Here is a 461,373-nt window from a genome sequence, read left to right on the forward strand (position 1 = left end):
TCAAACTGTTTTGATGGGAATTTTCCATGAACGTATAGAGTATCCAGAAATTAACACTAAAAAGGTTGAGGTGACAGAATAAATGGAGATAATGATTGATAATAGACAAAAGATAGTATCATATGATCAAGAAATTGAAACATTAATACGAAAAGCTGTTGATTTGTGTTTGGAAAAAGAGGGAATAAGTAAGGAGATAGAGGTGAGTATATCTTTTGTAGATAATGAAGAAATTCATATATTAAATAGAGATTTTAGGGGAGTAGATCGGCCTACAGATGTTTTATCATTTCCTCAATATGTAAATATTAAAGAAATAGAAGAACCAATTTGTATTGGAGATATTGTTATTTCTTTAGAAAGAGCAAAAGAGCAAGCTGATGAGTATGGGCATAGCTTTGAGAGAGAAGTATTATTTTTAACAGTGCATAGTATGTTTCATCTCTTTGGATATGATCATGATACAGAAGAAAATAGAAAGATTATGAGAAAAAAAGAAGAAGAGGTATTAGAAGAAATGGGTATACTAAGAGAATAAGTGAGGTACTTTATGCGAGTAAGAAAATTAATAGATAGTTTCAACTATGCTATTGATGGGATTATTTATACCATTAAGACTCAGCGAAATATGAGAATTCATTTTGCTATGGCTATTATAGTATTGTTTTTAAGTTTGTTTTTTAATCTATCAAAGCTTGAAATAATTATTTTATTTTTTACTATATCATTAGTAATTATTGCAGAAATGATTAATACATCTATTGAAGCAGCCATAGATTTGGTTACAAAAGAGTATCATGAATTAGCAAAAATTGCAAAAAATGTGGCAGCAGGAGCAGTGTTTATATCTGCTTTAAACAGTATTATAGTTGCTTATATGATTTTTTTTGATAAATTCAACTTTGTTACCGAGCTGGTTATTCAAAAAGTGAGAAGGATGCCAGTTCATACTACATTTATTAGTTTATTTATTGTAAGTTTAATAGTTGTTAGTATAAAAGCATATATAGGGGAAGGAACTCCTCTAAGAGGTGGAATGCCTAGTGGACATACAGCTATTGCCTTTTCAATTTTAACTTCTATTGCTTTTATATCTGAAAATACATTGGCTATTTCGTTATGTCTTCTGTTAGCTATTTTAGTTGCTCAAAGTAGAATCGAAGCAGGAATTCATGATATTTTTCAGGTTTTAGTTGGTGCAATTTTGGGTATATTTATTACTGTATTTATTTTTCAAGTGATTTATTAGGGGAGTATATCAATACATCCCCTTAATAAACCATATTGGGAGGAATTATTTTGTTTACATATAATGAAGGCATCAAGCTTACCTTTCTCATTATATTGCTTATTTTATCAGGGTTGTTTTCAAGTGCTGAAACAGCATTTACTTCAATGAATATCATTAAAATAAAACAGCTTAAAAATAAGGGAAACAAAGATGTAGAGATTTTAGAAAGATTGATAAACAAAATTCCCAAAATGCTAGCTACAATTTTAATTGGAAATAATATTGTTAATATTGCTGCAACAGCGATTGCTACAGAACTTATAATGAAAATTATTTCTGGAAAAAATGCTACTGTATTTGCTACTGTTGTGATGACTTTATTAATATTGATTTTTGGGGAAATCACACCTAAAACTTATTCTTCTCAGTATCCTGAAAAAGTAGCTATGAAGCTAGGAAGAGGATTGGAGATATTATCTTTTATTTTTTATCCAATTTTAAAAATCCTAACAGCTATTACAAATTTTATTATGAGGCTATTTGGAGTCGATATAAAAAAAACAAAAGCATTAGTCTCTGAAGAAGAAATAAAGACATTAGTAGATGTAGGTGAGGAAGCAGGGATTATTGAACGAGATGAAAGGGAAATGATTAATAGTATATTTGAAATAGGAGATATTGAAGTTACACAAGTAATGGTGCCAAGAATTGATATGGTTTATCTTGAAGAAGAAGCTACTCTTGAAGAAACATTGAATGTAGTCATGAAATATGGCTATTCAAGAATTCCTGTTATAAAGGATACAATAGATAATGTTGTTGGTATTTTATACGCAAAAGATTTATTGATATATTCAAAAAAAAATGCGTCTGAATTTGATATTATTAAATTAATAAGAAGTGCATATTATGTGCCTGAAAGTAAAAAGGTTAGTGATCTATTAAAAGAAATGCAAAAAGAAAAGATCCATATGGCGATTATTTTAGATGAATATGGTGGGACATTAGGATTAGTTACTATAGAAGATATTCTAGAAGAAATTGTTGGAGATATATTAGATGAGTATGACAATGAAATAGAATTTATAGAGCATTTAGGAGAAAATTCATTAATTGTAAATGCTAAAGCATCTATCGAAGAAATCAATGATATACTTAAAATAGACCTTTCTGAAGAGGAATATGAATCTATCGGAGGATTTGTATTTAATTTACTAGGCAGAGTTCCTGTTAAGGGAGATGAGATTGAATTAGGGGATATAAAAATTAAGGTTTTAAATGTACAAAATAGAAGAATAAAGCAATTAGAAATCAAAAAAACTGATGAAGATAAGCTTTGTATCAAAAAAGGGGAGCCGAAAAATGAAGGGAAAAGAACTTATTGAAATTATTTTACTGGAACCTTAGAACAATTTAAAAACAGAGTAGAAGAAGCACATAAAAATGACAATAAAAAATATTATGATGAATATATGGCATTTATAGAAAAATGCATATAAAAAGGGAGGTAAATCCATAGCTAAATGTTTTCTATGAAAACAATAAGAAAGATTTTTTTAACAGGGTTATTCGTATTCATTCCTATTGGTGTGACAATATCTGTAATTATATGGATATTTAATGTGGTGGATTCTATATTTCGAGTTCCTTTAGAAAGAATCATTGGTTTTCGTATTATAGGCATAGGATTTATTTTAACAATACTGATCATTTTTGGTACAGGTGTTTTTGCTACCAATTATTTAGGAAAGGAATTTATTGACCTTATTGAGAGAACATTAAGTAAAATTCCGATAGTAAAGACAGTATATTTATCTATTAAGCAGTTAATTGATACAATTTTTATGAAGCAACGGTATGCTTTTAAAAACACAGTCCTTGTAGAGTATCCTTCTAAAGGAATTTTTACAATAGGATTTGTTACAGCAGATGCACCTTTAGAGGTTTCAGAAAAGGTTGGAGAAAATATGAAGAGTATTTTTATTCCAACTACACCAAATCCAACATCAGGGATGTTTGTTATGATATCGCAAAAAAATATTACACCATTAAATATATCTGTTGAAGCAGCTTTAAAGTTAGTTATCTCTGGTGGTATTTTACTTCCAGAAAAGACAAATGAAATGAAAGGATGAAGGATTTTGTTAGAAAGAGAATTATTTCAAAAAGCAGTACAAGCAAAGGAAAATGCTTATGCACCTTATTCAAATTTCAAAGTAGGAGCAGCATTACTTACTAAGGATGGAAAAATCTATACGGGCTGCAATGTGGAATGTGCTTCTTTTGGGGGAACGAACTGTGCAGAAAGAACTGCTATTTTTAAAGCGATTTCAGAGGGAAGTAAAGATTTTGAAGCTATTGCCATAGCTAGTGATAATGATACTTTTACATTTCCATGTGGTATTTGCAGACAAGTTATTTTTGAATTTGGGAAAGATATTAAAATTATTGTAGGAGATAAAGATGGAAAAATAAAGGTAGTTCCTATAAAGGAGCTTTTACCACATGGTTTTTCAGGACAAGATTTGAATAAATAGAAAGAAGGTTAAAAGATGAAGTTTAAATCAGGATTTGTAACAATTATTGGAAGACCTAATGTAGGAAAATCAACACTAATGAATCAAATTATTGGAGAAAAAATTGCAATTATGTCTGATAAGCCTCAGACAACTAGAAATAAAATTCAAACCATTTATACAGAAAAAGATTTTCAGATTATATTTTTAGATACGCCAGGTATGCATAAACCTAAAAATAAATTAGGCGAATTTATGCAAAAATCTGCTCAGCAAACACTAAATGAAGTAGATGTGATTTTATTGGTAATTGATGATACAGCTGATATGGGACCAGGAGATCAATATATTTTAGAAATGCTTAAAAACATTAAAACACCTATTATCCTTGTAGTAAATAAGATGGATAAAATCACTCCAAAAAAATTTGAAGAAATTTACAATATGTATCATGATAAAGAAATATTTAAAGATATAGTGGCTATATCTGCACAGGAAAATAAAAATGTTCAAAAGCTGATTGAAAAAATTGTAGACTTTTTGCCTGATGGCCCACAGTATTTTCCAGCAGATATGATTACAGACCAGCCAGAAAAAGTTATTGTTAGCGAAATTATAAGAGAAAAGCTTCTTCATTATTTACATGAAGAGGTTCCTCATGGAGTGGCAGTAGAGGTAATGAGCATGAAAAGAAGAGAAAATAAAGATATTGTAGACATTAATGCAACTATTTATTGTGAAAAAAAGTCTCATAAAGGAATAATTATAGGAAAAAATGGAAGGAAATTAAAAGGAGTAGGAAAAAGTGCAAGACAAGATATTGAAAATCTTTTAGGATCAAAAGTTTTTCTAGAGTTGTGGGTGAAGGTCAAAGAAGATTGGAGAGATCAACAAAATATATTAAATACTTTAGGATATAAGCTGTAGCAGAATAGTAAAATTTACAATGTATATGAACACCCTAATAAAGAAAAAAATAAGATATGAAACATATTTTAGAGAGGTGATTAGGGTGTTAGAAAAAATATTATGGAATTTGTTTTTTGCTACAGGAGATATTAACTTTTATTTAGATTATAAAAAGGTTGAGAAAACAACAGAAGTAGATCAGAATGAGGGGGTTGTTTTTTTAGATACCTATTCTTTGAGGTGATGGAATGCTTTTAAAGACAGATGCTGTGGTCTTAAAGCAAAAAAAGTTTGGTGAAGGGGATGCGGTTATTACATTATTCTCTAAAAAATTAGGAAAATTACAAGCAGTAGCAAAAGGCTTTAAAAGACCTAGAGGGAAATATTCTGTAGGTACTCAGCCATTTTGTTATGGAGAATTTGTATTATTTAAGGGAAAAGAATTGTATCAGATTTCTCAAGTAGATTTAAAGCAGTCATTTTATAAGCTTAGAGAAGATGTTATAAAATTAACTTATGCTTCATATATATTAGAATTAACTGAAAGTATTATTACAGAGGGTCAGACAAACAACAGATTGTTTACGCTACTAATTGAGTATTTACATATTTTTTCTAAAATGAATAAGGAATATGAAACATTGACAAAAGCATATGAATTAAAATCTTTGATGTATTCAGGCTTCAAACCGCAAATAGAAAGCTGTGTTCATTGTGGTAGTTTAGGGAGCGAAAATGTTAAATTTAGTGCTAGAGAAGGTGGAATTTTATGTAGCAATTGTTTGAGTGAAGATCCATACAGCATGAAAATTTCAAGAGTTACAATCAATGTGATGCAATATTTAATGTATGCGGATTTAGCTCAAATAGCAAGATTTAAAATTAAGCCATATGTGTTAAAGGAACTAGAAAAAATTGTGAAGCATTATATTAATATACACATAGAAAAAAGTAAATTTAAAAGTTTGCAGTTTTTAGAAGCTGTAAAAAAATAATAAAAGGTGGTGTTATTATGGAAATTACATTAGAAAGTATTGACCAAGTAAGAGATCGAACAGGTGTAAGTTATAAGGAAGCAAAAGAAGCTTTAGAAGAAGCAAATGGAAATGTGATTGATGCAATTATTCATATCGAAGAAAGGCAAAATACAAGGTGGACAGATAATATTTCTGGGTTCGGTAATGAAATAGTAGAAAGAATCAAAGAGGTTGTTAGAAAAGGAAATGTGACAAAAATTATTTTAAAAAGAGATGGAGAAGTAATTATGAATATTCCTATAACTGCAGGAGCTGTAGGAGCGGTTTTATCTCCACCAATAGCTATGTTTGGTACAATGGCTGCTTTGGCAACTAAATGCAAAATAGAAATTGTAAAAACGGATGGTCAAATTGTAGATATTAATGAAATGGCAGAAGAAGCTTTAGAAAATATGAAAAGCGTTGCAGAAGATACTTTTGAGGGAGTAAAATCAAAAGTAAATGAATATACAAATAAAGAAAAATCACAAAAAAAAGATGAAAATATTCATTTGGATAAAGATCATGACGAAGAATAAAAATAACCTTTACATGAATGCATGAATGTGGTAAAATTACGTAAAAACATATTTTTGCTATGATAGAGAGGAGTAATCAAAGAGTATTATAAGAGAGAGTCGGTGTTGGTGGAAATCCGATATAATCCTTTGATGAAGGGCGCTCTTGAGCAAATTGATGAAAGTGGATACCTTTGTATCAACTAGGGTGGAACCGCGGAAGAATAGCCTTTCGTCCCTTACTATGGGACGAGGGGTTTATTTTTTTACAGTAAATTAGAAGGAGGATTTGAAATGACTACAGAAAAGACAATGGACAAAATCGTTGCACTGGCAAAAGGAAGAGGATTTATATTTCCAGGATCTGAAATATATGGAGGATTAGCAAATACATGGGATTATGGACCGTTGGGAGTTGAATTAAAGAATAATGTTAAAAAAGCGTGGTGGAAAAAATTTATTCAAGAATCTCCTTATAATGTAGGTCTTGACGCTGCGATTTTAATGAACCCACAAACATGGGTAGCTTCTGGTCATGTTGGAGGATTTAATGATCCATTACTAGATTGTAAAAAGTGTAAAACAAGATTTAGAGCTGACAAGCTTATTGAAGATTATTTAAGAGAAAAAGGAGAAGAAGCAGTAATAGATGGTTGGTCAAATGAAAGAATGGAAAGCTTTATCAATGAAGAAGGCATAAGATGTCCAGAATGTGGAGAATTGGATTATACAAATATTAGACAATTCAATCTTATGTTTAAGACTTATCAAGGGGTAACAGAAGATTCAAAATCTGAAATATTTTTAAGACCAGAAACAGCTCAAGGGATATTTGTAAACTTTAAAAACGTACAAAGAAGTTCAAGGAAGAAAGTGCCTTTTGGAATTGGACAAATAGGTAAATCCTTTAGAAATGAAATTACACCAGGAAACTTTACTTTTAGAACTCGTGAATTTGAGCAAATGGAGCTTGAGTTTTTCTGTAAACCTGGAGAAGACTTAGAGTGGTTTGATTACTGGAAAAATTATTGTAAAAATTGGTTATTATCTTTAAATATGAAACCTGAAAATATTAAAATGAGAGATCACGATAAAGAAGAATTATCTCATTATAGTAATGCAACAACAGACATTGAATACAAGTTCCCATTTGGTTGGGGTGAGCTGTGGGGAATTGCAGATAGAACAGACTTTGATTTAAAACAGCATAAGGAGCATTCAGGTGTTGATTTAAGCTATCAAGATCCAGTAACAAACGAAAAATATATACCATATTGTATAGAACCATCTCTAGGAGCAGATAGAGTAACTCTAGCATTTTTGATAGATGCTTATGAAGAAGAGGTATTAGATGATGGAAGCAGTAGAACAGTTTTAAAATTACATCCAGCATTATCACCATATAAAGTGGCAGTATTACCATTGACAAAGAAATTAAGTGAAGGTGCAGAAAGCTTGTATTCAAAACTTGCTAAGAAATTTATGGTTGATTATGATGTGTCTGGTAGTATTGGAAAAAGATATAGAAGACAAGATGAAATTGGTACACCTCTTTGTATTACTTATGACTTTGATACGCTAGAAGACAATTCAGTTACTGTAAGAGATAGAGATACAATGGAGCAAGTAAGAATAAAAATAGAAGATTTGGAAAGATACATTGAAGAAAGAATTGATTTTTAATAGAGAGTGAGTTTAAAGGAGACAATAGAGGCGAAGAGATATGATATTCTCTCTATTGTCTTTTATTATAGAATAGTAGTGATTCATACCTAAAACATAAAAAACACACCCAATATTCATAATATTTATAAAAAAGCATTAAAAAGTATAGCAAAAATAAGAAATATTTGTTACAATTATATATATAATATAGCATAAAGGATTATTAGTATAACACATTAAAGAAAATTCTATAAAAGAGGTGATTCCTATAGAATTCACAGAACGTCAACAAAAAATCATTCAAATTGTAAAAGAACATGAACCAATTACGAGTGAACAAATTGCAAAGCTTTTGAAAGTTACAAGGGCTACATTAAGACCAGATTTAGCAATACTTACAATGACTGGGATGTTAGATGCAAGACCGAAGGTAGGGTATTTATATTCTGGAAATAAACCAGTGAATTTAATTTCTGAAGAAATTCATCGTATAAAAGTAAGAGATATAAAATCTATGCCTGTAGTGGTTGAAGAACAGACTACGCTTTATGATGCGATTGTAACATTATTTCTTGAAGATGTTGGAACAATTTTTGTTGTATCCAATGGATTTCTTACAGGTGCGGTATCTAGAAAGGATTTTTTAAAAAATATTATGGGAGGCACAGATATCAATAAGGTGCCGGTAGGTTTAATTATGACTAGAATGCCCAATATCGTTATGACTTATCCAAATGAAACTGCACTAGAGGCTGCTATAAAAATTATAGAGCATGAAGTTGACAGTCTTCCAGTAGTTGAAAAAGTTCAAAAAGGCGAAAAAGAATATTACAAAGTAGTAGGAAAAGTATCAAAGACTAACATCACAAAATTATTTGTTGAGCTTGGGAGTCAATAATTGAAAAGGGGGCATGAAAGCATGAATAGCAGATTAGTAGTATATGTAATTTCTGATTCAATAGGAGAAACAGGAGAACAGGTAGTAAAGGCAGCTATTAGCCAATTTGTATGTAAGGATTGTGAAATAAGAAGATTTCCATATATATCAGAAGAAGAACAGATATTGGAAATTATAAATGAAGCAAAAAATGAAAAATCTATGATTGTTTTTACAATAGTGATACCTAGTTTAAGAAAAATACTTCTTGAAAAAGCAAAAGAGCATAATATTATTGCTGTAGATGCGATGACGCCTATTGTAGAAGCATTGGAGAAATCATTAAATGAGCAGCCTAAAAATGAACCTGGATTAATAAGAAAATTAGACGAAAAATATTTTAAAAAGATTGAAGCCATTGAATTTGCAGTAAAATATGATGATGGAAAAGATCCTAGAGGTTTAAAAAAAGCAGATATTGTCTTAATCGGTATATCAAGAACTTCTAAAACACCTTTAAGCATGTATCTTGCACATAAAAATATAAAAGTAGCAAATGTTCCATTAGTTCCAGAAGTTGTAGTACCAGATGAATTATTTGAAATTTCGCCTAGAAAAATAATAGGACTTACAACAAATCCTATTAAGCTTAATGAAATAAGACAAGAAAGATTAAAAGCTTTAGGGCTTAGAAATGAAGCAAATTATGCGAGTATGGATAGAATATTAAAGGAATTAGATTATGCTGAAAATCTAATGAAGCGAATAGGCTGTCCAATTATTGATGTGTCTAGTAAAGCAATAGAAGAAAGTGCACGTATCATTTTAGAAATAATCAAAGAAAACGATTAAGGGATCAGGGTGTGTTATAGGAAAGGAGTTTTGGGTATGAAAAAATATGTATATGCTTTTCATGAAGGGAATAAGGAAATGAAATCTTTGTTGGGAGGAAAAGGAGCAAATTTAGCAGAAATGATAAAAATTGGACTCCCTGTTCCTCCTGGATTTACTGTTACTACTGAAGCTTGTAATAAATATTATGATGATGGTCAAAAAATTAGCCAAGATATTATAGATGAAATCTTTTGCCATTTACATGAATTAGAAAATAATACTCAAAAAAGGTTTGGAGATTATAATAATCCTTTGCTTGTATCAGTAAGGTCTGGTGCTGTTGTTTCTATGCCGGGAATGATGGATACAATTCTTAATTTAGGACTTAATGATGAATCTGTAATAGGACTAGCAAAAGCAACTGGCAATGAAAGATTTGCATATGATAGCTACAGAAGATTTATTCAGATGTTTAGTGATGTAGTTTTAAACATTCAGAAATATAAATTTGATAATATTTTAGAAAAAGAAAAGCGCTCAAGTAAAGTTCAGCTAGATACAGATTTAACTGTTGATAATTTAAAAAATATTATTAAAGAATATAAAAAAATTGTTAAAAAAGAAACAAAAAAAGCTTTTCCACAAGAACCTAAAAAACAATTATTGATGGCTATTGAAGCTGTGTTTGGTTCATGGAATAATGCACGTGCTATTATTTATAGAGATATTAATGATATACCTAATCACTATGGAACAGCTGTAAATGTACAGTCTATGGTTTTTGGAAATATGGGAGAAAAATCAGGTACAGGAGTAGCATTTACAAGAAATCCTGCAACAGGTGAGAAAAAATTATTTGGTGAGTTTTTAATGAATGCACAAGGAGAAGATGTTGTAGCAGGGATTAGAACGCCTCAACCAATTTGTGAGCTTAAAAATACGATGCCGAAGGTTTATGAGCAATTTGTAAATGTTGCAAATCTTTTAGAAAAGCATTATAAAGATATGCAGGATATTGAATTTACTATTGAAAATGAAAAATTATATTTACTTCAAACAAGAAATGGTAAAAGAACAGCAGCAGCAGCTATTAATATAGCTGTAGATATGGTAGAAGAAAATATTATAGATAAAGAAACAGCTATTATGAGAATCGAACCTGCTCAATTAGATCAGCTATTACATCCAACCTTTGAAGAAGAAGCTATGCAAAAAATAGAAAAAATTACACAAGGCTTACCTGCATCTCCGGGGGCTGCTACAGGTAGGATATATTTTAATGCAAATGATCTTGTAAAAGCTGCTAATGAAGGAGAAATGACAATCCTTGTAAGACTTGAGACTTCTCCTGAAGATATTGAGGGAATGGTAGCTGCACAGGGAATTTTAACTGCAAGAGGAGGAATGACTTCTCATGCTGCAGTTGTAGCAAGAGGAATGGGTAAATGCTGTGTAGCAGGCTGTGGAGAAATTAAAGTTGATGAGATAAATAAAGTATTTAAGATAGATGGGAAAATTTTCAAAGAAGGAGATTATCTATCATTAGATGGAAATACAGGAAATGTTTATGCAGGCAAGCTTCCAACTAAAGAACCAGAACTATCTGGGAATTTTGCAAAGCTAATGAGTTGGGCTGATGAGATCAGAACTTTAAAAATCAGAACTAATGCAGATACACCAAAGGATGCTTTAACAGCTGTAAAATTTGGAGCAGAAGGAATTGGTCTATGTAGAACAGAGCATATGTTTTTTAAAGAAGAAAGAATTCCTGCTGTAAGACAGATGATTATAGCACAAAATGTAGAAGAAAGAATGAAAGCTTTAAATAAATTACTTCCATTTCAAAAGGAAGATTTTATAGGGATATTTGAAGCTATGGGAGAAAGACCAGTAACAGTAAGACTTCTTGACCCACCATTACATGAATTTTTACCTAATAATGATGAAGACATAAAAATATTATCTAAACAAATTAATGTTTCCTATAACACATTGAAGGAAATCGTTGAAGATTTAAAGGAATTTAATCCTATGCTTGGACATAGAGGTTGTAGATTAGCTATTACTTATCCTGAGATTTATCAGATGCAGGTAAGAGCGATGATTATGGCTGCAATTCAAGTAAAAAAACAAAAAAATATTCATGTTCAGCTAGAGATTATGGTACCCCTTATTGGTCATGAAAAAGAGCTAGAAATTATTAAAAAACTTATTGTAAGTACTGCTAATGAGGTTATAGAAAATAGTGATGAAAATATTGTTTATAAAATTGGAACTATGATAGAGGTGCCAAGAGCTGCATTAACAGCCGATGATATAGCAAAGCATGCTGAATTTTTCTCTTTTGGTACAAATGATTTAACACAAATGACTTATGCTTTTTCAAGAGATGACGCTGGTAGATTTATTGGAGAGTATAGGAAAAAAGAAATATTTAAAAAAGATCCATTCCAACGATTAGATAAAATAGGTGTTGGAAAGTTAATGGAAATAGCTACACAATTAGGAAAGCGCACAAGATCTGATATAAAATTAGGGATTTGTGGAGAACATGGTGGAGATCCAGAAGCTATTGATTTTTGTCATAAGATAGGATTGCATTATGTTTCTTGTTCTCCATATAGAATACCTATTGCAAGACTAGCAGCAGCTCATGCAGTAATAAACAATAAATAAACAAAAGGCATGGAAAAATTTCCATGCCTTTTGTTTATTTAAAATTTGTTAGAATAAGAGGAATAAAATGAATATTGTGGTATATATAAATACTAGAAAATTGTGGATTTTAGTTCTCTGCTTAATATAGTTATTTTCTGTTTATATATGAGAAAAGAGGGATAAAAAATGATATTTAGAGAAATAACTGAAAGAATGGAAGAACAGAAGCTTTCGTGTTTTGCTGCAAAGTCAACCCAAACAAAAGGAAGAAAAATATTTGAAGAAAAATGCATTATTCGTACAGAATATCAAAGAGATAGAGATAGGATACTGCATTCTAAGGCATTTAGGAGACTCAAGCATAAAACACAGGTATTTCTCTCTCCAGAAGGAGATCATTATAGGACTAGACTTACTCATACATTAGAAGTAGCTCAAATTTCTCGTACCATTGCACGAGCATTAAAGTTAAATGAAGATTTAACAGAAGCTATTGCATTAGGTCATGATATTGGACATACACCTTTTGGACATAGTGGAGAAAAGATATTAAATAAAATCCATAAGAATGGATTTAAACATAATGAGCAAAGCTTAAGAGTAGTAGAATATTTAGAAAAAGGAAAATTAGGATATGGTTTAAACCTTACTTATGAAGTTAGAGATGGAATACTAAACCATACAGGTGAAAATGAACCATCAACATTAGAAGGGCAGATTGTAAGACTTAGCGATAGAATTGCTTATATTAATCATGATATTGATGATGCAATAAGGGCAAATATTCTTCAATATGATGATCTTCCTAAGGATTGTCTTGAAATTTTAGGAAAAACACATAGTGAAAGAATTAATACTATGATTATAGATGTAGTAGAAAATAGTTATAACAGAAAAAAAATTAGAATGAGTGAAGAAAAATGGGTATATACAAATAAACTAAGAAAATTCATGTTTAGCAATGTATATTTAAATAAAAAGGCTAAAAAAGAGGAAGAAAAGGCACAATATATACTAGAACAACTATATAATTATTTTTTGAAAAATAAATATAAAATGCCAGAAGAAATGATGAAAGTAGTAGAAGCTTTTGATTTAGAAGAGGCTGTAAAGGATTATTTAGCAGGAATGTCGGATAGATATGTAATTAATAAATATTTAGAAATTTATGTACCGAGTGCATGGGAATGATTGTTCTGAAAATTATGTATTTTAGAATTGGAATAATTTAAGAAGGATTAAAGGTTCTTATGTCGAATATTGTGATGCATAGAAAAAAAAAGGTGGGCATGTATATAAATGACAATATATGTTGATGGTGATGCTTGTCCTGTAAAAGAATTAATGATTGATCATACATCTAAATATAATATTAAGGTAATAATTGTACTAAGTATATGTCATATATCAAAGGAAGAGCTAGAGGTACCATATATCATTGTAGATAATATAAGTCAAAGTGTTGATATGATGATTATGAATAAGGCTCAAAAAAATGATATTGTGGTAACGGATGATTTTGGACTAGCATCTGTGTTATTAATGAAGGGTGTTTATTGTTTGTCAAGTCGTGGGCTGATTTATACATTAAATAATATAGACCAGCTTATATTGAAAAGACATATAAACATGAAAATTATAAGAGGAGGAGGTAAAATAAAAGGACATGCTAAGCGAAGTAAAAAGGATGATGCTCAATTTGTTATGAGCCTTGATAAATTAATAAAACAGTCCCTAAATCATTCTTATGAATAAAGGATTTAATTTGTTAAGTTGAAGGAAATTTAATAAATATGGAGAAACAATAATAAAAGATTGTATAGGTGATGAATATGGGGATTGTATTTGATGAAGGATTAATTGATGAGATAAAGTCACAAAATGATATCATAGATGTTGTTTCAAAATATGTACAATTGAAGAAAGCTGGACAAAATTACAAAGGGCTATGTCCTTTTCATAATGAAAAGACACCTTCCTTTATTGTATCTGCTGAAAAACAGTTTTACCATTGCTTTGGATGTGGAGAATCAGGAGATGTAATTAGCTTTATAATGAAATTAGAAAATTTGGATTTTATAGATGCTTTACGCTTGCTTGGAGAATGGGTAGGAATAAATATTGATGAAATTTCTACATCTAAGAAGGAAAAAGAAGAAATATATCGAAAGAATAATATATATCAAATAAATAGAGAAGCAGCTTTTTATTACTACAAGAATTTAGTTAAGGAAGCAAACAAAGGACTAAATTATTTATTTGAAAGAGGACTAAGTATTAAAACTATAAAAAAGTTTGGATTAGGATATGCAAAGGATGCTTGGGAAGCGTTAAATAATTATCTTCTTAGCAAAGGATATGATCAAGAATCAATATTTAAAGCCGGATTGGTTTTAGAAAGAAAAAAGAGAAACGGTTATTACGATAGATTTAGAAATAGAGTGATGTTTCCTATTATAAATACAACAGGAAAAGTCATTGGCTTTGGAGGAAGGGTAATAGATAATAATGAACCTAAATACTTGAACTCTCCTGAAACAATAGCTTTTAATAAAGGAAATAATCTGTTTGGTTTAAACCTTGCAAAAAACGAAGTAATAAAAATGAAACAAATAATTGTGGTAGAAGGATATATGGATGTAATTGGGTTGTATGAAAGAGGTATAAAAAATGTTGTTGCATCTTTAGGGACGGCGCTTACTAAAAATCAAGCAAATTTACTAAAAAGATATGCTGATGAAGTAATTATTGCATATGATGCTGATACAGCAGGACAAGCAGCTACATTAAGAGGACTTGATATTTTAAGAGAAGTAGGATGTAGAGTACGAGTGGTTCGTCTGTCTGAAGGGAAAGATCCTGATGAATTTGTTAGAAAAAAAGGAAAAGAAGCTTTTTTAAAAGAAGTAGAAAATGCTTTGTCATTAATTGATTATAAGATTGTGTTGTCTAAAGAAGAAAATGATTTAACAAACCCTGAAGGAAAAGTAAAATTTGTAAAGTCTCTTACGCAAATATTAAAACAATTAAAAAGTCCTGTAGAGATAGATGCTTATATTAAAAAAATAGCACAAGAATCGCAAATTTCTCCAGAAGCTATAAAAGCGGAAATTTATGGGAATAATAGATACAATAATAAGGCTAGTGAAAAAAAAGATATACTGCATATTAACAAGTATAGAAGCAAACATGATAGGTATACTAATAAATATAGTATACAACCATTAAAACCAATACAAAAAATTGGATATATTGAAGCTGAAAGATCTTTATTAAAGTTGATTATAACAAATAAAGATTGTTTTCAGAAGGTAAAGGATCAGCTTTCGTATGAAGATTTTTTAGATGAAATAAATGCTGATATAGCAAAGCTCGTTTATGAACTATATGAAAATAATGAAAGCATTGATTTAGAATATATGATAAATCAATTAAGCATAGAAGCTGTTTCAATATTGCATAAAATTAAGCATAGTATTGTGCCAAATGAAAATATTGATAAGGCTTTAGAGGATTATATAAAAACTATTCATAAGCATAAAATGATACAAAGGAAAATTCATATAGAAGAAGAATTAAAAAAACTTGAGAGGATAGGAAATAAATCCAAAGATCAGATAGTGAGGATAAGGGAGTTATGTATAGATTACGAAAAGTTACTGAAAGAATTAAAGAATTTGTAGTTGTGCTAGAAGGGAGGGGAGTATAATGAGCAAGAAAAATCAAAATAAAAAGATGCAATCCGTGAAAAAGCTAATAGAAAAAGGCAAAAAAAGAGGTATGCTAACATATACGGAAATTATGGATACCTTAGAGGAGATAGATATAGATAAGGACCAAATTGAGCAAGTTTATGATCATTTAGCTGCAATGGGAATAGAGATTGTAGGCGAGAAGGAAGAAGTTATTGAAGAAATACAGGAAGAAGAGGAAGTAGTGGATTTAGATATTTCTATCCCAAAGGGGATTAATATAGATGATCCAGTAAGAATGTATCTTAAAGAAATTGGAAAAGTACCATTACTTTCAGCTGCTGAAGAGATAGAATTAGCTAAAAAAATGGAAAAAGGTGATGAAGAAGCTAAAAGAAGGCTTTGTGAGGCAAACTTAAGACTTGTTGTAAGTATTGCCAAAAGATATGTTGGAAGGGGTATGTTATTTTTAGATTTAATACAAGAAGGAAACTTAGGGTTGATTAAGGCTGTAGAAAAATTTGACTGGAGAAAGGGATATAAATTCAGTACTTATGCAACTTGGTGGATAAGACAAGCTATTACGAGAGCTATAGCGGATCAAGCAAGAACTATAAGGATTCCTGTTCATATGGTAGAGACTATTAATAAACTCATAAGAATATCAAGACAGCTCCTTCAAGAATTAGGAAGGGAACCAAAGCCAGAAGAGATTGCAAAAGAAATGGACCTTCCTGAAGAAAAGGTAAGGGATATATTAAAAATTGCTCAAGAACCTGTATCTTTAGAGACTCCTATTGGTGAGGAAGAGGATAGTCATCTTGGTGATTTTATACCTGATGAGGATGCACCAGCCCCTGCAGAAGCTGCTGCTTTTTCAATGTTAAAGGAACAGTTAGTAGAAGTTTTAGATACTCTAACACCAAGAGAACAGAAGGTTTTAAGATTGAGATTTGGTTTGGATGATGGAAGAGCAAGAACACTAGAAGAAGTGGGTAAAAAGTTTGATGTTACAAGAGAAAGAATAAGACAAATAGAAGCAAAGGCACTAAGAAAGCTTAGACATCCTAGCAGAAGTAAAAAATTAAAGGATTATTTAGAATAGAAAGATTCGCGTGTACGCGAATCTTTATAATTACCAATACTGCTTTTGATTGCCATATTCTATTTTCTTTTGTTTTTCTTTTTCATTTTCTTGATCATCTAACTGCTCTTGTAAACAATTCATGAGTTGCTCAGCTGTTTCTTCCCACTGGGGAGTTGTACCACCCCATTCAAAATGAGCTAATTTTTCAATAGAAGTATTAGGTTGCTTTTGTGAGTTTTTTAATTTCATATAAAAACCTCCTTGATTTAATTTTTGCAGATTTTAAAAAATATATTCTAGTGAGAGGAAATGTTATGAAACTAACACCAAGATTATTGAATATCGCTAAATTTGTACCAAAAAATTCTGTTTTAGCTGATGTTGGAACAGATCATGGGTATATTCCAGTATATTTAATGAAAAATAAAATTACAGAAAAAATAATTGCAACAGATATAAATGAGGGACCGTTACTTAGTGCACAAAAAAATATAAAGCTTTATGGATTAGATAATTATATTGAAACAAGGCTTGGAAATGGTCTTGAAGCGATTCAGCCTGGCGAGGTAGATACTGTGATCATAGCAGGTATGGGAGGGCTTTTAATTAGAGATATATTGCTTAATCATCCTGATGTAACAAAATCTATTAAGAGATTTATTCTGCAACCTATGGTAGCGCAGGATGAATTAAGAAGATGGCTTTATGCTAATAATTTTAAGATAATAGATGAAAAATTAGTTTCAGAAGATCATAGAATTTATGAGATAATAGTTGTAGAACATGGGAAAGAAGTAATTGAGGATGAAATATACTTTGAAATAGGAAAGAAATTAATAGAAAATAAGGATCCGCACCTAGAAGCTTTTATCTATAAGCATATAAAGAAACAAAAGGATATCATAAACAATTTAGTAGGTCAAAAAACGGATAAGGCAAAAAACAAGCTTAAGGAATGCAAGGAAAAGATTGAAAAATTTGAGGAGGTGTTAAGATGGCTGAAAAATTAGAAAAAGTAGTAAAGTTGATGGAAAATATAGCACCTTCTTATTTAGCAGAGAATTGGGATAATGTAGGACTTCAAATAGGAGATAATCATAAAGATATTAACCGAATTTTAGTAGCTTTAGAAGCAACAGAAGCTATTATTGATGAGGCTATACTAAAAAATATAGATATGATTATCTGTCATCATCCTTTAATTTTTAAACCTGTTAAAAATATAAAAACAGATAATCCTATAGGGAATTTGATTTATAAATTGATTAAAAATGATATCGCACTTTTTTGTGCTCATACAAATTTAGATATTGCCCATGGGGGTACAAATGATGTTTTAGCACAAATATTTAATATTGTTGACACTAAGCCATTGATTAAAATAGATAAAGAAAGATATTTTAAGCTTGTTGTATATGTGCCAAAGACACATATTGAAAATGTAAGAGCTGCTATATGTAGTGCTGGAGCAGGTCAGATAGGCATGTATAGTCACTGTACATTTCAGACTGAGGGAATAGGTATGTTTAAACCATTAGAAGGAACGAATCCTTTTATTGGAACCCACGGAAAGATAGAAGCAGTAGAAGAGTATAGACTAGAAACTATTGTACCAAAGGAAAAATTAAATAGTGTTGTAAAAATGATGTTAGATGCACATCCTTATGAGGAAGTAGCCTATGATCTTTTTACATTGAATAATTCTATTAATCAATATGGGTTAGGTAGAGTAGGGAAATTAATAGAACCTATAAAGCTTGCTGAATTTTGCCAAAAGATTAAAGAAAAACTTGGAATGGAGTCTATTAGATTTATAGGAGATTCTCAAAAGAGTATACAAAAGATAGGCTTGTGTACTGGTAGTGGGGCAGAGTTTATCTATGATGCTTATAGACTAGGATGTGATTGCTATATTACTGGAGATGTAAAATATCATGATGCACAATATGCCGCATCTTTAGGGATTGCGGTAATTGATGCAGGTCATTTTGAAACAGAACATTTAGTATGTAAACCTCTATTTAAAAATTTAAAAGAAGCAATTAAGGAAAATCATTATGATATGGAAGTTTTATTAGCATCTAATGATATGAATCCTTTTCAAATTATATAAGAATAGGTTTTTTTGCCTATTCTTTTTTGATGGAAATTTATCAATAAAATGAAAGGCGGGATATTATGAAGCAGAAAGATTATTTATGGAAACTTCAAGAAATAGAAAAAAATTTAGAGCAAAAAGAAAGAATATTAAAAGATGTGATAAAAGGTGAAGAAATAAGCAAAAGAATTGCAGAACACAAATGTATAAAAAATGATTTTGAAACACAAAAGGATATATTGAAAGCTAAGGAAAATATTTTAAGAAAGCTTGAGCATGAAAGAAGAGAATTAGAGTATGAAATAGAAGAAATAAAAGAACGTTTATATAGTGGAAAAATAAATGATTTAAAACAATTAGAAAAGCTAATGAAAAAGGAAGAAAATAAAAAAGAAGAATTAAATGAAATTGATTCAAAAACACTTGAGATTATGGAAGTTGTTGATGATCTTAAAGAAGAAATTAAAAAAATAGGGGTTAAAGGAGGCACTTTAGGCAGCACAATCAAAAATATGCTCAAGGAAAGAAAAATAAAAATAGAAAAAATAGAAAAGGATATCATAAAAATAAAGGCAGAAAAAGAAGCATTATTGAAAAAGATTAATGAAGAATATATACGAATGTATATGGATATAAAATCAAAGAAAAATAATCCTGTAGCAATACTTAAGGAAGATGTTTGCATGGGCTGTCATATGGATTTACCTGTTATGACGGTTACAAAATTAAAAAAACAAGATATTGTATTATGTAATAATTGTGGGAGGATATTATATCCTAAAAGTGATGAATAGAATATTTACAAATATTGTATTTTGACAAAAACTATTGTTTATGTTAACATATTACTTGTCGTTAAAAATGAATATTTCGAGTAAGTCAGATGGTCGCGGATCGTGTACTGCACGAACGAGGAAAGTCCGAGCTCCATAGGGCAAGAGTGCTGGGTAATACCCAGTCAGGGTGACCTGAAGGAAAGTGCAACAGAAATAAACCGCCAATGATTATTGGTAAGGATGGAAAGGTGAGGTAAGAGCTCACCGCTTCTCTGGCGACAGAGAAGGCTCTGTAAACCCCACTCGGAGCAAGACCAAGAAAGGGACTAAATAGCGGCGGCCCGTCGTGTCCCAGTGGTAGGTCGCTTGAGTCTACTGGCAACAGTAGACCTAGATAGATGACTGTCAAATACAGAACTCGGCTTATAGACTTGCTCGTTATAACTTTTATGGGAAACCCAGTATTTTGCTGGGTTTCTCTTATTTTGAATAAAATACTATTGGCTTATTGTCGGGCCTGAAAAACCGAGTTATGTAATTTTAGTTCATTGTATCCCTAAATGCCGAAACACTTGTTGTAATAATTATATCTAAGTAGAATAAAAAATTCGATTTTAAAAAAATCAATAGAGTTATGTTGAGAACTCTATTGAGTAGATTCAACATAGTGTTTAATATAGTTCTATGGTGAACACTATTGACTAGTATTAATAACTAAGTTGATTTTTAAAATTCAGCTTCATTATTATACTATCAATACTGATTTAGACACTATAATACAACAGTAAATTATCCTAAAATTAGGTTCAAATTAGAAAAAGAGAGGATATTACATCAAGAAATAGACAAGGAATAATAACGATATATAGCATAGGAACAAATATTCGACACAATATATTGACAATGTTTTGGAAAGGTATTACAATTATAATGGGTGCATTTTGGTAAAAAATGCTAATGTATAAAGTGGGGATAAAGAAAACAGTCCTCAAAGAACGGTCATTCTTTGAGGACTAGCAATCAAGTAATATTATAAATTACGATTATTATTATTTTATCAAATTTTAAAAAATATTCAAGAGAAAAGTTGCTTGATGATTTTATCTTCACCCCTAATAAAGATGAAAGGGTGATAGGTTATGTGTGATAGCACCTAAAATGAAGAATCTTCTTAGTGTTTAACAAATTAATTAAAATTGAAAGGAGAAACTTCATGAGTATTAATAAAAAACAAACGAGTAGTAAAATTGTAAAATTAGCTTCAGATACACTGAGAAACCCAAATTCTTCTCAAACAGCAAAGAAATTAGCTGGCTCAGCTATGTCGCAGTATAATACAAGCAAACAAACAGGACCAACTATGGAAGATTTTGCTTCAAAAGTATTAAAAAGTTCAAAGTATAGTGATGATACGAAGTCATTGGCTGGAGCCGTTCTATCACAATCAAACAAGAGAAGGTAATTGGGGGAGGGATTAGATGATTATAAAGAAAAAAAGAATTAGAAATTTAAGTAGTTTAAGTTTCATAAAAACAGGACAATTAGTGAGATTTGGAGTAGCTGATATAAATAGATTTAAGGTTAAGTGTAATGATATTGGATTTACTAGTAATTTAGAAATAGGAGAAACAATTTTACCTGATAAAGTTGGCCCAGTTAGCAGAAGAAATGCGGAAGGACAGTATATACCTGAAAAGGATAAAGAAAAAGAAATAGTGTATTATCCTAGAGAATGGACTAGGCAACAGTGGGTTGGGAGAGGGGAAACTGAAGAAGTTACGGATACTGTTTATATACCCGTAGAAAGATATCAAAGAAAATTTATTCCTCCACAGTGTATAGAATTAACAATACTTAATGATAAACATAGAAACAAATTAATACTTTCTCAAAAAATAAAGTTTGTTGAAGAAAATGAAAAGTTGATGGTTCATACAGTTAATTTGATCCTAGAATTATTTGGGGAATGTCAGGTGTTTCAAGATGATTTAGAACAGATATCTAATCCTAAAATAAGAAGATTAAGTTGGGAGATCTTACCCAAAGGAGATTATCCTTGGGACAAGTTGGTAAAGGATATTACTCCTTTTATTAATAGAGCTAGAAAAAGTAATAGAAATTTAATATATAAAAGACTAAAGAAATTACACAAGTATAAACCAGATTTTAAGGCTTATGGTAAAGCTGGGTTTTCAGGGTATATAGTATTTGGTTATGAAGATAAAGGTCTATATATCTTAGAAAGTGTTTATACAAACAATGCAACTTATGTTTTTACAAGCAACTGGGAAGAGTTTTCTAGATTGACTAAAGCTGAGATATTAAATAACAATTATCAAGAATACAGAATTATACATACAAAGGAATGGGAAGCTGAAATAGCAAAGTTATTAGGATGAGTTTTAGAGAGATAGGAATCGTGTTTTTTATCTTTCGTTATTCTAAGAAATTTTAGCTAACATTTAAAGTTAAGAGACATGTAAAAAAACAGTCTATTTTAAGAACTAGGAGGTCAGCCTTATGAAGGAACAAAGTCAAAAGTTTAGAAAATTGAGTTTGGGGAATGGTAAAAAAACACATGACAAGATAGATGTTAATGATATAAAAAATTATGTTACTATTTTAATAGAAGAATTAAAAGCAGTTCATGAATCATTAGATAATAACTCAAATACTAGATATGTGGCTATGACAAGCCTCCATATTACTCAATATATATCAAGTTTAGAGGTGTTAGGGGATTACCTAGCGAGAAACAGAGCAACAGTTATAGAGAAAAGTAAAATAAAGGATATAGTTGAAGTGATAGGGAATATTAAAAAAATTACTGAATTATTTTATAATGCGATTTTTAAAGAAACAGTATACTCAGCAATACTTAGAGCTGAAGAGCTTGAAATGGAGCTAGATCATTTAATGTTATGTTGTAGATAGAAAATTAAACCTAAATGTAAATAATCTAAAGACACTCATAATTATGAGTGTCAGGTTGCTGACAAACCATTGAAAATTTTCAGTGGTTTGTCTTTCTAAATATAAAATAAGCGTAGCTTAATATTTTATGAGAATAATCATTCAAAAAAGAATTAAAAGATAGAGATGATAGTATCATCGCTATCTTTTTCATATTTTGTACTGCTGCTGTCATAAGACATTGTTCTTTGACTTTCTCAATTCCGTGAAAGCGGGCATAGCGAAGCCCATGCAGTTGTTTAGCATCTGCAAAGCTTCGCTCAACGGTTTCTTTTCTTCTCTTGTAAATCCGCTTCCCTAACTGATCGTACATAGTAAACCTTTTAACTTTATCTTTATATTTTTCCCATACATGGAGTCTAATTGTTCTAGTTTCATTACCATCGTATAAGCATTTTTCTTTATATGGACACTCAGAGCAATTATTTTTATCACTGATATATTCCCTATAACCCTGACGGGTAGTAGTTTTATAATGCATTGGATAAAGATTTGGGCACATTATAACATCCCATTCATCAACATATTGAAATCTATTTTTTGTAAACTTTCCTTTTTTATGTGGTCCAAGTCTGTAACCTATAGCACCCTGTATATTTCTATCATTTAAACCTTTACAAATTGGAGCAGTAAAATATCCAGCATCAAGTCCTACAAATTTCACCTCAAAACCATATTTTTCAATTTGTTCATCTAATATTTGAAGATAAGGTGTTGCATCATTAATATTACCAGGAGTAACATTAACACCTGTAATAATGTTATTCTCTGCATCCACCGTTCTGTGTTCTAGATAGAAGAAACCTTTGGGTTTTCTATCTCTATGCATAAAACCACTGTCAGGATCTGTAATGCTAGATTTAATTCTCTTTATTTCTGGCTCATGTTCTTTTTTTTTAGAGGTTTTTTACCATGATTTATTCTATCTTCATTAATTGCATTTTCTAAATCATCAACATATTCTTTTACTTCAACTTTAATATATTTTTCTTCATACTTATTTTTATTAGCATTAGCTTTAAGATGAGTAGAATCAGTGTATAGTATTTTACCCAATACCAAATTATTATCTATTGCTTGTTTCACTATATTTGAAAAAATTTTTTCAAATATATCAGTACCTGTAAATCTACGTCTTCTATTTTGACTAATAGTAGAATGATGAGGAATCTCATCAGTAATTCCATAACCTAAAAACCATCTATAAGCAATATTATATTTGATTTCTTCCATTAATCTCCTTTCGGAGCGAATACCATAAAGATATCCAATAAACATCATCTTAAATAAAACAACTGGATCAATAGATGGTCTTCCATTATCTAAACAATACTTATCTTCTACTAAATCATATATAAATGAAAAGTTAATATATTTATTGATTTTTCTAAGCAAATGATCTTCAGAAACTAGGTTCTCAATCATAACAGTTTCAATTCTATTTTGGTATCCATTATTCTTAGTTAACAATACAATCAGTCTCTTTGGGAAATTATTCTATATATATTTATTCTGCATAAAAAGCGAAAATCATTTTTGAAAAAAAGAATTCTCGCTTTTTTATACTTTGTCAACAGTCTGAGCTAGTATACCCACTGGCTTTAAATATCAACTACAATTTCTGTTTTAGAAATATTTATAAAAATTTTTAAGTTTTATTGCTAAAATAGAAATAATAACATATACTATTAGTAGGAGTGATGATTATGAAAACTATTGGTGAAAGAATAAAAGAATTAAGAGAAGCAAAAGGGTTAAACTCTAAAGAACTTGCAAATATTCTTGATATAAACGCATCTACCTATAGTAAATTAGAAAATAATAAAAAATCTATTGGGGTATTAGAACTTAGAAAAATAACAGAGTATTTTTCAGTAAGTGCAGATTATATACTAGGAACTAATAAGCCAGAAGCGGATATGGTGATGTATATGAAGAGAGAAAAAAATATGTCTGAAGAAGATATTGAAGAAGTTCAAATGATTTTATCAATGATGGATGAAGCCATAACATTATTCAACATGAAAAAGCGAATATAGTAGGTGAAACTTATGTTAAAAAGAGAAGATATAGATAAAATTGAGAAAAAGGCACTTCAGCATAGAAAAATGAATGACTTAGGTATTGAATCTCCAATAGGAAATAAAATATTTGATATTATAGAGAATCAATATGATTCTTTTCTTTTATTATATCCTTTAAAATCTAAAAATATTGCTGGTTTTACAAGAAAGCAAGGAGAGTTTATTCAGGTTTTTATAAATACTAGTTTTGATAAAGGATTTCAAAATTTCGCTTGTGCTCATGAATTATATCATCTTATTCAATTTCAAGAAAAAGAAATTGATAGTTTTATAGTATGTAGTAATAAAGATATTTCAGAAACTTTAGATGAAGAGAATATACATCAGGAGGAATTGAAAGCCAATTATTTTGCTGCTGCTTTTTTGTTACCTAAAGAGATTGTAGTAGAGAGGTTTAAAAAAATAGAAGAACTATATTATTTTGAAGAAGATTTTATTTTAGAAATAATTAAATTACAGTATCAATATGAAGTTCCTTTTAAAACTATATTAAAGAGACTTAAGGAGTTAGAAATAATTAATGAAATACAATATGGAAAATTAAAAATATATGAAGACAATATTATAGAGTATTGTAAAATGATGGATGAATCCGTTTATAATAATATAAAAACTTTAGAATCTCCTGATACTAGAAAATATCATACATTAAATGTACCAAAGACGGCAGCAGATGTTTATAAAAATAATATCATATCTTTCAGCAAGTTGGAGAGTATAATTAATAAATATGATAAGAAAATCACAGATTTTAATATAAATAAGCCTCAAATTAAGCCTATTAGTATTGATTTCTCTAGTTTTGGAATTGGAGATGATGATGATCATGATGAATAGAATTAAATCTCCAGTTCTTTTTGATGCTAATATACTTATGAATTTTAAAGGACAGCTAGAATTTTTATTTAGTTTATTTGACAATGTATTAATCCATAAACAGGTGATGGAAGAAGTTTTAGATGAAACGATTAAAAATGAAATAGATTTAATTATAAAAGAGAATGAGGGTGTGAAAATTGTAGAAGATAGTATAATAGAAGGAGATGTAGAAAAAAGGCTCTTTGAAGAATGTGATAAGGAATTAAAAAATATTTTTAATATTAAAGATTCTAAAGATTTAGGAGAATATAAGACCTTACTATATGCAAAGTTTAATGGGATAAAATTGTTATCTTCACAAGATACAACGGTTTGGAGATTTGTAACAGAATCTATATATTTTAATGATATTGATTGTATTACTATTCAAGATTTGGCTTATTTAATTTATTTAAATGCTAATAAAAAGAAAGATAGAAGATTGGGGAAAAGTTTATACAATTACTTCGGAAGAAAAGAACACTCATTTGATAGTTTTAAAAGATATATGGAGAGAAATAATAATGAAATTCCTAAATATATTGAATTTGAAAATATTAGAATAGGAAATTACAATCAATTAGTTGAAGGATATGCTGAGTTTTATAGTAAAGAGAGTTTTGGTAGTAAGGAAGAAATAGAAGAAGAAATAGTAAATGTGGCAAGAAATAATCCAGCTACATGTTTAAATTGCTTATATTCAAGGATACATGAAAGAAATGTTGATTACAATAATAGAATTTGTAGCCTAAATTATAATTTATCTGATGATAAATGCTTAGAAGTAAGAGAAGATTTTTCAGAAAATATAAGGAAAAGAACAGTAGAAGATTAGTTAAATTTTAATAATAGTAAATGTGCAATAGATACTATGAAAACCTCCATCTATATATGAGATGGAGGCTATTTTACAGTTAAGTTTATTATTCACTAAAAGCTTCAGTAGATTCAACCTTCTCTGTACATCCACAAGGAGGTTTTTTGTTGATTTGATCTGGGAATAATTGTGGAAATGTTGAACATATTGGAGCAGTTTCAGCTGAAAGCTTAGGGAATCCAGTAGATAGTACACATAACTGAACTGGAACAACAATTTTTTTCTCGCAAGTTACACATAAAGCGATAATTAGATTTGCTTTTACAGTACCAGTTACAGGACAGATTACAATGTCTCTCATAATACTATTGGTTGCTAGTCTTGTTTCGCAGCTTAAATTGCAGAATTCAGCAAAGCGTGGAAGAAATGCCGTATTAAAAACAGATGGCATACATAATTCGAAGAAATTGGTTAAAACAAGAGGTGCACATTCTCTTGCGATTGGTACATTTGTATATAGTGTAACTTGACATTCTTTATCACAATCATCAGTAAATAATGCATCTATTTCTACAACCACATCACCTGTGATTTTAACATTTTGAGTACCAAAGATAGGGGTACCCTTAAATTCTTCATCACAATCTCTTGTATTGGTATATAATATTTTTTCAGAAGCAGTTCCATCAGGACCTATTACAGTAATAGGTTTTCCATTTCCGTCTTCTACAAATTCTGCTCCAGAAATGGTTGTTAAAGGCTTTACAATCAAGTTTCTCTCATCATTAATATCAGCTGGATTGAAGAATTTTCTACATCTGATATCTAAAATTCTAGTAATCCTTGCTCCTCTTCCTAAAGCAGGTTTGAATTCTTGACCTGAAATAGTTCTTAATCCTTGCAAATTAAATAATGCAGCATCGTAAACTTTTTGAACATATAAGGATTCAGCCCGAACCTTTCTAAGTGTTCCATCAAATTCACAACCAGTATTTGCAGTACAGCATTTATCTGTAAGGGACATGGTAAGTGGTCCTGAATTTTGATTACATGTCATAGTTGTAACCCCCTTTTATTTTTCTTGTAAATGTCTTTTACACTGCTAGTATATTCATGCGAAAAATCATCTGTTACACTTTTAATACAAATTTGTCATATATTCTTATGTACTTCAATATGATAATAAGAAAGAAGCTTTTAATTTTGACTAATTTGTATTTAGGATGGTGAGAGTATGTCCTTTGCAAATCAAAGAAATATTTTAATTCACGATCGTCTAGGAAATTTATATAATTTCCGATGGCATGAAGAAAAAATTATATATACATATTTTGACAAGTATTTAAAGGAATATGAATCAGATACACTTGTTGATGATTGTACATTAGAATATGATGCAGTCATAGATGAAGAAAATAATGTATATTTTGCATACCACAGAAAAGATGGAAAACTGGTTTTAATGTTTTTGAAAAACGGTTTTTGGCATAAAAATCTTTTAGGAGGAGATAGAACTTTAAATATTTTCAATCTAAATTTATTCATATATAATCAACAAGTACATATGATTTATTGTATACCTGCAAATGAAAATAATATGTGTTATAGAATATATCACCATTATTATAAGAACCAAGAGTGGAAAACATTTGTTGTGCAGGATATTAAAAGAAAAAAATTATTAAATCCATTTCAAATTATACAAAATGAAAAGAATTTAATAATAGGATTTTATGATTTTTTAAATGATGAAGAACAAATATACATCAAGGAATTTGATCAAAAAAATGAACAGTGGCAAAATGCTCTGCAACTTACTTCAAGCAAGAAAGAAAAATTATATCTAGATATGTTCATGACAAAAAATAAAATTTTACATATTACATATTCAGAATATTTCCAAGGAAATCTTGTTATTAAATATGAAAAATATAAATTTGAAAATAATAAAGCAATAAGACTAATAGAAAAGGTCTTATCCAATCCTTCTAATTGTTCAAATGCTACTTTTATTCAGCAAGATGAAAAGCTTTGGATTGTATGGACGGAGTATGAACAGGTAGTTAGTTGTTTTACAGAGGATGATGGTGAAAATTGGAGCAAACCATACTTGTGGAAAGAATCAAAAAAAATAGATTTTTTCAGGTATAAGTTTAATACAAATGATGAGGATATAAAGAAGGATTATCAGTTTAACTATACTTTTGGGAAAGGTTATCCTGAATTTTCATTTATAGGATTTGGGCCTCTTGAAAATGTAGAGATAATTCCTCGGAAAATAAATTCTAATAAAAATATTAAGGATATAGTAAAGGGGCAAGAAATAAAAGATCAAGAAATACAGATAAAAAAAGAAAAGTTTTTTAAAAAAGAGTTATATGAATTACAAAAAAGTATAAAGATATTAGAGGATAAATTAAAAAGCGTTGAAGATTTAGAAGAAAGGTTGAAAACGATAGAAGAAAAAATTACAAGTGTTGAGAATTTAGAAGAAAGAATAAAAAATATAGAAGAGTATTTTAAGAGAAGAAGGAGAGGATTATTTAGATAGAAAGAAATAAAAAAGGATAGCTAACAAGGGTAAGGGATATAATTTCCTTACCTTTTTTTAAATTGTGATAACAATTTGATTAATATAAAAAAGGATTCTAACGTAAGCTAGAATCCTTAATTCAATGGTGCCGAAGGTGGGACTCGAACCCACACGGAGTCGCCCCCACCGGATTTTGAGTCCGGCGCGTCTGCCAATTCCACCACTTCGGCTTATCTTGTGACAAGAATTATAATAACACAAATCGAAAAGGAATGCAACAATATATTAAAAAAAATATAAAAGAAGTTTAAAGTTATTATTATGTAAAAAATGTTAAAAATAAATGAAAATTCTGGCTGTTTCTTGAAGAATGCAAAGGATTATGGTAAACTCATTTTATGATAAAAATTTAGAGATGAGCATAATTAATAAAATTGCCGTAGGCAAAAAAATATAATGACAAAATTATGTAGATTTCTAAGAGTAAAATATAAAAAATGCAAAAGTAAGAAATTGGAAAATAAAAATAGACATAGCTATAGTGTGAAAAGAAAAATTGAATTTAAATTAAACTTTAAGTTATGCTACTTTTTTATATCCCGTTAGGGATTTAAGCTTGTCGATGCATCCATCTTTAATAGAGCACTAGCTAAAGCAAGTAAAGATATCTCCTTAGCCTCTAGAGAGTAGTCTTATTATGATAAGATAAAATTGTCGAGGGGGAAAAGATTATGTCAAGCAAAAGAAAATGAAAAAAGTGGTAAAGGAGTTTTTTTGAAGATGGGATTCAAGAAGAAAAATGAAAATAGTATTGTATTATGCAAAAAAATTCAAATACACCCTACAAAAGGACAAATAGCAGATATAGAAAGAGATAGCTTTTTATGTAAACTCCTTTATAATACTTATTTAGCTCAAAGAAAAGAATATTATACTTGTTACAATAAAAACATGAAAATGACAGAACAGAGAAGTCAAATTAAGCTACTACGTGAGCAAAATACAGATTATGCAAAAGTATATGCAAAACATCTTCATGCAGTTTGTATGGATTTAGCAGTAGATTATGATAATTGTGTTAAAAAAAGAAGTAAAGGAGAAAAAACTAGACTTCCTCGATATAAGGATAAGGATTATTTTTATCCACTTAAAACACCTAAACAATATGTGAAAATAAAAGAAGATAGAATTAAATTAGGTTTTTATGAAATAAAAGTAGATGTTAATGAAATACCAACAAATTATGGAGAGGTTTGGATTATTAAAGCTAGAAACAAATATTTAATTTCTGTGTCTTATGAAGTTAACAAAAAAGAAAACAATAACAATAATATTTTGGCAATAGATTTAGGGATTTCTAAATTTGCAACAGGTATAAATCAAAATGGAGAAGTTATTGAAATTATAAACCCAAGATATGATAAGTATTGGAATAAAAAAATAGATAAAATAAGGTCAATGAGAGATACAAAGAAAAAGGGTAGTGGAAGATATAAAAAATTAACTAAGACTTTAAAAAGATTATATGAGAAAAGAAGGAAACAACAAGAGCATTTTATTCATACTATAACAAAATATTTAGTCTTAAATAATAAAGAATTAATTCTTGGAGATTTATCACAAGAGCAAATGATTAAAAAATCAAATTTAATAAAATTAAACAGAAGTATAAAAGAAAATTGGGGGTTAGGTAAATTCAAGACATTTTTAACATACAAGGCAAAATTACATGATGTTAAAGTGGTTTATATAAATGAAGCTTATACCTCTAAAACTTGTTCAAATTGTGGTAATCGAAAGAGCATGGAATTATCAAAAAGAGTTTATAAGTGTACGTGTGGTATGACATTAGATAGAGATATTAATTCAAGTATTAATATTTTTAATAAACACAATAAAAATAAAGCACTGAATTATAAGAATATAAACCAAGTAACTACTCTACATTTTCATTTTGGAAAATTAGTTGCTTGATTTTAAGAAAGGAAGTGAACAAAAGTACCGTTGGCTTGCGGTATAGCATTGTAGAGAAATGCTATTATGTACACTAATATTTGTAAAAATATTGAGTGTATGAATAAAATCTATAATTTTCATATATTTATTAAGATTTTTATAGATTTTATAAAGCTGAAAGTAGTGGATCCAATTACTCATGGAGTTATTGGTCTTGCAATATCTGCATATAGTGGAGATCCAGTAGCATTTACGAATCCTGTTTCATTAGGTTGTGCACTTGGAGCAATGTCTCCAGATATTGATATTATTGCAAAACTAAAGGGAGATTATGTTTATTTGAAGCATCATAGAGGGATATCCCATTCTATACCTGCTCTTTTTATTCTTGCAGGAATAATTACAGCAGGATTATCATTATTCTTTGCAGATTTTCAATTTTTAAGAGTTTTTATATGGACGCTGATGGGTTGCTTGTCTCATACATTATTTGATATTTTGAATTCATATGGAGCTAAGTTATTTATGCCTTTTACTAAGAGAAAATTTATGCTGGGGATTCTTATGCTTTATGATCCTGTTATTACAGTGTTGTGTTTTTTATTAATATTTGTAAAGGAAAAAACAATTGCTTTTTATTTATGTATTACGACAAGTTTTTTTGTATATCTAGGCTTAAGGTGGTTGATGAAGCAGTATGCCGAAAAAAAAGTAAAAAATTATTATCGCCACGGATATAAAATTTGCAGTGTAAATATTTTGCCAGCTCTTATGGCTTATCATAAATGGGATTTTATTGTAAGCACGAATAATTATAATATTGTAGGGCAAGTAAATTTATTTAATGGAAAAATAATTGAAAGAAAAAAATTAAAGAAATTAGAAGATGAAGAAGTTAAAATGTTCAAGGAAACAAATATTGGGAAATATTTTAGAGAGTTTACTCCTATTTATCATGTAATAAAATCGGAAGAAATGGACAATATAGTATTTAAGTTTATTGATTTACGTTATTTTTTAAGAAATGATTTTATGCATCATGCTACGGTAATTTATGACCGCGAAAAAAATATCATTCAATCATTTTTTCATCCTTATCATATTGATAAAAGTATTCCTGTGGCAGAAATGGACTAAAAGTGGCGTAGCTTGCGTCACTTTTTTTATATATTTGAAAAAATAGGGAACTTTATATAAGCTATAATCGTCTAAAAAGAGAATTGCTGTAAGAAGAAAGGAGGGACGTATTATGATTAAAACTGTAAACGAACTAATCGATCAAAGTCAACAAGGCGATATTAAAAGCTTTGAAGCTTTGATAAAGGATCATCAAAAGCTAGCATTTAATATTGCATATAGAATGTTGGGAAATATAGAAGACGCAAAGGATGCAACACAAGATGCTTTTATAAAAACCTATCGATCATTACATAAATTTAAGAGAGAAAGTAATTTTTCTACATGGTTGTATAGAATTGTAACAAATACTTGTTTAGATGTGTTAAGGAAAAGAAAATTACAAAAAACATATTCTTATGACTGTCAGATTGATACAGAAGATGGAGATATTATCAGAGATTTGCCAGATGCAACTAATTTGCCTGAAGATATGGTTGCAAAAAGAGAATGCCAAAGAAATATTCAAAATGCTATCAATTGTTTGTCAGAGGATCATAAAACGGTAATTGTATTAAGAGATATTAAAGGTTTTTCTTATGAACAGATTAGTAAAATATTAGATTGCTCAGAAGGAACGGTAAAATCAAGAATTAGTAGAGCAAGACAGTCATTAAAAAGAATTATGGAAAAGAATAGGGAACTTTATGATGAGTCTTACGTCAAATTATAGAAAGGAGGGATCTTATGAGATGTATGGAAATGGAAGAGATGATATCTCTTTATATAGATGATATATTAGATAAACATACAAAAGATATGTTAGATAAGCATTTAAAAGAATGTAAAGAATGTAGAAGTGAATATGAGAATTTAATGAGGCAGATTGATTTATGCAATAAACTTCCAATGGTTGATTTGCCAGAGGGCTTTGAAGACGATTTGCATGAAGCTTTATTAAAGGTCAATGAAGAAAATGAAACTTTAGATAAAAAAATAAATGTAGAGTCAATTTCTCTTAAGAAAAAGAATAAAAAGTTTAGTTGGAAGGTATTTTCTTCGATTGCGGCAGTATTTATTATACTAATTATATCTATTTCAACATTGAGTAGTATGAATATGGGTAAGAAAGAAGAAATAATTAAAGGATCAAAAGAAAATATAATGGAGATAAAACAAAGTATTGATGGTTTTGCTACACCTAACAAAAATGAAGTTGCATTAGATAATAGTGAATTTCGTGGTAATAATGCTAAAAGTATTAAAACGCTTAGGGGTAGCTCTAAAATTAATACTGTATCAGAAAAACAAGTAATAAAGTCAAATGAAAGAAAAATTATCAAGAGTGCTTATGTAGAGCTTGATATAGAGAATTATGATAAAAAATTCAATGAAATTATAAATATGACAGAAGCTATGGGAGGATATATTGAGGATTCAAATACTGCATACAGTCATTATGTTCCCGAAAAAGTGGAGACTTCCTTAAAAAAAGGAAATATAACAGTGCGTGTCCCAGAAGACAATTTTATAAGTATGGTAGAGAAAGTGAAAGAATTGGGAACAGTTACAAATTTTTCTATCAATGGCCAAGATATTACACAAATGTATAGAGATACTGCTAATGAAATAGAAAATCTTAAAATTCAAGAAAAAAGACTTCGAGAAATTATGAAAAAAGCCAATAATGTAAAAGATGTTCTAGAAGTAGAGAGAGAACTGACAAGGGTTCGTGGAGAACTTAATAGATTGACGGGTAATATTAAGAGATGGGATAACCTTGTTAGTCTTTCGAGTATTCATATATCCTTGAATGAGATTATTCATAAGGATAAAAAGATTCAACAGGTAGATCATTATATACTGGATAAAGCAAAAAAAGGATGGATTAGCACTGTAAATCATATTGTGGATTTTTTTGAAAAAAGCTTTGTTCTATTTGTAAGCATATTACCTATTATCTTATTAATAGGGGTTATTGGAATACCTATAATATATGTTATTAAAAAACTTCAAAACAAATAATCTCAAAAAAACAGGTCTAGTAAGAGACTTGTTTTTTTTAGTGGGAATTTTTTTATTTTCTAATTATATTTACTATTAATGTTGCAATGTTTTGTTATAATAAACACATAGATAATTATTAAGAATGTAGTTATGTTTACTATATTTTGAATAAGCCTTAGAAGAAATTACAAGGAGAGGATTAGTTTGGAAGGAAAAAAAATGATTATTATAGATGGGAATAGTCTTATAAATAGGACTTTTTATGCTTTGCCAGAGCTCACTACAAAGGATGGAATTCATACAAATGCTGTTTATGGATTTGTAAATGTACTTTATAGAATATTTGAAGACTATAAACCTGATTATATGAATGTAGCCTTTGATAAGAAGGCTCCAACATTTAGACACAAATCATATGATGCATATAAGGCTGGAAGAAAAAAAATGCCTTCAGAGCTTTCGGAACAGCTCCCTATATTAAAGGAGATATTAGATGCATTTAACATTAATAGAGTAGAGATTGAAGGGTTTGAAGCAGATGATTTAATTGGTACTATTGCAAGATTTTGCGAAAATAAAAATGTTTATTCTTATATAATTACAGGAGATAGAGATGCTTTGCAATTAGTTTCTGATAAAACGAAAGTGTTAATTACAAAAAAAGGAATTAGTGAATTAGAGGAATATGGTGAAGAGGAGGTTTTTGAAAAATATGGTGTAACGCCTAGAGAATTTATTGATTTGAAGGGTCTTATGGGAGATAAATCAGATAATATTCCAGGTGTTCCTGGTGTTGGTGAAAAGACAGCAACAAAATTGATAAAAGAATTTAAAAGTATTGAAAACTTATTGAAGAATATTGATAAGATTTCTAAAAATAAGCTGAGAGAAAAATTAGAAGAATATGCACAGCAAGCTGTATTGAGTAAAAAGCTAGCAACTATTATTACGGATGTGCCTGTTGAAATGTCATTAGAAGAGTTTAAAATGAAAGAGCCAGATAGAAAAAAATTGGTGGATTTATTTAATCGTTTAGAGTTTAGAAAATTGATGGATAAGGTTAAGCCTAAGGATGCACAAACAGAGAATAAAAAGAACAGTGTAAAAACTAAGATCATTCATTCTATAGAAGAATTAGAACCATTAAAAGAAAAGATCAGAAAAAACGGAGAGTTTTGTTTTAAAATATTTAGTGATCATATAGATTTGAGAAATGATAAGATTTTTGGAGTACATATTATAGTAGGAGATGAAAGCTATTTTATAGACATAAAGGGCGATTTAAAACTTTTAGAAGAGATGAAAGATGTTTTTGAAGATATAAATATAAAAAAATATGGACATGAAACAAAGAAGGATATGATTCTTTTAAAAGAAAACAATATTTCTTTAAATCGTGTAGATTTTGACTCAGCAGTTGCATTATATTTAATTGAACCAACGAGAAAATCATATGAAATTAGTTATATGGCATATGAATACTTCAATGAGGATATTTTTAGTGAAGAGGATTTATTAGGAAAAGGTAAGAAAAAGATAGGTTTGGATCAAGTACCTATAGAAAAACTAATAGCATATGGCTTTGGCTTTTGCAATACAGTCAGAAAGCTTAAGAAGCTTTTTATAGAAAAATTGAAGGAATATAATCTTGAAAAACTATATTATGAAGTGGAGTTACCTTTAATTGAAGTGCTAGCGGCTATGGAGTTTGAAGGCTTTATGGTAGATAAGGAAAAACTTAATGAATTAGGAAAGGTATTAGATGAAAGAATAGAGAATCTTAAAAAGGAAATATTTCATGAAGCAGGAGAAGAATTTAATATCAATTCTACAAAGCAGTTGGGAGAAATTTTGTTTAATAGACTTGGTTTGCCACCTATAAAGAAGACGAAAACAGGGTATTCTACTAATGCTGAGGTTTTGGAAAAGTTATATGATAAGCATAATATTATTCCTAAGATTATAGAATATAGACAAATGGTAAAATTAAAATCTACTTATGTAGATGGATTAATGGCTGTGATTAATCAAACGACTAAAAAAATTCATTCTAGCTTTAATCAAACAGTTACTGCTACTGGAAGAATTAGCAGTACAGAACCTAATCTTCAGAATATACCTATAAAGCTTGATGTAGGAAGAGAAATTAGAAAAGTATTTGTTCCTACAAATGAAGAATATTTATTGTTAGATGCTGATTATTCACAGATAGAATTAAGAATATTAGCTCACATATCTAAAGATCATAATTTAATAGAAGCATTCCATAAGGAGCAGGATATACATGCAGCAACTGCTTCTAAGGTTTTTAATGTACCAATAGATGAAGTTTCACCCCTTCAAAGAAGCAGGGCAAAGGCTGTAAATTTTGGGATTGTATATGGAATGAGTGATTATGGATTATCAGAAAATCTTCATATAACAAAAAAAGAAGCTCAAAAATATATAGATGAATATTTTGATAAATATACAGGTGTAAAAGAATATATGGACAATATTGTAGTAGAAGGAAAAGAAAAAGGATATGTAACGACTATTTTAAATAGGAGAAGATATATCCCAGAATTAAAGGCTAAAAACTATAATATACGTTCTTTTGGGGAAAGAACAGCGATGAATACACCTATTCAAGGAAGTGCTGCAGATATAATAAAAATAGCTATGATTCGAGTGTATAACGAATTGAAAAATAAAAACTTAAAGTCAAAATTAATTTTGCAAGTACATGATGAATTGATTGTGGAGGTTCATAAAGATGAAATTGAGCAAGTAAAAAAAATATTAAAAGAGGAAATGGAAAGTGCTATTAATTTAGAGGTGCCATTAAAGGTTGATATGCATATAGGAAATAGCTGGTATGAAACAAAGTAAAGAAAGGAAGTAGCTTGATGAAGGTAATAGGACTTACTGGTGGAATTGCTTCAGGAAAAAGCACAGCTTCAAATATATTAAAAGAATTTAAAATTCCTGTGATTGATGCAGATATTATTGCTAGAGAAATTGTTATGCCTGGAAAAGCTGCTTTAAATGAGATTAAAGCTGTTTTTGGTGAAAAAGTAATTACGGAAGATGGTCATTTAAATAGAAAAGAATTAGGAAAAATTGTTTTTTCAGATGAAGAAAAGCTAAAAAAGTTAAACGATATTACCCATAAAAGAATAATAAAAGAAATTATTAATAGGATAAATATATATGGAAAAATGAATACATATCCTGTTATAATAATAGATGCACCTCTTTTGATAGAACAACATATGGAAGAATTAGTAGATGAAGTTTGGCTAGTTACAGCTAGCAAAGCAGTACAGCTTAATCGTTTAATGAATAGAGATAAAATAAGTGTTGAAGATGCATTAAAGAGAATGAAAACGCAAATGTCTACTGAAGAAAAAAAGAAATATGCAGATGTTATTTTAGATAATAATAAAGATATTAATCATTTGAAGCGACAAATAGAGAAACAATTAAAAAGAATAAATAGCTAATTTGTGGAGGGATGTTTTTGATTTATATTGATTTAAGAGAATATAGGAAGTTACTTTTTATAATCGTTATTGTTATGACAGTAGGAGTAGCTTTGACTAATACAAATTGGCTATTAAAAATACTATATCCTATACACTATTGGGACCTTATAGAAAAATATGCAAAGGAATATGAATTAGATCCGTATCTTGTTGCAGCAATTATTAGAACAGAGAGTAAATTTGATGAGAAAGCAAAATCTAATAAAAATGCACGAGGGCTTATGCAGATATCTGAAGTAACTGGACAATGGGCTTCAGAGGAATTAAGAATTGATGATTATCATGAAGAAATTTTATATATTCCTGATATAAATATTAAAATAGGATGTTGGTATTTATATAAATTAAAAGAAGAATTTAATGGTAATTTGCAATTGATACTAGCTGCATATAATGGTGGAAGTGGAAATGTAAATAAATGGCTGAAAGATCCTAAATATAGTGATGAAGGTGAATTTTTAAGAGATATTCCTTTTCCTGAGACAAAGGCATATGTAAAAAAGGTTATGAAAAGTTATAAGGTTTATAGGATTATATATAGATAACAGGATATAACTTGTTATCTATATATTTATATAGGGATATAAGGATTTTGTTGAATAAAGTCTACAAGTAATTTATAATGATTATGTTAAACAAATCATACATACAAATAATAAATATAGGGGAGAAGTAATGAGTCAAGAATATTTAGGAAGTATTACGCTGCTAGTTTTATTGATACTAGCTATGGTGGGGAAAAACAATTCTTTAGCTTTAGCTGTAAGTGGGTTAATATTTTTGTTGTTATTAGGGAAAATGGGAGAAGAGGTAAAAGGTTTTTCTCACTCTATATTAATGTTTTTAAATAATTATGGATTAAAGATAGGTGTTATTATATTGATGATGGGTGTTCTTGCACCATTTGCATTAGGAGAATTAGATATTATATCAATGCTTTATAGCTTTAAAACTTATAAGGGATTTATAGGGATTGTTGCAGGGATACTAGTAGCTATATTAGGATCACGAGGAGGATATTTGCTTGATGTAGAACCTACTATTGTTACATCTGTAGTGATTGGAACTATATTTGGAATTGTAGTTTTTAAAGGTTATCCAGTTGGACCACTTATTGGATCAGGTATTGCATATTTTATGATTTATATAATAGAAATTTTCATGAAAAAATAGAAAGGAATGAGATTAAATGAAACATATGACAAGCCTTGAGGATATTAAAGACATAAAAATTAGTAAAGAAAGGTTAATACACTCAAGTAATCATGAAGAAATTCTATCAGGACTTACTACAGATGTTTATTTTTTAAGAACATTAGATATTTTAAGATATATGAAGCTTGATACAGAGATTGTAACAGCTGAAATTTTTGCTAGAAAACCCGGTATATTTGTAGGTATAGAAGAAGTAAAAAATATGTTAAAGGATAAGGCTGTTGAAGTATGGGCTATAGAAGAAGGAGAAGAATTTGAAGCAAAAGATACTTTAGTTAGAATTAAGGGTCCATATAAAGAGTTTGGTGTTTTGGAAACGGCAATGCTTGGGAGTCTAGCAAGTGCTAGTGGATGGGCTACGGCAGCAAGAAGAATAAAAGAAGCATGTGGAGAAAAGACTTTTCTTTGTTTTGGTGCAAGACATGTGCATCCAGCAGTTGCACCAGTAATGGAAAGAGCTGCTTTAATTGGAGGAGCAAATGGTGTAAGCTGTGTATTAGCAGCAAAGATTATGAACATAGAAGCATCAGGAACACTTCCTCATGCAGCTATGTTGATAGCGGGAGATACACTTGATGTTGCAAAGGTTTATGATGAAGTTACGCCAGAGTCTCATAAAAGGATTGTGCTAGTAGATACATTCAAAGATGAAGTCGAGGAAAGTTTACGTATTGCAAAAGCTTTAGGAGATAAGCTATTTGGTATTCGATTAGATACACCAAGTGAAAGAGGAGGAGTTACTCCTTATCTTGTAAGAGAATTAAGAAGCAAACTGGATATTAATGGATATAATCATGTTAAAATATTTGTATCTGGAGGATTGACACCAGAGAAAATTAGAATATTATCTGAAGCTGGTGCAGATTCTTTTGGAGTAGGTAGTTATATATCAGGGGCTCCTGCAATTGATATGACTATGGATATAAAAGAAGTAGGAGGAGAAGCTGTTGCCAAAAGAGGAAGAATTCCAGGGATAGTTGAAAATAGCAAATTAAAGAGAATTCTTTAGATAAAATGTGGAGGAATTTTGGTGAATGGAATAAAAAATGTACTATGCTTTTTCTTTATTATGATTATTTTATCAGGATGTATGGATAAGAATATAGAAATGGAACAAAATGAAAATGAGCCTGTGCAAATAGGAAAACCAGTATTTGGTGGTGAATTATCTATTCCTATCATTCAGTTTGATACATTAAATCCTATTTTAAATGATAATAAAAGTGTTTATTATTTAAATAAATTGATTTATGAGGGCTTAATAAGGCTAGATAAAAATTTAGATGCTAAGCCTGTATTGGCTGAGAGCTGGAATGTTTCAGATGATGGAAAGGAATGGATTTTCAAATTAAGAGATGATGTGTTTTGGCATGATGGAAAGCCTTTTACATCAGAGGATGTAAAATTTACAATTGATTCTATGAAGATTAATATAATTGGAAAAGAGTCTATATATAATGAACTTGTAAAGCATATAAAAAATACTAAGATTTTAAGTAAAGATAGTATAAAGATTGAATTTGATAATGCAATGAACAGTTGGATTGAGTTGTTTACTTTTCCAATTATTCCAAAACATCAGTTTCAAACAACTAGAAGGGTATACGATGCAGTTAATATAAAGCCTATTGGAACAGGTCCTTATAAGGTTGAAGCTTATAATAAATTTAAAAGTATAAAGTTAATTGCAAACGATGCTTATTGGGGGAAAAAGCCTTATATTGCTTCAATTATTGCAAAACGTGTGCCGGATAAAGAGGCTGCGTTAACTCTTGTTGAAGCAGGTGAGCTTGATGGGGCATCAGCAACGAATTTTGATTGGGAAAAGTATAGTGAAAATAAGTCTTTAAAGATTTATGAATATGTAACAAAGGAATATGAGTTTTTAGGATTTAATTTTCGCAATAAAATGCTTCAAGATAAAAATATTAGAAAAGCATTAGGATATGGTATTGATAGACATGCCATTATAAATGAAGTATATTTAGGTCATGCTACTGTAGTAGATGCACCTGTTTATCCAGATAGCTATTTATATGATGAGGAAGAAAAAAAGTTTGGAAAAGATCTATTGATAGCAAGAAAGCTATTAAAAGAATCTGGTTGGGAAAATAGAGATAAAGATGTATGGTTTGAAAATGAATTAGGTCAAGAACTTAGGTTGCATTTACTTGTAAATAGAGATAATGCTCAAAGATTGAAAGCTGCTAAAATGATTTCAGATCAGCTTAAAGAAATAGGGATAGATATTATTATTGATCCAGTTGACTGGAAAGAATATGAGAGAAGAGTAAGAAAAGGCCAGTTTGATATTGCTTTAGGTGGTTGGCAATTATCTGATATACCAGATCTTCGTTTTATTTTTCATTCAAGCTTTATAGGAAATACAAACTTTATTAGGTATAGTAATCCTGATTTAGATAAACTATTGAATGAAGCTGCTTTTATAAAGAATAAACAATTGAAAAAAAAGAAATATAAAGAGATACAACATTTTGTAGTAGATGATTTGCCATACTTTAGTTTATATTTTAAAAATAGTTCAATTATCATGAAGCAATATGTTAAAGGAGATATACTTCCTAAACCAAATAATATATATAATAATATAGAAAGCTGGTATATGAAAAAATAGAGTCTAGATATTCATTAGTCATGACAAACGCATTTAATTATTTTTGATTAAATAATTATATTTTTCTAATTGAATAGATTTAGAAATGCGTTTGTTTTGACTATGGGATTATAGGATATTGACAATGAATAGGCATGATGCTATACTGATATAGTAATATGCGAGAGTGCTGGAATAGGCAGACAGGCACGTTTGAGGGGCGTGTGTCGATTGGCGTACGGGTTCAAGTCCCGTCTCTCGCACCAAAAATTGTTAGCTACTCAATTATGAGTAGTTTTTTTTTACCAATTTTATTTTTTTATTCAATGAAGGATTTTATGTTTTTATGTAGAAATGTATTAAAGGCATATATAACGGCAATAATTATTAAGGGTAAACAGATGCTCATGTATATAATAATGTTATAGGGGGATCACAAATGATTAAATTTATGAAATATTTCTGTTTGATGGTATTGTGTAATTTGCTGATGATTTCTTTTGTCTATGGAGAAGGGAAAAACGATGGTATAGTAATAGGGAATCATGTAAATGTTAGACAGGAACCTAAAATGACATCAGCTGTTTTAAGTACTTTAAGGTTAGGAGAATATGTACATATTCTAAAAAACAGTGGAGAATGGTATGGTATAGCATTAGGTGATGGAAAGCTTGGATGGGTACATAATCAATTAGTTATTGTTGTAGATAAGGAAAAAGATTTTATTAAAAAAGGGATTGTAACAGCTAATGCTTTAAATATCCGACAACAGCCAGATATTGCTTCAAGTAGTATAGGAAAGTTATTTGCTGGTACAGAAGTAACAATAATAGATCAAAAATCGGATTGGTATGGCATTGATATTGACAGAGGCAAAGGTTGGGTTCATTCAGATTATATAAAGATAAAGCCTAATTATAAAATAGCAAAGATTACAGGAAATCATGTGAATGTAAGAAAAGCTCCTTCTTATACAGGAGAAATTGTAGGAACTTTAAATTTGGATAACTATGTGCAGGTAAAAGATTTTAAAGATGATTGGTTTAATATTATTCTGAAAGAGAATCGAGAAGGTTGGGTATATAAAGATTATTTAACTATTGTATTAAAAGATGTATCTGCTTCAAGAGGTAAGGACAGGTCTTCTTTAGGTATGAAGGTAGCAACTATTGCTAATGCTCAATTAGGTAAAAAATATGTATATGGAGCTAGTGGACCTAATACTTTTGATTGTTCAGGATTTACATCTTATGTATACAGAAAAATAGGAATAAAGCTTCCTAGAACATCTAGAGGACAAGCGACAGTGGGACAAAAAGTATCAAAGAGTGATTTAAGAATAGGTGATTTGGTATTCTTTGATACGAATGGGTCTAATAATGGGAAAATTAGTCATGTAGGTATATATATAGGGAATGGAAAGTTTATACATGCATCTTCAGGAAGGAAAAGAATTCTTATAACAGATTTAAATAATGATTCTTATTATAAAAGAGCATATGTTAAAGCTAGAAGATTGTTCTAAAAAACCCTACTGTTTTTACAGTAGGGTTTCAAAATTTTTTGTAGAAGTTATATGGTCATAGCTTTTTTTAAATTGCAGAACTTTATCTACATAGTTTTTGGTTTCTTTGAAAGGTGGAACGCCTTTATATTTATCTACGTTATTAGGACCAGCGTTATACGCAGCTAAAGCTAGTTTTGTATTTCCATTATATCTTGTCAACATGCTACGTAAATATTTAGTACCCCCATAGATATTTTGTACAGGGTCTAAAGGATTTGTGATACCTAGCCCTAAAGATGTTTGAGGCATTAACTGCATAAGTCCTTGTGCACCTGCTTTAGATAGAGCGCTTTTATTAAAATTTGACTCTGCTTTAATGACAGCTTTTACTAAATTTGGGTCGACATTAAATTTTTTAGAAGCAGCTTCAATGAGAGAATCATATGCAGTAGAAGAGATATCTTGAGATTTCACATTTTGGATTTTTTCATTTAGTATATCATTAAAATCTGATGTGGCTTTGTGTTTATTTAAATTTATATTAATAGGTAATCTACTTTGAATTTGAGCTATTTTATGATCAAGTATTTTTTGAATAAGATTATTAGGCATGGCAAAGACTCCTTTTCATATAATATAAAAAAATATACTATATTAAGTATCGGATATATTTTATATTTGTTTAGAAGAAAATGTAATTCATTAGAAATTATTTATGATTTGTAATATAGAAAAATGAAAAAAGAATAAGAATTATTCTTGAATCAAAAGGAAATAACATTTAGTTTGTAGAAAATATTCTTTAAAGGGGGCGAAGAAATGAGACAAACAAGAGTGAAGATTCGAAGAAAAAGTATGGGAAAAAAAATTACTTTTACAATTATAATTATATTTTTATTTAGTTTGTCTATATTAATAGGCTATTTAGGTACGAAATATGTGATTCTGCCGATGATTTCTTCTAATGAAATAGGAATAGAAAAAAATAATAAAAATAAAGGAATAAAAAAAGTAGTTAAAATGCAAGAAGAAATATCAGAAGCATCTAAGGAAGAATCAGAAAAAAACAATAAAACAAAAAAGATAGATAAAGCTACAAATGAAGGATATACAAATACCTTTGAAATAGAAGGAATTGATATATATAGTGTTCAAGTTGGAAGCTTTAAGACAAAACAAAATGCACTATCTTTAGTTAAGGAATTGAATAGCAAGGATATAGGAGCCTATATTTGGGATAATGATGGATATAAAGTAATAACTATGTCAATGTTAGATAGGAAAAGTATTGATAATATTCTACCAAATATTAAAAAACAATATACAGAAGCATTTGTTGTAACAAGAAGGGTTTCTTCAAAATCAATATCATACAAAAAAGAAGATTCTGCATATATAGATACTTTAGAAGGTCAGATAAAAAAGTTAATGGAAGTATTTAAAGCATTGGCTGAAAATATAAAGCAATCACAAAACAGTCAAATAGATATGGAACTAGCCAAAAAGCATATAGATGATTTAAAAGAGATTCAAGGGCGATTAAGAGGTGAAAATCCACCTGTTCAGATGAAAGCTATGCATAATGGACTTATAAAGTTAGTAGCTGATTTGATACAGGAGTTAGAAACAGCAGAAAAGAATGATAAAAAGTTATTTTTAGGGATACAAAACGCTTTTATAAAAGGAGTGTACCAATATTCATATTTTTTAGACAATAATGAATATTGAGGGGGATTTGAATGAAAATTACTAAAATCATGGAATTGTTAAATGCTGAATGCCTAGTAGGAGAAAATTTATTGGATATGGAAGTAGATCAAGCCTTTGGATGTGATTTAATGAGTGATGTGCTAGCTTTTATCAATGGAAAAACTTTATTGCTTACAGGTCTTACGAATCTACAGGTAATAAGAACAGCAGAAATGACAGATATTAATACAGTGGTTTTTGTACGAGGGAAAAAACCTGTTAAAGAAGCTATTGAATTAGCTAAAAAAAATAATATGATATTGCTTAGTACAAATCACATTCTATATACTGCTTGTGGAATACTATATGCTAATGGACTCAAAGGTATTCCTAGCAGGGGAGGAGCGTAGGTTTTATGGTTAATGAACAAGAGAAAAATAGTATTAAATTAGAATATGAGATTATAAAAGATGATTTTTCAAGAGCTGGGGAAGCATCAAGCAATATTAAAAAAGTTCTTAGACAGCTAGGAATTGATTCAAAAGCTATTAAGAAGATAGCCATTGTTACATATGAGGCTGAAATGAATATAGTGATCCATTCAGAAGGAGGAAAAATAACTGTATTGATAAGTCCTAATGCTGTAGAGATTGTTGCTAGGGATAATGGTCCGGGTATAAAAAACATTGATAAAGCGATGGAGGAAGGATATTCAACTGCTTCTAATAAAGTAAGAGAATTGGGATTTGGAGCAGGTATGGGACTACCTAATATAAAAAGATATAGTGATGAATTTCATATAGAATCGAAGATAGGTGAATTTACAATATTGAAGATGAAAATATATATACAGGAGGAAGTATGATGCAGGTTAAAAATCTTATTGAAAAAGAGAATTTTAAATTAATCACAAACGATAAAGATATTTCTAAAGAAATTAAAGGTTTATATTGTTGTGATTTATTAAGCTGGGTTATGTCTCATGCTAAAGCAGGTGATGCATGGATTACGGTACAGACGCATATGAATATTGTAGCAGTAGCAAGTCTGTTGGATATTAGCTGTATCATTATCCCAGAATCTATTGAAATAGATAAGGAAACAATAGACAAGGCAAACGAAGAAAATATTCCGATTTTAAGTACAAATTTAAATAGCTATGAAATTTTTTGTAAAATGCATGAATTAGGACTAAGATAATATGAAAATAGCTATAGATTTTCATATTCATACAGCATTATCTCCTTGTGCTGATGAAGATATGACTCCTAATAACATTATAAATATGTGTATATTAAAAGGGCTAGATGCAATAGCGATTACAGATCACAATAGTGTAGAGAACTGTAGGGCGTGCATGGAGCTTGGAGAAAATAAAGGAATACTCGTCATTCCGGGAATGGAGGTTCAAACAAAGGAAGAAGTACATTTGATTTGTCTATTTGAAGATATTAATACAGCTTTAGCTTTTCAAAAATTAATATACGGTAAATTACCTAAAAAGGAAAATAACCCAAAATTTTTTGGAAGACAAATTATTTTCAACGAAAAAGATGAAGTGATAAGAGAAAATAATATGATGCTAATAGCTTCTGTCGACCTTTCTATAAATGAAGTATTTCATGAAGTATATAAGCTAAGAGGAATAATCATTCCAGCACATGTAGATAGAAGTTCTTATAGTTTAATAGGAACATTAGGATTTATTCCTGAAAAATTATCCATAAAAACATTAGAAGTGTCAAAGAGATGCAATATAAATGCATTTTTGGGAAAATACAGTATTTTTAGAAATTATCGATTTATTCAAAATTCAGATGCACATCATCTATGGGATATATTAGAGAGAGAAAGCTTTATTGAGGTGAATAAGAAAGATATAAAGAGTATTTTTGATATTTTAAGATAAATTTTTAGGGAGGTCTTACGAGTTGAGAGAATTATCCCTTCATATACTGGACATTGTTCAAAATAGTATTGCTGCAAATGCTACTTTTATTGAAATAATTATTGATGAAAATGATGAAAAAAATTGTATGACAATAGAAATTGTTGATAATGGCATAGGTATGAGTGAAGAATTAGTAAAAAAAGTAGTAAATCCTTTTGTTACGACTAGAAAAACAAGAAAAGTGGGATTGGGTATTTCATTGTTTAAAGCAGCTTGTGAAAGATGTAATGGGAAATTTCATATTGAATCTGAGTTAGGAAAAGGAACAAAAATAATTGCTAGCTTTGAAAAAAATCATATTGACCGAGCGCCTTTAGGAAATATGGTAGATACAATGATCATCATAATTTTGTCGAATGAAAAAATTGATTATTTGTACAAACATAGGATTAATAAAGAGGAGTTTGTATTAGATACAAGGGAGTTAAGAAAAGTTTTAGGAGATGTTCCACTAAGCAATACAGAAGTGATTGACTGGATAAAGCAGTATATGGTAGAGGGACTTGAGGAGTTAAGAATTAAAATTGTAAATGATAAGTTAGATTGACTTTTTTAGACATAGAAGTTAATATATAAATGTATGCTTTTAGTAAAGTTTTGTTTTAATGAGCTACCAATTTTTATGGGAAATCATGAACTGAGAGTAGTCTGTTTTTATACATTATACAGTATACAAACAGATATTTTAAAGTTTACCATAAAAAAATGTAGTGAAAAACAAAACGGTCATTGCTTGTGGTCAAAAAATTTTTAGATTCAATTTTATGAAATAAGGGGTGAATATAAATGAGTCTTTTATCCTTCAGAGGCGGGGTACATCCTCCTCATTACAAGGAAGCAACAGAAAGATGCAAAGTAGAAAAGGCGAAAGAGCCTAGTCGTGTTGTTATACCATTACAACAACACATTGGGGCACCTTGTGAAGCTTTAGTAAAGCCAGGAGACAAGGTAAAGGTAGGGCAAAAAATAGGGGAAGCAAAGGCTTTTGTTTGTGCACCTGTTCATAGTAGTGTTTCAGGTGAAGTAAAACAAGTCACAAAAATGCTTACCCCAACAGGTGAAGCAGAGTGCGTTGTTATTGAATCTGATGGTTTAAATGAACTTCATGAAAGCGTTAAACCAAAAGGAGATCTAGAAAATTTATCAGGAAAAGAAATTTTAGAAATCATTAAAGAAGCTGGTATTGTTGGTATGGGAGGAGCTACTTTCCCAACACATGTAAAGCTTTCACCACCACCTGATAAAAAAGTTGATACCATTATTTTAAATGGTGCCGAGTGTGAGCCATATTTAACTGCTGACCACAGACTTATGTTAGAAAATCCAGAAAGTATTGTTTTTGGATTAAGAGCAATGATGAAGGTGGCAAGTGTTTCCAAAGCGTATATTGGCATAGAAGATAACAAGCCAGATGCTATAGAAAGTATGAAGAATGCTGCAAAAGAATATAAAGAAATTGAAGTTGTAGGGCTTAGAACTAAGTATCCTCAAGGAGCAGAAAAACAGTTAATTTATGCTTGTACAAAAAGAGAAGTTCCATCTGGTGGACTTCCAATGGATGCGGGTGTTATTGTAAATAACGTGGCAACAGCTTCAGCTATTGGCAATGCAATTAAAACAGGAATGCCTTTAATAGAAAGAATTTGTACGATTACAGGAAAAGGCATTAAAGAACCTAAAAACTTGTTGATTAAGGTAGGTACTTCAATTAAAGAAATTATTGAACAGTGTGGTGGATATAATGGAACGCCTGGCAAGCTTATTTTAGGTGGACCAATGATGGGACTTTCTCAATATACGGACGAAATTCCTTCAACGAAGGGTACATCAGGGATACTTGTATTTACACCAGAGGAGGCAAGACTTCCTGAACCAAAAGCATGTATAAGATGTGGTAAATGCGTTGAAATTTGTCCAGCTTTCTTGCAACCACTATACATAAGTGCGTATGCTTTAAACAATATGTATGATACAGCTGAAAAATATCGTGCCCTAGACTGTATAGAATGTGGTTCTTGTTCATTTATCTGTCCTTCCAAGAGACCACTACTACAGTCTATTAGAGTTGCTAAGCGTGAGATTATAGCTAAGAAAAGAAAGAGTAAGTAATGGGAGGGAAAGAGAACATGGAGAATCGATTGATTGCATCTTCGTCTCCCCATATAAGGGCAGATGAATCAGTAAATAAAATAATGCGTGATGTTGTTATTGCGTTACTTCCTGCAACATTAGCAGGCGTATATTTCTTTAGAATGGGAGCAGTAAAAGTAATTTTAGCTGCTGTAATTGCCGCAGTATTGACAGAAGCTGCTATTCAAAAAATTTGTAAAAAGCCAGTTACAATTAATGATTGGAGTGCTGTAGTTACAGGATTATTATTGGCATTTAATATTCCAGCTAGTGCACCCTGGTGGATTCCTGTAATTGGGTCAATTTTTGCTATAGCAATTGTTAAACAAGTATTTGGTGGACTTGGTCATAACTTTATGAATCCAGCTTTAGCTGCACGTGCAATGCTACTTGCTTCATGGCCAGTTCAGATGACAGCTTGGATAAAGCCAGGAGCTGATGCTGTAAGTACAGCTACACCTTTAGGGATGCTAAAAGAAGGTACAACAGAAGCGTTTCCTTCATTAGCTGATTTAGTTATAGGAAATGTTGGAGGATGTATTGGTGAGACTTCTGCTATATTATTAATTATTGGTGGGATTTATCTTGTATATAGAGGAGTTATTACACCAAGAATTCCTGTAATATATATAGGAACAGTAGCAGTACTTATGATGATCTTCGGAGGCTTTGATGTAAATTATATGCTTACAAATGTATTTGCGGGTGGACTAATGATTGGTGCGATATATATGGCAACAGATTATGCTTCATCACCTGTAACACCAAAAGGGCAAGTGATTTTTGCACTTGGATGTGGTATTTTAACTGCAGTTATTAGAAAGTTTGGTGGATATCCAGAGGGAGTATCCTATTCAATACTTGTAATGAATGTGGCTGCACCACTTATCGATAAATATACAAGCCCAAGAGTATTTGGGGAGGTGAAGTAAATGAAAGAGATAGCTAAATTAGGAATAATTCTTTTCATTATTGCAGCTGTAGCAGCTTGTGTTCTTGGATATGTAAATGACATTACAAAAGCTCCAATTGAGCAGCAAATGATTCAAGCAAATGTTAAGGCTCGTCAAACAGTTCTTCCAGATGCTACTGAGTTTGAAGAAGTAGACAAGTCTGAATATGAAGGATATGAAAATATTATCGAAGTTTATAAAGGTTTAAAGGATGGCGAAGTAGTAGGATATACAATCAAAACAAATCCAAATGGATATGGTGGACCAGTTGAAGTAATGATTGGATTGAGTATGGATGAAGTGATTACTGGTGTAAGCATAGGAAACCATACAGAAACACCAGGACTTGGAGCAAAAGCATCAGGAGAATTCAAGGATCAATATAATGGAAAAAGCACAGAAAAAGAATTAACGGTTATTAAATCAGGAGAAGCGAAGGACAATGAAATTATGGCTATTTCAGGAGCTACTATTACTTCAAGAGCGGTAACTAAAGGAGTAAATAGTGCTATGAAATTATTTAATGAAAAGTTAAAGTAGTTTTGGAGGTGACGAGATGAAATTAGGAAAAACGTTTATGAATGGTATATTATTTGAAAATCCGATTTTTGTACAAATGCTAGGAATGTGTCCAACACTTGCTGTTACAACATCAGCTAAAAATGGTGTTGGTATGGGACTTGCAACAACAGCAGTTTTAATAGGAGCAAATATAGTAATTTCACTGCTTAAAAAGGTTATACCTAGTAAAATTCGTATACCAGCGTTTATTGTAGTTATTGCAGCATTCGTTACAGTAATAGGACTTATGCTAAAGGCTTATCTTCCTGCACTAGATAGTCAATTGGGATTATTTATTCCATTGATTGTTGTTAACTGTATTATATTAGGAAGAGCAGAAGCATTTGCATCTAAAAATTCTGTAGTAGCTTCAGCTGTAGATGGTATTGGTATGGGATTAGGATTTACAATTGCTCTTACTATATTAGGTAGTGTAAGAGAGATATTAGGAGCAGGTGCTATCTTTGGTAAAGTTTTATTTGGAGCATCTTTTCAGCCAGCTTTAATTATGATTCTTCCTCCAGGTGCTTTTCTTGCTTTAGGTTTATTATTAGCGCTTTTAAATTATATTCAATCTAGAAAAGCAATTCAAAATTAAAGGAGGGAAAGAACGTGGATGTAAAAGGATTATTTGTTATACTCGTTAGTGGTATATTAGTAAATAACTTTGTATTATCAAGATTCTTAGGGATTTGTCCGTTTTTAGGAGTATCTAAGCAAGTTGAAACAGCTTCAGGTATGGGAATGGCTGTTACATTTGTTATGACTATAGCATCGATCATCACATATTTTGTTCAGCATGCTATTTTAGAACCTTTTCATTTAGAATATTTGCAAACAATAGCTTTTATATTAGTTATAGCTGCATTGGTACAGTTTGTAGAAATGGTAATTCAAAAGGTAAGTCCAACCCTTTATCAAGCATTAGGTGTGTATTTACCACTTATTACAACAAACTGTGCAGTACTTGGTCTAACAATTTTAAATATTCAATCTAGGTTTAATTTAATTGAAACCATCGTAAATGCTATTGGAGCGGCTGTAGGTTTTTCTCTAGCGATTATTCTTTTTGCAGGAATTAGAGAGCGTCTTGAAATAGCAGATGTTCCTGCTATATTTAAAGGATTTCCAGTAGCACTTATAACAGCAAGTTTGATGGCTATTGCATTTTTAGGATTTGCTGGACTTGTGTAAAGAGGAGGGAAATGATATGGATTTATCAACAATTATAGGTCCTGTTGCCAGCTTAGGTGGAATGGGACTTCTATTTGGAGCAGGACTTGCATATGCTTCTCAAAAATTTGCAGTTGAAGTAGATCCTAGAGTAACTGCAATTAATGAAGTATTACCAGGTGCAAACTGTGGAGGCTGTGGATTCCCAGGTTGTGGAGGATTGGCAAATGCAATCGTTGAAGGAAAAGCACCTGTGAATGGATGTCCTGTTGGTGGTGCTGATTGTGCAAAAAAAATTGCTGAAATTATGGGTGTAGAAGCAGGCGACGATGTAAGAAAAGTAGCAAAGGTATTGTGCGGTGGAGATAATGCAAACTGCAAAGAAAAATATGATTATTATGGCATTCAAGATTGTAAAGCAGCAGCAATGATTGCTGGAGGAAGCAAAAGCTGTGCATATGGCTGTCTTGGATTAGGTACGTGTGTAAGTGTTTGTCAATTTGGTGCGATCGAGATTACAGATGGAAAAGTGGCAAGAATTATTCCTGAAAAATGTACGGGATGTGGAAAATGTATAGAAGCTTGTCCAAAGGATGTAATTGCTCTTGTGCCTTTTGAGCAGGATGTTATTGTGGAATGTAATAATAAGGAAAAAGGAAAAGCTGTTAAGGATAAATGTAGCGTTGGCTGTATCGGCTGTCAGCTATGCGTGAGAGCTTGTCCTTTTGACGCTATAAATTTTGAAAACAATCTTGCAACAATTGACTATGAAAAATGTAAAAACTGTATGTTATGCGCAGAAAAATGTCCTACAGGTGCAATTTATGCAAACTTTGAGAACAGAAAAAAAGCAGAAATTATACCTGATAACTGTATTGGATGTACAATTTGTGCAAAACAATGTCCAGTTGATGCAATAGAAGGTGAATTGAAAAAGGTTCACAAGGTTTTAGAGGATAAATGTATTGGTTGTGGAGCTTGTGCAGAAAAATGTCCTAAGAAAACAATTATAATGAAGTAATAAAAAGAACATGCCAAGAGGCATGTTCTTTTTATGTGGTGTGATCAGATTGTGAAATATTTACATATTACTGATGAATTTCATACTTGTCATGAACATGGCAAAATGTTAAACTTAAATTATATGATAGCATAAATATAGGTAAACAACATTAACATAAAAAAAAGAAATATATAAAGATAAGTGAATGACTTCGATAACTTTTGTAAAAAAACTTACTGAAATTTCATAAAAAATACGTTAAGAACCTTCATTGTTTGAACGAAGTGAGTTTTGAAGGTTTAGTATTTTTTCATGGAATGAAGTTTTGTTTTTTCAAAAGTTATCTGGAATGAACTATCTTTTATATTTCGTTTTGAATTTGTTTACCTATATAATCATATAATAACAACTAAAAAGTATAAATAAATGAATTATTTGGCAAAATATGAATAGATATGAGAGATGGAAATAATGACAAAATGGGATAAAATACTTATAGTATCGGTTATTTTTTTTGCGTTGATAGGAATGTTTGGACTAAAAGAAATAACTGCTAATGATAAATATTTGTATTTAATCATTGAAGTAGATGGAAAAGAGTATAAAAAGATATCTTTAGATGGATTAGATCATTCTAAAACAATAGAAATCAATACAAAATATGGACATAGTGTAATTGAAGTAGATGGTCAAGGTGCTAGATTTTTAGAATCAGATTGTAAAGATCAATTATGCGTAAAGATGGGGAAAATTACAAAAGCCAATCAAACAAGTATTTGTTTGCCGAATAGAATATCTATCAAACTTGTATCAGAAGAATCAGATGTAGATATTGTTAGCTACTAGGGAAAGGACTATATTATGAGAGTAAAAAAAATAATCTACTTATCATTGATTACAGCAATAGGTATTTCATTGCATATATTGGAGTCATCTATACCTTTACCGATTAGTACTGTACCTGGAGCAAAATTAGGTTTGGCAAATATCGTAAATCTTGTGACGTTGGTGGTATTTGGTTTCAAAGAGGCTTTAGTGGTTGGAATATTAAGGTGTTTTGTGGCGATGCTTGGAACAGGTGCTGTTACTGGGTTGTTTTATAGTTTATCAGGTTCTTTATTGAGTACGCTTATTATGTGGTTTGTATACAAATATTTTTCAAAATATTTTAGCTTGATCGGGGTAAGTGTTTTTGGTGCACTAGCACACAATATTGCACAGCTCACTGTTGCAAGCTTAATGATTGAAAACTATCTTATTTTCACATATTTGCCTATGATGATGATTATAAGTCTTTTTACAGGATACTTTGTTGGTCTAACAGCCATCTATACATCTAATCATTTAAAGAAAATAATATGAGAAATAATAAGGATATTTGAGTAGAGTGTAGGTGAAAAAATGAAAAAAATTATATTAGCGTCAGCTTCTCCAAGAAGAAAAGATATTCTTGAGAAATTCGGATTTCCATTTAAAATAAAAAAAGGGAATATAGAAGAAAAAATAGACGCAGAAGAAAAACCAGAGCAGATTGCAATGAGTTTGGCATTTGAAAAAGCTATAGAAGTTTCAAAGAGCTGTAATGAAGGTGAAATTGTTATAGCAGCTGATACAATTGTTGTAAAAAATGGAATTTTAGGGAAACCTAAAAATTATGAGGAAGCCTTTAGTATGTTGAAAATGCTCCAAGATGATATTCATGATGTAATTACTGGACTTGCAGTGATAGAGGTTGATACTTATAATAAGTTTGTAACCTTTGAAAAAACAAAAGTAAAGATGAAACAGTTGACAGATGATGAGATCAAAAGGTATATTGATACAGGAGAAGTTTGGGATAAAGCTGGTTCTTATGGTATTCAAGGAAAAGGCAGTGCACTTATAGAATGGGTTTATGGAGACTATTTTAATGTAGTTGGATTACCAATAGCAAAGCTTCAAAGTATGTTGAGCAAATATTTTGATTTAGAGCTTATTTAAGAGAAGGTGCATAAAATAGTGGATAAGGATAAACATCTTTCTATTAAAGCAATGGCTGAAAGTGAAAGACCTAGGGAAAAATTAATAAGGTCAGGTGTAAAGAATTTATCCAATGCAGAGCTATTAGCTATTTTGATCAGAACAGGGACAAAAGAGATTTCAGCTATTGATTTATCACAAAGGATTTTATCAGCAAGAGAAGATGGTTTAAGATATTTAGCAGATTGTACTATAGAGGAGTTAAGCAATTTAAAAGGAATAGGGAAAACAAAGGCTTGTCAAATTGTAGCAGCTGTGGAATTAGGAAAGAGACTTTCCATGAGTATTTCAAAAGCTAAATTTAGTGTTCAATCGCCTAAAGATGTAGCTAATATTTTTATGGAAGAGATGAGGTATTATAAAAAAGAATATTTTAAGAGTGTTCTTTTAAATACAAAAAATGAAATCATCTCTATTGAAGATGTTTCTATTGGCAGTTTGAATAGTTCATTGGTTCATCCACGGGAGGTTTTTGTAGGACCTATAAGAAAAAGTGCATCCTCTATTATTCTTATTCATAATCATCCTAGTGGGAATCCAAAGCCAAGCAATGAAGATATTAAAATTACAAAAAGATTAATGGAAGTAGGAAAAATTATTGGAATTGAAGTTTTAGACCATATTATCATTGGTGATGGAAAGTTTATAAGCTTAAAAGAGCTTTCGATTATATAAAGGAGTTTAGGAAGGAGCAGTATGGATGGGATTATTTAATTACTTTTCAAAGGATATGGGAATAGATTTAGGAACAGCGAATACACTTGTATATATTAGAGGTAGGGGAATTGTAGTAAGAGAGCCCTCTGTAGTTGCGATACAGGAAGATACGAAAGAAGTTCTTGCTGTGGGACAAGAAGCAAAACAAATGATAGGAAGAACACCTGGAAATATTATTGCTATCAGACCATTAAAGGATGGTGTAATAGCTGATTTTGATATAACACAAAGCATGCTAAAATATTTCATAAAAAGGGCTTACCCTAAAAAGTCTTTATTATTTGCACCAAGAGTAGTAGTAGGTGTACCATCTGGAGTTACAGAGGTTGAAAGAAGATCTGTTGAGGAAGCTGCTCTTCAAGCTGGAGCAAAAGAGGCATATCTTATTGAAGAACCAATGGCTGCTGCTATTGGTGCAGGATTACCCGTAGAAGAACCTACAGGAAGTATGGTTGTTGATATTGGAGGCGGTACAACAGAAATTGCAGTAATTTCTTTAGGTGGTATTGTAACAAGCAGATCTGTTAGAGTTGGTGGAGATGAATTAGATGAGTCTATTGTTCAATATATAAAGAAAGAGTATAGTTTAATGATTGGGGAAAGAACGGCTGAAGAAATAAAGGTAACAATTGGATCAGCTTTTCCTAAAGTAAAAGAAGAAAAAATGGCGATAAGAGGAAGAGATTTGGTTTCAGGACTACCAAAAACATTAACAATTTCTTCAACAGAGATATTAGAAGCATTGCATGAGCCTATTAATACAATTATTGAAGCGATAAAATATACCTTAGAAAAAACTCCTCCAGAATTGGCATCAGATATTATGGAGCAAGGGATTATGCTTACTGGTGGAGGAGCCCTTTTAGATGGATTTAATAAATTAGTAAGAAAAGAAACGGGGATGCCTGTTCATATTGCTGAAGAACCACTTGATTGTGTTGCATTAGGTACAGGAAAGACTATTGAAGAAATTGAAACATTAAAAAGAGTGCTTATTTCTTCGAAAAGAATGAGATAAAGTGGTGAGAAGTTATGAAAAAGCTGATAAAAAGGGGAACAATGATGATAGTAACATTTGTTACTATCATTCTCATTATTATAATGGGGATTACAATAGGTGGAAGAGCAAAGGTAACAATGCCTGAAAATATAATTGGTAAAGTGATAGTACCTGTACAAAAAGTACTCTATAAGGGTGGACAAGGTATTGAGCGAGCAGTAAGTTCTCTATTTACATTTAGAACTATTGCAAAGGAGAATGAGGTATTAAAAAAAGAAATAGAAAAGCTAAATCAAAAAGTAATACAATTATCCCTTACAAGAGATGAATTAAATGAACTAAGAAGTTTATATAGTGCTTTAAATTATGCAAAGGAAAATAATAAAAATAATTATGTAACAGCCAGTATTACAGGAAAAGATATTGGAAACTGGTTTAATATGTTTACAATTGACGCAGGAAAAAATCAAGGAATAAAAAAAAATAGTACAGTAATGAATGGACAAGGCTTAATTGGAAAAGTTTTTGAAGTAGGGGATGATTGGTCTAAAGTTGTAACAATTATAGATAATAAAAGTTCTGTAAGCTTTCAGGTTCTACGCAATAACCAATATATAGGTGTGATTAGAGGAAGTGTGAAGGGTGAACTTAATGGATATTTGATTGACCCTGAGGCAGATGTATTAGTTGGAGACAAATTAATCACATCAGGTCTTAGTATGTATGAAAAAGGGATACTCATTGGGGAAATTAAAGAAGTTATAAAGAAGGAAGACGAGCTTTTAAAAACTATTGTAGTAGAGCCTGTAGTAAATTTTAAAAAGTTAGACAAAGTATTTATTATAGTGCCTGATAAATTAAATTAAAGGGGTTACAGGTATGAGAATGTTAGCTGTTACATCGATTATCATATTCAATTTTTTAATACAATCTACCCTATTGCAATATTTTAGAATATTAGGGGTTCTTCCTAATACAAGCTTGATTGTGGTTGTTGGATTTTCTATTTTATGGGGAAAGAAAAGTGGTGCTATAATTGGATTTTTTACTGGAATTTTACAAGACATAATGTTAGGGAATATGATAGGAACAAATGCATTGCTGTATATGTTAATAGGTTATAATATTGGAGTTTTAGAAAAGAAAATATATAAAGATAATAATTTGGCACCTATATTTTTCACAACGATTTCTACTATATTGTATCATTTGGTGTATTATGTGTTCATGTATGTATCGCATAATGCAACAAATATGATTTTTCTGTTTAGAAAGATTATATTTTTAGAGGTTATATATAATGATGTTTTATCTATATTCATTTATAGGATTTTATACCAACTTACTAAACATCCCTATATGAAAGCAAAAACAAGGTGATGAAAATGTTAGAAAAATTAAAAGATAGACATAATCAAATGATTTTATTCTTTACAGTGTTCTTTTTAGTTCTTTTATTCAGGTTGTTTGATTTAACTATTGTTGAAGGTGAAAAGTATAAGGAAATGGCAGAAAATATTAGAATGAAGAAGATACCTATTTCTGCTCCGAGGGGAGAAATAAGAGATAGATATGGAAGAGCGCTTGCAGTGAATAAGCCGAGCTTTACTGTTCAAATTATGAAGAATGAGTTAATGGACGAAAAGATCAATGAAGTATCAGTAAAGCTATTGAATATTCTGATGAATAATGGAGAAAATTATCATAATAATTTTCCTATAAGGCTTGAGAATAATAAGTTTTATTATACCTTTGATAAAGAGATAGAGGAATGGTTAGGAGAGCATGGAATAAAGGATGTAAAGGATGCAAAGGTTGTATTTAAGTTATTAAGAGAACAATTGGGCATAGATTCAAATTTAGATGTATTTGAAGCTCAAAAACAGATGCAAAGTGTACATGGTGTATACCCACCTATTTCAGTAAAAACAATGAAGTTTATACCTCAGATGAAGAAGGAAAATTTCCTTAAGGGATACGGTTTGGATAAAAATTTAACTGCCAAAGCTGCTTTCATGGCATTAAGAGAAAAATTCAAAATACCTGAAAGCTATTCAAATGAAGATGCTATGAAAATATTAATTATAAGAAATGAATTTAGAGAACAAGGCTATAGGCAATATCAGCCTGTAAAGGTGGCATTAAATGTATCAGCTAAAACTGTTGCTGAAATCGAAGAAAGAAGCATTGAACTACCTGAAGTAAATGTTGAAGTAGAACCTATTCGCTATTATCCTAATGGAAAATTGGCTTCTCATATTCTTGGATATTTAGGAAAAATATCAGATAGTGAAAAAAGTAAATTCACAAAGGAAATGGGATATCTTCCTAATGATTTGATAGGAAAAGATGGGATAGAGAGGTCATATGAAAAGGAATTAAAGGGAAAAGATGGAGCTAAATATGTAGAAGTTGATGTATATGGAAGGCTTATAAATGTATTGAGAGAGGAAAAGCCTCAAAAAGGAAAAACTATATATTTGTCTATAGATGCTAAGCTGCAAAGAGTTGCAGAAAAAGCATTAGAACAAGCTTTGAAGGAAATTCAGGTAGGTGGTACCTTTAAGAGCAAGTGGGGAGATTATAAATATAAAAATGCAATGAGGCATGCTACATCTGGAGCAGTAGTAGCACTAGATGTAAATACAGGAGAAGTATTAGCATTAGCTAATTATCCATCCTTTGATCCAAATCTTTTTGCTACAGGAATTTCAGCAAAGGATTGGAAAGCTGTTCAAGATGATAATCCAAGAGATCCTCTATCACCTGTTCCGCTTTATAATATAGCCACTAGAACTTCTGTACAGCCAGGTTCTACCTTTAAAATGATAACAGGTCTTGCTGCTATAGAAAATGGATTAGATCCTACTAAAAAATTATATGATGGTGGATATATTAAATTAGGAGGAAGGACCTTTGGGAGTTGGATGTGGAATGAATATAGGAGATCTCATGGATGGGTAGATTTGTATAAATCCTTAGAGGAATCTGTAAACTATTATTATTATGATATATCTACAAACTTTGATTATTATAAAAACAAACCATTAAATACTTCTATGAATGTGAATAAAATATTAGAGTATGCAAAAAAATTTGGACTAAATGAACCAACTGGCATTGAAATTAGTGAAGTTGCCTATGGAGTTCCAAACCCTAAAAAGAAAATGCTTGTTATAAAAAGCTTGTTGAGAAGAAAACTAAAAGCAAAAGCAAAAGAATACTTTGAAAAAGAGATTCTAAAAGATGAAGAAAAGTTAAATGAACAAATTGAAATAATCGTAGGTTGGACAGAAGAAAATCCGTCTAGAGGAGCATTGATTAATAGAGTAAAAAAGCTTAATGTCAAGGAAGATAAAGTAACAGAATTAGTGGATTTGATAAAATTTAGCTATTATAAGCAAGCAAAATGGACTATAGGAGATACCTTTAACCTTTCTATTGGACAGGGGCAGCATCAATATACGCCTATACAAATAGCTAGATATGTAGCAGCTATTGCTAATGGTGGATATAATAATAAAGTTAGTGTTGTAAAAAAAATAGAGAATGAAAAAAAAGAAGGAAATAATGGAGAAAGAATAGAGTTAAAGGATTATAATAATATAGAACACATAAAAAAAGGTATGGAACAGGTTGTTTATGGAAATCGTGGTACCGCGAGAGGCTATTTTAGGAATTTTCCAGTAAAAGTTGCAGCCAAAACAGGATCTGCACAAAAATCAGGAAAAATTCAGCCAAAGGATGAAGTTGCTTATCTAAAAAAATACTTAAAGTGGATTGCACCTTATATTAGTTGGACTGATGTGCAGCAGAAGGCAAAAGAATATAATAAAAAGTATAAAAATGAAGGCTTAGCTATGAGAAAGGCTATTAAGGAATTAAGCAATGGAAGAGTAACAGATGCAGCTTTAGATCAATATAAAGACGATTATGATGCTTTTGGTTGGTTTGTATCATATGCACCAATTGATAAGCCTCAAATTGCTGTAGTTACCTTGATATTTCAAAGTGGTGCAGGTGGATATGGAGCACCTATTGCTCGAGAAATTATTGCAGAATATTTAGGACTTAATAAAGAATATGAAAAAGTAGATCTTAAAAATACACTTACAAATTAGATGAATTTGCAAGTGTATTTTTTTTATAAAAAAAGAGGATTTATATGTGTTTTGAAGAATAAATTATTATGCTATATTTATTTGTACTAATTTGGAGGTAGTCACTGGATGTACGAGGAAAATTGTGTTGCATTCAAAGGCAGCAAGGAAGGTATATCGATTTATTTTAAAAGAGATTCTGATTATGCAAAGTTAAAAGAGCAGTTAATCATAAAGCTTGAATCGGCTAAACGTTTCTTTAAAGGAGCAAAGGTTATTAGCATTCAAGGGAAAATATTAACTGATGAGGAAAGAAATGAGATTAAAGAAATTATTCATTCAAGATTTGGAATGATAATGGTTGAAAAGGATGAAGAAATAAAAAAGAATGAAATAAAGGAATCAAAGAAAGTATTTGAGGGAATAAAGGAAGGAAATACAAAGTTTGTTCGAGCAACAATACGTTCGGGTCAAAGCATTAAATTCAAAGGAAATGTGGTTATTATTGGTGATGTAAATCCAGGGGCAGAAGTAGTAGCAGAGGGAAATATATTGGTAATGGGAGCTTTGAGAGGACTAGCACATGCTGGAAGTAGTGGGAATGAGAAGGCATTTGTTGCAGCTTTTAGTTTACAACCAACACAGCTGAGAATTTCTAACGTTATTAGCAGATCACCTGATAATGAACTTATAAAACCTATGGGACCTGAGCTTGCATGTATAAAGCAAGGTGTTGTTGTGATTGAACCGTATTTGCCGAATAAATAAGTAAATGAAAATTAATTTTTTATGAAATAGTGATAATGGAGGGAATAAAATGGGTGAAGTAATTGTGATAACATCAGGTAAAGGTGGAGTTGGAAAAACCACAACAACCGCAAATATTGGTACGGGATTAGCTCTTGAAGGGAAAAAAGTTGTAGTTGTAGATGCTGATATTGGACTTAGAAATTTGGATGTAGTAATGGGATTAGAAAATAGAATTGTATATGATATTGTAGATGTTGTAGAAGGAGTTTGTAGATTAAGACAAGCTTTGATTAAAGACAAGAGATATGATGGATTATTTTTATTACCAGCTGCTCAAACAAAAGATAAAAATGCGGTGAATCCTAAGCAGATGCAAAAGCTTTGTAACGAATTAAAAGAGCTTTTTGATTATGTTTTAGTAGATTGTCCTGCAGGTATTGAACAAGGCTTTAAAAATGCAATTGCAGGGGCTGATAAAGCAATAGTTATCACTACACCAGAAATATCTGCTGTAAGAGATGCAGATAGGATTATTGGACTTTTAGAAGCTGCTGAATTAAGAAATCCATTGCTAGTGATTAACAGAGTTAGAATAGATATGGTTAAAAAGGGAGATATGATGAATATTGATGATATGATAGATATATTAGCAATAGATCTTTTAGGAGTAGTTCCTGATGATGAGTATATTGTCATATCTACAAACAAAGGAGAGCCTGCTGTAGTAGGAAATGTATCTATGGCAGGGAAGGCTTATAGAAATATAACAAAGAGGATATTAGGAGAAGAAGTTCCGTTTCTTGAGCTACAAGGACAAGAAACTTTCATGTCAAAAATAAAAAAACTATTTGGAATGAATTAAATTTAAGGAGGAGGGAATGATGATGGATGTATTTAAACTCTTTAGTAGAGAAAGCTCCTCAAGTAAGAATGTAGCAAAGGAAAGATTAAAATTAGTACTTGTGCATGATAGAATAAATTGTTCTCCACATTTTTTAGAAATGGTAAAGGAAGATATATTAAATGTTATTTCTGATTATATGGAAATCGATGAAGCTGGCTTAGATATTAAAATTTCAAAAACTAAAAGAAGTGAAGATAATGCAATGATTCCTGCTTTAATTGCAAATATTCCTATAAAAAAAATGAAAACAAAATAAAAAAGTCTTCTGTTGAAGGCTTTTTTGTTTTGCAATATATATAAAAGCTTCTTAACGTATTTTTTATATATTTTTTTTATGAAAGTTATCAAAGTCTTATATATTTCTTTTTTTATGTTGATGTTGTTTATCTATAAAAAGCTTATATATATGGAGTAATTTTCAGAAAAAGAGAATTATTGTTGAGAGTATTTTAATTTATGTGATATAATTTTAGTTGAGCATATTAAAAGAGGTGCACAAATGATAGATAAAAAACTATTTAAACATATAGATGTTATGCTAATTGTTATTGTAGTATTGTTATTTATAAGTAGTTTGATGATGATTAGTAGTGCAACCCATGTTACTCAAAATGGGTTAACTAGGCAAGTGAAAATACAGACAATAGCTTTTTTCTTAGGGATATTTGCTATTGTAATGATTCTTTTTATTGATTATAATACCTTTGGTAATTTTCAAAAAGGTATTTATATCGCGTCAATTGTGCTATTAGTGGCTGTGCATATACCGGGAATTGGTAAAGCTCAATTTGGTGCAAGGAGCTGGATTAACTTAGGTCCTGTGGACATACAGCCATCTGAGATTGTTAAAATAGCTTTTATTCTTTCCTTTGCAAAATTCTTAGAAGATAGACAGAATAAATTAAATACAATAAAAGATTTAATTCCTGTGGGATGCTATGCAGCAGCACCTATATTATTGATTTTAAAGGAGCCTGATTTAGGGAATGCATTAGTATTTATGGTGATTGCTTTTGGAATGATTTTTGTGTCGGGGCTAGATTATAAAATAATAGGAAGAGGTATGCTTGCAGGGGTTATTTCTTTACCACTTGTATATAAGCTTTTAGCCCCACATCAAAAAGTAAGAATAGATGCATTCTTAAATCCATCTGATGTAAGTTTGCCTGGGAATTATCATGTGATGCAATCAAAGATTGCTATTGGCTCAGGAAAATTGCTAGGAAAAGGTCTATACCACGGAACACAAAATAATTATAATTTTTTACCAGTGCAGGAATCTGATTTTATTTTTGCAGTTTTAGCAGAAGAACTTGGTTTTATAGGTGCTTTGGTCATTCTTGCTTTATATTTTATTTTCTTATATAGAATGATAAAAATTGCAAAAAATGCAAAAGATGTGTATGGATCTTTAATTGTGGTAGGTATTACTTCAATGTTTGCCTTTCAAATATTTGAGAATATTGGTATGACTATGGGGGTGATGCCTGTAACAGGAGTTACACTTCCTTTCTTAAGCTATGGTGGGAGTTCTCTTTTAACCAATATGATAGCAATTGGAATTATTTTAAATATAGGTATGAGAAGGCAAAAAATCAATTTTTAAACGGGTGAGGAGAAGATGCGAATGAAGATTGCACTAATAGCACATGACAAGAAAAAAGAAAGTATGGTTAACTTTGCAATAGCATATAAGGATACTCTTGCAAAGTATGATTTGATGGCTACTGGTACTACAGGTAAAAGAATTATGGATGCTACAGGACTAAAGGTAAAGAGATTTCAATCAGGACCTTTAGGAGGTGATCAGCAAATAGGTGCAGAAATTGCACAAAATAAAATTGATTTAGTTATATTCCTAAGAGATCCATTAACAGCGCAATCCCATGAGCCAGATATCCTAGCATTGCTTAGGTTATGTGATGTTTATAAGATACCTGTAGCGACGAATATAGCTACTGCTGAAATCCTTCTTCGCGCTATGAAAAGAGGAGAATTTCATTGGCGTGAGATTATTAGAAAATATGATGAGTAAATATTTAAATAAAATAGCTCCCAATACATATTTGTATTAGGGGGTTAATAATATTTTTGGGATTTTAATTATTGGCAAAATGGAGGATAGCTATGACAAAAAAAGTTAATTTATATTTTTGTGTAATTATATTATTATTTGTAAGCTTATTATCAGGATGTAGTAAAAAGAAAGAGCCTGTTACAGATTCAGCGTATATGCTAGGAACTCATTTAAATATTACTATTTGGACAGAGAATGAAGATGAAGGAAAAAAAGTGATAAAGGAATGCTTCAAAAGGATTTCTGAAATAGAAAAAAAGATGAGCGTAAATATAAAGGATAGTGAAATCAATAATATAAATAAAAATGCAGGAAAGGAATTTGTAAAAGTAAGTGCTGAAACAAGTAAAGTTTTAAATAAAGCATTAAAATATGGAGAAATTTCGAATGGAGCCTTTGATCTTACTGTTGGAAAATTTGTGAAGCTATGGGGAATTGGTACTTACAATGAAAGAATTCCTTCAAAATCAGAAATTGATGATGCATTAAAATATGTAGATTATAAATTATTAAAAAAAGATGAAAAAAATGGATATAAGCTCGATAAAGAGGGAATGCGTATTGATTTAGGAGGGATTGCTAAAGGATATGCAGCAGATGAAGCATATAGGATTCTTAAAAGTAATGGAATTGAGAATGCTGTTATTAATTTAGGAGGAAATATTTTTACTTTAGGAACAAGACCTGATGGTGAAATTTGGAAAATAGGAATACAGGATCCTTTTGAACCTACTGGTACTTATATGGGGATTGTTCAATTTTCTGATAAAGCTATTGTTACTTCAGGAAACTATGAAAGATTTTTTATCAAGAATAATAAAAGATATCATCATATTATTGATCCTAAGACAGGCTATCCGTCTGAGAATGGAATCATTAGTACGACAATTATAACAAATCATTCTATTGATGCAGATGCATTATCAACTTCTGTTTATATATTAGGGGTTAAAAAAGGCTTAGATTTAATTGAAAAGCTTGATGATGTGGAATGTATTATTGTTACTAAAAATCGCAAGGTATATTTATCATCAGGAATGAAAGATAAATTTAAAATTAAAAATAATAGTTTTCAAATTGAAAATTAGGACTAAAGCATTGGCTTTAGTCCTTTATTGTAATAATTAAACCTCCCTTTAAATATTATTATATATAGGGATCCAACTTCAACATAAAAAAAAGAAATATATAAATGGAATGAACTATCTTTTATATTTCATTTTAAAGTTGTTTACCTATATAATATCATGAACATAGGGAGGTAAGTTATGAATAAATCATATCTTTATTATCAAAACAGAAAACCTCATAAAAATAATGAGAATTCCTTTTATAAAAAATTTTTAAAGCAGATTGTGTTATGTATATTGATTGTGTTATTAGTTATTTTGATGAAAAATATTCATTCTCCAATTACTAATAAAACAACAGAAATGATTAAAATATCTCTTACAAAGGAAATGGATATAAAAAAATCTATAAGAGGAGTTATAAAATACGCAAAGGAAATACCTAAAATGCCAGAAAAAGTAGTAAATGTATTTAGTGATTTTTCAGGAAAAAAAGATTTACAAATGGAATTTGCAGTACCTGTAAAGGGTGATATTATATCAGATTATGGAGAAAAAGTAGATCCTATTTCTAATATTAAAACCTTTCAAAGAGGAGTAGATATACTGATTGATAAAGATAAAAATATAAAAGCAATCGCAGATGGTGAAATTATAGAAATTGGTGAAGGGAAAAGCTTAGGTAAATATGTAAAAGTAAAACATAGCCATAATATTATATCATTATATGCAGATTGTTCAGATATTCAAGTGAAAAAGGGACAAAAAGTAAAGAAGGGAGAAATTATTGCCAAAATTTATAGGCACAACACAAATGCATATTTGCATTTTGAGCTTTGGGTAGATGGAAAAGTAGTTGATCCAGAAAAGTACATTCCTTTTGATAGAAAGATTTTATAAAATAAAGGATGGTATGTGAATGAGGCTGATGAGGGTATATGGAGTAGACATTAAGGTGAATGTGCTTTTATGTATTATTTTTTTCATATTTTTTATATTTGGGTATATTGAAAATTTAATAATTTCTTTTTTAGTAGTGCTACTCCATGAAGGGGCTCATGTATTTGTTGCAAAATTATTTGGATATAGAATAGACAAAGTGGAAATTTTCCCCTTTGGAGGTGTTGCAGCAATTGAAGAAAACCTTGTGATGTATCCTAAACACGAAATTATAATTGCTGCATCTGGACCTATTTTTAATTTTATTATAGTGTTTATAAGTTATAATATGTTAGGTAGCTTGTATGCATCTTTTGATGGATTTGTTTTTTTTGTGTATGCTAATCTAATGATTGGTCTATTTAATTTACTTCCTGTGATTCCTTTAGATGGAGGAAGAATGATAAGAGCATATTTAGCCTATTTAATAGGATTTAAGAAGGCAACAAATATAGTTGTGATTTTATCTAAGGGTATAAGCTGTCTGCTATTTTTATGGGGATGCTATATGATTAAGTTCAATAAGCTGAATATATATTTACCTTTATTAGCTATATTTTTGTATACAGCTGCTCATAAAGAGCAAAGCATAGCAGCTTTTATTTTTATTAAAGAGATTGCACAAAAAAAGCAGCATTTATTATGTAATGGGGTATTAAGTACAAAATACCTAACAGCAGTAAAAAGTGTGTCTGTAAAGGATGTGATGAATCAGTTTGTTCCAAGAAAGTATCATATTATTACTGTCGTAGATACACGATGTAATGTTATTGGTGTATTAACAGAAAACGATATATTTAATGGGATGGTTCAATATGGACTAAATGCTTCTTTAGAAAAGTTGTTAATGGGAAAGTAAAATGGTAGAATAGTAATGCAAAACTTTAGAGCCCAATAAGGTATTTATGTTAATGAGTCTACAAATAATACAAAAGAGATCAAAGTAGAAACTAGGAGGACAAAGGATGAACAAGGCAGTCTTAGAAGACTTATTATTTCAAGTTGAAAAACCTGCAAGATACATAGGCAGGGAAATTAATTCAGTAAATAAATCACTAGATAAAGTTAAGGTGAGATTTGGATTTGCATTTCCAGATATATATGAAGTGGGAATGTCCCATTTAGGAATGCATATTTTATATAATTTGCTCAATAATCAAGAGGATATATACTGTGAAAGAATATTTTCGCCATGGGTTGATATGGAAGAACAATTAAGACAAAGAAATATATCTCTTTTTACGCTAGAAACACATACGCCTATAGTAGAGTTAGATTTTATTGGATTTACACTGCAATATGAACTAAGCTATACAAATGTGTTAAACATATTAAACTTAGGAAATATACCTATAAAAAGAGAAGATAGACAACAAGAGCATCCATTTGTTATTGCTGGAGGACCATGTGTATACAATCCAGAGGTTCTTGCAGATGTGGTAGATATATTTATTTTAGGTGAAGGAGAAGAATTATTATTAGAAATAATGGATCGCTATAAAGAATGGAAGGGCTCAGGAAAGGATAAAAAAGAGTTTTTAGAGTATATTGCCGATATTAAAGGCGTATATATTCCATCCTTTTATGATTTAGAATATGATGAGGAGGGTAACATAAAAGCTTTTATACCTAAGAAGGAATCTTATCCTAGAACTATCTCTAAAAGAATTATTAAGAATTTAGATGATATTTACTATCCTGATAAAGTAATTGTTCCATTTATCAATGTAGTTCACGAACGTGCTATGGTAGAAATATTTAGAGGATGTACACGAGGATGTAGATTTTGTCAAGCAGGAATTATCTATAGACCTGTTAGAGAAAGATCACTGTATAAAGTGAAAGAATTAGCGCATGAGTTGATTAAAAATACTGGATATGAAGAATTGTCTTTGGCATCACTTAGTACAAGTGATTATTCGGAAATAATACCTTTGATAAGGCACTTGATAGATGAATATGCAGGCAAGAAGATAGGTTTATCTTTACCTTCTTTAAGATTAGATAAATTTCCATTAGAGGTGCTTGAAGAAATTCAAAAGGTTAGAAAAACTGGGCTTACATTTGCTCCAGAGGCAGGAACACAAAGGCTTAGAGATGTGATTAACAAAGGTATTACAGAAAAGGATTTAATCGATGCTTGTGAGAATGCTTTTTCACTTGGATGGAACAATGTAAAGCTTTACTTTATGATTGGTCTACCAACTGAAACTTATGAAGATTTAGATGGGATTGTAGACCTTGCAAAAAAGGTTGTTGATGCATATTATCGTACACCTAAAGAAAAAAGAGGAAAAGGATTAAATGTTACTATTAGTACATCTAATTTTGTACCAAAGCCTTTTACAGCTTTTCAGTGGCATCCACAGGATACGATTGAAAAATTAAAAGAAAAACAAAAATATTTAAAGGAAAAGTTAAGACATAAAAATATAAAATATAATTATCATGATGCAAAAACAAGCTTTTTAGAGGCTGTATTTGCTAGAGGAGATAGAAGATTAGGAAAAGCATTAATAAAAGGATGGGAAAATGGATGTAAATTTGATGGATGGGGAGACTTTTTTGAATATGATAAATGGATGAAAACCTTTGAAGAATGTAATATAGATCCAGCATTTTATGCGAACAGGGAGCGTTCTTATGAAGAAATATTGCCATGGGATTTTATTGATATAGGAGTAACAAAAAAATTTTTAATCAGAGAAAATGAAAAAGCAAAAAAAGGTGATTTGACACATGATTGTAGAATAAGCTGTACAGGTTGTGGTATGAATCATAGTTTGATAGGTGGTGATGTATGCAATGTATAAAGTAAGAATGAGATTTAGTAAAAAGGATTTTATGATATTTATTTCTCATTTAGATCTAGCAAGAGTAATGGAAAGAGCTTTAAGAAGAGCAGATGTACCTCTTTGCTTTACACAAGGATTTAATCCTCATCCGAAGATATCTTTTGCTACAGCACTAGCTTTAGGGGTTTCTAGTGATGGAGAATATGTAGACATAGAGATTGAAGAAAAAATAGATCTAAATATTTTAAAAGAAAAGATAAACAAGGAATTGCCAGAAGGGATTCATATTATTCAATGTCAATACATAGATGTAAAAAGTAAACCTCTTATGGCTGTTATTGAATATTCTACTTATATTGTAAGATGTGTTTTAGCAGATGATGTAAATGAGGATAAATTAAATGCTTTGATAAAAGATTTTATGAAAAACAAAGAAATTATCATACATAAAATAGTGAAGAAAAAAAACAAAACGAGAGAAAAAGAAATCAATATCAGACCGTTTATTAGAAATTTAGAATTGCTAAATAAAGAAGATTGCAATTGTATATTTAAAATGACTCTAGCTACAGGTAGCAAAGGGAATTTAAAACCTGAAGTGCTGATCGAGCAGCTAAAGGATAGAATGAAAATATCTATATTGTTAGATAGTATTAGAGTTCATAGATTGGGTTTATATAGTATAAAAGATGAAAGACTCATTGAACCTTTAGAGATTGGCAGGTAGACTTTTAAGGAATTAGGGGGATTATTGGAATGAATGAAATCATAGTCAATTCCAGTTTAAGCCAGACACGTGTTGCTTTGCTTGAGGATAAAGAGCTGGTAGAATTATATATTGAAAGAGAAAACAGTAAAAGAACTGTAGGAAATATTTACAAAGGACGAGTAACAAATGTATTACCAGGAATGCAAGCTGCTTTTGTTGATATTGGATGTGAAAAAAATGCTTTTTTATTTGTAAAGGATGCAATACCACCTGAAATGTCAGGGAGTAAAGAGGTATCTATAAGAGATGTGGTTAAAAATGGACAAGAAATTATTGTACAAGTCATTAAAGAGTCTATAGGCACAAAAGGGGCTAGAGTAACAACTCATTTAACTCTTCCAGGAAGATATTTAGTATTAATGCCTTATATAGATTATATAGGTATTTCTAGAAGAATTAATGATGAAGAGGAAAGAGATAGATTAAGGAATATACTTGAAGAGTTAAAACCAAGTAATATGGGGATTATTGTTAGAACGGCAGGCGAAGGAAAAACAGAAAAAGAATTAAAAGAAGACTTGAAATTTCTATTAAAATTATGGCAAAAAATTGATAAAGAAAAGCATCTAGGCTTTGCTCCAAGAGTGATTTATAAGGATTTAGATTTGATCCATAGAACCATAAGAGATATGTTTACAGGCAATATAGATAAATTTGTTATTAATGATAAAGAAAAATATAACAGTATAATTGATCTTGTCGAGCTTATTGCACCTCACTTAAGAAATAGAGTAGAGTTTTTTGAAATGGATATGGATATATTTGATTACTATCGTATAGAAAAAATGATTTATGAGGCAATAGGAAGGAAAGTTTGGCTGAAAAGTGGTGGTTATATTATAATAGATCAAACAGAAGCATTGACTGTGATTGATGTTAATACAGGGAAATATGTGGGCAGTATTGATTTAGAAGATACTGTTTTAAGGACAAATAAAGAAGCTGCGATAGAAATTGCTAAACAACTGAGATTGCGTGATATTGGTGGGATTATTATTGTAGACTTTATAGATATGAATAACGATGGTGCAGAAAGGGAAGTATTAGAAGTATTAGAAAAAGCACTTGAGAAGGATAAGACCAAAACAAATGTTTTAGGAATAACACAACTAGGGTTACTGGAAATGACTAGAAAAAAAATTAGAGGAAGAATAGGTTCAATTATGCAAAGAAAGTGTCCTTATTGTGATGGAACAGGAAATGTACTATCAGAATATACAGTGATTCAAAATATTGAGAAGGAAGTAAGAAGAATTGCTGTACATACAAATGCTCAAGCTGTACTCATTGAAGTAAATCCTTCTGTAGAAGCTTTGCTTAAGGCAGATGGAAATCGGTTTGTTCATGAATTAGAGGAAATTTCAAATATAAAAATATTCATAGAGGGTGTAGATCATATTCATAACAATCATTTAAATGTAAAGGCTATGGGGAAGATAGAGAAAATCGAAAGTATAATAGCAGAAAAAAATAATGACTTTAGAAAAAAAGAGTAAATATATTTATTGTATTATAAAATCAAATGTGTTATAATCATACTTGGCAATACGGGCGGTCCTCTATTCTTTGTAAGAATATGAACGTCTAGGAAGGAAGGAGGTCAACTATGGACATCATAAAAGCAATTGAACAAGAACAGCTTAAAACTGATATTCCGGAATTTAATGTTGGTGATACAGTAAAAGTACACTTAAAGATTAAAGAAGGAAACAGAGAAAGAATTCAGGTATTTGAAGGTTTTGTACTTAAAAGACAAAACGGTGGAGCAAGAGAAACTTTCACAGTAAGAAGAATTTCTTATGGAGTTGGAGTTGAAAGAACTTTACCATTACATTCACCAAAAATTGAAAAAATTGAAGTGATTAGAAAAGGAAAAGTTAGAAGAGCTAAGCTTAACTACATTCGTAAGTTAAGAGGAAAAGCAGCGAAAATTAAAGAGAAGAAGTTTTAATAAAAGGGACTGGACACAGTCCCTTTGTTAATATATCAAATACATAAAAGGTGCGGTGAGAGGAATGCAACAGATTAACTGGTATCCAGGACATATGAAAAAAACAAAAGAGCTGATTCAACAAAATTTGAAATTGGTGGATGTGGTGATTGAATTATTAGATGCTAGGGTTCCTATTAGCACTAGAAATCCTCAAATTGATAAGATAATAGTAGGTAAACCTAGAGTTATTGTTTTAAACAAGAGCGATTTAGCAAATTCGAGGGTTACCCATGAGTGGATAAAATATTTTAAAGAAAGTGGCATAAATGCTATTCCAGTTAATTCATTAACTGGTGCAGGATTAGATAAATTAATGACAGAGGTGCATAATGCTGCTAAGGATAAAATGGATGAGAGAATAAAAAAGGGGATGCGTGTAAGACCTGTAAGAGCTATGATTGTAGGAGTTCCTAATGTAGGTAAATCTTCTATTATTAATAGATTAACAGGTAAGAAAAGTGCTAAAACAGGTGATAGACCGGGTGTAACAAGAGGAAAACAGTGGGTTAGATTGAAAGGAAATATTGAATTATTGGATACTCCTGGAATTTTATGGCCTAAATTTGAAGATCAAAATGTAGGGCTAAAGCTTGCTTTTACTGGTTCTATCAAAGATGAAATCCTTGATATAGAGACTATTGCATTAAGACTTATCGAATATCTTTGTGAGAAATATCCTGAATATATGAAGGAAAGATATAAATTGAAAGACATTGAAGAAGATGGACTAATGAATATGGAAAACATAGCGAAAAATAGAGGATGTATTATTTCAGGTGGTAGAATTGATTATACAAGGGTAGCAAAGGTAGTGATAGATGAATTTAGAAGTGGGAAAATAGGAAAGATTACCTTAGAAACACCTGATGATTTAAGCACTATGGAAGAATAGTGCTTTTATTTTTATAGAAGAAATTGAAAGGAAAATGAAATATGAATTTTCAAAACATAAGTGTAAAGGAAATTAATAGCTATATTGAGAAATTAAAGATAGAAGACTATGATAAGTACATACCATTATTAAAAAATGATAAAAGAGAATCAGTTAAAAAATTAGGAAAAAAATTAGAAAAAAAGTATATAAAGCTTTTATGTGAAAAAGAAAGAGTTCAAAAATTATGGTATTATGAAAATAGATTAACAGATGTTGGATATAAAATAATTGCTGGTATTGACGAAGCAGGAAGAGGACCACTTGCAGGACCTGTAGTAGCAGCTGCAGTTATTCTGCCGCAAAATTTGTTTATAGAAGGAATTAATGATTCAAAGAAACTATCTTTGAAGAAAAGAGAAGAAATTTTTAAAATTATTACTGAGAAAGCATGCAGTATTGGTATAGGAATAATAGATAATGAAACAATTGATAGAGTAAATATATTAAATGCAACGAAGATGGCTATGAAAAGAGCTGTGCAAAAACTTTCTCTAACTCCTCAATATTTATTAATAGATGCAGTGAAATTGACCGATATAAATATAAAGCAGACTGGAATAAATAAAGGAGATAGTTTAAGTATATCTATTGCGGCAGCATCTATTGTAGCTAAGGTAGCAAGGGATAAAATAATGGATAGATTTCATCATATATATCCTCAATATGGCTTTATCAATCATAAAGGTTATGGGACGAAAGAACATTATAAAAATATTGAAAAATATGGACTATCTCCGATTCACAGAAAATCTTTTTTAAAAAATATAATAGGTGATAGTAAAAATGAAAATCAATCCTTTAAATTATAATTTAGGTTTAGGAAATAATAAAGAGAATTTATTAGAATTGAAAATGGGTCAAATCATTACAGGGAAAATTCAACAAATTCTTAATGATGTATTGATCCTTGAAATGAATAGTGGAAAATTATTAGAAGCAAAGACAGCTATTCCATTAGAAGCGCAAACAAATGATGTTTTAAAATTTCAGGTAAAATCGATTCGTGAAAACAAAGTGATTCTTCAACCTATGATGGAAGAAATAGATAATAAAGAGGAAATGGATAATGGACAAAAAAAAATCATATCTTTACTAAAAGAATTAAATATAAAACCAGGAGAAGAAGAAATAGAATTGGTAAAAAAGCTAATTGCAAATAGGATTCTAGTAAGTAAGGAAAATTTAACTAATATAATTCAACTAAAATCAAACTTTGAGAAAATCGAAACACTAATAAATACAAAATCAATCCCAATTAATGAAAAAATAATGAACGAGCATATTAGAGAAGTACTAAAGGAGTTGTTGAAAGAGGACGGTTATATAAAAGAAAATGAATATAGTAAGGATGAAAATATAAAGAACATAGTTAAAGATTCATATTCATTAGAATTAGAAAAAAACATGCAGCAGAAATTATCTGCTGAAAGGTCTGTTCATTCAAAAAATATTAATCCTATGAGCTATGAAAAAATTATTTTTCTACTCAAAAACAATTTAAAGATGAATATTATGAACTTGAAAAATATTAATAATTTACTTATGAAGGAGTTTACAGTTTCAAAGCAAATGGATGAGTTGATAGGATTTCTTTATAAAAATGATGAAACAGCTTATCTTGGAAAAAGCTTAGATCAATTATTTTCTAATATAAAAGATATGATTTTTGAAAAAAATTTTGAACCGCACGAAATCATGAAAGAAATACATATAAAATTAGAAATGATTAAGCAATCAATTGAAAATATAAGTTCAAAGGATCAAGAAGATATTTTAAATAATATAACAAATCTTAAAAACAGTTTAGATTTTATGAATAAATTGAATCCACTACAGACCTATTTTCAAATACCTATATTTTTTAATGATGAGCGAAGAAATATAGAGCTATTTATTTCAAAAGATAGTAAAAATAAAAAGAAGATTAATCCCAAAGATGTGAAAATACTTATAGCACTTGATACAAAAACTATGGATCGAGTACAAGTTTTGATTGAGATTAAAGATAAAAATATAATGTGTAATTTTAAAGTAAAAACAGATGAGATTAAGAAAAAATTATTAGCTTTTGAAAAAGATTTAAAAGAAATTTTGATGCATTTAGGGTTTACTGGAATCAATACAAAGTATGCAGTTTCAAATACTGGAAACGATATATTGGAGGAAGCACTGAATAAAAAAGAGATACATGAAAAAATGCAGTTTATTGATTTAAAGGTGTGATATGATGAAAAATAAGGAAATAGCAGTAGCCATAAAATATGACCAAGAAAAAAATGCCGCACCTGCTGTTATTGCAAAAGGAGAAGGACATATTGCAAAAAAAATAAAAGAAATTGCTACAGAAATGAATATTCCTACTTATAAAGATGAAAAGCTTGTAAAACAATTAAATAATCTAGCTATTGGAGAAGAAATACCACCAGAATTATATCAGGTAGTTGCAGAAATATTAGCTTTTATTATACGATTAGATACAAAAGGAGAGACCTAAAATCATGGGTCTCTCCTTTTGTATTCGTATAAAATGATTTTTTTTCACAAAATTTTATTATGAATGACATTTTTTTACAAAATTTTCAATGGTTTTTATTTAAAATAAATATAAGAAGGGATATTTGGAGGAAATAAAAATGAATAATTTAAGAAAACCAAAAATATTAATTGCAGACGATAGCCAATTAAATCTTCGAATTATTGGAGATGTGATTAAAAACAGTGGGTATGAGCCAATTTTAGTATCACAAGGGAATGAGGTACTCAAATATGTTAGAGTAGAAAAACCAGATCTTATTTTATTGGATATCATAATGCCTAAAATGGACGGTTATGAAGTTTGTGAAATATTAAAGAAGGATACGAGGACTGAGGATATCCCTATAATTTTTCTCACAGGGCAGTCAAGAATTGAAGATGTGGCAAAGGGATTTGAAGTAGGGGCTGTGGATTATATCAATAAGCCATTTCATGAAGTAGAATTAATTGCTAGGGTGAAGACGCATCTACAACTAAAAAAATTACATGACAAACTAAAAAAAAGCAATGAACAATTACAAAAAATAAATATGGAATTGCTTAAAGCAAATGAGATCATTCAGTATAATAAATTACAAACAGAATTTTTTGCTAATATTTCCCATGAATTTAGAACGCCTTTAAATTTAATTTTTAGCACTATACAGCTATTTGAATTGTGTATGCAGGATCATTTAGATATTAAAGAAAATAAATATATAAAGATTATGAAACAAAATTGTTATCGTCTTTTAAGATTGGTAAATAATTTAATTGATATTACTAAAATTGATTCAGGTTATTTTGAAATCGATCTACAAAATCATAATATTGTAGATATTGTTGAAAATATTACATTATCTATTTCAGAATATATAGAGCGCAATGATTTGAAGCTAATATTTGATACAGATGTAGAAGAAAAGATAATAGCTTGTGATGTAGATAAGATTGAAAGAATAATACTGAATCTTTTATCAAATGCTATAAAATTTACAAAATCAGGTGGAAATATTATTGTGAAAATATATGATAAAAAGGAAAAAGTTGTTATATCTGTTAAGGATACAGGGAAAGGTATTCCTAAAGATAAAATAGATACTATTTTTGAAAGATTTATGCAGATTGATAAATCTTTATCTAGAAAAAGAGAAGGAAGCGGTATTGGTTTATCACTTGTTAAAGCTCTTGTTGAAATGCATGGTGGAGAAATTTTTGTTAAAAGTGAATATGGTAAAGGAACAGAATTTATTATAGAGCTTCCTGCTAAAGTATTACCTATAGAAGATGAAGCTATAAAAAAAGATGATGGTTATAATGAACATAATTATATAGAGAGTATAAATATTGAGTTTTCAGATATATATTCAATATGTTAGTTTTTTACAGTATAAGAACTAAGCTTTGATATATGTAAGTATGAAAATTCTTTTTATGCACAAAATATTAATAAAAGGAGGAGATGAATATAGAAAAAAGAAAAAATATAAATAAAGGCGATGTTTTTTATAATATTGAAGAGATGAACTCTTTAGTTAATAAACATGATATGTCAAATAATTATAGGTTCGTAAATTCATATATACAGATGTTAAAGGATACCATATTGAATCATAAAAGCCAATAAAATAGGCTTTTTCCTTTTTTGTAAAAATAATGAACAATTGTAATATAAATGATAAGCTTAATGGGTTTAGTTTATCATAAAAATATGCTATAATACATTATGTAAACCACCCCCGATGTGTACATAACAATTTAAAGGGGGGATTATTATAGGATTTAAGAAAAAAGCTATAATTATTGTTATGATTGTTTTTATATTAGTGTTGCTTTCAAGCATAGCTTATTTTAAGTTTTATAATACAGAAGAAACAATAAATTTATCTTATAATCAGTTTATGGAAAAAATGAAAGCAGGAGAAGTAAAAATAGTCTATCTCTTAGATGAGCCTAAATTAAAGGGAATATTAAAAGATGGAACGAGTTTTTCAACTGATAATCCAAGAACAGAAAATTTTAAAGAAATGCTTTTAATTAATAATATTTCTGTAGAAGAAAATAAAGTAAATATAATGCTGACAAATGTTATTGGTTTTATTGGAGTTATTATAGCATTTGGAGCTATGGGTATATTTTTATCTAATCAGTCTTCTAAACAGACGTCAAGAGAATTTTCTAAGATGTCAAGTATTGAAGCAGTAGATCAAGGAGATATAAAAGTTACCTTTGCAAATGTAGCAGGAAATGATGAAGCAAAGGAAAATATAATGGATTTAGTAGATTTTTTAAGGAATCCAGAAAAGTATGCAAAATATGGAGCAAGAATCCCTAGAGGAGTTATTCTTTATGGACCTCCAGGAACAGGAAAAACGCTACTTGCAAAAGCGTTAGCTGGAGAAGCAAACGTTCCTTTTTTTGCTGTATCTGGTTCAGATTTTGTACAAATTTATGCTGGCTTAGGTGCAGGAAGAATAAGAAGCTTATTTAAAAAGGCAAGAGAAAAGGGAAAATGTGTAATTTTTATTGATGAAATTGATGCATTAGGAAAAAAAAGAGATGGTCTTAATGGAAATGATGAGTCAGATAGAACATTAAATGCATTATTGACAGAAATGTCAGGCTTTCATGAAAATGAAGGAATTATAGTGATTGCAGCAACTAACAGATTAGATACTCTTGATGAAGCATTACTTCGTCCAGGTAGATTTGATAGACAAGTTGAAGTGGGATTGCCTGATGTGAATGCAAGATATAAGATTTTAAAATTGTATAGTAACACAAAGCCTTTAGGGAAAAATATAGACCTAGAAAGGATAGCACAAGAGACAGTTTATTTTAGTGGGGCGCAATTAGAAAATTTAATGAATGAATCAGCTATTTTAGCAGCTAAGGTAAATGCAGAATATATTGATAAAAAACATATTGAAAAAGCTTTTTATAAAGTGATAGCAGGCGAAGAGAAGAAAGATAGAAGTACAATTTCTGAGAATGATCGAAAAATTACTGCATACCATGAGGCTGGACATGCTTTAATAACAAAATTAATTGCTCCTTTTAATAGAGTAACGAAAGTTACTATTATTCCAAGTACAAAAGGAGCAGGTGGATTTAGTATGAATATACCACCAGATAAAATGTACAGAACGAAAAAAGATATGATGGATCATATAAAAATTGCATTAGCTGGTAGAGTAGCAGAAGAAATGATTTTTGGAGAAGAAAATATTACTACTGGTGCAAGCAATGACATAGAAAAAGCAACAAAAATTATTGTATCTATGATTAAGCAATTTGGCATGAATAAAAAAATGGGTATGTTAAATTATGAGATGCTTCAAGGGAATAAAGGTGCAGGGCTTGATGCTGAAATTATAAAAGAAGCAAGACTTTTTATGGAAGAATTATATCATGATACAAAAAAAATTATGCATGAAAACATAGAACAGTTAGAAATGCTTGCAAGGGAACTTCTTAAAAAAGAGACATTAAATGAGGAAGAAATTGATAATATAATAAAATCGTCCAAACTTTATAATGGAGAAAGCATTGCATATGATAGATAAAAAGTATTATAAATTTGTATAAAGGGAAGAATTGTATATTGTCAAGTCTTTTCATTTGCAGGATAATGTTATATAATATATTTACAGTAAGTCCTGGGGTGTACGTTAAAGCCTGAAAATTCAACCTACAAAAGACATCCGGGAGTTCGTGTTCCTTTATAGATGAAAAGCCACCAACGAGTGGACTTCAGAAGTAAAGGATAGATCACCCACCTAGGTGAGTGGCGGGTGTGAATTTAAGGGCGAACGGCATTCTGGGGAAAAATAAAGTCTTTCACGGAAAGACTTTTTTATTTTTTTGAAAAAATAGATTTTATAGTTTCAAAGCTTATACTGCCAGATAAGATGATAATAGCAATATAGCTTAAAAAACCAGCACTCATGCTAAGGCAAATGCTAATAATAGATTGTAGATTTATATAATTACATATATTGTATATATAAATAACAATAAAAACCATGATGGTAGTTGCTATAATTGGTTTAATTATATGATCTATTAATTTTATATTTAATTTTACATAATGCTTTAGACTTCTAAAATTAAGGGTACATATGAATAATGTAGATAATGAAAAGCCTAATATAAATCCATTTTCGGCAAAGCGTGGATTAGCTACTAAATAGTAAGTACATAAAAGCTGAATACTCATGCCTATGAGATGATGAATTGCAGTGATCACTTGCTTACCCATTCCATGAAGTATACCTGAGATGGTGTGATGCAGACATAAAAATGTAGCTGATAAGGCTAATAATGAAAGAAATGCTCCAACATCTGATTGATCATATATAAACATACATATAGGATCTGCAAAAAATAGAAATAGTGCGGTTGTTGGTATGGCAACTAGTAGAGTGATTCGGATAGCAAGGTTTGATTTTTGGCCAATATCTTTCCAGTTTTTTAATGCCATTTCTTGTGATACAGTTGGAATAATATTTACAACTAATGCAGAGGTTACAATGAATGGTAAAAAGAGGATAGGCATAGCCATTCCTGCAAGTTTTCCAAAGGTAGATATAGCTTCTTGCTGGCTGAAACCTGCTATTTGTAGTCTTTGAGGAATCAATACAGCATTGACGGATTGCATGATTACAGCAACGAGTCTTGTAATGGTAATTGGAATGGAAATGATTATGATTTTCTTTAAAATACCTTTGTTTGCAATTTTTAACGAATGATAAGTTTGTCTTAAATGGATTGCTTCAAGAAATTTGAATTTAAAAAGAAGACATAAAAATCCTATTAATTCTCCTACGGAAATTCCCATTACTGCAATCATTGCTGAGTATTTTGTAGGTGTGGGATAGATTATATATAAACTTCCAATTACAAATACAATTCTAAAAAGTTGTTCTAAAATTTGAGATACACCAGGTGGGACTACATCTTTCATACCATAATAATAGCCTCTAAATATAGAAGATAATGTAATTAAAGGAATAGCAGGGATTAAGGCTATAAGACTAAAATAGGTATCTTTATTTTTTATTATATTTATACTTATATATTTTGCATAAAAAAATAAAAGGACAGATAAAAGACTACTGATAAATAAACCTAATATTAGTGATAATCCTAGAATTTTGTTGCAGCCTCTTTTGTTATTAAGAGATAAGTTATAGGCTACAAGCTTTGATACTGCAACAGGAATTCCAGCTGTTGTAAAGGTGATTAAGATCATTAATATAGGAAATACCAAATGAAATAGGCCGATTCCTTCTGGGCCAATTATTCGAGATAGTATAATTTTATAAGCAAAACCTAAAAACCTTACAATAAAATTTACAACAATAAGAATGAACGTTCCGTATAGAAATGAGTTTTTTTTCATAAAGGTCCCCTCTTCATATAGCAATCTACTTTAAATAGATATTCTTATATAAACAGTTATATTACTTAAAAATAAAGTTTAAATATATAGGTAAATAATTTCAAAACGAAATATAAAGAACAGTTCATTCCAGATAACTTTTGAAAAAACAAAACTTCATTCCATGAAAAAATACTAAACCTTCAAAACTCACTTCGTTCAAACAATGAAGGTTCTTAACGTATTTTTTATGAAATTTCAGTAAGTTTTTTTACAAAAGTTATCGAAGTCATTCACTTATCTTTATATATTTCTTTTTTTTATGTTGATTTTGTTTACCTATAGATAAACAAAATCAAAAAAATATATTATGAAGCTTAGCTTTAGAATAGAAAATATTTTTCTTCATGTATGAATTTTGGCGATAGACAGACACTATAATATAAAGAAAATGAATGGAGGAAAATATATGGAATTAGTTTGCCCTATTTGTAATGGAATGGCTATATATTTGCTAAGATGTCCTCATTGTGGCAAACAGATGGAAAATAGAGGAGCTATGGTAGAATTTTTAGATGATTATAGTCCTTATTTAGATATGGATATGACACAGCTAGTAGATGGTGCGGCAAATGATCAATGTGTACACTTGTTTTATTGTGAGAACTGTAGATATGACAAAAGAGTTAAAATTCAAAGAGTAAATATATAGTATGCAAAAGCTGAATATAAATTTCAACGTCAAGTAATATTTTATATTTATTGTTTGCTAAAAAATAAATCAATTGAAACAGAATAAAGTGCGTAGGACTGCACTTTATTCTATTTCTAGCAAAATACCTTAATATTTTGTATAATTAATGGTAGTATATATAGATAAACAACTTTAAAGCGAAATATAAAAGATTGTTTATTTTAGATAATTATTCATTTTTGATGTTATGTATCTATTAGTATATGTTTAAAAGAGGATTTTTGATAATAAATAAGAAATACAGGAGGTAGGAATGGAAATATATAAAGAGATACATTTAGATAAAAATTCACCTCAACATTTATATATGCAGCTGTTTTATAAAATACGTCAGTTTATCATGGATGGACAGCTTAAAGCAAACGAAAAGCTTCCACCTATTAGACAGCTTGCCAATACTCTTGGGGTAAATACAAGTACTATTGTCAATGCATATGGACTTTTAGAAAAAGAAGGGTTTGTGTATAAAAAAATAGGTAGTGGAACATTTGTTTCTCCACGGAAAGATGATAGGCTAGAGGATGTGGTGCTTGAAAAATATCCATTAGATGAGGATATAAGACTGATGGACCGAGGACAAATACAAATAAAAGAAAATATGATTAGCTTTGCTAGTGCTACACCAACTTCTGATCTGTTTCCAGTAGATGATTTTAAAATCCTTTTAAATGAGGTTTTAGATAGAGATAAAGGAGATGCTTTTGGATATCAGGAAAGTCAAGGATATTATCCTTTAAGAGAATCACTAGTTGATTATCTAAAGGAAATCAATATTGAAACTAATTCAGAAAATGTTCAAATTATTTCAGGAGCACAGCAAGGAATAGATGTTATTGCAAAGGCATTTGTAGATTATAAGGATACAATCATTGTGGAAAGTCCTACATATACAGGAGCAATAGGAACCTTTAAATCTAGAGGAGCAAAAATTGTTAGTGTACCTATTCTAGAGGATGGCATAGATATACATTTATTAGAAGAAAATATAAAAAAGCATCATCCTAAATTTGTTTATTTAATGCCTAACTTTCAAAATCCTACTGGATATTCTTATAGCAAGGAGAAAAAATTAAAAATCATTGAGTTAGCTGATAAATATAATACATTTATTGTTGAAGATGATTATTTGAGTGATTTAAGCTTTTATAATAATGATAATGCTACGCTAAAAAGCTTAGATGAGAATGATCGTATTATATATATTAAGAGTTTTTCTAAAATTTTCATGCCGGGTTTAAGATTAGGTTTTTTGGTGATTCCTAAAAAAATACATCATAGAATTCTTGCTGCAAAGCATACATCAGATATTTCAACTTCAGGGCTAAATCAAAGAGTTTTTGACCTTTATTTAAGAAAAGGTATTTGGAAAAAGCATATTCGATATATGGAAAAGATATATAGAGAACGGTTTGATGTGATGAAGAATTGTATAGAAAAATATTTTAAGGATATAGATATAAGTTATATTCTTCCGAAAGGTGGATTAAATTTTTGGTTTTCTTTACCTGAAGGGTATGATTCAAATAAGCTATATGTTGAAGGGGCTAAAAATAATATTCTTATTTTACCAGGATCTATATTTTTTATATCTCAAAATGAAAGCAGATTTTTTAGATTGAGTATTGCTGCTGTATACCCTAAGGATATTGAGATAGGAATAAAGGGATTATCTCAAGTGATAAAAAGATTTATTAAAAAGGATACAAAGGAGAGAAAAGGGCCGGATTCATATACTCCTCTTTTATAGAAACAGTAAATAAAAAATATTTATTCTTTTAAGATATATTTAATGAAAGATAAAAATTTTATAAATAATATGAGGTGATATAATTGAAGGTAAAATTTATTATTAATCCTTCATCGGGAAAACAAATCATCCAAAAAAATTTAGATAGAATTATTGGAAATTTAATATTGGAAGGAATTGTAAAATATGTAGATGTATTTAAAATGAAAGGGAAGTATGATGCTTTAGAGGAAGTAAAAAAGCTTAAAAAGGGTGAATATGATTGTATTATTGCTGTAGGAGGAGATGGAACCGTTAATGAAGTGGTAAATGGTGTAATGATAGGAAAAAATGAAATTCCTATTGCAATACTACCAGCAGGAACAGTAAATGATTTTGCAAAGTTTTTAGCCCTACCTATTGATATAAATGGCTTTTGTAATATGATGAGAAAAAATGAAAGAAAAAAAGTAGATGTTGGAAAAGTAGGAAATAGGTATTTTATTAACGTTTTAGCAGGAGGACTTTTGACAGATGTAGGATATAAGGTATCCTCTGAATTTAAAACAGTACTAGGGAAGTATGCTTATTATGTAGAAGGAATGAAAGAAATTCCAAGACAAATGCTAAGGAGTATCAATATAGAAATTGATTCTGAAGAATTTAAAGGAACAGAAGATATATTTATGTTTATTATTACTAATACGCCATCCGTAGGAGGATTTAAAAAGCTTGCTCCTATGGCTAAAATAGATGATGGACTATTTGATGTTTGTATTGTGAAAAAGTCAGATATACCAGAATTCTTTTCTTTATTTTTACATATCATGAAAGGGGAGCATATTAAGCATCCTCGGGTTTTATACATACAGACTTCTAAAATCGAACTAAAGAGTCCTAAAGATGTGAATGTTGCTTTAGACATAGATGGGGAGCAGGGAGGAGGTCTTCCTGCAACTATTGAAGTGGTTCCAAAGGGAATAGAGATTATCATTCCATAAAAAATTAAATATAAGCAGGAATTTACATAATTGCTGTAGAAAAGTAACAAGATAAATTATATAGTTTAAAATTCAGAAAAAAATTTACGTTAAAATATATATGAATTGGAGTGAAATAGGTGAGTATAACAATTAAAGATGTAGCAAAAAAGGCAGGTGTTTCTATATCTACAGTATCTCGAGTGATAAATGGATCTAAACCTGTAAGTAATGAAATAAGACAAAAAGTATTAAAGGTTATTGAAGAAACAGGATATATGCCTAATCCAGTAGCAAGAAGTTTGGTAATGAAAAAAAGCCAATTAATTGGAGTTGTAGTTCCAGATTTATCGAATGTTTTTATTGGGGAAATATTGAATGGGATAGAAGAGATTGGTAAAATGTATGATTATGACATTTTATTATGTAATACTTATGGACAATTAGAACAGGAGTTAAGATATCTTAATTTATTGAAAGCAAAGCAGGTAGAAGGAATTATATTTATGACTTGGAATCTTCAGGAAAAGCTGGTTGAATATCTTGAAAAAATAGAGGTTCCAGTTGCATTAATTAATAGAAATACGAGCAAATTACATACTCCTTCTGTATCTATTGATAATTTTAAAGCTGCGTATGAAATGACAGAATTTCTTATTAAAAATGGTCATAAACGGATTGCGCTAATCAGAAGTAGTATGGATCAAAATGCTTTTGGACTTGATCAATACAATGGATACAAAAAAGCATTAGATGATCATGGGTTAGAAATTCATGAAGAATTAATAAGATATGGAAATTGGAAAATGGAAAATAGTTATCAAATTGTAAAAGATTTTATAGATGAAAATATTTTACCTACTGCGATATTTGCAGCGAGTGATGAAATGGCTATTGGAGCTATCAATTGTTTATTAGACAATGGATATAAGGTTCCAGAGGATGTTTCTGTTGTTGGATTTAATGATATAAAATTAGCATCTATATATAGGCCTAAGTTAACAACTATTCATCAGCCAATTTATGATATTGGAGCTGTTGCAATGAGAATGATTATTAAGAAAATTAATGGAGAAGAAGTAGATAGCAATGTAGTTACACTTCCACATGAATTAATCGTAAGAGAAAGCAGCAAGTGTATAGAATAAGGAATATTTCATCTCCTATGTAGAAATAATAGAATTAGATAATATCATAGGAGGTGGTTCTTTTGAGAAAAGTAGCTGTAGAAAAATCACTAGAAAATGTAAAAAGTTATCTTAATTACAAGGGTTATGATGTTGCAGATCTTGAAGGTACTAAATCAAATTTGAAAAGCTTTGATGCAATTGTAGTTTCAGGACAAAATAGTAATATGCTAGGTATGCATGATACAAATACAAGAGCATCTGTTATTAATGCAAAAGGCATGACACCAGAAGATGTACATGCACAAATAGAAAATCGTCTTAGCTAAGACCTCTTTTGAGGTCTTTTTTGTTGATGGTAATTTATAATGAAAAATATTATAATATATCTGTTGTATAATAAATGTATGAATCATATGAGAGTGAGGACAAAATGAAAAGAAATGATTTTTTACCGATATGTAGAGAAGATATGAAAAAAAGAGGATGGGAACAATTAGATTTTATTATTGTGACAGGAGATGCTTATGTAGATCATCCGAGTTTTGGTACAGCTATTATATCAAGAGTTTTAGAAGATGCTGGATATAAGGTAGGGATTATTCCTCAACCAAATTGGAGAAATGTTAATGATTTCAAAAAATTAGGAAGACCTAGACTTGGATTTTTAATCAATGCAGGTAATTTAGATTCTATGGTAAATCACTATTCTGTGAGTAAGAAAAGGAGAAAAGAAGACTTATATGCTCCAGGTGGAAAAATGGGATTAAGGCCTGATAGAGCAACCATTGTATATACTAATATGGTCAGACAAGCATATAAAAAAGTACCTATTATTATTGGAGGTATTGAAGCTAGCTTAAGAAGATTTGCACATTATGATTATTGGAATGATTTAGTAAGAAGATCTATTTTATTTGATAGTGAAGCAGATTTATTAGTATACGGTATGGGTGAAAAACAGGTTATAGAAATTGCAGATAATTTAAATAATGGATTAGCTATTAAGTATATTCGACATATTCCGGGAACTTGTTATAAAGTGAATAATTTAGAAGAAGTTTATGATTATATAGAAGTTCCTTCTTTTGAAGAAGTTTCAAAAGATAAAAGATTATATGCAAAAGCTTTTAAAATTCAATATGAGGAACAGGATAGTATCCGAGGAAAAGTAATTGTTCAAAAGCATAAGGATATTTATATTGTACAAAATCCTCCAGCTAGTCCTTTGACGCAAGTTGAATTAGACAGAGTATATGACCTACCATATATGAGAAGCTATCATCCTATATATGAAAAAATGGGTGGAGTTCCTGCTATTAAAGAAGTCAAATATAGTATTGTTAGTGAGAGAGGTTGTTTTGGTAGCTGTTCTTTTTGCGCTCTTACATTTCATCAAGGAAGGGTAATCCAGAGCAGAAGTCAAGAGTCAATGATAGAGGAAGCAAAAAAAATTGTTAAAGATAAAGACTTTAAAGGATATATTCACGATGTTGGAGGCCCAACAGCTAATTTTAGACATCCTGCTTGTGAGAAGCAAAAGAAAATAGGAGCTTGTAAAAATAAGCAATGCTTATACCCAAAGCCTTGTAAAAGTCTATATATTGATCATAGTGAATACTTAGAAGTATTGAGAAAGCTTAGGAAAATTGAAGGAGTCAAAAAGGTTTTTGTTCGTTCGGGGCTAAGATATGATTATATTATGGCAGATCAAAAGGGAGATGATTTCTTAAAAGAATTAAGTGAGTATCATGTAAGTGGACAACTTAAAGTTGCTCCTGAGCATGTTTCGCCGAAGGTATTAGCATTGATGGGAAAACCGAAAAGAGAAATATATGAAAGGTTTGTAGATAAATTTTATAAAATAAATAATAGGCTTGGAAAAAAACAATTTTTAATACCGTATCTTATGTCTAGTCATCCAGGAAGTGATTTAAGTGCTGCTGTTGAGCTAGCAGAGTATTTAAGAGATATTCACTATCATCCACAGCAAGTGCAGGACTTTTATCCTACACCGGGAACCTTGTCTACCTGTATGTTTTATACGGGATTAGATCCTAGAAATATGAAGCGTGTATATGTACCAAAGACAAGAGAAGAAAAGGCTATGCAAAGGGCTTTGCTTCAATATAGAAACCCTAAAAATTATGATTTAGTTGAGAAGGCTTTGATTTTAGCAAATAGAAAGGATTTAATTGGATATGGTCCTAAGTGTTTGATTAAACCAAGAGAAGAATATAATAAAAAAAATCGTTCAAATAAAAATAAACGTCAAAAGGATAAAAGAAGAAAAAATAGAAGATAATTGATGTTTGACGAAAACATATCTTTTTTGTACAATACATTATTAGGAAAAATAGAAGGGAGTCATAATATGCTATCAAAAGAAAAGCTTGCTCGTATTAATTTTTTAGCTAAAAAATCTAAGAATGAGGGATTAACTCAAGAGGAAAAGCTTGAACAAAAAAAACTTAGAGAAGAATATTTGAAAAAGTTTAGAGAAAATTTTAGAAAACAATTAGACAATATTGAATTTGTTGATTAGAGTAAGAGGAGATATAAAAGAAGGGGGCTAATAGGATGGCAGAGAAACAATATGTTATATTCAAACTAGAAAATGAATCTTATGGTGTAGATATAATGCGTGTGCAGGAAATTTGTGAATATAAAGAAAGCGTTAAGGTACCGAATACACCTAAATTTGTTGATGGGATTATAAATTTAAGAGGAGATATTATACCTATTATCAGTTTAAGGAAGAAATTTAATTTACAAGAGGAACAAGTGAATTCAGATACAAGAATTATTGTTATTCATTTACAAGAAAATCAAGTAGGTTTTCTTGTAGATGAAGCGTCTCAGGTTTTAAGAATAAATGAAGAAGATATTGAGCCAGCACCAGAAATTGTTACTGGTGTGGATAAAAAATATATTACAGGAGTTGGAAAGTTAGAAGACAAAATTGTTCTATTATTAGATTTAGAATATATTCTTACAGATTATGAAAAAGAGCAAATACAACAAATCTCTTAATTGTTATCATTTTTTTGACGATAATAGAAGGAATGCTAAATAAACAATTTGTTTTTAAGAGATTTATGATAAAAAAATAAAAAATTAGAAATTAATGTAAATAAAAAAATTCATTTGACAACAGTAAAAGTCAAATTTCAAACCTATCTCTAGTGTATAATGAATTCAAACACACAACATATAGGGGGATATGGTGATGAAAAAGACTTTGCTGTTTTTTTTAATACTTATTACAATAATAATATATGCAAAGGGAAGCTTTGTAGATGCAAATCCAGCAACTAAAAAAGATATAAACTATGAAAAGGAACGAGCGATGATAGAAGAGCTTTTTAGAGAAAGATCTAAATTATGGAATGATATTTATGAAAGAAGTATGGAGATTGATGAATGGACTAAAGAGCTAAAAAATATTGTTGTAGAGCCTTTGTTATCTTTTGATGCTGAAGCTTTTAGACAAGCTTGTGAATATCCTACAGATATGGATAAGGTATTAGACCTAAGAATTGTTAACATAGAAGATGTAGCTTATGGTAGAGATTCTATGCAGGCAAAAATAAAGATTCATTGGGAAATGGAAGGGCTTTCATCTAAATATCAGGAAGAAATTAATTATATAGTAGAGCTTAAAAAAGAAAATAAAAAATGGAAGCTTTGTGATTATAATATATATCAGTAGCTGTCTAGCTTTATAGTAGACAGTTTATTTTTTATAAAATAGGATAATTTTGCTGTTTACTATAAAATAAGAAGGAATATAATTATTTATGAAGAAATAATTTCATGTAGAGCATATGTCAAACTGTGTCGTTTTATAAAAATATGTTATTTTTTAATATCAATGACTAGAGGTGTATTATGTACAAGCCAGCTTTAAGCGCTAAAAAAATGAATGAAATCATTAAAAATACAATTGATGTAATAGAAAAAGGGAAAAATGAAATTTTTGAAATAGCTGAAAGTGCTAGAAATGAGTGCAAAAACCTTGAAAAGGAATTGCAAAATATAAAAGTGAAAGCTGCTCGTATTATAAATGAAGTTGATGAATTAGAAATTCTTGAAAAAAGAAGCAGGGTCAGACTAGCTCTTGTAAGCAAGAATTTTAAAGAGTTTACAGAAGATGATATTAAAGCAGCTTATGAGGATGCGAATGCTTTAAAGGTTAAGATTTTGTTAAAAAGACAAGAAGAAAAGGATTTGATCAAACAAAGGTCTGATTTAGAGAAAAGATTAAAAGCTTCCTATGAAGTTGTAAAAAAAGCTGAAAAATTGGTTTCCCAGGTTGGTGTAGCTATGGGGTATTTGAGTGGAAATTTAAAAGAATTATCAGAACAATTAGAAGATATACAACAAAAAGAAGCAGTAGGGATCAAAGTGATTAAAGCACAAGAAGAAGAAAGACAGAGAGTTGCTAGAGAGATTCATGATGGACCTGCTCAGTCTATGGCCAATGTGGTTATCAAAGCGGAAATTTGTGAAAAGCTATTTGACAGGGATATGACAAGAGCAAAACATGAGCTCACAGAGCTGAAAAATATCGTTCGGGGCTGTTTAAAAGATGTAAGAAAGATTATATATGATTTAAGACCTATGTCTTTAGATGATTTAGGTTTAATACCAACCTTGCAAAGATTTATTATGAATTTTGAAGAGGAAACAAGAGTAAATGTAGATTTTTCTGTAAATATAGAAAATGAAGTTATAGACTCGATTACTCAGCTATCGGTATTTCGAATTATACAAGAATCTTTGAACAATATCAGAAAGTATGCAAAAGCTTCTACAGTTGTCATAAAATTAGAAGTGATTCACAGACGGATTAATTTATTAATTATTGACGATGGCATTGGCTTTGATGTCAAATGTAAATTAAGTGCAAATAAACGCGAAAGTGGTTTTGGCTTGTTCATTATGAAGGAAAGAGTAGAACTACTAAAAGGAAAGATAAATATTAAAAGCGATATTGGAGAAGGAACAAGAATAAAAGTGATAATTCCTTTAAAAAAGATGGAGGGACAATAGAAATGGATACGAAAATTAAAGTTTTAATAGCAGACGATCATGCACTAATGAGACAAGGGCTTAAGCAAATTATAGAGTTAGAGGAAGATATTGAAGTAGTAGCTTTAGCTGTTGATGGAGAAGATACTATTAAAAAATCTCAACAGTATAAACCAGATGTTATATTATTAGATATTAATATGCCTAATATGAATGGCATACAAGCATTAAGAAGACTGAAGGATATGGGAACTGATTCGAAAATTATTATGTTAACTATTCATGATGATAGAGAATATCTATTTGAAACAATGAATATTGGTGCATCTGGATATGTACTAAAGGATGCTGAATCTGCTAGCCTTGTAAAAGCTATTAGAGATGTATGTACGGGTCATTCATATATTCATCCATCTCTTGCTTTAGAATTGGTTAAATCATATAATAAAAAGGACAAAGAGGAGCATACATATAAAAAGGATAAACTAACAAGAAGAGAATATGAAGTATTAACTTTAATTGCAGAAGGAAAAAATAATAGGGAGATTGCAGAAGATTTATTTATTAGTGAAAAAACAGTTAAAAATCATGTATCAAATATATTTAAGAAGATTGATGTTAGTGATAGAACGCAGGCTGCAATTTATGCATATAAGCATAACATTAAAAAAATATAATGATAAACATAGTTTTTATGATTATGGCAAATAATAAGAAGAATATTAAGGAGGGAGTATTTTGGTAGAGAAAAAAGATGTATTAAGCTTTGAATTTAAAAATGGGTGGGAACAAATTGATCAAGCACAGCAAAAAGAGGTATTTAAGTTAAGTGAAGAATATAAAACTTTCTTAGATAAAGGAAAGACAGAAAGAGAATGTGTAGATGAAATAATAAAGCAAGCTGAAAAAAATGGATATAAAAATATAGAAGATTTTATAGATGGGAAGGAAGTATTAAAAGCAGGGGCAAAAATTTATACGAACAATAAGGGAAAAGCTGTAGCATTATTTATTATAGGAGAACAGGCTTTAGAAAAAGGGATGCATATTGTAGGGGGGCATATAGACTCTCCAAGACTTGATTTAAAGCCTTTCCCATTATATGAAGATGGAGGATTAGCTTTACTTAAAACACATTATTATGGAGGAATAAAAAAATATCAGTGGACAACTATTCCTTTAGCGTTACATGGAGTTGTCATCAATAAAAACGGAGAAAAAATAAATATCGTCATAGGTGAAGATGATAATGATCCAGTATTTTTTATTACTGATTTATTACCTCATTTAGCTAAGAAGCAAAATGAAAAGAAACTCAATGAAGGGATATCTGGAGAAGGACTAAATATATTAATTGGAAGTATTCCTTGTGATGATGCAGAAATTAAAGAAAGGGTAAAATATAATATTTTAAAACTGTTGAATGAAAAATATGGGATAGAAGAAGAAGATTTTTTAACTGCTGAAATTGAGATCGTTCCTGCGAGTAAAGCAAAAGATGTTGGATTAGATAGAAGCTTAGTAGGAGCTTATGGACAAGATGATAGAGTTTGTTCGTATACAGCGATGAAAGCCATCTTTGACATTAAGCAGCCTAAAAAAACAGCAGCAGTTTTATTAGTAGATAAAGAAGAAATAGGAAGTATGGGAAATACAGGAATGCAGTCTAGGTTTTTTGAAAATGCTGTAGCAGAGTTAGTTGCCATACAAAATAAGGACTTTAATTATTTGAAGGTGAGAAGAGCATTAGCTAACTCAAAGGTTTTATCTGCAGATGTTGGTGCGGCCTTTGACCCTAATTTTCCTGATGTATTGGATAAAAGAAATGCAGCTTTCATTGGAAAAGGTGTATTGGTATCTAAGTATACTGGTGCGAGAGGAAAGTCAGGCTGCAATGATGCAAATGCGGAATTTTTAGGTGAGTTAAGAAAAATATTCAGGAATGATCATGTATTATGGCAAATTGGAGAGTTGGGAAAGGTTGACCAAGGAGGAGGAGGAACTATTGCTTACATATTAGCTAATTATGGAGCTGAAGTTGTTGATTGCGGTGTACCAATCCTTTCTATGCATGCACCTATAGAAATAGCAAGTAAAATGGATATTTATATGGCTTATAAAGCGTACAAAGCTTTTTTAAAGGCATAAAAATAAATCGGGTTTTATACCCGATTCAGACTGTTGACAAAGTATAAAAAAGCGAGAATTCTTTTTTTTCAAAAAGGATTTTCGCTTTTTATGTAGAATAAATATATATAGAATAATTTCCCGAAGGGACTGATTGTATTGTTAACTAAGAATAATGGATACCAAAATAGAATTGAAACTGTTATGATTGAGAACCTAGTTTCTGAAGATCATTTGCTTAGAAAAATCAATAAATATATTAACTTTTCATTTATATATGATTTAGTAGAAGATAAGTATTGTTTAGATAATGGAAGACCATCTATTGATCCAGTTGTTTTATTTAAGATGATGTTTATTGGATATCTTTATGGTATTCGCTCCGAAAGGAGATTAATGGAAGAAATCAAATATAATATTGCTTATAGATGGTTTTTAGGTTATGGAATTACTGATGAGATTCCTCATCATTCTACTATTAGTCAAAATAGAAGACGTAGATTTACAGGTACTGATATATTTGAAAAAATTTTTTCAAATATAGTGAAACAAGCAATAGATAATAATTTGGTATTGGGTAAAATACTATACACTGATTCTACTCATCTTAAAGCTAATGCTAATAAAAATAAGTATGAAGAAAAATATATTAAAGTTGAAGTAAAAGAATATGTTGATGATTTAGAAAATGCAATTAATGAAGATAGAATAAATCATGGTAAAAAACCTCTAAAAAAAAAGAACATGAGCCAGAAATAAAGAGAATTAAATCTAGCATTACAGATCCTGACAGTGGTTTTATGCATAGAGATAGAAAACCCAAAGGTTTCTTCTATCTAGAACACAGAACGGTGGATGCAGAGAATAACATTATTACAGGTGTTAATGTTACTCCTGGTAATATTAATGATGCAACACCTTATCTTCAAATATTAGATGAACAAATTGAAAAATATGGTTTTGAGGTGAAATTTGTAGGACTTGATGCTGGATATTTTACTGCTCCAATTTGTAAAGGTTTAAATGATAGAAATATACAGGGTGCTATAGGTTACAGACTTGGACCACATAAAAAAGGAAAGTTTACAAAAAATAGATTTCAATATGTTGATGAATGGGATGTTATAATGTGCCCAAATCTTTATCCAATGCATTATAAAACTACTACCCGTCAGGGTTATAGGGAATATATCAGTGATAAAAATAATTGCTCTGAGTGTCCATATAAAGAAAAATGCTTATATGATGGTAATGAAACTAGAACAATTAGACTCCATGTATGGGAAAAATATAAAGATAAAGTTAAAAGGTTTACTATGTACGATCAGTTAGGGAAGCGGATTTACAAGAGAAGAAAAGAAACCGTTGAGCGAAGCTTTGCAGATGCTAAACAACTGCATGGGCTTCGCTATGCCCGCTTTCGCGGAATTGAGAAAGTCAAAGAACAATGTCTTATGACAGCAGCAGTACAAAATATGAAAAAGATAGCGATGATACTATCATCTCTATCTTTTAATTCTTTTTTGAATGATTATTCTCATAAAATATTAAGCTACGCTTATTTTATATTTAAAAAAGACAAACCACTGAAATTTTTCAATGGTTTGTCAGCAACCTGAATCGGGTTTTATACCCGATTATTTTTTATAAATTATTTTGATTTTTCAGCATAAAGCTTTTAAAGGTTTGTGCTAAAGGAGATAAAATTCTAGGTTCATGATAAACAAAATAAAACTTTCTTGTTGTATCAATGTCTTCTAATACTAATTTTTTAATTATATTGTATTTTATTTCATTTTCTATAGCAAATTCAGAAATCATTGTAATGCCCAGACCGTTTTTTACACATTGCTTAATTGCTTCAGTGTTTTCTATGCAGGCGACTATTTGTAATTGTTCTAAAGATATGTTATTGGAATGAAGGATTTGTTCAAACATTTTTCTTGTTCCTGAACCTTTTTCTCTTAAAATAATTTTTTCTTTAAGTAAAAAATCTATAGATATTTTATCTAATGATCTATACTTTTTAGTATTGGGAGCAATGATTACGAGCTTGTCCTCTAAAACATCAATGTAATGCAAGCGTTTTGTATTGTCCTTTGCCCCTACAAAACCAAAATCTATCCTGCCATTCAAAATACCGTCTACTACTTGCTGTGAATCATAATGAAGAAGGTTATATTGAACATTTGGATAAATTTTATTGAATGCACTGAGTAAAGGAGGAAGAATATACTGCTCAGGGATTGTACTACAAGCGATTTCTAAAGTTCCTTCAATTTTGTCTTTGAATGCTTCTAAAGAAAATAATGCTTGTTCCCTTTTATTAATGATTTCTACTGCATGACGAAATAGAATTTCTCCAGCTTTTGTTAAGGTTACCTTTTTATTTGACCGATTAATTAGTATAGTGCTTAATTCATTTTCGAGATTTTGGATGTGATTGCTAATGGTTGGTTGTGTTAAAAAAAGATAATCCGCAGCTTTTGAAAAGCTTTTTAGTCGTGCAATAGCTATAAAAGTTTCTAGTTGTCGAAAATCCATACTATTCCCTCCAAGAAAACCTTTCTTTAATTAATAGTACCATTTACTAGAAGAATTATCAAATACTAGTTTTTTTATCGAATAGCGTTTAAAATAAATAGTGAAGCAATAGCATAGATATAATATAAAAATGTATAAAAGGTAAATTTGCCATTGTGAAAGGAATGGTTAAATGAATCTTCAAAAATTGAAAATATTAATAAAGCAGAAGGAAGGAATGAAGCTTGACTTTAAAGAAAGCTTGCATCTTAATACTGAAACAGAGAAAAAAGAATTTGCAAAAGATGTTATGGCTATTGCCAATAGTATAGGAGGAAGAGGTTATTTAATTATTGGTGTAAAAGATAAAGAAAAAAAAATAATAGGAATTAAACCAGAAGACTTTCAAGAAGAACGTCTACAGCAGATTATAAGTCATAGATGCGATCCACCAGTGAATATAAGAGTAGAGTGTATAAAATATAAGGAAAGATATATTGGTGTGATTACTATTTTTAAAAGTTTTCAAAGACCACATCAAATGAGACAAACAGGAGCATTTTATGTAAGAAGAGGATCAACTACTGATATTGCAAGAAGAGATGAAATAGCAAGAATGTTTCAAGAAGTAGGATTAATCAATAATGAATTAATCCCATTATATAATTTAGATGCAAGTGTATTAAATCAAGCATTAATAAATCAATATTTAAAGAAAATGGGTATATTTCCTAATGAAAAAATGACAATGCATACATGGAACAATTTGGGGATTATTCATTTTGATAGTGAAAGAAATAGATTTTGCCCAACAATTGGAGGACTTTTATTGTTTTGCAATAAACCTCAAGCATATTTACCTTATGTTTCTGTAAAAATTATTACATTTAAAAAAGATAAAAAACAGACTCATGTAATAGATGGAAATATTCTTGAAATGTTAAATAGATGTAGGAAGTTTATTTGTACATATTTAAAAAATATAGATTATCCAAAGGAAGCAATATTTGAGGCTATTGCAAATGCAGTGCTACATAGAGATTATATGGATATATTAAGAGATGTTGTGGTGCTTATAGGAGATCATAAGGTCGAGATTAGTAATCCTGGAACGCTACCAAAGGGAAGCAATATTCATACTATTATGAGGGAGAACAATCCTACAAGGAGAAATAATTGGCTTTATCATAGACTTTTATTAATTGATGATCAAAATCAATTTCTAAGAACAGGTATTGGACTTCAAAAAATAAGCAAGATGTTTAATAATGTTGGAAATGTAAAATTTTTAAATATAGAAAAAAGAAATTTATTTAAAGTGGTTATGCCAGGCTTGAATAAATTCAATAAAATAAAAAAGCATGGGACTTTTTAAAATAAAGGCCCATGTTTTAGGTATTATATGTTTTATAAGTATGAATAAATTTAGGTTTTAATGACATAGTCATTTTATGAATATTCATTTTCTTAAAACCATTTTTTTTACATAATTCAATCTGATGATATTCCTTTATATTAAATATGAGTATTTCAAAGTCTAGATTTTTTACGTGTTGGATTATGGTTTTAAGGATTTTTTTATCTAAGAGATCTTCTCTATATTTTTTAGGGAATATAAAATCGTCAATAATAATATAAGGATAAGGATCGTTATTCATATCACAAAAACATAACGTAATATAAATTTCTTTATTAGCTTTATATTGAAACAACCATTTATTATCTGAATTTTTTGTGATAATTTGACAGGTGAATTTTAAATTGCAAATACGGCTAAAAGTTTTTATCCAATTCATTAATTGGATGGGATCAATTTTTTTATATATAGGAACTGTTTTTCTTATAGTTTTTATATTATATATATTAATCATACAAATAACCCTCCTAAAAAAATATATGAATAGAGCTTAATTATTATTACTGACAATAATTGTAGTATAATAAAAATAAAATGATTGTGAATATAAGTAAGAAAGAGGGTGAAGGCTATCAAAAGAGGAATTTATGCAAATAGGAATGTTTTAAAATCCATATATCAACTATTTAAAAGAATAGGTGCGCTTTATCAATTCATAAAAGATCCTAATGTTGCCATTTATAAAAAGATAATAGTTATATTAGGACTTTTATATATTATTAGTCCTATTGATATTATTCCAGAAGCTATTTTAGGATTTGGATTTATAGATGATGCAGTATTGATGCTATATATGATTTCAAAAATATCAGATCAATTAGATCAATATATTATAAATAAAGATGAAGATATATCTTTTGATAAAGGAAAAATCGTTGATGGTGTACAATATAAATTTAAAGATGAGGATGAAAAGCCATCTAAATAGATGGTTTTTCAATTGAATGACAAAAACACGAACATTAATATAGAATTTCAAAAAAATATACACATTATAAGAAATTATGTTATAATAATTTTATCAAAAAACAGGAGAGGTGAAGGTTTTGAGAGAGGATGTAGCACAAATTCTATTTTCAGAAAAGCAAATTGAAGAGAAAGTAGCTGAATTAGGCAAACAAATTACACAAGATTACAAAGGAAAAGAATTGGTATTAATAGGTGTACTCAAAGGTGCAAATGTTTTTATGAGCGATTTAATGAGAAAAATAGATATTCCAGTTACAATTGATTTTATGGCTGTATCAAGCTATGGATTATCCACAGAAAGTTCAGGTGTTGTAAAAATATTAAAGGATTTAGATCAAAGTATAGAAGATAAACATGTGCTAATTATAGAAGATATTATTGATACAGGACTTACATTACACTATTTATGTGATAATTTATTATCGAGAAAGCCAAAAAGTTTAAAGATATGTACATTATTAGATAAGCCTGAAAGGAGAAAAGTTGAATTAAAGGTTGATTATAAAGGATTCGATATTCCAGATGAATTCATTATTGGATATGGCATTGATTATGCAGAAAAATATAGAAATCTACCATATGTAGCAGTATTAAAAAGAGCAGTTTATGAAAAATAATTTTATAAGGAATAAAATAAATCTTTAATTCCTATACTAATATAGAGAAGGGTATTCATATGTATAGGAGTGATAAGATGATACAAAATACAAATTTTGAAGAAATTAAAGAAAGATTTAGAAATGCAACTGTTGATGAAAAAATTAGAATATATACAACTACTCAAGGATTAACAGTTGAACAGTTCAAAGAATTATTAAGAATGTTTCCACTTCAATATTTGGACAAACTTGAAAGAGCAATGGCTTAGTAGGAAAAAAGAACCACTTTACTTATGTGGTTCTTTTTATATAATTGAGTACTCTTTCCCATTCAAAGGGAATAGGTGTTCCATTGATAACATATTCCTTTAGATAATAAGATTCTGTGTAGGTGATAAATTTTGCAGGAATAGATAAAGTATACCCATGATTATTAAGTATGTTTTTTAATTCTGTTCTTTCCTTTATGGCTATATTTTCAAAATTTCTTATACAACGATTAGAGGTATTTGTCTTTTCTAGCTGAGTGTATCTTGACATTTCTTTTTTTATATACTCTATAAGATATTTTTGAAATTCTAGATCATTTTCTAATTTTGGATATTTTGTTAACCAATTGGGTTTTGGATTTTTAGAAAGAACGGTTTTGACGAAAAAATCATATTTTAAGGAACCATTTTTCAATCCCTTATAATATTTTCTAATATTTTTTTTAATATGATTATATATTTCCATTCTTGTTCTATCAGGTAAATTGGCAACGTTCACAATGAGACCTCCCCTATATAGATATATTTAGTATTTCCATAATTTTCAAAAAATATAACATTGATTGAATATATTTTATATATATAGGGAAAAATTTTAAAAAATAGGTAATGTATAAAGGTATACTTTAAGGATTGGTATTGTTTTTAAAGATTATTTTGACTATAATATAGTAGTGTGCAAAAATGTGAAAATTTATATAGGAGGATTTTCATTGAAAGCATTAGCTATTTTAGGAAGTCCTAGGGTGAAAATGAACACAGACCTTTTATTGAATAGTGTCATTCAGGGATTAGAAGAACAGCACGTAGTAGTTGAAAAAATTGAACTTAAAAAATTTAATATACATCCTTGTATAGCTTGTGGTGCGTGTGAAAAAACAGGTGTTTGCTTTATAAATGATGATATGCATAAATTGTACCAAAAATTTGATGCTGCAGATATTGTAGTTTTTGCTTCTCCATTATATTTTAATTCGGTTACGAGTATTGCTAAAACAATGATAGACAGATGTCAAATGTTTTGGTCTAGCAAATATGTTTACAATAAGCCAGCTATTGACCGAACAAAAAAAAGAAATGGAATGTTTATAGCTACTGCAGGCAGTTTGCAAAAAGAAAATGGATTTATGGGTGCAACCCTTGTAGTAGATTTGTTTTTTAGAGCGATTAATACAAAGTATCATTATAATCTTCTTGTAGATAATACAGACAAATTATTTGTTAAAGAACGATTAGGACTTCTTGAAAAAGCATATGAAATGGGAAAGAAGTTAACTATTTTTGATTAAAGTTAATTTGTAATTATATTTTTTCATTGATTTTTAATCAATGAAGAGATATCATATATAATATGAGTATTTTGTATACATAATATAATTATATTAATTAAGGGGTGTTTTTATGTCAAATAATATGGTACCTGTTGGTTTATCCAATAGACACATTCACTTAAGTAAAGAGCATGTTGAAATTCTTTTTGGACAAGGTCATGAATTAACTCCTATAAAAGATTTAGTTCAACCAGGACAATTTGCCTGTGAGGAGAAAGTAGATATTGTTGGCCCAAAAGGAACATTAAAAGGAGTAAGGGTATTAGGACCTGCAAGAAGTAAAACACAAGTAGAAATTTCTTTTACAGATGGATTTGCTTTAGGTGTAAAAGCACCAGTAAGAAATTCGGGAGATTTAGCAGGAACTCCTGGAGCAAAAATTGTTGGCCCAAAAGGAGAAGTAACAATTGAAGAAGGAGTCATTGTTGCTGCTAGACATTTACACATGCATACTTCTGATGCAGAGAAATTTGGATTAAAAGATCAAGATGTTGTAAGTATAAAAGTAGAGGGACAAAGAGGATTAATATTTAATAATGTATTAGTAAGAGCAGGAGAGACACATGCTCTTGAATTACATGTTGATATGGAAGAAGGAAATGCTGCAGGATTAAAAAATGGAATGATGCTTGAAGTAATTAAATAGTGAGTAGGAAATATAAAAAGAATGGTCATTTGATCATTCTTTTTTAAAAAATAAATATTTTTTTATTGACAATAAGCTTTTGCGATGTTAAAATTAGTAGCAACAAATGCATACAAAAAAAGACTATGACGGAGAGAAAAGCATTGCCCCTGTAATTCCAGAGAACTGGGGATAGGTGAGAGCCCAGTGTTATAAGACAATGTGTATATTCACTCTAGAGTTGTTGTTCCAAAAGACATTTCGAGTAGGAACAAAGGAATGTCCCCCTTATTAGGACTACAGTTTAGCTTTGTATAAAGGCAGACTGGAAAAGAGATGATCCTAAGTTTTATTTTGGGATAAATTAGAGTGGTACCGTGAAGTCAAGCTTCGCCTCTATATAGAGGTGGAGCTTTTTTGATTTTTATAAAAGCTAGCTTAAAATCAAAGGAATGAATTTATAAGGAATAATAAAGATTTGACCGGTCTTGATTAGTAACAGCCATGGCTAAATAATCATTAAATCAAAATATTTCAAAGCAAATTAGTGATTATGATTTGCTTTGAAAATAATAGGAGGTTGTTTATGTCTTTGGTAACTGAAAAAAATAAAGAAAATAAGAGAGAAAAATGGGGGTCGAAAATTGGTTTTATACTTGCTGCTGCAGGATCTGCGGTAGGGTTAGGGAATCTTTGGAAGTTTCCATATAGTGTAGGTAACAATGGTGGCGGTGCATTTGTAATGATTTATTTAATATTTCTTATTTTAATAGGGATGCCACTAATGCTTGCTGCAATTACATTGGGTAGAAAAACACAGCTTTCAGCTGTTGGTGCTTATAGAAGCATTAAAAAGAATTGGGCTTTTGTTGGTGGGCTAGGTATCCTTTGTGGTTTTTTCATATTAGCCTTTTATAGTACTGTAGGAGGATGGGTTATTTACTATTGCATAAAAGCGGTTATGGGAGATCTTGCAATAAAAGATCCTAATGTTTTAGGAGCGATTTTTGGGGATTTTATATCATCACCTACTTCAAGTATTATTTATCAAGGAATATTTCTCATATTGACTTTACTTATTGTCATTAGAGGAATTAGTTCAGGAATAGAAAAAGCAAGTAAAGTTATGATGCCAGCTCTTTTTGCGATGATTATTCTTATTGCAATAAGATCTGTGACTCTACCTGGAGCTTTAGCAGGTATTGATTTCTTTCTTGTACCAGACTTTTCAAAAATTAATATGGATGTGATTATGAATGCATTAGGGCAAGTATTCTTTTCATTAAGTATTGGTATGGGGGTAATGGTCACTTATGGAAGCTACCTAGATAAAGATACAAATTTAATAGGAGCCTCTGCATCTATTCCTGTGCTAGATACTATGGTAGCCATGCTTGCAGGTTTTGCTACATTGCCAGCAGTATTTGCTATTGGTTTTAAAGCTTCTTCTGGACCTGGCCTTATGTTTGTAACTCTTCCTGCTGTATTTGCAAGTATGCCTTTTGGAATGTTATTTTGTATATTATTCTTTATACTTGTATTATTTGCAGCTCTTACTTCATCTATATCAATGCTTGAAGTATGTGTGTCTTATTTTGTAGATGAAAAGGGTGCAAATCGAATCAAGGCTGCTATGATTATAACGGTTACTATGTATATTGTAGGAATTCCAGCTACTCTTTCTATGGGACCTTGGCAAGAACTTCATATACTAGGCAATTTGAATTTCTTTGATTTTTATGATAAATTAACTTCTAATATACTTCTTACATCAGGAGGATTATTGCTTTCTATTTTTGTTGGATGGATATGGGGAGCTGAAAATGCTGTAGAAGAGATTGAAAAGATAGGTAAGAAATTTATATTTGCATCTTTATGGAAATTTCTTATAAAATATATTGTTCCACCAGCAGTTTTTATTATACTTATTAATTCGTTCAAAGATGTTATTACGGCTATATTTTAATAAAATTTCCCTATCTCAAAAGCGAGATGGGGATTTTTTTATTAAAGCAGTATGAATAAAGTACAACAGGTTAAATCAAATTTAGCTTACGGTATTACAATTAGTTATTATTTTTTGATCCGATCATATTCTGATAGCAATTTATCTAGAAATTGGCTGAATTTAACTACTTTTGGATCTAGTAGATTGCCTTTTTTTTGTTTTATTAATCTGTTTAATAAAAGCCTAGTATTTTCAATTTCTTTTAATAAAGAGTTTAATTTATTATTGTGGTTATCCATTTTACCATACCCCTTTTTATTAATGTTGTAAGATTTAACCTGTTGCACTATAAAAATGATACTGGAAAATACAATGATTTGTTAGAAATGTGTCAGATTAATATGAATAAAGTGAAAATATGGAATAAATTTGAATATGATAATGTGTAAATAATTTTATGCAAAAAATTTTTAGCATAAATTGTTGGATACTATTTGGAATTGGGAATATATGTTATAATTTACTGGTAGAGGATATAGATAGATCAATAATTTGAATTTCATTATAAGATTTTGATATTGTTTATATGGAATAGATTGAAAAATTAAGATGTGATAGGGGGATAACATGTTTGATAAAAATTATAGACCTATACATAAAAATATTTGGAAAGGAAGAATAGATAGCGAAAGCAATTTTGATGCTTTTAGATGGCATCAATGGGTTGAAATTATTGATTTAAGAAAAAAAGATTTATCTTATTACAAAGGAAAATTAGGATTTGCTTTTATTGGGTTTTGTTGTGATGAAGGGATTAAACGCAATAAGGGCAGAGGTGGAGCTATAAATGGACCTATAAGTATAAGAAAAGAATTAGCTAATTTACCATGCTGTTTTATAAGAGAGGTTAAACTTTTTGATGCAGGAAATATTATTTGTGAAAATTGTACATTAGAAGAAAGCCAAAGCTTGCTTTCAAAAGCTGTAGCGAAAATTCTAGATTTAAATCTTTTTCCTATTGTTTTAGGAGGGGGACATGAAGTTGCTTTTGGGCATTATAATGGGATTTTGGACTATATAAAACGAAAAGAGCATGAACCAAATATTGGAATAATCAATTTTGATGCTCATTTTGATATTAGGCCTTATCCAAATGGAGGAAGCTCTGGTACGATGTTTAGGCAAATTGCAGATCAATGTAAAAAAGAAAAGTTAGATTATGCTTATTTTTGTCTTGGAATTCAAAAGCATAGCAATACTATTGACCTTTTCAAAACAGCAGATAGATTAGGTGTACAGTATGTATTAGCAAAGGATATTATAAGTCAAGATGATTTTAGCATATTAGAAAAATTAGATAATTTCATAAAATTAAGAGACTATATTTATATAACGATATGCTCCGATGTGTTTTCATCTGCTTTTGCACCAGGAGTAAGTGCTACACAACCTTTAGGATTAGATCCAGAAAGGGTCTTAAAGTTTCTTAAATATATTTTAAGATCGAATAAGGTGATAAGCTTTGATATTGCAGAAGTTTCACCAAGATTTGATCAAGATAACACTACTGCAAATTTAGCAGCTACATTGATTTTTTCTGTTGTAAATACTTTGTCAAAAATGAATAATTTAGGCATTTAGAAAAGCCCCTCTGAAGGTATTATTAATTTTATAAATTCGGCACAAGAAAACCTCCGTTGTTTATCTCGGAGGATGAATTGTGCCTTTAATTTTTAGGTTAAATACCTAAAAATTAAACATTCTTTTGGGTTTGGATATATTTTTGAATGGTTTCAGAAGATACTGCTTTAGCAGTACCAATATAATATCCTCTACTCCATAAGCCACTGCCCCAAAATTTAGATTGTTTTAACTTGGGGAAGCCTTTAAATATCTCATTAGCAGATATACTTTTTAGTATCTACTGGTGCAACAGTTGGTGGAGCAGATATGAAAAGATGGACATGGTCAGGCGTTATCTCTTTTAAATATCAAACCTCTCACGAAGTCACCGATTAATGTCTCGGTGGTAGTTCACAATGAACTATCAATTATTCAAGACACGATAAAAGTAGTTTGGATAAATGATATAGTCCTTGAATTTACAAGGCTTTATTATTCATCGTATTCAACGAGCAGATCCAACTAAAATGTATCAATTGATACATTTATATTGAAAAGAATGTATCAAAGAGTTATAATATGAATATACTATAGTAAGGAAGTGAAATGACTTTGATAAGTGAAGAACAAGGAACTAAGAAACATACGGATTTTACATCTGGACAAATTAAAGAGTATTTAAGCAAGCTTAGAAAGCTAGTTATAGAAGGAAAATATAGCATTTCACAAAATAAGAACAGGATGGAAAACATAAGTTTTATTGAAGAATATAAGATTAATTCAGATAAAGAACGAGAAATATTACTGAGTATTGAATATGATGACTTCTGTTATGCTGTAGATAATCAAAATCCTAAATTTGCTCATGAAATTTTATATGTCTTTAACAAAGAGTATGAGTTGGATAATTGGGGCGAGTTAGAATCTGTTGATATCTACATAAAAACTAATATGACTCAAACAAGGAGAGGTGACGATATTATTATTGTTGTCTCGTTTCATAAAAGAAATAAGCCAATCTCTTATTTATTCAGATAGGAGATTAAGGCAAAAAGGAGGAATGTGAGATGAAAGGTTTTTGTGAAGAATGCAGAGATTATGTTGACTACACTGTAAAGGAAGTTCAAAAAAATAAAGAAATTCGTGGTAAGGATATTAAATATACAGCTAAGGTTGCTTACTGTAATGAATGCCAGAGTGAAATTTTTATCTCTGAGTTAAGAGATAAAAATCTAGAGTCGCTTGATAGAAATTATAGATTGAGTGAAGATTTGATTCAGGTATCTGAAATCAAAGAAGTACTTGAGAAATATGATATAGGGAAAAGACCGTTATCATTGGTACTTGGTTGGGGTGAAGGGACCTTAAGTAGATATGTAGACGGTGATATCCCGACTAGACAATATTCGGATGTTTTGAAAAGAGTAAAAAATGATCCTGAATTTATGTTAGAACTACTTGAGAAAGCTAAGGGTAAGATAACCGACAGAGCATACAGTAATTGCTTACTGGCAACACAAAAAGTTCTTGCTGATAAAAGAGAATTAATGGTAGCGATCCAAAGTGAAGAGAAAATTGACAGTGTAGTAAAGTATATCATATATAAAAGCGTGGAGATTACACCATTAGCCCTTCAAAAATTGTTATATTTTAGTCAATCATTTTTTAAAGCATTTACTGGAGAATTTTTATTTGATAACGATTGTGAGGCGTGGATCCATGGACCGGTATATAAAAATATCTATTTTAAATATAAAGATCATGGATATAATCCGATTGACGAAGATGTCGATATATTCACGCATTTTGATCTTACAGAAACTGAGAAAACAGTTATTGATGCTGTAATATTAAATTTTGGCTGTTATAGTGGTAAAATTCTTGAAAATATGACTCATGCAGAACGACCATGGAGAGAAACTAGAAATGGATTAGAAGATCATGAGCCATCAGACAGAATTATTGAGAAACATTTAATTGAAAGCTACTTTAAACAAATTCGTGAAAAATACAATATGATAAATGTTTCAGATATCCGTGATTATAGTAGAGATCTTTTTGAAAAAATATATCATTAAGTTTTACATGAGAGGAATGGAAGTAATTTACTAGACCTTATCTTCATCCTTAAAGATAAAATAACCTTCAAAACGACAATCAAGAGCTTCAGCGATCTGCTGAAGTTCTTTTTCTGAGAAGTCATAAAGTATTGCATTTTTAACGACTTCTATATCTCTTGATATACAATTATATCTGTTATACACAGAGGCTATTTCACTTAATGCCTAAATATTAAAATAACCGCTACATACTTGAAATAATAAGGCTTGTAGCGGTTGATACTAATTACTTAATTGATATTTTATTTACACATTAAATCTAAACAAGATTACATCTCCATCTTGTACAACATAATCTTTTCCTTCAAGCCTTACTAATCCTTTTTCTTTTGCAGCAGTCATGCTTCCAGCGGCTACTAAATCATCAAAACTAATGGTTTCTGCACGGATAAATCCTCTTTCGAAGTCTGTATGAATTTTTCCAGCAGCTTGTGGGGCTTTGGTTCCAACCTTTATTGTCCATGCTCTTACTTCCTGTGGGCCTGCAGTTAAAAAGCTCATAAGACCAAGGAGCTTGTATCCTGCTTTGATTAACTTATCAAGACCAGATTCAGAAAGACCTAGTTCTGATAAGAATTGTTCTTTTTCTTCATCATCAAGTTCTGAAATTTCAGATTCGATTTTTGCACAGATTACAACAACCTCTGCATTTTCAGTTTGAGCATGTGCTCTTACTTCTTGTACCATTTTGTTATCTTTGTGATCTAGCAAATCTTCTTCAGATACATTGGCAACATAAATGATTGGTTTGAAGGATAATAAATTATAATCTTGTACTATTTTTTCTTCATCCTCTGTTAAATCAAGAGTTCTTGCAGATTTTCCATCTTCAAGGGTTTCTTTGATTCTTTCTAATAAATCAAGTTCTTTTTGAAGAGATTTATCTCCTTTTAATAGCTTTTTAGTTTTTTGGATTCTTCGCTCAATAAGTTCAAGATCAGAAAAGATTAATTCTAGATTAATAGTTTCAATATCTCTTAGTGGTCCAACACTTCCTTCTACATGGACTACATTTTCATCTTCAAAACATCTTACTACATGAACGATTGCAGCGACTTCGCGAATGTTTCCTAAGAATTTATTTCCAAGACCTTCTCCTTTGCTAGCTCCTTTTACAAGTCCTGCGATATCATAAAACTCAATAGCAGTAGGAATCACTTTTTTTGAATCATACATATCTCTTAAAACATCTAACCTTTTATCAGGAACGGAAACAACACCGACATTTGGTTCGATTGTACAAAATGGATAGTTTGCTGATTCAGCACCAGCTTTTGTGACAGCATTAAACAATGTACTTTTACCTACATTTGGTAAACCTACGATACCTAATTTCATTTATAACTCTTCCTTTCAAACGATCTATGTGATTTTCATACAAATTAAATTATAACCGATAAGTATGACTAGTTCAATAAAAAAGAAATATCTAACAGGTTCTTTTTTCATATTTATTATAAAAGTTCAATAGAATGAATTAGGGGGTGGGACTTTGTGAAAGCAATAGAGAATTTGAAAGTGCTGTTTTTATCTATTGTATTTTCTATTTTTAGCATATGTTATTTAGTGTCCTTTGGATTTCTTGAAAGATTGTCTGTTGCTATTTTAACCATATTTTTTTGCATTTTTATTAAAAATATAAAAAAAGTAAAGCTTTCTTATATTTGTACGGTTCTATGTGGAATGATTGTAGGGATTTTATTATGCAATTATGTCTTGTTTTTTTTTGAATATAAAGAGGAATGTAAAAATGAATTCATCTATAAGGAGGAAAATGAAAATACAGCGGTATTATTAGTATATGATGGAGAACCTGAAAGATATGATCTTCCCATCCTTCTAAAGAACATGAATAGAAAGTATTCTTTAAAGGAGAACATATTTTTGCCTTTGCGATTGTATCGATACAAAAGGGTTTACGAAAAGGTAGGGATTAGCAGATATAATTATATAAGTAGAAGTATTGGACAAAAACTTTCTAATCATTTAGATGACGGCTATGATATTTATATTTCTTATTTAAACAATAAACCATATTATGAAGAGGTTTTTTATGAAAAGGTTCTAAAACAAAAATACAAAAAAATTATTATTGTTCCTGTATTTTTGACAGAGTCAATAAACTATAAAAATATTGTGCATAAGCTGGAAATGGATCACTTGTACAATAGAAAGAATATACTAAAATTTATGAATCCTCTTTGGAATGGTGAAAAAATTATAAAATCAATTGTGCAGGAAGCATGTAATGAAGACGGTGAAAAAAAAGAAATGGGCATTATTTTGATAGGTAGTATGGATATTATGGTTAATAAAGATATAGAGCCAAAAGCTGTGAATCAGCAAAGATTGTTTATGGAAAAAATAAAAAAAGGATTGATAAAAAATGGTTTTGAAGAAAGAAAAATAAAATTTTTAAGGCAGAATCTTAATGATTCAGAAATAAATAATATTTTAGGGGAGCTTCAGCAGTATGGAGTAGGAAAAATTTTATTCATAGGAATTGATGATATACTAGATAAAATAGAAAATCAGTATAAAATAGAAAAATCAATTGAAAAAATTAAGCGTACAGAGGAACTAGATATAAAGTATATGAAAGGCTGGGGAGAAAGTGATTTGGTTATAGAAGAATTGGAATTTAGGATTAGACTGCTGAATGTAGAAAAATGGAATTAAAGGATTGACAATTCACAGAATGTATATAATGATAACTATAAACCATAATAAATAGTGACAATATGGAAATTTTGCGATATAAATAGAATAGACAAAATAATACAAGGAGGGCTAAAGTTGCTAAATAGACTAAAAGCTATAAAAATTGGTGAAAATATAAAGCTACATATTATTAAGACAGATAAATTTAAAACTAATCTCGTAAGCGTATATTTGAAGAGACCACTAATAAAAGAGGAGGTTACCAAAAATGCGTTGTTATCAATGGTATTGCCTAGAGGAACAAAAAATTATACAAATTCAATGGCAATATCAAAAAAATTAGAAGAATTATATGGTGCCTTTTTAGGAAGTGATGTGGCTAAAAAAGGAGAAAGAAATATTATTCAGTTTAGAATGCAGCTTATTAATGATCAATATGTAAAGGATCAAAATTTATTGGCAAAAGGGATGGAAATACTTAATGAATATATAAATGATCCATATATAATTAATGGTTTCTTTAAAAAAGATTATGTAGACCAAGAAAAAGAAAATCTGATAGAACGCATAGTTGGACGCAAAAATGACAAAATGAAATATGCATATGATCGTTGTATTGAAGAAATGTGTAAGGATGAAAGTTTTTCATTGTATCAATATGGAAACATAGAGGATTTAAAGAATATAACAAATCAGTCATTATATGAGCATTATAAAAATATTATACATACTTCTCCGATTGATATTTGTGTAGTAGGAAATTTTGATGAAAATGAAATAGAAGAATTAGTGAGTCAAAAGCTAAAGTTCAAACAAGAAGATGTCGTATCAATAGGAAGGGAAAAAATAGAGTATATTCCTGAGAGTATCAAGAAAATAGAAGAGGAGATGGATATTCGGCAAGGAAAATTAAATCTTGGGTATAGAACTAATATTCCGTTTGAAAGTAAAAGATATTATGCTTTGTTGGTATATTCTAATATTTTAGGAGGAGGACCAAACTCAAAGCTTTTCAAGAATGTTAGGGAAAAAGAAAGTCTTTGCTATTATATATTCTCAAGAATAGAAAAATTCAAATCACTGATGATGATAGGATCAGGAATAGAATTTTCAAATTATGATAAAGCTGTATCCTTAATAGAAAAAGAAATCAATGAGATGAACCATGGAAGCTTCTCGGAAGAAGATATAGAGAGTGCTAAAAATTCTATTATCACATCTATTCGAGGAATGACAGATAGCCCTTATATGCTTGCAGATTTCTATTATTCACAGGCTATTAGTGATAGTGATGAGACACTAGAAACTATGATAGAAAATATTAGAAAAGTCAATAAAGAACAAATTATAGAAGCAGGAGAGAATATTTGCTTAGATACAATATACTTCCTGAGAAATAAAAGGGAGGATCGATAAAATGACAGTAAAAACTATAGAAAGTAAATCATTAAAAGAAAAAATGATTTTAAAAGAATTGCCTAATGGTTTGAAAATATTTTTTATGCCTAAGGAAGGTTATACAAAGCAATATGCTATTTTTGCTACAAGATATGGATCTAATGATAGTGAGTTTATAATTCCTGGGGAAAACCAAGCTACGAAGGTAACTGATGGGATTGCACATTTTTTAGAGCATAAATTGTTTGAAGAACCAGAAGGAAGTATATTTGATAAATTTTCAGAATTAGGATCTAATGTAAATGCATATACAAATTTTACTTCAACTTGTTATTTGTTTTCATCTACAGATAGATTTTATGAAAATCTTGAGCTTTTGATAAATTTTGTACAGTCACCATATTTTACAGATGAAAATGTAGAAAAGGAAAAGGGTATTATAGGTCAAGAAATAAGAATGTATGAGGACAATCCTAACTGGAAAGTATTTTTTAATGGATTAAAGGCAATGTATCATAATTATCCAGTAAAAATTGATATTGCGGGAACAGTTCAAAGCATTAGTAAAATAACAAAAGAAGACCTTTACAAATGTTATAATACTTTTTATGATCCTTCGAATATGATTGTATTTATTGTTGGAGATATTAAACAGGATAAAGTCTTTTCTATTATTGAAAGGCTTCAGAAGAAAGAATCAAAAACAGAAAAAGACATTGAAAGAATTTATCCAGAAGAACCAGATACAATTGTTCAAAATATAATTGAAGAAAAATTAGATGTTGCTATTCCTCTTTTTAATATTGCTTTTAAAGATATTGACAATAATTTAAGTCCTAAAGAACTTTTACAAAAGGATATTGCTACGAAAATAATACTAGATATGTTATTTGGCAAGAGTTCAGATTTATATATGAGTCTTTATGAAGAAGGACTTATTAATGATACATTTGAAAATGAATATACAGGAGAAATAGATTATGGTTATTCTATGCTTGGTGGAGAGTCTAAGAGTCCTAAAAAAGTGTTAGAGAGAGTACTTGCTCATATAGACAAGTTAAAGGGCACAGGATTAAATGAAAAAGATTTTGAAAGAATTAAGAAAAAACATATCGGACAGCATATAAGCTATTATAATTCTGTAGAATTTATTGCTACTACTTTTGTTGCATATTATTTTAAAGGAATAAATATTTTTGATTATGTAGAAGCATTAAAAAATATTGAATTTGAAGCAGTGCAAAAAAGATTTAGAGAGCATTTTAACCGTGAAAGATGTGTACTATCTATTATTAGTCCAAAATCCTTTGAACAAAATGAGTAAATTCATTATAATGAAAATAATGGTTGTCAGTTTTCTGGCAACCAAAATATTTTAAGGAGTGATTTGATTTGGATCCGATAGCATTTAGATTGTTTGGACTAGAAATAAGATGGTATGGAATACTTATTGCAATAGGAATGGGATTAGGAACGATACTTGCAATTAAGAGGGCGAAAAAACAAGGCATAGAAGAAGATAAGGTGCTGGATTTATTATTGTTTGCTATACCTGCTGCAATTATTGGAGCAAGAACTTACTATGTTATTTTTAATTTTAAATCCTATGGGGGCGATTTATTTAGCATGATAAATATTCGACAAGGCGGGTTAGCAATACATGGAGGTGTTATAGGAGGCGTTTTAGTAGGATATTTGTTTTGCAAAAAGAATAGGATTTCATTTAGAAAAATGGCAGATATATGTGCTCCAAGTATTATTTTAGGACAAGCGATTGGAAGATGGGGAAATTTTATTAATAAAGAAGCTTATGGAAGACCTACAGACCTACCGTGGGCAATTGTAGTAGATGGTGTGAAAGTGCATCCGACTTTTCTTTATGAATCTATTTGGAATTTTATGGTGTTTTTATTTTTGTTGTGGTATGATAAAAAGAAAAAATTTGATGGAGAGTTATTTTTAATTTATGCAGTTCTTTATTCTACAGCAAGATTCTTTATTGAAGGACTAAGAATAGATAGTTTAATGCTTGGGACATTTAGAGTAGCACAATTAGTAAGTATAAGTGTTATTTTGTTAGCGGGTATTCTTATAATTCGTGGTAGAAAAAAGGCGTAAATTGGGGTGTTTTTTCGAAATAAGCAAAAAAATTAAATATAATTTTAAGAAATATAAAAATGAAATAAAATTGTAACTTCAATGTCATATTATGCTGTTGACATATATTTGAAATTGTAATAGTATATATTCGTGCTAAAAATTATGATTATTAGCAAAATAAAGGTAGAAATATGGGGGATAGAGATGTTAAAGCATGATATAGAAAAGGTACGAAGCAAATTACATGACCTTATTAAATTTGAATGCAGTTATGAGGAAATTTATAGTGTGAGTATTGAGTTAGACAAGCTTATTATTGCATTTTATAAAAATAAAAATCAATCTATAATAATGTAATTTTCAGTAAAATCTTCAAGCTTAGGCTTGGAGTTTTTTTATTTTAAATAAATAGTAATATGTACCTAATAAAAATTATTTTATCGAAGAAGGATTTTTTTAAAACTCATAGAAGTTATTTAAAAGTGGTGAAGAGTGGAGGATAGTGGAGGCTTTTTCCTAAAATGGGGTGACAATGTGTTTATAGGAGAATATTTTCATACACTTGATACAAAAGGAAGAGTGATTATACCTTCTAAATTTCGAGATGATTTAGGAGAAACTTTTATTGTAACAAAAGGCCTTGATCACTGCTTGTTTGTATATCCCCAAGAAGAATGGAAAAGCCTTGAAAACAAATTAAAAAAATTACCTTTGACAAGTAAAGATGCAAGGGCTTTTGTAAGATTCTTTTTTTCAGGTGCAACAGAATGTGAATTAGATAAACAAGGTAGAATTACTATTCCAACTAATTTAAGAAAACATGCGAAGCTTGATAAAGATATTGTCACAATAGGGGTATCTAATAGAGTTGAAATTTGGAGCAAAGAGCAGTGGGAGCTTTATAATGAAACTGCTGATTTAAGTTATGATGATATTGCTGAAAAAATGGTTGAGTTAGGGATCTAATATTTTATGAGACAAAGGTAGATACTATTTAAAAATTAAGAAAGCTGGTGACGATTTGAATTTTAAACATATTTCAGTATTATTAGAAGAAACAATTGAAAATCTTGATATAAAACCACATGGAATTTATGTAGATGGAACACTAGGCGGTGGTGGACATGCGTCTAAAATATGTGAAAGTTTAGAAAAAGATGGATTGCTTGTTGGAATAGATCAAGATCAAGATGCATTAGATGCAGCAAAGAAGAGATTGGAAAAATATACAAATCAAAAGATTTTTGTACATAGTAATTTTTCAAATATAAAAAATGTATTAGAATCATTAAATATTGATGGCATTGATGGTATAATTCTTGACTTAGGTGTATCTTCATATCAATTGGATGAAGGGAGTAGAGGTTTTTCATATATGCAAGATGCACCATTAGATATGAGAATGGACAGAAGAAATGATTTTTGTGCAAAAGATGTAGTAAACGGTTATACGGAAGATGAATTGACAAGAATAATCAAGGAGTACGGAGAAGAGAGATGGGCAAAGAGAATAGCTCATTTTATTGTGAACGAAAGAAAGAAAAAAACTATTGAAACCACAAAAGAATTAGTTGAGATCATTAAAAGTGCTATTCCAGCTGCTGCAAGACGTGATGGACCACATCCAGCAAAGAGGACTTTTCAGGCGATAAGGATAGAAGTAAATAATGAATTAGGGATTATTGAGCAAACTATTCGAGATGTTTCAGAAAAGTTAAATTCGGGTGGAAGAATTTGTATTATTACATTCCATTCTTTAGAGGATAGAATTGTTAAAAATACTTTTAAAGATTTGAGTACTGCTTGTAAATGTCCACCGGAATTGCCAATATGTCAGTGTGGAGGAAAAGCAGTTCTAAAGAGAATAACGAAAAAACCTATATTACCATCAGATTTAGAAATAGAGATGAACCCACGGTCTAGAAGTGCTAAGTTAAGAGTAGCACAAAAGGTTTAAAGTTCTAAAAGGGGGAAGAGGTGAATAAGTTTGGTAGTAGCACAAAGAAAATATAGCTATGTTGAAGAAGAAATAAAACAACCCCAGCCTAAAAAGAGCAATAAAAAGAAGCCAAAGCAAAAGGTTAAAATTAAAGCAAATCATAAAGTACAAATGATATTTGGTATTATAATGATAGGAAGCTTATGTATAGCTATTTTACTAGGATATGCTAGAATATCAGAGCTAAAGTACAGAATATATGGACTAAATAAAGAAATTCATCAGCTAGAGATACATATTGAAAATTTGAAAGTCCAAGTTGATGGAGTAAAGCGAAGTGACTTAATTGAAAAAAAGGCAAGAGAGGAATTAGGAATGCAGTATCCTGATAAATCTCAGATGGTTTTTATAAAGCTAGATGGCAATAATATGGTGGATGGTTTAAATACAGAAGAAAAAGCACAAATAGATGAAGCTAAAAATAAAAAAGATCTAATAGATAAGATAAAAGGGATGTTACATACAGCTCTTTCTTTATTAGACTAATTATGATCTAAAATAAGGGGGCAGCAATTTTGACAACACCTACTATTGCAAATAAAAAAAGATTGATTTTTCTGTTGTTTTTAGTAAGCTTTTTATTATTTTTACTCATATTTAGAATTGGATGGATTCAGATTATAAAGGGAGAACAATACAGGCAGCTTGCTCATATTCAACAAACAAGGGATATTCCAATTCCAGCTAAAAGAGGAACAATCTATGATAGAAAAGGAAAGGAATTGGCTATTAGTGCAAGTACTAATACTGTTTGGGCAAGACCAGCAGAAGTAAAGAGTGCTAAGACTCCTGATGAGTCAGCTAAAAAGGTTGAGCAAACTGCTAAAAAGCTTGCTGAGATACTTGAAATGGATGAAAAAGCATTAAAAGAGACTTTATCTCAAAATAAAGGGTTAGTCAAAGTGAAAAAGTGGATAGATAAAGATAAGGCAGATGCTATTCGAAAAGAAAAATTAGATGGTATATGGATTGCAGAAGATAATAGAAGATATTATCCATTTGGAAATTTTGCTGCACATATTATAGGACATACTACAACTGATAATCAAGGACTTAGTGGTATTGAGCTTGAATATAATAAGTATTTGAGTGGATTACCTGGAAGGTGGATTAAGAATACAGATGCTGCAGGAAGACAGTTGCATTATGGAACTGAAAAGTATTATGAAGCAGAAAATGGATTAAATGTTGTACTTACTATTGACGAGGTTATACAACATTTTACAGAAAAAGCAATGGATGATGCATTGGTAAGAACAAAAGGCAAGAGAATTTTTGCCATTGTTATGGAGCCAAAAACAGGAGATGTTTTGGCTATGGCAGCAAAACCTGATTATGATCCGAACAACCCTAGAATACCTATAGATGAAAGTAGAAAAAGAGAGTATGAATTAGCAGATAGTAAAGGAAAGCAAAAAATATGGAATAGTATGTGGAGAAATCCATTAGTGAGTGATACTTATGAGCCGGGATCTACATTTAAATTGATTACAGCTGCTGCAGGATTAGAAGAAGGTGTTGTAACACCTGATTCGCCATTTTATTGCAAAGGGTATATTATGGTAGCTGGACAACGGTTAAGGTGTTGGAGGTATTACAGACCTCATGGCTCTGAAACTTTTACACAAGCACTACAAGCTTCTTGCAACCCTGCGTTTGTTGAAGTAGGTCAAAGACTAGGAGTTGAAAAGCTATATGAATATATTGATGCTTTTGGTTTTACAAAGCCAACAGGAATAGATTTGCCTGGAGAATCAAGTGCTATAATTCAAAACAAAAAATATGTAGGACCTGTAGAACTAGGAACTATATCCTTTGGGCAGGGGATTTCTGTTACACCTTTACAGCTTGCTACAGCTATATCTGCTATTGCCAATGATGGTAAATTGATGCAACCAAGAATTGTTAAAGAATTAGTAGATGATTCAGGAAATGTAATACAAAGATATGAGCCTAAAATGATTCGACAAGTATTATCAGAAAAAACAGCAAGAGAACTTAGGCTTATGATGGAGAGTGTTGTAACAGAGGGATCAGGGAAATATGCATATATTCCTGGGTATAGAGTAGGTGGAAAAACAGGTACTGCTCAAAAGGTTATAAATGGTAAATATGCAAATGGAAAGGTATATGCTTCCTTTGTTGGTATAGCACCTGTTAATGATCCAAAGCTTGCAGTTTTAGTAGTTGTAGATGAGCCTCAAGGAGTTCACTATGGCGGTACAAATGCAGGACCTGTTGTTCATGATATTATAAGAGATACATTAAGATATCTAGATGTAGAGCCAAATTTCAATGAAGAGGAAGCGAAGGAATATGCTCAAAAGGAGGTAGCTATTCCAGAGGTTAGAAATCTGTCGTTAAAAGAAGCAACTAAGGTTTTAGAAAAATATAAACTGAAATATAAAACAGAGCCGATTGATGTTGAAAATCCTGATAGCATTATTATTGATATGTTTCCTAAGCCAGGAGCTAAGGTGCCAGAAAGCTCTATGATTATTTTATATTTAAAAAAAGAAAATACAAATTAGTTTGAACAATTATTATATCCTATAATATGTGTTATAATTAAAATAAATAAATAATCAAGGCAACTTAAGTCGAAGTAGGATCACTTTGAATTAAGTTGCCTTTTAATGAGTTTTGTTTATGAATATTTTTCAGGGTCAATAATATAGAAATGGGCTATAAAGGGAGCGATGTTATGAAATTGAAAGCATTAATAGAAAATCTATCTGTAATTGATATAAATGGTGAAGTAAATATAGATGTAGAAGGGATTGCCTATGATTCTAGAAAGGTAAAGAAAAACTATATTTTTGTCTGTATGGTAGGCATGAAGACAGATGGACATAAATATATTGATCAAGCTATAAAGGGTGGGGCTAAGGTATTAATTGTACAAAAAGATGTTGCCGCTATAAAAGGGGTTACGATTATAAAAGTAGAGAATAGTAGAAAGGCATTATCGGTTATCTCATCAAATTTTTATAAAAATCCAACAGAAAATATGGATATAATAGGTGTTACGGGTACGAATGGAAAAACAACGATTACATACTTAATTAGAAATATTTTAGAAAAGAATGGAATACATACGGGGCTGATAGGAACGATAGCTCATAAAATTCTTGACAAAGAATATAAAGCGAATAATACTACTCCTGAATCTTTAGAACTGCAAAAGTTATTCAAAGAAATGAAAGACTTAAAAGTAAATACTTGTGCTATGGAAGTTTCTTCTCATTCTTTAGCATTAGATAGGGTAGCGGGAATTAACTTTAAAATAGGGGTGTTTACAAATTTAACAAGAGATCATTTAGATTTTCATGAAAATATTGAGAATTATAAAAATGCAAAGGCAAAGCTTTTTTATCAAACTACGCTTGCAAATATCATCAATATTGATGATCCTTATGGAGATGAGATTGCTAAGGAAATCAATGTTTTAGATACAAAACTTATCACATATGGGATTAAAAGAAAAGCAGATATTTATGCTGAAGATATTCGTATTTCCCCTAAGGGAGCAGAGTTTACATTAATTACACCAACCTTTAAAGGAAGTATAAGCATTGCAACTCCAGGAATGTTTTCGGTATATAATGCATTAGCTGCTATATCAGTTTGTTATGCTTTAGGACTTAGTTATGAGCAAATTAAAAATGGAATTGAATCTGTAAAGGGTGTACCAGGACGTTTTGAAGCTGTACAAGATACAAAGAATCATACAATTATTGTAGATTATTCACATACACCAGATGCATTAGAAAATGCTTTAAATACAATAAAAGAGTTTGCAGAGAGAAGAATCATTACTGTATTTGGTTGTGGAGGCGACAGAGATAAAACTAAAAGACCAATGATGGGTGAAATTGCTGGAAAACTTTCAGATTTTTGTATTATTACTAGTGATAATCCAAGATCAGAAAATCCTATAAATATTATAAAAGATATAGAAGTAGGCATAAAAAAAACATATTGTAAATATAAAATGATAGTAGATAGAAAAGAAGCAATAAAAGAGGCTATAAAAAACTGTGGGGAAAAAGATATTATTTTAATTGCAGGAAAGGGTCATGAAACTTATCAGATTATTGGAGAGAAAACAATCGATTTTGATGATAGAAAAATAGCTCAGGAAATACTGAGGGAGGAAATATAAATATGAAATTATCTATACAAGAAATCATAGAAGCAACAAAGGGAAAGCTGATAAAAGGAGACATATCAGATTTTGTTTATGGTATTTCAACGGATTCTAGAAGTATAAAAAGCAATGAACTTTTTATTCCTCTTGTAGGTGAAAAGTTTAATGGACATGATTTTATTGAGAGTGTTGCTAAGATTGGAGTAAGTGCAGTGCTTACTAGTCAAAAAGTTGAAGATGATTTATCAGGTTATGAAAGGTTATCTATTATAAAGGTAAAAGATACTCTAAAGGCTCTACAGGATATTGCAAAATACTATATATCAAAGTTTAATATACCTATTATAGGTGTTACAGGTAGTACAGGAAAAACTTCAACAAAGGAAATGATTTATTCTGTACTTAGCAAAAAATATAAAGTTTTAAAAAACAAAGGAAATCTTAACAATCATATAGGACTTCCTTTAACAGTTTTTGAACTTGAGGAGGATCATGAGCTTGCGATATTTGAAATGGGAATGAGTGGATTTGGTGAGATAGATTTACTAGCCAGTATTGTAAAACCTGATGTTGCAGTTATTACAAATATTGGATTATCTCATGTTGAGCATTTAGGGTCACAAGAGAATATCCTTAAATCAAAAATGGAAATTACAAATTATTTTGATGAAGAAAGTACTTTGATTGTAAATGGTGATGATCCTTTATTAAAAACTTTAGAAGATATTGATACAGACTATTATCAGTATTTTATAGGTACTGAAGAAAATTGTCACTATCAGGCAGTAAACATAAAAAATTTGGGTGAATATGGCATTCGTTTTGATATGTTTATCAATGACAAATTTTATCCTTTTACATTAAATGTTTTAGGAGAACACAATATTTATAATGCATTATGTGCAATTGCTATTGGATTAAAATTTAATATGGATATAGAATTAATACAAGAAGGCATAAAAGAATTTAAAGGAAGTAAAATGAGACTTCATATTTTTACTACCAATGAAAATATAAAAGTGATTAATGATGCATATAATGCAAGTCCTGATTCCATGACAGCTGCTATTCATGTATTAAGTAAAATGAGAAATAGGAAAATTGCAGTTTTAGGAGATATGCTGGAAATGGGTGAGTATGCTAAAGATGGACATTATAAGGTAGGCTGCGAACTGGCAAAGAATTCCATAGATATATTGATTGCAGTAGGTACAAATGCAGAATATATTGCAAAAGGAGCAATAGAAAATAAATTAGATAATGATAGAGTATATACATGTAAAAAAAATGAAGAAGCTATAGATTTATTAAAGAGTATATTACAAAAGGAAGATGTCGTACTTGTAAAAGGATCAAGAGGAATGCGAATGGAGGAAATCGTACAATACATACAAGAGAGGAGTTAAGTTTATGACAGAACATACACAAATTATAACAACAATTATTACATCATTTTTAATTACACTTATTCTAGGACCTATTGTAATACCTATATTACATAGATTAAAGGTAGGACAAAGTATAAGAGATGAAGGACCTAAATCACATATGCAAAAATCTGGAACACCTACGATGGGTGGTTTAATAATGATTACTGCTATTTGTGTAACTACACTAACTTCAGGGAATGTAAACAGAGATTTGTATGTGATTTTATTTGCAACAATTTCTTTTGGATTAATAGGGTTTATAGATGATTTTATAAAAGTTGTATTGAAGAGGAATTTAGGACTTAAGGCTTATCAAAAATTGATAGGTCAAATTACAGTTGCAATTATTATAGCAGTATATCAATCATCTATATCAGAATATGGAACAAAAATATTAGTTCCTTTTATAAATGAAGAATGGGATTTAGGAATTTTATATATTCCTTTTATTGTTACAGTTATGGTTGCAACAGCGAATAGTGTAAATTTAACAGATGGTTTGGATGGGTTGGCAGCAGGTGTTACTTTGATTGTTTCTGCTTTTTTTAGTTTAGTGGCTATAAATTTGGGCTATTCTAGTATTGCAGCATTTTGTGGAGCATTGACAGGTGCTTGCTTAGGATTTTTAAGATTTAATGCTCATCCTGCAAAAGTATTTATGGGAGATACAGGATCTATGGCACTTGGAGGAGCTATTGCAGCTATTGCAATATTAATGAATCTAACCCTTTTAATTCCTATTGTAGGAGGAATATACTTTGCAGAAGCATTATCTGTTATTCTTCAGGTAACATCTTTTAAGTTAACAGGAAAAAGAATTTTTAGAATGAGTCCTCTGCATCATCATTTTGAACTAAAGGGCTGGAAAGAAACAAAGGTTGTCATTGTATTTTGGTCTATTACATTAGTATTATGTATAGTAGGATTATTTAGCTTAAATTAACTTTTATAGAAATGAAAGTAGGTGTGTACATTGTTAGTAAAAGATAAACGTGTTTTAGTAGTGGGATTAGGAACATCAGGAATACCAACTGTAAATGTTTTATTGAAATTAGGAGCTAATGTTACTGTTAATGATATGAAAAAAGAGGATGCTCTAAAGGATATATTAAAAGAAATAGATACTAGCAAAGTAAATTTTATTTTGGGACAGCATCCGAAGACACTATCAAATTTTGACATGGTAGTACTTAGTCCAGGAGTACCGACAGATTTATCTTTTATTATAAAGGCAAAAGATATAGGAATTACTGTCATAGGAGAATTAGAACTGGCATATAGGTTGTGTAAGGGGAAATTTATTGCCATAACAGGAACAAATGGAAAAACAACTACAACAGCTCTAACAGGTGAAATATTTAAAAAAGCAGAAAAGGAAACCTATGTTGTAGGGAATATTGGGATTGCTGCAATATCAAAGGCATTAGATGCAAGTGAAGAAGCGATTATGGTTACGGAGACAAGCAGCTTTCAGCTCGAAAGCATTATAGATTTTAAGCCTAAAATTTCAGCTATTTTAAATATTACTCCAGATCATTTAAATAGGCACAAGACAATGGAAAATTATATAATGGCAAAAGCTGATATATTTAAAAATCAAGATGAAAAAGATTATTTAGTATTAAATGTAGATAATGAATTAACTTATGGTTTGAAAAAATATGCAAAAGCAGAGATTATTCCATTTAGTAGAAAGGTTCATTTAGAAAAAGGAGCATATGTTTCTGATGAACATATTGTTGTAAAGGAAGAAAACAAAAAAGAAAAGATAATTTGTTCAGTAGATGATTTAAAGATACCAGGAAAGCATAATTTAGAAAATGCATTAGCTGCAACAGCTATTTGTTATTGGGCAGGGATCGATGCTGATGTTATAGGAGATACTTTAAGAGGCTTTATGGGAGTAGAACACAGAATAGAATTTGTTGATGAAATCAAAGGTGTGCGGTTTATAAATGATTCTAAGGGTACAAATCCAGATGCAGCAATAAAAGCAGTAGAAGCTATAAAAACGCCTATTGTTTTGATTGCTGGTGGAATGGATAAGGGAAGCGATTTTAAAGCATTTATTGATGTATTGAAGGGAAAAGTAAAAGAAATGATTTTAATAGGAGAAACAGCTGAAAAAATAAAGAAAACAGCGGACGAAAATGGATTTAATGCATGTACAATTGTAGAAAATATGGAGCAAGCAGTAAAAATTTCAGCAAAGGTTGCACAAAAAGGAGATACTGTGTTATTATCACCAGCTTGTGCTAGTTGGGATATGTATCCTAGCTTTGAGGTTAGAGGTAAACATTTTAAAGAATGTATAAAAAAATTGAGGGGGTAAACGAAGTGGCAAAAAAAAGGTCAAGTGACTTTACCCTTTTTCTTACAGTATTAATACTAGTTGTAATAGGGATTATTATGGTATTTAGTTCTAGTCATTACTATGCACTTTCTAAAATGAATGATTCCTATCACTTTTTAAAAAGGGAATTGATGTGGGCTGGACTAGGTATGATAGGTATGTTTTTTACGATGAATTATGATTACTGGAAATATAGAAAAATGGCACCATATGCTTACATATTTAGTTTGATTTTGTTATTGCTTATTTTCACGCCACTTGGCAAAGAGATCAATGGTGCAAGAAGGTGGTTAGGTGTTGGTGGGTTTACAATCATGCCGGGAGAGGTTTCAAAAATATGTGCAATTATTTTTATGGCATCTATGCTTTCTAGGAGAACTGAAAAAATCAAAAGCTTTGTGAATGGGGTTATTCCATGCCTTGTTATTATAGGAATATATTTTGGGCTAATAATATTACAGCCTAACATGAGTACAGCAGTTACCATTAGTATGATTATTGCTTCTATGATGTTTGTGGCAGGTATGAGATGGTTCCATGTAATGGCTATGGGTATTGGTGGTATTGGATTCTTAGCTGTTATGATTTTAATAGCTCCTTATCGTATGAAAAGATTAACAAGCTTTTTAGATCCTTTTTCAGATCCTAGAGGGGCAGGATATCAAGTAATTCAATCCCTTTATGCCTTAGGGTCAGGTGGATTATTTGGTGTGGGGCTTGGAAAAAGTATTCAGAAATATCTTTACATACCTGAACCGCAAAATGATTTCATATTTGCAATTATAGGGGAGGAATTAGGCTTTATTGGTTGTGTAACGGTAATCCTTTTATTTCTTTTGTTGATCTGGAGAGGTGTAAGAATTTCTATTAATGCTCCAGACTTATTTAGTTGTTTGCTTGCTTCTGGTATAACTGCTATGGTAGCTGTGCAAGTAATTATAAATATTGCAGTTGCCACCTCTTCCATGCCTGTTACTGGAATAGCTTTACCTTTTATAAGTTGGGGGGGGAACTCACTGGCAATATTTATGGCAGCTATGGGAATTTTATTAAATATATCTAGACATTCGAATTTAGATAGGAGATGAAGCAATGAAAGTATTAATTTCAGGTGGAGGTACAGGAGGGCATATTTATCCTGCAATCGCAATAGCGAATAAGATAAGGGAAGAAATAAAAGGTGTTGAAATATTATTTGTAGGGACAGAAAAAGGCTTAGAAAGTCAGCTTGTACCTAAAGCAGGATATAAATTAGAAATTATTACAATTAGAGGTTTTAAAAGAAAGCTATCAATAGATACAATTTTTTCTATAAAAGATTTATTTTTAGGAATAAAGGATGCTGCAAAGATAATTAAGAAATTTAAGCCGGATTTAGTAATCGGTACGGGAGGATATGTTTGTGGTCCAGTTGTTTTTATTGCTTCATTATTGAATATAAAAACTATAATCCATGAACAAAATGTTGTTCCGGGTATGACAAATAAAATACTTTCAAAATTTGTAGACAAAATACTGGTTAGCTTTGAAGAATCTAAAGATTACTTTTACAATAGCAATAAAATAGTTGTAACAGGAAATCCAGTAAGAAAGGATTTTATAGATGTCAATAAACATGCATGTCGTAAAGCTTTAGGAATAGCTGATGATTCTTTTGTAGTAATGGCATTTGGAGGAAGTAGAGGAGCAAAAAAAATAAATGAAACAATGGCAGAGGTTTTAATGAAATTTAATGGGCGAAAGGATATTTACATGATCCTTATTACAGGAAGCAACCATTATAAGAATATATTGGAGATGTTAAATAAGCACAACTTTAAGCTAAAAGATAATATTAGAGTAATGGAATATGCTTATGATATGGCAATGTATATGGGAGCAAGTGATTTGGTTATGTGTAGAGCAGGTGCTATAACTCTTGCTGAAGTTACAGCTATGGGATTACCGACTATATTAATACCATCTCCTTATGTAGCGAATAATCATCAAGAATATAATGCAAAGGTTTTGGAAAAAACTGGCGCAGCTGTTTTATTACCTGAAAAAGAATTGACAAGTAAAAATATTATCAATTTAGTAAATGTATTTTTGAATGATAAAAACCGTCTAAAAGAAATGGAAGCTAAAAGTAAAGAGTTGGCAAAGCCAAATGCTACAGATATGATTTATACAAATATTTTAAATTTAATTAGGTCTTAAAATGATTTCATATATTTGTTGTCGTAACACCTTCGAGAATTATGCATAAAATGATTAATATATTAACGATTTTTTATTCGATAAAAATGCATTTATAAAAAATGTAATGATTGTATTTATGAATACAGCTCGGAGGTGGAATATGTGAGTAGGTTTCTGATAAGAGGAGGAAATAAGTTAAATGGAGAAATAAGAATTGGTGGAGCAAAAAACGCAGTTCTTCCAATATTGGCTGCTACTGTTATGAATGGAGGAGAAAATATATTATTTGACTGTCCAAATCTTAGTGATGTTCACTCAATGATACAAATATTAAAAGCTATTGGATGTACAGTGACTTTTGACCAACATACACTAAAGGTAGATTCAAGCACTTTATCTTCTTATGAAATTCCTGAGAATTTAGTAAGGGAAATGAGATCTTCTATATTTTTGATGGGTCCAATGCTTGCTCGATGTGGAAAAGTAAAAATCAGTTATCCAGGTGGATAACAGAACTTATTGGTACAAAAGGATTGTTTGATATATATAAGTATTTTGAAAAAGTTTTAAATATTAAATATTTAAAACACCAACCTTCTTTAACCAATAAAAATGGACAAGCCCTATAAAAAATAGAACATATTTAATAAGCTAATTTACTATTTAATATTCAAAAATATAATAAAATATTAGGAACAGACTTTATTGTAAAGATATTATATATACTATAAACAATAGAGTCTGTTTTTTACAAATGTACTAATTTATTCACTAATGGTATAATATTTTTGTCTAGCTTATTGTAATAATGTAAGGGGGAAATAGAATTGAATGAAAGGATTACGGAAAATTTAGTTAGAGATATATTAAGAGAAAAAGGTTATTATGATGATAAAATAGTAACAGTCGAAGAACAAAGCAGTAACATACCAAGAGTTGATAAGTTATTGAGTGATGCTAGTAAAAAAGGAAAAGGGAAAGGATATCCAGAATTTATAATTACAACTAGCAAAAATAAAAGTTTAGTAGTTGTGATAGAATGTAAAGCTGATATTAAGAAACATGAGAGCAAAGAAAGAAAAAAATATGCTGATTATGCTGTAGATGGTGCACTTAACTATGCAGATTATTTATCTAAAGATTTTAATGTAATTGCTATAGGGGTAAGTGGACAAAATGAAAATGAATTAAAAATAAATAGTTATTTATGGGCTAAAGGTAGCAATAAATATGAACCATTAAATGATGATGGGATTTTAACTATATATGATTATATTAATATTGTCGAAAGAAACCCTATAATAGAAAAGAAAAATTATTTTGAACTTATGAAGTTTTCAAAAGATTTACATAACGATATGAGGGATTATGCAAAATTAACTGAAACTGAAAAACCTATTTTGGTTAGTGGAATTTTAATTGCTCTATCTAACCAAGCTTTTTTACATAGTTATAAATATATAAGCAATGCAAGTGATTTAGCTCACTCAATCGTTACAACTATTGAAACAGTGGTAAAAAATTCTAAAATACCAGAAGGCAAGGTTAAAAACCTTATACAAGTATATAGTTTTATAGAAACTCACCCAGAACTTAATAGAGGAGATACATTATTTAATATTGTTGAAAAAATAGATAAACATGTTAAACCATTTATGAATTCATATAATAATATTGATGTAATTGGTCAATTCTACGGAGAATTCTTGAGATATACAGGTGGAGATAAGAAATCACTTGGTATTGTTCTTACACCAAGACATATTACAGAATTATTTGCTGAAATGGCAAATTTAACTCCAGATAGTGTTGTATTAGATACTTGTTGTGGTACAGGTGGGTTCTTAATAAGTGCTATGTATGAAATGATTAAAAAAGCAGGGAACTCTGAAGAAAAAATTAAACATATAAAATCAAATAATCTTATAGGGGTAGAGCAACAGCCAAATATGTTTGCTTTAGCAACTTCAAATATGATATTAAGAGGTGATGGAAAATCCAACTTATATTTAGGAAGCTGTTTTTCTTTTGATGAACAATTAAAATCAAAGAAGCCAACAGTTGGATTTATTAATCCACCGTACTCGCAAAAAGGTGAAGGGCTTTCAGAATTGGACTTCATTAAACACATGCTAGATTGTTTAGAACCAAATTCTTTAGGATTTGCTATAGTTCCTATGGGAACAGCTATTGGAACTCATCCATTAAAAGCAGAAATTTTAAAAAAACATACACTGGAAGCCGTAATGAGCATGCCAGATGATTTATTCTATCCTGTAGGTGTTATTCCATGTATTATGGTATTTAGAGCCAAAGTTCCACATAATGCAAATTATGAATCATGGTTTGGATATTGGAAAGATGATGGATTTGTAAAAACTAAAAATGAAGGAAGAATTGATTTATACCACAGGTGGGAAAGAATTAAGGTTAAGTGGTTAGACATGTACTTTAATAAAAAAGAAATACCGGGTTATAGTGTGAAGAAAAAAGTTACAGCTAATGATGAATGGTGTGCTGAAGCTTATATGGAGACGGATTATAGTGATATAACAGAAGAAGATTTTGAAAATGTAATGAAAAAATACATGGTATTTAAAATAATGAATGGTTGTGATGAAAATGAAGATGAGTAAAGTATCAGATTTATTTGAAATCACGTATGGTACTAATTTAGTATTAAGTAGATTAGAACAATACGATAAGCATAATGAAAATACAGTAAATTTTGTTTCAAGAACTGCTAAAAACAATGGGGTATCAGCTATTGTAAAGAGAATTGATAAAATAAAGCCACTTGAAAGGGGGTTAATTACAGTTGCTCTAGGTAGCAATGGGGTGATGGAAAGTTTTGTTCAACCCTATGAATTTTATTCTGGTAGAGATGTTTGTTATTTAACCCCCAAAAATGAAATGACTTTAAGAGAAAAATTATTTTATTGTATATGTTTAAGAAAAAACAAATATAGATACAATTATGGCAGACAGGCTAACAGGTCTTTGAAAGATATCTTAATACCATCAAATGTACCAGAATGGGTATATACTATGAAAATACCAGCATATTTAGATGTAGAGAAAAAATATAGTTTGAATAATAAGAAGAAGATCAATGTTGAAGCTTGGAAAGGATTTAAGTATGAAGAGCTTTTCGATATAGAAAATGGTAGGGGTGTATTAATCAAAGAAGCTAAAAGAAATAAAGGCGATACACCTTTAGTAAGTGCTACTCGTGAAAATAATGGGGTGAGTTATTATGTGAGTTTTAAACCTACTCATCAAGCAAATACAATAACAGTAGTTAAAAATGGTAATAGTGTTGCAGAAGCTTTTTATCAGAGTAAGCCATTCTGTGCAACTTCTGACGTTGTTGTACTTAATCCAAAGTTTGAATTAAATGAGTATATTGCTATGTTTTTAATAACTTTAATGAGAAAGGAAAAATATAGATTTAATTATGGGAGAAAGTGGAATCAAACTAGAATGAATAAATCTATTATAAAATTACCAGCACAAAACAATAAACCAGATTGGACTTTTATTGAAAACTATATTAAGTCATTAAAGTATTCAAAATTAATAGCTTCAGATATGTAATGAGCGTGAAATCCACGCTCTATTTATTTTTTTTAGATAAATAAAGATAATAAATAATAATAAGTAATAATAATTAAAAAGAAGAGCTGTATTTATTATCCATTATTTAAATAATTTAGTGAGTTAGATAATTGGTGTTAGTATAGTTTTATGGACACAAATTGGTTAAATATATAAAATAATAACTGAGAGGATGTGTCCATAATGAACAATAAAAAATTCAATCAAGATTTTAAAAAGACAATTGTAGATCTTTATTATTCTGGTCGTTCTGTAAAAGAATTAAGCAGCGAATATGGTGTTTCAGATGTCACTATATATAAATGGATTAAAAGATTTTCTCCTATATCTACATCAGATTGAAAAACTACTACATTAAATGATGTAGCAGAATTAAAAAAACAAATTGCACGCCTTCAGGAGGAGAATACTATCTTAAAAAAGGCTATCACCATATTCGCCAAAGCATAAATGACGATCAATTATTTAAAGTTATTACAGAGCAGTCTGATAAACATTCTATACAAGCTATGTGCAAAATACTAGAAGTTTCTCGTAGCTCTTATTATAATGCACTTTGTCATACACCTTCTAATCGAGAACTTGAAAATAAAGAACTAAAAGAAACAATTTATAACATCTATACTCAATCTAAAAGAAGATATGGTGCTCCTAAAATATATCATATGCTTTTAAAAAAAGGATACACAGTTAGCATAAAAAGAGTACAGAGAATAATGCGAAAGCTTGGTATTTATGCTATTACAGTCAAAAAGTATAGACCTTATTCAACAAAACAGAAAGTCATAGAATATCCTAATCTACTTAATCGTGATTTTCAAACCACTGCACTTAATCAAAAATGGGTAACGGATATCACTTATATACATACGATAAAAGATGGATGGTGCTATCTTGCATCTGTTATGGATCTTCATTCTCGTAAAATAATAGGGTATTCATTTGATACTGCTATGACTGTAAATGTAGCCTTACAGGCTGTAAAGAATGCTTATATTTCACAAAACCCTACAGATACACTTGTATTGCATTCCGATTTAGGCTCGCAATATACAAGCATGGAATTTGGGAAGTACCTTAAATCTAAGGGGATACAGCATTCCTTTAGTCGTAAAGGGTGTCCTTATGACAATGCTCCTATTGAATCATTCCATTCTGTATTAAAAAAAGAAGAAATTCATCATGTAAAATATATAGATTTTCATACCGCTAAATTAGCTATATTTGAATACATTGAAAGTTGGTACAATAGAAGTCGTATTCATGGATCATTAAAATATAAAACCCCTCAACAAGTAGAAGATGAGGCTAAAATTGTATGTTAAAAACTAACTTTTTGTTGTCCAAAATATTGACATAGATCCAACCCTATAACTGACACAAATCTAGAAACTATCTTCATACGATTAGATATTTAATAGCTATTTAACTTATTAGAGCATTAAATCAAATATAGACAAGTTTAAATCAATACTAATAGGAATGTTATTAATAAAGATGAGAAAGGAGATTGCTATTGTATCTTGATAAAAGAATCCAAAAGTTAGCCAAAGAGGTGTTCCCATCAATGGAAGAATACCCAATAAACTCTATGACTTCATCTGCAAGTAAAGATAAAGAAGGTAATCCTATTCCTTATTATAGGTGATGATGTAATGATTAAAGCTTTCAGAGCTGACACTAAAGGTGAATGTGAAGTAGAAATTACAACCTTCCTTGAAAGAAATAAAAATGGCATGGGGCAAGATTTGATAATAAGAATAGATTTCTATTATCCAACAGGACACCCATTCTATGAAGCTGTAATTGCTGGTGATTTATTAGATGGACAGAAAGTCTTTGTGAAGGCTCTGGAACAGGTAAATAAGCTTAACATATGGATAGCAAATAAAGATAGGGTAATAGAGAAGGTTTTAAATATAGCTTGGGACTATAGAAAGGCAAAGAAAACATTACTTGAACTACAATATATGGATTCAAACTATGAACACTTATGAACTCTATGTTCATAGGTTAGGAGTTTAGATAGAATTTAAAATACCCATAACTTAATAGAAGAAGTTGTAAATATAGATGTGCTTGAAAATAAAATATATAAAAAATATGAAATATAGACAAGTACCTCCTACATAAGATTTAATAACAGTAATATGAGGAGGTATATATGAGTAAGAATGATAGACTTGTTATTTTTACAAGTTCAAACAAAGATACCTCGGAAGATAAGTTTAAAGAAACACTGCTGAAAATATTACAAATTCACTTTGATAAAGAAATAAAAAGTGATTTGAAGCCTTGAATGAACTGAATTAGAACACTGTGGACAAATAAGCTAAAATATGATATTATAGCTTATTTGGACATGGTGTTTTATTCTTTTATTTAACGAAAAAAGATAAAGGAGTTGAGTTTGAAATGTGTGCATTAGCTCAAAGATATATTAATGATCGTCATAATGAAATTAAAAATAATAATAAACGTGTTTTGATTTATTGTAGAGAAAGTCGTGATGACAACATGGAAAATTATGAAAGAATTGAAACTCAAAGGGATTTATTGCTTGGATACTGTAGTAAAAAAGGATATAATAATATAGTCAAAGTAATTATGCACGATAACATGACAGGTACTGATTTTCAAAGGCTTGATGAAATTAAAAATATGATAAGACGTGGTGAAGTTGATACTATACTAATGAAGGATAGTTCAAGACTTGGAAGAAATCAATATGAGGCTCTTGGGTTTGTTCAATTTATAGAAGAATATGGAGTAGAGTTAGAATTCTATGAAAGAAAATATGATGCTGAATTATTTCCATTAGAAGCATATTTCCACGAAAGACGAGTAAGAGATGACTCCGAAAAAATCCGAGCTACCATAAAAGGTAAAATGGAAAAGGGTGATTTTTTGGTTAGAGCACATTATGGATATAAAAAGGAAGGGAATAAATTAATTGTTGATGAAAATACTGCTTGGGTAGTTAAGAAAATCTTCAACTTATATAAGGAAGGTTATGGGTACAGGGCTATTGCAACTATGTTAACAGAAGAAGGTATTCCAACTCCATCTGCATATAGAAATAACCCAAATAGACCACAAGCAAGCACTTGGATAGCTCAACATGTAAATAGAATTATTAATAATGAAGTTTATACAGGAACTATGGTTTCTGGTAAAACACAAAAGGTTAGTTATAAAAGTAAAAAAACTAAAAGAAAACCAGAAAGTGAATGGATTAGAATAGAAAACCATCATGAAGCTATTATTGATAAGGAAACATTTGAAATATGCAAAAGGATTCGAGAGAAGAAAAGTGACTTTGCCCCTAAAACTAAAAAACCTGCTTTGCTTTCTGGATTTATGGAATGTGGCAGATGTGGAACAGCTATGTATATGATTAGAAAAAAAGGAAGATTAGATGCTTTTGTTTGTGGTAAGTATTTTAAAGAAGGAAAAATTAAACCACATATAGAAGATAGAGGGTGTACTACTCATAGAGTAAGAGAGTCAGATATTAATAATGTAATAAAAAAACATATAGAAAACATGTTAGAAAATCCAGATTATAGGCAATATTTTAATAGTAAGTTAAAAGACACAAGGGAAAAGAAAGAAAGTCAAAGTCATATATTAATGAAACTAGAAAATAATTTAGGTAAATTCAAAGGACAATATGAACAGGTATATAATGACAAGTTAGATGGCAAAATTCCAGAATTCATATTTGAAAAGAAATCAAAAGAGTTAGAAAATAATATTAATATCTTGCAAAAACAAATAGAAGAAATTAAAAATAGGATTAACAACCTAGATAAACTAGAAAGTAATATTGATAAAATTGATGTAGCCATGAAGAACATACGAGAAAATGGATTGTCAAAGGAAGCAGTTGAATTACTAATAAATAAAATTATTGTCTATGATGAATATGAAATTCCAGAAGAAGCAAAGACACTTTACAATATTGATGATATAATGTTCAGCGAAATATATCATAAAGGTGGTATAATAATAGATATGAAATATAACGTACAACATGTTATGTCAAACAGGTGGTTGTGAGATTGGTCCTAGACCTATTGATCTTCATTTGAAAGCCTTAAGAGAATTAGGAGTTAAGATTACAGAATCTCATGGATTTTTGGAGTGTGAAGTGATAAAATTACAGGGAAGCGAGATACTTTTAGATTACCCAAGTGTAGGCGCAACGGAAAATACAATGTTGATTGCAGTTATGGCAAAAGGTACAACAAGAATTAGAAATGCTGCTAAGGAGCCTGAGATTATAGATTTGCAGAACTATTTGAACAAAATGGGTGCAAAGGTATTAGGAGCAGGTACAAGTGAAATTATTATAGAGGGTGTTGATAAGCTTCATAATGTGGAGCATAAAATCATTCCTGATAGAATTGTTGCAGGAACATTAGCTGTGGCAGGGGCTATAACTGGAGGAGAGGTTTTATTAAAAAATGTGATTGTTGATCATATGAAGCCAGTGATAGCTAAATTAAAGGAAGCAGGTGCTTTTGTAATAGAGAAGGATAATAGTGTAAAAATTAATATGCCAAACAGCATTAAGGCAGTTGAAATGATAAAGACTTTACCATATCCAGGATTTCCAACAGATATGCAAGCTCAATTTATGTCCCTTATGACTGTGGCTAAGGGTACAAGTATTATTACAGAAACTGTTTTTGAAAATAGATATAAGCATGTAGATGAATTAACAAGAATGGGCGCTAAAATAAAAATTGATGGTAGAGTTGCTGTTGTACAAGGGGTAAAAAAACTTACAGGTGCAAAGGTATATGCAAAGGATTTAAGAGGAGGAGCTGCTTTAGTATTAGCAGGACTTGTAGCTGATGGAGTTACTATGATTGATAATATTAAACATATTGATAGAGGATATGATGAACTAGATAAGATGTTAGAAAAATTAGGTGCCTATATTTATAGGATTGATTAAGAGACAGCTTATGCTGCTCTTAAGTAATAAAAAATGAATGGACAAACCCTATAAAGGTGAGAAGCTATGAAAAAATATCATAAAAGCATTGATAAAAAAGTAAAAGCAAGAAAAAAAGGAATTATATTTTTGATTATGATTTTAGTAAGTGTGGTTTCTTTTATTATTATATTTAAAACAGACATTTTTAAAATAAAAAAAATAGAAGTTTATGGAAATACAACTATATCAAAAGAGGAAATCGTAGCTGAATCGGGAATTATTTTAGGTAATCATATTTTGAAGGAAAGTATAAAAGATATAGAGTCCAATTTATATAACAATCCTTACGTAAAAACAGCTGATGTAAAAAGAAAACTACCAGATAGAATGGTTATTCAGATAGTAGAAAGAGAAGAAGAAGCAGCTATTCCTTTTATGAATGAGTTTTTAATTATTGATGAAGATGGAATGGTTCTTAGGTCTTCTACGAGCAATGGCAATTTAAAAATTATAAAAGGTCTTGAATTTACAAATTTTATAGAAGGTGCAATTTTAACAGTAAAGGATAAATCACAATTAAGTAAAGCACTTGAAATTGTGAGAGGGATTAATAAAAATCAAATACTTATAAAGGAATTAGATGTAACAAATAAAAAAGATATAATTATAAAATTTACTGATAATTTGAGCTGTAAAATAGGAGAAGGAAATAATTTGGATTATCGATTAAAGGTATTAAAGAAAATATTAGAAGATTTGAATCAAAAGAAAATTATAAGGGGTGTTATTGATATAAGCCATGAAGGTTATCCAAGCTATAGGCCTGTAGAATAGGAGGAGGCAGCATGAAAAATATCAAAGCACAACTAGCTATTGGGTTAGTATGCATTGTTTTAGGTGTGGTAATAGCTTTACAATTCAAAACTGTACAAACCAATTTAGGAGGAGTAGCTCCTGTCCAAAAAGCACAGGAATTAGCTGCTGAACTAAAGAAAATTAGGGAAGAGAAAGAGGCTTTATTAGAGGAAGTAAATTCATTAGAAGCAAAAATGAAGGAAATAGAAGATGCAGAATCTAAAAAAAATGTTTTGGTAAAAAATATGAGTGCAGAGCTAGAAAAGTATAAAATAATATCAGGACTTAGAAAAGTAAAAGGTCCGGGAATAGTAGTTGTTGTAGATGATCCACCAATGGATCCAGAGTTTTTAACAGATAGTACGATTATGTATAACTATGAGTTGCTCTTAAGCTTAATTAATAAATTGAATGATGCAGGAGCAGAAGCTATTTCTATAAATGATCAAAGATTTGTTTCACGTACAGAGATTAATCTTGCAGGTAGCAACGTAAATATTAATGCAGTTCCAACAGCACCACCCTTTATCATTAAAGCGATAGGTAATCCAGATACGCTTGAATCAGCACTAAATATAAGATTTGGTATTGTTGATCACATGAAAAGTATGTACAACCTTCAGGTATCCGTAAAAAAGCAAGATGAAGTGGTTATTCCTAGATATAATGAAGTTATAAAATTTAGGTATGCTAAGCCTGTTGAGGATACGGAGTAATTGAGGTGAATTCATGAAACGAGGTGTATGGGAATTTAATATTTTGATGCTTTGTATAATAGTAGGATTATTATTTGCACTACAGTTTAAAAATGTTAAGGGACAGTATGAATATGTACCGCTTAAAGTTATTCATGATTATAAGGTGTTGATTGAAAGAGAGAATAAGGAAATAAAAAATCTTAAAGATATGATTGCTGATAGAGAAAATAAAATTGAAGAATATGAAAAAATACAAGAAGAAGGTGGGAAATTTAAGGAAGCTTTATTAAAAGAATTAAAAGAAGAAAAATTTAGAAGTGGATTTATGGATATGGAAGGTCCTGGAATCATTTTGACTTTAGATGATGGAACGAGAGAATTAGAAGAAGGAGAAGATCCAAACGATGTTTTAGTTCATGATTTAGATATATTGAGTATTATCAATGATCTAAAAGTGGCAGGAGCAGAAGCAATATCTATCAATGGACAGCGATTATTAGCAAATAGTGAAATAAGCTGTGGAGGACATAGTATGCGCATTAATAATCAGTTTTTTGCGCAACCATTTATTATCAAAGCTATAGGAGATCCTAAAAAGCTAGAGGCAGCTTTAACAGCACCGGTAAGTACTGGAGAATTATTAAAAATGTATGGTCTTTATGTGGAGGTAAACACAAGCTTAAATATAAAAATACCTAAGTATTCTGAAGAAATCAATTTTAGGTATTTAAAAGTATCAGAAGAAGGTGAATAAATTGTTAATAGCAATTATTGGTTTAATTATAGGTATTTTGCTAGGCTTATATCTTCCAATTACCTATCCAACATCTTACTCATTGTATATGTCTGTAGCAATATTAGCAGCTTTAGATACGGTTTTTGGAGGATTAAGAGCATATATGGAAGAAAAATTTAATGTTAGTATATTTATTACAGGTTTTTTTGGCAATGCTATTTTAGCAGGACTTTTAGGATATATTGGTGATAGACTTGGTGTTCCATTATATTATGCTGCAATTTTTACCTTTGGAGGAAGACTGTTTAACAACTTTGCAATGTTAAGAAGACATTTTATTGAAAAAATAGGACAGAAATGAAGTTTTTATTATAAAAAAAGAGGATATTTGCTGAACGTGTTGAATTAAATTATAATGGTTATTCTATAAAATAATATAAAAGAGGATAAATAAGTAAAAAAGGAATCCTTGATAGATAAAAATTATTTTTAGATGATTTAATTGGACTAGTTGATTATTTTCATAGTTCTATGGAGGAGGTAAACGTATGTTAGAATTCGATGTGGATATGGAGCAGTTTGCCCAAATAAAGGTTATTGGAGTTGGAGGCGGCGGGAATAATGCTGTCAATAGAATGATTGAATCTCAGCTTAAAGGAGTACAGTTTATAGCAGTAAATACTGATAGACAAGCTTTATTTACATCAAAGGCTGAGTATAAAATCCAGATAGGAGAAAAGCTTACAAAGGGATTAGGAGCAGGGGCTAATCCTGATATCGGTAGAAAAGCTGCTGAGGAAAGCAGGGAAGATATCTGTCAAGCACTACAAGGAGCTGATATGGTATTTGTAACAGCTGGAATGGGTGGAGGAACTGGAACAGGTGCTGCACCTGTTGTAGCTCAGATTGCGAAGGAAATGGGAATTTTAACAGTAGGGGTTGTAACAAAACCATTTACCTTTGAGGGAAAAAGAAGAATGCAGCATGCAGAACTAGGGATAAATCAGTTAAAGGATAAAGTAGATACACTAGTAACTATTCCAAATGATAGGCTGTTGCAGATTGCTGAAAAGAAGACATCGATCATGGATGCTTTTAAAATTGCTGATGATGTATTAAAACAAGGTGTACAAGGTATATCAGATCTAATAGCAGTTCCTGGTCTTGTAAATTTAGACTTTGCAGATGTAAAGACTATTATGTTTGAACAAGGCTTAGCGCATATGGGAGTAGGTAGAGTAAGTGGAGAAAATCGTGCAGCTGAAGCTGCTAAACAGGCTATACAAAGTCCATTGCTTGAAACTTCTATACAAGGTGCAAAAGGTGTGCTTCTTAATATTACAGGTGGACAGAACTTAGGATTATTTGAAGTTAATGAAGCAGCAGAGTTAGTTGCACAAGCAGCAGACCCTGATGCAAATATTATATTTGGTGCAGTAATAGATGAAAATTTAAAAGACGAATTGATTATTACTGTAATTGCTACTGGGTTTGAAAATAACAAAAGCAATATAGAAAAGCCTGTAACAAATAAGGAAGAGTCTAATGAAGAAAAAAATGAAGTAGATCATCAAGATACTTTTAATGATGATTTAGATATTCCTACATTTTTAAGAAGAAGAAGATAAACTTTAGGTCGTTTAGGAAACTAAACGACCTTTTGTCGTATGTTAAGAGATTTATTTTTTGGAAATTATGTTTTTTTCGACTTCAGAGAATGACAAAGTTTTAAGAGAAATTCATATATAATAGTCATAAACAAAAGGACATTTGAATAATTGTGTAACAAGTAAAAGAATCTCCTAAATGGAGGAATGCATATGTTTGAAGTTTATGGAGAGTATTTGTTTATTGAAAACTTGCTTATGAATTGGCTGATCCTTCATTTAACAAGTTATTTTAGCAAAGCACAGATTCCTAAATATAGAGTATGGCTTGGTGCAGCTGTAGGAGCTTGCTATGCTTTTGTGATATTTTTTCCTTCACTAGAGTTTATGTATACCTTTGTTATGAAAATAGTTGTCTCTATATTTATTATTATTATTACATTTACACCATACAAATTTATGGATTTTTTTAAAATATTAGCAATTTTTTATCTAATTTCATTTATGTTTGGTGGAGCAGCTTTTGCATTATTTTACTTTACGGATCTAAATGGATTGTTAAGTAATGGTATATACTATATTGGAAATTTTTCAGTAAAACTATTGATTTATTCTGGAATTGTTGCATATATTTTAATTCGATTTTGTTGGGATTATATACAAGTTAAGATTTCTAGAGAAAAAATATATATTCCTGTAAAAATAGAAGTTGAAAATCACATTAGCCAACTGAATGGATTGCTAGATACAGGAAATGCATTATTAGACCCATTGTCTAGATATCCAGTAATTATTGTAGAGTATGATGCTATAAAAGATTTATTGCCTAAAGATGTACAAAATGTTTTTAATAAATCTCAAGATGTTAATTTAGATTTAATCTCTAAAATATTTCAAACAACAGAATGGATGAATCGCTTTAGGGTAATACCTTTTAAGTCGTTGGGAAAAGAAAATGGTATGTTAATAGGTTTTAAACCTGATTTTGTAAAAATAAAAGATGAAAAAAATTTAAAATGTATAAAAAATATTATTGTAGGTGTTTATACAAAAAAGTTATCTCAAAATGGAGAATATACAGCTTTATTACATCCAGATATTTTAAAGTAATTTATTCATCAGAGGAGGAGGCGTTATAGTGTTAGATATGATCAAGAAGGCAAAATTATACTTTAGGATATTTTTATTTAAAATATCAAGAAAATTCAGAAGTGCAAAAGAAGATAGTATATTTTATATTGGAGGCAGTGAAGCGTTACCTCCTCCTTTAAGTTCAGAAGAAGAGTTATTTCTTGTGGACAGACTGGGAGAAGATGACGGAGCAATAAGAACAATTTTAATTGAAAGAAATTTAAGGTTAGTAGTTTACATAGCAAGAAAGTTTGAAAATACAGGAATTGGGGTGGAGGATCTTATATCAATAGGAACTATAGGACTTATTAAGGCTGTGAATACATTTGATCCAGAAAAGAAAATAAAATTAGCTACTTATGCATCAAGATGTATTGAAAATGAAATATTAATGTATTTAAGGAGAAATAGCAAGGCAAAAGCGGAGATTTCTTTTGATGAACCCCTCAATATTGATTGGGACGGTAATGAACTTTTGCTTTCAGATATATTAGGAACAGATAATGATTTGATCTATAAGTTTTTAGAGGAGGAAGTAGACCGACAATTATTAGAAATAGCATTGAAAAAGTTATCTAATAGAGAGAAAAAAATAATGGAGTTAAGATTTGGATTAAATAATGGGGTAGAAAAAACACAAAAAGAAGTGGCAGATTTATTAGGGATTTCCCAATCTTATATTTCAAGACTTGAAAAGAGGATTATTTCAAGATTGAGAAAAGAAATAAAAAGATTAACATAAGCAGCAGAAATGCTGCTTTATAATTTTTTGAACAAAACCTAAAGTATAAAGAAAAAATAATCAGGCAATAATTTTTTATGTAAGGGGGCAATAATCCATAGAAATGGAGGAATTGTCATGCACATCAATAAAGTAGAAATATGTGGTGTAAACACATCAAAATTACCAGTACTTACTAATGAAGAGATGAGAAAGTTATTTGGAAAAATTCATCAAGGAGATTTATCAGCAAGAGAGGAATTTATTCGAGGAAATTTAAGATTAGTGTTGAGTGTTATACAAAGATTTAATAATAGAGGAGAGCATGTAGATGATTTATTTCAAGTTGGATGCATTGGATTAATAAAAGCAATAGATAATTTTGATCTGAGTCATAATGTGAAATTTTCTACATATGCTGTACCGATGATTATAGGAGAAATCAGAAGATATTTAAGAGATAACAATTCAATACGAGTGAGTAGATCCCTAAGAGATACAGCTTATAAAGCATTACAAGTAAGAGATCAGCTTATTAATAAGAATTCTAAGGAGCCAAATATTTCAGAAATTGCAAAAGCATTAAATATTCCTAGAGAGGAAGTTGTATTTGCATTAGATGCTATTCAAGATCCTATATCATTATTTGAACCTATTTATCATGATAGTGGAGATGCTATTTTTGTAATGGATCAAGTGAGTGATGAAAAAAGTGAAGATGAAACTTGGCTAGAAGGAATTGCACTGCGGGAGGCACTAAGAAAGTTAAGTGATAGAGAAAAACATATTTTAACTTTGAGATTTTTTGAAGGAAGAACACAAATGGAAGTTGCAGAAGAAATTGGCATTTCTCAAGCACAAGTTTCAAGATTAGAAAAAACAGCTTTAAAACATATGAGAAAGTATATATAACAAAAGCAAATTTTTGCTTTTGTTTTTTTGTGGAAATACACATATATTTTAAGTCAAGCTTATATATTATAACAAAAGGTGTAAAGATGAAAATATAAAGTAGGTGATAAAATGATTAGTACTTCTGATTTAAGAGAAAAGGAAATTATAAATATAATAGATGGCAGAAGATTAGGCTTTGTATCAGATATTGAAGTGAATTTAGAAAAGGGAAGAATAGAGGCTTTGATTGTTCCGGGACCTGGGAGGTTTTTAAGTTTTTTTGGGAAAAACAATGACTATATTATTACATGGAATGAAATAAAAAAAATAGGGATAGATATAATACTTGTAGAATTAAAGAGCGAAATTATTACACAAGAAAAAGAAGAGGAAAAAAATTAGTAGACATACTAAATATAGCATATTATAATTTGAGTAACACCATAGAATGATTCAGTAATTTTACGATTGTGTAATAGGAGGGATGATAGATGAATTGTCCATTTTGTGAGTATTTTGATACAAAAGTTGTAGATTCAAGACCTACTGAAGAGGGTCAAGCTATTAGAAGAAGAAGAGAATGTAGCAAGTGCAAAAAAAGATTTACTACATATGAAAAAATAGAAGAAATTCCTTTAATTGTAATCAAGAAAGATGGCAATAGAGAAGCATTTAATAGAAATAAAATACTCAATGGGATTATTAGATCTTGTGAAAAAAGGCCTGTATCTATGAAGGATATTGAAAGCATAGTAGATGACATAGAAAAGAATCTTCATAATACTATGGAGAAGGAGATAAGAAGTGCTTATATAGGCGAATTAGTGATGAATCGGTTAAAGGATTTAGACGAGGTTGCATATGTGCGATTTGCATCTGTATATAGACAATTCAAAGATCTTAATACGTTTATGGAGGAGCTAAGAAAAATGATTAATGAAAAATAATTTAAGAGTAATGATAGATAATAGCAAGTTATATAACTTGCTATTATTTAAATGGATGGAAAGTAAAAATTTATAAAGAGCGGAGGAAGAGGATTGTGAATAATTTTATAGAGCATAAAACTAAAAAAGGAATGTTATATTATTCAATTCCTAGCTTTGATGAGACAAAATTGGTAAAAAATTGTTTTACTAGCAGAATAGGTGGTGTAAGTAAGGGTCAATATGAAACGTTGAATCTTGGATTAAAAACTGATGATCTAAGAGAAAATATTATAGAAAATTTTAGATTGCTGTGCGAAGGATTGGAAATATCTATAAACCATTTAGTTTTTTCTGATCAGATTCATGGGGATAATATAAAAATTGTAAGAAAAGAGGACCGTGGGAAAGGGATTATAAAAGATAGTGATATTATTGGAGTAGATGCACTAATTACAAATGAAAAAAAAATAGCTTTAGTTACAGTATATGCTGATTGTGTGCCTATATTTTTGCTAGATCCGGTCAATAAAGTAATAGCACTAGCTCATGCAGGTTGGAGGGGAACTGTTCTAAAAATCGGACAAAAGGTAATAAAAAAAATGGTGGAAGAATTTAAAACAAATCCTCAAGATTGTCTTGCTGCAATCGGTCCATCTATAGGTAAATGTTGTTATGAAGTAGATGAAGGTGTAATCGATGAATTTAACAAAAACTTTACAAACCTAGATAAATTCGTATTTTTCAAAGGAAATAGCAAGTATATGCTTGATTTATGGCAAGCGAACAAAATTACATTGGAGGAAATCGGAGTTTTAGAAAGAAATATAACAATAAGCAATATGTGTACCATGTGCAATCAAGAAGTTTTATTTTCTTATCGAGGAGATAAAGGGGTAACTGGTAGAATGGCTGCAATAATGGAATTAATATAGAAAGCTAGAAGGAGAGATAGGATGAAAAAAAAGAAAGTTTTAGTCGTAGATGATGAACAGCATATTATAGAATTGATTCAATTTAATTTAGAGAGTAATGGATATGATGTAATAACTAGTGAAAATGGTGAAGATGCTATAGTTATTGCACAAGAAGAGATGCCAGATGTGATTATATTAGATTTAATGTTGCCAGGGATAGATGGTTTTGAAGCATGTAAAAAAATTAGGAATAATGAAAAAACAAGGAAAATACCTATTATCATGTTAACTGCTAAAGGTGAAGAGACAGATAAAGTATTAGGATTAGAATTAGGTGCAGATGATTATTTAACAAAACCTTTTAGTGTACGTGAGCTTATTGCAAGGATTAAAGCTATCTTAAGAAGGTTTGAAGAAATTCCTAAAGAAGTTGTAAAAAATATTAAAGTCAATGATATTGTCATAGATGTAGAAAAGCATGAAGTAACAAAAAATGGAGAACATATAGAATTGACGCTTAAAGAATTTGAATTACTTAAAATACTGGCAAAGAATAGAGGAAAAGTTTTATCAAGAAATTTTTTGTTAGATGAAATTTGGGGATACGATTATTTTGGTGAAACAAGGACAGTAGATGTTCATATAAGACATTTAAGAAAGAAAATTGAGGATAATGATAAATATCCTATATATATTGAAACAATAAGAGGTATAGGGTATAAGATGAAATAGGTGAGAAATATGCAAAAGAAAATTTTTATAACATATACTATACTTATTTTGATAGGAATTATATTAACGGGGCTACTGCCCCTTAATTTTGTAAGAACAAGTTATGTTAAAAATATAGAGAATAAATTAACAACTAATGCAAATCTTATTAATCAATTTGTAAAAGAAAAGGCAGAAGAAATTTCTTTTGAACATATAGATTTTTCTCAATATGCTAATGAATATGCAGAGCAGATTGATGCAAGAGTAACGTTTATTAATAAGATGGGAAAGGTTATTGGAGATTCAGAAATTGGTCAGAAAAGGTTATCAGAAATAGAAAGTCATTTATATAGACCAGAAGTGAAAAAAGCATTAAAAGGTGAAGTTGGAAAAAGTAAACGATGGAGTACGACAACAGAGATGGATTATATCTATATTGCAGTTCCTATCAAAATAGGGGATGAAATTTATGGGGTTACAAGATTGGCTTTTCCATTAACTGAGATGAAGAAGCTAAATTATAAGCTTTTTGAGAATACGCTGGTTGCTGCTTTTTGCGGGTTGTTGGTAACGACTGTGTTAGGTTATAGATTCGTAAATAGCGTGACACGACCAATTAAGGAAATTACAAGGACAGCTAAAAGAATTGCAAACGGTAGTTTTGGAGACAAAGTATATATTAAAAGCAATGATGAAATCGGAATATTGGCAGATACCTTTAATATTATGTCAGAAAAGTTAAATGAGACTATTTCTGAAATTCAGGATAAAAATACAAAGCTTCAATCAATATTAGCTAGCATGAACGAGGCTCTTTTTGCTGTTGATAAATCTTATAAAATTATTTTAATTAATCCAGTAGCTATGGAATTGTTTCATGTTGAAGATGAAAATGTATATGGAAAACATATTTTAGAAGTTGTCAGAAATAATAAGCTACATGATGTATTGATGGATATTATTTATAATAAAAATGTAGGAGAAAGGGAAATTACTATTGATTATCCTGAAGTTAAAATACTAAAGATATATACAAACTTTATAAGATTAGATATGGATCCTAATAGAATTATTGGTGTTATGGCACTTATTCAAGATGTAACAGAAATGAGGAAATTAGAAAATATGCGTACGGAGTTTGTGGCAAATGTATCTCATGAGTTAAAGACTCCTTTAACTTCAATTAGTGGTTTTATTGAAACATTAAAAAATGGTGCTATGGATAATGAAAAAGTAAGAAATAGGTTTTTAGATATTATAGATATTGAAACAGAACGATTAACAAGATTGATTGATGATTTACTTACTCTTTCAGCTATTGAGAATCATAAACTTGCTAAAAAGAGAGATGAAATTATTATAAAAGAAATTATCCGTGAAATGAATATGATGGTACAAGCATTGGCAAAGCAAAAGAGCATTACCTATAGTACAGAGTTAGAGGCTAATTTACCACCTATTTATGGCAATCGGGATTTATTTAAGCAGATGATTTTGAACCTTGTGGAAAATGCAATTAAATATACGCCAAAGAATGGACAAGTGAAGGTATTATCTTATAAAAGATATGATCACATTTTTATAGTAGTAAAGGATACAGGAATAGGGATACCGAAAGAGCATATACCAAGGCTATTTGAACGGTTTTATAGGGTGGATAAGGCTAGATCAAGAAAAGTAGGAGGTACAGGCTTAGGATTAGCTATTGTGAAGCATATTGTATTCTCCTTTGATGGAGATATTAAGGTAAATAGTAAATTAGGAAAAGGCTCTGAGTTTATTGTAAAAATTCCTATAATCGAGTAGGAGGATTATCTACCTCCTACTCGATTTTTAACATCTATTTAACAAGCTCTTTATTTTTATTTAACATAAGAGAATTATACTATGTATGTAAATTAAAGGAATATTCATAAAAAAATGAATGGGGGAAAGTAAAATGAAAAAGCTTTTATCATTAGCTTTAGTATGTATGCTAGTTATTGTTATGTTAGCAGGTTGTACAAGTAACGGTGAACCAGTACAAGAGAAAACAGGAGAAAACACGTTATCAGGAAAAATCGTTATTGCAGGTTCTACATCTGTACAGCCATTATCAGAAGAGTTAGCAGCAGTATTTATGGAAAAATATCCAGAAGTAGCTGTAGAAGTACAAGGTGGGGGTTCAAGTGTTGGTGTAAAATCAGCAGTAGATAAAATTGCTGATATTGGTGCTGCTTCCAGAGAAATTAAAGAATCAGAAAAGGAATTTGGATTAACAGAGTATGTTATCGCAAAGGATGGAATTGCTGTTGTAGTCAATCCATTTAATGAAGTAGAAGATCTAACATTAGAACAAATAAAGAAAATATTTACTGGAGAAATCACAAATTGGAAAGAGGTTGGAGGAAAGGATCAAGCAATAACAGTTGTAAGTAGAGAAGAAGGTTCAGGTACAAGAGGGGCATTTGTAGAAATTACAAAAGTACAAAAAAAGGATGCAGAAGGCAAAAAAGTTGACAAGACTACTGTAAATGCATTGGTTCAACCTTCAACAGGTGCTGTAAAACAAACGGTAGCAAACACGCCTGCTGCAATTGGATATATTTCAATGGGGGCAGTAGATGATACAGTAAAACCTGTAAAAGTAGAAGGTGTAGAAGCAACAGAAGAAAATGCTAAAGCAGGGACTTATAAGATCACAAGACCTTTCTTATATTTAACGAAGGGTGATGAATCAGAAATTGTTAAAGCTTATATTGAGTTTGTTTTAAATGAAGGACAAGAAATTGTAAAAGAGGAATTTATCTCAGTAAAATAATTCAGTAAGCTACGGTGGATTTGATATCCTCCCATTTGATAAACATAAGATGGCTAAAAGTCATCTTATGTTTATTTTAAATATATTTTTTGTTTATAGATAAACAACATCAACATTAAAAAAGAAATATATAAAGATAAGTGAATGACTTCGATAACTTTTGTAAAAAAACTTACTGAAATTTCATGAAAAATACGTTAATAACCTTCATTGTTTGAACGAAGTGAGTTTTGAAGGTTTAGTATTTTTTCATGGAATGAAGTTTTGTTTTTTCAAAAGTTATCTGGAATGAACTATCTTTTATATTTTATTTTGAAGTTGTTTACCTATAGAAATGAAATTAACATTTAATTAACATAGAATTAATCTTTATATAAAGAATGGAGTTTAAGATTAGGTTATGAGGAATAATTATTAAAGCATTTGGGAGGAATTTTGGTATGAAGAAGTATGAAAAAATTATTGAAAGCATTCTCTTGATTTGTGCAGTAGTGGCAACTTTATCTGTATTTTTAATCACTTTATTTATTTTTAAAGAAGGTTTACCAATACTTAAAGAGTATGGTATAACAAATTTTTTATTTGGAAAAACATGGAGTCCAACAAATGGTTATTATGGTGCATTTCCTATGATTATAGGGTCAATATCAGTAACTTTAGGGGCTTTGATAATAGGCGTTCCTATGGGGATAACTTGTGCAGTGTTTTTAGCTGAAATAGCTCCAAAGCATATTGTAAAAGTATTTAAACCTGCGATTGAATTATTAGCAGGAATACCATCTGTCGTATATGGATTTTTTGGATTATCTATTCTTGTTCCTTTTATAAGAATACACATATTGCCGATTGTACAAAAATTAAATCCAGATGCTTATACATCCGGATATAGTATTTTAGCGGGAGCTATTATTCTTGCTGTTATGATTTTACCAACTATTGTAAATGTTTCTGAAAACGCAATAAGATCTGTACCAGTTGAGTATAAGCAAGGTTCTATTGCTTTAGGTGCATCTCATTTTGAAACTATTACAAAAGTAATTATCCCTGCAGCAAGATCTGGTATTATAGCTTCTGTTGTTTTAGGAATGGGAAGGGCTGTTGGAGAAACAATGGCTGTAATTCTTATTACAGGAAATATGCCTAAAGTTCCAGGAAGCTTATTAGATTCTGTTTCTACATTAACAGGAACAATTGCAATGGAGATGGGATATGCAACTCCTATGCATCAAAAGGCATTGTTTGCTACTGGGATTATATTGTTTATGTTTATTATGCTGTTGAATATTACTGCAACAGGAACAATGAAAAGACTGGGGGCGAAGTAGAAAAATGGTTGTAAATACAAAGGTTCATATAGGAAAAATAGCAATAAAAAAGAAAAATTTAAACTTAAAAGAAAAAATAGCTTATTTATGGGTATATTTTGCAGTAACATTGACGACTTTAATCTTGTTATCCATTATTGGATATGTGCTTTTAAATGGTGTAAAGCATATAAATATAGACTTTTTTATAAAAGAGCCTAAAAGTATGGGAAGAAGTGGTGGAATTTTTTCTATTATTGCTGGAACTATATATTTAAGTATTGTGTCTATTGCTATAGCTACACCAATAGGAGTTTGTGCAGCTATATATTTAACAGAATATGCTAAAGATAATAAGTTTGTAAAGCTTATAAGATTTGGCATTGAAATATTAGCAGGAATTCCTTCTATTATATTTGGATTATTCGGATTTGTGTTTTTTGTAATATTTTTAAAGTTAAGATGGTCAATTTTATCAGGGGGATTAACACTTGCATTGATGATTTTGCCAACACTTATTCGTGCTACTGAAGAATCTATTAAAACAGTTCCTCAATCATATAGAGAAGGTAGTTTAGCTCTTGGAGCTACTAAGTGGGAAACAATTGTAAAGGTTGTATTACCAAGTAGTATATCAGGTATATTAACAGGATTAATATTAGGAATTGGTAGAGCTATAGGAGAAACTGCTGCAGTTATGCTGACTGCAGGGAGTGCTTTAGGATTACCAAAAACAATTATGGATCCAGCTAGAACCATGTCTGTTCATTTATACCTATTAGCTTCAGAAGGGATATCAAAGGAAAAAACTTTTGCAACAGCATCAGTACTGATTGTACTCGTTTTATTAATCAATTTTTTAGCAAATATGATTGTAAATAAATATATGAAAAGCACTAGGACTGCATCTTAGAGAGGAGATAAAGATATGTTAAACAATACTAAGATTATGGTGAGAAATTTAAATCTTTTTTATGGAGAATTTCAAGCATTAAAAGATATCAATATAGATATTAAAGAAAACAAGATTACGGCTCTTATAGGTCCTTCAGGATGTGGCAAATCAACATTTTTAAGAACTTTAAATAGAATGAATGATTTAATAGATCATGTAAGGATTAATGGGCAAATTCTTTTAGATGGATTAGATATTTATGATTCTCAATGTGATTTGATTACTTTGAGAAGAAATGTAGGAATGGTTTTTCAAAAGCCTAATCCCTTTCCTAAAACAGTATATGAAAACATAGCTTATGGACCTAAAATACATGGTATAAAAGAAAAATCAACTTTAGATGAAATTGTAGAAAAAAGTTTAAGAGGAGCAGCCCTTTGGGATGAAGTGAAAGATCGATTAGATAAACCAGCCTTAGGATTATCTGGTGGACAGCAGCAAAGATTATGCATAGCAAGGTGTTTAGCTGTTGAACCAGATGTCATCTTAATGGATGAACCAACTTCAGCACTAGATCCTATATCTACGCTAAAGATTGAGAATCTATTAGAGGAGTTGAAAAAAGATTATACAATTGTTATTGTTACACATAATATGCAGCAGGCAGGAAGGGTATCAGATGAAACAGCTTTCTTCCTTAATGGAGAGATTATCGAGATGAATTTAACAGATAGTATTTTTTCTAAACCAAAAGATAAAAGAACGAAAGATTATATTACAGGAAGATTTGGTTAAAAGTTGGAGGGATGGTTATGAGAGAATGATGAAAAGAATTGTCTCATAAAACAAACTAAAAAACAAATAATAATATAAACACATAGAAAATTTAGGAGGTTGTTTATGAACAAATTTGGCGTTCAAATTATTGTATCTATTATTATGGGATTATTAGCAAGAATTTATATGATTCGAATTGATCAAAGACAATATCCTAGCTATCCACAGGGATTAATTTCTCACCTAACGTTAGGAGTGATTGCAGCATCTCTTGGAGCTGTAGCATTGCCTGCTTTGGTACAAAAGGAGTATAGTGCAGTGACTTTTTTGGCTTTAGCTGCACAACAGTTTAGAGATGTTCGCAATATGGAAAGACAAAGTCTTGACAACATAGAAGGAACAGAGTTGGTTCCACGAGGAACAGCTTATATAGAAGATATTGCAAAGGCTTTTGAAGCAAGAAACTATATGGTCATTATTACTTCACTCATGACAAGTATTACAATCTATTTTATAAAGATAATAAAATTTCCTATGTATTTACAAATATTTTTTGGGATATTGGTCGGTTCTATTACAGCATTAATATTAAAAAGGTTATTATCAAGGCAATTAATTATGGAAATAGCAACGGTAAGGCCTGCACATATTCATTTTAATGGTCCTTTACTTATGGTAAATGATGTTGTGATTATGAATATAGGACTAAAAGGATCAAGAAAAATTTATGAAGAAACGGGAATTGCTGTGGAAATAATACCCAATGATGCAAATGCGAGAGCGACTCTTGCAAACATTGGTCAAAGACAAGCAATACAGCATAACGCTACAATTCAATTAGGTATTCGAAAGGATGTGGATGAACCAGATTTTACACCTATTGCTAGAAGAAATCCTCATAATGGAAATATTGTTATGGCGATTATTCCTATGGAACCGAATATAGATTTATTAGTAGAGGCAGTAAACAAAACACCTGTTCTTGAAACTGCAAAAAGAAAGCCTTTAGAATCAAAGAAAGGGCCAATAAAAAATAATAAGTTGAAAGGAGAACTTTAATGGATTTTGGGATTAAAGACAATATTATTGCAATTATAACTACTGATAGAAGTATGGTATCTACAACAACAGTACCTGTATTTTATGCAAAGACAGAAGAACAGAAAGAAAAAATTGCCCTTTTAGTATCTAAAATAACAATGGGAATGGTACATGATCTTGAAAATGGTTCTTATGTTATTGTGAAGCATTAAGGATAATCTTGACGATTTATGAAAGTACATGATATGATTATGAGTCAGGATGCATAAGAATGATTTTTATGATATAATATTAGTATCAGGTACTAAAACTAGATTTTAAGTAGGTGTTAATTGTGGAAGAACAAGAGCAAAAAAATATTATTTCAAAGATTTATCCAAAAAGCAAAGCACAGAAATTAGGTATAGAAAAGGGCGATAAACTGCTAAAAATAAATAATGAGCCTATTGAAGATATTATTGAATATATGTTTTTGACAGCAGATGAGTATTTAGAAATTGAAATTGAAAAAAAAGATGGATGCATCAAAAAATATACAGTATACAAAGATTTTGATGAAGAATTAGGAATTGAGTTTAAAAATCCAATTATTGATAAAGCAAGAAGCTGTAAGAACAAATGTATATTTTGTTTTATAGATCAATTGCCTAAAAATATGAGAAAAACTTTATACTTTAAGGATGATGATTCGAGACTTTCTTTTCTTCAAGGAAATTTTATTACACTGACTAATATGTCTGATTATGATCTTGAAAAGATTATAAGATATAGAATTAGTCCTATAAATATTTCTATACATACTACAGACCCAGAATTACGGGTGAAAATGTTAAATAATAAACATGCAAAAAACATTTATGAAAGGTTGCAAAAGCTTGCAAATGCAGGGATTAGCATGAATGGACAGATAGTTTTATGTAGAGATATAAATGATAAAGAAAATTTAGATAAAACCATTAAGGATTTATCTAATCTTTATCCAAATATACATAGTTTAGCCATTGTCCCTGTAGGGATTACTAAATTTAGAGAAGGATTATATCCTCTGACTATTTTTGATCGGGAATCAGCAACACAAGTGATAAAACAGGTAGAAGAGTGGCAAAACCACTTATTAAAGAAAATAAATACTCGCTTTGTATATTTATCTGATGAATTTTATGTTCTTGCAAATAAGAAGCTTCCTGATTATGATGAGTATGAGGGGTTTCCTCAGATAGAAAACGGCGTAGGGCTTATGACAAAATTTGAAGATGAAATGATTAATTATTTAAAAAAATTGAGTGCAAGGAATATAGAAAAAAAAGTGAGCATTGCTACTGGAAAATCTGCCAAAGCTTTTATAAGTAGGTTATGCAAGGAAATCGAAAAAAAATTTCATGGCTTAAAGATTAATGTGTTTGAAATAAAAAATAAATTTTTTGGAGAGACAATTACTGTAGCAGGTTTAATTACAGGAACAGATTTAATTGAACAATTAAAAGATGAAGATTTAGGAGAAGCATTAATTATATCATCATGTATGTTAAAGAGAGATGAACCAATTTTTTTAGATGATTTATCAGTAGAAGATTTAGAAAAAGCATTAAACATAAAAGTAATAGTTTCAAAAGTAGATGGAAAAGATTTTGTTGATAAAATAATACAATAAATATAAATATTGGAGGTGTTTTTATGGCTAAGCCAGTTGTAGCAATAGTGGGAAGACCTAATGTAGGAAAATCCACTTTTTTTAATAAACTTGCTGGAAAAAGGATTGCTATTGTAGAAGATAAACCAGGAGTTACAAGGGATAGAATTTATACAGAGGTTGAATGGTTAAATCATTCCTTTACTTTAATTGATACAGGAGGATTAGAGCCTGAATCAAAGGATATTATATTATCTCAAATGAGAAATCAAGCAAAAATTGCTATTCAAACAGCAGATGTTATTGTTTTTATGGTGGATGGAAGAGCTGGACTTGTGGCTGCAGATGAGGAAATAGGAAATTTACTTAGAAGAACAGGCAAGCCTGTACTTTTAGTAGTAAATAAAGTTGATACAAGCAAATTGCCAGATTCATTTTATGATTTTTATCAATTAGGATTAGGCGATCCTTTTCCTATATCTTCAACAAATGCATTAGGATTAGGGGATTTGTTAGATGAGATTATTGCAAGATTTCCAGAAAAACAAGATGAAGATTATGAAGAGGATACTATAAAGGTAGCAGTTATTGGAAAGCCGAATGTTGGAAAATCCTCTATCATTAATACAATTTTAGGAGAAGAAAGAGTTATCGTAAGTGATATTGCAGGTACTACAAGAGATGCTATTGATACGCCATTTACTCATGGTGAAGATAAATATGTGTTTATTGATACAGCAGGAATAAGAAGAAAAAGTAGAGTAAATGAAGATATTGAAAAATATAGTGTTGTTAGATCACTTAATGCAATAGAGAGAGCAAATGTATGTATGCTTATGATTGATGCTACGGAAGGTGTAACAGAACAAGATAAAAAAATAGCAGGTTATGCTCATGAAGAAGGAAAAGCTAGTGTGATTGTTGTAAATAAATGGGATTTAGTACAAAAAGAGACAAATACCATGAATCAATATATTAAGGATATAAGAAAGGAATTGGCTTTTATGCCTTATGCACCAATTCTTTTTGTATCAGCAGTTACAAAACAAAGAGTTAATCAAATTCTTGAAACAATAAAATTTATTTCTAATCAGCATTCAATGAGAGTGCCAACAGGTAGATTAAATGATGTAATTGGAGAAGCAATATTATTAAATCAGCCACCATCAGATAAAGGAAAGAGACTTAAGATATTCTATGTTACACAAATTTCTGTGAGACCGCCTAAATTCGTTATTTTTGTAAATAATAGAGAGCTTACTCATTTTTCTTATACTAGATATATTGAGAATAAGATTAGAGAAGCCTTTGGCTTTGAAGGAACTCCAATGAGTATATTGTATAGAGAAAAGGGTGAAGATATATAAGAATTTTACTGCTTCACAGTACGGAACCAAAATCTTGATTAAAGGAGGGGTTACAATGAAATCAAGTATTAGTGTGATTGGAGCAGGAAGCTGGGGTACGGCTTTAGCTATTTCTCTTTCTAAAAAGGGACATTATGTGAATTTATGGATGAGAAATGAAGAACAATTTTTTCAAATAAAAAAAACAAGAGAAAATATTAAGTATTTACCAGGAGTGATTCTACCAGATAATATCGAGATATTTAACGATATCTGTGATGCTGTAAAAGCTTCAGATATTATATTATTAACAGTTTCTTCTCAAGCTGTAAGAAAAGTAATTAGAAGCTTTAAAGATATAGTGCGTGAAGATCAGATTATTGTAAATGCAGCAAAAGGATTAGAAAACACTACCCTTCTTAGAATATCAGAAGTAGTAAAAGAAGAGCTTCCAAGAAATTCTTTTGCAGTTTTGTCTGGGCCTTCTCATGCTGAGGAAGTGTGTAGAGATATGCCGACTACATTAGTTGTTGCATCTTATGAAAAAAATGTTGCAGAGTACATACAAGATGTGTTTATATCTCCTAAATTAAGAGTGTATACAAATCCAGATGTTATTGGTGTTGAGCTTGGTGGGGCCCTTAAAAATGTCATTGCTTTAGGAGCAGGAATATCTGATGGTTTAGGATTTGGAGATAATGCAAAAGCTGCTCTTATGACTAGAGGGATTACTGAGATATCAAGACTTGGTCAAGCGATGGGTGCAGATTTGAATACATTTGCAGGTTTAACAGGTATTGGAGATTTAATTGTAACCTGTACAAGTATGCATAGTAGAAATAGAAGATGCGGTATTCAAATCGGACAAGGAAAAAAGCTAAAAGATGCAGTGCGGTCAATAGGTATGGTAGTGGAAGGTGTTGTTACTACAGAGGTTGCCTATAAACTATCTAAAAAATATGAAGTAGAAATGCCGATTGCAACTGAAATTTATAATATACTTTATAATAATAGCGATGTGAGAGAAGCTGTAGTAAACTTAATGATGAGAAGTAGAACACATGAGATTGAAGAAGTAGCTCAAAATAAAAAATTTGAATGGTAAAAGGATAGCTTATTTTGCTATCTTTTTTATTTGTTTAAAAGGCATAATCTATTATAAGAGGTCATATATATATATTGTTAATACATACCATAATCTAGAAAGTAAGATTTTTAATTGTTTATGATTTTAATAAATATTTATGATTAAAGGGGTGAACGGAAATGGAAAGATTCGATATATATAAAGATATTGCAGAAAGGACGCAGGGGGATATTTATATAGGGGTTGTAGGACCAGTACGAACAGGAAAGTCAACATTTATAAAAAGGTTTATGGAATTATTGGTTTTACCTAATATTGAAAATGCATACAGAAAAGAAAGAGCTAAAGATGAATTGCCACAAAGTGGAGCAGGAAAAACCATTATGACAACAGAGCCTAAATTTGTACCAAATGAAGCTATAGAATTAACTTTAAAAGACAATGCTAAGTTCAAAGTAAGACTTGTAGACTGTGTAGGTTATTTAGTAAAGGGTGCAATGGGACATGAAGAAAATGGAAAACCTAGAATGGTAACAACACCCTGGTATGAGAAGGAGATTCCTTTTGTAGAAGCTGCAGAAATAGGAACAAAAAAAGTTATTAAAGATCATTCAACAATAGGTTTAGTCATTACAACAGATGGGACTATAACGGATATTGATAGAAATAGTTACATAGAAGCAGAGGAAAGAGTAATTAAAGAGTTAAAAGATATGAATAAGCCCTTTGTTGTAATTGTAAACTCTTTAAATCCTCAAGCTGAAGAAACAATCATACTAAAAAAACAATTAGAAGAAAAATATAATGTGCCAGTTGTAGCAACTGATTGTGCAAAGATGAACATAGAAGATATCAATGATATATTAGAGAATGTTTTATTTGAATTTCCAATCAAGGAAATCAATATTACACTGCCAGGATGGGTTGAAGGGTTAGAAACAACTCATTGGCTTAAGGATAAGATCATTTATTCTGTAAAACAGTGGAGTCAAGAGGTTAGGAAAATAAATGATATAAGAAATGCAGTAGGAAAATTTTTGGATATGGATGTAATAGCTGAAGCAGGTCTTAGTGATATTGCTTTAGGAGAAGGAATTGCCCATATTGAAATGAAAACACAAGACGGATTATTCTACAATATTTTAGAAGAAATAACTGGCTATAAAATTGAGGGAGATCATCAATTATTAGGACTTATAAAAGAATTCTCAAGAGCAAAGAAAGAATATGATAGAGTAGAAAAAGCGTTAAAGGATGTAAAAGATACAGGGTATGGTTTAGTATCACCAAGATTAGAAGAACTTGAACTAAAAGAACCAGAAATTTTTAAGCATGGCAATAGATTTGGTGTAAAATTAAGAGCGAATGCGCCATCTCTTCATTTGATAAGAACAGATATTACTACTGAAGTCTCTCCAATTGTTGGGACAGAAAAAGAAAGCGAAGAGCTATTAAAATATTTATTAGATGAGTTTAAGTCAGATCCAAAAAAAATATGGGAAACAAATATGTTTGGCAAATCCCTTCATGATATGGTAAAAGAACAGCTAGAGCATAAATTATTTATGATGCCAGAGGATGCAAGAAATAAAATGCAAAAAACACTACAAAAGATTATCAATGATGGAAGTGGTGGTTTGATTTGTATCATCCTATAGTAGCAACAGAATAGATAGGGGGTTTTCCCTATCTATTTTCCCCTTGAAATTATTTCAAATTTGAGTATAATATAGATAGAGTTATCTGGGTGTGGCGCAGTTTGGTAGCGCGCTAGAATGGGGTTCTAGAGGCCCCGGGTTCAACTCCCGGCACTCAGACCAAAAAAAACATTAAAGCTATGAATATTCATAGCTTTAATGTTTTTGTTTATCGATAACAAAGCTGTATAAGAGGTTTATATTAAATATGGGAATATTTCCAATAAATTTCAAGCTGCTTTAAGAGGTAGCTTTTTTATTTTTGCTACCAAGAGGTAGGACTGTGTAACTAATTTAAATAATTCAAAATAAAATGAAGGAAAATAAGCAAGTGTGAAGAATTATAAACATAAAATGGACTAGTAGGTGAAGAAAAAGTGACAAGAAAAAAACGCAATAGACGGAAAAGAAAAAGCAGATTGCGGTATTTCTTTTTGGGAATTATATTATTCTATTTCATCATAAAATTCATGCCGATGCTTGTGTCTTTTTCTAATGAAACAAGTATTGCTGAGTATGGAAATATTCAAGTGATAGATCAATTAAATTGCTATATAATTAGAAATGAAAAAGTGATTAAAAGTAATTTTGAAGGAGAGCTACGATATTTTGTTCAAGAAGGAGAAAAAGTTGAAAATGGGTATAAGGTGGCTGAAATCTCTAAGGACCATATTGATGATATAACTAGAAAGAAATTAGAGATATTAAATCAAAGAATTGAAAGTATAAAAAAGAATGAGAATAGCTTGTTTCAAAGTGATATAAAAAAAATTGACGAAGAATTAAATAAAATAATTAATGATATAAAAGAATATAAAGAAAAAGGAAACTTATTAGCTATTGAACAATTAAAAATAGAACTGACTAATAAATTAGAGAAAAAAAGAATTATTACAGGAGATAAAAGCTTTGCTGGAAAAAACCTAGAAACCTTAGAATTAGAGCAAGAAAATTTGCAAGAAAAAATAAATAATGCAATTTGTTGGATAAAAAGTCCTGCATCGGGTATTATTAGTTATCATATTGATGGATATGAAGATTTATTAACTCCAAAAAATATGGCTACGATTGAATTAGAAAGCTTAAAAAATATGAAGAGCCAAATAACAGATTTAAGAGCTGAAAAAGCTATTAAGAATCAACCATTATTTAAGATTGTTGATAATAATAGGTGGTATATGATTGCTTGGTTAGATAGGGAAAAATCAGAAAAATATAAAGTGGGGAGAAGGGTGATTTTTAAATTCCCTCAAAGAGAAGTAAAGGGGAAAGTGTATCAAATAATCGAAAATGTAAAGAATAATATGGTAATCTTTCAAATAGATCAATATGTGGAGAATTTTTATAGTATGAGAAATATTGATTTAGAGGTAATTCCAGTAAAATATGAAGGGTTAAAAATATATAAGGATAGCATTGTAGAAATAGATGGAAAAAAAGGCGTGTTTGTCCTTGATGTGAATAGACATGCAAGATTTAAACCTATTAAAGCAATAGGATATGATGATGAATATGCAATTATTCAAAGTAATGTTTTTTATAATAAAAATGGAGAAAGAGTAAGTACTGTAAAATTATATGATGAAGTTGTTAGAAATGGTTCAAAGGTTAAACAAGGACAAATGATATATTAATAGAATAGATGGAGGGAAAAATATGTCTTACATTGAGAAAAACATAAAGGATTTAAGAGAAGAAATTAATGAAACATGTAGGAAAATAGGAAGAAATCCTGAAGAAATTCAATTAATTGCTGTTACTAAAACAGTAGATCCTGAGAGGATTAATGAAGCTATTCATGCAGGAGTTGAGCATATAGGAGAAAATAAAGTTCAAGAAATAATGGAAAAATATGATGTTGTGTCTAATGTTCATTGGCATATGATAGGACATTTACAGACTAATAAAGTAAAATATATTATAGATAAAGTAAAATTGATCCATTCATTAGATAGAATAAGCTTAGCAGAGGAAATCAATAAGCGTGCAAAGAAGCATAATAAAATTATGGATGTATTAGTACAGGTAAATGTTGCTAATGAGGAGACAAAATTTGGATTGGCTAGTAATGAAGTACTTGAATTTTTTGAGAAGATACAGATATTCGAACATATTAGAGTTAGGGGGTTGATGACTATTGCTCCATATGAAGAAAATCCTGAAAATGTTCGAAAGTATTTCAAAAAATTAAAGGAAATATTTGAAACAATTAAAATAAAAGGATTTCCACGGGTAGATATGAAATATTTATCAATGGGTATGACTAATGATTTTAAAGTGGCTATTGAAGAAGGTTCGAATATGATACGTGTTGGTACAGGAATCTTTGGAAGAAGAAATTATAATAAGTTATAAAGGAGGATAAAAGATGTCAGGAAAATTTGTAGATAAAGTAAAATATTTTATGGGATTAGATGATTATGAAGAAGATGAAGACGAAGTAGTTGAGACATCTGTTGAATACGATGAGCCTATTACACCGATACAGAGTAAAAAAAATAAAATTGTAAATATACATACAACAACACAAATGAAGGTTGTAGTTTATGAGCCTACTGAGTTTGAAGAAGCACCTAGTATTGTTGACAATCTTAAAAATCGAAAGCCTGTTATTATTAATTTAGAAAAGCTAGAACCTGAACTAGCAAAAAAATTATTTAATTTTGTTAATGGAGCTGTATATGCTTTGGATGGGAGTATTCAAAAGGTTTCAACGGGGATATTTATTTTAGCACCTAGCAATGTAGATATATCAGGAAATATAAATGAAGAATTGAAAAATACAGCCTTGTTTCCTTGGAATAAATAACTATTAGGTGGTGATCACATGTGGATGATTCAGCGATCAGTAGATTATTTTTTTAGAGTGTTAGATTTTTTAATCATTGCAAGAATTCTCATGTCATGGTTAAATCCAAACCCATATTCAACAATCCCTAAGCTAATTTATCAATTAACAGAACCAATACTGGCTCCTTTTAGGAATTTACTTTTTAGATTTGGATTAGGAAGAGGAATGATTGATTTTTCACCTATCATAGCAGTTATTTTTTTAGATTTTATTAGAAATATTATTATAGGATTACTTTAGAGAGTGTGATGATTTGATTAATAAAGAAGCATTGATAAAGCATATAAAAAATAATGAAGAACGACAAATTGTAATGAAGACCTTAAATAAGGTCGATAGTGTATTGAAAAGTTATAGAGTATGTATAACAGATTTTTATGATCCTTATCAAATATCCTTATGTATTCCTGTATTGAATCAAATTAGGGATATAAACTATTTAGTAACAGGGGGATATGAAACTGCAGAAAGAAGGGTAATAATTATTTATCCTGAATATATGGAAATAGAGGAAGAAGACTATCCTATTGGTGCTATAAAAATTTCTGGAAAGTTCATGAAGGATTCATTAAACCATAGAGATTTTTTAGGCGCAGTTTTGGGATTAGGATTAAAGAGAGAAAAAATCGGAGATATTTTAGTTGGAGATGGACAAGCAAATATTATTGCATATAAAGAACTTTGTGATTATATTTTGTTGAATTTAGAAAAAGTATCTAAATATAAAGTAAATATTGAAAGCATTTCTTTTAATGATTTGATGAAGGTTGAAAAGCATTTTAAGATTATCTATGGGACTGTATCATCTTTAAGGCTAGATAGTATTTTAAGTGCAGGCTTTGGAGAATCAAGAAATACTATATCGAAGCTTATACATAATAACAGGGTGAAAGTAAATTTCAAGCCAGTGAATCAACCATCATATGTCCTTCATGAAGGAGACTTGATATCCTTTAAAGGTAGAGGAAGAATAATATTAGATCAAATTGGAGATAAAACAAAAAAGGATAGATACAAAGTGATTATAAAAAGAATAGTCTAGGGGAGAGGATATAATGATTACACCACTTGAGATTCAAAATAAAGAATTTAAAAAAGGGATCAGAGGCTATAAGGAAAGTGAAGTTGATGAATTTTTAGATAAAATCATTATAGATTATGAAAATTTATACAAAGAGAATATAGAATTGAAAGATAAAATTGCTATGCTGAATGAGCAGATAGAAAAATATGAAAACTTAGAAAAGACTCTAAATAACACTTTGGTTTTTGCGCAAAGCACTGCTGAAGAGGTTTCAAAAAATGCACAAAAAAAAGCAGAATTAATAATACAAGAAGCTGAGGGGAAGGCCACAAAAATTATAGAAGATGCAAAGGCGAAGGTTTCTGATATTCAGAAAGAATATGAAGAAGGTAAAAAGCAATTGCATATTTTTAAAACAAGATTTAAAACTCTCTTAGAAGCACAATTGGAAGCGGTTATGGCTAGTTGCAAGGAAATAGTTGAAGATATTGAAGAGGTTAAGGAATTGAATGAAGTTGAGGAAGACAAGGAATTTGATAAAGTTACTTTAGTTAAGGAAGCTGAATAATTTACAAATAAAAATTCTCGTCTTGAACGAGAATTTTTGTTTGCAAATTTCCCAGGGAATAAAATAAAAAGCAAATATTGAATTTGAAGATAAACATCTATATAATAAAGCAAGAAAGAGGAGGTTGAAAAATGAATATGATAGGTATTATAGGAGCAATGGATGAAGAAATTCAAATTTTAAAGGAAAAAATGCAATTGGAAAAAGAAATGCATTTTGCAGGAATGATTTTTTATAAGGGAAAGTTAATGGGAAAAGATATTGTAGTTGTAAGAAGTGGTATAGGAAAAGTAAATGCAGCTATTTGTACGCAGGTTTTAATAAGTAATTTTCATGTAGATACGATTATCAATACAGGTGTTGCTGGTGCTGTACATGATGAATTGAATGTTGGTGATATTGTTGTTGCAAGGGATGTAATAGAACATGATTTTGATGTTACGGCATTTGGGGGGTATGCATTAGGACAAATTCCTAGAATGGACGAATATATATTTAAAGCAGATGAGAGGTTAGTTGAAATTGCAGTAAAGGCTAGTGAAAAAGAAACGACTAAATATAAAACAACGATAGGAAGAATTGTATCTGGTGATGTTTTTATTGCATCACCAGAAAAGAAAGATTTTTTATGGAAAGAATTTAGAGCTTTTTGTGCAGAAATGGAAAGTGCAGCAATTGGACATACTGCTTATTTAAATAAGATTCCTTTTGTAATAATTAGAGCTATGTCTGATAAGGCAGATGGATCAGCTCATGTGAATTTTAATGAGTTTGTTATAGAAGCTGCAAATAATTCAGTTGAAATTGTATTGAATATGTTAAAAAATATGTAATTAAAAATATTATAAATAGAAAAAGGATAGAATGAGGATCAATATTCTATCCTTTTTTTTTACATAGAAGAGATACAAATAGGGGAAAATAAAATTAATATTTTGTAAGATATAAAGGAAAAATATTATTCACAAGCTGGGGGAATAATAATGGATGAGGAGAGAATTGGACACCTTGAAAAAAATATAGAGAAAATTTCAAAAGAGTTAGAAAGAGCAAAAATAGGTGAATACGTTGATATTATGAATAATCCCAAAAGATTATTATACATTAATTTTATAGGAGGATTAGCTAGGGGGCTAGGAACAGCTATAGGTCTTACAATTTTAGCTGCGGTGTTTTTTTATTCCCTACAAAAGACAGTAGATCTACCCTTGATAGGAAGGTATATTGCAGAGTTAATAGATATTATAGAAAATTATAGGTGAGGAGGATTATATGAATCAAAGTAGATTACAGTATTTTAAAGAGAAGCTATTAAAAGAAAGAAAAGAGGTAGTAGAAGCTTTAGATAGAATGGAAAAAAATGAACCGAATGAATCCATGCAGAATTATTTTGACGAGCTATCTATGTATGATAATCATCCTGCAGATATAGGAACAGAAACTTTTCAAGTGGAAATGAATTTCAATTTAAAAAAGAATGAAGCATTGGCACTTGAAGAAATTGATGAGGCCCTACAAAGAATACAGAAAGGTACATATGGAAAATGTAGCAATTGTGGAGAAGATATATCTGAAGAAAGACTTGAAATTATCCCTACTACAAAAAAGTGTATAGCATGTGAGAAGGATAGCTTTGAGATAAAGGATGAAATTCACACAAGACCAGTTGAAGAAAAGAATTTTAAATACCCCTTTGGAAGAACTTATATGGATACTAATGATGATTATAATGGGTTTGATGGAGAAGATGCACTTCAGGCTGTAGCTAGATTTAATAAGACTGATGAGAAGCATATGGCACTAGATTGGTATGATAATAATATGTATGATGAAAATGTATCAGGAACAGTAGAATTTGTGGATAATATTAGTGATGACTTTTATGTAGGGCAGCTTGAAGGAAAAGAAAGGCGAGATATACCAAATAGACAAAAAAGAAAAAAGTGAAGCTTTGCTTCACTTTTTTGTAATAAAAGTCTTAAAATTATGTTATAATCAGAGAGATATGGATTTAGGGGGATGGATAGAATGAATTATTTATTAGTTTTATTGATAGTTATACTTGACCAAGCCTCGAAGGTTATGGTGCAGAGTAAATTTTTAGTAAACGAGTCTGTACCTATTATAAAAAATATATTTCATCTTACATATGTACAAAATGTTGGAGCTGCTTTTGGCATATTAAAAAATCAAAAAATGTTTTTTATATTGATGACAATTTTTGTTATTGGTGGAATTGTATTATTTTTACATAAGCATAAAAATTGGCATAAACTTGTACCATATAGCTTGAGCTTAATTGTAGGAGGAGCTATTGGAAATTTAATTGATCGCGTAAGACTTGGATATGTAGTGGATTTTTTTGATTTTAGAATTTGGCCTGTATTTAATATTGCTGATATTAGTATTGTTGTAGGAGCTGTATTGCTTTCTTATTATTTAATTTTCTTAGATAAAGTTCATAATTAGAAAGGAAGAATTTTATTGGACATTCAGAAGTTTATTGTTGATGAAGTAGATGAAGATACTAGATTAGACTTGTATTTATCAAATCAATTAGTAGAATTATCAAGAAGTTATATACAAAAGTTGATAGAAAAGGGAAAAGTAAAAATTAATGGAAATGTTACTAAAATAAAAAAATATAAGGTAATGGAAAATGATCAGATAGAAATTGAAATACCAGCTCCAGAGGTATTAAAAATTGAACCAGAAAATATACCTATTGAAATTGTATATGAAGACGATGATTTACTTGTGGTGAATAAACCTCAAGGAATGGTGGTTCACCCTGCACCAGGAAATTATCATGGGACATTGGTGAATGCACTTATGTATCATTGCAAAAATCTATCTTCTATCAATGGTGTGATTAGACCAGGAATTGTTCATAGAATAGATAAAGATACTAGTGGTCTTTTAATGGTTGCTAAAAGTGATCAAGCTCATAAGGGGCTTGCTGAGCAGTTAAAAGAACATTCGATCAATAGAAGATATATAGCTTTAGTTCATGGGAATATTAAAGAAGAAAAGGGTACGATTTCTGCCCCTATTGGAAGACATCCTGTAGATAGATTAAAAATGGCGGTAGTAGATAGAAATGGTAAAGATGCAACTACTCATTTTACTGTATTAAAACGATTTAAAGAATATACACTTATTGAGGCAAGACTAGAAACGGGTAGAACCCATCAAATTAGAGTACATATGGCATATATTAATCATCCATTAGTAGGAGATCCAACCTATGGTCCTAAAAAACAAAAGTTTCGTTTAAATGGACAAATGCTGCATGCAAAAGTTATAGGCTTTGTACATCCTATTAAGGGTGAGTATATGGAATTTACATCTGATTTACCAGATTATTTTAAAAATTTGATAAAAATACTTGATGATAAAATATCATAAGTATCAATATAAATTTAGGGGAAGAGGTGGAAGGATGAAATTTAAAGCAAAGATTATGGATGAAAAAGCTATACAAAGGGCTACTACTAGAATTGCTCATGAAATTATTGAAAAGAATAAGGGGGTTGAGGATGTTGTTTTGGTTGGAATCAAAACAAGAGGAGTACCCTTTGCTAAAAGAATTGCTGAAAAAATAGAGGATATTGAAAAAGAAAAAGTAAATGTTGGTACTATAGATATTACTCTATATAGAGATGATTTAACTAAGGTAGATGAAAATCCGATATTAAATGATACAGAAATAAACTTTGATATTAATGAAAAAATTGTAGTCCTTGTGGATGATGTATTGTATACAGGGAGAACTGTAAGAGCTGCTTTAGATGGTATTATGGATATTGCTAGACCTAAAGCTATACAGCTGGCGGTTTTAATAGATAGAGGTCATAGAGAGCTTCCAATTCGAGCAGATTACGTAGGGAAGAATGTGCCTACTTCTAAGGCAGAAGTTATTCGTGTTCAATTTGAAGAAGTAGATCAGATCAATCAAGTTACAATTAGTAAATTTGATAAATAATAAATCCAAGTTTATGACTTGGATTTATTATTTTCTAGGATTTTTACAATATTTTCTCTAGGTGTAATATATATGGTTTTATAATTTTCATAGATAACCATTCCCGGCTTTGCACTTTTAGGTTTTTTTACGTTTTTTACTTGTGTATAATCTACAGGAACATTACTGGACATTTTTCCCTTACTATGAAATGCAGCAAGCTCAGCAGCTTCTAGTATGGTGGTTTCTGGAACTTCTTTATTATGACTAATTATAACCACATGTGAACCAGGAATATCTTTTGTATGAAACCATAAATCTTTCTTAGAAGCGATTTTTAAAGTTAACTGGTCATTTTGTTTATTATTTTTTCCTACAAGAATTTCAAAGCCATCTGATGAAATAAATGATAATGGTTTACTTGCAATATTTTTTTTAGTAGAAGCTAAGCTTTTCTTTTTCTTGATATAGCCTTCATCTATGAGTTCTAATCTGATTTCTTCAATCTCTGATAAGCTAGATGCATTTTCAATTGTATGCAGTAAATTTTCAAAATATTGTATTTCATCTTTTGTATCTTTTAATTGTTTTTGTATTTCTTTTTGAGCAGTTTTAGCTTTTGTATATTTTTTAAAGTATTTTTGAGCATTTTGAGCTGGTGATAAATTGGTGTTTAAAGGGATGGATATAGTACTTGCATCAGGATCATAATAGTTAATAACTTCTATTTGTGCATCTCCTTTTTTTACAAGATGTAAATTAGCTGTTAGTAGTTCCCCATAAATTTTATGTGTTTCTAAATTTGAAGCTGTGATGAATTCTTCTTGTAGTTTTTGACTTTTATTATACAACTTATGAATTGTATTTGTAACAAATTTTCTTAAATCACTAGATTTTTGCTTTAATCGATGGAACAAATCTCTTTTGATATAATACTCTTCAAGGACTGTACTAATAGAATCAAAATCAATATATTTATAGATTTTTTCATATATTTTCAAGTGATTACAATAAAAATCTACAACATGCTCATTTTCTTTAGATACAATGATATTAGGTGTAAAAGAATCTTTTGATAAAAGCATAAAATCATTTAAAGCGTTCCACAGAGCTTGATAATTGTCAGATGATAAATCAGCAATTGCTTTATCATCATGTATATTTGCTCTAAAACAAATTTCTCTAGAAGCTGTAGGACTAATGCCTTGCATAGATGTGTAGATTGCTTTATATATAGGTGTTCCTAAAGAAGAACGCTTGAGTGCTTTTGTAAATGCTTCAAACGGTATATTTATTGGATTTACTTTTCCCTGGCTTGGTGGAGCAATATAAGCTTTATTAGGTAAGACTTCTCTGTAACGATTAATATCACTAGAGATTCTTTTAATGCTGTCGATGATTTTATTTTCTGATTTGTCAATCAATATGATATTGCTGTGTTTTCCCATGATTTCAATAATCAACTGTTTAATGCTCATAAAACCTAATTCATCATAGCTTTCTATATCTATGACAATGATTCTTTCAAATTCTTTTTGACGAATATCTAAAATTCTGCCTCCTTGAAGATGCTTTCTAAGGAGCATACAGAACATAGGAGGGGTTTGTGGATTGATTTTATCTATTTTAGTAAGATGAATTCGTGGATTTTTGCTACTTGCAGATATTAAAAGCTTATATTTTTCTTTAAAGGCTCTTATAAAAATATTTATTTCATCTGCTTCTGGCTGATAGATTTTTTCAATTTTACCTTTTTGTATTTTATTTTTTAGTTCATTGACAATCGCTGAAATTACCATTCCATCAAAAGGCATATGCATTCCTCCAAATTTTAATATTTCATCATTCAAGTATATCATTCTTTGAAATAATTTAAAAGTTGTTAATAAATGTATAAGATCATACAAAAATAAATAATATATAGAAGGTAATCTTAAATTTTTGTATAATAGGATAAAGTACAATATTTATGATAATATCTTAATATAAATTGATAAAAGCTCAAGAAAATTCTTTTATAGGTCTTAATTTTTGTCAATAAAAATGATATAATTGTGATTTATGAGAGAGCCTTTATTCTTTTTGATAAAAAGAATTTCAATAATATATGGAAGGATGAAAAAATATGATTAAGAGTATGACTGGGTTTGGAAGAGGTGAAGCGAAGGATATTGAAAGACAATTTGTTGTTGAAATAAAATCTGTTAATCATAGATATAATGATATTGTTATAAGAATGCCAAAAAGACTTATATATTTAGAAGATCAACTTAAGAATCTTATTAAAGAATATATAAAAAGAGGAAGAGTAGAAGTTTATATAACTTTAGAGAATATAGGAGATACAGATACAAGAATTTCTGTTAATGAGCCATTAGCTAAGCAGTACATAGATTGCTTAAAAAGAATTAAAGATGAATTTAGTGTATTAGATGATATTTCTGTTTCTTTAGTATCAAAATTTCCTGATGTGATAAAAGTATCGCCAAAGGAAGAAGATGAAGATGCTGTTTGGAATTGTTTAAAAGAAGCTGTATCTAATGCTTTACAAAAATTAATGAAAATGAGAGCTTCAGAAGGAGTAAAGCTTGCTGAGGATATTAATAATCGTTGCACATACATTGCTGATATTGTAAATAAAATTGAAAATAGGTCACCAAGTGTAGTTTTAGAGTATAAGCAAAGACTTTATGATAGGATTCGCGAATTATTAGATGATGATGTTGAAATAGATGAAAATCGCTTAAGTATGGAGGTTGCATTGTTTGCTGACAAATGCAGCATAACTGAAGAAATAGTAAGATTAAAAAGTCATGTTGATCAACTAAAAAAGACATTAAAGGAAAGTCATCCTATTGGTCGAAAGCTTGATTTTTTAATACAAGAAATGAATAGAGAAATTAATACAGTAGGATCAAAATCAAGTGATTTAGAAATTACAAATTATGTAGTAGATATTAAAAGTGAGTTAGAAAAAATAAGAGAACAAGTGCAAAACATAGAATAGGGGGACTATAAATGAGTATAAAATTGATAAATATAGGTTTTGGAAATATTGTATCAGCAAATAGATTAGTAGCTATTGTAAGTCCTGAATCAGCACCTATCAAAAGAGTAATTCAAGAAGCTAGAGAACGTGGAATGCTGATTGATGCTACATATGGTAGAAGAACTAGAGCGGTAATTATTACAGATAGTGACCATATTATATTATCAGCTGTACAACCTGAAACTGTTGCACATAGATTATCAAACAAGGAAGAAAATAAAGACATGGTAGACCATGATTAAAAAGGAATAGTAAAAGGGGAATGCAAATGATGAAGAAAGGATTATTACTAGTCATTTCAGGACCATCTGGTACTGGAAAAGGAACTGTTTGTAAGGAATTGTTAAAAAGAGAAAAAGATATAAAAATTTCTATATCTGCGACTACTAGAAAACCGAGAGATGGAGAAGTAAATGGAATCAATTATTACTTTGTAGATCAAGATATATTTGAAAGTCAAATTTCAAAGGGTGAATTTTTTGAATATGCAAAGGTTTATGATCATTATTACGGTACTCCTAAAAAATATGTGATGGATGAAATCGATAAAGGAAATGATGTTCTTTTAGAGATTGATATTCAAGGTGCATTACAAATAAAGGAAAAATATCCTAAAGGTGTATTTATATTTATATTGCCGCCATCAATGAAGGAGTTGAAAAAGAGGATTGTTGGTAGAGGTACGGAATCTGAAGAAGCGATCTCAAAAAGATTTGGTAGTGCATTAGGTGAAATTGATTATGTGAGAGAATATGATTATTTTGTAATTAATGATGAAGTTGAAGAAGCTGTTGAAAAAATAAGATCAATTATAAGAGCGGAAAAATGTAAAGTAAAAGAAAATATAGAAGAGATTATTTCAAGATTGAAGGAGGAAATATTATGTTAAAGCCATCAGTAAATAAATTAATGAAAAAAGTAGATAGTCGATATTCATTAGTAATAGCTACTTCAAAGAGAGCTAGAGAAATTATTGACGGAGCTGAACGTTTGATACATGTTGATTCAAATAAGCCTGTAACGATTGCTACTTATGAAATTGCTGAAGATGCAATTATATGTAAAAGTGAAGAAATAGAGAAGTAATGGGGTGCAGTTATGAATAAAAATGTTGTAGTTGGTGTAACTGGCGGTATAGCAGCATATAAGGCAGCAGATGTTGTAAGCCGATTAAAAAAGCATGGATTTGATGTAAATGTGATCATGACAAAATCTGCACAACAATTTGTTCATCCGCTAACATTTCAATCTTTATCTCAAAATTATGTTGTCACGGATATGTTTGAAGAACCTAAAACTTGGGAGGTTGAGCATATATCTCTTGCCAATAAGGCAGATTTGTTTTTAGTTGTGCCGACAACAGCAAATGTAATTGGGAAAATAGCTAATGGTATTGCAGATGATATGTTAACAACAACTATAATGGCTACAAGGGCACCTGTTATGATGGCACCGGCTATGAATACAAATATGTACGATAATCCTATTGTTCAGGGAAATATAGAAAAATTAAAAGGATTAGGGTTTCATTTTATTGAACCAGCAGTAGGGAGACTTGCTTGTGGAGATTATGGAAAAGGAAAGCTTGCTGAGCCTGAAGCAATTGTCAATGAAGCTATAAAGCTTTTAGCGATGAATAAAGACCTAGAAGGCAAAAAAATTCTTGTTACAGCAGGTCCTACAAAAGAGCCTATTGATCCTGTAAGATATATTACAAATCATTCATCTGGCAAAATGGGATATGCTGTTGCAGAAAAGGCAGCAGCTAGAGGTGCGCAGGTCATATTAATATCAGGACCTACAAATCTAAAAAAACCAATTGGTGTAAAAATAATCGATATAAATACTGCAAATGAAATGTATAAAGCGGTACTGGATCATTTTGAATGGGCAGATATTGTTATAAAATCAGCTGCAGTTGCTGATTATCGTCCAAGCTTTGTGTCAGATAATAAAATAAAAAAAGGTGATAATGATTTTTCTATTCAGCTTACTAGAAATCCTGATATTTTAATGGAACTAGGAAAGCGAAAAAAGAATAATCAAGTGCTCGTTGGTTTTGCTGCTGAAACACAAAACATACTTGAAAATGCAAAAAAGAAGATAGAAAAGAAAAATCTTGATTTTATTGTGGCAAATGACCTGATGAAGAAAGGTGCTGGTTTTAATAGTGATACAAACATTGCAACTATTATAGATAAAGATGGATATATAGAGCATTGTGAAAAAATGGAGAAGAAAGAGCTTGCAGATAAGATATTAGATAAGGCAAAAATTTTACTAGAGGAGTAGGGCTACCTGCTCCTTTGCTGTTGAAAGTACTATAATGAGTAAAACCATGGAGGAAAATTCTATGGAGAAAATAGAATTTGTAAAAGTAATTATTAACAATAAAAGTAATCGAACAGATAGGGAATATACATATGGAGTTTCAAAATCTCTACAAGAAAAGATATGTATAGGATCTAGAGTGATTATTCCATTTGGACAAGGAAATAAGCTGATAGAAGGGTATGTAGTAGATCAAGTAGATAAGATTGATTTTGATTATTCGAAGATAAAATATGTAAAAGAGATTGTAGATGAAAAAGCTTTTGTATCAAAAGAATTAATAGATCTATGTAGATGGATGAAAGAAAAATATATGTGTAGATTCATAGATGCTATTCAATGTGTTATACCGACAGGAGCATCATTAAGGTCAAAAAAGGTTATTACATTAAGTGATACTTTTTCGGAAAAGGAATTGTCAAATTATAATCTTTCATCAAAACACATGAAAATTATAAAATTGCTTCTTACGCGTAAAAAAGTAACAGATGTTTTTTTGAAAAATACTTTCAAGGATATTGATATTCAACCTTTGCTAAAAAGTCTAGCGGATAAAAAGATTATTATTATTAAAACGAATTTAAAGGGAGATGTAAATACAGCTTTTGAAAAAATAATAAGATTATGTAATACAGAAGAACCTATGAAATTAATAGAAAAATTAAGTAAGAATGCAAAAAAACAAAGAGAAATTTTATTTTATTTAGCTGAGCATAAGGAAGTAATATGGTCTGAATTAAGAGAAGCTATGAATATATCAACAAGTACAATAAATATTCTTTTAAAGAAGGGCTTTATAGAGGTTGATTTAGTAAAAAAAAGAAGAAAGCCTTATGAACATATGCAGATAGCTTCTACCAAACCTTTAACGCTTACAGAAGAACAGTCTCAAGCAGTCAAAAAGATTGTTCCATATATTCAAAAAAATGAGTATAGCCCTTTTTTAATTCATGGGGTTACTGGAAGTGGGAAAACAGAAATTTATATGCAGCTTATTGATACTGTATTAGAGCAAGGAAAAGAAGCTATTGTACTTGTCCCAGAAATAGCTTTAACAACACAAATGATTGAGAGGTTTAAAGGAAGATTTGGAAATATTGTAGCAGTGCTTCATAGCAAACTTTCATTAGGAGAAAGATATGATGAATGGAATCGTATTGACCAAGGAGAAGTTAAAATAGTTATTGGTGCTAGATCAGCTGTTTTTTCTCCTTTTCATAATCTAGGTATTATTATTATAGATGAAGAGCATGAGTACACATATAAATCGGAAGCTAATCCAAAATATCATACTATTGATGTGGCAAAATTTCGATGTCAAAAAAATAATGCTGTATTGATTTTAGGTTCTGCTACTCCTTCTATTGAAAGTTATACGAATGCTCTTGAGGGAGAATATATTAAAATAAAGCTACAGAGTAGATTTAATAATAATCCTATGCCACATGTAGAAATAGTGGATATGAGAAAGGAATTAGATAAAGGAAATAAGAGTGCTTTTAGTGAAAGCTTATATAAAGGAATTATGAATAATTTAAAAAAGGGAGAACAAACTATATTATTTTTAAATAGGAGAGGATATGCTACATTTATTTCATGTAGAAAATGTGGATATGTAGTAAAATGTCCTTATTGTGAAATATCATTAACTTATCATGCGTCTTCTAACAAAGCATCTTGTCATTATTGTGGCTATACAAAAATTCCGCCGAATATTTGTCCAGATTGTAAGAGTAAATATATAAAATATTTTGGAGTAGGGACGGAAAAAATTGAAAATTTAACAAAAAAATATTTTCCTAAAGTAAGGGTAGCAAGATTAGATTTAGATACTACATCCAAAAAAGGAGCTATGGATCAAATTATTTTTAAATTTAGAAAAGGAGATATTGATATTTTAATTGGTACTCAAATGGTTGCAAAAGGGTTAGATTTTCCAAATGTGACTCTAGTAGGAGTGATTGCTGCTGATGTTAGCTTGAATTTACCTGATTTTAGAGCAGCTGAGAAGACTTTTCAGCTTATAACTCAAGTTGCAGGAAGAGCAGGAAGGGGGAATGGTTTAGGACGGGTGATAGTGCAAACCTATGAGCCAGAGCATTTTTCAATTACTTCAGCTCAGAAGCATGATTATATTTCTTTTTACAATCAAGAAATTATGATAAGAAAGGAATTTATGTATCCCCCTTATTCAAAATTGATAAATATATTATTTACAGGAAAAAATGAATCTGATCTAATAAAGGTAGCAAATAATTTTGCAAATAGCTTAAAAGAAAAATTACTTCAGTATAACATAAAGGAAGTAGTTTTTGGACCACATCCAGCCCCTTTGTCTAAAATAAAAGAAAAATATAGGTGGCAAATTATTATCAAAAGCAAACCAGTTGACCAAAATGTAATTAAGGGTATAATAAATTATATGAGATTAGAAAAAGAGTATCTAAAAAATATAAATATAAGCATGGATATAGACCCTTATAGTATGCTTTAAAAAGGAGGAAAACTATGGCTATTAGGAATATTGTAAAGGATAAAGATCCAGTATTAAGAAAAAAGTCAAGAGTTGTTGAGAAAGTAGATGAAAGAATACAAACACTTATAGATGATATGGCAGATACAATGTATAATGCAGATGGAGTTGGTCTTGCAGCACCTCAGGTAGGTATATTAAAGAGAATTATTGTTATAGATGTAGGAGAAGGATTAATTGAGCTGATCAATCCTGAAATTGTAGAAAAAAAAGGAGAGCAGATAGACGCGGAAGGCTGTTTAAGTGTTCCTGGTGTTACTGGAGATGTTAAAAGACCTAAATGGGTAAAAGTAAAAGGGTTGGATAGAAATGGAAATCCAGTAGAAATGGAAGGAAAAGATTTATTAGCAAGAGCATTTTGTCATGAAATTGATCATCTAGAGGGAATATTATTTATAGACAAAGTAATAAAGTAGGAGGTACTTATGAAGATTGTATTTATGGGAACGCCAGATTTTGCAGTTCCTTGTTTAACAAAAATTATAGATAGCAAACATGAAGTCTTAGCTGTTGTGACACAACCAGATAGACCTAAAGGAAGAGGGAAAAAATTAACCCCTCCACCAGTAAAAGTAAAGGCTATGGAATACAACATAAAAGTTTTACAACCAGAAAAAATAAAAGAAGAGAGTGTTATTAGGGAAATAGAAAAACTAGCACCAGATTGTATTGTGGTGGTTGCATTTGGACAAATTTTACCGAAGCAAATTTTAGAGATTCCACCACTTGGATGTATTAATGTGCATGCATCATTACTGCCTAAATATAGGGGTGCAGCACCTATTAATTGGGCTATTATTAACGGAGAAAAAGTATCAGGTGTAACTACTATGTATATGGAAGAAGGCTTAGATACAGGAGATATGATCCTAAAAAAAGAAGTGCTTATTGAAGAAAAAACAGCAGGGGAGCTGCACGATGAGTTATCTTTAGAAGGTGCTATACTGCTAGAAAAAACTTTAGAGTGTATTGCTAAAAAAAATGCACCAAGAGAAAAACAGGATGATGAAAAGAGCTCATATGCTCCTATGTTGGATAGAAATACAGGTAAAATAGATTGGAAAAATTCAGCAGAATCTATTTACAATTTAATACGTGGCTTAAATCCGTGGCCGTCTGCTTTTACTACTTATAAAGCAGAAAAGGTTAAGATTTGGAAAGCAAAAGTTATATGTGAAAATTGCAACGAAGTGCCGGGTAAAATCATAAAAATTAATAGAGATGGCTTATTTGTATGTACAGGAGAAGGTGTATTAATTATAGAAGAAATACAATTTCCAAATAGCAGACGTATGACGGTAGATGATTATTTGAGAGGTCATAAAATAGAAAATAATATCATTTTAGGTGAATAGAATGTTTAAAAAAAATAATACGGTTTTTATAACAATGCTTTTTCTTTTGGTCATTTTATTTGTTGTTGTTGGATTTTTATCACTGTATTTAGTTAAATCTAGCAATCTTGTATTATATAAGCTTGTTTTGAACATAATATTTGTAATAGCTATGCTAGTGAGTATTTTTATTTTTACAAATCTCATTATCATTATGAAATTACTAAACACTAAAAATATTTCTTCTCTTTCAAGAAGATGGCTTCAGTTTTCTTTAAAATATATCTATACCAATCTTATTAATATTACTAGGCTTTTAGGGTTAGATAAAAATAAGATAAGAAGTGTTTTTTCCGAATTGAATAATCAATTAATATTGTTATCAAATATTCATGTAAAGCCTGAGGAGATATTAATACTCCTTCCACATTGTCTGCAAAAGAATAGCTGTCCTTACAAAATAACAAATAATATTAATAATTGCAAAAGATGTGGCCTATGCGATATAGACAAATTAATTGAGCTGAAGGAAAAATATAATACACAATTATTTGTTGCTACAGGAGGAACGCTTGCAAGAAAGATTATAGGAGAAACAAAGCCAAAGGCTATTATAGCAGTAGCTTGCGAAAGAGATCTAAGCAGTGGTATTTTGGATGTAAAAACATTGCCTGTTATAGGAATTTTAAACGAAAGACCAGAGGGTCCTTGCGTAAATACGCGAGTAAATTTGCAAGATGTTGAAAAAGCTATTCATCATTTTATAGGTAAGGAGGAATGAGATGTTTTATTCACCTTATTATGGATTAGGTCCAGGTATGATTTTTTTAATTCCTGCAATTATTTTTGCAATGTATGCTCAAATGAAGGTAAGATCGACATTTAATAAATATTTAAGTATTCAAAATACAAGAGGCTATACGGGAGCACAAGTAGCTAGAATGCTTTTAGATAGAAATGGTATGCATCATATACCTATTGAGTATATAGGTGGACATTTATCGGATCATTATGATCCTAGAAAAAAAGTTTTAAGACTTTCGCAAAGCGTATACAATGGGACTTCTATTGCTTCAATAAGTGTGGCTGCACATGAGGTGGGGCATGCTATTCAAGATAATGTGGGATATATTCCTTTAGCATTAAGAAATACGATTGCACCTATAGCAAGCTTTGGTTCTCAGGCAGTTTGGTTGCTTGTTTTTGCAGGATTGATACTAGGAATAGGATCTTTAATAGATATTGGAATATTATTTTACTTAGCAGCTGTAATTTTTCAAGTAATCACTTTACCTGTTGAATTTAATGCAAGTAGTAGAGCAATAGAACAGCTACAAATAAATGGTTTGATTACAAGTATTGAAGTAGCTCCGTCAAAGAAGGTTTTAAACGCAGCTGCACTTACTTATGTGGCAGCAATGGCTGTTTCGATTGCTCAATTATTAAGATTGATGCTGCTAAGAAATAGAAGAGACTAAAAATGCACCCGAGTAGGGTGCATTCATTTATATAGGAGGAAGTTATGAAAAATAATGCTAGAAAGTATGCTTTAAACATATTGGTAGATATAGAAAAAAACAATGCATTTTCAAATATTGCAATTAATAGAGAGCTTAAGGGAAAAGATATACCAAATATTGATAGAAGATTTATATCAGAATTGGTATATGGTGTTTTAGAAAATAAAATGTATTTAGATTTTATAATTAGCAAATTTTCAAAAATAAAAATAAAAAAAATAAATGTAAAGGTCTTAAATATTCTCAGAATGGGTTTATATCAAATAATATATCTTGATAAAATACCAGAATTTGCTGCTGTTAATGAAAGTGTAAAATTAGTAAAAAAAGTAGATTTTAAAGCGACTGGTTTTGTAAATGGTATATTAAGAAGCTTTTTACGCAATAGAAATAGTATTAAAGTACCAACTATAAAAGAGGATATAATCAAGCATCTTTCTATTACATATTCTCATCCTGAATGGTTGGTAGAAAGGTGGCTAAAAGAATTTGGGCAAGATTTTACAATTTCCTTATTAAAAGCAAACAATGAAACACCTAAGCTTACAGTTCGTACAAATACATTAAAGATTAAGAAGGAACAATTAATTGAGAAATTACGAGAAAAGGATGTGAAAGTTGATACAGATACTTTTGTAAAAGAGGCTATACATATTGGCAATTTGGGAAATATTGAAGATATGGAAATTTATCATAAAGGATTTTTTCAGATTCAAGATGAAAGCTCTATGTTGGTTGCCCATGTACTAGATCCAAAGCCAGGTGAATTTGTTATTGATATATGTGCAGCTCCTGGAGGAAAGACAACCCATATGGCACAATTAATGGATAATGATGGAAAGATTTTGGCGAGAGATATATATAAACATAAGTTAAAATTGATTAATGATAATGCAAAAAGATTAGGAATCAATATTATTCGTACGGAGGTCTTTGATGCAGAAAAAATAGATGAACGTCTTTTAAGGAAGGCAGATAAGGTTCTTGTGGATGCACCATGTTCAGGATTTGGAATCATAAGAAGAAAACCAGAATTGAAATATAATAAAAAGGCTCAAGATATAAAAGCTATTTCAAAGCTACAGCTTAAGATATTAAATAATGCTAGCAAATATGTAAAAAAAGGTGGAATATTAGTTTATAGTACATGTACAATAGAAAAAGAAGAAAATATAGATATTATAGAGAAATTTCTAAAGGAACATAAAGAATTTGAAATGGTAGATGTTAATGATTATTTACCATCTGCGGTAAGGACAAAATATCAATTTTTGCAATTATATCCTAATATATATAAAACAGATGGTTTTTTTATATGTAAATTAAGGAGAAACAATAGATAAGATTGTCAACAATTGACTAGGAATGTGATATAATATGGTTTGTATAAAAATATTGTAAGAAAATCAATTTTGTTGATTTGTGAGGTGATTAAATGGAAATTGGAGCCTATTCTCATATTGGAAGGGTTAGAGAAATCAATGAGGATGCTTATTATATATCTAATGGAACCTTAAATTTATTTGTTGTTGCTGATGGTATGGGTGGACATAATGCTGGAGAAGTTGCTAGCAAAGTAGCTATTTGTTCAATAAAAGATTTTATAGAGCAGCATAAAAATGAGTTTTTTGATAAAGAAGAGCAAGAAGTTTGTGAAATTTTAAGGAAAGCAACTTTAGAAGCAAATCATAAAATATTTGAAAAATCTAGAAATGAGATTGAATGTCAGGGGATGGGAACTACTCTAACTGTAGTGTTAGTTTTATCAAAGGTATATGTAGCACATGTTGGAGATAGTAGAGCTTATTTAGTGCGTAAAAACAATATATCACAAATTACCCAAGATCATTCTCTTGTAGCGGAGCTTTTGAGAAATGGAAGTATTACTGAAAATGAAGCAAAAAATCATCCACAAAGAAATATGATCACACGTGCATTAGGAACGGAAGAAGAGATTACGATAGATGTGTTTACATTAGATTTACAAGATGATGATGTTATTTTATTATGTACTGATGGATTATCTAATTTGATAGAAGTAGAGGAAATTAGAGATGTATTAATAGGTACGAATAATATGCAGAAGGCGTGTGAACATCTAGTTGAATTAGCTAATGAAAGAGGAGGATATGATAATATTACGGTTGTGGCGATAAAAAATAGTTAAGAATGGAAGAATCGAGGTGAAAAGATGATAGGAAAAATATTAGGAAATCGATATGAAATTATTGAAAAAATCGGTGGCGGTGGTATGGCTTTAGTATATAAAGCTAAATGTAAGCTTTTAAACCGATTTGTTGCTGTGAAAATATTAAGACCTGAATTTACAAGTGATGAAGAATTTATTCGTTCTTTTAGGAAGGAATCTCAAGCTGCTGCTAGTCTTTGCCATCCAAATATTGTGAATATTTATGATGTGGGAAATGATGAAAATGATATATATTATATTGTAATGGAGTTAGTCAAGGGAAAAACATTAAAGCAATATATAAAAGAAAGAGGACCCCTAAAGCCTGAGGAAATTATCAATATTGCAAAACAAATTGCATTAGCGCTACAGCATGCACATAATAATCATATTGTTCATAGAGATATAAAACCTCATAATATATTAATAACAGATGATGGAAGAGTAAAAGTTACAGATTTTGGGATTGCTAGAGCTGTTACATCTTCAACTGTTACAAATACAGGAAATGTAATTGGTTCAGTACATTATTTTTCTCCAGAACAAGCTAGAGGTGGATATATTGATGAGAAATCTGATTTATATTCTCTTGGAATTGTCATTTATGAAATGGCAACAGGAAGAGTTCCATTTGAAGGTGAAAGTCCAATTTCTATAGCACTAAAGCATATTAAGGAAGATGTAACACCACCTTCTTTAATAAATCCACAAATACCTAAAGCTTTAGAAGATATTATTATTAAGGCAACTCAAAAAGATCAAACAAAGCGATATAACAGTACAAAGGAGATTTGTGAGGATTTAGAACAAGCCTTAAAGCATCCAGCAGGAAACTTTGTAACATTTGAAGAGCATGATGATAGTCCAACGCAAGTGATCCCTGCTATAAAAGATGATGAATTAGATATGGATGATGAGTATGAGCATAAGAAAAGAAAAAAAACTAATAGAAGGATTGTTCTTAGTGCAATTGTAACAGCGTTTATTTTAGCACTTCTTTTTACAGGAGGTGTATTCTATTTAAAAGATAAGTTTATTGTACCTGAAAAGCATATTCCAAAGTTAGTGGGCATATCTTTTGAAGAAGCACAAAGAAACTTAGAAACTCTTGGATTTAAGGTAGAGAAAGTTGGAGAGAAGAATAGTAGCGAATATAAAAAGGGATATGTAATGGGACAAGAACCAGCAGCTGGTGAAATCCGTAAAGCAGGATATACAGTTAAATTAACCGTTAGTAAAGGGCCTGAATTAGTAGAGGTACCAAACTTTAAAAATAAAAATATTAATGAGATTAGTTATATGCTAGATAATGCAGGTCTTAAAGAAGGTGTTGTAGAATATGAATATAATTCATTACCTGTAGGTGTGATTATTAGCCAAAGTCCAAAGGCGCATGAAAAAGTATCAAAAGATACAGGTGTGAATTTTGTTGTTAGCCAGGGACCAGAAATAAAACTCATCTTAATGCCAAATCTAGTAGGAGAGAATGTTCGTGATGCTAAGAAGACTATTGAAACTTCAGGACTAAAAATTGGAAAAATTGAAGAGAGATTTGATGAAAAGATTGAAAAAGATATAGTTATTTCACAAAGCTTTAAGGCTGGAAGTGAGGTAGAGGAAAACAAGGTTATTAATTTAGTTGTTAGCAAAGGGCCTGAAGAAATTACACAGCCTTCTGAAGAGGAAGAATTGCAAATGAAATCTGTTTCTTTTCCATTGTTTTATGATCAAGCAAAACAAGAAGAGTTTGTGCTAAAAATTGTAAAAATCCAAAATGGAGTTTCAACAGATGTTTATAGTGAAGTCCAACATAAATCAGACAGCGGTAAAAGAATTACTATTAAAGGAAGAGATAAAGCTACTATTGAAATTTACTTTGACAATGAGTTGATCACAAAAAGAGAAATAGATTTTGAAACGGGGAAGATTGAATGATTAAGGGTATTATTACAAAAGGAATTGGAGGATTTTACTACGTAAAATCACAAGATGCAGTATATGAATGTCGTGCAAGAGGAAGATTTAGAAAAGAAAAAATAATTCCTTTAGTAGGAGATCGCGTTAAAATTTCGATAAATCATTCATCTAATCAAGGGACCATTGAGGAAATAATGGATAGGGATATGGAATTTATCCGACCACCAGTTGCAAATGTAAATCAAGCAATTATTGTTTTTGCAGTAAAAAAACCTGATCCTAATTTGATGCTTTTAGATAGATTTTTAGCTATGGCAGAAAATGAAGGAATTGATGTGGTTGTTTGCTTTAATAAAATAGATTTAGATGAAGAATATTTAATTGAATTAAAAAAATGTTATACTGCTGCAGGCTATGAGGTTGTTGCTACTAGTGTGAAATTAGGAATAGGAATAGAACATTTTAGAGAAATATTAAAAGATAAAATAACAGTTTTTGCAGGACCATCAGGAGTAGGGAAATCTTCTCTTTTAAATGCAACGCAACCAAACCTTTCTTTAAAAACAGGAGCTATCAGTGAAAAAAATAAAAGAGGAAAGCATACAACAAGACATGTTGAACTCCTAGAATTGGATTTTGGGGGATGGGTGTTAGACACACCTGGTTTTAGCTCTTTAAATTTGGATTTTATTGAAGAAGGAGAATTGCAGTTTTTGTTTAGAGAGTTTACTCCTTTAATTGGTCAGTGTAAATTTACAGGATGTAAGCACGTAAATGAACCTGAATGTGCAGTAAAGCGTGCTGTAGAAGAAAATATAATCAGTAAATCCAGATATGAAAGCTATATGCAATTATTGAAAGAAATCAATCAAAAGAGGAGGTATTAATCATGGTAAAAATAGCACCATCTATATTATCAGCAAACTTTGGAAATTTATTAGAAGATATAAAAAAGGTAGAAAATGCAGGAGTGGATCTATTGCATATAGATGTGATGGATGGACATTTTGTTCCGAATATTACAATAGGACCTTTAATAATGAAGAGTATTAAAGGAAAAACAAATATTCCCTTTGATGTACATTTGATGATTGAAAATCCTGATCAATATATCTCTGAATTTGTAAAGCATGGAGCAGAAATTATTACTGTCCATGTAGAAGCGTGTACACATCTTCATAGAACGATACAAAATATTAAAAGTCATGGAATAAAAGCAGCAGTATCCCTAAATCCTGCTACATCACTTTATACAATTGAAAATATATTAGAAGATATTGATATGGTTTTATTAATGTCTGTTAATCCTGGATTTGGAGGTCAAAAATTTATTCCATCTGTACTAGAAAAGATAAAGAATTTAAGAAAAATCATAGATGACAAAGGATTAAATGTAGATATTGAGGTTGATGGAGGAATTAAAATTGATAATGCTTATGAGGTAGTTAAGGCAGGAGCAAATATATTGGTAGCAGGTTCTGCAATTTTTAATGCAGATGATATAGAAGAAACGATAAAATTGTTTAGAGAAAAAATTAATTTTTAGTTGGAGGCACTTCATGAAATGTGTAATTATAGCCAATGGAGATTTTAATGCTAATGAAGGGTTGAAAACTTTAATAGAAGAATGCAATTACATTATATGTGCAGATGGAGGGGCTAGACATTTATTTAAGATGAATATAATGCCTCATATGATTGTTGGAGATTTAGATTCTATTGATGTAGATACGAAAAGTTATTTTGAAAAGAAAAATGTTTTACTGCATAAATTTCCTAAGAGGAAAGATTATACTGATATGGAGTTAGCTATAGAATATGCTGTTAAAAAAGGTGCTACAGAAATTATACTATTAGGAGCTATTGGTAACAGAATGGATCATACAATAGCGAATGTTACTTTATTAAAGCCCTTAGCAGAAAAAGGAATCAAGGCAAGAATAGTTGACGAACATAATGAAATAGTATTTGTAAATAATTCTTTGGAAATAGAAGGAGAAATAGGTGATACGATATCTATTATTCCTTTGAGTGAAAAAGTTGAGGGAGTTACATTAGAAGGATTTGAATATCCATTAGATGATGCTCTCATACGGATGGGTTCATCTATTGGTATAAGTAATAGATTGTTAAAAAGAAAAGCGATAATAACTATTAAAAAAGGAAATATATTGGTCATAAAGGCTAAAGATTAAAAAACCCGTTTTAAGGGTTTTTTTTGTATCAAATTTAAAAAATAATGAATAATATATAATAATTAGATTTTGAGCTGGGCTTATGGGGTGATTTTTTGAGAAAAAAGTCATGTATTAAAAAGGTATTGGGAATTTTACTAGCGTTAGGAGGATCGATAATCCTTATAGAGTGTATACCTTTATGGATATGGTATTGCGTATTAGGTGCTTTGAGTATTGTGTTATTGTTGTTATTATTCAAAATCATTTGAAAGGAGGAATGATTTTGAGAAAAAGGCATCGTTGTATTTGGAGAAGAATAGAGAAAAGATTTATAGGACTAATGCTTTTGATTATAGGTATGGTGATTATTGCAATAAAAGTTTTACCTGTAAGTGTATGGATTATTTTATTAGGGGTTAGTATGATTTATATAGGATATAAATTATTTTGCAGCTATTGATAAAAAGATAAGCAAAGCCTACCTATATAGGCAGGCTTTAAAAAGCTATATGGCTCTTTCTACCTTGTTAGAACGTAGACATCTAGTACATACATTGATTCTTTTAGGAGAACCATTTACAATAGCTTTAACTTTTTTAATGTTTGCACCCCAAACTCTTCTTGAATGACGATTAGAGTGACTTACAGTATTACCAGAAATTCTTCCTTTTCCACATACGTCGCATGATTTTGACATCTATAACACCTCCTTCGAGTGAGTATACAACTAATTGCAAACATTAATATTTTACCATATCTTTAGTATTTTTTGCAACTATTATGTAAAAAAGGTTATAAATAAATTTCAAAACCCTTTAAAAGTTGAATCATTATATAAATTCATATAAAATATAGTATAGTTAAATTATAAAGTATATCAAAAGGGAGGATAAAAATGAGTGCTACATTGGTGAATGAATTAGGAAATATTTTCATAGATCATGAGGTTTTAGCATTTATTGCAGGGACATCAGCTATGGAATGTTATGGATTAGTTGGAATGGCAAAAAAATCAACTGCTAGTGGTATTGCAGAGTTGTTAAAACGTGAAAATCAAAGTAAAGGTGTGAAAGTTCGTTCAGGAAATGATGGAGTTATTATAGATCTTTTTGTTATTGTAGAATTTGGAACAAGAATATCTGCAGTTGCACAAAACATTATTGATAAAGTAAAATATAATATTGAAATGATGACAGGCTTAAAAGTAAAACATGTAAATGTAAATATTCAAGGAGTTAGGGTTGAAAAGTAATTTGAGGAGGTACTATTTTGAAGATTAAGGCTATAGACGGATTATTATTGAAAAAAATGTTTATTCAAGGAGCAAATGTTCTTCAAACCAATAAGCATTTAGTAGATGAATTAAATGTTTTTCCTGTTCCAGATGGAGATACAGGAACTAATATGTCTCTTACGATGAATAGTGCAGCAAAAGAAGCAAAGAATGTAAGCACAAATACTATTGATAGTATTGTAGAGGCAATTGCTAATGGGTCGTTGATGGGAGCAAGAGGGAATTCAGGAGTAATTTTATCTCAAATATTTAGAGGATTTGCAAAGGCATGTAAAGGAAAAGAAGTATTAAGCATTGCTGATTTAGCGTATGCTTTTAAGAGTGCTTCTGATACTGCTTATAAGGCGGTTATGAAGCCAATAGAAGGAACTATATTAACAATTATTAGAAAAATTGGTGAAAAATCTATAGAATTATCAAAGAAGGAAATTTATATAGATGATTTTTTATATTCTCTTATAGAATATGGTGAACAAGTTTTAAATAAAACTCCTGAGATGTTAAAAACTTTAAAAGAAGCTGGTGTTGTTGATGCTGGTGGAAAAGGGCTTATTTTTATTTTTAATGGATTTTACGAAGCGATAACAGGTAAGGAAGTAAGCATTGAAGAGCCTGTGATGCTTGAATTTGAAAAAGAAGCTACAAAAGCTTCAGAAGATATTACCTTTGGTTATTGTACAGAGTTTATAATAAAAGGTAGCAATATAGATATTGAAGAATTCAAAGGAAAAATTGGTACTTATGGAGATTGTATGTTGGTTGTAGGAGATGAAAGCTTAGTTAAAGTGCATATTCATACAAATCATCCTGGAGTCATTTTAGAAAAAGGTCTAGCATTGGGACAGCTTACAAGTATAAAAATTGATAATATGAGACAACAGCATCAGAACAAGGTTTTCGAAAATGATTCTGAAGTTCAACATGAGGAAATAAAAGATTTGGGAATGATTGCTGTTACTATGGGAGAAGGTCTAACAAATATATTTAAGGATTTAAATGTAGATGAAATCATCACAGGTGGACAAACTATGAATCCTAGTACAGAAGATATTAAAAAAGCTATAGATCGTATTAATGCGAAACATATTTTGATATTTCCAAACAATAGTAATATTATTTTGGCTGCTAATCAAGCAAAGGAATTAAGTGATAAAAATATTACTGTTATTCCAACGAAAACAGTTCCTCAAGGAATTGCAGCAATATTAGCTTATAATCAAGAAGTGAGTTTGGAAGAAAATATAGAAAATATGATAGATGCATTAAAAAATGTTAAAACAGGACAAGTTACTTATTCTGTAAGAGATACACAATTCAATGATATTTCTATTAAAAAAGGAGATATTTTAGGAATTGTAGATGGAAAAATTACTGTAGTAGGTAGTAATGTTGAGGAAGAAGCATATAAACTGCTAAAAGATATGATTACAGAGGATGATGAGATTCTTACTATTTTTTATGGAGATGATCGTACACAAGAGCAAGCGCAAGCACTTGCTGAAAGAATTGAAGAAATATATGAAGATATTGATGTTGAAGTTTATTATGGAGGACAGCCTCTTTATTATTATATATTTTCTCTTGAATAGGAAATGACTAGTGTCATTTCCTATTCTTATCAGGAGGTTTATTGTATGAATGAATTGAAAAAATCTGTTCAATTTATGAAAGGGGTAGGACCAAAAAAATCAAAATATCTAGAAAAAATAGGAATATATAGGATAGAGGATCTTTTATATACTTTTCCAAGAGAATATGAAGATAGAAGAAAGATAAAAAATATTATTGATGTCAAGAATGATGAAAAAATTACTATAAAGGCTGTTGTATGTGGAAATATAGAAGAAAAATCTATTCGAAAAGGATTAAAGATTTATACTGTTCCAGTAAAAGACCATACAGCAGTAGCTTATGTCATATTTTACAACTCTCCTTTTGTAAAGAAAATATTTAAAAGAGGGAATATGATATATGTGTATGGCAAAGTAAAACGAGTATTTGGGCAAATACAAATATTACATCCAAATTATGAGTTTGTAAAAGAAAATGAGCAGAAAATTTTGAATGGAATTATTCCTATTTATAGTCTTACACATGGTCTTACGCAAAAAGATATACAACGTTTCAATATGAATGCACTTCATTTATATGAAAAAGGGATACATGAATATCTTCCTTATGACACAATAAAAAGAAATAAATTGTGTAATATACAGTATGCTCTTAGAAATATTCATTTTCCAAATTCAGTAAAATCTTTAAAAGTTGCAAAATTTAGATTAGTTTTTGAAGAATTATTAATTTTACAGATCGGTTTATGGTTAATTAAGAATAAATTTGATAATAATAAAAAAGGTATTATCTTTAGAAAAAAATCACAAATAGATGTATTAATAAACTCTTTGCCTTTTCAGCTTACAAATGCTCAATTAAAGGTTTTAGAAGAAATAGAAATAGATATGGAAAGTGGAAAAGCTATGAATCGTCTTATTCAAGGAGATGTGGGTGCAGGAAAAACAATTATTGCATTTATTGCTTTGTATAAAGCTGTATTAAATGGATATCAAGGGGTATTAATGGCACCAACAGAGATTTTAGCTGAGCAGCATTTTCAAGCTGCAAAAGAATTGTTATCACCATTAGGAGTAAAAATTGATTTTTTATCTGGAAGCGTTAGGAAAAAGAAAAAAGAGGAAATATTAAAAAAATTAGCAGATGGAAATATAGATATCATTATAGGAACACATGCATTGATTGAAGAAAATGTTTGTTTTTATAAGCTTGGTCTTGTTATTACAGATGAACAGCATAGATTTGGTGTGAGGCAGAGGAGCATATTATCAAGTAAAGGAATAAATCCTCATGTGCTTGTTATGACAGCAACTCCTATTCCTAGGACACTTGCATTAATTCTTTATGGTGATTTAGATATATCTATTATGGATGAATTGCCTCCAGGAAGAAAAAAAATAAAGACTTATTGTATAGATGAAAAGAAAAGGGAAAAACTATATCATTTTGCGAGAAAAGAAATTGAACTAGGTAGACAAGTTTATGTTGTAGCACCACTAGTTGAGGAATCAGAAAATATTGAGGCAAAATCAGTTCATGAATTATATATGGAATTAAAAAAACATTATTTAAAAGATTTTAAAGTAGGTTTATTGCATGGAAAGATGAAGCCTTATGAAAAAGATGAAGTGATGCATCAATTTAAAAAAGGAGAAATCCAAGTTTTAGTAGCTACTACAGTAATAGAAGTAGGGGTAAATGTGCCTAATGCATCTGTTATGATCATAGAGAATAGTGAAAGATTTGGATTAGCTCAATTACACCAATTAAGAGGAAGAGTAGGTAGAGGTCAGTATCAATCATATTGTATATTGATAAATTATAGTAAAAATCCTTTGTCAAAAGAAAGAATGAAAATTATGGAAGAAACGAATAACGGCTTTATTATTGCTGAAAAAGATTTAGAATTAAGAGGGCCAGGTGAATTTTTTGGTACAAAGCAGCATGGTCTTCCAGAGCTTAAAATTGCGAATTTGTTTAAACATATAAATATATTAAAGCAAGTACAAGATGAAGCACATATACTTATCAAGGAAGATCAAACCTTGTCATTAGAAAAAAATTTGACTTTAAAAAATAAAATCATTGATAAGTTTGGTGATAATATTAGACAAATATGTTTGTAATGTAATAATGATTTCCATTCTGTTACACCTCCACTAAAATATACTAGATATAATTTGCTTTAGATTGGTTAAATTAATATTACAAAGGAAAAGGGAGGTGAAAAAGAATGGCAACTAACAATACAAAAGTAGTTCCTGAAGCAAAAGCTGCATTAAATCAAATGAAATATGAAATTGCTAACGAATTAGGACTTAGCAACTATCAAGGAATGGATAAAGGAAATTTAACAGCTAGACAAAATGGTTATGTAGGTGGATACATGACTAAGAGATTAGTTGAAATGGCTGAAAGACAAATGTCTGGTAAGTAAAAATAGAGTTATAAATAATAAAGAAGAGATATTTTATCTCTTCTTTATTATTTATAATTGAAAGAAAATATAAAAATACTGGTGAAAATCACCAGTATTGGGAGAGGAGAAATGAAGGAAGAGCTCTAAGGGGAATTTTATTTTTATGTGCTCATATATAGTATGACTAAAGGAAATGGCTATTATACATGCTGATTTTAAATTTTTATAAGATGTTTGTTTGTCATTTACTTATGTGCTAAAATATATTTATTGAAAGGAGAGAACAATAAGTGAGGGTAATTGCAGGTATATCAAGGGGTATGAAATTAAAATCTCCAAAAGGTTTAAATACAAGACCGACTACTGATAGAGTAAAGGAAGCTATTTTTAGTATGATTAATCCATATATTATAGATAGTGTTGTTTTAGATCTTTTTTCAGGCACTGGAAGTATTGGGATTGAAGCTCTCAGTAGAGGTGCAGAAAAGGCATACTTTGTAGATAATAATAAAAATAGCATTCATGTAATAAAAGAAAATATAGCATATACAAAATTTAGTGAAAAAAGTACAGTTCTTTTTTGCGATGCTCAGAAGGCTATAAAAGAATTGTGTTTAGGAGCAAATAAAATTGATATTATATTTATGGATCCACCGTATCTAAAAAATTTAATTCTACCGACTATTAATAAAATAGAAGCACAAGGAATATTAAATGATGATGGGATTATTGTTGTTGAACATGATATAAAAGATTCTTTGCCCAAAGAGATAGGAAAATTTATAAAAATAAAAGAAAAAAAGTATGGGAATACATTAATAACAATTTATTCAGAGGAGGCATAAACAATGAAAATAGCAGTATGTCCTGGAAGCTTTGATCCAGTTACAAATGGACACTTAGATATTATTAAAAGAACTTCAAAGTTGGTAGATAAGGTGATTGTAGCAGTTCTTTATAATTCAGGTAAAACTCCACTTTTTACTGTTGAGGAAAGATTAGAATTATTAAGGGAGGTTACAAAGGACATACCTAATGTGGAAATAGATTGCTTTTCAGGATTGCTAGTTAATTATGTGAAGCAAAAAAATATTAATGTAATAGTAAAAGGATTAAGAGCTATATCTGATTTTGAGTATGAGCTACAAATGGCATTGACAAACAAAAAGCTTAATCCTGAGCTTGAGACAATGTTTATGATGACTAGTGGTGAATATTCATATCTTAGTTCAAGTATTGTAAAAGAGGTATGCAAATTTCACGGATGTATAGATGGATTAGTTCCTGAGGTAGTAAAAAAAGCTTTGTATAAGAAATTTAAATAAGTTAGAAGGGGAGGATGTCAATGAATGCATTGCGTCTGTTGGATGAGTTAGAAGATATTATTGAAAGTAGCTCTTCTATACCATTTGCAGGTAAGACCTTTATAGATAAAGAAGAAATTCTTGATATTATTAAAGATATAAGGATTCAGTTACCAGATGAGGTAAAGCAAGCACAATGGATAAAGGAAGAAAGACAAAGAATACTTATAGAGGCTCAAAAGGAAGCAGATTCTATTATGGAGGATGCAAAGCTACATATTGAAGAAATGGTGGAAAAAGATGAAATTACGAAAATGGCACATAAGAGGGCAGAGGAGATTATATCTCAGGCGCAAAATAATGCAAAAGAAATTCGTATCGGAGCAAGACAGTATATTGATGAATTATTAGGTGGTGTAGAGAAAAATCTTCAAAAAATAATAGACACAATAAAGGATAATAGAAATGAACTTAAGGGAATGAAGGGTTAAAGCCCTTCATTTTTTTGGAAAGAAAAAAATATACGGCTGATCAAAAAAAATATTTGTAATAATATTGAAAGTACAATGACTAATATAGTGATACTTATAAATAGTTTAGATGAAAATAAGATTTTAGAAGTCCATGTAGGATTTAGTATTGTTGTTGAATTTTGCAAAAAAACGGGAATATTGATATGTTTAAAAGCTGTATGGGTTATAGGAACTGTAATAAAAACGAACATACTAGAAAATAGAGCGTGTAAAAACTTTGAAAAAATATAAGTACCTGTATTTAAGTCGGTTTTACCTATCAAACTAGCTGCCTGAGCATGAATAGAAAAGCCGCTCCAAGAAATGATCATGGTAGTGAATAAAGCTTGTTGGATAAAAGAAATATCTTTTATTTCAGATAATAGTTTACAGCCCATGGTCATTTCAAAAACTCCACTTACAACGGCTTCACAGGTACTTTTTTTTAGATCAAAAAAGAATAACCAGTCTTTCATAAAACATGAAATGGCTTGAATGAAACCTATAATTGTTAAAAGACGGATAATGACTGAAAAAAGAATAATAAAGCCTCCAACAACAAGAAGTGTTTCTACAGAATTTTTTACAGCAGAGCCTAATAGCTCACCAAAGCTTTTACTACTATCTTTCATAGCTTCAAATAATCCTTTAAAAGCTCTTTTGATATAATTATTTTTTACTTTATAATAAATTTTATATTGATTTTTTAATTTATAAAATCTAAATAGAATACCTACTGTAATGGCACCTAAATAATGAGCAAGAGCAATGCTTGTTCCTAATTGTGTATTATGAAACATGCCAATAGCAACAGCCCCAATCATAAATAAAGGACCTGACGTGCTACAAAAGGACATAAGTCTTTGTGCTTCTATTTTAGAAAAAAGCTTTTTGTTTCTAAATTGTGAAATTAATTTAATACCCATTGGATATCCTGATGTTATGCTCATAGCTAATATAAAAGAACCTTCTCCAGGAACATTAAAAATAGGTCTTATTATAGGCTCTAATAGTATACCAATAAAGTTTACTACACCTAAACTAATAAGCAGCTCTGCGCCAATGAAAAAGGGAAGGAGTGCAGGAAAAACGACATTAAACCATGTATCAACACCTAGTTTTGCAGCATCAAAGGCTGCATCAGGGAATTTTATGATGTTTATGACTAAAAAGCAGGTAATAAAAATCAAAAGTAGATGTTTGATTTTAGGATAAATAGAATTTTTCTTAAATTTATAAAGTATTAAAAATAGCGTTAATCCAAAAATAAATAAAATCATATTATTCCTCCTAAAAAAGAAATCTATATAATATATATTATTGAATAAAAAAAATAGTACTTAAATTATATTAAGTACCCAAGGAGGCTATAAAAAAGAATAAGGTTTGTTATAATAATCAGATCCCCCAATTCTATGCTGTTCATTAGGATATGCCAAACTGTAAATATCTGAAGCTAAAATATCAAAGCTAAGCATTTCTTTAGCAATAGGATGCTTTAGTATTTGTTTATTAATATTTGTTAGTATTGGTATTTGTGATGTTTTTTTTAATCTTTTTAGTATTTCTGTCCCTTTTGATGAAAAAGCAAGTATACGAGCATATTGTGAACCTCCGACTTTGTTGTAATTTTGTATGTGCTGGTTGGTTATTCCTAATAATGTATGTATAAAGATTCGTTGAAGCCTTGTATAAGTATATCTTTTTGTTTTTAACATTTGAATAAGACTTTGTAAATTTATTGCATTTAGTGAGGTTGCTTTTATCCTATTCTCGAGTCCTTCATTTACATCGAAAACTTTTCTTAGCTCTAGCTTTGATACTGTTCGTAGTTTATATAAAATCATTTTTTCAAAATGATTATAATCAATAGGTGCAAATCCATTCTTGATGCTTTTTACAAACACTTCAAAGCTGTTTTTAGGGATAACTTTTTTTAACTGATATACATCATAATTTTTTTTAGTAAGAAAGGTTCTTATAGCTGTAGCACTACAGATATTACTATTAATGTCAGTTTCGTTATAATGAGCTTTAATCCTAGTAATGGTAGATGGATTTATTTTACTGTTACATTTTATTAAAGCTTTAATATATTCAATTGCAAGAATGTTATTGGGAGAATGTAGTACTTCCTCTAAACTTTGATCAAGACAATATTTTCCTAATGCTTTTTCACGAGCATGTGGAAAAGAGATTCCTTTTGATAAAAATTCTTTTAAGTAGTTTTTATATAATGCGGGTTCATCTGATAAAATTTTAGAAATCTTTTTCAATTTATGAATATCGCCGATTTCACTCCCAAAGCTAATTGTATCAATTATTCCTAGACTGTTTAATAAAGATATGCCGCCATATGCAAAAAGTTCTGCGCTGTTGCATGCATAAACAACTGGTAGTTCAATTACTAGGTCAACACCTTCTTTTACAGCCATTTCAGCTCTTATCCATTTATTTGTTAGAGCAGGTACACCTCTTTGCAAAAAATTACCACTCATTACTGCTACTGTATGGGTTGCGCCTACCTTTTTTATGGATTTTTTAAGATGATATTTGTGACCGTTGTGAAATGGATTGTATTCTGTTATAAAACCAAGAACCTTCATAATCTAATCCTCCAAATAAAATAATAAGATTAATTATAATATTACTAAATTTGACTAATAATATCAAAAAATAATACAAATATTAAGTTTGATACTTGAAAAAATTCTATAGTACATTATAATAGAGTTGGTAAAAAGGAAATTTTGTTAATATTTCAAAAAAGTCAATTCTGAAAATTATCTAAAGAAAGACTTTTTTATCAAATAGACTAAGGAGGACAAAAAATGAATGTATTAGTTGTTAACTGTGGTAGTTCATCACTAAAATACCAATTGATTAATATGAGTGATGAAAGTGTAATTGCAAAGGGGTTAGTTGAAAGAATAGGTATAAAGGGTTCTGTACTAAAGCATGAAATTCCAGGAATGGATAAGGTAATTATTGAAAAGCCAATGCCTGATCATAAAGTAGCTATAGGCCTTGTGTTAGAAGCTCTTGTAGATGAAAAACATGGAGCGATAAAGGATATGAAAGAAATTTCTGCAGTAGGTCATAGAGTTGTGCATGCAGGAGAAAAATTTAGTGATTCTGTAGTAATTGATGATGAAGTAATAAAAGCATTAGAAGAATGTATTGAGTTAGCACCATTACACAATCCTGCTAATCTTATGGGAATTGCTGCTTGTAAAGAATTAATGCCAAATACGCCAATGGTAGGTGTATTTGATACAGCTTTCCATCAAACAATGCCTAAGTCATCATACATATATCCACTACCATATGAGCTTTATGAAAAATATGGTATTCGTAGATATGGATTCCACGGAACAAGTCATAGATATGTTTCTCAAAGGGCAGCAGAATTTCTTGGCAAAAAATTAGAGGATTTAAAGATTATTACATGCCATTTAGGAAATGGAGCTAGCCTGGCTGCTATTGATGGAGGAAAATGTGTAGATACAAGTATGGGATTCACTCCACTTGAAGGGCTTGTAATGGGAACTAGATGTGGAGATATTGACCCTGCAATAGTTACTTTCATTATGGAAAAAGAAAATTTAGATCTAGAAGGTATCAATAATTTAATGAATAAAAAATCTGGAGTGTTAGGTATTTCAGGTGTAAGTAGTGATTTTAGAGATATTGAAAATGCTGCTAAAGAAGGAAATGAGAGAGCACAACTTGCTATTGATACTTTTGATAAGAGTGTAAAAAAATACATAGGCTCTTATGCAGCAGAAATGGGTGGCGTAGATGTTATTATATTTACAGCAGGTTTAGGTGAAAATTCTGCTTCTAACAGAGAAGAAATATGTAAAGGATTAGAGTTTATGGGTGTTAAGATTGATCCTGAGAAAAATAATGTAAGAGGTAAGGATGCAATTATCAGCACAGATGATTCAAAGGTGAAAGTTCTTGTTATCCCTACAAATGAAGAATTAATGATTGCAAAAGACACACAAGCATTATTAAAGTAATGTAAAAAAGGTAGGTTGTCCTACCTTTTTGTTATCTTATTAGAAATTAAATAACTATCAAGTATTTTAGCTTGACAAATAGTTACTCCATTTGTATAATTAATTCTGTTAATATGATGAGGTGAAACTGATGAAAATTAATTTGTTAGAATTAAAAGACGGATCCAAAAAAGAGTTGGAGTTAAAGGTAGAAGAGAAAATTGAAGCTCTAAGTTATTTTGGTGATGAAATACCGTTAGTTGCTCCTAGTGTTTTTAAAGGAAGAATATATAATGCAAATGGGGATCTGTACATTGAAGGTTCTGTTGAAAGTACAGGAGCGTTTAATTGTTATAGGTGCTTAAATAAGTTTCATCAAAAAATCATAGGTGAAGTTCATGAAAAACTAGTGGAAGAGAATTCTTCAGATGCTGAAATGGATGATTATTTTATGATAAAAAATAATCAGATCAATATTTCAGAAATAATCGAGAATGCTTTAATTTCAACTCTTCCTATGAAAATAGTTTGTAATGAAGACTGTAAAGGATTATGTTCAGTCTGTGGGAAGAATCTTAATGAAGGAAAATGTAATTGTGAAAAGAATGAGATTGACCCTAGACTAGCTAAATTAAAAGATTTGTTACAATAATATTAAGGAGGTGGAAATAATGGCAGTACCTAAGCGTAAAACATCTAAAGCAAGAAGAGATAAAAGAAGAGCATCAAATATAAAAATGACAAGCCCTAATATTGTTGAATGTCCACAATGTCATGAACCAAAATTACAACATAGAGTATGTAAAAAATGTGGTTTTTATCATGACAAAGAGGTAATGGAAGTTAAGTAATAAAAAATAGTAATGATGATATCATCATTACTATTTTTTATTTATGTGATAAAAATAGTAATAGATAGTTGATTTATATAATAAAATAATATATACTAAACATTAGTATCAGGTACTAAATTCAAGTACTAAAAGAGGTGGAAGGAATGCCTAAGAAACGAATACCTAAAAAAGTTAGACAAACAGAGCTGTTAAAAAAGATTGAAAATGAGCCTTTTGTTACAGATGAAGAATTAAGTGAGCATTTTAATGTTAGTATACAAACTATACGTTTAGATAGATTAGAATTAGGAATTCCAGAGTTAAGACAAAGAATTAAAAAGGTCGCTCAAAAAAACTACTCAAAGGTAACTAGCTTGGGAGAATCAGAAATAATTGGTGAGTTGATTGATTTAAACTTGAATGAAAGTGCTATTTCTATGCTTGAGACGACAGAAGACATGGCATTTAAAAGAACAAAGGTTGTTAGGGGACACCATATATTTTCAATGGCAGAGTCTTTAGCAATGGCTGTTATTAATGCAAAAGTTGCTTTGACAGGCGTTGCAAATATGAAATATAGGACAGCGGTGAAGGCTTCAGAAAAATTAGTAGCAAAAGCTGAAGTTGTAAAAATTAGAGGAAATAAATATTTTGTTCATGTAAAAATATATGTAAAGCAAGAGCAGGTTTTTAGAGGAAAGTTTATTCTGGTAGCTATAGAAGAAGAATAAGAGGGTGTTAATATGAGAATAGCTGTTGATGGAATGGGTGGAGACCATGCACCTAAAGAAATTGTAAAGGGCTGTATTGAGTGCATTAATGAAGTAGATGATATAGATATTTTTTTAATAGGACAAAAAAATTTAATAGAAAAAGAATTAGAAAAATATGCGTTTGATTCTACTAGAATTAAAATAATACATGCATCTGAAATTATCACAAATGAGGATAAGCCAGTAAAAGCTGTAAGAAGAAAGAAAGATTCATCTATGATTGTGGGCTTGAATTTGTTAAAAGAGAGAAAAGTAGAGGCTTTTATTTCAGCAGGCAATACAGGTGCACTACTTGCAGGAAGCTTGTTTAATTTAGGAAGAATTAAAGGTATTGATAGACCTGCTATAGCTTCTGTATATCCTACAACAAAAGGGATTTCATTGCTAGTAGATGCTGGAGCAAATGCTGAATGTAAAGCAAGAAATTTATTAGAGTTTGGATTGATGGGCTCTGTATATGTTGAGAAGGTGTTAGGAAAGGAAAATCCGTCTATAGGATTAGCAAATATTGGGATAGAAGAAGGGAAAGGTACACAGCTAATAAAAGAATCCTTTGAATTATTCAAAAAAACAGACTTGAATTTTTGTGGAAATGCAGAAGTAAGAGATCTTCCAAAAGGAATTGTAGATGTTATTGTGTGTGATGGATTTGTAGGAAATGTAATTTTAAAGCTTACAGAGGGAGTAGCGATGACAATAATGTCTATGCTGAAGGAACAATTCACAAAAAATTTTATAAATAAAATAGGAGCAGCGATTTTAAAAGGGTCTTTGAAAGAATTTAAGAAAAACCTTGATTATACTGAGTATGGTGGAGCACCGCTTTTAGGGATAAATGGTGCTGTAGTGAAGGCGCATGGAAGCTCTAATGCGAAAGCTATAAAAAATGCAATCAAACAAGCAAAAATTTTTGTAGAAGGAGAAGTAGTTCAGATAATTAATAGGGAAATATGTAGAATAGGAGATGAAAATAATGCAGAATAAACTTAGATCAGTAGGGATATTGGGAACAGGAAGTTACTTACCAGAAAAAGTGCTTACAAATTATGATCTTGAAAAAATGGTTGATACGTCTCATGAATGGATTGTGAAAAGAACTGGAATCGAACAAAGACATATTGCAGATGAAAATACTGCTACTTCAGATTTAGCTACAAAAGCTGCTTTAAGAGCATTAGAAGATGCTGGAGTTTTACCAGAAGAAATTGATTTAATTATTGTAGCTACAGTTACACCTGATATGAGTCTGCCTGCAACAGCATGTATTGTTCAAAAAAATATTGGTGCAATGAATGCAGCAGCTTTTGACTTAGAAGCAGCTTGCTCAGGTTTTTTATATGGAATGACAGTAGGACAGCAATTTATTGCTACAGGTATGTATGATAAGATTTTAGTAATTGGTGCTGAAACATTATCTAAGATTGTTGATTGGACTGATAGAGGTACTTGTATATTATTTGGAGATGGAGCAGGAGCAGTAGTATTAGGACCTACAGAAGATGGAATGGGAATTCTTTCGATGACTATGGGAGCAGATGGAGAAGGAGGAAAATTCTTATTTACACCGGCAGGTGGATCAAGAATGCCAGCATCTGTTGATACTGTAAAAGAAAAACTACATTATTTAAAAATGGATGGCAGTGAAGTGTTTAAGTTTGCAGTTAGAATCATGGGAAAAGCTGCAAAAGAAGTCATAGAAAAAAGTGGAAATAATATTGAAGATATTGACTATCTTGTTCCACACCAAGCCAATATAAGAATTGTTAATTCTGCTGCTAAGAAGCTAAAGCTTGATATGGAAAAAGTATATGTGAATTTAGATAAAATAGCTAATACTTCAGCAGCATCTGTACCAATTGCATTAGATGAAGCGGTAAAGATGGGTAAGATTAAAAAAGGAGATTTAGTAGTAATGGTAGGTTTTGGCGGAGGTCTTACTTGGGGAGCAAGTGCAATTAGATGGAATAAGTAGTTTTAAGGGGTGTTTATATGATTAATTCAAAGTTGTGTGAAATTTTAGATATAAAATATCCGATTATACAAGGAGCTATGGCATGGATTTCTACAGCAGAGCTTGCTGCTGCTGTTTCTAATGCAGGAGGACTCGGTATTATTGCAGGAGGAAATGCTCCAGCGGAAATTATAAAAAAAGAAATAGATAAAATAAGAGAGTTAACAGATAAGCCTTATGCTATTAATGTAATGCTTTTATCTCCATATGTGGATGAAATTATTGATTTAGTTATTTCAGAAAAAGTTCCTGTCATTACTACAGGAGCAGGAAACCCTGGTAAATATATGAAAGACCTAAAAGGTGCAGGTACAAAGGTAATTCCTGTAGTACCTTCAGTAGCTCTTGCTAAGAGAGTTGAAAAGAGTGGAGCAGATGCAGTTATTGTTGAAGGAACAGAAGCGGGAGGACACATAGGAGAGTTAACAACGATGGTATTAGTACCACAAGTAGTAGATGCTGTAAATATTCCAGTTATTGCTGCTGGAGGAATCGGTGATGGAAGAGGAATGATGGCAGCCTTTTGTCTTGGAGCAGAAGGGGTTCAAGTTGGAACTAGATTTGTATGTTCTAAGGAATGTAAAGTGCATGAAAAATATAAAGAAAGAATATTAAAAGCAAAAGACAGAGATACGATTGTTACAGGAAGAAGCACTGGCCATCCAGTAAGGGTAATTAAAAATAAATTATCTAAGGAATTTGAAATGTTAGAAAAGTCAGGTGCATCTATAGAAGAAATTGAAAAATTAGGAGCAGGAAAACTGAAGCTTGCTGCTGTTGATGGTGATATAGAGAATGGATCTATTATGTCAGGACAAATTGCTGGGCTTATAAAAGATATTAAAAGCTGTAGTGAAATTATTGAAGAAATGATGAATCAAATGACAAATATTTATCAATCAATGAATTTCATATGTAAATAAGGAGTGAAGAAAATGTCAAAACTTGCTTTTGTTTTTCCAGGTCAGGGAGCTCAATATGTAGGAATGGGAAAGGATATTGTAGAAAATTTTGAAATCGCTAATAAAATATTTGAACAAGCTAGTGAAGCTATAGGGTATGATATGAAGAAGATGTGCTTTGAAGGTCCAGAGGAAGAATTAAAAAAAACTGAAAATACACAGCCTGCGATACTTACAACATGTATAGCTATAGCAAAAGTCCTTGAAGAAAAAGGAATAACCCCTGATATAAGTGCAGGTTTAAGTTTAGGAGAATATGCATCTTTAGTAATGGCGAATGTAATGGATTTTAAAGATGCTGTTTTATTAGTAAAAAAGAGAGGAAAATACATGCAAGAAGCAGTTCCATTAGGAGTTGGAACAATGGCTGCAATTTTAGGGATGGAAAGAGAAGATTTAGAGAAAGCATTAGAAAAAGCAAAAGAATTTGGAATAGTAGAGGCTGCAAACTTTAATAGTCCAGGACAAATTGTAATATCAGGAGAAGTGAGTGCTGTTGAGAAAGCGTGTGAATTTACAAAAGAGATGGGAGCGAAAAAAGCAGTAGTACTTCCAGTAAGTGCTCCTTTTCATTGTTCTATGCTAGTACCTGCAGGGGAAAAATTAGCACTTGAACTTGAAAACGTTAAGATTAATGATTTTAAAATACCAGTCATTGCAAATGTTAATGCTGATTACTATAAAGAAAAGACAGAAGTAAAAGATCTACTTGTAAAGCAAGTAAGTCATTCGGTTTTATGGGAAGATAGTGTAATAAAAATGCTAGAAGCTGGGGTAGATACTTTTATAGAAATTGGACCAGGAAAATCTTTAAGTGGATTTATTAAAAAGATTAATAGAAAATTAAAGAAAGAAATTTCCATATACAATGTAGAAAATATTGAGACATTAGAAAAGCTATTATCTAACTTTTAATATCAATAGGAGGGAAAGTAATGAATTTAGCAGGAAAAGTGGCTGTTGTAACAGGTGGATCAAGAGGGATTGGCAAAGCAATTGCTTTAAAATTAGCAAGTTTGGGAGCAAATATTGTTGTAAATTATACGAGCAATGCAGCAAAAGCTGAAGAAGTTGTAAAAGAAATAAAGGATATGGGGAAATTTGCTATTGCATTAAAAGCAGATGTTTCTAATGCTGAAGAAGTACAAAGCTTTATAAAAGAAGTTGAGGAAAAATTTGATACGATTGATATATTAGTAAATAATGCTGGTGTTACAAGAGATACATTACTTATGAAAATGAAAGAAGAAGATTGGGATAAGGTAATGAATATAAATCTTAAGGGTACATATAATTGCACAAAGGCAGTTATAAGAAAAATGATGAAACAAAAAAGCGGAAAAATTGTAAATGTAGCATCTGTTGTAGGGATAACAGGGAATGCAGGACAGGCGAATTATGCAGCATCAAAAGCTGGGGTTATAGGATTTACAAAGTCTATTGCAAAAGAATTAGGATCAAGAGGTATTAATGTGAATGCTGTAGCACCAGGATTTATTGAAACAGATATGACAGATGTTTTATCTGATAAAGTAAAGGAAGAACTTATAAAGCAGATTCCAATGAAAAAATTAGGAAAGGCTGAAGACGTTGCAAATGTTGTAGCATTTTTATGTTCAGATCAAGCAAGTTATATTACAGGACAGGTGTTAAATATAGATGGCGGAATGGCTATGTAATAAAGGTTGAGAGGAGGTGACAGTATGATATTTGAAAAGGTTGTTGAGATTATTGCTGATCAACTAGGTTTGGAGGAGACAGATCATATTCAGCTAGAAACTTCTTTGATGGATGATTTGGAAGCAGATTCTTTAGATGCAGTTGAAATTATGATGGCTCTAGAGGACGAATTTGATATAGAAATTCCTGATGAGGATGCTGAAAAATTCAAGAGCATAGGAGATATTGCTAAATACATTGAAGAGAATAAATAAACTGGGGGAGGTTATTTACTTGAAAAGAAGAGTTGTTGTTACAGGAATTGGAGCGATTACTCCCATAGGTATCGGAAAAGAAAGCTTTTTTCAAGCTTTGAAAGAGGGAAAAAGTGGAATTGGTAAAATAACTAAATTTGATGCAAAGGATTTTCCTGCTCAAATAGCAGGAGAAGTAAAGGATTTTGAACCAACAGATTATATAGATAAAAAAGAAGCAAAAAGAATGGATAGATTTACACAATTTGCTGTTGCTGCTGCTAAATTAGCAGTAGATGACTCTCAAATTGATTTAGACAAAATTAATCAACATCGTTTTGGTGTAATATTAGGATCAGGAATAGGTGGTATTGAAACCTTTGAAAAGGAATATCAAAAGCTTTTTAATAAAGGACCTAAGAGAGTAAGCCCATTTTTTATTCCAATGATGATTACGAATATTGGAGCAGGTCAAGTATCTATGGCTTTTGGTGCAAAGGGACCAAATAGTACAACAGTTACTGCATGTGCATCTTCAACTAATGCGATAGGTGATGCTTTTAAAATCATTCAAAGAGGAGATGCTGATATAATGCTTACAGGTGGAACTGAAGCATCAATTACTCCTTTAGCAGTAGCAGGTTTTTGTACAATGAAAGCACTATCTACAAGAAATGATGATCCAACAAAAGCTAGCAGACCATTTGATAAAGATAGAGATGGATTTGTAATGGGTGAAGGAGCTGGAATGCTTATTATAGAAGAATTAGAACATGCATTAGCTCGTGGAGCTCATATCTATGCAGAAATGGTAGGATATGGAATGAGTGCAGATGCATATCATATTACAGCACCTGCTCCAGAAGGGGAAGGTGCTGCTAGAGCTATGAAAAATGCTATTGACGATGCACAAATTAAACCTGAAGATATTGATTATATTAATGCTCATGGTACATCAACACCATTAAATGATAAAAACGAAACAATGGGAATTAAAACTGTATTTGGAGAGCATGCATATAAATTATCAGTAAGTTCAACAAAATCAATGACAGGGCATCTTCTTGGAGGTGCAGGAGCTGTAGAAGCCATTGCATGTGTGTTGGCGTTAACTGAGAATTTTATACCACCAACAATCAATTATACGACACCTGATCCTGAATGCGATTTGGATTATACACCAAATGAGGGAAGAAAAAAAGAAGTAAGATATGCATTATCTAATTCATTAGGTTTTGGAGGTCATAATGCAACAATTATATTGAAAAGATATGAATAATAATAGGAAGTCTATATGACTTCCTATTATTATTCTACAGCCTCCTTAAAACTAATTTCTACAGCCAAATAGCGATATAGCTTTTAAAATGAGGAAAAAAAGTGTACAATAAATATGATGTAAAGACTGTTTGATAAACATGAAGGAGGACATATATGGATAGCAAAAATATGGACAGGCAAGAAGTTTTAAAGGAACTTACAGAGAAAATAGGTTATACCTTTAAAGATATTGCTTTACTCAATGAAGCTTTAACACATAGCTCGTATGCAAATGAGAACAAAAAAAGAAACGGAAAACATAATGAACGATTAGAATTTTTAGGAGATGCTGTACTTAGTATCGTTATTAGTGATTACTTGTATAACCGTTTATATACATTACAGGAGGGAGAACTTACAAAAATAAGAGCAAGTATTGTATGCGAACCGTCTCTAGCTAATTGTTCTAGGCTTATGAACTTTGGCAAATATCTTCTTCTTGGAAAAGGAGAAGAAGTAACAGGAGGAAGAGAGAGAGTATCTATATTAGCTGATACATTTGAAGCAATTATTGGAGCTATTTACTTAGATGGTGGGCTTTCTAAAGCAAAAGAATTTATACTAAATAGCTTAAAAATGACCATTGAGGATGCAATAGAAGGTAAAATTTTCAAGGATTATAAAACACATTTACAAGAAATTATTCAAAGTGTAAATGATGATAAAATCAACTATGAAGTTATTGATGAAATTGGACCAGATCATAACAAGGTTTTTTATGTTCATGTAAAAATAGGAAATAAGGTTTTAGGAAAAGGTTCAGGAAAAAGTAAAAAAGAAGCAGAACAAAATGCAGCAAAAGAAGCATTAAACAAGGTGATGTAAATGGGAAAAAAACATTATATTATTCCTGTTTTTGTTCCTCATAAAGGTTGTCCTTTTGATTGTGTTTTTTGTAATCAGAAAAAAATTACTGGTCTGACAGAGGATATAACTCCTCAAGAGGTGGATGTTCAGATTCAAGAATATTTAAATACTATAAATAATCTTAATCAAAAACATGTAGAAATTGCTTTTTTTGGTGGGAGCTTTACAGGAATTGAAATAGAAAAACAGGAAAAACTTTTGCAAATTGCTTCAAAGTGGAAAAAAACAGGAATGATTAAAGACATTCGATTATCAACAAGACCTGATTATATAAAAGAGTCTATTTTAGAACGCCTAGTTACATATGGTGTATCCATTATAGAATTAGGTGTTCAGTCTATGAATGATGAAGTGCTTATAAAAAGTGGAAGAGGGCATACAGCTGAAGATGTGGTAAATGCAGTGAAAATAATAAAGCAGTTTCCTGTTAAGCTTGGTCTTCAAATGATGATTGGTTTGCCAGGAGATAATAAAAGAAAAATAAATGATACAGCAGATAAGCTTATTGATTTGTCGCCTGATTTTGTAAGAATCTATCCTACATTAGTAGTAAGAGATACATACTTAGAAAAGATGTATCTACAAGGAAAATATCGAGCATTATCCTTAGAAGATGCGATATCAATTTGCAAAAATTTACTATTAAAATTCTTAAAAGCAGAAATTCCAGTGATCAGAGTGGGACTTCAGCCAACTGAAAATATTTTACTAGGAAGAGAAGTTATCGCAGGTCCATTTCATCCATCTTTTCGACAACTAGTTGAAGCAGAAATATTTAAGGAAATGCTGGATTATCTGTTTTTGAAGGAAAATATAAAAAGCTTATGGATTGAAATGCAAGTAATGGATAGATATATTTCCAGCTTGGTTGGGCAAAAAAAAGCGAATGTAAACTTTATAAAAAATAAATATGATATAAAAAAAATAAAAATTATGAAAAACAATAATTTAAAAGATGGTGAGATTCATATTATTACTACATCTGGGGAGATTTTCAAGATAGATATGAAAAAATATGCTGATAATGCAATTTAAAATTTATCTAATAAAGAGATAGGTTTTAAATTGCATTGTGAATGAAAAGGTCTTCTCTTATATTTTTATAGTTCATTATTAAATTTTGATGTTGTTTATATGTAGATATGGTAAAATGATGAAAAGCAACTAATGAAGAAGAGGTGTTATAGTTTGTACCTGAAAAAACTTGACATACATGGATTTAAATCTTTTGCAGATAAGATTGAAATTGAGTTTGAAAAAGGGGTTACAGGAATTGTAGGTCCTAATGGAAGTGGTAAGAGTAATATTTCAGATGCAATAAGATGGGTTTTAGGAGAACAAAGTCCTAAAACTTTAAGAGGGAGTAGAATGGATGATGTCATTTTTGCTGGAACTACCAAAAGAAAACCAGTTGGAATGGCAGAAGTATCACTAACTCTTGATAATGAATCTAATAAGCTTCCAATAGATTATTCGGAGGTTACTGTAACAAGGAGAGTTTATCGGTCAGGAGAAAGTGAATACTACATTAATAAATCATTATGTAGATTAAAGGATATAAAAGAAATGTTTATGGATACAGGGGTAGGGGTTGATGGATATTCTATTATTGGACAAGGTAGAATAGATGAGATTTTGAATAATAAATCAGAAAATAGACGACTTTTATTTGAAGAAGCTGCTGGAATTGTTAAATATAGAAGCAGAAAAGAAGAGTCCGAAAAGAAGCTAGAAAATACAAATCAAAACTTAATAAGGGTTGATGACATTATTAGGGAGCTTCAGTCAAGAATAGAGCCACTAAAAGTACAAAGTGAAAAAGCGAAATCTTTTTTAGAATTGCATACAGAATTAAAGGATTTAGAAATAAATCTATTCATAAATGAAATTGAAACCTTAAAATATGATATAGAAGCTTTGAAGGAGCAACAAGACATTATACGAAATCAATTGTATCATTATGCTGAGAATAAAAAAGAAATTGAAGGAAAATATGAAGAAAACAAAAAAAATATTGAACAAATAGATGAAACTATAAATCAATTACAAAATAATATATTTGAAGCTGTTCATTTAATGGAGAGAAAAGAAGGAGAGTTAGTGCTTTGCAACGAAAAAGTATTTAACATTACAGAAAATACTGCAAGATTAAGCAATGAAATGAAAGAAATTGATGAAAATAAAAAGCAGCTTTCAGTGCAATTAGATGAAATGAAGGAGAAATTCAAAATTGAAAGTGAAGAGTTAGAAAATAAAAGAATTTGCTTAGAAAACAAACTAAAAGACTTCAATAAGGTAAAGAATGTATTAGAAAAAAAAGAAGAAGATATGGAAAAGTCTAAGGGAACGGTGATTGAAATATTAAATTCAATTGCTGCAATAAAAAGTGAAATGCATAGTTTAATTGCGCTTCAAAATAATATTATAAAAAGACAAAATCAAGTTGAGGAAGATAAAAAAAATATAGAAAATGAATTAGATTTACTGAAAAAAGAAGAAGATACTGTTCATGCTCAATTAAAAAAAATGAAAATTGATTTTGAAAATCTTAAGAAAGAGAGAAATATTACAGTTTTAGACATTGAAAGCTTGAATAGTACAATCAAAGAAAATAAAGAAAAAGAAGAAAACTTAAGACAAAAAATTCAAGAGCAGCAAACGACAAAGAAATTGTTAGAGAAAATGGAAAATGAGTATGAGGGGTTTCATAAAAGTGTGAAAAATACGCTGATCCATACTAGAAATAATCCTAGCTTAGGAAAAGGAATATATGGTGTAGTAACAGAACTGATTAATGTTCCAAAAGGCTTTGAGATTGCTGTTGAAGTTGCATTAGGGAGTGCTATGCAAAATATTATTTGTGAAACAACTAACGATGCAAGCAGGGTGATTGATTATTTAAAGAAAAATAAGTTAGGGAGAGTAACTTTTTTACCTAAGGATCGATTTAATAAAAAATCTTTTCATAAAGATGAACTTGAGGATATAAAGGGTTTTATAGGATTTGCCATAGATATTATTGATTTTCCAAAAGAATATGAAAACATATTGCATTATTTACTGGGCAGAGTTGTATTTGTGGATAAGATAGAAAACGGAATAATCCTTGCAAAAATGAAAAAAAACAAATATAAAATTGTATCCTTAGAGGGGGATATTATAAATCCTAGTGGTGCTATAACAGGAGGTAGCTATCGTTCAAAAACGTTAAATATTTTAAGCAGAAAAAGGGAAATAGAAGAAATAAATAGCAGTATTAAGGTGTTAAGTGTAGAATATGAAAAAATAATGAAGAGGCTTCACGAAGATGAAAAAAAATTAACAGCCCTTAAAGAGCAATTAAGTGAGCAGGAGCAGTCATTAAAAGAAAAGGAGATTGCTTTTATCAATACAGAAAACAAGAAAAATCAGCTTAAAAAGGAAATGAAAAATTATCAAGATATGATGCAGCGTTTTCTATTTGAAATAGAGCAGTTAGCTATTGATCATAATGAAACTGAAAAAAATATTGAAATAAAGAATATTAAAATAGAAAAGCTTCAGATGAAAGAGAAAGAAATACAAGATAGAGTATCAAATAGTAAAAGTTCATATGATGAGGAGCGATTACAAAAGGAAAAGTTAAGTAGTGAAGTAACAAATTTAAAGATAGAGATTGCTTCATTAGAGCAAAAAAAGAAGCATATTTATCAAAATATGAATGCAGTAGAATTAAAAATGAAAGAACTAGATGATTTGAAAAATCATAAACAAACAGAAATTGATAAATTGATGAAAAATAAAAAATTATTACTTGAGCAGTTAAATATATTGGAAATAGAAATGAAAGATGCAGATGTTTTAAAAAAACAATGCGAATTTAATTTAGGACAAGAAAAAGCTAAAAGAAAAGAAGCACATAAGAATTTTGAAGAAGTAGAAGAAAAAGTAAAAAAAATAAATCAAATGGTAGCATCGCTACAGGATAGTCTTCATAAAATCGAAGTAAAGCTTACAAGGCTTGAAATACAGCAAGAATCGTATTTCAATAAATTGTGGGAAAGCTATGAAGTTACGTATGCTGAAGCTTTAACCTTTAAAAAAGAAGATATTAATTTATCCGAATCCTCAAAAAGAATCAAAATTTTAAAGAAAAAAATAAAAGATTTAGGAAGTGTAAATTTAAATGCAATTGAAGAATATAAAGCAGTGATGGAAAGATATGAATTTTTAACTGGACAAAAAGAAGATTTAACTGCTGCTATCGATTCACTTAAAAAAGTAATTAAAGAAATGGAAAATACAATGAGAATACAATTTAAGGAAAACTTTGAGAAGATTAGAGTGCATTTTAATGAAGTTTTCAAAAAATTATTTGGTGGTGGAAAAGCAGAATTAAGACTTGAAAATGAGGAAGATATTCTTTCTTCTAAAATAGAAATTATTGCACAACCTCCAGGAAAAAAATTACAAAATTTATCTTTGCTTTCAGGGGGAGAAAGAGCATTAACAGCTATTGCATTATTATTTGCTATTTTAAAAATAAAGCCTACACCTTTTTGCATATTAGATGAAATAGAAGCAGCTTTAGATGATGCGAATGTTTATAGATATGCAGACTTTTTGAAAGAATTTTCTAAAGAAACGCAATTTATTGTAGTAACTCATAGGAAAGGAACTATGGAATCTGCAGATGCTTTGTATGGAGTAACTATGCAAGAACATGGCGTTTCAAAATTAGTATCTGTAAAACTTACTGAAAAGGTTAGCTAAATTGGAGGGAATAAATATGTTTAAAAAATTCATAGCTAAATTTAAAAAGGATAATAAGAAGCCTACAAAAATCCAAGAGGAAAATATTCAAGTAAATGAGAAAGAAAATGTTATACAAGAGCATATTGAAGAGACTAATGATATTGAATTTGAAAATGAAGAAACAAAAAATGAAGAAGAAAAGATAGAAGAGATTACTCAAGAGTTAGAGAAAAGAGAAGAAGAACAAACTCAAAAGCAAGAACAAAAAGTAGAGAAAAAATTAAGCTTTTTTGCAAAGTTAAAGAAAGGGCTTACAAAAACACGAGAAGGAATAGCTGGAAAAATAGATGAAGTACTAAAATCTTATAAAAAAGTTGATGAGGAATTATTTGAAGAGCTTGAAGAAATATTGATTACATCGGATGCAGGTGTTCATACGACAATGGAAATTATTGATAAATTAAGAAGTATGGCAAAGGAGAGAAAGATTACAGAAGCACAGGATTTAAAAGAATTGTTAAAAGAGATTTTAGGAGAGCTATTGGATATGGATAAGTCACATGATTTAAATGTAGTACCATCTCCTGCAATAATTTTGATGGTAGGTGTAAATGGAGTTGGAAAGACTACTTCTATAGGAAAAATTGCTCATCAGTTTAAATCTCAAGGAAAAAAAGTATTATTAGCAGCAGGTGATACATTTAGAGCAGCAGCTATTGATCAATTAGAGATTTGGGGAGATAGAGTAGGTGTGGATGTTATCAAGCATCAAGAGGGTGCAGATCCTGCAGCAGTAATATATGATGCTATTCAATCAGCAAAAGCTAGGAAAATAGATGTACTTATTTGTGATACAGCAGGAAGACTTCACAATAAAAAGAATTTGATGAACGAATTAGGGAAAGTTGCAAAGGTTGTCGACAGAGAATATCCAGAAGCTAAAAAAGAAACTCTTTTAGTTTTAGATGCTACAACAGGACAAAATGCAATCCAACAAGCAAAGATTTTTAAAGAAGTTACCAATATAACTGGTGTCGTATTAACGAAATTAGATGGAACTGCTAAAGGTGGTGTTGTTCTCGGTATTAGTTCAGAACTTGATATTCCTGTAAAATTGATTGGTGTAGGAGAGGGGATGGATGATTTACAAAAATTTATCCCACAAGATTTTGTGAATGCATTATTTGAAGAAGAAAATTAAAAAAATATTGACAGCGTAGGAAATGTAGGTTAAAATACATCTGTAAAGCGAAAAACCTTTACACTTTTGTTAGGAAGTGTTATAATGTTTGAGAAGATAGTCCAAATGAGTCTTTTATATGATTTTTATGGACAGTTGCTTACAAAGAAACAACAGCAAGTACTAGGGCTATATTATAATGATGATTTGTCATTAGGGGAAATTGCAGAACAGCTAGGAGTTAGTAGGCAAGCTGTATATGATACTATAAAGCGATCAGAAAAGCTGTTGTTTGAATATGAAAAAAAATTAAAGTTAGTGTATAAATTTTCCGTTACAAAAAAGCAAATAGAAGAAATTTTAAAAATTATAGAAAAGATTGAGCATAATAAATATGAAAAAGAACTTTTTGTATTAGAAGAGATCAAAAAGATACAGGATATTGCTTATGATATATTAGAAAAATAGCCCCTTAGGAGGTGGCGAGATGGTTTTTGAAGGATTAGCAGATAAGCTTCAAGGTGCTTTAAAAAAATTAAAAAGCAAGGGTAAGCTAACTGAAAAAGATGTAAAAGAAGCTATGAGAGAAGTAAAGCTTGCGTTGCTTGAAGCAGATGTTAACTTTAAAGTTGTAAAAGATTTTATTAATAAAGTAAAAGAAAGAGCTATTGGCATAGAAGTTATGGAAAGCTTAACTCCGGGTCAGCAGGTAATTAAAATTGTTAATGAAGAGCTGACAGCTTTGATGGGAACAACACAAAGCAAGTTGTCTTTTTCATCTAAACCTCCCACGGTGTATATGTTAGTAGGATTACAGGGAGCTGGTAAGACTACAACAAGTGGTAAATTAGGTGGAAACTTAAAAAAAATGGGTAAAAGACCTTTATTGGTTGCTGGAGATATTTACAGACCAGCAGCTATTAAGCAATTACAAGTTGTAGGAAGCCAATTAGATGTTCCTGTATTTTCTATGGGAGATAAAGTGAGTCCTGTTAATATTGCAAAAGCAGGGGTAGAACATGCAAAGCAGCATGGAAATGATGTAGTCATTATTGATACGGCAGGTAGACTTCACATAGATGAAAACTTGATGGATGAACTAGAAGATATTAAAAAAGAAGTAAAACCTCAAGAAATACTATTAGTCGTAGATGCGATGACAGGTCAAGATGCTGTCAATGTTGCAGAAAGTTTTAATGAAAAGTTAGGCATTGATGGTGTTATACTAACAAAGTTAGATGGAGATACAAGAGGTGGAGCTGCTTTATCTGTACGTGCTGTAACCCAAAAGCCTATAAAATTTGTTGGTATGGGTGAAAAGCTAACAGACCTAGAGCCTTTTTATCCAGATAGAATGGCTTCTAGAATATTAGGGATGGGTGATGTTTTAAGTTTAATAGAAAAGGCCCAAGCTAATTTTGATGCTAAAAAAGCAAAGGAATTAGAGAAAAAAATAAGAAGCCAGGAGTTTTCTTTTGAAGACTTTTTAGAGCAATTACAGCAAATGAAAAGTATGGGGTCTATGAGTCAACTTCTTGAAATGATTCCAGGCATGAACAGTAAGCAATTAAGAAATATGGAAATAGATGATAAAGAGCTGATTCATATAGAAGCAATGATTCAGTCCATGACAAAGGAGGAAAGAAGAAATCCTTCTATGATCAATGGTAGTAGAAGAAAAAGAATTGCTAAGGGCAGTGGTATGCCTGTTAGTAAAGTGAACAGTCTTTTAAAGCAATTTGCTCAAACAAAGAAGATGATGAAGCAATTTGCAGATATGGGAAAAAGTATGAAAAAGGGTGGAAAAATAAGATTTCCATTCTTTGGAAGATAAATAGGAATTGTATTTTAAAGGAGGTGAATAAAATGGCAGTAAAAATTAGATTAAAAAGAATGGGAGCTAAAAAGAAGCCTTTCTATAGACTTGTAGTTGCAGATTCTCGTTCACCTAGAGATGGTAGATTTATTGAAGAATTAGGATACTACAATCCAGTTGTTGAGCCTGTTGAGGTGAAAATTGATGATGAAAAAGCTATAAAATGGCTTAAAAATGGTGCTCAGCCAACTGATACTGTAAGAGATTTATTTAAAAAATATGGTGTTATAGAAAAGTTTGAGCAGTCAAAGAAAGCTTAGTTTGTGCTTTCAGGGGGTGTAAAAAATGGGTGAATTAGTAAAAACAATAGCTAAAGCTTTAGTGGATAACCCAGATGAAGTTTTTGTTACTGAAATAGAAGGAAGACAATCACTAATTGTAGAATTAAAGGTTGCCCCAGAAGATATGGGTAAAGTTATTGGAAAACAAGGTAGAATAGCAAAAGCTATAAGAACTGTTGCAAAGGCTGCTGCAACAAAAGAAAATAAAAGAGTAGTTGTAGAGATTATTCAATAGTTTATAAAAGGATTAGGGATACCTAATCCTTTTATAATACATAATAATAATATAAAAACCTTTTATAAGGGTAGGTGTGAATATGCCAACATTGCTAAAAGTAGGACAAATTGTAAATGTACAGGGAATTCGCGGAGAACTAAGGGTTTATCCTCTAACAGATTATAAAGAAAGATTTGAGGAATTAGAATGGGTTTATATGGAAAATAATAGAGAAGATAAATTCTATATAGAAAAAGTTAGATACAAAAACAATTTAGTTATATTAAAATTAAAGGGAATAGATGATAGAAATGAAGCTGAAAGGCTTAAAAATAAGTTTCTTACTATAGATAGAGAAAATGCAAGAGTTCTTCCAGAAGATACTTACTATATTGTTGATTTAATTGGTCTAAAAGTTTTTACAGATAAAGAGAAATTCATTGGAAATGTTAAAAATGTTATTCAAAATGCAGGACAGGATTTATATGAAATTGCAGATGCTGAAAATCCTAAAAAAACTATATTGATTCCAGCAGTAGGTGCTTTTATAAAGGAAGTTAGCATAGAAAAAGGGCATATTATTGTAACGCCCATTGAAGGACTGATAGAATGAAAATAGATATTTTAACCCTTTTTCCAAATATGTTTAAGATTCCTTTGGGGGAAAGTATTATTGGAAGAGCTAGAGAAAAGGGAATTCTTAATATAAATGTGATAAATATTCGAGATTATAGTGAGAATAAGCATAAAAAAGTTGATGATTATCCATATGGTGGGGGTGCAGGTATGGTTATGCAGCCTCAGCCTATAGATACTGCATTAGAAGCAATCGATGCAAAGAACCATAAAATTATTTATATGTCTCCTAAAGGAAAAACATTTAATCAAGAAATGGCTAAGGAGCTTGCAAAAGAAGAAAGATTAATTTTTATATGTGGACACTATGAAGGGATTGATCAAAGAGTGATTGATCACTGGGTTACAGATGAAATTTCTATTGGAGATTATGTACTTACAGGTGGAGAACTGCCTACTATGGTGGTAATCGATGCAGTTTCAAGACTTATTCCTGGTGTATTAGGACAGGAAGAATCTTTTATGGATGAATCATTTTATAATGGATTGTTAGAGTATCCACAGTATACCCGTCCGAGTGAATATAAAAATATGAAAGTTCCAGATATTTTGTTATCAGGGAATCATAAAAAAATCGAAGAATGGAGAAAGCTACAAGCTCTAAAGATTACAAAGAAAAATAGACCTGATATGTTTGAAAAATATATAAATGGTAAAAATTTAAATAAAGAAGAAAAAAAGTTGATACAAAAATTATTAGAAGATAAAAGGTTGACTTTTTAAAATTATTATGATAACATATGTATCTGTAGGTAGCCGCACAAATCGGGTTGAAAACTTATGTTACCTAGCATTTGGCGAGTCTGGTTAGAGGAGGTGTAATAATGTACGCAATTATTGAAACAGGTGGAAAGCAATATAAAGTTCAAGAAGGAGATACTTTATTCGTTGAAAAATTAGAAGCGAATGAAGGAGAAACTGTTGAATTTGATAAGGTGTTAGCTGTATCAAAAGATGGTAGCCTTTCTGTAGGAACACCAGTTGTAGATGGTGCAAAAGTTTCTGCAACTGTAGTAGAAAACGGTAAAGCTCCAAAAGTGATTGTATTTAAATACAAAGCTAAAAAAGACTATAGAAGGAAGCAAGGACATCGTCAACCTTATACAAAGATCAAAATTGAAAAAATCAATGGATAAGGTTAGTAGATAAATGATAAAAATTTATATTTATCGAGATGAAAATAAAAATATAACATCTTATTCAGTAAAAGGACATGCAAATGCAGCTAAATATGGTGAAGATATTGTTTGTGCAAGTATTAGTATACTAGCACAAACGACGATTCTTGCATTACATGAATTACTTTCTATAGATGTTATATATGAAATGAAAGACGGATGGTTATACTGCAAATTACCAGAAGGTCTTTCAAATGATATTAGAGAAAAAGCTAATTTAATTATGAATACAATGATCATAGGGATCAAGGGAACTCAAGAAATGTATAGTGAGTTTATAGAGTTTCATGATGAGGAGGTGTAACTAATGTTATTCAATATAAACCTTCAATTATTCGCTAGTAAAAAAGGAGTAGGTAGCTCCAAGAACGGTAGAGATAGTGAAGCGAAAAGATTAGGAGTAAAGCGTGCAGATGGACAATTCGTTAGCTGTGGAAGCATTCTTGTACGTCAAAGAGGAACAAAAATCCATCCTGGTAATAACGTAGGAAAAGGTGGAGATGATACACTTTTTGCTAAGGTAGATGGAGTTGTAAAGTTCGAAAGAAAAGGAAAAAACAAAAAGCAAGTTAGTGTATATCCAAGAGAAGCAGTTGCAGCAAAATAGTTAAAAACCCATGCTATAGAGCATGGGTTTTATACTACATAAATAAATACAAATTTGTAAATAATAAAATAATTAAGAATGAATAGATCCAAAAGGGTGATACTATGTTCGTAGATAAAGCTAAAATATTTGTAAAAGGTGGAAAAGGTGGAGATGGATGTGTCTCCTTTCGTAGAGAAAAATATGTTCCTGCTGGAGGTCCAGATGGAGGAGATGGCGGAAAAGGTGGAAGCATCATCTTTGAAGTAGATGAAGGATTAAGAACGTTAATGGATTTTCGGTACAAGAAAAAGTATATTGCTGAAAATGGAGAAAATGGAAGAGGAAAAAAACAGTTTGGAAAAGATGGAAAAGATTTAATTTTGAAAGTTCCACCAGGAACTATTGTCAGAGATGAAAAAACTAATCTTATCATTGCTGATTTAACTACACATGGACAAAGGGAAATTATTGCAAAGGGTGGTAAAGGTGGAAAAGGAAATACTCATTTTACTACCTCTACACGACAGGCGCCGAATTTTGCTGAAAGTGGAAATCTCCCTGAAGAAAGATGGGTTATTTTGGAATTAAAGTTACTAGCAGATGTAGGATTGATAGGTTTTCCTAATGTTGGTAAATCTACTATATTAGCTACAGTTACTAGTGCAAAGCCTAAAATTGCAAATTATCATTTTACAACCATAAAACCAAATCTTGGAGTGGTTGAAATAGATAAAAAAAGCTTTGTATTGGCTGATATTCCGGGATTAATTGAAGGAGCTCATGAAGGTGTAGGTTTAGGACTAGAATTTTTAAGACATGTGGAGAGAACAAAGCTATTAGTGCATGTTGTTGACATTTCAGGCATGGAGGGAAGAGATCCTCTAGATGACTTTGATAAAATAAATAATGAATTAAAACAATATACAGAAAAGCTTTCAAAAAAACCTCAAGTTGTTGTGGCCAATAAGATGGATCTTATTTCGTCAGAGGAAGTGTTTAAATCTTTTGAGTCAGAAATGAATAAAAGAGGTTATGAGGTATTTCCTGTTTCAGCAGCTACTGGTAAAGGTTTAAAAGAATTGTTGCGTTATATTATTAAGAGGTTAGAAGAGATAGAAGAGGAGCCTTTAGTAGAAGAGGAAGAGACATACAAGTATTATACTGTAGAAAACAATAAGGAAGATGATATTATTGTTAGAAAAGAAAATGATTATTATATATTAGAAGGAAAACGTATTGAAAAATTATTTTATTCAACAAATTTTGAAGATATGGATTCGTTAAGATATTTTCAAAACTTCCTAATAAAGAAAGGCATTGTTGATAAATTAAAGGAATTAGGTATTGAAGATGGAGATACAGTAAAAATATTTGATTTTGAGTTTGAATTTTATCATTAGAATAGAAAGTAGGGTTTTCATGAAAAAAGTAGATACATTAACAGGTAAACAAAGAAGTTTTTTAAAGGGCTTAGCAAATGGTATGAAGCCAATTGCTCAAATTGGGAAAAGTGGCATTACAGAAAATTTTATAAAGCAAATAGATGATGCCCTTGAAGCAAGAGAATTAATAAAGGTGAATATCCTTGAAAATAGCCTTTTAGATACAAAGGAGACAGCAAATAAAGTAGCAAAAATGACAGAAGCTCATTTTATTCAAGCTATTGGGAATAAATTTGTTATTTACAGACAGTCTAAGAAAAATCCCAAAATAGAATTCCCTAGATAAAAATCGAGTATATACTCGATTTTTATCTGTTCTTATAGAATATAAAAACTTGTCATTGCCAAAATTTGATAATCATATATAATAGAGTTACGAAAGCTATATTCAATAATATTAGATGAGACATTTTGGAGGAGTATAATATGTCGACGACCAGGAACACAAATCAATCAAAGAAGGATTATAAAAGAATAGGCATTATGGGAGGGACTTTTGACCCAATACATTATGGACACTTAGTGATTGCAGAGCAAATACGATGTGAGTATAAGCTTGAAAAAGTAGTTTTTATACCTGCAGGAACACCACCACATAAGTCAAATTTATGTGTTACAGATAGTAAGCATAGATATTTTATGACTCTTTTAGCAACTATTACCAATCCATATTTTGAACTATCTAAAATTGAGATAGAGAATGAAGAGATTTCATATACTATTCATACAATTGAAAAGCTAAAAAAAATATATCGTAAAGATACAGAAATTTATTTTATTACAGGTGCAGATGCAATCTGTGAATTAGACACATGGAAAAATGTAAATAAACTTACACAGCTGTGCAAGTTTATTGCTGCTACAAGACCTGGTCTTGAAGCTTCTCAAGTGGATGCTAAAATTAGGGAATTAAAAGAAAAGTATGATGCGTTTATTGAAAAAATTGATTTACCAGCTTTAGCCATATCTTCAACAGATATAAGAAATAGGATTAGAGAAGGACAGTCTATAAAATATTTACTACCTGAGCCTGTAGAATATTATATATATAAAAACAACCTATACAAAGAGGTGTAAAAATTGCTACAAATTAATGAAATAAAGAAAATATTGAAAAGTAGATTAACAGAGAAAAGATATTTACATTCTTTAGGTGTACAAAAGACAGCTGAAAATTTGGCGAAAATATATAATGGTTCTATTACGAAAGCAAGTATAGCAGGTCTTGTTCATGACTGTGCAAAAAATCTGAGTGCGGAACAATTATTGAATTATGCTGAGCGGTTTGGTATACTAGTTGATGGTGTTACTAAATTTCAACCTGGATTACTTCATGGAGCTGTTGGTGCTGAAATTGCAAAAAGAGAATTTAATATTGAAGATGATGAAATTCTTAATGCCATTAAATTTCATACAACGGGAAAAGAAAACATGACGCTCCTTGATCAAATTATATATTTAGCAGATTATATTGAGCCAAATAGAAACTTTAATGGAGTAGAACTTTTACGGGAAGCAGCTTTACAAGATTTAAATAAAGCTACTTTAATGGCTTTTAATCATACTATAAAATATATAGTTTCTAAGGGAGAGTTATTGCATTTAAACACTATTTTTGCTAGAAATGATCTCCTATTACGAAGAGATGAATTACGTCAGGAGTGAGAATATGAAAAAATTCTTGAAAGTGTTAGTCATTGCATTTATTTGCTTTACTGTAGTTATGTGTACAGGGACTTATATTTTTATGAGTAGTATGACAGTTAAAGGACAGGGATATAGTGGAGAAAAAATAGTAAGTGAAGATGGTACGCCTGAAAAAGAAGAACGTGTAAATGTTTTAATAGTAGGTGTAGATGCAAAGGATATCGAAAGCAGTAAGCATGCTAGAACAGATACGATGATGCTTGCAACATTTGATCCAAACACAAAAAAAGTAGACATCATTTCTATTCCTAGAGATACAAGAGTTGTTATAAGAGGTCGTAGACAAAAAGAAAAAATTAATCATGCTCATGCATATGGTGGTATGGATCTAGCTATGAAGGCAGTAAAGGACTTTTTAGGTGTACCCGTTCACTATTATATTGAAGTAAATTATGCTGCTGTAGGGAAAATTGTAGACGATGTAGGTGGCGTAGAGGTTTATGTGCCACAGGATATGAAGTATTATGATCCAAAGGCTGATCCACCTCTAAAAATTAATTTAAAAAAAGGAAGACAAGTATTAGATAGTAATAAAGCAATGCAGTTTTTAAGATTTAGAAAGGGATATAAAAATCAAGATTTAGGTAGAATTAATGCCCAACATGATTTTTTAATGGCATTAGCGGATAAATTGTTATCTCCTAGAATCATTACAAAATTACCAAATCTATTGAGAACCTTTAAAGCTTATGTAGATACAAATATGCCTATTACAACGATGAGTTCTTATGCATTTAAAGCTAGGGATATAAAGATGGAAGATATTAATATGATAACAATACCTGGAGAACCAAAATTGATAAACGGATTATGGTATTATATTCCTGATATGAATGGAGTAAAAACAATTGTAGATCAAATTTTTAGGGGAAAGGATGCACAAGATCAAAATATAGATGCTCATGAGAATAAAGAGTATACGAAAGATAAAGTTACAGTAGAAGTTTTAAATGGATCAAATATAAATGGAATTGCTACAAAAACAGCTAATATGCTAAAAGAAAAGGGATATAAAGTTGTAAATATAGGTAATGTAGCAGGTATAAAATATGGACAAACTCATATCTATAATAGAAATAATAAAGATAGTGATGCAAAAAATATTGCAGAGCTATTAAATATTAAGGAAATAGAAAAGGGTATAAATACAGATACAAAAGCTGATATTACAATTATTATTGGAAATGATATGAAAAAATAAAACAGCAATTTCCTTGTAATATAAGATTTTAGGAGGTTATATATGATCGAAACATCAAAAAAAATTGCTTTTGAGATTGCAAAGAGTATAGACAATAAAAAAGGACAAGATATTGAGATATTAGATATTAGGAATATCTCAAGCTTTACAGATTATTTTGTAATAGCTCATGGAACATCAACCCGTCAGGTAAAGGCTATTGCTGATGAAATTGAAGATAAAATGAAAGAAAATGGAGTTATATTAGACCATAAAGAAGGTTATGCTAGTGGTAGATGGATTTTGTTAGATTATATAAATGTAGTAGTACATCTTTTCATTGAAGAAGAAAGAAGCTTTTATAATATAGAAAGAGTATGGAAAGATGCATTGCATGTAAATGTTGACAATCTGTAAAAAAGCCATTATAATAGTTATAAAATTCTAAGACCTATTACAAAAAATCAATATTCGTATAGAGGAGTAGTAAATAATATAGCTTTTTCAGAGAGTCGATGGATGGTGCGAATCGATAAAGTAAGTTATTGAACTTGCCTCAATTTAAATAGGTTGGTTACCTTTAGAAACCAATAAGTGGACATAATTGTCAATTAGGGTGGTACCGCGGGGAATTCCTCGTCCCTATATAGGGATAAGAATTTTCCAGGGTACTTTTTTATTTTCCAAGATTATTTTAAAAATTAAATACATAGGAGGATTTGTATATGCCAAAATATGATTTTAGTCAAATTGAAAAGAAATGGCAAGATTATTGGGAAAAAAATAAAATGTTTGAAACTGTTGAAAATGAAAAAGAAAAATATTATGTATTGGAGATGTTCCCATATCCATCAGGAAAACTTCATATGGGACATGTAAGAAACTATTCTATTGGAGATGTTATAGCGAGATTTAAGAAAATGAAAGGTTTTAATGTACTTCATCCAATGGGATGGGATTCTTTTGGACTACCTGCTGAGAATGCAGCCATAAAACATGGTATTCACCCTAATAAATGGACTTGGGAAAACATTGAAGAAATGAGAAGACAATTAAAGGAGTTAGGGATTAGTTATGATTGGAATAGAGAAGTAGCTACTTGTCATCCAGATTATTATAAATGGACACAATGGATTTTCTTGCAATTTTATAAAAAAGGACTTGTTTATAAGAAAAAATACCCTGTAAACTGGTGTCCTTCTTGTGAAACCGTATTGGCTAATGAACAGGTAGTAGGTGGACATTGTGAACGTTGTGATAGCTTAGTAGGAAAAAAAGATCTAGAACAATGGTATTTTAAAATTACAGATTATGCTGAAAAATTATTAGAAGATATAGAAAAGCTGAAAGGCTGGCCTGAAAAAGTAAAAACTATGCAGAAAAATTGGATAGGAAAAAGTGTGGGAGCAGAAGTTGAGTTCAAAATAGATGATTCGGATAAAATATTAAATGTGTTTACAACTAGACCAGATACAATTTATGGTGTTACTTATATGGTACTAGCTCCTGAACATCCATATGTAACAGAGCTTACAAAAGGTACTGAATACGAAAAAAGCGTTAAAGAGTTTGTAGAAAAGCTTCAATACCTTTCAGAAATAGAAAGAACAGCAACAAATGTAGAAAAAGAAGGTATGTTTATAGGAAAATATGCTGTAAATCCTTTAACAGGAAAGAATATCCCTATCTATATTGCAAACTATGTTTTAATGGATTATGGTACAGGAGCTATTATGGCTGTTCCTGCTCATGATGAGAGAGATTTTGAGTTTGCTAAAAAATATGATCTTGAAATTGTTCCTGTTATTAAACCAAAAGATGATAGTGTAGATGTTTACAACCTAGATAAGGCTTATACTAATGAAGGGGTTATGGTTAACTCAGGAAAATTTGATGGAATGGATAGTAAAGAAGCTTTGGTACAAATATCTGATTATCTTGAAAAAGAAGGATTAGGTAAAAAAACTATAAACTTTAGATTAAGAGATTGGTTAATCTCAAGACAAAGATATTGGGGAACACCAATACCAATTGTTAATTGTAAAGATTGTGGATCTGTTCCAGTTGATGAGAAAGATTTACCAGTGATGTTACCAACAGATGTAGTTTTTTCTGGAAAGGGTGAATCACCTTTAACGACTAGCAAGGAATTCATTCATACAAAGTGTCCAAAATGTGGTAAAGATGCTACAAGAGAAACGGATACAATGGATACATTTGTAGATTCTTCATGGTATTTTTTGAGATATACAGATCCTTCAAATAGTGAAGCTGTATTTGGATACGATAAAGCAAAATACTGGATGGATGTAGATCAATATATTGGTGGGGTAGAGCATGCGATTTTACATCTTCTTTACGCTAGATTTTTTACAAAGGTATTAAATGATTTAGGATATTCACCTGTTTCAGAGCCTTTTAAAAATCTTCTTACTCAAGGAATGGTTCTAAAAGATGGAGCTAAGATGTCAAAATCGAAAGGAAATGTTGTCAGCCCTAAAGAAATAATAGAAAAATATGGAGCAGATACAGCAAGATTATTTATTCTTTTTGCAGCACCGCCTGATAGGGATCTTGAATGGAGTGATACAGGGGTAGAAGGATGCTTTAGATTCTTAAACAGAGTATGGAGAGTAATAGATGAATTAAAAGATAGCTTAATTGATGCAAAAGAAGATAATGTTTACTCAAAAGAAGATAAGAAATTTAGATATATGATTCATATAACTATAAAAAGAGTAACAGAAGATGTTGAGGAGCGTTTTAACTTTAATACAGCTATTAGTGCTATTATGGAACTTGTAAATGAAATTTATAAATATAAAGAATTAGGAGAAAAATGTAATAAGAGTTTATTAAGAGAAGCTTTAGAGACAGTAATCATTCTTTTAGCTCCTTTTGCACCACATATAACTGAAGAATTATGGCATAGTATGGGATATGATTCAAGTGTGCATGCTCATGAATGGCCAAGCTATGATAAAGATGCAATAGTAAAAGATGAAGTTGAAATCGTAATACAGATCAATGGAAAAGTAAAAGAAAAAATAGAGGTTTCAACAGCGCTAACTAAAGAAGAATTAGAGAAAGAAGCTTTAGCAAATGATAAAATTACATCTCTGATAGAAGGAAAGCAAATCATTAAGGTAATTGTGGTACCTAAAAAATTAGTGAATATTGTTATTCGATAAGATAAGGGGGAAAGCTCTGTGGAAAAATCCATACATCCAATATTAAATGCCATAGTACCTCTTATTGAAGGCATAGCACAAACATTCGGAAAAAATTGCGAAATAGTATTGCATAATTTCTGTGATGGAAAAAGTTCTATTATTGCGATAGAGAATGGTCATGTGACAGGAAGAAGTGTAGGAAGTCCTATGACGGAAGCTGGATTGAAAGCTGTACAAAAAGGAAATGTACAGGATAATATTATTAATTATACAGCAAAGACAACTGATGGGAGAGTATTAAAATCTAGTACTATGCCTATAAAAGATGAAAGTGGAAGAGTCATTGGTCTATTATGTATTAATTTTGATATGTCTACATTGATTGTTGCACAAAACGCTATTAATGAAATTATGCAGGTTCAGGATTCTAATGAAGTGAAAAATAATCATTATGCTGCAAATAATGTAAATGATGTATTAACAAATATTGTGACGAATACAATTAATGCATTAGGTAAACCTGTAGCTTATATGAACAAGGATGAGAAAGTACATATTGTAAAAAGGTTGGATGATCAAGGAGCTTTCTTAATAAAGGGTGCAATAGATTATGTAGCAAAAGTTTTATGTGTATCAAGATATACAATCTATAATTACCTTGATGAAATCAGAGTATATGATCAATAAATATTGATGAATAAAAAATCGTGACTAGTTCAGGTCACGATTTTTTATTCTATAGATTTAAAATATTATTAATTGTTTCAAGTAAGGCTTTTATTTCATCTAAGGTAGTTTCTGCCATATGGGCGATTCTAAATGTTTGTTCTTTTAATATTCCATATCCATTAGATATTATATAGCCATGTTCTTTTAGCTTTATATTTAATTCAGCAACAGATATATTTTTTGAATTTTTAATAGTTGTTAATGTGTTTGAAGCATATTTTTCATCAGCAAATAATGAAAAATTCTCTTTTGCCCAAGCACGAACATATTTTGCCATATTTTCATGACGAATAAATCTATTTTCTAAGCCTTCTTCTAAAATTTTATCTAACTGGTAATCAAGAGCAAACATATGAGATAAGGACGGCGTTGAAGGATATTGATGGTCTTTCTTTTTTATATATTCATACATTTTAAGCAAATCAAAATAATATCCTCTATTTTTTACTTTTTTAGCAGCCTCTATGGCTTTTTCAGAAATAGAACATATAGCCATTCCAGGAGGTAGCCCTAAACATTTTTGGGTAGAAGCAATACATATATCAACATTTAAGCGATCTACTTCAATTTTTGTTCCTCCTAAAGAACTAACTGTATCTAAACAAAAAATAACTTCAGGATATTTTTTTACTACTTCTGCAATTTCTTCTATTGGATTCATCACACCAGTGGATGTTTCGTTATGAGTAATTGTGATTAAATCATATTTTCCAGTAGATAAAGTTCTGTCTACCATTTCAGGTGTAGTAGGGCTACCCCATTCAGATGAAAATTTATCTGCAGGTACACCATTATATAAAGCCATATCAAACCATCGATCACCAAAAGCTCCTATCGAAAATACAGCTGCTCGTTTTTTAGTACAAGAACGGACTGCACCTTCCATAAGTCCACTACCAGAAGAGGTAGATAGCATGATTTGATTTTTTGTATACATTACCTTCATCATTTTTTGAGAAATACTTCTTTGTAGGTCAGAAGCTTCTTTTGTACGATGACCAATCATAGAGGTGGACATTTTTTTGAGAACGTCTTCTGAAACATCAACAGGACCAGGAATAAATAATTTCTTTTTCATGATATAACTCCTCCTCTTGTATATATGCTACTAGTTCTATTTATTATATATTTTTTCCAATTACAAATCAAATTTTTTATATTTAAGAATCTAATATAAATTTTTGTTCAAAATTTTTTCACAGAAAATTTGACAAACTTTTCACAGAAAATTCTTTAAAATGTATGTAGACAGTTAGTATGACAAAAACATATAATAAGGGAGTAAATACTTTGTTTAAAAATTATAAGTATATAACAACATGTGAAAAATAGGATTAAATATGATTACAAAGGAGGAAAAGTATGAAAAATTATAGCGCCTTTGATGTGATAGGCCCTAGAATGATAGGACCATCTAGTTCTCATACAGCAGGAGCAGCTAGACTAGGAAAAGTTGCAAGAAGAATATGTGGAGAAGAAGTTAAGAAGGTTATTTTTACATTACATGGTTCATTTGCAAAAACATATCGGGGGCATGGAACGGATAAGGCATTAGTTGCTGGAATTTTAGGAATGGAACCAGAGGATAAACATTTAAGAAAATCAATGGAAATTGCTAAAAAGAAAGGCTTGGATTATCAGTTCGTAGAAGAAGATCTAGGAGATGTACACCCTAATACAGTAAAAATTAGTATGATAGATAAGAAAGGAAATCAATCAGAAATTGTAGGATCATCTATTGGCGGAGGAAATATAAAGATTATAAAGATCAATGGCTTAGATGTTGAATTTACAGGGGAGTATTCAACTTTAATTGTTAGACAGATTGATGTTCCAGGTGTTATTGCAAAGGTTACAAAAATAGTAAGTCAGGTTGAAATTAATATTGCATTTATGAGGGTTTTTAGACAAAATAAGGGAAAAGATGCATTTATGATAATAGAGACGGATGATCCCATTCCAAAAGGAATTATTGAAAAGATAAGATCGATTGGAGAAGAAATTATACATGTATATATAGTAGATGTTTTGTAAAAAGAGGAGGGTGCAAATGAGTAAAAATTTTATCAGTGGAGTAGATTTGTTAGAAAAATGCAGAATTTATCGAAAAAAGATATGGGAAATAATGTTGGAAAGGGAAATAGAGAATACAGGAAAAAGCAAGGCTGAGATTTTTAATGATATGAAAAAAAATTTAATCGTTATGAAAGCTGCAGTGAAAGATGGTTTATATGAAGATATAAAATCTGTTAGTGGATTAGTAGGAGGAGATGCAAAAAGACTTAGAAAAAGATATGAAAAGGAAAGAACTGTATCAGGAAAGAGAATGAACAAAGCTGTAGCAAGTGCGATGGCTGTACTGGAAGTAAATGCATCGATGGGTCAGATTGTAGCAGCACCGACAGCTGGATCTAGTGGGATCATTCCTGGAGCTTTAATAACTGTAGGTGAAGATTTTAACTTTAATGATGATGATTTGGTTAAAGCTTTATTCACAGCGGCAGCAATTGGGTATATTATTACAAGAAATGCAACGGTTTCAGGGGCAGAAGGCGGTTGTCAAGCAGAAACAGGTGCAGCAGCAGCAATGGCAGCAAGTGCTATAGTTGAATTGTTAGGAGGAAGCCCAGAACAAGCTTTACATGCAGCGTCTATGACTATAAAGAATATATTAGGATTGGTATGTGATCCTATAGCTGGTCTTGTGGAATCGCCATGTGTAAAAAGAAATGCTATAGGAACTGCAAATGCATTTATATCGGCAGATATGGCTTTAGCAGGAATAAAAAGCATTATCCCTTTTGACGAGGTTGTAGAAGCTATGTATAAGGTTGGAAGAAGTTTACCTTGTGAATTACGAGAAACTGCTCAAGGAGGGTTAGCAAAAACACCGACAGGAATAAAAATTGAAGAAGAAATTTTTAATAAAAAACAATGATGCTACCACATCATTGTTTTTTAAAACTATTTATCATATTTATGTTTTTTTAATGACATATAGTCGGAAGAATATTTTTTTAGCTTATTTTTTCTAAGAAGACGTTTCTTTCTTTTTTGTAATCGAATCATTGTTACAATAGTTCTCCATACGAGGAAAAGTAGTACAAATGTAAGGATAAAATAAAAAATAGTTTTTTTCCATGAATCAAAGTAAAAAATAGAAGTCAATCCTTCTCTTGGAGCTATTGCTTTTGCTGCAACTAGATTTACCTCACCTAATTTTTTTGGACCGAAAGTGAAGGCTACTTTTCCTAAAACTTGTCCTTTTTTGATAGGTGCTTTTACGTCTTTATTGAATGTTATACTTTTGTTTATAGTAGGTAAATTTTGATCTTTTGGAATGGCTTTATATAGTTTATTTTGAGTAATTAAATCTAATTGTTGTACTACTCCATTTCTAATAGAGATAGATTTTATTCTTTCTTTTTCATTTATTAATTTTACAAATTTAAAATTTTCAAAGCCATAATCTATAAGTGTTCTTGAATCTACCCAAAGGTTTTTTCCTTCAGCTTTTAGTACAACACTAATGATCCTGTGTCCATCTTTTTTAGCCAATGCAACTAAGCATTGTTTAGCTACACTTGTGTAGCCAGTTTTTATCCCTTCTACAATATCATATTTTATAGGAATCCATTTTCCTTTGTATAATATTTTACTGCTAGACCATAAAAATTTATTTTTGTTTTTAAAGTAACGAGTTTCAACTTGTTTGTTAGTAGGAGGAATTTTATATCGAATGGTTTTAACTATTTCTCGAAATTTTGGTATTGTCATAGCATATTTTGCAATCATTGCTAAATCATATGCTGTAGTAAGGTGCTGGTCATCTGATAATCCATTAGGATTAACAAAATGAGTGTTTTTTGCTCCTAATTCTTTTGCTTTTTTATTCATGAGCTTAGCAAATTCTTCAACACTTCCAGATACATGCTTTGCTAGAGCAACAGCAGCATCATTTGCTGAGTCAATTAAAAGAGCATAAAGAAGCTGTTCAACAGTAAATTCTTCGCCTTCCATCACATATATTCTAGTGCCTTCAGTAAAGGGAGTATCTTTATCTATAATAATTTTATCTTTTAAGTTTGCATTTTCTAATGTTAGAATTGCTGTCATAATTTTTGTTGTACTGGCAGGATACATTTGTGTATGAGCATTTTTCTCATATAATATATCACCAGTATCAGCATCGATTAAAATAGCACTTGGAGCTGTAATATTTGGAGGTGATGAAATGGCAAAGGTTGTTGTAGTATTTATTATTGTAAAAAGGATAGTAAAAAATAAAATCAATTTTTTCATAAGTCACCTCTAAAAATGTTTAGTATTGAGTAAAATTACTTTATTAGTATAACAGAAAAATAAAAAAAATTTAAGGAAAATAAAAAGAGAAAAATTATTAGTAATTATGAATAATATTTAATGACAATGACAATGACAAATATAGCAATAAGCATAAATAAATTGTGTGGTGATAAAATGCTTAAGCTAACAAAACGTGAAATGGTTATTTTGGGAATATTTATTTTCATGAGTATATTATTTGCATCAGATAAGTTATATATCAATAAATCAGAAGATATTGTTGTTGAACATAAAAGTAATAAAATGGAAGAAACAGAAGGAAATAAGGAAAATGAGAATGAAAAAGAAGAAAAATTGATTATGGTAGATATATGCGGAGAGGTCAAACGTTCTGGAATTGTAAAGTTAAAAGAAGGAGCTAGGCTAGTAGAAGCAGTTAATATAGCTGGAGGACTTTTAGATACAGCAGATAGAAAACAAGTAAATATGGCAAAGGTATTATTAGATGGAGAACAAATAGTGATTCCAAAGATTGGTCAAGACCAATGGAATGATGAGAATCCAAAAACTTATAAAATTCATAAAAATTCAAATCAAGTTAACATAAATACAGCATCAGAAAGTGAATTACAATCTTTAAATGGAGTTGGAAAAGTCCTAGCAGAAAGAATTATTGAGTATAGAGAGAAAAAAGGTAGATTTAAACATATTTCTGACATTAAGAAAGTGCCAGGTGTAGGAGATAAAAAATATGAAATGCTTAAGGAACAAATACGAGTAAATTGATACTTTATAAAAAATATGGTAGAATCTATCCTAAGATATGAAATAATAGAGGTGATAATGAATGGCTGTGAATAAACGATTGACTGAAATGAGTAGGGCCTCTGGATGAGCAGCAAAAATTGGTCCTGAGACCTTGGCACAAGTTTTGTGTCATTTACCAAAAACACATGATGAAAATTTATTAGTAGGTTTAGAAACTTCTGATGATGCAGCAGTATATAAATTAAATGATGATACAGCTATTATACAGACTTTGGATTTTTTTACGCCAGTAGTAGATGATCCTTATATGTTTGGACAGATTGCAGCTGCTAATTCATTAAGTGATGTATATGCTATGGGTGGAGAGCCGATTCTTGCAATGAATATAGTATGTTTTCCTACTTGTTTACCTATAAACACGTTAACTGAGATTTTAAAAGGAGGAGCAGATAAGGTCAAAGAAGCTGGTGCGTTATTAGTAGGGGGACATAGCGTAGATGATAATGAACCTAAATATGGATTGTCAGTTACTGGGATTGTATCTCCTGATAGTGTGATGAGCAATAATTTATCTAAGCCTGGAGATCTATTGGTTTTAACAAAGCCTTTGGGAACTGGAATTTTAAATACAGCAATAAAAGCAGGAATGCTTAAAGATGACTTAATAGAAAAGGTTATGAATGTTATGGCTAGTTTAAATAATTTTGCAGCTAAAGGGATGAAAAAGATTGGAGTAAATGCTTGCACAGATATTACAGGATTTGGTTTTTTGGGACATGCATATGAAATGGCAAAAGCTAGTAATGTTACATTAGTAATAAATTCTAAGGATATACCTATTATTGAGGGTGCTATAGAAAACGCAAGTATGGGTCTTGTTCCTGGAGGTACATATAGTAATGAAGCATATTTAAAGGGACAATTATATTTTGAAAAAGAAGTTCCAACCTTTATGCGTGATATTTTGTATGATCCTCAAACATCAGGCGGATTATTTATATCTGTAGCAAAAGAAAAAGTAAAAGAGTTGCTTGATTTTTATGAAGAAGCTTTACCTACAGATTTTGCTGTAGTAGGAGAAGTGGTTGAAAAGGAAGATTTTTATATAAAGGTAAGATAAAGCACCAAAACGGTGCTTTATCTTTTTAATTTGAGCTTTTTTTGTTTTTCTTCATATTCTTTTGTCATCTTAAAGATAATAGGACTAAGTGCAAGCAATGCAATCAAGTTTGGAATTGCCATAAGCCCATTAAATGCATCAGATAAGCTCCATACAATGTCTAGCTTTGCAGTAGCACCAACAAAACATAATAAAGCCCAAACCCATTTGTAAATATTAACAGCTTTTACGCCAGCAATAAATTCTAAGCATTTAGAGCCATAATAATACCAGCCGAGTATTGTTGAGAATGCGAAGAAGACTAATCCAAAGGATACAATAAATGCACCAAAGCTTGGAAGGGCTTCGCTAAATGCGGTAGTAGTTAACGCTGCACCAGTAAGACCATCTTTAACATTCATAAGACCGTCATTTCCTATAGTTACAAGACCAGATACTAAAATAACTAAAGCTGTCATTGTACATATTACTAATGTATCCAAGAATGAACCAAGAGAACCTATGATTCCTTGTTTTACAGGATCATTATTTTTAGAAGCAGCATGAGCAATAGGTGCACTACCAAGACCTGCTTCATTAGAGAATACACCACGAGCAACGCCCATACGGACAACAGTTCCAATAAATCCTCCACCAACAGCATTTGCATTAAATGCATTTGAAAAAATCATACCAAAAGCTTTGGGAATCATAGATGCATTATTAAATAGAATGATTAAAGAACCAAGTACATAAATAATGGCCATAGCAGGAACAATTTTATCTGTAACTTTTGCGATACTCTTAATACCACCAACAACTACTAATCCTGTAGCAACAGCAATAATTATGCCAGAAGCTACATGAGGAACATTTATAGAAGTATTTAATGATTCTGCAACTGAGTTAGCTTGAACCATATTTCCAATACCGAATGAGGCGATAAAACCAAAGAAGGCAAATGACCACCCTAACCATCTCCAGTTTCCACCATATTTTTCCTCCATACCTCTACTTGCATAATACATAGGTCCACCAGATTTTTCTCCGTTTTCATTTGTGATTCTATATTTGATAGCAAGTAAGGCTTCACCAAATTTTGTTGCTCCACCAACAGCAGCTGTTATCCACATCCAGAAAACGGAACCAGGCCCCCCTATAGAAATAGCAGTTGCAACACCAGCAATATTACCTGTCCCAATAGTTGCAGCAAGAGAAGTCATAAGTGCTTGGAAAGGTGTGATATCTCCATCAGTAGTTTCTGTTTTTGAGAAAAGCAATTTAAAAGCATATCCAAGTTTTCTGAATTGAACTATCCTTGTACCTAATGTAAGAATTAGACCAGTTCCTACTAAGAAAACAATCATAATAGGTCCCCAAGCAAAATTACCGATTGCACCTATTAAATTAGAAATACTACTCATAAAAGACCTCCTTTTTGTAAGTAATAAATTTCAAAGATACATTTTAAATATTACCTATAAGACACCTCCTTATTCAAAAATTTTATTTGTGTATTGATGTAAAGTCCAAAATTAAATATAAAAATAATCAATAGTGTTTATAATTATTATAAAATAAAATTATTAGTTATTCAATATATTTTCAGAAAATTTGAAAATTTGAAACAAGTATGGGATATTAGTCTGAAATTTTAAGAATAATATTTTCGCATAATATGTTATAATTTTAGATAATAATGTTGGTTGTGGAAATATTTTAAATTGGGGTGATGATCGTGTCAAAAAAAAAGAATATTTTTTCTTTAATTCCTAAAGTAGATGATTTATTAAAAGAAGAAAAAATTAAAAATCTATTAAAAAAAGCTCCTAGAATTATAGTTGTAGAATGTATTAGAGAGCATATTGATCATATACGAAACAAGATTATAAAATTAGATGATCAGGAAGCTGAAGCTTTTAAAATTGATGATATAAAATTAATAAATGATATTATTCAAAGTGTAGAACTAAAAAATACAATGAATTTGAGAAAGGTTATAAATGCTACAGGGGTGGTGTTGCATACAAATTTAGGACGTGCTATCCTTAGTGAATCAATAAAGGAAGATGTATGGAATGTGGCAAGTAACTATTCTACATTAGAGTTTGATATAGATTCTGGCAAAAGAGGAACAAGATATAGTCATGTTGAAGAAATCATAACAAAGCTTACAGGAGCAGAAGCTGCTATGGTTGTGAATAATAATGCAGCAGCTGTACTACTTGTTCTTGATACATTAGCTAAGAATAAAGAAGTGATAGTTTCAAGAGGGCAATTAGTAGAAATTGGAGGATCTTTTCGCATACCAGATGTAATGCAACAAAGTGGTGCAAAGCTTGTTGAAGTAGGAACAACTAATAAAACCCATATTTCTGATTATGAAAATGCTATATGTGAAGAAACTGGTGCGTTGCTTAAAGTACATACGAGTAACTATAGGATATTAGGCTTTACTAAGGAGGTTCCATTAAAAGATATAGTTGATTTAGGAAAAAAATATAATATACCGGTAGTTGAAGATATAGGCAGTGGTACCTTTATAGATTTTTCAAAATATGGTCTTTATAAAGAACCTACAGTTCAAGAAAGTGTTTTGGGAGGAGCGGATATTGTTACTTTTAGTGGAGATAAATTATTAGGTGGACCGCAAGCAGGAATTATTGTTGGAAAAGAAAAATATATTAAGGCAATGAAAAAGAATCCTTATACAAGAGCCTTTAGAGTAGATAAATTAACATTAGCAGTTTTAGAGGCAACATTAAGATTGTATTTAAATGAAATAGATGCTGTAAGAAAGATTCCAACACTTCGTATGTTAACCATGAGCTTTGAGGAAATTATGGAAAAGGCAGATGCTTTGTATAAATTATTGAAAGCTTGTATAAAAAATTGTACATTTGAAAAAATAAATGGCGTATCTCAGGTTGGTGGAGGTTCTATGCCATTAGAGGAAATGGGAACGATTTTAATTAGTATAAAGCCAAAGTCTTTATCTATTAATAAGTTTGAGCAAATGCTAAGAAATTATAAGACACCTATTATTGCAAGAATTAGTGAAGATAAGGTATTATTAGATGTGCGTACTATAAAGAGAAATGAATTTAAAATCATTGCAGATGGGTTAAGTCATATATTAATGGGGCAAAGAGGTGAATAACTTGAAGCATATTATTATTGGCACTGCTGGACATATAGATCATGGAAAAACTACGCTGATTAAAGCTTTAACAGGTGTAGATGCAGATAGATTAAAAGAAGAGAAAAAAAGAGGCATTACAATAGAATTAGGATTTGCTCATTTTGATCTTCCAAGTGGAAAAAGAGCTGGAATTATAGATGTACCAGGACATGAGAAATTTATTAAGAATATGCTTGCAGGTGTCGGTGGAATAGATATTGTTTTATTAGTCATCGCTGCTGATGAAGGCTTTATGCCACAAACTCAAGAACATTTAGATATTTTATCTATTTTAGAAGTAAAAAGGGGCATTATTGTATTAACCAAAACAGATTTAGTAGAAAAAGATTGGCTAGAGCTTGTTAAAGATGAAATAAAAGAGAAAGTAAAAGGAACTTTTCTAGAAAAAGCATCTATTGTTTCTGTATCAGCTGTAAATGGATATGGACTTGATACGTTAGTAGAATTAATTGACAATATGACAGAAGAAACAGAAGCAAAGGATTTGTTGATTCCATTTAGAATACCAGTAGATAGAGTTTTTTCTATTGCTGGATTTGGAACAGTCATTACAGGTACGCAAATTGAAGGAACTATTGAAGAAGGCGATGCTTTAATGATTTATCCACAGCAAATTCAAACAAAGGTTAGGCATTTGCAGGTACATGGGGAAACTGTAAAGACTTCCTATGCTGGACAGAGAGTTGCAATCAATTTAGCCAATGTAAAAAAAGAAGAAATAAGCAGAGGAAATGTATTGGCTAAAATAGATTCAATGCAGCCAAGCATGATGCTAGATGTGAAGATAAGTTTATTAAAAAATACCCAAAGAGTAATTAAAAATAGAAGTAGATTAAGATTATATCATGGGACTAGTGAAATTCTTTGCAGAATTGTATTGTTAGACCGAGAAGAATTAAAATGTGGAGAAAGTTGTTATGCACAATTAAGGCTGGAAGATGAAATTGCTGCAAAAAGAGGAGATCACATAGTTATAAGATTTTATTCTCCTATGGAAACAATAGGAGGAGGTATAATATTAGATCCTCATCCTGTAAAACACAAAAGATTTAAAGAAGATGTATTAAAGCAATTAAGAATTAAAGAAGAAGGAAATTCAGAACAAATTGTTGAAGAAGCTATAAAGCGATTTAGTAATCAATTTGAAAATATTAATTTTTATGCTGTTAAAACAGGAATGAGTGTAGAAATCATTAAAAAGATAATAGATAGTTTAATGCAAAATAATAAGGTTATAAAGCTTTTTGGTGATGTTATTATTCATAAATCTTATTTAAAAGAGATTGAAGAAAAAATGAAAAATATTTTAGATGAATATCATAAAAATAATCCTTTGACCTTTGGTATAAGCAAAGAAGAATTTAGAAATAAAGTAATTTCGCAGGTAAAGGGAAGATTATATGATGAAATTCTTAGTTATTTTGTTAAAAATAAAATTTTAAAGCAGTTCAATAATTTTATTGCACTTTATGATTTCCATATTATATATACAAAAGAACAAGAAAAAATAAAAAATGAAATAGAAAAAACCTATCTAACTAGTGGCTTTAATCCTCCATCTCTAAAAGAAGTATTAAAAACAGAAAAAGATGAAAAAGTATATGGTCAAGTTTTTTATGCACTTGTGGATATGAATTGTCTTGTAAAGATCAATGAAGATATATTTATGCATATTAAGAACTATGAAAAAGCTATAAAAATGATGAAAGATTATATTAAGGATCAAGGTTCAATAACGCTATCAGAATTTAGAGATTTATTAGGTACTTCAAGGAAATATGCATTACCCCTATTAGAGCATTTTGATCAAATGAAGATTACTAAGAGAGTTGGAGAAAAAAGAATTTTATTGTAGCTACCAGCTGTAGGTAGCTTTTTTCTTGTAGGGTACATATTCACTATAAGGAAAAGGAAATTATATGAATATAAGTAAATTAGAAGAGGTGATGTGATGACATATAAAATACTTATTGTAGATGATGAACCTGTCCTTTTAAAAGGGTTAAAATATAGTTTAGAACAAGAGTCATATAAGATAGATACTGCAATAGATGGTTATGAAGCATTAAACAAAGCTCGTATGAATGAATATGATTTAATTGTTTTAGACCTAATGCTGCCTAAGATAGATGGTTTAGAGGTATGTAAAAAAATTAGAGAAACGTCTATTGTACCAATAATAATTCTAACTGCTAGAGGAGATGATTCGAGCAAAATTTTAGGATTAGAATATGGAGCAGATGATTATTTAACGAAACCCTTTAATATTTTAGAGCTCAAAGCTAGGATTAAAGCTGTTTTAAGAAGAGTAAATTTAAAAGAGTCTATTTCTTCTAAAAATACAATAGAAATTGATGATTTTTGTATAAATACATTAAGAAGAAAAGTAAGCATAAAAGGTAAAGAGATTAATTTAACTGCAAAAGAATTTGAATTATTATTATTGTTAGCACTTAATCCAAACAAAATATATAGTAGGGAAGAATTGTTAGAAATTATTTGGGGATATGAATATTTTGGTGATTTGCGAACGGTTGATGTACACATAAGAAGATTAAGAGAAAAAATCGAGAAAAACTCCAGTCAACCAGAATATATAAGAACGAAGTGGGGAGTTGGTTATTATTTTAGGTCTAAGAACAAAGTTTGTTAGTATTAGGTGGAAACTTGTTTCCACCTATTTATTACTTATTATATTAACATTACTTTTGATATATATATTTATTGGAAAATCTATTCAAATGAATTATATTAATGAAAAAAAAGTGAATCTTCTTTCTCAAGGAAATATAATTGCTGATAGAATAGTTAGCTATAATAGTAATGAAATTGATAATCTGTTAAAAAAATACAGCAAAGAAATAAAATCAAGAATTATGCTTTTAGATGAAAAAGGAATAGTAATCAATGATTCTTATGATGTTTTAAATGGGACAAAGTTAGAACATTGGGAAGTTGTAGAAGCTTTGAAGGGGAAAAGTGTTGCAAGAGAGCATGAATTAGAAGGATATGGGAGAGTTATGTATGTTACCGTTCCAATTATTTTGAATAATAAAGTATATGGTTCGGTTTTTATTTCTTTTTCTTTAGAAGAAGTATATAATAATGTAAATAAAATTATGAGAAATTATTTTTTATTAGCTATGTTATGTATTGTAATTACTGGTTTTATTAGTTTTATATTTGCGCATGTTATTTCAACTCCTATAGAAAAATTAACAGAAGGAATCAAAAAAATGTATCAAGGAAATCTTGAGCAGAAAGTAGAAGTGATAGGAAATGATGAACTGACAAATTTAGCTCATGCATTTAATATGATGAGTACAAAATTATTTCAAGTAGATCAGCAGAGAAAGGAATTTGTTGCGAATGTTTCACATGAGCTTAGAACGCCTTTGAGTGCTATAAAATTATTATCAGAGTCTCTCATGTATGAAGAAAAAACAGCTGTTGAAACCTATAGAGAATTTTTAAAGGATATTGTTTTAGAGGTAAATAGATTAGATAAAATTATAGAGAGTTTATTAGCTTTAGTAGATATTGACAAGGGGAAATTAGAATTAAATTATGAAATTACATATGTTAATTATCTATTAGAAAAATTAATTCACTCCTTAAAGCCTATAGCAGAACAAAAGAAAATTAGTATAGATTTTATTTGTTCTGAAAAGATTCAAATAGAGCTAGATCGAATTAAAATACAACAAGCACTAACAAATATTATACATAATGCTATAAAATATACGCCTGAGGGTGGAAAAGTTGATATTTTATTATATTCTGAAAACGATTCAGTAACCATAAAAGTCAAGGACAATGGTATTGGTATACCTAAGGAAAGTTTACCACATATATTTGAAAGATTTTATAGGGTGGATAAAGCACGGGCTAGGAGTACAGGAGGTACAGGACTAGGATTGTCCATATCAAAGCAGATCATTGAACTTCATCAAGGAGAGATAGAGGTAACAAGTGAGGTAGATAGGGGAACTGTGTTTTATGTGCGATTGCCTAAAAACATAAGTATCAGATCATAGGATACAGGAGGTATTTATTTTGAGAATATTTTATAAGGTTTTAATTATTTTTTTTATAATGATTACATTAGGATATGCTTTTTTAAATATGTCTTATGAGAATCATTTTAATAAAAATCAAATACCTATACCACCAGTTCTTGATAAAAAAAGATATGTGCTAAAATTATATTTTGGAAATGTTCAAAATGATGGATTGATAGCAGAAAAGAGAGTTATTATTTCTTCAGAGCAAATAGAGGAAGAATTGATCCTTGAGGAATTAATAAAAGGACCTAGGAACAAAATGTTAAATGCACTTATCCCTAAAAAGACAAAGATTATTTCAGTAAATACAGTAGCAGGGACATGCTATATAAATTTTTCAAAGGAAATACTTGATGATACTTGGGAGAAAATAAATAATGAAATGATGATTTGGTCTATTGTAAATTCAATTACAGAGCTTGACTATATTCATGCTGTACAGATATTAGTAGAAGGGAACAAAGAAGTTTTTGAACCAATCTATTCGGTAAACAATTTTTTTGTTAGAAATGAAAAATTTATAGAAAAAGCAGAGAATATCCCGATTAATATTTTTAACCAATTTTTAAATTGTTTAATTAATGAAAATTATCAAAAAGGTTATGAAATGTTAGATGCAAAGAGTAAAGAAAAATATGATTTTGTTAAATTTAAGCTAATGATAGGCAGTTATGCGAAAGAGATGAAAAATTATGAGATGAATATGTATCAAACACAGAAATACGAAGGAAACGTAGTATTAGTTATTAATTTTAGAAAAAGAGGAGGAAATATATCTAATTTAAAAGAGGAAATGATTGAAAAATGGAAGCTTGTATATGAAGATGGGACATGGAAGATAGTATTAAACTAAATAAGTTTTTATTATTGATTGAAAAAACGATAATGTTATTCTTGCACCAAAATAATAAGTATGCTATAATACAAAATGTGTATTGAAAAGGAAAACTCTATGCTTGGGAGTAGATGGGTGCTGGTGTGCCCTCTGGTCTTCAAAACCAGTTTGAGGCGTTAGGAGCGTCTCAGGTGGGTTCGATTCCCACATATTCCCGCCAATCAAAGTAATGTCAATGGTTTCAACAAATTATGTTGAAATCATTTTTGTTTTTAATTTTTTCAAGAAACAGTGTATTCAATGCAACTTTGTGTGGAGTTTTTTGTAAAATAAAATAATCATTTAAGTCACAATTTTCATTCGATTTTGTGCCTTGAGCGAAGCGAAAGGAATGGATTATGATAATGAAAAAATTTCTAAATCTAGTAATGTTCGTGTGTATGGTTTTGGTAATAGGGAGTACAAATATATCTTATTCAAATGAAGTAAATCCTGTAGGGTACGGAAACCATTTGAATAAAAATAATATAGTTAAAAATGGAGAATGGATATATTACATAGAATATGAAAATGATGATAGATTGTATAAAATGAATATATATGAGAATAAACCTATTAAAGTAACTGATTTTGCAATTAAAAATCTTAATATGATCGGGCATAATTTGTATTTTATTAGTATGCTAGAGAATAGAGGAATATATAAGTTAGATGTTAAAAGTATGCAAATGAAAAAAATAGTTGAAGGAAATGTAGACTACTTAACTGTGACAGATGATAATATGTATTATTATAAAGAAACTCATACAGGGAAGTTATGCTCTAATACACTAGATGGTTCAAATGAAAAAGTGCTTATAGAAGAAGACGTCATAGAGCCTATTATAAAAGGTTCATATGTATATTATATTAGTCCAGAAAATGAAGGTTGTATCTATAAAATGAACTTAAAAACGTTAAAAAGCAAAAAAATAAGTGAGAAGTACACTAGATGTATGAATATCAATGATTCATATATATACTACTCAAATTTTAAAGGTATGTATAGAATGGACTTAGATGGTAATCATTTAGTAAAATTAAGTGATGATCAACATATCAAGAATATTTTAGTAGGAGAAACTGGAGTATATTGTTTTAAGGATAATTATATTATGTGGATTCGCAATGATGGTGAAGTGATAAATAGATACGATATAGATCAGTATTTTATGTCATTGGGAATAATAGATAACAAAATAAATATTCTAAGACATAATTCACAAGAATATTCTCAAGTATACCATTTAGACACTAGAATTGTAGAAGATCTTGATATAGAATATAAAAAAATTGAAGCAATAAACTATCCTTATGTGGTTTATTGTAATGATAAATATGAATTGATGATATATAATATTGAAAGCAGAGAAAAAATATATATTACTGATGAATATGAACAAGCTTGGATAAGGGACAATGATTTATTTTATATAGGAAATAGAGATAGAATTTGTAAAAGCTCTTTAGATGGGGAAAATATAACTATTCTTACTAATCAAGATGAAGCATATACAGGTAAAATATTTGAAGATGGGATTTATTATATACAGTATAAGGATGAAGGATATAAATATTTAAAGTATATAGATTTTAGTGGAAAAGATAAAAAAGTTATTTTGGATGAGATGGAGTATGGATTTTCAGATAATCTTTTTTTAGTAAAGGATGATTATATATATTACTATAAAGATAAAGAAATATATAGAATAAAAAAAGATGGAACGGAAAAAACATTGATTACAAAAACCAAGAAGAATGTTTATGAAATGTTTATTTCTGATGATAAATTAGTTTATAGAGATGGGCATGATATGTATGGTATTAATTTACGCGATTTATCCGTAAAGCCATTCATTTATGGATTACAAAAGATCCTAGAAGTAGATGGAGAATATGCCTACTTTATAAAAGATAATTTGTACGACAATATAGATACTTTATGTAGATATCATTTGAGATATTTTACAATTGATGTATTGGCTGAGGCCAAAGAAATAAAAGTTGCGAAGGGATATAATGATAAAGTAGTTTACCAAGCTGGAAATGAAATTTATGAACTAGATTTAAAAACAAAAGAAAATAAACTTATAATTAAAAATGTTAGTAATAAGCCATATATTGATGAAAATAAAATTTATGTAAAGATATATAATGATAAAGTTCATTTATTAGAGTTAAATTTTATAGATAAATAGACAAATTATTTCTATAGGTAAACAACATCAACATAAAAAAATGAAGTTTTGTTTTTTCAAAAGTTATCTGGAATGAACTGTTCTTTATATTTCATTTTGATGTTGTTTGCCTATAAGCAAACAACAAATAAGTCAATTTATAGATATATTTATCTTCTGTTCACTTATTAATAAAATATTTTGCAAAAATGTATAACTTGATAAAATTTGGAAATAATCTCTTCTAGATAGGCTAGGAGGGATTTTTGTGTGGAGACGAAGACGCCGAAGAAAAGGAAAAATATTTGTTGGGTGTTTAGTATTACTGATGATTGGGTTTGCATATGGGTATGTTACAAATGATTCAAAGATGCCCAAGCATATAAAAAATAATAATGAGAATGCATTAAATATAGGAGAGATTGCAGTAAAGATACCAAAGCATCATGAAGAACAAAAGGAAAATGTAAAAAAACAAGATCCAATAAATGAACACAGTCTAATTGTTTCTGAAGAAAATATAGTAACAGATAATACGCAAATAGTGTTTAATACTTATTATAAGAAAACTCGAGACATGATAAAAAAGAAGAGGCGCATTCCAAGAGAATTAATAGGCAAGAACTTAGATGAGTTAAGAGATTACTTAAATAAAAACTATGCTGAGTGGGATATAAGGGAATGCAATAAAGATAAAATAGAATTGTATCAGGTGACAGATGAGATCCCACCAAATTTTTATATAGCTAAGGAGTATAACGGATATATAGCAATCTTTCAAGTTGATGAAAAGGGAGAATATATCCTTAAAGAGACAACGGAAATACCTATTTCTTCATTAAGTAATATGGATGCACAATATGTTAAAAATGGAATTGTTAAAAAGAATAGAGAAGAAATTGATCAAATATTAGAAGATTATAGTAGTTAAAATGTACTCAATTGAGTACATTTTTGTTTTTATATGTTAAAATAGTAAAGAATGTATGTTGTTTATAAAAGATAAATCATAGTGGAGGATATAAGAAATGTATGAATATATAAAAGGTATTTTAGAATTTGTAGGTGATGATTATGTAGTGATTAATAATGGAGATATTGGATATAAGATATATACTTCTAATGCTTCAATTGTTAATTTTAAAAATGCTCTTGAAAAAGTTACAGTATATACTCGGTTGGTTGTTAGAGATGATGATATGAGTATTTTTGGATTTGCTACAAGAGAAGAGTTGAAAATGTTTCAATTACTAACGACAGTAACAGGAATCGGACCCAAACTAGCATTAGGGATTTTATCTTCTATTTCAATAGGGAATCTAGTTGGAATAATTATTTCAGAAGATATAAATAGTCTTACAAAAGCCCAAGGGGTAGGAAAAAAGACTGCTAAGAGAATTATTTTAGAATTAAAAGACAAGGTTGATCATAAGCTTGCAATGCTCGAACCAACACTAATTCCAAAGGTTCAAATATTAGAAGATGATCATGAGGAAGCAGTAAGTGCATTGATTGCTTTGGGATATTCGAGAGGGGAAGCAAAAGAAGCTGTTGGGAAAGTGAAAAATTCTTGTAAAGGGATTGAGGAAATCATCAAAAATGCATTGAAATTTCTTTCAAATAAATAAGAAAGAGGGATATGAATGAGTTATGATATAGATGCAAATAGGATTGTGACTACTTCTTTTAGAAGTGAAGATATGGAAGTAGAAAATAGTCTAAGACCTAAAAAATTAGAAGATTATATTGGGCAATATAAAGCTAAAGAAAAATTGAAAATATTTATTGATGCTGCAAAGATAAGAAATGAGCCATTAGATCATGTATTGCTCTATGGGCCACCAGGACTTGGAAAAACTACTTTATCTAATATTATTGCCAATGAGTTAGGTGTAAATATTCGAATTACTTCAGGACCTGCTATTGAAAGACAAGGAGATTTGGCAGCAATACTTACTAATCTTGGAGAAAATGATGTTTTGTTTATTGATGAAATACATAGATTAAATAGAAGCATAGAAGAAATATTATATCCTGCTATGGAGGATTATGCTTTAGATATTGTTATAGGAAAAGGGCCTAGTGCTAAATCTATTCGGCTGGATTTGGCGAAATTTACTTTGATTGGTGCAACTACAAGAGCAGGGTTATTGACATCACCTTTAAGAGACCGTTTCGGTGTAATTTGTAAATTGGAGATGTATAATCATGAGGATTTAAAAAATATTGTAATACGGTCAGCTACTATCCTTGATGTAGCAATTGAACATTTGGCAGCAGCAGAAATTGCTAGAAGGTCTAGAGGAACACCACGTATAGCAAATAGACTTTTAAAAAGAGTAAGGGATTTTGCACAAGTGAAAGGAAATGGTATGATTACTGTTGAAATGGCTAAAAGTGCGTTAGAACTCTTAGAGATAGATCCATTAGGGTTAGATAGTGTAGATAGAAATATTCTTTTTACAATTGTAGAAAAGTTTAATGGAGGTCCTGTAGGTTTAGATACTCTTGCTGCGTCAACAGGAGAAGAAAGGAATACGATAGAGGATGTATACGAACCGTATCTTCTTCAATTAGGATTTATCCAAAGAACACCGAAGGGAAGAGTAGTAACAAAACTAGGATATGCTCATTTAGGATTACCTATGGAGGGATAAAAAGGGAGAGAAGAGTATGATACGTTTTCAAAAGCTATTGGTCAAAATGACTTTTGTATGCATGGTTCTGATGTTTTTTTCAATTTATTCAAATGCTTACCAGTTAGAGGATGATCAAATCAAAATAGGTATACGATTTGGTGAAAATGCTACCCCTTTAGTGTCTATGTATTCTCCTGATGGTCTGAAATTAGGATATTACGAAGGAGGATCTTTTATAGATATAATAAATTTTTTAATAGATAAAGAGATTTTTGTAAGAAAAGATGGATATTTTATGCATATAAATAATACTTTTATAGAATATGATTTTGATAGACAAAGAGATAGCTATAATACAAATATACAAGGACCTATTCATATTCAAATTGGAAGTGCTTTTAGCAGTAGAGAAGAAGCCAATGAATTTTTAAATTCATTATCTGCATTAAAAGATGATCCATATCTTGTTTATGAGGATGGCTGGAGAGTTTGGACAGGTCTTTATACAAATTATTCTGATGCAGAAGAAGCATTTGAAATGATTAAGGCTTTATTTCCAGATATTGATTTAAGAATCATTTCCAAAGATGATAAGAGGATTCAAGTATTAAATAAATATGGAAAAGTTTTATTCATGTATAATACAAGAAATAAAGATTATTATTTTAAAAGCTTTTCTGGTATTATTGAATTAGATGGAAAAAAATTCAGAGGAAGTATGATGATCAAAAGATATTTGGACAGTGATTTGACTGTGATTAATCAGTTAGGTCTAGATGAATATCTTTACAGTGTAGTACCGAAGGAAATGTCAGGGGACTGGCCTATAGAAGCTCAAAAAGCACAAGCTGTTGCTGCTAGAAGCTATGCTGTTCTTAATTTGAATAGACATAAAAATTATGGCTTTGATCTTTGCTCATCTATTCATTGTCAAGTTTATGGAGGATATAGCAGTGAAAATCCAAGAACTCAGAGAGCAGTTGATGAAACAAAAGGAAAAGTAATAACTTATGATGGAAAAGTTGTAGCAGCATTGTATCATTCTAACAGTGGTGGACATACAGAAGATAGTGAGAATGTTTGGTCAAACCCGTTAGGATATTTAAGAGGGGTAGAAGATCCATATTCTATTGGTGTTCCAAATGATCATTGGACAAAAGTTTATAAAAAACAACAAATTGAAGATCTTTTAAGTTCTCATGGTATGTTTGTAGGTAGTATTACAAATATTATTGTAAAAGAGCGTTCATCAAATGGAAGAGTTTTAAAATTAGAGATTCAAGGAACAAATGGAAATCAAATTTTGGAAAAAGGACAGATTAGAAATATATTTGGGAATAGAAACCTTAAAAGTACTTGGTTTGATATTGTAAATAATAGTACTGATTCAGGTAAGCTTGCTGAAGAAGCAAATTTTGAAGACAAATATGTTATTACAGCTGAAGGCGTTAAGAAAATAAAGCTTCAAAATCAATACATAGACAATGGAAGGGAGAAAAGCTTAATAAATATTCAAGATAAATATATTATTACAGATAAAGGGCTTGATAAAATTGAATTAAAAAATAAAGAATTAAATAGAGAAGATAAATCAAAATTTAATTCTACTGGAGCAGACCAATATGTATTTATAGGAAAAGGTTATGGACATGGTGTAGGAATGAGCCAATGGGGTGCTAAGAAAATGGCTGAACAAGGATTTACATATGAACAAATTTTATCGCACTACTATACAGGAATAAGAATAGAGTAAGGAGTTTTAGAAATGAAAAAAAGTGATTTTTATTTTGATTTACCAAAAGAACTAATTGCACAGACACCTCTAAAGGATAGAGATGAATCAAAGCTGATGATTTTAAGTAAAAAGACAGGAAAAATAGAGCATAAAAAATTTAAAGATATTATAGAATATTTAAATCCTGGAGATTGTCTAGTACTGAATAATACAAGAGTACTTCCAGCTAGACTTTTTGGTGCTCGTGAAAATACAGGGGGGAAGGTAGAATTCCTTTTATTAAAAAGGATAAATCAAAATCAATGGGAAACTTTGGTCAAGCCTGGAAAAAAAGCGAAAATAGGAGATACAATTGTATTTGGTGATGGCTTATTAAAAGCAAAAGTTATTGGTATGGGACAAGAGGGTTCAAGAATTATAGAATTTGAGTATGATGGTATATTTGAAGAAATTTTAGATGAACTTGGAACTATGCCTCTACCACCATATATAAAGGAAAGTTTAAATGATAAAGAAAGATACCAGACTGTTTATTCAAAGCATGAAGGTTCTGCTGCAGCACCTACTGCTGGACTTCATTTTACAAAAAAATTATTAAAAAAGATTCAAGAAAAAGGAATAAAAATAGCTTATGTAACACTCCATGTAGGTCTTGGAACTTTCAGACCTGTAAAAAGTGAAGATATACTATCACATAAAATGCATTCTGAGTTTTATATGGTTAGTAAAGAAGCAGCAGAACTGATCAATAGAACAAAGGAGAGTGGAGGAAGAGTTATTTCTGTAGGAACTACTTCTACTAGAGTATTAGAAAGCACTGCAGATGAAAAAGGATTTATTCATGAAGGACAAGGTTGGACAGATATTTTTATTTATCCGGGTTATAGGTTTAAGGTAATTGATGGACTTATTACGAATTTTCATCTTCCTGAATCTACATTGATTATGTTAGTTAGTGCTTTTAGTAGTAGAGCGTTTACTCTTAATGCTTATGAAGAAGCAATAAAAAATAAATATAGATTTTTTAGCTTTGGAGATGCAATGTTTATTATTTAGATATAATAGGAAATATAGGAGGTAATTTTCATGGCAATAAAATATGAACTAATAAAAGAATGTAAACAGAGTGGGGCAAGATTAGGGAAAATTACTACCCCTCATGGAGTTATTGAAACACCAATATTTATGCCAGTAGGTACACAAGCTACAGTAAAAGCTATGACACCTGAAGAATTAAAAGATATAAATTCTCAAATTATTTTAAGTAATACATATCATTTGTACTTAAGACCAGGACACAAACTTGTAGAAAAAGCTGGAGGATTACATAAATTTATGAATTGGGATAGACCTATCTTAACAGATAGTGGTGGATTTCAAGTTTTTAGCTTAGGAGATTTGAGAAAAATTTCAGAAGAAGGTGTAGAGTTTAGATCGCATCTAGATGGCTCAAAACATTTTATTAGTCCAGAAAAAGCTATCGAGATAGAGAATGCATTAGGAGCAGATATTATTATGGCTTTTGATGAATGTGCACCATATCCTGCTGATAGAAATTATGTAAAAAATTCACTAGAAAGAACAACGCGGTGGGCAAAAAGATGTAAAGAAGCTCATAAAAATGTAGATACTCAAGCATTATTTGGAATTATTCAGGGTGGAATGTATAAAGATTTAAGAGAGCAAAGCATAAAAGAAATAATAGATTTAGATTTTCCTGGATATGCTGTGGGTGGATTGAGTGTAGGAGAACCAAAACCATTAATGTATGAAGTATTAGAATATACGACTCCTTTGATGCCTAAGGATAAACCTAGATATCTTATGGGGGTTGGAAGTCCAGATTGTTTAATAGAAGGAGTTATAAGAGGAATAGATATGTTTGATTGTGTACTGCCAACTAGAATTGCTAGAAATGGTACAGCTATGACATCATTAGGAAAAGTAGTTATAAAAAATGCAAAATATGCAGAGGATTTTATGCCACTAGATCCAAATTGTGATTGCTATACATGTAAAAATTATTCAAGAGCGTATTTAAGACATTTATTTAAAGCAGGAGAAATATTATCAGCAAGATTAGTTACGTATCACAATCTTTATTTTTTATTAAAACTAATGGAAAATATAAGAAATGCTATAAAAGAGGATAGACTCTTAGATTTTAGAAAAGAATTTTTTGAAAAATATGGATATGAATTATAAACTTATTGAAAGAATTAAAGGATTTTTAATATTTATGTAGAATAGCAATATATATCTATCAAAAAAGGAGGGACATATGAATATGAATCAGTTAGCTTCACCTATTTTTATGACGGTCATATTTATTGCTATATTTTATTTCTTGATTATAAGACCTCAGAAAAAAAGGGAAAAACAAATAAAAGAAATGAGAGATAGTTTAAAAGTTGGCGATCAAATATCAACAATAGGTGGTATATTCGGTAAGATTTCTAAAGTAAAAGAGGATATGATCACTATCGAAGTAGGAGCTGATAAAACTAAGCTTCAGATTGCTAGGTGGGCAGTTGGCAATGTTATAAAAAGTGATAATGTGAAATAGAAGATGACTTAATTGTCGTCTTCTTTTTATATTCTTAGCAGCTTAGTAATATTTTTAAACTCCCAGCATAAATATGCTATAAGAATGCTTTGGGGGTGAAAATGTGAAAGCTAATAAGAACATAGAGTATAACGGTAGTTACGTATGGCTTTATGTAAAAGCTATTGTTGCAGCATGTGTTTTTGTGCTTTTAATTTTTATTATTATGGCACTGCTTATTGCCTATACTAATATTTCAGAGGCAATTATTCCGATGATTGCTTCGATTGTAATGGTCATAAGCGCATTGATTAGCGGTATGTTTGTAGGAACAAAGACAAAGAGAAAAGGATGGCTTCATGGTGCATTAGTAGGGCTTATTTATGTTTTGCTGATCATTTTTATGAATTGGGTTCTAATGAAGGATTTTTCTATAGAAGGGATTATATTTTTGAAAATTTTTATAGGAATTTTAGCAGGTGGAGTAGGTGGAATGATAGGTGTGAATTTAAAATAAATGGCTTTGAAAAAAAACACCTTTATGTTATAATTTAGTAGAAATATATTTAAGGGAGGAAGAAAGATGAAGCACGTAAAGACATTAACAAAAGCAACATTAAAGCAAAGTGCTGTAAAAGGTGGATGTGGAGAATGTCAGACTTCATGTCAATCAGCATGTAAAACTTCTTGTACAGTTGCCAACCAAGTATGTGAAAATAAATAATACATATTAAGAAACAGTAATATGTAAATATTACTGTTTTTTAAATGTATTGTTGTGAAAGATTGAAGGAGGAACATAAATGATTCATAAATTTACTCAAGATGATATAAGAATAGTATTAGATGTTAACAGTGGAGCTGTTCATATAATAGATGAAATCGTGTACGATATTTTAGATTACTACAAGAAAAAAAACGTAGAAGAGATTGTAGAAATCCTAGAAAAAAAATATTCAAAAGAGGATATTATCGAAGCAATTTATGAAGTAAAGACTCTAGAAAGTGAAGGATTATTATTTACAGAAGACACTTATAAAAATCACCCGTCATTTTTAAATAGAAAACCAGTGGTAAAGGCACTGTGTTTACATGTAGCTCATGATTGTAATATTAGATGTAAATATTGTTTTGCATCTCAAGGGGATTTTAAAGGACAAAGGACTCTTATGAGTGAAGAAGTTGGGAAAAAAGCTTTAGATTTCTTAATTGAAAATTCAGGAAACAGAAGGAATTTAGAAGTTGACTTTTTTGGTGGAGAGCCTCTTATGAATTTTGAGGTTGTGAAAAAGTTAGTAGAATATGGAAGAAAAAGAGAAAAAGAAGCTGGAAAAAGATTTAGATTTACAATCACAACAAATGGAGTATTATTAAATGATGAAAATATGAAATATATTAATGAAAATATGGACAATGTTGTATTAAGTATAGATGGAAGAAAAGAAGTAAACGATAATATGAGATATGGAGTAAATGGTAAGGGTACTTATGATATTATTGTGCCTAAGTTTTTGAAAATGGCAAAAATGAGAAATGGTAAAGACTATTTTGTGAGAGGAACTTTTACAAGGGAAAATTTGGATTTTTCTAAAGATGTACTACACTTAGCAGATTTAGGATTTACTAGCACGTCTATTGAACCAGTAGTAACAGATGAAAAATATGACTATGCCCTTAGAGAAGAAGATTTAGATAAAATTTTTGAGCAGTATGAAATTCTTGCAAAAGAATATGTAAAAAGGAAAAAAGAAGGCAATGGGTTTAGTTTTTTTCACTTTATGTTAGATTTATCTCAAGGTCCTTGTGTAATTAAAAGGTTATCAGGCTGTGGAGCAGGTTCTGAATATCTAGCTATTACTCCTGAGGGGGATATTTATCCTTGCCATCAATTTGTAGGAGATGAAGATTTTTGTATGGGCAATGTGTTAGAGGGAAAATTAAATACAAGCTTTCAAGTAGATTTTAAAGATGCTCATGTATATAATAAGGAAAAATGTAATGATTGCTGGGCAAAATTCTATTGTAGTGGTGGATGTCATGCTAATGCTTACAATTTTAACAAGGATATTTATAAACCTTATGAATTAGGATGTGAAATGGAGAAAAAGAGAATAGAATGTTCTTTAGTGATTCAAGCGAAGCTACTGAAGTAGGAGGCGAAAGAATGATTATTGAATATGAAGGCAATAAACCAGAAATTGATGAAAGTTGTTTTGTTGCTGAGAATGCTACGATTATTGGAAAAGTAAAAATGAAAAAAAATGCAAATGTTTGGTATGGAACAGTTATTCGTGGAGATGATAACCATATAACTATTGGAGAAAATACAAATATACAAGATAATTGTACTATACACATTGCAAAGGATTATGAGACCATTATTGGAAATAATGTAACAATTGGACATAATGCGATTGTACATGCATGTACTGTAGGAGATTATGTACTTGTGGGAATGGGAGCGATCATACTTAATGGTGCTGAAATAGGCGATAATGTAATTATTGCAGCAGGTTCAATCGTTCCACCAGGGAAAAAGATTCCATCTAATACGTTGGTGATGGGAACTCCTGCAAAAATAGTGAGAGAATTAACAGAAAAGGATCGAGAAAAATTAAAAAATTCAGCTTTGAATTACGTAGCTTTAGCTAATAAGCATAAAAAATAATTAATAAATGGATAATTATCTTTATCTATGATTGACCGCCTTTTATGCTAGAGTTATAATGATTTTATGAGTAAAAAAGGAGGATAAGTGGTTATGAAATTTAAAAATGCAATTGTCTTATTATTGATCATTGCCATTGCTACCGTAGGAGCTATTGCAGGGATAAAAGGCCTTGAAATTGGTAATGTTAAAATAAGTCCAGTGAAGGAAATGATGACATTAGGACTTGATTTAAAGGGTGGAGTATTTGTAGTATTTGAAGCGCAAACAGATGCATCTGGAAAAGAATTGGACAAGATTATGAACCAAACAAAGGAAGTTATTGAGCGAAGAGTAAATGCAATGGGATTAACAGAACCTAATGTATTAAGAGAAGGAAGTAAAAGAATCAGAATAGAGCTTCCAGGAGTTAAAAATGCTCAAGAAGCTATTGATGCAGTAGGAAAAGTTGCACAGCTTCAATTTAAAAATTATAAAGGAGAGGTTATTCTAACAGGGAAACACGTGAAAAATGCAGAAGTAGTATTTGAAAAGGATAGAGGGAATGTTCCTTCTGTATCTTTAGAATTTGATAGCGAAGGAGCAGAGCTTTTTCAAAAGGCTACAAAAGAAGCCGCATCTCATCCTAGAGGATCTATAGAAAGTATTATTGCAATTGTATTAGATGGAAAAGCTATATCTACACCTGTTGTAAATCATGAGATTCCTAATGGAAAAGCTGTTATTCAAGGAAATTTTACAATGGATGAAGCATCACAGCTTGCAGCACTTATTCGAGCAGGAGCATTACCCGTTACTTTAACAGAGGTACAAACATCTGTTATAGGCCCAACTCTTGGTATTGATTCATTAAACAAAAGTATATATGCTGCAGGAATAGGAATTGCTATAGTATTTTTATTTATGATGATTTATTATAGATTACCAGGACTTGTAGCTAGTATTGCTTTAGTTATTTATATATTGATTGTTCTTTATGTACTCATTGGATTTGGTGCTGTACTGACTCTACCTGGAATAGCAGGTTTAATACTAAGTATTGGAATGGCAGTTGATGCTAATGTAATTATTTTTGAAAGAATAAAAGAGGAGATTAGAAATGGAAAAACACTAAGAGCTTCTTTAAATTCTGGGTTTTCCAAAGCGTTAACTACAATACTAGATTCTAACATTACAACAATAATTGCAGGGATTGTTCTTTATCAATTTGGTTCAGGACCGATTAAAGGATTTGCTGTAACCTTGATAGTAGGGGTTGTAGCAAGTATGTTTACAGCTGTCATTGTTACAAAAACGCTGTTGAAGCTTTTTGTTGGCTTGAATATATTTAACAACACAAAACTATATGGGGCATAGAGAGGAAGTGTAAAATATGAAGGTAGTTGAGAAAAAGAAGATATGGTTTGGTCTTTCTATTGCTATTATTGTTGTGGGATTAATAATGGGAATGATTCAGGGCTTTAATTTAGGCATAGATTTTACTGGCGGTACTATGATGCAAATTGATTTAAAGAAACAAGTTTCTGTAAATGAAATTAATGAAGTTATCAAAAAATTTGATTTAGATGGAGATATTCTTCATGTAGGTGAAAATAAACATGAAATTATAATCAAGACAAAAAAGGATTTAAATAGTGGTGAGAGACAAAAAGTATTTGAAGCTCTTCAAAAAAAGTATAACCTAAAGGATGAAGATTTTAGAGAAGCAGAACAGTTTGGACCTTCTATTGGAAAGGAAATACAAAAGAAAGCATTTTTATCAGTTGCTATTGCTGCAATTGGAATGCTTATATATATTACATTTAGATTTGAGTTTAAATTCGGAGCATCAGCTATTATTACTTTACTGCATGATATACTTGTAGTACTTGCTGTTTTTGCTATTTTTAGGATTCCAATAAATAGTTCATTTGTAGCTGCTATGCTTACAATTGTAGGATATTCTATTAATGATACTATTGTTGTATTTGATAGAATAAGAGAAAATATTAGGTTTATGAAAAAGAAAAATTATGATGAAATTGTAGATATAAGTGTCAATCAAACATTGACAAGATCTATTAATACATCTTTAACAACATTAATAACGATTACAGCTCTTTATGTGTTTGGGGTAGAATCTATAAAAGTATTTGCTCTTCCGTTAATTGCAGGGACAATAACAGGAACATATTCTTCTATCTTTATTGCAAGTCCTATTTGGGCTTTATGGAAAAATTGGGAATTAAGAAAAGGTAGATATAATGCTGGTTAAATATTTAAAAATAAATGTGGCAATGTCATTAGGATATTGCCACATTTATTTTTGAAATGATATATGTATTTGTCTTAACGGTATTGAATAGGTATAGAATATATCATATAATAAATTGTGCATGTGAAAATATATAAATGCGAAAAACCAGTGCTTTGATATAAATAAGAGGAGGAATTTTCATGAATTTAAAGGATAAAATAAGAGTAATTTCTGATTTTCCAGAGAAAGGAATTCGATTTAAGGATATTACAACTCTTTTAAAAGATGGAGAAGCATTACATTATACTATTGATAAGATTGTAGAAGAAATAAAAGATAAAGAGTTTGATTTGATTGTGGGACCTGAGTCAAGAGGATTTATTATAGGAACACCTCTAGCTTATGCTATGAAAAAAGGATTTATACCTGTAAGAAAGCCAGGAAAACTTCCTGCTGAAACTGTAAAGCTTCAATATGACCTAGAGTATGGCAGTGATGCATTAGAAATTCATAAGGATGCAATCAAACCAGGACAAAAGGTAATGATTATAGATGATTTACTTGCTACAGGTGGTACATTACGTTCAACAGTAAAGTTAGTTGAACAGTTAGGTGGAGAAGTAGTTGGTGTATTATGCCTTATCGAACTTATGTATTTAAATGGTAGAGAAACCTTAAAGGGTTATGATGTAAGATCGTTAATCAAATATGAATAGTGGTTGGATTTTCAACCACTTATTCTTTATTTTTTGACAAATTGCTTATGTGATACTATGTTTTTTATTATATTTGTTATATAATGTATTTAATATTTTAATGAAGTCTATAATTTTACTGTTATGAAGTATTAAATAGGGTGATGATATGTTAGAAAAGCTGTTAGCACAAATCCAGCAATATAATCCAAATAGTGATATGAGCTTAATTATTAAAGCATATAATTTTGCTGAAGCTGCTCATGAAGGGCAAATAAGAAAATCTGGTGAAAAATATTTTATTCATCCTCTAGAGGTTGCTAAAATTTTAGTACAATTAGAGATGGATGATGCAACTATTGTAGCCGGACTTCTTCATGATGTCATTGAAGACACAAAATATGAATATGACGAGATAAAAAAAGAATTTAGTGAAGAAATAGCTATTTTGGTTGAAGGGGTCACAAAGCTAGGAAGTTTTACCTATGAGACAAAAGAAGAAAGACAAGCAGAAAGTCTAAGAAAAATGTTTTTGGCTATGGCAAAGGATATAAGGGTTATTATTATAAAGCTTGCAGATAGACTCCATAATATGAGAACATTAAAGTATATGGATGAAAAGAAAAAAAGAGAAAAAGCAAAAGAGACCCTTGAAATATATGCGCCAATAGCTCATCGATTAGGTATATCAAAGATAAAGTGGGAATTAGAAGATTTATCTTTGCGTTATATTGATCCAGAGGGATATTATGACTTAGTGGATAAGGTGGCTAAGAAAAAACGAGAAAGAGAAGAATATATTAATCAAGTTATCCATGAATTAATGGAAGCTTTAAAAAAGGTAAATATCAAATGTGAAATAAATGGTAGATCTAAACATTTTTATAGTATTTATAGAAAAATGGTTTACAGACATAAAACTTTTGAAGAAATATTTGACTTAACTGCTGTAAGAGTGATTGTTGATAATGTAAAAGATTGTTATGGTGTATTAGGAATTGCTCATACAATGTGGAAACCTATTCCAGGTAGATTTAAAGATTATATTGCAATGCCTAAACCTAATATGTATCAGTCTATTCATACAACTGTTATAGGACCAAATGGAGAGCCTTTAGAGATTCAAATCAGAACATGGGATATGCATAGGATAGCGGAGTATGGTATTGCTGCTCACTGGAAATATAAAGAAGGAAAAACTGAAGATAAAGATGATTTAGATGATAAGTTAAGATGGCTACGGCAATTATTAGAGTGGCAAAGAGATATGAAAGATCCAAAGGAATTTATGGAGAGCTTAAAAATAGATTTATTTACTAATGAAGTGTTTGTTTTTACACCAAAAGGAGATGTGATTGATCTTCCAGCAGGATCTACACCTATTGATTTTGCTTATAAAATCCACTCTGCTATTGGTAATAGTTGTATAGGAGCAAAAGTAGATGGTAGAATTGTGCCAATAGACTACAAGTTGAAGAACGGAAATATCGTGGAAATTTTAACATCAAAGCAAAGTCATGGACCTAGTAGAGATTGGTTGAAGTTTGTAAAAAGTACTCAAGCTAAAAATAGGATAAGACAGTGGTTTAAAAAGGAAAGAAGAGAAGAAAATATTGAAAAAGGTCGAGACATGCTTGAAAAGGAAATAAAAAGAAATGGGCATGAAGTGCATGAGCTTGCTAAAGCACAGTGGATGAATCAATTGGTAAAGAAATTCAAATTAAATAATATAGAAGATTTGTATGCAGCTATTGGCTACGGAGGAATTCTGATTAGTCAGGTAATACCAAAGCTAAAGCAAATGTATAAAGAGTCTGTAAAGGAAGAAAAATCCTCTGAGGAAGCTATTGTTGCAGTTAATAAACAGAATAAGCCAAAGCATACAAAGAAAGATACACAGGGAGTTAAGGTAAAAGGAATTGATAACATACTTGTGAGATTTGCAAAATGCTGTACTCCTGTTCCGGGAGATGAAATTGTTGGATTTATTACAAGGGGAAGAGGTGTTTCAATACATCGAGCTGATTGTGTAAATATTTTAAAGGAAATGGATTCTATGGATCGTTTCATAGAGGTAGAGTGGGATGAGGATAGACAAAAATCATATGAAACGGAAATACAAATCATTTCAGTAGACAGAAAGGGATTATTATCAGAGGTTACAAATGTTATATCAGATATAAATTTAACAGTAACAGCAGTGAATGCTAGGACTACTAAGGACAAAGTTGCTGTTGTTAATCTTACAATAGAAATTACTAACGTTCAGCAGTTAGATAAACTAATAAGGAGAATAAAGTCTATGCAGGGAGTGCTAGATGTTTATAGAATTACTTCTTAGAGGAGGAATAAGATGAGAGCAGTAATCCAAAGAGTAAAAGAGGCAAAGGTTACCGTTGAGGGACAGGTTACAGGGAAAATTGACAAGGGATTTTTAGTGCTTTTAGGTGTTGAAGAAGAAGATACAGGAAATGATTTAACATACATGGTGGAAAAAATCTCAAAGCTTAGGATATTTGAAGATGATCAAGAAAAAATGAATCTTTCTCTTTTAGATATTAAAGGTGAAATGCTTGTAGTATCACAGTTTACATTACTAGGAGATTGTAGAAAAGGAAGAAGACCTAATTTTATGAATGCTGCAAAGCCTGATAAAGCAAAAGAACTTTATGAACAATTTGTTAAAGAAATTAAAGCTTATGGAATAAATGTAGAGACAGGTGTTTTTGGGGTACATATGGAAGTTGATTTATGCAATGATGGTCCAGTTACTATATTAATAGATAGTAAAAAGAATTTTTAGGGGGAGATTAACGTGATTATAGAAAAGATACCAGCAGGCATTTATGCGGTTAATTGTTATGTTGTTGCTTGTGAAGATACAAAGAAAGCTTGCGTGATTGACCCAGGTGGAGATGCAGATGAAATATTAAATTATATAGAAAAAAATCAATTAGATTTATTATATATTATTCTTACTCATGCACATGGAGATCATATTGGAGGTATTCCTAAAATAAAAGAAAAGAAAAACGTTCCAATTTTTATTCATAAGGAAGATGAGGAAATGCTTAAGGATGGAAATAAAAATCTATCTAGTCTTATGAATGGGCCAACAGTAGAGATTACCCCGGATAAGCTTCTTTCAGATGGAGATGTTATAGAATTAGGAAATTTAAAATTAAATATTATTCATACGCCTGGACATACTCGTGGAGGGATTTGTATTAAAGTAGACAATATACTTTTTACAGGAGATACATTGTTTTTTAATTCAATAGGAAGAACAGATTTTGAAGGGGGTTCCTTTGAGCAGATTATTGATTCGATTAGAAGAAAGCTATTTATACTTGATGATAAGACAAAAGTACTTCCAGGACATGGACCTTATTCTACCATTGGAATAGAGAAAACTTCTAATCCATTTATTAATAATTAATAGTGCATATCATATAAGCCTTATGAGAATAATATTAAAAATATTATTTTGGGAGGCTTATGTATGAAAAAAAAATTAGGGAACTATATTATGGAAAAAAACAAAGATAAATTTTCAGAAATTGATTTTCATGATTTTATAGATATGGTTCAATCAGGATTAAGCACTCAGGAAATTGCAAAGGAATTAGGTGTTTCTAGAAGTTATATTGAAAGATTGAAAAACGAAATGAAGAAGGATTTTTAATTAAAGGTGATGAAAAATGATAAAAGTACTTTTAAGGGGACATGATTACCAATATGAAGTAAGTGAATTGATAAAGGTTTTTAAAAAATTTCAAGAGATTGAATTTGTTAAAGATGAAGCTTTGGCAGAGGACCAAAGCTTTTTATTAGTCAGCAAGGTTGAAAAGCAGAATGATGAATATACCATTTGTGCAAAACTTATAAAAAATCATAAAACAATTATACAAAATTCAATAAATTGTATTAAAGAAACAGATAACCAGAAGAAGATGAGAAAGATTTTAAAACAAAAGATAAAGCTTTCTATTTTTCATGTTTTAAGTAAGTTTTATGAAACAAATCCTCCATGGGGAATTCTTACAGGGATTAGACCTACAAAAATTGTTCATGAGTTAATGGAACAAAATTTTGAGCTTAAACAGATAAGAGAAATACTAAAAGAAAAATATCAAATGTGTGCAGAAAAGATTGATTTGGTTACAGAAATAGCACAAATGGAAAGACCTTTTCTTGCAACAAATAGTAATGATTTGGTGAGTATGTATGTGAGCATTCCATTTTGCCCAACGAGATGTATATATTGTTCTTTTCCATCTAATCCATTAGATAAAGGGAAAAATTTGATAAAAGCATATTTGAAGGCTTTGTGTTATGAAATACAAGAAATAGGGAAAATTTTAAAGAAACATAATAAAAAGGTTGAAACATTATATATTGGTGGGGGTACACCAACAACATTAACTCATGAAGAATTGGAAATGCTCATAAAAGAAATTAAAAAACATATAGATTTAAGATGGGTTAAAGAAATAACTGTAGAAGCAGGTAGGCCAGATACGATTACTATTGAAAAGCTAATGGTTTTAAAGAGAGAAGGAGTAAACAGAATTAGTATTAATCCTCAAACGATGAATCAAAGGACTCTTGATGTAATAGGACGATCTCATACAGCTGAAGAGATTATTCATTCGTATAATATGGCAAAACAAGTTGGGTTTGATACTATTAATATGGATATAATTATTGGATTACCTGGAGAGACGGTTGAAATGGTTGAGACAACCATGAAAGAAATTGAAAAGTTAAATCCTGAAAATCTTACGGTACATACATTAGCTGTAAAGAAAACTTCTCGTTTAAGAGCAAATATAAACGACTATCCTTTAGCTGAGGAAGAAGAAGCAATAAGGATGCTTGAAATTACTAAAAAGTATGCAGAAAGAATGAACATGAAGCCTTATTATATGTATCGGCAAAAATATATGCTTGGAAATCTGGAAAATATTGGATATACAAAGGCTTATCATGAGTGCATATATAATATTCAGATTATGGAGGAAAAGCAAAGTATTATTGCATTAGGTGCAGGAGCAGTATCAAAGATATATTATAAAGAAGAGAATCGATTGGAAAGAGTGCCTAATGTAACAAATGTAGAACACTATATATCTAGAGTAGAGGAAATGATAGAAAGAAAAAAGAAAGAACTAAATAATGTGTAAAAGAATATTGACGTGCGAAATGTTTCTCTATAAGTGATTAATCACGAAAAGAGAGGATTAATGAAATCACATTTAATCTAACTGATTAACTGAAATTTGGAATGAAGCCTTCATGTAGGCTGAAACGAATTACTTGATACTCCTACAAGCGTTTAATGTTTAGTAGACATTAAGGGTTTGAAGCTAGGTAAAGTCGGCTAAGAGTATACCGTAAGGCATGTGGGATAATAACCTACCACCACGAAATGCGAACCAGAGGTGGTTGAGTGTATGATAGGTCGGAGTGCTAGAAAATATCTACGGTGAGAATGTTCTTAAATGAACTGACGAACTTGCGAATGTACGAGTCTAAATTCTTATTAAATAGAAATATTTAAACCACAACTAGTGGGGTTAATTACCGAAAAGTATGTTTGTCAATTAAGAAATTCGGAATACCTAACAACGAAGGTATAAATTAACAGGCTCATAGTAAGCATCTAAGGATATATGTAAAAGCTAAGTTAATCGGAACATTGTAAGCAAAAGTCAACTATCTAAACGACTACTAATCGGGTTGGTTTCTATAAGATATCAAATGATATTGAAATGAATTTACTTTTGTGAAAGTAGGGACACAGTACCTATGAAACCATGATAATAAGTGGCGGAGGGATAGTCCCAAGTCTTGAACTTTGAAAACTGAACTAATTAAATGAAACTCATAGGGTCAGGTAAGATGATGGGACTTCTGTATGGAAGGAGAACAACACGCCATCAATGAGTACAGCATTACGATATAGCGAATATTACGGTATGCAAGAAACATTCGATTGGTTATATGATAGAAGTAAGAAAAGAGCCACTAACGGTCTTAGATTATATGAAATCATAACATCAAGAGAAAATATACTTCTTGCATATAGAAACATCAAGGCTAACACAGGAAGTAAAACTAAAGGTACTGATGGATTGACAATAGCAGATTATAAAGTCAAGGATGAAGGTACATTTGTGAAAGAAATAAGAGACACACTAAAGAATTACAAACCCAACTCGATTAGAAGGGTAGAAATCCCTAAAGATAACGGTAAAACAAGACCTTTAGGAATACCAACTATGAGAGATAGAATTATACAGCAAATGTTCAAACAAGTTCTTGAATCAATATGCGAAGCAAGATTCCACAAACATTCTTATGGATTTAGACCTAATAGGTCAACTCATCATGCTATGTCAAGAAATCAATACCTAATTAATATAGGGAAGATGCATCATGTAGTAGATATAGATATAAAAGGTTTCTTTGATAACGTAAATCATACAAAATTATTAAAACAGATGTATGATATAGGTATCAAAGATAAGAGAGTTCTTAGAATAGTTAGTAAAATGCTAAAAGCACCAATAGAAGGAATAGGGATACCAACTGAAGGTACTCCACAAGGAGGTATATTATCTCCTTTACTGTCTAATATTGTGTTAAATGAATTAGATTGGTGGGTTAGTGACCAATGGGAAACCTTTGAAACCAAATACAGATATTCAAGAGTAGACAGTAAATACTTGGGACTTAAAAAATATAGTAATCTAAAAGAAATGTTCATTGTAAGGTACGCTGATGATTTCAAAATTTACACTAGAAATCACATAACAGCAAATAAAATATTTCATGCAATTAAAAACTATTTAAAGAATAATTTGAAACTGGATATATCAACAGAAAAATCTCAAATAACAAATCTTAGAAAGAAAAGTTCAGATTTTCTAGGATTCAAGATTAAAGTAGTAAAAAAGAGAAACAAACATGTTGCTAATACATTCGTCATGGAAAAGAAAAAGGAGAAGATTAAATCAAGATTAAGAGATTTAATTTTAAATATACAAAAAAATCCTTTAACAAGTACAGTCAATAAATACAACATATATATTATAGGGATTAAAAACTACTACAAATATGCAACGCATATTAACAGAGATTTTAGTAAAATAGCCTATCAAATTTCCAAAACCCTATTCAATCGTCTAAAATCAATAGGTAAATGTGAAATTCCTATTAAACCCAACGAAACATACAAAAAGTTCAATAAAAATAACTTTAAAACACATAAGGTAGCAGGTTTATATCTCCATCCAATAGCAGACATACAGACTAAAAATGTGATGAATTTTTCACAAAATATATGTAACTATACATCTCAAGGTAGAGAATTAATATACAAGAAACTAAAACCTAATGTGTCTACTGAAATACAAAGGCTTATGAATAATATATACGAATATAATACGGTTGAATTAGCAGATAACAAACTCTCTAAATACTCATCACAGAAAGGAAAATGCTTGGTCACAGGTAAATTCTTATGTGCTAATGAAGTGGAGATACATCATATAAAGCCAACAGAATTAGGTGGAAAAGATGAATTTGCTAATCTCATAGCAATACACAAGGATGTTCACAAGTTAATACATGCAACACTAAAAGAGACGATTGATAGATATATGAACAAACTTCAATTGAACGTAAAACAGTTGAAGAAAGTAAACAAATATCGTAAAGAATGTAATTTGATTAATTTAGATTAAAAGTTTAAGATGGAACGCCTTGTGAGTTCGAAAGTCTCATGCAGGGTGTGGTCGAGGGGAAAAGGTGGAGATAACTTCAAATCCTTACCTATTCGAATATATTCTAAGTTGTTCATTATAATAATAAGCAATTGTATAGGGTATATGCGATGATGAGGAAGAGTAGATGTAATGCTATTTTCAGCGAGTTGAGGTTTGGTGAAAGCTCAATAATAAGTGTTATATTGAAGACACCTTTGAGCAGATTGTCTGAAATTTTAGTAAGATAATACGTATTTCGGCGTTAACGAGCTTAAGTGGGATTTCCAAGTAGGGTGGTACCGCGGGATATAATACTTCTCGTCCCTGTCAATAATAGGGATGGAGAAGTTTTTTGCATTGAAATAAATAATAATATAGAGGGAGGTTTATGTATGTCAATAAAAGCACCTAGAGGTACAAAGGATGTTTTACCATCAGATGCATATAAATGGAATTACGTTGAACATTTATTTAGAGATGTCTGTACTAGATTTGGATATAAAGAAATAAGGACACCTATTTTTGAACATACTGAGTTGTTTAAACGAGGAGTAGGCGAAACTACTGATATTGTACAAAAGGAAATGTATTCCTTTGAAGACAATGGGGGAAGGGATATTACATTAAAGCCAGAAGGAACAGCTCCGGTGGTAAGAAGCTTTATTGAAAACAAACTTTATGCAGATACGCAGCCTACAAAGCTTTTTTACATAACACCATGCTTTAGATATGAAAGACCACAAGCTGGTAGATTAAGAGCTTTTCACCAATTTGGGGTTGAAGTGTTTGGTGCAATTAATCCTTCAGTTGATGCTGAAGTTATAGGTATTGCAATGGCTTTTTATAAAGCCTTAGGGATAAGTAATTTAGAACTTAGAATCAATAGTATAGGTTGTCCTGAATGTAGAGGAAAATATAATAAAATACTAAAAGAATATTTAAAAGAAAAGCTTCCAAAGCTTTGTAAAACTTGTCAAGACAGATATGAAAGAAATCCAATGCGTATTATTGATTGTAAAGTAGAATCCTGCAAGGAGCAGCTTAAAGATATTCCTTTGATGATAGATCATATATGTGATGCATGTAAGGAAGATTTCGAAAAATTAAAAGAAAATTTATCTCTTATGGATATAGAATATGTGGTAGATCCAAATATTGTTAGGGGTCTTGATTATTATACAAAAACAGCGTTTGAGATTGTTTCAAATGAAATAGGTGCACAAGGAACTGTTTGTGGAGGAGGTCGCTACGATCGTTTAGTAGAAGAATTAGGAGGACCTAAAACGCCAGGAATTGGTTTTGGCATGGGAATAGAAAGACTATTATTAACCCTTCAAAATAATAATATTGAGATTCCAAAACCAAAAGGATTAGATATATTTATTGCTACTATAGGTGAAAGGGCAAATAAAGAAGCTGTAAGACTACTACATAAATTAAGATTAGAAGGTATATCAGCTGATAAAGACCATTTAAATAGGAGTATAAAAGCTCAATTTAAGTATGCAAACAAATTAAATGCATCTTATACTATTGTAATTGGAGATGATGAATTAGATAAGGATGTAGTTATACTAAAAAATATGGAAACTAGTGAACAGACAGAGATTCAGCTTAGCAATATTATGAGAGAATTAAAAGAAAGATTATAGGAGGAGCAAAAATGGCAGAAGCATTAGGAAATATGAAAAGAACGCATATGTGCGGGATATTAAGAACCAATCATATAGAAAGTGAAGTTGTACTTATGGGATGGGTACAAAAAAGACGTGACTTAGGAGGTTTAATATTTATAGATTTAAGAGATCGATCAGGACTGGTACAAATTGTATTTGATAAGGATGTATCAGAAGAGGCATTTATGAAAGCTGAAAAAATTAGAGGAGAGTATGTAATCGGTGTTAAAGGAATTGTAAGAATGAGAGAATCTATCAATAAAAACATTCCAACAGGAGATATCGAAGTATTTGCAAGTGAATTAAAAATATTCTCTGAAGCTCAAACACCACCAATATATATTGAAGATGATGACGAGGTTTCAGAAAATTTAAGATTAAAATATAGATATCTTGATTTAAGAAAGCCAAGAATGCAAAAAAACCTTATGTTTAGACATAAATTAGCAAAAATCACAAGAGATTTTCTAGATGAAAATGGTTTTGTTGAAGTAGAGACTCCTATGCTTACAAAGCCTACTCCTGAAGGAGCAAGAGATTATTTAGTGCCAAGTCGTGTAAATATAGGAAAGTTTTATGCACTTCCTCAATCACCACAATTATTTAAACAGTTATTAATGGTTTCTGGTATGGATAGATATTTTCAAATTGTAAAATGTTTTAGAGATGAAGATTTGAGAGCTGATAGACAGCCTGAATTTACACAGATTGATATTGAGATGTCATTTGTAGATGTTGATGATGTATTGTCTATCAATGAAAGATTAATCCAAAAAATGTTTAAAGAAATGTTAAATATAGAAATTTCTCTTCCTATTCAAAGAATACCGTATCGCGAAGCTATGGGCAGATATGGATCAGATAAACCAGATGTAAGATTTGGATTTGAGTTAAAATGCTTAAATGATGTTGTAGAAAATTGTGGCTTTAAAGTGTTTAGCGATACAGTAAAAAGTGGAGGAGATGTACGAGGAATCAATATAAATGGTTATGCAGATTCATTTAGCAGAAAAGGGATTGGAAAATTAGAGGATTTTGCAAAAACTTATGGAGCAAAGGGTTTAGCGTGGATAAAAATTACAGATGCAGGAGTAAACTCTCCAATTGCAAAATTCTTTACCGATGAAGAAATGAATAAAATCATTGAAAGGTTTGAAGGAAAGATAGGAGATTTAATTTTAATAGTAGCAGATAAATCAAGTGTAGTATATGATGCATTAGGACACTTAAGAGTGGAGATTGCAAAAAAGCTAGATATTTTAGATAAAAATGATTATAAGCTTTTATGGGTAACAGATTTTCCACTATTTGAATATGACGAGGAGGAAGGTCGATACGTTGCAAAACATCATCCATTTACATCACCAAGAGAAGAAGATGTTGAATTATTAGAAACAGAGCCTCATAAAGTACGTGCTAAGGCTTATGATATTGTTCTGAATGGTGTTGAAATAGGTGGTGGAAGCATTAGAATTCATAATAGTGATCTTCAGCAAAAAATGTTTAAAGCTTTAGGTTTTACAGAAGAAGAAGCTATTGAAAAATTTGGATTTTTATTGGAAGCATTTAAATATGGTACACCTCCACATGGGGGAATTGCTTATGGATTAGATAGATTAGTTATGTTACTTACAGGAAATGATAGTATTAGAGAAGTGATTGCTTTCCCTAAAACACAAAATGCTTCATCTCCTATGACAGAGGCTCCATCAATAGTTGATGAAAAACAATTACAAGAGCTTCATATTCAGGTGTCATTAGAAAAATAGAGTGCAGATTTGCACTCTATTTATTTAATATTAAAAATTATTTATTCTGTACTAAAAATGGAGTATAATAAATTAAGGGGTGATAGAAATGATTCAAGTAGGAAAAGTAATTGAAATTTTAGATAATAATAGAGCAAGAGTATTGATGCGAAAACATGCTGCGTGTGGAGAATGTGGGGCTTGTCAGCATGGTCAAGAAAACATGAATTTAAAAATTATAGCTTTTAATGCATCAAATGCTAAGGTTGGAGAGTTAGTTGAAGTAAATTTGGAGACACAAAATGTTTTAGGGGCTGCCTTTATTGCTTATGTTATCCCATTATTTGCTCTTCTTATAGGAATTGGTGGTGGAAGCTATTTCTTGAAAAAATTAGGATTTAAAGATCATATAGAATTATATGCTATGTGTATAGGGTTTCTTTTAACAGCTATAACATATACTGGGATTAGGTTACGAGAAGGCAGCTTTAAAAAGAATAAAAAGTATATGCCTGTTATTTCAAAAATAGTAGGGCAATAAAAATATAGAGACTTAATAAGTCTCAGACTGTTGACAAAGTATAAAAAAGCGAGAATTCTTTTTTTTTCAAAAAGGATTTTCGCTTTTTATGTAGAATAAATATATATAGAATAATTTCCCGAAGGGACTGATTGTATTGTTAACTAAGAATAATGGATACCAAAATAGAATTGAAACTGTTATGATTGAGAACCTAGTTTCTGAAGATCATTTGCTTAGAAAAATCAATAAATATATTAACTTTTCATTTATATATGATTTAGTAGAAGATAAGTATTGTTTAGATAATGGAAGACCATCTATTGATCCAGTTGTTTTATTTAAGATGATGTTTATTGGATATCTTTATGGTATTCGCTCCGAAAGGAGATTAATGGAAGAAATCAAATATAATATTGCTTATAGATGGTTTTTAGGTTATGGAATTACTGATGAGATTCCTCATCATTCTACTATTAGTCAAAATAGAAGACGTAGATTTACAGGTACTGATATATTTGAAAAAATTTTTTCAAATATAGTGAAACAAGCAATAGATAATAATTTGGTATTGGGTAAAATACTATACACTGATTCTACTCATCTTAAAGCTAATGCTAATAAAAATAAGTATGAAGAAAAATATATTAAAGTTGAAGTAAAAGAATATGTTGATGATTTAGAAAATGCAATTAATGAAGATAGAATAAATCATGGTAAAAAACCTCTAAAAAAAAAGAACATGAGCCAGAAATAAAGAGAATTAAATCTAGCATTACAGATCCTGACAGTGGTTTTATGCATAGAGATAGAAAACCCAAAGGTTTCTTCTATCTAGAACACAGAACGGTGGATGCAGAGAATAACATTATTACAGGTGTTAATGTTACTCCTGGTAATATTAATGATGCAACACCTTATCTTCAAATATTAGATGAACAAATTGAAAAATATGGTTTTGAGGTGAAATTTGTAGGACTTGATGCTGGATATTTTACTGCTCCAATTTGTAAAGGTTTAAATGATAGAAATATACAGGGTGCTATAGGTTACAGACTTGGACCACATAAAAAAGGAAAGTTTACAAAAAATAGATTTCAATATGTTGATGAATGGGATGTTATAATGTGCCCAAATCTTTATCCAATGCATTATAAAACTACTACCCGTCAGGGTTATAGGGAATATATCAGTGATAAAAATAATTGCTCTGAGTGTCCATATAAAGAAAAATGCTTATATGATGGTAATGAAACTAGAACAATTAGACTCCATGTATGGGAAAAATATAAAGATAAAGTTAAAAGGTTTACTATGTACGATCAGTTAGGGAAGCGGATTTACAAGAGAAGAAAAGAAACCGTTGAGCGAAGCTTTGCAGATGCTAAACAACTGCATGGGCTTCGCTATGCCCGCTTTCGCGGAATTGAGAAAGTCAAAGAACAATGTCTTATGACAGCAGCAGTACAAAATATGAAAAAGATAGCGATGATACTATCATCTCTATCTTTTAATTCTTTTTTGAATGATTATTCTCATAAAATATTAAGCTACGCTTATTTTATATTTAAAAAAGACAAACCACTGAAATTTTTCAATGGTTTGTCAGCAACCTGAGACTTAATAAGTCTTTATATTTTTTGTTTTTTATTTTCTTTTGATTGAAAAATCATTCGGGTGATAGAGGATACAATAAGGATTGCTGTAGCAATACCACCAGCCACAAACATGGTTTCACTACCAATGGTAGCAAATTTATCAAAATCTTTTTTTATAACTGCAAGCATGGTATAATACATACCAGCACCAGGAACTAGTGGGATGATACCAGGTATAATAAATACAGTAACAGTTTCTTTAAATTTTCTAGCAAATATTTCACTGATTATTGCAACAATACACGCTCCTATAAAAGAAGCAACAATGAGAGAGTGAAATTTTTCATTTGAATAAACATAAGCAATCCAACCAGTACCTCCAACAATAGAGGCTTTAATAATAGCTTTTTTAGGAATATTAAATAATATTGCAAAGCCTAGTGTAGATAAAAAAGAAAAAATAAATTGTAAAAACATTTTTAAATACCTCCAAATATGTATATCCAAGTGTTCATAACAGCACCTACTCCTACTGCAATGGATACAGCAACAATAATAGCTTCTGCAGATCTAGCAACACCTGATAATAATTCACCTGAAATATAATCTCTGATAGCATTGGTTATAGCTACGCCAGGAACCAAAATCATAATAGAACTAATAATTATTTTATCAATATTTATTCCTAGGTTTATATTTACTGACAAAATGGCAAGAAGAGCTGCAATAGCACCACCAATAAAATTTTGAATAAATAGATTTGAATGCAGTCTATCTACAAATGAAACAGCAATATAAATGATCAGTGCAATAAAGAAGGAACTAAAAAAGTCATTGTATGTAGCTCCTAATAAAAGACCGAAAAATGATGAAGCAAAACCAGCTCCAATAATTTTTAACATTCTGGGATATTTTGGAAGTGTATCAATGCTTTTAAGAATATTCATACCTTCTTCAACGGATAGATAGGATGTAGCTAGCTTACGTGAAAAATTATTTACCTGTGAAATTTTATTTAAATCAATGCTCCTAAATTGTATTCTTTTAATAAATGTAAAAGCTTCAGTATCGTTATTTTTATTATCTACAGATACAAATATACCCGTAGGTGTTACGAAGGATTCTACATATGGAATATTGTAAGCATGACATATTCTAATAATTGTGTCTTCAACGCGATAAGTTTCTGCACCGTTTTTAAGCATAATTTCTCCAGCATAGATTGCAAGGGCAAGAATATTTTTCATAGAAGAATGCATTTTAAATCACTCCTTTTATTGAAAACAATTTCAATTATATCAGAATAAAAAAGGGCTTACAATATAGTATAAGTATGTCCTACAAATGCTGAATGTAACAATAACTATTGAAATTTGAATATAATACAAAGCTTGTAAAGTTAGTCTATAAAAATTATAATAAAAGTAGAAGGATTTTGAAAATGACGAATACATAGGGAGGGGTATTTGAAGATGAATTTTGAAAATTTAAAAGATGTAGATGTTGACGTATTTGAAGCCATTCAAAAGGAAATCAAAAGACAGCAAAACAAAATTGAGCTTATTGCATCTGAAAATTTTGTTAGTCCTGCTGTAATGGAAGCTATGGGAAGTCAGTTAACCAATAAATATGCAGAAGGATATCCTGCTAAAAGGTATTATGGAGGTTGTGAATATGTTGATGTTGTAGAAGATTTAGCAATAAATCGTTTAAAGCAACTATTTAATGCAGAACATGCAAATGTACAGCCTCATTCAGGAGCAAACGCTAATTTAGCTGTTTATTTTGCTGTATTAAATCCAGGAGATACAGTTCTAGGGATGAACCTTTCTCACGGAGGACATCTTAGTCATGGAAGTCCTGTAAATATTTCAGGAAAGTACTACAATTTTGTAGATTATGGTGTGAATAAAGAAACAGAAACGATTGATTATGATGAAGTACGAAAAGTAGCTTTGGAAACAAAACCTAAATTGATTGTTGCAGGTGCTAGTGCTTATCCAAGAACTATTGATTTTAAAAAGTTTAGAGCAATAGCAGATGAAGTAGGTGCATACTTGATGGTTGATATGGCACATATTGCAGGTCTTATAGCTGCTGGAATCCATCCAAATCCTTGTGAATATGCACATTTTGTTACGACAACAACGCATAAGACATTGAGAGGACCAAGAGGAGGAGCTATTCTTTGTAAAGAAGAATTTGCAAAAAAAATAGATAAAGCAATTTTCCCAGGAGTACAAGGTGGACCTTTAATGCACGTGATTGCTGCAAAAGCTGTTAGCTTTAAAGAAGCATTAACAGATGAATTTAATCTTTATCAGCAGCAAATTGTAAAAAATGCAAAAAAATTATCTGAAGAATTGATAAAGAGAGATTTTAGATTAGTTTCAGGAGGAACAGATAATCATTTAATATTAATAGATCTAAGAAATAAAAATATAACTGGCAAAGAGGCTGAAAGAAGATTAGATGAAGCAGGTGTAACGGTTAATAAAAATACTATTCCATATGATCAAGAGAGTCCTTTCGTAACAAGTGGTATTCGAATAGGTACACCAGCTGTAACAACAAGAGGGATGAAGGAAGAAGAAATGGTTAATATTGCAAAAATTATTGAAATGATTATAGATCAACCTGAAAAAATAGATGAGGCAAAAAACATGGTAGAAAGCTTGTGTAAAAGATTTCCATTGTATAAATAAAAGTAGACATGGATTTAGTAATACTAAACGTTATAAATATTTATCCAACTTAAATAAAACATGACGCTGTCATGTTTTATTTAATGAAAGGAAGCGTTTTATGAAAGCTTATATAAATGATATATTGGAAACCATTTTAGAATACATTGATGAGGGTGTACACGTAATAGATAATGAAAGAAAAACTATTATATATAATCGAGCGATGACTGAACTTGAGGGTATGAAAAAAGATGATGTATTGAATAAGGATTTTTTAGAAGTGTTTCCAACTCTAGATCAAAATAGCAGTACGATGTTAAAAGCATTGAATAAAGAAGAAAAAATTATCGATCATCCTCAAATATATATGAATAATCATAATCAAGAAGTAACAACTATTAATACAACAGTACCTATTTTTAGTAATAATAAGAAAATTGGTGTTCTTGAGATTGCAAAGAATATTACAAAAGTTAAGCAGTTATCAGATAAAATTATGTCTCTTCAGATGGAATTATCTAAGACAGGAAAGAAAGATATATTTAAAAATAAATTTACTTTTTCAAGCATTATAGGGAATAATAAAAAATTCATTCAAGCTATTGACTATGCAAAAAAAGCAGCTAAGTTTTCATCCAGCGTTTTAATATATGGGGAAACTGGTACAGGAAAAGAGCTAGTGGCTCAGAGTATTCATTATGGGAGTAGCAGAGCAAAAAAGCCATTTTTAGCTCAGAATTGTGCTGCCATTCCAGAGTCTTTGTTAGAAGGAATTCTTTTTGGAACGGTTAAGGGTGGTTTTACAGGAGCTATTAATCGGCCAGGGTTATTTGAACAGGCAAATGGAGGAACAATTTTTTTAGATGAAATAAATTCTATGGGGTTACAGCTTCAGTCAAAGTTATTAAGAGTTTTGCAAGAGGGAACAATAAGAAGAGTTGGAGGGTTAAAAGATATCCCTATTAATGTGAGAATTATAGCAAGTACCAATGAAGAGCCTTATGAATCAATTGAAAAAGGGAAAATTCGGAAGGATCTTTTTTATAGGATTAATGTGATTCCTATTTATTTGCCACCTCTTAGACAAAGGGTAGATGATATAGAAGTTTTAGCAAAATATTTTGTAGATAAATATAATAAAAAATTAAATAAAAAAGTAAAGACAATAGATGGATTTGTGCTAAATGCTTTTAAAAACTACAAATGGCCCGGAAATGTGAGAGAATTAGAGAATATTATTGAAGGTGCTATGAATATTGTTGAAAATGAAAGCATATTAAAAAAAGAACATTTTTCTCCTCAGGCAAATGCAAAAATATTTGCACTTGCTTATGAAAGTCATATTGAGTTAAAAAAGAGTTTGCCTGATACACTAGAAGAAATTGAAAAAAATATTATTATAAAAGTACTAAAATCATGTAATAATAACATTTCAAAGGCTGCTTTAGAACTTGGTATTAAAAGGCAAACATTACAGCATAAATTGAGAAAATATAAAATCACTGTAAAATAAACTGCAAAAATATTTGCATGTACATGCAAATATTTTTGCAGTTTATTTATATATGAAAAAAATAATATCTATAAACGAGAAAATAGTGAAAAAATAATGAATAAATATTCTGAAAATAATAAAAAACGACACTTTATTCTATAAATCTACACAAAATATTTTATTAAAAGTGCTAAATTTTGGCATGAAAATTGCAATGTATAAGTATGTAAAATAAGTAAAAAATTTTCGGAGGTGTTTTAAATGGAAAATGTAAAAGTAATTATTTGGGGCTTAGGTGCAATGGGAAGTGGTATGGCAGAGATGCTCCTTAAAAAGAAAGGTGTTGAAATTGTAGGGGTAGTTGGTAGAGGTAAAAAATTAGGAACAAGTATGTATGATTATTTGTCTGTTGAAAGAGGGGACAGACCTGATGTATTAATAGGAGCATATGATGAAGTGATTACTGAAAAGGCTGCAGATGTAGTATTGCTTTGTACAGATTCTTTTACAAAAAATGCATTTGAAAAAATAAAATTCTGTTTGGAAAAGAAAATCAATGTAATATCAAGTGCTGAAGAAATGGCTTATCCAAAGGCACAAGAACCAGAATTAACAAAAGAAATGGATAGAATTGCAAAAGAAAATGGTGTTACTGTTCTAGGAACAGGAATTAATCCAGGGTTAATGATGGATTTATTGGTGATTGCATTGACTGGAGCATGCGAAGAAGTAGAACACTTAACAGCTAGACGTGTAAATAGTTTATCACCATTTGGACCTGCGGTTATGGAAGAACAAGGAATTGGTCTTACGGTGGAAGCTTTCAACAAAGGTGTTGAAGAAGGCACATTAGCAGGACATGTTGGTTTTGCTGAATCTGTTAATATGATCGCTGATGCAATTGGTTGGAAATTAAGTGATAAAGTAAAACAAACTATGGAGCCAATCGTTACAAGTGTACATAGAAAATCTCCATATGCAGAAGTTCAACCAGGAGATGTAGCAGGTTGTGCTATGAAGGGATATGGATATGTTGATGGAGAATTAAAAATAGAAATGGATCATCCACAGCAAATTGAACCAGAACTCGAAGGGGTACATACAGGAGATTATATCATTATTAAAGGAACACCAAATATTAATATGGCAATCAATCCAGAGGTGCCTGGTGGAATAGGAACAATTGCTATGTGTGTAAATATGATTCCTCATGTAATTAATGCAAGACCTGGACTTAAGACAATGATTGATTTACCAGTACCAAGAGCTATCATGGGAGATATGAGAGATTTAATAGAAAGGTAGGCAGAAAAAATGCAAGTTAAAAAGGGCGAATGGGTAAGAATTCATAATATTGTTTTAGATGCAAAAGAAAGAGCACCACAAGTGCCAGAAGATACTAAAAAAGTTCCATTAGAAGCATGGGTGAAAGGGTTTTTACAACATGATGCACAAATTGGAGATGAAGTCGAAGTAAAAACTATGACAGGAAGGATTGAAAAAGGAAAGCTTATAGAAGTGAATTCAACTTATCATCATAACTATGGTAATTTTGTTCCTGAGCTTCTTCAAATAGGCATAAGCTTGCGAGATATCCTTTGGGGAGGTGAAGCTCATGAGTAGGGACATGAGTTATGAAGGTGTAATGGCTAGAAAAAATGAAATAATGAAAAAAGCCATAGGGATAGATTATAGTATTTTTGAGTCAGGGCATATTCGTTTTGACTATGAAGAAATGATGCGTGAAACAGGATATACTCTTGATGAAATGCAAAAAATTCAAGGGGATACAGGAGTTGGGAATACTCCTTTATTAGAATTAAAAAATTTAACTAAGCTTGCAAGAATGGTATCGCCAGCTGGAAAAGGTGCTAGAATTTTTGTGAAAGATGAAGCGGCTAATCCATCAGGAAGTTTTAAAGCTAGAAGAGCTGCAAATGCAGTATATCATGCGAAAAAATTAGGATATAAAGGTGTTATTGCAGCAACAAGTGGAAATTATGGAGCAGCTGTAGCAAGTCAAGCTGCAATTCATGGACTTAAATGTATTATTGTACAGGAATGCTATGATAGTAAGGGGTTAGGACAACCAGAAATCATAGAAAAGGCTAGAAAATGTGAAGCTTATGGAGCAGAGGTTGTTCAACTAACAGTAGGTCCTGAGTTATTTTATACTTTTTTAAAGTTATTAGAAGAAACTGGATATTTCAATGCTTCTCTTTATTCACCATTTGGTATAGCAGGTGTTGAAACACTAGGATATGAAATTGCTATGCAGTTTAGAGAAAGAGTTGGAAGAGATCCAGATGTGGTTGTATGTACAAATGCAGGTGGAGGAAATTTAACAGGTACGGCTCGTGGTTTATTAAAAGCAGGTGCTGATCATGTAAAAGTTGTAGGAGCTAGTGTAGACCTAACAGGATTACATATGGCTAGTGATGAGCAATTTAATAAAAAATCATTTACCACAGGACATACTGGATTTGGTATACCTTTTGCAACATGGCCAGATAGATCGGATGTACCAAGATCAGCAGCTAGACCTCTTCGATATATGGATAGATATGTTATTGTTACACAAGGTCAAGTGTTTTATATGACAGAAACACTTGCACAAATCGAAGGCTTAGAAAGAGGTCCAGCGGGAAATACTTCATTAGCTGCTGCTTTTAGTATTGCTCAAGAATTGGACGAAGATAAAATAATTGTTGTACAAGAAACAGAATATACAGGAGCTGGAAAACATGTTCAACCACAATTGTCATTTGCAAGAGATAATGGAATAGAACTAAAATTTGGCAATCCAGAAGAAGAAGTTCCTGGTAAAAATATTATTTTACCAGAGCATCCAAGATTGATAAAAGCAAAGGATATAGATTTGAATAAATTAAAGAGATCTTATATTCATCATTGTATTGAGACATATAGTAAAAATGAAATCAGTTCAGCAGATTTAGAATTTTTAGTACAAGATACAAAATCTAGTGTTGAATTTGTAAGGGAAGTTTTAAGTGAAAAGGGAGTTAAAGTGGTGGAATAAACAAAAGAGTAAGAGTAAGTGTAAAATGAGCGATTAATTTTACATTTTCTCTTACTTACTCTATTATTTTATATGAAATGGGGGAAAAGTTTTGAAAGCATATTTAAAAAGAGAAGATGATTTTCAACAAAGAAGAAAGCATTTAGCAAATCTCACTGATGAAGAATTAAAGGAAAGATTTTGGGAATTAGCAGAAAAAGCTGTAGAACCATTATTAGAACTTGCAAGAAAGAATACAACACCATCAATAGAGCGTTCGGTACTTTTAAGAATGGGATTTTCAAGCTTAGAAGCAAAACCATTAGTAGAAGGTGCAATTGAGAGAGGATTAATGGGAAAAGGTGTAGGACATATTGTTTATAGAATTGCTAAAGAGAAAAATATTCCTCTTAGACAAGCAGGGCTTGAAATGATTGAAGGAAAGCATTGGGACGATGCTATAGAAATCTTTAGAGGGGGGGTAGCATAATGAAAAAATTAGATATTAATGAAAAATTAGATATCAGAGAAATTTTAAAGGATCTTGAAAGCTATAGACCAAAGAGAAGAGGATGGACTTGGAGAAAAAAATTAGATAAACTTCAAATTGGACCCCATACATATCATGATTGCTCACCATCTTTAAAGAATTCTATAGGTATCCCTGCCGCAGTACAATACTTTGATAATTTAGATCCTCAACCACAAGAGACAATTACTACTGAAATCGCTTCAGGTAGATTTGAAGATGATATTAGAAGAATGAGAATGGCTGCGTGGCATGGTGCTGACCATATGATGGTAATTAGAACTGCTGGACAATCTCACTTTGATGGATTGATAGAAGGAACACCACAGGGAATAGGGGGTATTCCTGTTACTAGAAAACAAGTTAGAGCACAAAGAAAGGCTTTGGATCTAATAGAAGAAGAAGTAGGAAGACCAATAAACTATCATTCTTATGTTAGTGGTGTTGCAGGACCTGAAGTAGCGGTTATGTTTGCAGAAGAGGGGATAAATGGTGCTCATCAGGACCCTCAGTATAATGTTCTTTATAGAAATATTAATATGGTTAGATCTTTTGTAGATGCGGCAGAGTCTAAAAAAATAATGACATGGGCAGATATGGCACAAATTGATGGTGCGCATAATGCGAATGCAACAGCTAGAGATGCTTGGAAAGTTATGCCTGAATTGATGGTTCAACATGCTATAAATGCAATTTTTTCGCATAAAGTAGGGATGAAGAAAGAAAATATTTGTCTTTCAACTGTACCACCGTCAGCATCTCCTGTACCTTGTATGAAATATGATCTTCCATATGCTGTGGCATTAAGAGATTTCTTTTCTGATTATAAAATGAGAGCTCAACAAAATACTAAATATATCACATCTTCATCAAGGGAAGCTACCGTAACACATGTTTTAAATATGATGATTTCTAAACTTACAAGTGCAGATATTCAATCAACAATTACTCCTGATGAGGGAAGAAATGTTCCGTGGCATTTTAATAATATAGAAGCTTGTGACAATGCAAAACAAACTCTTGTAGGATTAGATGGCTTATTGGAAATGGTAGAGCTTAAAAAAGAGGGCTATTTACCTGAAAAGGTTAGAGAGTTGAAAGAAAGAGCGGTACTTTTCTTAGAAGAATTAATCGAAGTAGGTGGATATTTTGAAGCAGTAGAAAAAGGATTCTTTGTAGATTCTGGTATGTATCCAGAAAGAAATGGTGATGGAATTGGAAGAAAAATGAATGGTGGTGTAGGTGTAGGAACTGTTTTTGAAAGAGATGAAGACTACTTAGCACCTGTAACTGCTCATTATGGTTATAATAATATTGCCCAATATGATGAGACGGCAGTAGATGATCCATCAAAATTAATTGGTGGTTGTACCTTTGAAAAACCTGAAAAAATTATCTTTATTGATGAATTAGATGAAAATGACAATGTATATATGCGTTTAGATGAAAGCGAAAAATATAGGAATTCTAATTTTATTAAGCCTGAGGTAGAATGGTTAGCAGACGGAACTGTTCAAGTTGAATTATTCCTTCCAACAAGTAAGAGAGTTGCTGAATTTGCAGCGTTAGAATTTGCTAAAAAAATGAATCTTTCTGATCCAGAAGTAATTCATTTAGAAATAATGCATCCATCAGAAGGAACAAGAATACAATTAAAGGGAAAAATTGATTTTGATGTTGATATAAGTAAATTAGAAATACCAGAAGAACCAAAAGTTCTTAGTGATGAAGAATTATGGGCTGAAATAGAAAAAAATCCTCTAAAGGTTGTTGCTGCTACTGTAGGAGAAGATGAACATTCTGTTGGACTTCGTGAAATTATTGATATTAAACATGGTGGCATAGAAAAATGGGGTATAGAAGTTGAATATCTTGGAACTTCTTGTCCTGTAGAAAAACTTGTAGATGCTGCAATAGAAACTAATGCAGATGCAATTTTAGCTTCTACAATTATTAGTCATGATGATATTCACTATAAAAACATGAAGAGAATTCATGAATTATGTGTAGAAAAAGGTATAAGAGATAAAGTTATGATTGCTTGTGGAGGAACACAAGTTACACCTGAAATCGCAGTGAAACAAGGTGTAGATGCTGGATTTGGTAGAGGTTCTAAAGGCATTCATGTGGCTACATTCTTTGTAAATAAAAGAAGAGAAATGAGAAGGGAAATGAATAATGAAAATTGATATTTTAGTTGCAGAGATTGGAAGTACTACTACAGTAATCAATGCTTTTTCAAATATACACACTGACTGCCCTAAATTTTTAGGGCAAGGTCAGGCTCCAACAACTGTATTAGATGGAGATGTAACTATTGGGCTGCATGGAGCTATAGAAGATCTTAAAAAAAATTTAAGCATTAATGATTTGATTTATGATGAAATGATCGCAACCAGTAGTGCAGCAGGTGGCCTTAAGATGACAGTTCATGGATTGGTCTATGATATGACTGTTCGTGCTGCTAAAGAAGCCGCGCTAGGTGCTGGCGGTATTATTCATAGTGTTACGGGTGGAAAATTAAGAAAGAGTGATTTGAAAAAAATTAAGGAAATAAAGCCTAATCTGATATTGATTGCAGGTGGTGTAGATTATGGGGAAAGAGACACTGCCCTTTATAATGCAGAACTAATTAGAGAAATGGACATCAATACACCTATTGTATATGCTGGAAATATTGAAAATAGAGATGAGATTATTGAAATATTTAAGGATACACCAAGCAAATTGTATGTTACAGAAAATGTTTATCCAAAAATCGATCAATTAAATGTAGAACCTACGAGAAAGGTTATTCAAGAGGTATTTGAAGAACATATTATACATGCTCCTGGAATGAGCCGAGTAAGAGAAATGGTCAATGGGCCTATTATACCAACACCAGGTGCTGTTATGTTAGCTGCTAAATTGTTAAAGGAAGAAATTGGAGATTTGGTGGTTATTGATGTGGGTGGAGCTACAACGGATGTACATTCAGTTACTGAAGGAAGTGAAGCTGTTAATAGAATATTGATTAGTCCAGAGCCTGTAGCTAAAAGAACTGTAGAAGGTGATTTAGGTGTGTATGTTAATATGAAAAATATTGTTCAGCGGTTAGGGCTTGAAGGATTAAGTAAAAGAATGAAAATATCAGAAGAAGAAGTTCAACGATTAATAGATCATCATAAACCTATTCCTACAGAAGAAATAGAGAAGCGATTTGTTGAAGAATTAACAAAGGAAGCTGTTTTAACAGCTATTAGAAGACATGCAGGACATTTTAGACATTTATATGGACCAGGTGGAAAGAAAACTATTGCAGAGGGCAAAGATTTAACCATGACGCAATACATAATAGGAACTGGAGGAGCTTTAACAAGGCTTCCTAATCGTATAGAGATTATGAAGGAGATAGCCCTTAACAATAAAGGAGATGAATTATTTCCTAAAAAAGGAGCTGAAATATTAGTAGATAATGATTATATTATGGCGTCTCTTGGGGTTTTATCGAAGAGGTATCCAGAAGCTGCCTTATTATTAATGAAAAAAAGTTTACAAATAGACTAGTGAGCCGGGATAAATCCCGGCTGTCAGTTTAAGGGGAGGGAAAAGTATGAATATCTGTCCAAGAATAGAAGTGAACTTAAATAAGATAAGACACAATACTAAAGTATTAAAAGAACTGTGTGAAAAATCAAATATCATGTTAGCAGGTGTAACAAAGGTTTTCTGTGCTATTCCAGAAGTTGCAAAGGAAATCGTAAAGGGCGGAGTAGATATGCTTGCTGATTCAAGAATAGAAAATTTAAAAAAGCTAAAAGATATAAATATTCCAAAGCTTCTCTTAAGGTTGCCTATGAATAGCAGAGTAGAAGATGTAGTAAGATATGCAGATATTAGTCTAAATTCGGAATTAAAAACTATTGAATCACTTTCAAATGAAGCTATTAAACAGAATAAGGTACATAACATTGTATTGATGGTAGATTTAGGTGATTTAAGAGAGGGTGTATGGAGAAGTGATGTAGTTGATACAGTAAAAGAAATATTGAAATTTAAAGGAGTAAAATTAATAGGAATAGGAACAAACTTAACTTGTTATGGAGGAGTAATTCCTTCTAAAGAAAATTTAGGATGGCTTTCAGAATTAGCAAATACTATAGAGAAGGAATTTGGTATTACTTTAGAAATTATATCAGGGGGAAATTCAAGCAGTTTGCATTTACTTGAAAAAGGAGAAATGCCAGAAAAAATTAATCATTTAAGGCCCGGAGAAGCGATTTTATTAGGAAGAGAAACAGCTTATGGTAAAGTGATCAAAGATACTTATCAAGATGCATTTACTTTTGTTGCAGAGATTATTGAGTTGAAGGAAAAGCCATCTATACCTATTGGTGAAATTGGAATGGATGCATTTGGAAACAAGCCAACTTTTGCAGATAAAGGAATTCGAAAAAGAGCTATTCTTGCTGTAGGAAGGCAGGATGTATCTGTTGAAAATTTAATACCTATAGATAAAAACATAGAAATACTTGGAGCAAGTAGTGACCATTTAATTCTTGATGTAACAGATGTTCAAAAAGATTTAAAGGTTGGAGATGAAATACGATTTAATGTTGAATATGGTGCGCTTCTTCAGTTGAGTACATCAGAATATATCCATAAAAGCATTCAATAACCCACACAATGTGGGTTTATTTTTTTGTGAATTTATAGTCAATACAGTAAACTTCAGAATATAATGTATCAAAAACTACTTTGGAGTTGAAAAAAATGGTTTATAGTTATGAAAAATATTTGATTGTTTTTTCATCTAACTATCATGGATATTATATCGAACAAATGTTTAATAGAAATGGAATAAAAAATACTTTAAGGAAAGCTCCTAGAGCTATTGCAAAATCATGTTATTCTGCTATTTATATACAGGAGCAGGATTTGGATAAAGCTTTAAAATTACTTGAAAAATCTAAAATATCTCCACATGGTATATATGAAATTATTAGAATAGGGAGTTTTTTAGATTATAAAAAATTACAAGGAGGAAAAGAATGAGTCAATCTTTCAACACTTTATTTGAAAATAAACAATATAAAGATGCATTAGATTTGTATAACAGTTCTTTTAGCTTGAAAGCTAATTTATATAAAGTTATTACAGTGAAGGATTTTTGCATTGATAACAACTATAATTATTTAGTTGTAGAAAAAGAGAAGCCTAGAGAGATATTGATTCCCTATTATTATGGAAGTAAAGAACCAGAAAAGATAAAAAAGGTTATATCGCCAGAAATATATGTTGCTGAATTAGAGAATGCAAACATTATTGGTGGAAATAGTGCTATTATAGTGAACGATTATTGTTTATACGATATGGCTAAAAGAGATAATCAAGCTAGATATGATCTAAGATGTGAGTCAATTAAAAATATCGATAAGAATTATGCAGTAATAGGATCTATGAATTCAAATGAAGTATTTAAAGAAGCTATTTCTCTAGTTGGAGTTGCACCGTATAATTATTATCACTTTACTGTAGAATTACTTTCTAGGCTTCAATACGTTGATCAATTTGAAGAATATCGTTATATGCCTTTGCTTATAGATGAAATGGGATTTAATATTCCACAGCATCGTGAATTGCTTCATATAATAAATAAATTCAATCATCCTATAATACCTATTAAAAAAAATTATAGGTATAAAATTAAAAAGTTAATTTATCCTTCTTATAATACATGGATGCCTATTAATAAAAAAGCATGGATAAAGTCAAAGCCTGAAGACTATTTAATAGCAGATTCAGCTGTTGAATATATAAGAAATAATGTTTTAAATAATATTAAGTCAAAAGGGCATAAAAAGATCTTTATTTCAAGAAAAAATTGTAAAAATGTAAGATTAATTAATCATGAAGAAGTAGTTGAACTTTTTAAAAAGTATGGCTTTGAAATAATATATCCAGAAAATGCTAAATTTCAACAACAGGTTAAGTTGTTCTCAGAAGCTGAATATATAGCAGGTGTAACAGGATCAGGTTTTACAAATATATTGTATTGTTCTAGTAATGCTAAAGTGCTGTGTATCATTCCTAAAGAGCATGGTTCTTGTTTATATTCAACAATTAGCAAAATATTAGGTTTGAAATGTATTTTTTTAGATGCGAAAGTGATTACTAAGAGGAAAAGAGCTTTTGCTGATCGGAGTAAACTAGATATTAATTATTGCCGTGATTGTTTAAACAATCTGCTATAATAATGCAAAATATTAGAGGTGAGAAAGGTGTCTCAATTTGGTAGATATTATGAAGAATTTACTGTAGGAGAAGTAATCAAGCATGATAAAACAAAGACGATTTTAGAAAGTGATAATAATCTTTTTTCATTACTAACGATGAATCATCATCCAGTACATTTAGATAAAGAGTATTGTAAAGGACAGAGGTATAAACAAATTTTAGTTGTAGGTACACTAGTTTTTAGCTTAGTAGTGGGGTTGACAGTTTCAGATATTAGTGGAAAAGCTATAGCGAATTTAGATTATGAAAAAGTAACGCATAATAAACCTGTGTTTATAGGAGATACATTGCATGCTGAAACAAAAATATTAGATAAAAGAGAGTCAAATAGTAAGAATGATTGTGGCATTATCTATGTAGAAACAAAAGCCTACAATCAAAAAGGAGAAGAGGTATTAACCTTTAGGAGACATGTGTTAATACCTAAAAGGGGATTATTAAAATGAAAAGGAAAGAGTATTTATTAAGAAGCATATTGTTCGTACCAACCTATAAAGAAAAGTTTATTCAAAAAGCAATACACACAGGAGCAGATGCGTTGATTTTAGATTTGGAAGATTCAGTTCCAGAGGTTTATAAACAGAAGGGAAGAGAAATCATAAAAAAATATATCGATAAAGGTGTATTTAAAAATTTGCAAGTATTTGTTAGATTAAATCCTATAGAGAGTAAAATTTTATTGAAAGATTTAAAATATGTGTTGCATGAAGATATTGATGGGTTTATGTTAACAAAAATAAGAACAGCAGAGGATATGATTTATTATGATAAGCTTATTACTCAATTAGAAATAGATAAAAATATTGAAGCTGGACATTTTACATTTATGCCTTTAATTGAAACAACATTAGCAATAATGAATGCATATCATATTGCTAGTGCTTCAGATAGAACTATTGCATTAACTTTTGGAGGAGAAGATTTCTTAAATGATCTAGAAGGATTACATGGAAATCCGCCAAGATGTTTTGATTATCCAAGAGCATATATTGCATTAGCGGCTAGAGCAGCTGGAATTAAGGCAATAGATACCCCTTATTTAGCTGTAAATGATACGAAAGGATTTATAAAAGAAGAATCAGTATCCTTTGAAATGGGATTTTCAGGTTGTCTATTATTACATCCAAAACAGATAGCATTAGCAAACCAATGCTTTGTACCTAGTCCTGAAGAAGTACAAAAATCAAGGGAGATTATAAAAAGCATAGAAGAAGCTAACAAACGGGGTTCTGGAGTAGCTATGCTTGAAAATAAAATGATTGGTCCTCCAATGAAAAAGCGAGCAGAGAAAGTGCTTAGAATAATAGAATTAATTGAACAAAAAGTAAAATTGGAAGTAATGCATGAAGAGAGGTGAATCAATTGGAAAAGAAGATCATTATTTTAGGTGGGGAAGGGAATGGTGGTGTAGTAGCTGCTTGTATTCTTGATATGAATAATCGTTTTAAAAATAAGGAATTAAGACTTTGTGGTTTTCTAAATGATACCTTAAAAATTGGGGAAAAGATTAATGGATATCCTGTAATGGGAAAAACAGATGATATTCAAAAATTTATTAAAGAGGGGTATTATTTTGTTTTTGCTATTCATCCAATTGGACATGGGAAAACAAGAATTGATTTATTTGATCATTTAAATATTCCTGAAGATAGATTATTAACTATTGTACATCCATCATCTTTTATAGCATATAATGCAAAACTATCACCAGGAGTAGTTGTGATGCCGAATTGTTATATTGCTACAAAGACAAAAATTGGAGTATGTACTTTAGTAATGGCAAATAGTGTAATAGGCCATAATAATTGTATAGGGAGATTATGCCATTTTTCTGCTGGATCTGTAACAGGATCTTATATTAATATGGGAGATGCTTCAGATATTGGATTAAATGCAACTGTTTTAGAAAAAATTCAAATAGGTACTTGTTCAGTAGTAGGAGCAGGATCACTAGCAAGAAAAAATATTGGTGATTATGAAATTCATGTAGGCTGTCCAGCAAAGCTTTTAAGAATTTGTAAATAGTAAATCCTCATTGGCAATCAGCTAATGAGGATTTATTTTGCATTAAGACCAAGTATTAAGTGCGTCTATGATATAGTTTAGTTCATTTTCTTGTAGACCATACCATATGGGTAAGCTCAAAACTTCGTTTGAAATTTTTTCTGCTATAGGAAAAGTGCTTTTTTGAAATCCTAAATTTTTATAAGCATTCTGTAAATGTATGGGTATAGGGTAATGAATTAAAGTTTGTATGCCCTTGTTCATCAAGTATTTTTGTAGGTGATCACGTTTATTTGTTCTAATGACAAATAAATGCCATACTGGTTCAGTGTTTTTTTGGATAAATGGTTTGATAATTTTTTTGTTTTTTATATTTTCTAAATAAATATTAGCTATTTTTCTTCGTTCTTTATTCCATGAATCTAAGTATTTTAATTTAACATTTAAAAAGGCAGCTTGGAGTTCATCAAGTCTAGAATTTATACCCATGTATTCATGATAATATTTTTGAGTAGAGCCATAATTTCTAAGAGCAATGATTTTTTGAGCTAATATTTTATCATTTGTTACTACAGCACCTGCATCACCTAATGCACCTAAATTTTTTCCTGGATAAAAGCTAAAACCAGCTGCATCACCAAAACATCCTATTTTTTTATTGAAATATTTAGCTCCATGTGCTTGTGCACAATCTTCAATTAACTTTAAATTATATTTTTTTGATATTTTAATGATTTTATTTATTTCAGCTGGATGACCATATAAATGAACAGCAATAATAGCTTTAGTTTTTTTTGAAATAGATTTTTCTATTAGCTTTGGATTTATATTATAGGTTTTTAAGGTTGGTTCAACAAATATAGGTACAGCTCCAGTATAAGAAACGGCTAATGCAGTTGCTATATAGGTATTTGAAGGGATAATTACTTCATCACCTTTTCCAATATTATATCCTCGTAAAATAAGATATAAAGCATCTAAGCCATTTCCGCAGCCAATACAGTATGGTTGATCACAAAATTTAGCAAAATTTTTTTCAAATTCATTTACATTATTACTTAATATATATTCATTAGATGAAAAGGTCTGATTAAATTTATTCATAATTTCTTCTTTTGTTTGATCATGTATTGGTTTGAGATTAACAAAAGGAATTTTCAAACTAATTCACTTCTTTCTTAAAATAATGTTTTGCTTCATCTAAATAGGAGTTATAATCTCTTATATAATCATTAGCATTATAGTAATCAGAAGCTAATACTAATAATACTGCATCTTCCGAAAAATTAAACATTTCTCGCCAAATCATAGGACCTATATAAAGTCCTTCAGATTGAGTATTTAAAGAAATGATTTGTTCTTCTAGAGGGGTTTTAATACGAACCTGAATGCTTCCCTTTATGCATATTAAAATTTGGTGAAGTTTTCGATGGGCATGATGTCCTCTTACTATATCTTTTTTTACCCCCCAAATATAATAAAGTCTTTTAATAGGAAAGGGAATATCTATGTTTTCTTCAATAGGTACTAAATTACCATATTTATCATGAATGTTTTTAAATTTAATAAGGGTAGAGTTGTACATAAAATTTATCACCTTCATATTATTTTTATATTTACCAAATTCAATATTTTTTCTAATATAGTATATTGAAGTATGTTATTTTGGACACGATTAATGAAATAGTCGTTTGAATAAATTTGTGTTTTTAAGTTTTTCGATTTCATTTTTTAATGACAGGTTTTCTGTATTTAATTTTTCTAAACGATCGTTCATTTTTTTAAGTTGATTTTCATAAATATTTATTTTATTGAGAAGTTCTTTGTTTTTTTGTTTACACAAATTTAATTCAGATAAATTTTTTTCATAATTCCTTTTAATGGGTTCTATGCTATCTTTATATTTCTTAAGTTTAGCATCATTACTATAAAGGGTAGTTATGTAATTTTTATTCTGAGCAGTTAATCGGCTTATTTCTCCTTTTAAGAAAGAAATATTTCCTTGTAATGCTTTCAGAAGATTATCTTTTATTTCTAGTTCTTGTTTTTTTTGATACAATTCTATTTTAAGCTTTTTATATATGTCTGAGGATAAATCCTGCGTAGACATAGGAGTATTTTTTGAGTGATTATCTTGAAAAAAAGTTGAACTGTCATTATTGCTTTTATCAATACCTATTGGAGCTATATCAGATAAACTTTCAGATAAAATATAATTGGCGTTATATGGTATAAAAGGGTTATTACTACTATTGATAATTTTTATAAGATAAATCGAAGCAGAGGATAAATTGATTGTATTAGGAGTATTCCATGTTGAATGTGTATGTTTTTTTGTGAAATAAATATGTTTTTTTGTTATTCCATAGCAAAAAATATTTTTATCATTACAGAGAAGCTGTTGACGTAATAAAGGGATATCTATTTTTAATAATTGTTCTAAATTGGATGTTTTATGATTGTTCATATCAATAGAAATATATTTTATGCAATATTCCTTTTTATGCTTATCTATCCAACTTATATGGATGATACCTTCAGAATCAATAAGGACATCTAGATAAAAATTTTTTAAGAATATACAATTGCATATAAAGTAAGGATCTGTCCATACATAAGATGTAGAGGGTAAATTTTTCATGATTAAATCATAAATGATGTTGTTATTGTTTAAGGAGACAAAATAAAGATCGTATGTTTTACTTCGAATGAGTGCATAAGGTTTAATATCTTCTTTAGCATAAATTCTATTGAGTACTTCTTTTTTCCAATAATCATTTTCCTTATAGTAAGAAATAATAGAACATAAATTATAGGAGGATAAATCTCTCCAACAAAATAGTATATAGGGTGAATGGTTTGAAAATTTTATGCTAATATGTTTAAATTCTTCTACATTGAAGTCTACCTCATATAATAAATGACTAGACCATGTGTTACCATCATGATAATAGTAAAAAAACTTTCCTTCACAATCTAAGATTACCACACCTATATTTCCGTTATGGTCTATATCTACATCAAATTCTAATATAGATTTTTCATATAATTGTATTTCTTCTGTATGCTGAGATATATAATTGATACCGGAATCTGATGAAAAAAAGTGTATTATCTCTTTTAATGTATACAAAAAAACATTTATATTTTTAGAAATAGCCATGCACATCACCTACCTTAATTAAATATATTAGTTATTAAAACACAATATGTTAATCATTTTTATAAGAAAATTCTTTAATATTTAATCACCAAAATAAAGAAAGCTACATAATATACAAGTAGAACAGAAATATTTTATAGCTATCTACAATTGTGATAGTACACATTCCATGAATGAAAAGGGGGAAAATATATGTATAAGCCAACAACTTGTGGAACTAGCATGTATACTCCAGGTGTAATTCCAGAAGAGTTGAGAGATCAATTTGGAAATGCATGTGAATTAGTTTGTGTTCAGGTCCCAAAAGTTTATGATTCATGTTTGCTGAAAGCATGCTTAGTAGGAGAACCTGAGAAAGCGAAGCCAGAAGAAAAAATTTTCTTTGATTCAGATCTTCGTGTCAGAATTGATTGTAGTGCAGACGGCATTGTAAATCCAAGAGTTGTAGGTATTGTTCCTGGATCTTTTAGAATTATTAATAAAAAGCCTATTCTTAGTGATCCAGATAGAAAATTCATTTCCTACACATATCAATTAAAAATATTATATGATGTAGTATATGATGATGGAACAATATCTAAAGACAATGAATTACTATTAAGAAGAAGTGAAACAGTTGGACCTTTGTATTGTCCAGAAGCAAGATCCTTTATTCGAGAACAAAAGATAGATCAATCAGGAACAATAAGGCCTGCAACAGATGAAGATGATGAGATCATTAAATTAGAAGTAGTTGCTAGAGTACTTGATGCTCAAATCATAAGAGAAGATTGTGATACGCCATGTGATCCATATGATGATATATGCTATGCAGTATTCACTGTAGGAATTTTCAATATCATAAAATGTGAATTAATAGTACAGTTAGTTATACCAGCTTTTGGATTCTGTCCGCCACCTGCACCTTGTGAAAATTTGGGAGAACCTTGTGAAATATTTAATCAAGAATTTCCACCTGATTTCTTCCCACCACAATTAGATGATTTTATTACTGGACCTGGAATAGATTGTTAATTTACAGAGAAATAGGATGATATATTCTTTATTAGAAATATCATTCTATTTTTCTGCATTTTTTCTGCTGAACCAAGTTATCTTTTCATTTTCAAGTTATTTATCTACAGGTAAACAACTTCAAAACGAAATATAAAAGATAGCTCATTCCAGATAACTTTTGAAAAAACAAAACTTCATTCCATGAAAAAATACTAAACCTTCAAAACTCACTTCGTTCAAACAATGAAGGTTCTTAACGTATTTTTTATGAAATTTCAGTAAGTTTTTTTACAAAAGTTATCGAAGTCATTCACTTATCTTTATATATTTCTTTTTTAATGTTGATGTTGTGTACCTATATATAGTAAATATTTATTAATGAAAAGCAAAGCTATATCATATGATAGTATAAAAAAGACTATACAATAAACGAAATTTTTTTCAAAGGAAGGAGATGAATTATGACGAAAAGCATCTCAAATTATAATCAATCAATACAACGAAAGCTTTCTGAACCTGTTCCTTATGCAACCTATAATAGACATATGAATAAATCTATCAATGGGAAATATTCTAAAGCTTTAACACAAGCTACAGAACAAGCATATATTTTAGCAGATAAAGTATATGCTTATTGTCAACAAAAAGATTGCTTTCCAAAGTTTAAAAAGACACTTCCTAATAATAAAGATATATTTCAATTTATTGGTATAATTTTTAAGGAAGGATACATAGCTGAAGGAACGCTGAAAGTTACAGCTATAGGAGCAAAAAGACCTAATTATTCTAGAGTAAAATTTGTTTTAAAAGTCCCTTTTACAATAAAATTGAGAAATACAGTTTCTGGTGAGTTTGTAAGTATATCTGGTTTGCTTCCAGATATATATAAAGATGTTGTTTTATATATGCCAGAAGCAAGAAATGAATTTAGCTTTAAAATTGTTGTAGAAACTCGTTCGGAAGTATTAGCACCTCCGGAAATAATTGAAAATAAAATTGAAATTCCAATAGGAGTATTATCAGTAATTAGAGTAGTTGGTAAAATTCAGTTGTCAATACCTGTTTATAACTCTCCACTAGAACCTCCTGAAGCTGAAAATTATGAGGAAACAGAAAAGTTTATACGTCAAGAATTTGATCATCGGCCATTTCCAGATGATTTTTTTCCTCTTCAATTGGAGGACTCAGATTTTCAAATACCTAAAAAATAATCATCACCGTGGTATTGGTAGTGATTGTTTTTTAGAAATATAAGGTGATTGAATGAATGTATTGTTCCAAACAAGAAAAGATTATCTAAGTAATGTGGCAGGAGATAGTGTTATAATACAGAATCTTAGAAAAAATTTAATAAATTTAGGTGTAAAAGTAGATATATATCATGATAATAGAATTAATTTAAGCAAGTATGATATTGTTCATATTTTTAATACAATAAGGGTACATGAAAGCTATCAGTTTATGAAGCATGTAAAAAAGCATAATAAAAGAATCGTATTAACACCTATATACTGGGATTTAAGAAAATACTTTAAAGGTACATTACAATTAGAAAAAATAGCTTCTTGGAATCGTAATGAAAAAAAAAGAAAATTTTTATTTGATCATTGTGATATCTATTTACCTCATTGTATGGGAGAAGCGAAATTAATAATGAAAAATTATAATACTCCTTCAAAATATACAATAATTCCTTATGGGGTAGATGAAAGCTTTTTAATGGGGAAAAAATATTATCTAAAGAAGAAATATGGAATAGATGATTATATATTATGTGTTGGAAGGATTAATCATCAGAAAAACCAATTTAATTTAATAAAAGCTCTTTTAAAAGAAAAAATACCTTTAGTATTAGTAGGAACAGTGAATGATAAGAATTATCTTAAAGAATGTTTGAAAATGAGAAAAGAAAAACTTTTTTTGTTAGACCATGTTAAAATATCTGAATTAAATTCAATATATAAAGGTGCGAAGGTGCATGTGTTACCTAGCTGGATAGAATATCCTGGACTTGCTAATCTTGAGGCAGGTATGGCAGGCTGTAATGTAGTTACTACAAAAATAGGTTCTACAAAGGAAGTTTTTGGAGAATATATTAGGTATTGTAATCCATATGATTTTGAATCAATATATAAAGAAACTATGGAAGCTTTTGAAACAGATAAAAATAATTTATTTAAGGATTTTATTATGGAAAATTATATTTGGATGAAAATAGCTAAAAAAGTAAAAGAAGTTTATTTTTCTATCATAGAATAATAATCGTTTATAAATTTATGCAAAAGGTTATAAGGCTTGTAAGTATAGTATCCTTATAACCTTTTGCAATTTTATTGTAGCGAAATAAACTGTATAGACATATTGTAAAATGAAAAGAGAAGATTCAGGAGGAGCAATATGAAAGTTGTTATTTTATGAGGAGGTAAAGGATCTAGAAAGAAAAAAATGTCTTTATAACGGGAGCTACAGGATTTTTAGGAAGTTATATGGCAAAGGAATTAATTGGTTTAGGGGCAAATGTTACAGCTTTAGTGAGGGCTGTAGAAGAAGTCCTTTGATATTTTATCATTTCTCAGGATTATGTATATTAAATCCAAATGAGTTTAAAGATTCCTCCTTTTTTCGGCTAGTTTATTATATGTAACAGGATAGTTAAAAGTTACTAATGAGTTGCAATATATATAAAAATTATCTTATTGAATGTTGACAAAATTACTTGGGTATAATATACTGTAAATTGAATTCTGAGTGTTTTACTTGGAATTATGAAGGGAGTGATAGAATGAAGCTATCGACCAAGGGAAGATATGGTGTGAAAGCTATGTTTGAGCTAGCACTTAATTTTGGTGAAGGCCCTATTGCTTTAAATAGTATTGCTGAAAAACAGAATCTTTCTGTGCACTATTTAGAACAATTGTTTGCAAGCCTTAGAAAAGCAGGTTTGGTAAAAAGTATTAGAGGTGCACAAGGTGGGTATATACTTTCAAGAAAACCTGAAGATATTACGGTTGGTGATATTATTAGGACGCTTGAAGGACCTTTAGCACCAGCAGAATGTGTGATAGATGATGATTCAAAAGAATGCTATAAAGCGGATTATTGCGTTACAAGAACCATATGGGAAAAAATACGTGATAGTATAAACAATGTAGTAGATAATATAACATTACAAGATATGCTTGATGATTATAAAAAGATGAACAATACTGAGACTTATATGTATTATATATAAATTTTTGGGGAGATGATGAAATGAATAGACGAGTTTATCTTGATTATTCTGCAACAACACCAATGAAAAAAGAAGTATTAGAAGAAATGCAACCTTATTTTATTGATAAATTCGGAAATCCTTCTAGCATATATTCTTTTGGTAGAGAAGCGAAAAAAGCAGTAGATATAGCAAGAGATCAAGTTGCAAAATTAATTGGAGCAAAAACTGATGAAGTTTATTTTACTGCTGGAGGATCTGAAGCGGATAACTGGGCAATAAAGGGGATCGCTTATGCGAATAAAGATAAAGGAAATCATATTATTACAACAAAAATAGAACATCATGCAGTGCTTCACGTCTGTGAGCATCTAGAAAAAAATGGATTTAATGTAACTTATTTAGATGTAGATGAACATGGATTGATCAATTTAGAAGATTTAAAAAATGCAATTACAGATCAAACTATATTAATTTCCATTATGTTTGCAAATAATGAAATTGGTACGATTCAACCAATAAAAGAAATTGGTCAAATAGCAAAAGAAAAAGGAGTAACTTTCCATACAGATGCAGTCCAAGCATTGGGAAATGTAGCAATTGATGTAAATGCATTAAATATTGATTTAATGTCTCTATCGAGTCATAAAATTTATGGACCAAAGGGAATTGGAGCACTTTATATAAGAAAGGGCATAAAAATCCATTCATTTGTTCATGGTGGAGCTCAAGAAAGAAGAAGAAGAGCTGGAACTGAGAATGTACCAGGTATTGTAGGATTTGGAAAAGCTTGTGAATTGGCTATGGAAAACATGGATACGCATATCAAGCATTTAAAAATGTTGAGAGAAAAGCTAATAAAAGGTATAATGGAAAATATCGGCTATGTAAGACTCAATGGACATCCAGAAAAGAGACTCCCAGGAAATGTAAATATGGTATTTGAATTTATTGAGGGAGAATCTTTGTTACTTAGTTTAGATATGGTTGGAATAGCTGGTTCAAGTGGATCGGCATGTACTTCAGGTTCCCTTGATCCATCACATGTTTTAATGGCGATTGGTCTACCGCACGAGATTGCTCATGGATCACTTAGACTAACGGTAGGGGATTTTACAACTGAAGAGGATATAGATTATGTATTAGAACAATTACCTAAGATTGTAGATCGATTAAGACAAATGTCACCACTCTATGAAAAAGTTAAAGGAGGACAAAAATCATGTACTCAGAAAAAGTAATGGATCATTTTACCAATCCTAGAAATGTTGGTGAAATTGAAGATGCTAATGGCATAGGACAAGTTGGAAATGCAAAATGTGGAGATATCATGAAAATATATTTAAAAATTGAAAATGATATCATAGAAGATGTAAAATTTAAAACTTTTGGATGTGGTTCTGCTATTGCTTCATCAAGCATTGCAACAGAAATGATAAAAGGAAAATCTATTCAAGAAGCAGTAGAAATTACTAATAAAGCAGTAGTTGAAGCTTTAGGTGGACTTCCAGCACCGAAGGTTCACTGTTCTGTTTTAGCAGAACAAGCTGTAAAAGCAGCACTTCTTGATTATGCGAAGAAAAATAATATTGAAATAAAAGGATTAGAAGATTTTGATCCAGATGAGGACCCTCATGATCATCATGAGGAAGAAGAAATATAAGCCCAGGATTTCCTGGGTTTTATAGTTGAATAAAAAATTGATGAAAGTAAAAAATATTAAAAAGTAGGTGATAAAATGATTCATTTAGATAAGAAAAAAGTAGTAGTTGGAATGAGTGGCGGTGTAGATAGTTCAGTAGCTGCATATGTTTTAAAAAAACAAGGATATGATGTTATTGGTGTAACCATGAAGGTTTGGCCAGATATAGAAGAAACTGATGAAAGAGAAGATAGCTGTTGTGGTTTATCAGCAGTAGATGATGCAAGACGTGTTGCTAATTTATTAGGAATACCTTTTTATGTAATGAATTTTAAAGAAATTTTTGAAAAAAAGGTAATTAATTATTTTGTAGAAGAATATATTAGTGGAAGAACACCAAATCCTTGTATTGCCTGTAATAAATTTATAAAGTTTGATGAATTATTAAGACGAGCACATAATTTAGGTGCTTATTATGTTGCAACAGGACATTATGCGAAAATTGATTATGATGAAAAGAATAATAAATATATGATTAAAAAATCTAATGCTATTGCAAAGGATCAAACTTATGCATTATATCATTTTACACAGAATCAGCTTAAGCATACGTTGATGCCTTTAGGAGAATTTGATTCAAAGGAGGAAGTTAGAAAGATTGCAGCAGAACTTGGATTTGTGAATGCATCTAGACCAGATAGTCAAGAAATATGTTTTATTAAAGATAATAATTATGGAAAATTTATTGCAAATAAAAGACCTGAAAAAATTTTACCAGGAAATTTTGTTGACAAAAATGGAAAAATATTAGGAAGACATAAAGGAATTCCTTATTATACTATTGGACAAAGAAAAGGACTAGGAATTGCTCTTGGAAAACCAATGTTTGTGGTAGATATTATTCCAGAAAAAAATCAAGTTGTATTAGGTGAAAATGAAGATGTTTTTGGCACTACATTATTGGCAGAAGATGTAAATCTTATTTATTTAGATGAACTAGAAGAAGGACTAAAAGTACAAGCACAAATTAGGTATAATGCAAAACCAGCAGATGCAAAGTTATATAGTGAAGGAGAGAATAAAGTACGAGTTGTTTTTGAAAATCCACAAAGGGCGATTACACCAGGACAAGCTGTTGTATTTTACGATGGAGAATATTTGATAGGTGGTGGAACAATTACAAAAAAAGTAAGATAATTGAAGTGCACTGTAAGGTGCATTTTTTTTATCCTTCGGTGGAAACATAAAAATATACTAGTGAATGTTTTAGGTGTGGTGGTATTTTATGATGAAAAGAGGCTGCGACATTATAGGTTTACCGGTAATTTCGCTTGATGATGGATGTAAAATTTTTGAAGTTAAAGATATTATTTATTGCAATAAAACTTTTAAAGTAACTGCTTTTCTTATTGATGAGGGGGGATATTTTCATGAACCTAGGGTAGTTTCTTTTGAAAATATAAAAAATATTGGAAAAAATGCAGTAACAATTCAAAATGATAAAAGCATTAAGTATGTTAAAAATCCTATCAATAAACTAAATTCAAGAGAAAAGCTTTTAGGATTAGAAGTTATTACAAATGATGGAAAGAATATTGGTACTGTACAAGATATTATGATGGAAACTGAAAATGGGAGACTTTTAGGATTGATTTTGACAGAAGGATTATTTGATGATTTGGTTGAAGGCAGATCAATTTTACCTTTTCTAAAATCATTAAATATTTATAATGATACAATTATTATTACTTCTAGTATAAGTGATTCAATTTTACAAGGAACTGGAGGATTAAAGAAGTTGCTTTCATTAGAGTAAAGAGAGGAGTGAAAAATATGAGAAACAGATTTGTATCAGGTATGATAGCAGGTGGGATAATCGGGGCTACAACAGGAATGTATGCTTATAAAAGAATGAGCCCTAGACAGAGAAGGATGGTTATGAGAAGAGGTAGAAAAATGTTAAAAGGTGCAGCAAATATGGTAGATGTGATTCAATCAATAAATTTTTTAAGATAGGTAAAAGCAGCTAATCCTTTAGCTGCTTTTATGAAATTCAAAAGGATGTGAATCAATGGATATAGGATTAAATATTTTTAATATTATTAAGACAAAACCTATATGTTATATATTTGTAATAATTATTATTGCAATTAATATACTTTTTTTGATATTTTTGGGATGTTTAACATATTATTTGATTCATATAGGGAATCATTATGTGAGCAGCAGCAAAAAATTAACAATGAAAAGAAAACATTTCTTTTACTTTTTTGTTTTAGTAATAATATTGTTATTAACAATTATGATATATAATTTTAGAGCTAGCTTATGGAAATTATTTTCCCCTGTCATTTGGGCAATTATATTTGCATATTTAATTAATCCTATTGTTAATTTAATATATAAAAGAGGGGTTTCTAGGATTTGGAGTGTTATAATTGTTTATTTTTCTATGTTTATTATAATAATAGTGTTTGCTACAATAGTAACACCTAATATTATAAAAGAAGCAAGAAGTTTAATAGAAATATTACCAAAATACAACAAAGAAGCCAATGAATATATAAACCATATATACAAAAAAATTGAGGAATTAGATAATTTTTCACCTCAGCTTTCTTTCATTAAAGATACAATACAAGATCACTTAATAGAAAGTGAAATTTATATCATGGATATAATGAAAAAAATTACTAATAGCATATTCAATATATTTTCCCATATAGTTACTTTAGTCTTGATTCCTATTTTTACTTTCTATTTTTTAAAGGATTCTGAGTATTTTAAAAAGAAAATAGTATTTATGATTCCAAGAATTTTGAGAAAAGAATTGATAAATATTTGCAAAGATATACATATATTGTTAAATAATTTTATAAGGGGACAATTTATTGTAGCTACTTGTGTTGGTATATTAAGTATTATTGCATTGTTAATTATCAAAGTAAACTTTGCATTTCTTATTGGAATTATTGCTGGAATAACAAATATTATTCCTTATTTTGGACCAATTATTGGAGCTGTTCCAGGAGTAATTATTGCACTTATGGATACTCCTGTGAAAGCTTTTTGGGTTATCATTGCTTTTACAATTATACAACAAATTGAAAGTGCTATTATTACACCTAAGATTGTTGGAGAAAGTGTAGGACTGCATCCTGTTATGGTTATCATAGCTTTATTGATAGGAAATGAATGCTTTGGATTAATAGGTTTGATTTTTGCTGTACCTATTGCAGCTAGTATAAAGATAATTATAGAGCATATTATAGATTTAATTGTAAATATTTAAATATTCATTCGATTAAAAAACTTACTGAAATTGTATAAAAAATACGTTAAGAATCTTCATTGTTTGAACGAAGTGAGTTTTTAAGTTGTTTATTTATAATATAATATTAAAATTTGGGAACAATAGATTTAACAATTGACAAATAGTACTAATTTATATATAATCAATTAAAGTTAATGAGAAAAAGAAAAATGATAAAATACAATGATGAAGAGGAGTACAAAAACATAAAATCTGTAGAGAGGAAGTCCATTGGCTGAAAGACTTCTGATTTGAGTTTTTGGAAGCAGCTTCGGAGTATTGACCTTGAAATATTAGTAAAGGGCAGTGGCTTGCAACCATTATAGTGCTAGGTATTGATAAGAGAGACCAAAGTATTTTGGTAAGTAGGGTGGTACCGCGAGAATACTCTCGTCCCTATATGGGATGAGAGTTTATTTTTGTATAAAAATAATGGAGGTTGATACTATGGAAAAAATGAGCTTGAATGTAATAAGAAAGCAGTTTTTAGATTTTTTTGAAAGCAAAGGTCATTATGTAAGAGCTAGTTATTCGCTAGTTCCTGAAAATGACAAGAGTTTATTATTAATAAATGCGGGAATGGCTCCTTTGAAAAATTATTTTATGGGGATAGATACACCACCTAAGAAAAGAATGGCTACATGTCAGAAATGTATTCGAACAGGAGATATTGAAAATGTAGGAAAAACAGCAAGACATGCTACTTTTTTTGAGATGCTTGGAAATTTTTCCTTTGGAGATTATTTTAAAAATGAATCTATCCATTGGGGATGGGAGTTTGTAACAAAATATTTAAAACTTCCTGTTGAAAAATTATGGGTGAGCGTATATGAAGAAGATGATGAAGCCTATGAAATTTGGCATAAAAAAATAGGTATACCTCAAGAAAGAATTGTAAGATTAGGTAAAGAGGATAACTTTTGGGAAATAGGAGTAGGACCATGTGGACCATGCTCTGAAATTTATTATGATAGAGGAGAAAAGTATGGTTGTGGCAGTGCTGATTGCAAACCAGGATGTGATTGTGATAGATATATAGAGTTTTGGAATCATGTATTTACACAATTTGATAAGGATGAGGAAGGAAATTATAATCCATTACCAAATCCTAATATTGATACGGGAATGGGATTAGAAAGACTAGCATGTATTATACAGGATGTGGATTCTATATTTGAAATAGATACTATAAAGCATATATTAAATAAAGTATTAGAGCTTTCTGGACAAAAATATGGAGAAAATAAAAAAACAGATGTTTCAGTGAGAATTATAACAGATCATATTCGTTCTGTTACTTTTATGGTATGTGATGGAATCATGCCAAGCAATGAAGGTAGAGGATATGTTCTTAGAAGGTTATTAAGAAGAGCTGCAAGACATGGAAAATTACTCGGTATTAAAGGAGAATTTTTAAGTAGATTAGTAGATAGTGTGCTTGAAGTATCGAGTGAAGCTTATCCAGAGCTTTTGGAAAGAAAAGAATATATTAAGAAAGTTGTTGCTATTGAAGAAGAAAGATTTCAAGAGACAATAGATCAAGGTAGTGAAATTCTAAAAGGTTATATTGAAGAATTAAAAAGAGAAGATAAAAATATTTTATCTGGAGAAAAAGCTTTTAGATTGTATGATACCTATGGATTTCCACTAGAGTTGACTAAAGAAATATTGGAAGAAGAAAATATGACTGTTGATGAAGACGGTTTTAAAGCTGAAATGGAAAAGCAAAGACAAAGAGCAAGAAATGCAAGACAAAACAATGAAGAGATAGGTTGGAAGGAAGACGTATATGCAAAGCTAGATGAAAATATAAAGTCACAATTTAAAGGATATAAAGAATATGAGATGAACGCAAAGGTTATAGCATTAGTAAAAGGTGATGAAATCGTAGAGTATGCTCAAAAGGGTGATGCTGTTACTATTATATTAGATGAGACGCCATTTTATCCAGAAGGTGGAGGACAAGTAGGAGATCATGGGTTCTTATTTAATGAAACTTGCAAAATTAAAATAACAGACTGTAAAAAAAGTAACAATAGGATATTGCATATAGGTGAGATATTAGAAGGAACTATATCTGTAAATAGTATAGTCAAGGCATCTATTAATGTGGAAGAAAGAATAAGCTCTGCAAGAAATCACACAGCAACTCATTTACTACAGGCTGCATTAAGGAATGTGTTAGGCAATCATGTTGAACAATCAGGCTCTTTAGTAACGCCAGATAGACTAAGATTTGACTTTTCACATTTTCAAGCACTTACTGAAGAGGAATTAGAAAAGGTTGAAGAATTAGTAAATCAAAAAATTCTTGAGAGTATGACAATCTTAGCAGAAGAAATGGGTATCAATGAAGCAAAAGAAAAAGGAGCAACAGCTCTTTTTGGGGAAAAATATGGAGAAGTTGTACGTGTAGTTTCTATGGGAGATTATAGTATAGAACTATGTGGTGGAACACATTTAAATAATACAAGTCAAGTAGGATTATTTAAGATTATAAGTGAAGGTGGCGTTGCTGCTGGAATTAGGAGAATAGAGGCTATTACTGGACATAAAGCATATGAATATATGAAAGAACAAGAATTAAAAATAAAAGAAATTGCAAGAACTTTAAAGAGCAATCCAAAGGAAATTGTATTGAAGGTAGAAAATTTAGTGAATAATTTAAAAGATGCACATAAAGAAGTAGAAATTCTTAAAAATAAGATGGCAAAGAGTGCTGTGAATGAAATATTAGAAAAAGCAGTTGAAGTTGAAAATATTCAAGTAATAGCATATAAGTTGATAGGCTTAGATATGGATAGCTTAAGAAAGCTAGGAGATCAATTAAAAGATAAATTAGGTTCAGGTCTTGTCGTTTTAGGAACAGAAAAAGATAATAAAGGAAATTTTGTTGCTATGGCAACAAAAGATGTTGTTGAAAAAGGAATTCATGCAGGGAATATTATTAGACAGGTTGCCAAAATAGCAGGTGGTGGTGGTGGTGGAAAACCAACCATGGCACAAGCAGGAGCAAAGGATATATCCAAAATAGATGAGGCATTAGCCCATGTAATAAATATTGTAAAAGAGCAAGTAAAGTAGTTATAATAAGTAGTGGGCGAAGGTTTAAAAGCAAACTTTCGTCCATTTACTTAAAAGGATTGTGTTATAATAAAATAGAATATATATAAAATATAGATAAAAGGAAGGAGTGTAAATGTATGAATAATCAATCAAATTTTACAATGAAATTTAAAGTAGATAAAGAAAAAGCCAACGAAATAGAGGAGATTTTAACAAGTGTGCATAAATCTTTAAAGGAGAAAGGATATAATCCAATTAATCAGTTGGTAGGATATATTTTATCGGGAGATCCTACTTATATTACAAGCTATAATAATGCACGAAGTGTGATAAGACAAGTAGAAAGAGATGAATTGTTAGAGGAAATATTGAAAAGTTATTTAGAAAATAAGTAGGAGAGAGAGAAATTGAAAAAAAAAGTACATAAAATATTTATAGTTGTTATTATTCTATGCATGATGCTAACTTTTTTTACATGTGCGCAAGAAAATAAAAAGGTTGTCTTAATTGTCATGAATGAGACAAGCTATGAAGATTTATATAATATGAGTTCCGTTAATAAACTGATAGATGATGGAGCTATTGCTTTAATGAACAATAGGACATCGACAAGAGCAAATACTTATAAAGCATATGCAACAATAGGAGCAGGAGTTAGGGCAGAAGCATCATCTACTACAATGAATTTTTATAAATTGAATGAAAAGGTTAAAGCTATATATAAAAGAAGAACAGGTATAGATATTCCAAGTACTGGGATTATTAATTTAGATATAGTAAAATTGAATGTACTAAATGAAAAGGGACAATATGGAGCAATCTTAGGTTCATTAGGCCAATCTCTTCATGATTATGGAATGAAGACTGCAGCAATAGGAAATGCAGATTATGAAGAAAATTTTGTTCGTCTTGCACCTGTTATTGCAATGGACTATAGAGGATATGTAGATTATGGTAATATTGGAAAAGATATTTTGGCTGAAGATGAAACATATCCTTTTGGAGTAAAAAGTAATTATAAAAAGATGTTAGATGTTTTTAAAGATTCATATAAAAAATCCCAATTGATTGTAGTAGATATTGGTGATATTGGTAGACTGGAAAGATATGCACCTAATCTATCTGATGAGATGTATCTAAAACATAAATCAAAGGTATTAGGAGATGCAGATCGTTTTATTAGTGATTTACTAAAAAATATTGATATCCAAAATACAATGGTTATTTTAGTTTCACCTTATCCATCATCTAAGGATATAAAAAATGGAAACACCCTAACACCAGTTATTTTTTATGGTGATGGAATTAATAAAGGAGTTTTAACTTCAAGTACTACAAGAAGAATTGGAGTTATTGGAAATGTTGATATTGCACCTTCTATTACTGTGTATCTTGGGACAGATTCTCATAATATGAGTGGAAGGGCTGCTCAAGTAATTACAAAGGAAAAAAATTACGAGTTTTTAATGCACTTAAATGAGCAGATTGTCAGTACATCAGAAAATAGGTATCCTGTTTTATCTAGCTTTGCTGTATTTGAAATACTGGTTTCTATGATAGGATTGTTTATGATTCTATTAGGAGATAAGATTAATAGCAAAATGGTTGGCTATTTTAAAAATATTTTGCTAAGTACTATGACTGTACCTTTTGTACTGTTGATATTACCTTTATTAGGTGTGAAAAATCTCATTTTGACTTACGTTTTTTCTATTGGATTAACTATTTTGATTACTTATATTATCAAAAAGACCAGTAAGCATCCACTAGATAGTTTATTTATATTATCTTTTATTACTACAATAGGATTGCTTACAGATATTTGTACAGGTGCAAATTTAATGAAGCGTTCATTATTAGGATATGATCCTATTATTGGTGCAAGATATTATGGGATAGGAAATGAATATATGGGTGTTTTAATTGGAGCTACTCTTGTATTTGCTACGATAATAATTGATAGGTTTAGATTAAATAAGTTATGGTCTATTTTAATTTTTTCTATAACTATATTGATTATTGGGTTTCCAAAGCTAGGAGCAAATGTAGGAGGAACTATGACTGCTGTAGCTGCATTTATTTTTGTAGCTTTAAGATTGTTTAATATTAAAATAAAGCTAAAACAATTTATACTTATTGGTACATGTATTGTATTGATTGTAGCACTCATGGCTTTTATAGATATGAAAATACTAAAAAGTCAATCTCATTTAGCAGGAGCAGTTGAACAAATCATGGAAGGTGGACCTAGCGTTATTTTCTTAATCATAAAAAGAAAAATTTCAATGAATATAAGATTAATTGGTATAACTATATGGAGTAAAGTATTAATGTCAGCTATTGCTATACTTGCTACATTGTTTTACAGACCAGTAGGTATTTTTTATAGACTGACTAATTTATATCCTAATTTATCAATAGGTTGGTCTGGTATTGTTATGGCTTGTATTGTAGCATTTTTTGTGAATGATTCAGGAGTTGTTGCTGCTGCAACAGGAATAATATTTTTAGCAATGAGTATATTATATCTTACATTTTTCACTATGGAAGAAAGTTAGGAGTATAATATGGAATATAGAATGTTGGGGAATACAGGAATAAAAGTATCAAGAATTTGCTTTGGAGGATTGACAGTAGGACCGCTACAAGCGAATCTACCCATTGAAGTAGGTGCTGAGGTAATTGCTGAGGCTTTTAATAGAGGTGTGAATTTTATAGATACTGCTCAGTTATATAAGACGTATCCCTATATAAAAAGAGCATTAGAGATCAGTAAAAGAAAAGATATTGTTATTGCTTCAAAGTCATATGCTTATGATGAAGAAACGGCTAAGAAAAGTTTAGATGAAGCATTGACAGAATTAAAGATTGATAAAATGGATATTTTTTTATTACATGAACAGGAAAGTGAATATACTTTAAGAGGGCATTATGAAGCATTAAGATATTATTTAAAAATGAAAGAGATGGGTATAATAAATGCTGTAGGGATATCTACACATACAGTTAGAGCTGTAGTAGCTGCAGCAGAAATGGAAGAAATTGATGTGATTCATCCTATTATTAATATAAAAGGGATTGGAATTCAAGATGGTAGCAAAGATGAAATGCTTAAAGCTATAAAAAAAGCTTATAAAAACGGTAAAGGCATATATGGAATGAAACCAATAGGAGGAGGAAATTTAATTCATTCTGTAGAAGAAAGCCTTGATTATGTTATAAGCATCAAAGAACTTCATTCTATAGCTGTTGGTATGCAAACAAAGGAGGAAGTTATAGCTAATATTTTAAAGTTTAATGGAGAAAAAGTTCCAGATGAAGTACAACAGAAAATTTCTAAAAAAACACGGAAATTACATATAGATGATTGGTGTGAAAAATGTGGTAATTGTGTTAAGCATTGTAAACATCATGCATTAAATATAGTAAATAATAAAGTTGTTGTGGATAAGGATAAATGTGTTCTTTGTGGGTATTGCAGCAGCTATTGTCCACAATTTTGCATAAAAATAGTATAGAGATGAGGGTGAATGATGAGAATAATGGGATTGGATGTAGGAGATAAAACTATAGGAGTTGCTGCAAGTGATCCATTAGGATGGACAGCTCAAGGAATTGAAACCATAAGGAGGACAAATAAGAAAGCTGATTATCGAAGAATTGGAGAAATTATTGAGGAAAAAGAAATAACAAAAATAATTGTAGGTATACCTAAAAATATGAATGGTAGTTTAGGACCTCAGGGTGAAAAGGTTTTGGAATTTGTTGAAGGTTTAAAAAATCGATTTAAAATAGAAATTATTCTATGGGATGAAAGATTAACAACAGTAGCTGCTGAAAGAATGTTAATAAGTGGAGATGTGAGTAGAAAAAAAAGAAAAAAAGTAATTGATATGGTTGCAGCTACATATATTTTACAAGGTTATTTAGATGCTCAAAAATAATGAAGAGGTGGTAAGAATGGAAAATGAAAATATTATAACACTTTTAGATGATAGTGGAAAGGAAATAGATTTTGAAATTGTTGCAACTTTAAAAATTGAAGATATTGAATATGCAATTCTTTCGCCTGTAGATGAAAATGATGAAGGAGTAGTCATTTTCAAAATTATTGATTCTGAAGGGAAAGAAGTTCTTGAAAATGTTCAAGATGAAAAAGAACTAAATCAAGTTATTTCTGCTTATGAAGAATTATTTAAAGAAGAGTAGACTATGACTATTTAGGTCATAGTTTTTATGTATTGTCATTTATGATAAAAAAATCATATCATTATTTAATTGATAATATTATCAATTAAAAACAAATAATTATTTCTAGGGGATGAGAATATGCATATAGTTTGTAAAACCTGTGGGAATATTATAAAAGATCCAAGTAGTACTAGATGTCCAAGATGTTATACACTATTAAAAAAACAACATAAATGCGAAGATTGTAAAGGATGTACTTTGAATTTTAAGAAATGCGATAAATGATTTTATATTTAGAAGAATTAGTATTCATATCCAAAGAATAGAAAAACTCCTTGACTTTTGTAAGATTTAGAATTAAACTATTGCATATAAGAGAGATTATTAATTGAAAAAGAAGGTGCTAAAGTGAACGAAATGATAGAAAATTTAAAGGATAGATTAAAGGAAAAAGGTTATAAGTTAACCCCTCAAAGGAGAGCTACTTTAGATATAATTATTCAAAATCAAGGAAAGCATTTAAGTACCGAAGAAATTTATGATATGGTTAAGGAAAATTGCCCTGAGATAGGTTTGGCTACAGTATATAGAACTTTGCAGCTTCTTGATGAACTGGATATAATTTCAAAAATAAATTTTGATGATGGATGTAGCAGATACGAATTGAATACCCATGAAGATGATCATCAACATCACCATTTAATTTGTTTAAAATGTGGAGATGTTATTGAAGTTGAAGTAGATTTAATGGAAACATTAGAAGAAGAAATTGAAAACAACTATAATTTTAAAATTAGTGATCATAAGGTAAAATTCTTTGGATATTGTTCTAAGTGTCAGTAAATCCTGTATCTCAAAGTTACAGGGTTTTTTCTCTATAAACCTAATAAAATTTTCAACTCTCGTTTACTTATTGAAAAAAGAAGCAATAATAATATAAAGGGTAATGAATATTTGCTAATGTGTTTTTATATTGATAAGGCATGGTAAATACAGTATAATAAGTTAGATGTAATTGTCCGGGTTTGTTGTTTTCATTGACTATCAGAGCGGAAATACATAGTAGAAATAAGGAGTGTGATATTGTGGCAAGAAAACCAGCAAAAATCAAAGTGATTCCTCTTGGTGGGCTAAACGAGATAGGAAAAAATATGATGGCATTTGAATTTAAGGATGATATTATGATTGTTGACTGTGGGTTAAGCTTTCCTGAGGATGAAATGCTAGGAATCGATATGGTAATTCCAGATATTACATATTTGATTAAAAATAGAGATAAAGTACGAGGAATTGTTCTTACCCATGGACATGAAGATCATATTGGAGCATTGCCTTATGTTTTAAAGAAACTAAATGTTCCTATATATGGTACTAAATTAACCTTAGGATTAGTAGAGAACAAATTGAAGGAACATAAGCTATCTTCTAGTGTCCATACTGAAGTTGTAAAACCTGGAGATGTTATAAAGCTAGGAGATTTTAAAGTAGAGTTTATTAGAACAAGCCATTCCATTGCAGATGCAGTTTGTTTAGCTATTCATACACCTATAGGAACTATTGTACATACAGGAGATTTTAAGGTAGACTTTACGCCAATTGATGGAGAACCTATGGATTTTCATAGATTAGCTGAGCTTGGAAAAAGAGGGGTATTATTGCTTTTGGCAGATAGTACAAATGTTGAAAGACAAGGTTATACAATGTCTGAGAGAACAGTTGGTGTAACTTTTGAAAACATATTTAGAAATGCTACTCAAAGGATTATTGTTGCGACTTTTGCTTCTAATGTTCATAGGGTGCAGCAAATCATTGATGCTGCGTATAAGTTTAACCGAAAAATCTCAGTATCTGGAAGAAGCATGGTTAATGTAGTTAATGTTGCTATGGATTTAGGGTATTTAAAGGTTCCTGAGGATATGCTAATTGATATCAATGATATTAACAATTATCCTAATAATGAGGTTGTTGTTATTACTACAGGTAGTCAAGGAGAACCTATGTCAGCTTTATCAAGAATGGCCTCTGCAGAACATAGAAAATTAGAAATTCAACCAGGAGATATGGTCATTCTTTCTGCAACACCAATACCTGGAAATGAGAAAACGGTGGCAAGAGTTGTAAATCAGCTATTCGAAAAAGGTGCCAATGTTATTTATGAAGCATTAGCAGATGTTCATGTTTCAGGACATGCATGTCAAGAAGAATTAAAATTGATGCATTCATTAATAAAACCCAAATATTTTATACCAGTTCATGGTGAATATAGACATCTAAGACAACATGGTAAACTTGCTGAAAGTTTAGGAATGCCAACGGAAAATATTTTTACTATTGAAAATGGACAGGTTGTAGAAATTACAAGGGAGAGTGCGAGAGTTTGTGGTAATGTTCCAGCTGGTAATATACTAGTAGATGGTTTAGGTGTTGGAGATGTTGGTAACATTGTTCTGAGAGATAGAAAGCATCTGTCAGAGGATGGACTGATGGTTGTAGTTGTAACCATTACAAAAGAAGATGGACAAGTAGTATCTGGTCCTGATATTATATCTCGCGGATTTGTTTATGTGAGAGAATCTGAAGTTTTGATGGATGAAGCAAGGACTGTGGTAAAAAATGCATTACAAGTGTGTCAAAATAATGGAATAAAAGAATGGGCTGCATTAAAAGCTTCTATCAAAGATAGTTTAAAAGGTTTTTTATATGAAAAAACGAAAAGAAGTCCTATGATTTTACCAATTATAATGGAAGTATAGATAAATATGCTGTTTTTGCAGCATATTTTTATTTTTTATGAAGTTGTTGTAAATATTTGTTGAGGATTGTATAATTAAATGATGGAAATATTCTAGCTTGGAGGTAGTTTAATGAAATCGCATAAATTTAAGGGCATAATATTTTTACTTATTGTTGTCATTGCTTTAGGTGTAGGTAAAATTTATTTTGAGAAGAAAATTGAACCTGTAAATGAAAGTAGTGATACTTTGGTTATGGTTCAGATTCCAATAGGGGCTTCTACAAAACAAATTGCAAATATTTTATATGAAAAGCATGTGATTAAAAGTGAACTGGCTTTTCGTATTTTAAGTAAAATGTCAAAATCAGATGGTAAAATGCAAGCAGGTAACTATAGTTTTAAGCAGAGTATGTCTGTAGATGAAATTATAAAGAGTCTTATAAGTGGAGATACTGTAAAAGATACTGTAAAGGTTACTATACCTGAAGGATTTGAGTTTAAACAGATTGTTAAAAGATTAGAAGAGAAAGGATTAATCAATAAAGATAAGTTTATAAAAATAGCAAATAATGAAGATTTTGACTATAAGTTTTTAAAAGATATACCAAAAGGAAAAAATAGATTAGAAGGTTTTTTATTTCCTGATACTTATGAAATAGCTAAAAATGATACAGAGAGAGAAATTATTATAAAGATGCTAAATCGTTTTGATGATATTTTTGAAGATGCGTATTATAAAAGAGCAAAAGAATTAAATATGAGTGTAAATGATATTATAACGCTTGCCTCTATTATAGAAAGAGAAGCAAAGGTAGATAAGGAAAGACCTATTGTATCGAGTGTTTTTCATAATAGAATAAGAAAAAAGATGCCTCTTCAATCTTGTGCTACAGTTCAATATGTTTTAGGAGAGAGAAAAGCAAAATTAAGCTTTAAAGATGTTGAAACTGATTCTCCCTATAATACTTACAAGCATGCTGGTTTACCTCCTAGACCTATTGCGTCTCCTGGAAAAGCTTCTATAGAAGCAGCACTATATCCAAGTGAAACTGATTATTTATATTTTGTTGTCAGCAAAAATGGAGAGCATCATTTTAGTAAAACATTTAAAGAGCATTTAAATGCAAAGAATGGGATTTACTAAAAAGAAAAAATGAATATGTAAAAGTTAAATAAAAGGAGTTGTATAGATTGGGTAATATTGTTAATGAATTAATTGAAGAATATATTAGGAATATTTTGCCTCAAAAGGATGGAATATTAAAAGATATGGAGGATTATGCTTTAAAAAATCATGTACCTATTGTACAGCCTGAAGTAGCAAAGCTTTTGGAAGTAATTACGCAAATAAATCAAACAAAATCTGTTTTGGAAGTTGGAACAGCAATAGGTTACTCTGCTATTATCTTTACAAAAGCTATGGAAAATGGAAAGGTCATTAGTATAGAGAAAAGATCAGATATGGTTGAAATTGCTAGAAAGAATATAGAAATAATGGGGTTAAAGGATCAAATACAAGTTATAGAAGGATGTGCAGAAGAAATTTTACCAACATTACAAGGTAAATTTGATTTGATATTTTTAGATGCTGCAAAAGGACAGTATATGAAATTTCTTTCTTCAAGTATAAACCTTTTAAAAAAAGGAGGCATACTTGTTTCAGATAATGTATTATATAAAGGAATGGTGGCTTCAAATGAATATGTAGTACGCAGAAAAATTACTATTGTAAAGAGAATGAGGAAATATTTAGATTATATTATGCACCATCCAGAACTTACAACTTCATTAATACCTATTGGTGATGGTGTTGCCATAAGCTATAAGAATTAGGAGGAAAAAGAATGAAAAAAATAGAATTATTAGCACCTGCTGGTGATTTAGAAAAATTAAAAATAGCTATTATATATGGTGCTGATGCTGTATATATAGGAGGACAGATTTTTGGATTAAGAGCGAGTGCTAGAAATTTTTCATTAGAAGATATGAAGAAGGGAATAGCATTTGCTCATGAAAGAGGGAAAAAAGTATATGTTACATTAAATATTATTCCTCATAATGAAGATTTTAAAGAGCTTCCTGAATATTTAAAGCAATTGCAAGAATTAGATATTGATGCTGTTATTCTATCAGATCCAGGTACATTTATGTATGTAAAAGAGTTTGCACCAGAGCTAGAAGTGCATTTAAGTACACAAGCAAATAATACGAATTATATGAGTGCAAGATTTTGGTACAATCAAGGAGTAAAAAGAGTTATATTAGCTAGAGAATTATCTTTTAAAGAGATTAAAGAAATTAGAGAAAATATACCAGAAAGTCTTGAATTAGAAGCATTTGTTCATGGAGCTATGTGCATATCTTATTCAGGAAGATGTCTTTTGAGCAATTATATGGCAAATAGAGATGCCAATAGAGGAGAATGTGCACATCCATGTAGATGGCAATATTATTTAATGGAAGAGAAAAGACCAGGAGAATATATTCCTGTTTTTGAAGATGAGAAAGGTACATATTTCTTTAATTCAAAGGATTTATGTATGATTGAATATATACCAGAATTGATTGAATCAGGACTTTCAAGTCTTAAAATAGAGGGAAGGATGAAAAGTGCATACTATGTTGCAAATATTGTTAATGTTTATAGAAAAGCTATAGACACATATTATGAAAATAAAGAAAATTATCATTATGATCCAAATTGGATGAATGAAATAAAAAAAGCAAGTCATAGAAAGTTTACGACTGGATTTTATATAGATAAGCCTAATGAGAAAGAACAGTTATATGCAAATAGTTCGTATATACGTGAATATGATTTTGTAGGTTTAGTATTAGACTATGATAAAAAAAATGGTATAGCTACAATAGAACAAAGAAATAGAATATTTAAAGGAGAAACTGTTGAAGTAATGGGACCAGGTATGAAAATTTTTACACAAAGTATTGAGCAGATGTGGAATAACAAGGGAGAAGAGATTGATGTTGCACCACACCCTCAACAAGTGATAAAAATTAAAATGCAAAAACCAGTAGAAAAATACTATATTATAAGAAGATGTAGGAAGGATGATTAGATTGAGTAAACCGATTTTAATTGGTATTACTGGAGGTACAGGCTCTGGAAAAAGTACAATTGCAAAAGCTATTTTTGAAAGCTTACCAGAAAAAAATATTGCAATCATTGAACAAGATTCTTATTATAAAGACCAAAGTCATTTGCCAATGGAAGAGAGAATACATACGAATTATGATCATCCATTAGCTTTTGATACAGAACTCCTTCTTAAACAGCTCCACGAGCTTTTAAACTATAAACCTGTTGAAAAGCCTATTTATAATTTTTCAAAACATACAAGAGAAAAAGAGACGATTCGTGTTGAACCAAAGGATATTATTATATTAGAAGGAATTATGATTTTAGAAGATGAAAAACTGAGAGAATTAATGGATATTAAAATATTTGTAGATACAGATGCAGACGTAAGAATTATTAGAAGAATTACCAGAGATATTAATGAAAGAGGGAGAACTCTTGAATCAGTTATTGAACAATACTTAAATACGGTTAGACCTGCTCACCTTCAATTTATTGAACCTAGTAAAAGATATGCGGATATTATTATTCCAGAGGGTGGTTATAATAAAGTAGCAATAGATATTATGGTTTCAAAGGTAAGATCAATTATTTATGAAAAGCAAAATGGCAGAGAATTAAAAATATTATAGAGTATACACCTTCCTTAAATTGGAGATGCTGATAATAGTTAATCTTTATAAGGAAGGTGTTTTTTTGGGTGCTAGAGTAGATAGAAAGAAAAAAAAAGAAATCAATATTGTTAATGAGGATAATCAGTATAGAATGTATATTACAGGAATTGTATTTACAGTTCTTCTTTTTGCTTTAATGATTCGGCTTTTTTATATACAGATTATTAAGGGCAGTGAGTATTATACTTGTGCAAAAAATCAGTGGTTAAAAGAAATTCCTGTTGGTATTGAAAGAGGAAAAATATATGATCGAAATAGAATACCTCTTACCAACAGAGAAGAAAAAAAATATTTAGTCATTTTTCCACAATACTTTAAGAAATCAGATGCAAATATAAAATTGATTAGCGATCTTACGAAAATTGATTCATATAAACTAAAGAATGGTAAATTGAATAGTACTAGACCTATTAAACTTGAAATTAAAAATGATCATGAGAAAATCATGAAAAAAGTTATGTTAATAAAAGGTGTTTATCCAGTTGATTATAATGATAGATATGATGAAGAGGCTATTGCTACGCATGTAATAGGTTACATAAATAAAATTGATAACAGAGGAGAAAAAGGCATCGAAAAAATGTTTGATAGAGAATTAAAAGAAAATCAAGTTTGCAAAGTAAATGCTGTTGTAGATGCACAGAAAAAAATGATACCTGGTTTAGGATATAAAAAGCTTGAAATTGCTCCTGTAAAAAATAGGAAAAATATTGTAACTACATTAGATTATAATATACAAAAAATTGCAGAAGAAGAATTTGACAAGTTTCATAAAAATGGAAGTGTTGTTATATTAGATGCAAAAAGTGGAGAAATATTGGCTATGGTTAGTAGACCTAACTATGATCAAAATAATATTGCGGCATATCTTAAAAGTAATAATAAGGAACTATATAATAGAGCGATTCAAATGGGGTATCCACCTGGGTCTATTTTTAAGATTATTGTTGCAGCAGCGGCACTTGAAAATAAAATAATTAATGATGAAAGTTTCTTTTGTAAAGGGTATGAAGAAATTGCTGGTACTAAAATTAAATGTTGGAGCTTTGATAAAGGTGGACATGGAAAATTAACTTTTGAAGAAGCTTTTGCTGTATCGTGTAATTCAGCATTTATACAATTAGGAGAAAAAATAGGAGGAGAAAGAATTTTAAATATGGCAAAAAAATTTGGATTAGGTGCTAAAACAAATATTGGTTTACAGGAGGAAATTGCTGGGAAACTTTCATCTGATGATTATATAAAAGGAGCAGGAATAGGAAATTTTTCTATTGGACAGGGGACCTTAGAGGTAACACCTTTGCAAATTGCTAAAATTACAGCAATTATTGCTAATGATGGGATAGATACAGGAGTTTATCTAATAAAAGAAGTGGTTGATGATTATGGAAATATTGTAAAAAAGATAGAAAAAAATAAACCACAAAAAGTAATAAGCTATAAAACTGCTAAAAAAATTCAAAGAATGATGGAAAAGGTAGTAAAAGGCGGTACTGCAAGGAATATGGGACTAGGTAGAGTTGCTGGAAAAACTGGTTCAGCACAAGCTAATTTAAAAGGAAAAGAGATTATTCATGCATGGTTTACTGGTTATTTTCCTAGTGATGAACCAAAATTTGTTATAACTATCGTTGTGGAAGATGGTGTTTCAGGAGGACAATCAGCAGTACCTATTTTTAAAAATATCAAAGAACGAATTGATTAGATTTTTCTTAAAAGACATGCACAGATATATTGAAGGATACATATAATTTAAAATGACGCATAATTAGGAGGTGTGCATTCAAATGTGGACCACGCTAGTAACAGTATCTGTTATTTTGGCAAAACCTATTTTCATGTTAGTATCTTATATTTCTAGTAATACTTCTTTTCCAAAACCACTAACACCAGAAGAAGAAAACTATTATTTAGCATTATATGAGCAAGGAGATGAAGAGGCAAAAAATATACTGGTGGAAAGGAATCTAAGATTGGTTGCTCATATTGTAAAAAAATATCATAATACAGGAAGAGAAGTAGATGATTTAATTTCTATAGGTACTATTGGATTAATAAAAGCAATAACATCTTTTGATAGAAGTAAGGGAACAAGATTAGCTACTTATGCAGCACGTTGTATTGAAAATGCTATCCTATCTAAACGGAAACATTTTTACATTTTGTTTTCGTTTATTTTTTTATATCTACTCCTAATAGGAATATATCTACATTTTCTCCATCCCAAGTAATTTTTTCTACTAAACTTCGAATTAAATTACGTTTACATGAAACATCTAAAGTATCAATTATTTTTGGAAATGTTGTAAGCTGATTTTTTATTATGTCTATTTGAGATGGTATTAATTGAATTTTATTGTTGTTTTTTAGAAGAGTTAGTCTGTTTTTTAGCTCTTTTGTTTTCTGGTCTAATGTTTCAATATGCTTGATAATGTATTTTGAAGCAGGAGAGCTTTGTTCTTGTGATAAGGTATGTATTAAGCGCTCAATACTACGTTCATTCACTTTTATATGATTTTCTAACATACTTATCTCAGAGCAAATATTATCATCTTTTGATTTGAATTCTATGATATCTTTAGAGAGTTTTTCGTATAATACAATGTTATTTGTTGCTATTTTTTTTATTTCTTCTATTACAAGCTTATCTAATTTATTACCATTTATATTTTTTATGCTGCATTTCATTTTTTTGCTTTTTTCCTTATATTCACACATATAATAAAAAGTTTGTATGCCATATTTATTCTTTCTACCTGTACGAGGTCGCATAAAACTACCACAGTTTCCACAACGTAATATGCCAGATAAAAGTGATTGTGTATTTTTGATTTGTCTAAAAGATTTTGATTTGTTCTTTAGTAATATTTTTTGAACTTGAATCCATTGAGTACTAGGAATGATTCCTTCATGCTTACCTACAGAAATAATCCATTCAGAGTGATCTCTGATTTTATTTGATGTATTTTTCTTTTGAATAGTTTTATTATATGCCATAATTCCATTTCTATTGTTGAAATCTTTTTTATCTGAATATATGTCAAAATTATTTACTAAAAAATAGTTGTATAGTTTTTCATCAGCAATTGCATAAACAGGATTAGATAGAATGCCTCGCAAAGCAAATCGTGAAAAATCGATATTATTACGGGTTTTCATATTATTTTGAATGCAATATGTTTCAAGTTTACTTAATGATTTGAATTCTAAAAACTTATGAAATATTATTTTGACTATTTCTAATTCAGTAGGAACAGGAAAAAGTTGAAAAATTTTTCTTCGTTTATTATTTAAATCAGTAATTTCAACTGATTTCGATATAAAACCTATAGGAGTTGTACCACCAAGCCATCTACCTGTACGTGCAAGCTGAAGCATATTATCTCTTATGCGTTCTGCAATTGTTTCTCTTTCAAGTTGTGCAAAAACAGAAGCTATATACATCATTGCACGACCCATTGGTGTTGAAGTATCAAACTGCTCGCGAATAGATATAAAAGCTATATTCTTATGATTTAATATTTTCATGGTATCTGAAAAGTCAGAAATATTCCTAGATATTCTATCTAGTCTATAGCACATCAAAATATCAAATTTGCCTTTTTGAGCATCTTTTAGCATTCTTTGATATTCTGGTCTATCTATATTTCCCCCAGAGAAACCTTCATCTTCATAGATAATAAATTTTTCAATAGGATGAAAGTGCTTAAGTGCGTATTCTTTGCAAAGTTCAATTTGATTTTGTGTAGATTCACCTTTTCCTGTAAATTTAGATTTTCTAGAATAAATTGCTATATGCATAATATCACCTTTCTATTAAGTTCTTTACTATAATATTATTTTAGGTTATAAAAAAAAGAAGCAAATAATTATTAAATTTCAAGAGATTATTTCCGAGGTAATAGTGAAAATACGATAGATATTAGCAATAATCAGCATAATAGTAAAAAAATTTACCGATATATAAGGAAATACAGCTAAAAATAATAAAATTCAAAAGACTATGTAAGATGTATTGATTAAGTATTTTATAATATTAAAAATAAAACCTGTAGTATAGTACAAACTAAGGTTGGCATAGATTTTATATGAGGTGATAGTATGAAAGTTAGAATATTTTTTCCAGATACATTAGAAAAACAAAAGGGATTTTATGAAAAAGTAGCACAGGAGCAGGTCAAAATCATAAAAAATTATATTGAAGAGCTTCCAATAAATAAAGAAGAAAAATATAGTCTTTGGGAAGAGATAAAATTAGATATAAAAAAAGATTTATTTAAAATATGAAAGTATAATTTAAAATAATTACTTCCGAGTAGAAAAATATAATAGAACAAAACACGTTATAAATCATACTTTAGTATAAATTGAAAACGAAATATTAATGACTATACGTTCCAATAAAAAAACAAAAAATGAGGTATCATTACAAGACCCTATTGGTGTAGATAAAGAAGGAAATGAAATATCTTTATTAGATATTTTAGGAACTGAAACAGATAAAGTTTTAGATGAAGTAGAATTAAAGATACAAATAAAAAAATTATATCAAAAAATGGCAAGTGTGTTAAAAAACAGAGAAAGAATTGTTCTTCAATTAAGATATGGGTTAGTCAATGATGGAAGTAAAACCCAACGAGAAATAGCAAAGCTATTAGGAATTTCTCGATCCTATGTTTCTCGAATAGAAAAAAGAGCTATAAAAAAACTTAGTAAAGCTTTTAATCATAATACAAAAAAAATTAAAGATAAAAGTGATAAATAGATGTTAGCATTTTGCTAACATTTCATTTTTAATATACTATATTTCAAAAAAATATTGTAAATTTTTATATTTTTATCACTATTTCCTTGGAAATTCCATAACATAAATTTCTTGTTGGAAAATTAGGGAATTAATGATATAATGTCTTAGGTATATGTTTATTATGATAATTGGTGAAATGTATTTTGTATAGAGGATTTTAAAAATTTAAGAACTATTAACTATGTTGAACTATTTATATTAATTTAAATAGTGATATGTAATGTTAGTACAAATGATACATGGTTATATTTGGACGCCTATACCATGTTGATGTAGTGGCGTAACCGACTAACACTATATTATTTATATATAGGGGGTTAGTCTTTTTGTTTTTTTGAATTATGATTTTTATTATATTATAAAAATATATATTATGAATGGATGATGATAATGCAACCCAAAAAACGATTAGGAGATTTGCTCATTGATGCAGGATTTATCACAAAGGAACAAATTAATGAAGCATTAAAAATTCAAAGAGCTTCTGGAAAAAAATTAGGAGAAATTCTAATCGATGAAGGTTTCATTCAAGAAAAAAAAATGATAGAAATATTAGAATTTCAATTAGGAATTCCTCATATGGATTTAGAAAAGTATTATATTGATGCTGAAATTCCTAAATTGATTAACGAAAGTCTTGCAAAAAGACATTTATTGATTCCTGTAAAAAAAGAAAATAATAAATTATTTGTAGCAATGGCTGATCCTTTAAATATTTTTGCGATGGATGATGTAAGAATTGCTACAGGATTAGAAGTTGAACCTATAATCGCTACAAGACAAGATATATTAAATGCAATTGACTATTATTATGGTAAAGAAAGTGCTGAAAAAGCAGTTGAAGATTTTAAAAATCAGTATAGCTTTGAAGATTTATCAGATCTAGATGAAACCATATTAAATGAAATTAATAATGCGCCTGTTGTTAGACTGGTCAACTCTATTATTAGGCAAGCAGTAAAAGCAAAAGCTAGCGATATTCATATCGAGCCTTTTGAAAGTAATGTTAGAGTACGATTTAGAATTGATGGAGAGCTGCAAGAAATTATATCTCCTGAAAAATCTACTCATTCTGCAATTGTTACAAGAATTAAAATAATGGGAAAAATGAATATTGCTGAAAAAAGAATTCCTCAAGATGGTAGATTTGAAACAACTGTTGATGGAAAAGAAATTGATATGCGTATTTCTACATTGCCTACAGTTTATGGAGAAAAGATAGTTATTCGTTTATTAGATAGAAGCAGTTTCTTAATGTCAAAAAATCAATTGGGGTTTTCTGAAAAAAACTTAGAAATTTTTGATAAAATCATTAAAAGTCCTAATGGGATTATTTTGGTAACAGGACCAACAGGTAGTGGTAAGACTACAACATTATATACAATTCTTAGAGAATTGAATCAAATAAATAAAAATATTATTACTGTAGAAGATCCAGTAGAATATAGTTTGAATGGCATTAATCAAGTACAGGTAAACACTAAAGCAAATTTAACTTTTGCTAATGCACTAAGGTCTATATTAAGACAAGATCCTGATATTATTATGATCGGAGAAATCAGAGATAGTGAAACTGCCCAAATAGCAGTTAGAGCTGCCATAACTGGACATCTTGTTTTAAGTACTATGCATACTAATGATTCTCCTTCAACAGTAGCACGCCTTATGGATATGGGAATTGCACCATATTTGGTATCTTCATCTGTTATTGGAGTAATCTCACAAAGATTAGTAAGAAAAATTTGTCCTGAATGCAAACAATCTTATGTACCAAATGAAATAGAAAAAAAAATACTCAATATTTCTGATGAAACCTTATTGTATAAGGGAAAAGGATGTAATTATTGTAATGGTTCAGGTTATAAGGGAAGAACAGCTATTCATGAAATTATGCTGGTAAATAAAGATTTAAGACTACATATTGATAAGGGTGAAAGTATTGATATTTTAAGACAAAGTGCTATTAATCAAGGTATGATTCCTCTTAAAGAAAATAGTTTTAAATTAGTATTAGAAGGTATTACAACAGTAGATGAATTAAACAGGGTATCCTATAACCTAGATTAGGTGGTGGAATATGAATATACTAGATTTATTAAAAAAAGCAATTGAAAAAAAAGCATCTGATTTACATGTAACAGTAGGTGTCCCTCCTGTATTAAGAATCAATGGAAAATTAGAAAAAATAAATGAAAAAGCATTGGCACCATATGATACTATTGCTTTAGTACAAGAGCTTTTAACTGATCAACAAATTATAGAGTTAAAAGAAAAGGGTGAAATTGACTTATCCTTTTCTTATCATGGATTAGGAAGATTCAGAGTAAATATATATAAACAAAGAGGAAGTTATGGAATGGCTTTAAGGACAGTTGCTTTAAATATTCCTACTATTGATGAACTGGGCTTTCCACAAATACTAAAAGAATTAGCATTAAAGCAAAGAGGATTAATATTGGTAACAGGACCAACAGGTAGTGGTAAATCTACAACATTAGCATCTATGATTGATTATATTAATCAAGAAAAAAGCTGTCATATTTTGACCCTTGAAGATCCAATTGAATACCTTCATAAGCACAATAAAAGTATTGTAAATCAAAGAGAAATTGGAAATGATTCGCATAGCTTTTCTAGAGCATTAAGAGCTGCTTTAAGACAAGATCCAGATGTAATACTAGTAGGAGAGATGCGTGATCTAGAAACTATTAGTATAGCTATTACAGCTGCAGAAACAGGACATTTAGTACTTTCTACACTACATACTATAGGAGCTGCAAAAACTATTGATCGTATTATAGATATCTTTCCTGCACACCAGCAGCAACAAATCAGAGTACAATTATCTACAGTAGTAGAAGGTATCATCTCGCAACAGCTTTTAGAGAGAACTGATGGACAAGGAAGAGTAGCTGCATTAGAAATAATGGTTGCAACATCTGCTATAAGAAACTTGATTCGGGAAGGGAAAACTCATCAACTTCAAACTAATATACAAACAGGTAGCAAATTCGGCATGCAGACAATGGATCATGCTATCCTTGATTTATATAATAAAGGGTTAATTAATAAAAAAACAGCTTTGACCTATGCAGTAGATTGCGATAATTTAGAGCGATTTATGCATATGTAAAAAATAAAGCTAATATTAAAAAACAAGGGGGATATATATGCCCACTTATAAATATAAAGCTATAAGTAAAGCAGGAGAAAGACTTGAAGGAACATATACTGCAAGAAGCAAAAATGAAGTTATCCATATGCTTAGGCAAAATCAAAATCATCCTATAAATATCGAAGAAATAATAGAAAAGCAATCAATAAGCATCAGCTTTTTTAAAAAAGTAAAAATAAAAGATATGGCTATATTTTGTAGACAGTTTTATACTATGCTCAATGCAGGAGTAACTGTTCTTAATGCTTTAGATACTTTAAGGTTTCAAACAGAAAATAAAAAATTAGCTAAAGTTATTGAAGAAGTTTACGAAGATGTTCAAAAAGGATTAACTTTTTCAGAATCTTTAAGAAAGCATAGAGAAATTTTTCCAGATCTATTGATCAACATGATAGAAGCAGGAGAAGTAAGTGGTACTTTAGATATTATTATGAATCGCATGGCTATTCATTATGAAAAGGAAAACAAAATTACCAATAAAATAAAAAGTGCAATGATGTATCCAATTATATTGAGTATAATATCAATTTTAGTAGTTGTATTTTTAATTATATTCATTATGCCTACCTTTATAGGACTGTTTGAAGGTAGTGGAGTAAAACTACCTCTTCCAACAAGAATATTATTAATAGTTAGTGAAATTATAAAAAATTATTGGTATATCATTATTCTTGTTTTAATCATCATGCTTTATAGTATAAAAAAATATATAACAAGTAATAAAGGACAATTTTTAATAGATCATATAAAATTTAGAATTCCTATTATAAAGGGAATTACACAAAAAGTGATTACCTCTAGGTTTACAAGAACCTTATCAACCTTATTAGCAAGTGGTATCCCCTTGATACAAGCATTAGATATTGTATCAAGGATTGTAGGTAATGTGATTGTAGAAAAGGGGATTTTAAAAGCTAAGGAAGATGTAAGAAAAGGCATAGACCTTACAACCCCTATTAAACAAATAGGAGTTTTTCCACCAATGGTAAATGCTATGATTCGTATTGGAGAAGAATCAGGTTCTCTTGATGAAATACTAGATAAAACAGCAAATTTTTATGATGAAGAAGTAGAAGCTACATTGCAAAAGATGTCCACATTGCTAGAGCCGTTGATGATAGTATTAATGGCAATAATCATTGGAGCTATTGTAATTGCTATGATACTACCAATGTTTGATATGATGAATACTATTCAAATATAATTTTTAAAGCTTTTATCATTTGAAAGGGGGATTGATATAAAAGATTTTATTATATGTTTTATTTTCATATTTCATCATTGATTTTAAATAATAAGGAGGAGAAAAAATGTTTCAAAAAATTAATAAGAGGTTGAAAAACAGGAAAGGTTTTACGTTAGTTGAATTGATTGTTGTTATTGCTGTATTGGGAATTTTGGCTAGTATAGCTGTACCTAAATTTGGTGGCTTTACAGATAAAGCTAAAAATGCAGCTGATGAACAATTAAAAGCAATTATTGAAAAAAGTGTAACTCTATCGTTCGTTTCAAACGATTTTACTGTAGCTGAAAATGGTGGTACTATTACAATTAAAAATGGTACTGGTGATAATAAAACTTTACAATATCAAGTAACAGGTATAACAACAAATAATGTTACAGGTAATGGTGATGAATCAACAAAATTTACAGAATTAATGAATGATTTAATTGATAATAAAACATTACTACAAAATCATGATAATATTTATATTCAAATAGATAAAAATGGAAATATAACAAATTCTGAATTTAACGGAAATAATTAAAAATAATAATTCTGAATTTAACGGAAATAATTAAAAATAATAATTCTGAATTTAACGGAAATAATTAAAAATAATAATTCTGAATTTAACGGAAATAATTAAAAATAATTTATCTAACTTTAATTCATGAAAACGAGGGGGATCAAAATGGTATATATAATAACAATATTTATCATAGGACTACTAATAGGCTCATTCCTAAATGTATGCATCTATCGCATACCAATAGAAAAATCTATTGTCAATCCCCCTTCTCATTGTCCTAAATGCAATACTACCTTAAAACCTTTAGATTTAATACCAGTATTTAGTTTTCTATTTAATAAAGGAAAATGTAGATACTGTGGAGAAAATATTTCTCTACAGTATCCTATCATAGAATTATTCAATGGGCTTATTTATTTATTATTATATCTAAAATATGATTTAACCATTCTTTTTGTAAAATATACAATATTAGCAAGTTTGCTGATTGTTATTTCAGTCATTGACTACAAATTACAAATTATACCTGATGAATGTAACCTATTTGGGTTCATTATATCAGGTGCTTTTATTATATTTAATGATTTTTCAACTATAGCATTGATAAATGCTATATTAGGATTGTTAGTTGGAGGGGGTATCTTCCTTATCATTGCTATTGCAACAAATGGAGCTATGGGGGGAGGAGATATTAAATTGATGGGTGTTTTAGGATTTGCTCTTGGATGGAAATATATTCTTTTAATTACTTTCCTATCCTTTATAATAGGAGCTATCTTATCAATCTTCCTATTATTGCTCAAATTAAAACATCGAAAAGATACTATCCCTTTCGGTCCATTTATAGCTATAGCAGCTTTTATAACTATTCTTTATGGTAATGATATAATAAACTGGTATATATTTAAAATAATCGGATAAATAGCAAAGAGGTGAAAGCTTGTTTAGAAAAAACATAATATCTATAGATATAGGAACATATGCGATAAAGATAATTGTCGGAAAAACACAAAAAAATAATGTGATTATTCATCATGCATTTACAATCCCAACTCCGTCTGAATCCTATAAAAATGGATATATAAAAAACAAAAAGGCATTAAAAGAAGTTATTTATGCTGTTCTATTGAAAAATAAAGTCAAAGCAAAACGAGCTGTATGCACTTTAGATAGTACTACAGCTATTACAAGGGAACTCGTTTTTCCATATGTTAAGCCCGAAGAATTAGGATCAATAGTTCAGCTTGAAATAGAACAATACTTACCTATAAGATTTGATGAATATGTCATTGAATACAAAATATTGGAAGAATTTTCAGAAAATGATATTAAGAAATTAAGAGTATTAATAGCAGCATTACCTAAAGAAATTGTAGAGAGTTACTTATCACTTGTGAATGATCTAGGACTAAAACCTATTGCTTTAGATATTCATGCAAATGCTATTGCTAAAGCTTTTGAAAATAAGTTTGTTATTAATAATGAGAATTACAATTTAGATCAAACTGTTGCGTTGATAGATATAGGATATGAATATATGCATATTGCTGTTATTGATAAAGGAATACTTCGATTTAATCGGCTCATTCAACAAGGTGGAAGAAATGTAGATACAGATATAGCTAATGCTTTTAATCTTTCACTAATAGATGCAGCAAAACGAAAAATTGAGTACGCTAGTTTAAAAAAATCCACACAAGATTATTCATCTGCTAATATGTTAAATGAATTAATACAATCTAATATAAATATATGGGTCCAAGAAATCGAGAAAATATTTCAATATTATACAAGTAGAGCTAGAGGTAATAGAATTGACAAAATATATTTATATGGAGGAAGCTCTAATATTCCAGATCTTTCAACATATATCAGTTCAATAATAAATATCCCTACCTTTAAGATTGATACCATGAGTAATATAAAATTTAAAGAAAGCAATGAACAAATCAATTTGGGAGAATATATAAACACGATCTCCGCATTAATTGGAAGGTAGGTATCACATATGAGAGATATTAACTTTTTTTCATCTTATATAAACGAGAAAAAAATATCTAGAAAAAAATTTTTGTCTACAGCAATCATATTTATAGTTATTAGTCTAATAATATGTGGACTAACTTTTATAAATATATTCAAAGAAAAACAGCTTCAAAATGAAATTATAGCAGTACAAGCTGAATTATCAAATGAAGAAATAGACAAAAAACTAGATATGATTGAAGATAAAAAAAGAAAAATTGAAATATTAACAAAGCATTATGAAATAGTAAAAAAAATCAATACAGAAATAAATAGTATAGATTTGATCAATAGTAATTTATTAGAAACTATTTCTGCTTGTTTACCAAAGGAAATATTCATAAAGGGGATGTCAATGAATACAGATAGTATACAACTCCAGGGAATAGCAAAAAACCGTATTGCTGTAGCAGAGCTTGAGTACAATCTTAAGCAAACTCATATGTTTTATGCAGTACATGTAAATATACTCAGCAATGAATTTAGCAATAGTGATAATTATCAATTTAATATTGAATGTACTTTTTTTAAGGACGTGAAAAATTATGAAACTAACTAATAGAGAAAAGAAAATGCTGATTTTTTTAGTTATAGTAGCATTTGTAGCTGCTTATTATCAGTTTATATATAAACCACAAGCTGAAAATATTATTCAAAAAAATGAAGCATTAGCTACTTTAAATGAAAAAGTAAATATTGTAAAAGAAAAAGTTGTTTCTTATGAAGAATTAGAAAAAAAATACAAGTTTATAAATAGCAAAGATATTCAAGTTAGTGAAAGATTTTTCCCATTTATTATGCAAGAAAAGATTATTACTATTCTAGATAAAATGATAGATAAAACTAGACTAAATGTATCTAGTATATCCTTTTCTAAAATAAAAATTGGTGAAATAAAAAAAGAAAAAGAAATAAAAGAGGAAACCTCCACATTATTAAAAGAAATGGTAAGTGCTTATTTAGGAAAAAAACAAGATAGTACTCAAGCAATACAAACAAAACAAGATAGAAACGAATATGAAATTGCTACAGATAAAATAGAACAAATGAGTGCAACTATTAATTTCAAAGGAACTTATGAGCAATTAACTAATTTTATAAAAGCTATAGAAACTTTTGATAAAAAAATACTTATAGAAAATATTACATTAGCTGCAGAAAATAGAAATGGCAACCTAATAACCGGAAATATGCAACTAAATTTTTATGCCATTCCTAAAATACAGATTGATGAAGAGTATTTTAAATGGAATTACAATAGAGAATATGGAAAAAAGAATCCTTTTACTCCATTCCCTGGATATAAAGATATTATTGAGCATTTCAGTACAACAAATCATATAGATAAAAATATAATGAAAAAAACCGAAAAAGTATATGATTTCATAATGAATATTACATCTCCCTCATCAGATTTGACAACTGTAATCATTGGAAAGACAATGGACGCAGATATGAAAAGTTATGTATATGCAGATAATCCAAATTTTGAAGATGTAGAATTTCAAATAATCCAAGAAGCTGATAAATATTTTTATAAGTATAAAACACAAGCTGAAAGCTATCCAAAGGATTATCAAAATGATAAAATTAAATTTATTCCAAAGGATAAACAAATTAGCCTTAATATTATTACTCATAAAAGAAAAGGTAGTGATGATACTAGTGGAGTAAATCTAACACTCATAAACAAATCCGATTTAAAATTCATTATTGACATTGATGGAGATGATCTTAATAAATCGAGAATAAATATTGTACATCAAGAAGGAAATATTTTTATAAAAAATAGCCTGGAGGACTAATTATGGCTAAATTTTTAAAAGATGAAAATGGCTTAACATTGATTGAAATAATTATAAGTATAGCAATATTAGGAATTATTATTGTTTCATTTTCATCATTATTCGTTTCAACTATTAAGAATAATGTTTCTGCAGAAGAAAAATTGATTGCAAATCAACTAGCTCAAAAATATATTGAAGAAGTAATAGGAAATATAGATGATTACATTAAAGACGGTGATACAACAATACATGAAAATGGAATGATTATTACTATTAAAGAACCTGAAGCTGTTAAAGCTGAAGACTACGAATATGAATCAGGAAGCTTTAACGAAAAAGATTATCTTTATATTTTTAATGTATCTGATTTAGAAGAAAAAGATAAAATTATTATTGAAAATAATGGAATTTATTTGAACTCAGATTCAAATTTTATCAAAGCGATTACATCATATCCCATAAAAATCGGAATAAGATGTAATTCAGAGAAAACCATTAATATAGAAAATAATTCAGAAAAATATGTTAATATCTATAAAATATATTCTGGAATCAAAGATAATAAAATAACAATAAATGTATCAAATGGCGAAGTATATATTTACGATAATATTTATGATAATACTATAGCTAATATTCATAAAAACAGGGTATATAAAATCAAAGTAACTGTAGAGAAAGAAAAAAAAACATTAGTAGAACTAGTTAGATATAAAACTATTGATTAAGGAGTGCCTCATATGATAAAAAAAATATTTACAACAAAAAGAGGATCTGCTCTTATTCTTGTATTAATAGTTCTTACAATATTGAGTATATTAGGAATATCGATATTAACTCTTAGTATGTCAAATTACAAAATAAAAATAACAGATCAGAATGTGAAAACAGCTTTTTATTTAGCAGAATCTGGATTAGAGGAAGCTTATGCAAAAGTAGGCAAAGTAATAGAAGCTGGAATAAACGAAGGGAATAAGAAGGTGAAAGTTGAGTTAGAAAAATTCATAGAAAATGAAAAACAAAAGGAAAAAGACGAAAGCAATTCTTATGATAGTCCGTATATTAAAGATGATGGAAGCATTGACGAAAAATATTTAGAAAAAAATTTAGAAAATGAGATAAATCAATGGTTTAAGGATCAGTATATAGATTATATCAACAAAAACTTAAAAGATTGCCTAAAAGATTATACAGTAGTAGATACGGCTATTGATAAATCTAAGCCTAAAATTAAAATAATCGGCAAACCTATACTTTTTAAAAAAACTATTAAAATCGTAGGGGATCAACCTACTACTGTATACAATAAATATCAGATCACCCTTCATTCAACATTTACACATAAAAAGATCTCTCAAAAAATAAAATGTACTTTTACAATTGATGTCCCCTCATATCATGCACCTTACTATATAAAAAAAATTATGGCTCAAGCAAATGATAATATTTTATGGAAAAAGGCTATTACAACAGAAAAAAACTTATATTTAGAAGGAAACAGTATCAAAATCAAAGGAGATATTTATGCCTTTGGAGGAGAAGAAAAAGAGCATGAAAAAGATAAAAAAGGAATCATTGTAAAAAATAATAACACTATAATAGAAGGAAATGTAGCAACAAATCAATACATCTATCCAAGTGCTGATAATGCTTCTTTAACAATAAAAAATGGGGATATTTATTGTAATACTTTATTTATTCCTTCTAATGCAAAAAACTGTACAGTAATTGTAAATAATGGCTCTGTCAATACAAAGGATGATATAGAGCTAAACGGTAAAGCAGGAAAGATAGAAATATATGGAAGTTACTATGGGTTTTCTGATGGCAGAAATGATCCAGGACATCATAAAAGTAGTAGTATTGTTATTAACAATACAGATATTGGAAATAACTCTTGGCTGAAAATTACAGGAACTCAAGTAGATGACCACGATAAAGATGCTCGTGGACTTATTGGAAATAATTATAGTGAAAACAAACCTGGCGTCGTTATTGCAGGAACTGTCTATATTAGCGATGTAAAAGATTCATCTGGAAAAGATTATCAAACAGGTGAAAGTGTTTCTGTAAAGGGAAATTATATAGCATATAGTAAACATTTAAAATATAATTCTAAACGTGATGAAAGATTTAATCCAGATAATATCATAATTAAATATTTTTCGCCTCTTTTTTTAGCAGATGAATATAAAATTATATCAGAAAATGGAGTTGAAAATGGCGACAAATATGATGTATTTGATAAAAGTAAGTATTTTGAATACTATAATAAGGATTTTGGAGGACTTAATCTTGGAGAAGATAATGGGATCAGCATTAAAAATGTAATACATTCTACAGGGGCATATATTGATAATGGTCATGTGCATTCTAGTATTATTCAAATAGAAAATATTCATTCACTATTAAAATCAAAAGCTGAAGATTATAAATATTACATCAACAAAATGGCTGATCCTAAAATGGTTAGAAGAGCTGGAGATAAAAGAGAGTTTACTGCTCTTAACACAAGAACAAGAATCAATGATATATTTGAGTTTAAAGCTGAAGGGTTGAATATAAATGGAAAACAGTTTGATAATATAAGCAAAATAGACCTTGATACTAATGAACTAGTTTTTATAAACAATAATAAAAATAAATCTATTTCTATTATAGGAAAAAACGCAAAAATATCTAAGGGAGATTATAAAGTAACATTAAAGGATACTAATCTAAATGGCATAATCATTACAAAAGGAGATGTCTATATTACTGGAGAGATAAATTATAGAGGAACAATCATTGCACAAGGGAATATTTATATCCAAGATTATCAACCAAAAACAATTACTTCTGACAGATCATATATTTTAAAAAAAATATACGAAATAAGTCAAATGGATAATGATATAGCAGATCAATTAAAAAACGAGTTTAATAATGAGTGCTCTTTTCTTTATGAATTAGAAATCGGTATTCCAAATGAAGATGATGAAGACAAAGTAAATTCTTTTCTAAAATATGAAAATATTATTGATCTTCATTGGGAAAAGGAATGATAGGGAGCGTATAAAACAAAATGAAATATATATATAAAAACATTAAAGGGTTCACACTGATTGAATTGCTTGTTTCATTGGCTATTTTGGGAATTATCTTATTAACAATATCTTCATTTTTTATATTTAATTATAAAATATTCAACAAAGCAGATAATCAAATTACAGCACAATACGAAGCTCAAATAGGAATAAATAAATTGACAGAAGGTTCTATAAATGCAATAGAAATCTATGAAGATGCACGTAAAGTTATAGAAAATAAAGAAGTAAGAATCATTACATTTAAAACAAAAGAAATGCAAAAAGAAAATGGAAAATACAAAGAAGCGTATCGTTATATACAATTTATTTATGAAATTAAAAATGGAATAATAAAATATGGAGAAGGAAATTCACCAGAGCATATTGATGCTAAACCATATGTTGAACATATTCAATCTTTTCAAATTACATTTATTCATGATAATAATGAATTATACAAAGGGGTTAACATTCAAATTACTAGTGAAGTAAATAATATAAAAGTAGAATTAGAAAACAACATTTATTTTAGAAATGGACCAATAAAAAAAAGGGGGACTGAAAATGATTAAATCAAAAAGCTATCAAAATAAAATTGCATTTATTTTGATTTGTTTTATGCTTTTTTATAATCAGATTAATTTTTTAAGTTATGCAGAAGGCTCTAATATAAATGTAAAAGCTCCTATAAATCTTGTACGTCAATCAGACCATGATAAAATAAAAAGAGGTGAAACCTTTACAATTAACTATAAGCTTCAACCTCAACCGATACCTGCTGAAGATATTTTACCTGAATCTTATTTAAAAAATAAAGAAATTGTTTTAGTTATGGATACTTCAGGGAGTATGAAAGAATATATTGATTTTAACTATAACGATACTCAAATATCACTTCAAGGAATACATGCTGTAAAAAATATAAATATATGGAAAAGATGGTATACATCAGGTTGCTATTTAAATCATTATAGAATGTCTTTTAAAAAACCTCCTGCTGGAGAAAATCAGCATACTAAATATTTTATATTTTATAGTACAGATGAAATAAATACAATTGAGAATTGGATTAAAAATTTAAATACAAATCAATTATATAAGTATATTCAAAAAAATAGAGCGTTTATGATAAACAAAGACCATAGTAAAAATTATATTAAATTTCCAATAAATCTTAAAGATATTACTGGTAATTATTACAATTGTTATTATAATTATCATGTTTATATTGCAACTATTGATACTTCAAAATCTAATCCTGTAATAGGATTAGCCAATGAACAATCGACAGCTCAACCAATTCATAAGGAGATGAAGATCTCTGTAATGAAAAAAGTGACTAAAAATTTTTTAGAAAAATTCAAAAATGATTCTAGGGTAAAAGTTGCTTTGATTCCTTATGCAAGCTATGCAAAAGATATTGTATTTAATAATGATAATTTTGTAAATTTGTCTAGTCCAACACAATATAATAATTTAATAAACAATATTAATAAACTTCAAGCATATGGTGGTACAAATATTGGAGATGGATTACGAAAAGCTTATTATAAATTTTCTGATTCTGATAATATACGTAAATACGTTATATTAATGACAGATGGAGAACCTACATTTCATAGTAGTACTACAAAATTAATATGGAATGGTTGGTTTTATGAACCAGTAGAAGATCAACAATATTTAGGAGATGGAAGCTACCCTAATGATTATGAATATTTTGGTGGAGGAAATCATTCTACATATCGTGATAAAATTTATGCAAATAAAGTCGCAAAAGATTTATTGGTAAATGGTAAACATAAAATTAATTCTTTTATGATCGCATTTAGCAACGATGCAAATGGAGCAGAGTTGAAAAATATTGCAAATAGTGCAAATGGTTATTACAAAAAAGCAGAAGATGGAAATGCTTTAGATGAGGTCTATGAACAATTAGCAGATATAATACAAAGCGACTTTCCAATTCATGGGATACACTATGAAGAAACTTTTCCTAATGGTTTAAAAGTTGTTGACGTTTCTGAAGGGTTAGAAATTAAAGGTCAAAAAGTAATAGGTGATATTGGCAGCATTTCATACAAATTAAATAAAGAAACTAATACCTTTGAAGCAGAGCCTTTTGAATTTTATGTGACGTTAAAAGCAAATAATATTGGAGATTATAAATTAGTCAATAACATTATGCATTATAAAGATATAAACGGAACAGATGAGCAAAAAAAATTCCCATCGTTATCTATTTATGTATATGAAATGGAACCACCAGAAATAAAAGCGCATTTAACAGATGCTGAATCTAATATAAATAAATATAAACTTACAATAGATATAAATGAATCTTCTAAAATAAAAATTATTAATGATAACCATATTATATATACATCTAACAATTATGAAGATCCTAAAGCATTCTCTATTGAAATAAATAAAGCTGATATTGTTGGAAATCATATAATAATTCAAGCTACTGATCAATCAGGAAATATAACTGAAGAAACAGTTCCAATAATTTCTTTGCTCCCATTTGAAATGAATGATTATTTTCATACAGACAATACAAGACCTGTAAAGGTAAAACTAGCAACAGAAAACAATTCAACAATAAAAGAAATAAAAGCAAATGGCAATATTATCGCACAAGAACGACTAACTAATCAAGGTAAATATGAACATATGATCATACTAAATGATGGGAATAATTTGATTAAAATTTTTGTTCAAAATTCATATGGAAATACAGCTACTCTAAGTTTTAATAGAGAAATAGATGCGTGTTCACCAGAATTAGTAGGAATATATGTAGATAATGATTCTAAAATTAAAATTACTTCTAAAGAAGAAATCTTATTTACAACTCTTGAAGTAGATATAAATGGAGATGGTATAATTACAGATGGAAGTATAAATGAAAAAGGAGAACCTACTTTAGATGAAATATTTGGTCCATCAGAAGTAACAATAGTCCCTCTAGACGGTGAATATGGATTTAAAGTTTCTATGCAAGATGCTTGGTATGGAAAAGAGATAATTATTAAAGCTAAAGATACAGCAGGCAATATTGGAGCTGTAAACTTAAAAAATAATAATAAGATTATAAAGCATGGAATTATCTTATTAAATAATAAAAATTTTGAAATAATAGATAAAGCTGATAACAGCATAGATATTGTTAACAAACAAAATACACATATTGGCATTTTATTAAATGTAAGCACACCTGGAAGTAAAATAATGAATTTGAGTTTTAATTTTAAAAAAGCACCTAATATAAATATTGAATCACCAAAATGTTCCCTTTATCAAATTAATGATAATAAATTAGAAAGTATACAAGAAAATATTCGAATTAGTCAATCCACTACAGATAGTTATCATATTCCTCTTTCTATAAATACAGATTCATCAAAATCCTATGTTCTTATATATACACTAAAACCAGATATTCCTGAAGATCAAATAGGAAAAGGTATATGTATAGTTAATCAAGCAGAAATACAAGGCTCTACAAAGAATATAAAATTGTGCATTAAACCTCGTCCAATTATTGAATAATAAAAACTATTAATATTTTCTATTATGCTAAAAATCCACCTTATTTTAAGGTGGATTTTTTATGGATATAAAAGGTCATGTTGTATAATTTATCAAAATTTTGCAAAATCTAATATTGTATAACAAATATGAAAAGAGGAGAATATATGCCTTTTTATAGATATAAAGCTTTGACCCAAAAAGGAAATTATATCATGAATACCTATCAAGCAAATAATAAAAATGAGGTAATTCATATGCTTCAAGCTATGAATTATTACCCTATTTCTATACAAAAAGCCTTCTCTTTACAAATATTTTTTAAAAAAATGAACTCAAAAGAATTATCTATATTTTGCAGACAATTTTATGTATTATTTCATGCTGGAGTAGACATTATAAGATGTTTTCATGCATTAACTCTACAAACAACTAATAAAAATTTAAAGATTATTTTAAAAAGTATTGAAGAATCTCTAAAAAAAGGACAAACTTTAACACTAGCACTAACATATACAAAAGTTTTTCCTCAATTATTCATCAATATGATCCAAGCAGGAGAAATGAGTGGAAAGCTTGATAAGATTTTAAAAAAAATGGCAATACATTATGAAAAGGAAAGCAAGTTTCAAAAAAAGATAGCAACAGCAATGATATATCCCCTAATTTTATGTATAACTTCCATTCTAGTTGTAATTTTTTTATTAACTTATGTAATCCCTTGCTTTATAAATATGTTTGAAAATGCAGGGGTACAATTACCCCTCCCTACTAGAATTCTTTTAATCATCAGTAGCTTATGTATTCATTACTGGTATTTTGGATTTATTTTACTTATTTTTTCAGCATGCTGGCTTTATCGTATTTCAAAAAAGGACAATACACAAATGTTTTTAGATAAGCTAAAATTTAGAATCCCTATAATGAAGAGAATTACACAAATAATAATAAGTATACGCTTTTCAAGAACACTTGCTTTATTACTATCTAGTGGTATTTCCTTGATTTCAGCATTAGAAATTACTAGTAAAGCTGTATCAAATAAATTTGTAGAAAATCAAATAAAAAAATCAATAGAAGAAATTGCTAAAGGAGAAAGTTTAGCAAAATCAGTAAAAGAAATAGGGCTTTTCTCACCTCTTATGATTTCTATGATTGAAATAGGTGAAGAAGCTGGAACTTTAGATAACCTTTTAGATCAAACAGCAGATTTTATGGAGGAAGAAATAGAAAAAATTTTGGAAAAGATATTGCCTATGCTTGAACCCTTATTGATTACAGTTATGGCAATAATCATAGGCTTTATTTTACTAGCTATGGTTATGCCTATATTTGAAATAACAAACACAATTTACTAGGAGGTAATCAAGATTGTTTTTTAAAAGTATTTTATCTATAGATATAGGAAACTATTGGATTAAAATAGTTATAGGAAAAAAACAAAAGCAGCAACTAATCATTGAAAACACTATTTTACTGCCTACTCCACATTTTTCTATACATTGTGGAAAGATATTGGATTTAGAAAAAATAAAAAATACTATTAGTCCTTTTTTGAATAAACAAGAACTTGTAGGAAGAAAGGTTGTTTTTTCATTAGAAAGTCCATCAATGATTAAACGCGAACTCATATTACCTTATACAAAGCAAAAGCATTTTAAAAGAATGCTCTCATATGAAATACAACAACATTTTCCAACTAATTTAGAACAGTATATTATCCAATATAGAAAAATAGAGGACCTTTATGAAGGAAATATAAAAAAGGCTAGGGTTTTAGTAGTTGCACTACCCAAAAAGATTATAAAGGATTACTTAATTCTATCAAAGCAATTAAAAATAATACCTATATGCTTAGAAACCCATGCTAGTGCAATTTCAAAGCTTTTAAATAACAACATACAAATTAATAAACTAATAATTCAAAATAAAACCATATGTTTAATAGATTTAGGTTATGAAAATATCACCATAAAAATTTTTGAAGATGGAATCTATCAACTTAGTCAACTCATAAGCTTGAAAGAAAAAAATATAAAAAACTATAATGCTTGGCTTAATGAAATATCGCGTATTTTAGAATTTTATAACAGCAGAAAAATTGAAAATAAAATAGACAAAATTTATATTTATGGTGGTCATGCCAATGAAAAAAGAATTGTTCAAACCATAAATGATTATTTTCATATACCTGTGAGTAAAATTGAAAAAGTAAACAATATAAAAATAGAAAATACAAATAATTTCGATTTAAGTTTATATTTAAATGCAATAGCTGCGATTATTAGAAAATAAGTAGGTGTATATTTATGAAGCAATTTAACTTTTTTGAACCCTATTTACAGAAGAAGTATAAAAAAATTTTGCACTATACAATTTGTGGAATAACAGTACTTCTTTTTATCTATCCATTTATAAACGTATACTTAATAAACAAAATAAAAAAAGAAGTGATTGCTGTAAATAATATAACCAAGTTATGCGACAAAATAACACCAATAAAAAAACAACAAGAGCAAATAAAAAAAATAAATAAGACACTAAAGGAGCTTAAAAAATTAGATACTTTTATAAAAGAAAAAGATATTATAAATGATTTTTTACTCTATACAATTTATAATAATGTTCCGCAAAACTTATTTTTTAAATCATTTCATATTACTGATGAAAATGTGAAAATAGAAGGAATTGCAAAGGATAAAGTAGCTATTGCTCAGTTTAAATCTAATTTAGAAGAAATTATATATTTTCAAGATATATATATTCCTTCCATATTGAAAAACGAAGAAGGCTATATATTTACTATTTATTTTCATATAGGAGACGAGAAAGAGGATGAGACAAACTAAAAAAATAATACTTGTGTCTTCGATATTAATTATATTATCTGTTATATATTTACATTTAATAATTCAACCTCAATTATAGATAAACAAATTTAATTTCTTGGCTATGCTGCATTTTTAAGTGATTTTTTCCATATCCTAAGAAAAAAGCCCTTAGGAGATGAGATAAATGAGTAGACCAACAATCGTAACAGCAGATCTTCACGGACATTCCATAAAGGAATTGAAAAAATTAAGAAATACCCACAACGTAGCATTAGCACGAAATATACTTACAGCAATTATAATGCTTGCTGAAGGTTATAAAGTTAAAGCAATAGCAGATTTTCTCTTACAATCAGATGTAAATATTTATGTTTATATCAAGCGTTGGAATGCTTTAGGAATAAAGGCACTAGAAGATCGTAGAGGAAAAGTTCCTTCTAATTGTAAAATTACTGCTGAAATGGAAGATGATCTTCTAAAAACAGTTATGCATACTACTCCTAATAATTTTGGTCTATTAGGTCACGTATGGACGGCTCAACTTCTAGCTGACTATCTGTATCAAAACTATGAGGTCAGAGTATGTGCACAAACTATACGTAATATCCTTCACAAAAACAACTTTAGTTTTAAAAGAGCTCAGAAAAAACCAACAAAAGGTGTAAAATCCGAACAGGAAGCCTTTAAAAAAAATGATAGATTTAGTATCTACTGTAGAAAACGACTCTGAAAGTGTTCTATACGTAATGGATGAAACAGGTCTAAGAACCGAATCGGATAATAGGAGAAGTTGGAGCCTTGTGGGGGTATCCCCTATATTAGAAAGTAACGGTTCTCATGAAGGTGTAAATATCATAGGCGCCACAGAAATCACCAAAAATTTTGATACAGTTGCTGATATATACTCAGCTAAACAAAGTATAACCAGCGAGGAAATACAAAGCTTCATGGAATACCTATTAGAGTGTAATCCTAGTAAGAAGGTATATCTTGTTTTAGACAATGCTAGAACACACAACAATGTGAAAATACAAGAGTTTTGGGAGTCAAATAAAGAAAGACTTGTTCTCATCAATACACCTGCTTATTCACCACAACTTAATCCCCAAGAAAATATATGGAACCTGCTCAAAAACAAGATCTTTAATATTGGAGCTAGAGAAAATATAGAAGTGTTGTTTGATGAAATCGCCTCTCTTTATGACCAATTCAATGAAGATAAAGAGCTCATAAAATCTATTGTTTATGGCATAAATTACTATTATAAATTACCCGATATAGGATTATTAGCTGCGTAAATAGTCTTAGAATTTTACCATTATTTGTAATGGATAACTAATCATTAAAAATGGTTTATCTATATACAATAAAAAAATATTAAAAGAAAATATAAAAGCACATAAACTAACAATAAAAAAACAACAACAGCTTCTGTCTTCAAAAAATAAAATAGAAGAAGAATATACCAAGAAAACTATTGAAGTAACTCAATTAAAAAAGAAATTTTTCGAATCTATCCACCAAGAACATATTATTGTTCTATTAGATAAAATACTTCGGGATTCAGCTGTTGAAGTGTCCTCTTTTGATTTTTCAGCATTAAGAAAAGAAGATTCCCTAGACGTTATTACAGTTACCCTACCTTTTCATGCTACTTATGAACATTTTATGCTTTTTTTAAAAAAAATTAGAGAATACAAGAGAAAAATTATAATAAATACGATAAATATTAATAATATGACCAATGAAAAGTTGAGTGGAATTATTATTTTAGATTTTTACAGTTTACATAACGAACAATATAAAGATGAGAATTTTACTGTCCTTTATAAAAATCAAGCTATAAAAGAAAATCCATTTGAACATTTCAAAGCATATGATGAAAAACTAAACAAAAACTGCATAGAAGAAAAAATTACCCATTCAAAGACTATACTAAAAAAACTATTGTATGGATTTGAATCTTCAAATACTATCTTTGTAGGCAATCCCAAAGAAATCACAGGCAAATTATGTAAAGATTACGTAAGTAAAGAAGGTAAATATTCATTAATAATATCATATGATTTTTTTAAACCTCGCAAAAAAAATCAAGGAAATATTTTATTAGATGCAGAAAGGATACTTTTAAAAAAACCAGTTGAGAATATAGGCGTATGGGTATATGCATTTGAAAAGAGCAACCATAAAATAGGTATAGTAATCATCGATGAAAGAGCTAAAAACTATAATATATATTTAACAAATCAAATTAATTGGACAGGATGGAAATATTTAAAATGTAACATACCTTCTGATATTGTATATCCTACTAAATTGCAGCGAATATATGTAGAAAGTTCAGACTTTGATAAAAAACTTTCTGGTAAATTTAGATTTGATGCATTAGAAGCAATATATTTAAATACAAAATGAAAAAGGAGTTGTTTTATTTGAAGAATATAATGATCGTTCTGCTATTTATACTACTTATAGGCCCCTTTAACTCTTTTATTTATGCACAAGATCAATATACTGATCCTTATAATTTAGGAAAGACAATAGGAAAAATTTATGGACAAAAGGATTCAATAAAGTATAAAGCTGCTGATTGGGAAAAAATTTTTAATTTAGAAGTAAAGAATATGAGCATGGAATTAAACTTAAATAATGAAATAGAACAAAAAAATTTTAAAAATGGATTTAAGGATGGATATATGAAAGGTTATAAAAGTTTAACCATAAGTCATTCCTCTGATTGTGAAATAGGTGCTGAACACGGTAAAATATTTGGTACTGCTATAGGAAAAATATATGGTAAAAAAGATTTTTTTGATAATAAAATAATCAATTGGAAAAGACATTGTCCCTCTGATATATGGATTAAAAATAAATATAACCTAGATAAAGATACAAAAGAATATGCAAAAGGCTTTATAGAAGCATACAAAAAATCATATATGGAAAATTATATAACTTCATTTCGTGCTATGAATATAAACTGTAAAAAAGCTTCCCTGGAAAAAGGTATAGTTTATGGTCTTGAAATCGGAAAAATAAATGGAAAAATTTCAGGAAAAATAGATTATGAAGAAAATAAAATAAATGATTGGAAAAATGCATTATTATCTGATGAAAAAATTATAGAGCAATTTTGTTTATTTAAAGAAGCTCCTGAATATAGAATAGGCTTTTTAGTAGGTTATAAGGAAGGTTTTCAAAAAGAATATACAAATGCTTTTCAAATAGCAAATATAAATAGAGCAAAAGAAAATATGAATTATACAAAGATATCTATAGAAGGAGGGAAAATTATTAGTCCTGATGAAACTGTTACACTTTTTATAGAGGAAAATACTATTTATAGACCTTCGTTTTTTAATTTATCCAAAAGAAACTTCCCTTTAAACATAGAAAAATATAAACCATTAACAAACGTTTATGAAGTAATAATTAAAAACTACTCAAATAATGTAAATATAGAAAAACCAATTATTATTAGTTTTAAATATACAGGTCCTACAGCAGGTGGAATTTATCAATATATTCACAACAAATGGGTATACTTATATAGCATAATAGAAAAAGATAGAATTTTTACTGAAATTCCAGCTGGTACTTATTGTGGTGGAATATATGCTGTATTTTTAGATAATAATTATCAAGAATTAGTAGATATATATAATCATTGGGCACAAAAAGAAATTTACACTTTCATTAGAAGAGGTTATATAAAAGGTTATCCAGACAAAACCTTTAAACCTGATCAACATATAACAATAGGTGAATTTTTTACATTAATTAAAAGCATTGATAAAAACAATATTTTAATAGACGAATATATAAAAGACCATAAAAAGCATATAAATGAACCAATAAGCTATAAAAAAGCTGAACAGATTATGCAAAAGTTTACAAAGCTAAAAACATTCAGCTGGGATCATATAGCAGAAAAAATAATGTATGAAAAATTTGCTTGTCCAAGAAGCTATTATGGAAAAAATAATCATATGACAAGGGCAGAAGCTGTATATATGCTATATATATTAGAAAAAAATATATAAGGAGAAATTTTAATAGTATATATGTTAATGAAAAATTTTACTTTTAAAAAAAGAAAGTCGTTAAATAATAAAACAAATGGATTTACTCTCATAGAAATCCTTTTGGTACTATCTATTATTAGTATATTATCACTTATTTCTATCTCTATAAATAATAGCTTATACCATAAAATGTTATTAGAAACAACAGCTAATAAAATAAAAAGTGCTTTGCTATTAGCTCAACAATTAAGTATTGCAGAAACAAACTCTTATTGCTTTGAATTTATAAACAGTACCAACACTATTCGAGTAAGAGAAGCTTTTGTTGGTGGAAAAATAATATTTAAAGAAAAAATAAGTAATCAGCTTTCTATTCAACCATTTTATTTTGATGACGTTACTTATAACAGCGAAGGAAACACAAGCTATCATAAGTTTTATTTAGTCAATAAAAATAATAAAAAAATACAAATTGAAACTATGGTAGGTACAGGAAAAATAAAAATTTCAAAGATATATTAATATAGGATGAATGCTGCATGAAAATATGTATAAATCAAAAAGGATTTACTTTAATAGAAATTTTAATTGCAGTAGTAATCTTAGAACTTATTACGATTGCTACTGCAACTATTTTCCTACATATAAATAAAACGAATATAAAAGCTTCAAAAAACTATGAAATGATTAAAATAGCACAAATTTATATGGAAGAAATAAAGTGTAATCATATAGCTGTAGGTAATAAATACTATTCGATAGAAGCACTTGAAGATAAAGAAATAAAATTTCAAAAGGTTCCATATGCAATAATATTGAAAATTCATCATACTCATTATGATGGACTTTATAAGGTTAATATAGAAGTAAAAGACAAAAAAAATAATATCTACATATTAGAAAATTATATCAATACTTTAAAGAATGATTGTTACGATGAAATTTCAATAAAAAAAGAAGAGCTCGTACCATAAATTCAGAAGGTGATTTTATTGAAAAAATACAATAATCAAGAGGGTTTTACACTAATTGAAGCCTTTGTAGCCTTCACACTAATTTCAATCATTATGACTGCCTTTATATCTTATTTTCTATTTTGTGTAAAAAGTTGCAGCAGACAAATTGAAATACTAAATACTAAAGAAAATATACGCTGTGCTTTAACCTATATAGAAAGAAGTATTAAAATATGTAATCAACAAAAAATCTCTTATCATGATGCTTTAAAAAGGTTTGAAGGAGAAAATCAAAAAGGACATAAAATTTATATTGATTTGAGTGGAAAAAAACAGTATAAAAATCATACTTTGATATATTTTTATAGAAATAAAGGACAATTAAGAACAAATAAAAATGGTGAACATAATATTTTGTTAGATGGAATAAAAGATATTATTGTAACAGAAATTATAAAAAATAAACTCATAGAAATAGAAGTGCTTGGAAATTATAACAAATCAGTAAAAGCAAGATTGAAAATAAATAATTAGGAAGATGAATATGAAAAATTTTTCAAAGAACAGAGGTTCTATTATAATCAATAGCTTTATTATGAGTGCTATTTTATTGGTTTTTCTCGTTTCTACTCTTACATTATTTTTAAATGATTTTTATATTGTTAAATCAAATGAAAACAGTATAAAAGCATATTATCTTGGAGAAGCTGCACTTAATAAAACAGTATTTAAAATAAATAATGCAGCAGACAAAGTTATTAGAAATTATTTACTAGAGTTAAAGAATTATAAAATTAATTATATTAAAAATAAAATTATAGACAAAAATACATACCATCCTCCAGTTTTTTCTACATATTTACAAGCTCATTTATTATCACAAATAGCTTCATTCAATGAGAAAGTAAAAAAACCATTCTCATATTATGCTCATGATCATGCATATAATATAAGAGTAAGCTACAATCTACAAAACAATAGAATTGATATTTTAACTATGGGTATATATAATGGTGCTAAAAAATTTATATATGCTCAAGTCAAGCTTCCTCATGTATGTAATAATGGTGTAGACAAATACAATCTACCTAAAATAAAAATTACACCTATAATACTAGAAGAGTCTTATCTAACTTTCAAACAATAAATTGGTTCTTTATGGATATAATAAGGAAGAAACATACAAAAATTCTACTCAAAATAAAAAAAGTATGTTATGATATTATAGGGTTGTTTACAAATTCTTTGGTGATTTAGTAAAACTCCCTATTAGGAGGGATTATATTGCATCGTCGAATCTATAAATTAAGAGAAATTTTAAAAGAAAAAAAATTAGATGCTGCACTCATTCATAAACCTGAAAACAGAAGATATATCAGCGGTTTTACTGGAACAAGTGGGTATGCTTTAATTACAATGAATAAAGCATTCTTTATTACTGATTTTAGGTATATAGATCAGGCTAAACAAGAGTGTAAGGAATATGATATTGTAAAACATGATAATGAATACAACATTTACTCTATAATTAATGAGTTAAACTTACAGTATTTAGGCTTTGAAGAAGATTTTATAACTTATAATCAGTATAAAGAATTTTCTAAAAAGCTAAATAATACTTTAGTACCTCTTAACGGAGCAATTAACTCTATGAGAAAAATCAAATACGAAGAGGAACTTAAATTTATAGAACAAGCTGCAAACATTGCTGATGAAGCTTTTTTACATATTTGTGAATATATAAAGCCTGGCATAACTGAAAGAGCTGTAGCTTTAGAATTAGAATTTTTTATGAAAAATAAAGGTGCAACTGCTACTTCCTTTGATACAATTGTCGCTTCTGGTATACGTTCGGCATTACCTCATGGAGTAGCATCTAATAAAACATTAGAAAAAGGTGATTTTATTACCATTGATTTCGGATGTATATATAAAGGATACTGCTCAGATATGACAAGAACTATTGTATTAGGAAAAGCTAATGATAAACAAAAAGAGATTTACAATATTGTACTAGAAGCACAGCTAAAAGCTTTAGAAGAGATAAAACCAGGTATAACTGGAAGAGAAGCTGATAAAATAGCAAGAGATTTTATCACTTCTAAAGGATATGGTAAAAACTTTGGCCATGGGTTAGGACATGGTGTTGGACTTGAAATTCATGAAGAACCAAGACTTTCTCCTATTGGAAAAGAATTATTACAAGTTGGAATGGTTGTTACAGATGAGCCAGGGATTTATTTATCAGGTTTTGGAGGAGTAAGGATTGAAGATTTATTGGTAATTACTGAAAATGGTAATCGTGTATTATCTAAATCACCTAAACATTTAATTGAGATTTAATCATAAGCTACTGGTAGTTTTACCAGAAAAATAATAAACTTATTACATATGGAGGGATACTAATGATTAGTGCAGGAGATTTTAGAAAAGGTATAACATTTGAAATAAATGGAGAACCTTATGTTATTGTTGATTTCCAACATGTTAAGCCAGGAAAAGGAGCTGCTTTTGTTAGAACAAAATATAAGAGCATATTAACAGGTGCTACACGTGAAGAAGCTTTTAACCCAAATGAAAAATTCCCAAAAGCACATATTGAAACAAAACAAATGCAATATTTATATAATGATGGAGAATTATATTACTTTATGGATAATGAAACTTATGATCAAATTCCTTTAACAAAAGACCAAGTTGAAGAAGCTATTCTTTATTTAAGAGAAAATGATACTGCTACCGTAAAATTCTTTAAAGGAAAAGCATTTCAAGTTGATCCACCAAACTTTGTTGAATTAGAAGTTACTTATACCGAACCTGGTGTAAAAGGAGCTACTGCTACAAATGTAACGAAGCCTGCTACCTTAGAAACAGGTGCAACTGTACAAGTGCCTATTTTTATTAATGAAGGTGATAAAATAAAAATAGATACAAGAACAGGTGAGTATTTATCAAGAGCATAGGTAATAATATATATATCAAATAATAAGGAGGCGTTGATGGTTGAATCATTTATACGAAAGAGTATCTTATTTAAGAGGGCTTGCAGAAGGAATGGAAGTAGATAAGAATTCAAAAGAAGGTAAACTCTTAGTAAGTATTATTGATGTATTAGAGGATTTCGCTGATTCTTTTAACGATTTACAGGATGATATAAAAGATCTAGATGATTATGTAGAAACAATTGATGAGGATTTATCAATTGTTGAGGATGAAATATTTGAAGAAATAGAAGATGAAGACTATGATGAAGAAGATATAGATTTTGTTGAAGTGGAATGTCCAAACTGCAACGAAATAATATATCTTGATGAAGATTTTATGAATCATCATGATGAAGAAATAGAGTTAATTTGTCCAAACTGTCATGAGAAAATATATATTGAAGAAGAATGTTCATGTCATGGACCTGAGTGTTCTGACCATCAACACGAATAAAAAATTTTATACAATACACAAGAGCCTAGAATTGGGTGCTTTTAATAAAAGAACCCAATCTCTAGGTTTTTTTATGAAAAAATTTATAGAAGAAATAAAATTTAATCATATTATTTGGACAATGAAAATATTAATGATATAAAGGGGGACATGTTATGAATACATTGAAAGATAAAAATTTTGAAAAATTAAATACTTATAAAAAACATTTAAAAGAAAGTATATTGGAAGCTCTTCCTTTAAAGCTAAGAGAAATATTTATTCAATTGCCATCAAAATTAATAAAAGATATGGAAGAAATACGATTAAGAGTCAATAGACCTTTGATGATTAGTGCAAACAATAAAGAATTTTATGTAGGAAAAAAAGGAAACATCATCACAAACGTACAGGAAAGTTATAAGGTTACAAAGCTTGATATAGAAAAAGCTTATCAATTGATTACAGATTATTCTCTTTATGCTTTAGAAGATGAAATTCGAAATGGTTTTGTTACTTTAAAAGGCGGCCATAGAGTTGGAATATGCGGTACCACTGTATTGAATAACGGTCAAATTAAAACTATAAAAAATATATCTGGACTAAATATTAGAATTTCAAAAGAAAAATTAGGTATTTCAAATAAATTGATCCCCTATTTATTAGATAATAATGAGTTTTGCAATACATTGATCATTTCTCCACCTCAATGTGGAAAAACAACTCTTTTACGAGATATTATAAGGAATTTGAGTAATGGCATGGAAAACATAGGTTTTTCAGGATTTAAAGTAGCTGTTGTAGATGAACGTTCTGAGATTTGCGGTATATATCAAGGAATCCCTCAAAACGATGTAGGGGCTAAAACAGATGTATTAGATGCTTGTCCAAAGGCAGAAGGAATCATGATGCTAATTCGCTCAATGTCTCCACATATTATTGCAACAGATGAAATAGGTAAAAGAGAAGATATCTTTGCAATCCATGAAGCACTAAATGCTGGGATAAAGCTAATTACAACAGTACATGGAAGAAATTTTGATGAAATCAATAGACGTAATAATCTTAAAAGTTTATTAATGCAAGGAATCTTTGAAAGAATAATCATCTTGTCCAATAAACCTAAAGTAGGTACTATTGAAAAAATTATTGATGGTAAAAAAAATAAAATAATTGTTTCCTATCCTTTTTTAGATAGGAGGGATAATATTGTTTGCTAAAATAATATTTTCAAGCGTCATAATCATATCTACTGCAGCAATTGGCTATATTCTTTCATATCAATATGTACAGCGACTACAACAATTAAAAAATCTATATTTATCTTTTCAGTTATTAGAAACAGAAATTATCTATGCATCCAATCCTTTACCTACTGCTATGGAAAGAGTAGCTATAAAAAGCAATAAAAGCATCAATAAAATTTTTACAGATACATATAAAATCCTTTCCAGTAAAATGGGATATAGTATTGAGGAAGCATGGAATACAGCAATTTATCGAAATATTAAAAATATGTCCTTAGATAAAGAAGATCAAGACATATTGATCGATTTTGGAAAAAATTTAGGATGTACGGATAAAGAAAATCAACTAAAAAACTTTCAGCTTATTTACTTACAATTAGAAAAACAACAGCAATTAGCAGAAGAACTAAAAATGAAAAACGGAAAGTTGTGCAAAAGCTTAGGTATATTAATTGGTCTATCGATTGTCATTATTTTCATATAGACAAAATATAATAAGGAGGATATGTATGAATATTAATGTAGATTTAATTTTTAAAATAGCAGCTATTGGCATATTAGTATCTGTTTTAAATTTAGTCTTAAAGCATTCTGGTAGGGAAGAACAAGCCATGATGACAACACTTGTTGGAATTGTTGTAGTATTATTTATGGTCATTCAATTAATTAGTAATTTATTTGCAACAGTAAAAACAATGTTCCAACTATATTAAATAAAGGTGTGATGTAGATGGAAATATTTAAAATTGTTGGAATAGGCATCATTGCCACAATCTTAACAATTACTCTTAAAAATCAAAGACCTGAAATATCACTACAAATTAGTATTGTAACAGGCGTAATTATATTTATTTTAGTTGTTACAAAATTAACTTCCGTTTTAGAAATGCTAAATATGTTAGCAAGAAAAACAGATATAGATTTAGTATATATTTCTACCATTTTTAAAATTGTTGGGATTGCATATGTATCAGAATTTGGTGCACAAGTTTGTAGAGATGCAGGTGAAGGAGCAATAGCTTCAAAAATTGAATTTGCTGGGAAGCTTCTTATCATGGTTTTAGCAGTACCTATTCTAATCGCATTACTAAATTTAATCATTGAATTAATGCCATAGGATGTGAATATTGTGAAACGATCATTAATAATATTGATTTTATTATTAGGTTTAAATATAAATAACGTTTATGCAACAAATATAGAAAACAAAGAAAATGATTTAAGTAATGATATGATTGTAAAACAGTTAGAAAATATCAATATGATTCCATTAGAAGAACTAATTAAAAGCATTAACAATGATAATAGTGATTATTTTCCGAAAATAAATTTTAAAAAAATGATCATCTCTCTCATAAAAGGTGAAGCATCTTTTACCTTAAAAGATTTATTAAATGGATTACTTAAAATGATCTTTAAGGAAACTGTAGCAAATTCTTCACTATTAGCAAAATTAATAGTATTATCTATAATCTGTGCCTTTTTACATAATCTATCTAATGCTTTTGCTAGCGAATCAGTAGGAAAACTTGCTTATACAGCATGTTATTTAGTAATTGTTGCAATTGCTATAAAAAGTTTTTCTATTGCCACCTCAATTGGTATTGATGCAATTGATGAGATGATATCATTTATGCAAGCACTACTCCCTATATTATTGACTTTATTAATGTCTATGGGAGCTGTAACTTCAACAGCTATATTTCAACCTGTTATTGTTGCTTCTGTAAGTGTTGTCAGTACATTAATGCAAAATATTATTTTACCAATGATATTCTTTTCTGTCATTTTGTCTATTGTTAATAATTTATCTTCAAAAATACATATATCAAAACTAGCTTCTTTACTAAAACAAACTTGTATTATACTCATAGGTTTCATTCTAACAATATTTACAGGTATTATTACTATTCAAGGGCTTACAGCCTCTACAGCAGATGGAATTACAATTAGAACTGCAAAATTTGCTGTTGATCGATTTATCCCTGTTGTAGGAGGCTTTGTATCAGATGCCTTTGATACCATTTTAGGTTGTTCTTTATTAATAAAAAATGCAGTAGGAGCTTTAGGAATCATTCTCCTTATAATAATTATTGCAATGCCTTTATTAAAAATATTAACACTTATTTTTATCTACAAAATGACAGCAGCCATTATTGAGCCTATTACTGAAAATCAATTGGTAAATTGTTTAAATGATATGAGTAATGCGATGGTTTTAATTTTAGGAACAGTTATTTCAGTAGCCATTATGTTCTTTTTCACTGTAACAATTATTGTTGGAGCAGGAAATATAACTCTTATGATGAGGTAGGTGCTGCTTATGATGCTTTTTTTAAAGAGCTGGATATTAAATATTGTAACCGTTGTCATTTTCATATCTATCATGGAATTCATACTTCCAAATAGCAGTATGAAAAAATATATCAAAATGATTGTGGGATTATTAGTTATGTTAGTAATTATCAACCCAATTCTAGAGTTTATGCATGAAAGAGTCCAATTAGAAGAAGATATCTTTAAAACCTCTTCAGCTATAAACAAAAGAGAATTAGCATTAAATTTAGATCAATTTAAAGGAACTCAACAAAAACAAATTATTGCTATATACAAAAACAATATTGAAAAACACATTAAAGATCAAATTGAGTTTAATAATAAAGTTCATGTTTTAAGTATTAATTCTAACATTGAAGAAAATATAGAAAGTAAAGAATTTGGAAATATAAAAAATTTAAATATATTATTATCAAAATATGAAGATAAACAGCCTCAAACAGGAATACAACCTGTATCAAATATTGTCATTAATGTTAATAAAAATAAAGAAAAAGTCAAAATCACCAAAAATGAATCTATTACGAAAAAAATAAAAGAATATATTTCTAAACAATATGGTTTAGAGGAAGATCGTATTAATATAAACATGAATGAAATAAAAAATAAATAGAGGAGGTAAAAATATGAAAATCATTGATAAATTTAAAGAATATCTAATTAATAATGGATATAAAAAAGTTGTATATAATCTCTTAGCAGTTGTAATTATATGCACAATTGCCCTAATAACATGGGACAGCTTTTTTACAATAAAAACGAAAAATATTCACTCAGAAATCAAAAACAATAAAAATAATGAAGAAGCTATTTTAAAAAATGAATATGGAGATAGCGATGAAATAAAGCTAAAAAAAATATTAAGTAATATAAAAGGCGTAGGCGATGTAGATGTAATGATTACATATGAAACAAGCACAGAAGTAGTACCTGCTTTAAATGTAACTAAATCAAGTCAGGTAACCGAAGAAAAAGACTCTCAAGGAGGTGTTAGAACAACTACTCAAGATGATTTAAGTCAAAATGTTATTATGTCAAATCAAAAGGAACAACTTGTTGTAATCAAAGAAATAAAACCCAAAATAAGAGGTGTAGTCATTGTAGCTACAGGAGCTTCTGACATCAATATAAAAACAAAACTTATAGAAGCTGCACGAACACTCTTTCAAGTACCAGCTCATAAAGTAATGGTATATGAAAAAAATAATTAATGGAGGGATTACTAATGTTTAAAATTAAAAGAAGAAATGTATTTATTTTTTCTCTAGTACTTGTACTTTGTTTTATTAGTTATTTAAATTATGCCATAAATAAATATGCTTCATTAGAAACATCTAATGATTTTGAAAAATATGAAGAAAATAAGCTAGCCAAAGTTTCTATTACTAATGAGAATGCTAATGAAATAGTGAATGAAGAAACTAGTAATCATCTAAATATAACCACTAATGAAGAAGCTAAAGATATAGCAATAGTAGATAGTAATAATAATCAAATAGCAGATATTGTTACTGAAACTAGCGAAAATATAAAAGAGACCATGAATAATAACTATAATACGAAAAGAACAAATTATTTTATAGAATCAAGATTAAATATGGATCTAGAAAGAGAAAAAATGATCACCCTATTAAATGAAATGATCAATAATGATCGAACAGATGATATTAATAGAAAGGCAGCAAGCGACGAAAAAATGAAATTAATCGATATAATGAGTAAAGAAAAAATAATCGAAAACCTAATAAAAGCTAAAGGCTTTGAAGATGCATTAGTATTCATTACAGATCACTCGATTAATGTTATTGTAGAAGCTGAAAAATTAACTGATTCAGATGTAGCAAAGATATTAGATATTGTTATAAGAGAAACAAAATTTTCAGCAGATAATATAAAAATATCAAATAAATTTTAGTTAGGTTTGTAAATATTAGCTGGTTTTGGTATAATGTTTTTGATTAAGTTATTTACATAAGAGCAGGGGGTATCGTCATTGAATAATAATATTGAACATGGTCAAATAAAAATTGCCGATGAAGTAGTTGGTATTATTGCAGGTTTAGCAGCTACAGAAGTTCCTGGTGTAGCAGGAATGAGTGGTGGTCTTGCTGGTGGAATCGCAGAAATGCTAGGTAGAAAAAATCTATCTAAAGGTGTTAAAGTAGAAGTTGGAGAAAAGGAAGCCGCAATAGATTTATATATCATTGTGGAATATGGTGTAAAAATTCCTGATGTAGCATGGCAAATACAGGAAAGTGTAAAAAAAGCAATAGAAAACATGACAGGTCTTAACGTAATAGAAGTAAATATTCACGTTCAAGGCGTGAATATGGAAAAAGAAGAGAAAAAAGAAGATAATCCTTTAAGAGTAAAATAATTAAGTATTTAAACTAACCCTCAATATATTGAGGGTTAGTTTAAATATTTTTGAGAAAGGAGATTTTCCATGAAATTAATTGATCGAATTTTTTTAGCCCTATATAGTTTAGGTACTGCAATTTTGTCTTTAATAATTATAGTTGCCCACTTTAACAAAGAGGTTTATCATGAAATAAGCTTTGCTTTAATAAAATATCAAACAAAATTGGAATATATCATAATTCCAGCAATATTTTTTATTGTAAGCATACGATTTCTTTTTTCTAGAACAAAAAAGAGAAATTTAAAGTCCAATGCAGTTATAAAACATACTCCTTATGGTGAAGTAAAAATCACAATGGAAACTATTGAAAATATGGCTTATAAATGTGCAAGAGCAATACATGGTCTTACAGACATTAAACCATCAGCTCATTACAATAATGACCATATCAGCATTCATATCAAAGCATTGGTTCTTAGTGACGTAAACATTCCTGAAACAGCAATGACAATACAGAAAAAAGTAAAAGAACATATTGAAGAAACTACAGGAATAACTGTACAAGAAGTAAAAGTTATAATCAACGATATTGCATCTCAAAGTAAAAAAAGAGTACAATAAGATTGAGGGGTCTTTATATGAACAAAGAAAAATTATTTCATATATTTATTGAAAATTATGGGAAAATCTTAGGTGTATTTTTAGGATTCTTATTTAGTATTTTAATTATTTGCATAGGAGTTATAAAAACCATTTTTATATCGTTGTGTGTTTGCATTGGATATTTTATAGGCAATAAGATTGATCATAAAGAAAACCTATTAGAATTATTAGATAAAATCTTGCCACTAGGAAAATATAAATAAACTTTACATACAAGAAAAAATTTGTGGCAGAATATATGAAAAGACTTAGATTTAGGAGGAAATATATGAATAGAAAACTAGCACGTGAAATGGCAATGAAACTAATTTTTCAGATGGATATTCAGAATGATTTTTCAAATAAAATGATAGATAAATTTTTAGAAGAATTACCCGAAGATCATCAGCTCGATTATATTAAAAAATTAGCTGAAATATTTATTAATAATAAAGAACATATAGACAATATGATTGAAGAGCATGCTAAAGGATGGAAAATTAATAGAATTGCAAAGGTTGATCTTACTATTTTAAGAGTTGCTCTTACAGAAATATACTATATGAAAGATATTCCTGAAATTGTTTCTATCAATGAAGCTGTTGAAATAGCTAAAACCTTTAGCACTGAAGATTCAAGTAAATTTATCAATGGTGTTTTAGGCAGTATTATAGAAGAGAAGTGATGAAAAATGGAAAATCTTATCTTAGGCATTGATACAAGTAATTATACTACTTCTATTGCTATAGTAAATGAACAAGCTAATTTGATATTAGATCATAGGAAAATACTTGTTGTTAAAGAGGGTAAGAGAGGATTAAGACAATCTGATGCCCTCTTTCAACATATCAACAATATACCTATTTTATTTGAAAAAATTTCAGGATTAGGATCTTATATAAAAGCTGTAGCTGTTAGTAATAGACCAAGACCTATAGAAGGGTCATATATGCCAGTTTTTAAAGTAGCTCAATCCATTGGAAGAACAATAGCAAATACTCTAAACTGTTCATATAAAGAATTTAGTCATCAGGAGGGGCATATTGAAGCTGCTAAGTGGTCAATAAATCAAAAACTTGAACATGAATTTATTGCTGTGCATATTTCAGGAGGCACTACCGAAATTTTGCATGTTAAAAACAATGGTAAATTAGGCTATAATATAAATATTTTAGGAGGAACATCAGATATTAGTGCTGGACAATTCATTGATCGCATTGGTGTAAAATTAGGTTATCCGTTCCCAGCTGGTAAGAAAATGGATGCACTTGCTCTAAAAGCTTTAAGCGATGAAATAAAACTATCAGCATCTATAAAGGATACTCATATTAGTTTCTCAGGACCTGAAACTGCTGTATATAAATTAATAGAAAAAAATACGAATCAAGAATTGTTGGCAAAGGCTGTATTTGAATGCATATCATATTCTTTAAAAGAAGCTATTTTGAATGCACTTAAAATTACAGGTTTAAAACAAATATTAATGATTGGTGGAGTAGCATCTAGTTCATACATTAGAAATTATCTAACATTAAATATACAAAAGGAATATGAAATTTATTTTGGAGATAGTAAATATTGTACAGATAATGCTGTTGGAACAGCTCTGTTGGCAATAAAATAAATTTATATAGGGGGGAGTATTTGTGGAAGTTAAAATTTTAGATGGTAAAAAGATATCTGAGGAAATTCGTAATCATATTGTAAATGAGGTCAAAAAACTAAAAGCTAATTATGGAATTACTCCTGGACTTTCAGTAGTGCTTGTGGGAGACGATGCTGCCTCTCATGTATATGTGTCAATGAAAGAAAAAGCCTGTAAAAAAGTTGGTTTTCACTCAGAGGTATATAAGCTTCCAAAAGAAACTACTCAACAAGAACTACTAAATCTTATTAATAAGTTAAATAATGATGAAAAAATACATGGAATTTTAGTTCAATTGCCTCTTCCAAAAGGAATAGATGAGCATCTTATTAATTCACATATAGCCCCCACTAAAGATGTAGATGGTTTTCATGCAGTAAATACAGGAAAACTCTTTTTAGGAAAAGAAAGCTTTATTCCTTGTACCCCTAAAGGAATACTAGAATTAATTAAAAGAACTGGAGAAGATATTACAGGAAAACATGCTGTAGTTATTGGAAGAAGCAATATTGTTGGTAAACCTGTAGCAATACTATTACTTAAAGAAAATGCTACTGTAACTATTTGTCATTCTAAAACTAAAAACCTAGACAAATATGTACAAACAGCTGATATTGTTGTTGCTGCAGTAGGTGTACCAGAATTGATAAAGGGTAATATGATTAAAAAAGGAGCTATTGTTATTGATGCAGGAACTAGAAAAGTAAATAATAAATTAGTTGGAGATGTAGAATTTGAAGAAGCTTCAAAGAAAGCCTCATGGATTACACCTGTTCCAGGTGGAGTAGGTCCAATGACAATTACTATGCTACTAGAAAACACTTTAAAGGCAGCAAAAGCACAATGCGAATAAGAGCTTTGACTGTTTCAGAATTAAACAAATATATAAAGAAAGTATTAAGTAGCGATCCTATTTTAAACCATATAACTTTAAAGGGAGAAATTTCAAATTTTAAAGCTCATGGAAGCGGACATTTTTATTTATCACTTAAAGATAAACACAGTAAAATAAACTGTGTTATGTTTAAAGGAAATAATGTTAAATTAAAATTTTTCCCTGAAAATGGTATGCAGGTAATTGTTAAAGGATATATATCTACATATGAAAGAGATGGACAATATCAAATGTATATAGAAGAAATGGAACCTGACGGAATAGGAGCATTGCATCTAGCTTTTGAACAGTTAAAAATAAAGCTTAAAAAGGAAGGACTGTTTGACCCTGATAAAAAGCTACCTATTCCATTTTTTCCTAAAAAGATCGCTGTAGTTACATCTCCAACGGGAGCTGCAATTCGAGATATAATCTCTGTTGTAACAAGAAGAAATAATTACGTGGATATTCTGATTTACCCTGTATTAGTTCAAGGAGAAAATGCAGGGCTAGAAATTGCTAAAGCTATTGATGAAATTAATAAAAATTTTACAGATATAGATTTGATTATTATAGGTAGAGGTGGAGGGTCCCTTGAAGAATTATGGGCTTTTAATGAGAACAATGTTGCAAGAAGTATATATCTTTCCAAAATACCTATTATATCGGCTGTTGGTCATGAAACAGATTATACCATTGCAGATTTTGTAGCTGATTTAAGAGCTCCAACTCCTTCTGCTGCAGCAGAATTAGCAGTTCCTCGCATTTTAGATATAAAATATACACTGCAAACCTTTTACGATAAAATAAATTTTTCATTATCTCAAATATTAAAAGAAAAAAGAAATAAGCTTATACAAGTAGATGAAACAAAATTACAAATACATTTACAAAGTAAAGTTGACGAAAAACGTCAAACCATCGACATACTGCAAAAGGATTTGTTAAATCATATGCATATGAGATTAGAAAAAAGCAAAACTAGATTAATTAGTTCCATAACTAAGCTTGAAGCGATCAATCCACTTTCTACAATTACAAGAGGTTATTCAATTGTATTTGATGAAAAGCATCAAAGAACAATCAATTCAATCGAAAAGATAAACAAAGGAGACTGTATTAATATTATGTTAACTGATGGTATAGCATCATGCATTGTTACTAAAAAAGAAAAGGAGGATTACTTCTTTGAACGCATCTCAAAATTTGAAATTAAGCAATGATGATTCCTTTGAAAATGCTATAAAAAAACTTGAGAAAACAGTAGCTCTTTTAGATGAAGGCAACCTCACATTAGATGAAACTTTATCTCTTTACGAAGAAGGAATTAAGTTATATAGATACTGTAATAATATTCTAAATAATGCAGAACAAAAAATAAATATTATTATTAATGGAAAGGAAACTTCTTTTTCTTCTTGTGATTTAGATGACTTTAAGGAGGAATAATATGGACTTAAAATTGGAATTACAAAAAAAAGCTGACTTAATAGAAGATAGTTTGGAAAAATATTTACCGAAGGAAAATAGTCCTCAAAAACATATTTTTGATGCTATGAGATATAGTATTTTTGCAGGTGGAAAAAGACTAAGACCTATTCTTATGCTCGCAGCTTGTGATTTTGTAGGAGGAAATATAGATGATGTACTTCCATTTGCATGTGCTATAGAAATGATTCACACCTATTCACTAATTCACGATGATTTACCAGCTATGGATAATGATGACTACAGAAGAGGCAAACCTACAAATCATAAAGTGTATGGGGAAGGAATTGCTATTCTTGCAGGGGATGCTCTTCTTAATTATGCATTTGAATTAATGATTAGAGCAATTTCAAAAAATCATAAAAATCTTGAAAGAAAAGTATTAGCCATGAAAGAAATTGCTGAAGCTTCAGGAATTTATGGTATGATTGCCGGACAAGTTGTAGATTTATTGAGTGAAAATAAAAAAATTGATGGAACAAAACTAGATTTTATTCATAATCATAAAACAGCAGCACTCATTATTGCACCTATTAGAGCTGGTGCTATACTTAGTGGAGCTAGCAAAGAAGAATTAGAAGCTTTAACAGTCTTTGCTAAAAATATCGGTCTTGGATTTCAAATTAGAGATGATATTTTAGATATTATTGGAGATGAAAAAAAACTTGGAAAAAAAGTCGGCAGTGATACTGAAAATCAAAAATCAACATATCCTTCTGTATACGGTCTTGATGCATCAAAGAAAAAAGTAGATGAACTTTTCAATAAAAGTGTGAAAGCAATTGAGCATTTTGGCAGTAGATCAGAATTTTTTATTCAATTATCCAATTATCTTGTAAAAAGGGAATATTAGTTTGAGGAGGAAATAATTTGCTCTTTTTTCAAAAAATTTCTAGAAACGAAGTATTATATGCAACGCTATTATCATGGTTTATCGCACAAACATTAAAAGTCATCATAACGCTTATAAAAGAAAAGAGAGTTAACCTATATAGATTTGTTGGTTCTGGTGGAATGCCCAGTTCTCATTCATCATTAGTTATGAGCTTATCCACTGCAATTGGTCTTAAGCACGGTTGGGACTCTACCTTTTACGCTCTCTCCCTTGCTTTTGCATTAATTGTTATGTATGATGCTTCAGGAGTACGAAGAGCAGTTGGAAAACAAGCCATTATATTAAATAAAATAATAGAAGATCGACAAAAACATAAACCCATAGGAGAAAAAAGACTTAAAGAATTAATTGGACATACACCAGTTGAAGTTCTTGTAGGAGCAATCTTGGGTATTTTCATTGCAAACATAGTAATTTGATATTCAAATTTTTCTATGATATAATATTGTTTACTTTATGAGTGGCGCAGTATTCTAGTCAGATCTACCATTTCTGAAGGCGGGCCTAAAAATCCGTCAAAGGGCACATCGATGAAGTTCCTTGCATTGGCTGCTGACGCCCAGTCGGGGGTCAGTGTTGGGAGTAAGAAGCAGGGGGCGATCCACAATGGCATGTGGGCGATGACCCTCTCTTCGTGGAGACTTAAAAAAGAAAATTTTTTCTTTTTTAAGATAAACCTGCAATGTAATCTACAATATTACATGATTACATGCAGAGTAGCCTGCCTTGAGTGGAATAAGGTGGATAATAGATACAATGATGAAGTTATTGGGCCCAATGATTTCATCTTATTGCTGTTCGAAACCTATTCTGCAAAAGAGGCTAAGAAATGGTGTGACTGTTGAGGAAAACTCCTAGACTGTTCTTTTGAGGTCTGTTGAGGATTACAGTACGGACTAAGTGGCAATCTAGTCTTACTTTTGGCAACAAAGTAAAAAGAAATTTAAAGGGAAACCGCTGATTTGGCGACAAACCAGTATTTCTTTGGGAAATCCAACTAGACCTAAGCCGTAAAATTTACTCAACAGGCTGCCACTCTTTTAAATAATTTATTAGGTTAATACAACTTTAAATATTTTATAGGTGATCATGATGGAAACAGAATCTAACGAAACATATACTCCTAAAAAGAAAAAAACAAAAAGGAAATTTAAAGGTTATAACCTAAAATGGGTTGTCCTTATAACTATATGGACATTTTTTTTAGCCACAGGAATAAGCTTTGTTTCTGAATCAGTACTTAGAAAGGTTCACTTTCTTATCGCTTTTTTTATTCTTGTTACCATTATATTTATTGGTATATTATTTGATTTAGTAGGAATAGCTGTCGCATCTGCAAGAGAAACACCTTTTCATTCTATGGCAGCTAATAGAATAAAAGGAGCTAAATTTGCTGTAAAATTAGTACGAAATGCAGGTCCAGTAGCAAATTTTTGTAATGATGTAATTGGAGATATCTGTGGAATTGTTAGTGGTGCAGCAGCTGCAATGATTATTTTGCAGTTTAGTAAAGCAAACAACATACATACTCCTTTTCTTAGTATCGCTTTAAGTGGATTTGTTGCTTCTATTACAGTAGGAGGAAAAGCTTTAGGAAAAGAAATCGCATTAAAAAAATCAAAAGAAATTGTATTTTATGTTGGTAAAATTCTATACTATATTCATAACAAAATTGGTATAGATTTTTTTTCTGATAAGAAGAAAAAATATTAGATTTAACCAGAAAGAGAGATGAAATCGGTGAGAGATTTACTATCAAAAATAAAATCTCCTAAAGATTTAAAAACAGCAACTGATGAAGAATTAAAATGTTTAGCAGATGACATACGTAAGTTTTTAATTGAAAGTGTTTCAAAAACAGGAGGTCATTTAGCTTCAAATTTAGGAGTTGTTGAACTAAGTTTAGCTATACATAGTGTTTTTGACAGTCCTCAAGATCGTATTATATGGGATGTAGGACATCAAGCATATGTACACAAAATAGTAACAGGAAGAAAAGATCTTTTTCATACATTAAGAAAATATGGGGGATTAAGTGGTTTTCCAAAAAGAATTGAAAGCAAACATGATTGCTTTGAAACAGGACACAGCAGTACCTCTATCTCAGCTGGTCTTGGTATAGCAAAAGCAAGAGATTTAAATGGAGAGAATTATTCGGTCATCTCTATTATCGGTGATGGTGCCCTTACTGGAGGAATGGCCTTTGAAGCATTAAACCATGCAGGACATACAAATACAGATATTATTGTTATATTAAATGATAATGAAATGAGTATATCTCAAAACGTTGGGGGTCTTTCTAAATATTTAAATCGTCTAAGAACAGATCCAAAATATTTCAAAGTTAAAAATGATGTTGAATACCTCCTTAATAAAATTCCTGCAGTTGGAAAAGCTGTATATAAAACAGCTGGAAAAGCTAAAGATAGCTTGAAATATTTTTTTGTGCCAGGAGTTATATTCGAAGAACTTGGATTTACATATTTAGGTCCTGTCAATGGACATGATATAAAAGAATTAAAGGTAGTTCTAAAGAGAGCAAAAAATATAAAAGGACCTGTATTTATTCATGTAATCACAAAAAAAGGGAAAGGCTATACATATGCTGAAAAAAATCCAGATAAATTTCATGGCATAGGACCGTTTTCTATTGACAATGGAAAAGTCATAAAAAAAGAAAATACACGTCCTAGCTATTCAGCAGTATTTGGAAATACATTGGTATCTTTAGCAAAGACAAATCCTAATATTGTAGCTATTACTGCAGCAATGCCTTCAGGAACAGGATTAAATGAATTTGCAGCTACATATCCAAATCGCTTCTTTGATGTAGGCATTGCAGAACAGCATGCTGTAACTTTTGCTGCTGGGCTTGCTTCAAATGGATTGAAACCAATATTTGCTGTATATTCAACATTTTTGCAAAGAGCATATGATCAAGTTGTCCATGATGTATGCCTTCAAAACCTACCTGTGGTATTTTGTATAGATCGTAGTGGATTAGTAGGGAATGACGGTGAAACACATCACGGAGTATTTGATATTTCTTTTTTAATGCATATTCCCAATATGACAATATTAGCACCTAAAGATGGCCCTGAGCTAGTTCAGATGTTAAAGTATGCATTACAATTTGAAGGACCTTTGGCTATTCGTTATCCTCGAGGAGAATCTGAAGATTTTACATCTATTAGCAATGATTATACAATTGAAGATATGAAAGCAGAAATCCTTATAAGTGGAAAAGATGTATGTATTGTTGCTCTTGGAAAAATGGTAAAAACAGCTATTGAAGTAGCCAAAAGATTAAAAAAGCAAAATATTAATTGTACAGTGATCAATGCACGATTTGCAAAGCCTCTAGATGATAAAACAATTATTTCAGAATGCTTAAAAGTTAAAAATATTGTTACACTAGAAGATAATGTAATAAAGGGTGGTTTTGGAAATCAAGTTTTAACATTACTTCATAAAAATAAGCTGTATGATAAAAATATAAAAATATTAGGACTTCCTGATCAATTTATCGAGCATGGAAATACTGAAGAGCTTATGAAAGCATACCATCTTGATGTAGATGGTGTCATTAAACATATAAAAAAAATGATGAATCAATAGGAGAGATTTATATGGGAGAAAAGAACAGGTTGGATATTCTATTAGTTGAAAAAGGATTTTTTGACTCCCGCGAAAAAGCCAAAAAAAATATTATGGCAGGCATTGTTTTTGTAGATAATCAAAGAGTCGATAAACCTGGTACTAAAGTGAATTTAGATGCAAAAATTGAAATTAAAGGAAAAGTCATGCCTTACGTAAGTAGAGGTGGATTAAAATTAGAAAAAGCAATAAAAGAATTTAATATTGATTTAAACAATAAAAAAGCTTTAGATATAGGTGCATCTACAGGTGGATTTACAGATTGTATGTTAATCAATGGTGCAAAAAAAGTTTTTTCAATAGATGTGGGTTATGGACAATTAGCTTGGAAATTAAGGCAAGATGAAAGAGTTATTTCAATGGAAAGAACAAATATAAGATATGTTACAAAAGAAGATATCAATGAAGAGATTGATTTTGCATCTATTGATGTTTCTTTTATTTCTTTAAAGCTAGTATTACCTGTTGTAAAAGGATTAATAAAAGAAAATGGAGAAATTGTTTGTTTAATTAAACCTCAATTTGAAGCAGGACGAGAAAAGGTTGGAAAAAAAGGGGTAGTAAGAGATATTAAAGTCCATAAAGAAGTTATTTACCATGTATTATCCTTTGCTTTAGATATAGGATTTACACTTGAAGGGTTATCATTTTCTCCAATAAAGGGTCCTGAAGGAAATATTGAATATCTTGCTTACTTGATTAATAAAAAAATGAACAATAAAATTGATCTTGAAAGTATTATTCAAAGTGTTGTTTCAAAGTCCCATGATATATTAGATAAAAGATAACCGAAAGGTTATCTATTTATTTGAGCATAAATTAAAAGGATATTTTATAATTATGTAGAATTATGAATATAAAACGAAGTAAGTGGGGTGTAGTTCACACATATTTCATATGATAAATAAAAAGATAGGAGGCTAAATATGAAATATGCAAGACATGCAAAAATATTAGAGATTATCGACAAGTATGAAATTGAAACACAAGAAGAATTGGCTGAAGCATTAAAAAAAAATAACATTCATGTAACACAAGCTACTGTTTCAAGAGATATAAAGGAATTAAGACTTATAAAGGTTTTAGGTAAAACTGGAAGGTATAAGTATGCTTCTATGAAGCATCAGGAAAGCGCTATATCAGATAGACTAGTTAAAATATTTAAGGATTCTATTTTATCAATAGATTATTCTGGAAACATTATTGTATTAAAAACATTAATAGGAGCAGGACAAGCTGCTTGTGCTGCATTAGATGCTTTAGATCTTCAAGATATTGTAGGAACAATTGCTGGAGATGATACAATATTTATTCTTGTGCGAGATGTAGAAAAAATTGAAGAACTTGTAATGAAATTTAAAAAACTTATGAAGTAGTACGGGGGTATTTGAATGCTCTTAGAATTAATTATTAATAACTTTGCATTAATAGAAAGGTTAGATATTCGTTTTGGTGGAGGTTTAAATATTCTGACAGGTGAAACTGGTGCAGGTAAATCTATTATTATAGATGCAGTCAACATGGCTATTGGTGAAAGAGCAGATAAAAATTTTATTCGTACCGGTTCTGATAAATCTACTATTCAGATGATTTTTCGTTCGCAGAATGAGCATTTAATAAAAATACTAAATGAAAAAGGCATCGATTTATTTGATAATGATATCATTATAATTACACGTGAAATTTATAGTAGTGGTAGAAGTACTTCTAGAATTAACGATCGTGTTGTTACAACTTCATTGGTTAAAGAAATTAGTAAATACTTGATTGATATCCATGGACAGCATGCACATCAATCGCTACTATTTCCTGAAAATCATATTGATATTTTAGATTCTTTTGATGAAGAAAATATCATAAATTTGAAAAAAAAGGTTTCTAATAAATATGATGAACTAAAAAAATTGGAAAATAAATTAATCAAGCTTTGTGGAAATGACCTAGAAAGAGAAAGAAAAAAAGATTTATTAAAATTTCAGCTCAAAGAAATTGATGCATGTGAGTTAAAGGTTGGAGAAGATACTGATTTATTATCACAACATCATCTTCTCTCTAATAGTGAAAAAATCTTTACCATCATGTCAAACTCTTATGAAAAATTATATAATGGTGATGGTAGATATTTATCTATTATGGATACTATTGGCAACATTATTCATGAATTAGAAAGCATTAAAGATCTTGATAATAATATCAACAATATGTATAATATGTTGCAAGAATGCTCTTATACTATTGAAGATGTATCCAGAGATATTAGAAATTATAGAGATAATATTGAATTTGATCCGTTTTTATTAGAACAAGTTGAACAGCGATTAGATTTAATTAATAACCTAAAGAGAAAATATGGAAATTCTATCGATGAAATTTTATCTTACAGAGAAAAAATATTTTTAGAGCTAGAAGAACTTGAAAATAATGAAACTATTGCAGCTGAGGTAAAAAACAATATAGAGAAAATAAAAAATGAATATCTTGAATTATCCATTGAACTAAGCAATATTAGAAAATCAGTAGCATCTAAATTAGAAGATCAAATAACTTCTATACTAGAAGGATTAAATATGAACAAAGTCATTTTCAAGGTAAATTTTAAAAATGATATACACCAACCAGATGAAAGAATCTTTACACCAAAAGGACTAGATAAGGTTGAATTTTTGATTTCTACAAATGCTGGAGAAGCACCAAAGCCAATCGCTAAGATTGCTTCTGGTGGAGAAATGTCAAGAATAATGTTAGCTTTTAAAACTATTTTAGCTCATTCTGACAGTATTCCAACATTAATCTTTGATGAAATAGATACTGGTATTAGTGGACGTACAGCAAATATTGTTGGAGAAAAATTGGCAATCCTATCTAGAACTCATCAGATTTTATGTATTACCCATTTACCTCAAATAGCCTCAATGGCAGATCATCATTTTTATATTGAAAAAAATTATCAGAATAATAGTACTTTAACAAATGTACATAAACTATCAGAAAATGATAGGATTAAAGAATTAGGCAGATTATTAGGTGGTATTACATTAACTGATTTAACACTAGAACATGCTAGAGAAATGATTTATTTGGGAAATCAATTTAAAAATAGTTTGAAATAATTACATATTTTGCTTAAAAATAGGCTTTAAGTAGCCTATTTTTTATTTTGAAAAATTTAACATATAGCATATAAGCTCGTATAACTATATTACAATTTTTATCAAGAATAATAACATATAAAACAGGCTAAATTAAATATATATCAAAAATTTATTTATGGAGGCGATTCAATGGCTCAAAGGGGAAAATAGGAGTGTGATCTTCATTGTATAACTTAAAAAACAAGCGTATTTTTTTGCTGTTTTTTATTGCAATTTTCTTTACAGCTTTTTCTGCTTATAGTTTTTATGCAATTTCTAATTATCCACAAGAAATAAAAATATTTGAAAATGAGAAACATGCTTTAGATATTAAGTTTCCTTTCAAATTTGACACGGCAAAGATAGATAATAGTGTTTTACAATTATTACAAAAAGATAAAGGCTATCATGCAAATACGATATACCTTAATCCATTAAAGATAGGACAGACAAACATTCAGGTAAAATTATTAGGCTTTCTTCCAGTAAAAAAACTAAAAGTTGATGTTGTTCCCAAAATTAAAGTTATTCCTGGAGGTCAATCTGTTGGTGTAAGATTAAATACAAAAGGAGTTTTAGTGGTTGGATTAGAAGAAATTATAGGCATAGATGGTAAGAAATATAATCCCTCACGTGAAGCAGGCTTAACAATAGGTGATAGCATAATAGAAATCAACAATACAAGAATAAAGGATGCTGATCATGTTATAAGTATCATTAACCAAAATAAAAATAAAGAAATCACATTAAAGGTAAAAAGAAGAGAAAAAATATTTAATGTAAAAATTAAACCTGTAAAATCAATTGATGAGGGAGAATATCGAATAGGTTTATGGGTTAGAGACAAAACTGCGGGAGTAGGAACATTAACATTTTGTCATCCTGATACAATGAAATTTGGTGCTTTAGGACATGCTATAACAGATGTTGATACAGGTTTGCTATTAACAGTAGATCATGGACAAATTGTCAAATCGAGAGTTGCTTCTGTCAAACAAGGAAAAAGAGGTAAACCTGGAGAAATAAAAGGTATATTTTATGAAACAAGCAAACCTATTGGAGATTTAGAAAAAAATACTCATTTTGGAATATTTGGTAAAGCATATGCACCTATCGAAAACAATATATATCAAAAGCCCATAGAAATTAGTTATCAAAATCAAATTCACGAAGGTAAAGCTACTATTCTAACAACAATTAATAATAATAAAGTAGAAGAATATGAAGTTTATATTGAAAAAGTTAATAGACAGCGTACTCCAAGCACAAAAAGTATGGTTTTAAGAGTAACAGATAAGGAACTTTTGAAAAAAAGTGGAGGAATTGTACAAGGAATGAGTGGTAGTCCTATCATTCAGGATGGAAAGCTTATAGGTGCAGTAACACATGTTTTTGTAAATGATCCATCTAAAGGATATGGTCTATTTATTGAATGGATGATTAAAGAAGCAGGAATAGATCTCTTAAATAATAGTCAGATTGCTGATAAGTATTAATCATAAATTGTAAATAAGAGTACTCTAATGAGTGCTCTTATTATATTTTAAATTTAAAAATAACTTTTCAAAGAAAACTGTAAAAAAGTATGCTAATCTTTACCAAACAAGAAGGAAATATCATGTATTTGTCGAATAAATTTAATTGGAAAGAAACTGTATAAAATCATATGCAAAATTTTTTAGGGGGGTAACTAAGTGAAGAATATTAGAGTGTTGATCGCAGATGACAATAAAGATTTTTGTGACATTTTAAGTGAATATTTAGGAAAGCAAGAAGATTTAGAGATCGTTGGTATTGCAAAGGATGGCCTAGAAGCTATTGATTTAGTTTCTAATGAATTACCTGATGTATTAGTTCTAGACATTATCATGCCTCATCTTGATGGTTTAGGAGTTTTAGAAAAATTAGCATCCATGAATTTGAAAAAATTTCCTAAAATAATCGTATTATCCGCTGTTGGACAAGATAAAATTACTCAACGAGCAATTGCATTAGGTGCTGATTATTATGTAGTAAAACCTTTTGATTTTGAAATTTTTATTAAGCGTATAAGACAACTTATGGGTAATGTAAAATTTGTACCTGAAAAGAAAAGCGAATTTAAAGACTTATTAATAAATCCAACATTTAGTTCTTCCGGTCCAACACAAAGTTTAGAGGCTGAAATTACTAATATTATACATGAAATTGGTGTTCCAGCACATATTAAAGGATACTTGTACTTAAGAGAAGCTATCTCTATGGTAGTTGAAAATATAGAAATGTTAAGTGCTGTAACAAAAGAACTATATCCGTCCATAGCCAAAAAATTTAATACAACACCAAGTAGAGTAGAAAGAGCAATTAGACATGCTATAGAAGTAGCATGGAGTAGAGGAAAGGTAGATACTATCAACAATTTATTTGGATATACCGTACATAATGATAAAGGAAAACCAACAAATAGTGAGTTTATTGCAATGGTAGCAGATAAATTAAGAATAGAAAGAGCTGCTGTTTAACATAATTAAACACCTCTAATTTATTGATCAATAAATTAGAGGTGTTTGTTATCAGAAATAGCAAATGGATTACATAATATTTTTACAGTTGCTTTAAATTCTCATATGCTTCCTGCAATTGGTTTTTCTCTCTTATCAACCGATTTATTATTTCATTTTGATCTACATACTGAAAGGTACTATAAAATCTATAATGTTTAAAAATAACCTCTAAAATATCTTTTGCTTGATTTTCAGTAATTGCTTTCAATTTATATTTGACAGATCTTATCATTTCTATATTTTCTTTTTCGTTCTCTTCTGCGGCATCTAATGCATCAAAAATATGTTCTTTTGCTGAAATAATAGTTTTACAGCTATCTATACCACCTATAGATACCATATCCACTAATAATTCAAATTCATCAATTGTAAGAATAGCAATTTCTTGATTTATACTATCTGCAACTCTAATTAATTTACTCATTTACATTCCTCCTAAAATTTTAAATCCTATCAAATATTATTTTCAATATATTTATTATATATAATAGCTGCACCTAATAGTATATTTATTTTATAAGTTATTTTCAACCTTTTTGATTTATCTATTATTTTTCTATTTGCAAAAAATGTTTTATACTATTACATATAAAATTTGTTGCATAAAGGAGTTTTAAAATATGAAAACAAGCCAAGAGATTATGATTTCATTTTTATCAAGATTAGAAAAAGAAAAAACAAAAGAAGATTACAAAAGAGATTTACAAAGCTTTATAGAATTTATTGGAAAGAGTTTCCTAGATGCAAACCTTGAAGATTGTAAAAAATATATAACAGATCTTAAACAAAAAGTCTCTAAAAAAAAGATTGCTATAACAACAGCAGAAAAATTATATAGTCAATTATACAGCTTTTTTAATTATTTAGAAGAAAATCATTATATTTCATATAATCATTTTAAAAACATTTCTAAACCAACAGCATCAAGAAATATATCAAAAGAAAAAATTATCACATGGGAAAGCCTAGATAAACTTATTTCTATACTAAAAACATACAATTTGAGAGATTATTCTATTTTAATGTTAATTTTCACATCTGGTCTAACTTTAAACGAAGCAGTCAATCTTAAATGGAATCAATTTGTCATTGATGATAACGAAAATGTTGGTATTATATTTACAACAAAACGAGGCAAAAGATACACAAAAGTTCATAAAGACATATGGGAGCTTCTGCAAAAATATAAAAATAACTTGTCAGGTTTAGTTACACAAGATAGCTACGTTTTTTTAAATAATAGAGGTAATAAAATAACAGGAAGGTGGATAAGAATGGTACTCAAAAAAGCATGTATAGAAGCAGAGTTAGACCATGAATACACCCCAAGAGATTTAAGACATACATTAGCAGCATATGCTCTTAAAAAGGGAGCTTCTTCTAAACAAGTAAAGCAGCAACTAGGATGGAGTAGCTCAAGCCTTGCTCAAAGATATTTATATACCATTCAACAATTAGAGGATAATGCTATTGATTATTTAAACTTTAGTTTGAAAAAGGATGATTGTTCAAAATAATTTCAAAAATTAAAATCCAAAGAAATTAATTTAAAATCTTAATAAGAGAACAAAAGCCACATCTATGATTGATAATTGATGTGGCTTAGTTTTTTGACTTCTATATTTCGATTCTAAGAGACTTTTTTATCATACAGATAGTTTCATATATTGTTGTATGAAAAATGGCTTATATCCCTTTTAAAGCAGTTGTCGAAAGATCATAATAAAAATTTAATCTTTTTATTATGTTATGTAACAAAATGCATATTGTGTTACATAATCAAAACTGTTGTAAATATTGATAAATCAATACATTGTAAAAAGCATTAAACATTAAAGTTACTTATTGTATTGTGTTGTAACTTTTAATGTAATATAATATTTATGTAAATTATAGTAGAAAAAGGGGGCATAAAAATGAATATTGTACAACCAATAAGAGATAAAAATAAAATAGAAGATATGAAAAATGAACTTCTAAAATCAGGATATAAAAACTATCTACTTTTTGTTGCAGGGATCAATACAGGACTAAGAATCAGTGATTTATTAAAGCTAAAAGTATCAGATGTAAGAAATAGAACACATATCCTTCTGCAAGAAAAAAAGACGGGGAAAGAAAAGAGATTTCTAATCAACAATCAATTAAGAAAAGACTTTGAAGTGTACATAAAAAATATGAGAGATGCAGAATATTTGTTTCAAAGCAGAAAAGGGAAGAACAAACCTATTTCAAGAGTACAAGCATATAGAATACTAAACAACGCTGCTAAAGCAGTTGGTATTAACGAAGTAGGAACTCATACTTTAAGAAAAACATTTGGTTATTGGCATTATCAAATATATAAAGATGTAGCAATATTACAGGATATTTTTAATCATTCAGCGCCTAGCGTTACTTTAAGGTATATTGGTATTAACCAAGATATCAAAGATAAAACGATAGAGGATTTTTATTTATAAATAGATAGTGTTTACAATAAAATTTTTATGTAAATTAATTTAACCCTCCCTTTATCTTTAAGAAAAAGGGGGGTTCATTTTTGAGCTTTAAAAATTAGACAAATTTTCTAACTTTCTATCATTCGTATACAATATCTACCATATGCTCAATTGATATGCCTTATCAGTTGAGTGATCGAAAAATGTAGTCATTCGTTCGCAAAAGTAGTCGATTTTCTTTATATAAGAGGTTAATTGCAATATATTATCATTTAGAAAAGATTTAGGTATTATAATGATCTAGATATCAACAGATTTAAATACCATTAAGATTAATGATCATATATAATCGTTTAAACATATACTTAAAACAAACTTCAAACCATATATTATTTACATTTTATCTATATGATAATTATATATAGCTAGAATTATAATATTTTAAAATTTAAATATAGTAAAAAGAAAGAAGTGGTATAAAAAGTTATAATAAAGAGGTTTTTTTCAAAATATAACTATTCTTTAAATGTATATTTAGGGAATAGTTGCATTAAATTAAAAAAATTCTATTTCTATAGTTCTACTACTATTGTCTATTGACACCAATCTATGTGCACTTTTTGTTTAGATATTAATTTGTTTATGTTATCCTTGAGGTCTTCTATCTATTTTAATCTATTATATTCTTACTTATAAGAATCTTTCCAACAATCTACGTGAATTTTAGAAATCTCATAACTATCTTCAACATTTGCAAATCTAATCATATTTTCAACCTCCCATATTAATAATCTCATACCATTGATTTAAATTTCTTTTTTATGCTAAAATTAACATATGCATATACTAATTTTTTTATTATAACCATTATTCTATATATTGGGAGTGCTTACTATGGACAAAACAATTATCAAGATACATAATAAATCAGACCGACCAGATAATATTGTACAAAAAGAAAATGAAATAATAGAAAAATGTCTAGAAATAGAAGCTGCTTTGCCAATTTTTATGCAGGATTTTTTTATTTATTTAAAAAATAGTGTCGCTTTATCAACAAGACTTGCATACCTACAAGATATATTTTTCTTCTGTAAATACTTAACATCAGAAACAAATCTTACAAAAGCTCTAAAAATAAAAGATATAACCATTGAAGACTTCAATTCCATAAAAGCAAGAGATATCAATCGATTTTTAGGAGATTTTTGCACACGATATACAGTAAAAGAAAATAATACCGTAGTAATTATGGAAAACCACAATCGAGCACTAGCAAGGAAGAAATCTTCATTAACTGTATTATTTAAATTCTTATTTAGAGATGAATTAATCAAAAATAATATTACGGATGGGTTCAATCCTATACGCCTTCCCAAACCACAGCCAGATGCAATCAAAAGACTTGAAATTGATGAAGTAGCAAAAATGCTAGATGTAGTAGATACTGGAAATGGTTTAACCGAAAAAGAACTTATTTATTGGGAAAAAACTAAATTGAGAGATAAAGCCATTTTAGTATTATTTGTTACCTATGGTTTAAGACTAAAGGAACTCCAGCAGCTTAATATATCGTCTTTCAATTTTAGCCGTGGAGATTTTAAAATCTACAGAAAAAGAGGAAAAGAAGTAAACATGCCCTTAAATAAATCCGTAGAAAAAGTTATTTTAGACTATATTCAATTAGAAAGAGTTTCTGATGATGTTGTATCTGAAAAACATAAGGATGCTTTGTTTTTATCTTTACAAAAAACAAGAATGACAGAAAAAAGTATCCGACAGCTTGTTAAAAAATATTCCTCCATTGCACTAGGAACAACAAAAGAAAATGGATATAGCCCTCATAAATTAAGAGCTACTGCTGCTACTTCACTCATTCAAAATGGTTTTTCTATTTATGATGTTCAAAATTTGCTTGATCATGACAATGTAACAACTACTCAATTATATGCTGCACACAAGAAAAATGTAAAAAGAGAAATTGTACATAGATTTGAATGGCTTGATGAATATGATAAAAAAAGTGGTTCTAAGATATAGCGAACAAATGTTTGATATGGTAATGATTGTATGCTATAATTAATAAAAAACTAGCGAGGTGTTTCTCTTGTCATACAATATTTCAAAACAACAAGAAAAAATTCTTAATTATATAAAAAACGAAGTTAAAACAAAAGGTTATCCTCCTTCAGTTCGAGAAATATGTAAAGCTGTTGGTTTGAAATCCCCTTCTACTGTTCATGGACATTTATCCAAACTTGAGAAGAATGGTTATATTAGGCGAGATCCTACAAAACCTAGAGCAATAGAAATATTAGCAGATGATTCAAATATAATCCCTACAAAAGAAATTATTCAAGTACCTATTGTAGGAAAAGTCACCGCTGGTCAACCTATTTTAGCTGTTGAAAATATTGAAGATTCTTTCCCTGTACCACGTGATTTTATAGATGACAATAACTATTTTATGTTAATCATAAAAGGAACTAGCATGATTAACGCAGGAATATTAGATGGAGATTATGTTCTTGTAAAACAGCAACAAGTTGCACATAACGGTGATATTGTAGTAGCTATGATTGAAGATGAAGCAACAGTAAAAAAATTTTACAAAGAAAAAGATTATATTCGATTACAGCCTGAAAATCCTTCTATGAATCCTATTATTACAAAAGATGTTCGAATTTTAGGTTTAGTAAAAGGAGTCTTTAGGAAATTGTAAATCTAAAACCCACCTACAATTTAGTATATAGGTGGGTTTTTCAGCCATAGTGCTAATTCTTTATAATTCTAAAATAGTTCCTGTATTATTTACAAAAAAATTATCACAATTTTCCTTAAATATTTGAATTGCTTTTTCACCAGTACAATGAGATACACCAATCATCTTAATATTTTTTTCTTTTAATTTTTCTATTGTTTTATTTATACGCTCTTCATCAGCTTCTACAAGATGAGTTCCACCAATAATCCCATAAATATTCTTTCCTGTTCTTTTAGCAATTGTATCCACTATATTCAGAACACCAGGATGAGAACAACCTAATAAAATAATCAATCCTTTTTGAGTGTCTAATCCTAAAGTTATTTCATCATCAAAATGATCTAATAAATATTCATTTCCTCTTTTAAATCGCATATGTGGATTTAACTCTTCAAAATCATATATTCTTTCAAAGTTCGTAAAAATATATACATTTTCACGAACCTTCACTATATCACGATTTACATACTTAATCTTTAATTGTTTTTCTTTTATAAACGATTCATCAAAATTAATTCCGATATATCTACATCCTGAATCATCTGCAGTAAAATCTAAATTTTGCTTTTCATCTGAACAATAATATTTATTACTATTTTTAAAAAAATTTTCACTTATATAAAATTCTGGTTGAACATCAAAATGCTCCAAAAATTTTCTAACCCCTCCACAGTGATCATAATGTGCATGACTAAGCGCTAAAACATCTGTCTTTTTTAAATCAATACCTAATGCTTTTGCATTTTCAATAAAATCTCCTGTTTTTCCTGTATCAAATAAAATATTTCCCTCTGGTGTTTCAATAAAAAAAGAAAGTCCGTGTTCATTGTGTAGATTTTGATTATTCCCTAAAGAATTCTCTATGATCGTTGTAATCTTCATAAATAATCCCTCCATTATTTTATCTAATATTTCCGTTACTAAAACATGTTTTTCTTCAGTTGAATTATATCATGTTTTCTAATTATCTACAATTTACCAATTATTATAAAAAAACTATTGTAGTCTTTCGTTAACCACAATAGTTTAAATTTATCAATCCCTTATATTATGTTAACTTTATACATCCTTTATCCACCATAACCTGAATTCCTTTCATCACACCATATTTTGCATGCTCATATGTAAGCCCTCCTTGAAAATATACAATATATGGCGCTTTAATCGGTGCATCTGCACTTAGTTCTATAGAAGAACCTTGTACAAAAGCTCCTGCTGCCATAATCACAGGGCTATCATATCCAGGCATATCCCAAGGCTCTGGTGTTACAAAAGAATCTACAGGAGCAGCTGCTTGAACTCCCTGACAAAAAGCAATCACCCCTTCAGGGCTTCCAAGCTTTATAGACTGAATAATATCACTTCTAACTTCATTATATCTTGGCGACACTTCATATCCTAATTTTTCAAAAATTCTTGCGCAAAAAATAGATCCTTTTATCGCTTCACTAACAACTTTTGGTGCCATAAAAAGTCCCTGAAACATACTTCTTGTAAGCCCAAATGTTAATCCACATTCTTTTCCGATCCCAGGAGAAGTCATTCTATAGGAAATCAATTCTATAAGATCTTTTCTTCCTACAATGTACCCTCCTGTTAAAGCTAATCCTCCACCAGGATTTTTAATTAAAGAGCCTGCCATAATATCTACTCCTACTTCAGTAGGTTCTAATATATCTAAAAACTCTCCATAGCAGTTATCAACCATACAAATTACATCTGGTTTAATAGATTTAGCCGTTTTTACAATCTTTTTGATATCCTCAATCATTAATGCCTTTCTCCAGCTGTATCCTGTTGATCTTTGTATGTAAACCATCTTTGTCTTTTCTGTAATAGATTTTGCTAATAATTCTAAATCTACTTCTCCATTTTCTTTAAAATCTACTTGTCTGTAACTTACACCAAATTCTTTTAATGAACCCTTTCCCTCTCCTCTGATTCCTATGACCTCTTCTAAGGTATCATAAGGTCTTGCTGTTGCAGATACAATCTCATCATTCGGACGAAGTATTCCAGTAAGACACAAAGTTAATGCATGAGTACCATTCACAATAGTAGGTCTTACAATAGCATCTTCTGTTTTAAAAAGATTTGCATAAACCTTTTCGATAGCTTCTCTACCTGCATCATTATATCCATATCCCGTATTCCAATTAAAATGTGTATCACTGATCCTTGCATCTTGCATGATTTTTAGTACTTTGTATTGATTATATTCTTTTACTTCATCAATCTTTTTAAAGCTTTCTTCAATCTCTTTTTCTACTTCTAAAGCTAAATTATATATTTTACTATTTATATGCATTTTTTCTTTTAAAAAATCTTTTATATGTCTTTTCATCCTATCACCATCCATTATATATGCTTTTACTAATTTAAAATCTATAAGCTGTCAACCATGCAATCCTTCTGTATTTTAACACATTCATTCATCATTATCAATTTGACCTACATAAAGAGAATAATAACATATCTTTTCAAAAAAATAAGAACAACATTTTGTTGCCCTTATTTTTCTTATTTATTCATTTTCTTGCTCTTGTTTTTTATTTTGTACAAAATTAATAGCCTTTAACGGTGTAATAGTTGAAATAGCATGCTTATAAATCATATGCTGTCTTCCATCACTATCTATTACAATAGTATAGCTGTCAAAACCCTTTACAGTTCCCTTTATTTGAAACCCATTGATCAAGTATACGGTTATAGGCATATGTTCTTTCCTTACCTGATTCAAGAATATATCTTGAAGATTTATTGCATTTTTCATAAATACCCCTCCTAAAATGATGTCATTAGTTAAAATATTCTATAAAAGATTTAAATTTCCTTCTACATATTTTATAATATCCTCTTCTAATTCTTGTTTTGACTTGTAATCACAAAAATCAAACCATTTTATTTGGTCATATCTTTTAAACCATGTTATCTGCCTTTTTGCATAACGACGTGTATCTCTTTTCAAAAGGCTTATAGCTTCTTCCAAATCATATTCTCCTTTTAGATAACGAATAATCTCCTTATAACCTAATCCTTTCATAGATATATCTTCTTCATCTAATCCAAGCTTCATTAAATCCTTTACTTCTTCAATTAGACCACATTTTATCATTAAATCTACTCTCATATTTATTCTTTCATAGAGCTCTTGACGATCTCTTATTAGCCCTATTAACACATAATTATATTCTTCATTTTCTATTAAAGCATTCTTAAAGTCTTTTATTCTTCCCCCATTTTCAATAACCTCTAATGCTCTAATCACTCTTTTTATATTATTAGGATGAATACGAGCAGCTGCCTCTTTATCCTTTTCAAAGAGCTTTTGATGCAAATATTCATTTCCAAATTTTTGTGCCAAATCTTCTAATTTTTTTCTAAATGTCCAATCAGAAGTAGTTTGTGTAAAGTCAATATTGTATATAAGAGCATTCACATATAATCCTGTTCCTCCAACAACAATAGGTAGCTTGTTTTTTTCAATGATCTTATCAATATATTCCTTTGCTTTTTCCTGAAAATCTGCTACAGAAAACCGTTCTCTAGGATCAATTTCATCCATTAGATAATGAGGAATTCCTGATTTTTCTTCTTCTGTTGGTTTTGCACTACCAATATTCATATATTTATAAACCTGCATAGAGTCTGCAGAAATGATCTCACCATTTAATCTTTTTGCAACATTAATAGATATTTCTGTTTTGCCAACTGCAGTAGGTCCAACGATAATTAAAAGAGGTTTTTTCATAATCTTCCTCCTATATTCTCTTGAATTTCTTTTCAATATCATATTTACTCATAGATATAATAACTGGTCTTCCATGAGGACATGTATATGGATTTTCAAGCTCAGATAACTGCTTCATAAGTTCTTCAATCTCTAAAGGAGCTAATTGATCATTTGCCTTAATAGCCTGTTTACATGACATGGATATTATTTTTTCTATTTTTATATCATAACTAGATTGAATATCTTTTTTAAGATTATCAACAATCTCTATAAAAAACTTTTTTGCTTCTGGTTTACCAAAAACAACAGGTACAGATCTTATAATTAATGAATTTATCCCAAATTCTTCTATTTCAAACCCTAAACTAATAAATATGTTCTTATTTTTTTTTACCATTTCAAATTCTCCAAGGGATAACTCTATTAAAATAGGTGCTAGCAATTTTTGACTAACAGGAGACTGTGCTTGATAATTCTTTAATAATCTGTCATATATAATTCTTTCATGTGCTGCATGTTGATCAATTAAATACATAGACGCTTCATCTTGTCCTATTAGATATGTATTAAAAAGCTGTCCTAATATACGAATCCCTTGAATCTTTTCTTTATTTTTATTGTACTTTCTTTCATCTATTAATGTATTGTTGGTTTTGAAATCTTTGTTCTTTATATCCTTGTGAAAATTTTGATTTGCAACTTTAATATTTTCTTTTTCAGAAAAAGCTCCTGTAAGCTTTTGTTCTGTTTTATTATTTGCATGATAGCTTGATTTATCCTCACAAACTAAACTTTCATCTCTTGTATTTACAGGATTGATCCATTCATCTTCTTTTTTAATAATTTTTGTTTTATCCAATTCACTAGACTCTTTCAGTACAGGTAAATCTAATATCCTTTCTTGATAACCGTCTTCTTTTTTCTTAGGTCTTTCAAAGCTTACACTTGGAATTAGATTTTCCTTAAGAAGTCTTTTCTTTAGTGTATTTACTACAAAATCTTTAATCCTTAATTCATTATCAAATCGAATTTCTGTTTTTGTGGGATGTATATTCACATCTATACTGTTTGGAGAAACTGTTAAATAAATAAAACATATAGGAAATCTATTAACTGTAATAAGCGTTTTATAGGCTTCTTCTATAGCATCACTAAGAATTTGATTTTTTACATAACGACCATTTACAAAAAATACCTGCAACTGCTTATTTCCTCTTGTTAAAGTTGGCTTTGAAATATATGCTTCTATATATAAGTCTTTTTGCCTATTAGATGTGTAAAACATACTCTTCGCTATTTCTTTTCCATAAATACTTGCAATATTATTCACAATACTACTTGAACCAGATGTTGTAAATACAATAGATCCATTGTTTATAAATCGAAAAGAAATATCTGGATATGCTAAAGCATATTTACTAACTAAATCACTTATATGACTTGTTTCTGTAGCCTTTGACTTCATAAATTGAAGTCTTGCTGGTACATTATAAAATAAATTTTTTATAACAAAAGTAGTCCCATTAGGACATCCTATATCTTTATGCTCTATAATTTGCCCTCCATGTAATTCTAAATAAGTACCTGATTCTACATCTCTTGTCTTTGATATTAATTCAACTTGAGATACAGCTGCAATACTTGCTAATGCTTCTCCTCTAAATCCTAATGATAAAATAGTATTCAAATCCTCAACATCTTTGATTTTACTAGTAGCATGTCTTTCAAATGCAATCCTTACATCTTCTTTATGAATACCTATTCCATTATCTGTAATTCTTATATAGCTTTTACCACCATCTTTAATTTCGATAATAATCCTAGATGCCTTTGCATCTATAGCATTTTCAACTAATTCTTTTACAACAGAACTAGGTCGGTCAACCACTTCTCCTGCTGCTATCTTATTAGCTATTTCTTTTTCAAGTCTATGAATTCTTTTGAGCATTCCATTACACCCCTCTGTTTTGAGCTATTTTTACGAGTTTATATAAATAGTTCATAGCTTCCATAGGAGTTATATCTAAAATATCTATTTTTCTTAATTCTTCTACAATCATTTGATTATTATTATTAAATAAACTTATTTGATCTTCACATACTACAGCTATTTCTTCTTGTACAGTATCTTTTTCAACCTTATCTTTTATAGTTTTATGATTTAGGTCATTTTCTTCTAGCTGAATTAAAATCTTTTTCGCTCGATGAATAACTTCATCCCTAACTCCTGCAAGCTTTGCTACTTGAATCCCATAGCTTTGATCTGCACTACCTCTTATAATCCTTCTTAAAAAAATTATATCATCATTCATTTCTTTTACAGAAATACAATAATTTTTTACACCTTCTAATAGTCCTTCTAATTCTGTTAATTCATGATAATGCGTAGCAAATAAGGTTCTTGCCCCTAAAATTTCCTTTGAACTAATATGTTCAACTACAGCCCAAGCAATGCTTAACCCATCATAAGTGCTTGTACCTCTTCCTATTTCATCTAAAATTATTAGACTATTCTTAGTTGCATTATTTAAAATGTTAGCAAGTTCACTCATTTCAACCATAAATGTACTTTGTCCTTGTGCAAGATCATCTGATGCTCCTACCCTTGTAAAAATCCTATCTACAATTCCAATAGTTGCATTATCTGCTGGAACAAAGCATCCTATTTGTGCCATTAATACAATTAAAGCAACTTGCCTCATATAAGTAGACTTTCCAGCCATATTTGGTCCTGTAATAATTGAAAATCTATTTTCCTCCCCATCTAGATAAGTATCATTTCCTATAAACATGTCTGCATTCATTGTTCTCTCTACAACAGGATGTCTTCCATTTTCAATAGCTATAAGTAGTTCATGATTCACTTTTGGTTTAGTATAACCAAAACGATCGCTCACTTCCGCAAAGGATACTAAAGCATCTAAAGAGGCTATAGCTGTAGCTGTATCTTGGATCTTCTTTGTATATCTTTTTATTTTTTCTCGAACATTTACAAAAATTTGATACTCTAATTCTATTATTTTATCCTCTGCCCCTAATATTTTAGCCTCTGCTTCTTTTAATTCAGGTGTAATATATCTTTCTGCATTTGCAAGTGTTTGTTTTCTAATATAATGCTCTGGTACTAAGTTTAAATTTGATTTTGTTACTTCTAAATAATAGCCAAATACCTTATTAAATCCTATTTTTAATGATTTAATTCCTGTATTATTTTTTTCATTACTTTCTAAGTTTGCAATCCACTCTTTACTGTTTGTTACAATTTCTCTTAATTCATCTAGCTCAGAGTGATATCCTTTTTTAATAATTCCTCCCTCTTTTATTGTAACTGGAGGCTCATCCATAATAGATTTTTCTATTAATTCTTTTACCTCTTCTACTAGATCTATATTATTTAATATTTTTTTTAGTTTAGTTCCATTAAAAGAATCTAATAGCTCTTTTATCTTAGGTAAAGCTTTAAGAGATAATTTTAATGCAATTAAATCCCTAGCATTGGCATTTCCATAAGATACTCTTACTACCAATCTTTCAAGATCATACACATTTTTAAGTAAATCCTTTAAGTCCTCTCGGATTAACATAGCATCTTTTAATTCTTCTACAGCATCCAATCTTAATTGTATTTCATGAACATCCTTCAGAGGCTCTTCTACCCATTTTTTTAAGGTTCTTCCTCCCATAGCTGTATTTGTTTTATCCAATGCCCAAAGTAAAGAGCCCTTCCTCTTTTTTCCTCTCATCGTTTCAGTAAGCTCTAGATTTCTCCTAGTAGACTTATCCAAAATCATAAAAGCCTCAGATGCATAATAGCTTATATGATTGATATGGAGTAAAGAGTTTTTTTGAGTTTTTTCTAGATATTCAAATAACGCCCCTATAGATGAAATAACATAATGTTTATCCTCTATTCCAAAGCCTTCTATTCCTAAAATATTAAAATGTGACTTGATTTTTTTAATAGCATAATCTTTCTCAAAAGTCCAAGTATCAAATACATCTATATATGGAGTAGAAACCCTTGTGATTTCTGATTTTAAATTACATTTATCAAATTCTAATGTATTAATAATAATTTCTTTCGGATTAACTTTAGCAATTTCATCTAATAAATGATCTATGTATTTATCATCTATAAATTCTGTTGTCTTTAATTCACCTGTTGATACATCTGCAAAGGATATACCTGCTCCATTCTCATCTATATATATTGACATAATATAATTATTTTCTTTTTCATCAAGCATATGACTATCTATTACTGTCCCTGGGGTAATCACTCTGACAACTTCTCTTTTTACAATTCCCTTCGATTGAGATGGTTCTTCTACTTGCTCACCAATAGCAACCTTATAGCCTCGTTCAATTAATCTTGCAATATAATTTTCTGCAGAATGATAAGGCACTCCACACATTGGCGCTCTTTCTTTTAATCCGCAATCTCTACCTGTTAATGTTATTTCTAACTCCTTTGAAGCTAAAATCGCATCATCAAAAAACATCTCATAAAAATCACCTAATCGAAAAAATAAAATACAATCTTTATATTTTTCCTTTAAATCCAAATATTGTTTCATCATTGGAGTTAATTTACTCATAAAATTCCTCCTATCAAACATAATATCACTATCATATCATAAACTATATAAAACCAGGGTTCTCCCTGGTTTTCACATTTTAATTTTCATCAATAAATTCACCATTTAAACTAAATGTTTTAGGCTCTGTAATCTTTACCTTTACAAGTTTTCCAATACAATCTTTAGGCCCTGTAAAATTTACAAGCTTATTAGTTCTTGTACGTCCCATGAGCTTAGTTTTATCTGTTTTACTATATCCTTCTGCTAAAACTTCTACAACGTGATCTTTAAATTTACTATTTTTTTCAGCAACAATTGGATTTAAAACAGCTAATAACCTTTCAAAGCGTTCATGTTTTATATGATCAGGCACTTGATCCTCAAATTTAGCAGCAGGCGTTCCTTCTCGAATAGAATAAATAAAAGTAAAAGCAGAATCATATTCAACTTTCTTTATTAAATCTAATGTTTCTTCAAAGTCTTCTTCAGTTTCTCCTGGAAATCCAACAATGATATCTGTTGTGATCGTTATATTAGGAATCTCTTTTTTCAAAGCATTAACTAATTCAAGATACTTTTCCTTTGTATAGTGTCTATTCATCTTTTTTAATACATTTGTACTTCCTGCTTGTACAGGTAAATGTATATGCTCACATACCTTTTCACAATCTCTCATAGCTTCTATTAATCTAAAAGATAAATCTTTAGGATGAGATGTCATAAACCTTATTCTTTCTAACCCATCTATTTCATTTATTCGATATAAAAGACCTGCAAAATCGATATCTTCATCTAAGGTTTTTCCATAGGAGTTTACATTTTGTCCTAAAAGTGTAACTTCCCTTGTACCATCAGCTACCAATTTTTTAATTTCATTTAAAATATCTTCAGGCTTTCTGCTTCTTTCTCTCCCCCTAGTATAAGGGACAATGCAGTAAGTACAAAAGTTATTACATCCATACATAATATTTACAAATGCTTTTAATTTATGTTTTCTTATAGCTGGAAGTCCTTCCACAATTCTTCCTTCCTCATCCCATACATCTACAACCATATTTTCTGACTGAATACCTTCTGACAGTAATTGAGGAAATTTATATAAATTATGAGTACCAAATACTATATCTACATGTTTATATTTCCTTTTAATTTCTTTGACTACGTGAGGTTGCTGCATCATACAACCACAAACAGCTATGATCATATCTTTTTTTTCTTTTTTCATATTTTTTAATTGTCCTAAATTTCCATAAACCTTTAGTTCAGCATTTTCACGAACACAGCAAGTATTATAAATTACTAAATCAGCTTCATTTATATCACTAGTCTCAATGTATCCCATATGATCAAGCATTCCTAATAATGTTTCAGAATCGTGCTCGTTCATCTGACAACCGTATGTTACTAAATATACACATTTTTTATTTCCTGTCATTTGATAATATTCTATGTTTTGCTCTGCTATTTTTTCTATGTATTTTTCCTGCTCTTTCAATTCTTCTGGAGCAACGTTTATATTTCTTCTTGTTTCTTTGTCATTTTTCAAACTAAAAAACCTCCTCAAATATGTATATTGCTACATATATTATTAACATATTTACAAGTATTATTTCAATACATTATACCATAAAAGTTTATTCTTTGAAAAAGATATCTACTGATTTGTTATCTATCGAAACTAAAAGAAGATGATTTCTATTTAATGCAGAAATCATCTTCTTAATTTAGTTCAACCTTTTTAAATATTCTGAAAAAGCATATTATTTTATAATTTCTTCAAGCGGAATATATGGAAGATTATGTGCTTTTGCTACTGCTTCAAAAGTAATTTTTCCATCAATTACATTAACACCTTTAGCTAATGCTTTATCTTCCTTAATAGCTGCTAAATAACCTTTATTAGCTATATCTAATCCATATTTTAAAGTAGCATTTGTTAATGCCAATGTAGAGGTTCTTGCTACTGCACCTGGCATATTTGCAACAGCATAGTGAAGAACACCAAATTTTTCATATGTTGGATTGTCATGTGTTGAAATTCTATCAATTGTTTCAATAGAACCACCCTGATCAATAGCAACGTCAACGATCACAGACCCTGGTTCCATTGTTTTAACCATATCTTCAGTTACCAAACGAGGAGCTTTTGCACCAGGAATTAATACCGCACCAATTATTAAATCTGCTTTTCTAACAGCTTGTGCAATATTGTAGCTATTTGACATAACAGTTTTTACTTTTCCACCAAAAATATCATCTAAATAGATAAGCCTTTGCATATTAACATCTAGAATAGTTACATTTGCACCAAGACCAACAGCCATTTTAGCTGCATTTGTACCAACAATACCTCCACCTATTATTACAACTTCAGCTGGAGCAACACTAGGTACACCACCAAGTAATACACCTTTTCCTCCTTCATGCTTTTCTAAGAATTGAGCTCCAATTTGTGTTGCCATTCTTCCTGCAATCATACTCATTGGAGTAAGTAGTGGTAAAGAGCCATCTTCAAGTTGTACTGTTTCATAAGCAATACCAACTACTTTCTTTTCTATCAATGCTTTAGTCAATTCTGGTTCAGGAGCTAAATGTAAATATGTATATAATATTTGTCCTTCTTTAAAGTAATCGTATTCTTCTTTTAGAGGTTCCTTAACTTTGATAATCATATCAGCTTGATCAAATACTTCCTTAGGGGTAGGAATTATTTTTGCACCTGCATTTTCATAGGCTTCATTGCTAAAACCACTACCCACACCAGCATTGTTTTCAATGATAACTTTGTGTCCTGCTTTTACAAAAGCTTCTACGCCAGCAGGTGTTATAGCCACTCTGTTCTCATTGTTTTTAATTTCCTTTGGAATTCCTACTATCATGTCAATCACCTCATCTTAAAATTTTTTGTTTATAGCTACACTAATAATTAGTGCTTGTCTTAAATGTATTATACCATATTTAGGAAAAATATTGCAGTTATTTTTTGAATGATTTTAATTTTTTAACAATACATAAAAATAGAATATTTGCGTTCAATTTTCAGAATTTTGTGCACTGATCAATTATTTTTTTGACTAATTTATTTTGAAAATAATTTTTTCCAAAACGGAACTTTCTTTTGATTCAAGTGACGCATTTTTTCCTTTAACTGAGCTAATTCATAGCTTTTTTCCTTTACCTTCATCTTCAATCTAGCATTTTCACATATCAAAACATCCTTTTCTTTTCGTATTGAATCCATATGTTCTGATTCATCTCTTCCTTTTAACATAGCATCTAAATAGTCTATAATCTCATCCTTCGTTTCTTCGAGCTTAGAACTAATATTATTATGAATTGATTCATTTATACGAGTACATAGCATTTGTACCATCTCCGAAGAATAATCTTCTATAATACTCAGCTCCTCTGAACTAGTAGCAGCTACTTCATTTGAACCAGATACAACTAATTCTGGCGATTCAAGAACAAGCTTTATCTGTTTATTAGTTAAACCTTTTTGTTGAAGTTCTTTTATATAAATGAATTGTTCAATTTCCTTATAAGTATAATATCTCCGATTAGAATCTATTCTTGGTATATCTAGATTAAAATCATTTTCGTAATATCTTAACACATGAGGTTCGTATCCTGTTATTTTACTGACTTCAGAAATAGAATATCTTTTATCTTTATCTACCACGTACATCCCTCCCATCTATTTTTACTATTCTTGATTAATAATTTAAATCCTCTCTCATACGTATGTATTTCAATAGCAAATTCAGTCAGTATTATACATGCTTTATTATATACAAAGTAAAAAATGCTATATATTTGTAAGAATATATAGCATTCTGTTGAAATTTAAGCTATTTAATTTTTTTATAAAAAAAAGTTCTATACGAATCTAAATTGTATCTAGTAGGTAAAATAATCTGTTCCGTACTTCCAACAAATAGTATTCCATCGTCATTTAATGCATCATGAAATTTTTTATACATAATTTCTTTAGATTCTTCTGTAAAATAAATCATCACATTTCTACATACAATCAAATCGCATTTATCAGGATATGGATCTTTTAATAGATTATGTTGCTTAAATTGTACGCACTTTTTAATTTCTTCACTAATTTTATAAGATTCTCCAATCTTTTCAAAATATTTGTTTGCCAAATGCTTTGGTACATTTTCAATACTCTTTTTAGAATATATACCATTCTTAGCTTTATTGATTACTTCTTTATCAATATCTGTAGCTAATATTTTTATAGAACTTAAGGGTACTAGTTCACTTAATGCCATTACAAGTGAATATGGCTCATCACCAGTAGAACATGCAGCACTCCAAATCTTTAGAGTTTTTTTATTCTTCAAAAGGGTAGGAAATATTTCCTTTTGCAAAATTGTCCATTGACTTGGATTCCTAAAAAATTCTGATACATTTATTGTAAGATAATTAATGAATTCCTCAAAAAGCTTTTTATCCTTAGTAATAGCATCATAATAATCTTCATAGTTTGTAAAATTGTTTCTTTTAATTAAAGAGTCAATCCTTCTTTTCATTTGTCTTTCTTTATAATAAGATAAATTAATTCCCGTTTTTTTATATATTTTTTCTTTAAACTTTTCATAATTCCTCATTTTTCGTCCCCTTTATTATTATAAATTTTGTCGAATATAACTTACTTATATTTTCTTATAAATCGCTATAAATTTCAAGAAAAAAATAAGGAAGATCTCTCTTCCTTATTCTTTAGATTCTAAAATCTCACCTATTGTTGTTGGTTCATTATCATTGATCATTTCTACATTTGTATCATTTGTAGCTTCTACAACCTCTTTCATGCTTAAACTAATTCGTTTATTTTCCTTATTTAAATCTAATATTTTCACTTTTACTTTTTGACCAACATGTACTTCCTCAGAAGGTTTTGCAATGTGTCTCTCGGATATTTGAGAAATATGCACTAACCCATCTACACCTGGCTCAAGTTCAACGAAAGCTCCAAAATCTACTAACTTTACAACCTTTCCTTCTACAATATCACCAACACTATATTTTTCTTCTACATTTCCCCATGGCTCAGGAGTTGTCTGCTTAAGGCCTAATGAAATCCTATTATTTTCTTTATCAAAATCTAATACAACAACTTTGATCTTATCACCTATCGCTACAACATCTTTTGGATGCTTTACTTTGCCCCATGAAAGATCTGAAATATGAACTAATCCATCTATACCACCAATATCAACAAAAGCTCCAAAATCCGCTAATCTTTTTACTTCACCCTCAATCACTTTACCTTTTTCTATATTTTCCCATAACATACGTCTCTTAATCTCATTTTCTTCTTCTTTTACTACTCTTCTTGAAAATACAACTTTTTTCTTTCTTAAATTTAATTCTATAATTTTTACATGAAGTTCCTTTCCAACATATTCTTGTAAATCACTTACATAACTAGTTGATAATTGTGATGCTGGTATAAAACCTGTAATTTCCTTATATATAGCAATAACTCCACCTTTAACAACTTGAAGAACTTTTACTTTTAATGTACTATTTTTCTTTTCTACTTCTTCTAAATCTTCCCAATTCTTTTCAGCATCTACTCTTTTCTTAGATAAAAGTACATTTCCTTCTCCATCATCTGTTCTTAACACATAAGTTTCAATTGTATCTCCTTCTTTTGCAATATCATGAGGATTTACTAGAGGATCATTGGAAATTTCATTTTTAGGAATAATTCCATCTGCTTTATATCCAATATTAACCATGATCTCCTTATCTGTAACATGAATAACAGTACCTTTAACTATGCTTCCTCTTCTAGGCACTGTTAAACTGCTTTCAATTTCCTCCATCATTTTCATCATTTCATTATTCTCATGTTCCATGTTATTCATTTTTTGTATAGCCTCCTTAATAATCCAGTCCGGTGTAGATGCTCCGGCTGTTACTCCAATTTTATTTAAATTTTTAAGTTCTTCTATTGGTAATTTCTCAGCAGTTTCTATATGATAAGTATTTTTACAATACATTTTCCCTATTTGTACAAGTTTTTGAGTATTTGAACTATGAAATCCACCAATGACAATCATTGCATCCACTTTTTTTGCAACATCAGCACATGCTTCTTGTCTTTCCCTTGTTGCTGTACAAATAGTATTGAATTTTTCTAAACTTTTTGCTTTTTTCTCAAGCTTTTCAACTATATGATTCCACAATTCCAATGTTATAGTTGTTTGTGCTACAACGCATATTTTATCCAAATGTTTAATTTTATCAATATCTTCTACATTTTGAACAATATATGCATCATTATTACACCACCCATTAATACCTATGACTTCTGGATGCTTAGGATTTCCTATAATAACAATCGTATACCCTTTATCATAATATTCTTTTGCAGTTTTTTGAACTTTTCTCACAAAAGGACAAGTCGCATCAATAATTTCAATATTATAATTCTTAGCTAAATCATATATATACAGTGGTACTCCATGAGAACGAATTATTAAAATATTATCTTTAGCATCTTCTAAGTTCTCTACAGAAAAAACCCCCCTGCATTGCAATCTTTTGATAACTTGATTATTATGTATTAAAGGTCCATAGGTATATATTTTTTTGCTGTTATTATTACCAATAGCATTAATAGTCTTATTCATAGCTTGTTTTACACCAAAGCAGAATCCTGCATTGTCAGCAATAATTATTTTCAATATTATTATCCCTCCTAAGCTTATTTTTATTAAATTCTACATATTATTACAAAAGTCCTTCTTAAAAGAAACAAAAAAACAAATAAAATATCTATTATTTCATATAATTTAAAATCTCTTCAACCACATCTTCTATAGATTTTCCAGTTGTATCAATTTCAATAGCATCTTCTGCTTTTCTTAATGGAGCAAATTCTCTTTCTATATCGATTTTATCTCTATTTTTTATTTCTTCCTTAACAATTTCTATAGTTGTATCAAACCCTTTATCTCTTAACTCAATAAATCTTCTTTTCGCTCTTTCTTCTATAGATGCTGTTAAGTAAAATTTATATGTAGCATTAGGAATTACATAAGTTCCTATATCTCTTCCATCCATGATAACATTTTTATTTGCTGCTATGCTCCTTTGAAGCTCTACCATCTTCATTCTTACTAAAGGAATTCTCGCTACATGTGAAACAAAATTATTCACTTTTGGAGTGCGAATTTCTTCAGTAACTAATTGCCCATCAAGAAAAATATCATTTCCTTCTAGATCAATACTACTTGCCGATAATACCTTTTGTATACTTTCTTCTTTATCTATATCAATTCCTTCTCTTAATATTTTTAATGCAATAGCTCTATACATAGCTCCTGTATCTATATATGTTAAATTTTTACGTTTAGCAATTATCTTGGCTATAGTACTCTTTCCTGCTCCTGCTGGACCATCTAAAGCAATACTTATATTGTCCATACAATTCTTCCTTTCCTTAGTATAATTTCTTTTCTTAATAAAATATGACCATTTTCAAACTTATGTAAAATTTGACATATCATTAGAAGAATGGATGCAATTATTAATAACTTTAAAATATTTTTCTCAATTTTTTTTGAATTGTCTACTATTTTTTGTGACATAATTACCCTCCATAAGCTACTTATACGCTAATTCCTGCCAAATATCCAGTTGAAAAGGCAATCTGAAGATTATATCCTCCTGTCAAAGCTTCTACATCCAGTACTTCTCCTGCAAAATATACACCTTCCATTTTCTTAGACTCCATAGTAGATGGATTAATTTCTTTTACATTAATTCCTCCTGATGTTATAATTGCTTCTTTTACAGGTCTTGTCTTCGTAATAGTCATTGATAAATTCATCAATAAATCTACTAATCTTTTTCTCTCATCCTTTGTAATTTGGTTTACATATTTATTTTCTTGTATTCCTGATAACTGAATAATTATAGGAATTATCTTAGAAGGCAGTAAATCACTTAGAGCATTTTTAAACTGTTTTCTAGAATATTTGTCAAAATCCCTTATAATTCTTTTATCTAATTTCTCTTCATCTAAAGCTGGCTTAAGATTTAAAAACACTTGAATTTTTTTATTTTTTAAATAGTTGCTAATATAACTGCTCATACTCAAAACAATTGGACCAGATATACCAAAATGAGTAAAAATCATTTCCCCAAATTCTGAATGAATTTCCTTATTATTATAAACTGCTTTGAGTAAAACATTTTTTAATGATAATCCTTGCAGCTGTTTAACCCAATCTTCTTCTACCTCTAAAGGCACTAAAGCAGGCTTTAACGGCTTAATATTATGACCCATTTCTTTAGCAAATCTGTATCCATCTCCTGTTGAACCAGTAGAAGGGTAAGAAATTCCACCTGTGGCAATAATAATTTTATCACAATTTATAATTTTATTATTAGATAGTTTCACACCAAAGATTTTTTGATCTTTTGTTAATATTTCTTTTACTTCTGTATTTAATTTTATATCCACACCATAGGATACCATGTATTTTTCTAAAGCTTTAATGACATCACTTGACTTGTCTGACTTTGGAAATACTCTATTTCCTCTCTCAATCTTTGTAGGAGTACCATATTTATTAAGCAAATTGATTATATCATCATTAGTAAAGGTATAAAAAGCACTATATAAAAAATTTTTATTAGTTGTTACATGATTTAATAATTCTTCAATATCACTATAATTTGTAATATTGCATCTTCCTTTACCCGTAATATAAATTTTCTTTCCCAGTTTATCATTTTTTTCTAGCAGTATAACATGCTTTCCTCTAGATGCAGCAGTACCTGCTGCAATCATGCCAGCAGCGCCGCCTCCTATCACGACTACTTTTTCCAATGATTTATCACCCTTTACTTCATATTTTCTAAATGACAAGTATTATTTAATGTTACTAATACTGGTCCATAAGATTTATATTCGATTACATTCATACAAGTATTATCTTGTCTTATTTTATAAAAATAAGAAAGATCTATATCCATTAACCCAAGTATAATAGATTTTATTATAACACCATGAGATACAACAACTATATTCTTATTTTCATTTTCTTTTACAATATCATAAATTGCCTTTAATCCTCTTTTTTGTACCTCTAAAAGCTTTTCTCCTCCTGGAATAATAGCTTTATGAGGTTCATTTCGCCATACTGTATAATCTTTAAGATAACTCCTTTGGATTTCTTCATTTGTTAACCCTTCCCATTCTCCAAAAGACATTTCTCTTAATCCATCAATTTTTTTTACTTCTAAATTCATTGTTTTTCCAAGAATCTTAGCTGTTTCATATGCCCTATCTAAATCACTACTATAAATAGCATCAATTCTATATTTTTTCATGCTTTTCGCTAAGAGTACAGCTTGATTACGCCCTTCTTCTGTAAGCTCTACGTTTTTAGATCCTTGTGCTCTAGACTCAATATTCCATTTTGTTTGTCCATGTCTTATCAGATATAATCTTGTCATATTTTCCCCCCTTAAAATATCAAATCTATTATACCATTAAATAAAGTCTTTCTAATTATTTTCTCCATTTTTATATGAAGATAAAACATATAATAATATATAAAAAACTACGGAATTCCGTAGTTTTTTATATATTGTCACTATAGTGTATTTTTATTATTATAAACATTATGCTTTTCCCAAATCTTTTCTAATCTATCAAAAGTGCTTGAGATCTCAGACTTTTCTCTCATACCCACCGCAACTACTAATGCATTAATTAAACTTAATGGAGCAACTAATGAATCTACAAAAGAAACCATATTACTTCTTGCAACTAGTGTATAATCAGAAATCGATGCAATCGGCGAAACTTGACTATCTGTAATGCCTACTACAGTAGCACCTAATTCCTTTGTATAATTTAATGCATTTAATGTATTTGTAGAGTATCTTGGAAAACTAATACCAATGACTAAATCATCTTTTCCAACTCTGAGCATCTGTTCATAAATGTCACTAACTCCTGCTGTTACAATTTTCACATTATCTAGAATCAAATTCAAATAAAACCCTAGATATTCTGCTAACGTGCTTGAACTTCTTAGCCCTAAGATATAAATTCTTTTAGCTTTAAAAATATTATTTACTACCTCTTGAAAAACTTCATCATCTATTTCTTCAATAGTAGCTTTAATATTGTCCATATCTGCTTTTAATACCTTTTTTAGCACAGCACCTTCATTTGAATAATCAGTTGACATTTCTAATCTTTGAACAGTTGTTAATTTAGTTTTAATTAATTCTTGTAGTTCTTTTTGTAGCTGTGGATACCCATCGTAGCCTAATGCATTAGCAAATCTTACCACCGTAGATTCACTAACACCTACTCTACTTCCTAATTTTGAAGCAGTCATAAATGCTGCTTTATCATAATTATTCGTAATAAATTGCGCAATCAGTTTTTGACCTTTACTTAGTCTTGAAAAATTTTTTTGAATAACTTTGATTAAATCTGCATGATTATTTTTCATGGGAATTCCCTTTCTAAACTAAACTTATGCTTTAACTCCAAGCTTGTAGCCTTCTTCTAAAGCACGTTTATTTAGTTCTTCTGTTCCTTTTGGTACTCTATTTAACACTGCAGCTTCAAGCGATTCTTTTGATACAATATTTAATATTGCATTAATAGCACCAATTGCAATAATATTTGCAACCATTGGTTTTCCAATCACTTCACTAGCTGTTTCTAGTATTGGAATTTGAATAATTTCTCTAGCTTTTGCATTTTCAGGTACCTTTACTGTTGAATCAACTAACAATACTCCTTCTTCTCCAATTAAATCAACATATTTATCACAGGCTACTTGTGTTAAAGATAATAAAAGATCAGCTGTTTGAACCTTTGGAAAATCAATTTCTTCAGTACTAATAATAACTTCTGCTTTACTAGCACCTCCACGAGCTTCTGGGCCATAAGATTGTGATTGAATAGCATTCTTACCGTCCATAATTGCTGCCTCAGCTAAGATTATTCCACCTAAAATAAGACCTTGTCCACCTGAACCAGTTAATCTTAATTCCATTTGCTTAGACATACTATCTCTCCTTTGTAAATCTATCAATTATTTTTTGATACTCTTCAGTATATTCTGGTGCTGTAGCGTTTTTGAATTCTCCAATTAAAAATTTTCCTTCAAGCTGCTCTGGAGAAAGTTTTTCTGCTACCTTAACATCAACTGCATGGTCTTTTTGCCACTTCATAATATCAACAGCAGATCCTTTTTTATTCTTTCTTCCATAATAAGTAGGGCATACACTAACACCTTCGATTAATGAGAATCCTTTGTTTTGAATACCTTTTTCTACAAGTTTTATTAATTGATTTGCATGATAAGCAGTTCCTCTAGCAACATATGTTGCTCCTGCAGCAGCTGCTAATTCTGGAATATTAAATGGTCTATCTATATTTCCATAAGGAGCTGTAGTACCTAATTCTCCAGTAGGAGTTGTTGGAGAATATTGACCTCCTGTCATTCCGTAAATATTATTATTGAAAACGATTGTCGTAATGTTAATATTTCTTCTACAAGCATGGATTAAATGATTTCCTCCGATTGCTGTTGCATCACCATCACCAGTGATTACAATCACTTCTAATTCTGGTCTAGCTAACTTTACTCCTGTTGCAAAAGCTAAAGCTCTACCATGTGTAGTGTGAAGCGTATTAAAATCCATATATCCAGGTGCTCTTGAAGAACAACCAATACCAGATACAATACATACTTTATCCTTATCTAAACCTAAATTTTCTATTGCTTGTGCAATACTTCTCATTAAAATTCCATGTCCACATCCTGGACACCAAATATGTGGTAATTTATCCATTCTAAAATTATTTTGAATTAATGCGCTAGCCACTTTAAATTACCTCCTCAATTTTAGATAATATCTCGTCAGGAGTAATAATATCCCCATCAACTTTTCCAATATGGAAAATATCTGATGAACCTTTTACTACTCTTTCAACTTCTAAAACTAACTGTCCATAATTAAGCTCTGCAACAATTATACCTTTTGCTTTTTGTGCAAATTCTTTCACTTGTTTTTCAGGGAAAGGCCAGATTGTAATTGGTCTAAACATACCTACTTTTAATCCTTTTTCTCTAGCTTTTTTCACTGCACTCTTTGCACTTCTTGCTGTTCCACCATAAGATACTACAACAATCTCTGCATCTTCCATATATAATTCTTCATATGTTACAATATCATCAATATTATCTTCAATCTTTGTCATTAGTCTTGTACAAAGCTTATCTGCTACAGCATTGCTGTTTACTGGGAATCCAGATTCATCATGAACAAGTCCTGTAACATGATATCTATATCCGTCACCAAATCCTGCCATAGGAGGTACACTTTCTCCCTCTGCAACTTTATAAGCTAAATAATCTTCACCATTTCCTGCTGGCTTTTTGCGATCAACGATTTCTAATTCACTAGCATCAGGAATTCTAATGCCTTCTCTCATATGCCCAACAATCTCATCCATTAATAAAATTACAGGTGTTCTATATTTTTCTGCAAGATTAAAAGCTCTAACAGTTATATCAAACGCTTCTTTTACTGATGATGGAGCTAATGCAATCACAGGATGATCTCCATGTGTCCCCCATTTTGCTTGCATTACATCACCTTGTGATGGAGAGGTAGGTAATCCAGTACTTGGGCCATGTCTTTGTACATTAACAATTACACATGGAATTTCCGCCATAGCTGCATAACCAATATTTTCTTGTTTTAATGAAAATCCAGGACCACTTGTTGCAGTCATAGCTTTTACACCAGTAAGTGCAGCCCCAATTGTCGCAGCCATACCACCAATTTCATCTTCCATTTGGATAAATTTTCCGCCTACTCTTGGAAGCTTTTGTGCAGATCCTTCTGCAATTTCTGTTGAAGGCGTTATAGGATATCCTCCATAAAAACGCATTCCTGCAGCAATAGCACCTTCTACAACGGCTTCATTCCCTTGCATTAATTTTATGTTATTATTTTTCATCTTCCATACCTCCTAGATAAATTGCATAATCCGGACAGCGCAGTTCGCATAAGCCACATTTAATACAATTTTCCATATCTACAATTTCAACTTTTTCATGTTTTAAAGCTAGAACATTTTTAGGGCAGAATTCTACACAAATTCCACAGCCCTTACACCAGCTTTGCTTTACAATTAATTTCTTTTCCTTCTGGTTTGCCATTCTATTCAACTCCATTCCAAAGTTAATGTTTTCCACATTGTTATAATAACAAAAAAAATGTCGCAATGCAATTTTTATTTCACATTTTTTGAAAAATATACAATAATGCAATTTTTCCTTCAAATTGTACGCACGGATTTTTTTATCCATGTTTACTGTTATTATAGTATACAATTATCCGAACAAAAAGGCGCATATTGCGCCTTTATTCCACCTTTATATTCCATTGTTTTACTTGTTCAATTAAATCAAATTTTGTTAAATCAAAGTGAATAGGTGTGATAGAAATAAAATTGTTTTGTATGCTATGTATATCTGTTCCTTCATTATTTTTTGCATCAATCACTTCTCCACCTAACCAATAATAGCTCTGTCCTCTTGGATCAATTCTCTCTATAAACGAATTTTTATACTTTCTAGCACCTAGTGTTGTAATATTAACACCTTTAATATTTTCCTTTTGACAATTAGGTATATTTATATTCAATAACGTATCCGGCGGTAATGGATTTTTCAATATTTTTTTTGCTACAATGCAGCTAAATTCTGCTGCAGCATCATAATTTACATTTTTAAAATCTGCAAGTGATACAGCAACAGCAGGATATCCTAAAATAGCACCTTCTATAGCAGCAGAAACAGTTCCTGAATAAAGTACATCTGTTCCTAAGTTAGGGCCTTTATTAATTCCTGAAAAAACAATATCTATTTTTTCTGAAATCAAAGCTTCTACAGCAAGCTTTACACAATCTGAAGGAGTTCCACTAACTGCCCATGCATGAAAATCTTTATCAAAAAACTTAATTTTTTCAGCTCTAAGAGGTTCATGCATGGTTATCGCATGTCCTGTAGCACTTCTTTGACGATCTGGTGCCACAATATAAACGTCTCCAATTTTATTTAATGCACAAGCTAATTTATATATTCCTTCTGCAAAAATACCATCATCGTTTGTAATTAATATTTTCAAAATATTTTCCTCCTTCAATAATAATAATATTTATTATACAAATATTTTAATAGTAATTTTATATAAAACAAATACTAATATAAAAACTAATCATTTATTCATTAGGAGTGATAAATTTGATTCAAATTGACGACTCAGGAAGCGGCAGTTTAATCGGTGGTACTTGTATTGGCGCTATGAGAACAGAAACAAAAGAGTATGTTTATGGTATTATCCCTTTAGAATTTTATCATGGTGATGCTTTTGAAAAAAAATTATATCTAGATAAAGTAGTCGATATCACGCGTTCACTGCTTAACACATTAGAGGTATCAAAAAATGAAAAAATTGAAATATGCAGAGGATATATGTTTGATAAATTAAGATTATTTTTAAAAGAAAACCAATATAATTTTTCTAGTACCTCAATAAAAGAACCACTTCAATCTAAAATTGAAAATACTTTTGAAGAATATGCAATTTCTTTAGGTCTTCCCCATGCATTTTTAAACTATACAAAATATCCTTTTCATTTTCACAGACTACTAAGATGGGTATATGCAGATTATGATAATCGCGTCTCTCTTTGTAAAACAGGCTGGAAAAGTTGGAAGAAATACGGAAATCTTCCATTACAATTAGAAACAACCTATATTAAGTATAGTAGATACAATTGTTTAAAATGTGGAAATAAAATAAATAACAATAGCAAGGTAAAGGTTATTAAATATCATAGCAATAAACCAAATATCATATATCTACATCTAAACTGCTAATAAAACTCCATAGTTGCAGGAGTTTTATTTTTTAATGATAGTAATCAATATAGGAGATTCTTTTGTTTGATTGATATAATCCACCTTCATTACATGAAATTTACTTTGATCAAGGTTTTCAATATAATTTATAACCTGTTCCTTTTCTATTTTTCCTTCAGAGTGTCCGTGATATATAATCATAGTAATCATACCATTTCTCTTTAAAAACTTTAAACATTTTTCAATTGCAACAACTGTCGTTTCACCCTTTGTAACAATATGGTGATCTCCCTTTGGCAAATAACCTAAATTAAACATCCCTCCACTTATTTCATCACAAATATATTTATCCATATTTTCATGTCCATCTTGTATTAAATCTACATTGTTTATATGGTTATTCTCAAGTAATTTTTTTGTATTAGCAATAGCTAAATCTTGTACATCAAAAGAAATAACTTTTCCTTTTTCTCCAACAATATTTGCTAAGAATAACGTGTCATTTCCATTTCCCATTGTAGCATCAACTACTACATCACCCTCTTTTAAAACATCCTTTAAAAAATATTTAGCTAATTCTGTAGGTCTTATTAAATACTTTATATCCATGAATTCACCTCTATCTTATTTATGAAATTTACATGCCTTTAAAAAATAATCTGGCAAAGCTACATATAATAATTTCTTTTCATTTAATTGGTTGATTATATGACCCTTGCTACAATCCTTCTTTAGTTCTTCTAAAGCAACTTCTTTAAAACCTAATTTTATAAAAAATTGTTCTTCTTTATCAGTATTTACAAATACCTTTTTTATCCCCATCTTATCTGCTAAATTCAAAATAGCTTTTACAATGCCATCTCCTAAATATTCTCTTCGTCTGTTTTTTGAAACCACTACAAATTTTATGATCGCCATATCTTCTATAGGTATAAATCCAGCAGCTGCAACTGGCTGTTTGTTGTCATAAGCAACCATGCAATTTTTAATATAATCTTCGATCTCTTCTATATCTAAATTACTCTCCTTTATCAGCTTTTTTATAATATATATTTCTTTTTGACTAGCTGATTTGATTTCTAGCATATGCTCTCAACTCCTTTTTAGAATGTTTAAACCATATCGTACTCAACTTTTATGATAATTATTAGCATAATAAAAATAACTTATAGATAAATAACTTCAAAACGAAATATTTATCTTTATATGCATGATTTTAAATATTTTATCTCTGTTTCTGTTAAATATCTCCACTTTCCTTTTTGTAAATTCTCTAAATTTATTTTTCCGATAGCAATCCTTTTTAATTGTAAGACTGGATGATTTATTTTTTCAAACATTCTTCGTATCTGCCTGTTTTTTCCTTCATGAATCATTACCTTCACAAGGCTAGTAGCTCTTTCTTTTTTTAAAACCTCTATAAATGCAGGCGCAGTAATATATCCTCCTATGTCTATCCCTGTTTGAAAGCAAGCAAGTTCTTTTTTATTTAATATTCCTTTTATCTTAGCAATATAAGTTTTTTTTATTTTATGCTTTGGATGCGTTAATCTATAGGATAAATCTCCATCATTTGTCATGATCAATAAACCAGAAGTAGCATAATCTAATCTTCCCACGGGATATATTCTTTCTTGAATATTTTTTATAAGATCTACTACAGTAGGTCTATTAAATTCATCTGATAATGTAGTCACATAACCTTCTGGTTTATTTAGCATAATATATATTTTGTTTTTTTCTAAATGAATGATTTTTTGATCTACAGAAACAATATCTTTATGTGGATCTACAATAACTCCCATGTCTTTTATTACTTTATTGTTTACTTTAACTCTGCCTAGTTTTATCAATTCTTCAGCTTTTCTTCTAGAAGCAACCCCACTATGTGCTATATATTTTTGCAATCTCACAAAACTCGCTCCTTTTCTTTTGATAAGTATATTATATATTTTATACTAACTTTTCTTCAAATATATTTAATAGATTTATTCTTTTTATTTTAACATTTTTATAGGATGTTTTTGAATCTATAGGTAAACAACTTTAAAATGAAATATAAAAGATAGTTCATTCCAGATAACTTTTGAAAAAACAAAACTTCATTTCATGAAAAAATACTAAACCTTCAAAACTCACTTCGTTCAAACAATGAAGGTTCTTAACGTATTTTTTATGAAATTTCAGTAAGTTTTTTTACAAAAGTTATCGAAGTCATTCACTTATCTTTATATATTTCTTTTTTTTTATGTTGATGTTGTTTACCTATAGTAACATACAAATCTTTTTAATCATAATATATATTAGAAATTATTATAATAATAAAGGATATGATAGCAATGTTATCTGTTGATAATTGTAAAAATGCATTAGTAAATTTATATTATGTTCCTGCTGAAATCTTAGCTATTATATTATATAAAATATTTGAAAATAATGCTTTATAAAGTTTGTTAATTTGTTTTTTGTAATTCATATATCTTTTAAACTACTCGGAAGTAGCTTGTATTAATACTTTTTATTTATTGATAAAAATAACATAGAGCAGGAGTTACTCCTGCTCTATGTTATTCATACATTTTATTAATTCTATCTTGAATTTCTTTATCATCTAAAAATTCGTCAAAAGTAATTTCTTTATCAAAAATACCATTTGGTGTGATTTCAACAACCCTATTTGCAATGGTCTGAATAAACTTATGGTCATGAGATGTAAACAGCATAGTCCCTTTAAAAGCAATCAAACCATCATTTACAGCTTGAATAGATTCTAGATCTAAATGATTGGTAGGTTCGTCAAGAAGCAATACATTTGCTCCTGAAAGCATTAATTTAGAAAACATGCATCTTACCTTTTCTCCTCCTGAAAGAACCTTTGCCATTTTTAAAGGTTCATCACCTGAAAATAACATCTTTCCTAAAAAGCCTCTAATAAAAGATTCTGATTTTTCTTCAGAATATTGTCTTAACCAATCTATCAAATTAAGCTCTACATCTTCAAAATATTCTGCGTTATCCTTTGGCAAATAAGCTTGCGTAGTAGTAATTCCCCATCTAAAAGTTCCTTCGTCAGGCTCAATCTCACCCATTAAAATTTTGAACAAAACAGTCTTAGCGATTTCATTTCTTCCAAGAAGTATAATTTTATCCCCTTTATTTACAGTAAATGAAATATTATTTAACACTTTTACCCCATCAATAGTTTTACTAATTCCATTTATAGTTAGAATTTCTTTTCCAGCTTCTCTTTTTGGAGTAAATCCAACAAATGGATATCTTCTAGATGATGGTTGTATATCTTCTATAGTAATCTTTTCTAAAAGCTTTTTTCTTGAAGTAGCTTGTCTAGCCTTCGACGCATTAGAACTAAATCTTGCAATAAAGGATTGCAGTTCTTTAATTTTTTCTTCCTTTTTCTTGTTTTGTTCCTTCATTAGCTTTAATGCTAATTGACTAGATTCATACCAAAAATCATAATTCCCCACAAATAATTTAGCTTTGCCAAAATCAATATCTACCATATGTGTACATACTTTATTTAAAAAGTGTCTATCATGTGATACTACAATCACTGTATTTGGATAATCTAGCAAAAATTCTTCTAGCCAATTTATTGCTTTAAAATCCAAATGGTTTGTAGGTTCATCTAGTAAAAGAATATCAGGATTTCCAAAAAGGGCTTGAGCTAACAAAACTTTTACCTTTTCAGCTCCTTTTAATTCTTTCATAGCTTTATAGTGTAGATCTTTGTTGATTCCAAGACCCATTAATAGCTTTTCTGCATTTACTTCTGCATCCCAACCATCTAATTCTGCAAATTCAGCTTCAAGTTCTGATGCTTTTATACCATCTTCTTCAGTAAAATCTTCTTTTTGATAAAGAGCATCCTTTTCCGTCATTATTTCGTAAAGCCTTTTATGTCCCATAATAACTGTATCTAAAACATTGAATTCATCAAATTCAAAATGATTTTGCTTTAGTACAGCTAGTCTCTCCCCTGGCGTTATAGAAACATTTCCTTCATTAGGTTCAATCTCACCAGATAAAATCTTTAAAAAAGTTGATTTTCCTGCACCATTTGCACCAATAACCCCATAACAATTTCCTGGAGTAAATTTAATATTAACATCTTCAAATAATTTTTTATCTCCAAATCTTAATCCTACACCTGTAACTGTAATCAAATTAATTTGTTATACAACTAATTTGTATAACATCCTCCTTTCTATTTCTTACAATGAAAAAATTGCACAAAATACTGTGCAATTTTTATTTCATTCATTCAATTATACACGCTATTTAATACTTTTTCAATTCATATGCCTTAATTTTTAAATTCATACAGTATACTTTTTCTTTAATTCTTCTTTTGAACTAAGATACGTATTAATAGTAGGTAAATAATTTATAATTCCATTAGATTCACGTTTAATTTTAAACTTTTTATCCATATCAGCATATGGTATTGATTTACGCCCGCCTTGTAAACTATTATTGTAATAGTATTCAAGCATTTCTAATGGGATTAAATAATATTCATTATACATTTTAAAATGTACCAATATAAAGCTTACTCCACCTTGCTCTGCATGTTCCTTAAGATCCTCTATCTGATGAATATGTATATTACTTAACGGTAAACTTTTTAATTCAGTCTCTTTCACGTCAAATGCAATTGGAATTTTTTGTGCAATCCCACTGTAATCTACATAAGCCTTCTGTTCAAAATAACCCTTCGTAATCATACCTCTTTTATCAATATCAATTACTTTTATAGGCACTGGATTTTTCTTAATATATGCTAATTTTTTTCTTCTATATAAATCATTTGTTAAATCTATTTCATTTTCAGATAAATCTCCACGATGCCCTCTACTTCTCCATGATGTCATAATAATCCTCCTTCAAAACAAGTTATTAAAATGTCTAAATATATTTTAACATTATTTTTATTAAAATAAAGGATCCTATTCTCCTCTTATTTTAAGGAAAATAAGGTCCTTACAGTTAAAAAATAATCATAATATAAAAGCAATTTCATAAAATATATTTTATATTAGCTTTTCTTCAAATATATTTAACAAATTCATTCTCTCAATTTTTTTCTTTAATACCTCTATATCTGTAGTATACAAATTTAAATTCTTCATTCTTTTGAAATAATCAGCTCCTGCAAAAGTATATCTTGTTTTTACTCCTTCTTCTGTTTGAGACTCTTTATGTTCGTATGCAATTAAATCACCAATGCATAAATTTGTTGGAAGCTCTAAAAGTGGTATTCCTTTTATTAAGCGAACACTATTATGTCCTGCTAAACTTCCTGTAACAATTGCTTCAACTCTATTTACCAAATTGCAATATTAAGGATATAAGTTTCTTTTTTTTTTTAAATAAAACATTACTTCTCTTTTACAACCTTATCTTTATTGTATTTTTCAAGTGTATTAATGAGCATATTCATATTTTTATATGACATATTCTTAAATAGTATTTTTGCCAAAGCTTTTGCTGCACGTTCATTATATTCATTTATATTTTCTTGAGTAGGTTCATAAATAATTACTTTTAAAATCTTACTCATATGAGAACCTCCTCATTAATATATATATATGGCAAGCTAAATAAATTCATAAGTTTATAAAATTTTGTAGGATGCAATATAACAGAAAGGGGCTATCCTATGAAAGCTGCTATATATAGTAGAAAAAGTAAATTTACTGGTAAAGGTGATTCTGTTGAAAATCAAGTGCAAATGTGTAAAGAATATGCAAAAATGCACGAAATCACATCATATATTATATATGAGGATGAAGGCTTTTCTGGAGGTACTACAAATAGACCTATGTTTCAACAAATGCTTAAAGATGCAAGATCAAAAAAATTTGATATACTTATATGCTATAGACTAGATCGTGTCAGTAGAAATATTGCAGATTTTGCTCGTTTAATTGAAGAGCTTCAAGAATATAATATTGAATTTATCAGTATTAGAGAACAATTTGACACTTCTACCCCTATGGGTCGTGCCATGATGAACATTGCAGCAGTATTCGCTCAGCTTGAGCGTGAAACTATTGCTGAAAGAATACGCGATAATATGTTAGAACTTGCAAAGTCTGGTCATTGGCTTGGAGGACAAACACCCTTAGGATATAAAAGTAAAAAAATCACTTATTTAGATGCAGAATTTAAACAAAGAAGCATGTATCAATTATCTCCAATTAAAGAAGAACTGCAAATTATAAAATTAATTTTTGATAAATACCTTGAAACTAAATCTTTATCACAAGTAAGCAAATACTTATTGTCAAATAATATAAAAGGTAAAAATGGAGGAGATTTAAACAAAAAAAGCATTCATAATATATTGACAAATCCTGTATATGTAAAGTCAAACGATGAAGTTTTTGATTATCTCAAGCACTTGGGAATAACTACAACTGGTAAGCCTAATGGGAAATATGGTATTCTTACTTATAATAAAAATCAAAAAGGAAAAAAGCAAGAGCCTTCTCAATGGATAGCAGCAGTAGGAAAGCATGAAGGAATTATTGAACCTGATCGCTGGCTTTTAATACAAAAAACTCTTAAAATAAATAAAGAAAAAGCACCTCGTACTGGAACATCTCACACAGCTCTTCTTACAGGTATATTAAAATGTGCAAAATGCGGAAGTGGCATGCGTGTAATATATGGCAATAAAATAAAAGGAACTAATCATCGCGCCTATTATTATACATGCAGTTTAAAAAATAACTCTGGAAAAACAAGATGTGATAATAAAAATGTCCGTGGCGATCAATTAGAAAAGATTGTTATAAAAAAATTAAAAGCTTTTAACAAAAATGCTCTATTAAAGGAATTAAAAGAGCTTCAAAATAAAAATGCCTCATTTCATGCAATTGCTCATGAAATAGAATATATAAAAAGTCAAATCAATACAAAAAAGAGTGCTATTCAAAATTTAATCAAGCAATTGTCTGAAAATAAAAACAGTATCGCTGCAAACTATTTGATAAAAGAAATTGAAAAATTAGATAGAGAATATAATCAGTTAAAACAAAAACTTGATACTAAAAAAAATATAAAAGAAATAAATAATCAAAAAAATATAAATATTAATTTCGTTATTCACTCATTAGAGAATTTTCATAGCTTATTTGATACTTTAGACAATATTGACGATAAAAGAAATCTCATCAATCATCTAGTTGATAAAATTACATGGAATGGATATCATGGTACTGTAGAGGTTTTTTTGTGGGGATGTAAAAAGAATAAAATCTAATAATCCCAATTGTCGCACTTTAGGATTACATTCATCTGTATGCCCTACGAAAAGTCCTGCTTTTTCTCCAGCACACAATAAATTATCTAATTTCTCAACTTTCATAGTATTATCTCTAGGAGCAATAGATAGATACCTTATAGAGTTTCCTACTCCACCAGCATAAGGATCTTCATATCTTGCATTTTCAAGGCCTTTAAATTGTCTAAGCTTTTCTAAAGGATAAAATGGAGCCATTAGTTTTGCATGACCTGTATCTAGTAATATTAAATTTTCAGCATATTCCTTTAGTGCATATTGCTGGCATACCTTCATATCTAATTTTTTCGTATTAATATCCTTTTTAGGTACAGGTAAAATTACTACTCCCTTTTTATTTAATTGATCAATAATTTCTTGACTTAAAGAATCTTTATTTAACTTACAAGATCCACTAAAAGCACCATAAGATCCATCTTTCCTTTTCCCTACTAAATCTTCTACTCCTGCTTTTTGACTAATACTTACTCTAGGTCCAAAGGAAGGACATCTTAGTATACACATAGAGCATCCATTACCATATTTTAAGCAATTTCCCATAGGTCCTGTAGAGCCTGTGGTTTCAATAAAAACATCACCTTCAATAACATCACCATTTTGTAGTACAATTCCCTTTATAGCATTATCCACTACATCTACATCTATCGCTCTAGACCTTAAGAGTATTTGAATATCCATTTCTATTAATAACCTTCTAACCATAGGCTCTACTTTACATACATCATAAAGACTTGCATGTTTATGACCGGGAAAATCAATATTCACATGTCTTGAAGCCTTATCTGTAACATTAAAAAGTTCTTTTCCTCCAAGCAAAATACATTCTTCAGTTGCTGTATATCTTCCATTGTTTCTCATAATTCCGCCCACATTTCCTAATCCTAAAAGTATATCTGTTCTCTCTATGACAGTTACCTCTGCTCCTGCTTTTTTGGCAGTAATGGCAGCTGCAACTCCTGCCCAACCTCCTCCAATTACAACTACTTTAGCCATTCACCTTCCTCCCTTCTAACACAGCTTTAGCATCTAACTGGCATTTGCACATCTTTACAACTTTACCATTTTTTGTTTTGCTCGAACAAGAACCACAAATACCTTCTCCACAACATATGTGACTATTGTTACTGATAACAAATTTCATATTTTTTCCTATATTTTCAATTGCCTGTTCTACTCTTTTATGAAATCTATCAGAGCCTGCACTATAAACAAGAGAATAATCTCCTTTTTCTAATATATTGCTAAACTCTTTTATTCCCTCTTCTTTCTTAAAATTTAATTGAATTGTTTTTAGTGGCAAATCTTTTATATAATCATTCACAAAAATCATTCCAAGTTTACCTGCATCAATTACAAATGTAATATTATTATTGTTCTTTAATAAATATTTTATAGCAAGTACTGATGGTGCTAGTGCAATCCCCCTTGCAGCAATTAGTACGTTTTCCTTTTTTGTAGTTTTTAAATTTTTTATACCTAATACACCATTCCAATAAGGTCCCTTTATTAAAATTTTTTCTTTACATTTTAGTAATGATTTCGTCTTTGGACCTATTATTTGTACAGCTATATGGATTTCTCCTGTGTTTTCATCTGAATCCATAATAGACATAGGTACACTAAAAAAATATGGTTTTTCTGGATCTCTAAGAAACACATAAGACCCTGGCTGCTTTAATTGTCTTGCAAGAGTTTTTGTACATTTTAGTTTAAAAATTACTATTTCTTCATGCACCTTCTTTTTCTCGATAATCCTTCCTTCAACTACAGTCCTGATATCACTTTTTTTATTTCCATACCAATAAAAATTTTGATATATACATACACCGCTCCAATTACAATCGCAAAAGCTTTTCCCCTGAAGATGAGAACAAATTAAACAATCATTTGTTTCAGCTAAATAACATGGACAATATTCACTTCCAGCATCTATACAACCAACTCTTTCACTCAATATACATCCCTCCAATTTTAAGCAATAAAAATACCCTATAATTATAGGGTATTTTTTATATATAAAATTTGTTCCACCAATTTTGTTAAATTTTTATTACTTTTATCTCCTAATAAAATCCTTTATCTTATCTTTTAAATCTTTTTGTTCAATATCCTCTCTGGCTATCATCTCTGTCGAATATAACAAATTTCCTTCAAGATATATCCTCAATTTTCCTATTTTTTGACCTCTCTTTATAGGTGCCTTGTAACTTTCTTTTATTTTTAACACTATACGAATCTTTCCCTTTTCTTCATCGCTTAAAGGCAATATAATATCTTCCTTTACAATCACACCAGTACTATTTTTTTTGCCATTTTCCACACCAATAGTCTTAATAACAATATCTTTTTTTACTATATAAAATGGTGTATATCTATTAAATGCATTCTCTAATAAATCATACGAATCTTGAAACCAATTAGGATCATTTAATACTACACAAATAAGCTGTACACCATTTCTTGTTGCAGACGTAACTAAACATCTTCCTGCTACTTTTGTATATCCTGTCTTAACACCATCTCCACCTTCAAACTGACTTAATGTCTTATTTTTATTATAAAAATATTTATAGCCTTCTCGCTCAGCAACCCAAAGCTTTGTCTTTACAATTTCTTTGAAATTTGGATTCATCAAAGCTTCTCTTGTAATAAGAGCAAGATCATAAGCAGTAGTATAATGATCTTTATGATGCAGACCATGTGGATTTACAAAATTTGTATTATTCGCACCCAATTTTTTTGCTCTTTCATTCATAAGTTGAACAAATTTTTCTACAGAACCTGAAACATGGGTTGCAATTGCTACAGCGGCATCATTTCCAGATCTTAACATAAGCCCATATACTAAGTCTTTCATTTTTAAAGTTTCATCATATTTTAAGTAAATAGATGATCCTTCTACACCTACTGCATTTTTAGGTATTTTTACCTTCTGGTCTAATGAACATCTTTCTAAACCTAATAATGCAGTCATAATTTTTGTAGTACTTGCCATAGGCATTTTTTTATTCATATTTTTCTTATAAAGGACTCTTCCTGTTTTTACATCCATTACAATTGCACTGCTAGCTGATATAGAAATGTTCTGACCAATACATATAGTTGTATGCATGGTGAAAAAAATAATCATTAAAATCAAAATATACCTTTGTTTCTTTTTCAAATTGATCACTCCATTTGTTATAATAACTAATGCTAGTATGAACTACTTATCACCAAAAAATACAAATAAAACATAAAAGAGTAAGGATAGCGCCTTTCTCCTTACTCTTCTGTATTTTCATTATTTTCTTCTGTTTTCTTTCCCTTTTTTTGATTTTTCTTATTGCCCATTCCTTGAATTTTTTCTACAAATTTAGGCATAAAATTTAACAAGCTATCTAGCATATTCGCATTCTGATCAACTGGCAGTAATTTCATTTCTCCATTTCCAACAACCATAAAAGCAACAGGTTGTACAGAAACACCCGCTCCAGTCCCACCAGCAAAAGGTAATTTTTCACTCGTCTCTGTATCATTAACATCTTTAGTCATTCTATCAGTATATTCTCCTCCTCCTGAAGCAAAACCAAAAGATACTCTAGATATGGGAATAATCACTGTTCCCTCAGGCGTTTCAACAGGATCCCCAACAATTGTATTTACATCTACCATATCCTTTAAGCTTTCCATTGTGGTTTTCATTAATGCTTCTATTGGATGACTACCCATCACATTCACCGTCCTTTATTAAAAATGTATATCCATACTTTATTCCTGCAATAATAATATAGCCTATTTTAACCTTTATTATACAGTGAAGGGTTGTTTTAAAAACTTCTCTATTAAAAATAGGAACAATATTTAAAGTGGTTTTGTTACAATTCATATTATTTCTTAATATCGAAATAATATATCCTTTTACTGCCCAAAATATTCCTGATATCATTCCAGTAATTGCAGCATCTTTCATGCCAAACTCTGTAATCCATAAAAAATCACTTATTTTTATTTTGCTAAGCATATATTGAATTACATTATGATAAGAATGATAAAAACGTTTTATTTTATTATTAATTTTTTTCATTTCATCCAAACTAATAATAGATTTTTTTTCATCTATCGATTCATCTATTTGTCCTTTTTTTATTTCTGAACTCATTTTTAAAAAAGGACTTCCATTTTTTTTCATGGCTAAATCTAAAAAAGGAATCTCCATTTTATATTTAACCAAGCTAAATAATGTTTTAAATTCTAAAATAATTTTATCATCTTTGTTATCCTTAAGAATTCTTATATCTATTATTACAGATATAAAGAATAAAATCATAAAAAAAGCAAAGATCATGATACTTATGTAAATTTGTAACACCACCTCTCAGTATAAAGTATATAGTATATTTTTTCCAATAATATAAAAAAATACACTTCCTATGTTGCTTTTAAAAAAAATAAACACCGATAAATTATTTATCGGTGACATCTAAATTTTCAAATTCCTCAAGACTTGGTAATTCTTTCAAGCTATTTAATCCAAAAGACTTTAAAAAAGTATCAGTAGTACCATACAAAATAGGACGTCCTGTTTTTTCAAGCCTTCCAGTTTCTGCAATCAATTCTTTTTCTATAAGTGTATTAATCGCTTTATCGCTTTTTACACCTCGTATCGCTTCAATTTCAGGTCTTGTAATAGGCTGATTATATGCTACAATTGCCAATACTTCTAGTGCTGCTTGGGTTAGTCCCTTATTTTGAGCAGGTGCACATAGCTTTTGAATATAATCGAAATACTTATTATTTGTACACAATTGGAAATGATTATTTACTTCTATTATTTGTATTCCTCTATCATTAATCTCATATTCTTTTTTTAAATCGATCAAACATTTTCTTATAAACTCAGGTGGTAAATCTAATGTATCAGCAACCAATTTTATATTTAAAGGATCTCCCCATACAAACAACATAGCCTCAATAATTGATTTAACCTCTTTTTCTTCCATTTTTACTGCACCTCATTACTTATAATATTTCTCTTCACAACAATATCTCCAAATATTTTATTTTGTTGTACTACAATAAATTTTAATTTAATTAACTCTAATAATGCTAAAAAAGTTACAACGATTTCATTTCTATCAAAAGGATTTGCAAACAATTCTTCAAAAGCTAACGCAACATGCTCTTTAAAGAATTTTTTTATTTGCTCAATTTTGTCCTCTATAGTAATCTCTTCCCTTTTGATTTTTCTTATATCTATAACATTAGATTCAGATACTTTTTTTCGTCTAGAAATAAGACGATTAAAAGCCTTTACAAGATCTTTTATTTCTAAATCTTCTACTTCTTTTTCATTACTTTTTAAAAATTCATCAAATTGTTCTGGCTGCTTATAGAAAATCTTTGTGTAAACTTCCTCACGATCCTTTAATTTTGAAGCTATATTTTTATATTTTTTATATGCTATCAATCGTTTTACTAAGTCTTGTCTCGGATCTTCTTGGTCAAGCTCCATTTCAATTTGCTTTTCTTGTTTTTTCGGTAAAAGCATTTTTGACTTTATTTCTATAAGAGTTGCTGCCATTACCAAAAATTCACTAGTTATTTCTAAATCAAATTTTTTCATGTCTTCAATATATTGAACATATTGCTCTGCTATGTCTTTAATAGGTATATTATATATATCTACTTTTGATTTCTCGATAAGATGAAATAGTAAATCAAAAGGACCTTCAAAAACTTCAAGTTTCACATTATATGACATATCTTCACCTGCTTTATTTAAGTTTAAATGATTTAATATGCTATATTATTATACCACACTTAACAATATTGAAAAAAACATAAAAAAGAAGTAATTACTGATTTTTTATAATTACTTCTTTTACTTCACACTAATCATATATTTTCTTTCATTAATTTTGAGAACATATCTACAAAATTAGCTCCTTTAATACCTTTTTCTGTTACAATATCAACTTTGCCGATTTGTTGTCCATCTTTTGTAAGTATGATCTCCCCTATCTTTTCATTTTCTTTAAATGGAGCTTTTATACTCTTTGGTAATATAATCTCCTTTTGGACTTTATTTTCTTCCCCTTTTTTAACTAAAACACTCAAATCATCTTTTGCAACAGCATTAACCTTTTCCTCTTTTCCTTTTTCAACTATTATCTCATCTATAATTTGATTTTTTCTTGCAATCAGAACACTACTATAAGCAGCAAATCCATAATTTAATAATTTTTTAGCTTCATTAAATCTTATATTAGACGTAGGACTTCCTAAAATCACAGCAATTAATGTAAGACCATTTTTTGTAGCTGAAGCAGATAAACAATATTTAGCATCAGCAGTATATCCAGTTTTTATTCCATTTGCTCCAGGATAAGTTCTAATAAGTTTATTAGTATTTGTAAGCTGTAAATTTGTCTGCCTTTTATTTTTTAAACCCACCTTCATTGTTGACATCCAAATAGTCAAATACTCATGAATCTTAGGATACTTAAGCAATTCTTTAGACATTAATGCAATATCATAAGCACTTGTATAATGCCCCTCTTGAGGTAATCCATTTGTATTCATAAATTGTGTATCCTTCATTCCAAGCTCTCTTGCTTTTTCATTCATTTTTTTTACAAACATCTCTTCTGTTCCACTAATATGCTCACCTAAAGCAACACAAGCATCATTTGCAGAAGCTACTGCAATACCTTTTAAAAGCTCCTCTACTGTTTTTTCTTCACCAGGCTCTAGATAAAGCTGACTTCCTCCCATAGATGAAGCTCGATCACTAATAACCACTTTATCTTCTAAGGAAACAACTCCTTTTTGAATAGCTTCCATAGTCAGTACCATTGTCATTATTTTTGTTACACTAGCAGGTGGAAGCTTATCATGTATATTTTTTGCATATATTATTCTTCCACTAGAAGCATCCATTAAAATTGCAGCCTTAGCATCTACATCAAATTCTTCAGCATTAACCAACAAACTAAAATTGCTAAAAATCAACATAAAGCATATCAAAAAAACAATTTTTTTACTGCTTTTTAATTTCATATAAAGTCCTCCTTGCTAAGTTTGTTTAATCTTATCTTTTCCACCTATTACTTTTGTTATACGTCAGAGGACATTTATCGCATTACATGAAATAATTGGCTATAAAAAGAGCCTTTTTAGGCTCTTGGGTGTGTTTTATTATAAACTTCTTTAATTTTACTTTTTGTAAGAAGGGTGTATATTTGTGTTGTAGAAATATCCGAATGACCTAGCATTTCTTGAACGGATTTTAAGTCAGCACCATTTTGCAATAAATGAGTTGCAAAAGAATGTCTTAAAGTATGTGGCGTAATTTTTTTATCAATTTTTGCTTTTTGAGTATATTTCTTTATAATCTTCCAAAAACCTTGTCGTGTTAATCTTGTCCCACAATAATTCACAAACAAAGCCTTCTCTGTTTCCTCTTTCACAATATTATTTCGAACAGTTTTTATATATTTTTCTAGAGCCTTTTTAGCCATAGACCCAATAGGAATAATTCTTTCTTTTAAATGGTTATTACAACATTTAATATATGACATATCTAAATTTACATGTGAATGATCTAATGCTACTAATTCAGACACACGTATACCCGTTGCATATAAAAGTTCCAACATAGCTTTATCTCTTATACCTTTCGCACTGTTCTCATCAGGCTGAGCCAATAATAATTCAACTTCTTTTAACGTCAAAACAGCAGGTAATCGCTTCTCTGATTTAGGAGATTCTAAATGAATTGTTGGGTCTTTATCAATATATTTTTCGTTTAATAAAAATTTACAAAACGAACGAATAGATGCAAGATTTCTTGAAATAGTAGATGTAGCCTTTCCTATTTTTTGCAAATATAATAAATATGTAATGATTGTTGTTTTATTAATATCCTTAATATGTTCTATATTTTTGTCTTTAAAAAAATCTATAAATTGTGAAATATCTCTTTTATAAGACTCTAAAGTATTTTTAGATACTTCTTTTTCATGAGCTAAGTAATGGGTAAAACCATCTAAATAAATATTCATAAAACTTATCTCCTTTGTTTGTAAATCCACCTTTGGATATTATTCAACATATCTAATAAAAATCCTCTAATCTTTTCATTATTTTATAAAACATTTTAACATTTGAGAAAAATATTCCTCAAAATGATTTTCTTCTATATAAACTTTTGATACAAAAGTACTGTTTCCTCTATGAGGCTCGTTTCTTTCTTGCATTATATACATATGAATTAGATGATCAATAAATTGAGGTAATAAAATAGAAAATATGATTAAAATCAATATAATTTTTAAAAACAAGTTCAAATACTTAGTCATCTCTTAATCCCCCAAAATCACATATACTTAGAAAATATTTTCATAAATACAGGTGTTACATAAGCTTCAATTATACAACCTAGTATAATAAAAAAGAAAATTGAAGCATTAATTGTACTATATAAAACAAACTGTTTCAAGGTGCTATTGTGTACGTTATAAGACTTTCTTAATTTATTTCCAATAAGCATTTTGGAAAATCCAATACCAATAACAGCAATAATAATAATGCTTGGTACTATGAGTAAATTTTGAGGAAATATAGAAATAAGAGAAAAAATAACTCCTTTAAATCCAAGTTGTTCTACCAAAAAACCAACTGTAAAACCTATAATTAATCCTCTTATAGCAACTAATAATAATATAAGAGGCATCCCTATAACTGTTATCCCAAGAATCCAAATCAAAGCTGCCGTCTGTAAATTATTAATTAGTGATTGTTTTAATACAGAGGAAGCATCAATAGGTTTATTACTTAAAACCTGAAAAAAATTTTTCATATAACTAATTAATTCCTGTTTTTGATAATCACCCAAAGCTTTTACGGTAAAAGCTCCAGATGAAATACCTATAATAAAAAACATACATACAAAAAAATATATCACGCCATTACCTTGTATATGCTTGAATGCTAAATTCCCAAATCTTTTGAGCAAAACAAATCCCCCTCTCACATATCTTTTGTTTGTAAAATCTTATGCAAGAAGGGGACATATTATGACTTGTCTTATATTTTTTATACATATCATATTATTATTTGAGTAAATCTTTTGCTGCTAAAATTGCCAAAATAGTTTTACTATCTTTTATTTTCCCATCATAAACCATACTTACTAACTTATCCATATCTATACATTCCATTTCTATATGTTCATCTTCATCAGGAGAAGCTTTTCCTTTAATAAGATCTTTTGCTAAGTATAGATATATTCTCTCATTTGAAAATCCTGGTGATGTATAGAAGCTAAATAAAAACTGCATATTTTTTGCTTCATATCCAGTTTCTTCTTTTAATTCTCTAATAGCACAAGATAAAGGTTCTTCATCTTTATCTATTTTACCTGCTGGAACCTCTAATAAAATACTTTCCACTGGCTTTCTAAACTGTTTTACCATAATAATTTTATTATCCTCTGTAATTGGTACAATAGCTACTGCTCCAGGATGTTCAACTATTTCTCTAGTTGCTTGTTTTTCTCCTGGTAATAAAACTGTATCTACGCGTAACTGAATCATCTTTCCTTCATAAATCCTATCAGACTTAATAGTAATCTCATTTGGTATCATAATCTTCACCTCCATAAGGAATATTTTAAGACAAGCTACCATATAATATAATAACAAAATATAAGGATGTGATAAAATGTATAAAGTCATAACTACTAATCAATTTTATCTTATTGGTAAAGTTTCTGATTTATTAGAGATTCTAGAAGAGCTTTCTAATGAATACACTACCGTAACATCTTTAATTGAGGATCATTTAAAGTCATAACTCCTAATTTTGCTGCTAGAGCAACTGTAATAAAGTACTCTTGGTCTTCCATAAAATTTCTTCCCATTGTACGCATATTCAATGTTGAATTTTTTAGAACATCTATAGCATTACCAATATCCATATATATTATTTTATGTTTTTTTTGGATTGTTGTCTCTTTTAACTGAGAACAAATATATTCTTTTTTGCTATTTTCAAATTTAGGAATACATACAATCGCCTGCGTCTTACTTATTTTATCAAGTACAGTAATAGTATGATGGCTAATCCCTTTATGCCTTTTTCTTTTATCTGCAAAGCTTATTCTTAAAGCAGCAATAGGAATTCCTCCTAAATCATTTACAGCATCAATCACATACCCTTGCTCTATTCCGCTAAAACCATATTTAGTTCCTGTTCCAGCAATACCTGGTCCCATTGTTACAATAGCTATATCACATTTTAGTATTTCTTTTGCTGCAATAAGACCATTATAGATATTTATACAATCTAAATCTCCTCCAAAAGCATTTCCAATAGTTATTGTTCCATTTATTAACTCTTTTTCTTTTAATCTCTTTACAATATTACTTAAATATATAGGGAGTGCTGCTCCATCTGTCATAATATAAGCAATTTTTATATCTGGATTCATAAATTTTATCATTTCTATCATCGGAGGCAACATACTATGTAATGTTCCTACAATCACAGGCATATCGTCTAAAGATTTGAACTTTTTAAAAACCTCATGATATTTACTTCCTTGTTCTTCTGCAGCAAATACTTTCAATTGATAAGGAGTATATCTTAATTTCATTATATGTCCACCCTCTGATATATCTTGATCAGGTTTATCTAAATTAGATATGACAAAATGATATCCACCCGTTCCAAGACTTAAATCTACTGCAGTAGTATTTAATAATAAATGATCACCAATATCTACACAGCCCGTAAGCCTATTATAATTTATAGCCTTGTAATCTGTATTATTTATTTTCACTAAAACTTCAACCTTGTTATCATCTTTATTCAAAATTTTTATAGCCTTTCCAATTTTTATTCCTATCAATGGCTTCCCTCTTTTCATATAAATATTTCTATTAAAGAAAAAGGCAGATATTTTTTATCTACCTATTTCATCAAAATACTTTAATATTTTCACCCTTTGAATGGTTTCTGTTAAAGAATACTTCTCCGTATAAAGATGTAATAAAATTAAAAATCCTAGTATAATCATTCTTACAGGAAAGCTTAAACTAATAGATACAATTCCTAAAGAAATCCCTAAAATATTTGACCCTACATCTCCCATCATAGATTTTGCTTTTAAATCATATGGTATATACGCTAATGAAGAACCTATTAGCCCAAGCAATAAAAAGCAAAATATTTCATTAATAGGACTTATAACTAAAATCACACCTGTAACTAAAAATCCTTTTAAAGCTCTACCTGGTCTTAAATCTAGTAAATTAATAAAATTAGTAAAAAGAGCTACAATCAATGTATTGATAAAAATATCTATAATATCTTTAGAAATAATCATACTAATTGTAAATGCAATTAATCCTCCAAAAGCAGCTTTAAATCCTCCTGTTGTTAACTCAAGCTTTAACATCTTTTTAAAATGTCCCTTAAGACCTGTAACACTTCTATTCCCTAGTAAATCATCTAACAATCCAGAAAACCCCATAGCTAAAATTCCAATTAAAAAAATAATACCATAAATAATCCTGCTTCCGTTTATCCAAGATAATAAAAAAATAACATTTACAGTAACAACAGGGATAAATATGAGTCCCATTCCTACAGGAATATTTTCTCCTTTATAATTACTCTTTACACATGCTGTATCATATAACAATTTCATGAACATGGGAATAATGAATTTAGTAAAGATAAAGCCTATTCCTAAACAAAAAACGCTTATAAATATCACCTCATCACCTCTTTATGCTTTCGAAGCAATGTTAATAGTATTTGATAAAACTGTTTCCCTCTATGGACAAAGCTTTTAAAATCCCTTCCCGTCTCCCTATGAGTCATATTCACATCGACTTCTTTAATTCGATATCCCATATTTAAAATATCAATCGTCATTCCTACCTCAACACCATAATCAGTAGGCATTTTTTCAAATCTTCTAAGAACCTCTGTTTTAAAGGCTCTTTGTCCTGAAAGAGAAGTATATATCGTATGTCCTGTATAGAATTTCACACCATACCTTGCAAGATTTTTAACTAATCCAAAACCACCCTTTTTCTTTGCAGCTGGAAATTTTGCAATTGTTACATCTGCCTGACCTTCTAATATAGGAACAACTAATTTATCAACCTCAGATGCAGTTTCTTTAAGATCTCCATCTAAAAAAACAATAATACTACTTTCCTTATATACTTTTTCTATACCAAAATTTAATGCAAATCCTTTTCCATGATTTTCCTCTAAGCGATAAACTTCTACATTGGTACTTTTAGCAATTGTGTACGTATTGTCTTTTGATCCATCATCTATTATTACAATTCTATCTACATAATTTGAAGCTTTAATTGCATCAATTGTATCCTTTATTCTATCCCCTTCATTATATGCTGGTACTAAAACAGTAATGCACTTAGACACATAATCAACTCCTAGTCTGCTTTTATGAATCCTTCTGGAACTAAGCTTTCTGCAGTTTCTTTTTCACCAAAATGTCCTTCTTGACCACTAACTACCATTAACATAGAGATTTTCCCCATAATCGTGTCTACATTATCTACTGTTGATATTCTAAGCTTTTTATACTCATCTATGTTAGAATAAGCAACCTCTAATTTTTCAACAGCCACTACAGGGATATTTTTACTTTTTAGATAGGTAATCATCGGTATATCTATTTTATGCAATATACTCTTCTGTTCATCTATGCTTCCTCCTGCTATGACAATATAATCAGCAGGACCAACCAATTCATCTGTATAGTCAATGATTTTCTTTTCTTTTAATTTTTTTATAAATTCTATATCATTTCCAGAGATCAATACATTACAAAATTTATTAATGATTTTTATTTGCAAATCTTCTTTTGAATCTCCTGATAAATTAAATTCCTCTGCCAAAGCTGATAATTCTTCATCATTGCTTTCTTTCATAATAATATTTGTTACACTTCTTACTCCCGCTTTTTTAAAAGCATCATTAATTCCTGAATAATCATAATGCTCACTAGTTTCTAAAACAATGACATTTAAATCCTTTAATTTATCTTTTACAAGTTCTGGATAAATTGTATTGATAAATTTTTCACTCTTATTTTTTTCTAGAGTTAACAAATCTATTTTTTCTTGCAAACTATCCTGTTTAATTTTAAATTCGTCAAATTTACTTTCAAGCTGTGCAACAATCTCCTTTTGTTGCTCTACAATTAGATCTTGTCCATCTAGCATAATACCAATAAATATACCTATTCCTATAGCTAAAAATATTGCAACAATGGTTATTACATAATATTTTAAATTGATTACCAAATGTGATACCTCCCTAACAATTCCATTGGAAAAATAAATTTTAATTTTATAAGAAATAATTTAAATAACTGTTGAACAGTAGGTGATAACGCACCAACAATAAATATAGGAATCATTGCACCAAATGCAAGCCCTACAAAATGTTTGAATTTTACACTTTCTCTATATAATTTATTAACACCTTTTGCATCGACAAGCTTTGAGCCAACCTTTAATCGCACAAGAAAAGTACTTGCCATTCCCTTTCTTCCTTTTTCAAGAAAATCAACCATATTTGAATGTGTCCCTACAGCTACAATAAGTTCAGTCTCATTCTCAAATGCAAGCAACATAGCAATATCCTCACTTGTTCCTGGAGCTGGAAATACTACACTCTTAAGACCTAAAGCTTCTATCCTTTTTAGTCCTGGTGCTTCCCCATTTGGATAAGCATGTACAACTATTTCTTCACAAGCTTTTAAACATTCATCAGAAACACTGTCCATATCTCCAACAATCATATTTGGAATATATCCGCATTCCATAAGAGCATCTCCACCACCATCCACACCAATAAGTATTGGATTAAATTCTTCAATATATGACCTTATGGCATGCAAATCTTCTTTATAATTTTGTCCTCTTACAACAACTAATGTATGTCTTCCTTTAAACTTTGTATTTACTTTAGGTATAATTAAATTTTCTAATAGCATATCTTTTTCTTTTTTTGCATATTCTAATGTATTTTCTATAAATTTATCTAGTTCCTTTTGGAAATTTTGACTAGTTGCTTCTAGCTGTTCCTTTATTAGCTCTTTTGTCAACATAGTTCCAGCACCAATATATTTCTCATCTATATATATTTTATTATCTTTAATCTCTAAAAGATCCCCTTCCTTGATCTTAGAAAACAATTCATTCCCTATATGATCTAAAATAGGAATTCCTGCTTTTTCTAAAATTTCGGGACCTAAATTAGGATATCTTCCACTAATAGATTCAGCAGCATTGATCACCATACATGGTTTACACATCACTAAAGAATTCGCCGCTACTTCATCTATATCTTCATGATTAATCACTGCAATTTCGCCTGGATTCAACCTCTTAACAAGTTCTTTCGTTTTTTTATCAATTCTTGCAATCCCTTTGGTTAACATATATTTCCTCCAGTTGTTTTTTCTTTAGTATTTCTTCTTTTTTTATAAATAATACTAAAGCTTCACAAAGCTTATTATATCACAACCATTATACATATTATATATATTTTTTTCAATATATTGCAAAATGCCATCCATCTATGGTAATTAAAACCAGCAGATAAATGGCATTTCTTAATTTTATTTTAATTTTACACCTTCAAATCAACCTCTATACCCAATAGCTCTTTATTATCATCTAATATAGGCTGAATATATTCTTCTACAAACTCAACCGTCTGCTGTGATGCTCTACCTATAAAAAGCTTTGGATCCATCAAGCTACTAATTTCTTCTTTAGTAAGTCCAAAGGTTTCATCATTTGCAATTCTTATTAACAGATCATTTTCTTTCCCTTCTTGTTTTACCTTTTTTGCAGCTTCCATAGAATGAACCCTAATCTTTTCATGAAGCTCCTGTCTATCTCCACCTTTTTTTACAGCCTCCATAATAATATTTTCTGTTGCCATAAATGGAAGTTCATTCATAACATGCTGATGAATTACCTTTTCATAAACTACTAATCCAGAAGTTATATTGATACAGATTTCAAGTATAGCATCTACAGCTAAAAATGCTTCAGGTATAGAAATTCTTCTATTGGCAGAATCATCCAAAGTTCTTTCAAACCACTGTGTAGAAGTTGTCATAGCTGGATTCATAGTTAATGCTATAACATGTCTAGAAAGTGATGCTACTCTTTCACTTCTCATAGGATTTCTTTTATACGCCATAGCAGAAGACCCAATTTGTGTAGATTCAAAAGGTTCCTCTACTTCTTTTAAATGCTGAAGAAGTCTTATGTCATTTGTCATCTTATGAGTACTTTGTGCAATAGCACTTAAAATAGATATTACTTTATAATCTAATTTTCTTGAATATGTTTGTCCTGTTACTGGAAAAGTTTTTTCAAAGCCCAGCTTCTTTGCTACAAGCTTATCTAATTTTTTTACCTTTTCATGGTCTCCATCAAATAATTTTAAAAAGCTAGCTTGAGTACCAGTTGTTCCTTTCACACCTCTCATTTTTATACCAGATAATACATTTTCAATATCCTCATAATCCATTAAAAGATCCATCATCCAAAGAGTTGCTCTTTTTCCAACTGTAGTAAGCTGTGCAGGTTGGAAATGGGTAAACCCTAGAGTAGGTAGCTCTTTATACTCTATTGCAAATTTAGAAATCTTGTTTAAAAGATTAATCATTTTTTTTCTTATAATATTCATAGCTCTTTTCATAATAATAATATCTGTATTATCACCAACATAAGCACTTGTTGCCCCAAGATGTATAATAGGCTTAGCCTTAGGACATTGTACACCAAAAGCATACACATGAGACATTACATCATGTCTTGTTTCTTTTTCTCTCTTTTTCGCCACATCATAATTAATATTATCACAATATTTTTTCATTTCTTCTATTTGCTCTTGAGAGATCTTTAAACCTAATTCCTTCTCAGCCTCTGCAAGAGCAATCCAAAGCTTTCTCCACGTTTTAAATTTTTCATCTGAAGAAAAAAGCTCTGTCATTTCTTTACTCGCATATCTTGTAATAAGTGGATTTTCATAAACCTTTGCCAATTTTTTTGCTCCTTTCAGTTTTAGCATTAGGATATTTGTATTCTACATTTTTCTTTAAAATCCTTCAAAAAAATACTTTTTCATTTCTTTTACTAAATCATAAGAGACAAAAACTCTTCCAATAGCAGGAATACCGTCTACCATTTCATCATGATAATCAGACCCTCCTGTGACAAAGAGATTATATTTTTTCGCAAGTTCTAAATAAATTTTATTATGAACCTTAGAATGTTTTGAATGATAAACCTCTATTCCCTTTATTCCCTTTTGAATGATCTGTTCTATATCTACTCCAGCAGCTATTAATCCCGGATGTGCTAAAACAGGTATTCCTTTACTCTTTTTAATAATATGGATTGCCTCATCAACAGTTAACTTAAACCGTTCAACATATGCAGGCTTTCCTTTTTGCAGTAGTTTTTCAAAAGCTTCTTGAACAGAAGATACATATCCCTTTTTCACAAGCAGTCTAGCTATATGTGGTCTACCAATAGCTCCTTCTTTTGATAAAGCCTTCACTTCTGAAACATTAAGATCATAATCCAATTTTATTAGCTTATTTATGATCAATGCTGCTCTTTTTGACCTATAATTTTTAATTTTTTCTGTAATACGAATCATATCTGGATGCTTATAGTCTATAAAATATCCTAATATATGTATTTCAACCTTATTATATAAAGTACTAAATTCTATACCAGGTATCACCAAAAAATCATCATATTTTTCTGAAGCCTTTACAGCTTCTTTGATTCCATCAACGGTATCATGATCTGTTATAGCAACACCCTTTAGCCCGAGCTTTTTTGCCCAACCTACAATTTCTGCAGGTGAAAAAATACCATCAGATGCACTAGTATGTACATGCATGTCCACAATATCCTTCATAAATCCACCTCTATTTTATAATTTTTTTACATGGCTTTTAAAAGGATTTATTAAATTTTTGCTTTATAAACATATTATACGTAATTATCAAACACTCTATCATACAAAAAACCTGCTGTAAAAGCAGGTTTTTACTTTAGATTTTTATCTAGGTTCAACAATTAATTTTATTGCTGTTCTTTCCTCCCCGTCTATTAATATATCTGTAAAAGCAGGAATACAGATTAAATCCACACCACTAGGAGCAACAAATCCTCTAGCTATGGCTACCGCTTTTACTGCTTGATTTAGAGCACCTGCACCAATCGCTTGGATTTCAGCACCCCCACGTTCTCTTAAAACGCCTGCTAATGCTCCTGCAACAGAATTTGGACTTGATTTTGCTGATACTTTTAATACTTCCATGATTATAGCCCCCCTAAATTTAAAATGACATTTGGTTTTATTTAACAAATGTATTTAATAAATATATTCTACATATATATTAAAAATCCTTTTTTTTAAAAAATAAATTTGAAATTTTTGAAAAATTATTTTTTAAAATAAAAGAAGCTTACGCTTCTTTTATTTTGCATATTCAATTGCTCTTGTTTCTCGAATAACATTTACTTTAATTTGGCCAGGATACTCTAATTCACTTTCGATCTTCTTTGTTACCTCTCGAGCTAAACAAACAATATCTTCATCTGACATTTCATCTGGCTTTACCATAATTCTTATCTCACGACCTGCCTGAATAGCAAATGATTTTTCTACACCTTCACTTGAATTTGCTATTTCTTCAAGCTTTTGCAACCTTTTTATATAAGTTTCAAGAGTTTCTCTTCTTGCACCTGGTCTAGCAGCAGACATAGCATCAGCAGCCGTAACTAATACTGCCTCAATTGTTTGCGGTTCATAATCCCCATGATGGGTTGACATAGCATGTATTACTTCACTAGATTCTTTATACTTCTTCAATAAATCCATGCCTATATCCACATGAGTTCCTTCTACTTCATGATCAACAGCTTTTCCAATATCATGAAGAAGCCCTGCTCTTTTTGCTAATTTTACATCTGCACCTAATTCAGCAGCCATTAAACCTGCTAAATGAGATACTTCTATAGAATGCTTTAAAACATTTTGACCGTAGCTAGTCCTATACTTTAATCTTCCTAGTAATTTTATTAGCTCTGGATGAATACTGTGAACACCTGTTTCAAAGGTAGCTTGTTCACCTTCTTCTTTCATAATATTATTTACCTCTTTTTTTGCTTTTTCTACCATTTCTTCAATTCTAGCTGGATGAATTCTTCCATCTACTATAAGCTTTTCTAAGGCTATTCTCGCTACCTCTCTTCTTATAGGATCAAATCCTGAGAGAATTACTGCTTCTGGTGTATCATCAATTATTAAATCTATTCCCGTTAATGTTTCTAGTGCTCTTATATTCCTTCCTTCTCTTCCTATAATCCTACCCTTCATTTCATCATTTGGAAGAGCTACTACAGATACAGTCGTTTCCGCAACATGGTCTGCTGCACATTTTTGTATTGCATAAGCGATAATTTCTTTTGCTTTCTTTTCTCCATCTTCTTTTGCTTTTTGTTCAATTTCTTTAATCATCATAGCAGCTTCATGTTTTATTTCTTTTCGTGTATCATTTAAAAGCTGTTCTTTTGCTTGTTCAGACGTTAAACCTGATATTCTTTCTAGTTCTTCAAGCTGTTTTTGACAAATTTCATTTATTTGTTCTTTTTTCTCTGCTACTTCTTTTATTTTTTTGTTAAGGATTTCATCTTTCTTTTCTAGATTTTCAGATTTTCTATCTAATGTTTCTTCCTTTTGCTGCAATCTTCTTTCTAATCTTTGTAATTCATTACGTCTTTCCCTATTTTCCCTATCAAGCTCACTTCTTAATTTATGAATTTCTTCTTTTGCCTCAAGTAACATCTCTTTTTTAGATGTTTCAGCAGCTCTTTCTGCTTCTAAAACTATTTCCTTAGCCCTATTTTCTGCATTATTTATTTTACCCTCAGCAATATTTTTTCTTATAAAATATCCAATTCCAATACCTATAGCACCTGTTACAATACTCACTACAATCTGAATAGAATTAATATTTAAGCACCTCCTCTGCTTAAATTTAAACAAACAACAAAACCGAGACACCTCGGTTTTTAAATCTTTCTATGTTTTTATAGATTAAAATTAAAAACACTATCCAGGCCTCTTTATTCATATACAGATACACCAATATCTGTTATAATTGTATATCTTTTTTTATACACTGTCAAGGTGATATTATTTCAACATTTTGTTATGAAATCATGTTAATCCCTTTATTCATACAAAAAACCCCTATGTGGGGTTTTATCATTATTCATTATCTGCTGTAGCAGTTTGTTCAATTTCTTTCACTAAAGGAAGTTTATGTACCTCCCTTATTTTGTTCTCTATTTCAAGACAAATCTCTGGATTTTTAGCTAAAAATTGTTTTGCATTTTCTCTACCTTGCCCTAATTTCTCATCACCATAGCTATACCATGAACCTGATTTTTTTATAATATCTTCTTTAACTGCACAATCTAAAATACTGCCTTCCTTTGATATACCCGTACCATACATAATATCAAATTCTGCTACTCTGAAAGGTGGAGCTACTTTATTTTTTACAACTTTTACTCTTGTTCTATTTCCTAATATTTCATCACCTTTTTTAATAGATTCAATCCTTCTTACATCAAGTCTTACAGATGCATAAAATTTAAGTGCTCTTCCTCCAGTAGTTGTTTCTGGATTTCCAAACATAACTCCTACTTTTTCTCTCAACTGATTAATAAATATTGCAGAAGTTTTTGATTTATTAATAGCACCTGCAAGCTTCCTTAATGCTTGAGACATAAGCCTTGCCTGTAGTCCTACATGGCTATCTCCCATTTCCCCTTGAATTTCAGCCTTAGGAACTAAAGCAGCAACAGAGTCTACTACGATTACATCAATTGCTCCACTTCTAACTAACGCTTCACATATTTCTAATGCTTGTTCTCCAGTATCTGGTTGAGATACAACCAACTCATCAATATTGACTCCTAAATTTTTTGCATACACAGGATCAAGTGCATGTTCAGCATCTATAAAAGCTGCAACCCCTCCTTTTTTTTGAGCTTCTGCTATAATATGAAGAGCAACTGTTGTTTTCCCTGAAGACTCCGGTCCATATATTTCAATAATTCTTCCTCTTGGAATCCCACCTATCCCAACAGCAATATCTAAATCTAATGAACCAGTAGAAATAGATTCGATATTTAATCTTGATGTATCTTCACCAAGTTTCATGATAGCACCTTTTCCAAATTGCTTCTCTATTTGTCCCATGGCAATTTCTAACGCTTTTCTTTTTCCATCCATACATACCCAGATTTAATATCTGGTTTTCACCTACCTTCCTATATAATCGAACAAGTGTTCTTGTTATATTATATACTATTCCCATCTTATGGTCAATCCTATTTATTTTTTAATATCTTTCTAATCATATTAAATGCAAGCATACTTGTATAGTTTCTTATTCGATTTCTATCACCAAAAATATTATATTGTTTGCATATAATATTTTCTCTATATGCAATAGCAATATATACTAATCCTACAGGCTTTTCTTTTGTACCACCATCAGGACCTGCTATCCCCGTTACAGATAAACATATATCACTTCCAGTTACAGCTTTTAATCCTAATACCATTTCTCTAGCCGTTTCTTCACTAACCGCTCCATATTTTTTAAGGGTAATCTCTTTTACACCAAGCTCTTCTATTTTTGCTTTATTGCTATATGTAACAATGCTTCGATCTAATGATTTTGATATTCCTGAAATAGACGTTAACTTAGCAGCAATTAATCCTCCCGTACATGACTCTGCCAGCGAAATCCTTATCTTTTTCTCTATTAATTTTTTTGCAACTACTTCAACCAATTCCTCATCGTTATAGCTATATATATATTCGCCTAATCTATTTTCTATTTCCTTTATCACAGGTAATATCATTTTACTTGCTTTATCCTCATTTTCAGCTTTTGCAGTAATTCGAACACTCACTTCTCCTTCCTTTGCATAAGTTGCAATAGTAGGATTTGATTGCTGATCTATTAAATCCATTATAGCAGTTTCTAAAGCTGATTCCCCTATGCCAAAAAATCTCAAAATTTTTGAATGAATAGTATGTTTTGACTTAGTTTTTAAATAATCCTTAACAAAACCAAACATACTTTTCATTTCTTTTGGCGGTCCTGGAAGACTAATAATTATTTTCTCATCAAATTCAATAATAAATCCTGGTGCCGTTCCACAGTTGTTATTTAAAACAATACTATCTTTTGGTAAGTATGCCTGTTTTAAATTATTTTCATTCATCTTTCTGTTGATATTTTTAAAATAATTACAAATTCTTTCAAAGGAAGGCTGATGCATCTCTAATTCTTTTCCTGCTACCTCAGCTATAGTCTCTTTTGTAAGATCATCCTGTGTTGGTCCTAAGCCTCCTGTGGTAATAATCAAATCTGATTTAGATAATGCATAATCTAATACGTCTTTTAATCGTCCTTCGTTATCTCCAACTGTAAAATGATTATATACATTGATTCCTAAGCTATTCAATTCCTGAGATAAATAAACTGTATTTGTATTTACAATCTGTCCAAACAAAATTTCTGTACCTATGCTAATAATTGAACAATTCATTCCCAAAGCTCCTTTCTCCTCAAAATATTAAAAAGCAGCAACGCTGCTTTTAATGTTTTAATACTTGTTTGTTGAGATATAAATAATCTACACCTGATACAATTGTTAGAATTACTGCAATCCAAAGCATAATTGTACTGAATGGAAACCCAATTAAACTAAATGGATAATTATTAAGAAGGATTGCAACAATTGCTATAATCTGCGTAATCGTCTTTAGTTTTCCCCACCAGCTTGCTGCAATTACAATTCCTTCTGATGCAGCAACTGCTCTTAGTATGCTTATAGTATATTCCCTTGATATGATCACAACAACAATCCAAGCAGGTAATTTGCCCATTTGCACAAGACAAACCAAAGCTGCAGTAACAAGAAGTTTATCAGCCAAAGGATCTATAAACTTTCCAAATTTTGTTACTTGGTTTCTGCTTCTTGCAATATACCCATCTAACGTATCAGTTATAGCAGCGATAATGAAAATAGCAGCAGCTATGTACATCCCATACGGTATTTTGTTTAAAAGCACAATCATAAAAACGGGAACTAAAACGATTCTAGCAATGGTTAACTTATTCGCAAGATTCATATAATATCTCTCCTAATAAATCATATTCTAAGGTATCTGTAATTTTAACCTTTACTAAATCTCCTATACTAAGAGGCTTCGTTGAATTTACATATACAATTCCATCTACTTCTGGTGCATCGTACATTGTTCTACCTACATAAACATCTTCTTCATCAATCTTCTCTTCTATTAGTATATCATAAATATTGCCTATTTTCTCCATGTTTTTTTGAAGTGAAATTTCTTTTTGTATAGCCATTATTGAAGCTCTTCTTTGTTCCTTAATTTCTTCTGAAATTTGGTCTTTTAATTTTGCAGCTGGTGTATCTTCTTCTTGAGAATAAGTAAACACCCCTAATCTGTCAAACTTTACATCCTTAACAAATGTTTTTAGCTCTTCAAACTGCTCCTTTGTCTCTCCTGGAAAACCAACAATCAGAGATGTACGAATGTGAATATCAGGCATTTTATGGCGCAATTTATTCATTACATGTAAAATATGTTCTTTACTTGTTTTTCTATTCATTCTTTTCAAAATTTCATTATTACAATGTTGTATAGGCACATCAATATATTTACATATCTTGCTTTCTTCTGCCATTACTTTTATTAATTCATCTGAAATTTTATCAGGATAACAGTATAAAATCCTTATCCATTTTATTCCATCAATTTGTGCTAAGCTTTTCAACAATTCAGGAAGCTTATATGCTTTGTATAAATCAATACCATATCTTGATGTATCTTGAGCAATCAAAATTAATTCTTTGACTCCTTTTTTTGCCATCTCTTCTGCTTCCTTAATAATATATTCCATCTTTCTACTTCTATAATTTCCTCTTAATTTTGGAATAATACAATAAGTACAATAGTTGTCACAACCTTCTGCAATTTTAAGATAACCCATAAACTCAGGTGTGCTTAAAGTTCTTGGAAGGTCTTCTGATATTTCCATATTAATATTCCCATGTTTTACAACTCTTTCTCCTTTTAATGTATCATGAATAACTTTTATAATTTCTGGATAATTTCCTGTACCTATGATCGCATCCACCTCAGGCAATTCTTCTGCTAGTTCCTTTGCATATCTTTCAGCCAGACAACCAGCTACTACTAATAATTTACAATTCCCATTTGTTTTTAAAGTTCCTAGCTCTACAATTGTATCAATAGACTCTTGTTTAGCTGCTTCTATAAATCCACAAGTATTTACAATAATAATATCAGCTTCATATTGATCCTTTATAATCTCGAAATCATATTGAGATAGTAGCCCAATCATCACTTCTGAATCTACTAAATTTTTTGAACAACCTAATGATTCAATAAAAACCTTCAAATGCATATATTGAAACTCCCTTCTAGCTTTAAGAAATACTTTTTCCAAAATCACTTAAAATAGGTATAACTTCTTCTATTTTTTCATAGTCAACCACTAAATCATAATTTTTATATTTTTGTATGGAGTAATTATATAAAGGGTCATAATAATGTTCCATTAAATATTTTATAACATAGGTATAATCCTTTTGTTCAACCTTATCAATTAAATCATTTACTGCTTTATTTCCTAATCTTTTTCTTAAATGATTCAATGATGCAATTATCTTTGAATCATTTATTCCCAAATAGTTTGCATAATCTTTTAAAATAACTTCTATTCTATTTTCAAATGTTGTTTTTATCAATATATGATAGCCATTCACCATTCGACGATATATAGACTCTGGTACCTGAACACTGCCTATTCTTTTGCTTTCACTTTCTACAAATATATATTTTTCTTTAGAACTATATAATACATGAAATATTAAAGATTCAAACATTTTTTGTGTAGGTGGTTTTCCAGTAAAAACAATGTCTCCAAATACAGAACCACTATTTTTTGCCAATTTCTCTAAATTAAGTACTGGCTCTCCTATTAGTTCTAGTTGATCAAGTATGTGGGTTTTTCCTACCCCTGTCAATCCATGAATCATAATAAATTTATACTGTTCCACTTTGTCTTCTAAAAAATCAATCACATATTTTCTATAGCTCTTATATCCACCCTTTAACTGATATACATTATCTATATTCAGCATGTTTAATAAATTGCATATAGACTTACTCCTCATGCCGCCTCTCCAGCAAAATATAACAATCTCATCATACTCCATACTATATTTTTTTATAGTACTATAAATATTAGGTAGCTTTGTTGATACTAAGCTTAAACCCTTTAATGTAGCTTCATGAGGATTTTCTTTTCTATAGATTGTTCCTACTATAGCCCTTTCTTCATCATCTAATATAGGCATATTTATCGATCCCAAAATAGTTCCATCTTCAAATTCTGATGGGGATCTTACATCAATAAAAAGTACATTTTTTCGTGTCAATGCTTTTTCAATGTCTATTACTTTCAACACATCTATCCCTCTATTTCTATTTTAATTGTGATTGCTTCTTAATTTCTTCAAATTCTTCTTTTGTAATCAATACCTGTCTTGGTTTGCTACCCATATGTTCTCCTACAATATTTCTTTCTTCCATAGCATCAATCAATCTTGCAGCTCGATTATATCCTATTCTAAATCGTCTCTGAAGCATTGAAATGGAAGCTTGCCCAGTTTCAACAACTAATTCTATAGCATCCTTCAATAATTCATCTGCTGTATCCTCATCTTGAGATAAATTGCTTTCAACCTTCTCAAGGATACCTTCTTCATAGCCATGATCTAAAGATTGTTCTTTTACAAAATTCACAACCCTTTCTACTTCATGATCTGAAATAAATGCACCTTGAATACGAACGGGCTTAGATGCTCCTACAGGATAAAACAACATATCTCCTTTTCCTAACAATTTTTCTGCTCCACCCATATCTAATATAGTTCTTGAATCTGCTTGAGAAGAAACAGCAAAAGCAATACGAGATGGAATATTCGCTTTGATAACACCTGTTATAACATCTACAGAAGGTCTTTGTGTTGCTACAATAAGATGCAACCCTGCTGCTCTAGCCATTTGAGCAAGTCTACAAATTCCATCTTCTACTTGCCCTGGTGCTACCATCATTAAATCAGCAAGCTCATCAATTATAATCACAATTTTAGGTAATGTTTCTTTTCCTTCATTCCTCATCTTATCATTATAACTATTAATATCTCTTACGTTATTCTCTGCAAAATATTTGTACCTGTTAGTCATCTCTCCTACTGCCCAGTTTAATGCACTAGAAGCCTTTTTAGGATCTGTTACAACAGGAATTAAAAGATGTGGTATACCATTATAATTATTTAATTCTACCACCTTTGGATCTACTAAAAGTAATTTTACCTCCTCAGGTTTTGCATTATAAAGAATACTTATAATCAATGTATTAATACATACACTTTTTCCTGAACCCGTAGCTCCTGCAATCAACATATGTGGCATCTTAGCCAAATCAGCTATAATAGGGTTTCCTGCAATATCTTTTCCTAAAACAAAGGTTAGCTTAGAATCATTCTTTTTAAACTTTTCACTTTCTAAAACCTCTTTTATTGTAACAAGAGAAACACTTTCATTAGGAATTTCTATTCCTACAGCTGCCTTTCCTGGAATAGGTGCTTCAATTCTTATATTTGATGCTGCTAAATTTAGTGCAATATCATCTGATAAGTTTACTATTTTACTTACCTTAACACCCGGACTAGGCTGAATTTCATACCTTGTTATAGTAGGTCCTTTACTCACTTGTACAACCTTTGCTTCAACTCCAAAATTTTCCAATGTTTCTTCTAATATTTTTGCTTTATGCAAAATTTCTTTTTTATCATTTTTTGTATTAGCAATAGGATTATCCTGTAGCAAATTAAAATCAGGAAATTTATAAGCCAAATCAGACTTAGAAGAATTTTTTATGTGAATACTTATATCTTCTACATTTTTTTCCTCCTGTGCTGCTACAGCAATTTCTTTTTTACTGCTAATATTATCTTCTTTTATACTTCCCACATCTTCACGAGTAAAATCAAGAATTTTAATTTTTTCATCTAAAGAATCATGCTCCCTAATAGACAATTGCATATCCTTTTGTAAACCAATATTATTTTTCTTTTTAGATTTTTTCTGTTTTTTATCAGGGACTTGTATAAACTCACTTATCGAACTACCTATTAATATAGAAAATTTTATAAGAGCACCCTTGCATTTTTCCAATATACTCACTAAAGAAATTCTTGTAATCACAACAAAAGAAATAATCATTAATGTAATAATGACAACATAGCTCCCATTGATCCCTAAAAATCTTATACTGATAATTCCTAACAAACTTCCTAATAATCCTCCACCTATTCCTTCTATTCCCCAATTGTATACTAATTTTATATTTTGAAAACTCAACGTCTGAGGAATATACTCTGAAGAATTAATAGTATGTAGCATAACATATCCTATATACATTAAGACCATTGCAATTTTGAACTTCTTATCAAAAATATTGGTTTTACCAAACATAGAAAAAATACCTAAAAGTATAATAAAATAAGGTAATATATACGCTGATGAAGATAACAATCCCATTAAACCAGATTTAATAAATTTTCCAATTTCACCAGTGGATTCTGTTTGTAAACTAATCAAAATTAATATTCCCATAGATATGGTAAATAAAGAAATAATCTCATTCTTCAGAGTAGATTTATATTTTTCTTTGTTTTTTCTTCTACTCCTTCTAGCAGCCATAACGTCACCTCCTATGTTATTAGAAAAAGCACAGATTAACTGTGCCACAAACTAATAATATCATGATTCATCCTATCCTTTACACAACAATACTCATACCCCTTTTTTTTAAAAAAGAAAGTGTCAATACTATAATATTAACACTTTAACATTGTTATTATAACATAAGGGTCTAAATTATTCTATTGTAAATTCTTTTGTATATTATTTTGATTTTTCATATTCTCGTTCAATTGTATCATTTCTTTTAGTTTCATCATAGCAGCCTTCAGCCCACCAACTTCATCAATTAATCCAACCTCCACAGCTTCATTTCCTATTAAAATAGTTCCCACATCATTTGCTATTTCATCTGTTTCTGACATTAACCTAACAATTTCCTTTCTAGGTACTTTAGATGTTCTTGTAATAAATTGAATAATTCTTTCCTGCATCTTCTGAAAATACTTAAATGTTTGAGGTACACCTATAACAAGTCCGTTCATTCTTATTGGATGAATTGTCATTGTAGCAGTTTTTGCAATAAACGAATAATCACTAGCAGTAGCTAATGGAACACCTATGCTATGACCTCCTCCTAATACTAATGATACAGTAGGTTTAGATATACTTGAAATCATTTCAGCAATAGCAAGTCCTGCTTCTACATCTCCACCAACAGTATTTAATACTGTAAGCATACCCTTTATTTTAGGATTTTCTTCTACTGCAATTAATTGAGGAATAATATGTTCGTATTTTGTTGATTTGTTTTGCGGAGGTGCTACCATATGTCCTTCAATATGTCCAATAATTGTAAGATAGTGTATATTGCTAGGCATGTCAGGAACACCATGATTCCCTATGCTCTTTATATTATCTACTTTTGTGTCTAAACCTTCTAGGATAGCTGGTTTAGGATTCGTCTGAGTTTTAGGAATTTGTTCTATGTTTTTATTATAATGATTCATTATCCTTTCACGCTCCTATTTTAATAAATTTCAAAATTAAGTAATAAACTTAATAATTACCTATTCCTTTCATTTATTCTTTCCAATAAAAAAACTACTATACTCTCTTTGTATAGCAGTTTTTTTATTATTTTGAAAGATTAAATGCCTTATGAAGAACATTGACTGCCTTTTGCGTATCAACACTCCTTACCAAACAAGATATTGTATTGTGAGAATCAGACGTCTGTAGTATTTTTATGTTTTCTCTTGATAAACTTTTTACAATTTTCGCCATAACCCCAGGAATTCCTCTCATAGCATTTCCTATAACTGTTATTTTACTACAATCCTTTACAATATGATAATCAAATTCATTTTCCATTAATATTTTTTCAATCTTTTCAAAATCCTTTGAATCAATTGTAAACACTTTTTTATCTATGAAAAAATTGATTAAATCTATACTGATATGATTCTCAGTTAATGCATTCATTAACCTCTCATTAGCTGCTACTGAATCTTCAAAATATACACTAACCTGATAAATATTGTTTTTATGAGCTATAGCAGTTAGCACATCTGCTTTTGATAATTTTTTACTATATTTATTCGGAGATACTTTATGATAAATAATAGTTCCTGGTGCATCAGATAATGTATTTTTTACCTTCAAAGGAATATTTCCTCTCTTAGCAATAGCTACTGCTCTAGGATGGACTACCTTTGCACCATCTTCAGCCATTTGATATATTTCATCATATCCTATATGCTCTATTACTTTTGCTTCAGCTACCAGTCTAGGATCTGCTGTCATTACACCATCTACATCAGTATATATCTCAACAATACTAGCCTTTAAAGCTTCCCCAAGTATTGCTGCCGTTGTATCACTTCCTCCTCTTCCTAGAGTTGTAAAATTTCCTTTCTCTGTTGCTCCTTGAAATCCTGTGACAACAGGAATATAATCTTGTCTTAATAAATCTAATATGTTTTTATTATCTACTTTTAGCACTTCAGCATCTCCATAATGATCATCTGTAATAATCCCTGCTTGATATCCTGTTAAAGCAATCCCCTTATATCCCATAGATTTAATAGTATTGGATAAAATAACAGAAGAAATAATTTCTCCACAAGCCATAATCATATCTAATTCTCGACTATCATATTCATGGAAAGCATCATTTGCAAAATTTATCAATGTATCTGTTGCATATGGATCTCCATTTCTTCCAATTGCAGAAACAACTACAACTGGATATTTTCCTGTCTTTTTTGTAGCAATTACTTTACGCGCTACCTTTTCTCTAAGTTCCTTTGTAGCAACTGAAGTTCCACCAAATTTTTGAACAATTATATCCATACGTTTCCCCCTAACCAAATTCTTACCTATATATTAGCACAAATTAACAAAAACATCTACACATTTTTAGCACTACTATTTATAATATGATAAAACTAATATTTTGGGGATAGTTATGTGAATTTTTAAAAGCAGCTTTTTATAAAAACCTACTTTTAAATAATTTTTCCTCCTCTAACTCTATAATAATCATGTCATTTCCTATTTTTCTAACACAATTCCATGGAATTTCAACAAAATTTTTATCATAAAAGATAGAAAATTGATTCTTAAAAGCTGGTATTAATATAGCTCTTATTTTTCCGTTTTTTTCATCAATCAATAGATCTGATTCAGCTAAAATTCCTAACCTCCCACCATCACTTAAATTTACAATCTCTTTTCCTCCTAATTTGCTTAATCTCATTTTTATCCCCCTTATAATGATAGATGTGTGACTACCACACATCTATATGTTTTGATACTTTATTCTATTTTCTACAAAACCACATTATTACAATTAAATTCCTGTATGTCCAAATCCACCTGATCCTCTTTTTGTTTCATCTAATTCTTTTACAAGCTGCCATATGATTTTTTCATATTTACAAATAACTAATTGAGCAATCCTATCCTTAGGATAAATTGAAAAAGGTTTATCTCCCCAATTTATTAATGGTACTTTTATTTCTCCCCTATAGTCACTATCAATTGTCCCTACCCCATTTACTAAACCTATACCAAACTTAATAGCCAACCCACTTCTTGCTCTAACTTGTGCCTCTAATCCTTCAGGTAATTCAATATATATACCAGTAGGGACTAGCGCTCTTTCTCCGGGTTGCAATACCATAAGCTCTTCAATATTTGCGCGCAAATCCATACCTGCTGATCCTGCTGTTTCATATTTAGGTAACATTTTTTCATCATTTGCTTTTATCTTTATTTTATACATTTGTTCTCCTCCTTAACGAAAAAGACATTAGCTTTCGCTAACATCTTAAGCCTTTAAAATGCTATTTACATCTATTTTTTTATCAACTTTACCAACAACAGCAACAGAAGCTTTATCCAATACAAAGATTTTATCAATAACATTTTGTACATCTTCCATCTTTATATGATCAATTTTTTGTAAAACTTGCTTTTGTGAATATATTCTTTCTAAGAATAATTCTGATTTTCCAATAGACAGCATCCTGCTACTTGTACTTTCTAATCCTAGAATATAATTTCCCTTTAGATGTTCTTTAGCTTTTAATAATTCAGCTTCTGAAAGACCATTTTTTCTAACTTTATTTATTTCTTTCCTAATTAATAAAATGACTTCCTCTAGCTGAGAAGGATTAATCCCTGCATATATTGTAAATAATCCAATTTGTTGATAAGAAGATGGATAAGAAAATACTGAGTAAGCTAATCCTTTATCCTCTCTAATGTTTTGAAATAGCCTAGAACTCATACTACCACCAAAAATAGTATTCATTAAAAGTAAAGGGTAATAATCATCACTTCCTAACGGTATACCTTCAAATCCTATACATAAATGAAGTTGCTCTATATCTTTATATTTAAACCCTACATCTGTTATAAACTTAGCATCCTCTAAATACTCTGGCTTATTATTTTCATTCGTAAAATCCTTAAACTTCTCCTCAAGCATCCTTATAACTTCTTCTTGATCAAAATTTCCAGCAATCGATACAACCATATTTTTAACAGTATAATTGTCTTTAATATAGTTAATGAGCATATTTTTATTAAAGCTATTTACAGTGCGATGATTACCAAGCACTGGCATTCCTAAAGAATGCTCCTTAAAAACCATACTCAATAATAAATCATGCACATTATCTTCAGGAGAATCTTCATACATATTAATTTCTTCTAACACTACACTTTTTTCCTTTTCCATTTCAGTAGGACTAAAAGTAGAGTTGAAAAGCATATCTGTCAATACATCAATAGCAATATCAATATGAGCATCTAATACCTTTGCATAATAGCAAGTACATTCCTTACTTGTAAATGCATTCAATTGTCCTCCAATATCATCTATTGCTTCAGCAATTTGTTTTGCTGTTCTATTTTTAGTTCCTTTAAAAAGCATATGTTCTATAAAATGAGTAATCCCATTGTTCTTTAAATTCTCATGAATAGAACCAGTTTTCACCCAAAAACCTAAAGACACAGATTTTACATGTGGAATTTTTTCTAAAACAACTCTTACACCATTACTTAATCGAATTTTTTGATACATCTTCTCCTCCTAGTTCCAAAGCTAATAATTTCATTAGTCAAAGCATATAGATATTATAATTTAGTATCCCTTAATAATCAAGAAAAACAATTGATTAGTCCCCTAGCAGCTCAGAAACCGTTCCTATTTTTATTCCTTCTTCTTCTATTTTATCAATAATATATGGTAAAGCTTTTACTGTAGCAGGTTTTGGATGCATCAAAAGAATCGCTCCCTTATGAGGCTTTTTCATCACCCTTTGAATAATAATATCTTCTGTAGATCCATCTTTCCAATCGATAGTATCTACACTCCATAATATTGTTTTATAACCAAGTTCACTTGCTACCTTTAAGGTAGTATCATTATAATCCCCTGCAGGTGGTGCAAAATATTTAGGCTTAACACCTATCGCTTTTACAATAGCATCCTCTGTTTTTTTTATTTCATTATAATTTTGACTGTTATTAAGTTTACTGTGCATTTTATGACTATATGCATGATTTCCAATTTCATGCCCCTTGCTATAAATAAGCTTTAATAATTCTTCATTAGCTGATGCCCATCTACCTGTAACAAAAAACGTTATATGTACTCCTTTTTCTTCAAATATATCTAACATTTTAGGAATTTCTTCATTTCCCCAGTCAACATTACACGTAAAAGCCATTCTAAGAATATGCTCATCTCCCTTTCTAATGGGTTCTTCTCCAGTTGAAAATGTACTTATACTATTTTCAATATTTAGCAAAAAGAATATGATTAAAATCAATAAAATCATTAAAGTGATCATAAAATATTTTTTGGGTATAATATATATTTTCATAGGTTTTCCTCCTTTCATAAAATTCATATTCAAATTTTTAACTTTTATTCAATAATTTATATAGTGCTGGAAACACAAAAAAAACATAAACCTTACTGGTTTATGCTTTCTATTCTTCTTTATTTGATTGTTCATTTTCCAAAAGTACTTTTCTAGATAAGTTAATTCTTCCCTGTTTATCAATTTCAATAACTTTTACTAAAACGTCATCTCCAATTTTTAATATATCCTCTACCTTTGGAATCTTTTCCTTAGCTATTTGAGAAATATGCAATAACCCTTCTTTGCCAGGTAATATTTCAACAAAAGCTCCGAAATTTAAAATCTTAACTACCTTACCGAGATATATTTCTCCAACCTTTGCCTCTTTTACAATTCCTTCTATAATATTAAGTGCTTTATTGCCATCCTCCATATTAGCTGCTGTAATAAAGACTCTTCCATCATCCTCTATATCTATTTTTACATTTGTTTCATCAATAATTTTGCTAATTGTTTTTCCACCAGGTCCTATAACTTCTCTAATTTTTTCAGGATCAATTGTAATATTAATTATTCTTGGAGCATATGGAGAAAGCTCTTTACGAGGACTTGATATCACTTCATTCATTTTACCTAGAATATGTAGTCTTCCTTTTCTAGCCTGCTCTAAAGCTCTTTTTAATATTTCTTTATCAATGCCATGTATTTTTATATCCATCTGAATAGCTGTAATACCTTGTGCTGTTCCAGCTACTTTAAAATCCATATCTCCTAAAAAGTCTTCCATTCCTTGAATATCACTTAGAATTGTTACTTTATTTTCTTCTTTTATAAGTCCCATCGCAATACCTGCTACTGGAGCTTTTATCGGTACACCCGCATCAAGCAGTGCCAATGTACTTCCGCATACAGATGCTTGAGAAGTACTACCGTTTGAACTTAATACCTCAGATACTAATCTAATTGTATAAGGAAATTCTTTTTCTGATGGTATAACAGGCTCTAAAGCTCTTTCAGCTAAAGCACCATGTCCTATCTCTCTTCTTCCTGGACCTCTTAAAAATCTTGCTTCTCCCACACTATATGGTGGAAAATTATAATGATGCATATAGCGCTTTGACTCTTCTACCCCTAGTCCATCTATTACCTGAGCATCTCCAATAGCTCCTAATGTTGCTACAGTAAGCACCTGTGTCTGTCCTCTAGTAAACAATCCTGTTCCATGAGCTCTAGGCAACAAAGATACTTCGCAAGAAATTGGTCTTATTTCTTCAGCTACACGATTATCAGGTCTTATACCTTCTTCTGTAATCATCCTTCTAACCTGTTCTTTTGTTATTTGATATAAAGTTTCTTCCACATCCTTAAGGTTTTCAGGATATTTTTCTTCAAAATATTCTAATGTCTCACTCTTTACTTGATCCATATTTTCATTTCGTTCTAATTTATCTACTGTTTTGATAGCCTCAATCATCTTTTCAGTAGCAAATTCTCTAACTTCTTTTTCAATTTCTTCATCAACCTTATATAGCACAACTTCTTGCTTTGGTTTACCAACTTCTGCAACAATTTCCTCTATAAAGGCTACTATTTTTTTTATTTCTTCATGGGCAAATAATATAGCATCTAACATAACCTCTTCAGAAATTTCATTTACTCCTGCTTCTACCATCATAATTGCATCTTTTGTACCAGACACAACTAAATGCATTTGACTCTTTTCTCTCTCTTCTAGCGTAGGATTTACAATAAATTTCCCATCAATCAAACCAACAATTACTGAACCTGTTGGACCATCAAAAGGTATATCTGAAATTGATAACGCAACAGATGAACCAATCATAGCAACAACATCTGGTGTACAGTCTTGGTCCACAGAAAGAACTGTAGCAATAACTTGTACATCATTTCTAAATCCTTTAGGAAATAATGGTCTTATAGGTCTATCAATCAGTCTTGCTGTAAGAATTGCCTTTTCTGTAGGTTTGCCTTCTCTTTTTATAAAACCTCCAGGTATTTTTCCAACCGAGTAAAGTCTTTCTTCGTAGTCAACACTTAGTGGAAAAAAATCGATACCTGTCTTTGGCTCTGATGAAGCAACAGCAGTAATTAAAACAACTGTATCGCCATATCTAAGCAAAGCAGAACCATTTGCAAGCTGTGCTACTTTTCCTACTTGTACTTCAAGAGTACGACCACCTATAGTGGTTTTAAATGTCCTCTCCATTATTTACCTCCTCCTCATAATTTACTTAATATCCTTATCCTTTATATTATTTCCTACATAACTATGAAAAATCCTTTATATGATTTAATAAAATAATAGAGCGGGATATTCCCGCTCAATAAATACTACTTTCTTAGACCTAATTTTTCAATAATACTTCTGTATCTTTCAATATCTCTGTCTTTTAGATAATTTAATAAATTTCTTCTCTTACCTACCATTTTTAAAAGTCCACGACGTGAGTGATGATCCTTTTTATGAATTTTCAAGTGCTCATTTAACTCATTAATTCTAGTTGTTAATATAGCAATTTGAACTTCAGGAGAACCTGTGTCACCTTCATGTACTTTATGCGCATCAATGATAGCTTGCTTCTTTTCTTTATTCATTGACATACCATTCACCTCCTTTTATAGATCCCCAACAGCCAAGTACTACGTTGGTGATTCGTAACACATAGCTAATGGTTCATTCACAAATAAGATTTTACCACATAACAACTTTATTGTAAATAAAAACTTACATCTTAAAAAACTTTTTTGCACTATTTACATCTTTATTAATTTGGTCAATTAAGTCTTGTATTCTTTCAAATTTCACTTCATCTCTAAGTTTTTGATAAAATATAACTTCGATCTCTTTGTCATACAAATTGCCTGTAAAATTTAAAATATGTGGCTCTATACTAATAGTATCACTTCCTATAGTAGGCTTATACCCTACATTTGTAACACTATTATACAACTTATCATCAATAATACATTTAGTAAAATATACACCTGAATTTGGTAAAGCAAAACCTTTACTAACATCTATGTTTGCAGTTGGAAACCCAAATTCTTTTCCAAATCCGTTTCCATGAACTACTTTACCCGAAATAGAATAAGCTCGTCCTAAAAATAAATTTACTTTTGGAATATTTCCAGCCTTTATAAATTCACGAATTTTTGTACTGCTAACAACTTCATCTTGTATTTTGATAGCTTTTACAACTAACAGCTCATAATCATATTTATGACTTAATGTTTTAAGAAGCTCTGTATCTCCATGAGCCTTATATCCAAAACGATAATTAAATCCAACAATACCATAAGACATTTTTAATTTATCCTTTAAAATCTCTTTTACAAACTTTTCAGGACTTAAATTTCTTTGATAATCATCAAAATCAATACAAACAATATAATCTACACCCAGATATTTTAGTAGTTCAAACTTTTTTTCCAAAGATATAATTCTTTGTGGTGCTCCATTTTTAGAAGTTAAATTTCTAGGGTGATTTTTGAAAGTATAAACAACACTTTTTAGCCCTTTATTTTTACAAGTCTCTACTAAATTTATAATTAGAGTTTGATGTCCTATATGAACACCATCAAAACTTCCTAATGCAACACCTGTATTACAATTTATTTCAATATTTTTAAGTGAAGTTATAATTTCCATAATCTTGCCCCTTTAAAGAAATACTTTATGAACATCAATATATAATTCTTCATTCTTTTTTACTCTTCCTAATGCAATAAATCGATCTTCTACATATAATCTTACCATATCATCATCTTTTAAAGCATCATAAGATGCAATATTCTTCATATAAAGATTATTTCCATTAAGCAAATACTTTTCTGATTGTTTTTTTATATTCACTCTAGACATATCTTTAAGTGGATAATCCATAGAAAACATATAATTTGAACATATTTCTTCAATAGGCAGATTGACTAATGTTTCTAAAGTTATTGAATCATTCAACTTGAATTTACCACTTTTTGTTCTTAATAAAAAAGACATATATGCACCACAGTTTAAATAATTTCCAATATCCTCACATAAAGTTCTTACATAAGTTCCCTTTGAACAAAGCACATCAAAAAGAATAACATTTCCATCCATATGAATAATATCCAATTCATAAATGAATATCTTCCTAGGTTCTCTATGAATTTCTTTTCCTTCTCGCGCTAACTCATATAATTTTTTCCCTTTATGCTTTAGTGCTGAATACATAGGAGGAATTTGATATACTTCTCCCTTGAATGCATCAAATGCATCCATAATATCTTTTTTATTTACCTTTACTGGACGTGTATTAATAATTTTCCCCCATCGATCCTGTGTATCTGTATTATGACCTAAAACCATTTCGCATCTATACTTTTTCTTATCATTTAAAAGATATGTGCTTATTTTTGTTGCACTTCCAACACAAATAGGCAATACCCCTGCTGCCATTGGATCAAGAGTCCCTGTATGACCTACTTTTTTTGTTTTTAAAATTTTCCTTACAGCATAAACAACATCATGTGAAGTCATATTAGGTGGCTTTAAAATATTAATAATTCCTTTCAAATTATCACCTACAAATAATTTTCAATCTCTTTAATAATCAATGCTTTTGCATTGTTCATATTATCATAAATACTACATCCAGAAGCCTTTTTATGTCCTCCACCATTAAAGCTCTCTGCAATTTTACTTACGTCAACATCATATTTTGCTCTAAAGCCCACTTTTATTTTACCTTTTTCCATTTCTTTTAATAATACCCCAACTTCTACACCATTAATATCTCTAGCAAATTCAATGATACCGTCTGTATCTTCCTTTTTTGCTCCAATTCTTTCAAGCATTTCCTTCGTAATGCATAAAATGGCTAACTTATTATCAAAATAAAGTTCTAGGGTATTTAAAACCTCTGATAGCAACTTTACTTTATACAATGGTTTATTTTGATAAATCTGTGTTGTTATAAAATTCAAATCGATATTTTTTTCGATTAGTTCAGCCACAATCCTATGGGTTTGTGATGATGTATTATCATATTTAAAGCTACCTGTATCTGTCGATAAAGCTGTATATATACAGGTTGCAATATCCTTTGTAATAGCTACTTTCATAGCCTTTATAATAAAGTATATAATCTCACCAGTTGCAGCAGCTTTAGAATCAACAACATTTATATCTGCAAAATAAGTATTTGTAACATGATGATCTATATTCAAACTATTTTTAGCCTTATGAATATATTCCTTTCTATCACCTAATCGATCTACATCACTACAATCAATAGAGATTGCCAAATCAAACATAAAAGATTCATCTATCTTATTTCGAATATATTTTTGTGATAAAAACTTAATATTATAAGGCAGCTCTTCATCTAATAAAATAACTGGATGCTTACCTATTTTTTTTAATGCTAAATATAATGCTACTGATGAACCGATCGTATCTCCATCGGGAAGAATATGAGGAAGAATAAGAATATTATCCGCCTTATGGATAATATCTAAAGCTTCCTTCATATTAATGATCTTCTTTTTCATCTAAACTATCCTTCTTATTTAATTTATCAATTAAATTTGACATGTATATTCCTTTTTCTATAGAAGTATCTATATTGAATATAGGCTCTGGTGTATATCTTAATTTTAATTTCTTCCCAATTTCTTTACGTATAAATCCAGAAGCATTTTTTAATGCTGTCAGGGTATTTTCTTTTTCTTCTTGGGAGCCGTACACACTAATAAAAATATTTGCATACCTTAAATCTCTTGTCACATCAACTTCTACAATGCTTGTCAAAGTTGATATACGTGGATCCTTCAATTCATTCATGATCATTTTACTCACGATCTTTTTTATCTCTTCACTAATTCTATTTGTTCTTTGATATCCCATGTAAAAACCACCTTCCTTTGGTAGTTATTATGCTCTTTTTATTTCTTCAATAATATATGGCTCAACAATATCTCCTTCTTTGATATCATTATAATTTTCAAGACCAATTCCACATTCATAGCCAGTAGCCACTTCTTTTACATCGTCTTTAAATCTTTTTAAAGATGATATAGCACCTTCAAATATTACAATACCATCGCGAATTAATCTTACTTTTGCATTTCTTGTTACTTTTCCTTCTAAAACATATGCTCCACCAATAGTACCTACTCCTGGTACTTTAAAGGTTGCTCTTATCTCAACTCTTCCTAATACAACTTCTTTATATTCTGGCTCAAGCATTCCTTTCATAGCAGCTTCTACATCAGCAATTGCTTCATATATTATTCTGTATGTTCTTAAATCCACATCTTCTCTTTTAGCTAAACTGCTTACTGTAGACGAAGGTCTTACATTAAATCCAATAACGATAGCATTAGAAGCAGAAGCAAGCATAATATCTGATTCTGTAATGGTTCCTACCCCACCATGAATCACTTTTACCTTTACTTCTTCATTGCTTAATTTCATCAATGATTGTTTTACAGCTTCAACAGAACCTTGCACATCTGCCTTTACAATAATATTTAATTCCTTTACTTCTCCTTCTTGTATATGTTTAAATAAATCCTCTAAAGATACTTTTGCTGTCGCATTTAAGCTTTCTTCTCTAATTTTTGCACGTCTTTTTTCAACAATTTGTCTAGCTAGTTTATCTTCTTTCACAGCATTAAAACGATCTCCTGCTTCAGGCACATCAGATAAACCTAAAATTTCAACAGCTGTTGCTGGACCTGCCTTTTTAATATTATTACCCTTATCATTGACCATAGCACGAATTCTTCCATAAACCGCTCCTGCTACAATAGAATCTCCAACCTTTAATGTACCGTTTTGTACAAGGATAGTCGCTACAGGCCCTCTACTCTTATCCAATTTAGCTTCAATAACCGTACCACTTGCTAGCTTATTTGGATTTGCTTTTAACTCCTGCATTTCTGCTACAAGCAAAATCATTTCTAATAAATTATCAATTCCTTCACCTTTTAATGCTGAAACTGGAACACATATAGTATCCCCACCCCATTCTTCAATTAAAACACCATTTTCTGATAATTCCTGTTTTACTCGGTCTGGGTTAGCATTTGGTCTATCAATTTTATTTAAAGCTACAATAATTGGAACACCTGCTGCTTTAGCATGACTAATAGCCTCTTTTGTCTGCGGCATAACACCATCATCTGCTGCAACAACCAAAATCGCTATATCTGTTATACTTGCTCCTCTTGCTCTCATAGATGTAAAAGCTTCATGTCCAGGTGTATCTAAAAATACAATTCTTTTACCATTAACTTCCACTTCAGAAGCACCAATATGTTGTGTAATACCACCAGCTTCTCTAGAAGTAACATTTGTATTTCTTATCGCATCAAGTAATGAAGTTTTTCCATGATCAACATGGCCCATTACGGTAATTACAGGTGGTCTCTCTTTTAAATCCTCTGGACGGTCTGGTATCTCTTCTATTCCAAACTCATCCTCCTCTTTCTCTTCTTCCTTTTGAACAGCCATTCCAAAATCTAAAGCAATTGAAGCTGCAACATCATAATCAATATTTTGATTTGCTGAAGCAAAAACACCTAATCCAATTAATTTTGTAATAATTTCTGAAACACTTTTTCCAATCTTATTTGCAAACTCTTGTACAACAATTGTTTCCGGGATCATGATAGCTTCTTGATCATGTTCTTTTTCCTCTATTTTTGAAGCTTCCTTCGTTTTTTTATTCTTAGAGCCTTTCTTGTTTGTTTTTTTCTTATTTTCAGTTTTTTCATTAGTATCTTCTCTTTTTACTTCATAAAGTTCTTTTAATATATCTGCAGTCTCTTCTTCTAACGCACTCATATGATTTGTTACCGTAATATCAAGTTCAGCTAATTTATTAATAAGTTCTTTACTAGACATTCCTAACTCTTTAGCTAATTGATATACTCTTACTTTTGACATGTTTGCTCACCCCCTAAATTATTTGAACAATCCTTATCTTCTTCAATAAGAGCAAGAATTTTTCTTGCAAGCCCTTTATCTTTTATACCATAAACCGTTCTATTTAACTTACCTACAGCCCGTGATAAGTCTTGTCGATCTCCATAGATTACAAACTTTATATTTCTAAATTCAGTCATATTTCGAAACTTTTTTTTTGTATTATCTGAAGCATCCTTCGCAATAAGTACTAATTGAACAGCTTTTTTTTTGATATAAATTTCGCAGGTATCTTCACCTGTTATTAGATTTCCAGATCGTTGTGCTAATCCTAAAAATGAAAGAATTTTATTTTTCATTTTTAGTCAACTCCTCATTTAACTGATCATATATTTTTTGATCTATTTCTTGTTGAAAAGCTCTATTTAATGCTTTTCTTTTTTCCATCTTTTTAAAGCATTCGATATTATTGCATATGTATGCACCTCTGCCATTAGCTTTTCCTGTCATATCTATCTTAATTTCTCCATCTTTAGATCTAACAATACGAATAAGTTCTTTTTTTGGTTTTTGCTCCATACATCCAATACACTGTCTTAGGGGTATTTTCCTAACTTTCATTTTAGAATACCTCCTACTCTTCTATTTCCTTCATAGACTCTTCATATTGTGATTCACTCTTAATATCAATTTTCCAGTTTGTTAACTTCGCCGCTAATCTTGCATTTTGTCCTTCTTTACCAATCGCTAATGATAGCTGATAATCAGGAACAACCACTAAAGCTGTTTTTTCACTTTCTTTTACAATAACTTTTATTACCTTTGATGGACTCAATGCACTTGCTATTAATGCTTCTGGATTATCATTCCATTTTATAATATCAATTTTTTCACCTTTTAGTTCATCTACAATCGCCTGCACTCTTGCTCCTTTATGCCCTACACATGCTCCAACAGGATCTACATTCTCATCATGGGAATATACAGCAATTTTAGTTCTTGATCCTGCTTCTCTTGAAATACTTTTTATTTCTACAATCCCATCATGAATTTCTGGAACTTCTAGTTCAAATAACCGCTTTACTAGTCCAGGATGTGTCCGTGAAACAAGAATTTGTGGTCCTTTTGTCGTCTTTTTTACCTCAACAATATATGTTTTAATTCTATCGTTATGTTTATAAACTTCTCCAGGCATTTGCTCTGAAGGAGTTAAAATAGCTTCTGCTCTGCCAAGATTGATAAATACATTTCCCTTACTGATTCTTTGAACTATCCCAGTAACAATCTCGCTTTCTCTATTTACAAACTCATCAAAAATAATCCCTCTTTCAGCCTCTCGTATTCTTTGTACAACTACCTGTTTTGCTGTTTGAGCAGCAATTCTACCAAAATTTTTAGGTGTAACTTCCTTTTCCACTACATCCCCAACTTCATAATTGCTGTCAATTTCTCTTGCATCCTCAAGGCTAATCTCTAATAATTCGTTTTCAACTGTTTCAACAACATTTTTTACTGAAAATACTCGAACTTCTCCATTTTCTCTGTTAATATATACTTTTACGTTTTGTGAAGTACCGTAATTCCTTTTATACGCAGAGATTAATGCTGCTTCAATAGCATCAATTAATATATCCTTGGCAATACCTTTTTCCTTTTCAATCTGATCTAAAGCTTCTATAAATTCTCCATTCATTTATTATACACCTCCTTATTATATAATGACAGAAAGCTTCACTTTTGAAACTTTTTCTCTCGGTATTTTCAACTCACCATCTTTATCCATTTCTAAAACAATAAACCCATCTTTAAGACCTGCTAATACTCCTTCGATTCTCTTCTTTCCATCTAAAGCCTGATATAAATTAACTTCTACCATTCTACCCTTATATTTTTCAAAATCCTTATCTTTTTTTAGCGGCCTATCAAGTCCAGGAGATGACACCTCTAAGTAATAATTTTGCTCAATAGGATCCAATTCATCTAATTTTTCACTTATATATTCACTTACATATTGGCAATCATCTATAGTTACTCCACCTGGTTTATCTATATATACTCTTAAAAACCAATTTTGTCCTTCCTTGACAAACTCAACATCTACTAGCTCTAATTCATTCTCCTCAACAAATGCTACAACTAATTCTTCTACAATATCCGTCACACGTTTTTTTGCCATTCTTCTCCCTCCTTCTTATTTCACATAATCTATATAACATTCTATATACATATTCTTTGGAAAATATACATTCATTATTCTTTCATTAAAAGCAAGAAATAACAGCAAAGAGTGGGGTATGTCCCACTCTTTTCATAAAATATTATATATCTATCGGTAAAATTATAGCATAACAGCAAAAAATATGCAACTCTAAAATAGTGATAGTTGGTTGGTATCAGGCAATCCATTTAAACAGCCATGATTTTTTAAAGTTTCGATAACAGTTTTTGTAACTTTTGACCGTTCTCTTATATCCTCAACAGATATAAACTCACCGTTCTTTCTGCTTTTGCAAATGCTCCTTGCAGCATTTTCACCTACTCCTTGTAATGCTCTAAGTGGTGGCAAAAGCTTATCTTCTAAAATAATAAATTTATCTGAATCAGACTTATAAATGTCTACTGGTAAAAATCCAAAACCTCTACAATACATTTCATAAACCACTTCTAGAACAGTTAAAAGGTCCTTCTCTTTTTGCGTTACATTATTCCCCAATTCTTCTAATTCTTTTATTTTATTCTTAACTATTTCCTTCCCTTTAACCACTAACTCCGCATCAAAGTCTGAAGCTTTTGTAGTAAAATAAGTAGCATAAAAAGCTAAAGGATAATGTACTTTAAAATAAGCAATTCTAAAAGACATCATAACATATGCAACAGCATGTGCCTTAGGAAACATATACTTAATCTTATTACAAGAATCAATATACCACTGAGGAACATTGTTTTCCTTCATCATTGCTTCATCTTCAGGTGTTAATCCCTTTCCTTTTCTTACTTTTTCCATTATTTTAAAAGAAGCTTTAGGAGGTAATCCTTTATAAATTAAATAATTCATAATATCATCTCTAGTAGAAATTACTTCCTTTAAAGGAGCAACATTTTGTCTAACTAAATCCTGTGCATTATTTAACCAAACATCTGTACCATGAGACAGTCCACTAATACGAACTAGCTCAGCAAATGTAGTAGGCTTTGTATCTACTAACATCTGTCGTACAAATTTAGTTCCAAATTCAGGTATCCCTAAACTACCTACCTCACATTTAAAGTCATTATCTACAATTTTTAAAGGTTCAAGACTTGTAAAAATCTTGACTGTTTCTGGATCATCTAATGGAATTTGTTGTGGATCTACCCCCGTAATATCTTGTAACATTCTAATAATCGTAGGAACATCGTGTCCTAAAATATCAAGCTTTAATATCCTACCACTGATAGAATGATAGTCAAAATGAGTTGTAATCACACCTGATGAACTATCATTTGCTGGATACTGAATGGGAGAAAAATCAAAAATATCTTTGTAATTTGGTACAACCATAACACCTCCCGGATGCTGTCCAGTAGTTCTTTTTACACCTGTACATCCACGTGAAAGTCTATCTATTTCTCGATTGTTTATTGGAATTTGTCTTTCTTCAAAATACTTTTTTACAAAGCCATAAGCAGTTTTTTCTGCTATTGTACCAATAGTTCCTGCACGAAATACATAGCCTTCTCCAAACAATACTTCTGTATACTTATGAGCATTCGGTTGATATTCACCTGCAAAGTTAAGATCTATATCTGGTTCTTTATCCCCTTCAAATCCTAAAAATACTTCAAAAGGTATATCATGTCCGTTCTTTTCATAGTCTTCATTACATTTTGGACATTTTTTATCAGGCAAATCAGCTCCACTACCAATTGAACCATCTAAGATAAATTCTGAGTTTTTACAATTTTTACAGATATAATGAGGCGGAAGAGGATTAACCTCCGTAATATCACTCATAGTAGCCACAAATGAAGATCCTACAGAACCTCTTGATCCTACCAGATATCCGTCCTCTAATGATTTTGTCACAAGCTTTTGTGCAATAATATACATAACCGCATAACCATTACTTATAATCGAGTTAAGCTCCTTATCTAATCTTGTTTTTACAATTTCCGGTAAAGGGTCTCCATAAATTCTCATGGCTTTTTCATAGCACATATTTTTTAAATCTTCATCTGCTCCCTCAATAACAGGTGGATAAGTTTCTTCTGGAATAGGTATGATTTGTTCAATCATATCTGAAATTTTATTAGGATTATTAACAACTACATCCATAGCCATACTTTCTCCTAAATATTTAAACTCCTCAAGCATTTCATCTGTTGTTTTAAAGTATAGAGGCGCTTGATTATCTGCATCGCTAAATCCTTGTCCTGCCATCAATATTCTTCTATAAACTTCATCTTTTGGGTCTAAAAAATGTACATCTCCAGTTGCAACAACCATTTTATTAAACCTTTCCCCCAAAGTCACAATTTCCTTATTAATTTCCTTTAATTCTTCTTCTCCCTTTACTAATCCTTTTTGTATTAAGAACTGATTATTTTCTATTGGTTGTATTTCTAAATAATCGTAGTATTTTACAATATTTTCTATTTCTCTTTTAGGCTTATTATTAAGAATTGCTCTATATAACTCTCCTGCCTCACAAGCAGTACCTACAATAAGACCCTCTCTCATTTTTGAAAGAAGTGATTTAGGAATTCTAGGTCTTTTATGAAAGTAAGAAATATGCGATTGAGAAATAATTTTATATAGATTTTTAAGCCCTGTGTAATTTTTTACCAATATTATTACATGAAAAGTATCTAGCTTTTTAACGTCTACTGATTTAGCGTAAAGATCATTTATCTCGCTTAATCTTGCAATTCCTCTTTCCTTAAGCATCGATAAAAATTCAATAAAAATATTTGCTGTGGCTTTTGCATCATCTACTGCCCTATGATGATTCTCCAATTTTACATTTAATTCCTTAGCTATCACATTTAATTTATACCTTTTTAAATGAGGAAGTAAAATTTTAGCCAAAGGCAAAGTATCTATAATAGGATTATTAAATTCTAATCCCATTTGACTACAACTTTGCTTTATAAAAGATGTATCAAAATTTGCATTATGTGCAACAGCAGGAGCATCTTCAATAAATTCTAGAAATTTAGGCAATACTTCTTCAATAGTTGGTTGATCTTTTACCATATCATCCGTTATCCCCGTAAGCTCAACAATTTTTAAAGGGATAGGAATCCCTGGATTAACTAATATATTAAATTTGTCTACAATTTTATTGTCTCTTATTTTTACTGCTCCTATTTCGGTTATCTTATCATTTTTGCTAGATAACCCTGTTGTCTCTATATCAAATACTACATAACTTTGATTTATTTCTTTTTCATTACTATTAATTACAATAGGTTCTCCATCATTAACCAAATACCCTTCTACACCATAAATAACTTTAATATCATGTTTTTTAGCTGCATCCATAGCTTCTGGAAAAGCTTGTACTACTCCATGATCTGTTATTGCAATAGCAGCATGTCCCCACTCTTTAGCCCTTTTAATTAAGTTTTTCGCAGAAGATACTCCATCCATAGCACTCATTTGAGTATGAACATGTAATTCCACCCGTTTTTTTTGCGCTTTATCTATTCTTGCTTTAAGTTGTCCTTTTATAATATCCTTTGCCATAATAACAATCTCTCTAGAAAAAGTATCATAGCGAGCATCTCCACGTATCTTTACATACTTTCCTATTTTTAATTCTTCAGATAAAGCATCTACTTGTTCCTTTTTAACAAATAACTTAACAGCAATAGAACCTTTATAATCTGTTACGCTTAAAACACATAAGCTTTTACCATTTTTTAATGTTTTCCATTCAACATCAAATATCTCGCCCTCAATTGCTACAATCCCAGATTCTTCATTAACACTTGGAATCACTATTATATTATCATTAAATTTTTTGCCTAAAATGATCTCTTCATTTGAGAATACATTTTTTACTTCCTTTTGCTTTTTCATTACTATATTTTGATTCGTCAACATACTTTCAACAATCGCTTGAGTTTGTATTTCTTTTTCTTTTAGATAACTATCTTTATGATCCTTCTGTGAATCCTTATGTCCTTTAAAAACTACTTTTACATTTCTATTTAACTCAGATTGAATCATTTCTTTTATAAAAATATCAACCTTTTTCTCTTTTAAGCTTTCAATACCTATTGAATTTTCAACCTCTAAAAATAATGTATCATCATTTAAACTGTATTTTGAATTGCTTAACCAGGCTAATGAAGAGGGAATTGATTGATTTAATGCATAAATAATATTTTCCCAGTATACTTTCAAAGTGTCATTTTTTTTCAGATCTATATTTTGATACAAAGTATTAAAGTTTACATCCTTCACAAAAGGAATATTTTTTTTTATATTCATTCTTAAATCATCTAATGCTGCCCGATGAATCATTTTATTAGAAGTTATAACAAAGCTCAACCTTTTATTTTTCTTATAATATCTGACTTTTTTTACAACTGCATCGATTTCGATATTTATATTTAACCCAATATCATTTACAATCTTCTTTAATGATGTGTCCAATTATATCCCCCTTTCATTACTAAAAATTTTTTATAGATTATAAAAAAATCCTTTCATCACCTTCAAATATAACATCATTAGCAAGTCCTGAAGGCGTAGGATTTTTTTATAAAAGTTATTAAATTCATTCACTTATCTTTATATATTTCTTTTTATATCGATGTTGTTTATCTATAGGTAAACAACTTTAAAATGAAATATAAAAGATAGTTCATTCCAGATAACTTTTGAAAAAACAAAACTTCATTCCATGAAAAAATACTGAACCTTCAAAACTCACTTCGTTCAAACAATGAAGGTTCTTAACGTATTTTTCATGAAATTTCAGTAAGTTTTTTTACAAAAGTTATCGAAGTCATTCACTTATCTTTATATATTTCTTTTTTTATGTTGAAGTTGTTTATCTATACCAATAAATAAAGAAGATTTACATTTTTATAATCTCTTCTAATAATACAGCTTCTATATTTTCTTCTTTTACTTTTCTTATAATTTCTCCTTTCTTAAATAATAATGCTGAACCTTTGCCTCCTGCAATGCCAATATCTGCATCCTTTGCCTCTCCTGGGCCATTTACAGCACAGCCCATTATAGCAACCGTCAATGGCTTATCTATTTTACTCAACTTACTTTCTATTCTATTTGCTAAACTTATTAAATCTATTTGAGTCCTTCCACAAGTAGGACAAGAAACCATCTTTATACCAAAATTTCTTAATCCAATTGATTTTAAAATTTCTTTTGCTAATTTGACTTCATCCACCGGATCTCCTGTTAATGAAATCCTTAAGGTATCTCCTATACCATCTAATAGCATAGCTCCTATACCTATACAAGATTTTACCGTTCCGCTCTTAATCGTACCAGCTTCTGTAATCCCTATATGTAGCGGGTAATCAACCTTTTCAGAGATTAATCTATAAGCTTCTACTGTAAGTTTTATATCCGAAGCCTTTAAAGAAATAATAATATCCTCAAAGTTTAAATTTTGGAGAATTTCCACATGCTCTAATGCACTTTCCACCATAGCTTCAGGAGTAATTTCTCCATATTTTCTCACAATTCTTTGATCAATTGATCCCGCATTTACACCAATTCGAATGGGAATTCCTCTTTCCTTCGCCAGCATTACAACTTTTTTGACTCGATTCGCATCACCAATATTTCCTGGATTCAATCTTAATTTATCTACACCGTTTTTTATAGCTTCTAAAGCTAACCTATAATCAAAATGAATATCAGCAATCATTGGAATATGAATCTTTTGTCTAATTTCTTTTATCGCTTGTGCAGCCTGCATATCCGGAACTGCAACCCTTACAATTTCACAACCAGCCTCTTCTAATTTATTAATTTGCTCCACTGTTTTATCAATATTTCTTGTATCTGTATTAGTCATAGACTGTATAGAAATAGGAGCATCCCCTCCTATTTTTACATTCCCACAATAAACAGTTCTTGTTTTTTTTCTTTTTATTTCCATTTTTTACACCAACCTTAAAATAAATCAAATATATGCTGAAATAATTTAAACCTTTCAACATCTTTGAAAATCATAAATACCATTAAACTCATCAGTAATACAAATCCTGTCAAATGGATAAAGCCTTCCTTTTCTGGGTCAAGAGGCTTACCTCTTAAGCCTTCTATAATTAAAAAAACTAATCTCCCTCCATCTAAAGCAGGAATAGGTAGTAAATTCACTATACCTAAATTAACGCTAATAAATCCAACAATCCACAGTACACTATATATATTGGTTTTAGCTGCTTGACCTACTATATGAATAATTCCAACAGGTCCTACTACATCTTTCATAGAAGGCTTCATGAAAAATGCTAACATACTTTTAATAACAAATGTCATTCTGTCAAAACCCATTGAAATAGATTTTGCAAAGGATTTTTTAATAGTAGGAGAAATCCCAATCATTACTTGATTTGTTTCTTTATTGAGAAGAGGTTTAATTGAAAAGCTTTTTTCTTTTCCATCTCTCAATATTTTTATATTAATCTTTTGATCTTTTTTACTGTGAATAGTTTCAACAATTTGTTTCCAACTATTCATTTCTTTTCCATCAATTGAAAGAATTTTATCTCCTGCTTTTATTCCTGCCATTTGAGCAGGATAATTTGGTATAATATCTCCTATAGTAGTATCATTCGTAGGAAATCCTATCATATAAAACATCATTGAAAACAAAAGAATTGCGAAAATAAAATTCATAAATGGACCTGCAACAATTACAAGCATTCTTGCCCATAAAGGCTTATTATTAAAGCTTCTTTCATCTGTAGATGCTTCATCTTCACCTTCCATTTTTACATATCCACCTATTGGTAATGGTCTTATGGAGTACTCTGTTTCGCCCTTTTTAAATTTAAAAATTCTTGGCTTCCCCATTCCAATTGAAAATTCATGTACTTTTATGCCTACAAGTTTCGCTACACTAAAATGTCCAAATTCATGAAACACTACCAAAACACCAAAAATTAAAAAAGCTATCAATATAGTTTCCATGATCACACCACCTTAAAGAAAAATATTTTTTGCAAAATTTCTTGCCCAACAGTCAATTTCTACAATTTTATCAATATCAAGGTCATGTTCAATATCATGTTTTTCTAATGCTAATTCAATGCCTTTAGGTATATCGTAAAAACTAATTTTTTCATTAATAAAAAGTTCTACCAAAACTTCATTTGCAGCATTTAAAACTGTAGGAAAGCTTCCCCCTATTCTTAAAGCATCATAAGCAAGTTTTAAACAAGGAAATGTATTTAAATCAGGTTTTTCAAAGGTTAATGTTGCAATATCAAACAAATTTAATTTCTCATAGCTATTTGCAATTCTTTTAGGATAAGTTAAAGCAAATTGAATAGGCACTCTCATATCTGGATAACCCATTTGAGCAATCACAGAACTATCTTTATATTCTACCATAGAATGAATAATACTCTCTGGATGAACAACTACATCAATTTGTTCTAAGCTTAAATCAAAAAGCCATTTTGCTTCAATAACTTCTAATCCTTTATTCATAAGTGTAGCTGAATCAATACTTATCTTCTTTCCCATATTCCACTTAGGATGCTTTAGTGCCTCTGCAACCGTTACATCTTTTAAAGCATCTTTTTTCCATCCTCTAAAAGGCCCTCCAGAAGCTGTTAATAAAATTCTTCTAATATCTTGTAAAGTATACCCCATTAAGCTCTGAAATATAGCACTATGCTCACTATCTACAGGAAGAATCAATACCCCATTTTTTTGAGCCTCTCTCATAACAATTTCTCCAGCTGTAACTAATGTCTCTTTATTGGCTAATGCAATATTTTTCTTACACCTTATAGCTTTTATTGTAGGGATTAATCCGATCATTCCTACTACTGAAGTAACAACCAAATCAACATCACTAAGCGTTGCTATGGTATTTAAACCATCAAGGCCATATAAAACCTCTGTATTAGTATTTTGAATCCTTTCCTTTAATTCTAAAGCTTTTTGTTCATCCATTACTGCAACTGCAATTGGATGGAATTCATTTATTTGCTTTTCTAATAATTCAATATTACTATTTGCACTTAATCCTAATACATTGAACTTTTCTTTGTTGCTCCTCACAACGTCAAGGGTCTGTGTTCCAATAGAACCGGTCGAACCTAATATGCTAATGTTTTTCATATAACCATCCCTTCAAGATTACTCAGTTTTACAGAAAAAAGCAATTCATTTTTATATTCCTTACCTTATAAAAAATATTATATAATAATATACTGCTGGTGCAGTAAAAAGTATGCTATCAAATCTATCTAAAATGCCTCCATGACCAGGCATAATTTTTCCATAATCTTTTATCCCTGCATATCTTTTAAAAATAGATGCTGTTAAATCTCCACATTGTCCTATGATACTTCCTAAACCACCAATAATCACACAGTGTAGGAATATATTAGGCACAACAAAATAACCAAACAAAGCACTTATTAAAATACTTCCTAATATACCTCCAACAGCCCCTTCTATAGTCTTTTTAGGGCTAATATTAGGACACAGCTTTCTTGATCCAAAAAAATAACCAGTAAAATATGCAAAAGTATCTGTTGCCCAAGCAACAATAAATACCATCCAAATCAACTCACTATATTTACTATGATGCGAAATAAAAACAATATGATACATGAAAAATACAACATAGTATATTCCCATAGCTGTAATACTTGATGAAAAAATATCTAATTTTTTTTTGAATAAATTATTTACTAAAATCAATAACATACTCATAAAAAACCATGCCATAATTTCCGCTTGGGTAATAGGCTTAAAAGCAATTGCAGAAATAAAAATGATGCTCAAAATTCCAACCGATTTTGAAGGCATAATATCTATATTATGAAAAGCATTAAAAAACTCATCTATAGCAATCATTGCTAACAAAAAGACAGATATGTCTAGAATAATGCCTCTCTTTATAACAACAAACAAAAACAAAGGTATTGCAAGTAGTGCAGAAATAATTCTTATACGCATCTATATCATCACCACCTTTATTTAATTCCCCCAAATCTTCTATCCCTCTTTTGATAGTCAATGATTGCCTGTATCAAGTTGTCACGATTAAAATCAGGCCAAAAAGTATTAGAAAACCAAAATTCGCTGTACGCAATCTGCCATAATAAAAAATTACTTATTCTTAATTCCCCACTTGGTCTAATAACCAAATCAGGATCTGGTATGTCTTTTGTATATAGAAACTCTTTAAAATATTCTTTATCAATTTTTTCAATAGAAATCTCATCATTCTTTACTTTTTGACAAATATTTTTCACTGCCATAATAATTTCATCTCTTGCTCCATAATTCAATGCAATATTTACTACTAGCCCAGTATTATTTTTTGTTAATTCTACTGCTGAGTTTATTTCATCTAAGGCAGTCTGTGGAAGTTTACTAATATCTCCTATTGTTCTAATTTTTACATTGTTCTTATGTAATTCTTTCGCTTCTTTTCTTAAATAATAAACAAGTAACTGCATCAATGCGGATACTTCATTAACTGGTCTCTTCCAATTTTCTGTAGAAAAAGCATATAAAGTTAAATATTCAATATGAAGCTCTGAACAAGTACGAATAATTTCCCTTAATGCTTCTATCCCTGCTTTATGACCTGCTGTTCTTGGTAATCCTCTTTTTTTTGCCCATCTTCCATTTCCATCCATAATCACTGCAATATGTTTTGGTAATTTCTCTAAATCCAAATCTTTTTTATTAAGATTTTTACTCCCTCTAGAAAAGATATTTCTCATACTACTATTCCTCCAGTTATAACTTGGCTAAAAGAAATATCACCCCCTCATAATAGGGGGTTAAAAATAACTTATTGTTAATTCAATGTGCTGATTCTTATATTCTTGTTTAATTACTCTACATTCCCTTACCTCTTCTTTAGCTTTAGGGGAATTAGTTTCTTTAATAGATAATTCATATTCAGAACCTAGTATTTCAACAGCTTTTTTCAATTCGAATCCTAAAATATCAGGTACTTTATTCAAATATTATACCTCCAACATTTCTTTTTCCTTTTTACTAACCAATTCATCAATGATTTGTCCGAACTTAGTTGTCATCTTCTGTACTTCATCTTCCGCCTTTTTTAAATCATCTTCTGTTAATTCACCATCTTTTTGCATTTTCTTCAATTTATCATTAGCTTCTCTTCTTTCGTTCCTTAAAGCAATTTTCGCATTTTCTCCTGTCTTCTTAACAACTTTTACTAACTCTTTTCTTCGTTCTTCCGTTAACTGAGGAATTGCTAATCTAATAACATTTCCATCATTAGATGGGTTAATCCCTAAATCAGATTGAGATATTGCCTTTTCAATTGCTTGTATAGCTGTTTTATCATATGGTTGTACCACAAGAAGTCTTGGTTCAGGAGCCGATACACTTGCTATTTGTTTCAATGGTGTAGGACTTCCATAATATTCTACAACAATCTTGTCTAGTAATGCTGGGTTAGCTCTTCCCGCACGAATAGCATTTAAATCTTCCTTAAATACTCTAATAGTTTTTTGCATTTTTTCTTCTAATTCTTTATGAATTTGTAGCTTCATGTTTTAATCCTCCTTTACGAATGTACCAATTTTTTCACCTAAGATAACTCTTTTAATGTTTTCTGGCTCATTTAAACCAAATACAACAATTGGAATTTTATTATCCATGCAAAGTGAAGTAGCTGTTGAGTCCATTACCCCTAATCCTTTACTTAATACATCAATATATGAAAGTTCATCAAATTTCTTAGCATCTGGATTAATATTAGGGTCAGAATCATATACACCATCTACCTTCTTAGCTAAAAGAATTACCTCTGCTTCAATTTCAGCTGCTCTCAATGCAGCTGTTGTATCAGTTGAAAAATAAGGATTTCCTGTTCCAGCAGCAAAAATAACAACTCTGCCTTTTTCTAGGTGTCTTACTGCTTTTCTTCTTATATATGGCTCTGCAATTTGTCTCATTTCAATTGCTGTTTGAACGCGAGTTAAAACACCAATACTTTCAAGAGCATCCTGCAATGCCAACGCATTGATAACCGTAGCTAACATTCCCATATAATCAGCTGTTGTACGATCCATTCCTTCTCCACTACGACCTCTCCAAAAATTTCCACCACCCACTACAATGGAAACTTCAACGCCTAATTTAGAAATTTCTTTTACTTGTGCTGCAATTGCATCAAGAGTCTCTCCATCTAAACCAAAACCTTTTTCTCCTGCTAAAGCTTCTCCACTTAATTTTAGTATGACTCTTCTATATCTAGGCCCCACTATATACACCCTCCGTTTTTATTATTCTACAAATGTTACTAGAAACCTTTAATTTTATATACATCTTATTTTAAAAAAGAGAACACAAACTGTGTTCTCTATGTTTAATTTTTAAAATTAGCTATTTATTTGTTTAGCTACTTCCTCTGCAAAATTTTCTTCTTTCTTTTCAATTCCTTCGCCTACTTCAAATCTTGCAAATCTTCTAATAGATATATTTTCTCCGATTTTCGCTATTTTTTGATTTAATAAATCTTGAATTGTAACATCTGGATCTTTAATAAAAGGTTGTTCTAATAAACATACTTCTTTATAGTATTTTTCAATTCTTCCTGTTACCATTTTATCAACGATTTTTTCAGGCTTTCCTTCATTTAAAGCTTGATGTCTTAGAATTTCTTTTTCTTTTTCTATAACATCTTGTGGAATATCTTCTCTTTTTATGTATTGTGGATTTGCTGCTGCAACTTGCATAGCAATATCTTTAACAAATTGCTTGAACTCATCATTTTTTGCAACAAAGTCTGTTTCACTGTTTACTTCAACTAATACACCAATTCTTCCACCATGTATGTAAGCTTCAACAAGACCTTCTGCTGCAATTCTTCCTGATTTCTTAGCTGCTTTTGCTAATCCCTTTTCTCTTAAAACTTCAATTGCTTTTTCCATGTCTCCATCTGCTTCAGTTAAAGCTTTTTTACAATCCATCATTCCAGCACCAGTTTTTCCTCTTAGTTCTTTAACCATAGCTGCTGTAATAGCCATATAAGAACGCCTCCTCAAGTACATTGTAATATAATAGAAGAGGTAAGAGAAGGAAGGAAATTCATTCCTTCGTCACCCTTACCCTCTTACAAATTATTCTTCCATTTGTTCGCCTTGTTTTGCTTCAATGATCGCATCTGCCATTTTTGCAGTAATTAACTTAACTGCTCTTATAGCATCATCATTTGCAGGAATTACATAATCTACTTCATCAGGATCACAGTTAGTATCTACAATACCTACTACAGGTATTCCTAATATTTGTGCTTCTCTAACTGCGATTCTTTCTTTTCTTGGATCAACTACAAAAATTGCAGCTGGAAGTTCCTTCATTTCTTTTATTCCACCTAAGAATCTTTCCAGCTTTTCTTGCTCATGCTTAAGCTTGATTACTTCTTTCTTAGGAAGAACATCGAACATTCCCTCTTCTTCCATTTTTGTTAACTCATGAAGACGATCAATTCTTTTTCTGATTGTCTTAAAGTTTGTTAACATACCTCCAAGCCATCTTTGGTTAACATAATACATTCCACATCTTTTTGCTTCTTGCTCAATTGATTCTTGAGCTTGTTTTTTTGTTCCTACAAAAAGAACTGTATTGTCACCCTCTGCTACTTCCTTAAGGAAAGCATAAGCTTCTTCAACTTTTTTTACTGTTTTTTGTAGGTCAATAATATAAATACCATTTCTTTCTGTGAAAATGTACTCTGCCATTTTTGGATTCCATCTTCTTGTTTGATGTCCAAAATGTACTCCTGCTTCTAGCAATTGTTTCATTGAAATAACTGCCATGTTCTTCACCTCCTTGGTTTTTTCCCTCCACTCTGTTCATCTTTTTAAAAGACCTTTAGGCACCATTTTAAAAATTCCAGAGTGTGTGTTATTAATCACCTTAAGTAGTATAACATAGTCTATATAAGTTTTGCAATAATAAATTTTAAAACTTTACACCATTACAAAAATATTATTTCCATTTACAGTATGAATATACAATTTTTTTAAACTAATTGCTTTTATTCTTTTACATTCTTTCCTTTAATTATTTTTTCTATAATTTGATCTTCTGAATCTTTTGATGTAAATTCATATTTACCCCATCTTAATTTATTCTCTAGGTTTTTATTGTTTATTTTATTTAAAAATTCCTCTTCAGAACGTATCAAATTATTTTCCTTTAATATTCTAGCAACATCTTCACTTTTATATCCTTTTTGAATTTCAATAATAATCTTTTTATCCTTGTCTTCTTTTGTATCTATTTTTATATTCATATCTCGTTTATCAAAATATTCTACAGGATCTATCATTCCTATTTTTTTTGCCTCTGATTTAATAAATTCTTCATCTATAATCCTTTTGTTTTGATGTAAAATCATATTAAATCCCGATGATAATATTAATCCTATCCCAATACCTAAAAATACACCTACTAATACGTCCCTTCTCAAATGATCACCTCTTTTTTAGGCTACATATCAATTGAACCTCCCCAATACCTTTATCAACCTTTTTAGCTATTTGGGCTGGCGTATATCCTTGATAATATAATTGTAATATTTTTTTCTTATCTGTATCAATATCTAAATCATCATCTTCTTTTTTTGTATTTAACAAATCTAATTTATAACTTGCTCCTGTAAATTCTCTATTATTTTTTGATTTTTTTTCGTTAAGAACACTTGAATATTGTTCCATTTTCTCATCTAATATTTTTATCATTTTATAAATTTCATCTGTTTTTTCATCTAAAGTTTTTATAGTATCTTCACTAATTTCTTTTAATTCTTTTATAATATTTTCTGCAAGATCAATGCTAGCTAATAACTCGATTTCATTGCTTTCATTATTTTGAAATTTAATTTCAGACTGTATATTTGTATTCTTTCTAAGCATTATAATAGATATTATTACAATAATAATACCTATAGAAAAAAATATATAATCACCCATATTCGCTCACCATTTCATTTATATTTTTATATCAATATTAGCTCCAATTCCTTTTATTGCTCTTACTTCATTCTTTTTTTTATTTTTTACCTGCGTATCGTTTTCCTTTTTCTTACCTTTATTTTTTTTACTGCCTTTTTGATGGTTATCTTGTTTATCCCTTATATTTGGATGATCTTTATTTTCAAATTCATTTACTTTTTTTAGCTTATGCTCAATATTCATTTTGTCTTGTTGCACCAAATACTCTTGGTCCAACCTTACTCTATTATTAGCAACTTGGTTTTCCTGTGACTGTTGCTGAGTTTTAGGCATTAATACTTGAAAATCTATAGGTCTTATGGACATTCCTATCATCTCCTATTACTTTCCTAAATAAGAACCTATCTTTATTTCTCCATCTTCCCTTGAAATTGTAGTGCATTTAATATCATCTCTAACATAATAAACAGAATTTCCAATGACTATTCTTACTCCTGGATGTACTATAGATGATACATTGATTCTTCCATTAGATAAATCTTGAAGAATATGCTGCAAATTATCAAGCGTCTTATGTACACTTTCTATTTTTTGATTTAAATATTTTTCTGTGATTTTTGATTTCATTAGCATAGCTTGTTTCTCTTTTGATAATTTAGTATTTTTAGATAATTTCGTCAGCAATTCTATTGCTTTTTTTATATTTTCCTTGTTTTTATGCAAAGCCTCAGATTCTAGTTTCAAGCTTTCATATCTCTCTTTTATCTCTGGATCGATTCCTACTTCTATTTTTGTAACAGTTGCCATAGGAGAACCAATACAATTTGCATTCACTTCCAAATTTGCCCTTATTTCTCCACCAACAATCATACCTTTTTTCCCTGAAGCAATAATAGATTCCTTAGACCTTAAATTACAATGCATAATAACCTCTGCATATATACTTCCATTCGCCTTTGCAAAACAACTCTCCATATACTTTGAAAAAATCTCTTTCTTACTAATTAATTTCCCAACATTTTGTCCATGAATTCCTTGATGAAGTATAATATTTCCATCCGCAATAATCGTTGCACCTTCTACTACACCATACACTTCAACATCATCTGAAGATTCTATTTTAAATCCTGACCTTACATTTCCTCTGACAATAACTTTTCCAATAAAATGAATATTTCCTGTTGAATGATCTACATTTCCATTTACTTCATAAACTTTTAAAATTTCCACCTTATCATTATTCAATTTGACTTGTCCATTTACCTCTGCAATTAATTTTAGTCCATCTTCAGTTTCAATCACATTTTTTCCTTTTTTAAAGCCAATAGTTTTTCCTGATTTAGCCTTTAATACTTTTCCTGTAATAGTCATTCCATCTATACCATCTGTAGGCAAAATTTTTTCTGCTATACAATCTCCTTTTTTTACACATTGGAGAATATTCAATTCCTTATAATCTACTTTTCCATCTTCACATATTTGTAACTTAACCTTATTCTCTGTATTAAAATGATATTTTATTTTACCATCCTGTCCATTTATAGGACTTTTTCCGATAGCGATAACTTGTTTTTGATTATATTTTTTTTCATCAATCATCCTATTAATTAAATCTTTATCTATTCCATATATAATCTGGTTATCTTTTAAAATACTTTCAATGTCTTCTTTCTTAATCATTATACCTCCCTTAGGAGGTATAATAGTCATATAGGCCTTCATTTCATCCTTTGATATCTCAATTTCCACCTTTGCATCTACTGGATTGCTTATTTCCAAATCTTTAATATTTATTGAAATAGACTTATTTTCTTTTATATATGCTTTAAGCTTTTCTGTATCAATGTTATAAATTTCCTTTTCCTCTAATGCAACAATAATCTCTTCTATACTTACTGGTTTTCCTTCCCCTTTTGAAGGAATAATTAGTAGACAGTCATTTCCTTCTTGATTATTTAATTCAAACCTTCCATTTTCATTAGTATTTTCAGAAGTATGATTTTTTTCCAATTTTGATGTTTTTTCAGTTAATTTAACTTTAAACTTTTTTTTCAAAAAGTTTAAAATGGTTTTCCCCTCTTCTAAAACCTCTACATTTACATTTTCAAATTTTAAATTTAATTGCTCTAAACCGTTTTTAATTGCTTCTTGTAAAGTTTTTCCTTCTACGATAATGGATTTTCTGTCCACTAATCATCACCACCCTATTCCCTTTATAGAAGTCTTGCTAATTTACCCCTTAATTTCATAATCGCTTTTGTATGCAACTGAGAGATTCTAGATTCTGAAACCCCTAATATTACAGAAATTTCTTTATATGTTAATTCTGAATAATAATATAACTCAATAATTTTTTTCTCTCTTTCTGGTAACTCATTTAATGTTTCTAGCAATATCTTTTTAACTTCTTCTTGTTCTAAATTTTGTTGGGGTTCATTGCTAATATCCTCATCTATAATCGTAAAATTTGCATTATTTAAAATCTTTTCTTCTAATGAAATGACAGAAAAGGAATGTATTTCACCAAGCATACTGTTTAATTCATCTACTGATACTTTTAATTCCTTAGCCACTTCTTGATCACTTGCACTTCTTCCCAATTTATTCTCAATTGATTTATAAGCATCTTCAATTTTTTTATATTTCTGCCTAACAGACCTCGGAATCCAATCTAATGTCCTTAGTTGGTCAATAATTGCTCCTCTTATTCTTATATATGCATAGGTTTCAAATTTAACATTCTTAGATGGATCAAATTTATCAATAGCATCTAATAGACCAAATATACCATAGCTAACTAAATCCTCAAATTCAGCATTATTCCTATAGTTAGCATACAATCGACCTGCAATAATTTTTACAAGATCTATATACTTAAGAATCAATTGATCTTTAATTTCTTTATCATGTGTTTTACTATATTTATCCCATAAATTCATATTGGACATTTTTTGCCCCCCCTTAAGATTCATTAATATTTGTATCTAATTGATGCTTTTCTAAATCCAAGGGGATAAAATCATCTTCCACTTCATCCTTATCTGTCCCAACCTCAATTTCTTCTGGAGGGATTACCATATCTATTATATTTTTATTGCTTGATAATTCTTTTGCTTTTGATATATAATAAATGCAACATTTAGCAGATAAAAATATAATAAGATAAAAACAAATAGTTCTTTTCAAATATGCGCTAAAGCTTATATTTTGTATCATTGCAATAGTAGTGCTGATAAATATAGAAACTATAATGACTATATAAGGTATGGATTTTATACTTTTCATATAATATAACTCCATTCATATTTGTTTCGTACCACGACCAATTGTTTTTACAACAATAATACCTGTATCCGCATAAAGCTCTATGGTTCTACCAAAATTACCGCCAATATCTTCTGCTAATATTGGAATTTTTAATTCATTTAGCATCTCCTTGCAAGCAAGTGCATTTCTTTCACCTATTTTCATGATATCGTTTTTGTTTGAAAAAGAAAACATTTGAGCTCCTCCAGCTAATTTACTTACCAATCTACTCTTACTAGCTCCTAATTTCAAAACTTTTTCTAATAATAAAAGTATCCCTGTATCCGCAAATTTAGCTGGATTAGTATTATTTCTTATTGTTTTACTAGAAGGTAACATAATATGTGCAAGCCCTGCAACTTTTTTTATGGGATCATACAAAGTTACTCCTACACACGATCCTAATCCTAATGTAGTTAAAACCCCATCTCCTCTTGTGACATTTAAGTCTGCCATACCAACTTTAATAATCTCTCCCATTATTCTAAGACTCCTAAACTTTTTAATAATACTTCAAATGATTCTACATCAGGAACTAAAAAGAAATAACCTTTTATATCATCCATACCTTCTTTGAATTCTGTTTCTATCAATAAAACTTTATCACCCACTTGACCATACTGAATAATAGGCACACTAAGTATTGCTCCAGCCATATCTATTGTTAAAGAAGGAATAGAAATTTTCATATTCAATCCTGTTAATGTAGTTAAAGATGATACATATGCTCCTGAAAGAATATTTCCTATTTCTTGCAAGGCTGATTGGTCAATTTCTGTTAAAATATCTGAATCTTCTTCCTTAAACAATAACATATTGGCTAACATTTTAGCAGATTTAACTGTTAATAAAAACATAATATTTCCTGTAAGATCACCCTCAAAGTTAAAATATATTCCACACACAGGCTTTTCTGCGCCACCTAAAAGCTCTGCTACTTCCTTAAATTCTAATATTTCAACTTTAGGCACATTCATATCAATTTTTCTATTAAGCATTTTTGCAAGAGCTGTAGCTGCATTTCCTGCACCAATATTTCCTATTTCCTTCAAAACATCCAACTGTACATTATTCATTTCTTCTATAGAAATTCCCATATTCTTCCCACCTTAACTTTATTACAGTTCTTCGTTTGTATCTGTATTTCCTAAAACTTTTTTCAAGTCCAATAAAATAATAATTCTTTCATTATCCTTTCCTATGCCTTTTACATAATCATTTTTCAATCGATCTGAAAAATTAGGAACATCATCAATAGTTTCAGTATCAAACTGCAAAACCTCCGAAGATGCATCTACTAATAATCCTACTACTATCTCTTCAATAGAAATAATAATGATTCTAGACTCATCATTCAGTTCTACCTGTGGCAGATCAAATCTTTTCCTCAAATTAATAACAGGTACTACTTCGCCTCTTAGATTAATAACACCTTCAACATAATATGGTGCATGAGGTACTCTTGTTATATCCATAACTTTTTCTATGGTCTCTACATGAAGAATGTCTATACCATAATACTCATTATCGAGCTTAAATAATACATATTGATTATCTGTTGTAGTTATCTTTTCAGCCATTATTTTCTCTCCTTTTTTAGCATAGTCACATTAGAAAAGGGAATTTATATCTACAATAAGAGCAACTTGTCCATTTCCTAAAATTGTAGCTCCTGCAATAGCCTTTATACCTAATAAGTATTTTCCTAAAGACTTAATAACAATTTCTTGTTGTCCTATTAAATTATCAACTACAAAGCCTGCTGTCTTGTCTCCTTTTTTTACTACAACCACAATCAAATCTTCTTCATCGCAAGCATCAGAATCTACTTGTAAAATTTTATTCATTCTTAGTATTGGTAAAGTAGTATTACGATAAAGAACGACTTCTTGTTCTTGTATTTTTCTTATACTTTTTGCGTCAATTGTTACAATCTCCTTAATAGAATTCAAAGGAATTGCATATTTTTCCATACCTACATTCACTAATAATGCTTGAATAATTGCAAGGGTTAATGGTAATCTTATAGTAAACGTACTTCCAGATTTAGAAGTTTTTACTTCAACAATTCCACCTAATGCCTCTATTTTAGTCTTTACAACATCTAATCCAACACCTCTACCTGATATATCAGATATTTTATCAGCCGTACTAAATCCAGACTTAAATAATAAGTTTACAGCTTCTTTTTCATCTATATTTTCTGCTTGTTCTTCTGTAATCAATCCATTTTGAATTGCTTTAGCTTTTACTTTTTCAATATTAATCCCTTGCCCATCATCTTCTACTTCTATTACAACACTATTTCCATCAGGATATGCAATAAGCTTAACAGTTCCAATTTCAGGTTTACCATGTTTTTTTCTAGTCTCTGGATCTTCTATTCCATGGTCTATAGAATTTCTTATAAGATGTATCAGTGGATCACCTATTTCATCAATAACCGTTCTATCTACTTCTGTTTCTTCTCCTAGCATAACCAATGAAATTTCTTTTCCTAATTCTTTTGAAAGATCCCTTACCATTCTTGGAAACCTATTAAAAACTCTCTCAATTGGAACCATTCTTACTTTCATTACAGCATCATGTAAACTTGTTGTGATTCTTCCAAGATATTCAACAGCTTCATTTATATCATGTTTTCTTCCAGAATCATCCATTTCTTCTAGTCTTGATCTTGTGATAATTAACTCGCTTACAAGATTCATTAAATTGTCTAAACGATCTATATCTACTCTTACGGTTTTTCCTAATTTAGGCTTTTTAGATTTATTTGATTTTTTTTCATCTTTTTCTTTATTTTTAGTATCTACTGTTCTTTCTTCTTCAACCGTTTCTATGTCTTTAGCTTGTATATTTAATTCATTAACATCGATTTCTTCAATAAGTACATTTTCTACTTCTGATATATTCATAATTCTTTTTCTTATTGTTTCACCATCCACCTTTGAAATAATAATTAATTCAAAGTCTGTATCAAACTTTTCATCCTCTATATCCTCAACAGGTGGATTTGATTTTAATATTTCACAATCTTTTTCAAGAGTATTAAAAATAATAAAAGCTCTTGCAGCCTTTAACATACAATTAGGATTCAAATCTATCTGCATCTTATAACAATTAAATCCTTCAGCAGCAGCTTTTAACGCCACATTTTTTGAAAATTCTTCCACTTCTATATGGATATCATTGCTATTAGATTCATTAGTACTTGAAACTTCTTCTTTAGAGTTATTTTCACTTTCAGGTTCTCCTTGGAGAATCTGATTTAATTTTTTAACTAAATAATCAGAATCCAATTCCCCTTCCTCTCCTGAATTTGCAATTTGATTAATATATCCTTCTAAAGTATCAAGACATTCAAATAAAACATCTACAATTTTTTCTGAAAGTTCTATTTCATTACTTCTCAATAATTGAAGTACATTTTCCATTTCATGAGTAAGATTAGCCACTTTATTAAATCCCATGGTAGCAGACATACCCTTTAATGTATGGGCAATCCTAAAAATTTCATGTACAAGACTTATATCACTATGATTATTCTCTAATTCTAATAAACTTTGATTCATATTTTCTAAGTGTTCTTTTGATTCTTCAATAAAAATCTCCAAATACTGATTCATATCCATCTATCCTACACCCCCACAATTTTTGTTATCGTTTCAGCAATATCCTGCAATGGCACCACCTCATCAATGCAACCTAAGTTAACAGCAGATTTCGGCATGCCATAAACTACACATGTTGCTTCATCTTGTGCTATTGTATATCCATTTTTTTGTTTTATATTCTTCATTCCCATAGCACCATCTGAACCCATTCCTGTCATAATTACACCGATCAAGTTGTCCAGTTCTAGTTGTGCTAAGGAATTCATCATCACATCTACGGAAGGTCTATGTCCCGAAACGGGAGGTTCTTTTGTAAGGCTTATTTTATAATCACTTGCGGATTTCAAAATTTTTAGATGATATCCTCCTGGAGCAATATATGCATATCCAGGCAGTAATTGATCATGATTCTCTGCTTCCTTAACTTTTATCTCTGATAAATTATTTAATCGCTCTGCTAAAGACTTCGTAAAGCCTGCAGGCATATGTTGCACAATAATGATACTTGCTGGTATATTTTTAGGTAAATATGGTATAACCTCCTGTAGAGCTCTTGGTCCACCTGTCGAGGTCCCTATAGCCACAATCTTTTTTATGGATTTATTCTCCTTGTAGATTATAGATCTATTCAATATGTTTTTTGTTTTTCGAGCTTGATTGATATATTTAGACTTTACATTCACCCGTGAAGCTACCTTAATAGTTTCGGTTAATTGAACCTTCATATCTTCTGTATTCATTTTAAATATATTTGTGGGTTTTGTAATAAAATCTACAGCACCTAGCTCTAATGCTTTTAATGTAGCATCTGCTCCTTCTTTTGTTATACTACTTAACATAACTACTGGTAGAGGTGTCTTTTGCATAATAGCTTTTAAAGCTGTTATACCATCCATAATAGGCATCTCAACGTCCATTGTAACAACATCTGGAGAACACTCATTTATTTTTTTTATAGCTTCTTGACCATTTCTTGCTGTATCTATAACTGTTAAATCTTTATCTAAAGTAATAATATCTGAAATTACTTTACGCATAAATGCGGAATCATCCACTACTAAAACTTTTACCTTTTTCATCTAAATCAATCCTTTTTTTCTCATTTTTCTTTGATAATCAAAAATAAAGGATATTATGGATTCTCTAACTTTTTCTGGAATATCTTTTAAAATGATTCCTATATCAAATTTATATTTAGATTCTTCATAGGGTACACATCTTAAAACTTCTCCTCTTACAGTGAAAACTTGTTTTTCAGCTTGAATAGTTATTTCTACAATACTACCTACTTTTAAAGCTTCTTTACTGAGGACTCTTAAACCTCCACCACTGATATCCTTTGTTAGAGCGGGAATCATCTGCTCATTATCAGAATCAGGCTCAATAACTCTTATTTGTGCATTTAATATTACCTCTAATCTATAGAAATCCCTTCTTTGTACCCTAAAAATGTCTCCTATCCTTTCAACTTTCATATAGTATATATCTGATGCTTTTTTTCGACCTACTACCTTCGCTTTAAATGCATATACTCCTAGATTATGTTTATAATATGTGATTTGTATTGTTTCCCCAATAGATATTGGTAAAACTACATTTTTATATATCGGCATTGCAATAAACATAGAATAATTATCTATAATATCCATAACTTGACTAACCAATTCTTTATCATTATTGATCTTAGAATCTAATAACTCAATTCCTATTTTCATTCCAACCTTCGGAAGCCTGTTTTCCTTCATAAACAAACCCTACTTTCATTCCTTTTCAATCTTGATTAACTTATGATGTCTTTTTACAACTATATATAAATTTATGAATGAATCTCTTCAAGCCACTTACTTCAAATATTTCTGAATTAGACTCATTAATAAGTCGAGATGCTATTGTCTCTACACCTTTACTAACTAAGCTATTTGGATAACTTAAAAGAACAGGTTTTTGTAATTTTACAGATTTAGAAACTAAATGATCATCATATAAATATCCTAGCCTTTGCAAAGATATGTTTAAAAATTTTTGCGATGCCATATTTAATTTGTTAAAAATTTCTAAGCCTTCCTGACTATTCTCCACTCTATTTACAAGAACCCTTACTACCTTTTCATCATCCCCTAATATAATGTTTTTAAGCACTGCATATGCATCTGTAATAGATGTAGGTTCAGGTGTAGTTACTAAAATAACCTCACTTGTCGCTTCTATAAATGATAGCACTGAGTTATTAATACCTGCACCTGTATCAATCAAAATAAAATCTGTATTTTTCCCAAGACTCCTAAGATTATTCATTAAATTAACTATTTGTTCTTCTGTCAAATTAGTTAATTCTCTTAATCCTGATCCTCCTGATATTAATCTTATCCCTTCAGGTCCTTCAATAAGAACTTCCTCTAATTTCTTTTCTCTTCTAATTACATTGGCTAGTGTATATTTAGGAATAATCCCTAAAATCACATCAATATTTGCACAACCTAAATCAGCATCTAAAATTGTAATTTTATATCCTAACTTGCTAAGTGCTAATGCTAAATTAATAGTGAAATTTGATTTCCCCACACCACCTTTTCCACTAGTGATAGTAATCACTCTTGTATTATTATTATCGGTAACATTTTCTGAAATTGTAAGATTATTTTGATTTTCATTTTTCTTTTTAAGATTATTAATGATCTCTCTTAGCTTTTTAGCCTGATCATTCATACAATTCACCTACAATTATATTCGCGATTTTTTCTGAATTTGCATATTCAATATCATCTGGAACACTTTGCCCTGTTGTAATATAAGAGAGTTTTTTGTTAGTCAAAATTTTTGCATTTAATATATTCCCTACTCCAGTTGCTTCATCTAATTTTGTAAACAATAGATGATAATCTTCTATAAAATCATAGGCTTTTATAATGCTTTTTATATCTTTATACCCAGTTGTAACACTAATTACTAAAAAAATATCTGGATTTTCTATATAACTAATCAGTTTTTTTACTTCCTCTAGTTGTTCTGCTGATCTATGGTTGCGACCTGCTGTATCTATTAAAATAATATCCTTATCTTTAAATTCTTCTATAGCTTCTTGGATTTCTTCAGGCTCATATATTACTTTTATTGGAATATCTAAAATTTCACTATAAGTTCGCAACTGTTCTACCGCAGCAATTCTATAGGTATCCGCTGTAATCAATCCAACAGATTTATTTTTTCCAATAGCAAACCTAGCTGCTAATTTTGCAAGGGTTGTTGTTTTCCCAACGCCAGTAGGACCAACTAAAATTATTTTTTTCTGATCTTTGCTATCTTCATTTATCATATTGGGGGTTCCTAAATATTCTCGTATAATTATTTTTATTGCTTTATTTATAACTTCTTCATTTTCACTTGAAAAGCTAACTTGCTTTACCGCTATATTCATGATCTTTTCTGCTATGCTTTTTTCAATATTATTTTCTATAAGATGGTTATAATATTTATCAAATAATATCGGCCTTTTTACTTCGTCAGTCTGTTCAACATTATCAATTTTATGAATAAAATTATTTAATAAATTTTCAATATTTCCTACTTGTTGTTTTAATTCGTCAATCTTATTGAATTCTCCTTGATTATTTATATATTTTTTTTCATTTTTAATATTATATTTTTTCTTTCTTTCATTTTCTTCAACAGCAGCAACCATCTCAATAAGTGGTTTTTTAAACAATCCTAAAAAACCTGGTCTTTTAATCTTTCTTGAATGCAAGATTACTGCATTTGCTCCTAGCTCAGACTTTACTTTTAGCATAGCCTCCTGTGCATCATTAGCTATATACCTTTTTACCTTCATATTATGCACTCACCACCCCAATAGACTGTACTTCAATTTTTGAATCGATCTCATTATAAGACAGAACTATCAATTCAGGAGTTAATTGTTCTGTTAACTTTTTAAAATAGCCTCTCACAATAGGAGAAGTTAATATTATTGGTTGTTCCCCAACAGACATCAATTTTTCAATTTGTGTTGCCAAGTTGTTCAAAACTGCTTGTGCTATATTTGGATCTAGATTTAAATATGATCCATGCTCTGTTTGCTGAATTGATTCCATAATGGTCTGCTCTAAGCTCTGATCAAGTGTGATAACTTTCACATGATCTCCATCGATAAACTGTTTTGTAATAGCCCTTGAAAGTGACTGCCTTACATATTCTGTTAACATTTCTGTATCTCTTGTAATTGTTCCATAATCTGCAAGTGTTTCTAAAATAGTTACCATATCTCTTATAGATATACCCTCTCTTAATAAATTAGAAAGTACTTTTTGAATCTCTCCTAAAGACATGATTTTAGGTACAAGTTCATCAATCAATGCCTCATTATGTTCTTTTACATTATCAAGTAAAGATTTAACCTCTTGCCTTCCTAATAGCTCATGAGCATGTCTTTTAATAATTTCAGTAAGATGAGTTGATATTACTGAAGAAGGATCTACAACCGTGTATCCAAAAATTTCTGCTTTTTCTCTTTCGTCCTCTTGTATCCATTTTGCAGGTAGTCCAAAAGCAGGCTCTACTGTATCAATTCCACTAATATCTCCTTCAGCTGTACCTGGATTCATTGCTAAATAGTGATCAAATACAATATTTCCTGCTGCCACATCTATTCCTTTTATTTTAATTACATATTGATTAGATTCTAATTGTATATTATCCCTAAGCCTTATCATAGGTACAATAATTCCTAATTCGAGTGCACATTGCCTTCTAATCATAACTAACCTGTCAAATAAGTCTCCACCTTGATTAGGATCTGCTAATGGAATAATCCCATACCCAAATTCTAATTCAATTGGATCTACTTGTAGTAATGGAAGTACATTTTCTGGCTTTCTTATATCTTCAGCCTCTGTATCTTGATGAACTTCCTCCTCTTCAACAATGCTTTCTTGAATAGATTTTTTAAGCATGAAGCCTAAATACACAAATACACCACTTAATAAGAAATAAGGAAGATCTGGAAGTGGTGTCAATCCTAAAAATAATAATACACCAGCAATAATAAACATTATTTTAGGCTGTCTAAACAGCTGCTTTATTACATCATTTCCTAAATCTGAATCAGAGGCAGCTCTTGTTACTACAATACCTGTCGCTGTTGAAATCAAAAGCGCAGGAATTTGACTTACTAAACCATCTCCAACCGTCAATAAAGTGTATTTTTGAAGTGCTTCCATAAAGCTTAACCCTTTACCGAGCATTCCTAAAACAAAGCCTGCTGTAATATTAATAATAGTTATAATAATCCCTGCAATAGCATCTCCTTTTACAAATTTACTAGCTCCATCCATTGCTCCATAAAAATCCGCTTCATTTTGAATGCGCATTCTTCTTTCCCGTGCTTCTGCTTCAGTAATTAAACCTGAATTTAAATCAGCATCAATCGCCATTTGTTTTCCTGGCATCGCATCTAGTGTAAATCTTGCTGCTACTTCTGATACTCTTTCTGCACCTTTGGTAATTACCATGAATTGTATGATAATAATAATCAAAAATATAATAAATCCAACAACAGCATTACCACCTACAACAAATTGTCCAAATGCCTCGATAACAGCTCCCGCATTACCTTTAGAAAGAATATATCTAGTAGTAGAAATATTTAAAGATAATCTAAATAATGTAGTTAATAGTAACATAGAAGGAAAAACTGCAAATTCTAATGGTTCCTTATTATATATTGCAATGAGCAAAATAAGCATTGATAATGAAATATTCAAGCTTAACAATATATCTACAACAATTAATGGTATTGGCATGATAATTATTATTATAACTGCTATAACTGCAAGTGATACAACAATATCACCAAATTTCATTTTTATTCCTCCTAATAAATATTTTTAATTCTATATACATAAGCTAAAACTTCTGCAACTGCTTGATACAGATCTGGAGGAATATAATCTCCTATATCAACAGTAGAATAAATGGCTCGTGCTAGAGGCTTATTTTCTACAATCACAATATCATTTTCTGAAGCTATTTTTTTTATTTTTTGTGCTATAAGATCTTTTCCTTTTGCAAGTACTATAGGTGCATCTTCAATGTTGCTATCATATCTAATTGCAATAGCATAATGGGTTGGGTTCGTGATAATTACATCAGCATTAGGAATATCCTGCATCATTCTTCCCATAGACATTTGACGTTGCTTTTCTTTAATCTTAGCTTTTATTTTAGGATCTCCTTCCATTTGCTTATATTCTTCTTTTATCTCTTGCTTTGACATTCTTAACTCTTTTTCAAATTCCCATTTTTGATAAAAATAATCAACCACTGCTAAAACAAGTAAGACCATAGCAGCACGAAAAGCAATGTTAACTATCGTTTTTCCTACGTAGCCTGCTATCTGTAGCATCTCCATATCCATAACGTTTAGTATATTTTTCGATTGCTTTATTATATAACCAAAAATAACATATCCTACTGCACAAATTTTCACAAGAGATTTAAATAATTCAATCAGTGGTCTCATAGAAAAAAACTTTTTAAGTCCATTAATTGGATTTAATTTGCTAAATTTAGGTGTCAAAGGTTTTGTTGTAAATAAAAAACCTACTTGCATATAACTACAAATCAATCCCGTAATAAAAGCTGCTGCTAGGATTGGTATCACAATTTTTGCAGTCAAAAAGATAGACTGAATAAATAGTTTATGAATACCTCCTACACTGAATAGCTCATCTATTCTCTTTATTTCTAAAAGAATATTTTTGGTAAATCCTACGAAATTATAATAGATATAACTTCCCATTAAGTTCAATACACAAAACGTAAATAATAGAATCAGTGCAGAGTTTATTTCTCTACTTTGTAAAACTTGACCTTCTTCTCTTGCTTGCTTTTTTTTCCTAGGTGTCGCCTTTTCTGTTTTTTCACCATTAAAAAACTGCAAGTCTATTTTAAAAAGAAACATGACATCATCCTTTTGATACAAGGTTCAGAAACTCATATAGATTTTCAAACATATGGTCGAAAATATTTTCAAAAACACCTACATATAAAGGAATCATTAAAACAATAATCATCAATCCAACAATTATTTTTAAAGGCATTCCTATAACAAAAACATTCATTTGAGGCATCGTTCGCGCCAATATACCAAGTAGCATATTTGACACAAGAATAGCTACTAAAATAG

470 protein-coding genes, 4 tRNA genes, 2 other RNA genes, 3 pseudogenes, 1 riboswitch and 5 other annotated features (2 of these 485 running past the window's edge) are annotated in these 461,373 nt (G+C 29.9%); of the genes and pseudogenes, 353 read left to right on the top strand and 126 right to left on the bottom strand.

Annotated features, from left to right (window positions below):
• The 18 genes from KVH43_RS10025 to rpoD all read left to right on the top strand — a co-directional run.
• Positions 1-82, top strand: partial view of an HD family phosphohydrolase gene (locus KVH43_RS10025; protein WP_218282397.1) — the 3' end only. The gene continues 2,015 nt to the left of window position 1, outside the view; only the last 82 of its 2,097 coding nucleotides appear in the window; the start codon falls outside the window, past its left edge; the stop codon is at positions 80-82.
• Positions 83-91: 9 nt separating this feature from the next.
• Entirely contained in the window at positions 92-538 is a 447-nt protein-coding gene (gene ybeY / locus KVH43_RS10030) for an rRNA maturation RNase YbeY (RefSeq protein WP_420829654.1), read from the top strand.
• Between the two features lie 12 nt (positions 539-550).
• Positions 551-1,249, top strand: a complete 699-nt coding sequence (locus tag KVH43_RS10035; protein ID WP_218282399.1) for a diacylglycerol kinase — start codon at positions 551-553, stop codon at positions 1,247-1,249.
• A 50-nt stretch (positions 1,250-1,299) separates the two neighbouring features.
• Positions 1,300-2,616 carry a hemolysin family protein gene (locus tag KVH43_RS10040; protein WP_255547737.1) on the top strand — a complete coding sequence of 439 codons (1,317 nt, stop codon included), beginning with the start codon at positions 1,300-1,302 and terminating at the stop codon, positions 2,614-2,616.
• 147 nt (positions 2,617-2,763) lie between these two features.
• Positions 2,764-3,366: a DUF502 domain-containing protein gene (locus tag KVH43_RS10045; RefSeq protein ID WP_218282400.1), complete on the top strand. Its 603-nt coding sequence runs from the start codon at positions 2,764-2,766 to the stop codon at positions 3,364-3,366.
• Positions 3,367-3,372: 6 nt separating this feature from the next.
• On the top strand, positions 3,373-3,768 hold the full coding sequence (gene cdd, locus KVH43_RS10050) for a cytidine deaminase (protein ID WP_218282401.1): 396 nt from the start codon (positions 3,373-3,375) through the stop codon (positions 3,766-3,768).
• 15 nt (positions 3,769-3,783) lie between these two features.
• Positions 3,784-4,674, top strand: a complete 891-nt coding sequence (gene era / locus KVH43_RS10055) for a GTPase Era (RefSeq protein WP_218282402.1) — start codon at positions 3,784-3,786, stop codon at positions 4,672-4,674.
• Between the two features lie 85 nt (positions 4,675-4,759).
• A complete protein-coding gene (locus KVH43_RS10060; RefSeq protein WP_218282403.1) occupies positions 4,760-4,900 on the top strand; it encodes a hypothetical protein in 141 nt (46 codons plus the stop codon).
• A 4-nt stretch (positions 4,901-4,904) separates the two neighbouring features.
• The gene (gene recO, locus KVH43_RS10065; RefSeq protein WP_218282404.1) at positions 4,905-5,651 is read left to right on the top strand and encodes a DNA repair protein RecO; all 747 of its coding nucleotides are present in this window, start codon (positions 4,905-4,907) and stop codon (positions 5,649-5,651) included.
• Positions 5,652-5,668: 17 nt separating this feature from the next.
• On the top strand, positions 5,669-6,211 hold the full coding sequence (locus tag KVH43_RS10070; RefSeq protein ID WP_218282405.1) for a DUF4342 domain-containing protein: 543 nt from the start codon (positions 5,669-5,671) through the stop codon (positions 6,209-6,211).
• Between the two features lie 50 nt (positions 6,212-6,261).
• Positions 6,262-6,433 (top strand) — a binding site (T-box leader).
• Positions 6,434-6,484: 51 nt separating this feature from the next.
• Positions 6,485-7,873 carry a glycine--tRNA ligase gene (locus tag KVH43_RS10075; RefSeq protein ID WP_218282406.1) on the top strand — a complete coding sequence of 463 codons (1,389 nt, stop codon included), beginning with the start codon at positions 6,485-6,487 and terminating at the stop codon, positions 7,871-7,873.
• Between the two features lie 241 nt (positions 7,874-8,114).
• Positions 8,115-8,753: a transcriptional regulator CcpN gene (gene ccpN, locus KVH43_RS10080; RefSeq protein WP_218282407.1), complete on the top strand. Its 639-nt coding sequence runs from the start codon at positions 8,115-8,117 to the stop codon at positions 8,751-8,753.
• Between the two features lie 21 nt (positions 8,754-8,774).
• Positions 8,775-9,584 carry a pyruvate, water dikinase regulatory protein gene (locus KVH43_RS10085; RefSeq protein WP_218282408.1) on the top strand — a complete coding sequence of 270 codons (810 nt, stop codon included), beginning with the start codon at positions 8,775-8,777 and terminating at the stop codon, positions 9,582-9,584.
• Between the two features lie 30 nt (positions 9,585-9,614).
• A complete protein-coding gene (gene ppdK, locus KVH43_RS10090; RefSeq protein ID WP_338028338.1) occupies positions 9,615-12,242 on the top strand; it encodes a pyruvate, phosphate dikinase in 2,628 nt (875 codons plus the stop codon).
• A 168-nt stretch (positions 12,243-12,410) separates the two neighbouring features.
• The gene (locus tag KVH43_RS10095; RefSeq protein ID WP_218282410.1) at positions 12,411-13,415 is read left to right on the top strand and encodes a deoxyguanosinetriphosphate triphosphohydrolase; all 1,005 of its coding nucleotides are present in this window, start codon (positions 12,411-12,413) and stop codon (positions 13,413-13,415) included.
• A 108-nt stretch (positions 13,416-13,523) separates the two neighbouring features.
• Positions 13,524-13,979, top strand: a complete 456-nt coding sequence (locus tag KVH43_RS10100; protein WP_218282411.1) for a YaiI/YqxD family protein — start codon at positions 13,524-13,526, stop codon at positions 13,977-13,979.
• 77 nt (positions 13,980-14,056) lie between these two features.
• Entirely contained in the window at positions 14,057-15,907 is a 1,851-nt protein-coding gene (dnaG, locus tag KVH43_RS10105) for a DNA primase (RefSeq protein WP_218282412.1), read from the top strand.
• A gap of 25 nt (positions 15,908-15,932) precedes the next feature.
• Entirely contained in the window at positions 15,933-17,021 is a 1,089-nt protein-coding gene (rpoD, locus tag KVH43_RS10110) for an RNA polymerase sigma factor RpoD (RefSeq protein ID WP_218282413.1), read from the top strand.
• Positions 17,022-17,051: 30 nt separating this feature from the next.
• On the opposite strand, the gene KVH43_RS10115 is transcribed toward rpoD, so the two are convergent.
• Positions 17,052-17,252, bottom strand: a complete 201-nt coding sequence (locus KVH43_RS10115; RefSeq protein WP_218282414.1) for a hypothetical protein — start codon at positions 17,250-17,252, stop codon at positions 17,052-17,054.
• A gap of 65 nt (positions 17,253-17,317) precedes the next feature.
• Between KVH43_RS10115 and KVH43_RS10120 the strand changes: the two genes are divergently transcribed.
• The 7 genes from KVH43_RS10120 to KVH43_RS10150 all read left to right on the top strand — a co-directional run bounded on the left by KVH43_RS10120 (position 17,318) and on the right by KVH43_RS10150 (position 22,811).
• Positions 17,318-18,013, top strand: coding sequence for a tRNA (adenine(22)-N(1))-methyltransferase (locus KVH43_RS10120; RefSeq protein WP_218282415.1), 696 nt, complete (start codon positions 17,318-17,320; stop codon positions 18,011-18,013).
• On the top strand, positions 17,998-19,116 hold the full coding sequence (locus KVH43_RS10125; protein WP_218282416.1) for a Nif3-like dinuclear metal center hexameric protein: 1,119 nt from the start codon (positions 17,998-18,000) through the stop codon (positions 19,114-19,116). Before KVH43_RS10120 ends, KVH43_RS10125 begins: the two co-directional genes overlap by 16 nt.
• 65 nt (positions 19,117-19,181) lie before the next feature.
• Complete coding sequence (locus KVH43_RS10130) at positions 19,182-19,895, top strand: zinc ribbon domain-containing protein (RefSeq protein WP_218282417.1); 714 nt, start codon at positions 19,182-19,184, stop codon at positions 19,893-19,895.
• Between the two features lie 77 nt (positions 19,896-19,972).
• An RNA gene (rnpB, locus tag KVH43_RS10135) (RNase P RNA component class A) lies at positions 19,973-20,319 on the top strand.
• Between the two features lie 771 nt (positions 20,320-21,090).
• Positions 21,091-21,339: a hypothetical protein gene (locus tag KVH43_RS10140; protein ID WP_218282418.1), complete on the top strand. Its 249-nt coding sequence runs from the start codon at positions 21,091-21,093 to the stop codon at positions 21,337-21,339.
• Positions 21,340-21,355: 16 nt separating this feature from the next.
• On the top strand, positions 21,356-22,276 hold the full coding sequence (locus tag KVH43_RS10145; protein ID WP_218282419.1) for a hypothetical protein: 921 nt from the start codon (positions 21,356-21,358) through the stop codon (positions 22,274-22,276).
• Positions 22,277-22,397: 121 nt separating this feature from the next.
• Positions 22,398-22,811 (top strand): hypothetical protein, encoded by a 414-nt coding sequence (locus KVH43_RS10150; protein ID WP_218282420.1) that lies wholly within the window; start codon positions 22,398-22,400, stop codon positions 22,809-22,811.
• 79 nt (positions 22,812-22,890) lie between these two features.
• Here the strand turns inward: KVH43_RS10150 and KVH43_RS10155 are convergent.
• A protein-coding gene (locus KVH43_RS10155) for an IS1182 family transposase (RefSeq protein ID WP_218282421.1) occupies positions 22,891-24,320 on the bottom strand; the annotation gives its coding sequence in 2 pieces (ribosomal slippage) (positions 22,891-23,732 and positions 23,732-24,320; 1,431 coding nt in all).
• A gap of 236 nt (positions 24,321-24,556) precedes the next feature.
• Between KVH43_RS10155 and KVH43_RS10160 the strand changes: the two genes are divergently transcribed.
• From KVH43_RS10160 to KVH43_RS10170, 3 genes are read left to right on the top strand one after another with little or no spacing between them, the layout of a single operon-like run.
• Positions 24,557-24,889, top strand: coding sequence for a helix-turn-helix domain-containing protein (locus KVH43_RS10160; RefSeq protein ID WP_218282422.1), 333 nt, complete (start codon positions 24,557-24,559; stop codon positions 24,887-24,889).
• A 12-nt stretch (positions 24,890-24,901) separates the two neighbouring features.
• Positions 24,902-25,771 carry an ImmA/IrrE family metallo-endopeptidase gene (locus KVH43_RS10165; RefSeq protein WP_218282423.1) on the top strand — a complete coding sequence of 290 codons (870 nt, stop codon included), beginning with the start codon at positions 24,902-24,904 and terminating at the stop codon, positions 25,769-25,771.
• Positions 25,761-26,627 (top strand): hypothetical protein, encoded by an 867-nt coding sequence (locus KVH43_RS10170; protein ID WP_218282424.1) that lies wholly within the window; start codon positions 25,761-25,763, stop codon positions 26,625-26,627. The genes KVH43_RS10165 and KVH43_RS10170 overlap by 11 nt, the downstream gene beginning before the upstream one ends.
• 88 nt (positions 26,628-26,715) lie before the next feature.
• Here the strand turns inward: KVH43_RS10170 and KVH43_RS10175 are convergent, their stop codons facing one another.
• Positions 26,716-27,666, bottom strand: coding sequence for a hypothetical protein (locus tag KVH43_RS10175; protein ID WP_218282425.1), 951 nt, complete (start codon positions 27,664-27,666; stop codon positions 26,716-26,718).
• 177 nt (positions 27,667-27,843) lie between these two features.
• Here KVH43_RS10175 and KVH43_RS10180 point away from each other — a divergent pair, with 177 nt between their 5' ends.
• The gene (locus KVH43_RS10180; RefSeq protein WP_218282426.1) at positions 27,844-29,160 is read left to right on the top strand and encodes a hypothetical protein; all 1,317 of its coding nucleotides are present in this window, start codon (positions 27,844-27,846) and stop codon (positions 29,158-29,160) included.
• A gap of 125 nt (positions 29,161-29,285) precedes the next feature.
• On the opposite strand, the gene KVH43_RS10185 is transcribed toward KVH43_RS10180, so the two are convergent.
• A tRNA-Leu gene (locus tag KVH43_RS10185) sits at positions 29,286-29,372 on the bottom strand.
• A 550-nt stretch (positions 29,373-29,922) separates the two neighbouring features.
• Between KVH43_RS10185 and KVH43_RS10190 the strand changes: the two genes are divergently transcribed.
• The 12 genes from KVH43_RS10190 to KVH43_RS10245 all read left to right on the top strand — a co-directional run bounded on the left by KVH43_RS10190 (position 29,923) and on the right by KVH43_RS10245 (position 43,102).
• Positions 29,923-31,116, top strand: a complete 1,194-nt coding sequence (locus tag KVH43_RS10190) for an RNA-guided endonuclease InsQ/TnpB family protein (RefSeq protein WP_218282427.1) — start codon at positions 29,923-29,925, stop codon at positions 31,114-31,116.
• 66 nt (positions 31,117-31,182) lie between these two features.
• Positions 31,183-32,235: a metal-dependent hydrolase gene (locus KVH43_RS10195; RefSeq protein ID WP_255547739.1), complete on the top strand. Its 1,053-nt coding sequence runs from the start codon at positions 31,183-31,185 to the stop codon at positions 32,233-32,235.
• 112 nt (positions 32,236-32,347) lie between these two features.
• Entirely contained in the window at positions 32,348-32,947 is a 600-nt protein-coding gene (locus KVH43_RS10200) for an RNA polymerase sigma factor (RefSeq protein WP_218282428.1), read from the top strand.
• 14 nt (positions 32,948-32,961) lie between these two features.
• Entirely contained in the window at positions 32,962-34,239 is a 1,278-nt protein-coding gene (locus KVH43_RS10205; RefSeq protein WP_218282429.1) for a DUF4349 domain-containing protein, read from the top strand.
• A 186-nt stretch (positions 34,240-34,425) separates the two neighbouring features.
• A complete protein-coding gene (polA, locus tag KVH43_RS10210; protein WP_218282430.1) occupies positions 34,426-37,092 on the top strand; it encodes a DNA polymerase I in 2,667 nt (888 codons plus the stop codon).
• A gap of 17 nt (positions 37,093-37,109) precedes the next feature.
• A complete protein-coding gene (coaE, locus tag KVH43_RS10215) occupies positions 37,110-37,706 on the top strand; it encodes a dephospho-CoA kinase (RefSeq protein WP_218282431.1) in 597 nt (198 codons plus the stop codon).
• A gap of 17 nt (positions 37,707-37,723) precedes the next feature.
• Positions 37,724-38,293 (top strand): lytic transglycosylase domain-containing protein, encoded by a 570-nt coding sequence (locus KVH43_RS10220; protein WP_420829633.1) that lies wholly within the window; start codon positions 37,724-37,726, stop codon positions 38,291-38,293.
• A gap of 130 nt (positions 38,294-38,423) precedes the next feature.
• Complete coding sequence (locus KVH43_RS10225; protein ID WP_218282433.1) at positions 38,424-38,921, top strand: DUF441 domain-containing protein; 498 nt, start codon at positions 38,424-38,426, stop codon at positions 38,919-38,921.
• A gap of 16 nt (positions 38,922-38,937) precedes the next feature.
• Positions 38,938-39,972 carry a nicotinate phosphoribosyltransferase gene (locus KVH43_RS10230; RefSeq protein WP_218282434.1) on the top strand — a complete coding sequence of 345 codons (1,035 nt, stop codon included), beginning with the start codon at positions 38,938-38,940 and terminating at the stop codon, positions 39,970-39,972.
• Between the two features lie 21 nt (positions 39,973-39,993).
• Complete coding sequence (locus KVH43_RS10235) at positions 39,994-41,598, top strand: peptide ABC transporter substrate-binding protein (RefSeq protein WP_218282435.1); 1,605 nt, start codon at positions 39,994-39,996, stop codon at positions 41,596-41,598.
• Positions 41,599-41,758: 160 nt separating this feature from the next.
• Positions 41,759-41,843, top strand: a tRNA-Leu gene (locus tag KVH43_RS10240).
• A 173-nt stretch (positions 41,844-42,016) separates the two neighbouring features.
• The gene (locus KVH43_RS10245; RefSeq protein ID WP_218282436.1) at positions 42,017-43,102 is read left to right on the top strand and encodes a C40 family peptidase; all 1,086 of its coding nucleotides are present in this window, start codon (positions 42,017-42,019) and stop codon (positions 43,100-43,102) included.
• Between the two features lie 15 nt (positions 43,103-43,117).
• Here the strand turns inward: KVH43_RS10245 and KVH43_RS10250 are convergent, their stop codons facing one another.
• Positions 43,118-43,696, bottom strand: coding sequence for a lytic transglycosylase domain-containing protein (locus KVH43_RS10250; RefSeq protein WP_218282437.1), 579 nt, complete (start codon positions 43,694-43,696; stop codon positions 43,118-43,120).
• 207 nt (positions 43,697-43,903) lie between these two features.
• Here KVH43_RS10250 and KVH43_RS10255 point away from each other — a divergent pair, with 207 nt between their 5' ends.
• The 39 genes from KVH43_RS10255 to ssrS all read left to right on the top strand — a co-directional run bounded on the left by KVH43_RS10255 (position 43,904) and on the right by ssrS (position 78,956).
• Entirely contained in the window at positions 43,904-44,812 is a 909-nt protein-coding gene (locus KVH43_RS10255; RefSeq protein WP_218282438.1) for an SPOR domain-containing protein, read from the top strand.
• Between the two features lie 11 nt (positions 44,813-44,823).
• Positions 44,824-45,183 (top strand): DRTGG domain-containing protein, encoded by a 360-nt coding sequence (locus KVH43_RS10260; RefSeq protein ID WP_218282439.1) that lies wholly within the window; start codon positions 44,824-44,826, stop codon positions 45,181-45,183.
• A gap of 5 nt (positions 45,184-45,188) precedes the next feature.
• A complete protein-coding gene (locus KVH43_RS10265) occupies positions 45,189-45,638 on the top strand; it encodes an ATP-binding protein (protein WP_218282440.1) in 450 nt (149 codons plus the stop codon).
• Positions 45,638-45,973: a DRTGG domain-containing protein gene (locus tag KVH43_RS10270; RefSeq protein WP_218282441.1), complete on the top strand. Its 336-nt coding sequence runs from the start codon at positions 45,638-45,640 to the stop codon at positions 45,971-45,973. The genes KVH43_RS10265 and KVH43_RS10270 overlap by 1 nt, the downstream gene beginning before the upstream one ends.
• 1 nt (position 45,974) lies before the next feature.
• Complete coding sequence (locus KVH43_RS10275) at positions 45,975-46,682, top strand: PHP domain-containing protein (protein ID WP_218282442.1); 708 nt, start codon at positions 45,975-45,977, stop codon at positions 46,680-46,682.
• 22 nt (positions 46,683-46,704) lie between these two features.
• A complete protein-coding gene (locus KVH43_RS10280; protein WP_218282443.1) occupies positions 46,705-47,271 on the top strand; it encodes an ATP-binding protein in 567 nt (188 codons plus the stop codon).
• Positions 47,272-47,510: 239 nt separating this feature from the next.
• Positions 47,511-48,833 (top strand): electron transport complex subunit RsxC, encoded by a 1,323-nt coding sequence (rsxC, locus tag KVH43_RS10285; protein WP_218282444.1) that lies wholly within the window; start codon positions 47,511-47,513, stop codon positions 48,831-48,833.
• Positions 48,834-48,850: 17 nt separating this feature from the next.
• Complete coding sequence (locus tag KVH43_RS10290) at positions 48,851-49,786, top strand: RnfABCDGE type electron transport complex subunit D (RefSeq protein WP_218282445.1); 936 nt, start codon at positions 48,851-48,853, stop codon at positions 49,784-49,786.
• Positions 49,787-50,347 (top strand): RnfABCDGE type electron transport complex subunit G, encoded by a 561-nt coding sequence (locus KVH43_RS10295; protein WP_218282446.1) that lies wholly within the window; start codon positions 49,787-49,789, stop codon positions 50,345-50,347. It abuts the gene before it with no gap.
• 16 nt (positions 50,348-50,363) lie between these two features.
• The gene (gene rsxE, locus KVH43_RS10300; protein ID WP_218282447.1) at positions 50,364-50,966 is read left to right on the top strand and encodes an electron transport complex subunit RsxE; all 603 of its coding nucleotides are present in this window, start codon (positions 50,364-50,366) and stop codon (positions 50,964-50,966) included.
• Positions 50,967-50,980: 14 nt separating this feature from the next.
• Complete coding sequence (rsxA, locus tag KVH43_RS10305; RefSeq protein ID WP_218282448.1) at positions 50,981-51,562, top strand: electron transport complex subunit RsxA; 582 nt, start codon at positions 50,981-50,983, stop codon at positions 51,560-51,562.
• Between the two features lie 16 nt (positions 51,563-51,578).
• Entirely contained in the window at positions 51,579-52,562 is a 984-nt protein-coding gene (locus KVH43_RS10310) for an RnfABCDGE type electron transport complex subunit B (RefSeq protein ID WP_218282449.1), read from the top strand.
• A 453-nt stretch (positions 52,563-53,015) separates the two neighbouring features.
• Positions 53,016-53,390, top strand: a complete 375-nt coding sequence (locus KVH43_RS10315; RefSeq protein WP_218282450.1) for a NusG domain II-containing protein — start codon at positions 53,016-53,018, stop codon at positions 53,388-53,390.
• A gap of 15 nt (positions 53,391-53,405) precedes the next feature.
• Complete coding sequence (locus KVH43_RS10320; RefSeq protein ID WP_218282451.1) at positions 53,406-53,906, top strand: Gx transporter family protein; 501 nt, start codon at positions 53,406-53,408, stop codon at positions 53,904-53,906.
• Between the two features lie 39 nt (positions 53,907-53,945).
• Positions 53,946-54,524 carry a Maf family protein gene (locus KVH43_RS10325; RefSeq protein ID WP_218282452.1) on the top strand — a complete coding sequence of 193 codons (579 nt, stop codon included), beginning with the start codon at positions 53,946-53,948 and terminating at the stop codon, positions 54,522-54,524.
• 51 nt (positions 54,525-54,575) lie between these two features.
• Positions 54,576-55,238 (top strand): RadC family protein, encoded by a 663-nt coding sequence (gene radC / locus KVH43_RS10330; protein ID WP_218284144.1) that lies wholly within the window; start codon positions 54,576-54,578, stop codon positions 55,236-55,238.
• 25 nt (positions 55,239-55,263) lie between these two features.
• Positions 55,264-56,298 (top strand): rod shape-determining protein, encoded by a 1,035-nt coding sequence (locus KVH43_RS10335; RefSeq protein WP_218282453.1) that lies wholly within the window; start codon positions 55,264-55,266, stop codon positions 56,296-56,298.
• A gap of 44 nt (positions 56,299-56,342) precedes the next feature.
• Positions 56,343-57,146: a rod shape-determining protein MreC gene (mreC, locus tag KVH43_RS10340; RefSeq protein ID WP_255547740.1), complete on the top strand. Its 804-nt coding sequence runs from the start codon at positions 56,343-56,345 to the stop codon at positions 57,144-57,146.
• A gap of 13 nt (positions 57,147-57,159) precedes the next feature.
• Positions 57,160-57,660, top strand: a complete 501-nt coding sequence (gene mreD, locus KVH43_RS10345; RefSeq protein ID WP_218282455.1) for a rod shape-determining protein MreD — start codon at positions 57,160-57,162, stop codon at positions 57,658-57,660.
• A gap of 5 nt (positions 57,661-57,665) precedes the next feature.
• Positions 57,666-60,401 carry a penicillin-binding transpeptidase domain-containing protein gene (locus tag KVH43_RS10350; protein ID WP_218282456.1) on the top strand — a complete coding sequence of 912 codons (2,736 nt, stop codon included), beginning with the start codon at positions 57,666-57,668 and terminating at the stop codon, positions 60,399-60,401.
• Positions 60,402-60,509: 108 nt separating this feature from the next.
• Positions 60,510-61,148 carry a septum site-determining protein MinC gene (gene minC / locus KVH43_RS10355; RefSeq protein WP_218282457.1) on the top strand — a complete coding sequence of 213 codons (639 nt, stop codon included), beginning with the start codon at positions 60,510-60,512 and terminating at the stop codon, positions 61,146-61,148.
• A gap of 49 nt (positions 61,149-61,197) precedes the next feature.
• Positions 61,198-61,992 (top strand): septum site-determining protein MinD, encoded by a 795-nt coding sequence (gene minD, locus KVH43_RS10360; protein WP_218282458.1) that lies wholly within the window; start codon positions 61,198-61,200, stop codon positions 61,990-61,992.
• A gap of 16 nt (positions 61,993-62,008) precedes the next feature.
• On the top strand, positions 62,009-62,290 hold the full coding sequence (gene minE, locus KVH43_RS10365) for a cell division topological specificity factor MinE (RefSeq protein WP_338028340.1): 282 nt from the start codon (positions 62,009-62,011) through the stop codon (positions 62,288-62,290).
• Between the two features lie 243 nt (positions 62,291-62,533).
• On the top strand, positions 62,534-63,640 hold the full coding sequence (gene rodA, locus KVH43_RS10370) for a rod shape-determining protein RodA (protein WP_218282460.1): 1,107 nt from the start codon (positions 62,534-62,536) through the stop codon (positions 63,638-63,640).
• A 21-nt stretch (positions 63,641-63,661) separates the two neighbouring features.
• On the top strand, positions 63,662-64,069 hold the full coding sequence (gene mgsA, locus KVH43_RS10375) for a methylglyoxal synthase (protein WP_218282461.1): 408 nt from the start codon (positions 63,662-63,664) through the stop codon (positions 64,067-64,069).
• Positions 64,070-64,161: 92 nt separating this feature from the next.
• Positions 64,162-65,199 carry an FAD:protein FMN transferase gene (locus KVH43_RS10380; RefSeq protein WP_218282462.1) on the top strand — a complete coding sequence of 346 codons (1,038 nt, stop codon included), beginning with the start codon at positions 64,162-64,164 and terminating at the stop codon, positions 65,197-65,199.
• Positions 65,200-65,379: 180 nt separating this feature from the next.
• Positions 65,380-66,081, top strand: a complete 702-nt coding sequence (locus tag KVH43_RS10385; RefSeq protein ID WP_218282463.1) for a M23 family metallopeptidase — start codon at positions 65,380-65,382, stop codon at positions 66,079-66,081.
• Positions 66,082-66,100: 19 nt separating this feature from the next.
• Complete coding sequence (locus KVH43_RS10390) at positions 66,101-66,979, top strand: M50 family metallopeptidase (protein ID WP_218282464.1); 879 nt, start codon at positions 66,101-66,103, stop codon at positions 66,977-66,979.
• A gap of 106 nt (positions 66,980-67,085) precedes the next feature.
• Complete coding sequence (locus KVH43_RS10395) at positions 67,086-68,933, top strand: TIGR03960 family B12-binding radical SAM protein (RefSeq protein WP_218282465.1); 1,848 nt, start codon at positions 67,086-67,088, stop codon at positions 68,931-68,933.
• Positions 68,926-69,642, top strand: coding sequence for a TIGR03936 family radical SAM-associated protein (locus KVH43_RS10400; RefSeq protein ID WP_218282466.1), 717 nt, complete (start codon positions 68,926-68,928; stop codon positions 69,640-69,642). Before KVH43_RS10395 ends, KVH43_RS10400 begins: the two co-directional genes overlap by 8 nt.
• Positions 69,643-69,671: 29 nt before the next feature.
• Complete coding sequence (locus tag KVH43_RS10405) at positions 69,672-71,180, top strand: Rne/Rng family ribonuclease (RefSeq protein ID WP_218282467.1); 1,509 nt, start codon at positions 69,672-69,674, stop codon at positions 71,178-71,180.
• 110 nt (positions 71,181-71,290) lie between these two features.
• Positions 71,291-71,635, top strand: a complete 345-nt coding sequence (gene rplS, locus KVH43_RS10410) for a 50S ribosomal protein L19 (RefSeq protein WP_218282468.1) — start codon at positions 71,291-71,293, stop codon at positions 71,633-71,635.
• 64 nt (positions 71,636-71,699) lie between these two features.
• Positions 71,700-72,569 (top strand): ribosome biogenesis GTPase YlqF, encoded by an 870-nt coding sequence (gene ylqF / locus KVH43_RS10415; RefSeq protein ID WP_218282469.1) that lies wholly within the window; start codon positions 71,700-71,702, stop codon positions 72,567-72,569.
• A 41-nt stretch (positions 72,570-72,610) separates the two neighbouring features.
• A complete protein-coding gene (locus KVH43_RS10420) occupies positions 72,611-73,420 on the top strand; it encodes a ribonuclease HII (protein ID WP_218282470.1) in 810 nt (269 codons plus the stop codon).
• A complete protein-coding gene (locus KVH43_RS10425; protein WP_218282471.1) occupies positions 73,395-74,834 on the top strand; it encodes a hypothetical protein in 1,440 nt (479 codons plus the stop codon). Before KVH43_RS10420 ends, KVH43_RS10425 begins: the two co-directional genes overlap by 26 nt.
• Before the next feature lie 4 nt (positions 74,835-74,838).
• The gene (locus KVH43_RS10430) at positions 74,839-75,105 is read left to right on the top strand and encodes an EscU/YscU/HrcU family type III secretion system export apparatus switch protein (protein WP_218282472.1); all 267 of its coding nucleotides are present in this window, start codon (positions 74,839-74,841) and stop codon (positions 75,103-75,105) included.
• A gap of 139 nt (positions 75,106-75,244) precedes the next feature.
• Positions 75,245-76,504 (top strand): ATP-binding response regulator, encoded by a 1,260-nt coding sequence (locus KVH43_RS10435; protein ID WP_218282473.1) that lies wholly within the window; start codon positions 75,245-75,247, stop codon positions 76,502-76,504.
• A 429-nt stretch (positions 76,505-76,933) separates the two neighbouring features.
• Positions 76,934-78,691: an ATP-dependent zinc metalloprotease FtsH gene (gene ftsH, locus KVH43_RS10440; RefSeq protein ID WP_255547742.1), complete on the top strand. Its 1,758-nt coding sequence runs from the start codon at positions 76,934-76,936 to the stop codon at positions 78,689-78,691.
• 87 nt (positions 78,692-78,778) lie between these two features.
• A non-coding RNA gene (gene ssrS, locus KVH43_RS10445) (6S RNA) lies at positions 78,779-78,956 on the top strand.
• A gap of 25 nt (positions 78,957-78,981) precedes the next feature.
• On the opposite strand, the gene spoVB is transcribed toward ssrS, so the two are convergent.
• On the bottom strand, positions 78,982-80,529 hold the full coding sequence (spoVB, locus tag KVH43_RS10450) for a stage V sporulation protein B (RefSeq protein ID WP_218282474.1): 1,548 nt from the start codon (positions 80,527-80,529) through the stop codon (positions 78,982-78,984).
• 448 nt (positions 80,530-80,977) lie between these two features.
• Here spoVB and KVH43_RS10455 point away from each other — a divergent pair, with 448 nt between their 5' ends.
• The 13 genes from KVH43_RS10455 to KVH43_RS10515 all read left to right on the top strand — a co-directional run bounded on the left by KVH43_RS10455 (position 80,978) and on the right by KVH43_RS10515 (position 93,875).
• Entirely contained in the window at positions 80,978-81,220 is a 243-nt protein-coding gene (locus KVH43_RS10455) for a hypothetical protein (protein ID WP_218282475.1), read from the top strand.
• 295 nt (positions 81,221-81,515) lie between these two features.
• Positions 81,516-83,009 carry a MocR-like pyridoxine biosynthesis transcription factor PdxR gene (gene pdxR, locus KVH43_RS10460; RefSeq protein ID WP_218282476.1) on the top strand — a complete coding sequence of 498 codons (1,494 nt, stop codon included), beginning with the start codon at positions 81,516-81,518 and terminating at the stop codon, positions 83,007-83,009.
• A gap of 83 nt (positions 83,010-83,092) precedes the next feature.
• Positions 83,093-83,989, top strand: a complete 897-nt coding sequence (locus KVH43_RS10465) for a diacylglycerol/lipid kinase family protein (RefSeq protein ID WP_218282477.1) — start codon at positions 83,093-83,095, stop codon at positions 83,987-83,989.
• 119 nt (positions 83,990-84,108) lie between these two features.
• Positions 84,109-85,116: a LacI family DNA-binding transcriptional regulator gene (locus KVH43_RS10470; RefSeq protein WP_218282478.1), complete on the top strand. Its 1,008-nt coding sequence runs from the start codon at positions 84,109-84,111 to the stop codon at positions 85,114-85,116.
• Between the two features lie 62 nt (positions 85,117-85,178).
• The gene (locus tag KVH43_RS10475; RefSeq protein WP_218282479.1) at positions 85,179-85,424 is read left to right on the top strand and encodes a YkuS family protein; all 246 of its coding nucleotides are present in this window, start codon (positions 85,179-85,181) and stop codon (positions 85,422-85,424) included.
• A gap of 104 nt (positions 85,425-85,528) precedes the next feature.
• Complete coding sequence (locus tag KVH43_RS10480; protein WP_218282480.1) at positions 85,529-87,400, top strand: YgiQ family radical SAM protein; 1,872 nt, start codon at positions 85,529-85,531, stop codon at positions 87,398-87,400.
• A 3-nt stretch (positions 87,401-87,403) separates the two neighbouring features.
• Positions 87,404-87,640: a DUF896 domain-containing protein gene (locus KVH43_RS10485; RefSeq protein WP_255547743.1), complete on the top strand. Its 237-nt coding sequence runs from the start codon at positions 87,404-87,406 to the stop codon at positions 87,638-87,640.
• A 35-nt stretch (positions 87,641-87,675) separates the two neighbouring features.
• Positions 87,676-88,128 (top strand): chemotaxis protein CheW, encoded by a 453-nt coding sequence (locus tag KVH43_RS10490; RefSeq protein WP_218282481.1) that lies wholly within the window; start codon positions 87,676-87,678, stop codon positions 88,126-88,128.
• 196 nt (positions 88,129-88,324) lie between these two features.
• A complete protein-coding gene (locus KVH43_RS10495; RefSeq protein WP_218282482.1) occupies positions 88,325-88,807 on the top strand; it encodes a hypothetical protein in 483 nt (160 codons plus the stop codon).
• 179 nt (positions 88,808-88,986) lie between these two features.
• Positions 88,987-90,150 (top strand): sensor histidine kinase, encoded by a 1,164-nt coding sequence (locus KVH43_RS10500; RefSeq protein ID WP_218282483.1) that lies wholly within the window; start codon positions 88,987-88,989, stop codon positions 90,148-90,150.
• Between the two features lie 2 nt (positions 90,151-90,152).
• Positions 90,153-90,806, top strand: a complete 654-nt coding sequence (locus KVH43_RS10505) for a response regulator (protein ID WP_218282484.1) — start codon at positions 90,153-90,155, stop codon at positions 90,804-90,806.
• Positions 90,807-90,867: 61 nt separating this feature from the next.
• Positions 90,868-92,277 carry an aminopeptidase gene (locus KVH43_RS10510; protein WP_420829634.1) on the top strand — a complete coding sequence of 470 codons (1,410 nt, stop codon included), beginning with the start codon at positions 90,868-90,870 and terminating at the stop codon, positions 92,275-92,277.
• 138 nt (positions 92,278-92,415) lie between these two features.
• Positions 92,416-93,875, top strand: a protein-coding gene (locus tag KVH43_RS10515; RefSeq protein ID WP_420829625.1) for an IS1182 family transposase whose coding sequence is annotated in 2 segments (ribosomal slippage) — positions 92,416-92,998 and positions 92,998-93,875 — 1,461 coding nt in all. Because the reading frame shifts where the segments join, the coding sequence is not laid out codon by codon here.
• Positions 93,876-93,900: 25 nt separating this feature from the next.
• On the opposite strand, the gene KVH43_RS10520 is transcribed toward KVH43_RS10515, so the two are convergent.
• Positions 93,901-94,800 carry a selenium metabolism-associated LysR family transcriptional regulator gene (locus KVH43_RS10520; RefSeq protein WP_218282485.1) on the bottom strand — a complete coding sequence of 300 codons (900 nt, stop codon included), beginning with the start codon at positions 94,798-94,800 and terminating at the stop codon, positions 93,901-93,903.
• 172 nt (positions 94,801-94,972) lie between these two features.
• Between KVH43_RS10520 and KVH43_RS10525 the strand changes: the two genes are divergently transcribed.
• Positions 94,973-96,154, top strand: coding sequence for an RNA-binding domain-containing protein (locus tag KVH43_RS10525; protein WP_218282486.1), 1,182 nt, complete (start codon positions 94,973-94,975; stop codon positions 96,152-96,154).
• A 16-nt stretch (positions 96,155-96,170) separates the two neighbouring features.
• On the opposite strand, the gene KVH43_RS10530 is transcribed toward KVH43_RS10525, so the two are convergent.
• Positions 96,171-96,650: a hypothetical protein gene (locus KVH43_RS10530; protein WP_218282487.1), complete on the bottom strand. Its 480-nt coding sequence runs from the start codon at positions 96,648-96,650 to the stop codon at positions 96,171-96,173.
• A 108-nt stretch (positions 96,651-96,758) separates the two neighbouring features.
• On the opposite strand from KVH43_RS10530, the gene KVH43_RS10535 reads away from it, so the two are divergent.
• The 3 genes from KVH43_RS10535 to KVH43_RS10545 all read left to right on the top strand — a co-directional run bounded on the left by KVH43_RS10535 (position 96,759) and on the right by KVH43_RS10545 (position 98,033).
• Positions 96,759-97,124, top strand: coding sequence for a YkvA family protein (locus KVH43_RS10535; RefSeq protein ID WP_218282488.1), 366 nt, complete (start codon positions 96,759-96,761; stop codon positions 97,122-97,124).
• A gap of 118 nt (positions 97,125-97,242) precedes the next feature.
• Positions 97,243-97,782: a hypoxanthine phosphoribosyltransferase gene (gene hpt / locus KVH43_RS10540; RefSeq protein WP_218284148.1), complete on the top strand. Its 540-nt coding sequence runs from the start codon at positions 97,243-97,245 to the stop codon at positions 97,780-97,782.
• A 77-nt stretch (positions 97,783-97,859) separates the two neighbouring features.
• Positions 97,860-98,033 carry a hypothetical protein gene (locus KVH43_RS10545; RefSeq protein ID WP_218284179.1) on the top strand — a complete coding sequence of 58 codons (174 nt, stop codon included), beginning with the start codon at positions 97,860-97,862 and terminating at the stop codon, positions 98,031-98,033.
• 22 nt (positions 98,034-98,055) lie between these two features.
• On the opposite strand, the gene KVH43_RS10550 is transcribed toward KVH43_RS10545, so the two are convergent.
• On the bottom strand, positions 98,056-98,532 hold the full coding sequence (locus tag KVH43_RS10550; RefSeq protein WP_218282489.1) for a hypothetical protein: 477 nt from the start codon (positions 98,530-98,532) through the stop codon (positions 98,056-98,058).
• A 214-nt stretch (positions 98,533-98,746) separates the two neighbouring features.
• Here KVH43_RS10550 and KVH43_RS10555 point away from each other — a divergent pair, with 214 nt between their 5' ends.
• From KVH43_RS10555 to KVH43_RS10565, 3 genes are all read left to right on the top strand, one after another.
• A complete protein-coding gene (locus KVH43_RS10555) occupies positions 98,747-99,322 on the top strand; it encodes a flavodoxin family protein (RefSeq protein ID WP_218282490.1) in 576 nt (191 codons plus the stop codon).
• A gap of 112 nt (positions 99,323-99,434) precedes the next feature.
• Positions 99,435-100,010, top strand: coding sequence for a phosphate propanoyltransferase (gene pduL / locus KVH43_RS10560; RefSeq protein ID WP_218282491.1), 576 nt, complete (start codon positions 99,435-99,437; stop codon positions 100,008-100,010).
• Positions 100,011-100,126: 116 nt separating this feature from the next.
• Positions 100,127-100,390, top strand: a binding site (T-box leader).
• Positions 100,391-100,575: 185 nt separating this feature from the next.
• On the top strand, positions 100,576-101,955 hold the full coding sequence (locus tag KVH43_RS10565) for a sodium-dependent transporter (RefSeq protein ID WP_218282492.1): 1,380 nt from the start codon (positions 100,576-100,578) through the stop codon (positions 101,953-101,955).
• Positions 101,956-102,062: 107 nt separating this feature from the next.
• Here KVH43_RS10565 and KVH43_RS10570 read toward each other — a convergent pair whose 3' ends face one another.
• Positions 102,063-102,236, bottom strand: a complete 174-nt coding sequence (locus tag KVH43_RS10570; protein ID WP_218282493.1) for an aspartyl-phosphate phosphatase Spo0E family protein — start codon at positions 102,234-102,236, stop codon at positions 102,063-102,065.
• A 328-nt stretch (positions 102,237-102,564) separates the two neighbouring features.
• Between KVH43_RS10570 and hutG the strand changes: the two genes are divergently transcribed.
• Positions 102,565-103,578, top strand: coding sequence for a formimidoylglutamase (hutG, locus tag KVH43_RS10575; RefSeq protein ID WP_218282494.1), 1,014 nt, complete (start codon positions 102,565-102,567; stop codon positions 103,576-103,578).
• A 112-nt stretch (positions 103,579-103,690) separates the two neighbouring features.
• Here hutG and tnpA read toward each other — a convergent pair.
• Positions 103,691-103,922, bottom strand: a pseudogene (gene tnpA / locus KVH43_RS13300) (IS200/IS605 family transposase); the annotation flags it as partial.
• Between the two features lie 244 nt (positions 103,923-104,166).
• Here tnpA and KVH43_RS10585 point away from each other — a divergent pair.
• Positions 104,167-104,598, top strand: a complete 432-nt coding sequence (locus KVH43_RS10585; RefSeq protein WP_218282495.1) for a hypothetical protein — start codon at positions 104,167-104,169, stop codon at positions 104,596-104,598.
• 29 nt (positions 104,599-104,627) lie between these two features.
• The gene (locus tag KVH43_RS10590) at positions 104,628-105,638 is read left to right on the top strand and encodes a type II TA system antitoxin MqsA family protein (RefSeq protein WP_218282496.1); all 1,011 of its coding nucleotides are present in this window, start codon (positions 104,628-104,630) and stop codon (positions 105,636-105,638) included.
• A 288-nt stretch (positions 105,639-105,926) separates the two neighbouring features.
• Here KVH43_RS10590 and ychF read toward each other — a convergent pair whose 3' ends face one another.
• On the bottom strand, positions 105,927-107,018 hold the full coding sequence (ychF, locus tag KVH43_RS10595; protein ID WP_218282497.1) for a redox-regulated ATPase YchF: 1,092 nt from the start codon (positions 107,016-107,018) through the stop codon (positions 105,927-105,929).
• A 156-nt stretch (positions 107,019-107,174) separates the two neighbouring features.
• Here ychF and KVH43_RS10600 point away from each other — a divergent pair, with 156 nt between their 5' ends.
• The 59 genes and pseudogenes from KVH43_RS10600 (at position 107,175) to pyrR (ending at position 162,722) form a co-directional block, all read left to right on the top strand.
• Positions 107,175-108,359: a CbiX/SirB N-terminal domain-containing protein gene (locus KVH43_RS10600; RefSeq protein ID WP_218282498.1), complete on the top strand. Its 1,185-nt coding sequence runs from the start codon at positions 107,175-107,177 to the stop codon at positions 108,357-108,359.
• 117 nt (positions 108,360-108,476) lie between these two features.
• Positions 108,477-109,757, top strand: a complete 1,281-nt coding sequence (yfmF, locus tag KVH43_RS10605; protein WP_218282499.1) for an EF-P 5-aminopentanol modification-associated protein YfmF — start codon at positions 108,477-108,479, stop codon at positions 109,755-109,757.
• A gap of 1 nt (position 109,758) precedes the next feature.
• Positions 109,759-111,063: an EF-P 5-aminopentanol modification-associated protein YfmH gene (gene yfmH, locus KVH43_RS10610; protein WP_218282500.1), complete on the top strand. Its 1,305-nt coding sequence runs from the start codon at positions 109,759-109,761 to the stop codon at positions 111,061-111,063.
• A gap of 68 nt (positions 111,064-111,131) precedes the next feature.
• Positions 111,132-111,857, top strand: a complete 726-nt coding sequence (lgt, locus tag KVH43_RS10615) for a prolipoprotein diacylglyceryl transferase (RefSeq protein WP_218282501.1) — start codon at positions 111,132-111,134, stop codon at positions 111,855-111,857.
• A gap of 186 nt (positions 111,858-112,043) precedes the next feature.
• Complete coding sequence (locus KVH43_RS10620; RefSeq protein ID WP_218282502.1) at positions 112,044-112,196, top strand: aspartyl-phosphate phosphatase Spo0E family protein; 153 nt, start codon at positions 112,044-112,046, stop codon at positions 112,194-112,196.
• 177 nt (positions 112,197-112,373) lie between these two features.
• Positions 112,374-112,805, top strand: a complete 432-nt coding sequence (mraZ, locus tag KVH43_RS10625) for a division/cell wall cluster transcriptional repressor MraZ (RefSeq protein ID WP_218282503.1) — start codon at positions 112,374-112,376, stop codon at positions 112,803-112,805.
• A 55-nt stretch (positions 112,806-112,860) separates the two neighbouring features.
• Positions 112,861-113,796: a 16S rRNA (cytosine(1402)-N(4))-methyltransferase RsmH gene (gene rsmH, locus KVH43_RS10630; RefSeq protein ID WP_218282504.1), complete on the top strand. Its 936-nt coding sequence runs from the start codon at positions 112,861-112,863 to the stop codon at positions 113,794-113,796.
• A gap of 30 nt (positions 113,797-113,826) precedes the next feature.
• Entirely contained in the window at positions 113,827-114,324 is a 498-nt protein-coding gene (locus KVH43_RS10635) for a septum formation initiator family protein (protein ID WP_218282505.1), read from the top strand.
• A 29-nt stretch (positions 114,325-114,353) separates the two neighbouring features.
• Positions 114,354-116,369, top strand: coding sequence for a stage V sporulation protein D (locus KVH43_RS10640; protein WP_218282506.1), 2,016 nt, complete (start codon positions 114,354-114,356; stop codon positions 116,367-116,369).
• A 173-nt stretch (positions 116,370-116,542) separates the two neighbouring features.
• Positions 116,543-118,003: a UDP-N-acetylmuramoyl-L-alanyl-D-glutamate--2,6-diaminopimelate ligase gene (locus KVH43_RS10645; RefSeq protein WP_218282507.1), complete on the top strand. Its 1,461-nt coding sequence runs from the start codon at positions 116,543-116,545 to the stop codon at positions 118,001-118,003.
• Between the two features lie 2 nt (positions 118,004-118,005).
• Positions 118,006-119,394: a UDP-N-acetylmuramoyl-tripeptide--D-alanyl-D-alanine ligase gene (locus tag KVH43_RS10650; protein WP_218282508.1), complete on the top strand. Its 1,389-nt coding sequence runs from the start codon at positions 118,006-118,008 to the stop codon at positions 119,392-119,394.
• A gap of 4 nt (positions 119,395-119,398) precedes the next feature.
• A complete protein-coding gene (mraY, locus tag KVH43_RS10655) occupies positions 119,399-120,361 on the top strand; it encodes a phospho-N-acetylmuramoyl-pentapeptide-transferase (RefSeq protein WP_218282509.1) in 963 nt (320 codons plus the stop codon).
• Between the two features lie 30 nt (positions 120,362-120,391).
• Positions 120,392-121,750 carry a UDP-N-acetylmuramoyl-L-alanine--D-glutamate ligase gene (murD, locus tag KVH43_RS10660; RefSeq protein ID WP_218282510.1) on the top strand — a complete coding sequence of 453 codons (1,359 nt, stop codon included), beginning with the start codon at positions 120,392-120,394 and terminating at the stop codon, positions 121,748-121,750.
• Between the two features lie 5 nt (positions 121,751-121,755).
• Positions 121,756-122,859, top strand: a complete 1,104-nt coding sequence (spoVE, locus tag KVH43_RS10665) for a stage V sporulation protein E (protein WP_338028342.1) — start codon at positions 121,756-121,758, stop codon at positions 122,857-122,859.
• A gap of 4 nt (positions 122,860-122,863) precedes the next feature.
• Positions 122,864-123,970 carry an undecaprenyldiphospho-muramoylpentapeptide beta-N-acetylglucosaminyltransferase gene (gene murG / locus KVH43_RS10670; protein ID WP_218282512.1) on the top strand — a complete coding sequence of 369 codons (1,107 nt, stop codon included), beginning with the start codon at positions 122,864-122,866 and terminating at the stop codon, positions 123,968-123,970.
• A gap of 144 nt (positions 123,971-124,114) precedes the next feature.
• Positions 124,115-124,462, top strand: coding sequence for a UDP-N-acetylglucosamine 1-carboxyvinyltransferase (locus KVH43_RS10675; RefSeq protein ID WP_218282513.1), 348 nt, complete (start codon positions 124,115-124,117; stop codon positions 124,460-124,462).
• Between the two features lie 317 nt (positions 124,463-124,779).
• Entirely contained in the window at positions 124,780-126,588 is a 1,809-nt protein-coding gene (locus KVH43_RS10680) for an HsdM family class I SAM-dependent methyltransferase (RefSeq protein ID WP_218282514.1), read from the top strand.
• On the top strand, positions 126,575-127,549 hold the full coding sequence (locus tag KVH43_RS10685; RefSeq protein ID WP_218282515.1) for a restriction endonuclease subunit S: 975 nt from the start codon (positions 126,575-126,577) through the stop codon (positions 127,547-127,549). The genes KVH43_RS10680 and KVH43_RS10685 overlap by 14 nt, the downstream gene beginning before the upstream one ends.
• Positions 127,550-127,753: 204 nt before the next feature.
• Positions 127,754-128,895, top strand: a pseudogene (locus tag KVH43_RS10690) (IS3 family transposase).
• A gap of 330 nt (positions 128,896-129,225) precedes the next feature.
• A complete protein-coding gene (locus KVH43_RS10695) occupies positions 129,226-129,567 on the top strand; it encodes a hypothetical protein (RefSeq protein WP_218282516.1) in 342 nt (113 codons plus the stop codon).
• A 167-nt stretch (positions 129,568-129,734) separates the two neighbouring features.
• A complete protein-coding gene (locus KVH43_RS13305) occupies positions 129,735-129,869 on the top strand; it encodes a hypothetical protein (RefSeq protein WP_255547746.1) in 135 nt (44 codons plus the stop codon).
• A gap of 116 nt (positions 129,870-129,985) precedes the next feature.
• The gene (locus KVH43_RS10700) at positions 129,986-131,632 is read left to right on the top strand and encodes a recombinase family protein (RefSeq protein ID WP_218282517.1); all 1,647 of its coding nucleotides are present in this window, start codon (positions 129,986-129,988) and stop codon (positions 131,630-131,632) included.
• Entirely contained in the window at positions 131,607-132,536 is a 930-nt protein-coding gene (gene murA, locus KVH43_RS10705; RefSeq protein ID WP_218282518.1) for a UDP-N-acetylglucosamine 1-carboxyvinyltransferase, read from the top strand. The genes KVH43_RS10700 and murA overlap by 26 nt, the downstream gene beginning before the upstream one ends.
• Before the next feature lie 66 nt (positions 132,537-132,602).
• Positions 132,603-133,352: a cell division protein FtsQ/DivIB gene (locus KVH43_RS10710; protein WP_218282519.1), complete on the top strand. Its 750-nt coding sequence runs from the start codon at positions 132,603-132,605 to the stop codon at positions 133,350-133,352.
• An 11-nt stretch (positions 133,353-133,363) separates the two neighbouring features.
• Complete coding sequence (locus tag KVH43_RS10715; RefSeq protein WP_218282520.1) at positions 133,364-134,089, top strand: DUF881 domain-containing protein; 726 nt, start codon at positions 133,364-133,366, stop codon at positions 134,087-134,089.
• A gap of 13 nt (positions 134,090-134,102) precedes the next feature.
• Positions 134,103-134,825 carry a DUF881 domain-containing protein gene (locus KVH43_RS10720; protein ID WP_218282521.1) on the top strand — a complete coding sequence of 241 codons (723 nt, stop codon included), beginning with the start codon at positions 134,103-134,105 and terminating at the stop codon, positions 134,823-134,825.
• A gap of 1 nt (position 134,826) precedes the next feature.
• Complete coding sequence (locus tag KVH43_RS10725; protein ID WP_218282522.1) at positions 134,827-135,168, top strand: small basic family protein; 342 nt, start codon at positions 134,827-134,829, stop codon at positions 135,166-135,168.
• A gap of 187 nt (positions 135,169-135,355) precedes the next feature.
• The gene (ftsZ, locus tag KVH43_RS10730; protein WP_218282523.1) at positions 135,356-136,435 is read left to right on the top strand and encodes a cell division protein FtsZ; all 1,080 of its coding nucleotides are present in this window, start codon (positions 135,356-135,358) and stop codon (positions 136,433-136,435) included.
• A 192-nt stretch (positions 136,436-136,627) separates the two neighbouring features.
• Complete coding sequence (spoIIGA, locus tag KVH43_RS10735; RefSeq protein WP_218282524.1) at positions 136,628-137,524, top strand: sigma-E processing peptidase SpoIIGA; 897 nt, start codon at positions 136,628-136,630, stop codon at positions 137,522-137,524.
• A gap of 37 nt (positions 137,525-137,561) precedes the next feature.
• Positions 137,562-138,287 (top strand): RNA polymerase sporulation sigma factor SigE, encoded by a 726-nt coding sequence (sigE, locus tag KVH43_RS10740; protein ID WP_218284149.1) that lies wholly within the window; start codon positions 137,562-137,564, stop codon positions 138,285-138,287.
• A gap of 117 nt (positions 138,288-138,404) precedes the next feature.
• Positions 138,405-139,178, top strand: coding sequence for an RNA polymerase sporulation sigma factor SigG (gene sigG, locus KVH43_RS10745; protein WP_218282525.1), 774 nt, complete (start codon positions 138,405-138,407; stop codon positions 139,176-139,178).
• A 111-nt stretch (positions 139,179-139,289) separates the two neighbouring features.
• Positions 139,290-139,562, top strand: a complete 273-nt coding sequence (locus tag KVH43_RS10750) for a YlmC/YmxH family sporulation protein (RefSeq protein ID WP_218282526.1) — start codon at positions 139,290-139,292, stop codon at positions 139,560-139,562.
• A gap of 89 nt (positions 139,563-139,651) precedes the next feature.
• Complete coding sequence (gene nrdR, locus KVH43_RS10755) at positions 139,652-140,107, top strand: transcriptional regulator NrdR (RefSeq protein ID WP_218282527.1); 456 nt, start codon at positions 139,652-139,654, stop codon at positions 140,105-140,107.
• Between the two features lie 95 nt (positions 140,108-140,202).
• Entirely contained in the window at positions 140,203-141,021 is an 819-nt protein-coding gene (pgeF, locus tag KVH43_RS10760; RefSeq protein ID WP_255547747.1) for a peptidoglycan editing factor PgeF, read from the top strand.
• 21 nt (positions 141,022-141,042) lie between these two features.
• Positions 141,043-141,735, top strand: a complete 693-nt coding sequence (locus KVH43_RS10765; RefSeq protein WP_218282528.1) for a response regulator transcription factor — start codon at positions 141,043-141,045, stop codon at positions 141,733-141,735.
• Positions 141,736-142,221: 486 nt separating this feature from the next.
• Positions 142,222-143,523 (top strand): two-component system histidine kinase PnpS, encoded by a 1,302-nt coding sequence (pnpS, locus tag KVH43_RS10770; protein WP_476695949.1) that lies wholly within the window; start codon positions 142,222-142,224, stop codon positions 143,521-143,523.
• Between the two features lie 133 nt (positions 143,524-143,656).
• Positions 143,657-144,517, top strand: a complete 861-nt coding sequence (locus KVH43_RS10775; RefSeq protein ID WP_218282530.1) for a phosphate ABC transporter substrate-binding protein — start codon at positions 143,657-143,659, stop codon at positions 144,515-144,517.
• Positions 144,518-144,957: 440 nt separating this feature from the next.
• Positions 144,958-145,842, top strand: a complete 885-nt coding sequence (pstC, locus tag KVH43_RS10780; protein ID WP_218282531.1) for a phosphate ABC transporter permease subunit PstC — start codon at positions 144,958-144,960, stop codon at positions 145,840-145,842.
• Between the two features lie 4 nt (positions 145,843-145,846).
• Positions 145,847-146,734, top strand: coding sequence for a phosphate ABC transporter permease PstA (gene pstA, locus KVH43_RS10785; RefSeq protein ID WP_218282532.1), 888 nt, complete (start codon positions 145,847-145,849; stop codon positions 146,732-146,734).
• A 15-nt stretch (positions 146,735-146,749) separates the two neighbouring features.
• Positions 146,750-147,511, top strand: coding sequence for a phosphate ABC transporter ATP-binding protein PstB (gene pstB / locus KVH43_RS10790; RefSeq protein WP_218282533.1), 762 nt, complete (start codon positions 146,750-146,752; stop codon positions 147,509-147,511).
• Positions 147,512-147,616: 105 nt separating this feature from the next.
• The gene (locus KVH43_RS10795; RefSeq protein WP_218282534.1) at positions 147,617-148,552 is read left to right on the top strand and encodes a YIEGIA family protein; all 936 of its coding nucleotides are present in this window, start codon (positions 147,617-147,619) and stop codon (positions 148,550-148,552) included.
• Positions 148,552-148,746, top strand: coding sequence for a capping complex subunit for YIEGIA (locus KVH43_RS10800; protein WP_218282535.1), 195 nt, complete (start codon positions 148,552-148,554; stop codon positions 148,744-148,746). Before KVH43_RS10795 ends, KVH43_RS10800 begins: the two co-directional genes overlap by 1 nt.
• Before the next feature lie 122 nt (positions 148,747-148,868).
• Complete coding sequence (locus tag KVH43_RS10805) at positions 148,869-150,185, top strand: DUF512 domain-containing protein (RefSeq protein ID WP_255547748.1); 1,317 nt, start codon at positions 148,869-148,871, stop codon at positions 150,183-150,185.
• A gap of 23 nt (positions 150,186-150,208) precedes the next feature.
• Entirely contained in the window at positions 150,209-151,531 is a 1,323-nt protein-coding gene (gene der / locus KVH43_RS10810; RefSeq protein ID WP_218282537.1) for a ribosome biogenesis GTPase Der, read from the top strand.
• A 55-nt stretch (positions 151,532-151,586) separates the two neighbouring features.
• On the top strand, positions 151,587-152,615 hold the full coding sequence (locus KVH43_RS10815; RefSeq protein WP_218282538.1) for an NAD(P)H-dependent glycerol-3-phosphate dehydrogenase: 1,029 nt from the start codon (positions 151,587-151,589) through the stop codon (positions 152,613-152,615).
• Positions 152,616-152,776: 161 nt separating this feature from the next.
• A complete protein-coding gene (gene spoIVA / locus KVH43_RS10820; RefSeq protein WP_218282539.1) occupies positions 152,777-154,255 on the top strand; it encodes a stage IV sporulation protein A in 1,479 nt (492 codons plus the stop codon).
• Between the two features lie 85 nt (positions 154,256-154,340).
• Positions 154,341-154,417: transfer RNA gene (locus KVH43_RS10825), tRNA-Pro, on the top strand.
• Between the two features lie 254 nt (positions 154,418-154,671).
• Entirely contained in the window at positions 154,672-155,928 is a 1,257-nt protein-coding gene (locus KVH43_RS10830) for a biotin/lipoyl attachment domain-containing protein (protein ID WP_218282540.1), read from the top strand.
• 22 nt (positions 155,929-155,950) lie between these two features.
• Complete coding sequence (locus tag KVH43_RS10835; protein ID WP_218282541.1) at positions 155,951-156,649, top strand: YggS family pyridoxal phosphate-dependent enzyme; 699 nt, start codon at positions 155,951-155,953, stop codon at positions 156,647-156,649.
• A gap of 13 nt (positions 156,650-156,662) precedes the next feature.
• Positions 156,663-157,103, top strand: coding sequence for a cell division protein SepF (locus KVH43_RS10840; RefSeq protein ID WP_218282542.1), 441 nt, complete (start codon positions 156,663-156,665; stop codon positions 157,101-157,103).
• A gap of 18 nt (positions 157,104-157,121) precedes the next feature.
• The gene (locus tag KVH43_RS10845) at positions 157,122-157,385 is read left to right on the top strand and encodes a YggT family protein (protein WP_218282543.1); all 264 of its coding nucleotides are present in this window, start codon (positions 157,122-157,124) and stop codon (positions 157,383-157,385) included.
• A 13-nt stretch (positions 157,386-157,398) separates the two neighbouring features.
• Positions 157,399-158,187 carry a YlmH family RNA-binding protein gene (locus KVH43_RS10850; protein ID WP_218282544.1) on the top strand — a complete coding sequence of 263 codons (789 nt, stop codon included), beginning with the start codon at positions 157,399-157,401 and terminating at the stop codon, positions 158,185-158,187.
• 13 nt (positions 158,188-158,200) lie between these two features.
• Positions 158,201-158,737 (top strand): DivIVA domain-containing protein, encoded by a 537-nt coding sequence (locus KVH43_RS10855; protein ID WP_218282545.1) that lies wholly within the window; start codon positions 158,201-158,203, stop codon positions 158,735-158,737.
• Positions 158,738-158,868: 131 nt separating this feature from the next.
• Positions 158,869-159,570 (top strand): 5'-methylthioadenosine/adenosylhomocysteine nucleosidase, encoded by a 702-nt coding sequence (locus tag KVH43_RS10860; RefSeq protein WP_218282546.1) that lies wholly within the window; start codon positions 158,869-158,871, stop codon positions 159,568-159,570.
• A 150-nt stretch (positions 159,571-159,720) separates the two neighbouring features.
• A complete protein-coding gene (locus KVH43_RS10865) occupies positions 159,721-159,999 on the top strand; it encodes a DUF5665 domain-containing protein (protein WP_218282547.1) in 279 nt (92 codons plus the stop codon).
• 10 nt (positions 160,000-160,009) lie between these two features.
• Entirely contained in the window at positions 160,010-160,684 is a 675-nt protein-coding gene (locus KVH43_RS10870) for a TraR/DksA C4-type zinc finger protein (RefSeq protein ID WP_218282548.1), read from the top strand.
• 81 nt (positions 160,685-160,765) lie between these two features.
• Positions 160,766-161,206: a signal peptidase II gene (lspA, locus tag KVH43_RS10875; RefSeq protein WP_218282549.1), complete on the top strand. Its 441-nt coding sequence runs from the start codon at positions 160,766-160,768 to the stop codon at positions 161,204-161,206.
• A gap of 15 nt (positions 161,207-161,221) precedes the next feature.
• Positions 161,222-162,145 carry an RluA family pseudouridine synthase gene (locus KVH43_RS10880; protein WP_218282550.1) on the top strand — a complete coding sequence of 308 codons (924 nt, stop codon included), beginning with the start codon at positions 161,222-161,224 and terminating at the stop codon, positions 162,143-162,145.
• Positions 162,146-162,179: 34 nt separating this feature from the next.
• The gene (gene pyrR / locus KVH43_RS10885; protein ID WP_218282551.1) at positions 162,180-162,722 is read left to right on the top strand and encodes a bifunctional pyr operon transcriptional regulator/uracil phosphoribosyltransferase PyrR; all 543 of its coding nucleotides are present in this window, start codon (positions 162,180-162,182) and stop codon (positions 162,720-162,722) included.
• An 11-nt stretch (positions 162,723-162,733) separates the two neighbouring features.
• Here the strand turns inward: pyrR and KVH43_RS10890 are convergent, their stop codons facing one another.
• Positions 162,734-164,515, bottom strand: coding sequence for an Rqc2 family fibronectin-binding protein (locus tag KVH43_RS10890; RefSeq protein WP_218282552.1), 1,782 nt, complete (start codon positions 164,513-164,515; stop codon positions 162,734-162,736).
• A 311-nt stretch (positions 164,516-164,826) separates the two neighbouring features.
• On the opposite strand from KVH43_RS10890, the gene KVH43_RS10895 reads away from it, so the two are divergent.
• The 17 genes from KVH43_RS10895 (at position 164,827) to KVH43_RS10975 (ending at position 180,210) form a co-directional block, all read left to right on the top strand.
• The gene (locus tag KVH43_RS10895) at positions 164,827-165,708 is read left to right on the top strand and encodes a YicC/YloC family endoribonuclease (RefSeq protein ID WP_218282553.1); all 882 of its coding nucleotides are present in this window, start codon (positions 164,827-164,829) and stop codon (positions 165,706-165,708) included.
• 11 nt (positions 165,709-165,719) lie between these two features.
• The gene (gene remA, locus KVH43_RS10900; protein WP_218282554.1) at positions 165,720-165,992 is read left to right on the top strand and encodes an extracellular matrix/biofilm regulator RemA; all 273 of its coding nucleotides are present in this window, start codon (positions 165,720-165,722) and stop codon (positions 165,990-165,992) included.
• Between the two features lie 26 nt (positions 165,993-166,018).
• Positions 166,019-166,639 carry a guanylate kinase gene (gmk, locus tag KVH43_RS10905; RefSeq protein WP_218282555.1) on the top strand — a complete coding sequence of 207 codons (621 nt, stop codon included), beginning with the start codon at positions 166,019-166,021 and terminating at the stop codon, positions 166,637-166,639.
• The gene (gene rpoZ / locus KVH43_RS10910; protein WP_218282556.1) at positions 166,633-166,836 is read left to right on the top strand and encodes a DNA-directed RNA polymerase subunit omega; all 204 of its coding nucleotides are present in this window, start codon (positions 166,633-166,635) and stop codon (positions 166,834-166,836) included. Before gmk ends, rpoZ begins: the two co-directional genes overlap by 7 nt.
• 12 nt (positions 166,837-166,848) lie before the next feature.
• Positions 166,849-168,042, top strand: a complete 1,194-nt coding sequence (gene coaBC / locus KVH43_RS10915) for a bifunctional phosphopantothenoylcysteine decarboxylase/phosphopantothenate--cysteine ligase CoaBC (RefSeq protein WP_218282557.1) — start codon at positions 166,849-166,851, stop codon at positions 168,040-168,042.
• Positions 168,043-168,103: 61 nt separating this feature from the next.
• Positions 168,104-170,575 (top strand): primosomal protein N', encoded by a 2,472-nt coding sequence (priA, locus tag KVH43_RS10920; RefSeq protein ID WP_218282558.1) that lies wholly within the window; start codon positions 168,104-168,106, stop codon positions 170,573-170,575.
• 14 nt (positions 170,576-170,589) lie between these two features.
• Entirely contained in the window at positions 170,590-171,030 is a 441-nt protein-coding gene (gene def / locus KVH43_RS10925; protein ID WP_218282559.1) for a peptide deformylase, read from the top strand.
• A 9-nt stretch (positions 171,031-171,039) separates the two neighbouring features.
• Complete coding sequence (gene fmt / locus KVH43_RS10930) at positions 171,040-171,969, top strand: methionyl-tRNA formyltransferase (RefSeq protein ID WP_218282560.1); 930 nt, start codon at positions 171,040-171,042, stop codon at positions 171,967-171,969.
• A gap of 1 nt (position 171,970) precedes the next feature.
• A complete protein-coding gene (locus tag KVH43_RS10935) occupies positions 171,971-172,729 on the top strand; it encodes a DUF116 domain-containing protein (RefSeq protein WP_218282561.1) in 759 nt (252 codons plus the stop codon).
• Position 172,730: 1 nt separating this feature from the next.
• A complete protein-coding gene (locus tag KVH43_RS10940; protein ID WP_218282562.1) occupies positions 172,731-173,426 on the top strand; it encodes a zinc metallopeptidase in 696 nt (231 codons plus the stop codon).
• Between the two features lie 44 nt (positions 173,427-173,470).
• The gene (gene rsmB, locus KVH43_RS10945; protein ID WP_218282563.1) at positions 173,471-174,811 is read left to right on the top strand and encodes a 16S rRNA (cytosine(967)-C(5))-methyltransferase RsmB; all 1,341 of its coding nucleotides are present in this window, start codon (positions 173,471-173,473) and stop codon (positions 174,809-174,811) included.
• Between the two features lie 92 nt (positions 174,812-174,903).
• Positions 174,904-175,635, top strand: coding sequence for a Stp1/IreP family PP2C-type Ser/Thr phosphatase (locus tag KVH43_RS10950; protein WP_218282564.1), 732 nt, complete (start codon positions 174,904-174,906; stop codon positions 175,633-175,635).
• 24 nt (positions 175,636-175,659) lie between these two features.
• The gene (pknB, locus tag KVH43_RS10955) at positions 175,660-177,591 is read left to right on the top strand and encodes a Stk1 family PASTA domain-containing Ser/Thr kinase (protein ID WP_218282565.1); all 1,932 of its coding nucleotides are present in this window, start codon (positions 175,660-175,662) and stop codon (positions 177,589-177,591) included.
• Positions 177,588-178,460, top strand: a complete 873-nt coding sequence (rsgA, locus tag KVH43_RS10960) for a ribosome small subunit-dependent GTPase A (protein ID WP_218282566.1) — start codon at positions 177,588-177,590, stop codon at positions 178,458-178,460. The genes pknB and rsgA overlap by 4 nt, the downstream gene beginning before the upstream one ends.
• A 2-nt stretch (positions 178,461-178,462) precedes the next feature.
• Entirely contained in the window at positions 178,463-179,119 is a 657-nt protein-coding gene (rpe, locus tag KVH43_RS10965; RefSeq protein WP_218282567.1) for a ribulose-phosphate 3-epimerase, read from the top strand.
• A gap of 13 nt (positions 179,120-179,132) precedes the next feature.
• Positions 179,133-179,768 carry a thiamine diphosphokinase gene (locus tag KVH43_RS10970; protein WP_218282568.1) on the top strand — a complete coding sequence of 212 codons (636 nt, stop codon included), beginning with the start codon at positions 179,133-179,135 and terminating at the stop codon, positions 179,766-179,768.
• Positions 179,769-179,949: 181 nt separating this feature from the next.
• Entirely contained in the window at positions 179,950-180,210 is a 261-nt protein-coding gene (locus tag KVH43_RS10975; RefSeq protein WP_218282569.1) for a hypothetical protein, read from the top strand.
• A gap of 45 nt (positions 180,211-180,255) precedes the next feature.
• On the opposite strand, the gene rpmB is transcribed toward KVH43_RS10975, so the two are convergent.
• Positions 180,256-180,447: a 50S ribosomal protein L28 gene (rpmB, locus tag KVH43_RS10980; protein ID WP_218282570.1), complete on the bottom strand. Its 192-nt coding sequence runs from the start codon at positions 180,445-180,447 to the stop codon at positions 180,256-180,258.
• A 198-nt stretch (positions 180,448-180,645) separates the two neighbouring features.
• On the opposite strand from rpmB, the gene KVH43_RS10985 reads away from it, so the two are divergent.
• The 7 genes from KVH43_RS10985 to KVH43_RS11015 all read left to right on the top strand — a co-directional run bounded on the left by KVH43_RS10985 (position 180,646) and on the right by KVH43_RS11015 (position 186,830).
• The gene (locus KVH43_RS10985) at positions 180,646-181,002 is read left to right on the top strand and encodes an Asp23/Gls24 family envelope stress response protein (protein ID WP_218282571.1); all 357 of its coding nucleotides are present in this window, start codon (positions 180,646-180,648) and stop codon (positions 181,000-181,002) included.
• 56 nt (positions 181,003-181,058) lie between these two features.
• Positions 181,059-182,633, top strand: coding sequence for a DAK2 domain-containing protein (locus KVH43_RS10990; RefSeq protein WP_218284151.1), 1,575 nt, complete (start codon positions 181,059-181,061; stop codon positions 182,631-182,633).
• Between the two features lie 45 nt (positions 182,634-182,678).
• A complete protein-coding gene (gene recG, locus KVH43_RS10995) occupies positions 182,679-184,742 on the top strand; it encodes an ATP-dependent DNA helicase RecG (RefSeq protein WP_218282572.1) in 2,064 nt (687 codons plus the stop codon).
• Between the two features lie 107 nt (positions 184,743-184,849).
• Positions 184,850-185,053 (top strand): alpha/beta-type small acid-soluble spore protein, encoded by a 204-nt coding sequence (locus KVH43_RS11000; protein WP_218282573.1) that lies wholly within the window; start codon positions 184,850-184,852, stop codon positions 185,051-185,053.
• A 272-nt stretch (positions 185,054-185,325) separates the two neighbouring features.
• A complete protein-coding gene (rsmD, locus tag KVH43_RS11005; RefSeq protein ID WP_218282574.1) occupies positions 185,326-185,880 on the top strand; it encodes a 16S rRNA (guanine(966)-N(2))-methyltransferase RsmD in 555 nt (184 codons plus the stop codon).
• A gap of 3 nt (positions 185,881-185,883) precedes the next feature.
• Entirely contained in the window at positions 185,884-186,360 is a 477-nt protein-coding gene (coaD, locus tag KVH43_RS11010; protein ID WP_218282575.1) for a pantetheine-phosphate adenylyltransferase, read from the top strand.
• A gap of 20 nt (positions 186,361-186,380) precedes the next feature.
• Positions 186,381-186,830 carry an ATPase gene (locus KVH43_RS11015; RefSeq protein WP_218282576.1) on the top strand — a complete coding sequence of 150 codons (450 nt, stop codon included), beginning with the start codon at positions 186,381-186,383 and terminating at the stop codon, positions 186,828-186,830.
• Here KVH43_RS11015 and ylbJ read toward each other — a convergent pair.
• Together ylbJ and KVH43_RS11025 are read right to left on the bottom strand one after the other, a co-directional pair.
• The gene (gene ylbJ / locus KVH43_RS11020) at positions 186,827-188,131 is read right to left on the bottom strand and encodes a sporulation integral membrane protein YlbJ (protein WP_218282577.1); all 1,305 of its coding nucleotides are present in this window, start codon (positions 188,129-188,131) and stop codon (positions 186,827-186,829) included. The two genes, KVH43_RS11015 and ylbJ, sit on opposite strands and share 4 nt — an antisense overlap.
• Before the next feature lie 87 nt (positions 188,132-188,218).
• Positions 188,219-189,457, bottom strand: coding sequence for a nucleotidyltransferase (locus tag KVH43_RS11025; protein ID WP_218282578.1), 1,239 nt, complete (start codon positions 189,455-189,457; stop codon positions 188,219-188,221).
• A gap of 225 nt (positions 189,458-189,682) precedes the next feature.
• On the opposite strand from KVH43_RS11025, the gene KVH43_RS11030 reads away from it, so the two are divergent.
• From KVH43_RS11030 to KVH43_RS11185, 32 genes are all read left to right on the top strand, one after another.
• Positions 189,683-190,876 carry an acetate/propionate family kinase gene (locus KVH43_RS11030; protein ID WP_218282579.1) on the top strand — a complete coding sequence of 398 codons (1,194 nt, stop codon included), beginning with the start codon at positions 189,683-189,685 and terminating at the stop codon, positions 190,874-190,876.
• Between the two features lie 130 nt (positions 190,877-191,006).
• Positions 191,007-191,507, top strand: a complete 501-nt coding sequence (locus tag KVH43_RS11035; RefSeq protein ID WP_218282580.1) for a YceD family protein — start codon at positions 191,007-191,009, stop codon at positions 191,505-191,507.
• 19 nt (positions 191,508-191,526) lie between these two features.
• Positions 191,527-191,706, top strand: a complete 180-nt coding sequence (gene rpmF, locus KVH43_RS11040; protein ID WP_218282581.1) for a 50S ribosomal protein L32 — start codon at positions 191,527-191,529, stop codon at positions 191,704-191,706.
• A 146-nt stretch (positions 191,707-191,852) separates the two neighbouring features.
• The gene (fapR, locus tag KVH43_RS11045) at positions 191,853-192,419 is read left to right on the top strand and encodes a transcription factor FapR (protein ID WP_218282582.1); all 567 of its coding nucleotides are present in this window, start codon (positions 191,853-191,855) and stop codon (positions 192,417-192,419) included.
• A 12-nt stretch (positions 192,420-192,431) separates the two neighbouring features.
• The gene (gene plsX / locus KVH43_RS11050; protein WP_218282583.1) at positions 192,432-193,445 is read left to right on the top strand and encodes a phosphate acyltransferase PlsX; all 1,014 of its coding nucleotides are present in this window, start codon (positions 192,432-192,434) and stop codon (positions 193,443-193,445) included.
• A complete protein-coding gene (locus KVH43_RS11055) occupies positions 193,435-194,433 on the top strand; it encodes a beta-ketoacyl-ACP synthase III (RefSeq protein ID WP_218282584.1) in 999 nt (332 codons plus the stop codon). Before plsX ends, KVH43_RS11055 begins: the two co-directional genes overlap by 11 nt.
• Positions 194,434-194,450: 17 nt before the next feature.
• Positions 194,451-195,395 (top strand): enoyl-[acyl-carrier-protein] reductase FabK, encoded by a 945-nt coding sequence (gene fabK / locus KVH43_RS11060; RefSeq protein WP_218282585.1) that lies wholly within the window; start codon positions 194,451-194,453, stop codon positions 195,393-195,395.
• A gap of 12 nt (positions 195,396-195,407) precedes the next feature.
• The gene (gene fabD / locus KVH43_RS11065) at positions 195,408-196,349 is read left to right on the top strand and encodes an ACP S-malonyltransferase (protein ID WP_218282586.1); all 942 of its coding nucleotides are present in this window, start codon (positions 195,408-195,410) and stop codon (positions 196,347-196,349) included.
• Between the two features lie 20 nt (positions 196,350-196,369).
• Positions 196,370-197,113 carry a 3-oxoacyl-[acyl-carrier-protein] reductase gene (gene fabG, locus KVH43_RS11070; RefSeq protein WP_218282587.1) on the top strand — a complete coding sequence of 248 codons (744 nt, stop codon included), beginning with the start codon at positions 196,370-196,372 and terminating at the stop codon, positions 197,111-197,113.
• Between the two features lie 24 nt (positions 197,114-197,137).
• Positions 197,138-197,368, top strand: coding sequence for an acyl carrier protein (gene acpP, locus KVH43_RS11075; RefSeq protein ID WP_218282588.1), 231 nt, complete (start codon positions 197,138-197,140; stop codon positions 197,366-197,368).
• A 19-nt stretch (positions 197,369-197,387) separates the two neighbouring features.
• On the top strand, positions 197,388-198,626 hold the full coding sequence (gene fabF / locus KVH43_RS11080) for a beta-ketoacyl-ACP synthase II (protein WP_218282589.1): 1,239 nt from the start codon (positions 197,388-197,390) through the stop codon (positions 198,624-198,626).
• Between the two features lie 155 nt (positions 198,627-198,781).
• The gene (gene rnc / locus KVH43_RS11085; protein ID WP_255547749.1) at positions 198,782-199,492 is read left to right on the top strand and encodes a ribonuclease III; all 711 of its coding nucleotides are present in this window, start codon (positions 198,782-198,784) and stop codon (positions 199,490-199,492) included.
• Positions 199,493-200,569, top strand: a complete 1,077-nt coding sequence (locus tag KVH43_RS11090; protein WP_218282590.1) for an elongator complex protein 3 — start codon at positions 199,493-199,495, stop codon at positions 200,567-200,569.
• 153 nt (positions 200,570-200,722) lie between these two features.
• Positions 200,723-204,286 (top strand): chromosome segregation protein SMC, encoded by a 3,564-nt coding sequence (gene smc / locus KVH43_RS11095; protein ID WP_218282591.1) that lies wholly within the window; start codon positions 200,723-200,725, stop codon positions 204,284-204,286.
• Positions 204,287-204,599: 313 nt separating this feature from the next.
• The gene (gene ftsY / locus KVH43_RS11100; RefSeq protein WP_338028384.1) at positions 204,600-205,469 is read left to right on the top strand and encodes a signal recognition particle-docking protein FtsY; all 870 of its coding nucleotides are present in this window, start codon (positions 204,600-204,602) and stop codon (positions 205,467-205,469) included.
• Between the two features lie 84 nt (positions 205,470-205,553).
• On the top strand, positions 205,554-205,916 hold the full coding sequence (gene ylxM / locus KVH43_RS11105) for a YlxM family DNA-binding protein (RefSeq protein ID WP_218282593.1): 363 nt from the start codon (positions 205,554-205,556) through the stop codon (positions 205,914-205,916).
• A 19-nt stretch (positions 205,917-205,935) separates the two neighbouring features.
• Positions 205,936-207,282, top strand: a complete 1,347-nt coding sequence (ffh, locus tag KVH43_RS11110; protein ID WP_218282594.1) for a signal recognition particle protein — start codon at positions 205,936-205,938, stop codon at positions 207,280-207,282.
• Positions 207,283-207,314: 32 nt separating this feature from the next.
• On the top strand, positions 207,315-207,584 hold the full coding sequence (rpsP, locus tag KVH43_RS11115; RefSeq protein WP_218282595.1) for a 30S ribosomal protein S16: 270 nt from the start codon (positions 207,315-207,317) through the stop codon (positions 207,582-207,584).
• Between the two features lie 25 nt (positions 207,585-207,609).
• A complete protein-coding gene (locus tag KVH43_RS11120) occupies positions 207,610-207,840 on the top strand; it encodes a KH domain-containing protein (RefSeq protein ID WP_148809187.1) in 231 nt (76 codons plus the stop codon).
• An 82-nt stretch (positions 207,841-207,922) separates the two neighbouring features.
• A complete protein-coding gene (gene rimM / locus KVH43_RS11125) occupies positions 207,923-208,435 on the top strand; it encodes a ribosome maturation factor RimM (RefSeq protein WP_218282596.1) in 513 nt (170 codons plus the stop codon).
• Positions 208,432-209,181, top strand: a complete 750-nt coding sequence (gene trmD / locus KVH43_RS11130; protein ID WP_218282597.1) for a tRNA (guanosine(37)-N1)-methyltransferase TrmD — start codon at positions 208,432-208,434, stop codon at positions 209,179-209,181. The genes rimM and trmD overlap by 4 nt, the downstream gene beginning before the upstream one ends.
• Before the next feature lie 101 nt (positions 209,182-209,282).
• Positions 209,283-209,594, top strand: a complete 312-nt coding sequence (rplU, locus tag KVH43_RS11135; RefSeq protein ID WP_218282598.1) for a 50S ribosomal protein L21 — start codon at positions 209,283-209,285, stop codon at positions 209,592-209,594.
• Positions 209,595-209,607: 13 nt separating this feature from the next.
• Positions 209,608-209,940, top strand: coding sequence for a ribosomal-processing cysteine protease Prp (locus KVH43_RS11140; protein ID WP_218282599.1), 333 nt, complete (start codon positions 209,608-209,610; stop codon positions 209,938-209,940).
• Between the two features lie 3 nt (positions 209,941-209,943).
• Positions 209,944-210,243 (top strand): 50S ribosomal protein L27, encoded by a 300-nt coding sequence (gene rpmA, locus KVH43_RS11145; protein WP_218282600.1) that lies wholly within the window; start codon positions 209,944-209,946, stop codon positions 210,241-210,243.
• A 104-nt stretch (positions 210,244-210,347) separates the two neighbouring features.
• Positions 210,348-211,625 carry a GTPase ObgE gene (gene obgE / locus KVH43_RS11150; protein WP_218282601.1) on the top strand — a complete coding sequence of 426 codons (1,278 nt, stop codon included), beginning with the start codon at positions 210,348-210,350 and terminating at the stop codon, positions 211,623-211,625.
• Between the two features lie 19 nt (positions 211,626-211,644).
• Entirely contained in the window at positions 211,645-211,953 is a 309-nt protein-coding gene (gene yhbY / locus KVH43_RS11155; RefSeq protein ID WP_218282602.1) for a ribosome assembly RNA-binding protein YhbY, read from the top strand.
• Positions 211,954-212,093: 140 nt separating this feature from the next.
• On the top strand, positions 212,094-212,744 hold the full coding sequence (gene nadD / locus KVH43_RS11160) for a nicotinate-nucleotide adenylyltransferase (protein ID WP_218282603.1): 651 nt from the start codon (positions 212,094-212,096) through the stop codon (positions 212,742-212,744).
• Positions 212,745-212,747: 3 nt separating this feature from the next.
• Positions 212,748-213,332 (top strand): bis(5'-nucleosyl)-tetraphosphatase (symmetrical) YqeK, encoded by a 585-nt coding sequence (yqeK, locus tag KVH43_RS11165; RefSeq protein ID WP_218282604.1) that lies wholly within the window; start codon positions 212,748-212,750, stop codon positions 213,330-213,332.
• 4 nt (positions 213,333-213,336) lie between these two features.
• Positions 213,337-214,575 (top strand): LCP family protein, encoded by a 1,239-nt coding sequence (locus KVH43_RS11170; RefSeq protein WP_218282605.1) that lies wholly within the window; start codon positions 213,337-213,339, stop codon positions 214,573-214,575.
• 42 nt (positions 214,576-214,617) lie between these two features.
• Entirely contained in the window at positions 214,618-214,971 is a 354-nt protein-coding gene (rsfS, locus tag KVH43_RS11175; RefSeq protein WP_218282606.1) for a ribosome silencing factor, read from the top strand.
• Between the two features lie 47 nt (positions 214,972-215,018).
• Positions 215,019-215,201, top strand: a binding site (T-box leader).
• A 78-nt stretch (positions 215,202-215,279) separates the two neighbouring features.
• Entirely contained in the window at positions 215,280-217,745 is a 2,466-nt protein-coding gene (leuS, locus tag KVH43_RS11180; protein WP_218282607.1) for a leucine--tRNA ligase, read from the top strand.
• An 18-nt stretch (positions 217,746-217,763) separates the two neighbouring features.
• Entirely contained in the window at positions 217,764-218,414 is a 651-nt protein-coding gene (locus KVH43_RS11185; protein ID WP_218282608.1) for a helix-turn-helix transcriptional regulator, read from the top strand.
• Positions 218,415-218,463: 49 nt separating this feature from the next.
• On the opposite strand, the gene KVH43_RS11190 is transcribed toward KVH43_RS11185, so the two are convergent.
• On the bottom strand, positions 218,464-219,534 hold the full coding sequence (locus KVH43_RS11190) for a pyridoxal-phosphate-dependent aminotransferase family protein (RefSeq protein WP_218282609.1): 1,071 nt from the start codon (positions 219,532-219,534) through the stop codon (positions 218,464-218,466).
• Positions 219,535-219,818: 284 nt separating this feature from the next.
• Between KVH43_RS11190 and sdaAB the strand changes: the two genes are divergently transcribed.
• Positions 219,819-220,490, top strand: coding sequence for an L-serine ammonia-lyase, iron-sulfur-dependent subunit beta (gene sdaAB / locus KVH43_RS11195; protein WP_218282610.1), 672 nt, complete (start codon positions 219,819-219,821; stop codon positions 220,488-220,490).
• A gap of 16 nt (positions 220,491-220,506) precedes the next feature.
• Positions 220,507-221,394 carry an L-serine ammonia-lyase, iron-sulfur-dependent, subunit alpha gene (sdaAA, locus tag KVH43_RS11200; protein ID WP_218282611.1) on the top strand — a complete coding sequence of 296 codons (888 nt, stop codon included), beginning with the start codon at positions 220,507-220,509 and terminating at the stop codon, positions 221,392-221,394.
• Positions 221,395-221,420: 26 nt separating this feature from the next.
• On the opposite strand, the gene KVH43_RS11205 is transcribed toward sdaAA, so the two are convergent.
• Positions 221,421-222,758 (bottom strand): D-alanyl-D-alanine carboxypeptidase family protein, encoded by a 1,338-nt coding sequence (locus tag KVH43_RS11205; protein WP_218282612.1) that lies wholly within the window; start codon positions 222,756-222,758, stop codon positions 221,421-221,423.
• 177 nt (positions 222,759-222,935) lie between these two features.
• On the opposite strand from KVH43_RS11205, the gene KVH43_RS11210 reads away from it, so the two are divergent.
• Entirely contained in the window at positions 222,936-223,547 is a 612-nt protein-coding gene (locus KVH43_RS11210) for a helix-hairpin-helix domain-containing protein (protein WP_218282613.1), read from the top strand.
• 61 nt (positions 223,548-223,608) lie between these two features.
• The gene (gene selD / locus KVH43_RS11215) at positions 223,609-224,649 is read left to right on the top strand and encodes a selenide, water dikinase SelD (protein WP_218282614.1); all 1,041 of its coding nucleotides are present in this window, start codon (positions 223,609-223,611) and stop codon (positions 224,647-224,649) included.
• Between the two features lie 17 nt (positions 224,650-224,666).
• Here the strand turns inward: selD and KVH43_RS11220 are convergent, their stop codons facing one another.
• Positions 224,667-226,052, bottom strand: coding sequence for an alanine/glycine:cation symporter family protein (locus KVH43_RS11220; protein ID WP_218282615.1), 1,386 nt, complete (start codon positions 226,050-226,052; stop codon positions 224,667-224,669).
• A gap of 308 nt (positions 226,053-226,360) precedes the next feature.
• On the opposite strand from KVH43_RS11220, the gene selA reads away from it, so the two are divergent.
• The 31 genes from selA (at position 226,361) to KVH43_RS11375 (ending at position 260,796) form a co-directional block, all read left to right on the top strand.
• Complete coding sequence (gene selA / locus KVH43_RS11225) at positions 226,361-227,788, top strand: L-seryl-tRNA(Sec) selenium transferase (protein ID WP_218282616.1); 1,428 nt, start codon at positions 226,361-226,363, stop codon at positions 227,786-227,788.
• Between the two features lies 1 nt (position 227,789).
• Positions 227,790-229,685: a selenocysteine-specific translation elongation factor gene (gene selB / locus KVH43_RS11230; RefSeq protein WP_218284153.1), complete on the top strand. Its 1,896-nt coding sequence runs from the start codon at positions 227,790-227,792 to the stop codon at positions 229,683-229,685.
• 96 nt (positions 229,686-229,781) lie between these two features.
• The gene (locus KVH43_RS11235) at positions 229,782-230,483 is read left to right on the top strand and encodes a response regulator transcription factor (RefSeq protein ID WP_218282617.1); all 702 of its coding nucleotides are present in this window, start codon (positions 229,782-229,784) and stop codon (positions 230,481-230,483) included.
• Positions 230,484-230,571: 88 nt separating this feature from the next.
• The gene (locus tag KVH43_RS11240; protein WP_218282618.1) at positions 230,572-231,867 is read left to right on the top strand and encodes a HAMP domain-containing sensor histidine kinase; all 1,296 of its coding nucleotides are present in this window, start codon (positions 230,572-230,574) and stop codon (positions 231,865-231,867) included.
• Between the two features lie 19 nt (positions 231,868-231,886).
• Positions 231,887-232,747, top strand: coding sequence for a GerMN domain-containing protein (locus KVH43_RS11245; protein ID WP_218282619.1), 861 nt, complete (start codon positions 231,887-231,889; stop codon positions 232,745-232,747).
• A 105-nt stretch (positions 232,748-232,852) separates the two neighbouring features.
• Positions 232,853-232,949, top strand: a tRNA-Sec gene (locus KVH43_RS11250).
• A gap of 184 nt (positions 232,950-233,133) precedes the next feature.
• On the top strand, positions 233,134-234,966 hold the full coding sequence (locus KVH43_RS11255) for a DUF5050 domain-containing protein (RefSeq protein WP_218282620.1): 1,833 nt from the start codon (positions 233,134-233,136) through the stop codon (positions 234,964-234,966).
• A gap of 247 nt (positions 234,967-235,213) precedes the next feature.
• Positions 235,214-235,876 carry a BofC C-terminal domain-containing protein gene (locus KVH43_RS11260; RefSeq protein WP_218282621.1) on the top strand — a complete coding sequence of 221 codons (663 nt, stop codon included), beginning with the start codon at positions 235,214-235,216 and terminating at the stop codon, positions 235,874-235,876.
• Positions 235,877-235,973: 97 nt separating this feature from the next.
• On the top strand, positions 235,974-236,573 hold the full coding sequence (gene ruvA / locus KVH43_RS11265) for a Holliday junction branch migration protein RuvA (protein WP_218282622.1): 600 nt from the start codon (positions 235,974-235,976) through the stop codon (positions 236,571-236,573).
• A 15-nt stretch (positions 236,574-236,588) separates the two neighbouring features.
• The gene (gene ruvB / locus KVH43_RS11270; protein ID WP_218282623.1) at positions 236,589-237,602 is read left to right on the top strand and encodes a Holliday junction branch migration DNA helicase RuvB; all 1,014 of its coding nucleotides are present in this window, start codon (positions 236,589-236,591) and stop codon (positions 237,600-237,602) included.
• A gap of 16 nt (positions 237,603-237,618) precedes the next feature.
• Entirely contained in the window at positions 237,619-239,337 is a 1,719-nt protein-coding gene (locus KVH43_RS11275) for a SpoIID/LytB domain-containing protein (protein WP_218282624.1), read from the top strand.
• A 12-nt stretch (positions 239,338-239,349) separates the two neighbouring features.
• A complete protein-coding gene (queA, locus tag KVH43_RS11280) occupies positions 239,350-240,375 on the top strand; it encodes a tRNA preQ1(34) S-adenosylmethionine ribosyltransferase-isomerase QueA (protein ID WP_218282625.1) in 1,026 nt (341 codons plus the stop codon).
• Positions 240,376-240,405: 30 nt separating this feature from the next.
• Positions 240,406-241,524 (top strand): tRNA guanosine(34) transglycosylase Tgt, encoded by a 1,119-nt coding sequence (gene tgt, locus KVH43_RS11285; RefSeq protein ID WP_218282626.1) that lies wholly within the window; start codon positions 240,406-240,408, stop codon positions 241,522-241,524.
• A 76-nt stretch (positions 241,525-241,600) separates the two neighbouring features.
• Entirely contained in the window at positions 241,601-241,885 is a 285-nt protein-coding gene (yajC, locus tag KVH43_RS11290) for a preprotein translocase subunit YajC (RefSeq protein ID WP_218282627.1), read from the top strand.
• A 103-nt stretch (positions 241,886-241,988) separates the two neighbouring features.
• The gene (locus KVH43_RS11295; protein ID WP_218282628.1) at positions 241,989-242,381 is read left to right on the top strand and encodes a TIGR04086 family membrane protein; all 393 of its coding nucleotides are present in this window, start codon (positions 241,989-241,991) and stop codon (positions 242,379-242,381) included.
• 66 nt (positions 242,382-242,447) lie between these two features.
• Positions 242,448-242,588 (top strand): six-cysteine ranthipeptide SCIFF, encoded by a 141-nt coding sequence (scfA, locus tag KVH43_RS11300; RefSeq protein ID WP_218282629.1) that lies wholly within the window; start codon positions 242,448-242,450, stop codon positions 242,586-242,588.
• 79 nt (positions 242,589-242,667) lie between these two features.
• Positions 242,668-244,017: a thioether cross-link-forming SCIFF peptide maturase gene (gene scfB / locus KVH43_RS11305; protein ID WP_218282630.1), complete on the top strand. Its 1,350-nt coding sequence runs from the start codon at positions 242,668-242,670 to the stop codon at positions 244,015-244,017.
• Between the two features lie 11 nt (positions 244,018-244,028).
• Positions 244,029-244,532 carry a gamma carbonic anhydrase family protein gene (locus KVH43_RS11310; RefSeq protein ID WP_218282631.1) on the top strand — a complete coding sequence of 168 codons (504 nt, stop codon included), beginning with the start codon at positions 244,029-244,031 and terminating at the stop codon, positions 244,530-244,532.
• A 93-nt stretch (positions 244,533-244,625) separates the two neighbouring features.
• Positions 244,626-245,888: a protein translocase subunit SecD gene (secD, locus tag KVH43_RS11315; protein WP_218282632.1), complete on the top strand. Its 1,263-nt coding sequence runs from the start codon at positions 244,626-244,628 to the stop codon at positions 245,886-245,888.
• A 16-nt stretch (positions 245,889-245,904) separates the two neighbouring features.
• A complete protein-coding gene (secF, locus tag KVH43_RS11320; protein ID WP_218282633.1) occupies positions 245,905-246,786 on the top strand; it encodes a protein translocase subunit SecF in 882 nt (293 codons plus the stop codon).
• 182 nt (positions 246,787-246,968) lie between these two features.
• Entirely contained in the window at positions 246,969-247,484 is a 516-nt protein-coding gene (locus tag KVH43_RS11325; protein ID WP_218282634.1) for an adenine phosphoribosyltransferase, read from the top strand.
• A gap of 148 nt (positions 247,485-247,632) precedes the next feature.
• Positions 247,633-249,804 (top strand): RelA/SpoT family protein, encoded by a 2,172-nt coding sequence (locus tag KVH43_RS11330; protein WP_218282635.1) that lies wholly within the window; start codon positions 247,633-247,635, stop codon positions 249,802-249,804.
• 12 nt (positions 249,805-249,816) lie between these two features.
• A complete protein-coding gene (gene dtd, locus KVH43_RS11335; protein WP_218282636.1) occupies positions 249,817-250,266 on the top strand; it encodes a D-aminoacyl-tRNA deacylase in 450 nt (149 codons plus the stop codon).
• A 12-nt stretch (positions 250,267-250,278) separates the two neighbouring features.
• On the top strand, positions 250,279-250,902 hold the full coding sequence (locus KVH43_RS11340; protein ID WP_218282637.1) for an MBL fold metallo-hydrolase: 624 nt from the start codon (positions 250,279-250,281) through the stop codon (positions 250,900-250,902).
• A 63-nt stretch (positions 250,903-250,965) separates the two neighbouring features.
• Positions 250,966-251,148: a helix-turn-helix domain-containing protein gene (locus tag KVH43_RS11345; RefSeq protein ID WP_218282638.1), complete on the top strand. Its 183-nt coding sequence runs from the start codon at positions 250,966-250,968 to the stop codon at positions 251,146-251,148.
• A 16-nt stretch (positions 251,149-251,164) separates the two neighbouring features.
• Entirely contained in the window at positions 251,165-252,649 is a 1,485-nt protein-coding gene (gene hemZ, locus KVH43_RS11350; protein WP_218282639.1) for a coproporphyrinogen dehydrogenase HemZ, read from the top strand.
• Between the two features lie 759 nt (positions 252,650-253,408).
• Complete coding sequence (ltrA, locus tag KVH43_RS11355; protein WP_218282640.1) at positions 253,409-255,214, top strand: group II intron reverse transcriptase/maturase; 1,806 nt, start codon at positions 253,409-253,411, stop codon at positions 255,212-255,214.
• Between the two features lie 140 nt (positions 255,215-255,354).
• Positions 255,355-255,564 (top strand) — a binding site (T-box leader).
• 63 nt (positions 255,565-255,627) lie between these two features.
• Positions 255,628-256,887 (top strand): histidine--tRNA ligase, encoded by a 1,260-nt coding sequence (gene hisS, locus KVH43_RS11360; protein ID WP_218282641.1) that lies wholly within the window; start codon positions 255,628-255,630, stop codon positions 256,885-256,887.
• A gap of 11 nt (positions 256,888-256,898) precedes the next feature.
• Entirely contained in the window at positions 256,899-258,680 is a 1,782-nt protein-coding gene (gene aspS / locus KVH43_RS11365) for an aspartate--tRNA ligase (protein ID WP_218282642.1), read from the top strand.
• Between the two features lie 88 nt (positions 258,681-258,768).
• Complete coding sequence (locus KVH43_RS11370) at positions 258,769-259,200, top strand: SoxR reducing system RseC family protein (RefSeq protein WP_218282643.1); 432 nt, start codon at positions 258,769-258,771, stop codon at positions 259,198-259,200.
• Between the two features lie 136 nt (positions 259,201-259,336).
• Positions 259,337-260,796, top strand: a protein-coding gene (locus tag KVH43_RS11375) for an IS1182 family transposase (protein ID WP_420829625.1) whose coding sequence is annotated in 2 segments (ribosomal slippage) — positions 259,337-259,919 and positions 259,919-260,796 — 1,461 coding nt in all. Because the reading frame shifts where the segments join, the coding sequence is not laid out codon by codon here.
• A gap of 14 nt (positions 260,797-260,810) precedes the next feature.
• Here the strand turns inward: KVH43_RS11375 and KVH43_RS11380 are convergent.
• Positions 260,811-261,254, bottom strand: coding sequence for a threonine/serine exporter family protein (locus tag KVH43_RS11380; RefSeq protein ID WP_218282644.1), 444 nt, complete (start codon positions 261,252-261,254; stop codon positions 260,811-260,813).
• Between the two features lie 2 nt (positions 261,255-261,256).
• Positions 261,257-262,036 carry a threonine/serine exporter family protein gene (locus tag KVH43_RS11385; RefSeq protein ID WP_218282645.1) on the bottom strand — a complete coding sequence of 260 codons (780 nt, stop codon included), beginning with the start codon at positions 262,034-262,036 and terminating at the stop codon, positions 261,257-261,259.
• A 213-nt stretch (positions 262,037-262,249) separates the two neighbouring features.
• On the opposite strand from KVH43_RS11385, the gene KVH43_RS11390 reads away from it, so the two are divergent.
• From KVH43_RS11390 to KVH43_RS11455, 14 genes are all read left to right on the top strand, one after another.
• Positions 262,250-263,482, top strand: coding sequence for a serine hydroxymethyltransferase (locus KVH43_RS11390; RefSeq protein WP_218284154.1), 1,233 nt, complete (start codon positions 262,250-262,252; stop codon positions 263,480-263,482).
• Positions 263,483-263,582: 100 nt separating this feature from the next.
• A complete protein-coding gene (locus KVH43_RS11395) occupies positions 263,583-264,977 on the top strand; it encodes a sigma-54 interaction domain-containing protein (RefSeq protein WP_218282646.1) in 1,395 nt (464 codons plus the stop codon).
• 243 nt (positions 264,978-265,220) lie between these two features.
• Positions 265,221-266,264: a 2,4-diaminopentanoate dehydrogenase gene (gene ord, locus KVH43_RS11400; RefSeq protein WP_218282647.1), complete on the top strand. Its 1,044-nt coding sequence runs from the start codon at positions 265,221-265,223 to the stop codon at positions 266,262-266,264.
• A 9-nt stretch (positions 266,265-266,273) separates the two neighbouring features.
• Positions 266,274-266,582, top strand: coding sequence for a 2-amino-4-oxopentanoate thiolase subunit OrtA (gene ortA / locus KVH43_RS11405; protein ID WP_218282648.1), 309 nt, complete (start codon positions 266,274-266,276; stop codon positions 266,580-266,582).
• Positions 266,575-267,999, top strand: coding sequence for a 2-amino-4-oxopentanoate thiolase subunit OrtB (gene ortB, locus KVH43_RS11410; protein ID WP_218282649.1), 1,425 nt, complete (start codon positions 266,575-266,577; stop codon positions 267,997-267,999). Before ortA ends, ortB begins: the two co-directional genes overlap by 8 nt.
• Positions 268,000-268,090: 91 nt before the next feature.
• A complete protein-coding gene (locus tag KVH43_RS11415) occupies positions 268,091-268,468 on the top strand; it encodes an ornithine aminomutase subunit alpha (RefSeq protein ID WP_218282650.1) in 378 nt (125 codons plus the stop codon).
• The gene (gene oraE / locus KVH43_RS11420; protein ID WP_218282651.1) at positions 268,468-270,696 is read left to right on the top strand and encodes a D-ornithine 4,5-aminomutase subunit OraE; all 2,229 of its coding nucleotides are present in this window, start codon (positions 268,468-268,470) and stop codon (positions 270,694-270,696) included. Before KVH43_RS11415 ends, oraE begins: the two co-directional genes overlap by 1 nt.
• Positions 270,686-272,053: a GlmL-related ornithine degradation protein gene (locus KVH43_RS11425; protein ID WP_218282652.1), complete on the top strand. Its 1,368-nt coding sequence runs from the start codon at positions 270,686-270,688 to the stop codon at positions 272,051-272,053. The genes oraE and KVH43_RS11425 overlap by 11 nt, the downstream gene beginning before the upstream one ends.
• Before the next feature lie 46 nt (positions 272,054-272,099).
• Entirely contained in the window at positions 272,100-273,164 is a 1,065-nt protein-coding gene (gene orr / locus KVH43_RS11430) for an ornithine racemase Orr (protein ID WP_218282653.1), read from the top strand.
• A 95-nt stretch (positions 273,165-273,259) separates the two neighbouring features.
• Positions 273,260-273,541, top strand: a complete 282-nt coding sequence (locus KVH43_RS11435; RefSeq protein WP_218282654.1) for a putative Se/S carrier protein — start codon at positions 273,260-273,262, stop codon at positions 273,539-273,541.
• Positions 273,538-274,740, top strand: a complete 1,203-nt coding sequence (locus KVH43_RS11440) for a glycosyltransferase family 61 protein (protein WP_218282655.1) — start codon at positions 273,538-273,540, stop codon at positions 274,738-274,740. Before KVH43_RS11435 ends, KVH43_RS11440 begins: the two co-directional genes overlap by 4 nt.
• A gap of 18 nt (positions 274,741-274,758) precedes the next feature.
• Positions 274,759-275,229 carry a MaoC family dehydratase gene (locus KVH43_RS11445; RefSeq protein ID WP_338028344.1) on the top strand — a complete coding sequence of 157 codons (471 nt, stop codon included), beginning with the start codon at positions 274,759-274,761 and terminating at the stop codon, positions 275,227-275,229.
• Entirely contained in the window at positions 275,226-276,140 is a 915-nt protein-coding gene (locus KVH43_RS11450; protein ID WP_218282657.1) for an HpcH/HpaI aldolase/citrate lyase family protein, read from the top strand. Before KVH43_RS11445 ends, KVH43_RS11450 begins: the two co-directional genes overlap by 4 nt.
• Positions 276,141-276,145: 5 nt before the next feature.
• Positions 276,146-276,808 carry a PglD-related sugar-binding protein gene (locus KVH43_RS11455; protein ID WP_218282658.1) on the top strand — a complete coding sequence of 221 codons (663 nt, stop codon included), beginning with the start codon at positions 276,146-276,148 and terminating at the stop codon, positions 276,806-276,808.
• A gap of 42 nt (positions 276,809-276,850) precedes the next feature.
• Here the strand turns inward: KVH43_RS11455 and KVH43_RS11460 are convergent, their stop codons facing one another.
• The 3 genes from KVH43_RS11460 to KVH43_RS11470 form a co-directional block, all read right to left on the bottom strand.
• Complete coding sequence (locus KVH43_RS11460; protein ID WP_218282659.1) at positions 276,851-277,948, bottom strand: DegT/DnrJ/EryC1/StrS family aminotransferase; 1,098 nt, start codon at positions 277,946-277,948, stop codon at positions 276,851-276,853.
• 1 nt (position 277,949) lies between these two features.
• Positions 277,950-278,372 carry a sugar 3,4-ketoisomerase gene (locus KVH43_RS11465; RefSeq protein ID WP_218282660.1) on the bottom strand — a complete coding sequence of 141 codons (423 nt, stop codon included), beginning with the start codon at positions 278,370-278,372 and terminating at the stop codon, positions 277,950-277,952.
• A gap of 90 nt (positions 278,373-278,462) precedes the next feature.
• Positions 278,463-279,950 (bottom strand): hypothetical protein, encoded by a 1,488-nt coding sequence (locus KVH43_RS11470; RefSeq protein ID WP_218282661.1) that lies wholly within the window; start codon positions 279,948-279,950, stop codon positions 278,463-278,465.
• A 192-nt stretch (positions 279,951-280,142) separates the two neighbouring features.
• On the opposite strand from KVH43_RS11470, the gene KVH43_RS11475 reads away from it, so the two are divergent.
• The 26 genes and pseudogenes from KVH43_RS11475 to KVH43_RS11600 all read left to right on the top strand — a co-directional run.
• Positions 280,143-280,964, top strand: a complete 822-nt coding sequence (locus tag KVH43_RS11475) for a hypothetical protein (protein WP_218282662.1) — start codon at positions 280,143-280,145, stop codon at positions 280,962-280,964.
• 443 nt (positions 280,965-281,407) lie between these two features.
• Entirely contained in the window at positions 281,408-282,157 is a 750-nt protein-coding gene (locus tag KVH43_RS11480) for a hypothetical protein (RefSeq protein ID WP_218282663.1), read from the top strand.
• A 52-nt stretch (positions 282,158-282,209) separates the two neighbouring features.
• Positions 282,210-283,205 (top strand): glycosyltransferase family 4 protein, encoded by a 996-nt coding sequence (locus KVH43_RS11485; protein WP_218282664.1) that lies wholly within the window; start codon positions 282,210-282,212, stop codon positions 283,203-283,205.
• 194 nt (positions 283,206-283,399) lie between these two features.
• Positions 283,400-283,504, top strand: a complete 105-nt coding sequence (locus KVH43_RS11490; RefSeq protein WP_218284155.1) for an NAD-dependent epimerase/dehydratase family protein — start codon at positions 283,400-283,402, stop codon at positions 283,502-283,504.
• Between the two features lie 224 nt (positions 283,505-283,728).
• The gene (locus tag KVH43_RS11495) at positions 283,729-284,178 is read left to right on the top strand and encodes an RrF2 family transcriptional regulator (protein WP_218282665.1); all 450 of its coding nucleotides are present in this window, start codon (positions 283,729-283,731) and stop codon (positions 284,176-284,178) included.
• A 20-nt stretch (positions 284,179-284,198) separates the two neighbouring features.
• The gene (gene nifS / locus KVH43_RS11500; protein ID WP_218282666.1) at positions 284,199-285,398 is read left to right on the top strand and encodes a cysteine desulfurase NifS; all 1,200 of its coding nucleotides are present in this window, start codon (positions 284,199-284,201) and stop codon (positions 285,396-285,398) included.
• Complete coding sequence (gene nifU / locus KVH43_RS11505) at positions 285,380-285,820, top strand: Fe-S cluster assembly scaffold protein NifU (protein ID WP_218282667.1); 441 nt, start codon at positions 285,380-285,382, stop codon at positions 285,818-285,820. The genes nifS and nifU overlap by 19 nt, the downstream gene beginning before the upstream one ends.
• 78 nt (positions 285,821-285,898) lie before the next feature.
• Positions 285,899-286,996 (top strand): tRNA 2-thiouridine(34) synthase MnmA, encoded by a 1,098-nt coding sequence (gene mnmA / locus KVH43_RS11510; RefSeq protein WP_476695950.1) that lies wholly within the window; start codon positions 285,899-285,901, stop codon positions 286,994-286,996.
• A gap of 88 nt (positions 286,997-287,084) precedes the next feature.
• Positions 287,085-287,615, top strand: coding sequence for a PRC-barrel domain-containing protein (locus KVH43_RS11515; RefSeq protein ID WP_218282669.1), 531 nt, complete (start codon positions 287,085-287,087; stop codon positions 287,613-287,615).
• Between the two features lie 17 nt (positions 287,616-287,632).
• Positions 287,633-287,815 carry a YtxH domain-containing protein gene (locus tag KVH43_RS11520; RefSeq protein ID WP_218282670.1) on the top strand — a complete coding sequence of 61 codons (183 nt, stop codon included), beginning with the start codon at positions 287,633-287,635 and terminating at the stop codon, positions 287,813-287,815.
• A 55-nt stretch (positions 287,816-287,870) separates the two neighbouring features.
• Positions 287,871-289,091: an AI-2E family transporter gene (locus KVH43_RS11525; protein ID WP_218282671.1), complete on the top strand. Its 1,221-nt coding sequence runs from the start codon at positions 287,871-287,873 to the stop codon at positions 289,089-289,091.
• A gap of 195 nt (positions 289,092-289,286) precedes the next feature.
• Positions 289,287-289,513 (top strand) — a binding site (T-box leader).
• Between the two features lie 46 nt (positions 289,514-289,559).
• Positions 289,560-292,196, top strand: coding sequence for an alanine--tRNA ligase (alaS, locus tag KVH43_RS11530; protein ID WP_218282672.1), 2,637 nt, complete (start codon positions 289,560-289,562; stop codon positions 292,194-292,196).
• Between the two features lie 119 nt (positions 292,197-292,315).
• Positions 292,316-292,573, top strand: a complete 258-nt coding sequence (locus KVH43_RS11535) for an IreB family regulatory phosphoprotein (RefSeq protein ID WP_218282673.1) — start codon at positions 292,316-292,318, stop codon at positions 292,571-292,573.
• A 12-nt stretch (positions 292,574-292,585) separates the two neighbouring features.
• Positions 292,586-294,736, top strand: a complete 2,151-nt coding sequence (locus KVH43_RS11540; protein WP_218282674.1) for a hypothetical protein — start codon at positions 292,586-292,588, stop codon at positions 294,734-294,736.
• Positions 294,737-294,745: 9 nt separating this feature from the next.
• A complete protein-coding gene (locus KVH43_RS11545; RefSeq protein WP_218282675.1) occupies positions 294,746-295,696 on the top strand; it encodes an aldo/keto reductase in 951 nt (316 codons plus the stop codon).
• Positions 295,697-295,711: 15 nt separating this feature from the next.
• Positions 295,712-296,122: a Holliday junction resolvase RuvX gene (gene ruvX, locus KVH43_RS11550; RefSeq protein ID WP_218284156.1), complete on the top strand. Its 411-nt coding sequence runs from the start codon at positions 295,712-295,714 to the stop codon at positions 296,120-296,122.
• A complete protein-coding gene (locus KVH43_RS11555) occupies positions 296,109-296,387 on the top strand; it encodes a DUF1292 domain-containing protein (protein ID WP_218282676.1) in 279 nt (92 codons plus the stop codon). Before ruvX ends, KVH43_RS11555 begins: the two co-directional genes overlap by 14 nt.
• A 120-nt stretch (positions 296,388-296,507) precedes the next feature.
• Positions 296,508-296,654: a hypothetical protein gene (locus tag KVH43_RS11560; protein ID WP_218282677.1), complete on the top strand. Its 147-nt coding sequence runs from the start codon at positions 296,508-296,510 to the stop codon at positions 296,652-296,654.
• 132 nt (positions 296,655-296,786) lie between these two features.
• Positions 296,787-297,212, top strand: coding sequence for a Fur family transcriptional regulator (locus KVH43_RS11565; protein WP_276572128.1), 426 nt, complete (start codon positions 296,787-296,789; stop codon positions 297,210-297,212).
• 242 nt (positions 297,213-297,454) lie between these two features.
• Positions 297,455-299,122 carry a ribonuclease J gene (locus KVH43_RS11570; protein WP_218282679.1) on the top strand — a complete coding sequence of 556 codons (1,668 nt, stop codon included), beginning with the start codon at positions 297,455-297,457 and terminating at the stop codon, positions 299,120-299,122.
• Between the two features lie 111 nt (positions 299,123-299,233).
• Entirely contained in the window at positions 299,234-300,247 is a 1,014-nt protein-coding gene (mltG, locus tag KVH43_RS11575) for an endolytic transglycosylase MltG (protein WP_218282680.1), read from the top strand.
• Between the two features lie 47 nt (positions 300,248-300,294).
• On the top strand, positions 300,295-300,936 hold the full coding sequence (locus KVH43_RS11580) for an O-methyltransferase (protein ID WP_218282681.1): 642 nt from the start codon (positions 300,295-300,297) through the stop codon (positions 300,934-300,936).
• Positions 300,937-300,947: 11 nt separating this feature from the next.
• Positions 300,948-302,180, top strand: a complete 1,233-nt coding sequence (locus KVH43_RS11585; protein WP_218282682.1) for a peptidase U32 family protein — start codon at positions 300,948-300,950, stop codon at positions 302,178-302,180.
• Position 302,181: 1 nt separating this feature from the next.
• On the top strand, positions 302,182-302,832 hold the full coding sequence (udk, locus tag KVH43_RS11590; RefSeq protein ID WP_218282683.1) for a uridine kinase: 651 nt from the start codon (positions 302,182-302,184) through the stop codon (positions 302,830-302,832).
• 64 nt (positions 302,833-302,896) lie between these two features.
• Positions 302,897-304,579, top strand: coding sequence for a peptidoglycan D,D-transpeptidase FtsI family protein (locus KVH43_RS11595; RefSeq protein ID WP_218282684.1), 1,683 nt, complete (start codon positions 302,897-302,899; stop codon positions 304,577-304,579).
• Between the two features lie 133 nt (positions 304,580-304,712).
• Positions 304,713-305,012, top strand: a pseudogene (locus KVH43_RS11600) (sigma-70 family RNA polymerase sigma factor); the annotation flags it as partial.
• A gap of 34 nt (positions 305,013-305,046) precedes the next feature.
• Here KVH43_RS11600 and KVH43_RS11605 read toward each other — a convergent pair.
• Positions 305,047-306,675: a recombinase family protein gene (locus KVH43_RS11605; RefSeq protein ID WP_218282686.1), complete on the bottom strand. Its 1,629-nt coding sequence runs from the start codon at positions 306,673-306,675 to the stop codon at positions 305,047-305,049.
• A gap of 300 nt (positions 306,676-306,975) precedes the next feature.
• Here KVH43_RS11605 and KVH43_RS11610 point away from each other — a divergent pair, with 300 nt between their 5' ends.
• The 53 genes from KVH43_RS11610 (at position 306,976) to spo0A (ending at position 355,032) form a co-directional block, all read left to right on the top strand.
• Complete coding sequence (locus tag KVH43_RS11610) at positions 306,976-307,161, top strand: hypothetical protein (RefSeq protein WP_218282687.1); 186 nt, start codon at positions 306,976-306,978, stop codon at positions 307,159-307,161.
• A 79-nt stretch (positions 307,162-307,240) separates the two neighbouring features.
• Complete coding sequence (locus KVH43_RS11615) at positions 307,241-307,639, top strand: sigma-70 family RNA polymerase sigma factor (protein WP_476695951.1); 399 nt, start codon at positions 307,241-307,243, stop codon at positions 307,637-307,639.
• A gap of 258 nt (positions 307,640-307,897) precedes the next feature.
• Positions 307,898-307,980: riboswitch (cyclic di-GMP riboswitch) on the top strand.
• Positions 307,981-308,065: 85 nt separating this feature from the next.
• Positions 308,066-309,748, top strand: a complete 1,683-nt coding sequence (locus tag KVH43_RS11620; RefSeq protein WP_338028385.1) for a GspE/PulE family protein — start codon at positions 308,066-308,068, stop codon at positions 309,746-309,748.
• A gap of 10 nt (positions 309,749-309,758) precedes the next feature.
• Positions 309,759-310,814, top strand: a complete 1,056-nt coding sequence (locus KVH43_RS11625) for a type IV pilus twitching motility protein PilT (RefSeq protein ID WP_218282689.1) — start codon at positions 309,759-309,761, stop codon at positions 310,812-310,814.
• Positions 310,815-310,851: 37 nt separating this feature from the next.
• Positions 310,852-312,060: a type II secretion system F family protein gene (locus tag KVH43_RS11630; RefSeq protein ID WP_218282690.1), complete on the top strand. Its 1,209-nt coding sequence runs from the start codon at positions 310,852-310,854 to the stop codon at positions 312,058-312,060.
• Positions 312,061-312,166: 106 nt separating this feature from the next.
• A complete protein-coding gene (locus KVH43_RS11635) occupies positions 312,167-312,625 on the top strand; it encodes a prepilin-type N-terminal cleavage/methylation domain-containing protein (protein WP_218282691.1) in 459 nt (152 codons plus the stop codon).
• A gap of 147 nt (positions 312,626-312,772) precedes the next feature.
• Positions 312,773-313,531 carry a prepilin peptidase gene (locus KVH43_RS11640; protein WP_218282692.1) on the top strand — a complete coding sequence of 253 codons (759 nt, stop codon included), beginning with the start codon at positions 312,773-312,775 and terminating at the stop codon, positions 313,529-313,531.
• 19 nt (positions 313,532-313,550) lie between these two features.
• Positions 313,551-314,609 carry a type IV pilus assembly protein PilM gene (gene pilM / locus KVH43_RS11645; protein WP_218282693.1) on the top strand — a complete coding sequence of 353 codons (1,059 nt, stop codon included), beginning with the start codon at positions 313,551-313,553 and terminating at the stop codon, positions 314,607-314,609.
• 9 nt (positions 314,610-314,618) lie between these two features.
• Positions 314,619-315,194, top strand: a complete 576-nt coding sequence (locus tag KVH43_RS11650; protein ID WP_218282694.1) for a PilN domain-containing protein — start codon at positions 314,619-314,621, stop codon at positions 315,192-315,194.
• Positions 315,181-316,440, top strand: a complete 1,260-nt coding sequence (locus KVH43_RS11655; protein WP_218282695.1) for a hypothetical protein — start codon at positions 315,181-315,183, stop codon at positions 316,438-316,440. Before KVH43_RS11650 ends, KVH43_RS11655 begins: the two co-directional genes overlap by 14 nt.
• 2 nt (positions 316,441-316,442) lie before the next feature.
• Positions 316,443-317,150, top strand: a complete 708-nt coding sequence (locus KVH43_RS11660; RefSeq protein WP_218282696.1) for a prepilin-type N-terminal cleavage/methylation domain-containing protein — start codon at positions 316,443-316,445, stop codon at positions 317,148-317,150.
• 12 nt (positions 317,151-317,162) lie between these two features.
• Complete coding sequence (locus KVH43_RS11665; RefSeq protein ID WP_218282697.1) at positions 317,163-319,466, top strand: pilus assembly PilX N-terminal domain-containing protein; 2,304 nt, start codon at positions 317,163-317,165, stop codon at positions 319,464-319,466.
• A 20-nt stretch (positions 319,467-319,486) separates the two neighbouring features.
• Positions 319,487-320,062: a prepilin-type N-terminal cleavage/methylation domain-containing protein gene (locus tag KVH43_RS11670; protein ID WP_218282698.1), complete on the top strand. Its 576-nt coding sequence runs from the start codon at positions 319,487-319,489 to the stop codon at positions 320,060-320,062.
• Entirely contained in the window at positions 320,055-323,045 is a 2,991-nt protein-coding gene (locus KVH43_RS11675; protein WP_218282699.1) for a vWA domain-containing protein, read from the top strand. Before KVH43_RS11670 ends, KVH43_RS11675 begins: the two co-directional genes overlap by 8 nt.
• A 146-nt stretch (positions 323,046-323,191) precedes the next feature.
• A complete protein-coding gene (locus KVH43_RS11680) occupies positions 323,192-324,382 on the top strand; it encodes a type II secretion system F family protein (protein WP_218282700.1) in 1,191 nt (396 codons plus the stop codon).
• Positions 324,383-324,395: 13 nt separating this feature from the next.
• Positions 324,396-325,319, top strand: a complete 924-nt coding sequence (gene pilM, locus KVH43_RS11685) for a type IV pilus biogenesis protein PilM (protein WP_218282701.1) — start codon at positions 324,396-324,398, stop codon at positions 325,317-325,319.
• 14 nt (positions 325,320-325,333) lie between these two features.
• Entirely contained in the window at positions 325,334-325,873 is a 540-nt protein-coding gene (locus KVH43_RS11690; protein ID WP_218282702.1) for a PilN domain-containing protein, read from the top strand.
• A gap of 166 nt (positions 325,874-326,039) precedes the next feature.
• Positions 326,040-326,585 (top strand): helix-turn-helix domain-containing protein, encoded by a 546-nt coding sequence (locus tag KVH43_RS13310; RefSeq protein ID WP_255547756.1) that lies wholly within the window; start codon positions 326,040-326,042, stop codon positions 326,583-326,585.
• A complete protein-coding gene (locus tag KVH43_RS13315; RefSeq protein ID WP_255547757.1) occupies positions 326,548-327,153 on the top strand; it encodes an IS630 family transposase in 606 nt (201 codons plus the stop codon). The genes KVH43_RS13310 and KVH43_RS13315 overlap by 38 nt, the downstream gene beginning before the upstream one ends.
• A 277-nt stretch (positions 327,154-327,430) precedes the next feature.
• Complete coding sequence (locus KVH43_RS11700; protein WP_218282703.1) at positions 327,431-328,270, top strand: hypothetical protein; 840 nt, start codon at positions 327,431-327,433, stop codon at positions 328,268-328,270.
• A gap of 17 nt (positions 328,271-328,287) precedes the next feature.
• A complete protein-coding gene (locus tag KVH43_RS11705) occupies positions 328,288-329,898 on the top strand; it encodes an S-layer homology domain-containing protein (protein ID WP_255547758.1) in 1,611 nt (536 codons plus the stop codon).
• 27 nt (positions 329,899-329,925) lie between these two features.
• On the top strand, positions 329,926-330,402 hold the full coding sequence (locus KVH43_RS11710; protein ID WP_218282704.1) for a prepilin-type N-terminal cleavage/methylation domain-containing protein: 477 nt from the start codon (positions 329,926-329,928) through the stop codon (positions 330,400-330,402).
• 17 nt (positions 330,403-330,419) lie between these two features.
• Positions 330,420-330,854 (top strand): type IV pilus modification PilV family protein, encoded by a 435-nt coding sequence (locus KVH43_RS11715; protein WP_218282705.1) that lies wholly within the window; start codon positions 330,420-330,422, stop codon positions 330,852-330,854.
• An 18-nt stretch (positions 330,855-330,872) separates the two neighbouring features.
• A complete protein-coding gene (locus tag KVH43_RS11720) occupies positions 330,873-331,370 on the top strand; it encodes a PilW family protein (protein ID WP_218282706.1) in 498 nt (165 codons plus the stop codon).
• A gap of 10 nt (positions 331,371-331,380) precedes the next feature.
• Positions 331,381-331,983 (top strand): hypothetical protein, encoded by a 603-nt coding sequence (locus KVH43_RS11725; RefSeq protein ID WP_218282707.1) that lies wholly within the window; start codon positions 331,381-331,383, stop codon positions 331,981-331,983.
• Positions 331,984-332,117: 134 nt separating this feature from the next.
• Positions 332,118-333,179, top strand: a complete 1,062-nt coding sequence (locus KVH43_RS11730; protein WP_218284159.1) for a M24 family metallopeptidase — start codon at positions 332,118-332,120, stop codon at positions 333,177-333,179.
• A 62-nt stretch (positions 333,180-333,241) separates the two neighbouring features.
• Entirely contained in the window at positions 333,242-333,799 is a 558-nt protein-coding gene (gene efp, locus KVH43_RS11735; protein ID WP_218282708.1) for an elongation factor P, read from the top strand.
• Between the two features lie 40 nt (positions 333,800-333,839).
• Complete coding sequence (locus KVH43_RS11740) at positions 333,840-334,274, top strand: CD1247 N-terminal domain-containing protein (protein WP_218282709.1); 435 nt, start codon at positions 333,840-333,842, stop codon at positions 334,272-334,274.
• A gap of 155 nt (positions 334,275-334,429) precedes the next feature.
• Positions 334,430-335,473 (top strand): stage III sporulation protein AA, encoded by a 1,044-nt coding sequence (gene spoIIIAA / locus KVH43_RS11745; protein ID WP_218282710.1) that lies wholly within the window; start codon positions 334,430-334,432, stop codon positions 335,471-335,473.
• Positions 335,463-335,984 carry a stage III sporulation protein SpoIIIAB gene (gene spoIIIAB, locus KVH43_RS11750; protein ID WP_218282711.1) on the top strand — a complete coding sequence of 174 codons (522 nt, stop codon included), beginning with the start codon at positions 335,463-335,465 and terminating at the stop codon, positions 335,982-335,984. Before spoIIIAA ends, spoIIIAB begins: the two co-directional genes overlap by 11 nt.
• A gap of 31 nt (positions 335,985-336,015) precedes the next feature.
• The gene (spoIIIAC, locus tag KVH43_RS11755; RefSeq protein ID WP_218284160.1) at positions 336,016-336,213 is read left to right on the top strand and encodes a stage III sporulation protein AC; all 198 of its coding nucleotides are present in this window, start codon (positions 336,016-336,018) and stop codon (positions 336,211-336,213) included.
• Positions 336,214-336,230: 17 nt separating this feature from the next.
• On the top strand, positions 336,231-336,617 hold the full coding sequence (gene spoIIIAD / locus KVH43_RS11760; protein WP_218282712.1) for a stage III sporulation protein AD: 387 nt from the start codon (positions 336,231-336,233) through the stop codon (positions 336,615-336,617).
• Between the two features lie 12 nt (positions 336,618-336,629).
• Positions 336,630-337,814, top strand: a complete 1,185-nt coding sequence (gene spoIIIAE, locus KVH43_RS11765; protein ID WP_218282713.1) for a stage III sporulation protein AE — start codon at positions 336,630-336,632, stop codon at positions 337,812-337,814.
• A gap of 9 nt (positions 337,815-337,823) precedes the next feature.
• Positions 337,824-338,450 carry a stage III sporulation protein AF gene (gene spoIIIAF, locus KVH43_RS11770; RefSeq protein ID WP_218282714.1) on the top strand — a complete coding sequence of 209 codons (627 nt, stop codon included), beginning with the start codon at positions 337,824-337,826 and terminating at the stop codon, positions 338,448-338,450.
• 13 nt (positions 338,451-338,463) lie between these two features.
• On the top strand, positions 338,464-339,048 hold the full coding sequence (locus KVH43_RS11775; RefSeq protein ID WP_218282715.1) for a stage III sporulation protein AG: 585 nt from the start codon (positions 338,464-338,466) through the stop codon (positions 339,046-339,048).
• A gap of 14 nt (positions 339,049-339,062) precedes the next feature.
• Positions 339,063-339,752: a SpoIIIAH-like family protein gene (locus KVH43_RS11780; RefSeq protein ID WP_218282716.1), complete on the top strand. Its 690-nt coding sequence runs from the start codon at positions 339,063-339,065 to the stop codon at positions 339,750-339,752.
• Between the two features lie 78 nt (positions 339,753-339,830).
• Positions 339,831-340,214 carry an Asp23/Gls24 family envelope stress response protein gene (locus KVH43_RS11785; protein ID WP_218282717.1) on the top strand — a complete coding sequence of 128 codons (384 nt, stop codon included), beginning with the start codon at positions 339,831-339,833 and terminating at the stop codon, positions 340,212-340,214.
• A gap of 69 nt (positions 340,215-340,283) precedes the next feature.
• Positions 340,284-340,820: an alkaline shock response membrane anchor protein AmaP gene (amaP, locus tag KVH43_RS11790; protein WP_218282718.1), complete on the top strand. Its 537-nt coding sequence runs from the start codon at positions 340,284-340,286 to the stop codon at positions 340,818-340,820.
• A gap of 17 nt (positions 340,821-340,837) precedes the next feature.
• Positions 340,838-341,065 carry a DUF2273 domain-containing protein gene (locus KVH43_RS11795; protein ID WP_218282719.1) on the top strand — a complete coding sequence of 76 codons (228 nt, stop codon included), beginning with the start codon at positions 340,838-340,840 and terminating at the stop codon, positions 341,063-341,065.
• A gap of 65 nt (positions 341,066-341,130) precedes the next feature.
• Positions 341,131-341,526, top strand: coding sequence for a transcription antitermination factor NusB (gene nusB, locus KVH43_RS11800; RefSeq protein WP_218282720.1), 396 nt, complete (start codon positions 341,131-341,133; stop codon positions 341,524-341,526).
• Between the two features lie 6 nt (positions 341,527-341,532).
• A complete protein-coding gene (locus tag KVH43_RS11805) occupies positions 341,533-342,465 on the top strand; it encodes a tRNA (adenosine(37)-N6)-threonylcarbamoyltransferase complex transferase subunit TsaD (protein WP_218282721.1) in 933 nt (310 codons plus the stop codon).
• Positions 342,466-342,487: 22 nt separating this feature from the next.
• Positions 342,488-343,339, top strand: a complete 852-nt coding sequence (folD, locus tag KVH43_RS11810) for a bifunctional methylenetetrahydrofolate dehydrogenase/methenyltetrahydrofolate cyclohydrolase FolD (RefSeq protein WP_218282722.1) — start codon at positions 342,488-342,490, stop codon at positions 343,337-343,339.
• On the top strand, positions 343,330-344,583 hold the full coding sequence (xseA, locus tag KVH43_RS11815; protein WP_218282723.1) for an exodeoxyribonuclease VII large subunit: 1,254 nt from the start codon (positions 343,330-343,332) through the stop codon (positions 344,581-344,583). The genes folD and xseA overlap by 10 nt, the downstream gene beginning before the upstream one ends.
• Positions 344,549-344,809 carry an exodeoxyribonuclease VII small subunit gene (locus KVH43_RS11820; RefSeq protein WP_255547759.1) on the top strand — a complete coding sequence of 87 codons (261 nt, stop codon included), beginning with the start codon at positions 344,549-344,551 and terminating at the stop codon, positions 344,807-344,809. Before xseA ends, KVH43_RS11820 begins: the two co-directional genes overlap by 35 nt.
• A 1-nt stretch (position 344,810) precedes the next feature.
• Positions 344,811-345,701, top strand: a complete 891-nt coding sequence (locus tag KVH43_RS11825; protein WP_218282724.1) for a polyprenyl synthetase family protein — start codon at positions 344,811-344,813, stop codon at positions 345,699-345,701.
• A 17-nt stretch (positions 345,702-345,718) separates the two neighbouring features.
• Positions 345,719-346,162 (top strand): divergent PAP2 family protein, encoded by a 444-nt coding sequence (locus KVH43_RS11830; RefSeq protein ID WP_218282725.1) that lies wholly within the window; start codon positions 345,719-345,721, stop codon positions 346,160-346,162.
• 673 nt (positions 346,163-346,835) lie between these two features.
• Positions 346,836-347,456, top strand: coding sequence for a hypothetical protein (locus tag KVH43_RS11835; RefSeq protein WP_255547760.1), 621 nt, complete (start codon positions 346,836-346,838; stop codon positions 347,454-347,456).
• Positions 347,457-347,474: 18 nt separating this feature from the next.
• Entirely contained in the window at positions 347,475-349,361 is a 1,887-nt protein-coding gene (dxs, locus tag KVH43_RS11840) for a 1-deoxy-D-xylulose-5-phosphate synthase (RefSeq protein ID WP_218282726.1), read from the top strand.
• Between the two features lie 11 nt (positions 349,362-349,372).
• A complete protein-coding gene (locus KVH43_RS11845) occupies positions 349,373-350,188 on the top strand; it encodes a TlyA family RNA methyltransferase (protein ID WP_218282727.1) in 816 nt (271 codons plus the stop codon).
• 138 nt (positions 350,189-350,326) lie between these two features.
• A complete protein-coding gene (locus KVH43_RS11850) occupies positions 350,327-350,776 on the top strand; it encodes an arginine repressor (RefSeq protein WP_218282728.1) in 450 nt (149 codons plus the stop codon).
• Between the two features lie 15 nt (positions 350,777-350,791).
• Positions 350,792-352,510 carry a DNA repair protein RecN gene (gene recN / locus KVH43_RS11855; protein WP_218282729.1) on the top strand — a complete coding sequence of 573 codons (1,719 nt, stop codon included), beginning with the start codon at positions 350,792-350,794 and terminating at the stop codon, positions 352,508-352,510.
• 206 nt (positions 352,511-352,716) lie between these two features.
• The gene (gene spoIVB, locus KVH43_RS11860; protein WP_255547761.1) at positions 352,717-354,027 is read left to right on the top strand and encodes a SpoIVB peptidase; all 1,311 of its coding nucleotides are present in this window, start codon (positions 352,717-352,719) and stop codon (positions 354,025-354,027) included.
• A gap of 198 nt (positions 354,028-354,225) precedes the next feature.
• Complete coding sequence (gene spo0A / locus KVH43_RS11865; RefSeq protein ID WP_218282730.1) at positions 354,226-355,032, top strand: sporulation transcription factor Spo0A; 807 nt, start codon at positions 354,226-354,228, stop codon at positions 355,030-355,032.
• 82 nt (positions 355,033-355,114) lie between these two features.
• Here the strand turns inward: spo0A and KVH43_RS11870 are convergent, their stop codons facing one another.
• The gene (locus tag KVH43_RS11870; protein ID WP_218282731.1) at positions 355,115-355,498 is read right to left on the bottom strand and encodes a hypothetical protein; all 384 of its coding nucleotides are present in this window, start codon (positions 355,496-355,498) and stop codon (positions 355,115-355,117) included.
• A gap of 196 nt (positions 355,499-355,694) precedes the next feature.
• Between KVH43_RS11870 and KVH43_RS11875 the strand changes: the two genes are divergently transcribed.
• The 4 genes from KVH43_RS11875 (at position 355,695) to lexA (ending at position 360,237) form a co-directional block, all read left to right on the top strand.
• Positions 355,695-356,591 (top strand): tyrosine-type recombinase/integrase, encoded by an 897-nt coding sequence (locus KVH43_RS11875; protein ID WP_218282732.1) that lies wholly within the window; start codon positions 355,695-355,697, stop codon positions 356,589-356,591.
• Between the two features lie 399 nt (positions 356,592-356,990).
• The gene (locus KVH43_RS11880) at positions 356,991-357,536 is read left to right on the top strand and encodes a site-specific integrase (protein ID WP_218282733.1); all 546 of its coding nucleotides are present in this window, start codon (positions 356,991-356,993) and stop codon (positions 357,534-357,536) included.
• Positions 357,537-358,409: 873 nt separating this feature from the next.
• Complete coding sequence (locus KVH43_RS11885; RefSeq protein WP_218282734.1) at positions 358,410-359,555, top strand: tyrosine-type recombinase/integrase; 1,146 nt, start codon at positions 358,410-358,412, stop codon at positions 359,553-359,555.
• A 67-nt stretch (positions 359,556-359,622) separates the two neighbouring features.
• Entirely contained in the window at positions 359,623-360,237 is a 615-nt protein-coding gene (lexA, locus tag KVH43_RS11890) for a transcriptional repressor LexA (RefSeq protein ID WP_218282735.1), read from the top strand.
• 60 nt (positions 360,238-360,297) lie between these two features.
• Here lexA and KVH43_RS11895 read toward each other — a convergent pair whose 3' ends face one another.
• The 21 genes from KVH43_RS11895 to surE all read right to left on the bottom strand — a co-directional run bounded on the left by KVH43_RS11895 (position 360,298) and on the right by surE (position 382,800).
• Positions 360,298-361,161: an MBL fold metallo-hydrolase gene (locus KVH43_RS11895; RefSeq protein WP_218282736.1), complete on the bottom strand. Its 864-nt coding sequence runs from the start codon at positions 361,159-361,161 to the stop codon at positions 360,298-360,300.
• A 166-nt stretch (positions 361,162-361,327) separates the two neighbouring features.
• Positions 361,328-362,623, bottom strand: a complete 1,296-nt coding sequence (locus KVH43_RS11900; protein ID WP_218282737.1) for a methionine gamma-lyase family protein — start codon at positions 362,621-362,623, stop codon at positions 361,328-361,330.
• 180 nt (positions 362,624-362,803) lie between these two features.
• Entirely contained in the window at positions 362,804-363,052 is a 249-nt protein-coding gene (hfq, locus tag KVH43_RS11905) for an RNA chaperone Hfq (protein WP_218282738.1), read from the bottom strand.
• 39 nt (positions 363,053-363,091) lie between these two features.
• Positions 363,092-364,030, bottom strand: a complete 939-nt coding sequence (gene miaA, locus KVH43_RS11910) for a tRNA (adenosine(37)-N6)-dimethylallyltransferase MiaA (protein WP_218282739.1) — start codon at positions 364,028-364,030, stop codon at positions 363,092-363,094.
• A gap of 10 nt (positions 364,031-364,040) precedes the next feature.
• Positions 364,041-365,960, bottom strand: coding sequence for a DNA mismatch repair endonuclease MutL (gene mutL, locus KVH43_RS11915; RefSeq protein ID WP_218282740.1), 1,920 nt, complete (start codon positions 365,958-365,960; stop codon positions 364,041-364,043).
• Positions 365,961-365,964: 4 nt separating this feature from the next.
• Complete coding sequence (gene mutS, locus KVH43_RS11920) at positions 365,965-368,610, bottom strand: DNA mismatch repair protein MutS (protein ID WP_218282741.1); 2,646 nt, start codon at positions 368,608-368,610, stop codon at positions 365,965-365,967.
• A 79-nt stretch (positions 368,611-368,689) separates the two neighbouring features.
• Positions 368,690-370,027: a tRNA (N6-isopentenyl adenosine(37)-C2)-methylthiotransferase MiaB gene (gene miaB, locus KVH43_RS11925; RefSeq protein ID WP_218284164.1), complete on the bottom strand. Its 1,338-nt coding sequence runs from the start codon at positions 370,025-370,027 to the stop codon at positions 368,690-368,692.
• A 325-nt stretch (positions 370,028-370,352) separates the two neighbouring features.
• A complete protein-coding gene (gene ald / locus KVH43_RS11930; protein WP_218282742.1) occupies positions 370,353-371,471 on the bottom strand; it encodes an alanine dehydrogenase in 1,119 nt (372 codons plus the stop codon).
• A gap of 200 nt (positions 371,472-371,671) precedes the next feature.
• Positions 371,672-372,274, bottom strand: coding sequence for a MerR family transcriptional regulator (locus KVH43_RS11935; protein ID WP_218282743.1), 603 nt, complete (start codon positions 372,272-372,274; stop codon positions 371,672-371,674).
• Between the two features lie 169 nt (positions 372,275-372,443).
• A complete protein-coding gene (locus KVH43_RS11940; protein ID WP_218282744.1) occupies positions 372,444-373,217 on the bottom strand; it encodes a CheR family methyltransferase in 774 nt (257 codons plus the stop codon).
• 105 nt (positions 373,218-373,322) lie between these two features.
• Entirely contained in the window at positions 373,323-375,305 is a 1,983-nt protein-coding gene (locus KVH43_RS11945) for a bifunctional 4-hydroxy-3-methylbut-2-enyl diphosphate reductase/30S ribosomal protein S1 (protein ID WP_218282745.1), read from the bottom strand.
• A 94-nt stretch (positions 375,306-375,399) separates the two neighbouring features.
• On the bottom strand, positions 375,400-376,047 hold the full coding sequence (gene cmk / locus KVH43_RS11950) for a (d)CMP kinase (protein ID WP_218282746.1): 648 nt from the start codon (positions 376,045-376,047) through the stop codon (positions 375,400-375,402).
• Positions 376,035-376,211 (bottom strand): hypothetical protein, encoded by a 177-nt coding sequence (locus KVH43_RS11955; RefSeq protein ID WP_218282747.1) that lies wholly within the window; start codon positions 376,209-376,211, stop codon positions 376,035-376,037. Before KVH43_RS11955 ends, cmk begins: the two co-directional genes overlap by 13 nt.
• 20 nt (positions 376,212-376,231) lie before the next feature.
• Positions 376,232-377,458 carry a BaiN/RdsA family NAD(P)/FAD-dependent oxidoreductase gene (locus KVH43_RS11960; protein WP_218282748.1) on the bottom strand — a complete coding sequence of 409 codons (1,227 nt, stop codon included), beginning with the start codon at positions 377,456-377,458 and terminating at the stop codon, positions 376,232-376,234.
• Between the two features lie 14 nt (positions 377,459-377,472).
• Entirely contained in the window at positions 377,473-378,087 is a 615-nt protein-coding gene (locus KVH43_RS11965) for a histidine phosphatase family protein (RefSeq protein WP_218282749.1), read from the bottom strand.
• Between the two features lie 140 nt (positions 378,088-378,227).
• On the bottom strand, positions 378,228-379,100 hold the full coding sequence (locus KVH43_RS11970) for a MurR/RpiR family transcriptional regulator (RefSeq protein ID WP_218282750.1): 873 nt from the start codon (positions 379,098-379,100) through the stop codon (positions 378,228-378,230).
• 24 nt (positions 379,101-379,124) lie between these two features.
• Complete coding sequence (locus KVH43_RS11975) at positions 379,125-379,664, bottom strand: 2-oxoacid:acceptor oxidoreductase family protein (protein ID WP_218282751.1); 540 nt, start codon at positions 379,662-379,664, stop codon at positions 379,125-379,127.
• Position 379,665: 1 nt separating this feature from the next.
• A complete protein-coding gene (locus KVH43_RS11980; protein ID WP_218284165.1) occupies positions 379,666-380,454 on the bottom strand; it encodes a 2-oxoacid:ferredoxin oxidoreductase subunit beta in 789 nt (262 codons plus the stop codon).
• Positions 380,455-380,488: 34 nt separating this feature from the next.
• Positions 380,489-381,628: a 2-oxoacid:acceptor oxidoreductase subunit alpha gene (locus KVH43_RS11985; protein WP_218282752.1), complete on the bottom strand. Its 1,140-nt coding sequence runs from the start codon at positions 381,626-381,628 to the stop codon at positions 380,489-380,491.
• Positions 381,618-381,830: a 4Fe-4S binding protein gene (locus tag KVH43_RS11990; RefSeq protein ID WP_218282753.1), complete on the bottom strand. Its 213-nt coding sequence runs from the start codon at positions 381,828-381,830 to the stop codon at positions 381,618-381,620. Before KVH43_RS11990 ends, KVH43_RS11985 begins: the two co-directional genes overlap by 11 nt.
• Before the next feature lie 205 nt (positions 381,831-382,035).
• On the bottom strand, positions 382,036-382,800 hold the full coding sequence (gene surE / locus KVH43_RS11995) for a 5'/3'-nucleotidase SurE (protein ID WP_218282754.1): 765 nt from the start codon (positions 382,798-382,800) through the stop codon (positions 382,036-382,038).
• A 116-nt stretch (positions 382,801-382,916) separates the two neighbouring features.
• Between surE and KVH43_RS12000 the strand changes: the two genes are divergently transcribed.
• Entirely contained in the window at positions 382,917-383,555 is a 639-nt protein-coding gene (locus tag KVH43_RS12000) for a hypothetical protein (protein ID WP_218282755.1), read from the top strand.
• Between the two features lie 24 nt (positions 383,556-383,579).
• Here KVH43_RS12000 and mnmM read toward each other — a convergent pair whose 3' ends face one another.
• The 7 genes from mnmM to KVH43_RS12035 form a co-directional block, all read right to left on the bottom strand.
• Positions 383,580-384,146, bottom strand: coding sequence for a tRNA 5-(aminomethyl)-2-thiouridylate-methyltransferase MnmM (gene mnmM / locus KVH43_RS12005; protein ID WP_218282756.1), 567 nt, complete (start codon positions 384,144-384,146; stop codon positions 383,580-383,582).
• 15 nt (positions 384,147-384,161) lie between these two features.
• The gene (locus tag KVH43_RS12010) at positions 384,162-384,623 is read right to left on the bottom strand and encodes a GNAT family N-acetyltransferase (protein WP_218282757.1); all 462 of its coding nucleotides are present in this window, start codon (positions 384,621-384,623) and stop codon (positions 384,162-384,164) included.
• 116 nt (positions 384,624-384,739) lie between these two features.
• Positions 384,740-385,450, bottom strand: coding sequence for a pseudouridine synthase (locus KVH43_RS12015; protein WP_218282758.1), 711 nt, complete (start codon positions 385,448-385,450; stop codon positions 384,740-384,742).
• Positions 385,451-386,104: 654 nt separating this feature from the next.
• Positions 386,105-387,721 carry an ABC-F family ATP-binding cassette domain-containing protein gene (locus KVH43_RS12020; protein ID WP_218282759.1) on the bottom strand — a complete coding sequence of 539 codons (1,617 nt, stop codon included), beginning with the start codon at positions 387,719-387,721 and terminating at the stop codon, positions 386,105-386,107.
• 153 nt (positions 387,722-387,874) lie between these two features.
• Positions 387,875-388,429 carry a Holliday junction resolvase RecU gene (locus KVH43_RS12025; RefSeq protein ID WP_218282760.1) on the bottom strand — a complete coding sequence of 185 codons (555 nt, stop codon included), beginning with the start codon at positions 388,427-388,429 and terminating at the stop codon, positions 387,875-387,877.
• A 159-nt stretch (positions 388,430-388,588) separates the two neighbouring features.
• Positions 388,589-388,888 (bottom strand): hypothetical protein, encoded by a 300-nt coding sequence (locus tag KVH43_RS12030; RefSeq protein ID WP_218282761.1) that lies wholly within the window; start codon positions 388,886-388,888, stop codon positions 388,589-388,591.
• Positions 388,889-388,935: 47 nt separating this feature from the next.
• On the bottom strand, positions 388,936-389,118 hold the full coding sequence (locus KVH43_RS12035) for a hypothetical protein (protein WP_218282762.1): 183 nt from the start codon (positions 389,116-389,118) through the stop codon (positions 388,936-388,938).
• 99 nt (positions 389,119-389,217) lie between these two features.
• Between KVH43_RS12035 and KVH43_RS12040 the strand changes: the two genes are divergently transcribed.
• The gene (locus KVH43_RS12040) at positions 389,218-390,825 is read left to right on the top strand and encodes a recombinase family protein (RefSeq protein WP_218282763.1); all 1,608 of its coding nucleotides are present in this window, start codon (positions 389,218-389,220) and stop codon (positions 390,823-390,825) included.
• On the opposite strand, the gene KVH43_RS12045 is transcribed toward KVH43_RS12040, so the two are convergent.
• The 12 genes from KVH43_RS12045 to KVH43_RS12100 all read right to left on the bottom strand — a co-directional run bounded on the left by KVH43_RS12045 (position 390,745) and on the right by KVH43_RS12100 (position 400,493).
• Positions 390,745-391,857 carry an FAD-dependent oxidoreductase gene (locus KVH43_RS12045; RefSeq protein ID WP_218282764.1) on the bottom strand — a complete coding sequence of 371 codons (1,113 nt, stop codon included), beginning with the start codon at positions 391,855-391,857 and terminating at the stop codon, positions 390,745-390,747. The genes KVH43_RS12040 and KVH43_RS12045 overlap by 81 nt on opposite strands.
• The gene (locus tag KVH43_RS12050; protein ID WP_255547764.1) at positions 391,850-392,818 is read right to left on the bottom strand and encodes a sulfide/dihydroorotate dehydrogenase-like FAD/NAD-binding protein; all 969 of its coding nucleotides are present in this window, start codon (positions 392,816-392,818) and stop codon (positions 391,850-391,852) included. Before KVH43_RS12050 ends, KVH43_RS12045 begins: the two co-directional genes overlap by 8 nt.
• A gap of 102 nt (positions 392,819-392,920) precedes the next feature.
• Complete coding sequence (locus tag KVH43_RS12055; RefSeq protein WP_218282765.1) at positions 392,921-394,027, bottom strand: D-alanyl-D-alanine carboxypeptidase family protein; 1,107 nt, start codon at positions 394,025-394,027, stop codon at positions 392,921-392,923.
• Between the two features lie 101 nt (positions 394,028-394,128).
• The gene (ytfJ, locus tag KVH43_RS12060; protein WP_218282766.1) at positions 394,129-394,575 is read right to left on the bottom strand and encodes a GerW family sporulation protein; all 447 of its coding nucleotides are present in this window, start codon (positions 394,573-394,575) and stop codon (positions 394,129-394,131) included.
• Positions 394,568-395,215, bottom strand: a complete 648-nt coding sequence (locus KVH43_RS12065) for a DUF2953 domain-containing protein (RefSeq protein WP_218282767.1) — start codon at positions 395,213-395,215, stop codon at positions 394,568-394,570. The genes ytfJ and KVH43_RS12065 overlap by 8 nt, the downstream gene beginning before the upstream one ends.
• Before the next feature lie 94 nt (positions 395,216-395,309).
• On the bottom strand, positions 395,310-395,846 hold the full coding sequence (scpB, locus tag KVH43_RS12070; RefSeq protein WP_218282768.1) for an SMC-Scp complex subunit ScpB: 537 nt from the start codon (positions 395,844-395,846) through the stop codon (positions 395,310-395,312).
• Between the two features lie 2 nt (positions 395,847-395,848).
• Entirely contained in the window at positions 395,849-396,607 is a 759-nt protein-coding gene (locus tag KVH43_RS12075) for a segregation/condensation protein A (protein WP_218282769.1), read from the bottom strand.
• A 134-nt stretch (positions 396,608-396,741) separates the two neighbouring features.
• The gene (locus KVH43_RS12080) at positions 396,742-397,905 is read right to left on the bottom strand and encodes a D-alanyl-D-alanine carboxypeptidase family protein (protein WP_218282770.1); all 1,164 of its coding nucleotides are present in this window, start codon (positions 397,903-397,905) and stop codon (positions 396,742-396,744) included.
• 116 nt (positions 397,906-398,021) lie between these two features.
• Complete coding sequence (gene xerD, locus KVH43_RS12085; RefSeq protein WP_218282771.1) at positions 398,022-398,909, bottom strand: site-specific tyrosine recombinase XerD; 888 nt, start codon at positions 398,907-398,909, stop codon at positions 398,022-398,024.
• A 78-nt stretch (positions 398,910-398,987) separates the two neighbouring features.
• Positions 398,988-399,206, bottom strand: a complete 219-nt coding sequence (locus KVH43_RS12090) for a hypothetical protein (RefSeq protein WP_218282772.1) — start codon at positions 399,204-399,206, stop codon at positions 398,988-398,990.
• A gap of 17 nt (positions 399,207-399,223) precedes the next feature.
• Entirely contained in the window at positions 399,224-399,862 is a 639-nt protein-coding gene (gene spoIIM / locus KVH43_RS12095) for a stage II sporulation protein M (RefSeq protein WP_218282773.1), read from the bottom strand.
• A 97-nt stretch (positions 399,863-399,959) separates the two neighbouring features.
• A complete protein-coding gene (locus KVH43_RS12100; protein WP_218282774.1) occupies positions 399,960-400,493 on the bottom strand; it encodes an NUDIX hydrolase in 534 nt (177 codons plus the stop codon).
• A gap of 76 nt (positions 400,494-400,569) precedes the next feature.
• Here KVH43_RS12100 and KVH43_RS13320 point away from each other — a divergent pair, with 76 nt between their 5' ends.
• Positions 400,570-400,701: a hypothetical protein gene (locus KVH43_RS13320; RefSeq protein ID WP_255547765.1), complete on the top strand. Its 132-nt coding sequence runs from the start codon at positions 400,570-400,572 to the stop codon at positions 400,699-400,701.
• On the opposite strand, the gene KVH43_RS12105 is transcribed toward KVH43_RS13320, so the two are convergent.
• From KVH43_RS12105 to fliR, 60 genes are all read right to left on the bottom strand, one after another.
• The gene (locus KVH43_RS12105) at positions 400,661-401,758 is read right to left on the bottom strand and encodes a DUF3866 family protein (protein ID WP_255547766.1); all 1,098 of its coding nucleotides are present in this window, start codon (positions 401,756-401,758) and stop codon (positions 400,661-400,663) included. The two genes, KVH43_RS13320 and KVH43_RS12105, sit on opposite strands and share 41 nt — an antisense overlap.
• 54 nt (positions 401,759-401,812) lie before the next feature.
• The gene (locus KVH43_RS12110) at positions 401,813-402,628 is read right to left on the bottom strand and encodes an MraY family glycosyltransferase (protein WP_218282776.1); all 816 of its coding nucleotides are present in this window, start codon (positions 402,626-402,628) and stop codon (positions 401,813-401,815) included.
• Positions 402,625-403,311 carry a glycosyltransferase family 2 protein gene (locus tag KVH43_RS12115; RefSeq protein ID WP_218282777.1) on the bottom strand — a complete coding sequence of 229 codons (687 nt, stop codon included), beginning with the start codon at positions 403,309-403,311 and terminating at the stop codon, positions 402,625-402,627. Before KVH43_RS12115 ends, KVH43_RS12110 begins: the two co-directional genes overlap by 4 nt.
• Before the next feature lie 11 nt (positions 403,312-403,322).
• Positions 403,323-404,198 (bottom strand): copper transporter, encoded by an 876-nt coding sequence (locus KVH43_RS12120; protein WP_218282778.1) that lies wholly within the window; start codon positions 404,196-404,198, stop codon positions 403,323-403,325.
• The gene (gene steA / locus KVH43_RS12125) at positions 404,192-405,340 is read right to left on the bottom strand and encodes a putative cytokinetic ring protein SteA (RefSeq protein WP_218282779.1); all 1,149 of its coding nucleotides are present in this window, start codon (positions 405,338-405,340) and stop codon (positions 404,192-404,194) included. The genes KVH43_RS12120 and steA overlap by 7 nt, the downstream gene beginning before the upstream one ends.
• Positions 405,341-405,531: 191 nt before the next feature.
• A complete protein-coding gene (purB, locus tag KVH43_RS12130; RefSeq protein WP_218282780.1) occupies positions 405,532-406,962 on the bottom strand; it encodes an adenylosuccinate lyase in 1,431 nt (476 codons plus the stop codon).
• A 54-nt stretch (positions 406,963-407,016) separates the two neighbouring features.
• The gene (locus tag KVH43_RS12135) at positions 407,017-407,850 is read right to left on the bottom strand and encodes a PHP domain-containing protein (RefSeq protein ID WP_218282781.1); all 834 of its coding nucleotides are present in this window, start codon (positions 407,848-407,850) and stop codon (positions 407,017-407,019) included.
• 144 nt (positions 407,851-407,994) lie between these two features.
• A complete protein-coding gene (spoVS, locus tag KVH43_RS12140; protein ID WP_218282782.1) occupies positions 407,995-408,255 on the bottom strand; it encodes a stage V sporulation protein SpoVS in 261 nt (86 codons plus the stop codon).
• A 159-nt stretch (positions 408,256-408,414) separates the two neighbouring features.
• A complete protein-coding gene (gene rny / locus KVH43_RS12145; protein WP_420829655.1) occupies positions 408,415-409,926 on the bottom strand; it encodes a ribonuclease Y in 1,512 nt (503 codons plus the stop codon).
• Positions 409,927-410,211: 285 nt separating this feature from the next.
• Positions 410,212-411,243 carry a recombinase RecA gene (gene recA / locus KVH43_RS12150; RefSeq protein WP_218282783.1) on the bottom strand — a complete coding sequence of 344 codons (1,032 nt, stop codon included), beginning with the start codon at positions 411,241-411,243 and terminating at the stop codon, positions 410,212-410,214.
• Between the two features lie 98 nt (positions 411,244-411,341).
• The gene (locus KVH43_RS12155) at positions 411,342-412,574 is read right to left on the bottom strand and encodes a competence/damage-inducible protein A (protein WP_218282784.1); all 1,233 of its coding nucleotides are present in this window, start codon (positions 412,572-412,574) and stop codon (positions 411,342-411,344) included.
• A gap of 49 nt (positions 412,575-412,623) precedes the next feature.
• Complete coding sequence (pgsA, locus tag KVH43_RS12160) at positions 412,624-413,160, bottom strand: CDP-diacylglycerol--glycerol-3-phosphate 3-phosphatidyltransferase (RefSeq protein ID WP_218282785.1); 537 nt, start codon at positions 413,158-413,160, stop codon at positions 412,624-412,626.
• Positions 413,144-414,487 carry a 30S ribosomal protein S12 methylthiotransferase RimO gene (gene rimO / locus KVH43_RS12165; RefSeq protein WP_218282786.1) on the bottom strand — a complete coding sequence of 448 codons (1,344 nt, stop codon included), beginning with the start codon at positions 414,485-414,487 and terminating at the stop codon, positions 413,144-413,146. Before rimO ends, pgsA begins: the two co-directional genes overlap by 17 nt.
• A 22-nt stretch (positions 414,488-414,509) precedes the next feature.
• The gene (gene mnmH / locus KVH43_RS12170; RefSeq protein ID WP_218282787.1) at positions 414,510-415,553 is read right to left on the bottom strand and encodes a tRNA 2-selenouridine(34) synthase MnmH; all 1,044 of its coding nucleotides are present in this window, start codon (positions 415,551-415,553) and stop codon (positions 414,510-414,512) included.
• 16 nt (positions 415,554-415,569) lie between these two features.
• The gene (locus KVH43_RS12175) at positions 415,570-417,855 is read right to left on the bottom strand and encodes a DNA translocase FtsK (RefSeq protein ID WP_218282788.1); all 2,286 of its coding nucleotides are present in this window, start codon (positions 417,853-417,855) and stop codon (positions 415,570-415,572) included.
• 182 nt (positions 417,856-418,037) lie between these two features.
• Positions 418,038-418,805, bottom strand: a complete 768-nt coding sequence (locus KVH43_RS12180) for a ClpP family protease (RefSeq protein ID WP_218282789.1) — start codon at positions 418,803-418,805, stop codon at positions 418,038-418,040.
• A gap of 127 nt (positions 418,806-418,932) precedes the next feature.
• The gene (gene dapG / locus KVH43_RS12185) at positions 418,933-420,150 is read right to left on the bottom strand and encodes an aspartate kinase (protein ID WP_218282790.1); all 1,218 of its coding nucleotides are present in this window, start codon (positions 420,148-420,150) and stop codon (positions 418,933-418,935) included.
• A 139-nt stretch (positions 420,151-420,289) separates the two neighbouring features.
• Entirely contained in the window at positions 420,290-420,556 is a 267-nt protein-coding gene (locus KVH43_RS12190; protein ID WP_218282791.1) for a YlmC/YmxH family sporulation protein, read from the bottom strand.
• A gap of 93 nt (positions 420,557-420,649) precedes the next feature.
• The gene (gene dut, locus KVH43_RS12195) at positions 420,650-421,084 is read right to left on the bottom strand and encodes a dUTP diphosphatase (RefSeq protein WP_218282792.1); all 435 of its coding nucleotides are present in this window, start codon (positions 421,082-421,084) and stop codon (positions 420,650-420,652) included.
• A 45-nt stretch (positions 421,085-421,129) separates the two neighbouring features.
• On the bottom strand, positions 421,130-422,389 hold the full coding sequence (locus tag KVH43_RS12200) for a M16 family metallopeptidase (protein WP_218282793.1): 1,260 nt from the start codon (positions 422,387-422,389) through the stop codon (positions 421,130-421,132).
• A gap of 94 nt (positions 422,390-422,483) precedes the next feature.
• Positions 422,484-423,194 carry a polysaccharide deacetylase family protein gene (locus KVH43_RS12205; RefSeq protein ID WP_218282794.1) on the bottom strand — a complete coding sequence of 237 codons (711 nt, stop codon included), beginning with the start codon at positions 423,192-423,194 and terminating at the stop codon, positions 422,484-422,486.
• A 109-nt stretch (positions 423,195-423,303) separates the two neighbouring features.
• Positions 423,304-425,403, bottom strand: coding sequence for a polyribonucleotide nucleotidyltransferase (gene pnp, locus KVH43_RS12210; protein ID WP_218282795.1), 2,100 nt, complete (start codon positions 425,401-425,403; stop codon positions 423,304-423,306).
• Positions 425,404-425,528: 125 nt separating this feature from the next.
• Positions 425,529-425,792, bottom strand: a complete 264-nt coding sequence (gene rpsO, locus KVH43_RS12215) for a 30S ribosomal protein S15 (protein ID WP_276572129.1) — start codon at positions 425,790-425,792, stop codon at positions 425,529-425,531.
• A 130-nt stretch (positions 425,793-425,922) separates the two neighbouring features.
• Positions 425,923-426,846: a bifunctional riboflavin kinase/FAD synthetase gene (locus KVH43_RS12220; RefSeq protein WP_218282797.1), complete on the bottom strand. Its 924-nt coding sequence runs from the start codon at positions 426,844-426,846 to the stop codon at positions 425,923-425,925.
• 12 nt (positions 426,847-426,858) lie between these two features.
• The gene (truB, locus tag KVH43_RS12225) at positions 426,859-427,752 is read right to left on the bottom strand and encodes a tRNA pseudouridine(55) synthase TruB (RefSeq protein WP_218282798.1); all 894 of its coding nucleotides are present in this window, start codon (positions 427,750-427,752) and stop codon (positions 426,859-426,861) included.
• Between the two features lie 8 nt (positions 427,753-427,760).
• Positions 427,761-428,729 (bottom strand): DHH family phosphoesterase, encoded by a 969-nt coding sequence (locus tag KVH43_RS12230; RefSeq protein ID WP_218282799.1) that lies wholly within the window; start codon positions 428,727-428,729, stop codon positions 427,761-427,763.
• On the bottom strand, positions 428,710-429,084 hold the full coding sequence (rbfA, locus tag KVH43_RS12235; RefSeq protein ID WP_218282800.1) for a 30S ribosome-binding factor RbfA: 375 nt from the start codon (positions 429,082-429,084) through the stop codon (positions 428,710-428,712). Before rbfA ends, KVH43_RS12230 begins: the two co-directional genes overlap by 20 nt.
• Before the next feature lie 27 nt (positions 429,085-429,111).
• On the bottom strand, positions 429,112-431,130 hold the full coding sequence (gene infB / locus KVH43_RS12240; protein ID WP_218282801.1) for a translation initiation factor IF-2: 2,019 nt from the start codon (positions 431,128-431,130) through the stop codon (positions 429,112-429,114).
• Complete coding sequence (locus KVH43_RS12245) at positions 431,118-431,468, bottom strand: L7Ae/L30e/S12e/Gadd45 family ribosomal protein (RefSeq protein ID WP_218282802.1); 351 nt, start codon at positions 431,466-431,468, stop codon at positions 431,118-431,120. Before KVH43_RS12245 ends, infB begins: the two co-directional genes overlap by 13 nt.
• Complete coding sequence (gene rnpM, locus KVH43_RS12250; RefSeq protein WP_218282803.1) at positions 431,458-431,730, bottom strand: RNase P modulator RnpM; 273 nt, start codon at positions 431,728-431,730, stop codon at positions 431,458-431,460. Before rnpM ends, KVH43_RS12245 begins: the two co-directional genes overlap by 11 nt.
• 13 nt (positions 431,731-431,743) lie before the next feature.
• Complete coding sequence (nusA, locus tag KVH43_RS12255; RefSeq protein ID WP_218282804.1) at positions 431,744-432,802, bottom strand: transcription termination factor NusA; 1,059 nt, start codon at positions 432,800-432,802, stop codon at positions 431,744-431,746.
• A gap of 18 nt (positions 432,803-432,820) precedes the next feature.
• Positions 432,821-433,285, bottom strand: a complete 465-nt coding sequence (rimP, locus tag KVH43_RS12260; RefSeq protein WP_218282805.1) for a ribosome maturation factor RimP — start codon at positions 433,283-433,285, stop codon at positions 432,821-432,823.
• 192 nt (positions 433,286-433,477) lie between these two features.
• Complete coding sequence (locus tag KVH43_RS12265; RefSeq protein WP_218282806.1) at positions 433,478-437,752, bottom strand: PolC-type DNA polymerase III; 4,275 nt, start codon at positions 437,750-437,752, stop codon at positions 433,478-433,480.
• Between the two features lie 427 nt (positions 437,753-438,179).
• On the bottom strand, positions 438,180-439,235 hold the full coding sequence (gene ispG, locus KVH43_RS12270) for a flavodoxin-dependent (E)-4-hydroxy-3-methylbut-2-enyl-diphosphate synthase (RefSeq protein ID WP_218282807.1): 1,056 nt from the start codon (positions 439,233-439,235) through the stop codon (positions 438,180-438,182).
• Between the two features lie 14 nt (positions 439,236-439,249).
• Complete coding sequence (rseP, locus tag KVH43_RS12275) at positions 439,250-440,272, bottom strand: RIP metalloprotease RseP (protein WP_218282808.1); 1,023 nt, start codon at positions 440,270-440,272, stop codon at positions 439,250-439,252.
• Between the two features lie 12 nt (positions 440,273-440,284).
• Positions 440,285-441,433 carry a 1-deoxy-D-xylulose-5-phosphate reductoisomerase gene (locus KVH43_RS12280; RefSeq protein ID WP_218282809.1) on the bottom strand — a complete coding sequence of 383 codons (1,149 nt, stop codon included), beginning with the start codon at positions 441,431-441,433 and terminating at the stop codon, positions 440,285-440,287.
• Positions 441,434-441,493: 60 nt separating this feature from the next.
• Positions 441,494-442,279, bottom strand: a complete 786-nt coding sequence (locus KVH43_RS12285) for a phosphatidate cytidylyltransferase (protein WP_218282810.1) — start codon at positions 442,277-442,279, stop codon at positions 441,494-441,496.
• Positions 442,280-442,296: 17 nt separating this feature from the next.
• A complete protein-coding gene (locus KVH43_RS12290; RefSeq protein WP_218282811.1) occupies positions 442,297-443,055 on the bottom strand; it encodes an isoprenyl transferase in 759 nt (252 codons plus the stop codon).
• 60 nt (positions 443,056-443,115) lie between these two features.
• Complete coding sequence (locus KVH43_RS12295; RefSeq protein WP_218282812.1) at positions 443,116-443,301, bottom strand: hypothetical protein; 186 nt, start codon at positions 443,299-443,301, stop codon at positions 443,116-443,118.
• 3 nt (positions 443,302-443,304) lie between these two features.
• On the bottom strand, positions 443,305-443,862 hold the full coding sequence (frr, locus tag KVH43_RS12300) for a ribosome recycling factor (RefSeq protein ID WP_218282813.1): 558 nt from the start codon (positions 443,860-443,862) through the stop codon (positions 443,305-443,307).
• 3 nt (positions 443,863-443,865) lie between these two features.
• Positions 443,866-444,579, bottom strand: coding sequence for a UMP kinase (gene pyrH / locus KVH43_RS12305; protein ID WP_218284168.1), 714 nt, complete (start codon positions 444,577-444,579; stop codon positions 443,866-443,868).
• Between the two features lie 114 nt (positions 444,580-444,693).
• Entirely contained in the window at positions 444,694-445,341 is a 648-nt protein-coding gene (gene tsf / locus KVH43_RS12310) for a translation elongation factor Ts (protein WP_218282814.1), read from the bottom strand.
• A gap of 93 nt (positions 445,342-445,434) precedes the next feature.
• A complete protein-coding gene (gene rpsB / locus KVH43_RS12315) occupies positions 445,435-446,133 on the bottom strand; it encodes a 30S ribosomal protein S2 (RefSeq protein WP_218282815.1) in 699 nt (232 codons plus the stop codon).
• 221 nt (positions 446,134-446,354) lie between these two features.
• Positions 446,355-446,789 (bottom strand): MltG/YceG/YrrL family protein, encoded by a 435-nt coding sequence (locus KVH43_RS12320; RefSeq protein ID WP_218282816.1) that lies wholly within the window; start codon positions 446,787-446,789, stop codon positions 446,355-446,357.
• Positions 446,790-446,793: 4 nt separating this feature from the next.
• Complete coding sequence (locus KVH43_RS12325; RefSeq protein WP_218282817.1) at positions 446,794-447,291, bottom strand: DUF6115 domain-containing protein; 498 nt, start codon at positions 447,289-447,291, stop codon at positions 446,794-446,796.
• Positions 447,292-447,309: 18 nt separating this feature from the next.
• Complete coding sequence (locus tag KVH43_RS12330; RefSeq protein WP_218282818.1) at positions 447,310-447,639, bottom strand: hypothetical protein; 330 nt, start codon at positions 447,637-447,639, stop codon at positions 447,310-447,312.
• 15 nt (positions 447,640-447,654) lie between these two features.
• The gene (locus KVH43_RS12335; RefSeq protein WP_218282819.1) at positions 447,655-449,463 is read right to left on the bottom strand and encodes a FapA family protein; all 1,809 of its coding nucleotides are present in this window, start codon (positions 449,461-449,463) and stop codon (positions 447,655-447,657) included.
• 23 nt (positions 449,464-449,486) lie between these two features.
• A complete protein-coding gene (locus KVH43_RS12340; RefSeq protein WP_218282820.1) occupies positions 449,487-450,221 on the bottom strand; it encodes a FliA/WhiG family RNA polymerase sigma factor in 735 nt (244 codons plus the stop codon).
• Positions 450,222-450,234: 13 nt separating this feature from the next.
• Positions 450,235-450,558: a hypothetical protein gene (locus tag KVH43_RS12345; RefSeq protein ID WP_218282821.1), complete on the bottom strand. Its 324-nt coding sequence runs from the start codon at positions 450,556-450,558 to the stop codon at positions 450,235-450,237.
• 15 nt (positions 450,559-450,573) lie between these two features.
• Positions 450,574-451,059 carry a chemotaxis protein CheD gene (locus KVH43_RS12350; protein ID WP_218282822.1) on the bottom strand — a complete coding sequence of 162 codons (486 nt, stop codon included), beginning with the start codon at positions 451,057-451,059 and terminating at the stop codon, positions 450,574-450,576.
• A complete protein-coding gene (locus tag KVH43_RS12355; protein ID WP_218282823.1) occupies positions 451,059-451,676 on the bottom strand; it encodes a chemotaxis protein CheC in 618 nt (205 codons plus the stop codon). Before KVH43_RS12355 ends, KVH43_RS12350 begins: the two co-directional genes overlap by 1 nt.
• 21 nt (positions 451,677-451,697) lie before the next feature.
• A complete protein-coding gene (locus tag KVH43_RS12360) occupies positions 451,698-452,159 on the bottom strand; it encodes a chemotaxis protein CheW (protein WP_218282824.1) in 462 nt (153 codons plus the stop codon).
• Positions 452,160-452,189: 30 nt separating this feature from the next.
• Positions 452,190-454,211 (bottom strand): chemotaxis protein CheA, encoded by a 2,022-nt coding sequence (locus KVH43_RS12365; RefSeq protein ID WP_218282825.1) that lies wholly within the window; start codon positions 454,209-454,211, stop codon positions 452,190-452,192.
• Positions 454,212-454,216: 5 nt separating this feature from the next.
• Positions 454,217-455,272 carry a protein-glutamate methylesterase/protein-glutamine glutaminase gene (locus KVH43_RS12370; RefSeq protein WP_218282826.1) on the bottom strand — a complete coding sequence of 352 codons (1,056 nt, stop codon included), beginning with the start codon at positions 455,270-455,272 and terminating at the stop codon, positions 454,217-454,219.
• Positions 455,273-455,938 carry a flagellar brake protein gene (locus KVH43_RS12375; protein ID WP_218282827.1) on the bottom strand — a complete coding sequence of 222 codons (666 nt, stop codon included), beginning with the start codon at positions 455,936-455,938 and terminating at the stop codon, positions 455,273-455,275.
• A 40-nt stretch (positions 455,939-455,978) separates the two neighbouring features.
• A complete protein-coding gene (locus KVH43_RS12380; protein ID WP_218282828.1) occupies positions 455,979-456,899 on the bottom strand; it encodes a MinD/ParA family protein in 921 nt (306 codons plus the stop codon).
• Positions 456,892-458,019, bottom strand: a complete 1,128-nt coding sequence (flhF, locus tag KVH43_RS12385) for a flagellar biosynthesis GTPase FlhF (RefSeq protein ID WP_218282829.1) — start codon at positions 458,017-458,019, stop codon at positions 456,892-456,894. The genes KVH43_RS12380 and flhF overlap by 8 nt, the downstream gene beginning before the upstream one ends.
• Before the next feature lies 1 nt (position 458,020).
• On the bottom strand, positions 458,021-460,048 hold the full coding sequence (gene flhA, locus KVH43_RS12390) for a flagellar biosynthesis protein FlhA (RefSeq protein ID WP_218282830.1): 2,028 nt from the start codon (positions 460,046-460,048) through the stop codon (positions 458,021-458,023).
• Positions 460,049-460,059: 11 nt separating this feature from the next.
• Positions 460,060-461,148, bottom strand: a complete 1,089-nt coding sequence (flhB, locus tag KVH43_RS12395) for a flagellar biosynthesis protein FlhB (protein ID WP_218282831.1) — start codon at positions 461,146-461,148, stop codon at positions 460,060-460,062.
• A 4-nt stretch (positions 461,149-461,152) separates the two neighbouring features.
• Positions 461,153-461,373, bottom strand: the 3' end of a protein-coding gene (gene fliR, locus KVH43_RS12400) for a flagellar biosynthetic protein FliR (RefSeq protein ID WP_218282832.1). 565 nt of this gene lie beyond the right edge of the window; only the last 221 of its 786 coding nucleotides appear in the window; the start codon falls outside the window, past its right edge; its stop codon occupies positions 461,153-461,155.

Origin of the sequence: Crassaminicella indica, from assembly GCF_019203185.1 — a bacterium.
Classification (GTDB): domain Bacteria; phylum Bacillota; class Clostridia; order Peptostreptococcales; family Thermotaleaceae; genus Crassaminicella; species Crassaminicella indica.

Bases quoted from the DNA above. Each gene is read 5' to 3' on its own strand.
- KVH43_RS11120 (WP_148809187.1), top strand. From the start codon at position 207,610: ATGGGTGAATTAGTAAAAACAATAGCTAAAGCTTTAGTGGATAACCCA.
- KVH43_RS11140 (WP_218282599.1), top strand. From the start codon at position 209,608: ATGATAAAAATTTATATTTATCGAGATGAAAATAAAAATATAACATCT.
- KVH43_RS10710 (WP_218282519.1), top strand. From the start codon at position 132,603: ATGAAAAAATATCATAAAAGCATTGATAAAAAAGTAAAAGCAAGAAAA.
- minE (WP_338028340.1), top strand. From the start codon at position 62,009: ATGATGATGGATGTATTTAAACTCTTTAGTAGAGAAAGCTCCTCAAGT.
- KVH43_RS10495 (WP_218282482.1), top strand. From the start codon at position 88,325: ATGAAAAAGACTTTGCTGTTTTTTTTAATACTTATTACAATAATAATA.
- hutG (WP_218282494.1), top strand. From the start codon at position 102,565: ATGTTTGATAAAAATTATAGACCTATACATAAAAATATTTGGAAAGGA.
- remA (WP_218282554.1), top strand. From the start codon at position 165,720: ATGAGTATAAAATTGATAAATATAGGTTTTGGAAATATTGTATCAGCA.
- secF (WP_218282633.1), top strand. From the start codon at position 245,905: ATGAAGGTAGTTGAGAAAAAGAAGATATGGTTTGGTCTTTCTATTGCT.
- KVH43_RS10260 (WP_218282439.1), top strand. From the start codon at position 44,824: ATGAAAATTACTAAAATCATGGAATTGTTAAATGCTGAATGCCTAGTA.
- KVH43_RS12180 (WP_218282789.1), bottom strand. From the start codon at position 418,805: ATGAATCATTATAATAAAAACATAGAACAAATTCCTAAAACTCAGACG.
- KVH43_RS12330 (WP_218282818.1), bottom strand. From the start codon at position 447,639: ATGTCCATAAGACCTATAGATTTTCAAGTATTAATGCCTAAAACTCAG.
- KVH43_RS11395 (WP_218282646.1), top strand. From the start codon at position 263,583: ATGAAAGCTTATATAAATGATATATTGGAAACCATTTTAGAATACATT.
- KVH43_RS11525 (WP_218282671.1), top strand. From the start codon at position 287,871: ATGGATATAGGATTAAATATTTTTAATATTATTAAGACAAAACCTATA.
- pduL (WP_218282491.1), top strand. From the start codon at position 99,435: ATGTCAAATAATATGGTACCTGTTGGTTTATCCAATAGACACATTCAC.
- KVH43_RS10320 (WP_218282451.1), top strand. From the start codon at position 53,406: ATGAGAGTAAAAAAAATAATCTACTTATCATTGATTACAGCAATAGGT.
- nrdR (WP_218282527.1), top strand. From the start codon at position 139,652: ATGAATTGTCCATTTTGTGAGTATTTTGATACAAAAGTTGTAGATTCA.
- sigG (WP_218282525.1), top strand. From the start codon at position 138,405: ATGCACATCAATAAAGTAGAAATATGTGGTGTAAACACATCAAAATTA.
- KVH43_RS10545 (WP_218284179.1), top strand. From the start codon at position 97,860: ATGATACAAAATACAAATTTTGAAGAAATTAAAGAAAGATTTAGAAAT.
- fmt (WP_218282560.1), top strand. From the start codon at position 171,040: ATGAAGATTGTATTTATGGGAACGCCAGATTTTGCAGTTCCTTGTTTA.
- dapG (WP_218282790.1), bottom strand. From the start codon at position 420,150: ATGGATATAATTGTTCAAAAATTTGGTGGAACTTCAGTTGCTACAAAG.
- KVH43_RS11955 (WP_218282747.1), bottom strand. From the start codon at position 376,211: ATGTCACAAAAAATAGTAGACAATTCAAAAAAAATTGAGAAAAATATT.
- infB (WP_218282801.1), bottom strand. From the start codon at position 431,130: ATGTCAAAAGTAAGAGTATATCAATTAGCTAAAGAGTTAGGAATGTCT.
- KVH43_RS11345 (WP_218282638.1), top strand. From the start codon at position 250,966: ATGAAAAAAAAATTAGGGAACTATATTATGGAAAAAAACAAAGATAAA.
- KVH43_RS10150 (WP_218282420.1), top strand. From the start codon at position 22,398: ATGAAGGAACAAAGTCAAAAGTTTAGAAAATTGAGTTTGGGGAATGGT.
- KVH43_RS12230 (WP_218282799.1), bottom strand. From the start codon at position 428,729: ATGAAAAAGAAGATCATTAATATGAAGGAAGCTTTAGATATTATCCAT.
- KVH43_RS11805 (WP_218282721.1), top strand. From the start codon at position 341,533: ATGGAAAATCTTATCTTAGGCATTGATACAAGTAATTATACTACTTCT.
- KVH43_RS12220 (WP_218282797.1), bottom strand. From the start codon at position 426,846: ATGGAAATTATAACTTCACTTAAAAATATTGAAATAAATTGTAATACA.
- flhB (WP_218282831.1), bottom strand. From the start codon at position 461,148: ATGTTTCTTTTTAAAATAGACTTGCAGTTTTTTAATGGTGAAAAAACA.
- KVH43_RS11555 (WP_218282676.1), top strand. From the start codon at position 296,109: ATGCTCAAAAATAATGAAGAGGTGGTAAGAATGGAAAATGAAAATATT.
- KVH43_RS10950 (WP_218282564.1), top strand. From the start codon at position 174,904: ATGGAAATTGGAGCCTATTCTCATATTGGAAGGGTTAGAGAAATCAAT.
- KVH43_RS12380 (WP_218282828.1), bottom strand. From the start codon at position 456,899: ATGAATGATCAGGCTAAAAAGCTAAGAGAGATCATTAATAATCTTAAA.
- KVH43_RS11605 (WP_218282686.1), bottom strand. From the start codon at position 306,675: ATGCATATAGCAATTTATTCTAGAAAATCTAAATTTACAGGAAAAGGT.
- fabK (WP_218282585.1), top strand. From the start codon at position 194,451: ATGATTAATTCAAAGTTGTGTGAAATTTTAGATATAAAATATCCGATT.
- KVH43_RS12010 (WP_218282757.1), bottom strand. From the start codon at position 384,623: ATGCTAGAAATCAAATCAGCTAGTCAAAAAGAAATATATATTATAAAA.
- KVH43_RS11990 (WP_218282753.1), bottom strand. From the start codon at position 381,830: ATGGCAAACCAGAAGGAAAAGAAATTAATTGTAAAGCAAAGCTGGTGT.
- rpmF (WP_218282581.1), top strand. From the start codon at position 191,527: ATGGCAGTACCTAAGCGTAAAACATCTAAAGCAAGAAGAGATAAAAGA.
- rsgA (WP_218282566.1), top strand. From the start codon at position 177,588: ATGATTAAGGGTATTATTACAAAAGGAATTGGAGGATTTTACTACGTA.
- yfmH (WP_218282500.1), top strand. From the start codon at position 109,759: ATGACAGTAAAAACTATAGAAAGTAAATCATTAAAAGAAAAAATGATT.
- KVH43_RS11370 (WP_218282643.1), top strand. From the start codon at position 258,769: ATGATTCAAGTAGGAAAAGTAATTGAAATTTTAGATAATAATAGAGCA.
- KVH43_RS10395 (WP_218282465.1), top strand. From the start codon at position 67,086: ATGAACAAGGCAGTCTTAGAAGACTTATTATTTCAAGTTGAAAAACCT.
- KVH43_RS10585 (WP_218282495.1), top strand. From the start codon at position 104,167: ATGACTTTGATAAGTGAAGAACAAGGAACTAAGAAACATACGGATTTT.
- rnpM (WP_218282803.1), bottom strand. From the start codon at position 431,730: ATGAAAGTTAGGAAAATACCCCTAAGACAGTGTATTGGATGTATGGAG.
- KVH43_RS11850 (WP_218282728.1), top strand. From the start codon at position 350,327: ATGAAATATGCAAGACATGCAAAAATATTAGAGATTATCGACAAGTAT.
- KVH43_RS11670 (WP_218282698.1), top strand. From the start codon at position 319,487: ATGAAATATATATATAAAAACATTAAAGGGTTCACACTGATTGAATTG.
- KVH43_RS11630 (WP_218282690.1), top strand. From the start codon at position 310,852: ATGCCCACTTATAAATATAAAGCTATAAGTAAAGCAGGAGAAAGACTT.
- ruvB (WP_218282623.1), top strand. From the start codon at position 236,589: ATGAGTTATGATATAGATGCAAATAGGATTGTGACTACTTCTTTTAGA.
- obgE (WP_218282601.1), top strand. From the start codon at position 210,348: ATGTTCGTAGATAAAGCTAAAATATTTGTAAAAGGTGGAAAAGGTGGA.
- ortA (WP_218282648.1), top strand. From the start codon at position 266,274: ATGCAAGTTAAAAAGGGCGAATGGGTAAGAATTCATAATATTGTTTTA.
- amaP (WP_218282718.1), top strand. From the start codon at position 340,284: ATGAAATTAATTGATCGAATTTTTTTAGCCCTATATAGTTTAGGTACT.
- KVH43_RS12345 (WP_218282821.1), bottom strand. From the start codon at position 450,558: ATGAAAAGTATAAAATCCATACCTTATATAGTCATTATAGTTTCTATA.
- ychF (WP_218282497.1), bottom strand. From the start codon at position 107,018: ATGAAATTAGGTATCGTAGGTTTACCAAATGTAGGTAAAAGTACATTG.
- nadD (WP_218282603.1), top strand. From the start codon at position 212,094: ATGTCGACGACCAGGAACACAAATCAATCAAAGAAGGATTATAAAAGA.
- rpe (WP_218282567.1), top strand. From the start codon at position 178,463: ATGGTAAAAATAGCACCATCTATATTATCAGCAAACTTTGGAAATTTA.
- scpB (WP_218282768.1), bottom strand. From the start codon at position 395,846: ATGGAAGAAAAAGAGGTTAAATCAATTATTGAGGCTATGTTGTTTGTA.
- rseP (WP_218282808.1), bottom strand. From the start codon at position 440,272: ATGGAAACTATATTGATAGCTTTTTTAATTTTTGGTGTTTTGGTAGTG.
- hemZ (WP_218282639.1), top strand. From the start codon at position 251,165: ATGATAAAAGTACTTTTAAGGGGACATGATTACCAATATGAAGTAAGT.
- KVH43_RS10845 (WP_218282543.1), top strand. From the start codon at position 157,122: ATGTGGATGATTCAGCGATCAGTAGATTATTTTTTTAGAGTGTTAGAT.
- KVH43_RS11465 (WP_218282660.1), bottom strand. From the start codon at position 278,372: ATGTACAACTCTACCCTTATTAAATTTAAAAACATTCATGATAAATAT.
- KVH43_RS11565 (WP_276572128.1), top strand. From the start codon at position 296,787: ATGATAGAAAATTTAAAGGATAGATTAAAGGAAAAAGGTTATAAGTTA.
- KVH43_RS10380 (WP_218282462.1), top strand. From the start codon at position 64,162: ATGACAAAAAAAGTTAATTTATATTTTTGTGTAATTATATTATTATTT.
- KVH43_RS10505 (WP_218282484.1), top strand. From the start codon at position 90,153: ATGGATACGAAAATTAAAGTTTTAATAGCAGACGATCATGCACTAATG.
- KVH43_RS11825 (WP_218282724.1), top strand. From the start codon at position 344,811: ATGGACTTAAAATTGGAATTACAAAAAAAAGCTGACTTAATAGAAGAT.
- KVH43_RS10125 (WP_218282416.1), top strand. From the start codon at position 17,998: ATGGCTGAAAAATTAGAAAAAGTAGTAAAGTTGATGGAAAATATAGCA.
- rimP (WP_218282805.1), bottom strand. From the start codon at position 433,285: ATGGCAAAAAAACGTGTGACGGATATTGTAGAAGAATTAGTTGTAGCA.
- KVH43_RS11090 (WP_218282590.1), top strand. From the start codon at position 199,493: ATGGGAAAAAAACATTATATTATTCCTGTTTTTGTTCCTCATAAAGGT.
- nifU (WP_218282667.1), top strand. From the start codon at position 285,380: ATGTACTCAGAAAAAGTAATGGATCATTTTACCAATCCTAGAAATGTT.
- flhF (WP_218282829.1), bottom strand. From the start codon at position 458,019: ATGAAGGTAAAAAGGTATATAGCTAATGATGCACAGGAGGCTATGCTA.
- KVH43_RS11190 (WP_218282609.1), bottom strand. From the start codon at position 219,534: ATGAAAAAGAAATTATTTATTCCTGGTCCTGTTGATGTTTCAGAAGAC.
- KVH43_RS10350 (WP_218282456.1), top strand. From the start codon at position 57,666: ATGTTAGAAAAATTAAAAGATAGACATAATCAAATGATTTTATTCTTT.
- aspS (WP_218282642.1), top strand. From the start codon at position 256,899: ATGGCAGAAGCATTAGGAAATATGAAAAGAACGCATATGTGCGGGATA.
- ruvA (WP_218282622.1), top strand. From the start codon at position 235,974: ATGTATGAATATATAAAAGGTATTTTAGAATTTGTAGGTGATGATTAT.
- radC (WP_218284144.1), top strand. From the start codon at position 54,576: ATGGCTGAAAGTGAAAGACCTAGGGAAAAATTAATAAGGTCAGGTGTA.
- KVH43_RS10940 (WP_218282562.1), top strand. From the start codon at position 172,731: ATGTTTTATTCACCTTATTATGGATTAGGTCCAGGTATGATTTTTTTA.
- rpsO (WP_276572129.1), bottom strand. From the start codon at position 425,792: ATGAATAAAGAAAAGAAGCAAGCTATCATTGATGCGCATAAAGTACAT.
- KVH43_RS11690 (WP_218282702.1), top strand. From the start codon at position 325,334: ATGAAGCAATTTAACTTTTTTGAACCCTATTTACAGAAGAAGTATAAA.
- lspA (WP_218282549.1), top strand. From the start codon at position 160,766: ATGAATTATTTATTAGTTTTATTGATAGTTATACTTGACCAAGCCTCG.
- KVH43_RS10750 (WP_218282526.1), top strand. From the start codon at position 139,290: ATGATTAGTACTTCTGATTTAAGAGAAAAGGAAATTATAAATATAATA.
- KVH43_RS10520 (WP_218282485.1), bottom strand. From the start codon at position 94,800: ATGGATTTTCGACAACTAGAAACTTTTATAGCTATTGCACGACTAAAA.
- KVH43_RS10325 (WP_218282452.1), top strand. From the start codon at position 53,946: ATGAAAAAAATTATATTAGCGTCAGCTTCTCCAAGAAGAAAAGATATT.
- KVH43_RS10390 (WP_218282464.1), top strand. From the start codon at position 66,101: ATGAGGCTGATGAGGGTATATGGAGTAGACATTAAGGTGAATGTGCTT.
- KVH43_RS10695 (WP_218282516.1), top strand. From the start codon at position 129,226: ATGATTAAAGCTTTCAGAGCTGACACTAAAGGTGAATGTGAAGTAGAA.
- mgsA (WP_218282461.1), top strand. From the start codon at position 63,662: ATGAAGATTGCACTAATAGCACATGACAAGAAAAAAGAAAGTATGGTT.
- rpoZ (WP_218282556.1), top strand. From the start codon at position 166,633: ATGTTAAAGCCATCAGTAAATAAATTAATGAAAAAAGTAGATAGTCGA.
- rimO (WP_218282786.1), bottom strand. From the start codon at position 414,487: ATGCATTTGAAGGTTTTTATTGAATCATTAGGTTGTTCAAAAAATTTA.
- KVH43_RS10315 (WP_218282450.1), top strand. From the start codon at position 53,016: ATGACAAAATGGGATAAAATACTTATAGTATCGGTTATTTTTTTTGCG.
- secD (WP_218282632.1), top strand. From the start codon at position 244,626: ATGAAATTTAAAAATGCAATTGTCTTATTATTGATCATTGCCATTGCT.
- KVH43_RS10435 (WP_218282473.1), top strand. From the start codon at position 75,245: ATGAATAATTTAAGAAAACCAAAAATATTAATTGCAGACGATAGCCAA.
- minD (WP_218282458.1), top strand. From the start codon at position 61,198: ATGGGTGAAGTAATTGTGATAACATCAGGTAAAGGTGGAGTTGGAAAA.
- KVH43_RS10405 (WP_218282467.1), top strand. From the start codon at position 69,672: ATGAATGAAATCATAGTCAATTCCAGTTTAAGCCAGACACGTGTTGCT.
- KVH43_RS10270 (WP_218282441.1), top strand. From the start codon at position 45,638: ATGCAGGTTAAAAATCTTATTGAAAAAGAGAATTTTAAATTAATCACA.
- KVH43_RS10485 (WP_255547743.1), top strand. From the start codon at position 87,404: ATGTTTGACGAAAACATATCTTTTTTGTACAATACATTATTAGGAAAA.
- KVH43_RS10100 (WP_218282411.1), top strand. From the start codon at position 13,524: ATGACAATATATGTTGATGGTGATGCTTGTCCTGTAAAAGAATTAATG.
- KVH43_RS10200 (WP_218282428.1), top strand. From the start codon at position 32,348: ATGATTAAAACTGTAAACGAACTAATCGATCAAAGTCAACAAGGCGAT.
- KVH43_RS10165 (WP_218282423.1), top strand. From the start codon at position 24,902: ATGTTAAAAAGAGAAGATATAGATAAAATTGAGAAAAAGGCACTTCAG.
- KVH43_RS11875 (WP_218282732.1), top strand. From the start codon at position 355,695: ATGAAAACAAGCCAAGAGATTATGATTTCATTTTTATCAAGATTAGAA.
- pknB (WP_218282565.1), top strand. From the start codon at position 175,660: ATGATAGGAAAAATATTAGGAAATCGATATGAAATTATTGAAAAAATC.
- hfq (WP_218282738.1), bottom strand. From the start codon at position 363,052: ATGAAAAATGCAATAAATCTTCAAGATATATTCTTGAATCAGGTAAGG.
- spoVS (WP_218282782.1), bottom strand. From the start codon at position 408,255: ATGGAAGTATTAAAAGTATCAGCAAAATCAAGTCCAAATTCTGTTGCA.
- selA (WP_218282616.1), top strand. From the start codon at position 226,361: ATGATCGTGTCAAAAAAAAAGAATATTTTTTCTTTAATTCCTAAAGTA.
- KVH43_RS11535 (WP_218282673.1), top strand. From the start codon at position 292,316: ATGAATAATCAATCAAATTTTACAATGAAATTTAAAGTAGATAAAGAA.
- KVH43_RS10175 (WP_218282425.1), bottom strand. From the start codon at position 27,666: ATGACATGTAATCAAAATTCAGGACCACTTACCATGTCCCTTACAGAT.
- mutS (WP_218282741.1), bottom strand. From the start codon at position 368,610: ATGAGTAAATTAACTCCAATGATGAAACAATATTTGGATTTAAAGGAA.
- KVH43_RS11485 (WP_218282664.1), top strand. From the start codon at position 282,210: ATGAATGTATTGTTCCAAACAAGAAAAGATTATCTAAGTAATGTGGCA.
- xseA (WP_218282723.1), top strand. From the start codon at position 343,330: ATGCGAATAAGAGCTTTGACTGTTTCAGAATTAAACAAATATATAAAG.
- sigE (WP_218284149.1), top strand. From the start codon at position 137,562: ATGATCAAGAAGGCAAAATTATACTTTAGGATATTTTTATTTAAAATA.
- KVH43_RS11475 (WP_218282662.1), top strand. From the start codon at position 280,143: ATGTATAAGCCAACAACTTGTGGAACTAGCATGTATACTCCAGGTGTA.
- pdxR (WP_218282476.1), top strand. From the start codon at position 81,516: ATGGAAATATATAAAGAGATACATTTAGATAAAAATTCACCTCAACAT.
- KVH43_RS10990 (WP_218284151.1), top strand. From the start codon at position 181,059: ATGTTTATTCAAGGAGCAAATGTTCTTCAAACCAATAAGCATTTAGTA.
- KVH43_RS11440 (WP_218282655.1), top strand. From the start codon at position 273,538: ATGAGTCAATCTTTCAACACTTTATTTGAAAATAAACAATATAAAGAT.
- KVH43_RS11975 (WP_218282751.1), bottom strand. From the start codon at position 379,664: ATGTCTAAGCAAATGGAATTAAGATTAACTGGTTCAGGTGGACAAGGT.
- KVH43_RS11845 (WP_218282727.1), top strand. From the start codon at position 349,373: ATGGGAGAAAAGAACAGGTTGGATATTCTATTAGTTGAAAAAGGATTT.
- KVH43_RS11170 (WP_218282605.1), top strand. From the start codon at position 213,337: ATGAAAAAATTCTTGAAAGTGTTAGTCATTGCATTTATTTGCTTTACT.
- plsX (WP_218282583.1), top strand. From the start codon at position 192,432: ATGAGAATAGCTGTTGATGGAATGGGTGGAGACCATGCACCTAAAGAA.
- KVH43_RS11895 (WP_218282736.1), bottom strand. From the start codon at position 361,161: ATGAAGATTACAACGATCATAGAGAATTCTTTAGGGAATAATCAAAAT.
- KVH43_RS10865 (WP_218282547.1), top strand. From the start codon at position 159,721: ATGGATGAGGAGAGAATTGGACACCTTGAAAAAAATATAGAGAAAATT.
- rplS (WP_218282468.1), top strand. From the start codon at position 71,291: ATGGACATCATAAAAGCAATTGAACAAGAACAGCTTAAAACTGATATT.
- KVH43_RS10525 (WP_218282486.1), top strand. From the start codon at position 94,973: ATGAATCTTCAAAAATTGAAAATATTAATAAAGCAGAAGGAAGGAATG.
- KVH43_RS10620 (WP_218282502.1), top strand. From the start codon at position 112,044: ATGTTAAAGCATGATATAGAAAAGGTACGAAGCAAATTACATGACCTT.
- KVH43_RS11380 (WP_218282644.1), bottom strand. From the start codon at position 261,254: ATGTTTTTACAATTTATTTTTTCTTTTTTATCTACACTAGGCTTTGCA.
- mreC (WP_255547740.1), top strand. From the start codon at position 56,343: ATGATAGTAACATTTGTTACTATCATTCTCATTATTATAATGGGGATT.
- priA (WP_218282558.1), top strand. From the start codon at position 168,104: ATGGAGAAAATAGAATTTGTAAAAGTAATTATTAACAATAAAAGTAAT.
- sdaAB (WP_218282610.1), top strand. From the start codon at position 219,819: ATGAAAAATTATAGCGCCTTTGATGTGATAGGCCCTAGAATGATAGGA.
- KVH43_RS10490 (WP_218282481.1), top strand. From the start codon at position 87,676: ATGGCAGAGAAACAATATGTTATATTCAAACTAGAAAATGAATCTTAT.
- KVH43_RS11965 (WP_218282749.1), bottom strand. From the start codon at position 378,087: ATGACAAGATTATATCTGATAAGACATGGACAAACAAAATGGAATATT.
- KVH43_RS11515 (WP_218282669.1), top strand. From the start codon at position 287,085: ATGATGAAAAGAGGCTGCGACATTATAGGTTTACCGGTAATTTCGCTT.
- KVH43_RS11480 (WP_218282663.1), top strand. From the start codon at position 281,408: ATGACGAAAAGCATCTCAAATTATAATCAATCAATACAACGAAAGCTT.
- murA (WP_218282518.1), top strand. From the start codon at position 131,607: ATGTTATGTCAAACAGGTGGTTGTGAGATTGGTCCTAGACCTATTGAT.
- sdaAA (WP_218282611.1), top strand. From the start codon at position 220,507: ATGAGTAAAAATTTTATCAGTGGAGTAGATTTGTTAGAAAAATGCAGA.
- KVH43_RS12340 (WP_218282820.1), bottom strand. From the start codon at position 450,221: ATGTCCAATATGAATTTATGGGATAAATATAGTAAAACACATGATAAA.
- KVH43_RS11775 (WP_218282715.1), top strand. From the start codon at position 338,464: ATGAAAATCATTGATAAATTTAAAGAATATCTAATTAATAATGGATAT.
- efp (WP_218282708.1), top strand. From the start codon at position 333,242: ATGATTAGTGCAGGAGATTTTAGAAAAGGTATAACATTTGAAATAAAT.
- KVH43_RS11030 (WP_218282579.1), top strand. From the start codon at position 189,683: ATGAATGTATTAGTTGTTAACTGTGGTAGTTCATCACTAAAATACCAA.
- oraE (WP_218282651.1), top strand. From the start codon at position 268,468: ATGAAAAAATTAGATATTAATGAAAAATTAGATATCAGAGAAATTTTA.
- ord (WP_218282647.1), top strand. From the start codon at position 265,221: ATGGAAAATGTAAAAGTAATTATTTGGGGCTTAGGTGCAATGGGAAGT.
- KVH43_RS11780 (WP_218282716.1), top strand. From the start codon at position 339,063: ATGTTTAAAATTAAAAGAAGAAATGTATTTATTTTTTCTCTAGTACTT.
- pstB (WP_218282533.1), top strand. From the start codon at position 146,750: ATGTTAAACAATACTAAGATTATGGTGAGAAATTTAAATCTTTTTTAT.
- KVH43_RS12035 (WP_218282762.1), bottom strand. From the start codon at position 389,118: ATGAGTAAGATTTTAAAAGTAATTATTTATGAACCTACTCAAGAAAAT.
- KVH43_RS10455 (WP_218282475.1), top strand. From the start codon at position 80,978: ATGGAATTAGTTTGCCCTATTTGTAATGGAATGGCTATATATTTGCTA.
- KVH43_RS10120 (WP_218282415.1), top strand. From the start codon at position 17,318: ATGAAACTAACACCAAGATTATTGAATATCGCTAAATTTGTACCAAAA.
- KVH43_RS11015 (WP_218282576.1), top strand. From the start codon at position 186,381: ATGAATGCATTGCGTCTGTTGGATGAGTTAGAAGATATTATTGAAAGT.
- rsmB (WP_218282563.1), top strand. From the start codon at position 173,471: ATGAAAAATAATGCTAGAAAGTATGCTTTAAACATATTGGTAGATATA.
- KVH43_RS11235 (WP_218282617.1), top strand. From the start codon at position 229,782: ATGACATATAAAATACTTATTGTAGATGATGAACCTGTCCTTTTAAAA.
- KVH43_RS13305 (WP_255547746.1), top strand. From the start codon at position 129,735: ATGAGTAAGAATGATAGACTTGTTATTTTTACAAGTTCAAACAAAGAT.
- KVH43_RS11545 (WP_218282675.1), top strand. From the start codon at position 294,746: ATGGAATATAGAATGTTGGGGAATACAGGAATAAAAGTATCAAGAATT.
- KVH43_RS11325 (WP_218282634.1), top strand. From the start codon at position 246,969: ATGAATTTAAAGGATAAAATAAGAGTAATTTCTGATTTTCCAGAGAAA.
- KVH43_RS10310 (WP_218282449.1), top strand. From the start codon at position 51,579: ATGGATTTATCAACAATTATAGGTCCTGTTGCCAGCTTAGGTGGAATG.
- KVH43_RS11560 (WP_218282677.1), top strand. From the start codon at position 296,508: ATGCATATAGTTTGTAAAACCTGTGGGAATATTATAAAAGATCCAAGT.
- KVH43_RS12155 (WP_218282784.1), bottom strand. From the start codon at position 412,574: ATGAATTGTTCAATTATTAGCATAGGTACAGAAATTTTGTTTGGACAG.
- acpP (WP_218282588.1), top strand. From the start codon at position 197,138: ATGATATTTGAAAAGGTTGTTGAGATTATTGCTGATCAACTAGGTTTG.
- KVH43_RS11625 (WP_218282689.1), top strand. From the start codon at position 309,759: ATGAATATACTAGATTTATTAAAAAAAGCAATTGAAAAAAAAGCATCT.
- KVH43_RS11635 (WP_218282691.1), top strand. From the start codon at position 312,167: ATGTTTCAAAAAATTAATAAGAGGTTGAAAAACAGGAAAGGTTTTACG.
- scfA (WP_218282629.1), top strand. From the start codon at position 242,448: ATGAAGCACGTAAAGACATTAACAAAAGCAACATTAAAGCAAAGTGCT.
- KVH43_RS12365 (WP_218282825.1), bottom strand. From the start codon at position 454,211: ATGGATATGAATCAGTATTTGGAGATTTTTATTGAAGAATCAAAAGAA.
- nifS (WP_218282666.1), top strand. From the start codon at position 284,199: ATGAATAGACGAGTTTATCTTGATTATTCTGCAACAACACCAATGAAA.
- KVH43_RS10715 (WP_218282520.1), top strand. From the start codon at position 133,364: ATGAAAAATATCAAAGCACAACTAGCTATTGGGTTAGTATGCATTGTT.
- KVH43_RS12375 (WP_218282827.1), bottom strand. From the start codon at position 455,938: ATGAAGGAAAACAGGCTTCCGAAGGTTGGAATGAAAATAGGAATTGAG.
- KVH43_RS10045 (WP_218282400.1), top strand. From the start codon at position 2,764: ATGAAAACAATAAGAAAGATTTTTTTAACAGGGTTATTCGTATTCATT.
- cmk (WP_218282746.1), bottom strand. From the start codon at position 376,047: ATGGACAATATAAGTATTGCTTTAGATGGTCCAGCAGGAGCAGGAAAG.
- gmk (WP_218282555.1), top strand. From the start codon at position 166,019: ATGATGAAGAAAGGATTATTACTAGTCATTTCAGGACCATCTGGTACT.
- KVH43_RS11870 (WP_218282731.1), bottom strand. From the start codon at position 355,498: ATGAGTAAATTAATTAGAGTTGCAGATAGTATAAATCAAGAAATTGCT.
- pyrR (WP_218282551.1), top strand. From the start codon at position 162,180: ATGAAATTTAAAGCAAAGATTATGGATGAAAAAGCTATACAAAGGGCT.
- KVH43_RS10720 (WP_218282521.1), top strand. From the start codon at position 134,103: ATGAAACGAGGTGTATGGGAATTTAATATTTTGATGCTTTGTATAATA.
- ltrA (WP_218282640.1), top strand. From the start codon at position 253,409: ATGAGTACAGCATTACGATATAGCGAATATTACGGTATGCAAGAAACA.
- KVH43_RS12285 (WP_218282810.1), bottom strand. From the start codon at position 442,279: ATGCGTATAAGAATTATTTCTGCACTACTTGCAATACCTTTGTTTTTG.
- KVH43_RS13315 (WP_255547757.1), top strand. From the start codon at position 326,548: ATGATAGATTTAGTATCTACTGTAGAAAACGACTCTGAAAGTGTTCTA.
- KVH43_RS12280 (WP_218282809.1), bottom strand. From the start codon at position 441,433: ATGAAAAACATTAGCATATTAGGTTCGACCGGTTCTATTGGAACACAG.
- ald (WP_218282742.1), bottom strand. From the start codon at position 371,471: ATGATAGTAGGAATTCCAAAGGAAATTAAAAACAATGAGAACAGAGTG.
- KVH43_RS10645 (WP_218282507.1), top strand. From the start codon at position 116,543: ATGAAATTGAAAGCATTAATAGAAAATCTATCTGTAATTGATATAAAT.
- KVH43_RS11725 (WP_218282707.1), top strand. From the start codon at position 331,381: ATGAAAAATTTTTCAAAGAACAGAGGTTCTATTATAATCAATAGCTTT.
- mnmM (WP_218282756.1), bottom strand. From the start codon at position 384,146: ATGGATATAAAGTATTTAATAAGACCTACAGAATTAGCTAAATATTTT.
- KVH43_RS11885 (WP_218282734.1), top strand. From the start codon at position 358,410: ATGGACAAAACAATTATCAAGATACATAATAAATCAGACCGACCAGAT.
- alaS (WP_218282672.1), top strand. From the start codon at position 289,560: ATGGAAAAAATGAGCTTGAATGTAATAAGAAAGCAGTTTTTAGATTTT.
- KVH43_RS11680 (WP_218282700.1), top strand. From the start codon at position 323,192: ATGCCTTTTTATAGATATAAAGCTTTGACCCAAAAAGGAAATTATATC.
- KVH43_RS10500 (WP_218282483.1), top strand. From the start codon at position 88,987: ATGTACAAGCCAGCTTTAAGCGCTAAAAAAATGAATGAAATCATTAAA.
- KVH43_RS10230 (WP_218282434.1), top strand. From the start codon at position 38,938: ATGAAACATATGACAAGCCTTGAGGATATTAAAGACATAAAAATTAGT.
- KVH43_RS10195 (WP_255547739.1), top strand. From the start codon at position 31,183: ATGTACACTAATATTTGTAAAAATATTGAGTGTATGAATAAAATCTAT.
- KVH43_RS10245 (WP_218282436.1), top strand. From the start codon at position 42,017: ATGATTAAATTTATGAAATATTTCTGTTTGATGGTATTGTGTAATTTG.
- KVH43_RS10085 (WP_218282408.1), top strand. From the start codon at position 8,775: ATGAATAGCAGATTAGTAGTATATGTAATTTCTGATTCAATAGGAGAA.
- KVH43_RS10530 (WP_218282487.1), bottom strand. From the start codon at position 96,650: ATGATTAATATATATAATATAAAAACTATAAGAAAAACAGTTCCTATA.
- coaD (WP_218282575.1), top strand. From the start codon at position 185,884: ATGAAAATAGCAGTATGTCCTGGAAGCTTTGATCCAGTTACAAATGGA.
- KVH43_RS12370 (WP_218282826.1), bottom strand. From the start codon at position 455,272: ATGAAAAAGGTAAAAGTTTTAGTAGTGGATGATTCCGCATTTATGCGT.
- KVH43_RS11650 (WP_218282694.1), top strand. From the start codon at position 314,619: ATGAGAGATATTAACTTTTTTTCATCTTATATAAACGAGAAAAAAATA.
- tgt (WP_218282626.1), top strand. From the start codon at position 240,406: ATGGCAATAAAATATGAACTAATAAAAGAATGTAAACAGAGTGGGGCA.
- KVH43_RS10800 (WP_218282535.1), top strand. From the start codon at position 148,552: ATGGATTTTGGGATTAAAGACAATATTATTGCAATTATAACTACTGAT.
- rpmA (WP_218282600.1), top strand. From the start codon at position 209,944: ATGTTATTCAATATAAACCTTCAATTATTCGCTAGTAAAAAAGGAGTA.
- KVH43_RS11900 (WP_218282737.1), bottom strand. From the start codon at position 362,623: ATGAAAAGACATATAAAAGATTTTTTAAAAGAAAAAATGCATATAAAT.
- KVH43_RS12200 (WP_218282793.1), bottom strand. From the start codon at position 422,389: ATGTATCAAAAAATTCGATTAAGTAATGGTGTAAGAGTTGTTTTAGAA.
- KVH43_RS11330 (WP_218282635.1), top strand. From the start codon at position 247,633: ATGTTAGAAAAGCTGTTAGCACAAATCCAGCAATATAATCCAAATAGT.
- KVH43_RS10425 (WP_218282471.1), top strand. From the start codon at position 73,395: ATGAAAATCAATCCTTTAAATTATAATTTAGGTTTAGGAAATAATAAA.
- KVH43_RS11620 (WP_338028385.1), top strand. From the start codon at position 308,066: ATGATAATGCAACCCAAAAAACGATTAGGAGATTTGCTCATTGATGCA.
- KVH43_RS11435 (WP_218282654.1), top strand. From the start codon at position 273,260: ATGGTTTATAGTTATGAAAAATATTTGATTGTTTTTTCATCTAACTAT.
- KVH43_RS11275 (WP_218282624.1), top strand. From the start codon at position 237,619: ATGATACGTTTTCAAAAGCTATTGGTCAAAATGACTTTTGTATGCATG.
- KVH43_RS10430 (WP_218282472.1), top strand. From the start codon at position 74,839: ATGAAAAATAAGGAAATAGCAGTAGCCATAAAATATGACCAAGAAAAA.
- pnpS (WP_476695949.1), top strand. From the start codon at position 142,222: ATGAAGAAGCTAAATTATAAGCTTTTTGAGAATACGCTGGTTGCTGCT.
- KVH43_RS12135 (WP_218282781.1), bottom strand. From the start codon at position 407,850: ATGAAGGATATTGTGGACATGCATGTACATACTAGTGCATCTGATGGT.
- def (WP_218282559.1), top strand. From the start codon at position 170,590: ATGGCTATTAGGAATATTGTAAAGGATAAAGATCCAGTATTAAGAAAA.
- ylbJ (WP_218282577.1), bottom strand. From the start codon at position 188,131: ATGATTTTATTTATTTTTGGATTAACGCTATTTTTAATACTTTATAAA.
- KVH43_RS10130 (WP_218282417.1), top strand. From the start codon at position 19,182: ATGAAGCAGAAAGATTATTTATGGAAACTTCAAGAAATAGAAAAAAAT.
- ruvX (WP_218284156.1), top strand. From the start codon at position 295,712: ATGAGAATAATGGGATTGGATGTAGGAGATAAAACTATAGGAGTTGCT.
- KVH43_RS10225 (WP_218282433.1), top strand. From the start codon at position 38,424: ATGAGTCAAGAATATTTAGGAAGTATTACGCTGCTAGTTTTATTGATA.
- miaA (WP_218282739.1), bottom strand. From the start codon at position 364,030: ATGAAAAAACCTCTTTTAATTATCGTTGGACCTACTGCAGTTGGCAAA.
- nusB (WP_218282720.1), top strand. From the start codon at position 341,131: ATGAATAGAAAACTAGCACGTGAAATGGCAATGAAACTAATTTTTCAG.
- KVH43_RS10650 (WP_218282508.1), top strand. From the start codon at position 118,006: ATGAAATTATCTATACAAGAAATCATAGAAGCAACAAAGGGAAAGCTG.
- KVH43_RS12045 (WP_218282764.1), bottom strand. From the start codon at position 391,857: ATGGCTAAAGTAGTTGTAATTGGAGGAGGTTGGGCAGGAGTTGCAGCT.
- KVH43_RS11715 (WP_218282705.1), top strand. From the start codon at position 330,420: ATGAAAATATGTATAAATCAAAAAGGATTTACTTTAATAGAAATTTTA.
- KVH43_RS10860 (WP_218282546.1), top strand. From the start codon at position 158,869: ATGAATATGATAGGTATTATAGGAGCAATGGATGAAGAAATTCAAATT.
- tsf (WP_218282814.1), bottom strand. From the start codon at position 445,341: ATGGCTATTACAGCAGCTATGGTTAAAGAACTAAGAGGAAAAACTGGT.
- KVH43_RS11520 (WP_218282670.1), top strand. From the start codon at position 287,633: ATGAGAAACAGATTTGTATCAGGTATGATAGCAGGTGGGATAATCGGG.
- KVH43_RS10895 (WP_218282553.1), top strand. From the start codon at position 164,827: ATGATTAAGAGTATGACTGGGTTTGGAAGAGGTGAAGCGAAGGATATT.
- KVH43_RS11055 (WP_218282584.1), top strand. From the start codon at position 193,435: ATGCAGAATAAACTTAGATCAGTAGGGATATTGGGAACAGGAAGTTAC.
- pstA (WP_218282532.1), top strand. From the start codon at position 145,847: ATGGTTGTAAATACAAAGGTTCATATAGGAAAAATAGCAATAAAAAAG.
- KVH43_RS10170 (WP_218282424.1), top strand. From the start codon at position 25,761: ATGATGAATAGAATTAAATCTCCAGTTCTTTTTGATGCTAATATACTT.
- KVH43_RS11205 (WP_218282612.1), bottom strand. From the start codon at position 222,758: ATGAAAAAATTGATTTTATTTTTTACTATCCTTTTTACAATAATAAAT.
- rpmB (WP_218282570.1), bottom strand. From the start codon at position 180,447: ATGTCAAAATCATGCGACGTATGTGGAAAAGGAAGAATTTCTGGTAAT.
- ffh (WP_218282594.1), top strand. From the start codon at position 205,936: ATGGTTTTTGAAGGATTAGCAGATAAGCTTCAAGGTGCTTTAAAAAAA.
- dxs (WP_218282726.1), top strand. From the start codon at position 347,475: ATGAAATCGGTGAGAGATTTACTATCAAAAATAAAATCTCCTAAAGAT.
- ylqF (WP_218282469.1), top strand. From the start codon at position 71,700: ATGCAACAGATTAACTGGTATCCAGGACATATGAAAAAAACAAAAGAG.
- KVH43_RS11940 (WP_218282744.1), bottom strand. From the start codon at position 373,217: ATGAGGAATTATGAAAAGTTTAAAGAAAAAATATATAAAAAAACGGGA.
- KVH43_RS11385 (WP_218282645.1), bottom strand. From the start codon at position 262,036: ATGCATTCTTCTATGAAAAATATTCTTGCCCTTGCAATCTATGCTGGA.
- spoIIIAA (WP_218282710.1), top strand. From the start codon at position 334,430: ATGAATACATTGAAAGATAAAAATTTTGAAAAATTAAATACTTATAAA.
- ylxM (WP_218282593.1), top strand. From the start codon at position 205,554: ATGTTTGAGAAGATAGTCCAAATGAGTCTTTTATATGATTTTTATGGA.
- KVH43_RS10095 (WP_218282410.1), top strand. From the start codon at position 12,411: ATGATATTTAGAGAAATAACTGAAAGAATGGAAGAACAGAAGCTTTCG.
- fapR (WP_218282582.1), top strand. From the start codon at position 191,853: ATGCCTAAGAAACGAATACCTAAAAAAGTTAGACAAACAGAGCTGTTA.
- KVH43_RS11610 (WP_218282687.1), top strand. From the start codon at position 306,976: ATGAAAGTTAGAATATTTTTTCCAGATACATTAGAAAAACAAAAGGGA.
- spoVB (WP_218282474.1), bottom strand. From the start codon at position 80,529: ATGAAAAAAAACTCATTTCTATACGGAACGTTCATTCTTATTGTTGTA.
- flhA (WP_218282830.1), bottom strand. From the start codon at position 460,048: ATGAAATTTGGTGATATTGTTGTATCACTTGCAGTTATAGCAGTTATA.
- dtd (WP_218282636.1), top strand. From the start codon at position 249,817: ATGAGAGCAGTAATCCAAAGAGTAAAAGAGGCAAAGGTTACCGTTGAG.
- dnaG (WP_218282412.1), top strand. From the start codon at position 14,057: ATGGGGATTGTATTTGATGAAGGATTAATTGATGAGATAAAGTCACAA.
- KVH43_RS10420 (WP_218282470.1), top strand. From the start codon at position 72,611: ATGAATTTTCAAAACATAAGTGTAAAGGAAATTAATAGCTATATTGAG.
- KVH43_RS11795 (WP_218282719.1), top strand. From the start codon at position 340,838: ATGAACAAAGAAAAATTATTTCATATATTTATTGAAAATTATGGGAAA.
- rpsP (WP_218282595.1), top strand. From the start codon at position 207,315: ATGGCAGTAAAAATTAGATTAAAAAGAATGGGAGCTAAAAAGAAGCCT.
- yhbY (WP_218282602.1), top strand. From the start codon at position 211,645: ATGAAAAAAGTAGATACATTAACAGGTAAACAAAGAAGTTTTTTAAAG.
- rsxC (WP_218282444.1), top strand. From the start codon at position 47,511: ATGAGTCTTTTATCCTTCAGAGGCGGGGTACATCCTCCTCATTACAAG.
- KVH43_RS11880 (WP_218282733.1), top strand. From the start codon at position 356,991: ATGAATATTGTACAACCAATAAGAGATAAAAATAAAATAGAAGATATG.
- recA (WP_218282783.1), bottom strand. From the start codon at position 411,243: ATGGATGGAAAAAGAAAAGCGTTAGAAATTGCCATGGGACAAATAGAG.
- coaBC (WP_218282557.1), top strand. From the start codon at position 166,849: ATGAATAAAAATGTTGTAGTTGGTGTAACTGGCGGTATAGCAGCATAT.
- KVH43_RS10290 (WP_218282445.1), top strand. From the start codon at position 48,851: ATGGAGAATCGATTGATTGCATCTTCGTCTCCCCATATAAGGGCAGAT.
- KVH43_RS11495 (WP_218282665.1), top strand. From the start codon at position 283,729: ATGAAGCTATCGACCAAGGGAAGATATGGTGTGAAAGCTATGTTTGAG.
- pnp (WP_218282795.1), bottom strand. From the start codon at position 425,403: ATGGAGAGGACATTTAAAACCACTATAGGTGGTCGTACTCTTGAAGTA.
- fabD (WP_218282586.1), top strand. From the start codon at position 195,408: ATGTCAAAACTTGCTTTTGTTTTTCCAGGTCAGGGAGCTCAATATGTA.
- recO (WP_218282404.1), top strand. From the start codon at position 4,905: ATGCTTTTAAAGACAGATGCTGTGGTCTTAAAGCAAAAAAAGTTTGGT.
- KVH43_RS10160 (WP_218282422.1), top strand. From the start codon at position 24,557: ATGAAAACTATTGGTGAAAGAATAAAAGAATTAAGAGAAGCAAAAGGG.
- recN (WP_218282729.1), top strand. From the start codon at position 350,792: ATGCTCTTAGAATTAATTATTAATAACTTTGCATTAATAGAAAGGTTA.
- scfB (WP_218282630.1), top strand. From the start codon at position 242,668: ATGATTCATAAATTTACTCAAGATGATATAAGAATAGTATTAGATGTT.
- KVH43_RS11425 (WP_218282652.1), top strand. From the start codon at position 270,686: ATGAAAATTGATATTTTAGTTGCAGAGATTGGAAGTACTACTACAGTA.
- yajC (WP_218282627.1), top strand. From the start codon at position 241,601: ATGAATATGAATCAGTTAGCTTCACCTATTTTTATGACGGTCATATTT.
- KVH43_RS10835 (WP_218282541.1), top strand. From the start codon at position 155,951: ATGTCTTACATTGAGAAAAACATAAAGGATTTAAGAGAAGAAATTAAT.
- nusA (WP_218282804.1), bottom strand. From the start codon at position 432,802: ATGAATGGAGAATTTATAGAAGCTTTAGATCAGATTGAAAAGGAAAAA.
- ispG (WP_218282807.1), bottom strand. From the start codon at position 439,235: ATGGAAATAAAAAGAAAAAAAACAAGAACTGTTTATTGTGGGAATGTA.
- KVH43_RS10075 (WP_218282406.1), top strand. From the start codon at position 6,485: ATGACTACAGAAAAGACAATGGACAAAATCGTTGCACTGGCAAAAGGA.
- KVH43_RS10840 (WP_218282542.1), top strand. From the start codon at position 156,663: ATGTCAGGAAAATTTGTAGATAAAGTAAAATATTTTATGGGATTAGAT.
- queA (WP_218282625.1), top strand. From the start codon at position 239,350: ATGAAAAAAAGTGATTTTTATTTTGATTTACCAAAAGAACTAATTGCA.
- KVH43_RS10205 (WP_218282429.1), top strand. From the start codon at position 32,962: ATGAGATGTATGGAAATGGAAGAGATGATATCTCTTTATATAGATGAT.
- KVH43_RS10975 (WP_218282569.1), top strand. From the start codon at position 179,950: ATGGATATGGTATTGCGTATTAGGTGCTTTGAGTATTGTGTTATTGTT.
- KVH43_RS11585 (WP_218282682.1), top strand. From the start codon at position 300,948: ATGAAAAAAATAGAATTATTAGCACCTGCTGGTGATTTAGAAAAATTA.
- KVH43_RS10855 (WP_218282545.1), top strand. From the start codon at position 158,201: ATGATTACACCACTTGAGATTCAAAATAAAGAATTTAAAAAAGGGATC.
- rsxE (WP_218282447.1), top strand. From the start codon at position 50,364: ATGAAATTAGGAAAAACGTTTATGAATGGTATATTATTTGAAAATCCG.
- mutL (WP_218282740.1), bottom strand. From the start codon at position 365,960: ATGCTCAAAAGAATTCATAGACTTGAAAAAGAAATAGCTAATAAGATA.
- KVH43_RS11000 (WP_218282573.1), top strand. From the start codon at position 184,850: ATGGCAACTAACAATACAAAAGTAGTTCCTGAAGCAAAAGCTGCATTA.
- KVH43_RS12355 (WP_218282823.1), bottom strand. From the start codon at position 451,676: ATGGGAATTTCTATAGAAGAAATGAATAATGTACAGTTGGATGTTTTG.
- KVH43_RS10335 (WP_218282453.1), top strand. From the start codon at position 55,264: ATGGGATTATTTAATTACTTTTCAAAGGATATGGGAATAGATTTAGGA.
- spoIIIAD (WP_218282712.1), top strand. From the start codon at position 336,231: ATGGAAATATTTAAAATTGTTGGAATAGGCATCATTGCCACAATCTTA.
- KVH43_RS12075 (WP_218282769.1), bottom strand. From the start codon at position 396,607: ATGTCATATAATGTGAAACTTGAAGTTTTTGAAGGTCCTTTTGATTTA.
- dut (WP_218282792.1), bottom strand. From the start codon at position 421,084: ATGTATAAAATAAAGATAAAAGCAAATGATGAAAAAATGTTACCTAAA.
- KVH43_RS11210 (WP_218282613.1), top strand. From the start codon at position 222,936: ATGCTTAAGCTAACAAAACGTGAAATGGTTATTTTGGGAATATTTATT.
- KVH43_RS10480 (WP_218282480.1), top strand. From the start codon at position 85,529: ATGAAAAGAAATGATTTTTTACCGATATGTAGAGAAGATATGAAAAAA.
- KVH43_RS11655 (WP_218282695.1), top strand. From the start codon at position 315,181: ATGAAACTAACTAATAGAGAAAAGAAAATGCTGATTTTTTTAGTTATA.
- KVH43_RS10700 (WP_218282517.1), top strand. From the start codon at position 129,986: ATGTGTGCATTAGCTCAAAGATATATTAATGATCGTCATAATGAAATT.
- pgsA (WP_218282785.1), bottom strand. From the start codon at position 413,160: ATGAATCTTGCGAATAAGTTAACCATTGCTAGAATCGTTTTAGTTCCC.
- ytfJ (WP_218282766.1), bottom strand. From the start codon at position 394,575: ATGGGTAGTCATCCAATAGAAGCATTAATGAAAACCACAATGGAAAGC.
- rpsB (WP_218282815.1), bottom strand. From the start codon at position 446,133: ATGGCAGTTATTTCAATGAAACAATTGCTAGAAGCAGGAGTACATTTT.
- mreD (WP_218282455.1), top strand. From the start codon at position 57,160: ATGAGAATGTTAGCTGTTACATCGATTATCATATTCAATTTTTTAATA.
- KVH43_RS11255 (WP_218282620.1), top strand. From the start codon at position 233,134: ATGAAAAAATTTCTAAATCTAGTAATGTTCGTGTGTATGGTTTTGGTA.
- rodA (WP_218282460.1), top strand. From the start codon at position 62,534: ATGATAGATAAAAAACTATTTAAACATATAGATGTTATGCTAATTGTT.
- ftsZ (WP_218282523.1), top strand. From the start codon at position 135,356: ATGTTAGAATTCGATGTGGATATGGAGCAGTTTGCCCAAATAAAGGTT.
- mraY (WP_218282509.1), top strand. From the start codon at position 119,399: ATGACAGAACATACACAAATTATAACAACAATTATTACATCATTTTTA.
- spoIVA (WP_218282539.1), top strand. From the start codon at position 152,777: ATGGAAAGATTCGATATATATAAAGATATTGCAGAAAGGACGCAGGGG.
- rbfA (WP_218282800.1), bottom strand. From the start codon at position 429,084: ATGGGATATCAAAGAACAAATAGAATTAGTGAAGAGATAAAAAAGATC.
- KVH43_RS12205 (WP_218282794.1), bottom strand. From the start codon at position 423,194: ATGAAAATATATATTATACCCAAAAAATATTTTATGATCACTTTAATG.
- KVH43_RS11835 (WP_255547760.1), top strand. From the start codon at position 346,836: ATGGAAACAGAATCTAACGAAACATATACTCCTAAAAAGAAAAAAACA.
- KVH43_RS12360 (WP_218282824.1), bottom strand. From the start codon at position 452,159: ATGGCTGAAAAGATAACTACAACAGATAATCAATATGTATTATTTAAG.
- xerD (WP_218282771.1), bottom strand. From the start codon at position 398,909: ATGAATATTTATTTAGATGGTTTTACCCATTACTTAGCTCATGAAAAA.
- KVH43_RS10250 (WP_218282437.1), bottom strand. From the start codon at position 43,696: ATGCCTAATAATCTTATTCAAAAAATACTTGATCATAAAATAGCTCAA.
- KVH43_RS10385 (WP_218282463.1), top strand. From the start codon at position 65,380: ATGAATAAATCATATCTTTATTATCAAAACAGAAAACCTCATAAAAAT.
- mltG (WP_218282680.1), top strand. From the start codon at position 299,234: ATGAAATCGCATAAATTTAAGGGCATAATATTTTTACTTATTGTTGTC.
- KVH43_RS11660 (WP_218282696.1), top strand. From the start codon at position 316,443: ATGGCTAAATTTTTAAAAGATGAAAATGGCTTAACATTGATTGAAATA.
- KVH43_RS11220 (WP_218282615.1), bottom strand. From the start codon at position 226,052: ATGAGTAGTATTTCTAATTTAATAGGTGCAATCGGTAATTTTGCTTGG.
- KVH43_RS11985 (WP_218282752.1), bottom strand. From the start codon at position 381,628: ATGAAAAATAATAACATAAAATTAATGCAAGGGAATGAAGCCGTTGTA.
- KVH43_RS12090 (WP_218282772.1), bottom strand. From the start codon at position 399,206: ATGACTAAGTATTTGAACTTGTTTTTAAAAATTATATTGATTTTAATC.
- KVH43_RS10970 (WP_218282568.1), top strand. From the start codon at position 179,133: ATGAAATGTGTAATTATAGCCAATGGAGATTTTAATGCTAATGAAGGG.
- KVH43_RS10190 (WP_218282427.1), top strand. From the start codon at position 29,923: ATGGGATTCAAGAAGAAAAATGAAAATAGTATTGTATTATGCAAAAAA.
- KVH43_RS10265 (WP_218282440.1), top strand. From the start codon at position 45,189: ATGGTTAATGAACAAGAGAAAAATAGTATTAAATTAGAATATGAGATT.
- KVH43_RS12175 (WP_218282788.1), bottom strand. From the start codon at position 417,855: ATGGCTGCTAGAAGGAGTAGAAGAAAAAACAAAGAAAAATATAAATCT.
- der (WP_218282537.1), top strand. From the start codon at position 150,209: ATGGCTAAGCCAGTTGTAGCAATAGTGGGAAGACCTAATGTAGGAAAA.
- spoIIIAF (WP_218282714.1), top strand. From the start codon at position 337,824: ATGATGCTTTTTTTAAAGAGCTGGATATTAAATATTGTAACCGTTGTC.
- KVH43_RS12290 (WP_218282811.1), bottom strand. From the start codon at position 443,055: ATGAGAAATATCTTTTCTAGAGGGAGTAAAAATCTTAATAAAAAAGAT.
- pstC (WP_218282531.1), top strand. From the start codon at position 144,958: ATGAAGAAGTATGAAAAAATTATTGAAAGCATTCTCTTGATTTGTGCA.
- KVH43_RS10590 (WP_218282496.1), top strand. From the start codon at position 104,628: ATGAAAGGTTTTTGTGAAGAATGCAGAGATTATGTTGACTACACTGTA.
- rimM (WP_218282596.1), top strand. From the start codon at position 207,923: ATGCCAACATTGCTAAAAGTAGGACAAATTGTAAATGTACAGGGAATT.
- KVH43_RS11035 (WP_218282580.1), top strand. From the start codon at position 191,007: ATGAAAATTAATTTGTTAGAATTAAAAGACGGATCCAAAAAAGAGTTG.
- KVH43_RS10685 (WP_218282515.1), top strand. From the start codon at position 126,575: ATGAAGATGAGTAAAGTATCAGATTTATTTGAAATCACGTATGGTACT.
- KVH43_RS11710 (WP_218282704.1), top strand. From the start codon at position 329,926: ATGAAAAATTTTACTTTTAAAAAAAGAAAGTCGTTAAATAATAAAACA.
- KVH43_RS10070 (WP_218282405.1), top strand. From the start codon at position 5,669: ATGGAAATTACATTAGAAAGTATTGACCAAGTAAGAGATCGAACAGGT.
- KVH43_RS11025 (WP_218282578.1), bottom strand. From the start codon at position 189,457: ATGAAGGTTCTTGGTTTTATAACAGAATACAATCCATTTCACAACGGT.
- KVH43_RS10775 (WP_218282530.1), top strand. From the start codon at position 143,657: ATGAAAAAGCTTTTATCATTAGCTTTAGTATGTATGCTAGTTATTGTT.
- KVH43_RS13320 (WP_255547765.1), top strand. From the start codon at position 400,570: ATGTATAAAGTCATAACTACTAATCAATTTTATCTTATTGGTAAAGTT.
- KVH43_RS10570 (WP_218282493.1), bottom strand. From the start codon at position 102,236: ATGGATAACCACAATAATAAATTAAACTCTTTATTAAAAGAAATTGAA.
- KVH43_RS12040 (WP_218282763.1), top strand. From the start codon at position 389,218: ATGAAAGCTGCTATATATAGTAGAAAAAGTAAATTTACTGGTAAAGGT.
- KVH43_RS10985 (WP_218282571.1), top strand. From the start codon at position 180,646: ATGAGTGCTACATTGGTGAATGAATTAGGAAATATTTTCATAGATCAT.
- KVH43_RS10180 (WP_218282426.1), top strand. From the start codon at position 27,844: ATGTCCTTTGCAAATCAAAGAAATATTTTAATTCACGATCGTCTAGGA.
- KVH43_RS12080 (WP_218282770.1), bottom strand. From the start codon at position 397,905: ATGAAATTAAAAAGCAGTAAAAAAATTGTTTTTTTGATATGCTTTATG.
- KVH43_RS10565 (WP_218282492.1), top strand. From the start codon at position 100,576: ATGTCTTTGGTAACTGAAAAAAATAAAGAAAATAAGAGAGAAAAATGG.
- KVH43_RS10400 (WP_218282466.1), top strand. From the start codon at position 68,926: ATGTATAAAGTAAGAATGAGATTTAGTAAAAAGGATTTTATGATATTT.
- KVH43_RS11390 (WP_218284154.1), top strand. From the start codon at position 262,250: ATGAATTTTGAAAATTTAAAAGATGTAGATGTTGACGTATTTGAAGCC.
- ybeY (WP_420829654.1), top strand. From the start codon at position 92: ATGATTGATAATAGACAAAAGATAGTATCATATGATCAAGAAATTGAA.
- rplU (WP_218282598.1), top strand. From the start codon at position 209,283: ATGTACGCAATTATTGAAACAGGTGGAAAGCAATATAAAGTTCAAGAA.
- KVH43_RS12325 (WP_218282817.1), bottom strand. From the start codon at position 447,291: ATGGGTGATTATATATTTTTTTCTATAGGTATTATTATTGTAATAATA.
- KVH43_RS10870 (WP_218282548.1), top strand. From the start codon at position 160,010: ATGAATCAAAGTAGATTACAGTATTTTAAAGAGAAGCTATTAAAAGAA.
- KVH43_RS12350 (WP_218282822.1), bottom strand. From the start codon at position 451,059: ATGGGAGAGATTATTAAAGTTGGTATGGCAGACTTAAATGTCACAAGA.
- era (WP_218282402.1), top strand. From the start codon at position 3,784: ATGAAGTTTAAATCAGGATTTGTAACAATTATTGGAAGACCTAATGTA.
- KVH43_RS10765 (WP_218282528.1), top strand. From the start codon at position 141,043: ATGAAAAAAAAGAAAGTTTTAGTCGTAGATGATGAACAGCATATTATA.
- KVH43_RS12190 (WP_218282791.1), bottom strand. From the start codon at position 420,556: ATGAGATTAAGCAAATTAGGAGGAAAAGAGATTGTAAATTTAAGTGAT.
- KVH43_RS13310 (WP_255547756.1), top strand. From the start codon at position 326,040: ATGAGTAGACCAACAATCGTAACAGCAGATCTTCACGGACATTCCATA.
- murG (WP_218282512.1), top strand. From the start codon at position 122,864: ATGAAAGTATTAATTTCAGGTGGAGGTACAGGAGGGCATATTTATCCT.
- steA (WP_218282779.1), bottom strand. From the start codon at position 405,340: ATGTTAACCAAAGGGATTGCAAGAATTGATAAAAAAACGAAAGAACTT.
- KVH43_RS11675 (WP_218282699.1), top strand. From the start codon at position 320,055: ATGATTAAATCAAAAAGCTATCAAAATAAAATTGCATTTATTTTGATT.
- miaB (WP_218284164.1), bottom strand. From the start codon at position 370,027: ATGACAGGAAATAAAAAATGTGTATATTTAGTAACATACGGTTGTCAG.
- KVH43_RS11970 (WP_218282750.1), bottom strand. From the start codon at position 379,100: ATGAAAAATAATCATGCAGATTTAATCAAAGTTATTCAAAAAAATTTT.
- ftsH (WP_255547742.1), top strand. From the start codon at position 76,934: ATGATTGTTTTTATATTAGTGTTGCTTTCAAGCATAGCTTATTTTAAG.
- KVH43_RS11310 (WP_218282631.1), top strand. From the start codon at position 244,029: ATGATTATTGAATATGAAGGCAATAAACCAGAAATTGATGAAAGTTGT.
- leuS (WP_218282607.1), top strand. From the start codon at position 215,280: ATGCCAAAATATGATTTTAGTCAAATTGAAAAGAAATGGCAAGATTAT.
- coaE (WP_218282431.1), top strand. From the start codon at position 37,110: ATGAAGGTAATAGGACTTACTGGTGGAATTGCTTCAGGAAAAAGCACA.
- ortB (WP_218282649.1), top strand. From the start codon at position 266,575: ATGAGTAGGGACATGAGTTATGAAGGTGTAATGGCTAGAAAAAATGAA.
- spoIIGA (WP_218282524.1), top strand. From the start codon at position 136,628: ATGTTTGAAGTTTATGGAGAGTATTTGTTTATTGAAAACTTGCTTATG.
- KVH43_RS12025 (WP_218282760.1), bottom strand. From the start codon at position 388,429: ATGACATCATGGAGAAGTAGAGGGCATCGTGGAGATTTATCTGAAAAT.
- frr (WP_218282813.1), bottom strand. From the start codon at position 443,862: ATGAAGCTACAAATTCATAAAGAATTAGAAGAAAAAATGCAAAAAACT.
- KVH43_RS10255 (WP_218282438.1), top strand. From the start codon at position 43,904: ATGAGACAAACAAGAGTGAAGATTCGAAGAAAAAGTATGGGAAAAAAA.
- KVH43_RS11640 (WP_218282692.1), top strand. From the start codon at position 312,773: ATGGTATATATAATAACAATATTTATCATAGGACTACTAATAGGCTCA.
- rnc (WP_255547749.1), top strand. From the start codon at position 198,782: ATGGATAGCAAAAATATGGACAGGCAAGAAGTTTTAAAGGAACTTACA.
- KVH43_RS10275 (WP_218282442.1), top strand. From the start codon at position 45,975: ATGAAAATAGCTATAGATTTTCATATTCATACAGCATTATCTCCTTGT.
- hisS (WP_218282641.1), top strand. From the start codon at position 255,628: ATGTCAATAAAAGCACCTAGAGGTACAAAGGATGTTTTACCATCAGAT.
- minC (WP_218282457.1), top strand. From the start codon at position 60,510: ATGTACGAGGAAAATTGTGTTGCATTCAAAGGCAGCAAGGAAGGTATA.
- rsfS (WP_218282606.1), top strand. From the start codon at position 214,618: ATGATCGAAACATCAAAAAAAATTGCTTTTGAGATTGCAAAGAGTATA.
- KVH43_RS12245 (WP_218282802.1), bottom strand. From the start codon at position 431,468: ATGAAAAATAAAATTCTTTCATTTTTAGGATTAGCACAACGATCTGGA.
- KVH43_RS10115 (WP_218282414.1), bottom strand. From the start codon at position 17,252: ATGAAATTAAAAAACTCACAAAAGCAACCTAATACTTCTATTGAAAAA.
- rpoD (WP_218282413.1), top strand. From the start codon at position 15,933: ATGAGCAAGAAAAATCAAAATAAAAAGATGCAATCCGTGAAAAAGCTA.
- KVH43_RS10140 (WP_218282418.1), top strand. From the start codon at position 21,091: ATGAGTATTAATAAAAAACAAACGAGTAGTAAAATTGTAAAATTAGCT.
- KVH43_RS11470 (WP_218282661.1), bottom strand. From the start codon at position 279,950: ATGGCTATTTCTAAAAATATAAATGTTTTTTTGTATACATTAAAAGAG.
- KVH43_RS10935 (WP_218282561.1), top strand. From the start codon at position 171,971: ATGTTTAAAAAAAATAATACGGTTTTTATAACAATGCTTTTTCTTTTG.
- KVH43_RS10035 (WP_218282399.1), top strand. From the start codon at position 551: ATGCGAGTAAGAAAATTAATAGATAGTTTCAACTATGCTATTGATGGG.
- orr (WP_218282653.1), top strand. From the start codon at position 272,100: ATGAATATCTGTCCAAGAATAGAAGTGAACTTAAATAAGATAAGACAC.
- KVH43_RS10890 (WP_218282552.1), bottom strand. From the start codon at position 164,515: ATGCCTTTTGATGGAATGGTAATTTCAGCGATTGTCAATGAACTAAAA.
- recG (WP_218282572.1), top strand. From the start codon at position 182,679: ATGAATGAATTGAAAAAATCTGTTCAATTTATGAAAGGGGTAGGACCA.
- trmD (WP_218282597.1), top strand. From the start codon at position 208,432: ATGAAAATAGATATTTTAACCCTTTTTCCAAATATGTTTAAGATTCCT.
- KVH43_RS11450 (WP_218282657.1), top strand. From the start codon at position 275,226: ATGAAAAGGAAAGAGTATTTATTAAGAAGCATATTGTTCGTACCAACC.
- KVH43_RS11240 (WP_218282618.1), top strand. From the start codon at position 230,572: ATGAATTATATTAATGAAAAAAAAGTGAATCTTCTTTCTCAAGGAAAT.
- KVH43_RS10145 (WP_218282419.1), top strand. From the start codon at position 21,356: ATGATTATAAAGAAAAAAAGAATTAGAAATTTAAGTAGTTTAAGTTTC.
- KVH43_RS10795 (WP_218282534.1), top strand. From the start codon at position 147,617: ATGAACAAATTTGGCGTTCAAATTATTGTATCTATTATTATGGGATTA.
- KVH43_RS10295 (WP_218282446.1), top strand. From the start codon at position 49,787: ATGAAAGAGATAGCTAAATTAGGAATAATTCTTTTCATTATTGCAGCT.
- KVH43_RS12100 (WP_218282774.1), bottom strand. From the start codon at position 400,493: ATGATACCAAATGAGATTACTATTAAGTCTGATAGGATTTATGAAGGA.
- KVH43_RS10815 (WP_218282538.1), top strand. From the start codon at position 151,587: ATGAAATCAAGTATTAGTGTGATTGGAGCAGGAAGCTGGGGTACGGCT.
- KVH43_RS11980 (WP_218284165.1), bottom strand. From the start codon at position 380,454: ATGGATAAATTACCACATATTTGGTGTCCAGGATGTGGACATGGAATT.
- KVH43_RS11665 (WP_218282697.1), top strand. From the start codon at position 317,163: ATGATAAAAAAAATATTTACAACAAAAAGAGGATCTGCTCTTATTCTT.
- fabG (WP_218282587.1), top strand. From the start codon at position 196,370: ATGAATTTAGCAGGAAAAGTGGCTGTTGTAACAGGTGGATCAAGAGGG.